We start from the raw sequence: 461373 nt of genomic DNA on the forward strand, positions 1-461373 counted from the left end.
ATATAGGGCTTGAATCGAAGCGGCGCCTACACCGGCTTCCAGCAGGGCCAAATAACTAATGATCTGTACAATCGAAGCGATTAAACCATTGGCTTCAGAGCCATAGTTGACCATAATCAGTCTGGGTATAAAAAAACCAAGGATGATCGTGATGAGCTGACTTCCGAGTCCAAAGGATAAGTTAAGAATGCTCCGCTTGGCTCTCATAACGTATCCTCCTTTCGTAAAGCGATAAAAACGTATCCAGATGTTCGAAATGCCTTTCGGCATGTTTGGCTTGCGGCGTAACATCCATGTAGTGGGTAGTCATACTATCAAAAACCTGTGCAGGCTGGAGCTGCTCCAGTGTAGTGAAATCGGTATATAACCCTTTGTACTGGGCATCTTCCATTACATTGATCATTTTTTGGCTGTAAGCCACGGGAAACACTGGTTTACCCAACACCCAGCCCAGGATCATCGCATGGAATCTTGATGCTATTATGAAGCTGGAGTTGGCTAGAACGGCCAAGACCTCTTCCATATTCGTTTTATATAAATGCACTTGGATGGCATCCTTATAGGAGGAGCCCATAAGACTCCGGATTTCCTCAATCGCTAGCTGATCGCCTTCATGTTCGCAAAATGACATAAAATGAACAGCGTAGCCTTTTTCAATGAAATAAATTGCGAGTTCTTTCATTTTTTCATAATAGAGGTTGTCAAAACCGTTCAGACCTTTAGAAGAAGGCTTAATAACGGATAAGACGATGTAATCCTCGGCCTCGGGTTCGGGTTGAAGATCTGGCGGGTTAAGCTGAAAAATAATATCTGGCGCTAAACGGACATGATCCAGATCCTCAAATAAATCATAAGAGTACTTTTCTCTAAAACAGATATCTGTATAGTCCTTAAAAATCCGCCTGTGTTCCTCATAATATTCTTTATCTGTATAAGGGCCGAAATTCGATCCTAATAAATAGTAGGGTTTATTCTTATTCCGTATGGCTTCAGCGTTCTTGAAATGCTCTTCCCAATGCTCTGCCTGCATAAAGATCGAGCCACCGATATGAACAACGCCATCGGAGCGATCGGCCATGTATTTTTGCGCCAGATTATGTATCTTTAACCTTCTGCAAATAAAGGCAACGCCTCTTAAGAAAAGGGAATCAGAAGGATACACTTTCAGATTCTTGATCTCTTTGAAACACTGCTTGTATAAGCTTGGAGCACAGATTCTGAATTGGGTATCGGGATATCGCTCACATAGCACCTTAATGAACAAATCATCGCCCAAATTAAATTCGGTATAGGCATAGATCAGCATCTTTTTCATGTTCTAGATTCCTTTCGCTTGAACCTGGATAAGCTTCTCTCCACAGAAATGAATCTGTGATATAGAAGCGGGGAGATTAAGAATGCTCGGATATAAAGGGCTAATCTTCGATCATTACCTCTATAACGTCTTATGAGTTCATACATTTCTTGATTTAGTTCAGGATAGGTATGATCAATGTCGCGAAGTAATTCCTGTATGCTTATGCCTTCTGTCCCATTAAGACAGGTTTTGAGGTTGAAAAAGTAATTCTCGATCAACTCGCGATTTCTTATATAAGGAGATATCGCATCCAGCTTCTCAAAGGGATGGGCCTCGAAATAGGCATCGACCCGTTTGAATACACCGACGACATCAAATTTTTTTACATTATAGCTATTGGAAATTGAAGTGTTTCTTTGTAAATAAAACGATAATATATCCGGTAACGTAATGACTGTAGCCGCTCTGGATAAGGCTTTATAGATAAATTCCTGATCCTCTCCATTTACACAGCGTTCTGTATATTTGAGTCCGTGAAGGAGTAATAGTTCCCGTTTATACGCAATGCTCCCTGTCCATATCCGCAAGCTTTTGTCCACAAAAATATGAGTCAGCGCTTCACTGCCTGTGATGTCACTATAATCGGAAGAGTAGCTCAAAGTAGTGACTCCATCCTCTGAAACATGGCTATATCCCCAGCAAATAATCTCGGGGGCTGATGCTTGAGTATGGGTATGAATAGTTCGTACTAAGTCTGTAGAGATATAATCATCACCATCCAGAAACAGCACATATTTCCCTGTGGCTTCTGCTAAGCCTCTATTTCTAGCCGCGCTAACCCCCTGATTTTCTGTTCGAATGACTTTGCAAGAAAAATCGGGGTAAAGGGAGAGGATATTATCTATCACGTTGTAGGTGTTATCCGTTGAACCGTCATCTATGATAATGACTTCGAAATGTTGTTCACTTTGGGTAAGGAGTGAATTAAACATAGGGGTTATATAATGCTCAATATTGTATACAGGGACCACAATGCTTAAATTCATGTGCTGGCTCCTTTCCTTAGTAGAACTGGATAAATAGCTATCTTAAGCTTACCCTCCGTATCAAAAGATTGTATATACTACTTTAGTTTACTTATTGCTACCTCTATTTCGTTGTAACATCACGTGAATAATAATTATTACAGTATGTAAAATGACAATCATATCGATTGGTATAACATATATAGAAAGCCATAAAATCATGAACGCTCGAAGCGGAGGGACCTACAATGCAGCTGCAAAAAATATTCGTAAACGGTGAGAGATTAAAGCATACGATTGAAGCATTTGCGGATTATGGGCGTACAGATAACAACGGCGTGACCCGGTTATCGCTGACTGAAGAGGATCTTAAGGTTCGGGATTATTTTCGATCCTGTTGTGAAGAATTGGGGATGTCTGTGAAGGTGGACGATATGGGCACGATGTACGCTACGCTTGCGGGTGTAGAGTCTGGGCCTCCTATTGTGATTGGTTCGCATATGGATACTGTGAAAAAAGGTGGCAGATTTGATGGCGTACTTGGGGTAATCGCTGGACTAGAGGTAGTCCGCACACTCGTGGATCATGGGATAAAACCGAAGCTACCGGTGACCATTATGAATTTCACAAACGAAGAAGGCGCTCGCTTTGAACCTTCGATGATGGCCTCTGGTGTGCTGGCCGGTAAGTTCGATAAGGTGGAAATGTTGAATAAAAAAGATCCGAAGGGTGTTACCTTTGGTGAAGCACTGGAGAAGAGCGGGTACAAGGGAGAAACGAGCAATCGTATTACCGAAGCTGCTGCTTATTTAGAGCTTCATATCGAGCAAGGTCCCGTGCTAGAACAAGAAGAACTGTCGATTGGTCTGGTGGACTGTGTAGTTGGCATGGCTTGTTACGAGATTGAAGTGACGGGTGAATCGGACCACGCGGGCACAACGCCTATGGCGATGCGCAAGGATGCCTTGTTCGCTGCCACGGATCTGATCACGGCGCTGCGAAGCAAGCTGAGTGTGCTCGACTCCGAGTTGGTGTATACCATGGGCAGAATGAACGTGCTACCTAATATTCATACCGTTATTCCTAATAAAGTGATCTTCACCATTGAGGCTAGACATAAAGAGATGGAGATTGTTCGTGAGGTGGAAGCGATTATCCATGGTTTGCCGGAGAGGCTGCTGGACTGCGAAGTGAGTAAGACCAAGCTTTGGGGCAGAGAGACCGTCTGGTTTGACCGGGGTGTATGTGATTTAGTGGAGCAAGCGACACAAGCCTTGGGTTATTCTAATCGGAAGATCGCAAGTGGCGCAGGGCATGATGCTCAGTTCGTAGCCAGCTTTCTGCCATCCGCGATGGTGTTTGTACCTAGTGTGAAGGGGAAAAGTCATTGTGAAGAGGAGTTTACCTCCTATGAAGACTGTGAAAAAGGGGTAAATGTAATCCTAGAAACGGTGTTGTTATTACTGTTAAAGTAAAACATGTTATTAAACATAACATTCCATTATGGTAGTAGTGCTTTAATTTCATACAAAATCGTCAAAAAGACACTCTAAGCAGTGTCTTTTTGTATGAGATAATGATTAGGGTTGTGTTGGGTACCAAATGAACCTGAAGTTGATGGGCGGTTTAAGACGAATCCTTTGTGTAAAAACACAATGATGATAGATAATATTTTAATTTTTTACCAAAATGGGAATACTAAACGTATGTTATCATTCTTTACATAAGGGATCTACATTAGACGGGAGAGATGAATGATGATTATCGGAGTGCCTAAAGAAATTAAAAATAATGAGAATCGTGTAGCCATAACGCCTGCGGGTGTAGTTAGCCTTATTAAAGAAGGACATCAAGTGTTAGTGGAAGCCGGGGCTGGTGTGGGAAGCGGATTTCCGAATGAAGAGTATGCTTCTGCCGGAGCAAAGTTGGTTCAGGATGCAGCTACGGTCTGGAACTCTGCCGAAATGGTGATGAAAGTCAAAGAACCGCTGGAAAGCGAGTACCCCTATTTCCGTCCAGGCCTTATCTTGTTCACGTATTTGCATCTTGCACCTGAACCTTCTCTGGCCGCTGCACTTAAGGACAATGGTGTCTTTGCTATCGGATATGAGACGGTTGTTCATGAACGTACCTTGCCGCTATTAACACCGATGAGCGAAGTAGCGGGCCGGATGTCTGTTCAGCTTGGTGCTCAGTTCTTGCAAAAAAACTATGGCGGACAAGGAATTCTTCTCTCCGGTGTTCCGGGGGTTAGTCGCGGGAAAGTTAGCATTATCGGCGGTGGCGTAGTAGGTACCAATGCTGCGAAAATGGCGATCGGATTGGGAGCTGATGTTACGATTGTTGACCTCAGTGCAGAAAGATTACGTCAATTAGATGATATTTTTGGGGCACAGATCAATACACTGATCTCGAACCCTTACAATATTGCCAAAGTAGTAGCTGAGGCAGATCTGTTGGTAGGTGCGGTGTTGATTCCGGGTGCAAAAGCGCCGAAGCTGGTTACAGAGGAAATGGTCAAGACCATGAAGCCGGGGTCAGTGATTGTTGATGTGGCCATTGACCAAGGCGGTATCGTAGAGACGATTGACAGAGTGACAACACATGATAATCCTGTATTTATCAAGCACGGCGTACTGCATTATTCTGTTGCTAATATGCCGGGTGCTGTTGCCAAAACTTCGACGATTGCTTTAACCAATGTCACCGTTCCATACGCCCTGCAAATTGCCAATAAAGGCGTGGTCAAGGCGATTCAGGAAAATGCCGGCCTAAGAAGCGGTGTAAATGTCGCTAATGGAAAAATCACCTGCCAAGCCGTAGCTGAAGCACTTGGAGAGAAACATTTTACGGTAGAACAAGCGATGGAGCAAACGTTCACGATGAGTTAAATAGATGCGTTCCAAATGAGTAATGATATTTGGAAACCGACAAACAGCAAATTCCCGCTATGGGAGTTTGCTGTTTGTCGGTTCTGGGGGAATACACCTGGCTAGCTTCTCTTTTGAAGTGAGGAGATCTGGTAGAAATCTGCTTGTGTGGATCTCGAAGGTGGAATTCTCTGCACTCTGCACTTTGCACTTGCTTAAATCGAGTAGAAGCTTGCAGGCTGGTGATAAAAGTAACTGAAATGCGTAGTGGTGTGGTTGGGTCGGGTATGTGTGATGGTATGTTATTAAAAGTAAAGTTCTATTTCGCTGTGGCTAGGTACAGTAGATGTAACTAAAGCTGTGCAAAAGGAGGGTAGAATACGTAGAAGTTGGTATTCGAGCACATCTAGCTAGTTTCAACTATGCGTAGCCTGATTAGGCCGGTTATAGCTGGATTTAGTTTCTGGTTTTTGGTTTTTGGTTTTTGGTTTTTGGTTTTTGGTTTTTTGGTTTTTTGGTTTTTTTGGTTTTTTGGTTTTTTGGTTACGATGAGAGGCTTGTTGAGATAGTTTTTGGGGAAATCCTCCCTAAAAATTACGCATAAATAGCTTAAAATGCAATAATTAGGGAATTTCTCCCTAATAATACGAAGAAAATGTCCGATTACAACCTAATCGGATAAAAATTAGGGAGTTTTTCCCTGATTAGTGGTAAAACAAGCCCAAAACACAGAATTTTAGGGAGGAATTCCCTAAAAACTCTAAAGGTGCTCTCTCAAATAGCGATTTATGTGCTGTCGAGCCACTCCGTCACCCGCACTCAACGTAACTCTCATCAACGTAGCCTGCAACTCCGTCCCATGCAAACCCGCAACCCTGTAACCAACGTAACCGTAACTCAACAACTCCGCCCACACGGGAATTTATAACCCCGTAGCTCCTTTGCCCTGCCATCTCCCGGCCCGTGACCACGCCCTCCATCCCATTATCTATAGTCAGCTGAGAGCACGCATACTATAATAAAATCACGCTAGAATGCAAGGTTCGGCTATTTTTTCGGGCAGGGGTGGGGCTAGTGACGGATAAGGATCCATTGTTTGATCGTTTCTTCGATAGTATGGAATCGTTGGCGGATGCGATTAGTGAGTCTCTTCAATCTCAAGTTACGATTGAGGATAGTAATCACCATGTGATCGGATACAGCTCCCATCAATTTGAGAGTGATTCCGCGAGAATTTCAACCATTATCGGAAAGCGCGTACCTAATGCTGTCATTATTGGGTTGCGCAAGAAGGGGATTATGCAGCAGCTTGAGAGCGCTACACGTCCGATTCGGATTCCTGCGGTCATGGAGGTAGGGCTTGGTCCCCGACTCGCTATTTGCATCAAACATCAGAAGGAAATTCTCGGATACATATGGGTAGTGGATGCAGGCAATCTAGTTGAAGGGCACGCGGAGAATATTGTAGAGAAAGCGGCGGCCATCGTTGGTCGTTATATATTGAAGCAACGGGGTTGGAAGACGAAGCAGGAGAAGACTCAGGAGGATTTTTTCTGGAAGCTGCTCACCTCCCATTATGACAATGAAGCGAATATCAAGCAGGATGCGGAAGTTTGGTCGATTCTTTTGCCGGAAAAATATTATATTAGCGTGTTTGAGAGTGACAAAATTATCAATGATCATTTCATACTTCGGTTTCGGCAAACTATGGCCTCTTATCCGGGGCTGCAATTATTGTTTCTGACGGCGGAGCACAATCGGTTGATTATATTGTTTTCATTCAGCTTTCGCATGGAAGGAACGGGTGGGCTGTTTTCGTTCATGCATAAAATTATCGAGGATATGCGTAAAAGGGAGAGCTGTATGCTAGCTGCAGGCTGTAGTCTGGATTACACCGAGTATATGTCGGCGGCTATTGCGTATTGGGAAGCGGGATCCATTCTGGAGATCAAGAAGCTGCTGCCTTTTCATGGCCGGGAGTTACTATTGTATGAGGATATTGGATTTTGGGCGTATATTCCGGCTATGCTGGAGCAAAAGCGCAGTCGAACTCGCAAAAGTCCTCTGCTCTATCCACTTAAAGAGCATGATCGCGAGCATAAAAGTGATTTTCTAAAAACGATCGCCGTTTATTTATCGCTCAATGGAAATCTGAAGGAATCGGCCGCTTTTTTACATATTCATACCAACACATTGCTGTATAGATTAAATCGTATAGCAGAGATTACAGGTAAAAGCTTGAAGGATACTGGATACCGTACTTCTATTTATTTGGATATTTTGACGGAAGAGACCAGGCAGCTCAATCAGTGGTTTATTGAGGCACGGGAATAAAATGAATTAAGCACCAACTGGGCAGTGAACACGTACAATAACCTATATTTAGAACCTATAACATTGGAGGGACTAAGCATGGTGAAGGAAGTTCGTTCACCCGATGCCCTTGACTTTGAACGGAAAATGAGAGAAAGCATCGTGGATTCGGCCGAAGGTTTAAATAATAGTGGAGCGGATTTTGCAACATTTGATGAGTCACGCGGTAATCCGCAATTTTGGACGCGTACAGATATCGGAGGACTTCAGCTGAATGCTGGCGTGGCACCTTCGGTTGGGGTTAAAGACATTTTTCGGAACGGACATTTATATGCCTTCGAATGCGCGACAGCGATGGTCATTGTTATGTACAGGGCGACAATTGAAGCTATAGGTGAAGAAGCTTTTAATAGGTATTTTAAGGATTTGTTCTTATGGGATTGGAACTACGACGAGAATCTACGCTTAGTTACGAATTATAATAAGGATCAGATGCTTCGGGGAGATGTTGTGTATTTCAGGAATCCAGATCATGCCCCTAGCAAGCCGGAATGGCAGGGTGAGAATGCTGTTAAGCTTGAAGAAGACCTGTTTTATGGCCACGGCATTGGGATAACCACTGCAGAAATTATCATAGACTCTCTTAATGAGGAAAGAGTGCCCGGAAGTAATGTTTCAGCTTTTCTTACGAATGAATCGATACATCCTGATTTTAATTATTTACAGAGATTATCTACAGATTCTGTCTTACCCATGGCGGAAAATAGAGGCTCTGAGTACACTGTATTTTCAAGGATAGGGGTTCGAAGCTACATTTATAAAATCTAGAATCTAAGAAAGCACCAAGAAAAGCAATCTTCCTGCAAAAAAATCCCGGACCTCCGATAAGGTCCGGGATTTGCTGTGTTCGATAACCTAAAGCTCTGTAAAATCGTTGCGGAATTTTTCGAAATCAGATTTTCTGCATTCCAGCGCAAGCCGTGTGCCTGTTTCTTCATAGCTTGTGGATTGAACATGGGCATGCTCGTTAAAATAAGAGACCACATTGCCGCGATCGAACGGAATCAGAATTTCACACTGAACATAATCGGTAAAAACATGGCTGCGAATCAGATCAGTAAGTTCAGCCATTCCACTATTTTGTTTTGCGGAGAGATAGACGTTGTCCCCTTCAATGTGCGGGTATGGCAAGTCTGTTAGGTCAGCCTTATTATAGGCATAGATCGTCGGAATCTGATCAGCGCCGAGTGCTTTTAATGTCTCATTCGTGACGGCCATATGCTGCTGATGCTGTGGATCGGAAATATCGACTACGTGAATCAATAAGTCAGCTTCGGTCACCTCTTCGAGCGTGGAGCGGAAGGCTTTGACTAGATGATGGGGAAGCTGGCTGACGAATCCAACGGTATCCGTTAATAAAAAGGTTTTGTGATCCGGTAGCTCAATGCTCCGAACGGATGTCTCCAGCGTAGCAAATAACATATCTTTGGCGAACACTTGCTTATTAGAGCCTGGATGGAACGTCTCCACCATCACATTCATTAAGCTGGACTTGCCGGTATTCGTGTAGCCGACGAGACAGACAACCGGAACTTCATTCTTATGCCGCTGCTTCCGCTGAATTTGGCGTCTTGCCACTTGCTGTTGAAGCTCAACTTGTAACGCTGTAATCCGTTCTTCAATTCTTCTGCGATCCAGCTCCAGCTTCGTTTCACCAGCGCCTCTGTTCTTCAGCCCAGCACCACCACCTTGTCTGCCAAGGGATTCTCTGAGTCCTGTTAATCGAGGTAACATATATTGCAGCTTGGCTACTTCTACTTGCAGCTGTGCTTCTTTGGTCTTCGCTCTTTCTGCGAAAATATTCAGAATTAGAATCGTCCGGTCAATGACCTGACGATCCAAAGAAGACTCTAAATTGCGAATCTGTGATGGGGACAGCTCATCGTTAAAAATAACAATTGGAGCATCATGCGCTTCCAGAAGCGCTGATAATTCCTGGATTTTGCCTGTGCCGATATAGTGGGAGGGGTTGATCCGGCTTGCCTTTTGACTAAGTTCTCCGACAACCTCCAGGTCACAGGCGGCAGCCAAATTGCGCAGCTCCTCCATGGAATAGGCAAAGTTTGTTTCGTTTTGAAGCTGGACACCGACTATAATAGCTTTTTCTCGTAGTTGTTCCATATATTAATCATCCTCCAGTAGTAAATAGTAAACGCAAAAAAACACAGGCCATCTGCCTGTGCTTACGGTTCGTTAGAGGACGTCAGAACAAATGTGTAAGGAGAAATCTCCATTACCACATTCGGGTCATCCATAGATATATCGAATTAAACAACGGCTGGGGCGTAGGGAAATGATAACTTAATCCCTTACGAGCAGCAGTTGGTTTATTGGCTTCTATGGAGTTAAATGGGTAGACCTATCCTGAGTCCTCTGCACATGGGCAGAGCTTTAGCGCTATTCAATTAGCCGCGCAAAGTTCTAACTCGGATAAAGTCTATCACACGTAACCCTCCGTTCATAAAAAGTTAAGTCGAGTTTACCATATCCTTTATTTGGTGGCAAATCTGTATTTTATGCTCGGTGAAGCACTTCTCTATTTTAATATCATCCAAGAATTCTAAAAAAAGATTGCATACCATATATATATAATTTGATATGAATAGGAGGTGTGAAGACATTGCCTGTCCTCTCTACAAACACCATCATTAATTTACCTGTCGACGGTACTCGTCCAATAGATCATGTTGTGATTAAAGTAGTTAACAATGGATTAGCTGGCGCGGCTTGTTATTTAACGGGTTTATCCAATAGTGCAAGTCCTCAGACAGTCTTTATTGAAGAATTATTTGAGCTGCAATATCGGGAAACGTTAAGCAGGACCTACGCTATTGTAGAGGAATTATTTCAATTTAATTTTGTATATTCACAGGAGCAAATGAAGATTCAGATTTTTCTTGTGGATGTTAACGGTGTCTGGGCGGATGTTAATCTGGAAGTGTTTCAAGTAAGCCGTATAACCTCGGAAATACGTGATAACGTATCCGTTACATCGACTGACTTTGCAGCGATCAGCTTTATGAGGAGCCCTGCCTTTACTCTTCCACAAGGTCTTGCGGCTGAAATCAGACCGGCAGCTTTAGATGTTCTGTCCAAAAGACCTGTGCGTTATATGGTCGTTGCAGGCGGGACGCTGGATGGGACATTCGAGAATTTTCCTACACCAACTACGGATATTCCTGTTACGGATACGGCACTGCTAGTGAATTACACCTGCACTTCAGTCACTGGTGGAAAGGTTATTATGCAAGGTACAGGATCAGGGATCTCTGGTGCATATGCAAATTTGGCCGTTAATTTGCTAAATGAGCGACTCTCTTACGAGCTTCAGCATGAGCCGGTGACTTTGGTAGTTAACTCACTCTCAGGTGATGATAATCTTGCAGTCACCTTTAAAATGTCTGAGCAATGGTGAGCGCTCAATAATCTACTGCTGAAAGTAAATTCGGGTGATTGAAAAAAGGAACATCCGCGTAGATGCGAATGTTCCTTTTGATAGCGTTGCAAGGGGTAGGTTTAGTCTGTTAATCCTCGCCGCAATGTAAATAGGTCTTTCAAAGCTTCAGTAGACAGCTCGGTAATCCAGCCTTCGGAGCTGGAGATGACATTATCACTTAGCTGCTGCTTACTCTCCAGCATCTCATCAATCTTTTCTTCGAGCGTCCCGAGGGCGATGAATTTATGCACCTGCACATCACGTGTCTGGCCCATCCGATAAGCACGGTCTGTCGCCTGATTCTCAACAGCTGGATTCCACCAGCGATCGAAATGGAATACGTGATTGGCTGCGGTTAAGTTCAGACCGACACCTCCAGCTTTGAGTGAAAGGATGAATACATTCGGCTGATCAGACGGTGACACCTCTGGACGTCTGGCCCTTTCGTCCGCAGAAGGGGCGGGCGTCTGAAATTGCTCAATCATTCGGTCACGCGCCTGTTTGGAGGTGCTTCCGTTTAAATAAAGGACAGGCTCTCCCAGCTCCTGCTGTAGAACAGCTTGAAGCATTTTCCCCATCCCTACATATTGCGTAAAGATGAGACAGCGCTCATCCTCTTCACGTAGCTCCTTCACCATATCCAGCAGTCTTTCGAGTTTAGAGGAACGGTTAATGAGTTGACTGGTGTCCAGTTTGTTGTCTGAATCGGTTTCAGGGAGGGCCTCCTTGGTCACGAGCATCGGGTGATCACACAGCTGTTTAAGTCCGGTTAAAGCTCCAAGGATGGCGCCTTTGCGCTCGATACCTTCCAGCTTCTGCATACGGTCGAGCAGTCCGTTTACGGTCTGATCATAGAGCGCAGCTTGTTCAGCTGTCAGATGAACATAGGTCTTCATCTCATTTTTATCGGGTAGATCGAGCTGGATATTAGGATCCTTTTTCTTGCGGCGAAGCATGAACGGCTTCACGAGATTCTGTAGGTCCGCCGTACGCTTCTCGTCACGTTCCTTCTCAATGGCATTACTGAACCGGTCGTTAAAAGCTTTGGCGGTGCCCAGATAACCTGGGGTTATAAAATCATAAATGGACCAGAGCTCGGATAATCTGTTCTCTATAGGTGTTCCTGTTAGCGCAATCCGGTGTAAAGCCGGGAAGCTGCGCACAGCTACCGACTGCTTCGTTTGAGCATTCTTGATGTTCTGTGCTTCATCGAGGCAAATCGCCGCCCAAGTGAATTCCTTCAGCAATTCCTGATCAAGGGCCGCAGTCGCATAAGAGGTAAGTACCACGTCCGCTTGCGAAGCAGCGCCATAGAAGAATCCTGCGTCCAGACGGCGACTTCCGTAGTGAAGCATCACATTCAGAGAAGGCGCGAAGCGCTGCAATTCCTTCTGCCAGTTACCAAGTACAGAGGTAGGGCAGATGATTAGAGCAGGCCAGCCAGGCGGGTCGGTCTGGCGACGAGATGAGCTAGGATCGGTATTTTCTTTGATATGAAGTAAATATGCGATGAGCTGGACAGTCTTGCCAAGCCCCATATCATCGGCTAGACAAGCCCCCAAGCCGAATTGACGCAGGAAAGTCAGCCAAGCATATCCTTCGTGTTGATAGGTGCGTAGCTCTGCCTGGAGTCCTGCGGGCACTGGAGGCTTCGGCCACTGTGAGCGCTGGCCGAGCTGACCAATGAGGCTGATCAAATGCTCGTTTAGCTCTACCTCGAGCCGCAGGCGCGCCGCATCCTCTTGAAGCTGCTCTTCCGTAGCCTCAGCCTCAGCTTCCTCGCTCGCTTGCAGCAAATGCAGCTGAAGCACATCTTGGAAAGACAAGCCTTGTGACTTATCCATTCCAGCCATGGCTCTTTGGATTTGTGCCAGCAGCGCGGGGTCGAGAGAGACCCATTTGCCTTTGAAGCGCACGAGTCGCTCACCTCTTGCGACCAGCTCGGCAAATTCAGCTTCGGTGAGGTCGACGTCGCCGATGGAGATTCGCCAATCGAAATCGATGATCGAATCGAGGCCGAAGAGCGAGTCGCCGCCGCTGCGTTTGTCCTCGCCCGAGCTGATCTTGGCGCGCAGGCGCGGTTTTTTCCGGCTGGCGGCTTCCCACCACGCCGGCAGCAGCACTTGCCAGCCTGCTTCCAGCAGCCGCTGGCTCTCGGCCGTCAAGAACCGCCAAGCGATGGCATCGCTGAGCGGTTCGGCCAGTACGTCGCCGCCCGCCGCGAAGCGCTCGGGCGGCAGACTGCCGCGGAGGCGCTCCAGCCATCCCGCGGCGCGTTCATGCACGTGGGCCGACCATGCTGTCGGCCACAAGCCGTGTGGCTCGCCGTCATCGGCGAGCCTGATGGGAACAAGCGCGGATTCATCGCGCTTGTCCTGGAGGATCAGCTGCAGCCGCCAAGGGGATTCATCCCCCTCCGGCTCCAGCAGCTGAAGTGCGGGCCGGAAAGGCGCGGTATCCGCCTTCCAGCCAATGGCGATAAGCCATGCAGCGGTATCCATGCCCGCTGCAAGGGCCCCGCTTCTATCGAATAGAAGCGGGAACTCGCTCCGGAGGTCGCCTGCCGCGGCCTCCGTGCTGTAGTACCTCTGCGATACGGCGGCGGAGAACGCCGCGCGTAGCCCGCGGCTAAATTCGCTGCCGCCATTTAGCGCCTCAAGGGCACCCTTGGCAGTGTCATTCTCCACTGCCACCTGCGCAAGAGCTCCCTCATCCCAAGTCCATTGCAATCTCCCGGTGCGATAAGCGGAGATATCGGGAATATACTGTTTGTTCTCCAAACATATAGCCAAAAGTGGTGCAAGTTCAGTCAGATGAGCCGCTTCGCCCTCCCAGTTCCATTCGATATGCGACAGCAGCTTCTGCTCTGCAAAGAAGGGGATGACCTGCTCCGCAGGAAGAATTACTAGCTCTACACCTTCACCGGCCGGTTGAACCGTTAACTCCGTACCATAAAAAGACGCCTCATGCCAGGCGAATAGCCGCTGCTTAAGCTGCAAACCGGGCACCAGATCTTCTCTTTCATTCATTCCATATAGTAAAGCGTCGCCATACTGGCTTAATGCAAGCCGGATGGTCAGCGTGCGCAAATGCATGTTCATGGTATTAGCTTTCCTTTCCGAAGCTCCTCTTGCAGCGCGCGAAGTCTGCTGTGCCTAGTGGTGAAGGCAATAAGGAACTCTTCCCACCGTTCTTCTTGTTTCATTTTTTTATACAGCTTGGATAATCGCTTCAAAAGTTTTACAGCTGCTTTGTAGCTATGTCTATTCTTATCCAGCACAAATCTTTCAGCGGCCTGATGATAGAAGGGGAGTAGAACTTCGGGTGCATTTTTCTCCATAGGCTGGAGGTCTGTAACACGAAATTCCGAAGGCTGTTTACCGATGGACAGTTGATAATCCATCCATATATGCCATTTTTCATAGGTAATTAGCTTCTCTTCGTATACTTCGCCAGAGATAGGTAGCATAGTGGCTAATGTATTCCACATCTGCGGTTCAGCTTCAGGAAGGTGGCGAACAGCCTCTTCCCAGCTATTCGAATAGTTATTCAAATTATAGAGTCTGCTGCTTAGCAGTGGACCGATCTGAACAAGCCAACTCACCAAGCGTGACCACTCACCTGCATCCAGAAGCGGGGAGGTGAAGCTCATAAGCTCATCGGGATGGAGACCCGGGCGCTCGGCAGCCTTATTCAGCAATTCCCAAGCTTGTGGGTCCTTCTTCAGATAAAAATACATGCGGCTCTGGGCCAACAGCCAGGCATGCCGTGACAGGGAAGCGCCTAATTCACCTTCTGCTTGCTGAAGCTGTTTGATTTCATCTAGGTAAAGCTTAGTTCCACCCGTATTCGGGTAGATCCAGTTTCTCCACAGCAAGTCATAGCAAAGTGAAAAAGAGGGCTGATCCCGCAAGCGATCACGCGACTCCGTCAACATCTCACGCCGTAAGTAGGCGAGCGTATCGATGATATGCGGCCATAGGTCGTATTCTTGCTCTTGCTCGGGAGACAGCGGGAGTGTGCTTTTTAACAGACGGGTGATGGCTTCCTGTAGTTCTGAGACCGCTACTTGCGTGTAATATCCGAGTGATGCAGTGAAGGCGACCTGACCCGGTAGATTGGCGGAAGGCTTAGCCAGCTTTTCTAAAAGGAAAAGATGGGCATGCAGAGTGAATAGCTTGTCCAATTCCGGAGATAACTTCGGCTTGGATTTAGTAATGGAAGATAACGCACGATCCACATATTCAGGATTCCGAGTGGTATGTGCCAGAGGGGTAATGCAGATTGCAAAATACTCTCGCCACTCCGTGAGGCCTCCCTCAGCGATCCGGCTGGCATGTTCTTTTAGCTGTTGCTGGTGCTTTCCATCTGCTCCGATAGGGGAGCTACTCGATGTTTTTGGGAGAAAGGACGCAGCCTTGGCGTTAGCTAGAACTTGTACAGATCTATTCTGTTGTTCGGCAAAACTGAGCAGTACGGCAGCCATATGCTTACAATGACCTGAAACAGGGCAGTTGCAATGACACCGAGTGAAGCTGTCCAGATCAATCGTAACGCGGTAATCCTCTCTACCTTCAACAAGTGCATTGATCTTAGATGGCTCCGTCATAGTGAACGAACGAATCCGGCTTTGCTTATAATATTGGAACCCCCGTTTGAGGGTAAGGTCATCGAAATAATAGGCGACATTCTGGATGAGCTTACTCCACTGCGTATCATCCATAGTATAGGTTGGTTGCATACAATTGGTCTCCCGTAATAAAAATGTTCGTTATTTGAATTCATTATATCATTTCTTTTTGAGTAGGATGTTTTGGCGTTGTAATGAAAGCGGAAATGCTGGCTTGTATGGAACGTGGGGCCTAAACATATACTAATCGTACTGCATTTTGAAATATAAGAACGTAAGAGTTTCAATGATTCTTATATTTTGGCAGAAACGATTATCATCTCTGAGAGGACGCCGAAGGCGGGTCTTTTTAGATAGTGGGTAATGGTTGATTTTATGTAAATCAAACAAAGGTCAAAAAAGGTCAAATCATTAAATATGTTTAAATTTGTAGCATTAAATCAGCTGATTTGACTGAATTTGACCGAAAATTGGCTTAAATCGATTTTGTTATTCCTCTGGCAGGGGACTATAATAAGGTCATAGGTCAAATAAAGTCAAAGTCAATGAGAGGAGAATGGATAATGTTTGATTTGGTTCCTTTTGGTAAACGTAGAGATGATGCTTTTGGTATGCTGGCTAAGTCTTTGAATGATGTTTTTAACGATGATTTTTTTGCACCGATCAAGAGCTCAACGATGTCCTTTAGAACGGATATTCGCGAGAGTGAGCAGGCTTACCTGATTGAAGCTGAACTTCCTGGCTTTAAAAAAGAAGAAATCGACATTGATTATGCCAGCCCTTACTTGACGATTAAAGCGGTGCGGAAGGAAGAGAATGCTGAGGAGAACAAGGATCATCAAATTGTACGCAGAGAACGTCGATATGGTGAATATGTTCGCAGATTCTATGTTCAGGACATTGCAGAAGAAGAGATCCGCGCGTCTTTGAAAGACGGATTACTGAAGCTGGAAGTTCCAAAACGGCAAAAGCCGCAAGGAAAACGCATCGAAATTCAAGACGGAGATTCTAGCGGTTCGCAGTCTGAATAAGCATAATTTAGGCGGAATTAGTTTCCGCTTAACATCTTAGAGATTGGCAGCGGGCTTTTAATATAGTGTTATGAATAAAAGGCGCATTGTAGTGGAGGATTCCGGCTATGGTGCGTCTTTTCTCGGAATGGAATGATAAGTTAGTTAAGTTACAGGTAATAAAGCAATGAAAGGAGGAATCCGAGTGGCTAACAACAACTATTATGATGCTTTGGGTGTGAGCAAAACAGCAACCAAACAGGAAATTAAAAAGGCTTATCAAAAGCTCGCCAAGAAGTGGCATCCCGATGTGAACAAAGCTCCTGAGGCAGAGGCCAAATTCAAAAAAGCGGCTGAAGCCTATGAAGTGCTTGGAAATGAGGAGAGACGAAAGCTTTACGATGAGGAGCTGCTTTATGGGGCTCAGCGTGGTAGAGCGGGTGGAGGTGCTTCGAGCGGGGCCTCTTCGTGGGGTTCAAACTTTGGTGGAAGCTGGAGCGGCGGAACTTATTCTACAGGGGGCTCTGGCATTTCGGAGGAAGATTTGTTTGGAATGTTTTTTGGGAATCGGGGCTCGGCGGATCGAGCTGGCTTTGATTTCTTTTCTAGTAGTGGTAGTGGTAGTGGCCGTTCGAGCAGTAATCCATGGGGTGAGGCGCACAGTACGACGCAGGCGCAGCTGGATATTACGTTGGAGCAGGCTTATAAAGGAGCAACTGTACGAGTACAGATTGGTGATAAAACTGTGGATGTTCTTGTTCCGCCGAGATCTAGTGAAGGTACGATTTTAAAAATCGCAGGGAACGCTCAGAGTGGCATAGCTCCGGGCGGCGATATACTGCTGGCACTTCATATTCTTCCTCATGATATTTACAAGCTTCGAAATGGCGATTTATGCGGCGTAGTTGAAGTTGCTCCTTGGCAAGCGGTATTGGGCGGAGAGGTGAAGGTTCCACTACCTGGCGGCGGTGCTGTGAAGTTGAAGATTCCTGCAGGAATTCAGAGCGGCAAAACGCTGCGCATCCCAGGCAAAGGTTTGAAGCGTGAAAATGGTACGAATGGTGATATTTTATTTGGTATTGAGATTATTATTCCTGAGACAACCAGCGAAGCGGAAAAGAACTTGTACCGTAAACTGGCTGAATCCAGCCGATTCGAGGCCAGAGCTAAACGCCAAAGCACCGGTACGCAGCGCCAAAAGTCTAAAGTGGGTAATTAATAGATAGGTAGAGTTGGTGAATATGGTGAATGGAGTGCTAGCTGTAGGATAGTAACTTAATTAGAAACTAACTATAGAAGAGACCTGTGAGGAGTGTCGGGAAAAAAGAAGGCTAAAGTTTGGTGAAGTGTGCTGAATGCGGCTCAATGAGCGAAAAGAGGTACAAAAATACCCCAGAATGGGCTGAATGCGGCTCAATGAGCGAAAAGAGGTACAAAAAAACCCCAGAATGGGCTGAATGTGGCTCAATGAGCGAAAAGAGGTACAAAAATACCCCAGAATGCGCTGAATGTGGCTCAATGAGCGAAAAGAGGTACAAAAATACCCCAGAATGCGTCGAAAGCGGCGCGCCAAATTAACTTATACCGGCCAAAACGGCCGATCCTATATATCATTCTTAAATAGAAAGGTGAGAGAGCTATGGATTTCAATAAACTTACTCAAAAGCTGCAGGAAGCAGTGGCTGCGGCGCAGTCTCTTGCTTCAGACAGCGGACATCAGGAGATCGATAATCTCCATCTATTAAAAGCATTACTCCAGCAGCAAGAAGGCTTGCTGCCAAGATTGCTGCAAAAGATGAATGTCCCCGTAGCTGAGATGCTGCGCAGCACGGATGAACTGCTTGGGCGTAAGCCGAGCATCAGCGGGTCAGGAGCAAGCACGGTGCGGCGTTATGCCTCGCAATCGCTGATCCATCTGCTGGAGCAGGCGGAGAAGGAAGCGGCGAAGATGCAGGATGAGTTTGTCTCTGTGGAGCATGCTGTGCTGGCCATGGTGTCGGATTCGAGCAGGGACAATCGTGAGCTGCGTGATCTTTTTGTCAGTCGTGGCCTAACACGCGAGAAGCTGATGTCTATACTTGCGGAGATTCGCGGGCATCAGCGTGTAACGAGTCGGGAGCCGGAGGCTACTTATGAGGTGCTGGAGAAATACGGACGTGATCTGGTAGCAGAGGTTCGTGCAGGCAAGATCGATCCAGTCATCGGACGTGACGCAGAAATACGCCGTGTGATCCGAATTCTGTCCCGTAAAACGAAGAATAACCCTGTTCTCATCGGTGAGCCAGGTGTAGGGAAAACGGCAATTGTAGAAGGCTTGGCTCACCGGATTGTACGCAAAGACGTACCGGAGGGTCTGAAGGATAAGACGATTTTCTCGCTGGATATGAGTTCCCTCGTAGCAGGCGCGAAGTTCCGTGGTGAATTCGAGGAACGCTTGCAGGCGGTGCTTAGGGAAGTTCGTGAAAGTAACGGCCGAATTATTCTTTTTATTGATGAGCTGCACACGATTGTAGGCGCAGGTAAAACTGAAGGCTCGATGGATGCTGGCAATATGCTCAAGCCGATGCTGGCTCGGGGTGAGCTGCACTGTATCGGTGCCACAACGCTCGATGAATACCGCAAGTATATTGAGAAGGACCCTGCGCTGGAGCGCCGTTTCCAACAGGTGCTGGTCAGCGAACCGGATGTAGAGGATACGATCTCCATTCTACGCGGTCTGAAGGAACGGTTCGAAGTCCATCATGGAGTCAAAATCCATGACAGCGCCCTCGTCGCTGCAGGAGTTCTGTCTAACCGCTACATTACGGATCGTTTTTTGCCGGATAAAGCGATCGACTTAGTGGATGAAGCTTGCGCCATGATCCGTACAGAGATTGACTCTATGCCGGGTGAGATGGATGAAGTGACCCGTCGTCTGATGCAGATGGAGATTGAAGAAGCGGCACTTAAAAAGGAAACCGATGACGCCAGCAAACGCCGTCTGGAAATCTTACAACGTGAACTCGCCGATCTTAAGGAGAAGCAGCTTGGGATGACGGCGCGTTGGGAGAAGGAGAAGTCAGCGATTCAAGGCATCCGCGACCTCAAAAAACGGCTGGAGCAAGTCCGGAAGGATTTGGTCGATGCGCAGGAGGAATATGATCTTAATAAATCTGCCGAACTGAGCTATGGCATTATTCCTGATCTGGAGCGGCAATTGAAAGCGGCTGAAGAAGCGGCTCAGCAGGATCAGGATACTAGATTATTGCGCGAAGCTGTAACCGAGGAGGAAATCGCAGATATTGTATCGCGCTGGACGGGCGTTCCAGTTAGCCGACTGGTTGAAGGCGAACGGGATAAGCTGCTGCGTCTGGAAGAAACGCTGCATGAACGAGTTGTGGGCCAAGATGAAGCTGTCAGCTTGGTGGCTGATGCCGTACTTCGGGCAAGAGCTGGGATCAAAGATCCAAATCGGCCGATCGGTTCCTTTCTGTTCCTCGGTCCGACTGGGGTAGGGAAGACGGAGTTGGCTAAATCACTCGCGGTCTCTCTCTTTGATCGCGAAGATGGCATGATCCGTATTGATATGTCGGAGTATATGGAGAAGCACAGTGTTTCTCGCCTGGTCGGAGCACCTCCGGGATATGTTGGATATGAGGAGGGCGGCCAACTAACAGAAGCGGTACGGCGACAGCCATATACAGTAGTGCTGCTCGATGAAGTGGAGAAGGCGCATCCTGATGTATTTAATATTCTACTGCAGCTGCTTGATGATGGGCGGCTGACCGATTCGCAGGGCCGGATGGTCGACTTTAAGAATACGATCATTATCATGACCTCAAATATCGGCTCACCACATCTGATTCAAGGCACCGATGAGAAGGGTCAGCTTACGGAGGCGGCTAAGGACAGAGTAATGAAGGAACTAAGTGGACATTTCCGTCCGGAGTTTCTGAACCGGGTAGATGACATTGTGATGTTCAAGCCTTTGACCCTGGGTGAGATCGAGCAGATCGTGGACAAACTGGTAGACGGATTGCGTTTACGCCTTGCTGAACGGGAGATTGGTCTTGAATTAACTGAACCGGCGGTACGTTTTATCGCTAAGGAAGGTTTTGATCCAGTGTATGGGGCTAGACCGCTGAAACGCTTTATCCAGCGTAGTTTGGAGACCCGTGTGGCCCGTGCGATCATTGCTGGCGAAGCCGCAGAAGGTTCAGTGATTCAAGTAGATGAATCTGGCGGCGACCTGACAGTTACCATCATGAAGCCAGAAGGTGATGAACCACAGCGTGCTGAATAAGAGATTCGTACGATGTAAAAATATAAGGCATCCACAAAGCCGTTAAGGTTTTGTGGATGCCCTTTTTTTAGTACACTCACTCCACCCAAGGTATTAAGTGGGGGTGTTCATCCAGAATGGACAGGTACTGCTCCTTCCAGCCGTATTGGCCATCGGGATCAAGGAGCATGTAACGCAGATATTTTTCTAAACGGAATTCTGCCTTCGACCAACCTAAATGCTTGAGTCGTAAGTTGCTTAGCTGGTGGGGAAGCTCGAAAATATTTTCCGGAAATCGCCCACAGTGCTGTGGGGATTCATTCCATACATAGTTGAAGTCTTCTTTATAGCGAAGCAAAAAAGGACGATAATTCAAATGAGAGCGCCAGTAAATATCTTCTCTGTAATGGGTGGCGTTCCATAAATCGTAGAGACGGAAGCAGAATAGATCGACCTCGTCAGCGTACAGTAACGTATCAATATTTGCAGCAAAACTGGGTTCAAAGATTTCGTCTGCGTCCAGACTCAGAATCCACTCAGGGTTCGTCTTCAGAACCTCTTCCCACTGCTGCTTTCGCAGCTCAATTTCATTGCTGAACTTGGATATGGTATTGTGCACGAGATGAACGGGAATGCCTTCAAGGGCTTCCAAACAGATCGCTGCTGAATTATCCGTGCTGCCATCATCAATAATGACGGCCTCATCGATGTATTTGCGATGCTCCTCCAGAACCTGTCGCAGAAAGCGTCCACTTTCATTTTTCACAACCATGGTGAGGGTTAGCTTAGGCCGCTTTTTGGCTAGAGGGATTGTTTCCTTGGAACTTTCATTGTCTGGATTGTCTGTAATGTCTGTATTGGTTAGATTGTCTGGTGTGGAGGTCGGCTCTGTCGATATAGGCACATCATCCGTAGATAAATTGCTCGCTGCATCAGTGGAGTCAGCTTTGGTCTCCGTGGTTTCTTTGATAAAATCATCAACTTTGCTCAAATCACTGTCTCTATACAAGTGTAGCGCCGGATAATGGGTGTCGACGAACAGGGGAATGCCAAGGGCTGCAGCACGGATACAGAAATGGCGGTCTTCTCCCCAGTATGAAATGTTGCGAATTTGATTGTAGCTAACCCCGGCTTTTATCGCATGCTGACTAATCAATGTACAAGCCCCGAGTCCGCCCACTTCATAAATTCCGGGATTCCGCATCTTAGCTATAAATTCATGAAATCTGCGATTGATCTCCTCTGGTTGCAGTTTTTCGCCGGGCAGTAACTCCCATTGATTGTATTCGTCGTGCATCCATACCTGCGGCTGAAACATAGTTCCTGGCTGCCACTGCGTCCAGAATACCTCTGAGATGATATCCTTGTTCGTACCTATTAGATGTCTGAGGGTATCGGGATGGAGAATGAGATCGGAGTCAATCAGAAACAAATAGTCATAATTCAGGGTCTGGGCTCGGTTGATCATGAGATTCTTAAAGTTGGCTACTTTCCAGACTAAATCGGTACTCCAGAAGTGGGTAGTATCATTGCGAATATAGGCATCATGAAAGCCGGAGCTCTGAAGATAAATATGATCACCCTTGCTTTTGAATTCCTGGAGTAGCCGGGTTGATTCCTCATCATCATTATCATCTATCAGATGAAAATGCAGCTCAATATTGGCTACATTCAGACGAAGCAAGGAATTGAGAAATTCTTTTAAAACCGTAGGCTTCTGGTGGATCGGACTGCCGATCAATACACGAATCTTGGTTTCCGTCATTGCCGCCTCCTTGAGGGATGCTCCCTCTTTCCTTGGATGTATCCGTATGTTCTCAATATATTTACAGGGGAGCGGCAATAATCCTTATTTTTCAAAGTTCTGTAAAGTAAATGAGTGTTAGATATATTAATTCGTAACAATCTGCTGTACAATAACCGAATAATTAGATACAGATGCCAACATGAACCGCAGAGGATGAGAGCAATGGGTAAATCACCGCTAAAAGTACAGGAGTTAATCAATCGAATATTAGCCATGAATCCTAGTGCGGATGTGTTCTGGTATGATGCAAATGGTGGTAGAATTATCGATTTCCTCAATATTACATTAATGAGAAATGCTATCCATTGTAATTCCTAGTATTCCGATATACAATATAAAAAACACAAGCAACGCAGAACATAGAATACGGGGGAGAAACTTATGCGTAGAGGATTATCTGGAGTTATTACTTTGATTTTGTTAACATTTTTGATTAGTGCGTGCTCCGGAGGGAACAACGCCACTTCCACAAATACAAATCAAACACCTGCTACCAATGATGGAACGACAGCAAGCACTGAGATAAAAGATGGAGGCAACTTGATTATTGGAGTTGCTGCTGATCCTGTGATTCTTAATCCGAACTATGCGGGTGACCGTGTCAGCCTTACGATTGACCAAGCGCTCTATGCGCCACTGTTTCAAGTAAATGATGGTAAGAAGACTTTCTACTTGGCAGACAGCCTAACCCTTTCAGAAGATAACCTGACTTATACGTTGAAGCTGAAAAGCGGACTGACCTGGCATGACGGAGAAAAGCTTACTGCTGACGATGTCGTGTTCACGATTGATAGCATCCTGGATGAGAAGCAAAACAGCATGTTGAGAGCGAACTTATTTATCGGTGATAAACCCGTTAAGGCCGTTAAGGTGGATGATCTGACTGTAGAGTTTAAGCTTCCGCAGGTCAGCCCAGCTTTTGAAGCTACACTAGTGCAAATATTTCCGATTCCAAAGCATATTTTTGAAAATGAAGCGGATCTAGAGAAAAGCACCAAAAATGCTGCACCGGTTGGATCGGGCCCTTTCAAATTTAAAGAATACAAGACAGGAGAATATGTTGCGCTGGAGAGATTTGATAACTACTTCGGCGGCAAGCCACATCTTGATTCCGTAACGTACCGGATCGCTAAAGATACGAATGCTGCGAATCTCGCACTTCAAAGCGGTGAGATCAACATTAAATATTTAGATCCACAGGACGTTGCGACGATTGAAGCTTCGAACAATTTCGAAATTCTTCCTTATAGTGAAGGCCGCCTATCCTACCTCTTGTTCAATGCGAACAGCGATAGAGGTGCTCTTGCTAAAAAAGAAGTTCGTCAAGCCGTGTCTCTAGCTCTAAGCCGCGATGAAATCATTCAGGCTGCCTATTCCTCTAACGAGTATGCTGACCCGGCTAAGTCATTCTTGACTCCGGATGCATTGTTCTATACTAATGATGTCCCTTCTTTCGATAATGATGTGGAAAAAGCGAAGGAGCTTCTGAAGTCGGCTGGAGTTAGCGATCTGAAATTGAGATTGATTGTATCGAGCGGAAATAAAGCTCAGGAAGCCATTTCACTGTATGTGCAGCAAAAGCTAAAAGCCATTGGCGCTGAAGTTGAACTACAAAATATGGATGCCTCGGCATATGGTCAGAAGTTCAGTGATATGAATTCAACAGATTTTGAACTTGCAATTGCAGGTTATATTATGGGCTACGATCCTGATGCTTACAGAATTTTGTATACTTCTACTGCTGATTCCAACTACTCGCATTATAAAAACACTGAGGTTGATAAGCTGTTCAATGAAGGTGCAGGAGAAGCAGATGTGACTAAACGTGGTGAGATCTACAAGAAGATCCAAGAAATCATTGCAGACGATGCACCGATTTATCCAATCGCTAATACCAAGACTATTGTAGCTGTCTCCAAGAACTACGGCGGTCTTGAAGAAGCAGTCTTGAAGCCTGTCGTTATTTTTGAAGATTTATCGAAAATCTACCTTAAATAAAAACGGGAAAAAGTAAGCTGGGGTATCCAGCTTACTTTTTTACCGATATAGAACTGGGAGAATAAACGTATGAGACAACTTATCGTCCGAAGATTGCTGCAAACCCTGCCGATGTTGTTTTTTGTTTCGGTTGTGTGCTTTGCGATGATTAAGCTGGCTCCGGGGGATCCGGTATTATCCTTCGTTACGCCGAATATGCATGCCGATGACATTGAGCGCATCCGGCATAACCTTGGGCTGGATAAGCCAGCCTACATTCAATATTTTATATGGATCAAAGAAGTGCTGCAGGGCAATTTTGGTTATTCCCTTGTGAATCATCAGCCTGTATTGGATCAAATTCTAGAACGTTTACCTGCAACAGCAGGTTTGATGGGTTCTGCAATTGGCCTTGCCGTTATACTGGCCATTCCACTCGGTCTTATTGCCGGAGCAAACCGGAACCGCTGGGTAGATAAGCTTATTAATTTCTTATCCTATGTCGGAATATCCGTGCCTTTGTTTTGGCTAGCCATCTTACTCATGTACTTATTCGCGATTAAGCTGCACCTGCTCCCTATTATGGGGATGCGAACGATTGGTGTGGAATCGGCGTTTGATGTGTTCAAGCATGGCATCCTGCCTTGCACGGTGCTTGCTTTTGGATTTCTGGCTGGTTATGTGCGATACATTCGCTCTAGTACCATTGGACAGCTAAAAGAAGAGTACGTGCAGATTCAATATGCTTTTGGATCTAAAAAGACAACGATTTTGTTCCGTCATGTAATGAAGCACGTGTTGCTTCCTGTAATTACATTGCTCGGGATGTCTATGGGGGATCTGGTAGCAGGTGCAATTGTAACAGAAACGGTATTTTCATGGCCGGGTATTGGCTCTTTGGGGATGACTGCAGTAAAAGGGATGGATTACCCCGTGATTATGGGAATTACTCTATTCTCCTCTTTAATGCTGATCATCGGCAATCTGGTCGCGGATATTCTATATAGCTTCGTGGACCCACGAATTAAATTAACGAGGTGACCTCATGAATCGCAGTAAATGGAAAAGTGTTGGAGATGAGCTATTTACGAATAAATTGGGCGCCCTTGCCCTCATTACTTTATTCATCTTCACACTAGGCTCTATATTTGCCTTTTTATCTGGACATGATCCGAATGCGATGGATGTTCTGGCACGTCTGAAATCGCCGGGAGCCGATCACTGGTTCGGGACGGATGACTATGGCCGGGATTATTTTGCCCGAGCATTATATGGCGGCCGGGTATCCCTGCTAGTTGGCTTTGCTTCAATGATCATCGCTACAGGCATAGGTGTGACGGTGGGCGTAATCAGCGGATTCTTTGGCGGATGGGTTGATAATCTTCTCATGCGGATGCTTGATGTAGTACTGTCCATTCCATCTTTCTTAGTTCTGCTGCTGCTTAGCGTATTTTTGAAGCCGAGTGTAGGGAATATCATCATTATTATTGCACTATTAATGTGGATGAATATCGCCCGTGTCATTCGGGCGGAGACGATGACGATCAAAGAACGGGAATATGTACTCTATGCAAAAGCCTCAGGTCAGAGCAACTTCGGAATTATTTGGCGTCATATTCTTCCGGGTCTAGTGCCTGTTGTCATTGTAGGTGCGACGAATAACATCGCTTCGGCCATTATGATGGAGTCGTCCCTAAGTTTCCTTGGGTTTGGGGTACAACCTCCAAATGCCACTTGGGGCAGTATGCTTAACAATGCGCAGGGATATATCGCTCAAGCGCCATATCTGGCCTTGTTCCCTGGATTACTGATACTATTAACGGTACTGAGCTTTAATGTTTTAGGCGATATTTTGCGGGTAGGCTTTGAACCGAAGCTGATCCGAAGATAGGAGTGTGAAGACATCATGACGGAACGGCTATTATCTGTTGAGGATTTGAAGGTTTCCTTCCAGACTCGAGACGGAGAGAACCAAGCAGTTCGCGGCGTTAGCTTTCATATAGATGCTGGTGAAACGGTAGGAATCGTTGGTGAATCTGGTAGTGGGAAGAGTGTGACTGCCAAGGCGATTATGTCGTTGATTACACCTCCGGGTAAAATTATCGGTGGAAATATCAATTTCCGTGGTGAGAATTTATCGAACCTTTCGGAAAAAGAGTGGAGAAATCTGCGCGGTAACCGCATAGCAATGGTGTTTCAGGATCCCATGACCTCTCTTAATCCTGTAAAAAAAATCGGCCAGCAGCTTACGGAGGTCATCCGTCGGCATCGCGGTTTAAATAAGCAAGAAGCGCTTAAAGAGGCGGCAAGCATCCTGCGTCAGGTAGGTATTAATAATCCTGAACAGCGGCTGCAGCAATATCCGCATGAGTTCAGCGGCGGGATGCGCCAGCGGGTCATGATTGCCATGGCTCTTTCCTGCCAGCCAGAGTTATTGATTGCAGATGAGCCAACCACTGCGCTCGATGTAACGATACAGGCACAAATTCTCGATCTTTTTAAAGAGTTGAAAAACAATACCAGTACCGCTGTAGCGCTCATTACCCATGACTTGGGTGTGGTAGCTCAGGTATGTACACGGGTTATCGTAATGTATGGTGGACTCGTGATGGAGGAAGGCACGGTGGAGGATATTTTTTACCGCCCGCAGCATCCTTATACGAAAGGTCTGCTTCGCTCAATTCCAAAACGTGACGGTAAGTCGCGTGAACGACTTGTTCCTATTGAAGGTACACCGCCGGATTTGCTGAATCCACCTTCTGGATGTCCTTTTATGGAACGTTGCCCTAATGCTTTTGCCCGCTGTAGTGAGCGTCCTCCGGTCATCGAATTATCGCCAGGTCATCGTTCGATGTGCTGGCTGGCAGACGGTGGGCAGGAGACTCCAGCCGTAGCTGGTGTTGAAGGGAGCGGTTCGGTTGAGTGATAATAAGATTCTAGTGGACGTAAATAATCTCAAGAAACATTTCTCTAAAGGTAAGGATATATGGGGGCGCGATACATCTGTGCTTAAGGCGGTAGATGGTGTAAGCTTTCAGATTCGTCAAGGGGAGACCTTTGGACTGGTCGGAGAGTCAGGAAGCGGTAAGTCCACGGTTGGACGCTGCTTGTTGCGATTATATGACTATACCGACGGTGAAGTGTCTTTTGACGGGCAGCCGCTGAGCAAGCTTGGAGAGAAGCAGCTAAAACCTTTTCGCAGACGCATTCAATCGATCTTTCAAGATCCCTATTCATCCCTTAATCCAAGCCTGAATGTACTTGATCTGATCAGCGAGCCTATGAAAATCCATGGGGTCCACGAAGGCGACGAACGTATAGAAGCGGTTGCGGCACTACTGGATAAGGTGGGTTTAAAAAGAGAGCATCTTTATCGCTTCCCTCATGAATTCAGCGGTGGGCAGCGTCAACGGATTTCGATCGCTCGAGCGCTATCTGTGAAACCTGAGTTTGTAGTGTGTGATGAACCGATCTCAGCGCTGGATGTATCTGTTCAGGCACAGGTAGTGAATATGCTGGAGGATTTGCAGTCCGAATTTGGGTTGACCTACCTCTTTGTTGCGCATGATCTGTCGATGGTACGTCATATTTCGGACCGGATTGGTGTGATGTATGGCGGTCGTCTAGTAGAGGTAGCCGAAAGTGATGAGCTGTACGAGAATCCTATTCATCCTTATACAAAGGCATTGCTGTCTTCCATTTTGGAGACGGACCCTAGACGGGCTAATCAAAGAATTATTTTAGACGGATATTCGGCAGAGTACGGCAGAGCTGAGACTTCTACATTGCAGGAAGTTAGTCCGGGCCATTATGTTGCCTATGATTTCACGGAATAAGTAGAATCTATATACAGGTACGGGAGGAATCAGGATGTCAGAGAATTTGAACCGAGTAAAGTTATCCCAGTGGGATGCGTTATTGGTAGAGTCACTTCGCTCTTTAGGCTGGTCCAATGAGGATATTCTTCGTAAAGTGGCAGAGGGCGATTTGCCCGTTGACGAGAGTGAATACGAATTTGATTATAAGCAGTTGACCACTTTGCAAGCGGAGCAGCCAGAACTGTTCGAGCAAGCGGTGAAGACTGGCTATCAGATTAAATACAACACGATCCGCGGCATTCGTAGCTGGATATGGGTTGCTCTTGGTAAAGAGGGAGAGCTGGAGCTTGAAGAGGGTAAAGAAGCGGTAGAAGCGGCTTTGACTGTGGCTGAGAAGGAACGTCTGGCATCTGTATTATCTTTTGGTTGGCAGATTGAAAGCGGGACGAAGTCAGCAGATGGAGACACTTCAGTCTACCGGATTTCCCCGATTGCACACTAAACTGAATAACTACAATAAAAAAACGATTGTTGCGAGGGGGGACTCCCTGTGCACAATCGTTTTTTTCTGTGAAAATTTAATATACATTTCCCACTGGATAAGCAACCTCATATTGCGCAGCATCAACCCAGGTTCCTGTTTTAAAATCTCTGCCCCGGACAAGTACTTTATCGCTATACACTTCCACATAGAAGCCTTGGCTGCCCGTCTTATGCTCATCTTCGTTTGTCCAAAGGTAGGCGACGGAAGCAGCATTAAACATCGTTGTGGACGAGCTTGGGGAAGAGAATTACTTCGCAGATAAGAGAAGGTCCTAGACTGTCTACAATTACACATAAATGTACATAATTAAATATATAGCTCTCCATTTGAAGGAGGTGTTCCTTAAGCCAGTTGAGACTTAGGGATCGCCTCCTGTTTTTATTATATGAAACAAAATAAGAAGAAAATGTAACCAAAAGTAGGTGGAACTGTCACCAAATATGTAGTTACATAGTGAATAAGATTTCTTTATTAAGGAGATTCAGAGATTGCATACGAAAAAATATATAATACTTTTAGTCATCGTTCTGCTAATAAGTCTTGTTGCTATTTTCAACAATCAACGTGAACCTTCGATATTGACCATAAATGTAAACGGTCAAATCATTAAGACAATAGCTACTTATCCGGGCTCACCTGATGAGCTAATGATTCCCAAGGCTGCTGCCGAACGGGCCCTTAACATGCATATTGACTGGCAGAAGCAGGGGCCGCTTCCGAAAGGTATCTACTATAAAGACCATGTAGCTGTGCTGATGTACCATCATCTGTCAGAGAAGCCGATGCCGCAGTTTCCTTGGATTTTATCGGCTGATCGGTTTGATGATCAAATGAACCTGCTGAAGCAGGAAGGGTTTCATGTGATTACGATGGAACAATATCGAGAATTTATGCTGAATGGCGGTACGGTTCCAGACAATGCGGTGCTGCTGACCTTTGATGATGGATATGAGAGTTTTTATGAGCTGGCCTTTCCTATTCTGAAAAAATACGGGTATACGGCAGTGAATTTCGTTATTGTCTCTACGATTGACCACCCAGATCCGAATAGTGTGCCGAAACTCAACTGGGAGCAGATGCGTGAAATGAAGCGTGACGGGATGGGGTTCTATAGTCATACGTACGATTTACACCATTATGGTATTGTGGATGCTGAAGGTGGGGGACGGCCTGCCGCTAGTGCCTTGTTATATATCGACGATGAAAATAGGAATGAAATGAATATGGAGTACTATAGCAGAGTTACTCGTGATTTGGCCAAGGCGGAGCAAAGGCTGAAGGAAGAACTGGGAAATACCGATTCAGCGATTGCCTTTCCTTACGGATCTTACAATGACCGGTTGCTATCCGCATGTGATTCACTCGGAATTTCGCTGACATTTAAAATCCAGGATGGAATAAATGCGAGAACGGACCGGAATGCCTCCCGAATCAACGGGGGAAGCCAGAATCTAACCGCAGTCCAAACCCTTGAGCAGATCAAACATATAGATTCGCCCATGGAATTAACCCTGAATAGTCAAAAAGTAGCACTGATAGGAAGTGCACCCGAAATGAGGAAAGGGACCTTAATGGTTCCGTTTATGCAATTATGCAAGGATCTAAATATTGATCTCAATTACGATCAGAAGCGTCGAACCGTTAAGTTAACGCGCACAACGGGCGGTACATAAACGAATAAGGAAATGTATGGAATGAATATCATCTTTCCCTACGATCATTAGGAGTTTACAAAAAGTGAGAAATTTCGCCAATTTGGGCGAATCACTAGTTGCTATAAGTGAATTCCTTACTGTAGACTATAAATAGAGTACTAATTGGTAGGTGAATGGAGAGAACAGATGGAAGTATTTAAGCGTTATTACGCGAATTTAACGGTCCGGCGTTTTTTTATTTTGGGGCTGGTTGCCCTGCTGCTATTCAGTATTAGAGATATGCTTAATTTAGTACTGTTAACATTTTTGATTGCTTATGTAATGAACAGCTTTCAAGTGCTGCTCACGAAGCGGATCAATAAATATGTTGCAGTCAACAGTAAAGTCATTATTATTATTTTGTATTTAGCTCTGATTGCTCTGATCGTAGTGACTTTAGTGAATTATTTACCGAAGGTCTTTACTCAGATTAAGCAATTAACCAATTTTCTGACCAGTTTAACCCCTGCAAACATTCCACAAAACGAAATTGCGCAGTATTTATTTGCCCAGCTTAAGGATTTGAACTATCAGTCTTATGTGAAAGATGGTCTTGAGTACGTCCTGAAAATAAGTAATTGGGGCACCAGCTTCGTATTATCCACCATTCTGAGCTTTGTCTTTATCCTTGAGAAGAACAGAATTGTCAGTTTCACTGCCCGTCTTAAAGAGAGCAAAATCTCCTGGTTCTATGTTGAGCTTGAGTATTTCGGCAGAAAATTCATCTCATCTTTTGGTAAAGTGATCGAAGCGCAAATTCTGATCGCGCTGTTTAATACATGCTTTACTGTGATTGGACTTTGGATCTTAGGCTTTCCGTATCTATTCGCCTTATCGATTATGATCTTCCTGCTTAGTTTGATTCCAGTTGTAGGCTTTGTGATCTCTTTAATACCGCTTTGTATTATTGGTTACAACATCGGTGGCATAGCAATGACGATATATGTATTGGTTATGATCGCCATACTACATTTTATCGAAGGTTACTTCTTAAATCCAAAACTGATGTCATCCAAAATGAATCTGCCTATGTTCTACACCTTTATCGTACTTCTCTTCTCTGAGCACTATATGGGTGTATGGGGTCTAATTCTCGGTATTCCAATTTTTGTATTCTTCCTGGATATACTGGAGATCGCTAGGGATAACAAGATAGAGACTTAGGAATTGAGTTAAATAGCATCGAAAATACAAAGAGGGTGATCCGATAGCCATTCATTGAATGGCTTCGGATCACCCTCTTTATTTTGGCGCGGAGAAATGTTGTACGGCCACTGTATGTATCTTCCTTAGCCGAAAGAAGTGAGGACACTCTCCGTAACGATGTCCCTCAGCTCCGCCTTGTGTGCTGCATACTGCTCAGCCGTAATACTTCCGGAAGCCAGCCGTGAATCTAGCTGTTCCGTTAGCTGAGCTACTTGTAGATTGATCACATCTTCAATATCCGTGTTTTGTTCTTTTGCAATATCTTGAAGTGACTTACCGTCATATAAGGCATCATACAAATCTTCATCAGTGGGCTGGTTAAGTGCTTTCAATAATAATTCGTCTTTATCCGCAGCTTTTACGGTGGACCATTGTGCAGGCGAACTTGCGTTAGCAGTAAGGCTGCTCCAAGCATTTCCAAAAGACATCACTATAACTACGGTTCCTACTATAATCACTCTTTTTATATCCATTAGAGTCCTCTTTTCTTATTTTACAAATAACATTTTATGGTTTCTGTTGAAAGTGTCTGTGATGGTTGTGGCTTAACTTGCTTCTATTATAACCCGGAAAGCTGAGCTGAAGCTTAAACAATATTTAAGATAACCTAAAGATTTAACATTGGAATAATATAGCGATAATACACCGGATGTATACTTTCCAGATGATCTCCAATGTATATTTATGCACTGGGTCACAATTAAACTTATGGGGAGTGTTCGGAGTTTTGAGAATAACAGCAAAAGCTAAACGTTTTCTATCCGGTGTAATTGCAAGCAGTCTGATGTTGGGGATAATGGTTCCAGCAGGATATGCTGAAGAGCAGCTGGATACGGAGCAGACATCTTCCGAATTAGGATTACATGTTGATGAACAGGATCAGCTACTTACACTTATGAGTCAAACAAACGTGACAACAGCTGTGTATGCGACACCTACCCATCCGGGCTCTTTACTTATTACAGAGGTGGTTCCGGATACTAAAAATGTAAAAGGCACCAATGGAACCTCTGTAGATGGTTATGAATTTGTTGAAATCTATAATAATACGGACGAGCCAGTTAACTTTAAGGATTATTATTTCTTTTATAATGACAATGATACTTGGACAACAAATGGAGATGCGGTCATACCGGCGCTTGGAAATATCGTCTTCTGGATTATGAACGGCAATAATCTGAATGTTCCAGCCGAGGATTTCATCAAAAACTTTAATCCTTCAGCAACTCTTCAGGAAGGAGTGAACCTGTTCCGTATCAACGGTGGCGGTGGTATGGCTAACACTTCTCCGCGTAACTTACAAATTAAGAGTAAAGCAGGAGATGCTTTAATTGTCTCTGCTTCTTATGGGAAAGAACAGGTGAAGGAGAATAACGGTATATTCTATCAATTCTCTCAAGCAGACAGCTCTACAATGAGTCTCATGCCAAATTCGGGAACCGTTGCGGCTACACCTGGAACTGTAGAGCCAGAACAGCCTCCTAAGCCAGTGCCTGGAGACAAACAGCCGGTGATTGAACACCACCCGCTGAGCAGTGTAGATCTAGTTGATCTTTCCATCACCGCGAAGATTACGAACTTAGAGAATGGTCCAGACGGAACGCTACCGGTAGTGAAGTTGCAATACGGCTCTCCTTCTCAGGTGAAAGATACGGTAATCACCATGACCTCAAAAGGCGAGGGGGAATATACGGCGGTAATTCCCGCGGCTGCGTTGGAAGAGCCAGAACTGCACTACAGCATCCGTGTGAACAATGTAACGGAGAACTATTCTGTTCATGTGAACCTGCCCGCGTTCGACACGAACAATGTGCCGAAGCTTCTAATTACAGAGCTGCTGCCGAATTCGACGAATGTAAAGGCAACGAGCAGTGACGCTTTTGAATTCATCGAGGTGTATAACAATACTGACGCACCGATTGATTTCAAGAACTACAAGATCTATTATCGTTATCCTGATAAAGGTAACGCTTCTGATGTGAAGTGGCCCTCGACGAAGGAAAGCTTTGTAATTCCTGCACAGCAGTCCGTGGTATTCTGGATTATTAATAGTGCTAATAGTACATACACTGCCAATGATTTCAATACAGAATTCAACACTAATCTGATTGATGGTACGAATCTCTTTCTAATCAAAAGCGATGGGATGGCCAACTCTGGCCGCCGGGCAGTCGTAATCAAGAGTAATACGGAGAAGGAAATTTCCTCTGCGTATTATGATGCCGACCTTGCCTATGATGGTGGAGCTAAAGGTGATGACACCAAAGAAAATAAAGCCCTTCTATACAAGTATCCTGTGAATGGGCAAAGCAAAATGCTCAAGATTAGCACAGGTTCAGCTGCTCCATCACCAGGGCAGGTGGATGTAGCGCTGCTTCCTAACACACCGATCCATGTGGAGCCGGATACCGAGAATCCGACGGTAAATGTTCTGACTGCTATAACGGAGATTGATCAGTCGATGAGTCTCGATTTGAAGGCTTTCGCGGATGACAATAAAGCTGTTACGTCCGTAGAAGTAAGAGTAGCTTCGGATAAGCAGCCTGATTTTGTCAGTCATAATCTATCTCAAGATTTCAATGACAGTCTGTACCATTATAAATTGTCATCTGCTGATCTGATTGGTAGGAATGAAATACAGTATTATTTCGTCGTATCTGACGGCACGAATGAGACCGAATCTCCGGTAATGAAAGTGAAAATCACAGGTGGTCCCGATCAATCAGCGCTTCGTTTGAATGTGAAGGATGGACAATTCATTAATGGCTCTATGACGGTAAAAGGAACCTCTGCCACCGCCAAGGCGGAAGAAGTGGACCTGAGCATCGACAATAAGGTGCTCGGCAATAACGAGGTATATGCCGCGCTTGAGAATGATGCTTACTTTGTATTTGATGCGAAGAATGTAGATTATTATTTCAAAAACGGTATCACCATGGGACCAGAAGAATTAGGGGATGCGAGTATTCTATACACCTTTATGGACCCGATTACTACGTATACGACCTTAACCTTTCCGATCTCCTCTGCCGCTTTACAAGTGGGCAAGGATAATGTGATCTACATTCGGGCGGGCTCTAAATCATCGCCTTTTGACCCTCGTCCCGAGGAGAATAAAGATGATTTCGAAGTGAAGAATGTGCGCCTATTACTTGCAGACGGTACTGAAGTTTGGGACCCTGCTTATGCAGAACGTGATAAAGAAATTAAGATGGGAGACAGCACTGGGAAGCACGAATCCATCGGCTTCCGGTTTGATCTGAAATCGGATTTATTCCGTTCAAAGGCGTATAACTGGAATACTAAAGAAGTAACTGACGGAGAACATAAAGTAACACTGACTGAAGGTGGATCCAAGGTATCTTCAAATGTGATTGTAGACAATACGCCGCCATCTATTAAAGCTTCGATTGAAGAAGGAAAAACTTATCGTGGTAATTTCATAATTACTGCTGAGATCAAGGATACTTACGCAGGTGTAGATAAAGTTAGCGTGAAGCTGGATGGAAATGTTATTGAACTGCCTTATGCTACTTCATCCGGAAAGCTGTCCGGTGGAGACCATGCGCTTTCTATCACCGCATTGGATAAGATAGGTAATCAGGTGGAAAAGGTAATTACATTCCATGTACCGAATGAAAATCCATTTGCACCACTCCTGATCTCACCTCAGAACTGGGAGATTGGTGTGGGTACGAATCCGACCTTGAAGGTTAAGGTTGAAGATCCTAACCAGGATAAGATGGATGTTACCTTCTATAGAGGCTTCAAGTACGATGGTAACCATCCAGAACAAGGATTTACTGGATTTAAGAACGCATCCGATACAGAACCGCCGAAGCAATCCGTTCCTGCGGGCGAAGAAGCCCTTAGCAGTGACGAATACAGCAAAATAAGTGCAGTTGACGGACAGTACCTAATTAACGATGCTGTTGAGCAATTCCCATATCAGCGCTATGAAATTAAGCTGGATGAATCGGTGAAGGCTTCAGATCGTGTGGATATTGAATGGAAGGGTAATTCACTTCCAGGTCGTAAAGTAAGTCTCTACGCGTGGAGTCCTGCCGGACAAAAATGGATACAGTTGGACCATTTAATCGCTGGTACTGAGGATTTTGAACTGAAATCTACGGTGACTGCTGGAGATTATAGAAATGGAAATAGCATTGCGGTGATGGTTCAGGATGAGATCGCGTCCGTGGCTAAGACTGCAGCTACAGTAACGCAAGACACTTATGATTTTTCCTTTGTATGGATGTCTGATACGCAATATTATTCTCAAAGCTATCCTTACATTTACCAGAAAAATGTGAAGTGGATTGCCGACAATAAGGATAATTTGAACTTGAAATATGTAATTCATACCGGAGATGTAGTGGACAAATCCTATCAGGAATATGAATGGGAAGAAGCCGATCGGGACATGAAGGTACTCGAGGATGCAGGTATTCCTTATGGTGTTCTTGCAGGGAACCATGATGTAGGTCATCAAACCGGAGATTATACGAAATTCTGGCAGTACTTTGGTGAATGGAGATTTAAGGACATGCCAACCTTTGGCGGTTCCTATGACAACAACCGGGGCCATTATGATTTGGTATCTGCGAACGGAAATGACTTCATTATCGTATATATGGGCTGGGGACTGGCTGAAGAAGAGATTGAATGGATGAATGAGATTGTCGCTCGTTATCCAGAGCGTAAAGCGATTCTTTGTCTTCATGAATACCTGCTCGTATCTAATAACCGCGCACCGATTGCCGATACGATCTTTGAAAAGGTTGTGAAACCTAACAAGAACGTAATCGCAGCTTTGTCCGGTCATTATCATGATGCAGAGCTTAAGGTAGATGAGCTGGATGATAACGGAGATGGCATTGCGGACCGCAGTGTATATCAAATGCTGGCAGACTATCAAGGCGCCGAAGAGGGCGGACTTGGTTATATTCGTCTCCTTCAGTTCGATGTAGCTAACAACAAGCTTCGTGTGAAGACTTATTCGCCTTACTTGGATGATTATAATTATTATGATGAAAATGAGTTCCCGGGCAAAGATGAGTTCGTACTAGATCTCGATCTGCAGCCTGTAACCAAACGTGTAGCTACCGATTACATTGGAGTTAAGGTTTACAGTGATCAGACAATCGCGACCAATCAGCAAGTAGAGAGCGGTACGGAGACTCAGGTCACTTGGAGTAAGCTTAATCCAGAAAGCTACTACCAGTGGTATACAAAAGTCGAGGATGATAACTCTGGTAGTGTGCTTTCAGACATTTGGGGCTTCTACACTGGGAAAGAGAATGTAACACCGACACCAGAGGTGACACCAACACCAACACCAGAGGTATCGCCATCGCCAGAAGTGACGCCGACACCAGCATCAGAGGTGACATCGGCACCTCCAGTAGTTTTACCAGTGCCAACAGTGACTCCAACGCCTACAGCCACACCTGGAGCGGAAAAAGGAAACATTGAACTGGCATTAGGAAGTAATGGAACGTATACAGCTGATCCATCAGCCTTGAAGAAGCTGATAGAAGAAGCTACGACAGGTGGGAACATCAAGATTAGCTTGGGCGGAGGAGCTTCGACTCAAGATCAGATTAAACTCGCACTTGATGCAGCGAGCATGCAACAGGCTATCGATAAGAAGCTGAATCTGAGTATTGTGTCTTCCAACGTTACATTAAGCGTACCAACAAGCTCTTTACCGGCGATTCCGGCCGGCAGTGATATGCTGCTACTGAGCGTGGATGCAAGTAATATATCTGTACAAACGAATATCGCTGGAATGAGTCCATCCAAGGCTACCGTGACGCTGAACCTCAGTACATCAGCAGGAGGCAAAGAAACGGCTATCCACCAGCTTAAAGGTGCTGTTACGATTACCTTGACGCTGACTAAGGAACAGCTTGCCAAGATCGATACGGATTTTGCAGGTGTCTATAATGTAAATGGCAGCACGTTAGAATATTTGGGTGGAGTGTTTAAGGATAATACCGTTACCTTTACAACAGATCATTTCTCTTCCTTCGTTGTACTGGAATACCATAAGCAGTTTAGTGATACCGCTGGTCACTGGGCAGAGCCGTACATTTCCAAGCTGACGGCTAAGCATGTGATTAAGGGTATCGACGATACGCACTATGGTCCACAAGCGAATGTAACCCGTGCAGATTTTGTTACACTAGCCATTCGTTCACTCGGATTGAATGAGACAAGTGAAACTACGGGGAATGGTGCTTTTGCAGATGTATCAAAAGACGCTTATTATGCATCATCGATAGACAAGGCTGTTCAGCTCGGACTCATCCAAGGCAGTGATGGCAAGTTCCGTCCTAAGGATGCGATTACACGTGAAGAAGCGGCGGTTGTCCTGCAGAAATTGATACAGTACAAAGCTGGAGCACAGTCTTCCGTTGCTGCTACTGCAAGCTTTAAGGATATGAGCAGCGTATCAGAGTGGGCGAAACAAGCGGTAAGTGAATTGAAAGCTAAGGGAATCCTTGATGGCAAGGGCGACAATAACTTCGATCCACGTGGCAAAGTAACCCGTGCTGAAATTGCAAAACTGCTGTATGGAATAATCAATTTATAAGAATAGTATGGCAAAGGCAGGCAGAGGTAACTCTGGTCTGCTTTTTGTCGTTTTATGTATTTCACCCCCGCTTTTTTTCTAGCAAAGCAGGAAATTATTACTATTCATATGATTTTTCATATATAATATTTTTGAATAAATTTTTAATAGACTTGATTTGGCAGTCATTCTCCTTGTTACGGCACTTCTTCCAATTGGCGCAGGAATGGGTATTCATCCATGGGTGCTTGAATTCCTTATTCTGTTATCTACTGACCCCTTCTTCTTGCTTATCCATCACTAACGTATCTGACCGCTTATTATAGTGCTGAAGGTAAATTCTTTACCTACAAGCATGCCCAAAAGATTGCCTTAGATTATGGACTTTTCGTTATATTACTAGCGATCCTATGTATTCTTTAATGGCGCTGGCTCAGACTCATTCCATAATACATAGATTGGAGAAACGAACCTTGAAAGTAAAGTTAGCACATATCTTGCTTCTGCTTACGGTGATTTTTGCGGTTCTTCTGTACAGAGGGAGTCTGGACTCTATTGATCATCTGTTACAAGATCGCGTGATGCAGCACGAGCGGGCTGTGGATACTACGATTGCTATTATCGGGATAGACGATCAAAGCTTGGAGGACTTTGGCAGCTGGCCGTGGAGCAGAAATGTTCATGCACAGCTGTTAGATACGCTCTCTGAGGGACATCCTGCTGTGATCGGCTTTGACCTGACGTTCCCGGTGGGCTCAGAAGATCCCGAAGCAGATACAGAATTCGCTGCGGCTGTCGCTCGGGCGGGAAATGTTGTTCTGCCCGTATATGGCACTTTTGCATCTAATACTGAACAAGGAAAAATTGAAGCGCTGGAGCTGTCCCAGCCGTTTGAAGCCTTGCGAGAGGCTGCGGCTGCAACCGCGCACATTAATACCATTCCCGATACAGACCGTGTGGTGCGTAAGGCCCTTTATTCTTTTGATTATGAAGGGGAGTCTATTCACAGCTTGTCATGGACGGTCTATCAGAAATATCGAGAGGCGATGGGAAGCACTGCTGATCCGCAGAAGCTCCCGCTGGATGACTTTGGACGCTTTTATATCCCCTATTCAGGTGGCAAAGGCGCCTTTGAAGAGATTCCTTACTCGGCCGTGCTTAGCGGAGAGGTCCCGCCCTCTTATTTTGAGAATAGAATTGTGCTTATCGGACCTTATGCTACAGGGTTTAAGGATGACTTCCTAACACCGATTAGCGGAAAAAACACGTTATACGGTGTGGAAATTCACGCCAATATTATTCAATCTCTGCTTGACGACAATTATAAACGAGTGCTGGACTGGAAGTGGAACGAAGTAGTGCTCTTGCTAGTTGCGCTCCTGGCGTACCTACTATTCCGTAAAGTGAAGATGCTGTATTCCTATGCGGCCATTGTGGTCATCATTGCGCTACTAATTTTTGCGGGTCGTTATTTCTATGATCAAGGTACGGTGGTCTCACTAGGTTATGTGATTCCCCTTCTAATCGTTAGTTGTATTATCGTGATAGCTTTTCAATATTTAGAGGAGTTGATGGAAAAACGTAGAGTTACGGATATTTTTGGTCGATATGTTGCTCCACAGGTTGTGGATCAAATTCTCAAGAACGGTCAAGAAGGTCTGAAGCTGGGAGGAAGTCGCAGAGAGCTCACCTTGTTATTCGTAGATATTCGAGGCTTCACCCCGTTGTCAGAGGCTGCTGAACCGGAGGAGATTGTAGAGATTCTGAATGAGTATCTGGATCTGACCGCGGGTTGTATTTTTGAGTTTGATGGCACGCTGGACAAGTTTATCGGGGATGCCACGATGGCGATATTTAATGCTCCATTGCTGCTAGAAGATCATCCGATGCAAGCGGTGAAGGCCGCGTGGGCGATGAAGGAGGGTTCGGCGGCGGTAGAACAAAAGCTGTTTGAACGCTTTGGCCTAGTAGTTAAATTTGGTATTGGGGTACATACTGGCCCTGCTGTATTTGGGAACATCGGCTCTAAGACACGGATGGATTATACAGCGATTGGAGACACCGTCAATACGGCAGCCCGTCTGGAAAGCAATGCGAAGCCGGGACAAATCCTCATCAGTGAGGCTACCTACGCTTTTGTAAAAGATAGAGTATCAGCCGTTTCATTAGGAGAGATCAAGGTAAAGGGCAAAGAACAGGGAATTAGTGTTTATGAATTGGAGGGGTTGAAATGAAATCATTGAAGCTTACACTGTCATTTATTCTATTGTTCAGTATTCTTTGGCCTGCGGTTGTCACACAGGCGAAGGACAGCGTCAAGGTAGGGAAAATAACCGCGGTCTCAGGCAAGTCTGAGGTGAAAAAGAGCGGGGGAACGAAGAAATTTAATGCTTTTAAAGGAATGGCGATTACGCAAGGCGATACGATTATAACAGGCACTGACGGGCAAATCAGCCTCGACCTCGATGCTAACAAAGAAGTTACAATCGGAGCAAACACTACGCTTACCATTAGCCAATTAGTCGAAAGTGCAAAAGCGCTCGGCGGAAAGACAAGTCTGAAGCTGCAAAACGGGCAAGTCCTGATCAAGGTGAAAAAGAAGCTGGATGGCGACTCCCGTTTTGAGATTGAGACCCCGACGGCGATCATGGGCGTGATGGGTACAGAGTTTTTTGTTAGCGTTAATAGCCAAGGCAATGTAGTTCTTAATGCTGGGGGAGGAATTAGCGGCGATTATCTGGGAGTTCTGGAAGGAACAGTCCACGTAATTCCGTCTAATGATCCCACACTAATTGAGCGTATGATAACAGCATCCCAACAGTTAATTATGGAGAATCAACAATGGACACAGGGGCAGCTTTCCCTGAATGCATTACCGCAATTTGCGCTAGAGCAGCATTTGAAATATCTGAACGAAGAAGAGATATTGGAATTCGAATCGGTTAAGAAAAACATCGAGCAACTACTCGAGCAAATAAAAGCCACGATGCCCGTTCACTCAAGTCCGCCTATTCCAACCATTCCACCTCAGATTAACTATGATCTATCTAGTTCGGCTCCCTTAGATATGACGAGACCAACACCGCCGACGAGACCTACACCAACGGCAACACCGACGTCAACGCCGACACCGACACCGGAGCCGACAGCAACGCCGACGCCGGAACCGACAGCGACACCGACACCAGAGCCGACAGCAACACCGACGCCGGAACCGACACCGACACCGACACCGGAGCCGACAGCAACACCGACACCGGAGCCGACAGCAACACCGATACCAGAGCCGACAGCAACACCGACGCCGGAACCGACACCGGAGCCGACAGCAACGCCGACGGAAACTCCAAATCCACTCGGTGCACCTGAGATAGACCAGCAGGAATTTAGAGAACATATCTATGACTATCTCGTCCGTGATAATGAGATTGTTTTGCCGTTTACAGTTCCGTTAGATTTTAATATCGCAGATGACTCTAATCCTAATGCCGCCAGGGATGGTGTGAGTGTTACCTTAAATCAGAGTGAGGACACGATCGATTTAGGTGAGGTATACATTCGAGAGAATAAGCTTCACATTCAGCTGCGTGAATCACTTCCTTATAAGTCATTCGTTCAAATCAAGGTTAATGGTGGTTTGTTAAAGAATGCCCTTACCGGGGGGCAGGTACAGGAAGAGGTTCAACAGATAGCAGACGGCGGGTTTTACTTTGAAGGAGAAATCACTCCGAGTTATTTTAACCATACGGGTCCTATAGGTGAAGATGAAGCGCCGGAATTTATCATCCATTCGCTAGGTTATGATGTAGGGAAGATCAGATATCATTATGAATATGATCTTGGAGATCCATTTCCGCTAGAAGATACGGATTATGTACTGGATCGGAACGATGAGAATACCTTTGTACTTAAACTTACTCCGGCATTCTTGAATAGACTAACTCCCGAACCTTATATCGTTATCATTCCACTGGTGAGGGTTGAAGATACTGAAAACGGCCCTGTAGAGGTAATAATAGACAACCTCCAGATTAGATTATCTTTGTTATTTTAAAGGCGCAATAACCTTCGAGAGGAGAAAATAACGTAATGAAAAAGGAACTTATCTCCATCGTTTGTGGATTAATGCTCGTAAGCGCAGTACCATCTAGTATCGTTACTGCAGAGGCAGTGCAGCCCACAAGCGGCAACGTTCAAGGGAGTATAGATCAGAACATCTCTTCTAACGCCGTACTCTCTCTTAAACAGCCATGGGGACTAACTGCTGTACCTGGCAGTAATGAACTCATCATCGTACAGTCCGGAAGCGGTACGATCAGCAAGTGGAGTAATGGAGCGCTACAGACAGTGGCTGGACAAGGTGCTGAAGGATATATCGATGGCAAGAGTGCAAAGGCTTTGTTTAATCATCCGACGTACACCGCTGCTGACAGTAAAGGCAATATCTATATCAGTGATACCGATAACCATGTCATCCGAAAAATTAAGGATGGAGAAGTGTATACCCTCGCAGGAACGGGAGTAGCAGGCTATAAAGATGGACCGCCTGATGTGGCGCAATTTAACGCGCCGGGTGGATTGGCAATAGACAGCAATGACAACATATATGTAGCGGATACACTGAATCATGTGATTCGCAGAGTTACACCAAAAGGTAGTGTGACTACGTTTGCGGGTCTGCAGGGCAATAACGGTGCTTATTTGGACGGAGCAGTAGCTTCAGCCAAGTTCAATGAACCACTGGGTCTTGTATTTGATGAATCTGGCAATCTCTATGTAGCTGACAGTGGGAATCAGATGATCCGCTTAATTAAAGGCGGTAAGGTGGAGACCTTTGCAGGTAAAGCAACCCTTGTTGATCCAGTGACTGGCTATATGGCTGGAGGGTTCCGGAATGGAGAGCGTCTATCGGCGTTGTTCAATCGTCCTCGTGGATTAGCCTATGCCAATGGGGTATTGCTGATTGCAGATAGTCTGAACCATCGCGTTCGGGCTATCCAAAAGGATGGGAAAGTTATAACAGTTGCAGGGCAGGGGGACTCGGGAGATCAGGTTGGAGTATTGGATAAAGTAATGTTTGATCAGCCTTCCGGTGTTGCGCTTGCCTCCGGGAAGCTGTATGTGACCGATACGCTGAATAACAAGCTAAAGGTATTGAATCTTGATCTGCAAGCCCTTAAGCCATTGCGTAGCGAGGCTGATCTGCTTGATGCAGTTCCACTGCTGCCAGCCGGTAAGAACATGCAAGTCTGGTTGGATGGAGCGCAGGTGAAGTTCAATAGTGCTATTCAACCTCTTAAAGAGTCCGGAAAAATATATTTACCAGTTAGAGCGCTATTTAGCTCATGGGGAGCGGACATTCGCTGGGATGCGGCAAGCAAAGAGACGATGATTAGCAAAGGGGATTGGATACTCACCCTAAAGCCAGACACAAGCCTTAATGTGCAAAACATAAAGGGTACTTTGTATGTGGCAGCCGATTATTTGCCGACCATTTCGTCATTTATGCAGGTATACGATGAGGGCAGTAACGCAATTGTGCTGGAAAGTGGACAATAATCATTCAGTATATCCTTTAAATAAGTTTAGGCTGTCGAGAAAAGTCTCGACAGCCTATTTTTATGACGATAATCCTTCAACGACTTTATCAATATTCCATTTAATCATCTTAATGTAGGTGTCTCCTTCTTCGCCTTTCTTAGCTAAAGAATCGGTGAAAATCTTAGAATGTATCGGTACTCCCGTTTCATTGGAGATGGTTTCCATTGTTTTTGGATTTACGCTCGTTTCCAGAAATAAAGCGGGCACTTGATTTTTATCAATAATGTTAATGATGTTTTTCATTTGTTCTGGCGTTCCTTGACTGTCGGTATTGATTTCCCAAATAAATGCGGACTCAAATCCGTAGGCTTTTGAAAAATATTTAAATGCCCCTTCGCTTGTAACCAAAATGCGTTTCTCCTGTGGGATTTTTTCTACCGCTTCTTTGGCGTATTGATCCAATTCATTAAGTTTCTTAACATATTCTGATTGGTTATGAAGATAAAACTCTTTGTTGTCCGGATCTTTTTCGATTACACGTGTAGTGATGATATCTACATATTTAATCGCATTCTGAATATCGAGCCAGGCATGAGGATCTTCTTGAGTTTCTTTTCCTTTTTCCGTTAGGTACATTGGAGTTACTTCATCCGAGACTGCAAAAGCAACGTCCTTTTTATTAGTGACATCAAGAAGGTCCTGGAACCATCCTTTCCCTGTTTCTAGGTTCATCCCATTATAAAAAACTAAATCTGCACTAGAGACTTTACTTGTATCCTTGGGTAGCGGATCGTACATATGCGGATCTGTTCCGATGGGAACCATGCTATAGACCTCAGCTTTTTCCTCTACAATATTTTCGGTCATATCCGCGATAATGGAGTAGGTTGCAACAATCTTCAGTTTGTCATTGTCTGCTTCTCCCTCACTAACGTTTGAACATGCGGTAACTAGTAAGATGAATATTGTCAAAGAGAGCATCTTTATTGTTTTTTTCATCCTTGTTTAACCCCTTTTCTTAGAAAATTATTTTTGGGCGAGATAATAAATGATATAGCAAACAAACTTACCCCTACTAGAACAATGGTGGCACTTGTAGGTAAATTGAATCTAAAGCTAATGATCACACCTATAATTCCAGATACAGCGCCGAGGGTAGAAGCCAGGATAATCATGTGGATCAGCTTATTCGTCCAAAGATAGGATGTAGCTGCTGGAATAACCAGCATTGCAATCACAAGCACTATTCCAACTTGAGATAATGAGGATACGGTAACCACGGATAGCAGCATCATCAATAGATAATGATAGAACCCCGTTTTTAAACCAAATGCCTTAGAGACGACAGGATCAAACGAACTAATTAACAGCTCTTTATACAACAATGAAATGATAGCTATAACAACAAGCATGATAATAAATGACTGCATTAACTCGGACTGCGGGACGGCTAAAATGTTACCGAATAAAATGTGAGTTAGATCAAGCCCGCTTTTGGCAAACGTGATGAGGACAATCCCCAGTGCAAAAAAAGAGCTGAGGATAATTCCGATCGAGGTATCACTTTTGATATTGCTGCGACTTGTAATGAATTGAATGAGGATGGCTGCTAAAAGTCCAAACAATGAAGCTCCCACAAGAATGTTGATCCCTAAAATATAAGATAACGCCACACCCGGTAATACAGCATGAGACAAAGCATCTCCCATTAATGACATTTTTCTGAGTACAATAAAACTTCCTAAAACCCCTGAAACAATGCCAAGAATGATAGCAGACAATCCGGCGTTAAGCGCATAGATGGGAATGTTTAATAACGATGAGAAATAATCAATCATTATCGGCGCCTCCCATCCCTTTGATTACCAGATTACCTAAGGAGGCACCATAGGCACTGAGGATATTCCCCGGAGTAAACGTGTCTTTAACGTCACCAAAAGCAATAAGCTTTTTATTGAGAATGATGACTTTGTCAAAATATTCTTCGACTTCATGTAAATCATGATGAACGATCAATATGGTTTTCCCTTCTTCGCGAAGCTGTTTAAGCAGTTTTACAATAATTTTCTCACTGACTAGATCTATGCCTACAAAAGGTTCGTCTAAAAAAAATACATCCGCTTTTTGGGCAAGCGCTCTAGCAATAAAGACTCTTTGAAGCTGCCCTCCAGACAAATTACTAATTTGTTTATTTGCAAGATCACTTATATCTACCATGGTCATACATTCCTCGACGCATTGCCGCTCTTGTTTCCCGGGGCGCTGAAAGATCTTCAGGTTTGGGTAAGTTCCAGTCAGTACTGTATCCTTCACCGTGATTGGAAAAGTAAGATCGATGTCATTTTTTTGCGGTACATATGCGATCTTACGCTTATACTCAGAAATGTCTCTTCCCTCTACCGTCACCGTTCCGCTTCTTTTCTTAATTACTTCTAACAATGACTTAATGAATGTGGATTTCCCTGCACCATTTGGCCCGATAATTCCGACCGTATATCCAAAGGGAAGATCAATATTTACATTTTCAAGCGCTGAATTACCGAAGTAATCCACGTTTAGGTTTCTAATTTCAATCATTAAAAAGCTCCTCGTCTTGAAATTTATTGATTTGTTTCCCTAGGTAAACATTTATTCTTAGGTACAATATATTTAACAATGGGCAAAATGTCAATGAAAAAGCTTAAATTTTATGCGATTTTGAGTTGGAACAAGTACTCGATTTGTGCCATTATGGATGAAATTTTTTAGTGTTTAAAATACACACTTGACAGGTAGGAATAAAGGGTTATATGATATCACCAATCCTTAAACAGTAATTAAATGAACAGTGAAATAATTCATCCGAGCTGATTGGACCACCAAAGGCTCCCGTACTTTCCCTTGTCAGGGACTTGTGCTGGGAGTCTTTTTTGTTGGCTATGGAGAGAGATGAGGTAGGCATGAGCGATACGTATTGGAGACAGCTGGAGGAGACGGATTGGGGATTTCGCAAGGTGGTTCGCAGATTCGTAAAGGAGCGGGATAAGGTCACTGTGGAAGGGATCTCCTTACCAGGCATGCTGATTCTGCATAAAATCATTCGCGAGGGTGAACAGCGGCTTGGGGATTTAGCGGATGAACTGGACTTTACGTCAGGTGCGATCACCGCTTTGAGCGATAAGCTTGAAACAGGCGGATTTACTGTACGCAGACGTAAGGAGGGAGACCGCAGGATGGTGATGCTGGACATTACAGATAAAGGCCGGGAGATGGCGGAGCTTAACAGCAATATTGGAGAACGATGTATTTCGCTTCTGTTTGAGGGGTTTACAGAAGAGGAATTGGCACAGCAAAGTCAATTCTATCAACGGATCATCAGCAATCTGGAGGGATTCTCAGAAACCTTGCTGAAGCTGGCGAAGGAGAATGCGGAGACCGAGTCTGCACCGAACCTTGAACAGAAGCCACGAGCAGTCACAAAGAAAAGTAATTATCTTAGCTATTAAAAAAATCAAATGTAGGAGAGATGAACGATGGGACATTCAACCATATATCCAACTGGGGCAACTGTATATAATCCGGGCAAAGCATGGAGCGGCTATACTGTATTTCAAGCAGGTGAAGAAGGCGTTGTACTGATAGATATGAACGGTAAAGAAGTGCATCTGTGGAAGGGACTGCTCGGGTTTCCGGCTAAAATCTTCCCTGGTGGTTATGTGCTGGGCAGCACAGGAAGAAGAGATCCCAAATTTGGCATTCAGGATAATGTAGATCTGGTGCAGGTCGATTGGGACGGTAACATCGTGTGGAGATATAACAGCTATGAGCATATAGAAGATCCGGGTTATGAACCGCTCTGGTATGCCCGCCAGCATCATGACTATCAGCGCGAAGGCAATCCAGTGGGTTATTTTGCACCAGGGCTAGAGCCAAAGGTAGACGGTGGAAACACCCTAATCCTCGCTCACAAAAATATCTACAACCATCAAATCTCCGACAAGCAGTTGCTGGATGATACGATCATCGAAGTGGACTGGGAAGGGAACATCGTTTGGGAGTGGGCTCCAAATGAACATTTTGCAGAGCTTGGCTTTGATGAAGCGGCCAAAAACGTTCTATTCCGTGATCCTAACTCACGCTCCTTCGGGAATCTGGGCGGGGGTGTAGGTGACTGGTTGCATATCAACTCAGCTTCCTATGTAGGACCTAATAAATTTTATGATGCAGGAGATGAGCGTTTCCATCCAGATAACGTGATCTGGGATGCACGGGAAGCGAATATTATCGCAATTACAGATAAGCGTACTGGAGCTATCGTTTGGAGAATCGGTCCAGATTACTCATTATCGGAATTGAAGCATATCGATTGGATCATTGGCCAGCATCATGCACACATCATTCCGAAGGGCTTACCGGGAGAAGGCAACCTACTCGTATTTGATAACGGCGGTTGGGGCGGTTATGGTCTTCCCAATCCATCTTCACCCTTTGGGCAAAAAAATGCACTCCGCGACTACTCTCGAATTCTAGAGATTAATCCAGTGACACTCGAAATTGAATGGCAGTATACCGCGGCAGAAGCAGGCTTCTCCGTTCCGACGGATTCTTACAAATTCTACAGTCCTTATATCAGCTCAGCACAGCGGCTTTCGAATGGCAACACCATAATTACAGAAGGATCTAACGGTAGACTTTTCGAGGTTACGTCAGAGCATGAACTGGTCTGGGAATATATCTCACCGTATAACGATTCCAGAAATACAAACATGGTTTACCGTTCCTATCGTGTGCCTTATGCGTGGGTACCACAGCTGGAGCAGCCGGAAGAACAAGCGATTGAGGCGATAGATGTCACGCAGTTCAGAGTGCCAGGGGCCGTGCCTAAAGGTTCGGATTCTGTAGTAAGTGTGGCGACTACCCTGCCGTTTGTTGAAGGGGCTGCTTGTGTGGCGACAACAGATGAAGGTAGCAGCCGCAAAGCCAATGAACAAATTTAAGGGGGTGTCGTTGTGAAAAATTCATGGATCAGCTCAAGCTTCCTGCTCTTATCCTTATCCGTTGTTATCCTTTTATCAGGCTGCGGCTCCAAAGGTGATGCGTCGCCGGCAAAAGATGGAGCGATTAGCGGCAAAGTAGAGACCTTGAAGATTAAAATCGCTGACATCAATACGAATCCAACTTTTCGTGTGGCATTAGATAAAGGTATCTTTGCCAAACACGGGGTAGACGCTGAACTAGTCAACTTTGGTTCCCCGGCAGAAGGTGTAAATGCACTCTTCATTAAGCAGGTGGATGTGGCTTTCGGGGCAGATTTTCCCCTGCTGAACGCAGTGTCGAAAGGAGATTACGCGATCATCGCATCAGCGGGTCTGGCGACAGATGAAGCTTCTACTGAATGGAAGCTGTTCGTACAGGATGATATCAAGACAGCTGAGGAATTGAAGGACAAGAAGCTGAGCTTTATTCGTGGAACCTTCATTCCGTACCTTTGGGATGAATATTTGAAAGAGCATCAACTTGCATTAAGTGATGTGGAGCTGATAGGACAAGGAGCATTTGATGAGTCTTATATCGCTTTGAAGCAAGGGGCTGTGGATGGGGCATGGTTCTATGGTTCCGTTCTTAATGATAAGCTGGGTGCCCTTGCAGGTGTTCATGAGCTGACGGATATGTCTAAAACAAGCGTACGATTAGGAATGGGCATTGTAGCAGGAAATGATTTTATAACAAAAAATCCTGTGGGGATTGCGAACTTTCTCGCAGCAGTGGATGAAGCTGGAGCCTATGCACAAGCTCACCCAGATGAGGTTGCTGATCTGATGTATAAGGAAGTGAAGCAACCCAAGGAATCTACAATAAAAGATCTGCCGAATAATCCGTGGGCTCTAGGATTCACTCAAGCAGCGTATGACAGTCTTGCGAATCAGAAGAAGTATATGGTCGACACAGGAATCATCGAGAAGGATTTCGATCTGGATAGCAAGCTGAATCTTGAACCTTTAACCAAAGCTTTGCCGGAAGAAGTCACGTATAAGAAATAGGAGGGTTCAAAATGTCATTGCCTGCTAAGCAGCACACCATTCATATTGAGCAGCTTCGCAAGAGCTACAGTGAGCCAACCGCCGGAGACGTTCATTATATTATTAAAGATGTGGATCTCATAATCAAAGGCGGAGAGTTCTTCGTTCTACTCGGTCCAAGTGGCTGCGGAAAATCGACGCTGCTGAATATGATCGCCGGATTTGTTTCCAAATCTGGCGGTAACCTTCGGGTGGATAACGAAGAGGTAAATAAGCCTGGCAGAGATCGGGCAGTTGTGTTTCAACAAGCGGACTCCTCTTTATTCCCTTGGCTAACAGTTCGAGAGAATGTGGAGTTCGGACTGCGAATGAAGAAAATTGCAAAGGCAGAACGGCGCACGATATCGGATAGGTTCATCGGGCTTGTAGGTCTGAACGGGCATGAGGAAAAGTTCCCGAAGGAGCTATCAGGAGGGATGAAGCAGCGTGTTCAGCTGGCACGGGTGCTCGCCAATGATCCGGCAATCCTGCTGATGGATGAGCCCTTTGGTGCGCTTGACGCGATGACTCGGAGGACAATGCAGAAGGAGCTAGTAAATATCTGGAAACAGACGCATAAGACAGTGATTTTTGTAACCCATGATATTCAGGAAGCCTTGCTGCTGGGGGAACGGATCGGCATTATGTCTGTAGGCCCTTCCTCTAATATTACGGACATTTATGACAATACGCTGCCTTATCCGCGGGACGTAGCCTCACCGGAATTTTACTCGCTATACAACCAAATTCAGAGCCATTTCGAAGAATAGGATAGGGTGGGACAGATGATGAAATGGGTGGAAAAGAAATGGGTTTCCGTTTCGATACTATGGATTACCGCACTCTGCATCTGGCAGCTTGGGGCGGTGATCTACGGTCTGATGTAATCCCCGGACCGTGGAGTACGCTTAAGGGTGGACGGGAACTGCTGGAAGACGGAACTTTGATGCAATATATCGGGATTAGCTTTTACCGGGTGCTAAATGGCTGGGTACTCGGCAGTTTAATGGCGATTCCCGTAGGCCTGATTATTGGAAAGGTGAATGTGATTCGTATCTTTGCAGAGCCTTTTCTGAACTTTATTCGTTTTATCCCGCCGATTGCATTCATTACATTGTTTCTAGTGTGGTTTGGCATTGGGGAGCAGTCGAAGATTGCGTTGATTATGTACGCTACCTTTTTTATTGTGGTGCTAAATACCTTGACCGGTGTGATGTCCGTAGAGGAGGATAAAATCCGCTCAGCCCGCAGTATGGGCGCCAGTGAGTGGCAAATTCTGATTCATGTGATCGTCCCGGCCACGATACCGTATATTTTTACAGGCATCCGGTTAGCGATGGGAACCTCGTATATGGCGATTATCGGTGCGGAAATGATTGCTTCGAACGAAGGTGTAGGTTATCTGATTTGGAATTCACGGTTATTCTTTCGTACAGATTGGATTTTTGTAGGGTTATTCTGCCTTGGCTTTATGGGCTTTTTCACGGATCGGTTATTTGGCTGGTTCGGTAAGAAAGTGCTCTATAGATACGGCGTGGTTAGTGTCGCGGCGCGTAGAAGGTAGTGTAACTTTATTTAATAAAATAATGTAAACACCAAAGCTGCCTGAGGAAATCAGGTGGTTTTTTGGTATGTCTTACTTTTTATTTGCAAATATTCCTATCCTCCTTAATGTCACGAAAATAGTACACGCCTATACTGCAATTGGGTGCCTAACAGTTGGAGCATAGAGAAGCCCGCAAATAAGAAATAGGAGTGAAGGGGAAATCATGAAAAAAGGGATCAAAAATCAATTATCGATGGGTCTAATGTTATCCTTGCTCGTCCTGTTGCTTGCTGCTTGTGGAAATTCGGCCAAGGCTGAGGAAACAACGAATGGAAATGCTGGCACCAAAGAGTTAAGTCTGACTGAGATCGAGAATAAAGCTAAAGAAGAAGGCAGTGTTATCAGTGTGGGAATGCCGGATTCCTGGGCGAATTGGAAAGATACATGGAGTGATATGAGTAGTAAGTATGGTCTTACACATTCAGATACGGATATGTCGAGCGCGGAGGAAATTGCCAAGTTTGATGCAGAAAAAGATAAGCCAACGGCTGACATTGGAGATGTAGGGATCGCTTTTGGATCGGTTGCCGTAGATAAAGGAGTAACACAGCCTTATAAAACGTCCTACTGGGATGAAATCCCTGATTGGGCTAAGGATAAAGACGGAAACTGGATTGTCGGCTATCAAGGCACAATTTCTTTTCTGACGAACACCAAGCTTGTGGCTAATCCACCGAAGAGCTGGGAAGATCTGAAGAACGGCAGCTACAAAATCATCGTTGGCGATGTAACCAAAGCTGCTCAAGCTCAGATGGCTGTATTGGCGGCAGCAATTGCCTTTGGCGGTGATGAGTCGAACATTGAGCCGGGGATCGCTTTCTTCGAGGATTTGGCTAAAAAAGGACGCCTCTCCAATGCAGAAGCTTCCCTTGCCAATATCGAAAAAGGGGAAGTAGAAGTTACCCTGCTGTGGGATTTCAACGCTTTGAACTATAGAGATCAAATCAACAAAGATGGCTTCGCGGTAGCCATTCCGAAGGAAGGCAGTGTGGTGAGCGGTTATGCAACGATCATTAACAAATATGCACCGCATCCTAATGCTGCGAAGCTGACTCGTCAGTACATCCTTAGTGATGAAGGACAGATTAATCTTGCCAAAGGGTACGCTCGTCCGATCCGTGACAGCGTAACGCTGCCGGATGATGTTGCGGCTAAGCTGCTGCCAAAAGAGGAATATGTCAATGCTAAGCCTGTTGGTGATTACAAGGTGTGGGAAGAGACAGCTAAGACCATTCCGCAATTATGGCAGGAACGTGTGCTTGTGCATTTGAACTAGAATTGTTCTTCCCTAAAAAAAGAAGCAGGGCGCCTTCGTCACGATGCCGTAAGGCGCCCTTGTTCTATTCCCGCGACAAGGAGTGAGGAAGTTGAAACAGAAAAGCCGCGGAGTGATCCTGGCACTCATTCCGTTTGCACTGATGGTGTTGGCATTTCAGCTGGTACCTGTATTGTCCATGCTGACGGGAAGTTTCCAAAAGGCAGACGGAACTGGGTTTACGCTAGGCAATTATCTGCATGCATTGCAAAGTGCCTATTACATGCAGGCGATCAAGAACAGCTTGCTAATCTCTTTAACTTCAAGTCTGATAGGGATCATTGTCGGACTTTTTTGTGCATATTGTATTACTCGGTTCACTCCAAAGGTAAGGGACAGACTCTTAACGCTGTCGAATATGACCTCTAACTTTGCGGGGGTCCCGTTAGCTTTTGCATATATTATTTTGCTTGGAAATAACGGGGTGTTTACGCTTTTATTCAAACAGTGGGGCTGGAGTGTTTTTGCCGACTTTGATTTATATAGCTGGTCTGGTCTGATTCTGGTGTATGTCTATTTTCAGGTTCCGTTAGCCTTACTGCTCTTGTATCCGTCTTTTTATGGCATTCGTGAGCAGTGGAGAGAGGCGGCGTCCTTGCTGGGGGCAGGACCGTGGCAGTTCTGGAAGACGATTGGGCTGCCGATTCTAACCCCGGCGATATTTGGCACGCTCGGGATTCTTTTTGCCAATGCAATGGGCGCTTATGCCACGGCTTACGCATTAGTTGGCGGGAATTATAATCTGCTGGCGGTACGTATCGGTTCTCTGGTTGCTGGGGATGTGGTTACTCAGCCTGAAATGGGGAGTACGCTTGCTGTTTTGCTTGGTCTGACTACGATTTTGGCAGTTTATTTGAATCATCTGATGGTTCGGCGCACGGAAAAATTTGGAGCTAAAGCGCTCAGTAAATCGAATGTAAAAGCCAAATCTTCTCGGCGCTTATGGACAGCAGCCAGTGAGGAGGCTCGGTAATGAATATACGTAAAGCGGGCTTTGCTCCGCGTACCTTCATGCTAATGCTCATGGCGTATTTATTACTTCCACTGCTGGCAACCGGTATTTATGCCTTCGCGCAGGACTGGCAGAATACCTTGTTGCCTCAAGCGTGGACATTAAATTGGTTCGGAGAAATGTTTAAGGATATTCGTTTTTTGGAGGCGCTTTGGACCTCCCTGTATTTATGTCTGATCAGTGTTGTACTGAGTCTGGCCGTGATGCTGCCAGCTGTTTTTGTCATCACCATTTATTTTCCGCGTTGGGAGAACTTTATGAAGGTGATCGTTGTTCTGCCTTATGCGGTGCCCGGTGTAGTGGCTGCGGTGGGTCTTATTCGTACCTATTCCTCTGGCCTCTTTGATATCGCTGGAACAGCTTATTTATTGGTGGGGGCGTATTTTGTGGTCATTCTTCCCTATATGTATCAGGGCATTCGCAATAGTCTGTTGACCGTTAACACCGTAGAACTGCTGCATGCCGCAGAATTGCTTGGAGCCCGCCGCAGAACGGCTTTTATGAATGTGATTTTGCCAAATATCTGGCCTGGCGTTATCGTCTCTACCTTATTATCATTCTCCGTTCTGTTCGGTGAATTTGTCCTTACAAACATGCTAGTTGGCGGGCATATTCAGACGATTCAGGTGTATCTATATCAAAGAATGGGCGAAAGCGGACATTTAGCCAGTGCAATTGCCATCTCGTATTTTCTGTTTATTCTAGTCCTTTCGATGGTACTAATGAAGCTTGGCAAAAAGATGGGAGGAGGCGTTAAGGGATGAACGATTATCTGAAGCTGCAGGGAATACGAAAAATGTTTGGTGAGACCTGTGTGCTAGACAATATAGATTTGGAGATTCGTGAAGGGGAGCTTGTGACGCTGCTAGGACCTTCCGGTTGCGGGAAAAGTACGTTACTTCGCTGCATAGCTGGCCTTTCGGAGCTGGATGGCGGCAGAATCCTTCTAGAGAATAAAGATCTGGCAAATCTGCCGCCCCGTAAACGCGAGGTGGGGATGGTGTTCCAGTCTTATGCTCTATTCCCTAATTTGACGGTGAGCCAAAATATTGAGTATGGAATGAAGATGCGTGGTTTGTCCAAAGCCGCCCGACGTAGCCGCTGCGAGGAACTGCTGGCTTTAGTCGATCTGGAGGAGAAGCGGGATGTCTATCCGCAGTCACTCTCCGGTGGACAGCAGCAGCGGGTAGCGCTGGCCCGTTCTCTAGCCGTGCAGCCCAAAGTATTACTGCTGGATGAACCCCTGAGTGCACTCGATGCCAAGATTCGCAAGAATCTACGTGCTGAAATTCGCGATATTCAGAAGCGTTTTAACATGACGACCCTATTCGTTACGCATGATCAGGAAGAGGCGCTGATTCTATCCGACCGTATCTGCATTATGAACGGTGGGCGAATTGTTCAGGATGGAACACCGGAAGGACTGTATACCGCGCCGCGGACAGAGTTCGTTGCCCGGTTCATGGGCAGTTATAACGTATTGACTCGGCCTGAAGTGATGGCGCTGTTCCATGGAATAGATAGTGGGATGGACAGCTTTGCGATTCGTCCCGAAGCCGTAACGCTGCTGCATGAGGGAGCGGGTCAACAGGAGGCTGCTGCCGGAGCGCAGCTGGTGAATGGAATGATTAAATCGGTGTCTGTGCTTGGAAATATCATTCGATGTACGGTTGATGCTGAAGGAATCCGCTTAACGGTTGATCTTTTAAATGATGGACGCTGGCTGCGGGTTGGAGAAGGGGACAAAGTCACATTGGCGCTGAACCCTTCCGAGCTTTTACATTTAGAGCGAGAAGGAGCGTGAGTAGAATGACGGAAATGAGCAATAAACTCATTGTGGTTGTCTTGGACGGACTTAGATATGATGCTGCTCGCAAATACATGGGCTATCTGGAGCATCTTGTGGAACAAGGATCCTTATCTTGTTATCGAGTACAGTCGGAGTTACCCAGTCTATCACGCCCGCTTTATGAAGTGCTCTTAACGGGTACACCCGTGTCCAAAAATGGAATTACGGCTAACCATATTGTGAGACCTAGCCATGAAGAAAGTGTATTTCATTTGGCAGTAGCCGCTAATTTGCGTACAGCTGCTGTTGCCTATCATTGGGTCAGTGAGCTTTATAATTCAGCCCCTTTTGATCCGCTGGCTGATCGTCATCAGCATAATGTGATGAAACCGATACAGCATGGGAGCTTTTATTTCGAAGATCACTATCCTGACAGCCATGTGTTTGCCGACGCTGTGTATTTACGGAGTGCTTATGATCCGCATTTTCTATACATTCACTCCATGAATATAGATGATGCCGGGCATCGTTATGGCGGGGAGAGTAAGGAATATGAGCTTTCCGTGCGTAATGCCGACGGTCTGCTGGCCACTGTTTTGCCCATTTGGATGGAGCAGGGGTATAAGATTCTGATTACGGCCGATCATGGAATGAACGCAAACGGGTACCATGGAGGGGTCACCTCTTCCGAGCGGGATGTGCCGTTATATACGTTTGGAGTAGATGTGTTGTCTTCGGAAAAAGAGGATCAAGTAATTCCCCAGTTGCGGTTAGCTCCATTAATGTGCCATTGCTTGGGGCTTGCTCCTTCGGATGCAATGAGCAAGGAAGGCTTGCCTCCTTTTGTACAGAAGCAATTACATCATGAAGGTGCTGAGCCCTTGCCACTGGGATAAAAATTATAATAGGCAAGCACAATAAAAATCATATACGAGGAATCTGGATTTTTGTATAATAAATAGTATATTTTACCTATTTGGGAGGTTGTCTATTGAGTGCTGCTAGAGGTATGAAATGGATTACAGGCTCGTTTGAAATTATTTTGGCGATTCCATTTCTGGGTGCTACCATTGTAGTGTTCAGTGGGTACTCTGTACTGGGATTTATGTTTATTCTTCATCTAATCACTTTGATTGTATCTTTAAAGAACAATGAATCTATCTATGGTTCAGTGCTCGGAATTGTAACTTCTTTATTGGCTTGGATTCCACTTGTGGGATGGGCACTGCACTTGATTACAGGGATTTTGTTGATGGTAAGCGGTGGACAGAAGACCCGTTATCCTTCGAATCATAACTATCCACAATAATTAAAATCAGCCTAATACAGCCCGATTCGGACGTTTGTCCGGTCGGGCTGTATTCATGTTATAATGAGGGCACATTTTAGCATGAAGCACTTACGAAAGGAGGCACATCCATATGGAAGTAACAGCACAAGATGTAGCGGAATGGATGGTTAAGGAAATTCGGTTTACGGGTACCTTGTATCAGACCGCGGCGATTGAATATGTAAAAGAGAATTTTGGGGAACAATTTGTATTTGTGAATGAGAATGGCAATGCCTCACTGTCCAAGGAAGTAAAGAAAGCTTTCCGAAAGCTGCACGGCGGCAAAATCGCGTGGGATCGCGATGGTTTTTTGTGGGCGTGGACTTAAGCCGAAACATGGCGTTATATATCAAAAAGCAAGTTTCCAGGGAAGAGGAAACTTGCTTTTTTTGTGTGAGAATCATACTGGAACTTCTCTCTGATCCTTTGCCATAGGCGAGCTACATAGAGGGCAGGGCTTCGAGGTTAGATGGTCCTCAGCCCCGCCAGCTTTCATGCGTGTCCAACCAGGACAGCTGCTGCCCGTGCAATTCCATACCGGAACGACATGGGTTTTTGTTGTGGTTGTTCGGCTGGTCGGCAAGGCTCTTGTCGTCACTGTTCTTGTCGTTACTGCTCTACCCACCGTAGTTGCTGCTGTGGAAGAAACAGCTGAACGAAAGGCGGATAACATGAAGCGGGAAACCTCCGCTTTTTTACCGCGATGCTGTGCAGGTGAGCTGATAAACAGCTCCTCTCGGGCTCTCGTAACGGCCACATACGCCAGTCTCCGTTCCTCCTCCAGCGCGGCTAAGCTTGAAGCTCCGCTGCTTCCGGCAGCAAGCTTGCGATCTTTTAACCGGTCACCCTCCAGTGCAGAGCTATGCGGAAGAATCCCCTCAGACGCTCCAATTAAAAACACAACAGGGAACTCTAGCCCTTTTGATTTATGAATGGTCATTAGTGCAATCCGGTTGCCTTGCTCTTTAGTACCTGGTTGGCGATTATGCTCGTTACGCTCCGTGACATTATCTATGAAATCAAGAAAGGCAGGGATGCTGTCGAAACGCGCCGCGGAAGATTCTAGCTCATCTAGCATTTCTTTTAGCGTCTCGCGATGTAAGGTTGCTTGATGCCGTTCATTCGCTTCGATGAAATAATCGTAGAATTGGGTACGAATCTGCCGAATTGCTTGTATTGGTGTCAGTTCGCGTATATTCCGGATTAGATCAAGCCGATCTCTTAGCTTAGTTCCCTTGAAGTCTTCCATGCCAGGCATAGACAATAGGTGGATTAACGGTCCTTGTTTGGGCTGTCTAGCCTCCATCTGGCGGATGTGATTCATGCCTTTTTCACGATTCATATATAGCGTCGGCAGGATGTTCTCCATTGCTGCAAAATTCCGCCGATTCACGGAGAGTCGCAAATGATCTAGCACCGGAGAGATCAGCCAGTGCTCGTACAGTAATTGCCCTTCACCATAATCAATATAGGGAATGTCGCGTAAAAGGAGCAGTTCGAGAACGGCCCGATTGCTGCTCGACGCCCGGTACAACATGGCGAAGTCGCTATATTCTCTTTTGCCGCTAGAGACCTCGTTTAAAATATGCTCGATCATCTGCTCCGCTTCTTCATCTGCAGTTTGCGGACGCATATAGCGTGGCTGACTTCCACTACCTTTTGCGGCTTGCAGGGTTTTGGAGCGCCGACGTGTATTGTGCTTGATAATGCCGTTGCCAAGTCCCACAATAGCTGGGCCTGAGCGGTAGTTGATATCGAGAGTAATAACCTTTGCTCCCGGATAGAGTTTTTCGAACTCTAAAATGAACTCACTGCGCGCTCCGTTGAAGGAATAAATCGTCTGGTCATCGTCACCAACCACCATTAGATTATGCTGTGGGTGAGCGACCATTTTGACAAGCTCGTACTGCAAGGCGTTCGTATCTTGGAACTCATCGACCATCACGTACAGATATCTCATCTGCAACTCTTGCAAAAGCACCGGACGCTCCTTCAGCATCCGATAAGCGATTAAGAGGACATCATCGAAGTCGATTTTGAAATTGTCTAGTTTCCATTGTTCGTATATTTCCAGAATGGATTTCATTTCTTTTTCGGCGGTGGTGCCTTCTGGCAGATCTTCCACGGTGCCCATGTTCATTTTGCAGGAAGAGAGCAGTGAGAGTAGGGTTTCCGGTGGATAAGCATCCTTCGGCAGTCCGAGCTCACGCATGATCTGCTTCAATAGGATGTGCTGGCGCCGTGTCTCACTGAAAATCTCCTGCTGCAATCCCTGTCTGCGCAAGAAAAACAAGAAAAAAGAATGAAACGTACGAGCCTGTAGCCGCGCGACGTCAGCTGTGCTGACTCCGGGGAGCAGGGCGATTCGTTCGCGCATTTCTGCCGCGGCTTTACTCGAGAAAGTCAGCAATAGCAGCTGACTCGGCGAGACGCCGCGCACGGACAACAAATAACCGGTTCTGCAGATCAGAACCGAGGTTTTGCCGGAGCCTGCGCCGGCCAGTGTCAGCAGCGGCCCTTTATGATGCCGCACTGCGGCAATCTGCGGGCGGTTGAGCAGGATGCCGCCTTCCTCCAGCCTACGGAAATAAGCGGAGTCCCCCTCTTCCCGCTTTACCAGCTCTTTGCTGGTCTGTGCTGAAGCTACAGCTGCCTGCGGGATGCGTTCGCCGGTAGCACCCAGCGGGATATTATGAAATAAGAGCTTATTCAATAGATTCACCTTCATATATTTCTTTATAGAGTGAGCTCAACAAAACTAGTTAGAGGATGGTTGAGTCCATCTTAAAATGTGCCGTTTAAAATATGCTATAAATTTAGCCAATCTACAATATACCATTCCAGCGTTTTTGCTGCACAGAAAAAAATGCTGGATATCGTGTGGGTGAAAGGAGGAGTTTGGCTGTGGGAGTGGGGCTCCAATGGGCAAAATGTACGGTATAAATCGTGTAGAAATGCTGGAATTGGGGGCTCTATGTGAGATATAAATCCGTAGAAAAGCTGGAATGGGCTTCATGAGCGGAAAAATGGGGGTAAATGCCCCCTTGTCCTCTCTTAAGTTTACAGTGTAGCCCATTCCCTTTCCTTATCATCCTCATATCCTAAAGCAAAATCATGATATGGAGATGACCGTACGTATGCCCTCACCCAATAAGGTCCGCATAAGACATGCCGTTACCATAGATGTGCTTATTCCGGCTATCGAGAAGGATTTGGCTACCCTCCCTTATGTTATTGACGCTGTCCGAACTCATGTTAAGCATCCGATAGGTCGAATACTGATTGTTGCGCCAAAAAAGACACGGATATTGGATTTCTGCCGAAAAAAGGGCTGTACCTTTGTCGATGAGAATACAGTCCTTCCGATTACTAAAAAAGATATCCATTACCGTTCACGGAAATGGGAAAGATCCGGTTGGTTGTTCCAGCAATTTTTGAAGCTGAATGGTGACAAGCTGTGTACGGCTGACTATTTTTTAGTCATCGATGCAGATACGGTCTTAATCGCTCCTCATCGTTTCCGTGAGAAGGGAAAGACGATTTTTTACAGCCGTAATTGGAGTCAGCCTCAGTACTTTACAACCTATAGGAAGCTAATGGGTAGGAGGGCGGCATCTTCTTCATCTTTTGTGACGCATTATATGCTGTTTGAGCGCAGCCAATTGGCTCAAATGAAAAGAGAGATTGAAGTGAAGCATCAGAAGCCTTGGTATTCGGCGATTTTACACAGTATGGACCGCACTAAGCAATTTGCCTTCTCTGAATTCGAAACCTATGCGAACTACTTGTATTCGAAGAATCGTGGGGGCATGAGGATCCAAAAAGCACGTAATAAAGGTCTCCATATGAATGCAGGCCAGCTGTCCAAACAGAAGCTGAACGAGCTGGCGGAAAAGTATAGATCGTTGTCTTTTCATAAACGAAAGGGGTATGTGAGAACAACGAGCAGTAAGTCCGGCACAGGGGGGCGATAGGCTTGCAGATCGTGCTCCTTTCAGGGGGATCGGGAAAGAGGCTGTGGCCGTTGTCGAATGAAATCAGGTCAAAGGCATTCTTAAGACTTCTTCCAACAGAAAATGGCGGTATGGAGTCGATGATTGAGCGAGTTTACAGAGGGCTGGATGAGGCAGGGTTGCTGGATTCAAGCTGTATTGTAACCCATAGCAGTCAGGTGGAGATCACGCGCAAATCTGTGGGGGATCAGGTTTCCTTATTGGCAGAGCCGCAGAAGCGGGGAACCTTTACTGCGGTTGCTCTGGCAGCGAGCTATTTGCATTCCGTGAAGAAAATAGATTTGGAAGAGATCGTAGTGGTCATTCCGGTGGATTCATATGTGGAGGCTTCATTTTTTAAACAGCTTCAGCAGTTTCCCAGTGTGCTGTCCGAATCACAAGCGGATATTGCCCTGATCGGTGTCACGCCTGAATTCCCATCCACACAGTTCGGGTATATTTTACCTGGTGAAGGTTCAAGCGATATGTCTTTTATAAATGTTAAGCAGTTTGCAGAGAAGCCAGACGAAGAGACAGCGGCAGGGTTTATTTTCCATGGAGGACTATGGAACTGCGGGGTGTTTTCCTGCTCACTAGGCTACCTGCTCTCAAGTATGATGGAACGGAGCCTCCCAGTTGATTACATGGAGCTATTGAAGCGTTATGATGAATTGCCAGAACGAAGTTTTGACTATGAGGTGCTGGAACATACACGGCGAGCGGTAGTTATCCCCTATACCGGGGTCTGGGCGGATATTGGCAGTTGGGATGCGCTTACCCCTCATTTGCAGGAAAAGGTAATTGGCAGGGGTAGCGTTTCTGAGGATTCAAAAGGAACCCATTTGGTGAACGAGCTCTCTTGTCCCGTGCATATCATCGGAGCTCCGGGATTAATCGTAGCGGCAGGTCCAGACGGCATTTTGGTTGCTGGGATCGAGCAGGCGAAACGGATTAAGCAGAAGCTGGAGGGGCATGCTGCAAAGCCGATGATTGAAGAAAAGCGGTGGGGAAGCTCTCGCATCCTGGATTTCTCACGAACAGCAGCAGGAGTTGAGGTCACGACTTCCAAAATTACCATGTTGGCAGGGAAGCACACTAGCTATCATTTTCACAGGCATACCAAAGAAATATGGTCTTTTCTTTCTGGGAATGGAGAGTACCGTATGAACGGCGTTCTTCATGGGGTTGCTGCTGGAGACACGGTCATGGTACCTGCTGGATCGAGACATGGTTTGCGGGCGCTTACCCCGCTAGAATTGATTATTATTGAACTGGTGGCATTTCCTGAAGTGGGGGATTATGTACGTGTTTGTGCTGAATGGGAGGGGGAGGACAACTCCCTTGATCATTTGGGGTGAAATAGGTGTGGAAGAGAGGTACAAACAGCACCGTGAGCATAACTGCCCACGGTGCTATTTGTGTACACGCAACGTAACAAAGGAATCACTTTTGAGATTCTCTGCTCAGATTCAAAAGATGGTCAAGTCCTACCGCCACTCCATCTTCCTCATTGCTGACGGTAACGAATTCAGCCATTTCCTTGAGTATCGGAGCTGCATTAGCCATGGCAATTCGGTAGCCAGCCACCTCGAACATCGGTTGATCATTATAGCTGTCACCCATTACGGCTACATCCTTTAGTGGGATTCCATAATGGGCGGCGAGCATAGCTACACCGGAGCCTTTGTTGGCATCTTCGTGGTTAATCTCGATATTGTTGACATGGGAGGCTGTGATAATGAGGCCAGGGATCGCGGCAAAGCGGGTGGAGGCTTCTTTGAGCAGTTCACGGTTTAGAGAAAAAGCTAACGTTTTATAAATGACGTTTTCCTCTTTGCTCCAGATCTCTTCCATACTCTCTACGTAAGTTACCGCTGCTTGTTGAAACTGCTGATCGATCATTGCTTTTAGCAGCCAGCTGACTTCCTCTGGGACTTCTTCTTCACTTAATGCAGATAATTTCTCTAATCTAACCCGTTTATTTAGTTCTACATATACGTTGTCCTCTGTGTATACTTCGTAATACAAATCCGGAATTTCATTCATCCAGCGTAACGCAGGAATAATGTCTTCCTTATTCAGCGGTGTACTTGCTGCGAGCGTGCGGTCAGACAGTGTGACTACTGCGCCATTCAGACTGACCACAGGGCATTCCAGATCCGCTAGCCGTAGCTGTCGTTCCGCATCCATAAAAGAGCGTCCTGTAGCAATAATTACGATATGACCTAAATTTTGAGCCTTTATAATCGCCTCGCGGTTCTTTGGGCTAATTTGTCCTTCTTCGTTCAGCAATGTTCCATCCATATCTAAAGCAATCAGCATAGTGTATGATCTCCTTATCCAGTCATAGTTGTCCCCTTCGCGGGCCAGTGAGAACGTCACTTGTATCTTATCATTAATATTCTGAAAACCAAAAACACCTTTTCATTCATTTATAATCGTATATTTTTAGAAAATAGTTCAGTCGTGGTACAATAGTTGTCAAACTAATCGACTAGCCGAGTCTATTGTCAGTTCATGTTCGTGGGACGTGATCCGCCGATATTTTTCCTGCGTAAGGACATCGGTAGCTGTATATGTAAGGGGGACTAATCGTGAGATCCAAAAACTTGGCCACCATGTCACTAGCTTTTATGGCATGTGGGTTTCTGATTACACTATTTCTACCTGAAAATCTCGCTGTGATTCTACTAAGAGGTGGATTTGAGGCCGGGCTGGTCGGGGGGATTGCCGACTGGTTCGCAGTAACCGCGTTATTCCGCCATCCGATGGGGTTACGTATTCCACATACCTCATTGCTGCTCAAGAATCGCGATAAGATTATCCAGTCGTTAATTACTGCTATGGAGACTGAGCTGCTGAACAAAGAGAGTATTGAGAACAAGCTGCGCAAGTTTGGCATTATGTCTATGGGTTCCAAGCTGCTGACGAAGTTCTTTAGTAAGAAGAAGGCGAGAGCCCAGATCCTAGAGCAGCTTAGCGAATTTGTGTCACGTCTTCCGGTAGAGAAAGCTGTACCTTTTCTTCAAAAGGCAGCTTCCGATTATATTCGTGAAGCGGACCTCGGGGTTGCGGCCGATAAAATTGTCACTAAATTAATGAACGATGGAAAAGATGTAGCGGCTCTGGATTATGCGCTGGAAGGGGTGTCTAACTGGAGCGGTCGTCCTGAAACGAAAGCTATGCTGGGTAAGATCGCCAGTGAGAAACTGGCTGAAGTGAAGCTTGGTGGTCTTAAGGGGATGGCTTTTCAGGCTTTCGTTGGGTTTATGGATGCGGATATGCTTGGTGAAATGCTGCAAGGCATGCTACAGTCGGGGATTCGCGATTTTCGTGAAGAGGATAGTCCTTATCGTGAAGAGATCATTCGAGAAATTCGGGTGGCGCTGTTCCAGATTGTTAATGACGAGGCTAGAATGGCTTCTGTAAAAGAATGGGCACTAAATGAGCTTGAGGGAGAAGCGGCAACCGCTTTTCTGCATACTCAATTGGAGAACGTACGTAGCAAGGCACTCTCCTTGTTGGAAGAGGACCGGGCAGCTGGTGGACGCAAGCTATTTGCACTATATGCTCTGCTTGTGCGCCGTATTAGCAAGGAACAAGAGTGGATCGGCAGCTGGGAGGAGCGGATTCGCGCTTCATTAATTGCATTTGTAGAGGCTAACCACTACCGAATCGGTCTTTTGGTGAAAGAGAATCTAGATAGCATGGACGATGCTAGTCTAGTGAATATGCTGGAGGATAAAGTAGGTAAAGATCTTCAGTGGATTCGTGTGAACGGTGCCTTATGCGGTTTTGTTGTAGGGCTTGTTCTTACAGTTGTTCAATTTATTTAACTCAAAGTAGTCCGTCTCCAGTGATTGGAGGCGGACTACTTTTTTTGAAATATAAGAAAGTATAAGTTTCGCACCATACTTTATGTCTTATATTTCCCGTTTATACTTGTAGGATTCTATTGTTGTACTAATGTATCTTTGATAAATGCGTTCCAAATCAGTTGCTGTACGGTGCCAATTGAAGACCTCAAGCGCATCTGATCTTCCTTGTTTCCCAATGGTTGCTGCTAACTCCGGATTCCGGCCTAGTCGCAGCAAATATCTAGCGAAGGGCAATGACTCGCGATATCGTTCCACCAGAAAGCCGTTATGGCCGGAATCAATAATCTCACGGATACCGCCATTGCTAGAAGCGATGACGGGCAGTCCCGAGGCCATAGCCTCTACATTAACAAGTCCAAAGGATTCATGACTCTGAGAAGGACATACAAAGCAATCGGCGGCTTGATAAAGGGTATGAATATCTTCATGAGCTACATTTCCAAGGAAAGAGACGGGTACTCCCAGCCGCCTTGCAAGCAGCTTCAGCTGACGCAAATACGAAGGGTTGCCTTTGCCTGCAATTACAAGATGAACGGGAAGATGTTTATTTAAATGGTACATAGCGCGTATCAATATGGGCACCCCTTTGCGGGGAATGACCCGACCGACGAATAAGACGGTAAAGGCCTTCGGGAGTCTGTAAAGTCTGCGAAGATGGTATTTTTCCTGTGTGCCTACAGGAGTGAATCGATCAAGATCTGCTCCTAGCAGGACAATACGGATTTCATTGTCTAATTGAGGGAATCGGTGAGTTAGTCTTCGTTGTAGAGAGTGGCTATTCGCAATAATCAGATCTGCTTTTGCCAGGGCCCTAGCAGTCTTATCTGTGTCCGGTGTGAATGTAAGAGAATGCAGAAATAGAAATACCGGAAGATGTGGGAGCCGTTTCTTTACAGCAGACATAAGATGGGGGCGATTATCAATCTGAACGATATCAAATGACTCATTCTGAATATAGTCTAATACCGAAGTACGATAATGGACGGGGGTAATTGCAGGCAACCGAATGATTCTGACCTGCTCTAATATTGAGGCATCGGGCAGTCCCGGCGCTCTTCGGCTCACAATGGTAACCTTATGTTTCTCAGCCAGCCGTCTGGCAATGGCCCAAATGCAAATTTCTACTGAACCGTCTCCCGGAACCGGGAGCCGTTCCGGCGCAATAATACAAATATGCATGGTTCATGCCTCCTCTGATCCGCTAATGGTTATCCTCTTCCCACCATATGCAGCTTTAGTATCTGGAGATACATCTGAAAGCGGAGAGGGCGTTCAACCCATGCCATTCATATTGCCGATGCATAAAATACTAAGGCTAAGCAAGGCCGTGATGATTATTTGAGTGATAGGGGAGAGGGCAATTGGGAACGAAGTCAAAGTCGGCGTTGACCAGCAAATGGATTAAAACCAAGGTGCTCATGCAAAATTCCGAGATTTCACCGCTGATTCCAGAGACTGTAAGGTTTAGTAAAGTCAACTTAAAGACGATGCTGCTAAAATATGGGATGATTTACGTTAAGCCGGAACACGGTACTTACGGTAATGGTGTGATGAAGGTTGAACAGAGTAAGGACTCTCATGGAACAGAATACAAATACCAAAGTGGAACAAAGATAAAAACGTTTGGAGTCTATGACACCTTTTATTCATCACTTAAGAAAGCGACACGCGGACGTAGTTACTTGATTCAGAGAGGAATTGTTTTGCTGAAGCATGGTAAGCATCGCTTTGATATCCGTGTGATGGTCCAGCTCAGTCCGCGTGGCAAATGGGAAACTACCGGATTGATTGGCCGAGTAGCTGAGAAAGGCAAGATTGTTACCAATTATCATAACGGTGGTACGCTAATGTCTATGGAGAAGCTGCTGTCGCCTTATTTGAACGATGCTCAGCAAGCTCAGATGCTTAAGATATTGAGAAAGCTAGGTGAGGATACCGGACGTTTCTACCATAAGAAATATCCTGGGTTTAAACAGATTGGTGTAGATGTAGGATTAGATAACCACATGACGCCTTGGATTATTGAAGTGAATACTAGTCCGGATCCGTATATTTTCAAACATCTTCCTAATAAAAGCATGTACCGCAAAGTGATGGCTTATCGCAGAGCAAATGAGAAGAAGAGGACCGTTAGCTGATTTGTTTCTTTGTATTCGCTATAACAAGGGAAACCTTTTGTTCGAGCTCTATTATTTTTTGTTTGTGAGTTGCGATCTGACGATAACCAGAGACCAGTGAAGATAGGGATTGGGTGGTTAGCGTAAGATTTTGTTTACGAATCGCTGCTTTAAAGTCCGTCCAATCTGCTGAGACACGTTTGTTTAACGAGGTGATCACGCTCTTGTTAGATTTGATCGTGATTTGAGGACTTTCAATGCCAGCTAAGGTTTTGCGAGCTTCAGCTATCTTTTGGGTACGTGTCTTTTTCGCAGCGTTTAGCTGATTCTGCTTATCGCTGATCTCTTGGCGTGCCAACTGAACCAAGATCTTCATAGCGTCACCTTGGGCACGCAGTACGGTATTCAAGGTCTTATCCTTAAGAGTCTTGGCGATACTAATTCGCTTGTTAAGCGCACTATACTGATCAAATAAGGGCTGATAGCGTTGCTTACAGCTCTTAACGGAGGCTTCCAAGCGGTTTACTACTTCAAGATCGATCTCTTTCATTTGTTGACGTACAACAACTAGCGACTGCTCATTGTTGTAGTGGAGGATTCGGATCTGCTCCTCGCGCTGATCATACTGCAGCTTTAAGGTGGATAAATCATTGTACAGAGCAGTCAACTTAACCCTAGCAGAACCCTCGGCTGTCGCGGCTGTCAGATCAAAAGCCGCTTTAATAGAGGGGGTTAATTCTGTTGTGGATGCAGCAATAGCTCCAGATGATGAGCTTAGCAGTAGTGTGATCGCCAGCAGTAATAAGGGCACCGACTTTAATGTTTTCATTTGTTCTCCTCCTATTTTCGAAACCTAATGACAACAAAAAAAGCACCCGTAGCAAAGGCAAAAGCCTTTATTACGGGTGCTTCCAGCGTAATAGGTCACGAACGATATATTTTGTTTAATAATAGTTTGCTTCAGGCCATCCAGTCAATATTTAAAATCACATGGTTCCTATTCAAAATGATACGCAGGACATTTCTATACTCCTCTTTCTTATCGTATACTGAACTAAGACGGGAATAAAGAGTGCAACGTTCGCAACAAAGGAGGTCTGGCGTAGATGGATAACGCGATAGAATATAACACGATGTTGGAACATGCATTTATGAGGTCCCCAGAGGGAATAGCCGTACTCTCTTTAAATGATGGTAATGGCAAATGGTTAAAGGTCAATCCGGCTTTTTGCAATTTTCTTGGCTTTACAGAAGCTGAGTTTCTTGCTGGGGCTATTTTTGCAGAAATGCAAGGTAGACAGTCGTCTTCGAAAGAGCTCTCCTATAGATTGGTAATGGATGAGCTTCAGAACTCTCCTGCAGGGAGCTGGAAGAAGGAGGAGTGCTTTCTTAACAAAGAAGCTCATCCGGTATGGCTTTCCCTGACGTTCTCAGGATTTGGAGCAGCAGGACAAGCCCCTTCGTATATTATTGTGTACGCCGAAGATATTACGGACCGAAAGATTGCAGATCAACAAATAGCAGATCATCGGGACCTAGAGGAACAGATTTTTCAAAGTGAACGTAATTATAGATCGATGACTGAGAACTCACTGGATTTAATCTCCCGTCATGCAGTTGAAGAGCGCAAACAGTTCGAGTTCAAGCTTCAGGAGAATGAACAGCGCTATAAATCCTTATTTGAATATAATCCCTCTGCTGTGTACTCCATGAATTTGCAAGGGGATTATTTAACAGCCAATGCGAATCTGGAGAAATTGACAGGGTATTCGCTGGAAGAACTGATCGGAATGTACTTTGGTCCCGTTGTGCATGAGAAGGACATGGAGAAGACGCTGTATCATTTTAACTTAGCCGCTAAGGGCTATCCTCAAAGCTATGATCTGACACTTATTCATAAAGAAGGCCATTTTATAGAGATTAATACCACTAATATTCCGATCATTGTAGACGATCAAGTGGTAGGCGTATACGGTATTTCCCGTGACATTACGGAACGTATAAGATATACGGAACAAATCGAAAAGCTAAGCAATGAATACACCCTTATATTAAATGCGGTTTCGGAGGGTATTTTTGGACTCGATATGGAGGAGAAGGTGACCTTCATCAACCCAGCAGGTTTGCATATGCTCGGCTATGAACATGATGAGATTATGGGTCATACCTATCTAGATCATATTCAGCAGACAGCGCTTGATGGGATCCATTACCGGCCAGAGGAGTCGCCATTAATCAAAGCCATTAGGTCAGGGGGATCTTACCAGAGCAAGGATGCAGTCTTATGGCGTAAAGATGGCACGAGCTTTCTTGCAGAGTACCAGGTAACGCCTCTTTTTGATAAAGGTGAACCTAAGGGTGTTGTAGTCGTGTTCAGGGATATTACAGATGAGAAGGAGATCATTCGTGCCAAGGAATCTGCGGAAAAAGCGGACCAGGCTAAATCAGAGTTTCTGGCCATTATGAGCCATGAAATACGCACGCCTATGAACGGCATTGTGGGGATGACTGATCTGCTTGCCGAGACAGAACTAGATGAAGAACAACGTGAGTACACAAATATTATTAAGGAGAGCAGTAGCTCTCTTCTATATATTCTGAATGAAATTCTCGATTACAGTAAAATTGAGGCCGGAAAAATGATGATCGTACATGAGCCCGTGCATCTTCGAGAGGTACTGGACAGTGTAACGGATCTATTTATGGCTAAGGCTTTGGAAAAAAATCTTGAGCTGTCTTACAGCATGGCACCAGGAGTTCCTACGTTCATTATGGGAGATGCAGGACGATTACGTCAGGTATTGGTTAATCTGGTTAGCAATGCGATTAAATTTACTGACCGAGGCAATGTCTGTATTTACGTGGAGCGGAATTTGTCCGTGGTTTCAAAGAAATCGACTTTGAAGTTTAATGTCAGAGACACGGGGATAGGTATTCCTTTAGAAAAGCAGCATCAGTTATTTCAATCATTCTACCAGCTGCACTCCTCGTTTAATCGTAAGTATGCTGGGACGGGTTTAGGGCTAGCCATTTGCAAAAAGCTCGTCGAGCTGATGGGCGGAGCCATTGCGGTGGAGAGTAGCGAAGGAGAGGGCTCTAATTTCTATTTCACGCTACAGATTAATCCTGAAAGCGGAGATGAGAGTGATGAAGAAATAGTTGCTCAGACAGAGCAGAAACCCGCTCAGGAAATGGAATCAGGATTTGATTTAGAGGTACCTATGGATGCTGGTGAAAATGTGATTCTACTCCCGGAGGGCAATGCCCTTTCAGCTTCTAAGCCGATTTCTTCAAAAGGAGAAATGTCCTGATGAAGCATAGAAACTCCAGTCTCAGCAACAAACTACCGGCGGATCCATACACACAGTGGGAGGCTGGGGTTTCATCCCCGTCTTCTGCTTGTGGACCTGCGACAATGGCAGCTTTAACCGAGTATTGGAATACCCAGCTAGGAATGGACTTTATTCGTGGCACAGGTCATTTTCACTCCAAGGCAGATCATATTAATTACATATACAGTCATCACGGAGGAACCCCTTTAGGCATGAGTACACGTCGTTTTGTAAAGGGAATCACAGCTTATATCAACGCTTCAATCTCGCCAGAGGGGGAGTATAAGCTATCTATCTCTACTTTTAACGATTTCGATGTGTATAAAGCGGAGATTGATGCAGGTCGACCAGTCGCTGTTAAATTTGATAAATGGTTTAATTTTCGGTGGAGAGGGAGCTTTGCTTACGACTACCACTGGGTATTAGGTATAGGATATGAGGTGCCTGATAACGGGGATCGTCCAATTCTCATCATTCAGGATAATGGTGTGAGGTATAAGGACGGAAGAATTGCTCTTTGTAAAGAACGGCGCATTCCATTTTATTCGAATAAAGACATCATTACGATGGTAGGTTTGAATATCTTAGAAACACCTAGTTAATCGCGATCTGCTAAGGGAATTCCTCTGGAAAAATGATCTAATTATTTCGAGTCCAAACGTTTGCACAAATGCGAGGATCATACTATAATCCAGTTAATAACTGGAAAAGGGGATAGGTGCTTTGTCCGTACAAAAGGAAATGAAGGAACCCATTTATTATGGTGATCCTGCGACTACTAGGGGTATTTCTGTTTTTGCTCAGGAGTTTGATCAGTTGTTCAGCTACGACGGCGATGATCTGGGACTGACCTATTCACCGGCCTGCTCATCATTTTGCTTGTGGGCTCCTACGGCTCAGGAGGCAGAGCTAGTAATCTATGATTCATGGCAGGGAGCGGCGGAGAGCAAATATGCTATGATTCGCGATATCCGGGGAACGTGGAGAGCTACAGTTGACGGTGATCTGGATGGCAAATTCTATACTTACCGAGTGCGTTTAGGTGAACAGTGGAATGAAGCAGCTGATCCTTATGCACGGGCTGTTGGCGTGAACGGTGACAGAGGCGCTATTCTAGATTTGCGCAAGACAGACCCTGAACGTTGGACGGAAGATAAGCCGCCGTTTGAGGATCCTGTGGACGCCATTATTTATGAACTTCATTTGCGTGACTTATCCATTCACCCGGCGAGCGGGATGACTCATAAGGGACAATATCTCGCTTTGGCGGAAGAAGGAACCCGCGGACCTGAGGGTATTCTAACCGGACTTGATCATATCGCAAATCTCGGTGTAACCCATGTGCAGCTATTGCCTATTTATGATTATTCTACAGAGAGTGTAGATGAGACGAAGCTGGATGAACCTCATTTTAACTGGGGTTATGATCCGAAGAATTATAATGCTCCTGAAGGCTCCTATGCTACGGATCCCTATATGCCCGGACTACGTATTCAAGAGCTAAAAACAATGATTCAAGCGCTTCATGATCGTGGCCTCCGTGTCATTATGGATGTTGTTTACAACCATGTGTACGATGGATATCGCGTGAATTTTACTAAACTGGTTCCAGGCTATTATTTGCGATATAAACAAGATGGAAGCTTGTCGAATGGCTCAGGCTGTGGGAATGACGTGGCTACAGAACGCTTGATGATGTCCCGCTTCATTGTGGAGTCCGTGGTCTATTGGGCTAAAGAATACCATATCGACGGCTTCCGGTTTGATTTGATGGGCTTGATGGATGTTGATACGATGCGGGAAACTCGGCGGCGTCTGGATGGAATAGATCCATCCATCATGACGATTGGTGAAGGCTGGATGATGGGAACAGAGCTGCCGATGGAACGGCTCGCTCATCAGAAGAATGCCTCCCTTATGCCGGGAATCGGACATTTTAATGATGACTTCAGGGATGCGATTAAAGGAAATATCTTTTTGTATGATCAGCCGGGCTTCATCAGTGGAATGATGGGTCTGGAGCCTGCGATCAAGGCGGGGATTGCGGGAGGAATTGACTTCAGCCCAGGAATTAAGCAATTTGCCGAAGAGCCTCAGCAGAACGTTAATTATGTAGAGTGTCATGATAATCATACCTTATGGGATAAAATCGTATTGTCCACCGAGGGTGAGACGGTCGCTCAGCGCCGATCCATGCATAGGCTGGCTTCTGCGATAGTGTTCATGAGTCAGGGGATTCCTTTTATCCATGCGGGTCAGGAATTTATGCGCACCAAGAACGGAGTGGAGAACAGCTACAAATCCTCGGTTGAGATCAATCGTATGGACTGGGAATTGTGCGCTGCGCATCAGGAAGATGTGGCGTATATGAAACAGTTAATCGAACTGCGTAAAGCTCACCCGGCCTTCCGTATGCGAACAGCAGCTGACATTCGGAACCATTTAGTTTTTGAAAAAGCACCGGCAAGTGCAGTAGCTTACACGCTACGTGGCCATGCTGGAGGAGATGCAGCGAAGCATATTTATGTTCTTTTTAATGCGAATGCTGAACAGACCACTGTGGTTCTGCCGCAGCTTGGAGCATGGAAGAGCATCTTCGGGGCTGATCTTACGCAGGAGCTGACTGGAAATAAGCTAACTGTAAATGGGATTGGGACAGTAGTACTGACAGTGAAATAGATAGTCTTTCATAAGATCAATATTGAAAAGCATGCGGAGTAACGTACTTTAATCAGGTACAGTACACTGTGTGCTTTTTTTGTTTTTCTATTTTCTTAATTTGATTGTTTCATTTTACATAAAAAGGTGACATTACTCATTTTCGATGACGATATTGGATGTTAATATGAAGGCATTTACTTTGACGCTTTAGAGTGGCATAAGCTTGACCTCAGACAAACATAGAGCGTATTTTTCTTTTTCAACGGTTTAGAAAGTATATATTGGGGTCCCTGCAAAGTATCTGTGTACGCATCGAAGAAAGCTTCACTTTGTGGGGATATTTTAGAGAGGATGACAGAGATGGGGAAAGCAACCGGATTTTTAGAATTTGAACGGCAGACGCCTGCGGAGTGTGAGGCGCTTGAGCGGATTAAGAATTGGGATGAATTCTCGATTCCTATGGAGGAAGAGAAGCTGCGTGAGCAAGGTGCGCGTTGTATGGACTGTGGCACACCGTTTTGTCATGTAGGACGTCTGTTGTCTGGTATGGCTTCCGGTTGTCCTCTGCATAACTTGATTCCGGAATGGAATGATATGGTCTATCGTGGAAACTGGGAGATTGCGCTGAAACGTCTACACAAGACCAATAACTTTCCTGAATTTACTGGACGTGTGTGTCCGGCGCCTTGTGAAGGTTCTTGTACGGTGGGGATGAATGGCAAGCCCGTTACGATTAAATCGATTGAAAAAGCGATTGTAGATAGAGGTTTTGAAGAAGGTTGGATTGTGCCAGAGCCGCCGCTTTCCCGCACAGGTAAAAAAGTAGCTGTAGTGGGTTCAGGCCCAGCAGGCCTTGCTTGTGCTGCTCAGCTTAACAAGGCAGGGCATACGGTGACTGTGTATGAACGGGCAGACCGGATTGGCGGTTTGTTGACCTATGGTATTCCGAACATGAAGCTGGATAAAAAGACGGTGCAGCGCCGGGTGGATTTGCTTACGGCCGAAGGGATTACATTCGTGACTCATACAGAGATTGGGCGGGATATCTCGGCTACACAGCTTAAGGCGGAGCATGATGCAGTAGTCTTGTGTGGCGGGTCCACGCAGGCACGTGATCTTCCGATAGAGGGTCGAGAGCTGCGCGGCATTCATCAGGCTATGGAGTTTCTAACGTTGAATACTAAGAGCTTGCTGGATTCAGAACTTGCTGATGGCGAATATCTGTCTGCGGCAGATAAGGATGTAGTTGTAATCGGTGGTGGAGATACTGGCACGGATTGTGTAGCTACGTCGATCCGCCACGGCTGTCGTAGTGTGATCCAGCTTGAGATTATGCCACAGGCCCCACTGACGCGTCAGCCTAGCAACCCGTGGCCAGAATGGCCAAAGGTTCTTAAAGTAGATTATGGACAAAAAGAAGCGGAGCAGTTGTATAAAGAAGATCCACGTCGATATCTTGTTTCGACAAAACGTTTTATCGGCGATGACGGTGGACATGTGCAGGAGCTGCATACGGTACGAATTGAGTGGACTCGTAATGAACAGGGACGGATGGTTCCGGTTGAAGTACCCGGCAGTGAGGGAGTGCTAGAGGCGCAGCTAGTACTGCTCGCTTTGGGATTCACAGGCCCCGAAGAGACTGTACTAGGCGAGCTTGGGGTAGAACGCGATGAGCGTGGAAATGCCAAGGCGGAGTTCGGTGCACAAACGACCAATGTAGAAGGTGTATTCACAGCAGGCGATATGCGCCGCGGACAAAGCCTTGTTGTCTGGGCCATTGATGAGGGTCGTCAGACGGCCCGCGAAGTGGATCGATTCTTGATGGGATCATCGAATTTACCGTAAGGGAGAAGCATATAGAGCAGGGCGTTCCTTTTAGGGGAACGTCCGCTTTTGCGTTGTGGGTATATTCAAGGTTAAAATTATGATCTGAGCACAAGATTTATTTAAGTTAAGTCGAAAAGGAGAATACATTGATGAAGCTAATGTTTATTTCCGATATTCACGGATCTTTATTCTGGTTAGAACGGGCATTGGAAAAGGTAGAGGAAGAACAGCCAGACAGTCTTGTTATCGTAGGAGACTTTTTATATCACGGTCCCAGAAATCCACTGCCGAAGGGTTATGACCCACAGGGAGTTGCTAATAAATTGAATGAATATAACCAAAAGAAACCCATAACGGCAGTACGCGGTAACTGTGATGCTGAAGTGGACCAGATGCTGTTGCAGTTCCCGATGATGGGCGATTATGTCATGCTCCTGCATGAAGGCAGACGAATCTATGTTACACATGGTCATGGCTTTAGTATTGAGAATTTACCGGCACTATCCGAGAAGGATATCTTTATTCAGGGGCATACCCATATTCCGGTTGCGGACGTAAAAGAGGGCATATTTGTGCTGAATCCCGGCTCCATTTCACTGCCTAAAGAGAATAATCCGAATTCTTATGGTGTCCTTGAGGCTGGAGAATTCATCGTTAAGGATTTTGAAGGCAATGTGGTAAAAAGAATTACCGTTTAGTTTGATATTCTGTCTAAAAGAATCTCCGGAGATCGAGAGATTGAATAAGGGCGATAACGCCGAAAGATAACATTACTAGTCCAGACAGTTTGTTGAATAAGTGCTGTTTCGAGCTTCCGAATGTCATGTTGTTCCTGAACAAGGCGGTACTCCCTGTCAAAAAAATCCACCATAAAGTGGAACCTAGAAATACACCGCCAACTAAAAACGGCATATTGGAGCTGCTATGAGACAAAAGAACACCTGAGGCACTGAAGACACCAAGGAAAAAAATAATCGTCATGGGATTGGATAACGTCAGTAGCAGCGTTACTGCGTATGATTTCACTGAGTTTGTTTTTGTATCGGATTCAATGTTTCTCTTTCTCGGAGGAACTAATAGCGAATTTATACCCAGATAACAAATAAATAGTCCGCCTAAGGCTTGTAGCACCGTTTTGTGATCAACCAGATGAGCGGTTAGGGAGGATAAGCCGAATCCAGCGATAATGCCATAAACTGCGTCAGCTGTGGCTGCTCCCAAGCCGCAGCATAGACCGGTTTTGAATCCTGAGTTTAACGTTTTCTTGATGCATAATATGCTGATAGGACCTAACGGAGCCGCAATAGAAAGCCCCAACAGAATTCCTTTGGCGATCCACTCCCATGCCATAAGGAATCACTCCTTTTATCTATTCTTCTTTTAGCGTGGACAATGTAAATACAGTATTGGATCTTACAATGTCATGATTGGCTTTGAGTGTATGCGTTATAAATTCCTCCAATTGGGATAAATCCATCAGCCCCACCTTTAAGAGATAGTCGTATTCCCCCGAGATATGATGACATTCAAGTACTAGTGGGGATTGAATAATAGTTTTGCGGAAGTGCTCTGTTTCAACCGAGCCGTGCAGCTGTACAAATATATAAACTACTAGATTTTGCCCTATTGCTTTGCGGTTCACCTTGACCGTGAATTGATCAATCACTCCGCTATTCTCCAGCTTGCGGATTCTTTCAGTGATGGAAGGCACGGACAAATGAACGATTTTACTGATTTCGGAACTAGTCATGCGTCCGTTGCTCTTCAACAGCTCCAAGATTTGCAGATCGATGTCGTCCATTACATTTCACTCCTTTAAGTTAATTATACAAAAGGCAATAAAAATGAAAATAGAATCACTATAATAAGTAAAAATATTAAATGATATTCTCTTTTGAACTAAAATAATTAAATAAAGACTTGTTGGAACGGATTAAACCTAAAAAGTTTAACTGTAAAAGGTTGTGGCGAACAAAAAAAGATTTCTTCCAACATTATTAGTGTCTCAGGGAATTGAGCGCTAGAACATATTATTGTATGATGAGGAAGGAGTTTTAAGGGTAGGGCTAGCTCCAAATATAATAGTAGAGGTAGTTAACACATGAATCCTAAAGAGTTGAACTATACAATGCCACCGGAATGGGGCAAGCATGAACGTACTTTTATCTCCTGGCCGGTGCAGGAATCCATGTGTTTCCCGGATAACCATGAGTCTGTATGTCAAGGTTATACGGAGATCATCACAGCCATTGCTGAGTTTGAACCGATCACGGTCATCGTTAACCCGGAGGACGTGGAAAGAGTAGAACGTCTGGTTAGTGGACCGAATGTAACGCTGCTGCCTATAGCGCATAGCGATGCTTGGCTGCGTGATAACGGACCTACCTTTGTTGTTAATAAAGATGGTGTTCTAGCAGGTGTGAACTGGAAGTTCAATGCCTGGGGCGGTAAATATTCACCTTGGGATCTGGATGACGAAGTGGCGCCACAGATTCTCGAACACTCACAAGTTACACGCTTTGATGCACCGCTGGTGATGGAAGGCGGCTCGATCCATACGGATGGAGAAGGCACTTTGATTACTACAGAAGAATGTCTGCTCAATACGAACCGTAACCCGGAATTGAAGCGCGAGGATATTGAAGAGTATGTGCGGAATTATACGGGTACAGATACTATTATCTGGCTTAAACGTGGTTTGAGTGGTGATGAAACCGATGGCCATGTGGATAATATCGCCTGCTTTGCTGCTCCGGGAAAAGTCATTATTCAGGTCTGTGAGGATCCGCAGGATGAGAATTTTGAGATTACACAGGAGAATCTTCGTATTCTGGAGAATGCGACAGACGCGAAAGGGCGTAAGCTGGAGATTATCAAGATTCAGCAGCCACCACGGGTGGATCATGACGGCAGCCGTCTGACGCTCAGTTATTTAAACTTCTATTTCGTAAATGGTGGAATTATATTGCCTGTGTTTGGCGGTACAGCGGTGGAGACAGATAAACTTGCTGAGGAAGTGCTGGCTGGTTTGTTCCCCAAACGTAAGATTCGTACAGTTAACGGTATGGCAGTCATCACTGAAGGCGGGAATGTTCACTGCACTACGCAGCAAATGCCTGCTCAGCAATAATTGAAGGAAACTAAACGTCCAAAGGGACATTTATATACAAGGAGGACAGATTCTTGAGAAATGTAAAAGTAGCTGCGACACAAATGAGCTGTTCCAGTAATATTGATGAGAATATCCGCAAAGCCGAAACCCTGGTTAGAGAAGCAGCGGCACAGGGAGCGCAAATTATTTTGCTGCAGGAGCTGTTTGAGACTCCATATTTCTGCCAGAAAGAGAAAGCTGATTATTATGCATATGCAACAGAGCTGGAGCATAACAAAGCGATTAATCATTTCACAGCAGTAGCCAAGGAGCTGCAAGTGGTGCTGCCGATCAGTTTTTATGAGAAAAAGAATTACGCACGTTACAACTCACTGGCTGTAATAGATGCCGATGGAACGATATTAGGTAAATACCGCAAGAGCCATATTCCAGATGGTCCAGGGTATGAAGAGAAATTCTATTTCAATCCGGGAGATACCGGCTTTAAAGTATGGAACACTCGCTATGCCAAAATTGGCGTAGGGATTTGCTGGGATCAATGGTACCCAGAAGCGGCTAGAGTAATGAGTTTGATGGGAGCAGAGATTCTGTTCTATCCAACCGCTATCGGATCGGAACCGCAGGATGGATCGATCGATTCTAAAGATCATTGGCAGACCTGTATGCTTGGGCATGCAGCAGCTAACCTTATTCCAGTCGTTGCCTCTAACCGTATCGGTGAAGAAATTGATGAAGATTCTAGCATTAATTTCTACGGCTCTTCCTTCATTGCCGGACCGCAAGGTAATAAAATTGTTGAAGCAGGCCGAGATGAGCAAACCGTGCTGGTGAGCGAATTTGATCTGGATGCTTTGGAAGTCGGACGGATCGAGTGGGGAGTTTTCCGTGATCGCCGGCCAGATCTTTACAAAATGATTGGTTCTTATGATGGGGATATCATACTTTAATAGAATTCACAGTTAAATGTGCTAAAGGCATTGCTAGAGAGGATAGAATCTCTGGCAGTGCCTTTTTTGATATTACAGAGAGAAATACGAAGGTTCTTCAAGTAGAACTGCGCATAAATGTCACAATAAAACATACTTATGTTATATAAAGTTACATTTGATAGAAAAGTTAATTGTCACCAATTCTTAATTCTGTTAAAATCTCTTTAAGTTATTTACAAAAAATAGGTTAAATGGAGATGGTGCTATGGGAAAAGGTTGGATTATGTCAGCTTTTGTTGCATTGATGATCGTGGGATTAGTGGGATGTGGGTCGAATAATGTAAATAGCAATAAAAGTGCGGGAATAGAGAAGATCAAATTTGCCAGTGATGCTAGTTATGCACCAATGGAATATATGGACACAGATACGATCAAAGGATTTGATATTGATTTCATTAAGGCAGTTATGGAAGAAGCCGGACTTAGCTATGAGGTCACCAATACAGGCTGGGACACGATGCTTACGAGTGTAAAGCAAGGGACGGAGTATCAAGCGGGACTATCTTCGGTATCCATCACGGACGAACGTAAAGAAACGTATGACTATTCCATTCCTTATTTTGAATCTACCAACATGATTATGGTCAAAGAAGGCAGTGATATCAAAAATGCCCTCAATCTTAAAGATAAAAAGGTTGCTGTGCAGGCTGCTACTACCGCCGATGAGCTAATGAGTGGAATTATGGGGATTGATAACGCAAATCTGAAGCGTTTTGACAGCAATGCGGTAGCGTTAATGGAACTGAATGGTGGTGGAGCCGACGCGGTTGTGGCGGACATTGCCATAGTGCGTGAGTACATGAAGAACAATCCGAAGCAGAATTTGGTGGGAATCATGGACACAGAGAATTTCGGAGCTGAATATTACGGCATTCTATACCCGAAGGGCAGTGATTTAAGAGCAAAACTGGATCCTGCCATCCAAAAGGTGCTGGAGAATGGAAAGTATGCGGAGATCTACAAAACATGGTTCGGCGAAGAGCCTAACTTAGATAAACTGTTGAAGGCAAAATAAGAGGAGAAGCTAATAGGCGTGCGTAATGATTGCTATTGCGCATGCTTCTTTTTTAATCATTTGTGACCTAAAGAAGAGAAAAGAAGAGAAAAGAAGAGAAGGGAAGAGTCCTATGGATTTTAGATTGGACATCATCATTCAGTATTTGCCTGTCTTATTAAAAGGGACCCTGCTGACGATCGGTATTTCTGTGGTCTCTATTTTATTTGGCTCTATTTTGGGTCTGGGGATTGGATTCGGAAAAATGGCACCAAAATGGTATTTGCGCTGGCCTTTTCATTCTTATATCAATTTCTTTCGAGGGACACCGCTGTATGTGCAGATCCTGATTGTTCACTTTGGAGTGATTCCCCCAATTTACGGTAAAACCAATGCGCTGATCACTGCGTTTGTTGCATTGTCGCTTAATTCGGCAGCTTATTCCGCTGAGATTTTTCGGGCAGGTATTCAATCTATCGACCGCGGACAGCGGGAGGCAGCTATTTCACTTGGGATGACAAATTGGCAGGCAATGCGATTTATTATTTTACCGCAGGCGATCAAACGGATGGTTCCGGCTTTTGGCAACGAATTTATTGTATTAGTAAAGGACTCTTCACTTCTTGCGCTCGTAGCCGCACCGGAAATTATGTATTGGAGCAATACAATGAAAGGGCAATATTTGCGGATCTGGGAGCCTTATTTGACGGCGGCACTTATTTATTTCATTCTCACCTATTCTCTCAGCAAGCTGCTAAACTACGTCGAACGGAGGCTGTAATATGAGTGAGCTTATGATTTCAGTGCGAAATTTACATAAATCATTCGGAACAAATGCAGTATTGACCGACATATGCATTGATATTTTCAGTCAGGAGGTTGTGGTGGTGATCGGCCCGTCTGGATCAGGTAAATCTACCTTTTTGCGATGCCTGAATTTACTGGAGCAGCCGCAGAGTGGTGAAATTGTGATCGAGGGGACCTCATTGATGGACGCGAGTACTAATATTAATGCTATCCGCACAGAGCTAGGGATGGTATTTCAGCAGTTTAATCTATTTCCACATATGAAGGTGATTGAGAACATTATGCTTGCGCCGATTCGGGTGCGGAAATGGTCTCCAGATAAAGCTCGGCAAAAAGCGTTGGAACTGCTGCAAAAGGTGGGCTTAAGTGAAAAAGCAGAGATGTATCCAGCTTCATTGTCCGGCGGTCAGGCTCAGCGGGTTGCGATTGCTAGGGCGCTGGCGATGGAGCCCAAAATAATGCTTTTTGACGAACCCACCTCTGCGCTGGATCCGGAAATGGTCGGTGAAGTGCTGGCAGTGATGAAGGATTTGGCACGTGAGGGGATGACGATGATCGTGGTAACCCATGAAATGGGCTTTGCGCGTGAGGTTGGGGATCGTGTGCTGTTCATGGAACAGGGCGAAATCGTAGAAGAAGGCAGTCCGGAGCAATTGTTCGGAAATCCTATGCAAGAACGGACACAATCTTTTCTATCAAAAGTACTGTAAAAGTTTGGGAAAGTAGAATATTGCTATTTTATCAGGTATATTAGAAGAGTAAACCGTGATTCAGAGATCTACTATGAAAATTCTGTCGGATACGTGGAGAGGAGGCTCTGGGATATCTTTTGTTATCATAATCTTGCGGTGATAGAAGGAGAATACGATGAGCACATTTAAAAGCTGGTTGAATACCACCAAAAACGGACTAACAGATCAAGTGAAGAAATTTAAAAATAAAGATTTCATGAATGCGGTAGTTGCGGGCTGCGCCTTAGTTGCTGCTGCCGACGGTAAAATAGAAGAAGCTGAAAAGAATAAAATGGCCGGCTATATGAATATGAGCAATGAGCTAAAGGTATTTGACATGAGAGACGTCATTACCCAGTTCAACTTTTATGTAAGTAACTTTGAATTTTCCCCGGAAATCGGTAAGCAGGAAGCACTCAAAGCCATCGGTAAGTTTACTGGCAAACCGGATGTGGGGCGCGTAATTGTGGGTGTATGCTCAGCTATCGGCTCTGCTGATGGTGATTTTGATGACCATGAAAAAGCGGTTGTACGGCATATCTGCGGTGTCTTGGGATTAAACCCTAGTGAATTTAGTTTATAAACGATGTAATACCATATACATGAGTTCGGATGAAACGTATTTAGTTCTTTAGCGTATCACTGATAGAACATACAAAAGCTAGACTAACAAATGGTGATTCTTTTTAGGGAATGGAGGTACGTAAAGTTGGCTGGAATTAATCTGGTAAAAGGTCAGAAGATTGACCTCACAAAAGGTAATGCAGGCTTATCTAACGTAATTGTAGGTTTGGGCTGGGATCCCGCTGAGCCGTCTCGCGGATTCTTCGGGATGAAGAAACAGGCCAACGTGGACTGTGATGCTTCAGCACTGATGCTTAATGAGAACGGTAAGCTAGTTAAGAAGGGGAACCTGATTTGCTTCCACAATAAGCAAAGCCCTTGTAACTCTGTCATTCATTCCGGAGACAATCTCACGGGTGATGGAGACGGAGACGATGAGCAAATCATGGTCAACTTGAATGCCATTCCTTCCGATGTACACAAGGTTCTTGTAGTCGTGAATATTTATGATGCTACGAACCGTAAACAGGATTTCGGACTGATCAAATCAGCTTATATCCGTGTGATAAATGCTGTAGGCAACAATGAGCTAATCCGCTTCAACCTATCTGATAATTACAATGGTTATACAGCGCTTATTTGTGGGGAGCTTTACCGGCAAGGTGGCGAATGGAAGTTCGCCGCAATTGGTGAGGGCAGTCACGCGGCGCATATTAATCAACTGGCGGAACGTTACGTATAATCCAAATAAAAGAAAAGAGGAATGTTATCATGGCAATTAATCTATCCAAGGGTCAAAAGATCGATTTAACAAAAACAAATCCAGGTCTGTCCAAAATCACAGTAGGTCTTGGTTGGGACACTAATAAATATGACGGCGGTAAAGATTTCGATTTGGACGTTTCCGTATTCTTGACTAATGCGAACAGCAAAGTTGAAAAAGAAACGAATTTTATTTACTTCAATAATAAGCAAAACGAAAACGGTTCTGTTATTCATACAGGCGACAACCGTACTGGAGACGGCGATGGCGATGATGAGCAGGTTCAAGTGGACCTTCTGAGTATCCCAGCAGATGTAGAAAAGATAGCATTCACTATTACTATTTATGAAGCTGAAGCTAGAAGCCAAAACTTCGGACAAGTTTCTCGTTCTTATGTACGTATCGTAAATGATTTGAACAATGAAGAACTTATTCGTTTCGATTTGGGCGAAGACTTCTCTATTGAAACTGGCGTTGTTGTCGGTGAGCTATACCGTCACGGTGCAGAGTGGAAGTTCAATGCAATCGGTAGCGGCTACAAAGACGGCTTGAGCGGTTTGACTCGCGATTACGGCTTGCAATAAATCTTGTAATATAAATCTTGTAGTATTGATCTTGTGGTTACACAATGAACTGAATCTACTCATGAAAGAAGGTTATGTCAGTGACGATCAGTCTTTCCAAAGGACAGCGGATTGATCTTACCAAGACTAATCCAGGTCTAACAAAGGTAGTTGTTGGATTGGGCTGGGACACTAATAAGTATAGTGGAGGTCAAGATTTTGACCTCGATGCTTCAGCGTTTCTGCTTCATGAAGACGGCAAAGCTAAAGGTACAGATGATTTTGTATTCTATAACAACCCTAATGGTGGTGCAGGGTCCGTAGTCTATACGGGGGATAACCGTACAGGTGAAGGCGATGGAGATGACGAGCAAATTATCGTTGATTTCAGCAAAGTGCCTGCCCATATTCAGCGGATTGGTATAACTGTAACGATTTATGATTACGAAGCCCGTACACAGAACTTTGGACAAGTCTCCAATGCTTTCGTACGTGTGGTGGATGCTTCGACGGATCGTGAAGTGCTCCGTTACGACCTGGGTGAGGATTTCTCAACAGAGACGGCGGTTGTATTCTGTGAATTCTACCGCAATGGTGCGGATTGGAAGTTCCAGGCAGTAGGTAGTGGTTTTGGCGGCGGCCTTAGCGCATTGTGTAAAAATTATGGGCTGGACGCGCAATAGCATCTTCCGGGCGGGGTCATCACCGATCCTGCCCTTTTTTTGAAATTTAAGAAAGTATAAGTTTCACCCTCACAAAGGACCTGAAATTAGGTTGCGGAGTATAAACTCCACTTTGTGGGGTTATTTAAAAATGTAAGAAAGTATAAGGTTCACACGATACTTTATGTCTTATATTTCTCGCTTAAACGCTAGCCCTCCTTATGAGGACGCAGAAGGCGTTTATGCTCGCTCCATTTATAAAGGTGGTGTATGAATGGGTATTACAGTTGTCAAAGGACAAAAGGTTGACCTAACGAAAGGAAATCCTGGACTTGATTCTCTTATTGTAGAGATTGGATGGCAATCGCCATCTGCTTTAGAGATCGATACTTCTGCTTTTCTGCTTGGCGCACAAGGTAAAGTAAGCAAAGATGAGGATTTGATATTTTATAATAATCCGTCTACGCCTTATATCAGATATAAGGAAATGCCTACATCCAACAGTCTCAAGCAATTTGACGTGGAACTAAATAAAGTTCCTTCTGATGTGATGAAACTCGCGTTTACACTTACCATTTATGATGGTGAGAAGCGAGGTCAAAGTTTTAGGCAGGTAAATCAGGCCTATTTTCGGATTCTGAATCAAGTAACAGGTGCGGAGCTTCTCCGATGTGATCTTGAAAATCATTTCTCCGTGGAAACGGCTGTTGTGGTAGGAGAATTATATAGATATAACGGTGAATGGAAATTCAGCGCCATTGCTGCAGGATTTGCTGGCGGTTTAAAGGAGCTGTGCCTGAACTTTGGGATAGAGGCGAACGATGAACCGACACCGACACCGACACCAGTGCCTAAGCCTGCAGCTCCGAAGCCAGAGCTTAAACGTCAATCAGCGCCGATCGCGGAGCCTAAGATTCAGATTCCGCCACCTCCTGCAGCTGCACCTTCACCTGTAGGACTTCCACCGATCAATCTCAACCTGAAGAAGATCGAACTGAAGAAAAAAGGTGATTCGATCAACCTGAAGAAATCAGCTGGTGGTTTAGGTGAATTGCTGATTAACCTCAACTGGAATCAGAAGCAGGGCGGAGGGCTTTTTAATCGTAAAAACGGTGTGGATTTAGATCTTGCTTGTCTTTATGAGCTGAAGAATGGCAGTAAGGGAGTCGTTCAAGCGCTGGGCAATGCGTTTGGTTCGTTAAATCAGCCTCCATATGTCATGCTTGACGGAGATGATCGGACAGGCTCTGTGACAACTGGTGAGAATCTACGGATTAATGGTAGCAAAATTTCCGAAATTGAACGAATTCTAATTTTTTCTTTTATTTATAAAGGTGTTACCAATTGGTCAGAAGCTGACGGTGTTGTCACGATTACCCAGAGCGGTGGACCCGATATTGTTGTCAATTTGGACGAGCACAACAACCGCAAAGGTATGTGTGCAATCGCGTTATTTCGGAATGTGAATAACGAGACATTCAGTGTTGAACGCCTGGTCCAATATTACAGTGGTCATCGGGAGATTGATGAGGCTTATGGTTGGGGACTGCGCTGGGTTGCTGGCAGTAAATAGACGATTTTTTCGGAGGCGCAAGTGTAATGGATTGGTTCGCTGATTTTTTCAGGAATATTAGTGAGAACTACGGGCATTTTTTCTCATGGAGCGATGTCGTAGGTACGCTCTCTGACCCGGTTAGCTGGGGGATTATAGGGAGCTTAGTGCTATTGGAAGGGCTGCTCTCTGCAGATAATGCGCTCGTGCTTGCTGTTATGGTGAAGCATTTACCTAAAGAACAACAGAAAAAGGCGCTCTTCTACGGAATCATAGGTGCTTATGTATTCAGATTTTTGGCTATCGGTCTCGGGACCTTTCTTATCAAATTCATGTTGGTTAAGGTTCTCGGTGCAGCCTATCTCTTTTATATCGCTTATGGCGGATTGTTTAAGGGCGGCGGCGACGAGAAGATCGAGAATAAGGGGTTCTCTTTTTGGAAGACGGTTCTCCTTGTTGAATTAATGGATATTGCTTTTAGTATTGATAGTGTCATTGCTGCATTTGGTGTTAGTAACCAGGTTTGGGTGCTCTTTATGGGCGGAATCATAGGTGTTCTGATGATGCGGGGAGTAGCGCAATTATTCTTGAAGCTTATTGATAAAATCCCGGAACTTGAGCGTGCTGCTTTTGCGCTTATTGCCATTATTGCCGGTAAAATGCTCGCGGGCGCTTTTGGATACGAAATGCCACATGTATTATTCTTTTCAATCATTATTCTTGTATTCGGTGGTACGATTCTTTACAGCGTACTGCGTAAGAAAAAAGAAGCCCATAGAAATGCTTGATTTCAAAGGTAGTTGAACACTGCTGCTTTCAGGTAATCGTATATGTTTATAGCGTAGGCCTTCACTTATATATGAGAGAACCGGATAAGGTATAGCTGGTTCTGCCACTCTCTATAGGAGAGGCCTACGCTTGTTTTGCTTGGCTTCGCAAAACTATAAGGGGGAACCATCTTGAGATACTTCGATTACCTGACGATTGAACAAGAAACAGCCTTATTTTATAATCGGCCGATTTCATTTAACCATAATACTACGAGCAAGGATTTGTTGGCATATGCTGTTGGTGCTGCTCTTTATATGCCAGCAACTCGTGCTAGTGTTCCAGAAGATATTTTGAAGCTTAAAAGTGCAGGACTTGTAACCGTTATTATTGATCTGGAGGATGCGATCGGAGATAACGAGGTTGACCATGCAGAGGAGTCTCTCATTCAGCATCTTATTTTTCTCGCCGCATATGAGGAGAATGAGCCAAGCGGGAGTGATAGTCTTCCGCTTCTTTTCATCCGAGTTCGTAATCCAGAGCAGCTGCGGCAGCTGATTTTTCGATTAGGATCTTTGGTTACGATGTTAACGGGTTTTGTTTTTCCTAAGTTTTCGGTCGACAATGGAATCCAATATTTTGAGGCGATTGCCGATTACAATAGAACGCGCAGCTATTCAGATCCAGTGCTATACGGCATGCCAATCCTGGAAAGTGCGCCTATTATTTACCGCGAGAGCCGGGTAGACAGTCTTTTATCTATTCGTAATTTGCTAGGGAACTATCGTGAGTATGTGTTGAACGTTAGAATTGGAGCAACAGATTTTTCTAGTTTATTCGGACTGCGTCGAAGTCCTGATATTAGTATCTATGATCTTACCCCTATTCGAGACTGCATATCGGATATTATTAATATCTTTGGTAGAGTGGAAGAGGGATATGTAATTTCCGGACCGGTCTGGGAGTATTTTGCGAATAAAGGACATCGGGTGCTTCGGCCACAGCTAAGACAGACTCCGTTTGAAGACACCTATGGTAAAAACGGCCGCGACATGCGAAACAGTTACATTTCTAGCAGCATGGATGGGCTTATTCGTGAAGTGATTTTAGATAAAGAAAATGGGATCTTGGGCAAGACAATTATACATCCCTCACACCTCAGACCTGTTCAGGCCATGTACACGGTAATGCACGAGGAATATGTTGATGCCTGCAGTATCGTAGAGAGTAACGATGGTAGCCTAGGAGTCTTCAAGAGTCAATATTCTAATAAGATGAACGAGATTAAGCCGCATTTGAACTGGGCAAAACGGATTTTACTACGATCACAAATATACGGGGTGTTACATGAACAACAGCATTTTGTCGGATTATTACCCGAGAACGAATTTACACACGTATAACATAGTCGAGAACCTACAGGTCACGGTTACTGAAACATCTAATCCCTTTCATTTGCCTGCGGATACTTTATTCTCCATGGCAGCCCGGATTAATAAGAAGCGCTCCTTTTTGTTCGTCAGCAAGGTGCTTGGCAAACATATCCCTGTTAATCCATACACTCCTCTACTAAGTGGTGCTGCATTAGCGCTGCTGTTATATCAGGAGATGAACGATGATTCTACAGATAAGGGTAGGATGGATGACTTATTGAATAAAGCTGTGCATGGACTGATTCACCCTGAGTCTGCCAAGGAAGCCTATCAACATTTGCTAGGAGCACGGTTAGTTCTTCCTAAGCCTGTTGTTTTTATTGGCTTTGCTGAGACTGCAACTGCACTCGGTCACAGTGTGTACAACATGTTTGCCGATGCAGCATCATATATTCATACTACGCGTGAACATATCCTCGATTTGGAGTCGATTGTTAGCTTTGAAGAGGAGCATTCACATGCGGTCGACCATTCATGTTACGCCTTGAATGCTGAACTATTATCAGGGACTGAGCCGATTATACTGGTGGATGATGAGATTACAACGGGGAATACAGCAATTAATACGATCTGTGATATTCAGTCCAAATTCCCTCGGGAGGAATACGTAGTCGTTTCTATTTTGGATTGGAGGAGCGGTAATAATCTTCACACCTATAGCGAATTAGAACAGGAACTAGGGATTCGGATTAAGTCCTTATGTTTGCTGCAAGGTAGTATTGTAGTGAAAGGCACGCCTTTGCTTCATGCTAGGAATGACAAAGATTTATGTCCGTCTTCAGAAGAAGCCGAAGTGGTGACTACTTATGTGGTGGACGGTTTAGAACGTCTGCAGGTGACATCTATAGATTCATATGGCGACACTAACGCATCTCCTTATGTGAAATACAGCGGCCGATTCGGTCTGGATTCGCTGAATAATGATGGGATGGATGAAGGCGTCACCCGGATTGCGGCACAGCTTAGAGAACTACGAGAGGTGGATTCTAGGACTCTTGTGATGGGTGTAGGGGAATTTATGTACCTTCCTATGCGGATAGCGGCTGAGATGGGGGAAGGTGTTTCCTATCAGTCTTCCACACGCAGTCCAATACATCCTGAGCATCGGGCAGATTACGGGGTACATAGTGCTTTCGCATACCCTTCAGCTGGTGATCCGGAAATTACAAACTTTATTTATAATGTAGCCCCTGGTCAGTATGATGAAATATTCGTGCTGATTGAGCGTGATGTACCGCATGAACGAATGAAACCGATGCTTGATATACTGAAGGCACTGGCCCGCCATAAAGTGCATCTTATTGTACTGACTCCTGAAGGAAGAAGTGGAGGTCCCCAGGATGAAGGGAACAAGTAAACATAAAGTCATGGATAAACAAATAGCAGAACCGGTTCCGCTAGGGAGCTATCCACCGTCAGATGTTACGTTTTTGCTCAAGGATCTTAGTGATGTATCGCTGGAGCTGGCGACGGAAGTAAGGGAGGAAGCTATTCAATCGGGTGTCCATTATTCTGAGATGCTGCCTGTTGAATATCAGCCTACCGAGCAGTATATTGACTTGTTTCATGAGACGCTGCAGCAATCGGCTAAGAGGGTAGCTTTGGCTGTTGCCATTGTCTCTGAGATGATTGTCGCAAGAAGAGGGCTAGGTTGTGTGCTGGTCTCTTTGGCTAGAGCAGGAACACCCATTGGTATATTGATTAAGCGTTATATCGCAGAGAGATACGAAGTAGATCTACCGCATTATAGTATTTCTATTATTCGGGGCAAAGGGATAGATGAGAATGCGATTCTCTATATTCTGCAGAAGCATGGACTTGATTCTGATTTGCAGTTTGTCGATGGATGGACAGGAAAAGGGGCTATCCGTGGGGTGCTGATTGATTCTTGCAACAGCCTCTATGAGAAGTATGGTATTCGCTTAAATGATGATCTTGCCGTATTGGCTGACCCTGGAAACTGCGCAGGCATGTTTGGGACTAGAGAGGACTATCTCATTCCTAGCGCCTGCTTAAACTCTACTGTTTCAGGATTGATGAGCCGAACGGTGTTACACGCTGATCTCATTGGTCCTGAGGATTTTCACGGCTCAAAGTTTTATAAGGAGTGGCTGAATGCGGACGAGTCCAATGTATTTATTGATACAATCTGTCCGTATTTCTCTTCCGTAGTAGCAGAAGCGAAGAGCGCCTGCGAACAGATGCTGGAGCATCCGCCCGAAATCACTTGGCAGGGTCTTCGTGATATTCAGAGTATTCAGGAAACTTTCGGCATAGATAACATCAATCTGATAAAGCCGGGAGTCGGAGAAACAACACGCGTATTACTGCGCAGAGTACCTTGGAAAATTCTTGTCGATACTATGGATAATCCGAATCTAAAGCATATTCTTCTCTTAGCGAAGGACCGGGGCGTTCCTGTTGAGATCTTTCCTGGAATGACGTACTCCTGTTGCGGAATAATTAAACCGCTGAAAGGGGAGACGGAATGATATATGCCAGTGATCTAGATCGTACTTTGATCTATTCTTTAGGTGCAATTGGTGTTCCTGAGAATACTCCGGGTCTAATTCCGGCGGAAATTATCGAGGGGAAGACGAGATCTTACATTTCGCAGCAAGCATTAAATCAGCTACTCGATCTTACCACACGGGTTATTTTTGTCCCGGTTACTACGCGTACGATACAACAATACAAGCGTATTAATCTGTTTCAAGAAACGGTCATACCTGACTATGCCGTTACAAGCAATGGGGGGAATATTCTAATCGGTGGAGTTGTCGATAAGGAATGGAGAGAATCAATCGGTAGGTTGGTAGCTCGTCACTCTGCTGGGGCTGAAGAGGTTAGATCATATATCAAGGCAGTTGTACGTGAGGATTGGATCATTAGTGAGAATTATTGTGATGATCTATTCTACTCCTTCATGGTTTATCGGGATCAGTTACCTTTAGATGAAATCACTAATCTATCAGATCGGCTCTATAATCTCGGCTGGAGAGTTTCTTTACAAGGCCGCAAGCTGTACGCTGTGCCGGCAGCCGTGAACAAAAGCGACGCTATACTTCATCTGCGGCGCACCGTTCGCTCTGAGCCTATGGTAGCCTCTGGAGATTCCTTGCTAGATAAGAGTCTTCTTGAGAGTGCTGACTATGCTATTGCCCCCTGCCATGGTGAAATATTTGCAGAGCAACAGAGTGGTCTTGTAAAATCAAGGTATCCGTTTACGAAAGAATCAGGTGTATTTGCTGGAGATGAGATTTTGCAGTATGTAAATATGATCTATAATAATCTAACTGCATTGGGAGTGGGGCCACTATGAAAAAGGTAAATATTTATTTCAATCGTTGGTTTTCCGTGGCTTACCATTATATGAATCTCCTTCGCAATAACGAGGACGGCATACCCGTTCAAATTTATGCAACACATCCTGATATCCGCCATATGTCGCTGCAAGGTGCTGATTTTGCTGAAACTGAGCCGGCGCTGAAGGGAATTGAATATGTCCAGTTTTGCGTTGATTTCTGTCGGCGTAATGAGATTGATGTTTTTATTCCTCGGCTGCACATGCTTGATATTGCTTTACATGCGGCAATGTTTGATGCGATTGGTACGAAGGTTCTGGTCTGCAGAGATCTTGACCTGCTGGAGTCCATTATGGACAAAGGTAAATTTTACGAGAATGTTATTGAGCAGGGCATCATGAGTATCCCGGATTATCATGTAGTTAGTACAGCGGAGCAGTTTAAAAATGCTTACGAGGACCTTATTGCCAAGGGACATCGTGTTTGTTTTAAGCCAACTGAAACAGAAGGTGGGTTAGGCTTCCGTATTATCGACAATACCCGCGATCCTCTTCAAGAGCTTTTTGGGTATGTAACTCCATTGATTACGTTTGATGATGCCTATCGTATTCTTGCAAGCAAAGAGACCTTCCCTGATCTGATGGTGATGGAATTACTGGAGGGTTACGAGTATAGTATAGATTGTCTGGCAGATGAGAACGGTAAGCTGTTAGTAGCTGTGCCACGTCGAAAAGTGGGCGGTCGTCTACGATTGATGGAGCATATTCCTGAACTGGAGGAGATTGCAGCTAGAGTTGCAGAAGTTTACAAGATCCCCTTCAATTTCAATATTCAAATGAAATACAATGGAGATACTCCAAAGCTGTTGGAAATTAACCCGCGAATGTCCGGTGGACTGCATATGTCATGTCTGTCAGGGATTAACTTTCCTTATTTAGCCGTCAAAAGTGCCCTCGGTGGCGAGGTTCAGCCTATGAATTTTGAAGGAGATGTACTGGCCAGCCATCTGGAGCAACCGATGATTATGAAAATAAACGGCCAATCCGTCATTTCGGACGCCGTGAATTGAGCGTTCATAAAGTCGCTCACAAGAGGTGAGAACAATTCAGTTTAAATCAAAAGTATTACTTTACGCCGGTATCGGCTATGTTGTCGCTGTATTAACGAGCTCTTTTCTGCCTGAGTTCATCTCTCTGCTGTTGCCTATAGCGGGTGCAGGGATAGGTGCCCTAGTCACGAGAAGTCCAAGAACTAATCTCCCGGCGGAGGTGTTGCCAGCAGGCTCCGTGACGGCACCAATTGCTCCGCCGCCCGCTGCGAGCGCTCCACAATTAAGCAACGCAGCAAATGATACTACATCAGGTATTCACGGCTATGACGGTAAAACGGAGGACGCTGTGAAGATTGGACCGGAGTTCGCTCCGGTTGTGGAGTATCTTAGCATTCTGGAAGATATGATTATCTCAGAAGGGCAGAAGGATACGCTGGACAATGAAATTGTCGAGAAATCATTGGCGCTCTTCGCGAGGCTTCAACGTGTAATTCCACTGCTGCAGGAGCTGAATAACGGCGAGATTAATCATACGGTCCGCAGATTGATTCTGAAGGATTTAAATGGTGTAATCAATCCGTTCTTACGCCTAGGCGGTGAAGCAAAGACGAAGAATCGGAGAATGCTGCTGAACGGTCTAAGAGATGTCGATTCCAAAATATCGGATATTGCGTCCACGATCGAACATAAAGACCTGATGGAACTTCAGACGAAGGCGGAACTGATTCATCAGCGGTACAGCAGTTCCGAACTATAGGAGGGAATCCCATGTCCACGCAGTTGATCCAATTAAAAAAAGAAGATGAACAAAAGGTAGTCGAGGAAGCGGCACAATTAATTGAAAAGGTATCCCAAACGGATACTGTTACACTAGATTCCTTGATGGATGATATCGGTAAGCTTGGAGTTAAGACGCAGGAAAAAGCAGGACAAACCTTGAAGCTGCTGGATCGTCCAGTGAATGACCTGATGTCAGGCAAACGTGTTGAAGTGCCTAACATGATTATGAAACTGCGGAACGAATGTGAGAATCTGCAGCAGAGTAAGAATGTGAGCTTCTTCGGCAAGATGCTGCGTAAGAGTCCGATGAAGAACTATGTGTACAAATATCAGTCGGTCCGCACGAACATTGATGCCATTGTTACAGGACTTCGCGACGGTAGAGATACCCTCGAAGAGAGCATTGTGAATATGCGTCAGCTAAAACGTACCTCTATGGAAGAAATTTATAATCTGCAGACCAAAATTGCCTTCGGCAATAAGCTGAAAGAGCTTTTCGAGGTTGAGATCGCGAAGCCAGAGAATGAGTTCCGTAAAGCGTATCTTGAGCGTGGTCTGCGTAAAGTGATGGTTCGTATTCAGTCGATGACAGAGATGATTCTGCTGTACAATCAAGCGATTGCTGCTACAGATATCATCAACGACAATAATGATAAGTTGATTGATTCTGTGAATAACGCCATTGATAAGACCTCTAATTTAATTACAGTATCGGCAATGATTGCGATGTCGTTAGCGGATCAGGAGAACGTCATCAACGCTGTTGAAGCGACGAATAAGACGATTGAAGATCAATTTAAAGAAAATGCACGTCTACTGCGTACCACTACGGAGAAAACAACCGAGTTGCTATCTAAGCCTTCTATGTCCATGGAAGCTGTGAACCAAGCGATCGGCGATTTGCTTAGCGCTTTAGATACTTCAGAACAGTCTAACCGTCGTATTATTGAAAGCTGCCAGGATTATACGTCTAAAATGACGGCAATCAATACTCAACTAGGCAATCGTTTAGGATTGAATGAGGCGGACAAGCCGCAGGCGCTGAAGCAAGGAGAGGCTGAGAGCCAACTTAGCAACTTCTTGAACTAATTGTTTCTGAAATTCGCATGAATACACAGCATAGGATGTAAAGCCTGTTGAATTTTTCAACAGGTTTTTTCTTTGTTCATTTTTCAACATTAGTTATAATATATTCCAATTTACTAAAATTTTTTCATGAGATATTATGGTAAAGATCTGATAGATTTATTGATGCTCAGGTGCACCTAAGATAAATGGATCGGCTTTATCATGCGCTGTTTCAAGAGAAACGGGCATACCTATTGGGAGGGGTAAATGGATGGGCAGAAAGTTTAGGGGAATATTAGCTGGTGCACTGGGCGTAAGTATGCTTTTTAGTTCTATAGGAGTAGTAACAGCACAAAGTAGCAAGGATTACGAAGGCCATTGGGCTCAAAAAGCTATTGAAAGCTGGTTAGACAGCGGCAAGTTGAAGGGTTTTGAGGATGGCTCTGTAAAGCCAAATCAAACCATAACAAGAGCTGAGTTTATGACATTGGTCAACCGTGCGTTTAATTATACGAAGCTAGCTAAGATTAGTTACGATGATGTGCCTTCTACTAACTGGGCATATAATGAGATAGCGAGAGCAGTTGAAGCTGGATATATCCAAGGATTTAATAACGAGATGCGTCCGAATGCTCCAATTAACCGCCAGGAAGCAGCAGTCATTATTAGCAGACTGTTGAAACTGGAAGGGGGGAGTGTTGATGAACTGAAGGTGTTTAGCGATGCTGGACAAATTGCTGCATGGAGCAAAGAAAGCGTTGCTTCAGCAGTTAAAGCCGGTGTTCTGAAAGGATACCCTAATGGGACTTTTGCGCCTGGACAGGCATTAACCCGTGCAGAGTCCTTGACACTGATTGATTCCGCTGAGGCTCTTACACATATAGTGTTGCCGACAGCTTCTCCAGTTACAACTTCTTTGCCTAGTGTTGCGCCAACGGCAACGGCAACTGCAGCATCCGCTGGAGGAGGAGGAGGAGGAGGTGGTGGTGGTGGTCAATCTGAGGCAACTTCTACTCCAACCGCTACACCGACACCCACTGCATCACCAACGCCAATCCCGGAACCAACAATGCCTATAAAAGAATTGCCAGCCTTAGATATTCATATTACCTCTACTTCAAATGAGTCCGTCACAAATTCCGTTTATCTGAAAGTTGACTTTAGTAAAGTTTTTGGCACAATAGTGAATCAAAATGATCAGATCACTTACTATATTACATCCGAGCCGATTAATGACAGGGATCTCCGCTGGGGCCTTACTAATCTTAACTCATATATAACTATGTCCGGTTATACAGCTCGACTTATGCCCGAAATCACGGTGTCTTCTAGTTATATAGATGGAGGTGGAGATGGAGAAAAGTATGTATCGGTTGTTGTTAGAAACCATAAAGAAGAAATTACAGGATACTACACCCAAAAGATGAACTTGAAGTTCTCGCAAACGGAGCAAGCCAGTGACATGGTGAAGTTGGAAAGTGGAGTAACCATTACACAAGAAAAATTTATCTATGACGGTTGGATAAATCCAGGGGAATACTATTCTGATATTATTGATGTTACAAATGCTTTTGCACAGTTAAATGGTAATGCGGTTTCTTATACGATTTATCCTAAGTATTACAAGGATTTGGATCAGAACCCTCAACTTAATGATAGTATTTCTGCCTCGCGTACTTTATACAAAAGCAATCGAATTAGAGTGGTCGAAACTACTTATTCTTCCGGCGGGGCAACATCACCAGGGTATATTCCTATTGTTTACGAATCCTATTATAACTATAAAACCTACAATGAAGCAGAATATATGATTGTGTTCTATGACACCAATTTGAAGGCTATCGCTTATTACGAAGGAAAAGTTCAATTAAGTGACGAATTGGCAGTTGAAGCCGCCGAGAAGAGGATTGATGATATTCCGATCAGTCTAGGGTTGAAGGAAGAGGATACTATAAATAGGGCCACTAGAGCCTATGAGGCACTTAATGAATCACTCCGTGGGAGGATTAGTGAACAGCGTAAAGTGAAACTTATGAATGCTCAAGAAACTCTTGAAAAACTTAAGAAATCAGGGCCGTTACAGAACCTCTCGCTTGTCTCTTCCTATATTGGTATTAGAGAATTTCACCTCAACGGTACGTTAGTTAATGCTTATACTATAGACTTCCCGGATACTTTAAGAAGAGAGATTGGAAGCTTTTCTTACTATATTACTAAAAATCCGATCACTGGGAACGATTTAGAGGCTCCTAGTATTTACGGTAAATATGCTTTTTCGGAGATTAATAAAATACTACTGCCTATTCGGGATAAGATAGGTGATTATAACGTAACGATAGTTTATTACGATAAGGCAGATAAGCCACTGCGCTATACGACAAAGCAGATGAACTTTTCAGCCCTTTCTCCAGCATGGGACAATTCTGCGGTTCAAGTGTTGGATGGAGTGACTATGGAACGTCATTATGGCAACGGCGGACGTGTAGACTTTATTGATGTCCAAAACTACGTACGCGCACACCGGGAGGCTGTATATTTCACAGTCACATCAAGATCGATGCTGGAAAAAGAACAAGCTTTTACGGTCGAAAATGTGGTGAAGAATTTGAATCAGGTCTATCAAGGAATGGCCGTTTTCAATTCTTCTGATCCGGCTTTAAATGGACAGACAGAAGAATATATCGTTATTTTTTATGATAAAGATTATAAGGCAATAAGCTATTACACAGGGGTCCTGAAAGACTAATAAGGGAACAAGAACTCACAGCAATCATAAAGCCCTATCCTCATACATAAGTTGTCACAAGATTACATGTGTAGAAAGTGGGGATAGGCATATGATCTTAGGGTGTTTGATACTCGTGCTTATCATCGTGGCCAGCAGCGAAAAAGCAGAAGCAATAGCCAAATTGAATGACGACAGTTAGCGGGAATTAACATCAATTCCTCTAAGAAATTCGGGGATTTTCAACCACAACTTGGTTCAAGTAATTTCCAGCGGGTTATTGGGTATAATAACTCAAGGCTGTACGATTAGCCCTTAACTAGCTGGAAATACCAAAATCCCTAAGGAGGTCACATGGAGAACGAGGCGCTGCTTCAGGTTGAACAATTGGCACTCAAGAAACAGAAAATCTTTCGGCAAAGTATCATGCGTTATATTGCCAGAGCCATGCTGGCCAGTATGTTTATCGGGTTTGGTGTAATTGTAGCCTTCAAGACAGGCAACTATTTCTATATGGAGCATTCCCCATTTGCGTATCCGATGGCTGCAATTACCTTTGGAGCAGCGATTATCCTTATCTCATACGGTGGGGGCGACTTATTTACCGGAGATACCTTTTATTACACGTATACAGCTTTGAGACGTAAAATGAAATGGTCCGAGGTTGTACGCATGTGGGTTATGAGTTATATCGGTAATATCCTCGGTGCTGCTGTATTTGCATTATTAATTTTTTTAACAGGACTGTTTTACAGTTCTGATGTAAATGGGTTTTTGCTATATGTGGTTGAGCATAAAATGGGGGCTCCGGCAGGTCAGCTTTTTTTCCGTGCTATCCTCTGTAACTGGCTCGTGTGTATGGCTTTTTTCATACCGATGAATATTAAAGGCGATGGGGCTAGGATGTTCGCAATGGTCTTATTCGTATTCTGTTTTTTCATCTCCGGTTATGAGCATAGTATTGCTAATATGTGTACCTTTGCGATTGCATTGGTCCTTGACCATCCCGGAACGGTTTCGTGGGGCGGTGTGGTACATAATCTTGTGCCTGTTACAATCGGCAATCTAATTGGTGGTGGAGTTCTGATGGGGGTTATGTATTATTATGTGAACAAACCTTTTCTGGACGATACAAAGCACTAAGAAGCTCGGTTAACGCGTAACTTCGCTCTCTAAAAGGGCGGAGTTTTTTTGTGCTGCAAGAAATTTATTCGCCATTGGGATATTTTGATTTTTTAGGGTTCAAAAGGATTAGAGGGAAAGAAGTAGAATACATATTAGTATTACAAAATTGAAGATTCATACAGAATGGGGTAAGGCTTTGGAAAAGACAACGGGGATACTGACGGATGAGACTATTATTAAGGCTTCCAATCAGCATTGCATTGATCAAGGAATAGACCCTGAGCAGCCTCCTATTTTTCCAAAATGTTATGCTGCAGATGAATTGGGGTCACAACTCCATGTATATAGTGAAGTGATTGAAGTTATCGATTTTTTTGTGAATAAGTTTCTTTCTTCAGTAAAAGGTAATCCGATCCTTGTTACGATATCGGATGATGCAGGTTATCTATTGGCGTTCAAAGGGGATCCGACGATTATTGATCTGGTAGGGCAGGTTGGTATCAAAGAAGGTGTGCAGCTAAACAAAGAAGTGGGTACGAATTCGATTGCTTTGTGTCTCGAATATCAGCGGCCTTTTCAGTTGAAGGGGCATGACCATTATCATCAAATTCTTCATCGTTTAGTATGCTGTACGGCTCCTTTTTATAAAGAGGATGGGCGTGAAATTTTGGGGACGATATCATTTATGGCGGATATAGATGTGGCTCATCCCCACCTATTGCCTTTGCTCTGTACTATGGCTGACTCCATTGAACGCGAAATTTTGCTGCGTAGAGGGAATGCTGAGCTTCAGCTTTTAAACCGAATCCTATTGGATACTAATTACTTGGGCGTTATTATAACGGATGAACTCGGAACGATCGTCAATGTAAATGAGAACTGCTTAACTATGCTTCATTTGGATGGTGAACATCAAGAATCTATTATCGGTGCCAGTGTTTTTGAAATTCGGAATGTGGGCTCTTATTTTCAGCATGTCATTCTTCAGCAAGAGGCATGTGCTGGGTTGGAAGTGATTCAGGAAAGTAACGGTTTGTTTGAGCATTATATGCTGGATGTGCTTCCGGTTTACGACTCGAATGCATGCTTGGCTCGTGTAATTGGGAGTCTTCGTAATATCACAGAGATGAAAAAAACGGAAGAAGTGCTGCGCAATACAGAGAAGCTAGTGGTCGCTGGACAACTGGCCATGAGTATTGCGCATGAGATTCGAAATCCGCTGACCACAGTTAAAGGAATGCTTCAACTGGCCAATAAAGATTCGCAACTACTCCATTATGATCTTATTATGTCAGAAGTGGAAAGAATGAACCTCATTGTGAGTGAGTTCCTTATACTGGGTAGACCGCAGGCTGCGCATTATAGGATAGAACAATGTAGTGCGATTCTGGAGGAAGTGCTTAGCATCTTTGCAATTCAAGTGGAGATGAATAATATATCGTTAAACACGCAATTCCATAATGATGCCACAATCGTGTGTGACCGCAATCAGATCAAGCAAATCTTCCTAAATATCCTAAGAAACTCAATGGAAGCCTTGCCTTTTGGTGGAAGCATTACAGTAGCCCTAGATGTGGAGAATGGATACCAGACGATTACCTTCACAGACAACGGAGAGGGTATGAACCAGGAAGTGTTGGATAAATTAGGTCAACCTTTCCACACGACCAGAGGGGATGGTAATGGACTTGGAATCATGATTGTTAAAAAAATAGTTTCTGCACATAGAGGCCGCGTGGTCATAGCTAGTGAAGAGGGTGTAGGTACAACTGTTACGATTTATCTGCCGATAAAATAAAGGGCTTATCTTGGCTATAACTCCGTCGTACAAGCCTTAATTCATAATAAAAGACTCTTCCAAGCAGGCTGGAAGAGTCTTTTATTATGGAGATGGACTACCACTTGGATCCGCCTGATGAATTTCGACCGGACTTTCCTCCGCCGCCACCCCAAGAAGAGCCGCCGGAGGATTTGCCACCACCGCCGCCTCCGCCCCAGGAAGAACCACCGGAGGAACGTCCTCCACCAAATCCGCCCGAGGAAGGGGGACCAGAGGACATCCGCTTGCGGGCCTGTGCACGACGTTGCTGTTCTCTCATCATAGCTAATTGGGCTAGCCGTTCTTCCTCTTCCTTCTGGCGAACGAGTCGGTTCGCTTCATTTACAAAGGAAGTGATCTGCGAATCATAAGAACGGCTTAGGGACTCCAGTTCCTCAAGATTGTAAGGCCGGGACGTCAGGCGATGCTCCAGTGCACTGAATTCTGGCAATAAGGATAGCTCGAAGCGAATTCTAGAGGATAACCCTCTGCTATGCAGCATTCGCTGGGTGGTTTCCACCCGGCTTTGCCCTTCAGAGAACAGGCGAGTGACCTTATCCAGTCTTTCATGGAGTGCATTTAGACTCTCCGAGACACCATCGAACTGTCTTGCAGCCTCATCCAGTAAGGATAGCAACTGCTCAAGCGCATTGTGGGCCTTGTCATATTCCCCGCGTTCATCGCTGGTCCAATTCTCAATCTGCGCCACTTCACTTGCACCCTCCCGAAGGCGAGTGCTCCACTCTGTTAGAATGTTCTCCACAGTTGCTACATGTTGTTCTTCAAAATATATTCGTGCTTCTGTAATCCGGCTCTGCAGTCCGTCTCGCCGCTGCTTTAATTGGCTCCATTCGGTGCGGAATGTCTCTAAATCTCTGTGGTTATTCTGCCGAAGAAGTGCTTGTTGTTCTGTCATAGCAACAGCCTCATCCAGGAGAAGATCAAGATTGGCGCCAATCCTGCGCACCTCATCCATATCTCCTGCGCGTAGCGGTGCTTCAAGAGTCAGCGACTCTACCCGGGCCTGCTCCAGACGGTCATAAGGTTTTATCTTCATGTTATGGAGTGAATTCTGTTCGATGATGCTTGTGATTTTCGCACGGGATGCAGCTAATACCGTAGGGAAATGGTTTAGCTTATCATCATAGAGATCGACATCCTTCAGGTCTTGTTCAATTTTTTCTTGGCGCTCTTGCGCATCCTCGGTAATTTCTTGTGCAGCAATAGGGTCAAAGAGCTCTAAATGATCTGCTTTTGAGGTCTCCTCGGCAAGCTCCTTAAGCTCTTCAACAATTTCTTGAAGTGCATAACCAGTTTCTTTAACCGCATCTTGCAGCTGCTCTTCAAGCTCTGGCGTATCCTCTTTAAGCTCTGTGATGCGTTGTTTAACATTGCGATCTGCTTCACTGATAACTGCAATGTTCTTCTCTTCCTCCTCAAGCGCTGTGCGGAAGGATGCCTCTGTCTGCTGCAATTGTTCCACGGCAGATTTAAGGGCATTCAGACGATAGAAGGGTGGCTGTGTACCTTGCCCATCACTTTGCAGGGAAGAGATTTCAACGAGCTTTGCAGACAGTCGTTTTGAAATGCCTTCTACCAGCACCTCGGTTTTGCCCTGAACGATCCCCTGAAATGGCTTTAATGATTCCAATGCTCGATTCGCTTGTACAAGCAAACTGGATAGCTGTTCCTGTTGCTTGCTTAGCTGTTTACGTCGACGCAGACCTGTGATCACTATAAAGAGCACAAGTAGGATTAGTACGGTTCCGATTACAATGGCAGCAATCTTGAACATGGAGCTACTGGAGCGGCTTTCGGAACTGACTGAGGTTCCTGGATTGCTGGAGGTGCCGTTCTCTAAACCGCCGTCCGTACTGCCAATTGCACTGCCACTTCCTGCGTTTCCTCCAGCATTTCCGGTGCTATCCCCGATGGAATGGACCGCTTTAATTAAGGCCTTTGTCCCTCCGGCGAAGTCTCCTTCTCTGGCATAAGGTATGAAATAAGTATCAAGTAACGCTGTAATGGCAGCATTTCCTGAGCTCCCTCCCTGATTCTGGGACCAGGCATTTAACGAGTTTTGGAAGCCTGGGTTGTTAAAATTCAGTTCAATGGACTGATCGCCAGCGGAGATTAGCAAGAGAATATCGCGTGTGGACAGTCCCCATGAGGCATAAGTTTCATCAGCATACTTATCGGCTGAAGTTCCGTTTAAGGAATCTACGGTGAGTACATGCATAGTAACGAGATCCCCAGTGGCGGCAGCAGAAATGGATTTCGCTTCTGCGGAGCTAAACATTCCAGCGCTATCAGTAACTAATCCCTGCTGAGTAGGAATTACGGCGGCGTATGCACCGGGTACCCATAACACGCTGATTAATAAGAATAAAGCTATATACTTTTTCAAGCTGACACGCTCCAATCTGAAGGACTTTGTATTCAATATATTATGCTAATAATTATACTATATCATTAACCATCAGGGACCCGGGGATCTTCCTATTCTTACATGTCCGCGAGTTATACCAGCAAAAATAGCCGCATTCCCTAAAAGGAATGCGGCGAATATTCAGAAGGGCTATCTTGTCGGCAGACAGAGGATGTATTGCAATCTGGATTTAATTTCTTTTTGCCATTTTAAATCTCCAACTTTAACGGCAAGATTGAGCAGATCCAGATAATCGTCAACCTGTAGTGTTGTTCGGGTAGAGGTAACGTTCATGGGTGATCAGTCTCCTTTTTAACTTGAATATAGTAAAGTGAAATCAATAGCTTCTTTAATAATGATAATCATTATCAACTTATTTCGTTATTGCTATTATCCACATTTTCCATCTAAAAAGCAATATAAAAATGTAGCATCCGTAATTTTATATAATTTACAAAGGGAAGGGTCATCGATAGGATTTGCGTATATTGTGTGACATGGACGTGAATAGCAGGGATATTGCCATATTTTGTCGAATATTATTTAGGTTATTACTGTAAAATCAGTAAAAAGGGGGATGAGCGATGAAGCAGGGTAAACTGTTGCTTCTGATTAGCATTCTATTTATGCTCTTACCTCCTACTGCCATTCACGCCGAAAGAAAGGAGATAGAATATCAAGTAGAGTTGGGATATCCACCTTATAAATATGAGAAAGATGGGTACATGACCGGTTTTGATATTGAATTGAGTAGTTTGATCTTTGAGAAGCAGGATTACGACGTCCACTATAGTACAGGGAAGTTGGAGAATGTGTATAGTCGGCTGGTTCAGGGAGATATCGAGACTGCGGGTCTAATGGTAATTACAGAAAAACGAAAGCAAGAGGTGCTATTTTCAGACACTGTTTTCAAAAGCTATATTTCCATCTACGCAAGGCGAGGGCTTGAGGGTGAGATTAATTTAAAAACACTAGAACGATATAAGATAGGTCTAGGAAACGGGCAGTATTCGGAGACGGTACTAAACGGGAAATTAGGGATTAATGATTACGTAGAATATGCAACGGTTCCTGAGGCTTTAAAGGCTCTTGAAAAAGGAGAGATCGACCTTCTATTTGAGAATCAAGGGGTTGTCGATTATCTGCTCGATGAACAGGGGGAGACGAAGGATATTATAAAGGAATTGAGCGATCTCTACCCCAGGGATGTAGCATTTGCAGTCAGTAAATCCACACCGGAGTTGGTTTCTTATATTAACGAGAGATTGAACGAATTGCAACATTCGGGTGCTTATGAAGAATTGTACCAGAACTATTTCTACGTTCATTCTGATTATTATAAAGGTATGATCCACAAGAGAATAGCTAACGGAATAATCGTTCTATTCTGTCTGCTTATTCTTAGTTTAATCCTGCTTAAATTGTATATAAATCGTTTACGGCGTGCTGTTTATTCGGAGCATCAATTTTTTGAGGATGTTATAGAGCATAGCGGCATGGTGGTCTGGGCGATACAGGCAGATAAAATAGTAGTCCGGTTTAACAAGTTCGCTGAGCGGATGACAGGTTTAAGAGAGAAAGAGGTACTGGGCGTAAATCTTGATGATATTGATGGTCTGAAGGGTAGTGCTGCTATTTTCCGGGAGCTGCTGGAACGGGCAATACGGCTCGAATATGTTAGCAACATAGAAATTAAACTTCCAGATCAATCACCTGAAGCGCGCTATTTCTCATTCCGGACAACTTTATTAAAAGGGCTAGATAAGCAGGCGGGCGATATCTTTGTACTTGTTGGTGTGGATATCGATGAACGTAAACAGAATGAGCTAAATCTGCAGCTGAGTTATGAGGAACTAGAAGCTACTTATGAAGAGTTGTCAGCGACAGAGGTCGATCTGCAGGAACAGTTTAATAAGCTCCAAATCAGTGAACGACGTTTCCGGCTTACCTCAGAAGGTTCTGGTGCATATATGTGGGAGTTTGATTTGGAGGCGAGACGTTTTAATTTATCAGATCGATGGTATGAATTCATTGGCTACACGAAGGATGAAATCAACTCGTTTGAAGATGGAGCGTTAAGTATTGTTCATCCCGATGACCTTGCTTCAACCCTTAAGATTAAACGAGATCACTTGAAAGGTATTACATCTATTTTCGAAACGGAATTTCGGATGCTTACCAAAGATAATCAAATTGTATGGTTTGAAGTCAGAGGCAAGGCTACCCTTAATCCAAGGGATAAAGTTCTGTTATTCATGGGCTCCTTGATTGATATCAGCGAGCGGAAGCAGGCTGAGCTTAAACTAAGCAACAGCTACCAAGAACTTGAGGCGACCTATGAGCAGCTTGCGACCACTCAACAGGAGCTTCAAGTGCAATATAATATGCTTCTAGACAATCAGAAATATATACATCGTCTGGCTTATGTGGATGAGCTTAGCAATTTGCCTAACCGTTTATGTCTTCTGGAGTCGATGGAGAAATACCTACAGCGTCCGGGCGGAAAATTTGCACTATTATTTCTAGATTCAGATAATTTTAAATACATCAACGACACATTGGGTCATAAATCCGGGGATGTACTCATTCAGAAGGCTAGTAAGAGATTGCAGTCATTGATGCAAGAAGGAGATATGCTCTCACGGCTAGGTGGTGATGAATTTGTAATTTTTATTAAGGATACAGAAGACCGTGAGGATGTATTGAACCTAGCAGAGCGTATTATGAGATCGTTCAGACAGTCCTTTGTGATAGGAGAGAGTAATCTATATGTTTCGCTAAGCGTTGGAATTTCTTTTTATCCAGAGGATGGGGAGACGGCCGAACAAATTCTGAGCAATGCAGATGTGGCGATGTATCGTGCCAAAGAGGATGGTAAGGGAACTTATGTAGTCTATGACAAATCGATGCATACAGCGTTTAATGAACGAATGAATATAGAGAAGCATTTGCGCAGTGCTATGTACAATAATGAGTTTGAAGTGTACTATCAGCCACAGCTGGATATTCAGTCCGGATTCATTTCAGGCTTTGAAGCCCTAATTCGTTGGAATAGTCCAACGCTTGGCTCTGTATCTCCGCTTTCATTTATAAAAATTGCTGAGGATTCCAGACTGATCATCGATATTGGTGAATGGGTGCTTCGAGAATCTTGCGTCTTTATGAAAGGCATTCAAGATCGTACAGGTGTTCCTTATAAAATATCGGTTAACATTTCGATTATTCAGCTATTCCAGAACGATTTTATCGAGAGGGTACAGGATAGTCTGGCTGTAAGTGGTTTAAAGCCAAGCTGTCTTGAGTTGGAAATTACGGAGTCTATTTTCATGAAATCATTTAATGAGAGTATCTTGGGTAATCTGCGGTTCCTAAAATCTAAGGGCATCAGTATCGCCTTGGATGATTTCGGAACGGGGTATTCGTCCCTTAGTTATTTGCAGCAATTGCCGATTTCAACACTCAAGATGGATAAAACCTTTATTGATTCGCTCTCAGAAGAAGAAGCTAACAGCAAGTCTTTTGTGCAGTTGATTATACAGCTGGGGCATAATATGGGACTAGAGGTTGTAGCGGAGGGGGTAGAAGAGGTTAGTCAGATGGATTTCCTCAAGTTGATAGGCTGCGACAAAGTTCAAGGCTACCTGATTAGCAGACCTGTACCAAAGCAGGCAGTAGTAGAGCTTTTGGAAACACAGAGGCACTATGGAATATAGCTGTTAGATTCACACTTATAGAGGAACACAAACAAGCCCATGAAAATATCCGTGGGCTTATTTGTTCAAATCTATATATTTCTCGCATAAACGCTTACCGTCCATTAGGGACGTCGAAGGCGTTTTTGCTTGTGTTCAGTCTTTAGCTGATTACGATTTTGTTCTTCCCTGTGTTCTTAGCCTCGTAAAGTGCATCATCTGCTTTCTGAAACGTAGAATTTTTGGAATCAGTACCTGTAAAATCATGCATACCGATACTGACGGTTACGCTTTTTCCGTCCATTTCCGCAAAAGGGGTATCAGAGATGGTTGTTAGGATATGCTTCATAATCTCATGAGAATGATCAATGGTTTTAGCAGTCAGAATGACGACAAATTCTTCTCCGCCGTAGCGGGCGGCGAAATCATCGGGACCGACATGCTCGAGGAGGATCGCGGCGACCTTTTGCAATACGATATCTCCAACGGAGTGTCCATAGGTGTCATTTACTTTTTTGAAATTATCGATATCCATAACAGCTAGCTGCATGGGAAATGGATTACTCTGCTGATGATCGATCAGCCATCCCAAGTATTCGTGAAACGTTTTATGATTATAAAGATCAGTTAGAGGATCAATCTTAGATAGTCGGTCCATGATTATATTCTGAATGCGTAAATCCTGTTCTGACTTTACCGAGTTCTCCAGGGATCGCATCAAATCACGCCCGCGACCGATGACTGCGAAGCCTGCTAGAGCAGTACCTGCAAAAATAAGTGCAATAATGATAGTTTGTGTGATCGGTATGTACCCTTGACTCAAGGTCTTGATAAATAAAACGATCGTGTACAGTAGACATATGGCAGAAGTGGCTATCATATAGCTTTTCTTCATATAGATCATGGATATATGCAGTGGCATTAGCATAATTAATGAAATCATATATAGTTCATTGCTGAGATTGATGATAATCAGAAGTGCAAATATATGGCTCGCCACTGTAATCGTTAGCTCAGACCATAGGGGTCTCCATCTATAGACACATTCAAGAATAATGATCAAAGTCACTATGATGGAGTTAGGAATCACCGACTGTATTATATAATTGCCCATGGTTAGGGTGGTGTCCGGGTGTTTGCCCCATAAGCATAGAGAAACCAAAAAATGAATACATAGATCCACAATCAGGATGATCCAGAATGCATTGAGAAGCACGCGATTCCAATGGGTCTGACGAGGAGTGTGAGATGTAGCATGCATAATATGTTCCTCTTTTCCAGTGGCAATATGCTTATATATTCGACAATAGTAACGGATTCCCTCTCGGCGAATGAATGAAGTGCTCTTGGGATAATTGTCCGAAAAGGAATACTATAGAAAGTATTTCCTTTAATTAACTCTGCTGATATAATGTTAGAATACATAACATCAATCGAGTGGAGTGGGAATAATGATGCAGATTCGTCGAAGCCAGATTTTTGTAGTCGTCCTGTTGCTCCTTGTCAGTGTTTACAGTTTGTTGATAGACATGTTCTGGATTCATAAGCTGGTAATCATTCTGCTTATGGCTTCTCTAGGCTGGGTCGTACTGAATTTGTCCCGCTATGGTTATCGTAAAGAATTGCTGCTGAAGGAATCTAAGAGTAAAGTGGAGCTCCTTGGTAATGAGATTGTAGTTACTTCGGACCGACTGCATGGTGCACTCGAAGAAATTAGCCGTCATACAGAAGAGTTGCAGCGGACAGCTGATTATTCACACGAATATGAGATGGATTTGCGGATTCGCAGTAACGAGGCTAAAGCTAATATTGAAGGCGCTTATCAGACAATGGATGGAGTAGCATCAGTTACTTCACATATCGAAGAGTTAACGGAGAGACTGGGATCAAATATGAAATACGCCCGTCAGGGCATGACAACCATGGTTGATTCCTTGAGCATTGCAGATGCTGTGATGAAGGACCTGCAGATGCAGAGCGGGGACATGTTGGCTAAGTTTACTACCTTGAGTAACCATATCGCGATGGTGGAAGAGATCAATACGCTTATTAACAGTATTGTGGATGAAACCTCTTTACTCGCGCTGAATGCTTCCATTGAAGCGGCACGCGCAGGTGAACAAGGCCGCGGATTTGCAGTGGTGGCTAGCCGGATCCGGCAGCTAGCAGATCAAAGTAAGAGCTCGGTAGACCGTTCCTCTGGCATCTTGCTCGACATTAATAACGGAGTACAGCAAGTGCTGGAATCCGTTACGAAAGAGCAAGCTTCAGTGGAGCGCGGGGTGAACGAGGTCGGCACTGTGAAGCTGCGACTCGATGATATCGCGTCGAGAGTAGATGAAGTTGGCAGCGCCGTAACGGAAACCATCGATGCTGCCGCGAAGCAGGGCAAGCTGATTGTAGAAGTGACAACGGAGCTGAGCGGGGCGGTGGCTATCGTGAATGAGACGATTGCCAATGTGGATCTTACGCTGGAACAGGTGACACGGCAGCGGAACCAGATCGGTCAGCTGAACGAAGTCAGCGCCAATCTGTTAGCGGAGTCGCAATCGTTGCAGCAATCGGTTACTGGCATAGCAGGCCGAGAAGAAATCGAGATGAGCCAATATGCAGCCCGGCTTCAGGAAATGCAGAGTCTATTGGAGAATATTTCAGTGAAGGAAGAGCTGTTCTCGCCGGATACTGAAGTTCATCAAGGTGTTTTGACCTCTTATATTAAGAAAATTCCGGATGTGCAAGCCATTTGGTCCAATCGGACGGATGGGACCTTTATCTACTCCGAGCCGGCGGCAGGCCTCCTGAATGCCAAGCGGCGGGATTGGTGGAATGGGGCCATAAATGAAGGTGAGTATGTTTCGAAGCCTTATGTATCAGCGATTACGAAGCGTTCTTGTGTTACATTATCCAGAGCGATTAAGAATCGTCAGGGAGATGTCGTTGGTGTAGTAGGTATCGATTTAGCGGTGTAATAAAACGACAAAAGCAAGCCCTCTTATACGGGGGCTTGCTTTTATTATTCTGAATAAAATGTAGACTAGCTTTTAATTAGAGCCAATATGCAGCTGATTCCAAGTTGCTTGCCAGTTCTTGTTAATAACCCGTTGTTCATAAATAGGAAGCAAGCTAGGGTTCTCTGTAAAATGCGGGGTAGGTCGTAATACTACATTAATTACGTCCGAAATTCCGTGTGGAGCGACTAGGATAACCTTACCGTTCTCATCTAAGGATAACCCGAGTGCTGTGGCAGTTTCCGGAAACTTGGAGATGGCATCTACAGCTGATATATAAGGCGGGAGTTGATTGACGGTATGCATCCTTGCTTCATTTTTAACAGACCAGGGAACAGCAGGATTCAGGCTTCGTAGTCTCGCCTCCCATTGCTTCTCCACTTCCTCTTGAAGATTGCTGTCGTCATAGTAAATAACATCAACGTCTGGCAAAGGTGTCCGTTCTTCGAAGCCATGAAGGGTGTCCCAAATTTTTGCACGTACAAAGCCAGCGCAAACCCACCAGTCAGGTAACTGCAGCGATCTAGCATTTTCTAATATATCCATCATCCAGGGATCATTTTGTACAAGCTGAATGATATCTGCCTCGTGTTCTAAGTTTTGCAACCGCCCACCTCCGTATATGTATGCTTTTATTCTGTTCATATCATACAACAAGAGTTTCAATAGAGGTATTAAAGGATAGGCTGAATGGACAGAGGCATGAACTATCTTTATAATAAGTCGACATCTAGTCCTTTGGAGGCGGAGACCGTGCAATATACGTTTACGATATTACTGCAATTATTTGAAAGAGCTGCACTACTGCTGATGTGTCTGTTCGTGCTGACTCGTCTGCCGCGGTTTAAAGAGATTTTTCAAAAAGGAACCTACGCCCCGCAGGAGCTTGCCATAGCGACGACGATCTTCAGTTTATTCGCTATCTTTGGTACCTACAGTGGGATTAATGTGGAAGGCTCGCTTGTGAATGTGCGAATTATCGCCATCGTGTCTGGTGGGATTTTGTTCGGGCCATGGGTAGGACTCATAACAGGCATCATCTCAGGGGTTCACCGTTTTCTAATTGATATCGGAGGGGTAACCTCTCTTCCTTGTCTGATTACGAGTATTACCGCAGGGATTGTGTCAGGGGTAATATACCGCCGCACTTCTGGTGAACGTCGCTGGATGGCCGGTATTTTGGCCGGGATGGCCTGTGAAGCCCTGACGATGCTGCTCATTCTAGTGATGGCCGAACCGTCGTCGCTGGGTGTGGATATCGTGTCCAAAATTGCTTTTCCGATGATTATGAGCCAGATTAGTGTCGGTCTGATTGTCATGCTAGTGCAGAGTGTGGAAGGTGAAAAGGAACGGATTGCGGCGAAGCAGTCCAAGCTGGCACTGGATATTGCCAATAAGACCTTGCCCTATTTTCGCAATATTAATCCCGAGTCGCTTCGTACCATCTGCCAAATTATCAAAGAAGATATCGGTGCAGACGCTGTAGCTATTTCGGATACAAGACTCATTCTCGCTTACGTTGGTGTTGGGGAAGAGGACTATGCTACGACCAATGAAATTATAAGTGAAGAAACTAAAGTGACGTTGTCCAGTGGTGAAATTACGATCCGTAACGACGATAGTGATTATGTGAATCCGGAGATTAAATCGCTGATTATTATTCCGTTGAAGGAAAAAGGCGAAGTGACGGGAGCGCTCAAAATCTATTACACCAGAGCCCACAAGATCACTTATTCTCTACAAGCTATGGCTGTAGGTTTGTCGCAAATGATCTCTACGCTAATGGAAGTATCGCGGGTTGAGGGCATTAAAGAAATGGCGAACAAAGCAGAGCTAAAGGCGTTGCAGACAAGCATTAACCCACACTTTCTGTTCAATGCGTTGAACGCGATTGCGTCCTCGATTCGGATTAACCCGGATAAGGCGCGTGAGCTGATCGTGAATCTCTCCGGTTATATGAGATACAATCTGGAGTTGACGGATGAATTCATTGATATCAAGCGCGAGTTGCAGCAGGTTCAGCAGTATGTGGAGATTGAAAAAGCGCGTTTCGGAAGCCGGCTTAATGTGGTGTATGATATTGATGAGGTACAAGTTCGGATTCCGAGTCTGATCATCCAACCGCTTGTAGAGAATGCGATCATACATGGCATACTGAAGGTAAGAGGAACGGGAACCGTAACGATTTCTGTGAAAGATCAAGGTGATAATGTACGAGTAGGCATTCGGGATACTGGAGCTGGCATCAGCGAAGAAACGATAGAGAAGGTTTATACCGGTGATATGCCGGAGAATAAAATAGGATTGTTTAATGTACATCAACGGGTCAAGCTAATCTATGGAACTGGACTTACAATTCAGAGGCTCGAAAAAGGGACGAACATTTATTTTGATGTCAAAAAGGAGGGCCTATGAGAGCAATCATCGTGGAGGATGAAGAGCTGGCAAGACAGGAGCTGGCTTATTTAATAGAAACTCACAGCGGGATCGATATTGCGGCACAGTTTGAAGATGGACTGGATGCATTAAAATATTTGCAGAGTGATACGGTAGATGTGATTTTTCTGGATATTAATATTCCCTCAATTGATGGGGTGCTGCTGGCTCAGAATATTAGCAGATTCTCGGTGAAACCATATATAGTGTTTATTACGGCTTATAAGGAGCATGCCGCTGAGGCCTTTGAGATTGAGGCGTTTGACTATATTCTTAAACCCTACAGTGAGGTTCGAATTAAGGCTATGCTGCACAAGCTAGAGGGAGCATTTGCTGCTCGCGGAAGACATGGGGAAGAGGAACGCAATCCTGTCAGTGATAAGGTAAATCTGTGGAAAAATGAAAAGATTATCGTAGTGAATGCCGACGATATTTATTACGCTTCCGCACAGGAGAAGAGTACGAGCGTAATGACTAAAGGTGAGGAGTATAGTATGGCGCTTAGTATCAGCGATTTCTATAATCGACTGCCCGAGGATCGGTTTTTTCGCTGCCATCGTTCCTATATCGTTAACCTGTCCAAGATCAAGGAGATCATCCCTTGGTTCAACAATACATACTTGCTGCGCCTGCATGATTTGGACTTTGAGGTGCCGGTAAGTCGTAGCAAGGTCAAAGAATTCAGGCAGATCATGCGCCTATAAATGCAGTTCATTCTTCATTTTCGTCATCTCATGCCAGATTTCTCTCAGCATCCGCTGATTTAGCTACAATAAAGAGGCAATAGAAGCTCTTGTAGCAGACAACGAGAGAGAAAGAAGGAATAGACCATGACTTCGACGATGGACAAGAAAAACGCCAAACGGTGGCTTATCGTATTAGGAACAGTAATTATGCAGATGGGTCTAGGTACCATTTATACATGGAGTTTGTTCAATGCACATCTGGTAACGAAATTCGGATGGGAGCTTAACTCTGTTTCTATTACGTTTTCGATCACGAGCTTTGCACTCGCTTTCGCGACTTTGTTCGCAGGGAAATTGCAGGATCGTTTCGGGCTTCGCCGGTTGACTGCCACCGCAGGGATTGTGCTTGGTCTAGGATTGATTCTTAGCTCTCAGGCGAATTCGCTTCTAATGTTCTATGTATTGGCTGGCGTGATCGTTGGTTTTGCGGACGGAACAGCTTATATCACTTCATTATCTAACTTAATTAAATGGTTTCCGAATAATAAAGGCTTAATTTCCGGTGTGTCCGTGGGTGCTTACGGAACGGGGAGCTTGATTTTTAAATATATTAATGGCAGCTTGATCGACTCAGTGGGTGTATCTAATACATTTATGTATTGGGGCATGATTGTTATGGTCATGATTGTAATCGGTTCCTTGCTCGTCAGAGAAGCTCCAGTACAAGCAGCATCATTGGGTGCAGCATCAACTTCGACTATCGCTAAACCAAAAGACTACACGGTAAAAGAAATGCTACGTACAAAAGAAGCTTATCTGTTGTTCATTATTTTCTTTACCGCTTGTATGTGTGGCCTGTATTTGATCGGTATTGTAAAAGACATCGGCGTGCAGCTGGCTGGACTTGATGTGCAGACGGCAGCTAATGCGGTAGCGATGATTGCAATCTTTAATACAGCAGGACGTTTGATCCTGGGTGCCTTGTCTGACAAAATGAGCCGGTTGAAGCTGGTAGGTGCTTCACTTGCTGTAACGGCAGCCGCTATGTTGACCCTTAGCTATGCAACGCTGAATTTCGGACTGTTCTTCACTTGTGTAGCAGCCATTGCGTTCTGCTTCGGTGGTAACATTACAGTATTTCCGGCGATTGTCAGTGACTTCTTTGGACTTAAGAACCACAGTAAGAACTATGGAATCGTGTATCAAGGTTTCGGTATCGGTGCCCTTTCCGGTTCGTTCATCGCCGTCTTCCTAGGCGGGTTTAAACCTACTTTCGTGATCTTTGGTCTCTTGTGTCTGCTGGCCTGCATCATCGCAATTTCACTGAAACCGCCGGTGGAGAAAGTGAAAGAGAATGAGAAGAAAGCCTTGCGCCTCAAAGCTACAGAGCGGACGGCTTAAAGGGAACAAAGACAACTAGATAATTCGAATAATGGCGTGCAACTGACAACAGTTGTACGTCATTTTTTTGTTGGCGGTTAGCGTTAGCGTTCGGCTAAGAAAATGAAAGTGTTAAACCAAAAGTACCTTTGGACGAGTTAACGGACTGCATAGCTCTTAGTAGCCCCTAAATGTGTATAATTGGACGTGAAAACTATCTATATTTCGAAAATAGGTTCTCCTCGGTCCAATACATATTCTATGTAGCGCGAACCACAGTCAAATTTTGTTCCTATTTTGATTTGCATAGGCACTTTTTGCCGCGCTCAAGTGTTATAGAAGTTATAAAGGTTAAGGAGGTGCTTCTCTCGCCACAGGATTCGCTAGACCCCAAGGAGCTGGAAGAGTTAATTGATAGTATCCAAAAAGGAAATACCGATCGGTATGCTCTTATCGTCAGAGCTTTTCAAACACCGATCTACCGCTATTGCTATCGTTTGTTAGAAAACAAGCAGGATGCGGAGGACGCGGTTCAGGATATTTTGGTAAAAGGCTATCAATCTATCCTTCAATACAAGTCGCAGATGCATTTCTCGGCATGGTTCTATCGTATCGCGTATCATCATTGCTTAAACCTGCTGCGCAGACGGCGTCTGCAAAAGCGGGTCATGAGTATCTTCAAGCCTGAATTTATGTCTGCAAGTCCTGAACAAGAGCTGGATGATCGGTTGTTTAATCCCTCATTGTCAGCCGCATTAGCGCAGTTGTCGCTGGAAGAGCGGAATATGCTTATTCTGCGAGTGTTTGAGGAAAAAACTTATGCGGAGATCAGCGAAATTCTTGGGGTCAGTCCGAATGCACTGACGAAGAGAATGAACCGGATCAAGCAGAAGGTACAGGAAGGTATGAATTTAGAGGAGGAAATCACATGGAACGAACCCCAATCAGCAATGAATACCAAGATATAATTTATGCTTCAGCTGGGAATGAACTTCTGGGTGAAATCGATGTAGAAGAGAAGGTTATGGGACATATCCGTGGCATATCAGATCGAAAGCGATCGTTCTCGCTCTCGCTGAAGACGATGAATAAAACAACGGCAATTGCAAGTATGTTAGCCCTGTTCCTGATGATCTCAGTGACAGCTTATGCTGCATCGGAATATATCCAGATTCGTAATAGTGAAGGCGTAGTAAAGGTTCAGCATGTTGCGCCGAATGATTCTGCAGGAGTAGCCTCCTATGATAAATATGCTGCGCAGATTGACACATTAGCTAAACCGGGTGAGCTGATCGCTTATTTGGTGAACAATAAGGCGGGTACAGAAGGCTTGGGACCCGATTTGCAATTTAAGTATAAAGAGCAGCGGATAGGTGCATATTCTGATTTTCTGAAGGAAATCAAACGGACAGATGCGCCGATGCTCCCTGCATTGGCATCAGGTTATGCTTTTAAATATGGGGTTATTAATCCTAATCATCCTACAACGGATGCAGATAAGAAAAGCTCCCTTTATAAAGAGACGCTACGAGATCTTACTGCTCAGGCAAGCCAAGAGAAGGGGGACAGTAATTTATTCTTGAAGGCTATACCATGGTCGGAACCAGGCTGGATCAGTGCCATTTATTCGAAGAACAATGCCTTTATAGGTATTTCTGCCACGATCATGCATGGCGGGAAAGTGTTTGTGGAGCAAGAACCCGAGAATCAAGCAGATAAGATTGTAGTGGCAGGTACAGAGGTTATCTATAACAAAGTAGTAAAGAAAGAGGTCAGCTACGATTATTTGAATTGGTACAACGAGAAGCAGGATGCTTATTATACACTCACCAGCTACGGAGATAAGATTCTGACCAAGGAGCAATTTTTACAGTTGGCTGGGGAGCTGTTGAAGTAGATCCTTATCGTTTTTGTAGTTTTGTAGTTTTGTAGTTTTGTATTTACATGCACTAAGTTAGTTGTACTATGTGCAATTAAAGTTAACTAATACCTTTAAATAAGCTCTGTAGCTGTATTTGATACAACTATTACTGGTTAGATTAGTGGGAATGAACGTTTTTACGGATTTTAGTTGTAGAGAATGCAATTAGGGAAGAGGGGATGAGCAGATCAGAAATAAATAAGTGTATAAAATACAGTTGAATCGTATGCAAATAAGGTAGCAGGTTGAGTAAGATATAAAAGAAGGTATCCCTAATGCGAAGCTCTAGGGATACCTTCTTTATATTCTTAAGTTGAAAGATCGATCAGGATCAACCTTCCAGCAGCAGCGCTTCTGGATCTTCCAGCAATTCCTTCACTTTGACGAGGAAGCTTACCGCTTCGGAGCCGTCAACGATCCGGTGATCGTAGGAGAGGGCGATATACATCATTGGACGGTTAACGGTTCTTTCTTCGTCCAGCGCGATTGGACGCAATTGAATCTTATGCATCCCAAGAATACCTACTTGAGGGGTATTCAGAATCGGAGTGGATAACAGGGAACCGAATACACCGCCGTTTGTGATGGTGAACGTTCCGCCTTGAAGCTCGGAGAGGCTTAGCGTATTCGCACGTGCCTTGGAAGCGAGTTCGCCAATCTGGCGTTCGATTTCCGGGAAGCTGAGGCGATCCGCGTCACGGACAACTGGAACCACCAGACCTTCCTTAGCTGCAACGGCAATACCGATGTCGTAGAATTTCTTAACGACCAGATCTTCACCATCGATTTCAGCATTCAGCAGTGGATACGTCTTCAGCGCACCGATCACGGCTTTGGTGAAGAAGGACATGAAGCCTAGTCCAACTTCATGCTTCTCTTTAAAAGCATCCTTGCGGCGCTTACGGATGTCGAGGATCGCGGTCATATCCACCTCGTTGAAGGTGGTCAGCATAGCTGCGGTCTGCTGCGCTTCTACCAAGCGGCTGGCAATCGTGAGCCGTCTGCGCGACATGCGCTTGCGCTCCACGTTCTTGCCATCCTCCGGCGCGGCTTTGCTCGCTGCCGGCTTCGCTGGCTCCGGCTTGCCTTGCGGCGCCGGAGCTACTGGTGCAGCGGCCAGCGGCGCTGCTGCACCATGACCCGACACATCGGCCTGACCAATCCGGCCGATCGGATCACGGGCGCTAACCTCGCCGAGGTCGATGCCGCGCTCCCGTGCCAGCTTGCGTGCGCCCGGCGATGCCAATGCAGTGTGGCTGTCGCCACCTGCAGGGGCTTCGGGCGCTGCTACAGGTGCGGCTGCTGCGCTGCCGCTTGCCGGTGCCGCTTCAGGCTCTTTGCTCTCAGCGGCCTGCGGCTTACTGCCGCTAGCGGCTCCAATGATGCCGATGGCTTCGCCAACGGCTACGTTCTCGCCCGCTTGACGCAGGATGGAGGAGATGACACCCTCCACCTCCGCACTAATTTCCAGATTGACTTTATCTGTCTCTAACTCAGCAAGCACATCGCCTTGACCTACCGTGTCGCCTTCTTTAACCAGCCATTTGTAGATGGTTCCTTCGGATATAGATTCTCCCAGATCGGGTACTAAGATTTCTGACACAGGCCGTTACCTCCCCAAACATAATGGTTTACGCTATTGTGATACCGTCCTCTTAGGAGGACGGTACAGCCGTTTGTACTTGTGAATTTGATTTTAGGGCCTCTGAAACAATTCTACGCTGTTCAAAGCTATGAACATCTGCATAACCACTGGCTGGACTGGAACGTTCAGGACGTCCGATATATCTCACGCTGGTGTTTTGCGGTGCAATGGAGCGTAACCGAGGTTCGGTGTAGCTCCAGCCACCCATATTCTTCGGCTCTTCTTGCACCCAGACAATTTCCTGAAGAGCTGGGAACGAGCTTAGGTGAGCATTCAGTTCACGTTCTGGGAACGGATAGAGTTGCTCTAGGCGAAGTACATGTAGCCAAGACCAATCTTTGTCTGAGGCAGCTTCGAGTTCTGTTTGGATGTCGATAGCTACTTTACCGCTGCAGACTACAAGACGCTTAACCTCACCTGGTTTTTTGCCTAGCAGAGGCTCTGATAACACAGGCTGGAATTGTCCTGAGGCGAGCTCAGTTCCGGCAGAAGCGCTCCGTGTATTACGAATGAGACTCTTCGGTGTCATGATGACTAACGGTCTTGCATCTTCCTGTCCGCATAACGCCGCTTGGCGCCGCAAGAGATGGAAATACTGGGAGGCGCTCGTCAAGTTGGCAACGGTCCAGTTTTCTTCTGCGGATAATTGCAGGAAGCGTTCCAATCTACCGCTGGAATGCTCAGGTCCCTGGCCTTCGTAACCATGAGGCAGCATGATGACAAGATTGCTGCGCTGCGTCCATTTGGCGCGTCCAGCGGCAATGAATTGGTCAAATATAACTTGACCTGCATTAGCGAAATCGCCATATTGTGCTTCCCAGATCACGAAGGTTTCCGGTGCGAACACGTTATAACCATACTCAAAGCCTAATACCGATGCTTCTGACAGCGGACTGTTGTATACGCCAAAGGAAGCGCGGGAATTACTCAGCTGATGAAGTGGAGAGAACAATTCCCCAGTCTTACTGTCGTGCAGCACTAGATGGCGATGAGCGAAGGTTCCGCGCTGAGCATCCTGACCGCTCAGGCGAATTGGCGTACCATCTTTTAGAATGGTAGCGAAGGCGAGAGACTCAGCAAGTGCCCAGTCGACCTTTTCACCTTCATTCAGTGCATCCTTACGGCGTTGCAGAATTCGTTCCAGCTTCGGATAGACTTGGAATCCTTCGGGCACAGTCAGCAGTTCACGATTGATCTCCTGCAGGCTGGAGATAGATAATGCTGTTGAGCCTGGCGCAGCGTGTTCCGCTTCTAAAGGAATGAAGGCTTTTGGTTCTTTTTTCTTGTGATTGCCTTCCTTCATACTATCATACGCACGTTGCAAAACGCTTTCTGCAGCAGCATTCATCTCTTTAACATCGTCAGCTGTAAGAATCTTTTCACGCTGTAGTCGTTCAGCATAAACCTTGTAGACGGTTGGATGTTTACGCACCTTACTGTAAACAATAGGCTGTGTAGTATCAGGATCATCCATTTCGTTATGACCATGACGGCGGTAGCCGATGAGATCAATCACGAAATCCTTTTTAAATTGGTGGCGATATGCGCTAGCTAAACGGACAGCTGCTACACAGGCCTCCGGATCATCGGCGTTGACATGGACAATCGGGATTTCATACCCTTTGGCGATATCACTGGCATAATGCGTAGAACGGGAGTCTTCACTTTCGGTCGTAAAGCCGATCCGGTTATTAACAATGATATGGATCGTTCCACCATTCTGATAACCTTGAAGTTTGCCGATATTAAGTGTTTCTGCAACAATCCCTTCACCTGGAAAAGCAGCATCGCCATGCATTAGCACTGCTATAGCTTTACTGGTATCAATCTTAGGCAGTCCGGCAGTGCTCCGATCCTCTTGAGCGGCACGAGTGAAACCTTCCACGACAGGATTGACGAATTCCAAGTGACTTGGATTGTTCGCTAGTGTTATTCTTGTGCGTACGGTTTCTCCTTCACGGACAGCGCGGTCTGCACCGAGATGGTATTTCACATCACCCGTCCAGCCATAGTTAATGCCTGTAGAGCCTTCGGAAGGGAAGAGCTCCTTGTTTGGAGAATGATGAAACTCTGAAAATATAATATCATAAGGTTTGCCTAAAATATGTGCGAGAACGTTGAGACGGCCGCGGTGCGCCATACCCATCAGAATATGCTCTGCACCGTCATGCGCAGCAGCGCGTACGATTTCATCGAGCATCGGCACAAGAGCGTCGTTGCCCTCCAAGCTGAAACGTTTCTGGCCCACAAAGGTCTTGTGGAGGAAGGTTTCGAATTGCTCTACTTGAATCAGGCGGTTTAGTAGTTCTTTGCGTTCTGAATTATTTAAAGGTGCTGGTGAGCTAGTGGATTCTGCCTGTCTATTCAGCCATTGCAATTCTTTTTCCTCATGCACATGCCCGAATTCATAGGCGATAGTTTTGGTATATGCCTGACGCATACGCTGAACAGCATCCCATCCGGTATGCACGTCATTCGGTGCATTCTCCCAAATGAGTGTGGCAGGTAATGCGATCAGATCCTCACGGGTCAGCCCATAGGTTTCAAGTTCGAGATATTTAGCCATGGGATTGTGGTCCCGCTCAAGCGGATCAATTTCAGCGGCCATATGGCCATATATACGAATATTAGCGATTAACTTGGAAGCTCTTACTGCTTTTCTAAGCCATTCGGTGTCTCCCGAAATGCGAGGCTGTGGAGCCGGTTCGCTATCCGGTGTTAATGGTGGGGGACCCGAATTTGTAAAAAGTTCGCGATAATTATTCTCTACGGTGGATGGGTCTTTCACAAATTGCTCGTATCTTTCTTGAATGTAGCCTAAATTGGGTCCATAATACTTACTCCAAATGGATTCGTTATAGGGCTCTTTGGCTGCCATGAATACATCCTCCTCAACGGATGAACTCCATACGTGACATTTTGTGTCAATGCTTGTAGGAGCTGTGATGATTGCGGTTTCATTCCTCATCTTATTGTGCTACTTTCCACACATGTAATCAATTCATTCTTTCGTCTAATACGTTCGCAAAATGGTATGGGTTAGCTTGTTCTACTAAATAAAGAGTTGTTCTTTTTTATTACCCATTCTAAAGGCCTACTAAAATGATTCTATTATCCTTAATTTTAACTAAATAGGGGATGGGGCATTATTATATTGGGTTATATAATTTTATGAATAAGACGAGTATCGCGATAATAGGACAGGAAATTCTATAAAAGAACTTCTATTTTTTGTTTTTTAATGGAAAAACTAATCAGAAATCGACACACTTTTTCACTTTAGTATAGTATAATGTTATTGCAGTTAGCGTTTTTCATATATTTCAAAGTAGATCCTTTCACGTAAAGGGTCCAGTAAAAGGTAAACTTGCCGAAAGGCAGGGGCACAAAGTCGCGGGTCTAAGGTAGAAATACTATGACAGCCGGATTGCCTGGGGACGTAAAATCTTAGGAGGAGATTTTTTGGACAAGTCCAACCAGGGAAGCAACAAAGAACAGCAGGTCATTGATCTAGACGTAGAGTGGGTCCATTTATTATTAGCAGCTAAGAAGGCTGGCATAAAGGCAGATGAAATTCGTCGCTTCTTAAATGAGAAGACTGTGCAAGCCGTGCAGTAATACATTCAGAGCATTACATATCAAATGAGCACAGCGATAACTCGCTGTGCTTTTTTTCTTTATATTAAGCAGCTATAAGTTTCAGATGACACACTGTCCTTATATTCTAGTAGAATATAAAACGCCTTCGCAGTCCATTTAGGAGAACGAAGGCGCTTATGCTTGATAGTATGAGTAGAAGAGGATCTTATCAGATCAGATGGAAGGATTAATCCTTCTGATCCAGGCGCCATTTCTGGTAGTCCAGAAACTCCTTGAATTCGCGTTTGCTTATGCCTGAGGCCATAGCTTCCTGCACCAATCGGAACCATTCCGAATCTAAAGGTGATTCCTCAGCATCATTAGGTTCTCCATAGAGCAAAGCGTGGATGGATACCTGAAGCGCGTCGGCGATCTTTTCGATAAATTGGATTGAAGGATTGGATTGGATGTTTCTCTCCACATTGCTAAGATACGACTTAGCAACATCCGCTCTGTCCGCAAGCTCAGATAGGGACAATCCCTTTTCTAGGCGGAGATGCTGGATACGTTGGCCCATATTTTGTGGCACTATGCTGACGCCCCTCCGTAATTTTTGTTATTAGTATAGCAAATATCAATAAATTCGACAAAGATTATTGTAAAGAAAAAAGCAGCATCTACTTATCCGCTTTCCGGAATAAGAATCTGCTGCTCTTCGAATGGAAGACTTATTAGATTATTTAGCGGATCCAGCGGTTTGCTTACCTACGAAATCCCAAGTCAGAGTTAATGAATCTTTTTGGAAGTAGTTTTGCTCTTGGCCGTTATCAACAAATTCGAATTGAACGGTGAAGCTATCATTTGTGCCAGCCTTAATTCCAGATGCTTCGCTAGTACCCCAGATTGCATCAAGTCCAGTATTTTTTACGAGATCCGGTGTCTGAGTCTTCAAATCGGCCAGGGTAGTTTCCCAAACTACTTTCTCTTCACTACCAGGTAAGATGCCGCTTTTATCTTTATTCACCAGGAATTTAACTTTGATGAATTTTGCCAAATCGTTAGCGCCGTTGTTACCACCTACATCATTAATAGAGGTAGCTGTTTTGAGGAGGATCGAACCGATATCAAGTGTACCGTCATTTTTTAGTTTGAAGTCTCTTTTGATCGTATCGCCTGGCTTCAGATCCTTCAAATCAACGATAACAGAAGGATCAGAGTTCAAATCCAGTGTACCAGCTGCGAATGTAGCGGTGCTTTGTGCAGTGTCGCTAAAGTAAGCGAAAGTTCCTCCACCAATCAATGATAAACCCAGTGCTGCAGATGCTACGCCAAGACCCAATGTTTTTTTGATACCCATAATTAAAATTCCTCCTCGGTTTTTGTGGTTTTTTTTATAAAAGTTATATATTGTAACTTCCGGTTCGTAAGCGGAAGCGGACAATCAACGAATTACTGTATTTCAGTTGGAGGTGGAGAGGTGGGCAGTATAGCCGCATTTTTCTTTTCGAGTGCAGCTACAGCCTTCCATGATGAATACAGGGCATAGAGCAGGAGCATCAAGCCTGGTACGATCATGAGCACAACACTTCCAGCTTTGGAAACTGCGAAATTCATAGCGTAACCTACATAAGGAACAGTGACCCCGGTATACTCAGCTACAACATTTGTGGAACTGGTAGGGTTCATATCAGGCGCATCATTGTTATCGCCTTTCGTGCGATACATGGCTTCACCAGTAGCGTTGTTCATTGTTGCTTCTACAACACGGTGAGTAATGAGCAGGTTTTCTTCATTTCTAAAGGTGATAACATCGCCTTTTTTGAAGCGATTCATATCTCCTCCGGGTTTTAAAGCGACAATCGATCCGGTTTGAATCCCTGGCTCCATCGAACCTGAGAGTACCGATTTGATCTGGTATCCGAAGAAGGCAGGTTCACCGCCGGAGGCCTTGGATAACACTACGGCTATCACCAGCAGAATAAAGATCACAAGCATGATGCTCGATAATGTATTGTTGATCATTTTTTTAATCCGCATATTATTCTCCACCTTTGTCTTGTTGAAGGGCCGAAGGAGCTGGTGTTGCTGCCGGTGGGGAAGAGGTTGTAGCTTCCGCCTTTGGCGTCTCCTGAGGAACCTTTTGCTGTGGTATATCTTGTGGAATCGTTGGCTCTTCACCAACTTCCGGATCGACCGGGTTAGTGGCTGGGGCTTCAGGTTGCTCTTTATTTATGTTCTCTGGAGCAGCTTCACCTGTTGGTGGAGTCGCTTCCGTTTTTGCTTTCTCTTCAGCTTCAGCTTTCGCTTTGTCCTCTGCTTCTTGCTTTTCTTTTTTCTCCAGGGCCAAACGTTCTTCTTTCTTCGCTTGTTCCAGCGCCTCTAATCGGGCTTTCTCAAGGGCTTCCAATTGTTGTTCGCGGGTTTGACTGATCAATTGGAGCTGACTCTGAAGAGTGCTGATGCCTGAAGTAGCTGATTCTTTAAGACCATTCATTTCAGTATTGAGATTTTCATAAGTGGAGGTAAGCTCGCTAGAGATATTGCCAGCCGGTTGACTAAAAGCAATCAGGTAGGGGAACGGCTGCTGAAATGCCTCATTGCGTAACTCGGGTTGTCCATATACATCACTGGTCACTACCGAAGCAAACGGAAGACCGATGTCGTGAATAGAATTTAGATATTGGATGACTCCATTCAAGGAAGCATTCAGGGATTCAGAGATTACACCACTTTGATTCAGGCTATTTTGCAGCTCACTGAAGAATTGTTCATCCTTGATTTCTAAACAGTTTGAATCTAGAGAGGTCATATATCCTCCAATCTGGAATAATACGGCTGCTGCTGCGTTCAGCTCACTATTGATTTCGTTCCAAATTTGGCTGTTGGTGGCCAGTTGCTCATTAACGCCATCAATTTGAGATTGAAGCGCGGAGATTTGCGAGGAAATCTCTTGCGCTGCGACATCAAGCTCATCCAGCGACATGCCTTCTATTCCCGAAACATCTGAGAGACTGCCTGAAGGGGCATAGCTTTGCAGCGATCCTTTTAAAGCAGTGGCTTTTTCGATATGATCTTTGAGTTCTGTTAGAAGCCCTTTGATCGAGTTTGGAAAGACTTCACAAAAGCTAATTGTGCTGGTCGCTTGCGTAGTAGCTCCAAAACCACCGTAGGTATTACCCACTTGCTGCGAGGTATACAGAAACAAGACGGAGACAGCCATCCCTGATTGCAGAACACGTAGTCCGATTTGCCTCTTTCTTTTAGGTCTTCTTTTTGCTGATCTGGGTCTCAGAGGAATACCTCCCCTCAATGTCTTGAGTTTCTTTGGTTCGTTATTGTTGTTCTCAATAAAGAACAACTTCTGTAATGAATAATACATGGAATAAATTGAAAAGAAAACTGCCAATAATCCTCGTTTGTGCTCTATAAAGAACAAAAATGTTAATTTATCTCTATTTACCTCGGTTTTTCGCTCGATATCTATTTTTATTCGCAATAAAGAACGACATGTAAAAAAGGGGGAGGCATTAAAAATAGCCTAATCATGCGAGAGGCACGATTAGGCTATTAAGAATCCTTTGGAGTTGAATTTGTGGAGTGGATTAGGGAAGACGAGTACCACGCGAACTAACGTATAAGTCATACCACTCTTTACGAGTAAGCTCCAGCTTGTCCGCATCGGCGCAGGCAGCAATGCGCTGCGGATTCACAGTCCCAATCACAGGCTGAATAGCTGCCGGATGTGTCATTAGCCAGGATAGCACTATGGATTCGGGTGTTGTTCCTTTTTCATCTGCAAGTTGTTTAACCATGGCAGCTGTCTGGACGATATTCTCTGGTTGATCCTCTAATGAACGTCCGCTAAATAAGCCTTGTGCGAGTGGACCCCAAGCTTGAAGCTGAATATTCTCCGTTCGACAATGCTCAAGGGTTCCCTCAGGAAAGGTAATATCCTTCCAAGGTTCACGGTTTACACTGATTCCAGCATCGACCCAGCTCAGCTTGGCTAGGCTCATATGTAGCTGGTTTACGATAAAGGGCTCATCGCAATAGGCTTGGAGCATTTTGATTTGCGATGCGCTCATATTGGATACACCGAAATGACGAACCTTGCCTGCTGCTTTTAATTGATGCAATGCAGAGGCTACTTCCTCCGGATCCATTAGGGGATCAGGCCGATGAAGCAGCAGAATATCTAAATATTCAGTTCCTAGTCTCTGCAATATTCCATCTACACTGCTTAGAATATGCTGGCTTGAGAAATCAAACACATTAGAGCTGTCTCCAGGCTCCATTAGCTTAATACCGCATTTCGATTGAATAATGATTTCTTCGCGGAGTCCTGGGCGTTCTTTGAAAATCTGACCGAACACCTTCTCGGCTTTACCGCGGGTATAAATATCTGCATGATCAAACATATTGATACCAATAGACAGTGCAGCGTCGACGGCTGCATGTCCTTGCTTAACATTCTCGGCGGTAATAGGTTCATGATCCCAGCCCCCACCAAATCCCATACAACCTAGAGCAATACGGCTGGCTGGTATACCGCGCTTGTTTAAAGGCAGCGTTCTCAACAATGTGATTCCTCCTAGGAAAATATGATTGCGTACACGTACATATTGTACACTTTTAGAATCCTGTATGGTATTTATTACAACTGGGCAACCAAAAAAAGAAGAGGCCTTTAGGCCTCTACTCTAGATTGTGGTGTTCCGACATCATTTAACTTACGTGCTACAACGTCATTATAGAGGCGTTTCAGCCATTTTAGCTCCGTCAGGTTATGTTCATAGGTGCCGTACATGAGATGAAGAGCGGAACGAGGAACAATGGGAATATGTTCTTCATATACCTGATAAGCCAGATTTACCTGATGTTCAGTTTCCCGAATACGTTCTTCGAGCAGCTTCTCCACTTTGCTTTGATCGACATGACGCGACATGGCTAGCGCCATATACATCGGATGATAGAAAGGCTCGTTCTTTTTAATTTGCTGCAGAATTAACTGTTCGAATAATTGTTTGCCTTGCTCAGTAATACCGTAAATGGTTTTGTCTGGGCGATCACTGCTGCTAATCACCTCTAAAGCTTCGATATAGCCATCTTGTGCAAGTTTATCGACAGCGTAATAAAGAGACCCGAGCTGCAATTTTGTAATCCGGTCCATGGAGCGTTCTTTCATAACTATTGTAATTTCATAGGGATGCATATTCCGTTCCAGCAGTAGACCGAGAATGGCCAATTTCATCGACATAATCGTTACCTTTTACCCTCGGATGCCTGAGCAGCTTTACTCGGAATGGTGAGGCGGTCTTTTGGCATAAGCAGCACAAAGACTAAACCAAGGACCGCAGGAATCAAGGCCCACATAAAGGTATGTGCGATAGAAGAGGACAGTGCGCTGGATATTTTCTCTAAAATTTCAGGTGGAATCTTGGCTCTTGCCTCAGGTGTCAGAGCCGCCCGCGGATCGCCGAAGGCTGCTGATTGCTCACTTCCGCCAAAAGCATCGCTAATGCTGCTCGTGAAGCTATTACGCTGAATAATCCCGAAGATTGTAATTCCCAACGTCATCCCAAGAGAGCGCATAAAGGTACTTGTTGAAGTTGCCGAACCGCGTTGGCGCATGTCGAAATTATGAATCGCCGCCATGCTTAGTACGGAGAAGGAGAAGCCTACGCCGAACCCGGTCAAGGCCATAAATATATTCAGCATGAGACGGGAGGTATCTGGTGACAGAGTGCTTAGACTATAGACACCTGCGACAAAGCAGACTGCGGACAAGATCATAATGTTGCGGAAGCTGGTTTTGGTTGTAAGCAGCCCTCCGGTCTGACTGCCCACGACCGTTCCGATCATCATCGGCATGAGGATCAATCCTGAGTTCGTTGCGGAGCCGCCAAATACACCCTGTACGAAGATAGGAATATAAATTGTAGCTACGATAAAGGCAGAACCATAGAACAAGGCTGTCACACTACTTGTTGCAAACAACCGTTTACTGAACATCGCGAACGAGATAACAGGTTCAGCCGCCACTCTCTCAATGAGGATGAATGCCAGCAACAGTACAGCAAAACCGGCGAACAAGCCGAGGATAACACTAGAATCCCAAGCGTATTGATTGCCTCCCAGCTCTAGTGCGAACATTAAGCAGATAATAGCGCCGACGAGAGTGAAGGCTCCGCCCCAGTCGATACGCTGCTTTGCATGAGAGATCGACTCTTTGTAAGAAGTTGCGATCAGAAACAGTGCAATAATTCCGAGCGGCAGGTTAATGTAGAATACCCACTGCCAGCCTACATAGTCGGTGATATATGCACCCAGTAACGGTCCTAGTACACTGGAGATTCCGAAGACGGCACCGAATAGGCCGGTCAGCTTTCCTCTTTTTTCAGGAGGGTATATGTCGAAGACGATGGTGAAGGCGATAGGCATTAGTGCACCGCCGCCGATCCCTTGAACAGCCCGATAAATACTGAGCTGCGTAATACTGGTTGCAGTACCACACAGTGCTGAGCCAACCAAGAATACAATCAGACCGAACATGAAGAAACGTTTACGTCCGTACATATCTGAGAGCTTGCCGAAGATAGGGGTTCCAGCCATTACCATGACCATATAGGCCGAGGTGACCCATACGATTTTATCCAGACCGCCAAGGTCAGAGACTATGGTTCCCATAGCTGAAGCTACAATGGTATTGTCCATCGCGGACATCAGAATACCGAGCAGCAGGCCGACAACTACGAGTTTTAGATTACTTTCTTTAGTATGCATGCTTCGCAGGCTCCTTTTTCTAAATAGTGTTATTCCGTTCAAATAATGTTCATACATTAGAAGCAAAACTTATTATATTCAAATTTGAATAGGGCGGCAATAGTTTTTTTCGGAAAATGGAATTGGAGTGCCAGCAATGAAGAATCCCTCTTGACATACCCTACGGGGGTATATTATATTAATGGCAAGGAGGCTGATTCTTATGTCTACTAGTAAGCAAGAACAAACTGAGAAATCCTGTGAAGCGGGCTGTCATTCTTCAGCATCTGGAGAACGAATGAGTCATCATTCAGCAGATTTCAAGAATGGTTTGAATACTCGCCTCAACCGGATTGAAGGCCAGATCCGCGGGATAAAGGGTATGATAGAGCGGGATACTTATTGTGATGATGTGCTCAATCAGCTCGCAGCGGTTCAAGCGGCACTAAACGGTGTTGGTAAGATGCTGCTGGAAGGGCATATGAAGAGTTGTATTATTGAACGAATCGAAGCCGGTGAACATGAGGTTATCGATGAGCTGCTAATTACGGTTAACAAATTAATGAAATAATAAGCTACTGCTCCTTGAGCATGGCTTCATAACATTTACTGGAGGTAATATTAATGTCGAACGCTACATTAAACGTTGAAGGAATGTCGTGTGGTCACTGTGTCAGCTCTGTAGAGAAGGCTGTAGGTAATCTTGGAGCTACTGCAAAAGTTGATCTTGCTGCTAAAAAAGTTTCCGTTGAATATGACGAGAACAAGGTAAGTCTTGGAGCTATTAAAGAAGCTATTGAAGATCAAGGGTATGATGTAGTTTAATTTGAAGCAGAGTAATAAGGCTTGGAGCTGTATGGGGATGCCATAAGCTCCAATGCCTTTTCTTTTTATAGAAATTATCATACTCTATAGGGGTATGAGGAGGCTTTGGAATCATGGATAAGTTAAAAACAACAGCTTCACCCAATGAACAGCAAGCGACCGTACAGATTACAGGTATGACCTGTTCTGCTTGTGCAGCTCGAATTGAGAAAGGTTTGTCACGGATGGAGGGTGTTTCTCGCGCAAATGTAAATTTAGCCTTGGAACAAGCCACTGTCGGATTCGATCCTTCTGTATCAGGGTTACCACAAATCGAAGATAAAATCCGCGCTCTTGGTTATGATACCGTCAAAGAGACCGCGGATTTTGATATATCAGGCATGACCTGTGCAGCATGCTCGGCGCGGATCGAAAAAGTGTTGAGCCGTACGCCGGGTATCGCAGCAGTGAACGTAAATTTAGCGCTGGAAACGGCACATGTAGAATATACTCCCGGTAATATTAGTCCAAGAGAGATCATGGAGAAGGTAAGCAATATCGGATATAAAGCTACCCTTAAAGAAGACCGCAAGGATCATGTGGATCGTCGTGTACAGGAAATTCAGCATAAGAAGTGGAAGTGGGGCATTTCTGCTATTCTTTCTTTCCCATTGTTATGGGCGATGGCAGGTCATTTCTCATTCACAAGCTGGATTCCAACACCGGAGATATTTATGAATCCTTGGTTTCAGCTTGTTCTGGCGACTCCCGTACAGTTTATCATCGGCTGGCAGTTCTACGTAGGCGCGTATAAAGCACTTCGTAACGGGAGTGCTAATATGGATGTGCTGGTCGTACTGGGAACATCCGCAGCGTATTTCTACAGTCTTTATCTGACGATTGATTCATTAAGTATGAAGGGAATGAATCATACCGTAGAAATGTATTATGAGACGAGTGCTGTACTCATCACGCTCATCCTCGTCGGTAAATGGTTCGAGGCGCTAGCGAAAGGACGTTCCTCTGACGCCATTAAGAGCTTAATGGGGCTTCAGGCCAAGACGGCTCTCGTGATCCGCGATGGCAAAGAAATGAATATCTCGACAGATGAAGTGATTCCCGGCGATATTGTATTGGTGAAGCCTGGAACAAAGGTGCCAGTGGATGGCGAGGTAGTAGAGGGCTCTTCTTCTGTGGACGAGTCTATGCTGACCGGAGAAAGTATTCCTGTAGAGAAAAAACCTGGAGATACTGTTATCGGTGCTACTTTAAATAAGAATGGGATCTTGAGAATCAAAGCAAACAAGGTAGGAAGAGACACTGCACTCGCTCAAATCATTAGAGTAGTGGAGGAGGCACAAGGCTCCAAAGCGCCAATTCAGCGGATCGCGGACGTCATCTCAGGGATCTTTGTACCGATTGTTGTAGGGATTGCGGTAATCACTTTCTTGGTCTGGTATTTCTGGGCAGCACCTGGTCAGTTCGCCGATGCTCTAGAAAAAGCCATTGCAGTGCTCGTAATCGCTTGCCCATGTGCACTAGGTCTAGCTACCCCGACCTCCATTATGGCGGGATCGGGCCGTGCTGCGGAGCTTGGCATCCTGTTCAAAGGTGGTGAGCATTTAGAAGGTGCACAAGGGATTAAGATCGTTGTTTTGGATAAGACAGGTACGGTTACAAACGGTAAACCCGTGCTGACAGATATCGTGACTACAACTGGAATTGCCGCTTATGGTAAAGAAAATGCCGAGAATCGTCTACTAGCTTTAACTGCTGCAGCTGAGAAATTATCAGAGCATCCGCTTGCGGAAGCTATCGTAGCAGGAGCTACCGAAAAAGGCTTGACCTTGCCAACTGCTGCGCAGTTTGATAATGTCCCTGGACGCGGAATTATGGCTGTGGTCTCAGACCAGAAGGTTATGGTAGGCACACGGCGGATGATGGAAGATCATCACATGGACATCACAGAGTGGGCCCCAGTCATGAAGAGACTGGAAGAGGCAGGAAAGACAGCTATGCTTGTAGCGGTGGACGATGAGATTGCCGGTATTGTCGCTGTGGCGGATACGATTAAGCCAACCTCAAAAGCAGCTGTAGCAGCGCTTCATGAGATGGGTATAGAGGTCGTAATGATTACAGGGGACAACAAAATCACAGCCGAAGCTATTGCGAAGCAAGCGGGCATTCGAAAAGTGTTAGCAGAGGTTCTACCGGAGGGTAAAGCGGAGGAAGTTCGTAAGCTGCAGCGAAATGGGACAAAGGTAGCTATGGTTGGAGATGGCATCAATGATGCTCCTGCACTGGCTACTGCAGACACGGGCATGGCGATCGGTACAGGGACGGATGTAGCTATGGAGGCAGCAGATATTACGCTGATGCGGGGAGATCTGAAGAGTATACCCGATGCTATAATGATGAGCCGTAAAACAATGAGCAATATTAAGCAGAATTTGTTCTGGGCACTCGCATACAATACAATAGGTATACCCATTGCTGCACTCGGATTTCTAGCTCCATGGCTAGCTGGAGCTGCGATGGCATTCAGTTCTGTGTCCGTCGTCTTAAATGCACTTCGTTTGCAGCGGGTAAAGCTGTAAGAGAAACTTAACTATGTAAGGAGTGGCCGCTGTGCAAGTAAACAACGAGACTATATCTCTATTAATGAACCATGCATCTGTCCGCAAGTATCAGGATAAGCCAGTAAGTGAAGAGCAGCTTGCAGCGATTATTGAAGCAGGCCAAATGGCTTCGACTTCCAGCAGTGTACAAGCCTATAGTGTTATTGCAGTGACTGACCCGGCTCTAAAAGCAGAGCTTGCGGGATTAGCGGGTAATCAGGCTTATATAGAACAGTGCCCAGTCTTCTTGGTCTGGTGTGCGGATCTATATCGGCTGCGTGAAGTGTCAAAACCTCATTTACAGGGAGAGACTTCTTATGAAGATTCTGCGGAGAATCTTATTGTAGCTACCGTAGATGTTGCACTTGCTGCTCAGAACGCTGCTGTAGCTGCGGAATCACTCGGACTTGGGATTGTTTACATCGGTGGAATTCGTAACCGGATCGCGGAGGTTTCTGAGCTGCTCGGACTGCCCGAATTGGTCTACCCGATATTTGGAATGTGTGTGGGATATCCTGATGGAGCCACAAGCCTGCGTCCGCGTCTGCCATTAGAGGCTGTTCTACATCGCAATCGCTACAATGCCGAAACGACAGTGGAGCAGGTCAAGACTTACGATCAAGTCTCTTCAGACTATATGCGTGAGCGGACCAATGGTGCCAAGGATACACCTTGGTCAGTAATTATGGCAGAACGCTTGGCACAGCCAGCACGAATGCATATGAAGGAATTCCTTATCGGAAAAGGATTCTTTAAGCGGTAATTTAGCATTTTTCCTTAAGAGGTTGCTCTATTCGTAGTTAAAACTATGGATAGGGCAGCTTTTTTTTGTGAAGGTGACAGTTGTCATCTTAAAGAAATGACAGTCCATACTAATGTCAGGTCCTCTTTTTCCATATGATTGAAATAGATCAAACGCATTCGGAATCGGAGGGGTTACGTAATGGACAGTGTTATAGAGATGAATGGCGTCAGCAAATTATATAAGGATAAAAAAGCAGTAGATCACATCAGCTTCAACATTTCCAAGGGTTCGATTACAGCTATTCTTGGACCGAACGGAGCAGGCAAAACAACGGCATTAGGAATGTTATTAGGGCTATTAGAGCCCACTGAAGGTACAGTGAAAATTTTCGGACAACATCCGAAAGATAAAGCGGTACGTGAAAAGACCGGCGCGATGCTGCAGGAGGTAAGTGTTATGGATCGGCTGAAGGTTCGGGAGATCATTGCTCTGATCCGTAGCTATTATCCACAGCCGATGGATATGGAATTTCTAATTAAAGCCACAGGGCTTGCGCCAGCGGATCTGAATAGATATGCCGAGAAGCTTTCAGGCGGTCAAAAGCGTAGTCTAGGCTTCGCGTTGGCCTTGGCGGGCGACCCGGAGCTGATCTTTTTCGATGAACCTACGGTTGGACTTGATATTACTTCCCGGCGGCGATTCTGGGATACGGTTCGCGGACTTGCGGAGCAGGGTAAGACAGTTGTGTTCACGACGCATTATTTGCAGGAAGCCGAAGATATCGCCGATCGTATTCTGTTGTTCAGCAAAGGTCATTTAGTTGCGGACGGAAGTCCAGATGAGATTAAATCGCGGATTGTGAAGCGCTCGTTGTCTTTCCTGCCAGTAGGTGATCGCTCCCAATTGCGCAGAAACTTGCTAGACCTAAGCGCTATAGAAGATTGTTATGAAAAAGAAGGTCGAATTCATGTGACGACAGACGATACGGATGAAGCACTGCGAGCGATTTTTGTGACTGGACTTCCTGTGAAGGATGTCCGAATCGATCAGGGACGTCTGGATGACGCTTTTGAACAATTGACCATGAACCAAGAGGAGGCTATCTAAAGATGAGACTAATTACTGTACAATGTAAAGCCGAGATGCTGCGGATCATCCGTAATCCCTATTATGTGTTCTGGTCTTTGCTCATGCCCATCATGTTCTACTTCATCTTCACCCGAGTGGTCAATACAGGTAACGATGACCCTACGTGGCGCGCTCACTACTTGATGTCGATGGCAACCTTTAGTGTAATGGGCTCAGCGATTATGACGCTTGGCATTCGTTTGGTGCAAGAGCGAACACAAGGCTGGACCACCTTTATTCGGATTACCCCGCTACCGGGTTCAATTTATTTCTTCGGAAAAATGTTCGGACAAACGATGATGCACCTGTTCTCGGTCATTTGTATTTTTGCCGCAGGCTATTTAATCAATGGTGTCTCCTTATCAGCGGGTCAATGGGTGCTTAGCGGGCTATGGATTCTGATTGGTTCCCTTCCGTTTTTGGCGATTGGTACGCTTGTGGGTGCTATGAAACGGGTGGATACGGCTAGTGGAGTCAGTAATGTGATTTATATGGCGCTAGCTGTAGCGGGGGGCATGTGGATGCCGATTGAGATTTTGCCACGATTAATGCAGAAGATTGGTCATTGGTTACCTTCCTACAACTATGGGAATGGGGCGTGGGAGATTGTACGTGGCTCAGCCCCGCAGTGGAGTAATGTCTTGATTTTGCTCGGATATTTGGTAGTTTTTATGTTACTATCGGTTTATGTTCGAAAAAAACAGGAAGCGGTGTGAATGAATGGCTGAGCGTGCGCAGTTTCGGTTATTTCCACAAAAACAAGGGTTTTTCCCTTATGTATGGGCTGTTTATCTGGTTTTGCCCATCCTGAATTTGCGTGGGGAGACTGGATTGAAGCTCATTCTAGGCGGGTTGATGATAGCGGTGTTCGCCATCAGCTATCGCCAGCTGTATTGGGTTCGGGGTGGAGTATTTAATGTTTGGTTAACGATTCAAATGGTGATCATCGTGGTGCTTAGTTTGTTTTATACACCCTTTAATCTGTACATGGGCTTTTTCACCGCGAATTTTATAGCTTACTATACGGAGAATAAAGGGTTCAAAATTGCATTTACTTCTTTTGTGGTCATGGTACTTTCTGTGCTGGTTTTAGTGGGTCGTGAGATGGAGTGGGGAAGCATGATATTTTTAGCTCCATTTATCATTATTATGTTGATTAGTCCGTTCGGCGTGAGATCCATGAATCGGAATCAGAAGCTGGAGAAAGAGCTGGATCAAGCCAATGAGGTGATTAAAGAGCTGGTGAAGCGTGAGGAACGGATGCGAATTGCTCGTGATTTACATGATACTCTCGGGCATACGTTGTCCTTGATTACATTAAAAAGCCAACTCGTAGAGAAGCTGGTGACCAAAAATACGGAGCGAGCCCAAGAGGAGGCGCGGGAAATTCAGCGTACTTCGCGGGCTGCGCTCCGTCAGGTGCGTGAGCTAGTGTCGGAAATGCGGGCGATCTCAGTAGCAGAAGAACTGGCAGAAGCCGGGGAAATGCTGCGCACGGCGGAGATTGCCTTAGAAGTGGAAGGGGATATCTCGTTAGAGGGAGTATCCGACCTGACGCAAAATATTCTCAGCCTCTGTATCAAAGAAGCGGTGACTAACATTGTGAAGCATAGTAGAGCGGATAAATGCTTCATCGGGGTGGCGAAGACCACCGGAGAAGTTCGAATTACCGTTAAGGACAATGGAATTGGCCTCCAGAACGGTGAGAGATGTAGTGGTGAGCTTAGCGATGGAAATGGTATGAAGGGGATGGCAGAGCGTCTATCTCTGATTGATGGCTCTCTGTCGCTAAGCTCAGGAGAAGGTCAGGGAACTACGCTGATCGTTATGATCCCTCTAATCGTTAAGGAAGCAACAGGAGGTGAGAGTGCATGATAACCATCGTTATAGCGGAGGATCAACGTCTGCTTCGGGGAGCGATGGCTTCCCTGCTGGATCTTGAGGATGATATCGAAGTCGTCGGAGAGGCTTGTGATGGAGCTGAGGCGTTAGCTTTAATCGACAGGCTTCAGCCGGATGTATGTCTCATGGACATTGAAATGCCGTTCAAGAGCGGACTGGAGGTTGCAGAAATATTGCGGGGGAAGGGTTGTCCGACTAAGATTATCATCTTGACAACCTTTGCCCGACCGGGCTATTTCGAGCGTGGAGTGAAGGCTGGGATACAAGGATATTTGTTAAAGGACGAGCCAGTAGATAAATTAGCCGAGTCAATTCGTCGTGTCATGGCTGGACATCGGGAGGTCTCTCCAGAGCTAGTCTTCGGCAGCCTGCGGGAGGAGAATCCACTTACAGCACGTGAGCGAGAGATCTTAAAGCTGGCTGGTGAAGGGCAAACGGCGGCAGAAATCGCTTTTTCGCTTCATCTTTCTTATGGCACAGTTCGCAATTATATTTCTGAAATACTCAATAAGCTGGAAGTGAAAAGTCGAATTGAGGCGGTACGACTGGCAGAGGAAAAAGGCTGGATTTGAGGGGAGCAGGGCATTATTATGCAAATATTTCTGATTCGTCATGGTGATCCGGACTATTCCATAGATGGTCTAACAGAATTCGGGCATCAGGAAGCAGCAGCACTAGGAAAACGCATGGCATCTATCGGTCTGGATGAACTATATGCTTCACCACTGGGTAGAGCACAGACAACTGCCAGTTATGTGGCCAAAGAGACAGGACTTGTCATACAGACAGAACCTTGGACTAGTGAGCTGGATTGGACAGAGATTATGTTGGATGGACAAATGGCGTCTATATGGGATAGTCCCGGAGAACATATTAGCGAATTATCTAGTGGAAAGAGAGTATGGTCTGATGAAACAGATCATTGGTTGAAGCAAGAGGAATACAGATTGCGGTTCAGCGAATTACAAGCGGCTTCAGATCAATTCTTGCTGCGACACCACTATAAAAGAGAAGATGGCCTGTATCGGATCCTTGAGCCTTCTACCAAAAAGATTGGAGTAGTGTGCCATGGTGGCTTTGGTCTCGCATGGCTAGCTCATTTATTACAGATTCCTTTATCCTTGGCTTGGTCCGTATTTTGGTTAGCACCAAGCTCAGTAACGACGATCTTGTTTGAAGAGCGCAGCGAGCACTTTGCGGTTCCTAGGTGTATTGGACTAGGAGATGTCTCACATCTTTATGCTGGCGGCATGAACTATCGCCCGAGGGGATTAATGGGCAATCATGTTTAAAGTGAATGCTTAAGAGATTGTCTATGGAGAGGAAGGCCATCCCACAGAGGATGGCCTTTTTACTAGCTCTATATGATCGGAACGAATATGCCACTCCTCAACGTGGATTTAATTTCACCTGTGACCCTTTACCACCTGTCTGGATGCCAGTGTCCTTCGTTCCAACTTCCTTTAGGTCAGTCACTAGTCGCTCCAATACGGCCTTGGAAGCGGCGGCTTCTTTGGCGCCGGATGCCTTCACGACTAATTGCACTGGCTTACCGGAGCGTAGATGCTTGTCCGCTTGACGAAGCTTCGTATCATAATCATGCTCTTCAATATGAGCAGTGAAGCGCAGCTCTTTGACCTTTTCCTTGCTGCCCCCTTTAGATGCTGCACTACCATTCGACTTGCGTGTTGCAGCGGCTTCCTTCTGCGCGGCAGCTTTTGCTTTGCCCTTTGCGGTCAGGCTGCAAGGTGGCGGGCTGCTCATCAGTGAGGTGCATACCAGATCTGCACCTGCCGATCTGGCGATGGCCAGCGCCTCTTCTCTGGAGACGATGCCCAGCTTTTCGCCTCTAAGTCCTGTAAGGACTACTTCGGATGCTCTTATTTGTTCGTTGATTAATACTGCCACTTCTATGAATCCTCCCTGAGAACAATGATATAGCTATCATATATGGAAGTTGCTTGTGGTTCAAATGTGAAGAGTAGGATTTGTGTGAATGATATTGATTTATATCCGTAACCTTTGGGAACTTCATTGGCACTTGTATATAATACGGAAGAAGGGAGCGAGGGAAGGTATGCTTCAGTATATAGAAGAAGCGAGACGAGGAGATCGTCAAGCTTTTGAACAGATTGTTAGGCATTTTACACCAATGGCGAATGCGGTTGCATATGAAAAGCTCCACGATTATCAATTAGCGGAGGATGCTGTACAAGAAGCCTTCACAGAAGCCTTCCTGAATTTGAATAAATTACGAGCAGTAGAGGCATTTCCAGGCTGGTTTAAAGCGATTGTGGCAAGGCAATGCTATCGTATCTTACGAAGAAAGCAGTATCCTACACTACCCTACGATGAAGCAGTGGAATCGAGAGAGTCTTCATTTAATGTGATAGACATTATTGAGAAAAAAGAAGCACGGCGACTGCTTCACGAGTCTATAGCTGCATTGACATCCAATATGCGGATCGCCGTTCAATTATATTATTTTCAGGGATACTCCCTTCAAGAAATTGCTGACTTTCTGGGGACTTCTGTCCCGGTATTGAAGAAACGACTCTTTGATGCTCGCCGTAAGCTTAAGGGGGCGCTACCTGTTGCGGATGTCCTCTCCGTGTTCAATCATTTGTACGAAGGAGGAAAAGGTGTGCTTCATATTGTAAACGGAGATGTAGTGGGAGATAAGCTGCGTCAGGGAATTGTGAAGGGTGATGTATTAGTTTGGAGAGAGGTCTATTCTCATGGACCGGTATTTTTAGAGCCTGCGGATCAGGATAACCGCTTCATACGGGCTGAATATTTGGAACAAACGATGGGGATTCCGCAGAAGGAATTCATACAGGGCAGTGAGAGTCAGGAAAAAATATTAGCTGATTTTCATAAATATGAGGAAGTGGTGCTATGGTTCGAGCATGATCTATTCGACCAGACGATGCTGTGCTATTTGCTCCATTGGTTCTCGAAGCAGAAGCAGGGATCCGCGAAGCTGAGCTTATTGTGCATTGGAGAGTATCCCGGCATTGAGCTGTTTCGAGGACTGGGACAACTATCTGTAGAGCAAATGGAGACTTTATCAGGAACATGGAAGTTAATTGGAGAGAAGGAGCTAGAGGTAGGCCAAGCGTTCTGGGAAGCTTTTGTATCACCGGGTCCAGAATCATTACAACAGCTACTAGCTAAAGATACGTCCGCACTGCCATTTGCGCATGACGCCTTCGTGGCGCATTTATCACGTTTCCCATCGGCCTATAATGGACTTGGGATTGTGGAACAGATGACTTTGGAGATGATTCTTGCTGGAATTAACTCCCCTTACGGGTTGTTCAAAAATGTGGGAGATCAGCTTCATATATTAGGCATGGGCGATTTGCAATATTGGCATATTCTAAGACAGATGGCACAAGACCCATACCCGTTACTGCAAATGCGTGGCTTGAAGGAATTTCCCGGTTATAACGAGTCAAGGATGCCATTTCAAAATTGTGAAGTTGTATTAACGGCGTTCGGAGAGAACGTAATGTCTGGTAAAGAGGACTGGGCCGAGAAGAAAGGGATTGATGAGTGGTACGGCGGGGTACATCTGCAAGGCGTAACTCCGCGCTGGAGATGGAATTCGTCTTCGCAAACGATTCAATAATATAGAGAATGTAAGTTAGAGAAGGGGCTGTCTCAAAAGTAGTTAATGTTGCTTAGATTCAGCTTCTTTTCTTGAGAGTAATTACGGAAAAAATCCCTAAAAAATACTGATTTTTGCTTCAAAAGAATGAAATTAGGGAATTTATCCCTAAAATCGGAGTAATATCTATACTTTTCAACAAATCGGTCGAATTTTAGGGAGGAATTCCTTAATCACTAGACAAATGAATAGAATATCAGATTTTTTAGGGAGAAATTCCCTGATTATCTATCGGAGGATCGGCTTTCCCCTTCTTCAACCCATGGCGAGGGGGCTCCACGGACGGAGTGTTGTTGCAAACTCTTTTCAAAACGTGAAACCTGCCGCAGTTTTTTACTTCAATCATTATTCATAAATGTCTTATGATAGGCGTTACGATATTGGGTTGGAGTCATGTTTTCGTATTTTCGGAAGAGGCGCATGAAATATTTATCGTCGGTGAACCCTGTCTCTGTCGCGATTTCCCTCACGCTGAGGGCGGTTCTGGTTAGCAGCTCCTTCGCTTTAGTCACACGTACTGAATGAATATACTCTAAAGGCCCCATCGAGGTATGTTGTTTAAATAGCCGAGCTAAATAATCTTTGTTGTAATTGAATTTCTCTGCAATGATTGCCACCGTAAGAGGTTCTCTTGCATGTATTCTTGTCCACTCGGCTATTTTGACAAAGGTGACATCTTGCTGCGCACGGATTAGCTTACTGGCGAACGGCTGAAGCGCATGCTCAGACAGCTCAATTAAGAGTGAGGTCAACAAATAATTAACACTAGAATAGGTCAGATACCCTGAGTTGGCCACATGGAGGATTTGATTCGCCAGGATATGAATCCGGTCTCTGTGTTCGATCTTTATGAACTGTGGTAGATATAGATCATGTACGGACCATAAGCGCTGTGTTCGCGAAAAGATTTCTTCTGCCTCCAGTTTCATTTCCGTCTCACTCAGCAATACCCCCTCGCTTTTCAGCTCGAAATGAAACCAATAAAATTTAACCCCGGGTCGTGATTCTCTATAGCCGACATGCGTGCGATTAGGCATAAGCAAAAGAGCTTCATCAGGGCCTACTTCGAAGCTTTTGGTCTCCTCACTTAAATAAACCGTTTCATTCACGCCTATGATTAGCTCATAATTGCCCATTGCACGTTCTACATGTTTCCATGGCGTTTCTGAGATGAATTCACCTGCTGCTGTAAAATGAACAGGTACATCTGCATTTATTTTCAAATAGGTCATGCGATCCTCCCAGCAATCAATAAGTCGGATTTGTCCACCATTTGTATGGCTGATCTACCGACAAATCAACGTTCCGATGTTATCTTATGGATACAAATATACACTTGTCGGAAAACGCTGACAAGATTGCGAGGGAGAGGTTTCTTTGAAGACGCAAGCTTTTGATCTGAAGGACGTACGCATAGAGTCAGGTCCACTTCTCCATGCGATGGAGTTAAATACGGATTATTTACTAAAGCTGGAGGCTGACCGGTTATTGTCACGTTTTCGCGAGTATGCTGGCTTAGCGCCCAAAGCTGCCCATTATGAGGGATGGGAAGCTCAGGGCATTAGCGGTCATACATTAGGACATTATCTATCTGGATGTGCGTTGATGTATGCTTCTACGGGGAATGAAGAGCTGCTTCAACGTGTGAATTATGTAGTAGATGAATTAGAGCAGTGTCAGAATGCACATGGCAATGGTTTTATCTCCGGTATTCCTCGCAGCAAAGAACTGTTTGAAGAAGTGAAGGCAGGTGACATTCGCTCGCAAGGCTTTGACCTCAACGGTGGCTGGGTACCGCTGTACACGATGCATAAGCTATTTGCGGGTCTCCGCGATGCTTATTGTTTGGCTGACAATCAGAAGGCACTGGTGCTTGAAACGAAGCTGGGACTGTGGCTTGAGGATATTTTTGCAGGGCTGAGTAAAGATCAGATCCAAGAGGTACTGCGCTGTGAATTCGGCGGCATGAATGAAGCACTCACGGATTTGGCAGAGGATTCCGGTGATGATCGTTTTCTTGCCTTGGCGGAAAGCTTTTACCATGGCGAAGTTCTTAATGATCTGGCCGTAGAAAAAGATACCCTAGCCGGAAGACACTCCAATACTCAGATTCCGAAGATTATTGGAGTAGCAAGACAATATGAAGTAACAGGACTGGAGCAATATGCAGGTATCTCACGCTTCTTCTGGGAGCGGGTTGTGAATCATCATTCCTATGTGATTGGCGGCAACAGCTACAATGAGCATTTCGGTGAACCGGATAAGCTAAATGATCGATTGGGCGAAGGCTCCTGTGAGACGTGCAACACTTACAACATGCTGAAGCTGACCAAGTATATGTTCCAGTGGGATGCTTATGCCGCATATGCGGATTACTACGAACGTGCAATGTATAACCATATCCTGGCTTCTCAGGAGCCGGTAGATGGACGTGTGTGTTATTTTGTATCCCTCGAAATGGGTGGACATAAGTCGTTCAACTCCCAGTTTGAGAGCTTTACATGCTGTGTAGGCTCAGGAATGGAAAGCCATTCTATGTATGGGTCGGCGATTTACTTCCATAGCGCAGATGAGCTGTATGTGAATCAGTACGTACCTTCAACAGTGACTTGGAAAGAGCAAGGCATTCGTTTGAAGCAAGAGACCAAGTTCCCTGAAGAGGGACAAGGCACCCTGCGTATTAGCACAGAGAAACCGACTAAATTCACATTGAAGCTAAGATACCCTTACTGGGCTGAGCAAGGGATGAACGTTAGGGTAAACGGGGAAGACATTCAAGTGAAGGCAGGCAAATCTAGCTACCTTATGCTGGATAGAGTATGGCAGGATGGGGACGTTGTCGAATACGATATTCCAATGTCGGTAAGAATCGAATCTATGCCGGATAATCCGAACCGAATTGCTTTCCTCTACGGACCGCTTGTGCTCGCAGGTGATTTTGGAGCTATAAATGCAGAGCTAGGCAGCGATCGCGCCCTTGCTTCCGTATTAATCGGTGATCGCGAGACGCTAACGGACAACCTCATTCAGTCTAATGTGAGTAAAAATGTGTTCCGGATGAAGGGTTTAGGATATACGGCGGATCATGAGCTTCGTCCATTCTACCCTATGCATGATCATCGTTATTCCGTGTATTGGGATTTGTTCACGCCGGAGGAATGGAAGCTGATAGAAGTTGAATATCGCGAAGCCGTGGAGAATAACTTGCTGCTTGAACAGCTAACCGTCGATTCAGTACAACCTGCTGAAATGCAACCTGAACGTGACCATAACTTCGAAGGAGAGTATGTAGGCTTAGGCAAAATCTACAACCGCAAGTATCGCGATAGCTGGATCAATGGCTGGCTCTCCTTCACGATGGAAGTCTTGCCAGAGGAGCAAGTGGATCTGGTGGTAACGTATTTGAAGTCCAATGATACTTCGGTGGCTTTCGATATTACGGCAGATGGGGAACAACTTGGGCTAGGCGTCCTTGAGTCTGAAGAGATGAACAAGCTGGAGACCATTCGTTACGAGCTTCCGCGGACGATCACGAGCAGCAAATCAGCGGTTACGATCAAGTTCGCTTCACATGAAGGACATAAGGTGGGCCAAGTGGCAGGTCTACGTATCGTTAAACGTAATTCTTGAAATATATGGATTAGAGAATTATAATAGGTACAATTCTTTTAATTGGGGTGAAATGGATGTCTTTCCGTATCGTTCGAAGTAACTAGTTATCGGGCTGGGTCAAACGCGTACCAGCTATCAAGGGGGGAGTCTATCCTTTTGATTACATTAACTAGAGCTTTGAATGGTGCCATAGGCAGCTTTTTGTATAGAGCCAGGCACTTAACTTATTTAACTTTGAGAACCGTTTATTTGTGGGTGGTTTTTAACAGTTGGAGGGTGGGGTTTGCCTGGCTTTTTTGCATTCAATTAAAAGATAGGGGATTAACGATATGTTGAAAAAGAGTCTATCTAACCTAAAGTGGTGGATATGCGGTTATATTTTATTGGGTTTTACTATTCAGCTGCTGAGTAGTTTAGGGATTGTAGTGTTTCAAAAAATATTAGACAAGGCCGCGGTGATGAGCAGCTTCAGTGAGATATCTAATTTAATCATGGTGTATGGAGTTTTACTGGCAGGCGTCGTGATCCTAAATTATGTGGACGAATATCCTAGTGTTTATTTATCGAACAGTATAACGGAGAGATTAAAGATACTTGCACTATCCAAAATATCCAAAATCGACTATCAAGCCTATCAGGATATCGGCACAGGGCAGATGATTAAAGTGATCGAGAACGGGGCAGCGGCTGGAAACAGCATGATCTATTCTTTTTTTCTTAAAACATTACATGAGTTATTGCCCACGCTTCTGTTCAGTTTAATCTTTATTAGCTTCTATGATTTAAGGATCATGTTAGTCATTGCAGCCGGCTACGTAGTCGTCTTTCTAATAACGAATCTGCTGTTGAAATTTCTGTATGCGATGAAGGCTACCATTCTCCAGGAACAAGAAAAGATGTCCAGATTCTCTATCCGTGGATTCATGGAATTGGTTGTCTTCCGAACGAATAAACGATATGAGAAAGAGATTGATAAGTTAAGCCAGACCGCACGCACTATCATTCATAAGAATGCTCAGCTACAAATGATCCACGAAGCTTTTTTTGCGATATTCGAGCTGTTTGTTACGGTAATTAAGGTCGTCGTCTTGATTTACGGTGTAAAAAGCGTTGTTGCAGGTGATACCTCACTTGGTGTTGTGGTCGCATTGTTTATGTTTATTGATAAGATTTACTCGCCGATTGCCATCTTTAATGTTCTATTTGTAGATTTCAGACTGAACAGAGTGACCTACAGAAGATTTGAGGAATTTATTGAGGCCCCAGAAGATAGAAACTTGGAGTCCGGAGAAGTCGTCACAGAGATCCACGGTAATATTGAATTTAGGGACGTATCTTTTGATTATGGGCAATTGAAAATCTTGAATAACCTAACCTTTTCGATTGAGCGAGGAATGTCTGTTGCGATTGTCGGATTAAGCGGGGGCGGGAAATCTACCCTGATAAAATTGATCGTAGGATTATTAAAAAAGGACAAAGGTGAACTCTTATTGGACGGTAAGGATATCGATGAGATCCATCTGGATAGTTACTATGATCATATCTCTTACTTATCACAGGACACACCGATTTTTGATGCCACAATCAGGGACAATATTGTATTTGATGAGCATACCTTATCCGATGAAGAACTTTATGAGATTTTGGGGAAAGTTCATCTGCAGGAAAAAATAAGCCAATTGCCGGATCGTTTAGATACTTTGGTAGGTGAAAAAGGGGTCAAATTATCAGGAGGGGAAAGACAGCGATTAGCTTTTGCCAGAATCATCGCCCAAAAAAGAAATATATTAATTCTGGATGAGCCGGTGTCGGCACTTGATAATATCACGGAGCAAAGTCTCATGGAGACGATTTTGGAGGAATTTAAGGACAAAACCATCATCATTGTTGCCCACCGATTAAATTTCATAAAAGACGTTGATAAGATACTGGTAGTGGATCAGGGTTCGGTTGTGGGTGAAGGGAATTTTGATGATTTGATAGAGCATTGTGAAGCTTTTAAAGCGTTATGGAGTAGAAAAATATCGTTTACAGATGCTGATTAAATTGTTAACATCTTCTAAAGAAGAGGTGTGATCTATGGCATGGCCAACACATATTGTAGCGGTAGGTGGATTCGCAGAAAATGAGCAAGGAGATATGCTTTTAGTAAAGACTCATGATGGTGGCTGGGTATATCCTGGTGGACAAGTAGAGGTTAGAGAGAACCTAATCGATGCATTAGTTCGAGAAATTAAAGAGGAAAGTGGAATAGATGTCACGGTTTCTCAATTGGTTGGTGTGTATTCGAATACAGGTATCCATAAATGGTATGACGGTGTGACGGATGTTCCTACTAAGGTCATGTTTGATTTTATCTGCAAGCCCGTGGGTGGGGAATTATGTACCTCGGAGGAAACCTCTGAAGTAATGTGGGTGGCAAAAGAGAAAGTACTGGATTGGATTACACAACCGGCTATTCGTGCCCGCTATCAAGCTTATTTGGATTACGATGGGAATACGAGGTATATGGATTATGTAACTGGAGACACGTTTGAAGTTAATTTAGATCGAACGGTGTAAAATAAAAGTGATAAGCCATCCTGCAAAGGATGGCTTTTTAAAATATAAGAAAGTATAAGTTTCGCCAAAGACGTTTATTCTTGTTATGCTTTGATGCCCTCAAAGGCAGAGGTGATCAAATGTTTCACAAAAGCTTCGTCTAGCTCATCCCCTGTAATCAGTAGCCGATAAAATATCGGTCCATAGAGCAGATCAATCGTGATCCCAATATCCAGATCCGCTTTTAATTGGCCTCGGGTCACCCCACGCTCCAACAACTGTCGCGCCTCTTGGCGGCGGGGAGCGAAAAACCTCGCACGATAGGCCTCAGCAAGGCCGGCATCGAATTGCCCTTCGCCGATCAACTCAGTAATGATCTTTCCGTCTCGGCTGCGAAGAAAATTAGCCAGATTTGTGGCATGCATCATAATATCGTCCATGACCGAACCGGTGTCCGGCACTGGCAATCTTGCGGATGCTGCAGAGAGGTAGCCGTCCATGACCACGGCTGCTTTGTTAGGCCACCATTTATAAATGGTCGCTTTACTTACCTTGGCCCGTTCCGCGATTTTCTCTACGGTCACCGCACCAAATCCAGTCTCCAGTAGCAGATCATACGATGCTGCCAGAATAGAAGCCTCGGCTTCGCTATTGCGCGGTCGTCCTCTTTTTTTATCCATCATAGATCCCTCCCGATTCATATATCCTTTGTCTAACTTACGATTCAAAAAAAGAAACTATACGTTCATTATACAAAAAGCTATATGAAGTAGGCAATCGCCTATTTACAAAACTGAACGTTCAGTATATATTTAAATCAATTAGTAAACGTCACGTTCAGTATTTAAAATCGAAGGGTGGAGATCTCATGAATCAAGGAAGTCAAATGAGTCGGGCAAATTCGGTAAATTCAGCGAAGGAACTTTCAGAAGGAAAGACGATCCCTGGATGGATTACATTTCTATTAGCGGCCTCCTGCGGACTAATTGTGGCCAATCTGTATTACGCTCAAACCCTGATCGGACAGATCGCCCAAGCTACGCAGCTTTCTTCTGGGGCAGCGGGTCTGATTGTAACTTTGACCCAGGTAGGATACGTTCTTGGACTTTTGTTCGTAGTACCGCTTAGCGATATTATTGAAAATCGCCGCCTGACAGTGGCGTCACTGGCTGTGGTGGTGGTGTCACTGGCAGCAGCCACACTGGCTCCGAATGCGGCGATCTTTCTGGGAGCGTCTCTGTTCATTGGCCTCGGTTCCGTAGCTGCCCAGATTCTTGTGCCGTATGCGTCTTTTCTGGCTGCTGAAGAGCAGCGCGGCCGGGTGGTCGGTAATGTAATGAGTGGGCTGCTGCTCGGTATTATGTTCGCCCGGCCACTGGCTAGCTTTGTCTCTGGATTGTGGGGCTGGCATGCGATTTATGCTATATCCGCCGTAGTGATTGCCTTATTAACACTTCTATTATCCCGTGTGCTGCCGCAGCGCCAACCTGTGCCTACAATGAATTATGGCGGATTGATCCGTTCTCTAGGTACTTTACTGAAGAGTACGCCAGTGCTACGCCGCCGGGCGATTTATCAGGCTAGCCTGTTTGGAGCTTTCAGTCTGTTCTGGACGACAGTGTCTTTGCATCTGGCCGATACGTATCATTTAAGTCAGCAAGGTATTGCCTTGTTTGCATTGGCCGGGGTGGCTGGGGCTATCGCTTCTCCCATCGCTGGGAGATTGGCTGATCGGGGCTGGACCCGGCCGTTGACCGGACTTGCGTTTGTGCTGGCAGCTGTAGCTTTTCTCCTAGCTTACTTGTTTCAGGACGATTCGAGAGTAACGCTTGGATTGCTGGTTGCAGCAGCTATCATGCTGGATATGGGGGTATCGGGTAATCTGGTGCTTGGACAAAGGGCGATTTATTCTCTTGGCAGCGAGGCGAGAGGACGTTTAAACGGATTATTTATGGCGATATTTTTTGTAGGCGGAGCCGTTGGCTCTTCACTAGGCGGCTGGGCATATGCGTACGGGGGCTGGAGTCTGACCAGCTTGATTGGTCTGGCGCTGCCGATCTTGGCTTTCCTGTACTATTTAACGGAGAAGAAGCAAGCGTAAGGCTGTATTAAAGAAACTGCTCTCCGGGCTGAAGATAGTCAGCTTAGAGAGCAGTTTTTTTAAGAAATGCTACATCGTATAAGGGTTTTGGCGAATCATGTGGATAAGGTTTGCCGCCGAGGCGGATAACGGTTCATTTTTTCGCGTACAGATCGCAATGCTATTCTTCAGATGTATGCCTTCAACATAAACTCGGCATAACTCTCCCCGTTCAACATATTCGCGAACAACGAGTGAAGAGACGAAGTTGGCGCCATACCCGGCGATAACGGCTTGAATCGCTTCATGAAGTCCGTTAAATTGCAAAGAGATCGTGGGAGCTGGCGTATTATATGTACGGCATAACGATAATAATCTCTCTCTCGTCGAACTCCCTTCCTCACGCATGACAAAAGACTCCTTCATCATTTCGGATAAAGATACTTGCTGATTGGCATAAGGGTGATGAGGCGCGACCACAAACCATAGCTCATCCTGAAATAACTCCTCAGTCTGGATCGTATCTGGATAGGCCTCAGCAATTCCCCCGTAAATCGCCATATCCACGTCTACATTTAACAGCTGCTTCAGAGCATCGCTTGAATTGGTGGTAGTAATCACCATTTCCACTTGCTCATATTGTTGTTTGAACTTTGCAATCCAGGTAGGGATAAGGAAGTGAGCGGGCAAATACGTCGCGGCTAGACGAATACTTCCATTCGTGCCGTTTACGTAATCTTGAGCAAATTGTTCGATCTGCTGTTCAACGGCGAACAGTCTTTTCGCGAGTAGGGCAAGCTCTTCACCCGCATCTGTTAAAGCAATTCCTCTGCCTTGAGGCTTAAATAGGGCGAAGGATAGTTCCTTTTCGAATTTTTTGATCTGAGCCGTAATAGCAGGCTGACTGATATTTAAAGTTTCTGAGGCGCGTGTCACACTGCCCATTGATGCGATCACATGGAATAAGCGCAAAGCGTGTAGATTCATGGTTAAGCTCCTATCTGTTATCGTTTAATTCATATATTTAATATATATTTTAGGTTTAAAGATATATTATATTTATGATTATAACTGATTTACAATACAGGTATAAAGTTGAACTTGAAGTTGAATGTGAATCATTAGTTAGGGAAAGGAGTAACGAAGAGGAGGTTTGGAACTGTAGGAGCGTAGCGTTCGCCTTTGTCTCCGGATTTCAACCACTAGTATTGGTTATATAAAGGAAATCTGGAGACAACAGCGGCCGGAAGTCCAAACACTCCTCGTAGTTACGACCGATCCCTAATTGTGGAAATGAAAATTTTATTTCAAAGGAGAAGTGATAAATATGAATCAAACGACTACATGGGATAAAGTTGATCACTACATTACAGAGCGTCTAATTCCACAGGACTCTGTGCTGGAGGAAGTATTGTTCGCCAATCAGCAGGCAGGCCTACCACCTTTTGATGTTTCACCTAGTCAGGGCAAATTCCTTAACCTATTGGTTCAAATGAAAGGTGCACGCCGGATTCTGGAGATTGGCACCTTAGGTGGGTATAGCACGATTTGGATGGCAAGAGCCCTCCCGTCTGACGGACATATCGTTACTTTGGAGCTAGATCCATCGCATGCTCAGGTTGCTGGGACCAATTTCGAGCTTGCTCAAGTAGATGAACTGATAGAACTTCGTATAGGTGATGCTTTGGGGCAATTGTCTCAGATGAAACAAGAGGGTGTGGAGCCCTTTGACTTTATATTCATTGATGCAGATAAGCCGAATAATCCTAACTATTTACAATGGGCGCTTCACTTCTCCCGCCCTGGAACGGTGATTATAGGGGATAATGTGATACGTGAAGGCGAGGTCATTAATAAGAATAGCAAAGATCCTCGTGTAGTAGGTGTACGGGAATTTTATGATCTGTTAGCAGAAGAACCTAGGATATCGGCTACTGCCATTCAGACGGTGGGAAGTAAAGGGTATGATGGATTCGTATTAGGGATTGTGAATAGCTGAGTTATGTATTGCAAAATCCAGTAATTGTAATATAATCTATTGAAAATCCAATAGTGAGAGGTACTTTCTATGCAACCTACATTTGAAACACAAAGGTTAATGCTAAGACCGTTTCAATCCACAGATGCAAGTGACGTTCAAGAGCTTGCTGGGAATATGGAAGTAGCTAGAACAACATTGTCCATTCCCCATCCATATCCAGATGGAGCGGCTGAATCTTGGATTAGTGCCTGTAGGAAGAGAGCAGACGAGGGGGATGGATTTCCTTTTGCTTTAATTGGTAAAGAGAGCAACACCCTAATAGGTTGTATGAGTCTAAATATAGACAAATCGCATAAAAGAGGTGAGCTTGCTTATTGGGTAGGAGAACCTTTTTGGGGAAATGGTTATGCGACTGAAGCAGCTAAGAAACTGATTGATTTCGGATTTGAAGACCTGCTATTAAATAAAATATGGGCAGCGGCAATGACTAGAAATCCTGCGTCCTCGAACGTTATGAAAAAATCTGGGATGAGATTTGAAGGGGAATTTAAACGGCATATTTTAAAATGGGATAAATTCGAGGATCTAGTCTTCTACGGGTTAACTAGAATGGAATATGAAGATAGGGGAGAAGAGATATGATCTTTTCTGATATTGGTTTAATTACAGAGGATGTAACCACTTTGACAACATTTTATGAAGTTATATTGCAAACCAAAGCTGAAGGTGATCACATTCATGCTACCATTGAAACGAAGGGTACTGGATTGGCAATATACTTAAAGCAAGCCGCGGAATCAGATATGAAATTTGATTTTTCTAAATATTGGGGATCTGGTAATTTCACATTAGGCTTTAATGTTGATGATGTTGATATGGAGTATGAACGACTAAAGGCACTTCATGTTGAATTTGTAACTGCACCTACTACCTATCCTTGGGGGGCAAGGTCACTACATTTTCGGGACCCGGATGGCAATATCATATGTTTTAGAAGTAAAATAAAAGGGTGCTCCTAAACCATGCTGGCTTTTGGAACACCCTCTTTGTTTTAAAGCGACTCTTTAATCACTTTTTTATAATAGAACACGGATAGCACTGCAAAAATCGAATACAAAGCGGTGTACAGCAGCATCACCAGAATCATCGGTGTCATGAGCTCTGTACCGAAGAAGAACCATCCTGATTTTACGGCGAAGTAGCTGTGAAGCAATCCAATGACTAATGGAATCCCAAAATTAAATAATTGTTTCGCCTGAATCCCTCTAAGCAGATCCCCTTGCGTGAAACCAAGCTTTCTCAGGATCGTGTAATTGGACTTTTCATTCTCACTTTCATCCATTTGTTTAAAGTAAAGTATACATCCGGAGGTAATCAGGAAGGTTAGCCCCAGAAAGGCAACGATAAACATGATAAGTCCCATATTTTGCTTTTGATTGTTTTTCGTCTCCAGTTGAGAGTCGTATTTGCTGTCTTTTTTAAATTTCATGTTCTGAAAAAGCTCATTAGCGTGTTCAACGCTTGACCGGTCCTTCATATCGATGCTGATATTAAGAGAGGACTTTTTTTGAAGGGCTGGATCTAGATCCTTCTTTAAGCGTTCAAAGGTCGTGTCGTCTACAATAGCAAGGGGTAAGCCGCCACCCGTGAAATAGAATAAAACGGGGGCTTCGATATCAATTCTTTTATAAAACTGCGGAATGACTTCATGTTGTCCCTTGAGTTCAATATCACCTTTGTCTTTCATACTAATTAGATTCTCCATTGCACTACTTGTCTTCGTAAAATAGGCCTCATCCGGGGATAGATCAATGCCCTCAAGAGAATTTTCACTAATGACAGGGAGAGTCATATTCTTCGACATCATACCGATTGCCTGGGGATTGTTACCTAGTAGTTTCTCCACATTTACATCTACCTGAATGACTTCGGTTATTTTTTCTGTAAACATCAAATTTTCAGCCGTTAATGCCTCTTTAAATTGTTCAGCCTCCTGGATATCCGTAAGAATAAAATCTGACGGAACATAGAGCTTCGCACTTTTCTCAGCAGAGTAGAACGAAATGTAGCTCAAGGATAATAAACCTAGCGCCAGCGCTGATACCGTTGTAATGACGGTCAGTAATACGGCATTTGATTTCATTCGGAACATAATGGAGGAGAGTGACAACACCTCTTTAATATTTAGATACCCGTTTTTCTTTTTGCGAATGAGATGAAAGATAAAGCTTACAGAGCCTTTATAAAAAAGATAAGTCCCAATGATAACTGAAGCCAGAATAGTGATCATGGCTATAGATAGCTCAGTCATTGATGTTAAGTCTCCGCTAAACAATCGAGATGAAATCGAATAGCCAAGCAGAATCAATCCAATCCCAGCGATCCCTATAATCATTTCAAAGATAGACAGCTTTTTCACATTGCCTTCTGTGGTTGAGGTCACCCGGAATAAGGATAAAATGCTCTGTCTTTTAATAAAGCTATAATTCATCAGCATGATTAAGAGATAGATTACAAAGAATACAATCAGCGTTTGAATCAGGGCTGGAGTAGAAAAACGAAGAGAGGCTATCGCATCGACCCCTATCGTTTTAAAAAGAATCATGAGAATTAACTTTGAAACAGAAAAGCCTACGGCGATCCCTAGAACTAAAGATCCGAAATATAGAATGAAGTTCTCTGCCGAAAGAATTCGAAATATTTTACCTTTGGTCATCCCGATTAACTGGAACAGGCCAATTTCCTTCCCCCGACGTTTGATGAAGATGGTGTTAGCATATAACAGGAAAATGGATACAATTGCGACCAGTAAGACTGAGGCAGCCTTGATTGCTGCGCCACCTTTGATCGAGCCTTCTACCGCATCCATCGAAGGATCGTACTGCAACGTAACAAAGGCGAAATATAAGGCCACGCTAAAAACGAGAGCAAATACATACAGATAGTAATTTCTGATGTTTTTTCGCAGATTTCGAAGCATCAGTACATTAATGCTCATTCTGCACACCACCCAGTACACCTTGTGTTTTTATGATGTCATTAAAGAAGACTTGTCTTGATTGTTCTCCTTTATTTAGTTGCGTATAGATCGTACCATCCTTTATAAAAATAACTCTGCTGCAATAACTCGCTGCCACCGGATCATGTGTAACCATAACGATTGTTGCTTTCCGTCTTTGATTGAGTTCACTCAGCTTGTTTAACAAATCAGAAGCAGATTTAGAATCCAAAGCTCCCGTAGGCTCGTCAGCAAAAATAATGCTTGGATCATGAATGAAGGCCCGAGCTGCAGAGGTACGTTGTTTTTGCCCCCCGGAAATTTCATTCGGGTACTTATTCTTTAACTCTAAAATCCCCAGTTCCCGCGCGACGTTTTCAAATTTCTCATTGGCGATTTTCTTGGGTGTTTTGGTAATGGATAGCGGTAAGAGGATGTTCTCCTTCACCGTCAGCGTGTCCAAGAGATTGTACTCTTGAAAAATAAAGCCTAAATGATTCTTCCGAAATTCAGCTAATTGCTTTTCTTTCATATTAGAAATTTCATTACCCTCGATGGTAATCGATCCGTTGCTGATCTGGTCAATTGACGAAAGAACGTTAAGCAGTGTGGTCTTTCCTGAACCGGAAGAGCCCATAATACCGACAAACTCGCCTTCTTCTATTGAAATATCTAACCCGCTCAGCACGGATTGTTTGTTTAATTTGTTACCGTAGCTTTTATGAATTTTAGTGGCTTCTAGAATTGCCATAATGATTCACTCCCCTTTTCTATAAGCTTTATTATAAAAGGCTTTACCTTTCTTATCCTTCGATTGCCCGAACAAAATAAAAAAGCATGTGACATTGTTGTCACACGCTCGAGAGCTTCACGAATTCATTTTTGAGCGGGAAGGTTAAAGTGAATGCCGTTCCTAATCCGAGCCTCGACTCAACGCCGATAACGATCAACAAGGATTGGGCTGCTTTTTTGGCTAAATATAATCCCATGCCTGTGGCGGCATTGTCACGATGTACTGTTGTAGAAGTAAATCCTCTATCAAATATGCGAGGCAGATCTTTGGGATCTATTCCGCGCCCACCATCCTTCACCTCAAGAATGATATGCTCGTCTTGCTGATAGCTGTTCACAGTAATATCGGATGCTTCGCTATATTTTACAGCGTTGGTTAGGAGTTGTCGGAGGATAAAAGCCAGCCATTTGGCATCACTAAGCACTTCAGCTACCTCCAAGTTCAGTTCAAAGCCAATGCCTTTCTGAATACACCAGGATTGCAGCGTCTTGATCTCCCCGAAAATAAGCGTTTCTAAATCGATATGTTCTATATATAAATCATTCTCGATAAAAGGAATTCGCCTTTGATGAAGCTGTTGGTCCAGCAGAAGGTGAATACGCAGCCATTCATAGGTCAGATTTTTCTTCATTCCTTCATCTTCCATACGCTCAATCATTAGATGCATCGCTGTCAGAGGGGTTTTCACCTCGTGAATCCAAGACAACAGTTCATCCTTTTCCTGCTCTAACGTCATCTGATTATTCGAAGCCGCTTGTTTTAAACATTTAGCTTGATTGGTGATGCTCTCTTCAATAATATGCTCAAACGGGCTTTCGGGTGTGGCGATACTTGTTACATCCAGATCATCATCTCGCTCAGCTAAGCTTTTATAGAACCTGGTTTCCCTGGGATAGCGAAGGATTAAGAACATCAGGAAAAAAAACATCGATAAAGAGATCACATAGAGAACCGAAGAGAGTGGGATGGATGGATCCATATAGGTAACAAAGAGTATAAATAGATTGGTAAAGAGAACTAGTATAATCCAGCTGATTCTTTCCAAGAGATACTTTTTAATCATAGTGCTTCCTCTTCGATGGCCATATACCCTTGTCCCACCTTCGTCTCAATGAAAACACCCAATCCAAGCTCATCCAGCTTCTTTCGAAGCCGATTTACGTTGACGGTAAGGGTGTTGTCACTAATAAAACGTTTATCATCCCACAGGCTATTGATTAATTCCTCCCGGGTGACGATTTTATTCTTTTTCTCAATCAGCAATTTTAATATAAAAATCTCATTTTTTGTAAGCTCAATCGATCCCAGGTTATGGGTCAATAGATTTCTCTCATAATCCACGGTTGCTCCACACCATGTCTTGAGTTCGATGTTATCTGTGTTGTAATTGTAGACACGCCGAAGAATCGCTTGTACCTTGGCAATGAGTACATCGAAATGGAAGGGCTTTTGTATATAGTCATCGGCTCCAAGCTGCATCGACATCACCATATCCGTAGGATGATCACGGGAAGATAAGAAGATAATCGGAAGGTTGGAGTGGGAGCGAATCATTCGGCACCAATGAAATCCATCGAATTTAGGTAATTGGATGTCGATGATAACTAAATCAGGTTTGATCTCTATAAATTCCTGCGTGACATTGCTGAAATCTTGAATGCCGTACACATCATAAGACCACTGCGTAAGTCGCTCTTTAATCTCATTAAACAGCGTCGTGTCGTCTTCAATTAATAATAGCTTGAACAAATGCTTCACCACACTTTTTGTTAGTTAGTGTTTACAGCATTTTAGATAATACATCCTGATAATGCTTAAACTCTTTGGTTTCATTTAGATTAGGGCATGTCCTTAAGGATAGCAGAGCGCTTTCGATTAAGAACTGTCTTGGTTCCTTATTGTTCATGATTTCTTCCTGGATAAAGTATAACAGCTTTAGATAATTAGTGAGTTTCGCATCACCGGGCGAAAAGGATCTCTCTATAATTTTCTTCAAGCTTATGGTCGCAAAGGATAAATCATTATTGAAAAAGTCAGTGTATTCCGAAGCGGGCAATAACTTGTCCACGTGATCCGGGGAGATGAGCTGAATGCCTCTTTGACTTACTTCTTCAACAATAGTTTGGATAAGCGTAGTGCAATAATTAATGATTTGCTCAGAAGTGATGACTTCATTCATAGCACTGTTGATTTGCAGCATATTTTGCAGAATCCCGTTAAAAATGATGGCTCCATCCAGTAAATAGGGTTTCTTATCTGCAGGGAAGATATGAAGGAAACGTTCATATACCCAGGTTAGCAGGCTGAACTTCGTTTTTTTGATAAACGTTATTAGGTCTGGATCATTGGAGACCAGAGCATCCTCAACAAGCTGTAACAACTTATTTTTTTTATTAATTTTCATGACCAACTGAATTTGCTCGGCAAATATCTTAATGTCAGAGGGATCTTGACCAATGAGCAGCGAGTTTCGCCCTTCTTCAAGCTGATCGTGAATGGACGTAAATACAGCCTTAAAGAGATCCGCTTTAGAAGGGAAATAGTTATAAAAAGATCCTTTGGAGATCCGACTATGATTCAAAATATCCTGAATGGATGTGGCGTGGTAGCCTTTTTCAATAAATAATTCATGTGCTTTATGAATCACTTGCTCTTTGCGTTTATTTATCATCTGAGTTGCCCCTTTAAGCTGGACTCTTTGTTCCAATATAGACTAGCTTATATTTCCACTTAATACAATTTCAATTTTAAATGATTTTTTTCTTGCCAAGCAGGAAATAAGAGAGTATTATATTGTACACTGGTTTGTAACTGAAGTTCAAATTTGAACCGTTAGTATGATTATAGAATGGAGGATTCCAAAATGAAAGCAAAAGAAAGTAAAGCGTCTTACGGGATATTGGTAATCCTCATGATTGGTGCTTTTGTTGCTTTACTGAGTAATACTCTACTCAATATAGCTTTACCATCGATTATGAAGGATTTTGATGTTAGTGCCTCAACGGTACAGTGGCTATCAACAGGTTATATGCTAGTGAACGGGATCATGATTCCTTCAACAGCCTTTTTGATTCAAAAGTATACTGCGAGACGGTTATTCTTAATTGCCATTGGATTATTTGCGATAGGAACCTTTATCGGAGGCTTTGCTCCAAGTTTCCCTGTGTTGTTGATCGCCAGAATGGTTCAGGCTTCAGGGGCAGCGATCATGATGCCATTATTAATGAACGTATTGTTCACAACCTTTCCTCCTGAGAAACGTGGTTCAGCTATGGGGATGTTCGGGTTGGTTATGATTTTTGCACCAGCGATCGGACCTACATTATCCGGCTGGATTATTCAGCACTATGAATGGCCTGTTCTATTCTTTATGATTGCTCCAATCGCCGTATTGGTGTTTATTCTGGCCTTCTTTAAATTGCATGATCCTAAAAAAGATGTGGCGATTAAGATCGATTTCTTATCCGTAGTTCTATCAGCGATTGGGTTCGGGGGTCTTCTATACGGCTTCAGTTCCGCTGGGAACAAAGGATGGGATGATCCAATGGTCTACTCTGCGCTTATTATCGGAGCGATTGGATTAGTGATCTTCATTATGCGCCAAATGAAGATGAAGGAGCCTATGCTTAACTTCAGAGTGTACAAATATCCGATGTTCGCTTTATCTTCAGCGATTTCGATTACACTGAATATGGCAATGTTCTCTGCGATGATGCTAATGCCGATCTACCTGCAAAATATTAGAGGAATTTCACCGCTGGATTCGGGACTTCTAATGTTGCCTGGTGCGCTAATTATGGGTGTAATGTCACCAATTACAGGTAAATTGTTCGATAAATTCGGCGGTAAGGTGTTAGCGATAATCGGCTTAGCGATTGTAGTGATCAGCACGTATTTCTTTAGTGATTTGACTGAAACGACTAAATATTCGACACTCATGATTCTGTATTCTGTGAGAATGTTCGGGATCTCTATGGTGATGATGCCAGTTATGACCAATGGTCTGAACTCGATCCCAGCCAAATACACACCCCATGGTACTGCCATGAACAGTACGATTCAGCAAGTTTCAGGGGCGATTGGCGGAGCACTGCTCGTAACCATTATGTCTAACAGTACCACTTCACATGTGAAGGATATGGTCGCTGATGCTGTAAGTAAATTAACGTCTAAACCTTCGGCAGACCAATTGCTTGGTATCCAAAATCAAGTCATTGCGAAAGCCACTATTGAAGGAATTAACGATGCATTCTTAGTATCTGTAGGTGTAGCGATTATTGCATTTATTCTAGCCTTCTTTATTAAAAGGGGCGTACAGCCAAAGGAAACGGCAGAAGAGAAAGTGACTGCAAAGAAAGTAGCTGCTAAGCAGGTTACAACACATTAGTCTATATTCAAAAAGGCGCTCACCTAATAGGTGATGCGCCTTTTTTTGCTAATGTTAATTTATGAAGATTACTTAGAACGATGTGTTAATCTCGGACCATCCTGAATGACTGTGACGGATTTGTCGTTCGCGACATATAACCTGTTCGATAGTGGATTAAGTGCAATATTAACGCCTGTTACGGAGGGGAATACCGCAATTCTTTTAAACGTACTGGCGTTATACACGGACATTCTGTTCTTATTGAAATTACTGACAAATAAATGATTTGTAATCGGATTGATGAATGTGCTGGAGGAGGAAGATAACACTCTAGTTGCGATCACCTTATTGGTATTTCCATTAAGCACAAAAAGCTTCCCTTGTTTAACCTGTTGAGCGCTGGACACGTAAACACGGTTCGTAAGCGGATTAAGGATGATCTCGCTTTGTAGCCGTCCAAGCTGTACATTCTTGAGGAGCTTGTTGGTGCGGCCATTGATCACGGAAAGAAAGCGGCTTAAGTTGTTCGCTACATAAATACGGTTTGTGACCGGATTTAGCGCTGGTGTGATCACTGGATTGTTTCCAACTTTTATAGTTGCGATCACAGTTTGTGTACAGCCGTTGATGACAGATACGGAGTTGTTGATCGTATTTGTTACATAAATGCGATTGGTACGTTTATTAATGACGATAGCGGAAGGGCGGCCGCCGATCTGGATAGTAGTCCGAATGCTGTTCGATCTGCCATCGATGACGGTTACGATGCCAGAGGCACTCGACACATAAATCAGGTTCGTTCGAACATTAACGTTAACACTATCAGGGTTGCTGCCCACTTGGAGGGTCTTAATTACACGGTTTGTCCGTCCGCTAATTACAGATATTGTCCCATCCCGGAAGTTGGTGACATACACACGGTTTGTTCTTGGGTTTATTGCTAGCTTCAGTGGAAATCTACCTACCGGGATGGTTGCAATGATCCGATTGGTTAAGGTGCTCAAAACACCGACAGTTCCGGCTGTAGTATTAGGATTTACGAAGTATACCCGATTGGTTATGGGATTTACCTCAATATCTCCGACGGGTACGGATGTGGGAACTGTGGTTATGATGGTGGGTAACGCCATGATATAACCCCCTCTTCAAATGACTAGATGCTTCATTATATTTGGGCAAGGGCAAAAGGGTACTACATATTATCGTTGCAAGATGACACTGACTATCCTTATAGAATAAGGTAAGGTATACTGGAATGAACTTTTCAGTAAGAGGTGATTAAATGGCTGGGACAGTTTCCATATTAGGCGTTCCATTTTCAAAGCTAACACTTGATGAGACAACGCTTCATCTAACAGAACATATTCAATCCGGAGAACCGAAGCTATTTCATTTGATTACAGCGAATCCGGAAATTACGATAACAAGTCAATCAGACGAGCTGCTTCGAACCATACTCCATGAGGCAGATTTGATTACTCCTGATGGGATTGGCATTGTGCTGGCATCGAGAAGAAAAGGTGACCCTATAGCTGAACGAGTTACGGGGTATGAACTACTTCTTGAGCTGCTCGCACAAGGGAATAAGCTGGGATGGAGTTTTTATTTCTTAGGCACGGATGAGCATACCAGCTGTAAAGCGGTCGAAAAGATTACAGAGCTATATCCGAATGTGAAAATTGCCGGAAGACATAATGGTTTTCTTGCTAAAGAAGAGGAACCGACCATTGTGGCAGAGATTCAGCACGCACAGCCAGATTTCCTGATCGTTGCGATGGGGGCTCCGTACTCTGACAAGTGGGTGTATAAGCACAAAGAGGCTCTTTCACAAGTTAAGGTTGTTTTTGGCGTGGGTGGAAGCTTGGATGTTATAGCGGGAAAAGTGACTCCAGCCCCTGCGATATGGAAAAAACTCAACTTAGAGTGGCTGCATCGACTGTTATTCGCCCCCGTTGCCAAAGGACAAAAGTCGCGCTGGCGCAGGCAAGCAGTTCTTCCTAAATTCGTGTATCGAGCTATGATTAGGAAATAAGGCAGAGCAGTAAATATAGTCTTTCACTATTTCTGCAATTTGTAGAAATAGTGAAAGACTTTTTTTTGTTATCGCTTTACAGGAAATATGCCCTAAGTATTTATGGGAGATTATTGGCTGGAGCAATTCCAATATATTACTGATTGCTTTTTTAAGAATGTTGTAATAAAATATTATCAAGATAATAAATTATTATCAAAATAGAAAAGACGTAAAACGAAAGGAGTGAGATGCTCACATGTTAGAAGATCGCAGCTGCCTGGAGTCCTATTTTCCAATCGCTTCTTTTATTGCTTCAATTATAGGTTCAAAATGTGAGGTTGTTATTCATGATATAAGCAACCCAGAGCGTTCAATTATATTTATTGAGAACGGATACATTAGTGGGCGTAAAGTAGGCGATAGTTCAACAGATCTCGTGCTTAAGCTGTTGAAAGATGAGTCCTACCGTGAGCAACCGTTTATTGCTAACTATAAAGCGCGTGGTTCGCAAGGTCAGGTATTTCGCTCCGCTACTTATTATATTAAAAACAGCAGCAGCGAATTGGTCGGCATGATGTGTATTAACATTGATGTCACGCATATGGAGGTTGCAGCTGAGTGGATACAAAACATTTTGCAAGGAGGATCAACACTTCCACCAGTACCGTTAATACCACAACAAGAGGTTGTAGAGAAGCAGCCGGAAGAGTATTTACAAGGCAACGTAGATGACCTGCTCCAGCACATGATTGATTCAGTGCTCGGTAAAATTAATGTCCCGGCAGAGCGATTGTCCTCGAAAGAGAAGATTGAACTTGTGAAAGTACTTAACGAGCAGGGAGTGTTTCTACTTAAAGGTGGAGTTTCTCAAGTCGCTAAGACCTTGATGATATCTGAGCCAACAGTTTATCGTTATTTGCAAAAAATTAAGTGAGAATAAACAGAACTCTCAAAAGAGGAAGTGGGCTAGATGATAATCGACTTTGATAAGGTTGTTAGCCGTTATGGGACCAATTGCGCTAAATGGGATGGTATGGCGCAAGTTTTGGGCAGAGAAATGATAGCGCTTTCCGTCGCAGATATGGATCTTCAAGCCCCTCCACAGGTGATAGATCGAGTAACGGAGATGGCGAAGCATGGCATATATGGATATACCGATCCTTTTCCACCTTATTATGATGCAGTTCAGGGATGGATTAAAAAAGCTTACGCTTGGGAGGTTCCGCAAGAATGGATCGTGTTTTGCCCTCGTATTGTGCAAGCGGTTTCTTTGATCATCCAGAATTTCACTCAACCAGGTGATCAAGTGTTAATCCATACTCCAGCCTATCAGCCGGTTGCTAAATCGGTAGAGCTAAATAACCGCGTATTAGTGGAAAGTCCACTTCGTGAAGTGAATGGGCGTTATGAGATCGATTTTGCTGATATGGAGTTACGAATGCAAGCAGGGGTTAAAATTGTACTGCTCATCTCACCGCATAATCCGGTTGGACGGGTATGGACACGAGCTGAACTGGAACGAATCGTTAGCTTGTGTACAAAGTATGATGCTTATATTGTATCGGATGATATTCATGCCGATTTTATCCATGAAGGCCATGAGCATACGATAATCGGGAAGATATCGACCGAGGCAGAGCAGCGATCATTTATCTGTACTTCCCCAGGGAAGACCTTCAATCTTGCAAGCCTTGAAATTGCTAACATCGTGATTCCAAATGATCAGCTGCGTGAGAAATTCAGACATTGCTTACAGCAGGCAGGCTGTCATAACCCCACCTTCTTTGCAGTACCTGCTTTAGAAGTGGCTTATACGGAATGCGATGAATGGCTGGAAGAATTACGAGAGTATATCACAGCCAATATTGCTTGGGTGAAAGCTTATATAGCTGAATATATGCCTGAGCTTTGCGTGATTGAGTCAGAGGGAACCTATCTGTTATGGGTGGATTGTAGAGCAATTAGTACCAACGAAGCAGAGCTAAAACAGTGGATTGAGTCAGATGCGAAGGTTAGCGTGAGCTTTGGAACAGGTTTTGGGCCATCAGGAGAAGGCTTTATCCGCTTAAATATTGCAACGCCACTGCCCATGTTGCAAGAAGCTTTTCATCGGCTGTACCGAGCCTATCCTTTAAAAAATTAAAAATAATATATGTTTTATCAATGACCTTGAAAGACCTCGTTAGTAGCTTTCTCAGATCCGTATCAAGGGGGAAAATAATCATGTCCAAATCAGAATCACCAAAAATCAAGAAACAGCCGACGATGTTCTTAGCACTATTACCGATTATTACGATGATTGTGCTACTTAGTTTAGGTTATGTGTTGTTTGAATTACCACCAGAACCACTTATTATTACCTCTGCGGTTGTTGCTGGTATTATCGCGATTATTCTTGGTTATAGCTACAACGACATACTAGAATCTATCGCTGGTAAGATCGCGAAAACGATGCCTGCCATTCTAATTCTGATCATGGTTGGTTTTATGATTGGGGCATGGATGGTTGGTGGGACGATCCCGATGATGATTTATTATGGATTGAAAATCATTAGTCCACAATTTCTGCTTATTACCGCATTTATTGCGACAGCTGCCGTTTCGCTTTGTACGGGCACATCTTGGGGGTCAGCGGGAACGATCGGGGTTGCTTTTATGGGCGTTGGCGCGGGTATGGATGCAAACTTAGCAGCAGTGGCTGGTGCTGTAGTTGCAGGTGCTTATTTTGGTGATAAATTGTCACCGCTTTCAGACACAACCAATATTGCGGCGTTAGCAACAGGTGTCAATCTATATGAGCATATTGGACATTTATTGTATACCACAATTCCTTCCTTTATTGTCGCAAGCGTTGTTTTTATTATCACAGGCCTAAACACAGATGCCGCAGGTGCTATTGTTCCGGAGAAGGTTGGAACAATCATGGGATCGTTGGATACAATTTACGACTTTAATCTGCTGCTTTTAGTACCTGTATTAATCATTTTGTATGGTTCGATTACGAAGAAACCGACAATACCGGTTATGCTGATCTCTTCCATGTTCGCTATGGCCAACGCACTTGTATTCCAGGGATTTACGTTGAATGACGTCGTATCTTCTGTTGTTAATGGATTTAATATTTCTATGGTTCAAGTTGCTGGGTTTGATTCTGCCAACGTTATTGAAGATGTACCCCGTCTTCTAAATCGTGGCGGAATGAACTCCATGATGGGTACACTTCTCATTTGCTTCTGTGCAATCACGTTCGCTGGAACCATATCTCTGACCAAGTCCTTGGAATTGATTGTTAATAAGCTTTTGAAGTTCGTCCATTCCACAGGTTCAATGATCGTAGCAACCATTGTTACAGGTCTTACGATGATCGGAGTTACAAGTAATGGTCAGGTATCCATCTTAATGCCAGGTGAAATGCTGCGTGAAGCATATATCCGTCGTGGCTTGCATCCGAAGAACTTGGGACGTACCATCGAGGATTCAGCGGCGATTACCGAGCCTATTCTGCCTTGGACAGCTGCAGGTGCTTATATGGCGGGTACGCTGGGTGTTGCAACGCTAGATTATTTACCTTGGGCTGTTCTCTGTTGGACAGGAATAATCTTTGCGACGATATGGGGCTTCACGGGATTCGGTATCGCGAAGTTAACGCCAGAGCAACAGGCAGAAATGCTAAAGGAATATGACGGTAACACTAATGAACAAGCTGGATAAAGGAGTCTTTTAAAATGACAAATATGCATAAAGAAACTGTAATAACAACGGATGCACCAAGCGCAATTGGACCTTACTCTCAAGCTGTAAAGCTTGGGAACGTCCTATATACTTCAGGACAACTCGGACTAGACCCGGTTAATGGGACTTTTCCTGCTACGGTTGAGGAGCAGACGGAACGGTCATTGCTGAATGTCAAAGCCATACTGGAAGCGGCGGGTACAAGCATGGATCAGGTAATAAAGACGACCGTTTTCCTAAAGGATATGAATGATTTTCTTAAGGTGAATGAGATTTATGGAAGGTTTTTTGCTCAGCCATACCCTGCTCGCAGCGCTGTTGAAGTAGCACGTCTGCCTAAGGATGGGCTCGTAGAAATTGAAGTTATAGCTTATATACCATAAGTGATCCAGTAGCGCTCAAATTACGGGTTACTTTAGAATTTCAGATAGTTAAGCCTGCACACCCTGTATGGAAAAAGGATTAGAAAATAAGGCAGATGGCCGCCCTGGAAAGGGTGGCTTTTTTTTGAGTAGTAAGCTGCGGAGATATTGAAAGCAAGAATTTTTATGAAAATTTAAGTGAAAATATACATGAAAATGTAACAGTAATCATAACTAATTACAGAAATACCTTCACAAAACATCGACTTTGCGTTATCATAAATGTGAAAACATTCACAAAGGGGCGTTATAAAGATGAAGAAGACAACAAGTACTGCTCTCATTCTCATTCTCTCTGTCATGCTCGTAATCGCAGGCTGCGGTAACAGTAATAGCAACAGCGCAGGTAATAGTAATGGTAACGAGAACAAAAGTAAGGTAAATGAGACGGCCAAAAATGATAAAGCTGAAGCCGTATCAGGTGCATCAGAAGCTAGTTACACACCACTGGATCAATTAAAAGATAATTATGATATCGTTATTGTTGGTGCTGGTGGTGCAGGAATGTCTGCTGCACTGGAAGCTAAGGCCAAAGGCTTGAACCCTGTTATTTTAGAAAAAATGCCGGTTGCAGGTGGGAATACAAGTAAATCCTCCTCAGGAATGAACGCTTCCCAAACGAAATTTCAAAAAGAGCAAAGCATTGAAGATAGCAATGATAAGTTTTATGAAGAGACCTTAAAGGGCGGCCATGACACGAATGATAAAGAGATGCTTCGTTTCTTCGTTGACAATTCCGCAAGTGCGATCGATTGGTTGGATTCGATCGGAATCAAGCTGAACAATATTACGATCACAGGCGGCATGAGCGAAAAACGTACCCACCGTCCAGAAGACGGCTCTGCGGTAGGCCAATACCTTGTCAAAGGGTTGGTTAGAAACGTACAAGAAAAAGAAATTCCACTGTTTGTGAACGCGGATGTTAAAGAAATTACTCAAAAAGACGGTAAGGCTAATGGCGTCAAAGTACTCTTTAACCAAGCTGATGAAAAAACCATTACAGCGAAGGCAGTTGTTGTAACAACAGGTGGTTTTGGATCCAACATGGATATGATATCAAAAGTTAGACCTGATCTGGAAGGATACGTAACGACTAACCAAATCGGCAGTACCGGCGACGGCATCAAGATGATTGAGGCACTTGGCGGAACCACCGTTGATATGGATCAAATCCAGGTTCACCCAACAGTTCAACAAGAAAAATCTTATCTGATCGGGGAAGCTGTACGCGGCGAAGGTTCTATCCTCGTGAATAGCGAAGGCACACGGTTCGTAAACGAATTGACTACACGTGATAAAGTTACCGAAGCGATCAATGCACTTCCTGAAAAAGCGACAACGCTTGTCTTTGATTCCGGCGTCAAATCACGCGTGAAAGCAATTGAACAATATGACAAAATGGGCTTCGTAATCCAAGCGGATACCATCGAAGCATTGGCGAAAGAAATCGGTGTTCCAGCCGATAAGCTAAAAGCGACACTTGATACTTGGAACAGCGCGGTAAAGAACAAGAACGATGCTGAATTCGGCAGAACAACAGGGATGGACAACGATTTGTCCGCGGGTCCTTACTACGCTATTAAGATCGCTCCAGGGATTCATTACACCATGGGCGGCGTGAAGATCAATACGAACACAGAAGTATTAAATAAAGACGGCGCTGCTATTCCTGGCCTGTATGCGGCTGGTGAAGTTACAGGTGGATTGCACGGTCAAAACCGGATCGGCGGTAACTCTGTAGCTGAGATCATTATCTTCGGCCGTCAAGCAGGGATTAAATCTGCTGAGTTCGTGCAAGCACAATAAGATTTAACTGCTATTCTGGTTAAAACAAAAGAACCGCTTGGGCTAATTGGGACTGACCCCCGTTTGTGAGACAGGGATCAAAACACCTTACAAGTTTAAGTAGCCAGTCGCCGGAAATCCATCGGTGACTGGTTATTTAGTTTCGCTTGAATTCGAAATGAGTTATAGTAAATGATGTAGTCTCGAATGGTCTCTACAACGATTGCAGTCGTTGTAGATGTGAGATCTTCGAGGTAGAACGTTTCAGACTTTAGGGTGGAATGAAACGATTCAATGGGGGCATTATCAGCGGGCGTTCCTTTACGGGACATGCTCATGGTAATGCCTTTTCCTTTTACAGCTTCCTGGTACGCAAAGGACGTATACACGCTGCCCTGGTCGCTATGCAGCAACATCTTTTCCTGCTTTGGAAGTTGATTTAACGTATCCAACACCAAAGAGGTATCTTGTTTATCTGCTATACTGTAAGCCACAATCTCACCATTGTACAAGTCTAGAATGCTGGAGAAGTACAACATCTTCCCGCCAAATGGCAAATAGGTAATGTCCGTGACGAGTTTTTGCAGAGGTGCTTCTGCATGAAACTGTCGCTTGAGCAGATTTTCAAAGGAGTGTACAGATTGCCCAGTCACCTTTCGTTTTTTCATCCTCACGCGGCACTGAAGCCCCTCACACTGCATGATCCGCTGGACTCGCTTGTGATTTATACTCTGCTCTATCCGAAGGAGCGCCGTGATTTTCCGGTACCCGTAGCGGAATTTATGACGGATGCAAAGCTCCCGGATTTTCTCCACCACTTTGTCTGTATGCTTTGTCCCCACAGCTGCTTTCCAGCGGTAGTAAGTCGTTCTTGCGATTCCGAGCCATCTACAAGCCTCAGACACCGTCACTTCGTTTCGAATGGATTCGATCCAGGCAATAACGGCCTCTGGTTCCACCTCCTCTCCAACTCCTCGTACTTTTTTAGCAGTTCTAATTGTTGTTTTAAGAATCGGTTCTCTGCCTTTACTCTTTCGAGCTCCGAAGAGTCCTCCGGACCTTTTCCATAGCTGTACTGTTTACCCACCGGCTGCTGCAAACGATGCCGTTCACCATTTCGATTCCATCTCATCCATGTCTTTAGCTGTGTCTTATTCCGTATTCCGAGCTGCTCCATAACCTCTTTCACAGGTACGCCTGCTAATCTCATTTCTATAGCTTTCATCTTTATTTCCACGGGATAACTTACTCTGGTTGCCAATGCAAAAACACCTCCAAGATGATCTCCTTATCTTACGACAAGGTTCCATTCTTTTGAAGGTGTTTTGATTTGTCTCACGTTATGGGGTCAGTCCCATTGAAGCCCGGGCGGTTCTTTGTTTGATTTCTCGTTTATAGTGAGCGGAGCGCCTCTATTCAAAAAGCTGCTTCCCGCTTTTAGCCTGTTCTTCTCGCATCCACTGTGACAGCTGGCGTTTGAGTTTAAGGAAGTCCGGGGAATCCGTAATCTCATCGCGGCGTGGCCGTGGAAATGGCACGTCAACAGTATGCAGGATGGAGCCGGGGCGACCCGAGAATACATAAATACGATTCGAGAGCAGCAACGCTTCTTCGATGTTGTGGGTGATGAATAGCACGGAGCGGCGATTCTCCTCCCACAGCTCCAGCAGCCAGCGCTGCATTTCACTGCGAGTTAGTGCATCCAGTGCGCTGAAAGGTTCATCGAGCAGCATCAACTCCTGCGGAGCCAGCAATGCTCTGAGAAAAGCAGCACGCTGCTGCATCCCACCAGACAGCATATGCGGATAAGCCTGTTCGAATCCATTCAAGCCAACCTTGGCGAGCCACTGGCGTGCTTCTTCACGAGCTCCATCCTGCAGAGCGCCTTTAATTTCCCCGGCTAGAAGTACATTATCTTCAATCGTTCGCCAAGGAAAAAGCGCAGGCTGCTGCGGCATATAACTGATTTCACCGCGTTGACCTGTAACGACCTTGCCGTTCATGCGGATCGTTCCCGCATCTGGCTTCACAAGACCGCCGATCATATGGAATAAGGTGCTTTTTCCACAGCCGGAAGGACCGACGATTGAAACGAACTCTTGCTGCTCTACCTTAAGAGAAACGTTGTTCAGCACGTTCGTCTCGCGGCGACGATGGGTGAAGGACTTGGAGATGCCGCTTACTTCAAGAGCAGGTGGTGCAGTATGAGCTTCAGGAGAGCTTATGATTTCAGTTGTTCTTTGCTCTATTTGCGTCGCTTGAGACATACAGGCATCTTCCTTTCTATGAGTTACGGCGCGGTTTCCAGCGAACTAACCATTTTTCGAGCAAGGCGATAATCGCAAAAAGTACAAGACTAAGGAGGACAATAATAACAATAGCGACAAACATCCGATCCGTACGGTAAGCCGATTTTTGCAGGAGCATATAATAGCCAATCCCTTTATCCGCGCCAATCCACTCAGCGACCACGGCTCCCATAACCGCATAGGTAGCTGATATTTTCACACCGGAAAATAGTGCCGGGATAGAAGATGGAAGCTCCAGCTTGGTGAAGATTTGCCACTTGCTTGCGCCCGCCATTTTCATATAATTCATCATGACCTGATCACTTTGAGACAAGCCTCCCATTGCAGCGACAGCTACCGGGAAGAAGCATACCAGTGTAATCAGCACGATTTTGGGCAAAAGGCCGAAGCCAAACCAGATGATAAGCAGTGGTCCGAGTGCGATAGAGGGAACATTTTGACTCAGAATAATGAGTGGATAAAAAGCCCGTCTAGCCCAAGGTAAAAGATGCAAAAGTAGCGCAACGATCAAGCCTACACCTGTACCAATAGGAAAACCGATTAATGTGAGTCGGAGCGTAGCCATCGTATGAGCCCAGAGACCTGAGGCATTACTTGTGGATTCGCGAGCAATATCAGCAGGACTCGGCAGAATCCAGGATTCGATATGGAATAGAGAAACAGATAACTGCCATACGGTTAAAAAGAAGACGACCGCCACAAGGGGCGGCCATATTAGCTTCCAGGTCGATCTCACGGCCGATATTTCTCCGTCAATTTATCCATGCTGATTCCGTTAGGGTTATGAGCGATTTTGATTTGGGAGATCACGCTTGGACTACCTGCTTCGATCAGCGCCTCCTGCATTTGACGTACAACCTCCAGGAGCTCGCTCAGTTCACCTTCCATAGTAGTTTCCAGTGGATTCACCTGATGTTTAACACCGGATTTTTGAATAACTTCAATCGCTTTATCTACGTATGGGATGGAGTCCTCATTGTTTGGAGTCTTAGGAATTACTTGAATGCTTAGCAATGTGTTAGCCACAATAATCAATCCTCTCAATTTGTATAGGTAAGTTCAAAAAGCCAACTTTGATAACGAAGTGTTTTCAGGAAGTAGATTCGGCATCGAATCTTGAACGAACTTGGGAAGTCCGGTACTCACGTAGCACATCACTACGCTCCGTTCCTCCTTCCTCAAGTAACGTTCAACCTTCTTGGTTCTGAAAGCTGACTTTTTGAACTCTCATTGAAATAGGTAAGTTCAAAAAGCCAACTTTGATAACGAAGTGTTTTCAGGAAGTAGATTCGACGTCGAATCTTGAACGAACTTGGGAAGTCCGGTACTCACGTAGCACATCACTACGCTCCGTTCCTCCTTCCTCAAGTAACGTTCAACCTTCTTGGTTCTGAAAGCTGACTTTTTGAACTCTCATTGAAATAGGTAAGTTCAAAAAGCCAACTTTGATAACGAAGTGTTTTCAGGAAGTAGATTCGACGTCGAATCTTGAACGAACTTGGGAAGTCCGATACTCACGTAGCACATCACTACGCTCCGTTCCTCCTTCCTCAAGTAACGCTCAACCTTCTTGGTTCTGAAAGCTGACTTTTTGAACTCTCATTGAAATAGGTAAGTTCAAAAAGCCAACTTTGATAACGAAGTAATTCAGGAAGCAGATTCGGCTTCGAATCTTGAACCAACTTGGGAAGTGCGGTCTACTCCGCCGGTAAAAAGTCATTGGTGAATGCACTAGCTGCATCCAGCGGTTTATCCAGCAGCTTCAGATCATACATCCAGTCGCCGTAATTCTGCCAGACCTCGGTTTTTTGCTCGCCCCAGCGGGGTGCATCGTCTTTGTATTTCGGGCTGAGCCATTTCTGGCTGGCTAGGACAAGCTCGGCATCAAGGTCAGGCACAGCCTTGGATAATGTAGCGGCAGCCTCTTCCGGATGATCAATGGCATACTGATAACCTTTGGATGTGGCTTTCAGGAAAGCCTTCACCAAATCTGGATTCTCAGAAATCTGCTTCTCACTCGTGGTCAGCACAGGGGTGTAATAATCAAGCTGAGGCGCATAATCCTTCAAGTAGAGCATATCCAGAGGCTCACCACGCAGTTCGGCTTCAATACCGGTCCAAGCGTAGAAGATCCAAGCGAAATCAATGTCACGTTTGACTGCGGTAAAATAGTCAGCTTCACCAATACTGATTAGCTTCACCTTTTTCACATCGCCACCAACAGGGTCCATGATCGCCTTCATGGCTGCTTCTTCAGCAGGAGAGCCCCAACCGCCGTAGGTTTTACCCTCAAAATCTTTTGGTGATTTGATATTGCGGTCTACTGGAGCGGCGAATCCCGAAGTATTATGCTGAATAATGGCTGCAATCGAGACAAGGGGAACGCCTTGTAGACGAGCTAGAGTCAATCCTTCCTGAGCGCTGATCCCAAAAGCGGCTTCGCCAGAGGTAACCATAGTATCAGAACCCGCTGCGCCAGGTTGAACGATTTCTACATCCAGACCTTCTTCCGCGTAATAACCAAGATCCTTGGCTACGTATAGACCGGTGTGGTTCGTATTCGGTGTCCAATCCAGTGCAACCTTAACTTTGGTAAGCTCTTTCGGAGCATTTGATCCGGTCGCTGCATTCGAATCAGCAGCATTTCCTTTGTTTCCGGCTGTATTCCCATTGTTGCTGCCGCATCCGGCAATCGCAAGAATGAGCATACAGGTGAGGCTTAGCATGAGTGCTTTCTTGACTTGCATGTCTTCTTCTCTCCTTTAAGGTTGCCAGATCCCGTCATCCAACATGAACCGTAAAGTGTAGTATGTACATTTCTTCTACATCTTTTGTGATCTACACAAAAAAAGCGTCCCGAGTGATCGGGACGCTGGCTTGGCGCAAGGTTAGTAAAGGTCACAGGGACCAAAACCAATTGGCGATTCCTACGCTGGCATTATCCAGATCAGGTATAAGGGTCAGTATCTTGTGGGATACAATCTCAGCCGGCCAATTCCAGCACCCCTGGTTCTATGAAGTTAACGGGTATTTCCACGTGAAATATAAGTAAGTATAAGCTTTCATCTATACTTTATGTCTTATATTTCTCGCATACGGTGTATTATAGACGGCTGTTCTCGGAATGTCTAGTAGCACGTTCCTAGATTTTTCAAATTTATCTGTCTGATTTCATTAATCCAGATCCTTATGTTTCTTACGATGACGCCGCTTAAGCTCAGTAACCAGAGCACCTAGCGTAAGGACAACACTGACCATGATCCCGCTCATAATCACGAAAAGAGCAAGAAACTCAAAGGGGGAATAGCTAACCATCTTACTCCATTCAATCTTTCCATCCAGATCGTCAATGACTTGATTCATGCCATAAATCCCACTTACCACCGTAAATACAGTGAGGATCATCAGCAGATTATCCCGGCGCTTCGACTGGAACTTATCTTGATACTGAAACAGGTCAGTCAAGGTTTCTTTTACTTCCTCGAACAGAGCGTCGTTCCCGTATACTTTACGCAGCTGAAGAAAAATCTCCCGTCCTTGCGACTGTGAAATTAGCTCCAAGAAATAAAACTTTGCCGAGAATTTATTAATCGAGTAGATTAAATTGTCGATCTCATCATAATCGTGGTTTATGCGTAGTCGGGAATGCATATTTGCCAGCTTGAGCAGAACAATTTTGTGGAAAATATTGAGTAGAAATCCGTAATAATATTGCCCGTACATCTGGTTGGCCAGGCTAACAGCGATCTTTGGTTCAGCTCGGGTTAGACAGCAAAAGGTCTGCTCATTCATCATATAATACGTGTCTGGGCCCCAACGATTATAGGAATGCTCATGACAATAGTTCGCAATATACGCTGGATCGCTGGCACTGGCATAGGGCTTCCCGTTCAGATCAATGCCATCAAGCTGAGAGGCGCGATAGCGTATATTTACACTAATCTCATCAGAATCTCCTTCATTCTGAAAGCCATAAAAGGCTTGCACCTGCATTCTTTCATCTACGAAAAAGGGAAGGGTCTCGAAATAAGCCCCATTGATATCCGAGTGATCCAGAAAAGGCTCCAGTCCATTCACCAGATTTCGGAAGACAAAATCCTCTACCATCTCATAGGTCTGTTCTCCACAATGGATATAGGTGTAGTCATCCTGTACGAAGGTATTCTCAAGCGTCCGGAAGCGGTCCGCGAATTCCAGTGCAATACTAATGGGAATCGAATCCCCCTCAAGCTGGACACGTATCGTCACAAATCCAAGCTGAAAAGGACATATGAATATATCCGTCGAGAGAATTTTAAAAAATATAGACTGCTGAGGAATCTCTAGAATACAGTCCAGATTATTGACTCTGGAAAAGCGGCGGAAAGAGTCTACGTCCTTCTTGCGTGGAAAAAGAATGTGTGCAGCAAACGGTAAATAAGTGCGCTCCATCCGTTCATGGGAAACACAGTGGTCTTCTCCGTAATAGGCATTTTCTAACTCTTTATTATCCAGAAAAAAACGTGTGAAGCCATCATCCTGCAGTTGTTGGATAAGCTTCTTAGAATCGCCCTTTTTTATTGAAAAGGGAAAAATAAACTGCATAAGCGCAGTATGTAATAAAGGCTCAGTTGAAAGCTTATCCATTCATCGTCCATCCTTGTGCTCAGAATATGCTTATAGATGACATTACCCTAAAAGGATTAGGTTGATACCATTTTAACATTCTAAATACTGGAACTCTTTCTTTGTACTGCTTGTCTGGATTGGAACCGCCATGCGGCAATGCTCAGCAAGAACAAGAAGGCGGCAAAACCGGCAAGTAACCCAGCAGTTTGTGCCACTTTTAGATGGTCCATAGACCAGCCCATAAATAGGGGCAGTAGAGCTCCACCGACACCTCCAGCAGCGATCATTATGCTGGGTGTTGATTCTTCGGCTCCTGGTAGCATCTTGCTGGAGAAGACTAGAGCTATGGAGAAAATACCGGACATAAATAGCCCAAGTAGCATAATTACGATGAATGCAGCTAATCGATTATCTGTGAACGGAAAAAGAGCCAGCAGTAACAAGGTCAGTAAACAGCTACTTAAAATATATACACGGTAAGAAATTTTCTCTGCAATCACTCCAGCAAACAATCTTCCCGTAGACATAGCTAGCCAAAAGAAAGTGACTGTCAGCGCCGCCGCAGATTCTGTCATCCCTAGCTTGGCGATAAAGATGGCGGGCATAAAGTTGACCAGACTCATCTCCGTACCTACATAAAGAAAGAAGAAAAGGATGAAGATGCCCAGCAGAATCCATTGTTTCCCTTTATACGGAAGCTGTGTGCTGGACTGCGAGGAATGTGCGGATGCTGAAACTTTGCGAGGTGCTCGCTCGTCCAGTATGGGCTGCAGATTCCCAAAATGGCCTCTTCCCCAGAGAATGAGGGAAAGTAATGAGAAGCCAGCGACAATTAGGAATGCCAATCTCCATGCTCCGGTAGCAATGAGCGGACTGGCGATAAGAGGCATTACAAGTGCTCCTATCCCAAATAGGACTTCAAGTCGGCTCATCGCAATCGCGGTTCCTTCTGTCACAGCTCCGATAATGATGGTGCCGATGACGGCTTCGATCATACCGAAACCAAAGCCAGCCGCAACAGCAATGACATACATCCACTCCCAAGGGGGTAGAAAAGCATACGCAATCTCAGCAGTCAGGAGAAGAGCGGTGGCGATAATGATGCCTCCTCGTTTCCCAAAACGGCGATTGAGTAGGGGAGAGACAAGCACACCAGCCAAAAAACCAGCGAATTGACTAAAGATTAATTGCCCGCCGGCACTATAATTTTGGTCATAATGCTGTAGCAGAACGGGAAGAATAGATCCCAGCACTACATGAGCAAGGCCAATGACAAAGTAGGAAAGACAGCCGATCCAGATCAGTTTTTTCACGAAGTAAGCTCCTTATATTGAAAGTAGTTTATGGAGTAAGGTCGGATTCAATGTGAACCGGAAGGGTACATTATAATAAGCACCATTGTTATGATAAATCCAAACGGTGAGCTTGGATATATAAACTTTTGTTTACATGCTTGAAGGGAGAGATTTACGTAATGGATAACAAACAACTGGAGCAACTCATTATTAGAGCATTGGATGACAACAAGTTCGGTTCCTTTGGTACGATCGAAGAAGGAAATAAGCCGAAAGTACGTTACATGGCCATTTTCCATGAGGGTTTGAAGATTTATTTAGCTACGAATCGCAAAACTCATAAGGTGGAGGAATTATCGAATAATCCAAATGCTTTTCTACTGCTTGGATATGAGTCAGGCGGAAGCAAAGACGTGCTTGAAATTGAAGCCACCGTTGCCGTTTCTAAGGACGAAGGGCTGCGCACAAAGGTGTGGAACAAAGAGCTGGAGCCATGGTTTACTGGGCCTGATGACCCTAATTATGTGATTCTTGAACTTACTCCAACGCGTATTGAGTATGTTGGCAGTAATAAAGAGCACGGCGTGTGGACTCCCTAAACCAATTTAAAATCGATTCCGAAAGCCTTCCTATCCCCCACGGGTTTAGGAGGGCTTTTTTAAAAGATAAGTCCCTGAGTGACCTGTTAAAACATGTTATAATGACTTCAACTTTTTACGTAATTTCTCAGGGGAGGACTTAAAATACATGACCGTTACTCTGTTATATATTGAAGATGATCATGAAATCGGCAGCGTCGTGTCTGCGGATTTAAGTGAGCGTGGTTATAGTGTGCGTTGGCTGCGGAGCGGGGAGGGAGCGACGGAGGAAGCGGCGCCTTGTCAATTGGCCATTCTGGATGTAATGCTTCCGGGCCTGGATGGTTTTACTGTCGGACAACGATTGAAGCGGTCGTACCCTAAGCTTCCGATCTTGATGCTCTCTGCGCGAACCTCTATTGATGATAAACTGCAGGGGCTTGAATTCGCGGATGATTATTTGACGAAGCCTTTTCATCCGGATGAATTGGCTGCCAGAATTGAAGTGCTGCTCAGGCGGAATGGGGCATCTGTTCAGGATTCGCTCACGCTTAAACACCTAGTCGTATATGAAGGGGATAACCGAGTAATAAATGCTCAGACACAGGAAGAAGTCATGCTTACGGGTAAGCAATTTCAGATTTTTTCTTATTTGCTGCGTCATCTCGGCCAGATTATGACGAAGGAGCAGATTTATGAAGCCGTCTGGGGAGAAGCCTATCTCGAAGGGGATAAAACTTTGATGGTACATATACGATATTTGCGCGAAAAGTTAGAACTTGATCCGGGCAATCCCGAAATTATAGAAACTGTCCGGGGGATAGGATATCGGGTAAGAGCATGAGGGGGTTAGGGCGCATTCGCAAGCAGCGTAACTCCTCTTTGCTATCGGGATATTTGCTTATTATTGTTTCTGCACTGCTTTTTATCCCTGTGGTCCTGCCGTTATCTTTTGTTCTCTACAATATGGTTAATGAAGTGACTAAAGGGGCTCCACCTGTAGACACCTCTCTGTATTCGAGTGTTGCAGCGCTGGAGACCATGTGGCATAAAGAGGCGCTTCAATTGGAAGATGCTTCTTCAGAAGGCATAAATGAGCGGCTATATGAACTGAGCCGGAAATACACTGAGGCTACTATGTTTTGGGTAGATGGGCAGGGAATGACCCAGTTGATTCTCACACCTGATGAAGGAAATCCGGACCATGGCAGCGGAGTTCCGGAGCAGTGGACGGCGGCTGAGGCTATTTTTTTTATGAAAGAAAGTACAAAGCGTGATCCTTTAGCCATCGTCGCCTTTATGGGAGACCGAGTGGATGCGGGTAAAGGCTTTATGGTAATGCAAATTCCAAACAAGCTGCTCAACAAAGGCGCTTATGGGGGAGTCGGGGCTTGGGCTTTGTATTACTTTGTGCTCTTTGTACTTTTTGGAGGGTTTGCACTGGTTTCTTTGCTGTTCTTTAGAAAAATACGCAAACGGCTACTACAGCTGCAAACCGCGATGACGATTACGGGACCGGATAGAATGCCTAAGTCTATTATGACGGGCAAGCTGGATGAGATTGGCAGACTGGAGGAAGCTTTTAACACGATGGTGGCGAAGCTTGACGAAAGTCGAAAGAGGGAAATCGAAGAGGAAGAGCTGCGTAAGCGTCTAGTATCCAACTTATCTCATGACTTACGTACACCGCTAACTGTTATCCGCAGCCACATTCATGTAATGACTAAGGAGAGCTTAACCCCGCAAGGACAACAGTCCTTAGAGCTAATGGATAAGCGTATAGCAGATCTTAGCGTCTTGATCGAGAATCTTTTATCCTACAATCTCCTCAACAGCGGACGGATCACTTTGAAGAAGGAGCGTAAAGATGTCTTGCGCTTGTTGCGGGAAAGTGCTGCTGCTTGGTACCCCGTATGGGAAAAAGAGAACTTCGAGATCGATATTGACCTGGAGGCTGATCCGCTGTTCTGGATGGTGGATGAGGTCTGGTTCCGCCGTATTCTTGATAATCTGTTTCAGAATATTGTACGTCATGCCAGCAGTGGTCTTTATGTAGGGATTTCTACGGAGTCCCGTAATGGGCAACGCGTTATTTTGATAACGGATCACGGCAGAGGTATCCAGAGTCCATCCGATTACAAAGGGGCAGGATTAGGGCTGTCCATCGTGGATCTGTTAATGAAGCATATGGAGTTAGAGTGGGATATGGAGAGCACTGGAGATGGCACCTCTATTGTAATCTTCAATCCACGGGATGAAATTTAAACAAAACTTAAACTTCGTGCCGCCTTGTTCTTAACCTTGGGACGTTATGCTAATTACCGAGGTGAGGAGCATGAAAGAAACAGTGATTGAAACGAAGGATTTATTAAAAAAATACCGTGGCCGGGCTGCGGTGGAAAATTTAAATTTGAACATCCGCAAGGGAGAGATTTATGGCTTTCTTGGCCCAAACGGGGCAGGGAAAACAACAACAATTCGTATGCTGCTTGGACTGATCACTCCAACATCAGGAGGGATAGAAGTATTCGGCCAGGATCTTCGCAAGCATAAACTGCAAATTTTGCGGAAGGTAGGATCGCTTGTCGAGTCTCCATCTTATTACGGGCACTTAAGCGCTGTGGATAATCTTGAAGCCATCCGGCGTATCCTTGGTGCTCCGAAGTCACGGATTGCTGAGGTGCTTGATATTGTTTCCTTAACAGGGGAAGAGAAGCGCCCTGTTAAAGGCTTCTCCCTCGGGATGAAGCAGAGACTAGGTATTGCTGCTGCCTTGCTCGGGGAACCGGAGCTGCTTATTCTGGATGAGCCGACGAACGGACTTGACCCGTCTGGGATTCAGGAAATTCGCGGACTGATTAAACGATTGCCGCAGGAGCAAGGGATTACTGTCGTAGTATCCAGTCACTTGCTTAGTGAAATTGAGCAAATGGCGGATACCGTAGGGATCATTCGTCAAGGGCAAATGGTGTACCAAGATAGTATAACGAATCTGCAGCGGCAAGCCGGGGGAGAAATGCGTTTAGCAGTCTCGGACCCGGAGGCCGCGCTTCGTCTTGCTGAAGAACGGGGGTACGCAGGGATACTTCAAGACCAAAAGCTAGTCTTCTCCCGGATGATCGATGCAAGAGTTGCCTTGCTAGTCAAAGCCTTGGTAGAGAATGGGCATGCTATTTATCGTGTAGAGGAGCGGAGACAATCACTTGAGGACTTCTTCCTGCAGGTTGTAGGAGGAGAGGAATCATGATGTGGCGTGCACTGTCGGCGGATTGGCTCAAAATCCGTGGCAAGGGACTCTGGTTTCTAGTGTTTCTTGGACCGCTTGGACTTGTAGCCATGCAAGGCTTGAACTTCGGCCTTCGTTATGATTATCTTCGCGAGCAGTATAGCGCGGATTTATGGGGTGGACTTCTGAACAATGTGGCTGCATTTGTGCCCATTGCTCTTTTTCTCGGAGGGACCTTAGTATGCTCGTTGATTGCAAATGTAGAACATCAGATGAGCTCGTGGAAGCAGCTCTTGGCGCTACCTATCTCACGTACTTCAGTATTTATGGCTAAGCTGGTGTTATGTTTGGTGCTAGTGGCGGTTTCTTGTTTGCTGCTTTCGGTGGGCACAGTTGGTTTAGGGCTTGTTTTGGGCTTCAAGGTAGAACTGATTCCTTATTTGGATGTGTTACGAATTGGTTTTATGTCCTATATCGCGGCGTTGCCGGTAATTTCCTTGCAGCTGTGGCTTTCTCTGGCTAACCGAAATCAGACATTGCCGGTCGCTCTGGGGATTACCTTATCTCTGGTATCTATCTTTTCTATGTTACTTTCAGAATGGGTTCCCTTAACATGGCCCTATATGGCTTGGGACTCTTCTCATCGTCTCTTATTTAGCGGCGCAGGGTTGCTGCTGGGGCTGCTGATTCTTTTGCCGGGTGCACTGCACTTCGCACGAAAGGATGTGGATTAACGATGAATTCATTTTGGAGAGTATTATCCTCAGAACGATTAAAAATGTCTAAATCATATGTCTGGCTTTTAGTTATAGGCAGTCCGATTTTAGCATTACTTCCCGGGGCATTGGCAGATAACGAAGGAGAGAAGATGAGTTGGGAACTGCTGTTAAATGTGATGTCCATGATGCATGCCTTGCTGTTTCTACCTGTGCTCTCGGGTATTTTTGCCGCGCTGATCTGTCGTTATGAGCATCATGACGGGGGCTGGAAGATGTTGCTGTCTCTGCCTGTGACTCGGTTATCAGTATACCTTTCAAAATATGTGATGATTATCGGATTGCTGGCTGCGGTTCAACTAACGTTCCTGGTGATGGTGCTGGGAATGGGTTTATTCCGAGATATTCCGGGCTCAATCCCTTGGTCGTTGCTACTTAGCTCGGTATTTGGCGGCTTTGTTGCCTGTCTGCCACTCGCTGCACTGCAGCTGGCTATCTCTCAAGGCTGGAGCAGTTTCGGTGCACCGCTGGCGCTTAATGTGAGTCTGACCATTCCCAATATGCTGATCGCCAATTCTTCAACTTATGGTCCTTATTATCCTTGGGTACAACCGATGTTGGCAATGATGCCGTATGGTGATGACACGTTTGGGGCTTTTAATTTACCGTTCGAAACGCTGATGATGGTAGTGGGCGGAAGCTTCATTGTCTTTTTTATGGCAGGACTGATCTCCTTTTATCGTAAAGCGGTCTGATATGCAACTCGTAGTGTATACACGCCTTCTCAATGGACATCCAGAGCTGGTTTTCATATAATTGAAGAAAACAATCAGCAAAGCTAACTGGCTGGTGGAGGAGGGCGATAGCATGGAGCCAACGGCATTAGAGGATTGCGATAATACATGCAAGGGTTCGGAGCTTGAACCGGAATCCATTGCATTGATCCTGCCTGACCGAGGAATAACGGATAAAATGGCAGAGATGTTCAAGGCGTTGGGTGATCCAACACGAGTGCGGCTCATTTACGCTTTGTCCCAGAAAGAATTATGTGTACACGATTTGTCTGTGATCCTTGATATGGGCCAATCTGCGATATCCCATCAGCTCCGTTATTTACGGAATTTACGAATTGTGAAGCGTCGTAAAGAAGGGAAGACGGTATTCTATTCGCTCAATGATGCGCATGTAGAGCAGATCTTTCTGCAGACACATGAGCATGTCCGTCACGAATAGCTAGGGAAGCAAAAAAAAAAGAGGGAATTCCAACAGCCGTTTCAGGCGCTTGGGATTCCCTTTTCTTATTATGTCACAGTTGGTTTGCGATGAATATGCTCTTCTTAAAGGAATGGCGCCGATTAACCAGCTTGATTTAGGTTCTTCGTCATGTTTGGTTTTCTAAAGGATAATACTAGCCAGACACATTGAGCAGCGAGCACCAGGAGAATGAGCAGATCGATTCCTATATATTCGCTTGTATTATCGTTACCAACAAACTGAATCAGATTATGTACAAAATGAAACAATATCAGCGGAACAATATTATTATTTTTCAGCATCAATAAAGAAAGCACAAAGCCGATCAGAAGAGCATATACGAGCTGTAGAAGGATTTGAGTGATGTCTGTACCAGATAAGGCATTAAGTAAGTGGGTAATAGAGAATAGAATACTTGAAGTAATTACTGCCGTTGTAGCACCCTTACTGAGCAAAGTCTTGAAAATCAATCCGCGGTAGATACTCTCTTCCACAAAAGCTACGAGCAGGGTGAAAAAGATAAAGAACAATACCTCAGACGTACTGATTTCACGAAAACCTTTAAAGGATATGGTGATCAGGATGACCAATAGAGGTGCATAATAGATCCAATTCCCAGAAGATATGGTGTTCAGAGGACGGAAGCCAAGATCACTCCATTTGTTCTTAACCGTGAAGTAGATGAGTAGTACAAGAGCAATTGGAATAAAGGAGATCAGTACTGGAGCGGTATACGATAGCTCTTTAAGCGTGGCGTAAGTCCCGGCGGCTGATACCGCTAAAAGTAACAACACCTCAATAATAACAACGGTCCAAACAGGGTGTTTCTGTGAAAAAGAAGACGTTTTGGCTAGCTTTAACATGGTTTACATTCATCCTTTCTGTATCTTTCAGTTGCCAATCCATCTAGAAAGTGATCATGCATAATTTTACATATTTTCGCGGAAAGGTCAATTTATTTAATTTTTATGGAAACGGAGAAAAATGGTGCATATCGCGTATTGACCTTCAAAAATAAAGGGAATATAATAGCAATAAGATAACATATGAACAAGTGCTCATATATGGTTTTTATTTGAGGAGATGTGCCGTATGGATACGATGCAAGGAAAAGTAAAACGTCAGTGGGAATTAGAAGGCTTAGATTGCGCCAATTGCGCAATGAAAATTGAAGATAAAGTGAAGAAGATTGAAGGCGTATCGTCTTGCTCCGTTAATTTTGTTACGAAGACAATGACGATGGAAACCGCCGCAGGTTATGAGGAGTCAGCGATTGTTGAAGCAAAGAAAACGGTGAAAGCACTTGAGCCCCATGTAAATGTGAAAGAGAAGGTTTCGGGTAGTCGCAAGCCGCATAATAACAGTAGTCATCAACATGATCATAAACATGGACATGACCACGATCATCAGGCTGCAGACGGTCATAAGCATGATGATGCGGATGGCCATAGCCATGGTCACAGTCACGAGCATGGGGAAGGCGATACCCGTAAGATTCTACTGCGGTTAGGTGGCGGTGGGATACTCGCTCTTGCCGGCATATTCTTACCGGTCGAGGGTGTAGTAGAACTGCTGATTTTCTTAGCAGCCTATCTCATCGTGGGTAGTGAGGTCGTCTGGCAAGCGGTGAAGAACATTATCCGGGGCCAGGTGTTCGATGAGAATTTCTTGATGGCTCTCGCAACCATCGGTGCCTTTGCGATTGGTGAGTATCCAGAGGGTGTAGCGGTTATGCTTTTTTACCAAATCGGAGAACTGTTCCAAGGTCTGGCAGTAAACCGTTCACGCCGATCTATCACGGCACTTATGGATATCCGTCCTGAATTTGCTTACCTTAAGCTTGGAAATGATCTTAAACGAGTCTCCCCTGAGGAAGTGGCGATCGGTGATTTGATTGTTGTGAAACCGGGTGAAAAGGTACCTCTGGACGGAACGATCCTTGAGGGGACCGCCATGATGGATACATCAGCACTTACCGGGGAATCTGTACCGCGTTCGGCTGGACCGGGAAGTACGGTATTAAGTGGGTTTATTAATCGGAACGGTGTTATTACGATGCAAGTCACGCAGACCTTTGGAGAATCAGCTGTATCTAAAATTCTGGAACTGGTGCAGAATGCTTCGAGCAACAAGGCGAAAACGGAGAACTTTATTACTAAATTTGCACGTGCTTACACACCTATAGTAGTGATCACAGCTGTACTGCTGGCTGTCGTTCCTCCGTTAGTGATTAGCGGGGCAACCTTTTCAGATTGGATTTACCGGGCGCTTGTATTTCTCGTAATCTCCTGTCCGTGTGCGCTTGTGGTCTCAATTCCACTCGGTTTCTTCGGAGGAATTGGTGCAGCTTCACGCAGTGGAATTCTAATCAAAGGAAGTAACTACCTTGAAGCATTAAATGATGTGAAAGTAGTTGTCTTTGATAAGACAGGAACGTTGACCAAGGGGCAGTTTAAGGTCACTGGAATTTATCCGTCGGGGGGTAACTCTAAGGATGAATTGCTGCGAATAGCCGCTTATGCGGAGAGCCATTCGAATCACCCGATTGCCGAATCAATTCGGACGGCTTATGGAGAACAGATTTCTAGGGAAGCGATCTCCAATTACAATGAAATCTCTGGTCACGGAATTGAGGTTTCGATTGAAGGTAAGACGGTCCTTGCAGGTAACGCGCGTCTGATGGAGCGAGAGGGTATAGCTTATGAGGTGCCAGAGCAGAGTGGTACAGTAGTTCACATCGCAGCGGATCATCAGTATGGAGGATACCTGGTGATTGCTGATGAAGTGAAGGAGGACTCACTGCAGGCCATTCAGACGCTCAAAAAACTTGGCATCCGCAAGACGGTGATGCTTACTGGCGATGCTTCTTCCGTAGCTGAAGCTGTTGGGAAGCAGTTAGGTGTAGATGAGGTACACGCGGAGCTTTTGCCGCAGCATAAGGTAGAGGCCATCGAGAAGCTGGATCGTGAAAAGTCACATCGTGAGAAAATTATTTTTGTCGGTGATGGAATTAATGATACCCCGGTACTGGCTAGAGCAGATGTGGGGATCGCAATGGGTGGACTGGGCTCGGATGCAGCGATTGAAGCGGCAGATATCGTTATTATGACTGATGAACCATCTAAGATTGCTGTAGCTATCGGAATTTCTAAGCGCACACGGATGATTGTATGGCAAAATATTATCTTTGCTTTAGGCCTTAAAGCTATATTTCTTGTCCTCGGTGCATTTGGGATCGCCACGATGTGGGAAGCTGTATTCTCAGACGTTGGGGTAACTGTGTTAGCTGTACTGAACAGTATTCGAGCATTAAAGGTTAAAGATCAAGGATAAAAAAATCGCTCTTTAGGGTATTGGTGTTACTTACTGATCCTAAAGAGCGATTTCTTTTGTTTAAAGGGGGTTGTCTTCCAAGTGCAGACTCTCAATACCTGCGCGTACAATGCTGCAGGAGGCGTCGAATTTCGCTGCTTCTTCAGTGTTTAGGTTAAGCTCGAGCAGTTCTTGAATGCCAGTACTGCCAATAATGGCAGGCACACCGGTACATACACCACTTTGCCCGTACTCTCCGTCCAGAATTGCAGATACGGCAATGATCTTGTGCTCATCATTCAGGATGGAGCGAGTAATATAGGCCAGTGCGCTGCCAATACCGAAATGTGTAGAGCCTTTTTTGGTGAATATCTCCCAGCCCGCGTCTTTGGTCTTGCGGGAGATATCCTCCAGATCCAGATGCTGGAACCGCTCACGATGCTGCTCCATAATTTGCAGGATTGGCTTGCCGCCAATCGTCACATGTGACCAAGCTACAAATTGGGATTCACCATGTTCTCCGAGCGCGTAGCCGTTAACGCTGCGAGGATCAATAGAGAATACATCGGATAGTAGTGTCTTTAGGCGTGAGGAGTCAATGGAGGTTCCCGTACCTATAATTCTGTGGCGGGGCAGCCCTGATATTTTCCATACCATATAAGTGACAATATCGACTGGATTAGCGGCGACTACGAATATTCCATCGAATCCCCCAGCCATGATGTTGGTGATAATTTCTCTAGTAATTACCGCAGAGGCTTCCAGAACATCCAATCTTGTCTGTCCCGCCGTTGGATTGGCGCCGGCAGTCAGGATAACTACATCCATTCCTGCACAGTCGCTATGGGTTCCGGCATACACCTTTGTGCGTGTGTTGGTGAAATCCATGCAGTGCGAGAGATCAAGTGCTTGTGCCATAGCTCGGTCATAGGTGCGGTCGATCATCATGATCTCATCACAAATCGCCTGATTGACCATGGAGTAGGCGCAGCTGGAACCAACCATCCCGGCACCGACGATGGCGACTTTTCTCGATTTACTTTTCAATTGCCTTGACCTCACTCTCTATCTTTAGATATGCATATATTTTAACGTATCCCTCCGCAAGTTACCTAACATCGGACACAGAAAAAATGATTTTTTTACTCCAAGGCGTTCAATAGTAAAAAGCCATCTCAATCATATGGATTGAAATGGCTTCTTGGAATAACAATATATACTTATGATTGTAGGGATTGTGTCTCAGAGGAAGTCATTACCTTATAACGTTTGTACATAAAGAATCTCCAGTGAACAATCATCCCGAAGGCCAAGATGAAGAACAATCCGCCGGACTGTGGGATAGAAACATAACTATTAATAAATTCATGAAGTAAGGTGCGGACTAGAAGAAGTCCGAGCAGGATGAAAGCAAAGCTCTTAGAACGCTGAGCATAGATTTGTCCATCCCGTTGTTCGAAGTTTGTACTGCGTATTAGAGGATACGCGAAGATGAACCAGCCGATCAGAAAGGCGAGCGCTGCCCACCATAAAGGAAACCTAACTTCAGGTACAACGAACATGGCAAAGCCGGTCGACATACCTAGAGGCGGAATCCATATTTTTCGAATGGTAACCGGACGTGCGCTAGCTTTAAGACGAATAAAAATAACCATTAGCGCCATGAGCAAGGTCCCTATAGTGGAGCCGATATGTAGGAGTGAGGGGTTAATGCTACCCATGATTCACGACCTCTCTATGATTTGAGTCACTTGTATCTTCATTATAACAGAAAAACGATGGCAGAACATTGAAGTGTAGCCGCTGTACGGAGGTAGTAACTCCATGAAAAGCACTGCAAACTACTTTAAGTAGAAAGGAGCAGAAAAACCAAATAGCAGGTCAAGGCTAAACCGCCTTGACCTGCTATTTTTTAGCGTAAATATTCATTTAGGGAAGTAGCCCGATAATATTAGTTCGGTCTATCTTATGAACGGCTGCGTCCGCTTGTTGAGCGAAGAATAAGGCTGACGATAAAGATCAGAACAACGGCCCCGATCAATGAAGGGAAGAAGTAGAAATCACTTACCTTAGGTCCCCAGCTTCCCAGAAGTACGCCGCCGAGCCATGAACCGATAATACCTGCGATAATGTTACCAATAACCCCGCCTGGAATATCTCTGCCCATAATCAGACCCGCTAACCAACCAATGATCCCACCAACAATTAACATCCATAAAAAACTCATGTTACTTCAACTCCTTTGTTTTGTTGTTTTCGATGTCTACTATTAACCTTACCAATCATGTTTAAACCACTTGTAAAAACTTACTTCTACCGGAATTGTTAGGAAGTGGGCTCAAAATTCAACTCGATAATGTATTACAACTATAAACATGCTATAGTGAAAAAATATTATGAAATACTGAGTAAGATGCTCTCAGTGAAGGGTAATTAAGAAGTAAATACACTTTATACAAACAAAGGAGTCGCTACTATGGAACGGCCTAATGAGGTATTGTTTTATGTTGGAACGTATAACCCTAAGGGTGAGGAAGCTATTCTATTATGCTCACTTAGTCCTTCATCAGGGGAAATGAAGATTCTTGAGGGTACAAAGGGCATTGAGAATCCATCGTTTTTAGCAGTAAACAGCACAGGAAGCGTGCTCTATGCGGTTAGTGAGAAGGATGAGGGCGAGGTCTATGCTTTTGCTATTGATCCTGTTACTAAAGCGCTGAGTCCACTTGGAAGTCGTCCTACGGAAGGCGGCGCTCCTTGTTATGTCTCCATCAGTCCTAAGCAAGATTACATATTTGTCTCTAATTATTCCGGTGGCAACGCCAACGTATTTCCTGTAAATGAGGATGGCTCGCTTCAGGTTATGTCTGACCAAGTGAAGCATGTAGGTTCAGGAATTCGTGAAGACCGTCAGGAAGCTCCGCATCCACACTCTGTCATTGCGGATGGAAGCGGAAAGCATATATTGGTTTGCGATTTGGGACTGGATCAAATCCTGATTTATCGCCTTGAAGAAGGTAAGCTGTCTAAGCATCGGGAGATTAATCTCCCACCTGGTTCAGGCCCCCGCCATCTGGCGGTACACCCTTCAGGACAATGGATTTATCTGGCGAATGAACTAAACTGTACAGTAACGGTATTTGCTAATGATGAGCGGAATGGGAACCTCAGCATTTTACAACATGTTAGCACGCTTCCAGAGCAATATATTGCGGGTAGTGATGATACAGCTTCGGATATTCATGTATCGCCATGTGGTAAATTCTTGTATGTCTCGAACCGGGGACAAGACAGTATCGCTTTGTTCCATATTGAGGATTCAACAGGTCATCTTGAAGCGGTAGATTGGCAGGTTACAGGCGGACGTACTCCGCGTAATTTCGCCATCATTGGCGGCAAGCTGCTCGCTGCGAATCAAAATAGCGACATTATTACTTCGTTCTCCATCGATAGTGACAGTGGCAGATTAATTCCTACAGGGAATGAGCTGAAGATAAAGACACCAGTCTGTATTCAAGCCTTGTAGGCTGGGAATAGGTTATTGTATGTTTCAATATTAGTGGCTATTCCCCGTAATCCATCAAAATAAAAGGCCTTCCAATCAGCTCTACATGTGCTGAGGGGAAGGCCTTATTGTTATAATGGCAAGATACCTTAAAACGTATTTCGAATTCCTAAATCGTAGAAGCCAATGTCATCTAGCATGATTCTATCTCCCTCAGCTTCAAGGTAGAAGGTGATTTCCGTCAGGTTCTCAGGCTCTAGCTCGGGTTCTTCCTCTTGAAACTGTTCGAAAGGCATCTCATAGGTTTGAAAAACAGCTTCGGATAGATCACCGTATTTCCCATCATTAATCCGTTCTTCAAGCCATGGGAATAACGTGAACTGAGTTTGCGGCAGTGGAAGAATATCCATTACCTCACTTAGCGGCAAGCGTGCTGAGGTATCATTTTTGTCGGTTAATTCCACCTCTACATTCGGAGGTAGCGGAATATTTAATTCATCCTTAATATCACCATTGAGGTTTGCTAAGGAGAACGTAAGACCGTCTGCGTCTGAAAGGGCCATTTCAGTAACAACACTGTCTTTAAGCTTAATGTTGTAATAGGCGTCCTCGTCTTTTTTGGCTGTCCGTTCAAGAACGACACCATAGGTGGCTTTGCTCTTGGATTCACGATCCTTCGCGAGCTCTTCCGACCAGGATAATCCGGAAGCTTCTGCTGTTCCGAGATCAACGGTATTCTTGTTGCGATCCTCATCAAATGTGGCTACTGGCCGATATCCGCCATCCTGGAATCGACTGTAGTAAGTAGTATCCGGTAGCCATTTCAGTCCGCTGCGGTAATCCCGGAACAAGCTTTGGTATTCGTCTTTTCCATGTAAGGTAGTCTCCAGAAAAGCTGATACATAGACTTTTGCGATTTGCCGCTGTTTATCTGCTTCCATAATTTGCGCTCGATTTAAAAAGAGTCCAGCAGGTAATGTCTGATCATAGGCACCCCAATCGCTGTTGAACTGACTGTGATTGGCGTCCGCAATATACAGCGAGCTTTTGAAAGCGGAGAACCCTTGGGAATAGGAAGTACGTATATACTGTCGATCACCATAGAAATCATGTACATCCCCATCGCGAGCCCCTTGCAGAGTCAAATAGTTAACATCCTTGAGTCGGGCTTGCTGATCGTCTATCGCTTTGTCCGTTGGGGCAAGGGCGACTACAGAGGTTATATTAAAACGATCTACTGCCTTCATAACGGGATCATTTTTGAACCAGCGATCGGCATCTGCAGCCATAGCAACAGCTTGTCCACCGCGGCTATGACCGAGCAGGGCGGTTTTTGTGAAATCTATTTTCTGATAAAAAGGATTGCCCGGTTGTTCTGAGAAATCTGCAAGCTGTTCCAGATGTTTCAGAATGATCCAGGTTCGTACTTTGAAATCATTGTCCGGAATACCAGACCAAGCCGAGTAGTTGAGGAAATTCTCATCCAGGGAAATTGCGATAAACCCTCGACTGGCCAAGAGTTCACCGAGATAAGCATACCCTCCGTCAGAGTAATCTTCCATCATGTGATTTCCGTGCACCATTAACACAACCGGATAGGGACCTTCGCCCTCAGGCATCCATACACGACCATTAAGTGGAAGTGCATTATAATCGAATCCCCAGAATAAAGTGCGCAGTTTTGACCAATTCTTAATATAAGCAGAAGCATCTACTGTAGAAGAGGTCACATTTGCATCCTTGCCGTATTCCGTTCGATGCAGATCCTTACCGCTGGCATAGGTGAAGGACTGATAAGCTTGATTGCCAGGTTGTGCCGGATCGGAGGCAGTCAGTGGAATTACATCCGAATCACTGATATCAATAGGCTCCAAAGTAGGAAGTTCCTGCACTCCGTTTGCCAGAGCCAGTTGGGAAAAAGTTACCGTAATGGTAAGCAGAAGTCCCAGTGTTACTCTTTTGCTGCGCAGCAGACCGATAGCCAAACCGCCTAACGCACCTAGTAGTGACAGAAGGACAGCAATGAGTGCCGCTGCTTCAATCTCAAAATCAGCGTAATATAAGATTAGTAGAATAGCTCCAAAATCGCTCAATACACAGCCTGCGAATAATCGTGGGATGCGAAGTCCGGTCAACGCGATCAGTACGGCTATGATATTGCTGGCAATGGCCAGCAGAATGGTGCTCGTACCTGCAGCAAGTGCAATATCTGTGGGCACCCCTAACCCAGTAGGTATACCTAATACAGCAGTCGTGAAAGCCAAAAAGCAAACGATCCAAAGACCAGCGATTGCTGTCCTCCAGACCGTTGTATCATAACGGTAAGTTCCCCTAACTCTTCGTTTAATTTCTTGAGTCATCCGCCTGTGAAGCCGTGGTCTTATCGGCGCAGGGACGTACTCTAAATCCATACCCATGATTCTCACTCCCGACATTAAGCGGTAATTTTCTCTAGACCATAAGCTGTAGCAATAATATTACTTTATAGCATCAATAACAAGTGGATCTTACAGGAACCCACACCATTGCCTGTATAGCGTGGGACTCAAAAGATTCCTTTGTCATTGGTTGGAAAAAAAGGTTTGACACAGTTAAAGGGTTTCAGTATTATATCCATATAACCAACTAAGTAGATAGGAATAATCGAAGAAAGTTCTTACCGTACAGACGGAGGAACGCTCGCATTAGGCTCGCAGACACGTGTCATAGGACCGGTTTGACCTGCCATACGTGGGCTTTCCTCCGTTCTTTTTGTTACCTGCAAGCATAAACGCCTCGGCCTCCTAATAAGGACGGTAAGCGTTTAAGCGAGAAATATAAGGAAAATGTATAACGTGAAACTTATACTTTCTTATATTTTAAGAATGAAATGATGGCAAGAAAAACATGGGGGAGTGGAAATGATGAAGAGAAAAATGAACAAAGGGCTTCTTGTAGGATTTACCTTGTTGCTGACGGCAGGACTTACTGCGGCTTGCGGCGGCAATAACAATAGCGGAAATAGTGCTAGTTCGGCAACGAACTCACCAGCATCAACCAATACAGCGGAGGCTACGAATGCTGCAGAAGCTACAATAGCGCCATCCAAAGATCCGGTAGAACTGCTCAACGTCTCCTATGATCCTACTCGTGAGCTATATGAGAACTATAATAAGGCTTTTGCAGCTTACTGGGAAAAAGAAACGGGACAGAAGGTCACAATTAAGCAATCTCACGGTGGATCAGGTAAACAAAGCCGTGCAGTGCTTGATGGTCTGGAAGCGGATGTGGTCACACTGGCCCTTGGATATGATATTGACGCATTGCAGGAAAAGGGTCTTATCAATGAAGGCTGGCAAAGTAAATTTGATCATAACAGTTCACCTTATACCTCAACAATCGTGTTCCTAGTACGCAAAGGGAATCCGAAAGGAATCAAAGATTGGCCGGATCTGCTAAAGGAAGGCGTAGAAGTGATTACACCAAATCCGAAAACATCAGGTGGTGCACGTTGGAACTACTTGGCGGCGTGGGGTTATGCGTTAGATCACAACAATAACGATGAAGCTAAGGCAGAGGAATTTGTAAAAGAACTGTTCAAACATGTTCCAGTGCTGGATACGGGTGCGCGCGGTTCGACGACCACTTTTGTAGAGCGTGGAATTGGCGATGTGCTGATTGCTTGGGAGAATGAAGCTTATCTTTCTGTAGAAGAGCTCGGTCCGGATAAATTCGATATCGTAAATCCATCTGAGAGTATTCTGGCGGAACCGCCGGTAGCAATAGTAGATAAGGTTGTGGATAAAAGAAATACGCGTGAGGTGTCCGAGGCTTACTTGAAGTATCTCTATACGGAGGAAGGACAAAAAATCGCGGCTGAGAACTACTACCGTCCAACGCTAGAAAGCGTGAAAGAACAATATAAAGATAAGTTCCCGGAAATTAAGCTATTCACACTGGCTGATAAATTTGGAACTTGGAAAGAAACGCAAGAGAAGCATTTTAACGATGGCGGGATCTTTGACAAGATCTATGTGCCGGGTGCTAAATAATTGATTAATAAAATGGGATTTCTACTTTGCTTTTAGAGATTTGTCCCTAGTAAGGGGCTGATCGGCTAACCTGCCGAAGGCGAGAAAGGATGAATAGGGGATGAATGTCACCGCAACTACTACAGCTGCACCGGCGACAACTCGGAGAAAGATACTGCCCGGTTTTGGAATAACGATGGGGTACAGCGTACTTTACCTGAGTCTTGTAGTACTCTTGCCGCTCTCAGCGCTATTGTTCAATTCTACTGGACTGAGCTGGGCGAAATTCTGGGATGTAGCTACGGATCCGCGCGTATTGGCTTCGTATCGTGTCAGCCTATCTACGGCAGCGGCTGCTGCTTTTGTCGATGCTATTCTAGGTCTTTTACTGGCATGGGTACTGGTGCGTTATGAATTTCCGGGCAAAAGAATATTTGATGCGCTGATCGATCTTCCGTTTGCTTTACCGACAGCTGTAGCTGGTGTCTCCTTGACGGCTCTTTATGCGACAAACGGCTGGATCGGAGCGTGGCTTGAGCCGCTGGGATTAAAGGTGGCATTTACTCCGCTTGGCATTACTCTTGCCTTAATGTTCATCGGGATACCGTTCGTCGTGCGAACGGTACAGCCGGTGCTGGAGGATTTGGATCGGGATATGGAGGAAGCCTCAGCAACCCTTGGTGCAGGCCGCTGGAGAACCTTTCGTTCAGTAGTATTGCCAGAGTTGTTCCCTCCGCTGTTAACAGGCTTTGCTTTGGCATTTGCCCGTGGTATCGGCGAATTTGGCTCAGTCGTGTTCATCTCCGGTAATATGCCGATGAGGACGGAGATTGCTCCGTTGCTTATTATGTCTAAACTGGAGCAGTATGATTACGCTGGTGCTACTGCCGTAGCGTTGCTTCTGCTGCTCATTTCCTTCTTAATGCTGTTAGTTATTAATACGCTCCAGCGTTGGGTGCGTAAGACTTCTCGGTAGGTTTTTAGGATCGTCCCCTATTCTCTAATGTTTTTGTATTAGAACTTGCTGAGCGATTCTTAGCGAAGCTATACCCTAACAGGTAAATGACGACTTTATTTTACGAAGCATACTTGCTTACGTAAAATGCGGAATCCTCCGTTAGATAGAGGACTCGAAGAGTCCGGGTTTTGGAGGAGCAACAGCGATCTCGAAGTTTTGAAACCAGATGGCTGGTAAGAAAGGAACGGAGAGGAGTTTGCAGTTAGAGGAGCGACAGCGATCTCGAGGTTTGAAACCAGATGGCCTGTAAATAGGAACGGAGAGGATTATTGGAACTGTAGAAGCGCTAGCGTTCGCCTTTATCCTCGGATTTCTACCGCGAGAAGCGGTTTAAATCAGGAAATCTGAGGATAACAGCGATCGGAAGTCCAATATTCCTCGGAGTGACTCAATACCAGTAATTCAGATTTCACAAATTTCGAGATAGCAGATCATCCGATAAGACCAATATTCCTTGGAAGTGACCCATTACCAATAATCTTGTTTCAATAATTTCCGAGACAGCAAACGATCGGAAAACCAAGACTTCTCTAAGATGCTTCATATCTACCGAAATTCGGCATTTTTCAAAAGCTAATCATGCTTTCGTAAAACCCTTTAAAGGAGGAATAACTTGTGGCAGGCACCGTCCCACTCCAAGCCCCCCGGCTGCAGAAGAATACGTCCTCGCCAGCGACAACGGAAACCAAGGCTGTAAAATGGGTGTTGATCGGAGCTGCTGGACTAGTCCTTTTTTGGCTGATTGCTCTGCCTTTGATTGTCGTGCTGACAGAGGCGCTGAAAAAAGGCTGGGACGTATATATAGCTGCTCTAACTGATCCAGATGCCCGTTCCGCACTGAGGCTGACGCTTCTTGTTGCAGCGATCACTGTACCATTGAACACCTTCTTTGGTGTAGCGGCTGCGTGGGCAGTAACCAAGTTTCGTTTTCGCGGCAAAGGGTTTCTCATTACCTTGATTGATCTCCCCTTTGCAGTATCGCCTGTCATCGGCGGTCTGATCTTTGTGCTCGTCTTCGGCGCCAACGGTTGGTTTGGCCCTTGGCTGAGCGCCCATGATATCAAGATCGTATTTGCGCTTCCAGGGATCGTGTTGGCCACACTGTTTGTTACATTTCCTTTTGTGGCGCGTGAGTTGATTCCACTGATGGAGGATCAAGGGACACAGGAGGAAGAGGCAGCGATTACCCTCGGAGCACATGGTTGGCAAATCTTTTTCAGAGTCACGCTTCCTAATATTAAATGGGGTTTATTATACGGCATTATTTTGTGTAATGCGCGGGCCATGGGCGAGTTCGGTGCAGTCTCTGTAGTGTCCGGGCATATACGCGGGGAGACGAATACACTGCCGCTGCACGTTGAGATTTTGTACAATGAATATCAATTTTCAGCGTCTTTTGCAGTAGCATCACTGCTCCTCTTGTTGGCTTTGGTGACGATGATTATTAAAAGCTGGTTATCACGAAAAAATGCCCATTGACAGTACTTTTGGTTCCGTGCTAAGTTAATTCATAGTATACTGGTTGGTAATAACGGAATTGTGAAAATTAGGCGGATATAATCCTTTGGATGGGGAAAGGGAGGCTAGAGAATGGCTAAACCGCTGAAAGTGGATGATTTATGGCTTACGCGGATTGCAGGGCTTCTGGATGATATGGAGTTTGGCTCCTTGCACATTGTAGTGCATGAAGGTCAGATTGTTCAGATGGAGCGTACGGAACGCAAACGTTTTGAGAATGGCAATGGCAACGCAAATGGGCGTTACATTGGTGAGGGCGGAACCCGGCGAGCTGATTCCCAATCGGCAGGACGTTGATACAATCTCGGGTAATCATACAGGTATATATTATCTTACTGGATTAAAATTATGGAGTTGCCTCAGCAGCCTTGAAAGCCTGCTGAGGCAACTCCTCTGTTTTTTGATACGAAGTACCGATCGGACTCAGAAGACCCTAAACGCAGTTTTTTGCACATTTGGCATGCTAACGGCCCCTATAGTCGCTATCGCATAAAAAACATCAAATAGGTATCTCTTTTTACCAAAAGACAGAGCAGCGATTCATCCGAACATGGAGATACGACTGCTCTGTTATCTTTTTCCCAAGCAAGCGACCGACGGACGATATCTGCCCCTTTTAATAGCGAGGGGCTTGGCGTGAGGCGGACACACCCTCCATCAGCAGTACGAGCGCAGTGACGCCGTGCATAATCCAGCCTAAGATAGGGATGAACGCTAAAATCGAGGTGATAATGCCTAGCACGTTTCCGACAATGGGTTTCTGCTCTCTTTGCAGTATAACGATGGCTACTGCGTGGAGCAAAAAAGCAATGGCCAGTGGAACCCAACCATTAGCGATGATAAAGAGTCCACCGATCAACGGCAGAGCCAGAAAGGCTTCATACAGGCACGTACCCCATTTAAACAGCTTTGCTACAGGAGACATTATGCTTCACCAACCTTTTTAGAATATTGTTATAGATACTATTCCACACAGTTAGTAATAGGATTCAAGAATTTGATCGTCCCAAGTCCTGTGAATAGCGCAGTGAATTTTGGTAATGGACGTCATTTTCATATTCATATATAGTGAGAGTTAGATATTTCCAAAAGGATGGTCAGGAGATGTAATCACCCGATGAGGATACAAACTTTCCTGATAGGTGATTTTCAATTTATAAAGGAATCACCAAGGGGAGATCAAATTGCTTAGAAAGTCTTTTTTCACAAAACTACTTATTGCCTACCTTATTATTGTATTCGCTTACACGATGATTGCGGTCTGCCTGTCTTTTTTTAAGGACAGTCAAAGAGTGCGTTCAGAACTTAGTCAGAATCAGCAGAATTTTCTGATGCAATCGCGTGACAAAATTGATACGAAGCTCGGTGTTTCTTTCAATTTAATTGCGCAGTTGAGATTAGATGAGCATGTCGTTAAATTCGCTGAAAAAGAACGCAATTACTATGAGATCACACAAACCTCATATGCACTGCAAAATCATATAGATGCATTCTCTGAATTCGGCTACAGCATCGATTTAATGAAGACTAACGACGATTTGGTCATTACGCCGCAAATCTCGTCGGATAGAAGACGTTATATGGAAGATATGGGGATGACTAATCAGGATTTGGCACAATTAGGCACAGACAGCACGAGCCCAAATATAACGCTATCGAGTAGCCGAAATACTTCGGCGGGAGATGAAAGCGCGTCCATAATAATTGTTAATCCAGAAAGGGTAGGAATAGGGAATTCATTGTTTTTCGTTGTCTCATTCTTTGAGCAATTACTGCTGCCGCCCCTATCATCTGATACGCAAGAAGCTTTTGCCATTATCGAGAATGGTCGATACGTTACGCTCAAATCAAGCTTTGACGATAAACGGGGCAAGGAATTGCTTACTTATCCACTGGCACAACTAGATGGGCAGGCAACCGCTGATTACACGAAGCTGTCCAATGAGAAATTCGATTTCCATTTGATCCGCTCGAAAACGATGCCACAATGGTCGTATATGTATGTTACACAGAATTACTCATTGGCAGACTCCTTTACACCAAACTTGAAAGGGGCTGCACTACTATTAGTTATTCTCATCATTGTTGGACTTGCATTCGCATATACAGTTTCCAGGCGCATGTACCGGCCAGTAGGTCATCTCGTCGGCTTGTTCAAAAGCTACGGTGAGCCTGCGGGTACAGACGAATTCGCTTTTCTTAATGAGACAGCGACGAGTATAAGTAAAGCTAATGAACAGATGAAGTCCGCGCTAAATGAGCACAGGCTTTCAATGAGAGACAAGTTTCTGCGGGATTTGCTGCATGGATTAATTTCCCCTGACAAGGTGGATGACCTGCTAAATACACATCAACTACAAAGTCTTTCTGCCAACTTGAGCGTTTGCGTGATTTCCTTCTCGAACAGTAAGGAATTGGAGGAGCAATATTCGAAAGAAGCGATTCTTACGATAAAATCAAAGACTTCCTTGATCATTTATGAGCAGTTGAAGGTTCATTTCCCTTGCGAGCTGCTTGATCACGATTTCACTAAATTTGTCTTCATAATCAGGGACTCCGATACGGAATCGATTCAGAAGAAGCTCATGAAAGCCATGGCTCAAGTCGAGGATGCACATGCGTATGGATTGACTGCAGCTGTCGGCCAGCCCGTAGCCTCTGCTGGTGAAATCGACCGCTCCTTTATCCAGGCGCTTGATATCCTGAAGCGGAGGTCGGCAGTGGATAAGACCTCCGTCATCACTTATAAACAACTCAGCCAAGTTCAGATGGTTAGCTATTATTATCCTATCGATACGGAACGCGAGCTGATTAGCTATGTGATTCGCGGCAAACGGGAAAATGCATTAAATACGCTAAACCGGCTTCTATCGGAAAATCTGGAGCAAAGGCAGTTAACGCGGCAGCAGCTCGACCAGTTCAGCTTGCTTGTGTTGGCTACACTGAGTCGAATTATTCAGCAGTTGAATATGTCTTTCGAAGAATTTGTTCAAGCCCACCAGGAATCTCTGGACATTGTGCAGCACGGCGAATCGAAGGAGCTGATGGTTTCGGCCATTACGACCTTATTTAGCGCTATGCTTGATACGATTGATCAGCAGAATGAAATGATGGATAACAGCACGGTAAAGCGGATGATCGAATATATTCACGACAACTACAACAGGGATTTATCACTTAGCATGATAGCGGAGGAGTTTAACTTCTCTCCCGGGTATGTCAGCATCGCATTCAAAAATCATTCCGGCGAAAATTTTAAAGATTACTTGAATTTTTATCGTGTGCAGCAAGCCAAAGAAATTATGCGTCAACAGAAAGACATTAAGATTGGTGATTTGGCGTTGATGGTCGGCTGCAACAATGCGAACACGTTTATTCGCATGTTCCGCAAGTATGAAGGATTAGCTCCTGGCCAATACGCAAAGAAACTTAACGAGAAGCAATAAGATTTCAAGGATTTATATAATGAATATTGATGATTCAACAATAGCCGCCTAGCCAAAGTGCCAGGCGGCTATTGTATGTTCGACGGACGTTTCTTTATAACGAGAAATTGTTGATACATAAAAAAATGCACATTATAGGCCATGACATAAAGAGTTGGTGGTAGATGAAATAATGGCGATAGACAGCGCTTACATTCATTCCTATAGTTTTAATTGCAACGCTGACCTTTCATATGGGAGCGCTCCTGAGGGGATCAGCTAAACATCGTTGCGAGAGGAGAAGAGGGTGCTGCTTAACTTTAAAGAAATAAAAGCCAACTTTATCAGAGACCGTTATCTTTATTTGCTCCTGATACCGTTTCTGGCTTGGTATATCATCTTTGCGTATAAGCCGATGTACGGTCTACAAATCGCCTTCAAGGATTTCAGTGTATATAAAGGAATTGAAGCTAGTCCCTGGGTTGGGTTTGAACACTTCGAAACCTTTTTTAAAAGTCCATATTTCTGGCGGCTATTAAAAAACACAGTATTGCTTAGTTTGTATCAATTGCTGTTCGCGTTTCCTGCGCCGATTATCCTCGCTTTGTTATTTAACGAATTGAAGAATGGAGTATTCAAAGCAACGGTGCAGACCTTCACGTATTTGCCCCATTTTATTTCGGTCGTTGTCGTAGCTGGGATTGTTACTAACTTTTTGGCGCCTAGCAACGGCATTGTCAATATCCTGATCGAAATGATGGGAGGAGAAAAGCAATACTTTCTGACCAATCCCGATTATTTCCGTACGATTTTTATCGGGTCCATGGATATTTGGAAGGAAGCGGGCTTCGGTACCATCATCTATATAGCGGCTTTGTCGGGCGTCAATCCGGCCTTATATGAAGCGGCGGTTATCGATGGGGCTAATAAATGGAAGCAAATGTGGCATATCACGCTTCCCGCCATCATTCCGACGATCGCAATCATGCTTGTCATGAAGGTGGGTTCCATGCTGGAAGTCGGCTATGAGGCGATTATTCTTCTGTATCAGCCAGCCACCTATGAGACGGCCGACGTTATTAACACCTACGTGTACCGGTCTGGTCTGCAGGATGCACGTTACGACCTGGCGACAGCGGTGGAACTGTTTAATGCCGTGGTTGGATTTATTCTCGTCGTATTTGCTAACAAGATGAGTAAGAAGTTAACGGAGACTGGATTATGGTAGGTGATGGAAGATGAAAAAAACCAGAGGCGAAAAGCTGTTTTATATTTTTAATTGTGTATTTCTTGGAATGATCGCTTTGCTTGCATTGTACCCGTTTGTCTATGTCTTATCCGCATCCATCAGCTCTTCCCAAGCGGTCGTTACAGGTAAGGTGATCTTGCTGCCGCGAGATATTAACTTTGACTCCTATGCAAAGGTATTATCGGAAAAGGGAATTTGGATTGCCTATTTAAATACGTTCTATTACACCATATTCGGCGTAATCGTCAATTTAATTCTCACCATTTGCGGTGCCTATGCCCTGTCAAAGAAACGGGTTATGGGACGTACGGCCATCAGCTTCTTTATTGCGCTGACGATGTGGTTTCAACCGGGCATGATTCCGATGTATCTCAATTTCCGAGATTTGAACATGCTTGACAGCAGGTTTACGATCGTTATCGGCTTTGCCATTACGACCTTCTATGTCTTCCTTATGAGAACGTTCTTCCAGAGCATTCCGGAGGAACTCGAGGAAGCGGCAAAGGTTGACGGAGCAAATGATTTAACGATCTTATGGAAGGTGTATCTGCCGCTGTCCAAAGCTTCTCTTGTGACGATAGGTTTGTTCTATGCGGTGCACCGTTGGAACGGCTACTTCTGGACGATGATTCTTCTGAGCGATGAGAGTAAGATACCGCTACAAGTTCTGTTAAAGAAGCTGATCGTGGAAATGAACGTGAGCGACGAAATGGGGAATATGGCGGTTTATTCTAAGGAAACGATCATTTATGCGACGATCATCGTCTCTATTATTCCGATTGTTGCAGCCTATCCCTTCATTCAGAAATATTTCGTTAAAGGGACCATGATCGGCTCGGTCAAAGGTTAGTGGCTGTCTCAATCTTTTTACTATGAAATCAAGAAACCAATAAATGGAGGTCGTGAATGTGGGTAACAAAACATGGATGAAATCATCGGCTGTAATCATGGTGACTGTCGGTATGCTACTGGCAGGCTGTAGTAATAATAACGTTCCACAAAATAGCGCAAGTTCAGCAAATGATTCAAAGGAGTCGGATACAAAACCGCTATCCGGGCACCTGATCGTTAAAGATCCGCTTGAACTGACGATCCACATGCATTACTCAGATAAGTTTATATTCGACGATAACTGGCCCGTCTTCAAGGAAGCGGAAGCCATGACCAATATTAAGCTGAAGGGAAGCGCATCTAAAGCCTCGACGAATAGTAAAGAACTATTCAACACAATGATGGCTTCCGGAAAAATTCCGGATCTGGTTCATCATCAAATTAAGGAGCAGTATGACAGTCTGGGGATTGAAGGGGCCTTTCTTGAGCTTGATGAATTGATCGAAAAGCATGCCCCGAACATTAAAAAGTTCTTTTCCGAACATCCAGATGCAGCCAAATATATGAAAGCCTATAACGGAAAAACGTATTTCCTTAACTTTACTCCGGATGGGCCGGCTGCTAAAGGCTGGTTTGTACGCCAGGATTGGTTGGATAAATTGGGACTTGAGCAACCGAAAACGGTAGATGAGCTGTACGCGCTATTGAAAGCATTCAAAGAAAAAGATCCGAACGGTAACGGAGTAAACGATGAAATTCCATACTTCAGCCGGACAAAGCTGGATGGGATTTATGATCTGCTGATCCAGTGGGGCGTGCGGGGCGGGGCCGATGCGGCCAAACGCGGATTTTACGCGGACAACGGTGTCGTGAAGTACGGCATGTATGAGCCAGGATATAAGACGGCCATTGAAAATATTGCGAAGTGGTATAAGGAAGGCTTAATCGATAAAGAAATCTTCACCCGCGGAGCGAAAGCGCGTGACATTTTGCTCGCAGACAATGTCGGTGGCATGACGCATGACTGGTTCGCCAGCACGGCTAATTTTAATGACATTCTTGCAGCTAAGATTCCGGGCTTCTCCTTTGTTCCGATGACGCCTCCAGCGAATACCGAGGGCAAAGTCGTCGAAGAGAGCTCCCGAAAAGAGACGCATGCGAGCGGATGGGGAATCTCAGCGGCAACCAAACATCCCGTCGAAGCGATCAAATATATGGATTTCTGGTTCTCTGAAGAGGGCCGGAGACTAATGAACTTTGGCATCGAAGGAAAGGATTACGACCTCGTGGACGGCAAGCCGAAGTTTAAAGATTCTGTATTGAAAAATAAAGAAAAGACAGTGATCCAACAACTTCAGGAAGAGGGAGCACAGATCGAGCTGGCCTTTCATCAAGACTATGCTTACGAAGAACAATGGACCAACGCGACTGCATTGAAAGGCATCAAGGAATACATTGACAATGGCTATATTATGGAGGCTTACCCGCCGATTGCGTATACGGATGAGGAACGGACTAAATTTGAGGAGTTAAATGCTGGCGTACTGACTTATGTGGAGGAAAAGCTTCAGAGATGGGTGCTTGGCGTGGAACCGATCAACGATGAGACATTCAGTAAGTATATTAAGGAATTGGAAGACTTAGGCATCAAGGATTTGCTTGCTTTAGAGCAAGGTGCATACGACCGTTACATGAAATAGCTGGAGTCGCTCCTTCCGGAGTCTTAATGATTTCGGAGGGGGCATTTCGAATTCGAAATAACATAATGGAGATGAATAAATGAATCTGCAATCATGGCTGAAAGAGCCGATGTCTACGACGGAGCTGTTAGCTAACTTGCGATCACGGCTTGAGCCGATGGACGAGAAAGCCGCCTATATCGCAGCACATATGCCTGATCATGTGCGCGAGACGATCACGAATGCCGAATTCGCCTATCAAGGAATGATCATGCTTCCCGGTACGGGGGGAGTCAGGGAATTTGTCGGGAATCCGCCCAGCTGGCTGGAACGCAGACATAATGACAATGAATATTTATGGCAGCTGAATCGCATGAATCATTGGCAGGACTTACTGGAAGCTTACTCGCTTACCAAGGACGCGAAGTATGGACTCAAGGTCATCGACGAAATGCTGGACTGGATCGAAACGGTTACTATTCCTGTGGACTTGCTCGATAAGCCGATCGGCTATTTTACGGAATGCCATCCGCTGAGGGTTTTGGAGATTGGTATCCGGGCCTATAAAATTTGGCCGCTGGTCCTGGAGCATCTAGGCCGCTCGGAGCTGTTTACGGAGGCAGTATTGGAGTGTTATTTAACAGTCATTTACAAGCAAGTAAAGGCCTTGCGAAATGTATCGCATCAGCTGTGGCCTAAAGCGGATCATAACCATTATTTAATGGAATGTTTGGGCCTTCTGACGACTGCCCTTTACTTTCCCGAGCTGAAAGAAGCTGAGGAATGGAAGACTTTTGCGATCGATGGCATCGAAAAGTGCAGCATCGCGCAATTGACAGAGGACGGCGGTCAAATCGAGGGCTGCCCATCGTATCATAATGGCTGCATGTTCTGGTTCGGGCTGGCTGTGGTTCTAGCTAACCGTTTCGAATTTCAGTTCTCTCCAGCGTACATGGAGCGGTTTAGAAAAAACCTGGATTACTCCATCTACTCACTAAGACCAACTGGTAAATGCGTACCCGTCGGCGATTCTTATGCGAACCCGCTTGCTGTAATGTCCGGTGTCTATGGATATTTTGCGTTGGATGATGTTTCTTGGCTGGGGCTTGCAACGAACTTGATCGATGTGACTGAGGTAGTACGGGAAGCAAGCAAGCATGTATGGAGGGCACTCGATGTCCGCCAATTCGTGGAAGAGCTGCATTCTCTGCAGGGCAGACAGTTTGTATTGGATAAGCCTAGGACGTTCTGGAATCGTACGTTAGATCAAGCGATTATCCGCAGCGGCTGGGATTCAAAGGCTCTTAGCTTTTTGTTTACATGTAAAAGCCCAATACAGAATGCCCACGCCCATATCGATCTGATGAGCTTTGATTTTACGGCGCTTGGAAAAGACATGATTTGTGATCCGGGATTTTTCTGTTATCGGGATGATGAAGACCGCAAGCAGTTTAAGAGCTCCAATTACCACTCTACACTGCTGATCGATGAGCGAAACCATTTTGAGTATATAAGTGCCTTTAAATTCGGTCCGCAAAAGCCTGGTGGAATCTACAATGTGGAGGATAGAGGCTTCTATCAGCTCGCCAGTGCCTGCCACACAAACTACGAGCCTCTTATCCATCACAGGCATATTTCACTAGTCGATAATGGGTGCGTGCTGATTGCGGATCGGGTAGAAGGGCTGAATGATCATAGCGTTCAGCGTTATTTCCATCTGGATTTTGTCGAGGTGAAGGAGAACCCGGGCGGCGTGATCGCGACAAGTGAAATTGCGAATCTGACGATAACGACAAGCCATACAGGGAAATTGGATCTCTTGGAGGGAAGATTGTCCGATGAGACGGATCTCTCAAGGCCTTCAATAAGGGTACGCTTTCAAGATAAGTACAGCGGTACTATTACTTTCTTAACGGTGCTAATTCCTTTCCAAGGGGCACAACAGCCTAATGTTCAGATCATTGAAACAGAGGAAGGTGTGTTTGAGTTCGAGTTTGGTGAGCGATATTTGGTTTCAATAAAAGAAAGAGATATGCATATAAGCAAACGGGTTTGAAAGGGGGAGACCCTTTGAAAGTTGAAAATAGGAGTGAACAGATTGTTGAACCTGCAGACTGACGATCAAATTTGGGTAGATAATGTCATTGCCAAACTAACGGACAAAATGGGGGTAGTGTGTGAAAGATCAAGAAACAAGATTCCATATACAACAGGAAACGGAACGCACGACAATCAGATTGAAAAGGATATCAACTGGTGGACGAATGGATTCTGGGGCGGTATGATGTGGCTCATGTACCATGAAACGGGCATTCAGAAGTACAAGGAAATCGCCAATTTCACGGAAGATGCGTTGGATGCCTGTTTCCACCAATTTTATGGTCTGCATCATGATGTCGGATTTATGTGGCTGCCTACGAGTGTGGTCAATTATAAAGTTACCGGAAATCGGGAATCCCGTAAAAGGGCAATGCATGCCGCCAACTTACTTGCCGGACGATTTAACCTAGCGGGCGATTTTATCCGCGCTTGGAACGATGATACGGCCAGCGAAGATACGAGAGGGTGGGCGATCGTGGATTGCATGATGAATCTCCCGCTTCTTTACTGGGCGAGCGAAGAGACCAAAGATCCGCGATATGCGCAAATTGCCATGAAGCATGCGGACACCGCTCTGGGTACCTTTATCAGACCGGACGGTTCCGTGAATCATATTGTGGAGTTCGATCCATTTCATGGAGGTGTGGTCCGAACTTATGGTGGCCAAGGTTACGAGGATGGTTCGTCCTGGACACGCGGGCAGACGTGGGCCTTGTACGGCTTTATGATCAGTTATATGCATACGGGGAAGCAGGAGTATTTGCAGGCAGCCAAACGGGTGGCGCATTATTTTATGGCCAATATTCCGGATAACGGCATTATTCCGATCGATTTCCGGCAACCGAAGGAGCCTGCTTACGAAGATTCCACGGCTGCTGCAATCGCAGCTTGCGGTCTGATCGAAATCGCCAAAGCTGTCGGGGAGTACGAAAAGGACGTTTATATGAACGCCGCGCTGAAGCTGCTGAGAACAGTGGATGCTTCTCGTTGCGACTGGACGACGGATTCCGATCAGCTGTTGATCAACGGCTCAGCAGCGTATCATCATCAAGATATTCATATTTCAATCATCTATGGCGATTATTATTTCATGGAAGCTGTGTTCAAGTTAAAGGGGAACGACTTGTTTTTGTGGTAGTGAAATGATATACCAGATGTGCTAATCAGATTAATGGGAGTAATTGCATAGTTTAATGAGAATCGTTGATTCCAAAAGCCGCCTTGCGTATGTGCTAGGCGGCTTTATAATTTTTGGACAGACATTCCGCTATTCCGAGAAACTGTTGTATGTTCAATATGGGAAGAGGGGTAAGCGTTACCCGAACTACGGTGAGCCTTGCCTGTGTACCATAGAGTCGTATATAGTTGGAACAGCAATGCTGAACGGTGCTAAGCTTAGTGTATGTTAAAGAGCTAGGAGGAGAACGGTATGGGGACGACAGGGAAGCTGGATATACGTCATGAATGTCCTTCAGTGGAACAGTATTTAGCGCTGAGAAAAGAAGCTGGACTAAGTGAAATGAGCGCGGAAGGGGCTGCGATAGGATTGCCTCGATCTATTTTCGCGGTTACCTTGTATGAGGAGAATACCTTGATCGGGATGGGCAGGGTGATTGGCGATGGGGGATGCTTTTTTCAGGTCACGGATATCGCGGTTAAGCCTTCACATCAAGGACGGGGTTTAGGCAAATTGATCATGGGGGAAATTAGGCAATTTCTTCATACTGTACCGGACAAGGCTTATGTAAGTCTGATTGCAGATGGGGAAGCCTCGAAATTGTATGCACAATATGGCTTTGAATCGGTCATGCCACGTTCTCAGGGAATGTTTTTGTGCCCTTAATGCGAGTACATGCTGTTCAGTAGAGAGTGCCCCTTGTGTTGGTTAAGGGGTTTTTCGTTTGGAAGTTAACTTATGGGAATCTGATTTTAAATAACCCTCATGGGATAAATAATGTTTAAAGGTTGTAAGGGAAAAGCTATTGAGACGAGTATTGAAAATACAAATAAGTAGGAAGGTCGTACGTTGACCTTATCTAAACAAAGTGAGGAAAAAACAGATGGATGTTGTAGTATTGAGTGCTTCAGGAACGATTGGAAAGGCGATTGTACAGGAGGCTTTAAAAAGAAAACATGAGGTAACCGCTGCGGTACGTAATCCAGAAACGTTCACTCTTGAACATGAACGTCTGCACATCACGACAGTAGATGTTCTAGATGCTGCTTCAGTTGCAGCTGCAGTCCGTGGACATGAAGAGGTCATTAGTGCTTACGGTCCAGCAGTCGGCCAAGAGAAGGATTTGATAACAGCAGCGAAGGCGATTGTAGGGGGAATGCAAGAAGCTGGGCTAAATCGATTGCTGGTTGTTGGTGGTGCGGGCAGTTTGAAGACAGAAACCGGAGAGCTGTTGATGGATACGGAAAAATTCCCTGCTGAGATTAGACCGTTGGCTGAGGCACATGCGGAAGCTTATGAAATCTATACAAACACAGAGCTGGACTATACGTATGCCAGTCCTGCCGCGATAGTTCAGTCAGGTCGACGTACAGGTCAATTTCGCATTGGACTCGACCGTCTCGTTTTTGATGAGAATGGCGAAAGCATGATTAGTGTGGAGGATTTTGCTGTAGCTATGGTAGACGAGCTGGAAGAGGGGAATTTTAGCCGGACGAGATTTACTGTAGCTTATTGATATCAAGCTAGTTGTGGATTGAAGTGTAGCGGAAAGGGGCCGAATCATGTATCTGGTAACTGCTGAGCAAATGCGGCAGCTGGACGGAGAAACGATCCAGCGGCTGGGGATTCCAGCGATTGCGCTGATGGAGAATGCGGGAAGAGTGATCGCAGAGGAGATTGTTGCACTGTGCCGGCGGAGAGGTGGAGCGAGCTGCAGAAATGCAGCCGATGGAGAAGACGCCGGGCGGACGGATGCCGCGCTTTTCGGCGCGGCATTTCAGGTCAGCGCAGATCATGCGCTGACCCTGGACCATGCCGCCGCCGAGCGATGGTTCATCCTCGTCGGCAAAGGCAACAACGGCGGCGATGGCCTCGCCGCCGCACGGTACCTTCGCGAGACGGGCATTGCCGTCACGCTCGTCTATGCGGTGCCGCCGGAGTCGCTCTCCGGCGAGGCCGCCCTGCAGCGCGATGCGGCTGCAGCCATGGGCCTGCCTGCCGTGGTATACGGCAGGGACCGGTTGGACCTTGCCGAGTGCAGCGGCATCTTGGATGCGCTGCTCGGCACCGGCGCCGCGGGAGCTCCGCGCGGCGCCTATGCGGAGCTGATTGCCGCAGCGAACAGCAGCGGCAAAGTGATTGTGTCCGCGGACATCCCGAGTGGTCTGAACGCGGACACGGGTGAGACGCATGAGCCTTGCATTCATGCGTCGGTGACGGTATGCCTCGCGTTTCTCAAGCGAGGCCTCCTGCAGTACCCCGGCGCAGGTGCTGCGGGGCATGTGAAGGTCCGGGCCATCGGCATTCCGACTTCTCTGGCCTCAGAAAGCGGTGTGCAGGTTCACCTGCTGACACCGGAAGTGCTGCATGCCCATCTAGGCGTAGATATAGCCCGCCGGCGTTCGCCTGAGGGCCATAAGGGCACTTATGGGCATGTCCTTCTTGCCGCCGGCACCTTAAGAATGAGCGGTGCCGGACTGCTCTCTGCCCGTGCTGCGCTCCGGGCAGGCTGTGGGTTGGTGACATGGGCGCTTCCTCAGAAGCTGATGCCTGCTATCATCGGTTCTGCCCCTGAACTCATGCTGGCCGATGTTGGAGGCAATGAAGATGGAACCTGGCAAGCAGGGAGCGTTTCAGAGCTGCTGAAGCTAAGTAAAGAGCGAGATGTTCTTGCCGTTGGTCCCGGTCTTGGTCGTTTTGAGGCCGATACAGAATGGCTTCGCAATCTCTGGGAAGGAACGGATTGTCCTCTGGTGATCGATGCCGATGCCTTGAACATATTAGCTGAAGCTGATTACAAGAGCTGGGCAAGTAGACGCCATCCCGTGATTCTGACGCCTCATCCAGGTGAGATGGCTCGCCTTGCTAGTATAACAACAGCTGAGGTGCAACGGGACCGCATCAGACTGGCTACAGGTTATGCGAAAGAGCATGGGATTACACTCGTATTAAAAGGAGCACATACGGTTATAGCAACGCCAGAAGGGCAAGCTTATGTAAACACCACAGGCCATCCCGGCATGGGCACTGGTGGAGCCGGTGATGTGCTAACGGGCATCATTTCCAGCCTGCTGGCTCAGGGACTGAATGAGACACAGGCAGCAGCTTTTGGTGTATATTTACACGGATTAGCAGGGGAGAGAGCTGCCCGTCAGCGGAATAATCCAGCGGCTATCATTGCCGGTGATATCATAGAAGCACTCTGAGTGCAGCTTATAGTAGCAGTAAGCAGAGCAGCGGTAGAAATAGTGCAAATACAGGCAGTAACAGTGGGGAACGCTCCACACCCAGTTGCGTCACCCGTAGCAGCAACAGTCCCAAAACTCCTGCAAAACCCCATAGCAGTAGCTCTGCACCTTGTTCTGCTGCTAGCCATAGACCTGCACCGAAACCTGCGGCAACGTATACAACAAGGGAAATGATGTGGGATGTGGAGCGTAGAAGGCGCAGGAGAACATCGGCTACTAGTGCTGCTGGCAGTCCATAAGCGTAAATCGCATATGGGATTGAAAGAGGCCAACCCTCAGGTACGCCGTTATGTTGTGGAAACCCAAGCATAAGTAAGGAGATAAGGACGTACGCTAGCCCTGCGCAGGCTAATTTTGTTAAGGCATACATGCCACTTGTTAAACGGACAGAAGGAATATCATAATCGGGCATCTTATTCATAGGTATACATTCCTCTCATGGTGTGTTGTGTATCAGCTTGTACCCATGTCTTCACCGTTGACATGAATACACGTCGGCGGGGATTCATCTGATTTTCTAGACCTGGCTGGCGGCTTTGGTGCTGTGTGGGGAAAATGACGGGCTGGTCCTTACATCCTGTTCGTTCCCCATAATAGGGGTAGGTGGGATTCATTTTTCTAATACACTCCTCCTTGCCTTCTATCCTCCGTATATTTCTATGCTTGCGCCCAGAAAAGCGTGCGCTGTCTTAATACATATGCGTTTATAAACCCGAGTCGGAGGAGGCGCTTGTCCATAGTGAATGATTGGCGAAAAATCGATGATTTGAATCGTGGAACCGCGGTTCAGAAAGAGGTCTATGACCTTCTTACAGAGCTGGATATTATGAATTTACTAACGGACTATAATCCCTTGCTGGTTGGGACAATACCGCTTGGAATTCAAGTGGAGGGCAGCGATTTGGACATCATTTGCGAGGTTCATGATCCTGCGAAGTTTAAGGCGCTAGTTGCTCGATATTTTGGAGCTATGGAGGGTTTTGTTAGCGAGTCGAGGGTGGTTCAAGATATCCCTCGAACGAAAATTAACTTTATGGCAAAGGGCTGGCCTATAGAACTGTTTGGACAGCCGAGGCGAACAGAGCTCCAGAATGGTTATTTGCATATGATCGTTGAAGCTGAAATTCTAGCTCAAATGGATGATGCTTTTCGCAAACAAATCATTTTTTTAAAGACAAGTGGATGGAAGACAGAGCCTGCCATTGCGAAAGCTCTGGGATTAGTGGGAGATCCTTACGAAGCGCTACTGGAGCTGGAAAAGCTTCCTCGAAGTGCTCTTCATGCTTTATGTCGTTCTGTACAAGCGAGGGGACAAGTATGATTTATAGAGAAATGGTTGCGGATGATTATGAAGCTGCTTATCAGTTGTGGGAGCATACAGAGGGGATGGGACTTAGCGAAGCGGATTCAAAGCCGGAAATTCTGCGTTATCTGGCGCATAACCGAGGCTTTAGCCAGATTTGTGAGAATGAAGATGGTCAGATGGTAGGTACGGCATTATGCGGGCATGATGGGCGAAGAGGCTACATGTATCATGTTGCCGTTCATAATGACTGCCGGGGGATGGGTGTTGGTCGTAAGCTTGTGACTCGCTGTCTTGAGAATCTCCGTACAGCCGGTATTGCCAAGTGTCACCTGATGGTTATTGGAACCAACGAACAAGGAAGAGGGTTCTGGGAAGGGATGGGCTGGCAGTATAGAAGTGGAATTATGCTGTACTCCCAGGATATCTTGTGATACTCAGGACATGAAATAGAAATACTAGCCTATGAATAAGCAATGTTAGGCATTTGTATATCACAGCAAATGTCACGGTGAACTCCGACTGCTGGTGCAGTATACTATATAGGAGTACGATAATTGCCTATTCTTGCAGGCAGGAGGTCTTTTATGCGTTTTAAGGATGTATTTTCAATTATTGGTCCGGCAATGGTCGGTCCCTCAAGCTCACATACCGCTGGAGCGGCACGGATCGGGAGGGCTGCAAGGCAGGTGTTAGGAGAAGTGCCGCGTGTAGCCGAGGTAACGTTTTTCGGTTCTTTTGCAGCAACTTATCAGGGACATGGTACAGATCGAGCGATTGTTGGAGGGTTACTTGATTTCACTACCGACGATCATCGGCTTCCAGATTCCCTAGAACTGGCGGTTGAAGCAGGGATGGAAGTTTCTTTTAAACAGGGAACAGGTCTGTTTCCACATCCCAACACAGTTAAGCTGAACCTTATCGGACAAGAAACAGGAAGCAAACTGACACTAACAGGGACATCTATTGGTGGCGGGAACATTGAGATTGTCGATATCGACGGTTTTGGGGTGAAGCTTACAGGGGTCTATCCAACGGTTCTGATTAATCATATGGATTATTTAGGTGTTCTGGCGAGTGTTACGGAAGTGATGCGTAACGGACAGTTTAATATAGGGCATATGTCTCTGGATCGAAAAAATCGCAGTGGGGCAGCCTTAACGGTCCTGGAGCTGGATGAAGCAGCTACACCGGAGCTTATTGAAGCGCTTAAAGCGCTTACTGCTGTGAAATCGGTGAAGTTGGTTAATCTAAACGAAGGTAAGCAAGAAGAGAAGGGGAAGGAAAGTTTAACATGAATTTTCAAACACTTAGTGAGCTGGCTGTATTGTGTGAGGAACGGGGTCTCACCATTGGAGCGCTAATGCTCGAAGAGCAAAGCGCGGAATCTGGACGTTCCAGTGAACATGAATTCTCCACGATGCGTGAATATTATGGCGTGATGAAAGAGGCTGTTCATCGCGGGATGCATGAAGATACAACTTCACGCAGCGGTCTTACAGGCATGGATGCCCAGCGTGTAGGCGCATATAATGCAGCTGATGAGCCGTGCCTAGGCGGACCCGCAGGTCAAGCTATGGCTTACGCGCTGGCTGTATCTGAAGTGAATGCCTCTATGGGGCGGATCATTGCAACCCCTACTGCTGGTTCATGCGGGATTATTCCGGGTGTATTTCTCAGCTGTCAGGAGCGGTTTGGCTGGGATGACGATTATATGGTATCCGGATTGTTCGCGGCCGGGGCTATCGGTTATGTCATTGCCAATAATTCGTTTGTATCGGGCGCGGAAGGTGGCTGTCAAGCTGAGGTTGGTTCTGCTATTGGGATGGCGGCAGGTGCTTTAACCGAGCTGCGCGGCGGAACGCCTGCACAAGCAGTGCATGCTGTCGGGCTAGCCCTTAAGAATACCTTAGGTCTGATTTGTGATCCGGTTGGTGGACTTGTAGAGATTCCTTGTATTGTTAGAAACGGATTCGGTGCAGTTACCGCGCTTGCCGCCGCAGATATGGCATTAGCGGGTGTTCGTAGTGTGATCCCATCTGATGAAGTCATCAAGGTCATGCTTGAGGTGGGCTCAGCAATGCCAGAGAAACATCGTGAAACTGCGGGAGGCGGTCTAGCACAGACACCTACCGGTCGTAAAATCATGCAGGATTTACGCAAAAAGAAGTAATCTATAAGCCTTGAATCACAATTCGTAGATTAGAGCATTTTGAAACGTTCCAGCTGATCCCATTGCCCTTCTTGCCGAAGGATTTCTGCCTGTCTAGGTCCAATGAGGTCAAAGTGGGGAAACGATGAACGATTATGGATATATTGGGCAGGCAATCCATTCTCCTCGCACCAATGTTTCAGTGTGGTAAGATTACTGCAGCCCACCTTGGTGACAGTAGTAATATCAGGAAAGCGCGGATCCAGCCAATAATGAGTCAAGAAGGCGATCTCTCCTGCGGAGACCGCTTTTTTCCACCGGGATAATTCTTCTCTATTGATGCCGAAGGCCATAACAGCTCCTCCTTATCTATTGTAGTTGATAACATTATAACCCATGAAAGGGGATTACATCATGAACGGACAAGTACGAGCGGACATTCGTCCGGGGCTTGAAGTGGATATTGTGCTTAAGCAGGATCAGCCTACAGGCAAGCTGACACACGGTACGGTAAAAGATATTCTCACGAACTCGCCTCGGCATCCGCATGGCATTAAGGTCAGATTAACAAACGGACAGGTAGGACGAGTTAAGAATATTACAGGGAACTAAACAACCTATACTTCTCCATATTAATAAGCGGCCCTAATCTCAAGGCATCTGTTCACGGGAACAGAACAGCCTTCAGAGATTAGGGCTTTTTGATTTAAGAGGTTATATTCGGCCCATAAAATCCTCAACAGATTTATCGGCTTTGGTCTGATTACACAACGTGCAAGCACAGACGCAATTATCTGGGGTTGTATGGCCGCCTTTAGCGCGAGGTAGTAAATGATCAATAGTATCGCCATAAGCGCCGCAGAAGTAACAGGTATAATTATCTCTAGCTAGGATATAAGCGCGAAAATCCTTATTGCTATACAACCGCCTTATGGTTCGACGATTTACAACGATAGCGGCATGTTCCCTGACTAGCGTAACCGCAAGGGCTAGATCGATTTCCTGATGCCAGCGCCGTCCCTTATCGCTATGGCCACGCATTAAGATCATCCCTTTAGCAGTGGGAATCAATTGGGTCGGATCTTCAGGATTTATCTTCGCACCTTGAGAAGGTGTATGTTTTCTTCGCTGCTCCAAACCACGTACGCGGCGGTTCGGATTGAATTGTCCTGAAGAAGCAGCGGCGGAAGATGGTTTCCCCTCTTTGGGACGTTCCAATAGAGCCTGCTGATGGGTTTGGACCATATCAGGTTTTACCAGTAAGGGGTTTGCTGTGAGCTTTATATTTAGTGCTTCCCGTTGTTTACGACATTCACGGCAGGCACCACGGCGTGACTGCCCCTTGGAACGTTTGCCTGTACGTCTGCGAAACTCAGAGAGCGGCTTTTGTTTGTGGCAATAAGCACACTGTTTGGTAGATAGAAGGTCGGTATCATTCATAGGTATGTTAGGTGCAGCGCGTGTGTACGCATGTCCTGTCTCCTTGTTTTATAAGTTTCACACCATACTTTATGTCTTGAATTTCTCGCTTAAACACTTAGCGTCCTTATAAGGACGTCGGAGGCGTTCATGCTTAGGATTCGAGGGCTTCTATTTATGAGATCGGTCAGGTGCAATATATTAGCTTCTAAACTTAGTATAACTTAAAGTGCTGTTGTTCACATCGTACGTAAAAAAATCAAAAACTCAGCGAAGTTTGTGATATGCATCTCGGTGAAATACAGGGAAAACTTGTAAAATACAAAAAGGGCAGATTCGTTTTCTAGATAGGGTTGCTCTAATTCTTATTTGGAAATGGGGAAGTGAAATGGAATTAACGAAGGGAAGGCCGGGTACAGTAACATGGCTTTATATTCTTCTTATTTTTTTGGGGGTTGGAGCGTTAGGAGGGGGCGGTGTTCTTGTAATAGATCCAAGTGGGGATCTAATGAAAATGCCGACTTCTATGCTGGAAAGATCGCCATTCTCAGATTTTTTATTCCCGGGTATTCTGCTATTTATCATATTTGGTTTACTGCCCCTCCTCGTTGTTTATGGTCTGATCAAGAGACCTCAGTGGCACTTGGTGGAATTATTAAATCCTTTTAAGAAATTATATAGCTTCTGGGCTATGTCTCTGTATATCGGGTTTGGGCAAATTATTTGGATAACGGTGCAGACGTACATGCTGAATAGTGTTGCAATTATACATTTGATCTATATGAGTCTAGGGCTGTTGATTCAGGCGGTTACACTACTCCCCTCTGTACAAAGTTACTTTTCGCTGGACGGCGGTACGGAAAGACGTTAAAATTGCAGTGAACATAAGGCATTTCATTTGTCAGGGCAAGGAGCGAGCCGATTTGACAACGATATACGATATTGCTAAAAGAACCGGTTACTCTCCAACAACGGTTTCTAAGGCGTTTAATAATTATTCCGATGTACGGGAGAAAACTCGTCAGGAAATATTCCGGGTTGCCCAAGAAATGGGATATTTGCCAAATTCACATGCCCGTACATTGACCACTAAGAAATCGTGGACCATCGGCGTGCTATTCGTAGAGAATACGGGATTTGGTATTCGCCATCCCTTTTTCAGCGCTGTGATCGAGAGTTTTAAGAAGGTTGCCGTGGAAAAGGGTTATGCCCTCATGTTTATCTCCAAAGATGTCGGCGGTAAGCAAAGTGGTTATTTAGAGAATTGCAGGATTCGTGGCGTAGACGGCGTTGTTGTCTTCTTGTCCGATTATGAGGATCCGTATTTCCGTGAACTGCTTGAGAGTGATATTCCTACGGTTATCGTCGATTTTGATACCTCTGAGACACATACGGTATGCTCAGACAATACAGTCGGGGCACAGCTGGCGGTGGAGTATCTAGCTTCATTGGGGCATCGCAAGATTGCTCATATCTCTGGAGGCATGAACACATTTCCAGGAAAAATGCGGGAGCTGGGATATATGTCCGCTATGAAGCAGCGAGGGTTTAAAGTACCCAAGACCTATGTTGTAAACGGAGCCTTTTATTCTCGAGAAAGCGGCTATAACGCGATGTTGGAGCTTCTTAAGCTTCCTGAACGTCCAACCGCGGTCTTTGCTTCAGGCGACTTATTAGCCTTAGGAGCTATTATGGCTGCTAAAGATAGTGGACTTTCCGTACCGATGGATATTTCAGTTATGGGTTATGATGACATCGATCTTGCCGAGTATGTCACTCCTGCACTGACAACGGTGCGTCAGGATACAGAACTTCTTGGGAGCCGTGCGGCTGACATTCTTTTAGCTTCAATTGAAGGCAAAGTGTTAGATAAGGAAGCAATTTTAGTTCCGGTGGAAGTGGTTGAACGGGAGTCTTGTTCACCTCCGATTAGCTGAATTTAGCTAGTATTAAAATCAGGATAAATCTTGACGAACTGAAAAGAGTCCTGCTAAAGTAAAGGACATCATAGCTTTTATTTTCCTAGTTAGTGGTATTTGATACATCTAATTTCGAGGGATGGAGCTATAATCGAATCATTGAAATAAAAATGCTCTTTCAATTGCTTTCGAAAGATCATTTTTTTTCGAAACAATCGAAACCGGTTTCGACTGTTTCGGTGGCTCATTGCTCCGAATCTATAACATCGGAAAATGATCCAGTAAAGGGCGTCGAAGACGTTTATGCTTGGTAAGAAAACAATTCAGAGGAGATGGATGAAATGGCAAAAGTTCAAACTGTGGTAACTGCAAAAGATACAGGGGAACGCTTAACTCCAAAAGATGCAATTGTTTTTAGCGCAAGAATAGGATCTGGGTCTGCCGATGTGGAGCTTAAGCCAGAGCAGGAGTTTCAAAAGATGATTGGATTTGGCGGCGCTTTCACTGAAGCTGCAGCCTATACGTTATCACGCCTGAGCCCGGAGAAACGGGCAGAGGTTATTCATCGGTACTTCCACCCTGTAGAGGGATTAGGCTATAACATGGGGCGTGTTCATATTCATAGCTGTGATTTTGCCCTCGGAAATTATACGTATGTTGCTGATCATGATACAGAGCTAGCTACTTTTGATATCTCTCATGATCATAAGTGGGTACTTCCGCTGATAAAAGACGCCATGGAAGTAAGAGGCGGCGCATTCACGATGCTGGCTTCTCCTTGGAGCCCTCCGGCATGGATGAAAACAAATGGGGAAATGAATAACGGTGGATCTTTGAAGCCGGAATACGCAGAGGTTTGGGCACGCTACTATACGAAGTTCATTGAAGCTTACGGAAAAGAGGGAGTGCCAATTTGGGCGGTTTCCGTGCAGAATGAGCCGGCTGCCGTTCAAGTCTGGGATTCATGTATTTATAGTGCGGAAGAGGAACGGGATTTTGTTAAAAATTATCTTGGACCGGTGATGCATCAGACAGGCCATTCAGATGTGAACATCGTAATTTGGGATCATAACCGCGATATTATGGTCGAACGTGCTTCGGCAGTACTATCTGATCCTGACGCAGCAAAGTATGTGTGGGGCACCGGTATTCACTGGTACGGTGGCGAGGAGTTCGACAAGGTCGAAAAGGTACATGATTTATTTCCTGACAAGCATCTGTTGTTCACAGAAGGCTGCCAAGAAGGCGGCGTTAAGCTGGGAGAATGGTTTACTGGTGAACGTTACGGCAGAAATATGATTGGAGATCTCAATGCGTGGACAGAAGGATACCTGGACTGGAACCTGGTACTGGATGAGACGGGAGGTCCCAACCATGTAGGCAATCTCTGCGATGCACCGATCATTGCAGATACGACAACAGATGAAGTGCACTATAACAGTTCTTATTATTATATTGGGCATTTCAGTAAATTCATTGCGCCAGGTGCAGTACGGATCGGATTTACGTCTGAAGCAGAAGGCATCCTAACCACAGCATTCCGTAATCCTGACGGAAGCATTGCTGTTGTACTGATGAATGAAAGTGAAGAAGTACACAATGTAACGTTAGGTCTAGGCGAAGAGATTGCGAGCTGTGAGCTAGCGCCGCATTCCATCGTAACGCATTTGATTTCATAAATAATCTACAACCTAGGAGGTCATAAGTGTGAGCAACTATTATTTCGAATCAGGTACATTTGTAATGGAGCAATTTGACGAGGGAAAGCCTTTTTCCAGTTTCCTACCGGGTCTTGCCGGACTGAAGGGGATTCCGATGTGGACTTTTTATGTGAACCGCGGTCAGGCCATTTGCAGCTTCGGGGTACGCGATAAGAACTCGCCGATCATGGAATTCTCACCCGCAAATATATCTTATAAGAACGTAGGGACGACCGGTTTCAGAACCTTTATCAAGATTAAAGGGGAGCAAGAGATTTATGAGCCGTTTCAATCGGCACGTCCAGATCCTGCAGCCAAGCGGATCATGACGATTTTGCCTAACGGGCTTAACATTGAAGAAAGCCATGCCGGGCATGGTCTGAAGACGACTGTACACTATTTCAATCTGCCGAATGACGATTATGCGGCATTGGTACGTCGGGTAGAGATTGAGAACATCGGTGGTAAAGAGATCGAGTTAGAACTGATGGATGGTCTGCCAGAAATCCTGCCTTACGGTGTAGAGAATAGTGGATACAAGGAAATAGGTAATCTGCTGCGCAGCTGGATGGATGTATACAACTTAGAGAATGGCATTCCGTTCTATAAGCTGCGTTCCAGCACTAATGATAGTGCGCAGGTTAGTGAAATCACCAATGGACATTTCTATTTGTCCTTTACGGGAGAAGGAGAAAAAGTCTCGCCAATTGTCGATTTCGAGCTAGTCTTTGGTGGCAACACCTCGCTTACGTACCCAGACCGCTTTGCGGGATTAACCCTTGCCGAACTGGGCGAGCTTCCACAATACCCGGTCAACAAGGTTCCGTGCGGTTTTAGCGGAGTGGCAAGACGTTTAGCACCAGGTAGCAATCTGATCCTGAATACACTGGTTGGACATGTAAATGACATCGACAAAATCAATAAGAAGGCAGAGCAGTTATGCCGCGATGAATATATCCTGTCTAAATCTCAAGAGGCCGCAGGTCTAACGGAAGAATTAACGGAAGACATTGCCACTCACACTTCATCGGCTGTGTTTGATGCGTATTGCCGTCAATCCTATCTCGATAACTTCCTGCGCGGAGGCTATCCTTTTGTCTTCGACAATGGTGGGGATGGCTTTGTCGTTCACTTATACTCGCGTAAGCATGGTGACTTGGAGCGTGACTACAACTTCTTCTCTCTCGCCCCAGAATATTATTCACAGGGGAACGGAAACTTCCGTGATATGAATCAGAATCGGCGGAACGATGTGTTTTTTAATCCGAAGGTGGGTAGCTTCAACATCAAAATGTTCTATAGCTTGATACAAGCGGACGGTTACAACCCGCTGAGCGTACAAGGAACAACCTTTGAAGTGAAACCGGACAGTAAGACGCAAGCTGTGAAGTGGATCGAGGAGGCTGCGGCAGATCATCAAGCTGAGCTTGTAAAGTTGTGCAGCACTCGGTTCACACCAGGTAGTTTAGTGAACTATATTGCAGATCATAACGTTACCCTGAAGGTAAGCGAACAACAATTTCTGTCGGGGCTACTAGCCTTGTCGCAACAAAACATTGAGGCTGCTTTTGGTGAAGGCTTCTGGTCGGATCACTGGACGTATAATATGGATCTGGTAGTTGGTTATTTGGATATCTTCCCTGACAAAAAGCAGGAGCTTCTGTTTGGGGATAACACCTATGCGTTCTATGACAGCCCGGCGTATGTGCTGCCACGAAGTGAGAAATATGTAATCAGTGATGGAAAGGCTCGGCAATATGGTGCACTTCTTGAGGATGAGGAGAAGCTGCACAAGCTGAAATGGAAAGCTGGAGATACCCATTGGCTGCGTACCGAAGGTGGACACGGTGCCATTTACCACACCAATCTGTTCGTGAAGATGCTGTCTCTTGCCTTGAATAAATTCGCTACACTTGACCCTTATGGTATGGGGGTAGAGATGGAAGGCAATAAGCCGGGCTGGAACGATGCTATGAATGGACTGCCGGGATTGTTCGGCTCCGGAATGAGTGAGACTTTTGAGCTGAAACGTACCGTCGTCTTTTTGCTAGAGGCTCTGAAAGGCAAAGAGAACGTCCAAGGCGCTGTAGACTTGCCAGAAGAAATTGCACAGCTGCTTGAAGAGGTACATCGTGCGGTAACGGCTGTCCTAGCAGGAGATTTGGAACAATTCAATTATTGGGACATTGTAGCTTCAGCGCGTGAGGCTTATAGAGCACGTATTCGTTTCGGTATTACTGGGGCTGAGTCTGCAGTAGCCTTAGAATACATTCGTGAAGCCCTCTCCAAATTCTTAGTTAAAATCGACGAGGGGATCAACAAGGCGGTAGAACTCGGTAACGGACTTACCCCAACCTATTTCCGCTTTGAGGCGAAGAAATTCCAGCAGGTAACAGATGCTGAAGGTCAACCGGTACTTAGCGGATACGGTCTGCCAAAAGCTGTAGTGGAGGAGTTTGAGGTATATGCTTTGCCATACTTCCTTGAGGGACCTACTCGCTGGTTGAAGACGTTGAAAGATCCGGTGCAAGCCAAAGAAATCTACAATTTGATTAAGCAAACGGAGCTGTATGATCCGACTACGTCTATGTACCAAACCTCGGTTAGCCTAGAGGGAGAGTCTCATGAGATCGGGCGAATGAGAGCCTTCACACCAGGCTGGCTAGAGCGGGAGTCTAACTTCCTGCATATGTCCTACAAGTATTTGCTTGAGCTGCTGAAGGGCGGTCTATATGAGGAATTCTACGGCGAGCTGAAGACGTCGCTGGTGCCGTTCCTTGATCCTGCGGTTTATGGACGCAGTACACTGGAGAACTCATCTTTTATCGCAACTGGAGGGAATCCTGATCCCAATAACCACGGTAGAGGGTTCGTAGCAAGACTAAGTGGATCGACCGCTGAATTCCTCAGTATGTGGAGAACGATGATGGCCGGAAGCCATATTTTCAGAGTAGAAGATGGACAGCTTACGTTATCTTTGGGTCCGGTTCTACCGGGCTGGCTATTTGATGAACAAGGCAATCTTTCTTTCACATTCCTTGGTGGTACGGAAGTAACGTATTCGAACCCGCAACGTGAGAATACGTTTGGTGAGAAGAAGGCTGTTATTCAGAGCATGACGCTCGTCTATCACGATGGTACGGTGGCTGAAATTTCTGGAGCACTCGTTCGTGGTGAAGAGGCAGAGGCTCTGCGGCGTGGTGAGATCAAGCAAATTCGAGCAATAATGGCATAGAAAATGAGGGAGGGCCTAGGCCCTCCCTCATTTTTTTCTCCAAATATAAGAAAGTCTTTGAAGGACGCCGAAGGTGTTTTAGCTTGAACCCGAAAAATGGAACCTATAACCCGAAATTCAAAGCCTTACGGAGACAGGCAAAAGCAAATACAATAAATACATAGATATTGTAAGCGCTTCAGAAAAAGAAAAAGATATGTAGCCTGGAGGTCCAAAGGATGGAGAACAAAAAAAGCGTGGAAGTAAGTCCAGCGATGAATCCGTTAATTCCTGGCAATTTCGAAACCGGTAAAGTAAATCGTAACTCGCTGTGGAGGAGATTTGTAGCCCAGCGTCATTTACAGACCATGGCCCTACTAGGCGTAGCCTGGATGATCATCTTCAACTACATTCCAATGTATGGAGTTATTATTGCCTTCAAAGAGTTCAATATCGTAAAATCAATTTCCGAAGCTCCATGGGTAGGACTAGCTCATTTCAAAGAATTCCTACAAGATGAAAGCTTGGTTGACGTTATTAGGAATACGTTAGGCATTAGCTTAATCAAGCTCTTCATCGGGTTTCCACTGCCGATTATATTCGCGCTATTCTTGAACGAGGTTCGTTCGGTGAGATTCAAAAAGTGGATTCAGACGATTTCGTATTTACCTCACTTTCTCTCATGGGTTGTACTCGGCGGTATTCTAGCGACATGGCTAGCGGATATAGGGATTATCAATAACATCTTGTTAGCGCTAAATATCATTGATCAGCCGATTACCTATTTGGCCGAACCTAGCTACTTCTGGACGATTGTTATTTCCTCTGATATCTGGAAGGAACTTGGATGGTCAGCGATTATATATCTGGCAGCAATCTCTGGTGTATCTCCTGAAATGTATGAGGCGGCTACGATTGATGGTGCTGGAAGATTCCAGAAGATGTGGTTTGTTACGCTGCCGGCGATTAAATCGACGATCAGTATTCTCTTCATTCTTGCAGTCAGTGGTGTACTAAGCTCCAACTTCGATCAGATCTTGGTGCTACGTAACTCGTTGAATGATAGTGCAAGTAATGTAATCGATTATTATGTGTACTACACAGGGATTCTCTCAGGCCGCTTCTCCTATTCGGCTGCGGTTGGACTATTAAAATCGATTATCGCTCTAATCTTGCTGCTGATAGCTAACCAAGTGTCTAAAAAAATCAACGATACATCATTGTTCTAGGATAAGGAGGACCTACACATGTTTGCTCTCAATCGCAAAACGAAGGGCGAGGCCCTATTCGATATCGTCAACAATATCATTATGCTGTGTATTTGCTTCATAACGCTTTATCCGATCTGGTACGTACTCGTCAATGCCTTTAATGAAGGCACGGACGCTATGCGAGGTGGTATATACTGGTGGCCGCGGGTGTTCAGTCTAGGAAACTTCAAGGCAGTGTTCGACAGCCCTGGCATTATGCAGGCGATGTGGATTACCGTTGCCAAAACAGTGATCGGCACAGTCCTGCATGTATTTTTCACAGCGATGGTAGCCTATGCATTTTCTCGTAAAGGCTTGATTGGCGGAAAGTTTTACATGTTAATGGGTACTGTTACGCTCTTCTTCGCGGGAGGGTTGATCCCGAGCTTCTTGCTTATCAAAGACCTTCAGTTACTAGATAATTTCTTAGTGTATATCATTCCTGCGATGTTTAGCTTCTTCGATCTTATTATCTTCATGACCTTCTTCCGAGAGATCCCTGAAGGATTGGAGGAAGCGGCCCGGATTGATGGGGCTAATGATTGGTCCATCTTCCTACGAATTGTGCTTCCAGTGTCTATGCCTGTTATTGCGACCATTGCGCTGTTCCACGGCGTGTTCCAATGGAATGATTATTTTACAGGTATGATCTATATCAATAATACAGAGTTACAGCCGATTCAGACGTATCTGTTCCGCGTTGTAGCACAATCTAGTTCGACTCAAATGATGGTTGCTGCACAAGGTAGCGGTATGACAAGAAGCGTAACGTCACAGTCTATTAAGCTGGCGACGATGGTGGTCACCACACTTCCTATCGTGTTCGTATATCCTTTCTTACAACGCTACTTTGTTAAAGGCATGATGATCGGCTCCATTAAGGGCTGATCCTTAGTAAAGGTAACTCCTCCAGCAGCTCATCTCTATGAGCTCTGGGGTTGAGCTTATAATTAACAATCATAGAAAAGGGGTAAAGAATATGGGTATGAAACGCAAACCGAGAACAGCGATGACTCTACTTCTGGCAGCGGTTATGGCCTTGTCAGCTGCAGGCTGTTCCAGTGGAAATAACGCTAAAGGAAATTCGGATGGCACTAAAGAAACGAACACGGGGGCGACGGATACACCTGCTGCTACATTGTCTGCGGATGAACCAGGTTGGAAGATTGACACTTCACCGATTACGTTTGACTGGTACCTGAACTTCTCTTGGTTCCCCAACAAATGGGGTGTGGACCCAACTTCCCAATATGTAACTAAGAAAACCGGCGTTGATATTAATTTCATCGTTCCGGCTGGTAACGAGAATGAGAAGCTGAACACACTGATTGCCTCTGGTAAATTGCCAGATTTCATTACATTGGGCTTCTATGAAGATGCGATAAAGAAAATTATCGAAGGTGATCTTGCACTACCACTGAACGAGCTTGCTGATCAATATGATCCTTATTTCTACAAAGTATCCGATAAAGATAAGCTGAATTGGTACACTCAAGAAGATGGTAATGTGTACGGCTACCCGAACTCTTCTTCCTCTCCTGCCGACTATGAGAAATATGGAGAGAACTACGTATCCAACCAAGTATTCGCGGTACGTAAGGATATGTATGAAGCGATTGGCAGTCCTGATATGCGCACACCAGAAGGATTCTTGAATGCGCTTAAGTTAGCGAAAGAGAAATTTCCTGACGTAAATGGACAACCGCTAATCCCGCTTGGTCTGCATGAGTTTGGTGTAAACGGTAATGATTCTCTGGAAGGTTATCTTCAGAACTTCCTGGCGATTCCTAGAGAAAAAGATGGTCAGGTATATGCCCGTGAGACAGATCCTGAATATATCCGCTGGATGAAGACGCTTCGTCAAGCGAATCAGGATGGACTGCTTGCTAAAGATATCTTTATCGATAAACGTCCACAAATGGAAGAGAAGATCGCTCAAGGCCGTTATTTCGCGATGCTCTATCAACGTACAGACTTTGCAGCGCAACTAGGTACGATTTACCAACAAGATCCTAGCAAAACTTATATTGCTATTGATGGTCCTTCGAATACGAACTTGGATCAACCGACCCTTGACGGACCTGCGATCGCAGGCTGGACAGTGACGCTGATCTCCAAAGATGTGAAGGATAAAGCTCGCGCTATCCGCTTCCTAAGCTACTTGAACAGTGAAGAAGGTAATAAAGACTTGTTCCTCGGTGAAAAGGGTGTCAGCTACGAAACGATTGATGGCAAAGACCAATTTAAGCCTGAAGTGTTTGATCTAATGAATAAGGATCGTTCGGCATTTGATAAGCAATACGGATCTTCGTTCACCTACTGGATGATGCAGAACACGAATATCACGGATCAATGGGCACCTAAATCAGTAGAACCTTTTAAACAATTGGAAGATTGGACGAGAGGAAAAGCGACTAGTACTTCAACATTCCAACAGATTGATCCTACAGGTAACTCCCCTGAAGGCATCATTGCTACAAAGCTGAAAGAACTGCGTGGGAAGACGATTCCTAAGCTGCTTATGGCTTCTTCAGATGCTGAGTTCGATAAAATATGGACTGAGTATTTAGCGAAACAAAAGGATATAGGTGTAGATAAATTCCAAGCCTATCAACAGAAAAAGTATGAAGAGAACAAAGTGAAGCTCGCCCAATAAAAAATAACCCAGAAGCCCGCTGATTGCGGGTTTTTGGGTTATTTTCAAACAAGAATAAGGTATAGTTGTTAAGTAAGTTAAGTATGTTAAGTATGTTAAGTATTCACGATATTAGCGAGGTGAACGTTGAAGAAGTGAAGAGGGAGAATTTGCGTGAGCGCAGCAGAGAAATATGGAATTCCTTCTTGTATTGGTGGGGGCGAAGGTCGCTGCAGAGTCGTTTGATTGCTGCCTATGTTTTTATTATTATAGGTCCGTGCTTGTTGGTGTCCGTCTATTTTTATGAGTCTATCAACAATACCTATTTCCGAGATGCTGTTGAGAAAAATGAATATTTGCTGCAAATGGAAAAATTGCATATCCACAATCAAATTGAAGCGATGGAGCGGGCAGCACAGATGGCGTATTCTGACTCGGATGTTAAAGACTTTCTTGCGAATGAGACTGAGCCGATGCTTGAAGATTTGGTTGATTTTAATACAAATGCTTATGTGAATATGACACGTATTCAATTTAATAATCCGAATATTGAGCATTTACGGCTGTATTCGAAAAGTAAAACGATGCATGAAATTTGGCCGATTTTATTTCGTGAAGAGCGAGTCTCTTCCGAGCCCTGGTACCAGAAAGCACAGCAGTTGGAGGGACAGGAGTACTGGTCTTTTCAAAGGAGTGATCCGGATCTGATGCAGAGATACTTGGGTGCACCGACTGAGAGTTTGCCGAAGGTTTCTTTACTACGTGAGATGAGTCGTCCTGCTGGCAACCATATTGGGATGGTTCAAGTAGATATGATGTTGAACCGCTTTACGCCAAAGACATATACCGATGTACGGGATAACCAGACACAAATGTTCCTTGTAGATGGTGAGCTCCAGCTATTTACTCGTCCGGATCAGTCTTTTCTTCAGGATAACGAGGAGATGGCCAGTGTTATTACTGAACGATACAAGAACTTCAGGGCTACTGGTGAATGGGATAGCAGTTATTCAGCCAACGGTAAATCTTATTTACTTATTAACACACCGCTGGAACGCATTGATGCTTATCTGTTAAATGTGGTCTCAACGGAGGGTGTTTTGAAGGATATCTCCCGTACACGCAACTTTATTATTGGGGCTAACATCGGATTTATTATTTTACTCACGTTGATCGCTTATGTGATGAATGCCTTTATTCTAAAAAATCTGCGCAGATTGACCGAAACGATGAAAAGCGTGCGCAGAGGTGAAGCCTATAGTGGAATTACGATTCGGGGTGGGGGAGAAGTCGGTGAGCTTGCCCATCATTTCTCTAAGCTAATGAATACAATTAATACGTTGGTCGCTCAGGCTGTGAGTAAGCAGGCATTGTCCAAAGAGGCTGAGCTGCGTACGCTGCATAATCAAATAGATGCACATTTTTTGTATAACACACTTGAAAATATTAAAATGCTTGCTGAAATTGAAAATCAACGAACGATATCAGACGCACTAACTTCGCTCGGTGGAATGATGCGTTATAATTTCAAATGGTCTGGGGAGTATGTGAAGCTTCGCGATGAAGTCCGCCATATTGAGAATTACATTGAAGTAATGAATATTCGTTTTGAGTACCCGGTTAAGCTTGTACTTCATATTGAACCTCGATATTTGGAGCTGGAGGTGCTGAAAATGTCACTGCAGCCTATTGTAGAGAACAGTGTTAAGCATGCTTGGAACGGTGAGAAAGAGAATTTAGAGGACCCGAACATTCATATTCATATTTCGGAAACGGAAGGTGATATTTCCATAGAGCTTCGTGATAATGGTATCGGTCTTACCCCAGAACGTCTAGTTGCTTTAAACGAGGCGATATATGCTAAGGATGAATGTTGTGACAGCTCTTGTGAACAGAAGAAGGATGTAAACCGAAGAGCAGGTGGCATAGGGCTACGGAATGTACACCAGCGTCTGCAAATCTTTTATGGCGAAGAATACGGGCTTGTAGTACAGAGCGAGGCAGGAAGTTGGACGATGGTACGTCTGACCTTGCCGAAAGTTCTTTTGACGGGAGAAAAACAACCATGAAGAAATTACTGATCGTTGATGATGAGAAAAATATCCGTGTAGGTCTGAAGATCATGATTGAAAGGGAATTTCCGTCCGCATATACGATCATAATGGCGAGCAACGGCGCAGAGGCGCTCGAGGTATTTAAGACAGACGGTGCAGATATTATTATTACGGATATTCGTATGCCGGTGATGGACGGAATTATGCTTTTGGAGCAGTTATCTGTAGAAGTTGGCGAGAAAAGACCAGCAGTGGTAATCCTAAGTGGGTATGATGATTTCGAATATGCTAAATGTGCTATACGTTATCGTGTGAAGGATTATCTACTTAAGCCGATTCGCCGAGATGAGCTGTTCGAAATCTTGAAGCATATCCATAAGGAACTGGAAGAACAGGAGTTCAGTGTCAAGAAAATAGAGCGGGAAACAGAACAGTTTCGTAAAGAGCTACGCTCCAGCCGTTTGCGGGGACTGCTGCAGCAGCAGGAGGTTCAATTGGAGTCCGAGCAGCAAGCGGAGCTAGAGGGGTTGGAGGTTCCTTTTATTGTAGGTGTGCTGAATTACTACTATAATGATGGTACACGGATGAAATCTGCAGAAGTTCAGGGGCTCATCGAACGTTTGATGGGGCCGATTGAGAAGTGTTTTTTGGAAATTATAACGGACTGGGATGGCAGATTAGTCTTGATCGGGACTAGTACTCAGAGCTTTATGGAGCTGTCCCGTCAAGCTGATGCTAGAGAAATAACCGGTTTATCAATCGGGATCAGCAGTGAGGGAAAAAGTCTCGAAGTACTTCGTTCTTGTTATAAGGAAGCGTGCCGGGCGCTGCAGTATACTTTTTTATATCCGCAAGAAAATCTTTTGGATTATGAGGATGTCAGTCAAGAACGACGTAATTTTCCTTTGCCGAAGGAGGAGCTTCGGAAGCTGCTTAATATGCTTGGAACCGAGCGTGAGAAGGAAATAAAGTACCTGCTGTCCGTTATTTTTCAGACTGAGCATTTGAAGGAACTGGACTTGTCTTATCTTGAGAACGTAGGTCAGAGCATCAATGAGCAGGTGCTGGATGAAGTATTTCGGGTATATGGCGAAGCCTCGGTGGAGGTGCTAAAGCTATATCGTACGGTTGGTAATATGTATAACTATCGTCATTTCCATGATTATTATCGTGCGCTTGAGAATTTACTCCTGAGTGTGAATGATTACATCTTAGGGGTACGGTCTGCTCATACGGAGCATGCTGATATGGAGGAAGCGCTGAATTATATTGAAACGAACTATGCTCGTCCACTAAATATGGCTATGGTTAGTAATCATGTGTCTTTGAATTATTCTTATTTTAGCGAAGCCTTCAAGGCATATACCGGTGAGAATTTTGTCATTTATTTAAAAAAGGTTCGTATCCGTCATGCAAAAGCACTGCTAGCGAAGGGGTGTAGCAAGCTTGCCGAAGTCTCGGAAAAAGTAGGCTTTGAGAACAGTAAGCAATTTGCCCGTGTATTCAAAGAGTTGGAAGGGATCTCTCCAGGGGATTATAGAGCCAAAATACTGTCTGAAGATTTGTCGTAAATGACAGGACAAGTAGCTATAGTATAAATCATTGCTGCGCTTGTAACCGTAGTGAACATTATGGGTGTCGTTAGAAGTGATCCTCCTATATAATGGCTGTGAGAAGCTTTGCTAGAATTGGCAACATGAGAGTTTGGAGGAATGAAGGGTGGAAGAAATTCAAGGAAATTTGATTACAGTTCAGACGCTGGCAGAGGATTTTCGGAGACTGGGTGTTCAGGCGGGGATGACGATTCTACTGCATTCGTCCTTCAAATCGCTAGGCCAATGGGTGGCAGGTGGGCCGGTTGCCGTTATTTTGGCGCTGGAGGAGGTTCTCGGAGAATCAGGCACACTTGTGATGCCGACTCATTCCAGCGATCTGACAGACCCTGCTGGCTGGAGTAACCCGCCGGTACCCGAGTCATGGTGGCAGACGATCCGGGAGCAGATGCCTGCTTATGATCCAGACCTGACTCCGCTGAGAGGGATGGGGATTATTCCAGACTCTTTTCGTAGACAAAAAGGGGTGAAGCGCAGCGATCATCCGATTCATTCATTTGCGGCTTGGGGCAAGCATAGAGATGAGATTGTATATGGTCACACCCTCGAATACGGTTTGGGGGAAGATTCTCCACTAGCTCGTATTTATGATCTGGGTGGAAGTGTGCTGCTGCTAGGTGTAGGAAATCTAAACAATACTTCATTACATCTTGCTGAATACCGAGCCTTGTATGAAGGAAAGAAGGAAGTCATTGGCGGGGCACCCATGATGGTGGATGGTCATAGGCAGTGGGTGGAATTCAAGGAGCTAGATTGGAACTCTGACGATTTCGTTGAACTGGCTGAGCAATTCGGACAAGAGACAGGGCTCATTACTTATGGTCATATCGCCTCAGCTACAGCTCAACTAATTCCGCAACGTGAAATCGTTGACTTTGCAGTGAACTGGATGGAGCGAAACAGGAAGTAGACTATCTCTGGATTTGGGAGTAGGAGGAGAGGCGGCGAATGAGTACTACAACGATATATTTAACGCGTCATGGGCAGACGGAATGGAATGTGCAGAATCGTATGCAAGGTCATATGGATTCTGACCTCACGACACTTGGCGTACAACAGGCGGAATGGTTGAGCCGGGGAATGCAGGCTATAAATCTGGATATCATTTATGCAAGCTCCAGCCCAAGAGCACTGCGTACAGCTGAGATTATACGTGGAGAGCGGGATGTTCCGCTGAAGATTTCCGATGGATTCAAAGAAATTGGCATGGGCGTATGGGAAGGTAGAGATTCTGCTGAACTGGCAGCTCAGTATTTGGACCAGCATCGTTATTTCTGGAAGGATCCCGACCAGTTTAAAGTGGAGGGCAGCGAGACCTTCGCAGAGGTGCAGACAAGAGCGCTAGAGAAGCTTCAGGAAATTCTCAAGGCTCATCAGGGTGAGACGATTCTTATCGTAACGCATACGGTAGTGATCAAGCTCTTGATGGCTTATTTCGAGCGCAGAGAGTTGCCTAAGCTGTGGGATCTGCCTTACATATATCCAACCTGCTTATCCAGAATTGATTTTACGGATGGCGTGGCGGAGATCCTATTGCACGGGGATACAAGTCATTACGAAGAGAATGAGACGGGGATGGAAAGTTAGGATAGATAGTTTTTTGAAAAAAAGACGATCTCTTAGTGCCTGCTGCACTTAGAAAATCGTCTTTTTGTGCTATTTATTCATCGCTTGATGTGGAAACTCTAGTTGCTCTAATCCATCCATATACTTGCGCAGCGCCTGAGGGATGTAGATAGAACCATCCTCTTGCTGGTGATTCTCCAGCAGCGGGATTAGAATTCTTGGTGTAGCCACTGCGGTGTTATTTAAGGTATGGCAGTATTGTAAGCGACCGTCCGTATCCCGATAACGGATGCCCGAACGGCGAGCTTGGAAATCGAGTAGATTAGAAGCCGAATGGGTCTCACCGTATGCGCTTCTGCTAGGCATCCATGTCTCGATGTCATATTGCTTATGTGTCTTCAGGGACATATCCCCTGTGCAGACGGCCATGACCCGATAGGGGAGCTCTAAGAGCTGGAGAATATGCTCAGCATTCGCGAGGATTTCGTGAAGCATATGGTCCGACTCACCTTCATCATTACGGCATAATACGACTTGTTCGATCTTCGAGAACTGATGAACACGGTACAGACCACGAACATCTCGCCCGGCTGATCCAACTTCACGGCGGAAGCAGGTCGACATTCCAGCAAGTCGCATGGGTGTGTCTAGTTCCACAATCTCGTCGCTGTAGAGCGAAACTAGCGACACTTCCGATGTGCCCACCAGCCAGCGGTTATCTCCGCTTAGCTCGTATGTCTGATCCATCCCTCCAGGGAAGAAACCCGTGCGTTCCAACGCTTCCGGACGGACAATCACGGGAACATCCATCACAGTAAATCCGCGTGCAGTGAGAACATCTAGAGCCAGTCTCTGTACAGCGAGATGTAGCCTTAGGCCTGCTCCTTTAAGTACATAGCTGCGAGGCCCACCGGCTTTGACGCCACGGGGGATATCAATGATATCGTGCAGCTCGCCTAGCTCCACATGATCACGAGGCGTAAAGGCGAATTCCGGCACAGCTCCATTCAGCCGCAGTTCTACGTTATCTTGATCATCGTGACCGATGGGTGTGTCCTGCGACACTGGATTCGGTGCGAGCAGCATGAGCTCTCTACAGCGGCTTTCAGCCTCGTTCAGATCTGCTTCCAGCAGGTTTAGCCGATGATTGAGTTCTCGTACCTGTGCCTTGACGATCTCTCCAGAAGGGCGGTCACCCTTACGTAGTAATTGTTCAACCTCTTTAGTTAGCCCATTACGTTCGGCTCTCATTTGTTCGGTTTCTTGGCGCAGGCCCCGGCGCTTTTCATCCCAATCCAGCAATTCATCGAGTGGGAAGTCGACTCTTTTCCAGGTGGCAGTGTTTCTTACAAGTTCTTGATTATCCTTAATCCAGTTCATTTCCAGCATATCGCTCGCTCCTTTTTGTTTAAAAGATAAGAAAGTATAAGGTTCACACTTCACTTTATCCTTCTAATTCTCGCATAAACACTTACCGTCCTTATAAGGACGCTGAAGGTGTTTAAGCTTGAAAAAACGCAAAAAACGCCCTCATCCATGGGACGAGGAGCGTCAGCTCGCGGTGCCACCCAGGTTGATCGAATCTTCTTAACAACAGAAAAGGATTCGACCCTCTTTGGTCTTCGCGGTAACGGGCGAAACCCGGTGAACTTAGGGAGTCAGTATAGGCTCCGGTCGCAGACGCCTCACGGTTGGATGCCGGTCATTGGCCTGATTTTTGGATTTAATATTGTTGCTTAGTATATCGTAAGAGTGGGATGAGCGCAAGCGTTTATAGTTTGACAATAATATCTAATCTACGATAGGATTAGTATTAATTTAAAGTATTCCTGTCGGGATAAATATTTGCAGTGTAAGCTGCTTAAATGGGATGGAAGAGGTGGAGAAGTGGCTAAAATTGTTGTGATTAACGGAACGCCTTCCCTGGTATCGCGCATAAATGCAGTTATAGAGTATGCGGAGGCAAGCTTAACCGATCAGGGCTTTGAGGTTGAGCGTATTAACGTAGCCGAGCTACCAGCGGAAGATTTGATTCATACCAAGTTTGAGAGCGATTCTATCGTCAAAGCGAATGGCCTTGTAGCCGAAGCGGACGCGGTAATCGTGGTTAGCCCGGTTTATAAAGCCTCCTATACAGGCGTGCTGAAGACCTTCTTGGATCTAGTTCCACAAAAGGGGTTGGCCGGTAAAATCGTACTCCCGCTCTTCATGGGCGGCAGTCTTGCACATCTTCTTACGATTGATTATGCGTTGAAGCCTGTGTTGTCTGTACTCGGCGCACGCTATATTCTCGGTGGTGTGTATGCTGTGGATTCTCAGGTGGTTCGTAATGATCACGGAGTGGTAGAGCTTGCTGAGGAGCTGAAGCTGCGTCTGAATGATGCGTTAGCTGAGCTGGCAGAAGAAACTACACATCGAGTAGAGCGTAAGGTATAGACTACGCAGCAGAGATTCTGCTTCGGATGGATTCATATCAAATATATTAGCGTCTCATTCATACCTGATACAAGGGGTGAAGGGACGCTTTTTGCTATAGCAAAGAGGCCATCTCACTGTGAAAGTAGAGAATGGCCTCTTTTTTTATATAGGGTTCGTTATAATCCGGTCTTACAAATCGTCGAATCCGTTATCGTCGCCAACCTTACCGTAGTTACGGGATTTAGCTTCGAAGAAGTCGGTTTTGGTGGCATTAAGCGCATCATCGGAGAAAGGCTTGATCCAAGGCATGCAGTTTACGTCAACGCCCTGGTAAGCTTTTTCCATACCCATCAAGGTTAAGCGTTTGTTCGCTGTATATTTGATGTAGTCGCTAAGCTCGTTAAGATCAATACCGCGGACATTAGTGAGGGTATAGTAAGCCCAGTTGGTTTCGAGCTCTACCGCGCGGTCGATCGTACGGTACACGTAATCCATGTTCTCCTTAGTGTTCAACTCAGGGAAATCTACAAGCAGCTGTTTAAATACTTCTGCGAAGAAGTAGCAGTGCTGATTCTCGTCACGTTGGATATAAGAGATCATTTGGCTGGTTGCCATCATCTTCTGGTCACGGGCCAGATTGTAGAAGAAGGCGAAGGTGCTGTAGAAGAAAATCCCTTCCAGGATGAGATCCGCTACCAGCGCATGGAAAAAGGTTTGTTTTGATGGATTATCACGGAACTCTTGATAAATGTCGGAGATAAACTGATTACGCTCCAGTAGAACCGGATCCTTCTTCCAATATTCAAAAATCTCTTTCTGTTCACTATCCGACACAATAGAGGATAGAACATAGGAATAGGATTGGTTATGCACTACTTCCTGTTGTCCAATAATGGCAGAGATAGCTTCCAGTGAGGAGTCGGTAAAATAACGCTTCACGTCGCCGACGAACATCGTCTGCATCGAATCTAGCACGGCGAGCAGGGAGATATTAATCTTAAATACGCGTTGCTCTTCCGCATCCAGCATTGGGAATTGTTGCGCATCTTTGGACATTGGGATTTCATCCGCGATCCAGTGATTAAGCAGCAGTACCTTGTACAGCTTGTACATATGCGGCATGCGGATATCGTTCCAGTTCAGAATGCCTGAGCATTCACCGTCGATGATGCGTGTGGATTGGTTGGGTGCTTCAGTGTTAAAAATCTTTTGTAGTTGCATTTATTTTCCCTCCATTTTTTTGCGCGGGTAATTTGCATTTTTCACTTGGAAATCTGAAGCCGGAGGCACGTAGAGAAAGTTTGGAGCTGTAGGAGCGATAGCGTTCGCCTTTATCCTCGGATTTCTACCGCGAAGACGGTATAAATCAAGAAATCTGAGGATAACAGCGACCGGAAGCCCAAACATTTCTCGTAGTGACGGTTAAGGCTTTAGGTATTCGAGTAGAATGCTCTTAGCTAGCGCAAGAATCACACTCTTCTATTGTCAAAGCACGGCTACGCACATAATAAGTTGATTTCAATCCGCCCTTCCAGGCGTTCAGATGCAGCTCAAGGAACTCGGTAGCCTTGATATCAGGACGAACATACAGGTTGAAGCTTTGACCTTGATCGACGTGACGCTGACGAGCAGAAGCCATGCGGATTGACCAGTTTTGGTCAATTGTGAAAGCTGTTTTATAGTACCAGATCGTCTTGTCGGACAGATCCGGTGCTGGGTTAGCGATCTTGTAAGTTGTTTTCTCTTCATAGGAAAGCAGTTCATACAAAGGATCAATGCTGGCTGTGGAGCCGGCAATAATCGATGTGGAGCCGTTCGGTGCAATCGCGAACATCCATGCGTTACGAACACCGTCTTTAGCCACTTCTTCTTGCAGCTCGCGCCATTGTTCAGTGGTTACATATTTACCTTCTTGTTCACCGCTAACGTAGCCGCGTGAAGTAAAGTATGCACCTGTCTCCCAATCGGAACCAGCGAACTTCGGATAACGGCCTTTTTCACGGGCAAGCTCCATGCTCGAACGTACCAACAGGTAGTTGATGTGCTCATACAAATGATTGTTATATTCTACGGCTTCATCGGATTCCCAACGAATGCCCTTAAGTGCCAATAGGTGATGCAAGCCGAATGTGCCGAGACCCACTGCGCGGTACTGGCTGTTCGTGTATTGTGCTTGCAGAACTTCAATATTATTAATGTCGATTACGTTGTCCAGCATACGTACTTGGATAGGTACAAGTCTTTCCAGCACACCAGCTGGAATCGCACGTGCCAAGTGAATCGAATTCAGGTTGCAGACTACGAAATCGCCAGGGATTTTGGAGATAACAATCCGGGTCTTGCCATCTTTGGTTACTAATTCTTCCTGTTCAATAACGGTAGCGGATTGATTCTGCATAATTTCTGTGCACAGGTTGGAAGAGAAGACCATACCTTGGTGACGGTTCGGGTTCGTCCGGTTAACCGTATCACGGTAGAACATATATGGAGTACCTGTTTCAAGCTGTGATTTCATAATCCGTTTCATGATGTCAATCGCAGGTACTGTAATACGGGACAATTCCAGATTAGCTGTTGCTTCAGCATACTTTTCACGGAAAGTGCCTTTACCAAGCTCTTCATCGTAGAAGTCTTCCAGACCAAGCGGACGACCATTCTCATCCGTCCAGCCCATAACCTTCTTCACTTCATGTGGGCAGAAGAGGTTCCAGTGGCTGCGCGATTCAACAGCTTCCATGAACAGATCCGGCAGGGTAACCCCGTGGAACACGTCATGTGCACGCATACGCTCGTCGCCGTTATTCAGCTTAAGATCGAGGAAAGCGAGAATATCTTTATGGAATACATCAAGGTAGACAGCGACAGCGCCTTTACGTGTACCAAGCTGATCTACGCTGACTGCTGTATTGTTCAATTGGCGAATCCAAGGGATTACGCCGGAGCTAGTGTTTTTGTGACCACGGATATCCGAACCACGTGCCCGTACTTTACCAAGGTAGACGCCGATGCCGCCGCCCATTTTGCTAAGACGTGCTACGTCTGTATTGGAATCAAAGATGCCCTCAAGGGAATCGTCTACTGTATCGATGAAGCAGCTGGAGAGCTGTCCAGCGACCTTTTTGCCGGCATTGGACATGGTAGGGGTAGCAGCTGTCATGTAGATGTTGCTCATGGCCCAGTAAGCTTCTTTTACAAGCTCAAGACGTTTCTCGGCTGGCTCACGGTGCATCAGGTACATAGCGATAATCATGTAACGTTCTTGCGGAAGCTCCATCACACGGCCATCAAAATCATGCGCCAAATAACGGTCGGATAGCGTAAGCAGACCAATGTAATCGAACAGAAGGTCGCGCGTATAATCGATGCATCCACCTAGCTCAACGATTTGTTCTTTAGTGTAGTGAGTTAGAAGCTCTTCACGGTAGATTCCTTTTTTTACGAGATCCGTAATTAGCGGGTACAACTCACCGTAAGGCTCTTCTGGATAAGCTTTATAGCGGCGATGAACGGCTGCTTTTTTATAAAGAGTAGTCAGAAGGGCACGGGCAGCTGCAAACTTCCAAGTAGGCTCTTCCTTTGTTACAAGCTCTAGAGCACTCATAGTGAAGGCGTTGCTGATTTCTTCTCCGCTTACGGAGTCACGGCGCAATTTGGAAATTACTCCCCGCAGCAAAGTTTCTTTATTTAGTTGATCAAGACCTTCCAAGATACGGTCGGCGTAGACGGAAAGGCGCTTCTCATCAAAAGCCAGTTGGCGATTGTCTGGTTTTACTACGAATTGTGGCATGGTTATTTCATCCCTTCTTATTTTGGGTTAATTTTGAATATCAAAAATTGATATATTATAGCGCAGTAGGCTGCCACAGAAAGACCTCCGAGCCGTTCATACTGGCCGGAATGTCGATGATGCGTTGGTTAGAGCTTCCTCGGTAAGGAAGTGTAGTATCTTTCAGTTCTTCTATAAATCGTCCATCTATTAACACCTGACACTGCGTAAGTAGATTCCACTCCGGCGAACCGGGAAGGGCGATTAGTTCCTCATACGTATAACCACTGTAAATCCAGATATTAAAGCCTGGGAGCACGGCGCGAAGCTCATGAATGAATCCCAGAACCTCCTCAGCCGAGAAAAAAGGATCACCACCGGCCAGTGTTAAACCATCAAGCAGTGGATTAGCGGCAATTTCTGCAATGATTTCGTGTTGACGTTCCAGGGTGAAGACTTCACCGTATTTAAAATTCCACGTCTCGGGATTAAAACATCCCGGGCAACGATGGCGGCAGCCGCTGAGGAAGAGGACGGCCCGCATGCCCTCTCCCTCGTTAATCGACTCCGGGTAGTAACCGCAAATATTCATAGATGCTTAACGCGGTCTCTTACTTCAGCTTGCTTGGCGGCATTAAAGCGGGTCTGGTAGTCGCCGGTTAAATAACCTGTAACTCTACGCAAACGGCGGATATGAACGTCTTTCTCATGCACGCCGCAGGAAGGACAGTTTGTCCCGATTACGCCTTCGTATCCGCAGCCGGAGCAGCGGTCAATCGGGTGGTTAATGCTGAAATAGCTGACCTGCTGTTCTAGTGCGTATTTAATGATTTTGATAAAGGCGGACGGATTACTGCGGGCATTGCCATTTAATTCGACATAAGAAATAGCCCCGGCGTTGCAGTATTCATGGAAAGGAGCTTCCAAGCTGATCTTCTGAGCAGCACCTAGATCGTAGTACACAGGGATGTGGAAAGAGTTCGTATAATACTCACGGTCAGTTACACCCGGAATAGAACCCAGTACCTTGCGATCAATCTTGGTGAATTTGCCGGACAAGCCTTCGGCTGGTGTTGCGAACAAAGTGATGTTGAGATTCAGTTCCTCACTTTTAAGGTCGCAATACTCCCGCATATGACGAACGATAGCCACAGCCTTGGCATGGACTTCCATATCCTCGCCATGGTGTTTGCCATACATGGCTTTCATGCATTCCGCCATACCGATGAAGCCAAGCGAAAGACTGCCATGCTTCAGCAGTTCGCCTACAGAGTCTTCAGGAGCGAGATTTTCGCCGCCTTCCCAGACGCCTTCTCGCATCATGAAATCGGACGCTTTAGCTTTTTGCGCGGCTTGGATGTTGAAACGATGAAGAAGTCCTTCCAGCGCAATATCCATATAATGATTTAGATCTTCATAGAAGCCAGCTTCGTCTGCGACGGTACGTCGGCCCGTTACTGTGCCGTGTGCCAGACCGAGTCGAACCAGATTCAATGTATTAAAGGAAAGGTTGCCCTTTCCGGAGCAATGATTACGCCCAAAACGGTCACCGAGCACGCGGGTGCGGCAGCCCATTGTAGCAAATTCCGTATCAGGATCACTTGGATCATAATACTGCAAGTTGAGCGGAGCGTCCAGATTAGCGAAGTTCGGATATAGTCTGCGTGCAGAACATTCCGCTGCTTTTAGGAACAATTCATAGTTCGGATCACCTTGCTGTTGATTGACGCCTTGCTTACATTTGAAGATTTGAATCGGGAACACAGGTGTCTCTCCGCTGCCAAGTCCGTTCATCGTTGCTGTTAGCAGGGAGCTGATCACAAGCTGACCTTCTGGTGAAGTACAAGTCCCGTAGTTAATGCTGGTGAACGGAATTTGCCCACCGGATCGGCTGGACATGGTATTGAGATTATGTACCATACTTTCCGCCGCTTGTAGGGTCTCAATCTCGGTCTCTTTTAGTGCAAAACGGAACGCTTTCGGATATAACTCCGCCAGATCGGTCCGGCTCATCGTAATCTCGCCCAAAGATTCATCAGCTTGTCCTTCTTCAAAATAATCCAGACCCTTGCGGAATAGCTTAGCGAAGGATTTGGTTACATAAGGGGCTAGATCATAGTCGAGCTTATTAGCGGATACACCGCCATATTGAGCATTTTGCTGGGATTGAAAAATGATTGCTACCAGTGACATAGCCGTCATTATGGAGTTTGGAGGACGAACACTGCCGTTGCCGGTGTTGAAGCCTTCGCGGAGAAGTTTATCAAACGGGATAAAAATACAGTTCGTCGTTCCGATCGCGTATTGATCCAGATCATGCACATAGACGACATTGTCATCAATGGCCTGCACTAGCTGCGGTGGCATCGTAAAGTTGCGGGCATACCATTTTGAATATTCACTGCCGAACTTGCTCATTTTACCGGAGAAACTCTCTCCGTTCAAATTGGCATTCTCGCGCAGTAAGTCCAAATCCCGACTGTCGATAATATCGCGCCCTAAATCAATGAGCTCTTCTAAAAGAACTTCTCGTGCATTTGTTGTACCGTTAAATTGTCTCTCCAACAACGTCATTGTATAGCTCTCCTCTCAGTCTATCGTCCTATCATTAAGAAGTTGGACCGCATAAGCGGCCGTATATTCATTCTGATCTCATAAAAAAAGCATCCCCTAGCGAGGATGGCAGAAAATGCCCGATGCGTTATGTAAATATCCACACGGATATTTGCGGTGGTCTCTCAGAAGATGACCGCATGCGGACACCGTTCCTGTTCCTCGCAGGCACTCATAGTTGGTGTCGTCGAAACTGGCAGGTCTCCTGGCTTCCGCAGGATCTCTCAGCGCCTTCCCAAGGGGGTTCGTAACTCTCAGTGGCTTCTGCTGGGAGATCTGTCCGCCTTAAGCTTCTAAAAGCTTGTGAAGGACATCCGGTTACAGTGGCGGGACCGCAGCGGAATCTCACCGCACTTCCCTATTAAGCTCTAATTCCAATAAAGGATCAAAGCGCCTGTCTCCACTATATTTTGTTGTGATTAGATAAAAATAACCCAAGATGTTGTGTTTGTAAACAGTTTTTTAGAAAACCCAAGCGGGGAGCGGCTTCTTTAAAAGTACTCCACAATTGATCCACAGGCTGTCCATAAGTAATCCACAATTGATCCACAGGCACATGGAAAATGATTCATAAATTGTCCGAAAAGATGCCACAAATAGTCCATAAATGTAGTGCGGACGACCCTAGAATTCATGTAAGAGAAAGTACTCGTGGCGAAGGCTGTATTTCGGAGTACTTGGCGGAAAAGAAGGGGCATAATAATGCGGCCATCATTTGTGGGAGAGCGGTGGAGTTGTTACAATAGATGGAGACATACTTTAAAATTCGAAGGAGGTATTCCCATGCCTATTGCTGAAGTAACCGTTATTCCGATTGGAACAGGCAGTACCAGCCTTAGCAGTTATGTTGCGGATATGCAGCGAGTGCTGCAGACGGTAGAAGGAATTACTTATGAACTTACATCGATGGGTACAATCATTGAAGGACCTCTCCAACGTATATTTGCAGCGGTGGAAGCATTGCATGAGTCTCCTTTTGCCGCAGGTGCAGAACGTGTCTCAACCTCGCTTAAAATAGACGACCGCCGCGATAAGCCCTCCACTAGCCGTGGAAAGCTGGAGTCTGTGGAGCGTAAGCTACAGGTGGAGTAGCAGCAGTCTAGGAGAGTAGAAAACAGGGAGAAATAGGCTTGCGTTTCTAGCTGAAAGTTGTATAATGTTTTTTGTTTGACAGAAAAATTAGCTATAAGCTGGTGTAGCTCAGGGGTAGAGCAACGCACTCGTAATGCGTAGGCCGGGGGTTCAATTCCCTTCACCAGCATCCTCAAGAATTCGACAACGGCGCGGGTTCCCGGTTATTCGGGATCGCGCTTTTTTTTATTAAAGCCCCTGGCTTCTAACAATCTTCTAACCTTTAGTCGAGTAGAGTGGGGGGCGTTTTATATTGCCCTTGGATACCCAGTGGGCGGAGCTAACGGAACAATTGGACCATACTGTTTATCTCTCTTGTTGACTAGCGAGCAGTATAGTTCAATTATAGTTGTTTTTTCTCTCCAGTCTTACAGTTTCAAAGTTAAAATGGAATTAATTTATCAATGAGTGGTATTTCCAGGATGAACAAAGTTAAAATTTTTAACACTTCCGAAGAATGCGCAGATTTAATTTACTCGGTACGGTACATTCCGCTTACCGGGGACGATAGTTAATTCACGAGGGGGGAATTGATAATTTTGCAAATCATAACTGAACGACTAATCATCACTGCTTTTAATCCAGAGAATTACAAGAAGGTATCTGAAACGTATTCTATTAGAAAGCATATCGTCAATTATTTAGATAACCTTAAGGAGGACCCGGAATTGTTGGGCTGGGGTGCGTGGTTTGTAACTTTAGCTGATAATAATCAAGTTATTGGGGACATTGGATTTAAAGGAAAACCTGATAATCAAGGAATTGTAGAAGTTGGATTTGGTATTATTCCGGAAATGCATAACAAGGGGATAGCTACAGAGTCGGTTGGAGCAATTATTGAATGGGCATTATCTTCAAGAAAAGCAAAAAAAATTGTGGCAGAGTGTCTTATAGATAACATTCCATCCATAAAAGTTCTGGAGAAATTGAAGATGACAAGAACCGGAATAGAGAATGGAATGATTAACTGGGAATTACCAAGCGATCACCATCGTTGATCTAACGGGTACGATAGTTGAATAAGGAATTACTTAAGTAGACCAACAATTAATCAATATGTAGGTCTTTTTCTGTCGCATTCGACCATACTATGCATCAAATATTATGACAACACGCTACTTATAGGCGTGTTTTTATTTTGCCCTCGGATCCCTGGGGGCTATAAACACTTGAAGCGGTACCGGCATTGGCATCGACAATCGAGGCTACACGTGACTTAGCGCGTGAAGCTATGCAATCTGCTAAATCAGCACATCGTAGGCTAGACAGGATTGAAGACGCACAACGCTGGCTTTGGAGGACTGTTGGCGGGGCAATCATTACCGTGATCGTAGGTGCCATTGTGGTGGCTATCAGAATGGGAGGAAACTAAATCGGGAACGCCGGGTTTTATGAGCATCAAACCATGCTGGGGATACATAAGCTTCAGTTAGCCTTTGAGCTACACTGGCAGGCATCTGTACAGCAATAAGCGGTACAACGGACACTGGTTGTTCCCTAATTTCTGTTACTACATCATAAAGCAGGTCTTTAGGCGTTTTACCTACAGTCACTAGTGCTTGGTCAATGTTGCGTTTACGCCCAGGATCTAGCTGCTTATGACTTGGGATCAGGTTCAACAGCGACATTTAAGCAATTGCATAAAAGTAATGCTCAAGAAACGAACATAACCCCTCGAAAAGGAGTCTAGATAATAGATCACGAATTGATAAATGTCTCACGGTGTGCCAGAGGTCGTTCTTATGCTTTACGACTCAGGAGATCATTGAGACATTTTGAATTTATATTTTGGTTATTAGTTTTAAATTCTATTTGAATGGGGGTAGAGCGCATATGTCTGAAATCTTAGTGACAGCACGTTCTTTCTTACTTACACATGCCCGTTTATTGGAACGTCGACTATTTGAAGTTCTCTTTGAAGGTGCTCATCCTACTTTGGTCGGTAATGTTGTACGTGCCTATCAAAATTCTGATGGCGGTCTCGGCCATGCTTTAGAACCTGACCTTCGTTGTCCGGAAAGCCAACCGCTTTTGACCTCTTTTGGCCTTGGAGCATTAGAAGAGGCGGAGTATCGGAACTTAGAATTTGCAACATCTGTATGTAACTATCTTTTATCCGTGTCGGACAAGAAAGGCCTAGTCCCATTTTTTCTGAAGTCAGCTAATCAGTCACCACTTGCAAGTCATTGGATGCATTCAACAATATCACCGGGTCTTAACCCTACAGCCGAGATTTGTGGTCTTCTTCATTACCAGGAAGTCGAACATGGGTGGCTTTCTTTAGCAACAGAAACTTGTTGTGAAATGTTTTTACAGGAACCTCCACTTGAAGCCCATGCTCTTTTATGCGCAGTCAGATTGGCGGAATACATACCCAACAAGGTAATGGCAGAAAATCTGCTAGATGTTATCGCAAGAGTTCTTCCGCATGCTAATTTTTTCAAACTAGATGCTTCTTCAGATGCTTACGGACTAACGCCTCTTCATTTCGCACGTACACCAGGATCAATAAGCCGACCATTGTTTACCCAAAGCCAGATTGACAATCACCTTGAAGTTCTTGCGAAACAACAAATGCCAGATGGCGGGTGGCCTATTAGCTGGGAAGCTCCTGGGCCTGCTTCAGAATTGGAATGGCGTGGTCGAGTGACTATAGAGGCCATTTGTAGGTTATCTGCATACGGCGTAATATAAGAGATTGAACAAAGGCCATCCTTTACGAAAGGTTGGCCTTAAAACCTGCTGTTAAAGACAGCACACTAAACGTATTACAACTCATTCAACTAACGGAAAACGTTAATTCAATGACAAAAAGGCAGTCTTAGACTTTATTTACTAAGTCTTGGACTGCCATTGCTTTTATATAGATCAGTCTAAAACCTGGAGAAAATATTAGATTCATTTCCCATTACTTAAATTTCCCTTATGCGGTTGTTGGTCCAAATGCTAAAATCAATTCTGGTAAAATTTGTAACGATCAGGATGGTGATTTATTAAATGAATCTATGAAATGAATTGAGTGAGACCATAAGTCCCCCAGGTGCTTACACCACAAGATTTGACATCATTTGCACAGACCTAGTGTCTGATAAGACGCACACCCTAATCGAATCGGATCATCGAGGACGCGGGCCTGGTCTTTTGATCCAGTCTGAATTTACTTTTTGATTCCGTTGTTATGCTAACGGGAAATAATAGTTTAATAAGCCGTTACTTAAGACTGAAATAATTCATTGTGACAATTATGTCATTCTGTATTGAATATCGTTATGTTAATCGATGGGTAAGTGTACGTGTCTCCCTTATACTGGAAATTAAATGATCTTATTTCCGAAAGGGGACTATCCACTGATGACTGATGTAATTAAAGCAATAATACTTGGCATAATAGAGGGCTTAACTGAATTTTTACCAGTATCATCTACTGGACATCTTATTTTAGCAGGAAATTTGCTTAGCTTTGAGGGAGACGCTGCAATAACTTTTAAAATTGTTATACAGTTGGGTGCAGTGATGGCTGTTCTAATTCTTTACTGGAAAAGGTATTTGGAGATTGGGGCTAATATGATTAGAATGGATTTTTCCAAAAGCAAAGGATTAAATGTCATTCATATGGTTTTGGCTATGTTACCAGCATTACTCTTATATCTTCTCTTCAAGGACACCATAAAAAGCCAATTATTCGGTCCAATCCCCGTCTTGATCGGGCTAGTTGTTGGTGGCGTATTGATGATCATTGCAGCGCGGAATAGGCGAACTGAAACCGCTGATACTATTGATGGTATTAATTATAAACAAGCTTTCGGAATTGGTCTGTTCCAATGCTTGGCGTTATGGCCGGGATTTTCGAGATCAGGTTCGACGATTTCAGGCGGCCTGTTGTTTGGCACTAGCCAAAAAGCCGCTGCAGATTTTACATTCCTTATTTCTGTACCTGTAATGTTTGGTGCAAGCTTGTTAGATTTGTACGATAGTCGTGATTTGCTGAGTTCTGATGATTTGCTTCTAATGTTAATTGGCTTTGCGACATCCTTTCTTGTGGCAATGATTGCAGTAGTGACGTTCATCAAACTGATTAAGCGACTTCGATTGGAATGGTTTGCTCTATACCGGTTTGTTTTAGCAGCTCTCTTCTATTTAATCGTCATACAGTAATTAGTTTTATTTGCTTGTTAAGCCCGAATAATTTACCGACAGGGGCTATTATTGCGACAGGCCAGCTCACGGGGTGTTATGAGGTTACGTCTGAGGTGGACCTAAGGGAATGGGTAGAAGGTAACGAATATGATTTCGGTGACTATCGTCTAACCTGAATGACGAATTGAAGTTTTTAATGTGATTTTCATGTGAGCATCATCTTATTTTCAGGTTAGGGGTATATATTGAAGACACCAAACACCCCCCAGTGTTTTGTGGTATAAATCTCTTAGGTCTTGCCAACTCCCATGGTAAGGCCTATTTTTTTGTTCGCTAATGGAAATGGGGGGGAGGGGCGTAACTCCTTACGCGGCTTTACTTAATCTGATACTGCCCTTCATAGCTCTTAAAAGATGAAATATCCAGCCCGAGATATCTGCGCATATGAATAGCAGCTTGTGCAGCAACGATGTCGTTTAACAGCAGCATTCGTTCATGGTATCCGCGACATATAAATTTGGCTTCTATCCCTGTGTTGAGCCTGTTCTGCTCATATACCTTGATTCCCCGTTTTCTCATTTCCGAACGAACATCTCTTAGATCTGCTGTAGCTACTGCCGCGGCGGTTCCAAGAACCTCCAGATAGGGGGCGGGCGTTCGTAAATGTGTAGATAAAATGGCGGAGTCCCGTTCGAAAGCTGATAAAATCATCGGAAGCAATAAATAAGATTTCACCAGCATGTTGTCTCTGCTTTCAGCTCTATGCATGAATCTCATCACCTCTAATGGGAACGTATATTCGTATTCTACCCCGATATCCCAAAAATAATCAATGGTATTTCTAAACAGCCAGTCCAATGTGATTAAATTCACAACGAAAATAGAAAGAATAAAATATATTAAAATTGTAATAATAAAAATTAATGGTTTAGGCTTATGAAAAGGAGAATTAGGATGAGAGAGGAAGGAAGTCTCCGCCGTGGATTGGTATTTGGTTTGATTTTTAGTATTCCATTATGGATATCGATATTAGGCTATATACAGTTACTTTAAAATTGAATAAAAACTTTTGCGTGAAGCGCCTTTAGGTGCTTTTTTTGTGCTGGTTAATCTGTATGATTATTAAAAGGAATTGATTGACATTTGTGGGGGCGGAGCGCTAAACTATTATTAGTTCGAAAGTATTAAAAGTCATAGACGATTATTTAATAGGATGCTTAAGCTGCCGGTTCTATTTTGCAAAAGCTATACATATATAATCATGATAATAGCAAACCGTCCGAAAGGGTGGGACGCAAAGTCCAGGAGTCTAAAGTGTCTTAAGGACACTATGACCGTCCGACTGCCATGAGAAGGGAATTCTACTTCTTTTTTGGCGGTCTTTTTTGTTGTTAGGTCTTTTAGAGTTTCTGGTAATTATTTTGATTAGATATAAATGATAGATTTAGGAGGTGTGCTTTTTGAAAAGAAGAATAAAACCGATACTCTCACTAGTATTAGCGGGGACTTTAATGGTAGGTAATGGGCTTTCCGGAGGGCATTTGGTAAATGCAGCAGGGGAGGTACCTCCCTATACTCCTACACCTGTGTTAGGTATTGCAGGGAATTTTAATACTTTTATTTTTGGGGATTTCAAACAATCTAATGATCAGGTTCATGGGCGCCTTGCCGCCAAAGGTAACATTACTTTGCAGAATTACGGCGTATCCAAGGATAATCCAGGTGGAGATGTCCTTATTGCTGGTAATGACATTACTTTTACTAATGGTACTATTCATGGAGCATCCGTTTATGGTGGTGTTTTTTCCAGCAACGGTGTAGATCTTAAAGAACCAGCGAGAAAAGGAACGCCTATTGATTTTGATGCTGAAGAGCAATTTCTTATCGGACGTTCTAATGAATTCTCTTCACTTGCTACAGTTGGAACTTTCAAAAAGGAATATGGGAAAATAACAATTGATGCTCCGGAATCATTTAACGTTCTTAATCTAAGTGCTGCCGATTTCGCTAATGCCAATGGCTTACAGTTTAATATTGCAAATAACGCCACAGTTATCGTTAACGTTAGCGGAAGTTCAGTTGAAATTCCAAGTTTTCAAATATGGGGAGGCAGCCTTAACAAGGTATTATTTAATTTTTATGAAGCTAGCACTGTAAACATAGGAAGTTTAACGATAGAAGGAACTATCCTAGCTCCGCATGCGAAAGTAACTTATAATTCTGGTGAACTGCATGGGACACTGATTGCAAAGGGATTTGCTGGTGGGGTACAGATGCATTGGTATCCATATGAAGGGGAGGAACCACCTCCGACACCGACGCCGACTGTGACACCAACACCGACGCCGACCGTGACGCCAACACCGACGCCGACTGTGACGCCAACACCGACGCCGACTGTGACGCCAACACCGACCGTGACGCCAACGCCGACGCCGGCTGTGACGCCAACACCGACGCCGTGCGTGACACCAACGCCGAGTGTGACGCCGACACCGACCGTGACACCAACGCCGAAGCCAACACCAACGCCGAAGCCAACACCAACGCCGAAGCCAACACCAACGCCGAAGCCAACACCAACGCCGAAGCCAACACCAACGCCGAAGCCAACACCAACGCCGAAACCAACACCAACGCCGAAACCAACGCACACACCAAAACCAACGCACACACCAAAACCAACACACACACCAACGCCGACTGTGACGCCAACACCAACACCGACTGTGACGCCAACACCAACGCCGGACGTGACGCCAACACCAACACCGACTGTGACGCCAACACCAACGCCGGACGTGACGCCAACACCAACGCCGACTGTGACGCCAACACCAACGCCGACTGTGACGCCAACACCAACGCCGGACGTGACGCCAACACCAACGCCGGACGTGACGCCAACACCAACGCCGACTGTGACGCCAACACCAACGCCGGACGTGACACCGACACCAACGCCGACTCCGTCGTCTGAAGCAACACCAACACCGACTCCGTCGTCTGAAGCGACACCAACGCCGACTCCGTCGTCTGAAGCGACACCAACGCCGACTCCGTCGTCTGAAGCAACACCAACACCGACTCCGTCGTCTGAAGCAACACCAACGCCGACTCCGTCGTCTGAAGCAACACCAACGCCGACTCCGTCGTCTGAGGTAACACCAACACCGACTCCGTCACCGGTGGCTCCGGTATTCCCAACACCAACGCCATCCTCCGTAATTGGCATTATCGTCGTTAATGATGACCCTGTGCCACTTGGACCTGTAGCTTCATCGACGCCAGTACCAGTACCAGTACCAACACCAACACCGTCGGGTAGCACAGAGGTACTTGTTGATGATGACGAGATCCCATTAGGATCAGTAACGGAGGTAACGCCAACACCGTCACCAGAGGATATCGCCGTGGTGGATGATACAATCCCGCTAGGTAATCCACCTGTGGATGAACTTCCGAAAACGGGAGAATCAAGTCCAGTCCCTTATTATGTAGCTGGTCTAGGTTTTGCACTTATTGGATTGCTAATGAGAAATAGATTCTCCAACAAGAAATAATAAATGGTAATTGTGACGAGAACACAAGGTATACCCAGAACAGAAAAGAGCCGCTTTCGGGACTTATTCCGATAGCGGCTTTATTTTGTAATGATTGTTATATTTTGGAGTAATCTAAGCAGATGCTATACTGATTTACAACGGATATGAAGAAGGGACGGGGAAGATGAATTGGTATGGTTCTTCATTAGTGCGATCATCGTCATAGGGGCTCTGATCTTTGCGGGCTTTTTCTTTTATGGAATTGCTATTAAACGAGCACCGAAGGAATTCCTGAGTAATAATCGTGATTTGAAGGTTGATCCCCCGGTTGCCGGGGCTTCTTGGGGGGAGGGGAAGGATTGGATCTCCAGTCAGAGCTTTGAGAATATGGAGATTACATCTGAGGACGGGCTACAACTAAGAGGGTACTGGCTCCTTTCAGATCGTGCTGAAGGTCGTACGGCGATTCTAGCTCACGGTTATTCTGGAAAAGGGAAGGATATGGGAGCGTACGCCAAAATCTATTACGAGCGACTGGGCTTTAATATCCTGATTCCCGATGCCAGGGGACATGGGGAAAGCGCTGGGAATTATATTGGTTTTGGATGGCATGAGCGCAAGGATTATTTGCAGTGGATTGAATATATAATAGAAAAGACTGGGCCCAGTGCTCAAGTTGTGCTTCATGGGGTCTCCATGGGTGGTGCTACCGTGCTAATGACCTCAGGTGAAAATCTCCCACCGCAGGTCAAAGCTATTGTCTCGGACTGCGCTTACAGCTCAGTTAAAGCACAATTAGCCTACCAACTACGGCGCATGTATCGCTTGCCAAGTTTCCCTTTTATTCAAAGTGCGAGTCTAATTACTCGTTTGAAAGCAGGGTATGGTTTTAGTGAAGCGTCTGCTTTGAAACAGGTGCGGAAGGCGAAGGTGCCGATTCTTTTTATTCATGGGGATGCCGATAATTTTGTACCATATAGCATGATGAATGAATTGTATGAGGCATGTCAGAGTCCTAAAGAGAAGTTCGTAGTGCCGCAAGCAGGGCATGGATTAGCATATGATATGGATAAGACGGGGTATATAAACGTAGTAACAGCTTTTGTGAATCAATATGTAAATTAGATGCCCTGAACGTAGACAGCGCCCGATATCCGCTAGGTAGCGGTTATCGGGCGCCTATATTTTTCCACACATGGCATGAGTCCTTATGTAAGGTTCGTACAGCCATGCTTTTTCGTTATATTCATCCCCCGCCGTTCGTGAGTAACGGGTGTCTTAATTCCTTGTTATTTCCAGCAGCCGTGTGGCGAGAATAATCCTTCCAATACGACAAAAGCCCTACCTCTCTTTTGCCCTTGCGGCTCCATTGACCGCGCCAGTGTGAATCGGAATGCTATATTTCGAATTTAGTCTCATAAAAAGGAAAGTTTCTGCAAGAAAACATAAAGCCTCTGTGTCCAAAATGCCGATGTGTAAAAGAGTCGGCCTGACATCTTCTTGATGGGGATATTCAATATATCGAAAAACAAATACGATATAAATATAACACAGTATTGTTTAAAAGGCAAATATAATAATCAATTCCAAGATAAGGGTAGTTTGATTTAGGAGGAGAACAAGTAGAGCAAGATAGAGCGTTTGATTCGAATATAACTTATGCCGGATTATTTGCGGATTAATTCGGAAAAGCTAGTAAGCCAGAGGGAATGGGACTACGGGGGCTATTTTGCGTGCCTATTTTGTGAACTGCTCTCTAAAACTTACATTAAACCCCAACATTGATTGAAGGATTGAGGGTAGACCGTTATAATTAATAAGTCTGGATTTTAATTAAAAAATAAGGGAGATTTTTATGAAACGCGCAGATGTGTGGTTGATTTCCATCGTGTTAATTGCTGCGCTCGCTTTTCTCGTACCGAGATGGTTTTCGGACAATGATGATAAAGGTGGGTCCGGTAAAAATCTCGTAGCCAATGTGACAGTGGACGGCGAGTTATTTAAAACGGTAAAGCTTACAAAAGAAGAACAAACCATTGAGGTCCGTACCGACCGTGGTTATAACATCTTGAAGGTGCATGATTACGGGATTGAAATGTATGATGCTGACTGCCCGGATCAAGTGTGCCTAGGTTTCGGTTTTATTACCCTGCCCAAACAGACGATTGTCTGTCTACCGCATAGAGTATTAGTGGAAATCACGAGTGCGTCGGGGGAGGATGATATAGATGCCTATGTCCAGTAGTGAATCTGCAACAGCTTTAAAAAGAACGGTAATTATTGCGATTTTCGCCGCAGTGGCGGTAGTGCTTAGTCTAATAGAGGCACAGATTCCATTGTCAGGAATGGGACTGGTACCGGGTGCTAAGCTAGGATTAGCCAACATCATGATTTTGACTTGTATTTACTTTTTACGTGGACGGGACGCATTCCTGCTTGTCATCCTTAAGACACTGCTTACCGCTTTTCTGCTAGGTACTTTTTCAAGCCTGCTGTTCAGTTTATTTGGCTCGTTGTTTAGCTTTGTTGTAATGTTCGTATTAATGCTGATTAGTGGCAAAGGTAAGAGTATAAGTTTGATCGGAATTAGTATAGCTGGTGGGATTGCACATAATATCGGTCAGCTGCTGGCAGCTTCAATGGTATTCTCATCCCTTAGTATTTTTTATTATCTTCCCATGCTGCTGATCACTGGAGTAGTAACAGGAATTGCCGTGGGCTATGCAGTCCGTTATTTGGTGGCTTCATTGTCAAAAATATCGTTGTTTGAAGAGTTTTTGGACTGATTAGTCACATCAGCGGAAGGATGACTAACATGAATGAATCATTTGCAGGTCAAGAATTAGAGGGAGAAGGACAAGCTATCATCTCTCTGGATGAGGTATCGTTTGGTTACGATCCTGAGCATCCGATTCTTCAAAATATAACGTTATCTATTTCACAGGGACAATGGGTTAGCTTGGTTGGTCCTAATGGCTGCGGGAAGTCAACGCTAGTTAAGCTACTAAATGCATTGCTGCCTAAGAGTGTTGGCGAAATTGTGGTTAGTGGTATGCAGCTGAGTGAGGAAACGATCGGCAGCATTCGGCAATGCATCGGTATGGTGTTCCAAAATCCAGATAATCAGTTTATTGGAGCCACTGTAGAGGAAGATATCTTATTCGGCCTGGAAGGGCTTTGTTTGTCGTACACAGAGATGGCTGAACGGCTGCACTCATATACGACGAGGCTGGGAATAAATCATCTGTTGTCCAAACACCCGAGTGAGCTGTCTGGAGGTCAGAAGCAGCGTGTCGCTATCGCCTCCATTCTGGCTATGGAACCAGGCATCGTCATTTTTGACGAGGCCTCTTCTATGTTGGATGAGGGTAGCAGAAATGATCTTCTTGGCATTTTGCAGGATATGAGAGCGGAAGGAAAGTATACGATCCTTATGATTACGCATGATGCAGATGAGATTCTGGCATCGGATCGGGTGCTTGCATTGCATGGAGGTGGTCTGGCTGCTGATGTTACACCGGCGGAGCTATTCCGGAACGAGGAGCTTCTGCAAAAATGCCATCTGTGCGAGCCGTACCCTTGGCGTCTTGCACGTGAGCTGCAGAATCAAGGCATTCATGTGGATGTTCCCGCCAGTGAAAAGGAGCTTATAGACACGTTATGGCCATAGAATTACAGCAAGTAAGTTACTCCTATGCTGACCGAAGCCTATGGAAGCTGACGGCGCTCCGCGACATTAACCTCAGTGTTCCACTAGGCTCTATGGTTGGTATTGCTGGGGCGACAGGCTCTGGTAAATCGACGCTGCTGCAGTTGTTTAACGGGATACTGAAACCAACGGAAGGTACGGTAAAAGTACTCGATGTAACCATTCAGGCGGGTGAAAAATCACCTAAGCTAATGCCGCTGCGCCGTAGAGTCGGTTTGGTATTTCAATTTCCAGAGCAGCAAATGTTTGAAGATACGGTCGAAAAGGACCTCATCTTCGGACCTCTTAACTTCGGCATGAGCCTCGAAGAGGCCAAGGCACGTGCAAGACAGGCCATGCTGGATATGGGTCTGGATCTGGCGCTGCTAGAGCGGAATCCTTTTAAATTGAGCGGTGGACAAATGCGTAAGGCGGCTATTGCATCCGTGCTAGCTATGGACCCAGAGGTCATCGTTTTGGATGAACCTACGGCTACGCTTGATCCCATCAGCCGTGCAGAGCTAATCCGCTTGCTGGAGAGATTATGCCGTGAGCAGGGGAGAACGATCATCGTCGTCACGCATCGGATGGATGAGTTATTGCCTTACGCGGACAACTGGCTTGTTCTTAAAGAGGGCAGCACGGCGTTTCAAGGCAGCGTAAAGGCGCTGGCAGATGACCCTTCGATTCTGGAACAGTGTGGCTTGACGGTTCCACAGTCCCTTCGTTACTGGCGTGCAGTCGCTGATCGCTTTGGTCTTACGGATGAAGCTCCTCGCTTAACGGCAGAGAGCTTAGCAGAGCTGATCGCTTCGCTGCCATCTGGATCAGGCAACTCTAGTGAGCAGCACGAAGGAAAGAGGGACGGCCATGAATGAGAAGCTAATCATAGGACGCAGTATTGAGACCGGTTCATGGGTGCACAAGCTGGATGCTCGTGCCAAAATCACCGGAATGCTATTATACGTAGCTGTTATTCTGCTCTCCCGTTCGTGGATGGCCATGGCACTGCTGGCTATTTTCTCAATAGCCGTTATGGCTTCTACTCGGATTCCGCTTAAATACTTCCTGAAAGCAGCTAAGCCTTTACGCTATTTAATGCTATTTATCTTTATCGTACAGCTGCTGTCTGTGAAGACAGGGGAAGCGGTGCTGACGCTTGGTTCGTGGTCTATCTATGAGGGAGGGCTAAGATTAGGCGCATTTTCGGTCATCCGCATGTTTTTTCTGATCACCTTCACGGCGCTACTTACATTCACCACAACGCCGGGTAAGCTGAATCAAGGACTAGAGGGGATTTTGGCTCCTTTCAAAAAGCTAGGCTTGAAGCCCGACCGTATCACGCTGATGATCAGCATTTCACTCCGGTTCATTCCTACGATTCTAGATGAGTCGCAGATTATTATGAAAGCGCAGGCCTCACGGGGTGCTGATCTGAAAGAGTTGCCTTTGAAGGAAAAGGGAAAGATGCTAGTCTCCCTGCTGGTTCCGATTATCGCCAGTGCGTTTAGGCGTGCACAGGATCTGGTGTATTCCATGGAAGCCCGTGGCTTTCGTATGGATGCTCCGCGCAGCCAGTATCACCGCCTAAGGTGGGGAATATTTGATACTATTTTTATTACTATGTTTGTTGTCATGGGGATTGTAGTAGCTTTGGTTTAAAATACAACATGTTTGAAGAGTATCAACTTGGGAGGGAACTTGAATGGCACGTTATTTTAACGGTAGAGAGATTGAATTATTAGCACCCGCAGGGACGTTTGAGATTTTCAAGGAAGTAATCCAGTCACGGTGTGATGCAGTTTATTTTGGTGGACCCGTACTGAATATGAGAATGATGCGTAAAGGATATAATCTGTCTCATGAGGAGATCGTAGAGGCACTAGATATCGCACACCGTCTAGATAAAAAAGTGTATATCACAGTGAACAACCTGTTTAGTGAAGAAGATGTGGAAGAGGCTAGAGAATATCTGCGTTTCCTTGACGGTGCCCGTCCGGATGCCTTGATTGTTCAGGATATGGCGGTGTTGGAGCTTATTCGTGAGATGGAGCTTAATCTTCCTATTCACTCTTCGGTCATGATGAATGTTCATAATCTGGAGATGATCTATGCGCTGCGTGATCTTGGGGTAAGCCGTGTGGTTACTTCGCGGGAAATGGACCTGCAAACAGCTAAGCTGCTTGGTCAGCGGAGTGGGATGGAACTGGAGTATTTTATTCACGGGGATATGTGCTCGGTTCACGGTGCGAATTGTTACTTCAGCTCCCATGTATTCGGTATGAGCAGTAACCGTGGGAAATGTATGAAACCTTGCCGCTGGGATTATCGGGTTAAAAAAGACGGGTATGTATATCCGGCTGAATACCCGCTGGCTGTAAAAGATATGTTCATGTATGAGCATCTTCCGGAATTGATTGAATCCGGTATTACCTCCTTCAAAATAGAAGGCCGTATGCGGGATAAGGAATTTATGGTGATGCTGGCGAATAGCTACGGCGAAGCCATTGACCGCTATATCGATGATCCGATAGGTTTTGATCGCACGGTCGATACGAAAGAGCTCTATAACAACCGTAAACGTGACTTTTCAACAGCTTATGCTTTTGGTAAGCCAGGATTAGCTAACATTAACCGTCGTTATGAAGGTACGGGCAAATTCTATAGCACTGGAAAAGTATTCAGTACACCAACTGCAGAGCGTGATCTGTCAGAGAAACGTGTTGAGCAGTTACGGGAGAGATTAGCTGAGGTCGAGCAGCCGCAGAAGACAAAAGCTAAGTTAGCTGTACGTGTGAATAATATGCCACAGGCACGGATGGTCTTAGAGCTTGGTGTGGATAGCCTGTACTTGCCGGGCGACGTTTTTGAACCGGACAGACCTTTTACAAAGCGCGACATCAAGGAACTAGGTGAGCTGAAGGGCGATAGCAAAATCTACTTGGGTTTGCCACGTATGATGACCGAGCTGCATTTTGACCAATATGATCAATTGCTGGGCGGAGAACGCTTGCCGATTGACGGTCTTATCGTTACAAATTTGGGAGCCATTCGTCGTTACAACTCCACAGGATATCCGCTAATTGGGGATAGTAATTTAAATGTATACAATCATCTTTCAGCGCAATTATATGCTAAATTAGGTTTGACTCAACTTTCAGTTTCACCGGAAATGACGTTAGAGCATTTTGCTACCTTTGCCTCTCGTTGTGAAACACCTTTGGAGGTTGTTGTTCATGGCACACCTGCACTAATGTATATGGAGCATGATCTTTATGAGAATACGGAGTTAATGGAGCCTGTTGCTGAAGAGGATAATCAATATGTGCACAATAATGTTTTGGTTCTAAAGACAGACAAAGGTGAGAATCCGGTATATCGTGATCAGCACGGCCGTTGCCATCTTTTATTCGCAAAAGAACTTTGTTATTTACCTTTATTGAATGAGATGAGTGGACTAGGAATATCAAGCTTCCGTATTGAAGGAGCAACCTATAGCGTCGAACAGCTACGTGAAATTATTGTTTCTTATCAACAGGCTTTGAACGGATCTGATCTGAAGGATGATATGCTGGGTGGCCTTAAGCCGGTCTATGCTGGTTATACTTTGGGCTCATTGCAGTTCAATTAAATGTATTTTTATGGGGACTAGCTATCGCCGCATGATAGGGTGGTGCACAGGACTCTATGAATAAGTTACTATTTTCACAAAAAGGAGAGAGAAGCCTTCATGGAACAACAAGACTATATCGGAAGAGAAGCGGTAGCATCCAAACGCAAGCAATATTTCTATCCTTGTACACAGCATTTTTACCGTGATGCTCCTCAGCTTGTTCGTGGTTCAATGCAGTTTGTTTATGATGAGAAGGGTAAGTCTTATACCGATTTCTTTGCGGGAGTATCCGTAGTTGCTTGTGGACACTGTAATCCTGCTATAACGGAACGTACAATTGAACAGCTGCAGCAGCTGCAGCATACGACAACGATCTATCTGACTCAACCGAGTGTAGATTTGGCAGAACGTTTGGAAGAGGTTATGCCGGGTGGGCTGCGTCGAACCTTCTTTGTTAACAGTGGCTCTGAGGCTAATGAGGGGGCTCTGCTGCTCGCTCGGATGTATACAGGACGTAAAGGGTTTATTGCGCTGGAGAGTGGCCTGCATGGCCGTACCAATCTAACTATGAGTGTGACCGGCCTGCCTATGTGGCGTACCGATAAATACTTGGATCATGACGTTGAGTTTATTCCTCGCCCTTATCATCCGGATTTATCGCTGGAGGAAGCGGCATCGTTATCCCTGGAATCACTAGAGCGGGTGCTTGAAGAGAAGGGGAATACGATTGCTGCCATGATCGTAGAGCCAATCCAAGGCAACGGCGGAATGATTATGCCAACCCGAACCTACTTCCGTGATGTAAAAGCATTGTTAGAGAGATACGGTGTACTCCTAATCGCTGATGAAATCCAAACTGGTTTTGGACGTACTGGCAAAATGTTTGCTATGGAGCATTTTGACGTTGTACCCGATATTATAAGTATGGCCAAAGCACTCGGTAACGGAATTCCAGTTGCAGCCTTCGCTACCACCGATGAGATTGCCCTTGCCTTGAACCGCCCTTCCGCTTCCACGTTTGGGGGGAATCCGGTATCTGCTGCAACAGCCTTGGCTGTGCTTGATTATATTCGAGAGGAACGGCTTCCTGAACGCTCGGTACAGCTAGGAGAACGATTGAAAGCAGGTCTGAAGGATTTGCAAGCTCGTTATCCTTCGTTGATTGTTGATGTACGGGGAACTGGCCTTATGTTGGGGGCGGAGCTAGCTGGTACAGATGCTGTAGGCGCAGCGGCGCTTACAGATCAAGTGCTGGAGGCGATGAAGGACCGAGGTTATCTAATCGGCAAAAATGGTATAGGGCGCAATGTGCTAGCCTTCCAACCACCGATGATTATTACGGAAGAGGATATTGACGGGGTGCTTAACGTCCTGAATGAAGTCCTTGCAGACCATAATGGTTAATGGACTTAAACACAGTAGTGAAGAAAGAGGAATGCACGAATGGCGATTCTAAACATATGTAAAACTGCAGGTCTAAAACTTAAAATGTTCAGCGAACTGGTAATGTTCTCTCATACGCTTTTTTCGCTACCATTTGCTATTATATCGATGGTATGGGCCGCAGGGGGCTGGCCATCAGGACATGTGATGATCTGGGGACTTATTGCATTAATAGGCGCCCGTAATGGCGCCAATGCATTCAATCGGCTTGCGGACCGTACGTTCGATGAACAGAATCCCCGTACGGCACATCGACATCTGCCTCAACGCTTACTGGCGGAAAAAGAAGTTGTTGTCTTTGTTATTGTTAACTATGCCATTTTCATTGTGGCTTCAGGCATGCTTAATTTGCTCTGCTTGATCTTATCGCCGGTGGCGATCGTATTGATATCAACCTATTCTTACACGAAGCGGTTTACCTTTCTCAGTCATTTATATTTAGGTTTTGTTATTGCTTCTGCACCGATTGGTGCATGGTTTGCTGTAACCGGAAATATCGCATTTACACCGTTTGTTATCGGAACAGTGGTTATGTTATGGATTGCCGGCTTTGATATTATTTACGGCACGCAGGATATCGAATTTGATCGGCGGCATGGGCTATGGTCGATTCCTAGCTTCTTCGGACTGGAGAATGCCCTGCGTATTGCAAAAGGTCTACATTTCATCATGATTATGCTGCTATTGTTCCTATATCTATGGCGTGATCTCGGCTGGATGTATCTGGTGGGGATTGGCATTGCGACGCTGCTGCTGATGACCGAGCATAAGATTATTAAACCATCGAATCGTAAGCTGATGAAGGTGGCTTCTTATAATCTGAATCAGGTGATCAGCATGGTGATATTGTTGTGTACGCTGATTGATTTTTTTTATGTTAGCTAGAGAAGTGGTTGGTTAGGAAGCTGGCGTTGGTGAGTCGGCTGGTTAGGAAGCTGCACTGTGTGGATTTTCGGGCGAGCGCTACGCTTCTACAGTTCCGAAATTCCACGCAGTGAAGTCCTAACCATTGGCGCATTGCCTCCAAGCTAACAACAAAAGACAAAAGCCTACCCAAAAGGGGTAGGCAAAGGGAATCGGAAAGCTGGCTTATGCTGGCTTTTCTTTTTTTTTTTTTGTTTTTGTGATCTGCGAAGGATTACTAGATCAATGCAAGGAGGTGAACTTAATCAAGGCAGAAGTTTAGGGAAAACCTCCCTAATTTTTCTCAGTTTATCGCTGTTAGGGGCATATTTAGGAAATTTCTCCCTAAAATTTAGCTAATTAGTCCATAAACCATGCTAAATTAAGTTTATTAGGGAGTAATTCCCTAATAACGAGCATTTCAAGTGATTATTAGCTAATTATAGGGAGGTTTTCCCTAATTAGTCTCGTAGACTAAGCTCCAAGAACTGCCTGAACACGCTCACGTTCCGCTACGTTCGGCTTGTTTAGTTAATATCAGAGCGACCATCCAGAGGCAAAACACACTCACGTTTTGCTATGCTCGTTCGGGCTTGTTTAGTGATACAACGTAGTGGGAATATTAGTAGTGAAAAAAGGAACAATATTATATGGATAAAAATGGGTTAATGTGAAATGATAAAGATAGTTAGGGAATGGAGGGATCTGATTGAATAATAAGGTTACTTTCTCAATTGCCGTAGGACTGTGTGTGGTTGGTTTAGGTACGAGTTTGATTTCAGGAGCTAAGCTAATAGAGCTTGTTCCGGGGTATGCTGCAGTATTTTCTTCAGTAATGCTTCTTAAGCAAAGAAATAATAGTCTGAAGTAAATATTATTACAAGAAACGCTAATTGAATCGAAAAAACGGATACCTGCCCAAGTGAAAGGGAGATATCCGTTTTGGTATCCATTTTCGATTGCTTTAATAACATCTGCTTAGCGATCGCGCCCAGCAAAATATTGCAGAAGCGTATCCAGATCGGCATGCGCCGGATAGGAGGAGAGCTGCTGAACAATAGCTGCGGCTTGATCCAGATAGCTCTGGCTAACCTTTTCAGAGCGTGATAGGGCATCGCTACTGTTAATAAGGGCGAGCACATGAGCTACCTCTGCGTCTGAAGAGTCAGGGCCGATTGCACGGATCACAGGTGATAACTCCGGGTCCCGTAATGCGAAGAGTACAGGCAAGGTTACCTGACCATGGCGAAGGTCGCTACCAGCTGGCTTACCGAGTACAGCCTCAGACTGTGTGAAATCGAGCAAGTCATCTTGGATTTGAAAAGACATCCCTAAGGCTTCTCCAAAGGTATAAAGGAGGTTGGCAACTTCCTCGGTGCTTTCAGTAGATAACGCACCAACACGTAAGCAGGTAGCCATAAGTAGGGCAGTTTTGTTTAAGGATTTCTCCAAGTACTGCTCCATGGTAATGTCATAATCAAAAGCATGTTCCATCTGCTGATATTCACCCAGACATAGCTGTGCGGTAGCTACCGAGGATAAGTCATGGACGTACTTATTTTTGTCGCCGGTATATTTACTTAGAAGTTCAATGACTCGTGCAGACATATAATTGCCGATATGAACAGCTGGCAATGTCCCCGTCTTCATATGTAAGGCGGGACCGCCCCGCCGTAACTCAGAACCGTCAATGATATCATCATGAATTAATGAGGCAACATGAATAAATTCAGCGGCAGCAGCTAATTGAAGCGCTCTACGACCTGTATCCTTTAGGCCGAATCGGCTGCCAACAATGACCATAAGAGGGCGGAGGCGTTTACCACCTGAATTTATAAGTTCAAGAACACTCTGCGCGAGCTGAGATTTCTTAGGAACATCTTTATCACGTGCTACAAGGTTTACGATTTCGCGATTGATTTCATTTATGTCTATATTTAAGGCTTCATGAAGCTTCATTTTATGAAATCCCACCTGTCAAATGGCTTTACTAGTGCGACTGCGCTGTCTGCACTCTTGAATCAAGAACTGTTCGATTCCAGCCGCCGGATCTTGTTCCGCGAAGTCTCCATTTGACCGTCTAATCTGCATTTTTTTGATCGAAGGAGCCAGGTAAGCAACTAGGTCGAGCTCACGGCATTTCACCGCAAACTGCAGATAAAAGCTATACAAATAATCTCCATCCAAAATGTTGCGGGTAAGGTCGGGATGATGTGGGATACATTCCATATGGCGCTCTGCTGCCAAAGTGAGAATAGTGTAAATACCCAGCAAATTGACTTTGCGGTTGTATTCCAGATCATGGCGTTCCAGTACCGAGAGTAGCTGTTCACATGCCGCCGGAGAGGGCTGAAGCTGGATTCCGGCAATAGGTGACATTTCAGTATGCAACAACCGGAGGGTATCTTCTATGAGTTGTTTGTTCACAAGATTCTCTCCTTCTTGTCGGTTTTGCCGGAAGAAACCATACCCCTGATCATCCCTACAAAACCATTCATTAAAAAAGAAATAAACCATTTCCTGATATTAGGAGGATTATTTCCTTCTTGTAAATAAGGAGAGTAATGTGTCCTAGGGACACATTACTCTGAAGTACATCCATATTTAACTATACTGACATGTAATCTACATATTTGTTTTAAAATAAATTACACGAATTAAGGGCATTATAATCAGTCGGTGTATAGATACCATCGTCTGACGAGCGGAACTCTCTTCCAATGTTTCTTAAGCCACGGAAGTACATAGTAATCTAGGCCAAATGTGCTGCCCGATCCGCCGATGCAGGCGATACCCGCACCAACATACCATAACATTTCTGTAGAAGCCATTTTGGTCGACCAGATCATGACGGACATGGCTATCGTCGCTATAGAAGCAATAGCTGTGAACAGACCCACGATGAGCATAATACCGAACACGATTTCTGCACATACCATACCGATTTGGAACCATTTCGCGAGGAATGTATAACTTCCGTCGTTGTTGTAGAACATCAAGTCCATGAACCAGTTCGTAATATTATATACGAATCCAGGAACTGGTAATGCTTCAACCGCTTCTTTTGCAGTGGATACTGCTGAAGCTGCAGATTGTGCGTCTACTGTTGTTTTAACTGCATCCACCGCTACGCTGGCTGCTGATGAAGCATCCGTTGCAAAAGGAGCGGCTGGAATCAGGAATATCTTGTTTGGATCTACCCAAATTTTCCGTAGCTTATCTATACCTTCATATAACCACATTCCACCAAGCAGCATGCGAAGCGGAACGAGCCAGAAGTTAGGTGAACGCTTGGAGAAGTGTCCGCCCAAGAAGCTCTTACGGTTCTCAACATGGAAGAACTCATGCATCATGTAAGTCCAAACTTTATTGAAGCCTACAACCTGAGACAGGTAGAACATATTGATAAAGTGTTTGGATAGCATTGCCATAAATCCAGTAAGCATAAAGAACTTGCCTGGCAAACCAACGTTTGCTACACCGTAGCGGCTACCGATGGATACCATGGTACCGTGGAAACCTGGTTTGTATGCTTTTTTAGCAGTGTTCTGAATGTCAGCTGCAATGTTGCCAGCAACGATCGGAGCTGCTTGTTCAGCATTCTCAACCATTTGTGGTACAGGACGAGTTTCACCTTCAGGAATGAAGAAAATGTTGTCCCCTACTACATATACGTTCTTATGATCTACACTTTCAAGGTTCTCATTCGTAACAATACGTTTGCGGCCTTGTTGTTGTACTTCAAGTCCACCTACGATTTCGGAACCTTCAACACCTGCAGTCCAAACAATAGTTTGTGAAGCAACGACGTTTTTCTCACCAAGGGCAACACTACCTTCGCCTACTTCAGTGATCTTAGCGCCTGTAACAATTTCCACGTTCAGCTTGCGTAGGTGAGCTTCGGCTTTTTGAATCAGCTTATCTGGAAGAATAGGCAGAATCTTCGGAGCCATATCAGCCACAATCAATCTTACTTCGGATGGGTCGATATAGAACTCCTTGCATAGTTCCTCGCGTTGCTCAGCCATTTCTCCAACTAGCTCGACACCAGTGAAGCCGGCACCAATGATAACAAAAGTTAGCATTGCACGGCGTACTTCTGGGTTTTTCTCCATAGCTGCTTTGGTATACATGTCGCGGATTTGACGCTTCAATGCTACCGCATCATCGTAAGACCAGAAAGAGAAGGTATTCTCTTCTGCACCTGGAATACCGAAGAAAGTTGGTTTGCTACCTGTACCGATTACAAGGTAATCGTACGCATAGGTAGTTTTGTTAGATTTGAGTTTCTTACCCTTGAAATCAATATTGCTGATTTCGTCAAGAACAACATTCACTTTAAGACCAGCAAAGATTTTCTTAAGATCGATCTTGATTGAATCCTCTGGAGCACGGTTCGCGGCAACCTCATGCAGCTCAGTCAATAGAGTGTGATATGGATTCCGGTCGATCAGAGTTATTTCAACATCTTTGTTTTTCTTAAATTTCTTTGCCAGTTTCTTAGCCGTGAGTACGCCGCCGTAGCCGCCGCCCAAAATGACTATTTTTTTCAAAAGAAATTCACCTCATTCGTCTGATTAACTGCAGAAGGTTATGCGAAATTATTTCGCGCCTTCGAGTGCTTTTTCAGCAAGTGTAAAATATTCACCAACATGAATACTCACGCCGGAAATTGCATCAGTTTTACCTTCAGCTGTAAGTTCTGGAGCAGCGCCTTTTTCAAGGAAGTATTGCTCAACTTTAGCGATCTCTTCATGCCATTCAGCGGAAGCGCCGCCAGCTTTCATACCGTATTTACCATCGATGGAGAATTGTTTCTTGTCGTCGCCAGCAGCATTTACACCACTGAATTTAACAGCAACAACGTTACCGTTAGCAACAGTCAAGTCAACAGTGGATTTCCAACCAGAGTCTTTATCCATTTCGCCTTCAGCATGGTAGCCTCCGTCTTTGTATTGACCAGGTTCAACAGGTCCAGCAGCCAAAGCAGCTTGAGCAGCCTTCACAAAGTCAGATACGTGTACAGATACGCCGGAGATAGCATCAGTTTTCCCCTCAGCGTCAAAAGTTATAGCTGCTGGATCTTGTTTTTCAATCAGGAAAGCTTCAGCTTTTGCTGCTTGCTCGTGCCATTCAGAAGAAGCACCACCAGCTTTCATGCCATATTTACCATCTTCGGAAAGTTTTTTCTTCATATCGCCAGCAGTGTTTACGTTAAATGCATCCCAATCAGCTTTAGTGATCTTTCCACCTTCTACAGTTAAGAGTGCGAAATATTGCCAGCCAGTTTTAGCATCAACATCGGCAGTAGCATAGTAAGTTCCGTCTTTGTACTTAGCTGCTTCAGTTCCTGTGTTAGTGGAATTAGTAGCTGTACTGTTTTCTGTTGGAGCATTAGTAGCTGCCGGGGTGTTGTCTGTGTTGTTTCCACAACCTGCGAGCAAACTACCTAGGATAAGGGCAGTCGACAAGATTACTGATGTTTTTTTCATTTGTTATGACCTCCAAAAATATAGTTTAAAATATATATATTAAAATGTAAAACATTTTAATAGTAATGCGAAGTGATAAAAATCACTTTATAAATGATATTTGTCACTTTAATCATGGGGTGAAGTGCCAAACTCTAACAGTGTCATGACATATATCGGCATACAATAGAAAAAAATTTAACGATGTTGTTTCAGCTCCGAGGGCATTCTAGCACATAGAGCAGATAACTCATGTGAAAAAAATCACTTAAAAAATTAAATGTTTAATTTATATCTGGATTATATCAAATTTTAAAGGATTTGAATACCTTTTTTTAAACTATTATTTGACAGGATGTGACTTATTTTAGAACGGGTCAGATTCAGGGGGAATAGGACAGGGTAATGTAACGATAACACAGTACCCTAATTAATTCAGCTAAGGAGATGAGCATATAATGGACAACAACGTGTTTAAAGGAAAATGGAAACAGCTCAAAGGCGAGGCCAAGAAGCAATGGGGCAAGCTTACTGATGACGATCTTGATGTGATTGATGGTGAGAAGGATAAATTGGTAGGGAAACTGCAAGAACGTTATGGTCATTCGAAAGATGAAGCGGAAAAAGAGTATCAAAGCTGGGGACGTTCCTATCGTGATTAAGTAAATTAGCTAAGGCTATAATACCTAAATATATAATGTTATAGGAAGAGCGCAAATCGTATACGATTTGCGCTCTTCCTATGCAACAATTAGACGAACGGTGGTTAAGCTATGGTATTATTATGAGATGAAATCTGTAATTTATCTTGTGCTACCGGGAGCAAATCTATGGGGTATCTTAAAATTTTTTTCGGGAATACCGCAATTCTTATAGCCGTGGCCTATTTGGCTAATCTGATATATAAACATACAATTTCAAATGCAACGGTAGGAATAAAGAAGGCAAGCTGGGTGATTCTGGCGATCTTTGCCGGTTGGGTCAGTACTCTTTTTGGTTATAATCTGGACGACCATGTGATCTTTGATTTGCGTTTTGTACCTTTAATTATCTCGACGCTGGCGTATCCTAGGCCTATCACTCTTGTGTTGATTGGTATAGGAACGGGACTTACAAGGTTAACCTTTGGGGTGAACGAGGCAGCGGTGGCAGGGATGATTAATTTGTTTACTTTGGGATTTATTTGCGCCGCACTTAGTTACTGGGTTAGACGTTCAAGCCTCAGTATAGTGAATCAGGGTTTGATCGTTATTCTGATCATAAATCTAATGAATGCAATAAACATTATGATATTAGGCGTTATCCCAGTGGAAGAGTACATAAAAGAGATTATGCCAATTACGTTCCCTGCGGGGTTAATTTTAAGCATTTTATTTTCATTAATTATCCGTGATTTTCAACTTGGTCTCCTAAGGAACGAGCAGATCCAGCATGCTAACGAACAGTTGTCTGCTCAGACTGAAGAATTGCATAAGAATAAGCTTGTACTTGAAGAACGTGCTAATCAGTTAATGATGGCGTCTCAATTCAAATCGGAATTTCTCGCAAACATGTCGCATGAGCTTAGAACTCCACTGAATAGCATTATAAATTTATCGCAATTAATTGAAGAAAATGATGATTCACTAACTGAAGAAGAAATAAAGGAGTATGCGGCCATTATCCATCGTTCGGGGGATGAATTGTTGATGATCATCAGCGATATTCTGGATCTGTCCAAGGTGGAGGCGGGACGACTGGATATTATAAATGAAGAATTAAATGTTAGCGAGATTCCAGAGTTGCTGGCTATGCAGTTCGCTGTGACGGCCAAGCAAAAAGGACTGGAATTTCATATCTCTATGGATGAGAATGTCCCTACAATGATTCATTCCGATCCACATCGAGTGCAGCAGATTCTGCGTAACTTGCTCTCTAATGCTATTAAATTTACAAAGACAGGTTACGTATCGCTGCAAATCCGCAAGCAGGAATGTGGAGAAGGGGATACCCTTCAGCGTTGGCTTGTATTTGATGTGGAGGATAGTGGCATAGGAATCCCGCCGGAGAAGCATGACATGATCTTTGAAGCCTTTCAACAGGCAGACAGAACTACTAACCGGAAATATGGTGGAACAGGACTAGGACTTTCTATTAGTAATGATTTGGCCAGATTGCTCGGCGGGTTCATTTCTATGGAGAGTGAGGAAGAAAAGGGAAGTACATTTTCGCTTTATTTGCCCCTTGAAACGGATAGTGAGTAAAGCTCCAATATTATTTGGTGATTTGGCGTATTGACAGTAGATTGATGCGGAGTAGAATGAAGCCAATGCCGCATCTAAGGAGTGTTACCGCCTCTATGGACAACATGGAAAATAAACATCAGGTTACGGTTTCGAAACGTACTCGTAAACCCTCAGTACATCGCAGAAATCTGCGTATAGCAACATTGGAAGGTGTGCCATCAACTATCTTTCAGGTACTGCTGCAAGGGCAGTTTCTAACAGGATTCCTTCTATATTTAGGAGCCTCCTCTAGTCAAATCGGATTTGTGCTAGCGCTTACTACATTAGTTAACGTGGCGCAGATCGGTGTAGCTTTTTTAATTCAGAAGTTGCCAAGTCGCAAATGGGCCATGGTTACTTTTATCGGTCTGCATAGGATACTTTGGGGTTCTACGGGACTGATCCCGTTTATTTTTCCTAAAGAATATTGGGTTATCGCATTTATTGCTTTATACACCACTGCTTTTATTGCCAATACCGCTGGTGGTGTGCTGTGGAGCTCAGTGATTAGCGATCTGGTTCCAGCGCGTGTACGTGGACGTTATTTTGGAATTCGCAACACGGTCCTGAATGCACTTGGAAGTTTGGTTATGTATGGCGGCGGTATTATTCTGGATCGTTATCCCGGTGGTCATGGTTTTCTGGTTCTATATATTGTTGTCTGGATCTTCTCGTTATCTAATGTCGTAGTGTTCTTTTTTTATCCGGATGTGCCTTTCGAGAAATCGGAAGAGCATAAGTTTTTGCCTATGTTTAAGAAACCGCTTAAAGATACATTATTTATGAAATCAACCTTGTTTCTGGCTGCCTGGCTGTTGTTGCAGAACCTAACGGTTCCGCTATATTCTTATGTCATGTTGCAGTTGCTTCATATTAATTATGAAACGTTGTCATTGCTTAATGTGTCCCAGACTGTGTTTATGATGGCTAGCTTCTACGTTTGGGGTAATCTAAATGCGAAATACAGCAATAAGCGACTGCTGTTTTTTACTTTGCCTATTATTGCGTTGTCTTCATTGATGTGGGGACTCTTATCGGTGATGCCGATGCTGCCGGTGTTATTTGCGGCTCATATTGTTTTTGGTGTTGGTGTAGGCGGTTTCAACCAGCTGGCCTTTAATTTTATTATTGGAGACACACCGAAAAAAGAGCGTCCGATGTATATGGCTACATATGCGGCGCTTACGGGTTTATCATCTTTTTTTGGTCCGCTTATTGGGGGGCAACTATATGAAAGAATTGCGCACTGGCCGCAATGGACTCAAGTATACGGTATGCAGCTGGTGGTAGGGACGCTGATGATTGCTCTTGCGTTTCTGCTAGGTCGTCGTATTCTAAAGGACTGAATAAGAAGTAAAGGGGGTTATTCCTTGTTAAGGATAGCAATGGTATTAGGTGCCACCGGATTGGTAGGCAAAGCGGTTACGGAGGAATTATTAAATCGCGATGGTTGGGAAGAAGTGAGGGTGCTTGTACGGACACCGTTGGCCATAGAACATCCCAAGCTTAAGCAAATCGTTGTAGATTGGGAGAACCTAAGGAACTATACAGAATCGTTCGACGGGGTACATTCCATCTTCTGTTGTTTAGGAACCACGATAAAGAAGGCGGGTTCACAAGAAAAGTTTGAACGAGTCGATTTACATTACCCGCTTGATGCTGCAGCCATAGCGAGAGAACAGGGTGTTAAACAGTTTTTGGTCGTCTCTTCGATAGGAGCAAATGCGAAATCGCGTAATTTCTACAGTCGGACTAAGGGAAGAGCGGAAGAAGGGTTAACCGCTATTGGATTTCAAGGCTTGCATATATTTCGTCCTTCCTTGTTATTGGGCCAACGTGAAGAATTCAGATTAGGAGAAAGAGTCGGAGCTGGATTGATGAAAGTGCTGGATCCCGTAATGGTGGGCAAAGCAGCTCAATATCGTGCCATACCTGGCACTACAGTAGCAAAAGCTATGGTGAACATTGCGTCTGCAGATACCCATGGATTACATATTTATATGAATGAAGTAATTCATGTGATTGGGAAACGCTAAGCTCTCAGGGGCTCTAATAAATTTGCATTAAGATGAGAACAGGACTTACAATGAACAATAAATGATCAGCGCATAATGGAAAGGGGTAGTAAAATGAGCAAAAAACAAGTAGCTACAACCAAAGCACCCGGAGCAATTGGTCCTTATAGTCAGGCCATCACCACGGGTAGCTGGGTATACACTTCTGGACAACTTGGTCTGAATCCGGAAACGGGAAATTTGGCGGAGGGCGTACAAGAACAAGCACGTCAAGCGCTTAGCAATGTTCAAGCCATTCTTGAAGAAGCTGGTGCAACGCTGGACCATGTAGTAAAGACAACTGTTTTCTTAAAGGATATGAATGATTTCGCGGCTGTTAATGAGGTGTATAGCACCTTCTTTAAAGAACCTTATCCTGCCCGCAGTGCCATTGAGGTTGCGCGTCTGCCTAAAGATGGACTTGTTGAGATTGAAGCGGTAGCTCGGAAGAAATAAGGCGTTATCTTTTTGCACTTTTATTATTTTACAAAATGGCAGGCTAAGGTGGATAACCCTAGTCTGCCATTTTTTGCATTATAATCAGTAACTTCTATATCTTCTGTACCTATTGCGGCGTGGTTTGAACAGTAACCAGATGCTGTAGATCAGCAAGAGACCTGCTGTAATCAGACCCGTTAAATAAACATTGCTGGTCTCTTTGTGTTCTAATGCAACCGCGATGAAGGCCCACACGAATACCAGCGGATATATGCTATCTCGGTAAGGGTAGCTGACGAGTATTGCAAGTAGAGTCCCCACGCAGAGCATGATAACGCCCCAAGTGCTACCGCTAAGGCCCAAACCTCCCCAATGATTTTTCTCTAGAACAACGCTGATGTTCACGATAGTAGCCACAGAGATCCAGCCAAGGTATATACTAAAGGGTAGTTTCAGCAACCATTTCTCACCTGAGGTAGGGTTTGTGATCAAGCGTGTTTTTCGATAAATGACAATCAGTGTGATTAACATGAGCACCATAGCAACCAGTGAGAGCTCAATGTATAAATATTGCCAGAGGAAGAGCCAGCTCATATTAAAAATACAGCTCAGAACAAACCAGAACTGAATCGCCCGTACAGAATCTCTAGAGGCTGTATAAGAACGAAATTGATAAATAACGAAGCCGGCTAACAATAGATAAATCAAAGACCAGATGGAAAACGCGTAACCGGCAGGAGTGATGTAGGTCTGATATTTATCAGAGATTTCTCCAGTGCTGTGCCCGCCTAAGGGTAAGGTTACCGATAGCGCATTCACAATAATCACACTTAAAAAGAACAAAAGATTCCACCATTTATAAGGATTATAACGTCTCAAAGAATTCACTCCCTAGCTTTTTTTAATAGGGTAATACCTACTTAAAATATACCCGCTTTCAGCACAATTAAGACTATAAAGAGAAAATAAATGACTTGTGAGTCACAATATTCATGGATAGCATGGTAGTGGTGCAGGGTATTTTACGATAGTGACTAGAACATTGATTGAAAATATGCTGAAATGAATCAAATTTATGGGTGTTTCTATGTACTTCAACTTTATTTGCATAAAAATCTGCAGAAAAAATGCAGAAACGTTTTTAAATCAGCGCTTTTTCGTATAAGATGAAGAGATGAAGATTCAAGAGCAGATTAGTTTTATCCCAGTTCTTTATCCTTATATTTCTTACAGGAGCGTATCTCATCTCTAAAAGGATGGAGAAACTACTTCTACTTGTATAGCTTCAAAATTTATTTCTCGCGGAAAAGGTTGCAGTTACCACCTAATGGTGGCGACTGGTTCTTTTTTTGCTTGCTTAAAAGACAGGAGATCACCGATGACAAAGCACCTTTATGCAATATGGTTGGGGGATGTGTTATTTTGCTTCTCTGGCGAAACTTCGGAGCCTAAGGTTGACGCTTGGACCCGAGTGGTGAAGCGGCTGGAGCTGCAGGGAGGAGTGCGCCCCTTTGCGAGTGCTGCTCTGCGGTTGGCAGAAGTGAAATATCCGGCTCCTCCTGTAGAGGGGAAGCCAGCACGACGTGGATTGCCCGGACGGACATTCGAAGGGCTTGCCTTAGTCCCTAGCGATGCATTTGAACTGCTTCTGGCATGGGATGAGACGTTGTGCCGAGATCAGGGAGTGGAGCCTGGCGGCGAATTGCGCTATTGGGCAGCGGCAGCCCGCTTTGCGCTGGAGCTGATGGGTACTGGGGGAGTTACGCCAGGAGCCTTGCCACCGCGTCCGGTAGGTTCGCGTCGACGTGGTGGTGAACAGGCAGCAACAGTCTGCTGGTCTCCGGCTTTTCGAAAGCAGGAGGATAAGGAGATCTTTCTGCAGCTGGCAGCATCTATGCCGGTGTTGGCTCTAGGGACGCATATCGCTGAGGCGGGGGATTTATCCTCGCGGGAAGAGGCTGGCGCCTATGTGTTGTACTCCTTTATGCAGGCAGTAATGACTGCAGAGATAAAGAGAGTGATTGCGGGCATTGAAAGTGAACTTACACCTTACAAAGCCAACTATCGCCGCGGTTATTCCCCTTTAACGGAGTTATGGTGGAATAGCCTTCTTACAGGAAGCAGGGATATACCTGTTCAGGGAACTCAAGCAGAGGTGACAGATCTTCTGGCTACCGTGAATGAGACCGCTGGAAGCGATGTTCCGCAATCTGAACCTGAAGAAGCGCGGAGCGGACAGCTGGGTCTTGGGTTACGTCTCGAGCCACCTGGAGAGAATGACGAAATCTGGCGGTTAACCTTCTGGGCAGAGAACAAGGAAGAAGGCGAATTCTGGATTCCGGCGAAATCCATCTGGAGCAGTAAGGAGCGAGAGTTTACGTTATGGGGCAAACGCTATCGCAATATACAGCAGCAGCTTCTTATAGCGCTGGGGCGAGCAGCAAGAATCTCTCCTGATATTCAGCGCGCTCTTGATAAGCCTGCACCCACGGGAGCGGATTTGGAACCAGAGCGTCTTTATTTCTTTTTGAAGGAGACGGTGCAGCAGCTGCGTGAGCGGGGAATAACCGTGCAGATGCCATCGCGCTGGAGCCGTGAGGGACGCCGCCGGATTGGCATGAAGATGAAAATGCAGCCGAATGTTAGTGGAATTGATAGTCCTGCACCTGTGGCTCTTGGGATGGAAGAGCTGATTTCATTCCGCATTGAAGCTTCGCTTGGGGAGAGTACAATCAGCGAAGAAGAATTGAACGCATTAGTGGAAGCTGGCGTACCTTTTGTACGTTTCCGCGGGGAATGGATTGAAGTAGACCCTAAAGAAATTCGCCAGGTTCTTAGATATATGAAACGCCATGAAAATGGGGAAATGACCGCAGCCGATTGGATGCGGCTAGAGGCTGAGGATGGCGATGAGCGACTCTGGAAAGGGATGTCGGTCACGGGGATGGAAACATCCGGGCTATTGTCATCGCTGATGCGGGGAGACATTTTGCGTAATCTTCCGGTCCGCCCGGTGCCTGAAGGTCTGCATGGAACGCTAAGACCTTATCAGGAGCGCGGTTATCAGTGGCTTTCAGTCCTTAGTGGTCTTGGCTTTGGAGTGTGTCTGGCTGATGACATGGGTCTCGGGAAGACGGTGCAGGTCATCACCTGCCTGCTGGATCGGGCATTAAGTGCTCCACCTGAAGAGAAGCAGGAGCCTGTACTGATTCTATGTCCAACATCACTTTTGGGGAACTGGCAACGGGAATTACAGCGCTTTGCACCTTCGCTCAAGGTTCACATTCATCATGGTGGACGCCGTGTGCGGGGGGACAGCTTTTTAGAACTGGCTGCCAGTCATGATATCGTATTAACGACCTATCACTTAGCGGGTCGTGATAGTGAGGATTTAGCGAATGTTCACTGGTCCACTGTGGTGCTGGATGAAGCTCAGTATATTAAGAATCATCGGACGAAACAGGCACAAAGTGTGATGAAGCTATCGGCGCCGCATCGCATAGCTATGACAGGGACTCCGGTAGAGAACAGACTAGGGGAATTATGGTCTATTTTTCACTTTTTAAATCCGGGCTATTTAGGGACCTACCATTCCTTCCGGCAGCGTTATGTGTCTGGTGAGGGGGGAGAACGACTGCGGGAATTGCATCGCTTGGTGTCCCCATTCTTGTTACGGCGCTTGAAGAGTGATCCGGATATTTCTAAAGATTTACCGGAGAAGCTGGAGCTGAAGTCTTATTGTCCGCTGACGGAGACACAGGCAGCCCTGTATCAAGGTGTTGTGGATGAAATGCTTGGCGTGATCGGAGAGAGCAGTGGGATGGCTCGCAGAGGGCTCGTATTGTCTTCTCTGACGAAGTTGAAGCAGATTTGCAATCATCCACAGCTCTTCCGCAAAGAAGAAGGGCGGGGTCTGCGAAATGAACATTCCGGTAAAATGGAGGTCATGTTCGAGATTCTGGACAGCATTGCGGAAGTCGGAGAATCTGCGTTGATTTTTACTCAATATGTAGCAATGGGTGAGCTCTTGGTTAGCAAATTGACTAAACGTTATGGAACAGCACCATTGTTCTTGCACGGCGGAATTCCAAAACGAGAGCGTGATGAGATGGTCCATGATTTTCAAGAGGGGAAAGGTCCATCCTTCTTCGTACTTTCGCTTAAAGCGGGTGGGGTAGGGCTGAACCTTACAAGGGCTAACCATGTAATCCATTACGACCGTTGGTGGAATCCGGCAGTTGAGAATCAGGCGACAGACCGGGCGTTCCGAATTGGTCAGGATAAAAATGTTCAAGTGCATAAGCTGATTTGCCAAGGTACGTTGGAAGAACGCATTGATGAATTGATTGAACGTAAGAAAAATCTTTCCGAGCAAGTTGTAGGCTCTGGCGAAACATGGTTGACTGAGATGTCTAATCATGAGCTGAAGGAGCTTATTGAATTGCAGGATCAGGACTGGATGTAAGACAGATATGAGTTTTACGGAGGGATCAAACAATGAGTGAACGGTTAGAGATGCGGCTGGAAGTTGTGCCTGGATTAGTGAAAGCAGCATGGACGGTGCTACCTGGGAAAGTGACGGGAGGCTCACGGTCAAAAGGTGAATCGAATACCGGCGCTCCTGCTCAGGAACAACAAGCAAATCAACCTCTCTCTCTGAAGGTTCCGGTATGGCATGCTTCCCGAAGAAAAGAAATATTGCGAAGTCTGGCACTAAGTCCAGGAGAAGTATTTGCCTTGCTGCAAGGGCGTTTGACGGGTGAGCTGGCTGAACTTGAGCTTTTGCCTACAGATAGAGAGCTGGAGCAAGCCCTTTTTGAGGGTGAGGAAGTGGAGCATAAGGCGGAGACGCTGAGGCTTATTAAAGAACGTCTTGCTGAAGAGCCGTTACTGGCGCTTTCGCTGAGAGGATTTACTAAAGGAGAGCTCTTGGACGGGATTTTTGCCCTTTGGGCTGAAGGGGATATTTCCAGCGACGAAGCTGAAACAGAGGAAGAAGAAGTCTCGGTTAGTGATCTTTCTACGGAATTGGCTCGGCTTGAACGCAAGGGTCCGGCTATTTCCTCTGGCGAATGGCTGGCAGAAGCGGCTGCTGAAGGTTCGCTACATCAGCCTGGGCCACAGTTCCATGATATTGCAGCTAGACCGTTTCCTTCGCCGGTAGTTGTAGCTGAAGTTACAGAAGACTGGGGAACGCTGCTACCGCAGACGCCTAAAGCCATTGAGGGATTGACTTTGATTATGCAGCGGGTTGCAGAAGCGTCTGCACGTCGGGCCAATAAGGGTCTGATTAAGAAGTAGCCGGACATACGAAAGCCGCATCTCTGATGAGAATGCGGCTTTTAATCATTCTAATGCTGTTCACTGGAGGGAGAATCACCCTCGGAAAGTTCTAGAATCTCACGGCGAAGACGCAGCATTTTCTGATCTAGTTCATCAGCGGCGCGCGCGGCTTCTTTTAGTTCCTCGGCAACATGGGAAGGAAGCTGTTTATCGAATTTATAATACAAAATATGCTCCATGCTTGCCCAGAAGTCCATAGCCAGGGTGCGCAGCTGTATCTCAGCCTTGACCCAGCGTGTTCCTTCCAGCAGGACGAGTGGGATTCCCACTATAAGATGAAGGCTTTGATATCCGTTTGGTTTAGGATGAGCTATATAATCTTTAATCTCAAGCACGCGGATGTCTTCGCGTGTACTAAGATGGTCTACTAAACGGTAAATATCTTTAACAAAGGCACATACAATCCGCATTCCGGCAATATCGTGAATATATTGCTCCATATTTTCCAAGCTGAAACCGTAGCCTTTGCGCTCCATCTTTTGAAGAATACTCTTGGGTTCTTTGATTCGGCATTTGACATGTTCGATGGGACTGAAGCCGTCGCGGGATTGCCATTCCGTCTTGATTACATCGATTTTATTCTGAAGATCATTTAACGCGTGACGATAAAGGGCCGGCAAAGCTTCGAACTCGTTTACCAGTTTGGCGAAATCCTCGTTGCTGTTACCTTGCCACTGTTGCAGATCCTTAACGTGTACCTGTAGCTGACTAAGCGTAAGCTGTGTGCTCTCATGTTCTTCCACTGAAACTCTCCCGATTTCGTTATTTGTGATAATTCTATTTTAACCGATGTAGAACCTCTGACGCAAAATTACATTCAAAATCAGGAAATATAACCCATAAGTGTAAGGGGGAAGTGGCTTAAATCAATTAGTCTGGATTTTATAGGAACATTCTCCTCTAAATCGCGTATTAAAGCACATTAATGAATCTACTCGATACATTTGGTATGATAGAAACACGTATCGCTGGAGAGGGAGGAACTGTAATGAGTTTTATCAAAAAAATTAAAGATAGCGCGAGCCGGGTTACCGAGAAAGCTCAAAACTCAGTAGAGATCGGCAAGCTGAACGGACTTATTTCCGATGTTGAACAAGAGATGGAAGTTGAATTTACGAAAATGGGCAAGCTTTTTTACGAAGGATATCGTTCAAAGGATATGTCGGTAGCTGAAGGTAAAATGGTAGAGCTGTCCCGTAACTGTTCCAAGCTTCAGGAAAAAATCGAGGTTCTGCGGACACGAATTGCTGAGCTGAAAAATGAGCGGCTATGTTCATGTGGTCATATTGTGGCGCTTGATGCTAACTTTTGTCCGAAATGCGGAAGTAAGCTGGAGCCGTTGTCCGCTTCAAGAAGGGTGCCTTCTACACCGGTATTTGTTCAATCTGTGAATGAAGATGATGAAGATCAATATTATGGTGCGGATGAGCTTACGGATGAAGAGAAGGAGATTGCGATGAAGCTGCACCCGCAGAGTGTGGTGTATGCTGAAGTTCAGCACCCGGATGATGAGCTGCCACTCGAAGAATATAAGGCGAGTGAACAAGATATTGAGCGGGAACGTAAACAAGCTGAGCAGCTGGAACGTGAAAGAAAAAGACAACTTGAGCTGGATCGCCGCTTTGGGGAATGGCACAAGAATGAGCATCAGGAGGAATCTGCAGTCACTGAAGATAACGGTGTGCGAGATATGATCCAGTGCCAAATCTGTCGGAATGAATTACCTAAGGGCTCCTTATGGTGTCCGAGATGTGGATCAGAGCAAATATAGTACGGATTTCAGTCAGCTTAGGGGGACAACAAGATGGAACAGCTGCTGCTGCATCTGCGCAATCTGGGCTTCACGGAGATGGAGTCCAAAATTATGGTAGAGCTTGCGACAAAAGGCCAGGCTTCTGGCTATGAGGTTGCCAAACAGCTCGGAGTTTCAAGATCGAATGTGTACGCGGCGCTACAACGCCTTACGCAGCAGGGATATGTACGATGTGGCGAAGGAGAACCTGCGCGGTACAGTGTTCTCAATCCAGAGGAGCTCGCGACCATGATCTCGGGACGGGTGCAAGCTTCACTGGCATATATGGAAAGTGAGATGCCTCGCGGTGGACCTGTTAGCCCTTCGTTTTATAATGTGGAAGGGGACCGCAATGTATTGGGCGCTCTTATTCGCCAACTTAATATGGCTGAGCAAGAGATCGTAGTGGATATGTGGCGTGAGGAAGCGTCACTTCTGCGGAGTGAACTTGAACAGGCGGAGTTGCGTGGCGTTAGACTCTTATGGGCGTTTGACGGAGGCAATGCTGCTCCGGCCTCTTATCCGGTATGGCCGCCTCTCGGAAGAGATCCGCAGCGACAGGATGGACGGAAGTTCTCATTCGTGATCGATCGGAGCTGGTGTATGCTCGGGATGCGCTATGAAGATGGATCAGCGCAAGCGGTTGTAACCGAGCACCCGGTGTTAGTGGATCTGCTATTGAATCATTTTTCGCAGGAAATGGTGTTGTTCGAGCTGGAGCAGGATATGGGCGCCGAATTAGAAGAACGTTATGGCGAACGTTACAGCAAAATTCACAGCAAATATGTTATGTATGATCCAGGCGATGATGGGGAAGAACAGGCGCAGTAGCTATTACAGGGAGGTGAAAAGCATGGAATGTATCGTACATTTTGAAGTGGTGCATGAGGATGGTCCTAAAAAATTGCGTGGACTGCTGTTTCTGGATAAAGGAGCAAGTCCCGGAGAAGCAGAGCTAGTTGAAATGTTCAAGGACATGAAATTTAACGTGAGACTGGAAGACCGCGAGAAATTGATCTTTAAGCCGGTAAATCCGGGCGATTTCGTGGAGATTCGAATTACGGGTTATGATAACGGACAAGAAAAGAGCAAAGATGATCATAATTTAAAATCTATCGCCCGAAATTTATTGCCACAAAAACCGACAGGTCTTTAAAGTGGGGAGAAAGGATTCATTGATGGGAGAAGGAGGAGCACTATGGAGCTGTTGAGACAAAAGGTGTTGAAAGAAGGTATTGTACTCGGGCAAGGCGTGCTCAAGGTAGATTCTTTTCTGAATCATCAGATGGACCCCTTTCTAATGCGTGAGGTTGGCCGTGAGTTTACCCGCCGTTTTTCCGGCGAAGAGATTACGAAGGTACTGACGATTGAATCTTCGGGGATTGCTCCGGGGATTATGACGGCATTAGAGCTGGAGGTTCCGCTGATTTTTGCCCGTAAGCAGAAATCGTTGACGCTGACAGAGGATATTTATGTAGAAAAGGTTTACTCCTTCACGAAGAAAGAAACGAATGAAATTACCGTTTCCAAGAAGTTCATTGCTCCGGGAGAGCGGGTTCTGATTGTCGATGATTTCTTGGCGAATGGCGAAGCCGCCTTCGGGCTTGCTCGTATTGTTGAGCAGGCAGGGGGAAGCGTGGTTGGGATTGGTATTGTGATCGAAAAAGCATTTCAGCCGGGGAATCGGCTTCTGCAGGAAGCTGGCTACCGGGTAGAATCGCTCGTGCGAATCGCTTCGCTGGAGGACGGAACAATTTCTTTCGTGGAAGAAGAGGAAGGGCTGCTTAGCTGAGACTCTTTAGTGTAAATTCGAAGGAAGTAAACATTAAAACAGCAAGAGACAGGTTTATAAGCCTGTCTCTTGCTGTTTTTTTGTGTTATGCAACGGGTATGGCTTACCCGTTGCCACCGCATGCCGCTGCAGGATCGGTGTGGCGCTGCGCGCTAACCGCCGCCAGCGGCGAGAGCACCCGCAGCGCCCCTGGCTCGCAGCGTGCGGCAAGTGGCCCGTTGCCGAAGCTCTCGCCATCGCCGATCGCCGGCCGGGCCTCTGCGAAGTTGACGGCTACGCTACGTCCACGCAGCATGGACACGAAGGGCAACGCTACATGCTTGCCCTTCAGTACCGTTGGGAACAGCCGCAGCAGTTGCCCGCGGCTGCACCCATGTACGACGCAGACGTCGAGCTGGCCGTCATCGGCCTTCGCCTGCGGGCAGATCAAGAGCCCGCCGCCGTAGCTGGGCAGGTTGCAGACCGAGACCAGCCATGCCTTCTCAAAGACGTGCTCCGTCCCGTCGCACGCAACACTCACCCGGCATGGCTTAAACGTCATCAGCGTATGTAATATGCCGATGATATAAGCCAGTTGGCCTGCGCCAATGGCGTTGCACAGCCGTTTGTAACGGCTGGCATTCACATTCTCGGCCACCTGTGCATCAAAGCCGTTGGCAACTGCTGTTAAAGTCAGTCCATTTGCACCTGAGATCAGATCAGCTTCGATATATCGCTCGCTAAGTGCGGCTTCCAGTGCAGCTTCAGTCGAAAGCGGAATGCCGAAGCCGCGTGCGGAGTCGTTGCCGGAGCCGGCTGGAATGATCGCCATGGGAATATCTTTGCCGCGAAGGGCACCCAAAATGCTGTGCAGCGTGCCATCGCCGCCGATTATAATCGCGGCCTTCCAGTCCTCACGGTGTTTAAGTGTATTTAGAACGAGAGCTTCTGCACCCTCTGCGCTATGCGTAAACAAGGTCATATATGGCAGCATCCGCTCTTTCATGAGCGCCTCTACAGTATGCCAGGTCCGCCCGCCTGCGCCCCCGCCGGAACGCGGGTTTATGATGAATAGATACATTTAAATTCCTCCAGCCTGTAGAATTCCGTTGATGCCCGTCTTTCCATTGTAAGGAGTGGATGGGCAAAAGGGAATACTTTTCAGCGATAAGAGGTGTTAGTTCAGTCGTACTTATAGATGTCGAATCTGACTTTCCGCGATATCCCCCACCCAAGGAAGCTTATACCATTTGCTGCTCAAAGCCTGATAGATCATAAGTAGCCATATAGCAAAGCTGCAAAGAGAAAGGATTGCACTCATCAGGGAGCCGAGGAAAGGAATAAATCCGGTTAGAACATGGAGGATCATCAGCACGCCGAACGTAAGCAGGGATTGCAAAGCGTGGAACAGCACGAAGCGGTTGCGTTTCTCCAGAGCGAGAAAGACCACACCGCCAATAAAAGGAAAAAAATAGCACAGCGCGCCTGCAATATTATCAGGCAGTCCGGTGGATGATTTGAAAGGGGACAAAGGGTTCACTCTCCTTCTACTTGGACAAGAAGGGATGGGGTTAGTTAGCCAACCCTTCTTCCTTAAAGCCTATGACTTGTCAGGAAAAAGTATGTTTAGCTCATTGAGGGTATAATATATTTTTCCACCAGTTTACGAGGGCTCTTCCAATTGTTTGTCTTGCTCTCTGCTGTAAAGACCACAACCGCATCTAACTTTGGCAGGAGAAGGATTTGCTGTCCGCCATGCCCATGCGCAAGCTTGTAGGGTTGACCGCTCATTGTACCCGTCCAGAACTGATATCCATAATCTCCAAAAGCCGGATATCCCGTAGTCTGTGCGGTTAGCGCTTCTTGCAACCAATGATTTGGAATGATCTGCTGCTCTGCATATACACCGTCATTAAGTAAACAAATTCCGAATTTAGTCATATCTCTTGAGTTTAAATACAGACCAATATGTCCCATACTGTGTCCCTCAGGACTTGGTAACCAAGCGGTGTGGGTCATTCGAAGAGGGCTAAATAAATGCTCAGCTGCATAGGTGAACGCATCGAGACCTGTACTTTCACTAAGAATCATCGAAATCAGATGGGAGTCAATACTACGGTATTGAAATTGACCGATATGTTCCGGAATTATGTTCATACTAAGGGCAAAGGAACCCCAGCGTCGACTACGATGGAGATTCCGGACGAAAGGCTCACCTAGCTTTTTGCCCGTGATCCAGCTAAATCCGGAAGTCATGGTGAGCAGATGACGGAGAGTGATTTTAGATAAATGAGGGGAGTGAAGGTATGGAACATGTTTACGTAGTACCTTGGAAACCGAAATATCGATATCGGGGATATCTCCCCGATCGATAGCAATTCCGGTAATTGCGCTGATAAAGCTTTTGGTTGCAGACCTGAGATCATTTAATGTCCCGGCATGATGGTTGCCGTAGTATCGTTCGAAGATTAGCTTACCGTGGCGGGCAATAAGCATACTATGCATCTTTGGATATTCCTTTTGAATTACACAATGAGCCTGTTCAAGACCTTCCCGACGAGTTGCAGTTTCCTCTGGTAGCGCGATGGTCATCGCGGGAACTATGTTATAAGCTGAAGTCAGTAATGGTGTAGTTTGGCCCATAGAGTTCTCCTTTTCTTGCTGTGGTAAGTAATAGGTGTGGCCAGCTATAAAGCATATTGTATTTTAACCCGACACGACGAATATGACTTACGATGATCATAATAAAAAATAAAAATTTTCCAATTAGCACATTTTACAAGGAAAGGTGGAAGTTGGACCGGAATATGATACAATATAACGATAAGGCCCGAAAGGGGTGATTCAGTAAGTGGCTCTTCGGGTAATAAAAGTGTCAAGGAGCTATCGTTCATCAGGCGTCCTTACTCTCAGCCCAAATCACGACGAACCTGCTTCACCGGCGAACCAGTATCTCAAGGCTTTGAAGCTTTGAATTTTACGTTTTGGCGGATAATGCAAGCCACGTATGTGTAATGGTTACTTCACTTGCATTCGAGGTTACGGCGTACTTTTCATCATGCATTCTCTACAACGGAGCATTCATTTTCAATGTTTTGGGAGGGAACTGATCATGGCAAGTAAAGGTCATAACGAAGTCAAGGAAAGTTTACGGGAAATGACACGCATTTTCCGGCCCAAAGATCCCAAGAAATTCGTAAAGGAGTACGTCCGAAAATATCGGATTACCGGAGGCTATGAAGAAGAACTGACCATGGTCGTGGAGCATGAGCTGGTAAAGATGAATTCATCCGTCTCCTAGCTAACAGATACGAGTGTCACTTACTTACTTTTGACATCATTTTGAGTAATAACATCCACGAGGATTCTTATAAACCGTGCCCGAGCAACGTTTGTTGCAGGAATCGGTTTTTTTTGTATGGACATTTATGAATAAGAAATATTGTCTCTCATAAAATAGTCAAATGAATTAATAGACACATTTCACAATGAATGCGCTTTTATGATCATTTTTTATTTGATTGCGTTTTCAAAAGAAACGCATAAATGCAGGCGGGACAAGGGATTATTATGTCGAAAATTACAATGTGAACTAGTTGTGAACGATTGACAAAACTTTCCCTTAAACTTATATTAATAGTGATTGTTATAATTGACAGAAAAAAACAGGAACCTACGAAATCGGGAAAAGCGGGGTAGATCAATGATGAAAACGTGGCAAGCTGTAAAGCGACTCCTTCCCATGACCGCTATGTTTGGTCTCTTTCTTGCCGGGTGCGGCCGTGAGGACTTGTCAGTGCTCAGACCACAGGGGCCTCAGGCGGAAATGTCTTATGGATTAATGGAGCTGTCGATCAGTATTATGATCGTCGTGTTGCTGATTGTCTTTACGATTGCAGCTTATGTACTGATCCGTTTCCGTCGAAAGCCGGGTCAGAATGAAATCCCTGAGCAGGTTGAGGGTAGCATCAAGCTTGAGATTCTCTGGACGGTCATTCCGCTTATCCTCGTAGTGGTACTGGCAGTTCCAACGGTGAAGGCAGTATTTGCCGCAGGAGATGATCATGCCAATGACAAGGATGCGATTAAGGTTAAAGTAACCGGCCACCAATATTGGTGGGAGTTTGAGTATACCGATTACAAGGTGACTACAGCGCAGGATCTAATTATTCCAGTAGGCAAGGACATTGCTTTTGAACTGGAAACTAAAGACGTGCTGCACTCCTTCTGGGTCCCTTCCCTTTCCGGTAAAATCGATACTAATCCAGCCGGAACGATTAACCGCTTCAGCTTCAGTGCACCTAATGAAGGCGTTTACCGCGGAAAATGTGCGGAGCTATGCGGACCGTCTCATGGATTCATGGAATTTAAGGTGAAATCGGTTAGTGAACAAGATTTTCAGAAGTGGATAGATTCCATGAAAGCACCTGTAGCTGTGCTGCCAGAGGATCCTGCTTTAGCTGAGAAATTCAAAGCAGCGTGTCTGACTTGCCATGCTGTAGGTGATCAAGGGATTAATAATGCGCCGAACTTGACCGGAATTGGTTCTCGGGAGTCGATAGCAGGGATCCTGCTCAACGATGATACGAGGGAAGATGGTGCGCCAATTGAGGAAAATCTCAAAACATGGCTGCATGATCCACAATCGGTAAAACCGGGCAATCTGATGCCTAACCCCAAAGATCTAGGCCTAAGTGATGCGGAGATTGACGGCATTGCTGAGTATCTGGCCAACTATAAGCTGGACTAATGCCTTAGCCTAAAGGCGGGCGGAACTTTCGAAAAAGGGGGTACGAACTTTGGCTCAAGCAGCACATACCTTGAATTCATCCAAGCCTCTGGGGCATGGCCACAGTGTGAAGCGCCATACAGGACTTATGGATTGGCTAACAACCGTCGATCATAAAAAAATCGCAATTTTGTACCTATGGGCCGGAGGATTATTTTTTGGTATCGGCGGGATTGAAGCACTTCTGATTCGCTGGCAACTCATCAAACCAATGAATGACTTTTTGGACGCCCAAACGTTTAATGAACTCATTACTATGCATGGTACGACGATGATCTTCCTCGGCGTCATGCCAGTCATCTTCGCCTTAATGAATGCCGTCATACCGCTACAGATTGGTGCGCGTGACGTAGCCTTTCCTTTTCTAAATGCTCTTGGCTTCTGGACCTTCCTGTTCGGCGGAATTCTACTGAATCTCAGCTGGGTAATGGGTGGCGCTCCTGATGCCGGATGGACCTCCTACACCCCACTATCTACGAGTACATACAGCACTACACATGGTGTAGACTTTTATACGATCGGTCTTCAAATTGCCGGATTAGGTACCCTTATCGGGGGGATTAACTTTCTAGCCACGATCATTACGATGCGTGCGCCGGGAATGACCTACATGCGGATGCCGATGTTTGCTTGGACTACTTTTATTACTTCCGCAATTATTTTGTTTGCATTTCCAGCAGTTACAGTAGGTTTAGTACTGCTGACATTCGATCGGATTCTTGGAGCCAATTTCTTCGAGGTTGGAGCTGGGGGTAATCCGGTGCTATGGCAACATATCTTCTGGATATTTGGTCATCCGGAAGTATATATCCTCATTCTGCCTGCCTTCGGAATTATATCGGAGGTCATCCCGACTTTTTCGCGTAAGCGACTGTTCGGGTATAGCTCGATGGTGTTCGCTACCATCCTGATTGCCTTCCTGGGCTTCATGGTTTGGGCTCACCATATGTTCACTACCGGACTTGGTCCTGTAGCCAACGCGTTGTTCTCTGTTTCGACGATGCTCATTGCAGTTCCGACCGGAATTAAGATTTTTAACTGGCTGTTCACGATGTGGGGCGGGCAAGTGCGTTTCACGACACCGAACCTGTTCGCGGCAGGATTCATTCCTACCTTTACAATGGGTGGTGTAACTGGTGTCATGCTGGCATCGGCGCCTGCTGACTTTCAGTTCCATGACACGTATTTTGTTGTAGCGCATTTCCACTATGTTATTGTCGGCGGCTTGGTGCTTGGCTTGTTTGCAGGTCTGCATTATTGGTGGCCGAAGATGTTCGGTAAGATGCTAAGTGAGAAGCTGGGCAAATGGACCTTCTGGACATTTATCATCGGATTCCATCTGACCTTCTTTGTACAGCATTTCCTTGGACTTATGGGGATGCAGCGCCGCGTATTCACTTATTTACCGAATCAGCAATTTGATTTGCTGAATTTAGTCAGTACAATCGGTGCTGGGCTGATGGGTGTCGGTACGATTATTTTCTTAGTGAATTGCTTCATAACTTCAAGAAAGCCAGCAGATGCAGCGAATGATCCGTGGGAGGATGGACGTACACTGGAATGGACGATTCCTTCGCCACCACCGGAATATAACTTCAAGCAAACGCCGCTTATCCGTGGTATTGATGCATTCTGGAAAGAAAAAATGGCAGGAAATAAAGGTATGACTCCGGCAGAACCGGTAGGCTCGATCCATATGCCGTCTGCAACCATATTGCCGTTTACTATGTCTGTTGGGATATTCATAGCTGGACTTGGCTTTATGTTTAGCCGGGATGACTTCGGTAATGCCTTTATGAGCTTTTTATTTAATAATTATATCGTTACTGCGATTGGTCTTATTATTACATTTGGATCTATGCTGATACGTTCACTGTATGATGATCACGGATGGCATATTGAACCCGAAGAGCTGGAAGGAAGTGAGCGGACATGACAACGGCACATGCAGAAGCTTCTAAGGACACCCTTCCGCACGAGCCGGAAAAAGCTACGCTCGAAGGCCGAAACAAGGTACTTGCCTTTTGGTTGTTTCTCGGCGGAGAAGCGGTGCTGTTCGGCACGTTGTTCGCTACGTTTCTTGCACTGCGCAACCAAACGAATGAGGGACCATCAGCGAATGAGCTGTTTCACCTGCCGCTTGTAGCTGCTGCAACATTCCTTCTCCTGGCAAGCAGTCTGACCAGTGTATTCGCTATCCAGGCGATGCATAGAAACCGTCCGGCAGTGCTTCGTAACTGGCTTTTGGTGACTGTAGCCTTAGGGCTAAGCTTCCTAATTCTAGAGATCTATGAGTTTACTCAATATGTAAGACACGAAGAATTCGGAATGACTACAAGTGCATTTAGTTCGGCATTCTATACACTAGTAGGCTTTCACGGTGCGCACGTAGCCTTCGGGATTGCGTGGATCTCCATCCTGATTGGGCAACTTATGCGTAAAGGATTAACCGTAGTTACTGCACCGAAGATATATGTGTCAGCTATGTACTGGCATTTTATTGATGTGGTATGGGTCTTCATCTTTACGGTTGTATACCTACTTGGAAAGGTGGGCTAGACACTATGACGACAGATCAGCATGTGCCAGAGAACGGCGGGTATAAGCATCGTCATCGGCATGAAGGACCACAGAGGCATATTGTTGTCTTTATATTGTCCATTGTCTTGACCTTAATTGCTTTCGCCGCTGTTGCGGCTGGAGGGGTGAATGCCACCTTTGCGGTTATTCTTCTACTGGTAATGGCAGTCATTCAGGTCATTGTACAAATGGGTTTCTGGATGCATCTGAAGGATAAAGGACATCTAATGCCGATTATCTTTATGCTGGGTGGTTTCTTTATCGCTGGTACCTGTATTATCATGTCGCTGTATTGGGTTTGGTGGAATTAACGGACAATAAAGAAGAGGTGGGCTGAGATGCCCCCTCTTTTTGATGTTCTAATAGATCCTGCGTTAGGGGGTTAGGGTTATGCTGGGATTACAATACTTTAGCTTTGCTGAACTATGGAGCCCGCTTTTTCTGGCGGTTATGCTGCTGCTGACGGCGGGGTATTTCGTTTGGATTGGTCCGATTGCCGGACGTTATCCCGATGCAGTTCCGGTTCCATTCTGGCGGAGAGCGCTATTTGTGTGCGGAATGCTTGCGCTTTATCTGGCACAAGGGGGCCCCGTTAGTCTATTAGGGCATATAATGTTTTCCTTCCACATGGTTAGTATGGCCTTGTCATATCTGGTGGCGGTGCCGCTGATTATGCTGGGGATTCCAGATTTTATCTGGCGGAAGATATTGAAAGTAAATCCATTTCGTAGGCTGTCTTTTTTAGCTCGACCGGTGGTAGCTGCTCTAATGTTTAATGGACTATTTTCCTTGTACCATATTCCTGTTATCCATGATTATGTGATGCTGCATTTTACCGTTCACCGGATCTACTATATTGTTTTGTTCCTAACAGCCGCCTTAATGTGGTGGACGCTGATCAATCCGCTACCGGAGCGTCGAATGGCGAGTGGATTGGGCAAGATTGGGTTTATTTTTCTAAATATGGTATTGCTGACCCCGGCATGCGGACTGATTATTTTTGCAGATCAACCGCTCTATGCCACTTACAGTGATCCGGAGACTTGGGCACTTGCCATGGGCTATTGCATATCGGGTGATCCTTCTGCCTTACTTCAGAATTTCGGAGGTCCTGCGTTCTTTGAGTTGTTGTCACCAAAGGTGGATCAGCAGGTGGGAGGCATTGCGATGAAGTTCATTCAGGAATTTATTTTTGCCTCTATGCTTGCTTATGTGTTCTATCATTGGTATAAAAAAGAGAACGGACAAGACGACGATGAATTATCGACGCCCTCCTCTACACTTGAGGAGAGTACCTTGACCCGTGCATAACTGGTAGACTGCCAAGGAGGAGAATCATGGATATTTTTACGGTGTTTCCAACTATTAGCACATCGTTCATCGTACTCAGTGCGGTGCTCGTAGCTATTGGCTGGTGGCTCATCATTAAGGGCAAACGCGAGGCGCACAAGAAGACGATGATTGCTGCCGCAATCGCCGCGCTCCTGTTTTTTATTGTTTACGTATCTAGAACGTTGTTCGTGGGAAACACCTCATGGGGCGGACCCGATGAACTGCAGACGATTTATCAAGTGTTTCTGATCTTCCATATCGTGCTGGCAACAGTAGCAGCGGTATTCGGACTTACTACGTTAACTCTTGGATTTAAGGCGAAGTACTCCAAGCACCGTAAGTGGGGCAGAGTGACATCTATTATTTGGTTCATTACTGCGATTACTGGCGTTATGGTGTATGTGCTGCTTTATGTTCTGTATCCAGGCGGACACACTAAGCCGGTGTGGGAAGTTATTTTAGGCGCGTAGGTTAGTTGCGTGAAAAGGTAAATTGGTAGTGTGATTAGAGCATGTGAATTTGCGTGTGAATATGCGTGTGAATATGTCATGCGAATTGGATCTGATTTGTGTGAATAGGAATGAATAAGCCTGTGTATCTGCATTTCCCTTAATAGGGATAGTGGATGACGGGCTTATTTTTGTTACTGGAATTGGGAGACTTCTGTCTGGTTGTAAAATTGTATTGTGAAACCACTCGTGATTGGATTAGTGCTTGGAGCGGCACAGTGGGGAGAACAGAAAACTGGAGAATGGCACCAGTTAAAAGAGTCGGTGAAGTGGAGTATGGAACTTGGTAAGAAATGCGAGCGAAATGGAGTCTGGAAGAGATGGAACTGGTAGAAAGCCGAGCAAATGGAGTCTGGAAGAGTTGAGAAGGAAAAGCGAGAAGGGAAAGCGAGAAGAAAAGTACTTAAAAGTAATCTATTTGCTTACTTTTAGGGAAAACCTCCCTGAAAAAGATGAGCTTTGCGTTCGGAAAACAATAATTAGGGAATTCCTCCCTGTTTTTTAACTATTTTAGCGCTAAAACGCAGAAATGGCTGGTTTTTAGGGAGGATTTCCCTAAAAACGTTGATTTCAGGCTAAATCAAAGAAATTTGAGGGAGGTTTTCCCTAATTGTTGATTCTACTTCATATGATCTTGCCTCAGTAGTACCCACCGAGCATTCGCTTCCATCCAGCAGTAGCACCCAATTGAGCATTCACACCCACCGAGCATCTGCATCGATCCAGCCGTAGCACCCAACTGAGCATTCACATCCCCCGAGCCTTCGCATTCCATCCAGCCTTAGCACCCACCAAGCTTTCGCAACACATTGAGCGACATACGCTCAGCCTCCCGCACCCTACACATACCGCTCATTAGCGAAGCCGCAATGAGAATCGCCATTGTCCGTATCCTTCGCTCTCATACTACCTCGGCATACACACCATTTAATCCGCTGATTAGTTATTCTCAATAATGATCAGTAACTCACAGGCAAGCGAGCTCCAAAGGTTTGGAAAATTACACCTCCTAATGCACTTGAATATTTTCCATTTACAGGATTGACAATGGTAAATTAAGGACATATACTGTGTATATAGATATATACAGTAAGCACAGGGATATGAATACCTGCTTCCGCAAGACGCTGAAGACATTGTAAAGCGAGGTTAGCATTAATGAGAACAATAAAGGATTCGTGGTTTATTGTGTGCTCTGATTTTCGAGGAGACAAATTAATAGTATTAGGAACGTTCGTAACTACAATTATTTTTATGGGTTATCTGGCAGGGATGACTAGTTTGGTAACAAATGATGTACTAGCTGATCAAGATCGGACAATGATAGCGGATTTTTTACTTCTCTCATTCATGCCGTTACTCGGAGTCACATTCTCCCGTCGTTCTATGAAATATTGGAGTGAAGACTCCTACACGAGAATGCTGGCTTACTTACGATCTTTACCCATTCCTCTGAATGTGGTATTAACTCGTAGAAAGTTTCAGGCAATAGGCTCCTTTACTGTTAATGGTGTATTGTTCTTCGGAATTGTCTATATGCTCGGTGAGAATTACCGCAAGGAGATGGCATTACCCGCGTTTATTGCTTTTGCTATAACTTGGATAGGTGTCGGACTCATTGTTTCAGGACTGTATATTTTCATTGAATATCTATTTAGCGGTAAAGCTTATCTAGGGCTAACAGTGCTAATCGTAGTGGTATCTTGGGGAATATCGTTCCTGGTTATGCTAGGGGGAGGCAACCTATTCTTGTATAGCATCTCCGTTTCCAAGGAGTGGGGGCTGCTATCTCCGATCATGTGGGGAACGCTTCTGCTAGGTACTATATCTGTGCAATTATTCTCTAAATGGACTATCCATCGACTGAAGAGTCGCGATCTCGTATGAAGAATGTGAAATGGCAAGGACGGCGCTCTAGCAAGCTAGAGTGGAAGGCGAGGTGTAAACATGTGGATACCTGTACAAATCAACGAAAATAGTGCTGAACCCCTCTACCATCAGATAGAGACTCAGCTTAGATCATTAATCATTAGTGGAGTCATTACAGAAGGAACGCTGCTTCCCTCCATTCGTGAATTCGCTGGAGATCTGAAATGTAGTGTGATTACAGTACGACGCGTGTATCAGGATCTAGAGAACGAAGGGTTGCTACGAACAAGACAAGGAACAGGTACCTTTGTATCCCATGTAGGTGCCTCTGCGATGGAGGAATATAAGCGGGAAGCGATCAGCAAAGCACTCGAGAGCGCAGTCGACATCGGCAAATCGGTACATTGCAGCAAGGAAGAGCTTGAGGAGATTTTTCAGGAAATTGTAGAACTTAAATATAGGGAACAGGAATGAAAGGCGGGCGCTAACTCACATGGTACAGATGGCGATAGAATTGCGGAATGTACGCAAACAGCGGCGTAGCAAGACAATTGGACCGCTAAACCTGAATCTGCCTCAAGGTTATATTACAGCTTTGGTAGGTCAGAATGGATCTGGCAAAAGCACGCTACTGAATCTACTGCTCCAGCTGACGAACCCAGAGGAAGGCGATATTTATTGGTTTGAAAATAAGTACGATAGCGAGCTGCCATTAGAGCTTCGACAGTCTATTGCATACGTTCCTGAGAATTCGATTTCGGAAGAAAATCACTGGAATGCGGAACAAGCGGCCCGATTTCGAAAGCATTGGTATCCGAACTGGGATGAGCCGTTTTTTCAGGAGCTGATGGATCGTTTTGAAGTCCCGTATCATATGAAACTTTCGAAGATGTCTAAGGGTGAGCGTCGAAAATTTGAAATTGCTGCAGCTCTTGCGTCACGTCCACGTCTGTTGTTACTGGATGAACCCTCTTCTGGGCTTGATCCTTTTGCCTGGAAGATTATGATGGAGACGCTTCGTAAGTATATGGAAGAGACTAATGCAACGATGATTATCTCTACACACATTGTGGAAGAGGTACGGCGGCTGGCAGATTATATCGTGCTTATGCATAGGGGTGAACTGCTGGGTATGGCCGAAAAAGACAGTCTATTCGGTGCTTGGACCGAGGTGTGGGTACATGTTGCAGATGAAGAGGAGCTTGCTGAGTTGTCAGCGGAATTACCGGGTGGCATAAACTTTACCATGGATACACCGGGTGTAGCTTCTTTTATCATAGAACAATTTTCTAAGAACGAGAAACGCATTCAGGACTTGGGCGTAAAGGTTATCAAGAGTCGCAGTTTGGAATTGGACGAAATATTAGGCTTATGGACACAGGGACACCGTCCTATCCTGATTGATCACAAGAGAGGGGACTAGAGAAATGGAAGCCTTAAAGCTGGAAAGTGTAATGAAGCAATATGGAGAAAAAACCGCTGTAAACGGAATTAACCTAACGGTAGGCAAGGGGGAAATTTACGGATTACTGGGGGCAAACGGTGCAGGGAAAACAACCACAATGCGTATGGTGCTTGGCCTAATTTACCCTGATGGCGGGAATATTTTGTATAATGGAAAGCCGTATAACAGCGAACTTCAACAAATCATGGGCTATCTACCCGAAGAAAGAGGATTATATCCAAAGGTAAAGGTAAGCGATCAAATCGTCTACTTGGCACGTCTTCGCGGGATGTCGGCTAGTGATGCGGATAAGAGCCTTCGCTACTGGCTCGATCGGTTTGAGGTTCCGGATTATTACAATAAGAAGATTGAAGAGCTCTCCAAAGGGAATCAGCAGAAAATGGGTTTTATCGCCGCAGTTGTTCATAAGCCGCAAATTCTCATCCTTGATGAAGCCTTCAGTGGTTTGGACCCTGTTAACGTGGAACTACTGAAAGATACGGTAAAAGAATTGCGAGATCAAGGAACGAGCATCTTATTCTCTACTCACCGGATGGAGCATGTTGAAGAGCTTTGCCGTAATATTACGATTTTGGATCGTTCCAATACTGTCGTACAGGGCGATATTCGTACGATTAAGAGTGGGTATCCTCGTGAACAAGTATTGTTGCGTACGGATAACGAAGTGACCGGTCTAGAATCAATTGCAGGTGTAACAGCAGTACAGCGACAGGAGCGAGGTTATCTGTTGTCAATCAGTGAGATCGGCGCAGCACAACGTATCCTACAGCAGGCGATGGCGCAGGGTGAAGTGGAGCATTTTGAAATTAAGGAACCAACGTTAAATCAAATCTTTATCAGAGCGGTGGGTGAATCTCATGAATAAGATGGGGACAATAATTGGCTTTACCTTTAAAAATAAAGTAAGAACGAAATCATTCATGATTACTACGTTAATTCTAGTGTTGCTGCTCAGTATTGGGATGAATCTTCCGTACATCATCGATCAGTTTAAGGGTGATTCTACAACAAACGCAGAGACTCAAATTGCTGTGATCGCGGAAGAAGGAAATCAGGCGGCAGAGTTGTTGAAGGCCTATACTTCACCTGAGGGAATGCCGCAGGCAAAAGTTGTGCAGTATACTTCTGCCGATGATGCGGAGCTAAAGAAAGCTTTAGATGAAGGGACTGTAGAGGGGTATGTTACTTTTGCGGAACCTACTGGCGCAGGACTTCCACCCGTTACTTATTATAGTGAAAATGGTGAATTGAAGGGCGATGTACAAATCTATCTCCAAAATGCCCTTCAGCAGGCCAACACCCAGTTCGTCGTTGGCGACAAGCTGACGCAGGAGCAGATTGCTGCTATGTCAACACCGGTACAGATAGCTACTCAGCAGCTCAACCCTGATGGGACTGCGGGAGATAAGGATGCGTCGCAGGAATCCGCTCCAGCTATTAATTACGTCATTGTATACGCCATGCTTATGCTGTTCTTCATGTCAATCATGATGACCGGTAATATGATCGCGGCTGAGATTACTTCAGAGAAGAGCTCACGGATCATGGAGATTCTGATTACAAGTGCCTCACCTTTAGCGCAAATGTTCGGTAAAGTTATCGGTGTCTTCTTAGTAGGATTATTACAGATTGGCGTCATTATCGCAGCGGTAGTTGTCAATCTTAAGCTTCCGCATAATGCAACGATTTTGAAAGATTTAGACCTGGATTTAGGCCAGCTTAATATTAACTTGTTGCTTTATGGAATTGTTCTTTATGTGCTAGGGTATTTCCTCTATGCCTTGATGTATGCAGCTGTAGGTTCGATTGTCAGCCGTACAGAGGATCTTGGCCAAGCGGTTATGCCGATTATGATGTTAGGCTTCGTAGCATTCTATGTTCCGCTGTTTAGTATCTCCAATGCGGATACTCTGCTGGTTAAGGTAGCGAGTTATGTGCCTTTCACCTCTCCATTGACCATGCTGCTCCGAATTGGTGTTGGTGAAGTAGCGATCTGGCAAGTTATTGTATCATTAGCCATCCTGCTTGTTACTACGTTCATCTTTGGGTGGTTGGCTGCCAAGATCTATCGCACAGGCGTATTGATGTACGGCAAACGTCCAAGTATTAAAGAGATCAGAAAAGCGATGAAGGCTTACAAGATCTAATTGGCTTCATATAACTTTTAAGGAGTGGTAATCATGACTAAAAGTGAACAATACAATATGATGCTTTTAATGAGTTCGGTATCTCTGGCTACGGTTAGTAGAATGCTCTCGACCAATGGGTCCGTTTTGATGGATTTCACTCAGGGTGTATTGACTGGTATTGCCATGGTGGGGATGATTGCGGGATTGTGGATGTACGGTAAGGCACGTAAGAGTAAGTCGTAATAGTAGGAAATAAGGAAGCCGCGGCAGATGCCGTGGCTTTTTTATATGCTCGAAAAGAGTAAAAAGCGAAATGATCGCGTTAGAAAAAGTCAGTTCGGTATTTGTGTAATTTTAGTGAAAAAAATGTACAAAAAAGGAATTGGTGATATAAGCTGAGATTAGTCTCTTAAAAAACTTTTTATTTAAAGGGCTATAACGCGATTATTAGAGAGAAAGCATATAGGGGAGAGGTTGAGTGAGCAGGATGAGGTATTTCACTAAGGTGGAATTCGGCAATTATAGGGCGGATAGCGGTGGTGAAAAAGCTGGTTATTATGCTTTGATCTTTTTTGTTTATAATGCCTTAATCATTTATTTATTTTGTTTATCTTTATACTCGAAATAATAATATCCTTGTCCCAATCATTAGTCATACCCTCATAGATTATATTCAATTATATATGAAGTAACTCCCACGGGAGGGTTGAAATACTGAATGTCAGCCCTCCAACTACGCTAGTTAGCTTTTCGGCCAAAGTGAGCTCCGAGGGCTAAACAACGGACAAATTACCGCTGGGCAGCAAATCCTCTTGAGCAGTCATTTGCTCCCGCACATGTCTAAGCTGATCTTTCAGTACAGGAACGCTCTTTTGCAGGATAATGCTAATTTGAGGTAAAGATAGCTTTAGGCCATACCACATCACTTTTACGAGCTGCTCCTCCCAAGGCAGTGCCTTGGCAGACAGGAGAGACCGGCGTGCGTAATAATCGGCGCATTGTCGGATACAAGAGCGGTAGGCTTCGATAGAGAATAGCTGGCTGTCGAAGCTTTTTTGAAGGAATATTTTATGAAGCTCTTTAAAAGTTCGGATAGTAACTTTCTCCGCTTCTGCTGATTGTTGTAACAACATAGAACTGAGCGCATAGATATCATTCGTATTCTTTTGAACACACTCTGCAAATATAGTTCTACGGGGCGATCCGGCAGGTAAGGGGTCAGGCATGATAAACACGATCCTTTCAGAATGGGTTATGGGATGAACCTATAATATTGAAAAGTAAGAAATGGATTTGTTGATAAGCTCGGCGGTATCAGGCTCTGGATAACTATGCTTTTGAAGCGCAATACTGGATACGGTCTTAGATGGTTTATAGTATAGCCGCCCCTCTCTGGAATCTCTTCCACCGGCGACAGCTCTGTACAGACGACCTTGCTCAATATGATCTGCCAAGAATTTCCCCTGCAGCTTGGCTTTTAAATCCTGTAAAGCATCTTGCACTAGCTCAAACTGAGTCTGATCCCACTCTGAACCATGGGTACGTACTTTATCTATCGCTTCCTCAAGCCGGCAGTGGTATATCATTCTGAGAAAAGAACTCCATTTAATAAGGTCGAAGGTTTTGGTATTGACTGAGATAAGACATGCCCCCCAGCTGCTACCCCCTTTACAGGTAAGTTTCAGGATGCCATACCGGCTGCCTGGATCAGCCTCCATACCATAGTGAATAGGCTCAGGTGAATCAAAGACGAATACTTCAATGCGAGATAGTCTTCGCTGGTCCATGACAAGTTTCTCCTTCCTAGGGTTCCAAAAACTTAAGCTCAACATGATGAGTAATGTTAGCCTTCTCTATACAGGCAAGCATTTCAGCTTCGTTCTCACAGACTGCGGCATGCTCCAGCCATAGTCGGAATTTCTGTTTACGTATAATGGATAAATGTAAGGGGAAGGTGCTGCGGGATCTCATTACGTACCAACCAATAGCAACGTCCTTCCAAGGTTTCTTAAAAGCGGCGAGCCACGGAAAACATTGATGTGCCGACCAATCCTGCAGCTGCTGCTTTTCTCTGATATTTTTATATATTTCGTATATAATTCTTCGGTCCATACAGCACTCACAAGTAGAAGGGCTGCTGAAATGGCGCAAGGATTCAATTTGGTTCTGACCAAATGCATAGCCGACAATAGTTCTGTGATGATCCTCTTCGAACCATAACGCTCCAAAGCAAACATAATTTAGACTTATCGGCTCAAGCAGCCCTTGCTGTATTCCCCAATAATAGTGTTTCATTCCTTTCACCCCGTCCAGCATGCTATTACCCGGGTAGGTTCAGGTAACGCAAAAACCGCAGCAAGAGGAGGACCTCTGCTGCGGTTTTGGAATACAGGCATACACACCTGTGCCAAAGCGTGGCGGATCAAGGGTCTCTCTCTTTACGCTTACGAGGTTAGCTGTCGGATTCGGACGGTGAGAGTCGCCCTACCTATGTGAGACTTGAACAGTCTCCTTCGGATTCACCCCAAGTAGGCCATGTGGCCCGATGGTTCCCCCGTTCCCTGCAAATACAGGAACTCAGCGTTGATTGTATTTCGTGAAATAGATTCAATCCGAATCATACTCTTTTCAAGGTGTTTCTGTAAAAGCAGAAAGTGTTCTTTTGAGCGCAATTTGAACCGTATCCTACCAACTCCGACGAAAAATCCTGCCAAATAGGTATTTATTGCGTGTTATCGAGCTTCTTTCTCGTTTAATCTCGACTTCTCGTTTCCTTTCCTATATAGGCGATTTTTGGTGATTTCTCCAGCTGTGGTGAATAAAATCACAGAGTCCGTCCGCTTTTCGCTAATTGATTCAAATTCGAGAAAACAAGAGATATAGAGAGATTGAATATCAAGTAAGCGCTATCCAATGCGAAAATAGTTTTTAATTTGCATTATTTTGGCATCAATCACGTTTTACAATACTTCCTGCATAAGGGTATGATTACTCCTGTTTCAACAACAATCGAATATTTGATCCGCTTAATTTCCGATAAGGAAAGCGGGGGAACCAACAATCGGCAGACGATGTGAGAGTCGGAAGCCGGTTATGGGGTGAATCCTGTAGAAGATATGAGTGAGCTCGCATCTATACAGGTAGGGCGACTCTCACCGCCCGAATCCGACAGCTAACCTCGTAAGCGTATGGAGAGAGGATGAGTGCAATGTGACCGCTAGCGAGCCACAGAGGAGAATCCTTTGTGGCTTTTTGCTGTGCTTTTTTAAGCAAAGCATTTATGGAAAACCTCACGAAGAGGTCGTTATATTCATCATTAGCGGTAGCTTTTCTTTCAAGACCAGGGTGATCAAGCTCTGATCTTACAAGCAAAGCATTTGAGGAGAATAAGAGATGACAGATCAGAATGAATATGTACTGGTATGTGCGCCAACGAAGGCAGGAGAACATTTTATTAAGCTTCTAAAATTTAGAGGCATTAAGATGGCGGGATTGACCAACAACTTGCCTGAGAAGTCCCTACTTGAAGAGATGGGGATTGAGAAAGTCGTTCTAGTAGATACCCGCCATCAGAATACTTGGTTTCGCCCGCCGTTCCCGGTAGGCCGGGTATATCTGTTCGAGAGCAGCTTTACGTTATGCTGCCGCTACATTCAGATGTGCCGCACCTGGACGACACAGCCGATTTTTGTGATCACAAGCTCAATAAATCCTAGATTGGTCTATAAAAGACTTGGTGCAAGTTATGTAATCTATTCCCACAGTGGTGATGCTGATTTTCTGATCGATAAATCACCTCATCAAGGATAAAAGAAGGAGTGCGGGAGATATGATGGATCTGTATATGGTGGCTTCGTTAGCTGTAATTTACGGGTTGTTTTATGGATTTATGCGCTGGTGCGCAGGTGTAGTTGAGGATACAGGGAGGGATAAGCTGTGATTCTAGTCATCGCTGTTACCCTACTGCTGTTTTTATATCTGGTTTACGCATTAATTCATCCGGAGAAATTTTAAGGAGGGGCATTCATGGGCATTTTGCAAATCGTAGCTGTAATCGTCATTCTCATCTTGCTGGTTAAGCCGATGGGCACGTATTTATATCATGTATTTTCTAATGAACCCAATCGTACGGATCGATGGTTTGGAGGCGTGGAAAAAGGGATTTATAAGCTGATCGGACTGAAAAAACGGGAAGGGATGTCCTGGAAAAAGTATGCGCTCAGCTTTGTCTTAACGAATATCGTACTGGTTACTTTCAGCTATATCTTTCTTCGATTGCAGCGGGGTTTACCGCTAAATCCGAATGGAATTGCGGATATGGAACAGACGCTTTCGTTCAATACGGTGATCAGCTTTATGACTAATACAAACCTGCAGCATTACAGCGGGGAGACGGGACTTTCGTATTTTTCACAAATGGCTGTCATCACGATGATGATGTTCACGTCTGCAGCGAGCGGATTTTCAGTTGCGGTTGCTTTTGTCAGAGGGATCACAGGACGCAAATCAGTCGGGAACTTCTTCGAGGATTTCGTCAAAGCACATATTCGTGTGTTCATTCCGCTGGCTCTGCTAGTTTCATTGGTACTGGTAGGACTACATGTGCCGCAAACCCTCAAGCCATCACTTGAAGTCACTACACTAGAGGGGCAAACGCAACAGATTGCTATCGGTCCAGTAGCTTCACTGGAATCGATCAAGCATTTGGGCACGAACGGAGGCGGCTTCTTCGGGGCCAATTCATCGCATCCTTTTGAGAATCCTAATCCACTTACGAACGTGCTGGAGATTCTTTCTATGTGGATGCTGCCAGCTTCGCTCCCTTATATGTACGGACTGTTTGCTAAGAACAAACGTCAGGGCTGGGTTATTTTTACCGCAATGATGACCTTGTTCGTGCTACTGCTGGGACTGAACTATTATGCTGAATCAAAGGGTAATCCGGCGATCAATGCACTAGGAATCGAATCTTCGCAAGGCAGCATGGAAGGTAAAGAGGTACGCTTCGGCATTCCGCAGTCTTCCTTGTTTACTTCAGTAACAACCGCAGCTACGACAGGTAGTGTTAACAATATGCATGATACGCTGACACCACTGGGAGGTATTACGCCTCTGGCACTGATGATGCTCAACAATGTCTTTGGGGGTAAAGGTGTCGGACTGATCAATATGCTGATGTATGCGATTCTGGGTGTCTTCCTGTGCGGTCTGATGGTCGGCAGGACACCGGAGTTTCTCGGACGGAAGATAGAGGCCAAGGAGATGAAGCTGATTGCCATTGCGATCCTTGTTCATCCGTTCATTATCCTAGTGCCAACCGCAGCTGCGTTCCTGACCGATTTGGGGCAAGGGGCGATTACGAATACTGGATTCCATGGGCTCAGCCAAGTGTTATATGAATATGTCTCTTCTGCCGCGAACAATGGCTCAGGATTTGAGGGGCTTGCGGACAACACAACCTTTTGGAATGTTACAACCGGGATTGTCATGCTGCTAGGCCGTTATGTCTCGATCATCGCAATGCTGGCAGTAGCAGGTTCTTTACTTCAGAAGAAGCCAGTTCCTGAGACCATTGGTACATTCCGCACAGACAATGGTCTGTTCACGGGAATTCTGATTGGTACCGTAGTGATTATCGGTGCGCTGACGTTCCTGCCGGTCATTGTACTCGGCCCCATTGCAGAATATCTAACCTTACGGTAGGAAGAGGGAGAATAAGATGAGTACTGTAAAAAGAAAAAAGCTGCTAACGGGACCCATACTCCTTAGCGCTGTAAAGGATAGTTTTATAAAGCTTAACCCAGTAACGCTAATCAAAAATCCAGTCATGTTCGTGGTAGAGGTCGGTACGATCATTGTCCTCCTCATGGTGCTGGCTCCTGGATATTTTAATGCAGAGGAATCGATAGGCTTCAATATCACAGTGTTGTTCATTCTGCTATTTACAGTGCTGTTTGCGAACTTCGCTGAAGCACTGGCGGAAGGCCGGGGTAAAGCCCAAGCCGATTCACTCAAGAAAACGAAACAAGATATCACAGCTAACAAAATCGTTGGAGGGTCGGTGAAGACAGTATCCTCCTCCGAGCTGCGTAAAGGAGATCTCGTCATCGTCAGCCAGGGAGAACTCATCCCTGGTGACGGTGAAGTGATAGAAGGGCTGGCTTCCGTAGATGAATCAGCGATTACAGGTGAATCTGCACCTGTAATCAAGGAAGCCGGTGGGGACTTTGGTTCCGTTACAGGCGGTACACGGGTCGTCAGTGATGAGATTAAAGTAAGAATTACAAGTGATCCTGGTGAGTCGTTTCTAGATCGAATGATCTCCCTTGTGGAAGGGGCGAAACGTCAGAAGACACCTAATGAAATCGCGCTAAATACACTTTTGATCAGTCTGACATTGATTTTCCTGATTGTAGTAGTGACCTTGCGGCCGATTGCAACGTATCTAGGTGTTGAACTTGATATTCCCGTCATGATCGCCTTGTTGGTCTGTCTGATCCCGACAACAATCGGGGGACTGCTCTCCGCAATCGGAATCGCGGGTATGGACCGGGTGACCCAGTTTAATGTACTCGCGATGTCGGGTAAGGCCGTTGAGGCTGCCGGCGATATTAATACGATGATCTTAGATAAGACCGGTACGATTACCTTTGGAAACCGGATGGCGAGTGAATTTGTACCTGTCGGGGATGAATCGGAAGCGGAGCTTACAGCATGGGCGGCCATTAGTTCCTTGAAGGATGAGACACCTGAAGGACGATCTGTTATTGAGCTGGCCAAGAAGCTGGAACGCAGCTATGACAGTAAGCTTGCTGAAGGTGGGGCATTCGTAGAGTTTAAGGCAGAAACACGGATGAGTGGTATTGATCTGCAAGATGGACGCTGTGTACGTAAAGGTGCGGTAGACTCCGTGAAGAAATGGGTACAGTCTAAAGGCGGAATCATTCCCGCCAACCTCGATAGTAATTCTGATGCCATCGCTCGGATGGGGGGAACTCCGTTAGCGGTTGCGGTAGATAATCGGATCTATGGACTTATTTACTTGAAGGATACGGTTAAACCGGGCATGAAAGAGCGGTTTGATGAGCTGCGGAAAATGGGGATCAAGACCATTATGTGTACGGGTGACAATCCGCTGACCGCAGCTACAATTGCTCGCGAAGCGGGTGTAGATGATTTTATCGCGGAAAGTACACCTGAGGATAAAATAGCAGTCATTCGGCGCGAACAGAACGAGGGCAAGCTGGTTGCCATGACAGGGGATGGTACAAATGATGCCCCTGCCCTTGCCCAAGCTGATGTGGGCTTAGCCATGAACAGCGGTACGACAGCCGCTAAGGAAGCGGCCAATATGGTCGACTTGGACTCCGACCCTTCGAAGATTATTGAGGTTGTTGCGATTGGTAAACAGCTGCTGATGACGCGGGGCGCATTGACAACCTTTAGTATAGCTAATGATATCGCGAAGTATTTCGCCATTATTCCGGCGATGTTCATGCTCGCCATACCGGAAATGGAAGCCCTGAATGTAATGGGACTAGGCTCGCCAAGCTCGGCTATAATATCCGCCTTGATATTTAATGCGATTATTATTCCCCTGCTCATCCCACTGGCTATGAAGGGTGTGTCGTATAAAGCTATGAGCTCTACGAAGCTGCTTAGACGCAATATATTTATCTATGGGCTAGGCGGAGTGGTTGTTCCTTTTGCGGGCATCAAGCTCATTGATATGATCGTAAGTGTATGGATTTAATGACGTGTTGACTAATCATTGAAAGGGTGAGAGCATCGTGAATAACGGAAACTCCATGGAGGACACTGATGAGCAGTTGTCATCATCGAAAAGTTCTTATTTCTTTATTATTGTACGATTAAGTCTAGTATTTATTGTTCTTTGCGGAGTGATCTATCCTCTGACGACTACAGCGCTTGCCCAGGTTCTGATGCCGTCGCAAGCGAACGGCAGCTTACTTAAGGATGATGCTGGAGTAGTGGTAGGCTCGGAACTCATCGGACAGAACTTTACGAACCCGGCTTTATTTCATGGACGTGTGTCGAGTATTGAGTATAAAGCAGAGGCTTCAGGCTCCAATAACTACGCTCCATCCAATCCGGATATGCTGCAGCGGACCAAGGATTTCATTGCGCAGTGGCAGCTCGATAACCCGGATGTGCCCGTGAATAAATTGCCAGTCGATTTGATCACCAACTCAGGTTCAGGTCTGGATCCGCATATCACACCTGGCTCGGCTATCGTGCAGATTCCTCGGATTAGCAATTTAACGGGTATTCCTGCTTCGCAGCTGGAAGAGCTAGTGAATAAGCATACTGAGGGCCGTGACTTGGGACTGTTCGGTGAAGAACGGGTTAATGTATTGAAGTTAAACATGGATCTATTGAAACTATCGAACAAATAAATATAACAAAAATCCCTGCCAGATTTCTTAGAATCGGGCAGGGATATCTTGCTTTCTAGAATATAAGAAAGTATAAGGTTCACATTATACAACATCCTTATATCTCTACGAGAAACGGCTGTCATCTTTGAAGGACGACAACGTCGTTTCTTCTTGGAACAGAAGAGTACATGCATGATCGGGGTTATTAAGGAGTGGTCTTGATGGGAACATACCGGAGGAAGACGCCGGAGGAGCTGCTGCTCTCGATCTATGAGCTGCATCGGGGACGTCTGAAAATCTATATCGGTCCGGTCAGCGGGTCGGGCAAAACGTATCAGATGCTGCGTGAGGGTCAAGCGCTTAAAGCGCAAGGAATTGATGCCGTGATCTGTGCGGTTTCGACGAACCAAAGTCCTGAAACAAGGGATCAGCTGGGCGATTTGGAACGGATACCAAGTATTCATTGGTTTCAGAAGGATATCGAAAAGAAGGATCTTGATGTAGAAGCTATTGTGGCACGTAATCCTGAAGTAGTGCTTACCGATGGCTTGGCTCACCAGAATCGCGTAGGTGCAGAGAGGTCAGGAAGGCTGGACGATATCAAATATTTATTGAGTAATGGGATCAGTGTCATCACAACTGTAAACGTATATGAACTAGAGGGGGCCGCGGATCTGGCGCGGAAATGGACCGGAATTGAGGTTGAGCATTCTCTTCCAGCTGAAGTGCTTACGCTTGCCGATGATATTGTTCTAATTGATGTGACACCGGAAAAGATACTTCAGCGCTTGTCCGACGGACATTTAGGTAAGCATCAGCAGATATCACTTTTTAACAAGGGAAATTTAAGCAAGCTGCGGGAGCTGGCACTTCGGATGGTTGCTGAGGATGTTAATGATTCGCTGGAGAAACATCGGGAAGAGCAAGGGCTGCAGGGAGCGTCAGGGATTGCCGAGAAAGTCTTAGTCTCTGCACAGTATTATTGGAACGGCTCAATCCATATCCGCCGTGGACAGCAAATCGCCAAAAGGTTAAATGGGGATCTTTCAGTTGTGTCATTTTGGAAGCAGGGTCTCACCTTTTCTAAGGAAGCAGCCACCTTTAAGCGATCTCTTTGGAAGCTGACCGAGAAGATTGATGCCTCTATGGAGGAGATCACCTATCGCTCGAAGCGGGAGATCCCTCGTCTGTTGGTAAAATACGCAACCCGGCACAATATAACCCGAATCGTTATGGGACATTCCAAGCAGACCGCTTGGCAGGAATTATGGAAGGGCTCAATTGCCAATTCGTTACTGAAGCAAATCCGAGGTGTGGATGTGTTCTTCGTGGCGGACCGTGCTGACCGTGAGGGAGAACGTGTACTTCCAACCCGGCAGAGTCGTAATGAACGGAAAGCGGATGTCTATCACAGGTTAAGCAGTCAGGAAGTACAGGATAAAATCGATGCGATTCGCGGAGGCACCTTTAAGGTATATATCGGGGCAGCGCCCGGTGTGGGCAAGACTTACAAGATGCTGCGTGAAGGGAATGATCTCTTGAAGAGAGGGATCGATGTCGTGATCGGACTTTTGGAAACACATGGCCGTAAAGAAACCCTTGAACAAATCGGCGATTTGGAGATCCTTCCGCGTCTACGTATGGAGTATCGCGGGACCGTCCTGGAGGAAATGGATACGGCAGCTATTATCAAACGTAATCCTGAAGTCGTGCTAGTGGATGAACTTGCTCATACCAATATGCCGGGCAGCAAACATAAGAAGCGGTATATGGATGTTATGGAGCTGCTGGATGCGGGAATATCTGTGATCTCTACCGTGAACGTTCAGCATTTAGAAAGTCTGAATGATGCCGTAGAGCAAATTACAGGCGTTAGAGTAAGAGAGACTTTTCCGGACAGTATTCTACAGCGGGCTAATGAGGTAGAGCTTATCGATGTATCACCCAAGATGCTTCAAGAGCGGATGAAGGACGGGAAAATCTATGCCATGGCCAAGGTGGATCAGGCGCTCGGGGCTTTTTTCAAAATCGGGAATTTGATCGCTCTTCGAGAGCTGGCACTGCGGGAAATTGCTGATGATGTGGATGAGCGGCTGGAAGCTTGGGAGCGTGTCGGTTCGCTACGGGGACCATGGCGGCGTCAGGAAGTCATTTATGTATGTATCACCTTGGGTGATCATGCGGAGCGCTTAATTCGGCGTGGTTTTCGGATTGCATATCGTCTAAAAGCCTGCTGGTATGTCACGTATGTGCAGGAAATTAAGCAGAATGGACCCATTTACGATAAACGTATAAATGATTTAAAAGAATTGACGGAACGACTGGGTGGAACGTTTAAGATGATTGAGAGCGGGCTTCCCGCACGAGTGGCGTCCTTGCTGCTAGAGAGATCTCAGGCTTTGCAGAGCACTCAGATTATTATCGGCCAGTCTCAACGCTCATGGCTGCGTAAATGGCTACGCGGGGATGTTACTAAGCAGATTCTACGTTCTGCCAGAAACGTGGATGTACTGGTTGTGGCGGATCTCATTCGTGAGGAACCATAGATGATGACGAATGAAAAAGAGAGTACCCTCAAGTCGATCGGCTGTGAGGATACTCTTTTTTTGCAGCTATGAATTACATCAGGTACTGAATAGTTTAATGGGTGAATTATTGGGCAGCTTCGATGAGTGCTTTGAGTGCAGGAAGATTAAATCCCTTGATCGCTTGATCCCCTGCTACGGTGACAGGAACGCCCATGAATCCAAGCTTCTCAACTTCCTCTTGATAGACTGTGCTGGTCATAACATCTCTTACTTCAAAAGGGACACCCTGCTCCGTAAGATAATTTTTAACCAAAGTACAGTCACTGCATCCTGCGGTTGAATAGACAATCACTGGCTCACTCATTGGTTCACAGCCTCTTTGATAGCATCTCTTGTGATCTTCCAGTGGGAAGTGTTCCAGCGAACCTCATTGTCCTCAAGCAGGAAGAGTTGTGGAGATTCATGTTTGATGCCGAAATCCTCAGCAATTTGATTGGAAACGGGACGATCCTCGATGACTAAGACCACTGCAGCGGCAGTATCCGCATCCTTCAGATAAGCCTGAAACTCTTCATTAGCTTTAGCACTAATCGGGCAGGTCGTGCTGTGTTTGAACAGCAGCTTCTTGCCAGGCTTAGCTACATATTGCTCAAGATCCTCCAGCGTATGGAGTTGTTGAATAGACATAGATATCACCCTCCTGGGATCGTTATTTTGCTAACAATTGTGTTGTTAACAACCTGTAATCATGATTGTAACATATATCAAAATTAAAACAAAAAGGATTCTGAAGGGCTTGCATAAGAGGGTGCTATACCTGAAACCAATCCCGTTGAAAAAAAGAGTACAGCATGCTAAGGTGAAAAGAAGCAACATGCCTAACTATATCGCTACGAGATAGGAGTGTTCAGAAGAATGAAGAGAGTTGCATGTGTAACTGGAGCTGATCGCGGGCTCGGACTGTCGCTTGTACGTTCGTTGCTGGCCAAACAGTTCTCAGTATTTGCAGGACAGTTTTTGAAAGAATCAGAAGATTTGAAAGCGCTTAAAGAACAATATCCTGAACAGTTAGAGCTTATCTCCCTAGATATCAGCAATAAAGACAGTGTAAAGCAGGCCGCAAGAGTAATAGCCAGTAAAACTGGGTATGTCGATATTATTATTAATAATGCAGGTATTATTCGTGGTGCTGATAATGCTACTGTGCTGGTGGAGCTGGATGATGAAGCCATGGCAGAAATATATAATGTAAATACGCTTGGCGCGTTAAGAGTCAGCAATGCACTGATGGGACTGCTGCTGCAAAGTAAGGATAAATTAATCGTCAATATTTCTTCGGAAGCGGGCAGTATTGCCCGAAATAAGCGTATCAACATGTACGGCTATTGTATGTCGAAGGCAGCACTGAATATGCAGTCCTCCTTGATGCATAATCATCTAACAACGCTTGGCGGTCAAGTGATGGTATTCCATCCTGGCTGGCTGCAGACTTATATGCATGGTAAGAAGGATGAACAAGCGCAAACGACTCCGGAAGTGTCGGCGGAACAGATTATAGCTCTTGTTCTCGATTATAAAAAATATCTGGGCGAGGAACCGGCCTATCTGGATATGGATGGCAGTGCGTGGCCTTGGTAGAAAGGGTATCTCAAAATAGGATTGGAAGAAAGGCGCTGATAATATGTCAACACTAAAGGCACTCGCACTCGGAAGCTACTCGGAGGTTAAATATCACCCCTTTGCTGGCGTGGACCGGGAGATCGAACAAATACTTGCTAATGACTTACAGGTTTTTTCCTCAGAGGATTATGCGCTGCTTCATAAAGAAACGTTGTCTGACTACAAGCTGGTAATCTCCTACACCGAATTTTCTGATGATAAAATCCCGGCGGAACAAAGCAGTGCTTTGCTGTCCTATGTGGCTGAGGGGGGCGGACTACTAGTGGTACATAACGGAATTTCCTTACAACGCAATCAGGAGTTAGGTGCTATGCTGGGCGCACACTTCACCCATCATCCAGAATACACTAAGCTACAGATGTCCATACCCGCACGGGAGCATCCCATTATGCAGGGAATTGAAGAATTTGTGATCGAGGATGAGCCGTATTATTTTGAGATGCATCCGTATTTCGAAACGACGGTGCTTGCAGAATATCCACATGAAGGAGCTATGCGACAAGCAGCTTGGTGTCACGAATTTGGTTTGGGTCGGGTGGTTTATTTAATGCCAGGGCATCATTTACCTTCATTTTCGGTAGAGCCATTCCGTGAAATGATTCGTAGAGGTGGGCTTTGGGCAGCAGGATTATTGTAGGTTATAAGTGGACAACTATATTATAGATGAAAAACGAGTCCAACTGTGGGATAACTACGGTTGGATTTTTTTGTTGACTCTTACATTGGTGTCAGGGTTTATACTGGTGTAGAACAATTCTCATGAACCCCGGGGAGAATGCTATGAAAATAGGTGAGCTTGCTAAACTGACGGGCGTAAGCGTCCGTTCACTTCGTTATTATGAGAGTCAGGGATTAATCTCTCCGATCCGTCAGGCCAACGGATATCGGGAGTACTCTTCACTCGCTGTGGAGACGGTAGAAACGATCAAATTATATTTGAACCTGGGTCTGTCAACAGAACAGATTGCAGGCTTTCTACATTGTGTCTTGATGAACAAAGAAGCTTTCTGCGCAGAAGTGATGCCACTATACCGCAGTAAGCTTGAAGATATTGAACGTCAGCTTGTAGAGCTGAATCAGATCAAGCGGAATTTGGAAGAAAGAATGGCATCTATCTTGCAAGAGCAGAACGAAAGTAGGTTAGGGGCTTGTACACTGGAGAACTTGGAGTAGGTACTGCTGGTGTTGAAAACTATGAGGAGGAATGACAAATGGCTATTACAAATGCAGATAGTGCTGATTGGGTGCGAGCAGAAATAGGCGGCGGTGGAACAGTATTGGTAGATTATGGTGCGCCATGGTGTCCTCCTTGCAAGGTGCTGCTGCCTCTTCTGGAAGATCTTCATCAGGAATATGGAGACGATGTTTCTATTGTGAAGGTGAATTGTGACGAATTGCCGGATCTGGCTGGGGAAGCCGGGGTTATGGGAATGCCTACAGTCATTGTATATAAAGATGGGCAGCCCATGGAAAAGTTGGTAGGCCTACGTCCGATAGCAGCCTACCAAGGTGTATTAAACAAGGTTATTCAAGGATAGGGAATAATTATAAAGATGATCTTAGGGAGACCCCAAATTGTGGGGTCTTCTTTGTATGCATGAATTATCCATCTTCGGTAAAAAATACGGTCACAGCTATAAAGGAGGTGTTAGGGGTGTGGAACGAGGTAATAGAATTAATTCCGAGTTGGGGTGTGATTTTCCAAGGGATTATGATTTTCTGTGTCCCTTTCTTCCTACTTCGTACAATAAGCTGGGCTAAAGCCAAAGAAGACAGAAAAACCACTAGAGCGGAAAAAGCTACTGGCAGTAAGGGTGGAGGGGTTCCTTACGGAGTAGCATCTGGAAAAACAAGCCTATTAGAACGATCCCAGGAGCAGTCTAGCTCGGATGTAGTAACTAAGGATAAGGGAAAGAGAATCACTTATAGCGGCCACTTTGAGGATGATTTGCAGAAGTTTAAAGCGATCAGTGCCGATATGCATGATGTGAATGTAAGGGAATTGCGAATCGGAAGCATAAAGACAAGGGCAGCGCTATTGTACGTAGACGGACTAACAGACAAAGACAAAATGGATCAGAATATATTGAAGCCGTTAATGAATGCGTATCAGCCATTTAAGGATATGAACTCGGTACCGGCAGCAAAGGATCTACAAGATATTCTCATCCATGAGACCCTGCTTATCTCGGAAGTGGAGCTTACGAATAATGCATACCTCTCTCTTCAGAAGGTGTTATTTGGATCTGCCGTGCTGCTTGTGGAGGGCATATCAGAGGCTTTTGTGCTCAGTAGTCCGAAGGGGGCTACAAGAGGGATAGAGGAGCCAGAATCTGAAGCAGTCCTGCGGGGCTCACGAAGTGGATTTAACGAGACCTTAAGCGACAACACGGCAATGCTGCGTAGACACGGGCAGAGTACAGAACTAGCTATGATTTCTTTTACTGTAGGAAAGAGAATGCAGAAGGAACTCATCTTAACCTATATCAAGGATATTGCGAATGATGAACTTGTAGAAGAGGTCAAACGAAGAATTGAAACGATAGACTTAGATGATATTCAAGAATCTGGTTATGTTGAGCAATTAATCGAAGATAATAGCTACAGTCCTTTCCAGCAGATTCAGAATACAGAAAGACCGGACCGTGTAATGGCAGCACTCCTGGAAGGAAGGGTAGCTATCCTACTTGACGGTACACCCTTTGCATTGATTATGCCGGTAACCTTCGGGATGTTACTGCAATCGCCAGAGGATTATAATGATCGCTGGATGGTAGGCTCGCTGCTGCGCCTTTTACGTTTTTTTGCGGCAACGATATCACTGTTTGCCCCGGCACTATATATTTCCTTCCTCTCGTTCCAGCCGGGATTGATTCCCACTAAGCTAGCCATTTCTATTATTGCCTCTCGGCAGGGCGTTCCCTTCACTGTATTAATCGAAGCCTTGATTATGGAGACCTCGATTGAAATCTTACGGGAGGCAGGACTTCGCTTGCCTAAACCTATCGGTCCGGCGATGGGGATTGTCGGCGGTTTGATCATTGGCCAAGCCGCGGTAGAAGCTGGGATCGTGAGTCCAATCCTAGTCATTGTAGTATCAATTACGGCTGTTTCTTCCTTCTCTATGCCAATGTATAGTGCGGGGATGACGCTTCGTATGCTCCGGTTTGCAGCTATGTTTTTTGCAGCAATCTTTGGATTATACGGAGTGGTACTGTTTTTTCTTTTGCTTAGTAGTCATTTAATTAAGCTGAAGAGCTTTGGTGTTCCCTATCTTGGTCTGGCGGTCCCGAATAGAACAGTCAATTGGAAAGATTTTATATTCCGTATGCCTTTGCAATTTTTAACCGGGCGGCCTACGTTGTTGAAACCAAAGGACCCTTTGCGTAAAGGGTAAAAAGTCTAGGTAAAGGAGGAAGAGAACATGAGCGCCGAGGTAAAGGACCGGATTACTGCTGTTCAAGCGACGATCATTCTAGCCAATTATACGATTGCGGCAGGGGTACTTACGCTTCCTCGGACAATTGTAGAAGCCAGTGGTGCTCCAGATGTTTGGATAGCTGTTTTTTTAGGAGGAGTGGCCTCCTTTCTGTTTGGATTGATCATCGTGAAACTTAGTCAACGGTTCCCAGGCCAAACTTTCTTTCAGTATATCGGGAAGATCATCGGCAAGCCTCTCGGAACGGTCCTCTCATTAGGAGTCATTGGATATTTTCTCAGTATCGCCGGCTTTGAGATACGTTCTGTGCAAGAAGTGACCTCTTTTTTCCTACTGGAAGGTACACCTCCTTGGGCGATAGTGGCTACTTTTATGTGGATTGCCTTCTATTTATGCAGAGGAGGCATTAATGCGATCACTAGCATGTGCAGACTTATTGTTCCGATTACCTGGACAGTGTTTTTAGGCGTTTGTCTTCTAAGTTTTGAAGTTTTCGACCTCAACAATCTGCTTCCAGTACTTGGAGATGGATTGGAACCCGTGTGGAAAGGGATTAGGCCAACCATCCTAACCTTTACAGCTGGTGAAGCGATGCTGTTTGTTGTTGCTTTTATGGACAAACCCCAAAAAGCAGTAAAGGTAATTATAGCTGGAACCTGCATATCGACGATATTTTATGTCCTGGCTGTTGTAGCGACTATAGGTGCCTTTTCTATCGATGGGGTTCTCACAAGAACCTGGCCGTTTCTCGATCTTGTTCGAAGCTTTGAAGTGAACTATCTCATCTTTGAAAGGTTTGAGTCCTTGTTGTTGGTGATCTGGATTATGCAGATCTTTTGTACTTTTTGTATTGCGATTTATACGGCGGCGTTAGGGTTGTCTCAAATCATTCATAAAAACTTTAAAAGCTGTTTGTTGGCGTTACTTCCGCTTGTTTATGTAGTTTCTAGGATTCCTCCAAATGTGAATGCTCTGTTTACATTTGGAACAGGTATTGGGGATTGTATGCTTATTCTATTTGGATTGCTTCCGTTGCCACTATTAATCATTACATACTTCCGGAGGGCTGTTTCATGAAACAATGGAGGATGTGGATCGTACTTTCTCTAGTATGTAGCCTCTTGTCCGGCTGCTGGAGCAGTTCACCTATAGAGGAATTAAACTTGGAGATTGGTGTTGCACTTGATAGTGTGGATGCGTCAGAAGATGAGGAGGCTGTTAAGTCAGGAATTGGGAATCATTCGAAACATCCAAAAATAATAAGTACCTATCAATTTACGATTCCACAAGGGTCGGGTGGAGCCGTTATGAAGTCTTCTAGCAGTTCATCCTCCTCTTTTAAGAATTACTATAATATGAGTGAAACCAGCGATTCCATCTTTGAAGCGATGCGGCAGCTTTCACTGCGTACTAGACGCACTCCGATTGGTCATCACCTTAAGGTTATTGTGATTAGTGAGGAACTGGCGCGTTCCAATAACCTTACTAAACTCATAGATTTCTTTACACGGGATAATGATATTCGTCCAAGTGTCATGTTATTTGTCAGCAATGGAAAAGCCAAAGATGTATTGGAAAATGCACTACCGGGTCAGACCCCTGCATTTGTACTAGAAGGAATCTTCAATAACAGAGACCGGAATATGGGGATATGGGAGCCGGTAACACTGGCCAAAGTAGTTGGTCCGTTACAAGGAAAGAAAAGCTTCTTAGTACAAAATGTTATCGCTATTGATCAGGAGACTAAGCTAGCAGGAGCAGGCGTATTCAAAGGGACAACGGGGAAGCTTATCGGCTTTTTGGACGAGTCGGAGCTGGAGGGGATGGCCTGGCTGACCGGAAAGGGATTAGGGGGAGTGCTTAAGACGTATGATCCGGATACCAATAATCTCATAACCTATGAAGTTAAATCCATGCATAGCAAGATCAAAGCTAATGTGAACAACGGGCAGATTTCTTTTAATGTCAAAATAAAATCTACAGGTAGATATGCCGAGGTTTTTGCCGAGAAACCGAAAAAATTACATGACGGAATTGTAAAGAAGGATAAAGCTTTGCTGCAGAAGCGTGTCCTAGAATTGGTGCAAACTACTGTAACAAAATTGCAAAAGGACCTGCATACCGAAGCTGCCGGTTTCGGCACCAGTCTGCATAATCAGCATCCGGCCGTATGGCGGAGCGTCAAGGATAACTGGGACGAAACCTTCAGCCAAATTCCGATTACCTATGAAATAAACCTGAATATTGAAGAGTACGGTGCATCAGATACAACCGCTGAATAGAGAGATTGTAAACGATTCAGAGCTACTTCGTCTGAAGTGTGACAGGCACGATATCATTTTGGTGTAACGCATCGAGTACTTCGGTTTTTAATTGTTCAGTAAAGGTATTCCATGTTTTTTTGCCGACATTCAGCTCTTCTCGCCCAATAGCATTTAGTGTCTCCAGCCAAAGGCGTTTATCGTTAATCAGCCCGAGCTGATCTTGGATCTGCTTATAGATTTCCTCATGGGCATGGAACTTCTGATTTAACGCAAAAGAGGCTGCACTAGCGGTATATCGCAATTCCTTAGCGGCCATCCTCAGCTCGTGCAATGAGTCGAAGGCTGCTTCTGATTCAGCATCTGGTCCACGAAATATAGCCTTGCAAGCTTTTTTCCTCTGCTCGTAAGCTACCTCAAGTTCGCGCATGACAACGTTGGCATCTTTTTTCGCTACCAGGGCCTCAAGCTGTTCACTTAGGAAGGCTTTCCACTTCTCATCCAGATCTTCATTGATCAGCTTAGGCAGTTCATCCGCCAGCTTTTTACGATAAGCTTTACGCTTGTCCTTTTGGTGCTCGATTACTGCCTTCAACAACTCTGTGGTCTTTGTATCGCCGTTTTCTTTAGCCTGTATGCGTTTAATTTTGAACGATTCAATGAGAACGTCTGCATCTCTGACCTTGCCTAATCTCTTTTGGGCTTTTTCAAAAAAGGGATACAGACCTAACGTATGCCCCGGATCAAGAATGGATAGCAATGTCAACAGCTTGCGGCAGTTCACTCTTGCCCGGTGAATGTCCTCGTCATCGAATTTGCTAAGTGCATCATGGCAGTAGTCCCAAAAATCAATATACAGCAGGTTAAGTGCCTGTTCCCATTGTCTTGTCTTGGTTAACTGTCGTTCCTTCATCACTTCCACTGTCATGCGGCATCACTCCTTAACGTTGTGTATAGCATGAACCTAAGGCAACCCCCTATTCGAGCCGGGGCATGTCGTATACTATAAGGATAGCGTTATCATAACCTCATTTCAATTCAGATTTCGCACTAGCGGGGCAGATCGGTTACAATATCACGGATAATACGGGAAAGAGGGGAATCGGTGGATACTCGTGAGTATGATGCAATGATCAATGGATCTATTAATAGAAGTAAGGAAGCCATCGGACTTCCTGCAGAAATGGGACTCTTCCAGCATTTGATCTTAAAGGATAATAGTAAAAAGGTAGAAGAAGCGGGGGCCGGAGAGCTGTTGATCCCGTTCGCCTTTGAAGAGACCCTTTGCAGGGATGTTGGAGCGGCTCTCGTTCCTCCTAGCCTGCACCTATGGAGCCATTCTGGAGGTGTTGCGCTTGGACTGCGGGACAGCAAGCTTCCGTACGCTGCCCAAGCGATGGCTAAGTTAGAGCAGCAAGGGATTCGTACAGCGGTAAGACATTCCGGTGGTGCTGCGGTGCCTCTGGATGATGGAATTGTTAATGTTTCGTTAGTGTTACCCAAAGGACGCGGAAAGCTGGATTTTCATGATGATTTTAGGCTTCTGGCTTCTCTGATCACTGAGGCAGTTGCTATGAGTCATCCACAGGCTGCGGCTCAAATAAAGGCTGGTGAGATTGTTGGATCTTATTGCCCGGGGGACTTCGATTTGGCGATTAATGGGCGGAAATTTTGCGGCATTGCTCAGCGCAGACAAAATAATGCATATTTCGTACATGCATTTGTAGTGGTTTCGGGTTCGGGACAGGAACGCGGTGAACTCATTCATAAATTCTATGAGCAAGCCTCTGGAGGAGACTCGGCATTATCTTATCCACGGGTTCGTCCAGAGACGATCGCTGGGCTTGGCGAACTAGGTGGACCGAATGCGACTGAAGTATTTGCCGAAGGTATTAGACAAGCATTAGCTGCCCGTGGAGTGTTGCTTAAATCCTCTGACAGGCTGCAGCAGGAGACAGGATATTTCTTGGACTATGAGGATCCGCGTGTTCTGGATGCTGCGCGAGTCCTGCGTGAACGTTATGCCCAAGGATAAATGGATATTGAGCATCGTAAAGAAGGACGTAACAGAATCTGGCGAGAGCCCGGCTTCTGTTACGTCCTTTATTCATATAAATCCGGACGTCTGTCTGCAAAAATCGGGATTTGTGATCGGATTTCACGCACCTTATGTAATGCGATATCCCCCGTTAGGATTTCTTCCCCTTCAGAAGCCTCACCTAAAATATCTCCCCAAGGATCGATTATCATAGAATGCCCAGCAAAGGTATTGTTAGGATCGCTTCCAGTACGGTTGCAGGCTACTACATAACATTGGTTCTCGATCGCTCGGCTGATCAGTAGTGCACGCCAATGTGATAGCCTGGATAATGGCCATTCTGCACTGACAAACAAGATTTCTGCGCCTTGTGCGGTATGAGCACGAACCCATTCTGGAAATCGGATATCATAACAGATTAATCCGGCACATAACGTACCCTCCAATGTGAAGAGGCCTTTGTCTTCTCCAGGCTGCAAATATAGATGTTCATCCATTAGCTGAAACAAATGTAGCTTACTGTATTCGCCAACGAGTTCCCCAGCTCGATTAAATACAAACATACGATTAGTTACACCGGAGGCGTTCTTGCTAGCGACTGAACCAGCGACGATATTGATGTTGTATTGTCTGGCTAAGCTGGAGATGAATTCCTTGGTAATTTCTCCTTCTGGATCGCCAATATCTTCTAGTCGGGTCAGATCATAGCCAGTGGTCCAAAGCTCAGGGAGAATAAGGCAGTCGGGGGCTGTTGCGGCCGCTACACTAATTTTATTTGCTACAGCAGCATAATTCATATCGGGTTTGCCAAATGCTATATCCAGCTGAATCAGGGAGATTCTCATAGGATTCCTCCTTTTTGTTCAAGACTATAGCACCATAAGGGGATAAGCAATGTTGATTTTTAAAAAATGATTTGATATATTAGTTGACGGGTCAATGATTATCGGTTAATATAATTTTATGCAAAACAATTGTATACAATTAAATTTATAAAGGAGGTATATTTTGACGGAGCACTTTCCTGAGGAAGACCGCATATTTGAACTGCTGCAGGCATTAAACAAGGGAATCTGTCCGAAATTCGAACGATGTGCTGGGATCAGTCCCACACGGCTTCGCCTCCTGCATGAACTGTTCCAGGTAGATGAAGTCAGCCAAATTACTCTGCAAAAGGGCATGGATATAGATGCGGCCGCCGTTACTCGGCACTTGAAAGGGATGGAAGAGAGCGGTACGATCACTCGCCGCAACAACCCAGCAGATAACAGGGTTACATTGGTCTCATTAACGGATCAAGGGCGGGAAAGAATGATTCAATATAGCGAAGAGAAGAGACGATTTGTCGCTACTCTGCTTACTGGATTTAACGATCAGGAGCGAACAGTGCTAATAGATATGCTTAATCGTCTGCAATCTAATATCAATTTGTTGTAACTACACCAAATACAAACTCAAAGGAGATATACACATATGAACGCTACACAAACACAAACCAATGATTTTAAAGAAATTATTACGGGTCGCCGCTCTATCCGCAAATATGATCCATCCGTTAAGATCAGCAAAGAAGAGATGACACAAATTCTTACGGAAGCAACCCTTGCACCTTCTTCAGTAAATATGCAGCCTTGGCGGTTTCTTGTCATTGAAAGTGACGAAGCTAAAGCTACTTTAGCTCCTCTTGCTCGCTTTAATGGCGTACAAGTTGAAACCTCTGCAGCTATGATTGCCATCTTCGGTGATTTGAACAATTTCGATTATGCTGAGGAGATTTATGGTACAGCTGTTGAACGTGGTCTAATGCCTGCTGAAGTAAAAGAAAACCAATTGACTAGATTGTCCGCTCACTTTGCTACCTTGCCACGTGAAGTTAACAAAGACACTGTGCTCATCGACGGTGCTCTTGTTGCGATGCAGTTGATGCTGGTTGCCCGTGCACATGGTTACGATACTAACCCAATTGGTGGTTACGAGAAAGATCAAATCGCAGAAGCGTTTGGCATGGAAAAAGATCGTTATGTTCCTGTAATGTTACTTTCCATTGGTAAGGCTGTTGATGCAGGTTATGCATCGGTCCGTTTGCCTATCGATAAGATTGCTGAGTGGAAATAATAGGGTATACCTTAGGAGGAAAATACAATGATCATTATTCATGCTGTGCTTAAAGTAAATCCGGAACGTCGCGAACAGTTCTTGGCGGAGTCCAAAACACTGCTCACTGCTACTCATGCTGAAGAGGGAAATCTCTCTTATGAACTTTATGAAAATGCGGGAGAAGCAAATTCATTTATTATGGTGGAGACATGGCGCGACGCTGAAGCCGTATCCAGCCACAATACAAGCCCACATTTTACCGCGTTCTCAGCTAAAGCAGCTGAATTCTTGGCTGCGCCGCTCGACGTTAAGGTATTTAGCGCAGAGCAAGTGAAATAAGTTATCTCGATTCTTAGTGAATCCTGGTTGATCTTAAACAGGGATGTTCCAAAGCCACATTGGCTGCGGGGCATCTCTGTTTTTTTATGTTCCCCGTTTATAAGGAGGAGTTCAAGGGTATCTATCCTTACCTTGATACATGCGCACTCACAATAAAGATAGGGGATCTTACATATGGAAATACAGAAAAATATGATCGATATGGTGAACTATTATTTATCAGGCGGTTCACTTGTTTGCATTATGGGCGAAGCAGGAGAAGAGGCGGAGCGCAGACTAATGGGGATCGATCTGGAGGCGGCTAGAGCATACCGACAGTCCATTGGCGGAGTCATTACGGAGGGTCAGCAGCTATTTCAGGTTCCTGGCTTTAGCCCAAGATTGCTGGGGCAACTTACTGAAGTATTAGGCAGATTAGATTCAGACAAGTTAAAAGCTCTGGCCCCGCAAACCACATGGAATAACCAAGTAGATCCTTACGTGAATGGACCCGAGTGCCTAGGGATGATACTAGAAGAAATAAAGAAGGCACAGCATTATATTCACCTGTCCGTGATGCTCTTCTTTAATGACCGTTCAGGCAATCTGGTTGCAGATGAATTATATCACGCCCTTAAACGGGGGGTGAAGGTACGGATCATGGTCAATTACACGCTGACAGCTTTAGGGTATGAGAATAATCTGGCGTTTGGTCAATTTTCCAAGATTTCTGAAAGGCTCGAGAATGCAGGAGCTAAGCTGCTGGATACCTTCAATTCTTATTATACAGCCGTAGAATGGCGTGTGAAGCGGAAGGCGCTGAAGCAACAAGGCGTACCGGAAAGTATCCTGTTCTTACAGGATAAAGTACAAGAGGACGTTGAAATCACTGGGCTGAATGTCATTGATCATCGGAAGTTTATGGTCATTGATGGGGTAACCTCTATTATTGGCAGCCTGAATATTGGCGATCAATACACGTACGTGACGCCTGTTCAGGCATCTTCCTCGATCAGTATAGAAGGACATCTACAGGGGATTCCTAGTAAAAAAGAGGAGTGGCATGATGGATGCTTCCGGATTTGTGGCGCGGCGGCGCAGACTCTGAATGTTATGTTTCATTCCCGTTGGCTGCTATTGGGCGGCGATCATTTTGACGTAGAGGATGCCTTCTACCATCCGGATGTGAATTATCATTTTGGAGAGGAAGAATGTACGCTGTTTGCAAGTTTTCCGGGCAACCCAGTTAACTTCATTCAGCAATATTACTTAGATTTAATTACCTATGCGACTGAGGAGACGGTAATTGTAAATCCTTATTTGATTGATCAAGAGTTTTGGGATCGGCTAGGGGAGCTGGGGCCAGACTGTTCCAGTCATCTGAGCATTTGCAATCCGCTGAAGGTTAATGATCATCCTACCAATTGTGCGGCGGTACGAGGCAATATGTATAAGCCGTTTATCAATGGGGTTTCCTTTTATGATTACAGCTTCACAGGTCGGTTTTCACATTGGAAAATAACCTATGACCATAGATCACAGGCTGTATTTCATGGCTCCTATAACATCAATGAGAGAAGCGCCTGCCATGATTTCGAGCTGGGAATGCTGGTGAAAGGAGAGGCTTTCGCAGAGCGGATAAAGTCTATGATTGATTATGATCTAGGCGTTTCACGAAAGATTACAAAGAAAAGTGAGTTCTTTAAGCATCCTTGGCTGCATCCTAGTACTTATCTGAACAAGGTTACTCAGAATTACACTTGATAATATCGGTTCGTTGTCATGTATAATGATCGTTATAAATGATCAAGGTGGAATAAAAGCTATGAAAATCAAAATTACAAAGAGTGGCTTGAAAAAGGATGAGGTATTCTTTCGCACAGAGTTTGGTGAGGGTAGGGGGATCTGGTGCGGTGCTCCTATGGGACCAGATACGGAAACGGATGTGGAATTCGAGCTTTCGGAGCTGCTCATGAGATGGGTGGATATTCTACCTGTACCTGCTACTGAATTCGACATCAGATTAGAGGGAGATAAAGTTGTTTTTACCGGTGTGCTGGAGAATATTGAAGAGGACGGAACTGGATTTTTGCGATTAGGTGAAAGTCTAGTAATGTTCGAGTGTCTCGGTGAGCCTATGGCACTTGGTGTCTTTGTAGAAGTGCAGGTCCGTGATGTGCGCATCTATCCCTTGAGTATTTGACGCTTATCAGGGACTAAGATAACATACAAAGATAACACTAGATTTAGAAGTAAGTTATGAGGAGTAGAAGTCTATGAACACCGAAATTCAGCAATTTAAGACCGAATTCTTCAAGGCGCTGGCTCATCCGATGCGTATTCGTATCCTGGAACTGCTCAGCGAAGGTGAGAAGAATGTGAATGAGCTGCAAGCGATTCTAGGATCAGAAGGCTCTGCTGTATCTCAGCAGTTAGCTGTTTTACGCGCCAAGAATGTAGTAGCCAGTGTAAAAGAAGGCACCACAGTGATCTATTCGCTACGTGATCCACTGATTAAAGATCTTCTGGTCGTAGCTAAACAAATATTTGATAACCATCTGGTGAATACCATTTCATTGCTTGAGGGTATGCGCGGAGAATAAATGAATAACATTATTTTGGCGTTGACAACAGTCGCGTCCTAGAGTAATGTTTTTCCTATATTCAAATAATCAGATATTTAAAGAAAAGAAGGTTTGATCATGACAGGGTGGGGCCGGTATAAAGGCTACAACATGAATGCTTTTCGCAAGGATTTGATTTCGGGGACAATCGTCGGTGTTATTGCCATTCCTTTGGGGATGGCATTTGCTATTGCTTCCGGTGTTAAACCGGAGTATGGCATTTACACGACGATCGTTGCCGGCATATGTATTTCATTGTTCGGAGGATCAAAATTTCAAATTGGCGGCCCGACAGGTGCTTTCATCCCTATCTTATTTGCCATTGCGATGGAGTATGGCTATGAGAACCTGCTTATCGCTGGGATGATGGCAGGGGTTATATTAGTCCTCATGGGATTATTAAAGCTGGGAGTACTGATTAAGTTTATTCCGAGGCCAGTAACGATTGGTTTCACAGCGGGAATAGCGGTCATTATCTTTACCGGACAGATTGCTAATTTCCTTGGATTAAGGGGTATAGAACGGCATGAGCGCTTTGTAGATAACATGAAAGAAATAGGGCTTCATCTATCGACGGTGAATGGGTATAGTATTCTGACCGCTGTGATTTGTCTTGCCGTGGTCATCCTAGCAATTCGATTCGCTCCGAAGGTGCCTGGATCATTGGTAGGTCTTCTGTGCGCGACTGTGATTGCTGCGTTATTCTTTAGCGGCAAAGTGACTACGATTGGCTCTGCTTACGGGGACATTCCGAATACCTTACCGAGCTTTCGATTTCCGGACATTACTTGGGAACGGATTACCCTGCTAATTCGTCCGGCATTTATCATTGCAATGTTAGGCGCTATAGAGTCATTGTTATCCGCTGTTGTAGCGGATGGAATGACAGGCAGCCGCCATAATAGCAACCGTGAGCTAATCGGTCAGGGGATCGCGAATATTGCTGCTCCATTGTTCGGAGGTATACCGGCAACAGGAGCAATTGCTAGAACAGCGACGAACATCAAGAGTGGCGCTGTTTCTCCGATCTCTGGGATCGTTCACGGTGTGGTAGTGTTTCTAATTCTCCTGTTGTTCGCACCCTATGCTTCGAGTATTCCTTTAGCTGCGATGGCGCCTATCTTAATGGTAGTAGCTTGGAATATGAGTGAGCGCAAAGAGTTCCTTCATTTGCTTAAGATCAAGACCGGCGATTCCTTGGTATTATTCATCACTTTCTTGTTAACAATATTTGCAGATTTAACGTTGGCTGTAGAGGTGGGATTAATTCTTGCAGTCATTCTGTTTGTGAAACGAATGGGAGAGGTTCATTTGGTGGCCAAAGTACTGCCTGATCCGAATTCCGTTAAGGTAGAAGCACATATGGTCACGGAGAGTCATGATTGTCCGCAAATTGGTATTTACACGGTGGAGGGTCCGCTATTTTTTGGCGCAGCCTATCGATTCGATGATACTATGCCAAGTTATGGCTCAGATCAACCCAGAATTATATTAATGCGTATGGGGAAAGTACCATTCATGGATACCACAGGAGAATCCAATTTGGCAGAACTGGTGCGGCATTTACAAGCTGTTGGAGGGAAACTAATGATCTCCGGCATACAGCCGCAGCCGCTTGAGTTGCTCAAGAGAACTGGACTGTATGACACTATAGGTGAGGCGCAGTTTCACCAGCACACTGGGGAAGCGATTAATGATGCACTTAGCAGTATCGATTACAATAAGTGTATTGGATGTAGCCATGCCGCTTTTAGGGAGTGTACAGCGTTCTCGTGTATGGAAGATGCGGGAAACCTGCGCGGTCTAAAGGGGCGTAAGAAACCTGTAATTGCAACTGAACTAAATGGTGGTCTCTGAGTTAAATAGACAAGAGCCAGCCCGGGCGTTTCTGCGTCCGGTTTTTTCTGTTCAAATATAAGAATTTAAGTTTCACATCGTATATTATCCTTATATTTCTCGCTTAAACGCTTATCGTCCAAATAAGGACGACAAAGGCGTTTATACTTAAGATTGGACTTGAGAATGCCAAATTTGTACAATTGGGTATAAGTTAAATGTAAACTATCTCGATAAGGAGAATATAAGCTCATGAAGGAATTGAATTATCCGAAGGTGTTTATGCTCTTGGCAGGTCTGTCTGTGGCGACATTGGCCGTATATCGTGTAGTGTCACTACAGACGGATTCGTTTTATGCATTTTTAATCTGGAATTTGTTCCTGGCTTGGATTCCATTCCTATTCTCTATGGCTGCTTATGAACTGGATAAAAGGAAGATAGGTGGCTTGCTGCTTATACCGCTAGGCGTCGCTTGGCTGCTGTTCTTTCCGAACGCGCCTTATCTCATGACGGATCTGGTGCATCTGACGATAAGAAAAAGCAGATATATCGTGGATGGCACCATTCAGAATCGGTATTGGTATGACTTGGTAACTCTCTTATTGTTCACTTGGAGCGGTTGGCTAACCGGGTTCTTCTCTTTATACCAGTTCCAGACGGTTGTTTATCGCAGCAGCAGCCTGCTGTTCTCTTGGATATTCGTACTCGCGGCATGTGTGCTTGGGGGATATGGAGTTCTGCTTGGCCGAGTCTACAGGCTGAATAGCTGGGACGTACTGACGGACCGGCATCAGTTGTACCAACTGGTTATGGACAGTTTGAATCGACAATCGGTATTTTTCAGCTTGTTCATTGCATTTGTATTACTGGTTATCTACGCTACGATGTACTGTTTGCTGAATGGTCTTGGAACCAGTGAAAGAGGAGGGGGCGCTAAGCGCATTCGTGGTTAATCTATAAATTCCGGATCAAATTGGTATTGTTTCAGATCTACCACTCCTTTTTCATTAAAAATAATCCCTTCCTCCTGCAAATAAAGCTTCTGGAGGGAGCTGGATTCATCTTCAGTCAAGGAGATCATTCCTTTGGCGTTGATGACCCGATGCCAGGGAAGCTTGTATTTTCTACTCATGGAATGAAGGATCCGAACGACCTGTCTCGCGCCTCTTGGGCTTCCTGCCGCACGTGCTATTCCTCCGTAAGTCATCACCTTACCTTCAGGTATGGATTGTATAATACGTATCACTTGTTCCGTAAATGGTGTCATAGGGAGCTCCTATTTCTTATTTTCATCAAATTATACCAGATGAGCACTATAATCATAAACCATCAACAATGTCGCTGCTAAAGCGGCTTTTTTTATTTTCAAAGGATGAAGTTAACTTTCCCTCGCGTAGGAGTTGATCCCTTTTCAGTATAATTTTGGCGGATAGTATTTAGTGAGACGGGGGATAATTTCTAGGAAACCTATTGTGACAGGAGTGGCTACTGTGGAGAAACAGACGACAGAGAATAACCGCAAAGATTCTCAACAAAATAAGAAGTCTGGGCAGACTCTAAGTACGTCACTGGATGAAATGATGGACCTGTTTCGGCAAATATTCAAGGACGATGGAACCCTTAGAATCAGAGTGATAAATAATGAGGGCAGTGAAGCTCTTCGCTTCGGGTTAGTTTATGTTGACGGAATGGTTGACAGGGAAATGATCCAGTACGGAGTGATTAAGCCCCTAATGAAATTTGATTTTACGGCAATGGATAGCGGGAATACAGCTGAACTGATGGAAAAAATCCGGACGATGGTTATTAACATTAGCGATGTAGTCTGCTCTACGAGTTTGGATGAGATGGTTAGCGGGGTCGTAGCTGGAAAAACACTATTTCTGATGGATGGCTTTGCGGGTGCGCTAAACATTAGTGCACAGGGGTGGGAAACGAAGGCTATCGCGGAGCCTTTGACGGAAAAAAGCGTCAAGGGTCCAAGAGAAGGTTTTACAGAGTCGCTGCTTGTAAACTTGACTCTCATTCGCCGAAGGGTGCAAAGTCCGGACTTAAAGTTGATTTATAGCCAGGTCGGGGTTCGCTCCAAAACAGAAACATGTATTTGTTATATTGAAGGTTTGGCCTCACCGGATGTTGTGAAAGAGCTGCAGAACCGAATTCAGCAGGTGGACATAGATGTTGTATTGGATACGTCTATTCTTTCGGAGCTTATTCGAGATGAACCCTTTTCACCCTTTGAAGTGACGGGAAGCACAGAACGTCCTGATTCTGTAGTAAGCAAAATGATGGAAGGTAGAGTTGCCTTATTAATGGAAGGCAGTCCTTATGCAATGACAGTACCCTATTTGTTTGTGGAGAATTTTCAGGCTAGTGCTGATTATTATATTAACTATTACTTTGGTTCGTTTAACCGAATGATAAGGGTACTTGGGGCCTTTTTGTCTATTAGTATTCCTGCTTTGTACGTAGCGTTGGTTACCTATAGTCAGGAAATGCTGCCTACTATGTTGTTGCTCAGTATTTCAACGTCGAGAGTAGCCGTTCCTTTTCCGACTGTGGTGGAGGTCTTGTTCATGCTAACGATATTTGAAATTCTGCGAGAGGCAGGAGAACGAATACCGACCTACATTGGTCAGGCGATTAGCATCGTAGGTGCGCTTGTACTGGGTCAGGCGGCTGTGGAAGCGAGAATCGTTAGCGCTCCTATGATTATTGTGGTAGGTCTAACGGGAATTATGGCTTTGCTTAACCCTAGATTGACAGGACCTCTAATCGTGGTAAGGTCACTTTTGCTGTTCGCAACCTTTTTCCTGGGATTGTACGGGTATTTTCTGGGTGTGATCGGACTAGTGATTCATTTGATGAGTTTACGTTCCTTTGGGGTCCAGTACATGCTTGGAATAGGCTCTATTCATCCGCAAGACATTAAGGATACAGCTATAAGGGCGCCGTGGTGGCATATGTATCTACGTCCGGTGATGATTGGGGCACGTAATCGAAAGAGAAAGGCGACAAATAAAGCAAGGAATCGGTCATGAGGAAAATGAAAAGAGGATTGCTAGCTTGTATATCGCTATTATTTCTGATCAGTGTCTTAGGCTGTTGGGATTACGCCGAGATTGAAGATAGGGCAGTTGTAGCAGGCATTGGTATCGATAAAGATTCAGACGGGAAGCTGTTAGCAACAGTCGAAATCGTGGATACGAAAGAGGGGATGAAATCTAGTCAAGCGGGTTATAAGATGGTTAGTCTTTCAGGTAAAACGATGTTTGATATTGTACGAAGTATGATTTCAATAACGGGAAAGAAACTATTTTGGAGCCATTCCAAGGCGATCATTCTCAGCGAGGAGGTAGCAAAGGAAGGGGCTGTAAAAGTGATAGATTGGTATAACAGAGATACAGAAACTCGGTCGGATGTTTACGTGTTTGTGTCCAAAGGGAAGACGGCTCAGGAAGTAATCAATTTAAACAGCTCAACAGAGACTATTATGTCTTATGGTCTTGCGCAGCAGATGGTGATTGAAAAAAACGTCAGTACGGCTCCGGTTGTGGAGATTTGGGACTTTATCGAAAAGCTGGAGACACCCGGGGATTGTGCTATAGCTCCTCTGGTATATATTCATGAAAAAAACGGCCAGAAGAATCCACGTGTAAGTGGAACAGCTATTTTCAAAATGGACAAAATGATTGGCAAGCTAAGCGGTGATGAGACCAAGTACATGTTGTTTGTTAAAGATGATATTAAGGGAGGGGTGTTAACCGTGAATAATGAAGAGGGAACCCCCGACTTTACACTTGAGATTTTCTCTAATGAAACAAAGATAAAGCCTGTTTGGGTCAACGGTAAGCTCCAATTACAGATTCAAACGATCACACATACCGGGCTTGACGAGGTGATGACTACTGAAGGATTTACGAGTCTAAATAGTAAGAACGTTATAGAAAAGCGTGCTGCAAAGGAATTAGAGGAGAATATGCGCTCTGTAATTAAGAGGGTACAGTCGGATTATCATACCGATATTTTTGGATTTGGGGAGAAAATCCATGAGAATATGCCTAAGACCTGGTCCGAGCTAGATAAAGATTGGGAACGGGAATTCTCTGATCTAGATGTGGTTGTAAATTCAACAATAATTATTGAGAGCAGTGCTCAAAACTCAAGATCTATCCAGATCCATCAAGAGTAGGTGATTAATTGGCTGTTATCGTTGTGATGATCTACTTTTTTGTTGTACTGTTGGACCCTTACGGATTGTTAAAGCAAGGGATGAAACGTGATTTTTATGTGTGTAGTACACTGTGTCTGTTTTCATTCTGTATTGCTTTTGCATTGGCTATGAAATGGCAGCTTCCTAGTCCTTCGCCTTTAATTGTAAGCTGGATCAGCAAGTTATTCTAGTTACAAGCCAAGAGGAGATTTAAGCATGAAAAAAGAGATCATACCCACAGGGCATTCTATAAGTATTGTTGTTCTATTTATTATTGGGACTTCACTATTCATGGGACTGCCGGGAAAATCGGGCAACAGTAGCTGGATTGCTCTGCTTTTGGCCATATCGCTAACGGTTCCTCTGCTGTTTATGTACGCCAGATTTCATGTGCTTTTTCCGGGTAAGGATCTATTTGATATATTGATCACGGTATTTGGGTCTATCTTCGGAAGAGTAGTTTCCTGTGCGTATATATGGTATGCGCTGCATATGGGGGCGCTCGTCCTAAGGAATTTTGGTGAATTTAGTAAAACAGTTGCCTTGACAGAGACGCCTATGATTGCACCCATGTTATGCATGGCACTGTTATGTATTTGGGTGGTTAAGGCAGGAATTGAGGTGATTGGGAGATGCGCTAAGCTATTTCTACTGCTTCTTTTGGCTGAGGTTTTTTTTATTGAAATCTTAGCAATCCCGAAGCTCAAGTATCACTATTTGAAGCCTTTTCTTGATACAGGATGGTCACCGGTATTTGCAGATGCATGGGGATCATTTACCTTTCCATTTGCTGAAATTGTTCTTTTTATGGGAGTATTCAGTCATTTGCCGGCAAAAGAATCAGCCAAAAAGATTCTGCTAAGCGGATTGTTGATTTCCGGTGGGGTGATTTTGCTCGTTTCTCTGCGGAATTTACTGATTCTCAATCCTGATATTGTTCAAAGCTTATACTTCCCCTCTTATGTAGCGGTTAGTCGGATTAATATAGGGGATTTTTTGACCCGAATGGAGGCATCCTCCGCACTTGGATTTGTAATCACGATCTTCATAAAAGCCAGCATATGTATATATGTGGCTAGTGTTGGAGTTGCTAAGTTGTTCAAATTGAAGAGTTACCGATCCGTTGTGCTTCAGCTGGGATTGATTGTGGTTTATTTCTCTCAATTTATCTTCAAGGATATTATGGAGATGCAACATTTTGCCTATACAATTTATCCCACATATGCACTTCCATTTCAGGTGATTATTCCACTGGTATTGTGGATTTGTGCTGAAATTATGGTTAGTAGAAATAAACATAAGCAGGTAGCTACACAGCAATAGAACTACGTTCGACCATTCCTGATCTCTTGATGAGATTAGGAATTCTTTGATTTCTAAACTGTACCTAAGTTAGCTATAATGATAGATACATAGAATGGTTGTTTTAGAAGAGAGGGAAACAGGTATGAACGTCAGCAACATCATTATGTCCTCTTATTGGGGTAGAGAGGTTAGACATAAATATATTACGCAAGGCTCAAAGACATTGGCTGTTATTTTTCCAGGTAAAAATTACTCGACTGAACGCCCTCTGCTAGATTATGCGGCCAAAGCAGCTCGGGAACATCATTGCGATGTCTTGCTGCTTGAGTATGGCTACCAGAGTGCGAGAGTAGGGTTTAAGCGCGATGAAATGATTATTCTTATTCAGGAGTGTAAGGCGGCCATTGCATCGCTTCCTGACTACAAGAACTTTCTATTTATCAGCAAAAGTGTGGGCGCGGTCATCGCAGGGAGAATTGCAGAAGAGCTGGAAATACAGAAAAAGACGTCTCATCTATTTATAACACCATTACCTGAGGCGATTCCTCTGATTCAGCAAAGTCGCGGGACTGTAATTTATGGCGGAGGCGATCCTTTATTCAGTGAGCAGCATTCTGGTGAAATTAGCAGACTTCATCATTTAAAAGTGTATAGAATCGATGATGCTAATCATAGCCTTGAGGTAGATCAGGTTAACGAGTCACTGGCCATTCTGCTTGTTATTATTAATTTTTATCATGAATTTTTCCGCGATGCATTAAATACATAAACTTGGGAGGATGCTGAACATGATTTTGGAAGCTGCGATGCTGCAAGTGAAGCCTGGTTCGACTCCTGATTTTGAAAAGAGCTTCAAGGAGGCATCAAGCTTAATTTCTTCAATAGAAGGCTACATGGGGCATGAACTGCAACAGTGCTTGGAGGATGATCATAAGTATTTGCTGCTTGTGAAGTGGAGAACGCTTGAAGATCACACCATAGGATTCAGAGAATCGAGCCAGTATCAGGAATGGAAGGCGCTTCTTCACCATTACTACGATCCATTTCCGGTAGTTGAACACTTTACCCGTATTAATCTGGACTAAATGGAGGAAGCTGTGTGAAGACGAAGCTTGTCGGGAAAGGCAGAACAGCGGAGATCTGGCAGCATGAGGATCAGTGGATTCTTAAATTGTACCTAGAGGATGTTTCAGAGCAGAATATTAGCCGAGAATATAAGATCAGCCAGTTTGTGCACTCGCAGGGCGTCCGGACACCACAGCCATTTGAACTCATTTCTGAACAATCAAGACAAGGGATTGTATTTCAACAAATTAAAGGTCCCTCTCTGCTAAAAGTGATGGGTGAGAAGCCTTGGAAAGTTAGTATGTATGCCAGAATGATGGCTAGGCTTCACTATGATTTGCATAAGCTTGAAATTACTGAGGAGATCGGACAGCAGAAGGATATGTTGAATTGGAATATCATGGGGGCTCCAATGCTTAGTGAAGATGAGAAGTCAATCATTCTGAGCTATCTGGAGAAGCTACCACAAGGAACACATTTATGCCATGGTGATTTCCATCCTGACAATGTGCTTATGGACGATCAGCTCTGGGTAATCGACTGGATGACAGGAGTGGTGGGAGAACCGGTGGCCGATGCTGCTCGATCCGTAGTGATGTTCAGTATGGGAGCTATGCCCCCTGGTGCCTCTGCCTTATCCAGAATGATGATAGGTTTTATTAGAAGGAAATTAACCAAGGGATACATTCGGGAGTATCTCCGTTTATCAGGATGCACTTATGAGGACATAGACCGCTGGATTCTGCCTATCGCTGCCGCGCGTCTGGTGGAAGGACTTCCGCCACCGGAGAAGGAGCTACTAGTAACAGAAGTTCGTAAACGTCTGCAGGCCTTAATCGAGGTCCCAAGCTGATCATGATAAGAAACGGAGTGTGCTCATGACTACCTATATTGCACTGCTGCGTGGCATTAATGTCGGCGGCAACAAAATCATTAAGATGCAGGATCTGAAGACAATGTTGCAAGCCCTTAGCTTTCACAATGTACGGACGTATATTCAGAGCGGAAATGTAATATTTGAAAGCGATGAGGAATCGGAGAGCCTCCTTAGCGGGGTCATTGAACGTCAGATTCATGAGGCGTTTGGTTTTGAAGTCTCTGTTATAATTCGTACACTGGCTGAGATGGAGAAAGTACTCGCAAACAATCCTTTTCAGCTAACCGAGCCAGAGGCGTTCAAGAAATGGTATGTCACCTTTTTACCGGCTGAGCCTTCAGCCGAGGCGCTTGATAAGCTGCGTATTTATGAGGATGGACCAGATAAAGTGCGTTTTGTCGGCAGAGAGATGTACGTGTTATATGAGGTCAGTGTGAGCCAATCGCCGCTTTTTAAGGTTCCTTTTGACAAATTATTGGGTATGACGCTTACAGCACGCAATTGGAATACGGTGAATAAGCTCATTACTATGGGCAGGATGGAATAGTCTATTTCTGATTGCGATTTGAACAGAAAGGCGCCACAGTTGTGGGGCTTTTTTTTGCGTTCCGGGAGCTTTATTTATTCAGCAAACATTCAGCGTGCACTCATTGAGAGTTAAGGTAAGGGTGAAATAATACACCTACGGAAAGATTGAGCCGGGAACACAGAACTGCCGGTATATAGATGATCAAAGGATAGGAGTGGATGGAGATGAGTGGGGTCAAAAAAATCAGTTCGGATCTTATACTGTGGCTCATTTTATTACTTGCTGCTTTTTTGTACGGTTATGGGGTTTGGAATGACCATTATGTGAATACATACTACACCACCGCGGTGGGAAGTATGCTGCAGAATTTTCATAATTTCTTCTTCGCTTCACTGGACTCTGCGGGTTCAGTAACGGTGGATAAACCACCGGTTACCTTTTGGATTCAGACACTTAGCGCACTCATTTTCGGGCTGCATGGCTGGAGTGTGATTCTGCCTCAAGCCCTTGGGGGCGTTGGTTCTGTGTTACTAGTATATCTGCTAGTAAAGCCTACCTTCGGTAGAGCGGCAGCACGTATAGCAGCATTAGTCATGGCGACTACTCCGGTAGCAGCAGCTGTCAGCCGGACAAACAATATTGATGCATTGCTAGTGTTTACACTGCTGCTCGCGGCATGGTTTCTATTCAAAGGAACGAAGAGCAACAAGATGGGCAGTCTTCTCACCGCATTTGCATTAATCGGTGTTGGGTTTAATGAGAAGATGCTGCAGGCATACATGGTTCTACCGGCTTTTTATCTCTTCTATGTCTTGGCTGCCAAAGTGAACTGGAAGAGGAAGACGGGGGTGTTGGCGGCCTCCACAGCAATATTGCTTGTAGTCTCCTTATCCTGGGCAGTGATTGTGGATTCGATTCCCGCCAGCAAACGGCCTTATATCGGCAGTAGCGGCACGAATTCAGTGTTGAATCTTGCCTTTGGTTATAATGGCGTTGCCCGATTGACGGGGGATCGCGGGACTGGTGGGGGCGGAGGTGGGATGCCTCCTATGAACGGGGGCGAGATGCCGAATATGAATGGTGAAATGCCAAACATGAATGGCGAGATGCCCGCCATGAATGGGGCAGGCGGTAGTAATGGCACGGATGGTGGACGTGGAGCATTTTCGGGTCAGCAAGGCACAAATTCGACTACGAATAGCCAGACTGGCGAGGATGATGGAGGCTCACCAGGTCAACCTCCTAGTGGATCAGACAATCTAGGTCGGCAATTCGGAGGCGACGACGGCGGCGGGCGAGGAGATCGCGGCGGCATGAGTGGCGGTGGAGGCGGGATGTTCAATACGGGTACAGCAGGCCCGCTGCGACTGTTCCAATCAGAGCTGTCAGGACAGGCTAGCTGGCTGCTACCTTTCGTATTGCTTGGTTGCATTGGATTATTTGCCAATCCGCGGAGAAGGAACATTACCCAAGCTCATAAGGAAGTGATCTTCTGGTTAGCATGGCTGGTGCCCGTTATGGGATTTTTCAGTATCGCAGGTTTCTTCCATCAATATTATCTGGTGATGATGGCTCCGCCAATTGCAGCGCTAGTTGGAGCAGGATGGTCAAAGCTGTGGACGCTATATCGCGAGCACTCTGGTTGGCTGTCTTGGCTATTGCCCGCTGCAACGCTGGTTACAGCAGGTTTCCAGTGGTACATTGTTCATCCTTATGACGATACAATCGGCAGTGGCTGGTCCATTGGTATTTTAGCTGCAGGCATAGTGGTTTCACTGGTGCTGTTAGTTCTTAAAGGCAAGAAGAAGTCCTTTATTTATGCGACAGGCATAACAGCCATATTAGTATTGTTAATTGGGCCGCTCTACTGGGCAGCTACTCCAATTACTTATGGCTTGAACAGTCAAACCCCTGAGGCAGGCCCGAGCAGTAGTGAGGGTAAAGGGGGGATGGGCGGCAACTCAAGCAATTTTGGACGTAATAGCGCCACAAGTGCGAATGAGAGTCTGTTGTCCTATTTGGAGAAAAACAATACGGGTGAACCTTATCTTTTTGCTACCTTAGATTATGGCACAGCAGCTCCGTATATCGTTGATAAGGGTGCTTCAGTCGTAATTCTGAATGGATTTTCTAACTCAGACACCGTATATACCCAAGATAGCCTAAAGGCCTTTGTAGAGAGTGGAAAGGTAAAATACTTCCTGATCAATAGCGGTGGTATGGGTGGTGGACGCGGGGGGAACTCCGAGTTGACGACTTGGATCACGGAGAATGGTACAGAAGTTCCAACAGCTGATTGGGCAGGTAACGATGCAGGAAACAGCGGGACATTATACAAAGTCACTTTAAATTAGGCGAATGTTCATAATATGAGGCGTGTTATGAGATGGATCTAGCACACTTCATTATTCAAATTTAAGGAGGAGCTGCTCATGAGTACCAACGTGCGCTATTCCATTGTTATACCGATGTTTAACGAAGAGGCGGTTATTCAGGAGACTTATCGCCGGATCAAAAAAGTAATGGGTTTGACGGGTGAAGTGTATGAGCTGATCTTTGTGAATGACGGCAGCACAGACAATTGTGCCCAGATGATTGAGGAATACAGTTACTGGGATGAAAGTGTGAAGCTGATCGATTTATCGCGTAACTTTGGGCATCAGATCGCAATTACAGCTGGAATGGATTATGCCCTAGGGGATGCAGTCGTCATTATTGATGCCGATTTGCAAGATCCGCCGGAACTGATTCTGGACATGATTGCGGAATGGAAGCAGGGTTATGAAGTTGTATATGCCAAAAGGATCAAGCGAAATGGAGAATCCTTGTTCAAAAAGTGGACGGCCAGCCTCTTTTATAGAGTGCTTCGTTATTCAACTGACATTTCTATCCCTGTGGATACGGGGGATTTTCGTCTCATAGATCGTAAAGTATGTGAAGAGCTTAAACGTCTGCCAGAGAAGAATCGATTCGTTCGCGGCCTGGTCAGCTGGGTCGGTTTTCGTCAAAAAGCTATTGAATATGAACGTGATGAACGTCTGGCTGGAGAGACTAAATATCCATTGAAGCGCATGATTAAGCTCTCTATGGATGGAATTACTTCCTTCTCTTATAAGCCGCTGAAGCTGGCAGGATATCTTGGCACATTGCTGTCGGCTTCTGGTTTTCTATACCTGATGTATGTGCTTTATCTGGTGATTTTTACGGACTCAGCCGTTAAGGGCTGGGCATCCATGATTGGGATTACACTAACCTTTAATGGGTTTGTACTCATTATGTTAGGGATTCTGGGTGAGTATGTCGGCCGGATTTATGATGAGGCCAAGGGACGTCCGCTCTATATTGTCCAAGAGTTCTATGGGGGTAAGGAGCAGCAGAGCGTTCGCGAGCAGCAAGCCATTCATCGTTAATAACTGCAAGGGAGGGATTCATCGTGAAGATTAGAAAAGCGGTTATTCCCGCCGCGGGCTTAGGCACTCGATTCTTGCCTGCAACTAAGGCTCAGCCAAAGGAAATGCTGCCCATAGTGGATAAACCGGCGATACAATATATCGTAGAAGAAGCTGTTCGATCCGGCATTGAGAGCATCATTATCGTGACGGGCCGCAACAAAAAATCGATTGAAGATCATTTCGATAAATCAGTGGAACTGGAACAGACGCTTTTGGAAAAAGGAAAAGAGGAGCTGCTTCGTGAAGTCCAAGCGATTAGTGAACTGGCCAGCATTCATTACATTCGGCAAAAAGAGCCGCTAGGACTAGGTCACGCCATCCTTTGTGCGGAACAGTTCATTGGGGATGAGCCTTTCGCTGTTCTGCTCGGTGACGATATCATGGCCTCGGAGGACCCGGCGCTACTGCAAATGATGAGACTGTATGAACAAGAGGAGAAGACCATCGTCGGTGTTCAACAGGTGCCTCGGCAGGAGGTTCATAAATACGGGATTATTTCATCTAGCGGTTCTTTACAAGGCGTTCACGAAGTAAAAGGCTTAGTAGAAAAACCCTCCCCAGAAACTGCACCTTCAGAGAATGCGATTATGGGGCGATATATTTTGGAGCCTTCGATATTTTCGGTGCTGGCTAAGCTTGAGCGTGGGGCAGGCGGCGAATATCAGCTGACAGATGCTTTGCACGAGGTATGTCGTAATGAAGGTCTGCTGGTGTTGGATTTAATCGGACAACGTTATGATATCGGCGATAAATTTGGCTATATTCAGGCTACGCTGGAGGTCGGTTTGATGCGTGAGGAGCTGCGTCCATTGCTAGTTCCGTATTTGCAGAAGCTGGCGGCTGGTCTGAGGGAAGGTGAAGAAGTGGGGGCGTTACCTTGGGGTACACGCTAGGGATTGAAGAAAACTGTTCCAAACGACCATAACATCGTTATTCGGCGGTGAGATTAGGTTGGTTTGGGGCAGTTTTTTTGCGTGTCACGTAGAGAGAGTGAGCAGATAAGTGTACTTTATACAATTAAAAAGTGTATCATTCGGCTACGTATCGAGTTAGTTGCACTTGATACACTTATTTTTTCGTAATCCAACGGAAATACACTTTTCGACTGTCTTTAGTTGCACAAACTACACTTAAAAAAGTCATAGGGGAGCTAAAGTATGAAATAGCTGCACCAAGTGCAGTTATATTTTGTTATATAAAAAATCCGGAGGACAGATTCCTAAGAATCGTCTCCGGATCTATGTTTTAAGTCATTGATTAAGCCTTTAGCACATCATGATCCACGTAACGTGCACCGTTCAGCTCACTTATCACATTGATTGCTACCTTCGCGCCATCGCCTGCTGTAATAATGGCATGTACACTTACTCCGGCAACGGTACCTGCAGCCCAAATGCCTGGGATATTTGTTTTGCCTTCTGCATCAACAGCGACTACAGTTTTGATTCTAGGCTCTGTACCATCTTTTGTCTCCACGCCAGCTTTAGCGGCTAGATCCGTAAGGGCACCTGTTGCGAGAATGACATGCTTCGCTTCATAAATGATTCCGTCTTCGGTTTCAATGACGAATCCGTTGCCGCTGGATGTGAGGTTGATAGCTTGTTCTGAAACCAGCTCAGCGCCAAATTTAACGGCTTGCTTATGTCCGGTTTCTACGAGATCAGGACCGCCTACTTCGGAAATTCCATAAAAGTTCTCGAACCATCCTCTGCGGGTCATACCCTTATCATTGTCGATCAGCAGCGTTTTTTTGCCCGCCTTGGCGGCGAACAGGGCTGCGCTTGCACCGGCGGGGCCGGCTCCAATTACGGCGATTTCGTACATTTTTTTGACCTCCCAAAAGTTTTGTGAAGCAAAACTCGCATCGTAAGCATAGGCTTAAGTTTTGCGGAGCGATGCTCCTCAGAATGGACAACATAGCAAAACTGGCATCGTAAGCATACGCTTAAGTTTTGTGGAGCGATGCTCCTTAGAATGGACAACATAGCAAAACTCGCATCGTAAGCATAGGCTTAAGTTTTGCGGAGCGATGCTCCTCAGAATGGACAACATAGCAAAACTCGCATCGTAGACATAGGCTTAAGTCTATCACCTATTATAACGGTTGTTAGTCTCACTTGGCTAATCCTTCCTCACAAGGAAGGGTCACCCTAAAGGTTGTTCCCTTACCGAGGGTGCTGCTTACACTAATCTTGCCGTGATGTGCCTCGACGATAGACTTGGTAATAGAAAGGCCGAGTCCGGATCCACCGTATTTACGTGTGCGAGAGGAATCGCTGCGGTAGAAGCGATCGAAGATATGCGGGATATGCTCCGCAGAGATCCCACAGCCGTTGTCCCGTACCGTTAGAACGGCCTCATGTTCTCTAGCATGTAAAGAGAGATGTATGGTGCCAGATTCGGCATCCGTATGCTGAACTGCATTGTGGAACAGATTCAGAATCACCTGCTTAATCTTATTGGGCTCGTATTTCCCACGGATGCCATAGGAGATATCAAAGGTAACCTTGCGCTGATCCGCCAACAAGAGCAGATGTGGCTTCATTTCGGAAATCACTTCTCCGAGGAGTAAGTCTGTCATCCGCAGTTGAGGGGCGCCATCCATTCGAGCGAGTAGAAGTAAATCCTCTACCAGCTTGTTGATTCGTTTCGATTCGCCATGCATGCTTCGCAATGAATTGTACAACTGTTCTTTATTATCCGCGGCACCACGCAGTAAGACCTCCAGAAAGCCGTGGATCGAGGTCAGCGGCGTTCTCAGCTCGTGAGAAGCATCTGCAGCGAAGCGGCGCATCTGTTCCTTGGCTTCCCGTTCATTATGAAAGGATATTTCGAGACGCTCGAGCATACCATTGAATGAAAGAGCCAGCTTGTCGATTTCGGCCTGTCCTTGATTAATTGGAAACCGAATATCCAGATTGCCGGCATCAATGATCTGGGCGGACTCTCCCATGTTTGAAAGAGGGACCAGCGTCTTTCGAAGAGCAGGCAAGTATAGGAAGAAGCCAGCCATTAAAGCAATCACTGACAAGCCTGCGTAGATCAGCAGCTGCTGCATGATCACATCCGTCAATGGCCCCGTACTCACACTCATTTGTACCAGCAGTCTAGTATTTCCTGGTCTATAGAGATTCATGAATATCGCTAGATGCTCAGTGCCGTCTTCAGCTTGGATGAGCTTATAATTTCCTGTTGCGCTATCGGTGGTGTGAGTAAACAGAGCGTCGTATTGTTCGTTTGTCAGTCTTGGTGCAGCTATATCCGAGAGGGTCATTTGCTGTAAATCCCGGAAGATACCCTCTGAGCTGTACATGGCGAGGGTCGTGTGGGCATCAAGCAGAAGCGGACGCCTATTCTCGCCAGTTCGGAGTTCGCTTGGCATTTTATTCATGCCTTCTCTTCCCAAAGGGAGATTGCTACTATGCTCGGTGTTTCCCTCATTCGGAGTTGTAATGTCCTCGTCATAGGAATTGAAAAAGTTGAAAAACATCTCACGAGGAACAGAACGTATCTGCGCTTCCATAGACTCCGCTCTATTGCTGTATATGAAATCTCTCATGAGTATATATTGTAGTACTCCGATTAGTAGCAGCAATCCTGATAGAATGAGCAGTGAAATGGCTAGCAGCTGCTTGCGCAGGGAGCGTGGTACAGGCAGCTTACGAAACCATTTAGAGATGCGCGTACTCATAGATCTACCCGGTAGCCTGCTCCCCGCAGGGTACGGATAATACGGTGCTCCTTATCCCCGAGCTTCTCGCGAAGCGAACGGATATAGACCTCAACAATATTTTCCTCACCGCCAAAATCATAGCCCCACACCTTATCAAGAATCATGGACTTACTCAGTACAAGACCGTGATTAATAACGAGATACTGCAGTAACTCGTATTCCGTGGGGGAGAGTTCAAGCACTTCTTCCTTGAAACGAATTTCTTTTCGGCGGCTGTCAATGCGGAATGGACCGCAGCGGACCTCCCCTAGCAGACCCGGAAACTGATTGCGAAGCCGCGCTTGAATTCGGGCAAGCAATTCGTCGAAGCTAAAGGGCTTGACCATATAATCGTCAGCACCAATAGTGAGTCCCTTGACCCGATCGTCCACTTCATCCTTTGCAGTCAGCATAATGACGGCAATTTCCGTCTCTTCCGAGCGAAGGTAATGACATAACTCGAATCCATCCATGCCGGGCATCATGACATCTAGGATGGCTACATGTGGCTTGAATTCAGCAGCGACAGAGATAGCTGTAATCCCATCGGGTGCGGTTCTGACTTCAAACCCTTCGTTAAGGAGACCTAGCTCCAGAAATTGTAGTATATGAGGCTCATCATCTACGAGCAGTAGTCGAACGCCTTGGGCTGCTTTCATTATAGGTACCTCCAAATCAGTGATAGATAGCTACATTATGACATATTCGGTTGAATGTTTGCTGAAGATCCGTCCCTTTGCATTACGATTAAATGAGTCGTTTTTTCTTTCGTGCTGATTCAAAGGGGTTAATTTAGTTATAAGTAATATTAATGTGTTTAATAACAAACAAGGTTAAAAAATTCGGATTTTCGAAAATGTGATAAAAGGGTTTTGACGGCGGATATAGAACACTTTACAATAAGGATAATCTCCTGATTTTGGCGTAAGATTCCCATTTTAGGTTAGATCATCCGATCGTGTTATATTTCCTTCCACGTTTTATTCAACTTTGTCCATCTTCCTATCAAGGCTCATTTCTTTCAAGTGTATTTCCTATGATTTCACTTCTTTCTGGAACTTCTGTTCATTCAACCTGTGCTTGCTGAACTTCATATCACCCATAAGTCAAGGGAGGCTTTTCCATGAAGAAAAAGGAAATGGTAGCCATGCTATTGGCTGGAGGCCAAGGCAAAAGATTGAAAGGTTTAACCAAATCGCTTGCCAAGCCCGCTGTCTATTTTGGAGGGACCTATCGGATCATCGACTTCCCTTTAAGTAACTGCTCCAATTCAGGTATTGATACAGTTGGTGTGCTGACTCAATATGAGCCGCTTATCCTGCATTCTTACATCGGAGTAGGCAGTGATTGGGATTTGAACCGTAAGAATGGTGGGGTATTCGTATTGCCACCGCATGAACGCGAGAATGGAAGCAGTTGGTATCGGGGAACAGCCGATGCGATTTATCGGAATCTTAAGTTTGTGGATCAATTCGATCCAGAGCATGTTCTTATTTTGTCCGGTGATCACATTTATAAAATGGATTATCACGCTATGCTTCAATACCACAAGGAAAGAAACGCCGATTGCACGATTTCTGTAATTGACGTTCCGCTGGAGGAAGCCAGCCGATTTGGAATTTTGAATACGGAGGACGATCTGAAGATTTACGAATTTGAGGAGAAGCCCTCTCAGCCCAAAAGCACACTAGCTTCTATGGGAGTGTATATTTTCAAATGGGAGATTCTTCGTAAGCATCTACTGGAGGATGGGGAGAATGTAGGATCATCCCATGACTTCGGCAAGGATATCATTCCTTTAATGCTGGAGGACGGAAACTCCTTATTTGCGTACCCTTTTGAAGGATATTGGAGAGATGTTGGTACAGTAACCAGCTTATGGGAAGCGAATATGGATTTACTGAGCGATACCCCGCCACTTAATCTAAACGATCCCAGCTGGCGCATTTTTACACGTAATCCGAATCAACCTGCCCAATATGTCGCCCCTGGGGCGAAAGTGTCAGGCTGCATTATTAATGAAGGCTGCATTGTGCATGGCGAAGTGAATCACTCGGTCCTTTTTTATGGGGTAGAAGTGGGTGAGGGAAGTGTAATTACGGACTCTGTGATTATGCCTAAGGTTAAGATTGGCAAGAACGTACGTATTCATAAAGCGATTATAAGTGAGAATACGGTAATCGACGATTATATGGAAATAGGCATCGAACGGGAGAATGAGAATGAAATTCTGCTGATCGACAATAAAAGCAAGAAGCGAAAATCAGTTGTAGCCAAAACCATATAATCAAGCTAAAACGCCTTCGGCGTCCTTCTAAGGACGGTAAGCGTTTATGCGAGATTTATAAGGATAAAGTATATGGTGAAACTTATACTTTCTTATAAATTATAAGAGGACGGTGGATTCCGATGAAGCAACTCATGGGTGTAATTAATCTGGATCATGAACTCGATAAACTAAATGAACTCACTTATTTCCGCTGTGGCGCAGCCGTACCTTTTGCCAGTCGTTATCGGTTGATTGATTTCGTGCTTTCTAATATGATGCGTGCAGACTTAGAGAGCGTCGGTCTGTTCGTCCGCCGTAAATACCGTTCCCTAATGGACCATCTGGGTGACGGTAAATCCTGGGATATGAACCGCAAACATGGGGGCCTGTTCATTTTGCCTCCGGACTGGAACGATCCAACGGATACTTCTCTCGGGGACTTACAGCATTATCATAACAATTTGGATCTTTTTAAACGGGGATCTGCTAAATATATCGTGTTTTCCGGCAGCCAGCATATCAATACGATCGACCTCCAAGACTTGTACAGCTACCATCTGGAGAAGGGCGCCGACGTTACAGTAGTGTATAAAAAGATTGAGGAACTGCAGCCAGAGCATGATCTATGCCAGCGTATTGAAGTAGACGAAGAAAATAAGGTAACCAATATCCATCATGAGAAGGACCATCCTAATTTATATCTGGATATCTTCATTATGGAGAAGAAGCTGTTCTTGGAGCAGGTGGAGCATTGCATTGCGCATGGAGAGAGTTATTTTTTCCGTGATGTAATTCAGAAGAACCGACACAAATTTAATATTGCCGCATACGAATATCATGGCTATCATGCCGTAATTAATTCATTGGAGAGTTATTACAAGAACAGTTTGGAACTGCTCCAGCAGGAGAATTACTTCAGTTTGTTCAAAGAAAGTCCGGTACAGACGAAGATTAAATATGAGGCTCCAACAAGGTACTTGGAGAGTGCTAATGTCAGCAATTCACTGGTGGCTAACGGCTGCATTATTGGTGGAACCGTGGAGAACAGCGTGATTTTCCGGGGGGTTCAAATACGTAAGGGCGCGAAAATCATCAACTCTGTAATTATGCAAAAGTGCGTCATTGAAGAGAATGCAGTCATTGAGAACGTGATTATGGATAAAGACGTACATTTGAGTAAGAATCGAATTCTTGTTGGAGATAGCAAACGTCCATTCGTCATCGCCAAGAGCAGCAAGATCTAACGACTGGATTAGATGAACTAAGCAGTATTAACCTATCTGATCTAATGGCACAGTCTACTGCACTTCTAAAAAAAGCATTTGTCAGGAGGACCTACTGTTGTTTAACGATAAAGAATCTTTCAAACAGGTATTCCGTGAGACCCTCATTGGTAAATTAGGTAAACCACTTGAGGAAGCCTCGAATGCCGATGTCTATAAAATACTAGGCAACATGATTCGCGAGAACGCCGGGAAAAATTGGGCAGAAACCAACCAGAAATATAAGATCGATAAAGATAAGCAGGTTTACTATTTTTCGATGGAGTTCTTGATCGGTAGGCTTCTGGGGAACAATCTGCTGAATATGGGCGTACTGGAAGTAGTACGTGAAGGTTTAGCGGACCTTGGCTTCTGTTTGCAGGATATCGAGGAGGAGGAGGCGGATGCTGGGTTAGGGAATGGAGGTCTAGGTCGTTTGGCCGCTTGTTTCCTGGATTCACTCGCCTCCCTGCAATATGCAGGACATGGCTGCGGCATACGGTATAAATATGGCCTGTTCGAGCAGAAGATCGTCGATGGGTATCAGGTGGAACTGCCTGATTACTGGCTGCAGAATGATAATGTATGGGAAGTGCGCCGCGAAGACAAGCAGGTTGAAGTTAGGTTCTGGGGGGTTATTGAGACCCGCGAAGAGAACGGGCGGCTTATCTTTGAGCATAGTCAGTATGAGGCCGTTCGTGCAGTTCCATATGATGTTCCTATCATTGGGGCAGACCGTCGGCATGTGAATACACTGCGAAACTGGAGTGCGGAATCCATTACACAGCCTTCTAGAACCTTTGGTTCCTTTGCTGGGACGGATTATCATAAGTTTCTGGAGTATAAGCGTTCTGTAGAATCCATTTCGGAGTTCCTGTATCCAGATGACTCTCAATACGAAGGCAAGCTGCTTCGCCTGAAGCAGCAGTATTTCCTCTGCAGCGCGGGGCTGCAAAGTATTTTGCGAACTTATGCCAAGCTTGGGCTCCCTATTGGATCACTGCCAGACAAGGTAGCTCTTCATATTAATGATACACATCCAACGCTGGTGATTCCTGAATTGATGAGGATTCTGATGGATGTACATGGCTTAGGATGGGATGAGGCATGGAGTATCACGACGCGTATGGTCTCTTATACCAATCACACTATTCTGAGTGAAGCGCTAGAGAAATGGCCTATTCAAATGGTTAGGGAGCTACTGCCACGTATTTTTCTAATTATTGAAGAGATCAATGCGCGTTTCTGTGGCGAGCTTATGAGTCGTTATCCGGGGGATCAGGATCGAATTGCGCAGATGGCGATTATTCATGATGATCAGGTTCGGATGGCTCATCTGGCCATTGTAGCTAGCCATAGTGTCAATGGAGTAGCGGCGCTGCATACAGAAATATTAATGAAGCGCGAAATGCAACTTTTTAATGAAATGTACCCACACCGCTTTAATAATAAGACGAACGGAATTACCCATCGGCGATGGTTACTGCATGCCAATCCGGATCTGGCTAATTTGATCAATCAATCGATAGGGACCCGTTGGGTGAGTCATCCTCAAGAAATGATTGGCTTGATTAAATATTGTGAGGATGCTTCTTTCCAGGAACAAGTAGCCAGTATTAAGCGTCAGAATAAGCTGCGTCTTGCAGAGTACATTTATAGTAAGCATTCGGTACATGTAGACCCGGATTCTATCTTTGACGTACAGGTGAAACGTCTGCATGCCTACAAACGCCAGTTGCTTAATATTTTGCATATTCTGCATTTGTATAATCAAATCAAAGATAATCCTTCGATGGATATGGTCCCGCGCACGTTTATATTCGGAGCAAAGGCAGCACCAAGCTATCATCTGGCGAAGCGGATTATCAAATTAATTAATACAGTTGCGGATGTAGTCAATAAAGATCCGGATGTTAAAGGAAAGATTCGTATCTTTTTCCTTGAAAATTATTCGGTATCACTAGCGGAAAAAATCATTCCTGCGGCGGATATCAGTGAGCAGATTTCTACCGCCAGCAAAGAAGCGTCAGGCACCGGGAATATGAAGTTTATGATGAATGGTGCATTGACGGTAGGTACGATGGATGGCGCTAATGTGGAAATGCATGAGATGGTGGGGGACAATAATATGTTCCTGTTTGGACTTCGTGCGGAGCAGGTCATGGATTACTACCAACATGGCGGTTATCATGCGCGTGACATTTACAACGGGGATAGTCGTGTGAAAGAAGTACTGGATCAGTTAATCAAACCAGGACCTATATGTTGTCATGCTACGGAGTTTGAGAGCATCTTCCATTCTCTTCTGGATAATAACGATGAATTCTTTGTGCTTAAAGATTTCGCTAGTTACGTTGAGACGCACGTTGAAATTGATCGGGCATATCGTAACCGACAGGAATGGCTAAAGAAGTCCATTATTAACATTGGTCATTCCGGTAAATTCTCCAGCGATAATACAATTAGTCGTTATGCGGCAGAGATTTGGAATATAAGCCCAGTTCGACTGTAGGTCATCGGAAAAAGGCTGTCTTATAAGTAGGTAACTCCTACAAATAAGACAGCTTTTTTTTAGAATATAAGACATAAAGTATAAGTTTCACACCATTCTTTATGTCTTATATTTCTCGCATAAACGCTTCCGTCCTTATCAGGACGACGAAGGCGTTTATGCTTGACCTATCAGAAAGTATATATTTGTGAGAGGATTTTTAGATAGCTTCCGATACTAATGCTGCGAACCGCTCCAGAAACCGGCGTTCTTCATCATCAAAGCGATCCTTGAGCGGACTATCGATATCGAGTACGCCAAGCAAGCGGTCATCCTTTATTAAAGGAACAACAATCTCGCTGTTAGAGGCTGCATCACAGGCAATATGACCTGGGAATGCATGTACATCTCCTACTACAAGCGTGCGTCGCTCTGCTGCTGCCGTTCCGCACACCCCGCGGGATAGTGGAATTCGAATGCATGCAGGGAGGCCTTGAAAGGGTCCAAGTACTAGCTCCTTACCGTCAAATAAATAAAATCCAGCCCAATTCGTATCCGGCATAGCGTGTTTAAGCAGTGCCGAAGCATTAGCTAGATTGGCTGTAGCACTTGGTTCGTCCTTCATCAATGCTTCGAGTTGGGTTAGAACGGCTTCAAACTGCTCGCTGCGCGTTCCATCATATGGCATAGCTTGAAACATGAAGCATCACCTTCCTGTACTTTAAAGTCAATATGAAACCATAACTGTAACTAACAACATAGTACAGCTATGCGGGGTACGTCAAGACACAACATTGTTTTGTAATATTTTGTAGTACGCTAGGATCTGTATAAAGTGTTGAGCCCTTACGATGATGTTTCCAATGAACTGTCATAGGGTAATGCAAGAGTAAATACCGAAGGCTTTGTAGCCAGAAGGAGTGGAATATGCGCGCCGATGTACAGAACTTGTTCATAGGAATTCACATGCTTTATTGTGCACATGATAAAGATGTGACGATCTCGGAGATGCTGCTCGGACTGGAAGACATGGGGTATCGTGTAGGAGAACGCGAAGTGAAACAGGAATTGGAAAAGCTGACGCTGGACAACTTTCTGACTGCACATAGTGAAGGGTACAGTATTACTGGCACGGGTATTGAAGAGTTCAAGGATATTCGAGCCAAACTTCAGGTGTTGTGTAGTGAAGTCGTGAATTGACGGAATGGAATCATTAATCGGCAAGGTTACTAAAAGCGTTTGGATCAAGTGGTGAGTGTGCCGCCTGATCCGGGCGCTTTTTACAATTTAAGATGTTAAAAAATTAGAACTTTTAGCTTAAGGATATGCTCTTGAATGATGTATAATTGATAAGTTGAAGGGGGAGCTGAGAATTGTATCTATGCAATGGAGTGACACCTACACTGTTTGGTAGAAGATTAAAATTATGTGCTATGACTACTGAGCATGCTTCAGCATTATTTCAGGTATGGTCTCATCCGGACGTTTCTCTCTGGCTGGGTGCACCGGCGTTATCTTCTATAGAAGAGACGAAACAGCTTATTGAACTTCTATCACAGATGGCTCAGGAAGAGGAGAGCTTACGTTGGAGTATTATTGGACCTGGGGAGGAAGTCATAGGCAGCTGTGGTTATAATCATTGGCAGCTTCAGGGAGCTTACCGTGGTGAAATAGGCTGTGATCTGTCACCTGCCTTTTGGGGGCTTGGATATATGAAAGAAGCACTTGAGCTTGTACTCGATTTTGGCTTCAATATTATGGGCTTGAATCGAATAGAAGCGCTTTGTCATCCTGATAATATCCGTGCGGAGAAGCTGGTATATGCGCTTGGATTTCAGAAGGAAGGCGTATTGCGTCAATATCGGCAGATCGATTCCGGCTTTCAGGATGTTGCTCTTCATGCTCTGCTGCGCGAGGAGTGGCGATTCACTTAATACATAAAGAGAGGGTTTGGAACATTGAAGTCAACAGGGGATTTAGAACGCAAACTAATATTAACAGGGGTACTACTGGCTACATTTCTGGCCGCTATTGAGGGGACTGTAACGGGGCCAGCGGGGCCGGCGATTGTTGGTGACTTTCAGGGAATGCAGTGGCTGAGCTGGATATTTACTTCATATTTATTGGCAATGGCTATTACAACACCTATTTTCGGCAAAATCAGTGATCTATTCGGACGCAAGCCTGTATTCATGTGGGGAGCGGCTGTTTTTTTATTAGGCTCATTATTATGCGGCATATCGCAAAGTATGGAACAGCTGATCCTGTTTCGCGCGATACAGGGGATCGGTGCGGGTGCACTTATTCCAATGACCTTTACGATCATCGGTGATATTTACAGCATTGAAGAAAGAGCAAAGACGCAAGGGTTGCTAAGCTCTGTTTGGGGGATTTCCTCTTTGGTAGGGCCGCTGCTTGGGGGCTATGTTGTCGATTACTTAAGCTGGCGCTGGGTATTTGTATTTAATCTGCCATTTGGTGTGTTGGCAATGATATTTATTGCGCGCTACCTGAAGGAAGAGAAGGTGCGTCGGAAGACACAAATCGACGTGGCAGGCGTTCTTCTTTTTGCAGCAGGGATGGGGGCTCTACTCTTTGGACTTTCTACGGGAGGGCAGAACCTGGCATGGACCTCTCCATTACTACTCGCAACACTGGGTGCAGCGGTTATCCTGCTAATCCTGTTTCTGTTTGTGGAGCGCCGTGCACCAGAGCCTATGCTTCCGCTGAATCTATTCTCAAATCGTAACATCGCGGTATCAACGGGTGCTAATCTGCTGGTAAGTACATTAATTATTGGACTTTCTACGTATATTCCCTTATGGGTGCAGGGCGTATCTGGAAAAAGCGCTGCGATCTCAGGCTTGCTGCTTGCTCCAATGTCCGTAGGTTGGATGTTTGGGTCAATCGCAGGTGGGCGGATGATTCTGCGGGCAGGTTCCCGCCGAACTGCAATGCTTGGATTGATGATGATTGCTGCCGGAGCTATTGGTCTGGTTTTCTTGACCGGAGAGTCTTCGCAGCTAATCCTCCTATGCTTGATGCTGGTCTGTGGAGTAGGGTTTGGATACTCCTCTACGGTCTTCACGATTATCGCGCAGTCCTCGGTTGCGTATGATCAACGTGGCGCGTCCACAGCGCTTAATGCATTTACAAGGTCACTGGGTCAGACCATTGGGGTGGCTATATTCGGTTCCTGGCTGAACTTGAATATTGATCAGCTGTTGCGAAAACAACCGGATTCAAACGTTACAGGTGATGACATTAATAAGTTGCTTGGCTCGCATACAGGAACTAATCTGTCTGGTGAAGTATCAAACAGTTTGCGTGGTGCACTTGAAGGGGGACTTCATTCGTTATTTATTATGATGGCAGTTTTCGCGGTGTTGTCGTTAGTAATATCTTGGGGTTTGCGCAAGGGTGTACCTTCCGTTGAGGATGCTACTTCGTCTTTGAAAAAGGCATAATTCATTCTCTAAATCACATAAAGAAGCCCGACCAGGCATTTGCCGGTCGGGCTTCTTCGTGTGATAACAGCTTGTCTAACAAATATGAAGTGAAAAGCAGCCTAGACGCTAGTTCTACTTACGGGGAAGAGGGGAAAGCTTCTCAGCTTGCAGGCCCATCTTCTTGAGCAGAGTGATCATTTGTTCCTTCTCTTCATCATTCAGTCCACTGAAAGCAAGATGAAGACGCTCTGAGTATTTCGGATACATCTCATTCATGAGACGTTCGCCTTCCGCGGTCAGTTCTGCGAAAATCACACGACGATCACTTGGACAAGGCTTGCGTTGCAAATAGCCACGTTCTTCGAGCTTGTCGATCACGTAAGTCACGTTACCGCTTTGTAGCAGCAGTTTAGCACCAATTTGTTGAATGGGCTGTGGTCCCTTATAGTACAACACTTCCATGACGGCAAAGGCAGTAGGATTAAAGCCTTCGATTTTGCTGCCGGTAACAGCATGCTCATTAATACTCTTGAATGATTTGGCAAATACCCGGTACAAATGTAGTGTTAATTGTGTATCACGTTCATAAGATTGTATCATGCTTCTCCACCCTCTATCGTTAATCATGTGAACTCGTCGCACGTCTGTAATCATATTAATTAGTGCACGGTTTACCTGTGCAACGAACTTTGAGATAACAATAGAATACGTGAAAGATTGAATGAAGAACATGTGATTTGTCACAATGAGCAACTTTTAATTATTAAAAATCAAACAATTTTTTGAAGATGTTGAAATTGAATGTTTTTTGACCTCAGTCTCTGATAGGATCTCAATTTCATCCCCCGGTTCAAGTACTATTTACGCCTCCAGACGGATGAATGATAATCTCCAATATTTTACTATTACTTCATTGAGAAATAGTAACGGGGAGTGAAGTAAAGATGGAGGAACATCGAATTCATGATTTAAAAGAAAGTAAGCTAACCGCAAATAAGCCGTTCATGCTGCTTATCGCCGCACAGCTTGTATCGAATGTAGGAGACTGGTTACATATCCTAGCGCTACTGACAATGGTAGGGTTCAAATGGAATGCTACACCGTGGGAAATTACGGCTATATCTTTATGTATGGCTGTACCTCTGTTGTTAGGAGGCCCCTTTGCTGGTTATTTAAGTGATCGTTTCAACCGAAAGGCACTAATGATTGGTTCGGATATAGCACGTTCAGCGATTGTGATTTGCTTAGTATTTGCAGGCTCGCTGTGGCAAGTCTATGTGCTGCTGCTGGCAAAGGGATGTATGGATGTGCTATTCTCTCCAGCCAAAAGCGGAAAGATTAAGGAACTTGTTCCCGCGGCCCAGATGGATAAAGCGATGGCGCTTAGTTCATCTATAGAACAGATAACCAAAATTGTGGGCCCTGCTCTCGGGGGATTGTTGGTGGCAGCCTTCGGCATAGCTGCTTGTTACATGATTGACTCTGCTACTTTCATTTTATCGGCGATCATTTTACTTGGATTACCGCGATTAGCTGCGGTGAAGAAGGAGAATGCAGAAGCAAGCACAGGGGAAACTGAGGTGCGTAAATCCTTCCGCCAAGAAATGTCCGCGGGTCTGCAGGTGATCGCAGGAATGCCTGTGGTGCTCTGTGGCATTGTTACGTTGGTACTGGTACTGTTAATGCTGCAGATCGGTGACTCTCAGATTGTAACATTATTCCGGGAAATTCCAGGTGTAAACGGTGATTTGCTGGGGTGGTGTGTAGCAGCCAGTGGCCTTGGAACCTTATTATCAGCGCTGTTTGTGAGCCGTATAGGCAGTGGCAAGCATCCGCTCATCTTTATGGGATTAGGGGCTGTAATCATGGGAGCTGTCTTCTCGAGTGCAGGGATCGTAACTGCTCACGGTCAGGCAGGAATCTGGATGAACATTGCTTTGTTTGGGTCCTTCATGTTTGCCGGTGTGGGTGCAGGACTAGCGTTTATACCCTTTAATTCGATGCTCCAGCAACGGACACCTGCAGAATACACGGGACGTGTGTTTGGGACCATAGGCAGTCTGACAAGCGCGGCCGTCATTCTAGGACCTGTAGCCGGTGGAGCTTTAGTGACAGCATCTGGCCCAGTGTCTGCCTTTATTCTATCTGGTCTGCTTACAGGCGTGCTGGGGCTGGGGTTGTTAATGCTGCGTGGCAAAATTGAGCGCAGGGATGAGGCGGCTATCAAGAAGCTGGAGGGAGCAGCAGCGACAAATAACATGGATCTTGTAGGACAGACCTCCCTTTAATGGGAGGTTTCTTTTGTTCGCTATTGAGCAGAGCTTAAGTTATTAATGTGAAAAAAGCAGCTTGATTATTTTCAGGAAAAATATATAGTACGATTAGATAAGTTTCGATTGCCTCTGTTGACCATTCGAATATCATTCATATACGTTATAGAGAATGCAATCTATAATAGTATTTATTAGAAGTATCTAGGAGATGGAGAGTATGGAAAAAGAAGAAACAATAGTGGATACCGAGAGCTATGACGACATTGTGCTCGATGTTGAGATCGATGAAGCTGGCTATGAAGCGGGAGATCCTTGCATATTCGATATTTCTTTTCAGGTGAAGCGAGGGCAGTTGCTCGGACTGATCGGACCTAATGGTGCTGGAAAGAGTACAACCATTAAGACCCTGCTCGGTTTGCTGAAGAATACCAAGGCTAAGGTGTCTTTTAGCGGCGTTAATAAATCTTACGCTTATGTACCGGAGCAGCCTGTGTTTTATGAGGATTTGACGTTGTGGGAGCATTTAGATTTAGCAGCCGCTGCTTATGGACTGAAGTATGAACAGTTCGAAGAAACTGCAGAAAGGTTGCTGAAGCAGTTTGGTATGGGCCATGTGCGCAATGATCTTCCAGCCGGATTCTCAAAGGGCATGAAACAAAAAATGATGCTAATGCTTGGCTTTTTGGTACAGCCGGATGTTTATATTGTGGACGAGCCGTTTATCGGTTTAGATCCTCGCGCCACTAAAGATTTCTTGCGACTTCTGGAAGCAGAGCGGAAGCGAGGGGCGGGTGTATTAATGTCTACGCATGTACTGGATACTGCAGAGAAGATATGCGATGATTTCGTACTGATCTCCGGGGGAAGGGTTGCCGCTTCGGGAACACTCGAAGATATACGTGATTATGCTGGACTGCCGGAGGCGTCGTTGTTTGATTGCTTCGACGAACTGACATGAGTAAGCAGGGACAGCGGACGTTTGCTTTTTCTAACGCCAAACAACTATTCAGACGGCGGCTATTCTCTCATTGGCGTGAGCAATCCGCTATTATTCGTACAGCGGCTGATTGGACCGTTCTCTTATATATTCTTATTCCCGGGGGATTGCTGGGAGGGCGTTTGTATTATGGTTTCTGGAATGAGGCGCTACCGGCTTGGAGTGTGAATCTGCCGTTTATGTTCATTCTTTCATTATTAGTGCTCCTGATCTGCAATGGGGGATTGGTGCTATTATTGCAGGAAGGGGACCTATTATTTCTTAGACAACGGCAGCGATGGGTTAATACGATCGTATTTCGCGGATTGCTCTACAGCCTGTTTGTAACCTCGCTTAAATTCTGTGTTGCTTTTGCACTGCTATTGCCCTTTCTGATTCGGGGATTTGAAATGACTTCATTTGAGGTATGGTCGCTCTTCGCTCTGACCTTGGCGTGCAGCTGGTGTGTTAAGCTACTTGGGCATCTTGTAAAAGTACAGAAGCAAGGTTGGCGGCGCTGGTTGTGGCTATTCCTGGCGATCTCCGTCCCAAACGCTATTTATTTCAGAGTAGCTAGCCTTTGGAATGATCGCCCGCTCTTCATATTGCTGAGTGCAGTTGTATTTACAGTCGTTGCGATTATCGCTTTCCGTTGGCGCTTATTGATGCGCGGGACATTTATGAACGATGTGCGAGAAGACTACAAGCAGCGGATGAAGATTGCAGCCATTCTGCTCCGCAATGTTCTGGATAAACCTCGTCCGACTCGCCATAAGCCGTGGATTTTCCGGAAGTCACAGCCTTTGCTTAAATCAAAGACTGCCGAGAGCCGTTTCTCTGCGGCAGCGATTAAGGCACTCGTACGGAATCCGGCCCATTTGAAGCTTTACTTAGCTTTTACAGCCGTGTCCGCCGTCGCGATTCTTATTATTCCATCGGGTTTCAAATGGCTGGGATTTGTAGTGTTAACATCACTCATGACTTTTTGGCTGTTCTCGTTCTGGTCGTTGTTTGTTGGTGATGATTATATTGGGATACTACCGTTTACGAAAGAACAAAAGGCTGAAGCGGGAATGCATGCGGTCCCTATTCTATTGCTTCCCTTTACAATGGTTTCCTCCGCACTAATCTGTCTCTCTTTGTATGGATGGTGGGGGATCATCCTGTTTGTTCCGGTTGGATACATGGTAGGACTCTTTATTAGCAGAATATTTGGTACGTTCCGTTTAGGGAAAGAATGATAGATAGACATAAAAACAGCGTGAATTGAGAAGCCTCTCAAATCACGCTGTTTTTAGTTGCATCGTTTTAGTTAAGTCTTAGATCTGCGGCATGTTTGCCTGCTGTATAACCGGTAGAGAAGGCGGCTGTTATATTGTAGCCACCGGTATAACCATGGATATCGAGCACCTCACCGCAGAAGAATAGCCCTTGCATAAGCTTAGATTCCATTCTTTTGGGATCGATTTCCTTCAGATTTACTCCGCCGCCCGTAACAAAGGCCTCGGACAGGGAACGGGTACCGTGAACATAGACGGGCATCCGTTTCAAGATACCTGCTAGAGCGAGCAATCCATTCTTGGATACATGATGGCCCGTTATATCTCCATCTAGGTCAGCTTTAGCTAATAAGAGAGGGATGAGACGTTCTGGCAGCAACCCCTTCAACGAATTGCGGATCGCTTTCTTCGGTTCCTGCTCCAGCTTGTCCTGCACCATAGCTTCCACTTCTTGTGCGGTCAGATCAGGGAAGAGGTCGATGGACATCTCGACAGTGTCTGTGCCGGATTTACGTTGGACTTGTCTCAGAAATTGACTGCACCGCAGAGCAATTGGTCCCGATAATCCAAAATGAGTGAAAATCATATCTCCACGATGAGAGATAACCTTCTTTCCTTTAGGATTCCAAACAGTAAGTGCCACATCGCGCAGCGACAATCCTTGCAGCTCACCGGATTTAATCCACTCTTCCCGTGAAATAATCGGTACCTCTGTCGGGAACAGCTCAGTAATGGTGTGGCCTGCGGCTTCCGCCCAAGGATATCCATCTCCAGTAGAGCCGGTCTGAGGCACAGACTTCCCGCCGGTGGCGATGATGACAGCAGCAGTGGAGATCGTTTTACCCGAGCTCAGCTGAACACCCTTAACAGTCCCCTCTGCATATATTACATGTGAGACAGGACTGTCCGTCATTATCTGCACGCCAAGACTTCGTACTTTGTTAATTAAGGCGGAGACGACACTGGAGGCCTTATCGGAAACTGGAAACATCCGTCCGTTGTCTTCTTCCTTTAATGCAATGCCTAAGTCTTCAAAAAAGGCAATGATATCTTGATTATTAAAATGGTCGAAGGCGCTATACAAGAAACGCCCGTTTCCGGGAATATGGGAGATCAACTCATCTCTCTCCTTGACGTTCGTTACATTGCAGCGTCCACCACCAGATATCCCAAGCTTTCGTCCTAGCTTAGCTCCTTTATCAATCAGGAGTACGGATGCTCCGTGTTCTGCTGCAGCCACGCTTGCCATTAATCCTGAAGGGCCGCCACCTATGACGATCACATCGTAGTTGCTCATGGAATTTTACTCCTTTACATGTTAAGACACGGGTATTGCTCCGTGTTTTCCTAACGGAATCATACCATTCTGACTCTCATGTAACCAGTCTTCTCCTTCTGCTTAGTGATTATCGTTGTCAGGAGAGTAAACCTGTGCTTTAATCTAGACATGTAGGGGAATTTGTCCATTTTGGGGTGTGATTGTAATTATTGGCGCAATCAAGGATATATTTTTGCAAATATCGGCAGCATGCTCCTTTCTTTTTCTAATTCAATGGTGGGTAGACCAAGGGCTTGTGGCTCGAAAAAAAGGTAGTATCCCGGATAATCAAAATTTTTTGGTTATGGCTTGTACATTAAGTCTTATTCTGTGTACTCTTCTTTCGACGACTTTATTCGGTATTGCTTATTTGAATTTAGGGATGATCCCTGCTTATATCGGTATTTTATATGGAACTGTACGTTCAGGTATTTTGCTGTCTATCTTTTTGCTCGTCTGTAATATATTCATTGCAGAGCCGACAGGAATAAGTAATATGATATTAAATTCAGGAATACTATTATATCCGTTGCTGTTTGGGCTAGCTAAGCCTTTTAAGAAAGGCACAGTGGTAGAGAAGATAGGGATGTTATGGATGGTTCTTTGTCCGAATATGTTATTCATTGCACTTGTACCTATTATAGGCGGTAAAAATATATATGAGTCTAATTCTGGTGAGTCACTTTTGATTACTTTGTATCTGTTTTTCACCATTGCACTTGGTGGTATTTTTGTTTATTTTGTTGAAATGGTCTGGAGTAGATGGCGGGCTAAGGTACATATGGAAACTAAAAGTGATAATTTTCAGTGGGAGTCTGAGAAGCTGCAGCAGATTACAAACGTAGTACCTCTCAGTATTATGTCCATGGAAGATAATGGAGTTGTGACTGACCTTAATGATTGTATGATGGAAATGATCCGAACTCATTATCCCAATTTGAGACGGGAAGATATTATCGGCAAGTCCGTTAGAGAATTTTTCAACGGTTCATCGGATACTGAAGCGTATATGCGTGTACGGGAGAATATTCGTCATAGACGGCGTTCACATGAACGAATGGGTTATGGATCACGGATTTATCAAATTTATTCAGCACCGCTGGTGAATAAGAACATAGAATTGTCTGGCGGGGCAGTAGTCATTGCACAGGATATTACCGATGAAGTGAAACTCCGCTCAGAGCTGGATCATGTGGAACGTTTGAGCTTGGTAGGGCAGATGGCTGCTGGAATTACCCATGAGATTCGTAATCCTATGGCGGTAGTCCGTGGATTTTTACAGCTGATGAGAGAAAAGAGCTCGGATGATTTGGATTCTTATTATCAGATCGTGTTAGAGGAGCTGGATCGGGCAAATAGCATTATTAATGATTTCTTATCGTTGGCACAGAGCCGGATATCAGATAAGGAGAAGGTGCGATTACACCGTATTATAGAAGAAGTAAGTCCTCTGCTATGGGCGGATGCTAATCTTCGTGGTCAAAGTGTTGAGCTAAAGCTGAACGCATCCATTCATGAATTGGAGTTAAACGTTCGGGAAATAAAGCAGCTTATCCTCAATCTAGGGCGCAACGGCATGGAGGCTATGGGCCCTAAGGGGATTCTGACACTGGAAACACGCAGCATACAGGATAAAGTGGAGCTGATTGTCAGGGATAGAGGGACCGGTATGTCTGAAAGTCAGCAAGAGAAGTTGTTCTCCCCCTTTTTCACAACGAAAAGGGAGGGAACGGGTCTAGGTTTATCCTTGTGTCTCAGTATTGTGGAGCGACATAACGGAAAAATAAATGTAGAGTCTGCAGAAGGAGAGGGTACAGTGTTTACCATCTCATTCCCTTTAGTAAAGGAAGAATATAGCGGAGCTACCCTTACGGATTGAATCAGGTTACTGTAGCATCTCTTGCTTTCACAGAGTATGAATGTATAATAAAGTTAGTAAGTACTGCTGTAATGTTATCTGACAAAACAGTAATTAGTGAAGGAGAGTGCAGAGAAATGTCCATGTCTTTTAATCAATATATGAGAGATTCAATTCAGCCTATGCGTGATGACCTTACAAGCATTGGGTTTCAGGAGCTTATGACTCCAGAAGAGGTGGAAGCCACTCTTCCTACTGCAAAAGGTACGGCACTTGTAGTTGTGAATTCGGTCTGTGGTTGTGCCGCTGGACAATGTCGTCCTGGTGTAGCTGAGGCACTGCAAAATGAGATTACTCCGGATCACTTGTTCACAGTGTTTGCAGGTCAAGAGAAAGAAGCCACTGCTAAAGCACGTGAATATTTTGCTCCTTATCCGCCGTCTTCCCCTTCCATCGCATTGATGAAGGATGGAGAGCTAGTTCATTTTATTGAACGTCATAGTGTTGAGAATCGTTCGGCTGCTGAAATTTCTGCTGAATTGAAAGAAGTCTTTGAACGTTTTTGCCAGTAAAAAAAGTTATTCCATACAATCTCGCATCAGTCGGTAATTCGGCTGTTGCGGGATTTTTCAAAATATAAGAGCGATAATGGGATAGAATATACTTAGAAGCATAGTGCTTCACTTGGTATGGATATTTTGATGGATATGGAACCATTTCTGATGGAACGGGGTGTGGTTTGTGAGTTTACAGGAAGAAATTATTGCTGATCTTGGCGTGAAGCCAACGATTGATGTAGAAGCAGAGGTTCGTAAACGGGTTGATTTCTTAAAGTCGTACGTGCTGAAGGCAGGTGCCAAAGGATTATTAATCGCTATTAGCGGCGGGGTGGACAGCGCAGTAGCAGCGGGTCTCTGTAAACAGGCTACGGACGAGCTGTCAGCACAGGAAGGAACAGAGTATATTACGCTTGGCGTATTCCAGCCATATGGTGTTCAAGAGGATATCCAGCACAGTTACGATGTCGCTAAAGCTTTTAATCTGACCCATACAGTGGAGACTAATATTGAGGAAGCTGTAAATGAAATTGCGCTTGAGGTTGAACATGGTCTGAAGTCCTTGGGACAACATCGCCATATGACGCATCAAGGCAAGGGTAATGTTAAAGCGAGAACACGTATGGTTATGCAATATGCGCTCTCTTTTGAGAACAATCTGATTGTAGTAGGAACGGATCATGCTTCTGAGGCTATTACGGGTTTCTACACCAAGTGGGGGGATGGGGCAGTAGATATTACACCTCTATCCACGCTTAACAAACGTCAGGTTCGTCAATTAGCTGCTCATATCGGTGTACCTGCGGATATTGTCACTAAAGCACCTACGGCAGGCTTATGGCCGGGGCAGACGGATGAAACCGAGCTGGGGATTACTTATGATGATAATAGCGATTATCTGGAAGGTAAGCAGGTTAACCCTGAGGTAGCGGAGAAACTTGAGAATTATTATCGGAGAACGGCGCATAAGCGCAATGTCATTCCTGGAATTTAAGAATAGGTTGAACTAGAAACCGCCACAGGGACTGCGTAGTTGCAGAACTCGTGGCGGTTTTTAACATATCAGAAAGAATATTTGGGCCCCCTTGGGAGATTGGTAGTCTATAAGAAGAATTAGTCGGCAAGCGCCTGAGTGATAAAACTAATGGTTGCAGCAATGGCAAGCTCCAATTGTGGAGTGGTTCCAGCAAAAGGATGCACAGTGCAGAAGGTATGATTTCCCTCAGGAATCTGCACCCAGTTAATATCCGGTCGAATTATGGTGAGTTGTTCAGACCCTTGCCGGAGGTGTGCGCCATCCTGACTGCCTTGAATTAGGACTACCGGGAAGGTCGCTGTCTTCATGCGCTTAAGGATGTTATAGCGTTCTTTATGGTTCTCCATATCTTCTAAAATAACAGCATCCAGCGGCATTTGTTGGCCGGTACGTCCATTAAGGACATGGGTACGCCCAGTTTCCTTCATCTCCTGCTTCTGTTCTTCCGTCAACAAATCGAGCTTCGTAACCCCGTTCCAGGAGATGACTCCTCTAACTTCATCGGGATGGTCAAGCGTATAGACCAGACTAATTCCACCTCCAAGACTATGCCCAAGAAGGAATAATGGCAGGCTGCCAAATTTCGGGTGCTGGCTAAGATAGGACAACAGTATTTCCATGTCCTTCAGCTCACGACGAAAAGTGTTGCGGGCGAATTTCTCGAGCTCAGTAAAATGTAGCAGATCCTCTCCTATTCCAGCATGAGAGAAATTGAAGGTGATCACTTCATGATCTTGGCTGAGAGCAGTGGCTATGTAAGGAAACATCCCCCAATCTTTGAAGCCCTTGTAACCGTGCGCAATAACGATAAGACTCTTAGGCACGCCTTGAGCAGGAAAATGCGAGCAACGGATTACAGCGTCTTCACCAGCTGGTATTTCGAAATTACGATGCTGCATAGGGTAATCCCCTCTTTCTAATATATAAATGAAGTAAATCAGTAAGTCCATCACGAAGGCGCCTGAATGGACTTCCAAAGCATTTTCTTTTAAGATAGCAGAAAGAATCTTATAGGACTATAATTTAAAATTGAAATGAATGACCTGTATAATGATCATACCATTATTGAAGTAATATAGGATACACGTCCATAAGGAGCGTGAAATTGTGATTTACGGAATCGGACATGATGTGTTAGAAATTGAACGAATCTCAGAAGTAATGCGTAGGGGACAGGGGGAAAAATTTAATCAGCGCATCCTAACGGAGCAAGAGTACCTACTTGCCGAGCAACGAGGCGGGAGGTTGGCTGAGTTCGTAGCGGGGCGCTTTGCTGCCAAGGAAGCCGTTGTGAAGGCTTTAGGCTGCGGCATCGGCAATATAGTTGGTTTTCACGATATTGAGATATTACCTGACCCCAAAGGTAAGCCAGAAGTAATCTTATCATGTGAAGCCTGGGGTAGACTGGATCTACCTGAAGGACAGAAGTATACCATTCATCTTACGATAACACATGGCCGTGATTTGGCTTCAGCTTTTGCAGTAGTAGAGGGGCTAGGTTCATATATTGAACCATGATTATGAAGGGCAAGGAGAATTACAATGAAACAACGAGAACGACAGGATTTGCAGGAACGAGAAGAAGGACAAGAATTAAAAGAGAGACAAGAAAAACAAGACCAGTGTGAACGCAAAGATCAGATGGATTTGAAGGAAGGACAAGATAAACAAGATCAGGAGCTGCGGGAGGCCAAGCAATATTTCAGTTATCATTTGCTGGAGTGGTATCAAGGGCAGAAGCGGGATTTGCCATGGCGCAGGCATCGCAATCCTTATTATATTTGGATTTCCGAGATCATGCTGCAGCAGACAAGGGTAGATACGGTGATCCCTTATTTTAATCGTTTTATTGAACGCTTTCCGACGGTGGAGTCCCTCGCTGACGCCCCTGAGGAGGATGTACTTAAGTGCTGGGAAGGCTTGGGTTATTATTCTCGAGCACGTAATATACAGCATGCAGCCAAGCAGGTAAAAGAGCTATATGGTGGGCAGGTGCCGAACGATCGCGAGGCGGTGTTCAGCTTAAAGGGAGTGGGACCTTACACTGCTGGGGCTATCCTCAGCATTGCGTTTAACAGGCCGGAGCCCGCGGTGGACGGTAATGTGATGCGGGTGCTGTCTCGATATTTCCTCATCGAGGATGATATCGCCAAGGGACCGACCCGCGTGAAAATGGAGCGCCTGGCGGCTGAGCTGATCCCGGAGGGAGAAGCTGCATCGTTTAATCAGGCGCTTATGGAGCTTGGGGCGCTCGTATGCACCCCGAAATCACCGAGCTGCTTAACCTGCCCGGTGATGGAGCATTGCGCTGCGCGCCTGGCGGGCTGCGAGACTTCGCTGCCCGTCAAGACCAAGGCTAAGCCGCCGCGCCCAGAGGAGCGGCTGGCGGCCTTAATCGAGGGCCGCGGTGCCCACGCGGGCCAAGTGCTCATCCGGCAGCGGCCACAAAGCGGGCTGTTAGCCCGCATGTGGGAGCTGCCGCATTGGCAGGCGCCGCCAGCAGAAGGCGGCGCCAAGAGCGCGCGGCTGCCGGAGGCCGCGGCGCTGGACCGGCTGCGCCGGTCACTGCGGCAGGCCGGGATCTCCGCCCGGCCTGAGGAGCACTGGATGGCTGCTGAGCATATCTTCAGCCATATTGTGTGGACCCTGCAGGTGTATCGCTGCAGGGAGGAGGACGCCCTTCCGCTGCCGATGGCGGCAGAAGGACGTGCAGTGTATAACACGGATACGGGGCTGTTCCCAGAGATGGACAGCAGCATACCCGTAGAGAGATTCGAGGACGGTAACGCTAGTCCTGAGGACGGCGGAGCTGTACGCTGGATTAGCCGTGAAGATATGGCTAATTATGCGTTCCCTAATGTCTTCTTGAAGCTGCTGAATCTTTATTTCGATGAGCAGGAAGAGCAGGCGAAGTCGGGGAAGTAGAGATTGTTTGATGTAGAAGTATGGGATGTAAGCGAAGTATGGAATGTACTATGCTTACATCTATTTGGTTCTGTTGATTTATGACTTCAAGAGTGATCAAAATTTGTTTTTAGGGAATTCTTCCCTGAAATCATGCCCTTTCCGCCTGTATTTAATCATTTTAGGGAAAACCTCCCTAAAAATTCGGTGAATATCTTATTTGTGCTCCAGAATCGCTGGTTTTTAGGGAGGTTTTCCCTTATTACTAGTGTTTATGGAGCATATCGCTGAATTTAAGGGAGTTATTCCCCAATTATAGTAAGACAAGGCTATTTGGGGACTCTGCCCAGTAGAGCAACATAAAAAAAGGTATCCCACAGCCTATTCGGCTAGGGAATACCTTTTTAATTAGGCTATTAAGCTATAAGCTCAAGCCAAATTTAATTCCTTATTTCGCGCTTTCGTAACGTTTGCCAACTTCTTCCCAGTTTACTACATTCCAGAACGCTTTGATGTAATCAGGGCGTTTGTTTTGGTAGTTCAGGTAGTAAGCGTGCTCCCATACATCAAGTCCGAGGATTGGAGTAGCGCCTTCGCTGATTGGGTTGTCTTGGTTAGGTGTGCTTGTTACTGCCAGTTTGCCATCTTTAACAACTAGCCAAGCCCAGCCGCTGCCGAAACGAGTAGTTGCTGCTGCTGCGAAATCTTCTTTGAATTTTTCAAATCCGCCCAGCTCGCTATCAATAGCTGCTGCAAGAGCGCCAGTTGGTGCGCCACCGCCGTTTGGTCCGATAACTTCCCAGAAAAGGGTGTGGTTAGCGTGTCCGCCACCATTGTTACGAACAGCAGTACGGATAGCTTCTGGTACAGCGTTCAGATCTGTAAGAAGTTCTTCGATGCTTTTGCCTTGCAATTCAGGTGCCTTTTCCAAAGCTGCGTTCAGATTAGTCACATATGTGTTATGGTGTCTGTCATGGTGAATTTCCATCGTTAGTGCGTCGATGTGTGGTTCAAGTGCGTTGTTTGCGTAAGGAAGTGCTGGTAATTGAAATGCCATGGAAAAATCCCTCCTGAGTATATTAGAATTTTGTATAGATAAAGAACTTCGGCGGTTTATCGTCAAAATTCTTTATTGTTGATATGTACTATAGGGTATCGCCCAATAGGATACTTTAATTAAACAGTATCTGGATCAATAATGCAACACTAAACAAACATAAATGTTTATAAAGTATGATTGGAATGTAAACAGAAATATCAATTGTATTTAAAATGTTAAAAGCAAGAGTCTTCACCCTATAGACATAACTCTTTAGAATTACCCTTATAATGAAACAATGAATCTGAATCAAAATGTAAACGCTTGATATTAAGCGCTTTCAAAAGAAAAGTGATGATATCGCGAGAAAAGTGTGCTTTAATAGATTTAAAAGCAGGTATTCCTCGGTATTTGATGCTTTTTTTTATTTTCTCAATGTTAAGGGAACCCCTTCTTTTTGTTAAATTCATAAGCCATAGACAAGGGAGATTTTAAAGAATGCACGTTCGTTCCTTTCAATTAAGCGACGTTAGCCCTGTGACTGATTTGCTGCAAACTGCATTATCGGAAGAATGTTTCGAGAACACTATCGAGCCTTTCTCCAGGCAGCTTTCATGGGATTCCGATCTCATTGTAGTTGCGGAAGATGAAGAAGAGATTGTTGGAGCACTGATTGGTACGATTGAGAAAAACCACGGTTGTTATTTCCGGATTGCTGTACATCCTGATTATCGCCGCAGAGGAGTCGGAAGAAGTCTGGTATCGGCTATGGAATCCAGGTTTCAAGCTCGTAAAGTTAGTGGTATCTTTGTAGCCGTCGATGAGCATAATTCTTTTGCATTGCCATTGTACGAAGCTATGGGATATAACGAGAATCAAATTTTTAAATCTGTCCGGAAGCTGAGCATTGTTGGGTAATTTTGATCATCCAGATGCGTAAGCGGAAACATTTACTAAATAAAGAACTATAGTTGATGATATAGTCTGTTTCATTCATACTCAAGCGTATTTTCCAGAAGTCCATTAGTAATGGCTGGGAGATATGCTTTTTTATTGTTATAATATCTGCAAGTATAAACATCAATAATCGAGAATAAGAGGTGACATATTGAGCCAGGAGCCCCAAGTAGAGTTCATGCGTAATCGGAAGCAAAGACATAGATCCTCCAGATCAAAAAAAGGCTTTGGAGGTCGAGTGGTAGCGGAATTGAAGGATTGGTTGCTTACAGCGGTAATTGTTTTTGCGGTGATGTCGGTTCTTAATATTTTTGTATTTAATATATCAACGGTTAAAGGTCAGTCTATGCAGCCAACGCTTTTGGAAGGTGAGAGGCTTTTTATTAATAAGCTTTCATTGATATTTGTAAACCCGAAACACGGGGATGTCGTCATTCTTCATGATCCGAGCACGGGGCCCAGTCGTAAGGACTTTTTAGTGAAGCGAGTCATCGGTATACCTGGAGATATCATAGAAGTGAAGGATCACCAGTTATATGTGAATGGAAAAATAGTGAATGAGCCGTATATAGATACCGAAATTGAAGACCCTGATTTCGCGGCGTTAACTGTGGAGAGCGGAAGCTATTTTGTCATGGGAGATAACCGGCATGCTTCAGCAAGCAAGGACAGTCGTTATTTCGGAGCTATTCCACAGGACATGATTGTAGGCAGAGCGGATTATATTTGGTGGCCGCTGTCTAAACTGAAAGGACTATAAGGAATTTATAGATTATTAGTAAAGGAGAAGGCGGAAATGAATGATACATCTCAGTCACCTTATGCTCCCCCGCCTTCCAAGTGGGCACAGCTTAAAGCGGAAATTCAGGAGGCTGCGTCATCACTCGGTATTGATGATATCGGGTTTACAACTGCGGAGCCTTTTTTATATTTAAAAAATATTCTGCAAGACCATCGTGACAAAGGTTACGAATCTGGTTTCGAGGAACCGGATTTGGATAAAAGGACGATCCCCGCACTAAGCTCTGGGGACAAGCCCTTGTCTATTATTTCGATTGCTGTGGCCTATCCCTCCAAAATGGTGGATCCTCCGAAATCTGAACCGGGTGCGCGTAGAGGCATTCTCGCCCGGGCATCATGGGGCAGGGATTATCATCATGTGCTCAGAGAGGCATTAAGTAAGCTAGAGGACTTTATTCATGAGCGTGTACCGGAAGCTGTGCTGGAAAGTATGGTGGATACCGGCGTACTGGTGGATAGAGCGGTCGCGGAAAGAGCGGGAATAGGCTTCAGCGGCAAAAACTGTTCTATCATCTCACCTAAATGGGGATCCTGGATTTATCTAGGGGAGATGGTTACGAATATTCCTTTTGCTCCGGACGAGCCTGTTGAAGAAGGCTGCGGAGATTGTACCAAGTGTATTGATGCCTGTCCGACCGGCGCGCTGGTGGGTCCGGGTCAATTAAATGCGCAGGCCTGTATTTCTTTTCTGACGCAGACTAAAGGGTTTCTGAGCGACGAATACATGACCAAGATTGGGAACCGTCTATACGGCTGTGACACCTGCCAGATTGTATGTCCTAAGAATAGGGGGAAGAACTGGAATCATCGCCCTCAGATGCAACCTGATCCTGAGATCGTGAAGCCATTGTTAATGCCGATCCTTGATCTTAGCAATCGTGAATTTAAAGAGAGATTCGGCAATAGCTCGGCTGCCTGGAGAGGCAAAAAGCCGATGCAACGAAATGCGATCATCGCCCTCGGCAATTTTAAGGAAGTGGGGGCTGTGCCAAAGCTAACAGAAATTGTTCTGAAAGAGCCGCGCCCAGAGATGCGAGGCACTGCTGCTTGGGCGCTGGGACGTATCGGTGGTGAGCAGGCTCTAGCTGCTGTTGAATCGGCTTTAGAACGCGAAGAGCATGACACGGTAAGGCAAATGCTGAGCCGGGCACAGGATGTACTCCTAACTGCGAAGCAGGCACGAGAGGAGAGTGATGTTAATGAAGGAAAAAGATCATAGACAGGATGCATATTCCCAATTGCTGTACAGTTCTCGAAATGCTATGATAGATTCGCGCGCCATTTGGCGATGTAGACAATAGAGTGTAGAGGTGGGCTTTAGATGAATATCGCATTACCTATTATTACATTGGTCGTAGGTCTCATCGGTGGTTTTTTCATCGGTGTATATTATCTGCGCAGACAAATGACAACTATGCAGAATGATCCTGAAATGCTGCAAAAGGTTGCAAAACAAATGGGTTATAACCTGAATGGGAAACAAATGCAACGTGCCCAACAGATGATGAAGAATCAGAACCAGACAGGCGCCCGCCCAGGAGCAGCTAAAGGGAATAAACGTAGAAGTAAGTAACCGGGTCCGGATAGAATTTATACGGGTGCGGAAGGGGGAGACATCATGGGGAACATCAATGAATACGTGAACGGTAAAGTATCAGAGAACCGTGAGCAAATCGAGTATCACGTTGAGAAAATATTAGAATTAATCGGTGAAGATACCGGCCGCGAGGGACTGCTTGAAACACCAGCCCGTGTTACGCGGATGTACGAGGAGATATTCGGCGGTTATTCGATAGATCCCCGCGAGGCGCTCGGTGTTACTTTTGATGAGTCTCATGAAGAGCTAGTGATCGTGAAGGATATCGTCTATTACAGCCAATGTGAGCATCACATGGCTCCTTTCTTCGGTAAAGTGCATATTGGATACATTCCGAGCGGACGTATTGCTGGACTCAGCAAACTAGCTCGCCTTGTTGAAGTAGTGAGTCGGCGTTTGCAGGTGCAAGAACGTATTACGACGCAAATTGCGGATATTATGACGGAGGTACTAAGCCCTCACGGCGTTATGGTCGTTGTGGAAGGTGAACATCTTTGTATGTGCGCACGTGGAGTGAAGAAGCCAGGAAGTAAGACGGTAACCATGTCTACTAGAGGGGTCTTCCGGGAGGATGCCGCCGCTCGTGCGGAGTTTCTGAACTTGATTAAAGAATAGTATATAGAGGTGTCTATGCCTCGAAATTAGAAGGACCCATCATTCACTTTTTGTGAACGATGGGTCCTTTTGGGTCAATATAAGCGAATAGAAGTGATGTCCTCTACGAAGTGGAAAGAGATCAGTAAGGCTTCCATGCCAGTTTACTGGCAGCGGCATAACGCTCTGACACATATGGCCAGTTGACGACCTTCCACCAATCGTTAATATAATCCGCACGATTATTCTGATGCTTCAGATAGTAGGCGTGTTCCCATACATCTAAGGCCAAGAGCGGAACAACGTCCCATTGCGATAAATTTTGATGTTTTTCCGCAGTGAGAATTTCTAGTCTATGGCTTCGTGGACTCCAGACGAGAATGGCCCATCCGCCACCTTCTACTTTATTCGCAGCTTCGGTGAACTGTTTCTTGAAGCTGTCATAGCTTCCAAAGCTTTGTTCTATAGCTTCTAGTAAAGCACCTGTTGGGCGGCCCCCGCCTTGCGGAGACATCACGTTCCAAAAGATCGTGTGAAGATAGTGGCCTGCACCATTGAAGGCTAATTCTCTCTCCCAATGTTTAACGAGATCAAAGTCACCGTTCTTACGGGAATCTGCTAATTTAACTTCAGCCTTGTTTAATCCATCTACATAACTTTGATGGTGTTTATCGTGATGAATTCTCATCGTCTTTTCGTCAATATAAGGTTCTAGTGCATTATAGGCGTAAGGCAAGGGAGGTAGCGTATGACCGCCAATGGGTACTGCGTCGTTTTTATCACGGATATCAGGAACAGTGTCAGTAAAAGTAGAGAATCCATCATTCCGCATGGTATCTTCTGTATCGATGTTTACGACATAATCCTCTGTGTAATCGCGCATGACTTGTGAAAGCTTTCCGGGCGAGCTGAGTGTCTGCAGTACGGCTAGGAAGTATTCTGATTCGCGAATAATATGCAGAATCACAGTAGTTGCAAGGGGGACAGCTTTGACCGCTGCGCTACTCTCCATGATGGCAAAGAGCTGCCGAACGAATTCTTGGGATTGATTGCAGGAGATATGTAGCAGTTTCTCAGTTTCTGCAGTGAGTTCCGCCTGTGGCGGTGGAGAAGCAGAGAGAGCGGCATTCAATAGCTGCTGTGCCGCCTGCTCAGTTGCACCGAAAACAACGGCCCATTCATCGAGGAGTTTCACATACGGCTCCTCCAATTTAGGCACGATCGCTTTGATGACTTCAGTATGCTCTTTCTCTTGTGTCTTCCAAAATACGATTTCTTCCAAAATACGTACTGGCAGCATCGGCCCGTATACATATAGCATGCCAAGAAAACCTCCCGTGATATGTCTTCATCAGTCCATTATATGAACGGTCTTGGAAGGTTATGAAGAACATAAATCTCGGGTGCTGTCGCTCCTCGGGCTTCTTCTAGTCTGGAGACGAAAACAGCCTCTTCCTTGGGGACACTTCTTTCTGTCCCTGGAAGAGGCTGTTCGATTGGTTATCATCGTTTAGTTAATTACTTGCCATCGCTGGCTGATCACCCATAGTACTTTTAGCCAGATGAACATTCCCTAAGAAAGCGGAGACCCGCCGTAAATACTCACGGGGATGCTCGCGGAACAATAGCTCGTGATGGCTACCTTCAATGATCCAAGAATCAGAGAAAGGATTGTTCTGGTTCGCTGCCAGTTCTTCGGCAATAGGATAAGGAGCTTTATCGTCTTTGGTTCCATGCATGAACAGGATAGGGAAAGGATAGTCTTTGGATTTAACCTTTGCATAAGGAATTTGATCTAATCCTGTACCGTTCAGTACCGGGAACAGCATTTCCATGATCGCCAGAGAAGGCTGGCGAGGTAGGTCGATATTCTGCTTAATATTATGATACAGCGTGTCTGGTTCTAGCAAAAAGGTACTGTCCAGAATCATCGCGTCGATATCCTCAGATACTAAACCTGCTTGCAGTGCTGTGCCAGCACCCATAGAGAAGCCCCAAACAACGAGCTCTTTTGCCCCGCGTTCCTTAGCGAAATCAATGGCGCCTAGAAGCTGCTGGGATTCTTTTTTGCCACCGGTTGCAATATCCTTGTTCCCTTGGGCAGCAAAGCCGTAATCAAACATTACGACATTGAAATTCAGACTGTGTGCATAGTGAGCGAGATCGTACATGGGTACCCAAGACTCTTCGCGGTTGGCACCATAGCCATGACTGAATATGATAGTTTTAGTGGCGTCCTTGGCTGGGATATACCAACCGCTCATCATGCGACTGCCATCCTTAGCTGGGAAGGTTACATCCTCGTAGGCGAGGCCTTTGGCCATCATAGGATTGGAGTACAGTGGCGCGACGGTTGGATTGGATAGCACCCAAGCGATGTAGCCATGAAGCGAGACAAAACAAAATGCTAAAAAGAAAAATATAGATAATAACAATGCAACGATAATATGTTTAACACGTATCATCCGCAGCGAAAGTCGTGATGAACTGCCCTGTTTAGGTAGTTTAGGACGACGGGAGACTGACGTGCCGGCTCGGCTGGTTGTCAGATCCATAAGGTCCCCTCCTAAGTATGATGTGAGTACTAGTGCCTAGGATAATTTGTCGAAAATGATACTAAAGCATTAGTATATTTAATATGTTTATCGTAAGTTGAAGCACTTACAAAGTCAATGAATTGGACCGATTTGTAATGTAACTGTAAAGTGCGGACCAGTCTTTTTCGGCTCAGTGAATATACTGGACTTTCCGTAGAGTTTTGCACTAAGATAGAGTTAATTATAATGTAACCGCGTTTCATTTGATGAAACACGAGGGGGGATTACTGTGGAGGACCGAAAGCTAACAGTACGCGCGGTAGAACGTGCGCTCGACATATTACTTTGTTTTACGCAGGATAGTGATTTAGGGTTGACGGAGATCGCATCAAAGATTGATTTACATAAGAGTACAGTCCACAGATTGCTGGCAACACTCGAGGAAAAGGGATTTCTCATTCGCAATCCGGCGACAGAAAAATATAGACTGGGTATACGAATTTGGGAGTTATCCACACATCTGCCTGCTTTTGACGAGTCGGCAGCGGTATTATTGCCATCTATGGAACGGCTGAGAGATCGACTCGGTGAGACGGTCAGTCTTTACTTACGGGATGGTATTGAACGCGTGCGTATTCAGGCGGTACAGAGCCAGCAGGCAATTCGTCGAGTCGCACAGATCGGTGCGAGGCTGCCATTATCTGTAGGAGCGTCGAGTAAAGTGCTGGCAGCGTATGCGCCACCTGAGGTGTTGAGAGAACTGCTGGAGAGCTCGGAGTGGCCGGATTACGTTGAGAAGAGCGTATACAAAGATCAGCTTAATGAGATCATCCGGCTGGGGTATGCTACGAGTTTCGAAGAACGTGAGTCTGGTGCGGCCGCTGTGGCGGTACCTGTCACAGGCCGTAGTGGAAATGTGATAGCGGCATTATCGCTGTCAGGGCCGGTCAGCCGTCTGTCTAGGGATACGTTAGTGGAGTATGCCGCCATCTTGAAGGAAGCAGCAAGTGAAATGGGTATGATGATTCCATAGCCCAACATGAGAAAAACGGCCAGTCTCCGGATGATCGGAGGCTGGCCGTTTAATATCCAAATATAATAAGACAAGGGAGTGCCTCTAGCCTTAATGGCCAGGGGCACTCCCTTGTGCGTCTTACGTTAAATCTATTCTACCGATACAGCCGAAGAATCTGTGGCATCCGCCAGCATTTGACGAAGTACAGTTTGTAGAATACCACCATTGCGATAGTAATCAATATCAACCGTGCTGTCGAGTCTTGCAGTAACAGGGAAGTCGAATTGCGTACCGTCTTCACGGGTAGCGGTAACTGTTAGATCCTGGCTTGGCGTCACCTCGTTATCGAGACCGGTAATGTTGAAGCTCTCACGTCCGGTCAGTCCCAAACTGCTCCAGCCGTGGCCTTCCTGGAATTGCAGTGGAAGCACACCCATACCAACCAGATTGCTGCGGTGAATCCGCTCAAAGCTCTCTGCGATAACAGCTTTGACACCAAGTAGAAGTGTACCTTTGGCCGCCCAGTCACGCGAGCTTCCTGTGCCGTATTCTTTACCGGCGATAACGATGAGATTCTGTCCAGCGTCCTGATACAGCATGGAAGCGTCATAGATGGACATGACTTCATCGCTTGGCAGGAAGGTTGTAACTCCGCCTTCTGTACCTGGAGCTACTGCATTACGAATCCGAATATTAGCGAATGTACCACGCATCATGACTTCATGATTTCCGCGGCGTGAGCCGTAGGAGTTGAAGTCTGCGCGTTCAACACCATGATCGCGCAAATATTCTCCGGCAGGACCAGAAGTAGAGATATTACCTGCAGGTGAGATATGGTCGGTGGTCACGGAATCAGCTAGCAGCGCTAGAACGCGTGCGTCCTTGATATCTTTGATGTCTCCCAGACCGTCTGCCAGATGCTCAAAGAATGGCGGGTTCTGAATATACGTGGAGTTGTCATCCCACTCATACAGCTCGCCTTGCGGAACAGGGATCGAATTCCAGCGTTCGTTAGCAGTGAATACATTCTCGTATTTACGGCGGAACATCTCTGGGCTAAGGGAAAGACCAATCGCTTCACGAATTTCAGCAGTCGTAGGCCAAATATCTTTCAGGAATACTGGCTCACCTTGTGGATCAAATCCGAGCGGTTCAGTCTGCAAATCGATATTTACAGTACCAGCCAGTGCATAAGCAACTACAAGCGGTGGTGAGGCCAAGTAGTTGGCTTTGACCTGAGCATGTACACGGCCTTCAAAGTTACGGTTACCGGAGATTACAGCAGCCACGGTCATATCGTTATCAGTAATGGCTTGGCTAACCTCTTCAGGCAATGGACCGGAGTTACCGATACAAGTAGCACAGCCATATCCCGCCAAGTAGAAGCCCAGTGCTTCAAGTGGCTTCAGCAGGTCTGCTTTTTCCAAATATTCAGTAACTACCAATGATCCTGGAGTCAAGCTGCTCTTAACGTATGCTGGTTTGGTCAGTCCACGTTCTACCGCTTTTTTCGCCAAAAGACCTGCTCCAAGCATAACGCTAGGGTTAGAAGTATTCGTACAGCTTGTAATAGCTGCGATTACGACTGCGCCTGTGCTGAGCTTGCTAGTGGTACCATTCTTATGCTCTATTTCTACAACTTGGGCGATTTTCTCATCGCTGAGGCCATAACCGCCTTTGTCTACAGGTGTACGGATAATACCTTCGAAATTTTCTTTCATGTGGGTAAGCTCGATCCGGTCTTGCGGACGTTTTGGTCCAGCCAAGCTTGGAACGACAGAAGCTAGGTCAAGTTCAATTACATCGCTGAACTCAGGATCTGGTGTATCCGAAGTGCGGAACATCCCTTGTGCTTTGTAATAAGATTCAACGAGCTCCACCAGATCATCCGGACGACCTGTGCTGCGCAGATAAGCAAGCGTCTCTTCATCTACAGGGAAGAAACCGATCGTTGCTCCGTATTCTGGCGCCATGTTAGCAACTGTTGCCCGGTCAGCAAGACTGATGTTAGCAAGACCAGGACCGTAGAATTCAACGAATTTGCCGACTACGCCTTTTTTACGCAACATTTCAGTCACTGTCAGTGCCAAGTCTGTTGCTGTAGCCCCTTCAATAAGGCTGCCTGTAAGCTTGAAGCCCACTACATCTGGTGTAACAAAATAGAGCGGTTGTCCGAGCATACCTGCTTCAGCTTCAATACCGCCAACACCCCAGCCTACAACACCAAGTCCGTTGATCATCGTAGTATGGGAGTCCGTTCCAACAAGGGAATCTGGATAAACGACAGTTTCACCATCGATAGTTTTAGTAGTGGCTACGGAAGCCAAATATTCCAAATTCACCTGATGCACGATACCGGTAGCCGGAGGAACTGCACGGAAGTTATTGAAAGCGGTCTGTGCCCAGCGAAGGAAACGGTAGCGTTCCTCGTTACGCTCAAACTCCACGTTCATATTGTATTCCAAAGCATCTGCTGTACCGAAAGCATCAACCATAACAGAGTGGTCAATTACAAGGTCAACGGGAACGAGCGGGTTGATCTGTTTAGGATCTCCTCCGGCTTTCTTTACGGTATCACGCATAGCTGCCAGATCTACGACTACCGGAACACCGGTAAAGTCCTGAAGTACGATACGAGCAGGGATAAACGGAATTTCTTTATTGCGGTCAATGTCACCTGACCAATCAGCCAATTGTTTCACGTGTTCTTCTGTAATTGCCCGTCCGTCAAACTGACGAACAGCTGCTTCAAGTAATACTTTGATCGAAAAAGGAAGGGAAGAGATAGAGCCCAATCCTTGTTCCTCAAGGGAGTTAAGATCATAATAGCGATAAGATTTGCCACCTGATTCTAGGGTACGGGCCAACGAGAAATGATCCTTGCTTGGCATATGTGCGCCTCCTTGTTTCATCTATTGAAACTCAATTTCACATTGCATGTTATTTAATTATAACGGTTACAAAGAGGGGAGTAAAGTTTTTTTTCCTATATATAAAGCCCTAATATCGCATCTCTAAAACCATGTAGAGTTACCCCAAAAACGAGAGCTATAAGCAAAGCGTATGCCCTGCCATGTAAATTGAAGCGATCTGTATAGCGGCCTGTTTCCTTTCATATACATAGAGCAGCAGTTAAAAGGGAATGAAGGGGTGCGAATATAATGGAGCAACAATGGAAGCAAAGTCTATATGTATATGTAGATCAAGTGAATAAGGCCAGGGTGGAACCTAAGTCCTCATCACAAACCGTTTCCGTGTCCGTTAAGGATCCACGTTTTTTGGTGGAGCAAGGGGAACGTTCACGCCGAATCGCTGAATGGTATAACGCTCGTGGGATCACTCCGCTGCGAGGGGAAACAGGTGTAAAGACTTTACGGACCGTCCGGCAGACTCCGACTGAGGTGGTTGCAGAGGTTACACTGCATAGTGCACTTTATTATGAAAAAGGAGGCGTTAACCATCGCGAGGATAGGGTTGAGCTGGAGCGGTTGACCTTTGTGCGGGACGTAGGGGGCTGGGAAATCGCTGCTATAGAACGAACTATTCCTGAAAGAAATAAGGTTCATAGAGCAGAGGTGGAGTTATCTGGCAGGTTGTCCAAGTGGGGGGAAGCGTTACCTGCTCCGTTGCCATCACAGCCTCTTCTAAACCGGAATATTCTGGGGGAGATCCCGGGCTCAAGAGAGGTTCGCTACAACCGTGATGAAGCGGTGGCTTATGCCGACCGGTGGTGGAAAGACGGTAATCCAGAGTTCGAAACATTTGAGGTGGATTGTACGAATTATGTCTCCCAATGCCTCTTTGCAGGGGGAGCACCTATCAACTATACTGGTAAAAGAGAAACGGGTTGGTGGTACAAAGGCTACCAAGGGAAACAAGAATGGTGGAGTTATAGCTGGGCTGTATCAGACAGTCTGCAGCGCTATTTGAGCGTTAGCCGGAGCAATGGCTTGCGTGCGGAAGTGATGGAGCGGCCGGAGCAATTGATGCTTGGCGATATCATTCAATATGACTGGGATGGCAACGGGCAATATCAGCACAGCACGATCGTCACAGCCTTTGATGCTGGTGGCATGCCGCTTGTGAATGCACGTACAGTTAGCAGCCGTCATCGCTTCTGGGACTATCGTGATTCCTACGCTTGGACGGATCAAACGAAATACCGTTTTTTTCATATTAACGACTATTTATAAGACAGAAAGAGGTAATAAAGGTATGGGGAATGCAAAACTAACCGTAGGGCTAGTGTACGGGGGCAAATCCGGAGAACATGAGGTATCGCTACAGACGGCTTTTGCCGTGATGAACTCATTTGATTACGATAAATATGAGATTATCCCCTTTTACATTTCAAAACAGGGCTTATGGAAAGTAGGAGAGACGTTATCGGCGCCTTACAGTGAGGTGGAGCAGCTTAAGCTTGCAGATGCAACTGAAGATATGGGCACAGCCCTGAATGTAGTGTTTAGTGGACTGTCCGGTGCTGAAAAAACGGTGGACGTCATGTTCCCGCTGCTGCATGGCACGTATGGTGAGGACGGAACGATTCAAGGGTTGTTCGAAATGGCGAATATTCCTTACATCGGGGCTGGTGTTCTTGCCTCTTCGGCAGGTATGGATAAGGTTGTCATGAAGAAGCTGTTCGCTGATGCCGGTCTGGACCAGTGTGAATATTGTTATTTTAACATCAGCGCTTGGAAAAGAAAAAGTCATGAGTTGATTGTGGGTGTAGAGGATAAACTGGGGTATCCAGTATTCGTTAAGCCTGCAAATTTGGGCTCAAGTGTAGGTATTTCTAAGGCTTCTGATAAGGAAAGTCTTGTAAAAGCTATAGATTTTGCCTTCCGTTATGACACCAAAGTCATTATTGAAGAATTCGTGGATGCTCGTGAGGTAGAGGTCGGGGTGCTCGGAAATGATGAGCCAGAGGCCTCTGTCCCGGGTGAAATCGTTTCTTCTGGAGAATATTATGACTACGCAGCTAAGTATACGGACGGCAAATCGCAAATGATGATTCCTGCGCCAGTAGATTCTGAAGTTGCCGATCGTCTGCGGGAGTCCGCGATAACCGCTTTTAGAGCCATTGAGGGTAGTGGTATTACTCGGGCGGACTTCTTCCTGCGGAGATCGGATGGTAAAATTCTAATAAACGAAGTGAACACTATGCCTGGCTTCACACCTTACAGCATGTATCCGCTATTGTGGCGTGAGACAGGTGTATCTTATAGAGCTCTGTTAGACCGTATGATTGAGTTAGCTTTAGAGCGCTATAATTTCAAACAAGGTCTTAAGTATGACAACGAGTAATTGAAGCTGCTAGCGGGTTCATCCCGACTGGAAAGGGGCGAAGAAATATGGGTTTTCAAACTGAATTCAATTCCGTCTGTAAGTTCAAGAATGAACAAGAGCTCTATGAGTTGCTGGAGTACGGTCGTACCAAAATGGTGAAGCAGGGCTTTCGCGTGTATCCGACGGGTCAGAAGGTGATTGCCTACACACCTGAGAATGTAGCTGTAGCGATTGTCAAAATCTCTGCCTCGATTGCAGAGATTAATTTTCAGGGGCATGAGGTTACAGCGGTCGAAATGGAACTCGTGCGTAAATTGAATGAAGAAGAGTCCAAAGTGCAGACTGCGCTGGCAGATGAAATGTTTTTTGGAGCGCAGGGATGATTGTCCGTTTTGGATATGTAGCGATGTCCACCGTTATCAAAGACTGCTCACCATCCAAGACTATGACGATGGCCTCCTTCAAGAAACTGGATGACCGTGAAGCGGCACTTCGGCGTTTGGAGAACCTCGCTCGGATGAATCTGCACAATACGCTGCGACTAATGAAGCATAATGTGGGTTCGGACATCTTTGTGTACCGTCTCACTTCCAAGTTAATTCCTCTGGCGACGCATCCTGATTTACAGGATTGGAATCCGTTTGCTGCGCTCGCAGAGGAATTCGCGGAAGTGGGGCAATATGTGAAAAAGCATGGGATGCGGGTGTCCTTTCATCCAGATCACTTCACAGTGCTTAGTACACCCCGTCCTGAGGTGCTTGTAAGTTCCATCCGGGATTTGCAGCACCATACGGACATGCTAAATGCCATGGGACTTCCTGCCATGGCGAAGAATAATATTCATATTGGCGGAGCCTATGGGGACAAGCCGGTGGCAGCCAAGCGGTTCGAGAAGCATTTCTGCGAGCTGCCAGCAGCGCTGCAGGAGCGTATTACGCTGGAGAATGATGATAAGACCTTCACAGCCCCGGAGACACTAGCGGTTTGTCAGAATGTAGGTCTGCCGATGGTGCTGGATATTCACCATCAATGGGTGAATAATGAAGGAGAGCTCCCTTGGGAGCTATGGCCTGACATTCAACAGACATGGCGGAGCGAGCTTTCACTGAAGGATGTTCCAGCGGGAGAGCTTTTGCCGCCTAAGATTCATGTCTCTAGTCCGCGCAGTCCGTCTGACCCACGCAGTCATGCAGACGGCGTAGAACCTGCGCCATTAGTAGCCTTTTTAAAGCGTATTGCCGCAGATACTCCTGCTGTCGATGTTATGATTGAGGCGAAACTAAAAGATGGTGCGTTATTTGGATTGATGGAAGCAATGAAGGAGCTGGCTGATGCTGGTAACGGAATTTCCGTATTAAATGGGGCAAGTGTGAATATCGAACCTTAAACAATGAAAATAAGGCGATAGGTCCCGAATACGGGTCCTATCATGACTTGATATGTAACTTGAAATAGGGTACGTTGAATGAAACTTTATTACGAATAACATTCAAGGGATCATACTACCAATTGGGTATCCCTTATGGCGGAACTTTGAGAACGTTTTGGCGTATTGCACGGTATTGTGAATAGGATTGCTTTAAATTTCATGCCAATGGCGATTATGTTCAAGGAAGCGGAGTGAAGATATGAGTCCTTTAAAACCAGAGGGTAAGAACGAACGTGAACCCTATGTAGTATCGAGCAAGGGACATACGGCGGTAGCTATTAATGCTGCTGCCAAAGCAGGAGAATGGATAAAGAGCAGACAGGGCCTGGTGAAGGAACTTAATACGAAGACATCGGCACAAGATCTGGTTACGGAAGTAGATAAAGGCGTTGAACAGATGATCCGCAGGTTGATTCTGACGCATTTTCCAGATCATGCGATCCTCGGTGAAGAAGGTGTATCCCCGGGTGCAGCAGCAGCAACCGCTGCATTGGAAGAAGCCCGTGAGCATGAATATCTGTGGATTGTAGATCCTGTAGATGGTACGACTAATTTTGTACACGGATTTCCTTTTTATTGTGTTTCTATTGCTTTGGTGATTCGTGGAGAATTGACGGTTGGTGTAATTTACGATCCGATTCGTGATGAGATGTTCGTAGCTGAAAAAGGTAAGGGAGCCTATATGCATGGTGTTCCTACGGCAGTTTCTACGGAGAACGTTTTTGGAGACAGCTTGATTGCTATGGGCTTTCCGCCGGACCGTGAATTTGCACAACCTGTGAATATGGCGGGACTGCAGAGCGTTCTTCCACAGATTCGTGGTATTCGTGCAGGAGGTTCGGCTGCTCTACATTTGGCTTATGTAGCAGCGGGTCGAGTAGATGGATACTGGGAAGTAGGCTTAAGCCCTTGGGATTGTGCTGCAGGAGTGCTGCTAGTCCTTGAATCAGGGGGCAGAATCACGGATACGCTTGGTCGTCCATACGATATTGGCACTCGTCATTTAGTAGCAAGTAATGGTCATATTCACGAATATTTGGTTTCGTCACTGAAGAATGCTGAAGCAACAGGATATAAGCTTTAGGGAGGACGATGCATCATGAGCGAGAAGGATGATCTGGAACGTAAGCTAAGTGAAATGTTGGTAGATGGTGAGATGGAACAGGGTGACCGTACTGCTAAAGAAATCCGTGAAATCTCTCCGAAGTATGAAATTCGTATCCAGACCACAATGGATCCTATTGTGGAGGAGACGCTTCGTTATCGTAAGATTGGACATGAACTGGACGATCGTTATGATAAATATTTGGAGCGCGCCGGGAAGAATTTGAATTCACAAGAGAATTCAGATAAAGAATAATACATTGGTTTCCAGTTGTGCATAGAATGGTGATTTGCAGGGCGGTTTCCCGAATATGGGAGGCCGCTCTTTTGCGTTGCTATCAGGGATGGTAGAATGAGAATTAGAACATTTTGGGAGGGATACGATGCTAAGTAAGTGGAGAAGAATTTTAGCAGCTGGCACAAGCGGTATGCTTTTGTTATCTGTGCTGATTGGTGTAGGTGCCGGATCGGCAAATGCGGCTGACACGTCTGCAACACAAAACGCAAGTCAGGATGTCTTTCGCATCGTAGCTCTTGGCGATTCGATTACTGCCGGATACGAGCCGGGAATGACGGATGTGAATACTAAGCCTTACGGCTATGCGGAGCGGCTACTGGAGCAGGGGTGGTATCATGGCAGAAGCGAGCTTACCAATTATGGTATTCTTGGACTGACCACTGCTGGACTACTTAATTACACAGGAGCCATCAAGGACGGCTCAGCGATTACCGCTGAAGGTATTCAGTCAGGTCTGCCGGATCCACGGATAGACCAGTTCGCCAAGTTAACCCCGCAGATCGCATCAGAGCTCAAGGAAGCCGATCTGATTACGATTACAATTGGGGGGAATGATGTAAGCCGTCTTTTCTTACAGGTTAAGGAACTGACAGATACAGATTTCGAATCTCAGCTGGAGCAGAAGCTAGCGGATTATAATACGAATGTGAAGGCGACTCTTGAGAATATTCGTGCGATAAATCCTCAAGCAACAATTATACTGGCTGACCAATATCAGCCTGCTCCTAAGATTGCTCTTGGTGCAATGTACACCAAATTGATGACCGCAGCAGCCCAATTTACGGATTCGGCAGATCGTGTGGCCGCAAGCGTAAATCAACCAGGAGCAAAGGTATTAGTAGCTCATGTGGCGGCAAAGTTTGCCGGCTCAGAAGGCTCACTCACACATATTATTGGGGCAGGGCAAGCGGATTTTCACCCTACGCAGCTCGGATACGAGACCATTGCAAAAGTATTTGCTGAATTACAATGGGGGGAATACCGCATTCCTACTGTAGCAGCAATGGCTACGGTTACTGTACCGATGTCGATTGTAGTAAAGGGTGTAGAGTTAAATACACCGAATAAACCTATCCTTAAGAATGGTCAGAACTTCTTGGCGCTTAAAGATATTCTGAATGCCGTAGGCGCTAACGGAAAGTGGGATAATAAGACCTCTAGCGCAACTATCGAATATGGTGGACGGACTGTCGTAATCACGATTGGCAGTAAATTCATTAAGGTGAATGGACAGAATGTAGCCATTGATACCCCTGCTTTTCTGCAAAAGGTAGGCAAAGAAGATAAAACTTATCTTCCCCTTGCCGCATTGGCGACCGGACTTGGATTCGATGTGAATTATAGTAGCAAACTGCGAACTGCTTTCATTAATCCATAAATCTGCATACTATATTATAAGTACTTAAATTAAGCCCGTAAGGCAAAGGTGGATGGAATATTGTCTAGTTCAAAATTCAGTGCTGAATATATCATCACTATGGATGATATTGTACGGGAAGGTCACCCCGTACTTCGTACCGTAGCTGGGCCAGTGGAGCTTCCTTTGCAGGAGGAGGATCGTGAGACTCTGCGGTGTATGCTTCAGTTTCTAAAGAACAGTCAGGACCCGGAAATTTCCGAAGAATACAATTTACGCTCTGGTGTAGGCCTGTCGGCGAATCAAATCGGACTTACGAAGCGTATGTTCGTGATGTATTCTACGGACGAGAGAGGAAAGATCGTAGAGCATGCTTGGGTTAACCCCAAGATCATCAGTCACTCACTAACCATGGTGTACTTACCGGAGAGTGAGGGATGTCTGTCTGTTGATCGACCAGTGCATGGATTTGTACCGAGATACGAATCTGTGAAGGTTAAGGGATATAATCTTGAGGGTAAGGAAGTGGTCCTTAAATTTAAGGGCTACCAAGCCATCATCATCCAGCATGAGATTGATCATCTCGATGGGATCATGTTCTATGATCGAATCAACAAGGAGAATCCATTCAAGCTTCCTCAGGGAGTGGAGATCCGTAACTTGTACGAGTAAGTAGGAGAATAATTTTGATTTAAAAAGTGTGCGGTCTTACGGCTTATAGCTGAGGAACGCACGCTTTTTTTGTTATCTGCAGGATTGTATGATTTCAATTATTTTACAAATTAATCCGCGGAAGGTAACATTATAGCGAATAGATAAGAATTAAATTTAAGATCAGAAGGAGGTTATTGAATGGCTTGGGGGAGAATGCCAATAAGAGGCGTGGTCAACGAATATAATGATGAGGTTAAAAAGATTGATGAGCAGATTTTGACTCTGATTCAGGAACGTAAAGCTATAACAGGCAAAAAACGGTTTTCCCCAGAGAGTGAGCTTCTTGAGGAGTGGTCAACTAGATTCGAGATGGACACTTCTCAGATTGTACAGTATATACACAGTCTGAATGAGGCTGTACCCAGACGGAAATATTGGGAAGAGCCCGGCTTGCTACTTGGTGTACTTCCAATTGTTAAGCGGATAGTCTTCGAAGATTGCGAATATACACTTACACATGCTATGCAGTATGAAACGCTTAGTATAGTTACTGTGGAGATTAAGTATTTAAAAGAAACGGTGGAGCACATTCATCTTAGAGCCGCTTTAACATTGGAGATTATAAGTGAGGCAGTCTATGAAATCCAGCCGCATGGAGGTCACGGAGGGGGCGCTCATACACAAATGCAGTTTTTGGTCTCACCGCCGCTGCCAACAGATCTGGACACGGTCCAATTTTCCTTAATACCTGGAGTTGACCGAATGTTTGGACCTGCTATGACAGAAATTATATTGGACAAGCAAGTCGATTTCGAATAGTACCTATGCAAAAAACCTACCACCAGAATTTGGTGGTAGGTTTCTGTATGTTTTGTGGCCGTAAATAACTTCTTATTTCTCAGACGCCATAGCGGCGAACGACGCTTCAGCTGCAATCAGCGTAGCATCGATATCCGCATCGGTATGTGCTGTCGTTAAGAACCAAGCTTCATATTTCGAAGGGGCAAGGTTAATCCCACGGTTCAACATGTGACGGAAGAAGCTGGCGAACAATTCGCCATCTGTATCTTGTGCCTCATCGTAATTCGTAACCGGATGCTTACAGAAATGAGTGGAGAATGAACCACGGATGCGGTTGATTGTCAGTGGAATACCATGACGGTCAGCAGATTCCTGAAGTCCATCGACAAGACGGATCGCAAGCCGCTCCATCTCATCGTATACGCCTTCTGCGCTCAGCACCTCCAGACAGGCGATCCCTGCGGAGATGGAAGCAGGATTACCCGCCATTGTTCCCGCTTGGTATGCCGGTCCTAGCGGTGCTACTTGTTCCATCACATGCTTACGACCGCCGTAAGCACCGATCGGCAGACCGCCGCCGATGATTTTGCCGAGTGCTGTCAGGTCAGGAGTAATGTCTTCATGGTTATCCAGTCCTGCATAGGTCTGAGTGGAACCATAGTGGAAACGGAAGGCAGTAATAACTTCGTCATAAATAACGAGTGAGCCGTTATCATGAGCCAGCTTGCAGAGCCCTTCGAGGAATCCAGGCTTCGGCATAACCATACCGAAATTACCGACGATCGGTTCAACCATTACAGCGGCGACATCCTCGCCCCATTTCTCCAGTGCCTCTTGCAGGCTATCCAGATCATTAAAAGGAACAGTGATTACTTCCTGTGCAATACTGCTTGGAACGCCGGCACTATCTGGAATACCAAGCGTAGAAGGCCCGGATCCTGCTGCAACAAGCACCAGATCAGAGTGGCCATGGTAACAGCCAGCGAATTTTACGATTTTGCTGCGCTTTGTATAAGCACGAGCGACACGAATGGTAGTCATAACCGCTTCTGTGCCGGAATTGACAAACCGGACTTTATCCATAGATGGAATAGCTTCTTTAAGCATTTTAGCAAGCTTAATTTCGAGCTCTGTTGGGGTTCCGTAAAGAACACCATTCTCAGCTGCAGTGGTAATTGCCTTCGTTATATGTGGGTGAGCATGGCCGGTAATGATCGGTCCATAGGCTTGAAGATAGTCGATATATTCATTGCCATCTACATCCCAGAAGTGAGATCCACTGGCACGCTTCATAAATACAGGTGCTCCGCCTCCAACAGCTTTAAAAGAGCGGGAAGGGCTATTTACACCTCCAACGATATGTTGAAGGGCTTCGTGATAAAGTTGCTCAGATGTGGAACGATTCATAATGTGATCATCCTTTCGATTGTTGGTGCTCATGGCAACGGGCGAACAACGGTGTTTCCGCTGTCCGCCCGTATTATACCATTGCCTGTAGTGTCTACTTGTGAACGTTGCTTGTCAGATCTTTATTGGGTTCCGCTAGTGTTACTACTTGAAGTAGTCCCTGGTGAAGTTGAAGGTGTAGGCGTTGGCTCAGGGCCATTTAAGGTATCCTGAACAAATTCCTTTAATTTCTTCTCACTGCGAATGCCTATAACCTGCGATCCGTCACTTGTAGTTTCCTCTTTGAGCAGATCCATTGGCGGAATTTGCTCACTACCGCCCATGGTACTATCATACCCGACGGTTGCAAGCTTCCACATATCATTTACTGTCAAATTGGTTTCGATATAAGGCGTAACTTGAGACAGGATATTCGGTAGCTTGATTATGGATGTGGTCTTGATCAGCTTGTCAGCCACAACCTTGAGAAATGCACGCTGGCGCTCGGTCCGAGTGAAGTCGGAGGTAGCGTCATGTCGGAAACGTACATATTGCAGAGCTTTATTACCGTCGAGATGCTGATATCCTTTTTTAAGATCAATGTCATACTCGGGACCATCTGCAATGGTCTTGTACACCATATCTTTCTCGACTTCATAATCTACACCACCAACGGCATCTACTAGCTTGATGAATCCTTGGAAGTCCGTGTAGACATAATATTGAATCGGGATGCCGAGCAGATCGCTTACAGTCTGCATCGCCGTGTTAGGTCCATAAATGATAGCTGAATTAATACGTTTTTCGCCGTGATCTGGAATCGGAACGTAAGTGTCTCTAAGAATTGAGAATACGCTGATTTTCTTCTTCACGGGATCAAGTGAGGCGACGAGCATTGTATCGGAACGAGGAATTTCCCCCTTCTTGACACCGCGGGCATCCACGCCCATTAGTAGTATATTAACAGGCTCTGTACCTTCCCACTTTGGAGGTTCTGGAGTGTCAACATCAACGGTTTCAGCATTCTTGAATGGTGAATTCTCGGTGTTCGACATGCTGCCAAGCTCATTGACAATGGAAGTGAAGTAATAAATGGTTCCACCGATAATAAGTAGGAGTATAATGGCCAGGGTCCAAAGCAGCGGTTTCTTTTTTGACTTATTAGTCTTTGCGTGCCTTTTCTTTCTAGGTGGCATTTCTCGTTCTTCCTTTCGCATTCACATTCTCTACATTATAATTTCTTTTGGGGATACGCGCAATTCATGCTCGATCCTCCAATATCAAGAAGGAGTGGATATAACTTGAACGTAGTAGCTATTGGACAAAAAGTACCGAATTTCACCCTTCCGTCCTCCAGTGGGCAAGAGGTTAGTTTAAATGAGTACCTGGGCCGAAAGGTCATTTTATATTTTTATCCTAAAAATATGACACCAGCCTGTACGCAGGAGGCCTGCGAATTCCGGGACGCCCATGACCAGATTACTGCGCTTGGTGCGGTTGTTCTAGGCATCAGCCCAGATCCCTTGGCCTCGCATATAAGGTTTACGGAGAAGAATAGTCTACCCTTTCCACTGTTGTCTGATGAGGATCATAAGGTCAGTGAAATGTTCGGTGTATGGCAGCTTAAGAAGCTCTATGGAAGAGAATTCATGGGCATTGTACGTTCAACTTTTTTGATTGATGAGCAGGGGATCTTAGTCGAAGAATGGCGGAAAGTACGAGTGAAAGGGCATGTAGCATCTACCATAGCAGGGATTTCCAAATCATAAAGTTTGTTAATAACTTTTTGTAAAAGTCTGTTACATTTTTAACAGCTTTCATAAGGTGTTGTCATGATATAGTTTCCTCATAATTGCTTCAAATTTGGAGCAAGACGAGGTGGTGTAGTGATAATGCTGCGTATTGGCCTTGATATCGGATCAACTACTGCTAAATTGGTTGTCATAGAACGTAATACTGTTGTTTATCAGGACTATGTTAGACATTATAGCGATATAAAAAAAGCAGCTCTCTCTCTTCTGTCTGATGTACAGATCAGATTTCCAGAGAGAGAAGCAACCCTTACTGTAAGCGGTTCCTCAGGCTTATCTTTATCCAAGCTGGGAGGGGTTCCGTTCGTTCAGGAGGTGATTGCCTGTACGAAGGCGATTGGCGAGCTAATTCCAGAATGTGATACGGCGATTGAATTGGGTGGCGAAGATGCCAAGATCATTTACCTTCGAGGTGGCATTGAGCAGCGTATGAATACGGCTTGCGCGGGTGGGACGGGAGCCTTTATCGATCAGATGGCATCGCTGCTGCAGACCGACCCGGCGGGCTTAAACGCACTGGCGGAAAAGCATGAGCGAATCTATCCCATAGCCTCACGCTGCGGGGTCTTTGCCAAAAGCGATGTACAACCGCTACTGAACGAAGGGGCTCGTCGAGAGGATGTAGCGGCCTCGATCTTACAGAGTATCGTCAATCAGACGATCAGCGGCCTCGCCTGCGGACGCCCGATTCGTGGACGGGTGGCTTTCCTTGGCGGCCCGCTAACCTTCTTGCCAGCCCTGCGTCAGCGTTTCACGGAGACCCTTGAGCTTGCGCAATCGGAGATTTTATTCCCTGACCGGTCGCAGTATTTCGTAGCAATTGGCTCTGCTCTTTCCGAAGCGAATCGGACAGCTTTGCCGCTCTCAGGTTGGCTCGCGCGAATAGCTGCCGTGGATTTTTCAGCGGACCGGGCTATGGATGCAGAATTGCCGCCACTTTTTGAGAACCCTGATGAGCTTGCTGCGTTCCGTCTACGCCACGGTAAAGCCTCTGCTGCCAGATCAGACTTGGCGGTGTATCACGGCCCTTGCTATTTGGGGATCGATGCTGGTTCAACAACAACCAAACTTGTATTGACCGGCTCCGCTGACGAAATTCTATATACCTTCTATGGAAGTAATAAAGGGAACCCCTTGTATTCTGTCAGTGAGGCACTGAAAGAAATGTATCGGGTTCTGCCTAAAGGCTGTTATATTGCAGGCTCTTATGTGACAGGTTACGGAGAGGGTTTAATCAAAGCCGCTTTATGGACGGACGGTGGTGAAGTGGAGACGGTTGCTCATTACAAGGCCGCTTCTAAGTTCATGCCGGAGGTAGACTTTATTTTGGATATCGGCGGACAGGACATGAAATGCATCAAGATCCGCGGCGGTGCGATCGACAGTCTGATGCTCAATGAAGCCTGTTCGGCAGGCTGCGGCTCTTTTCTGGAGAGCTTTGCTTCTGCGCTAGGCTTAGGCATCGAGGCGTTCGCCAAGTCAGCTCTGGAAGCGAACAAACCGGTTAATTTGGGTTCACGCTGTACAGTATTCATGAATTCTAAAGTGAAGCAGGTTCAGAAGGAAGGTGCTTCACTGGCAGATCTTTCGGCAGGTCTTGCCTATTCTGTGATTAAGAATGCATTGCAAAAAGTAATTAAAATTCGCAATCCTGAGGATCTCGGGCGAAATATCATTGTTCAGGGCGGCACCTTCTATAACGAAGCTGTATTGCGTGCTTTTGAGCGCCTAACGGGGAGAACCGTAGTTAGACCGGATATTGCTGGAGTGATGGGTGCGTACGGGTGTGCGCTGATTGCTCGTGAGCAAGCAGGGGCTGACGGAAAAAGTACGTTGCTTGGACCGGAGGAAATTGCCAACTTTAAGTACGAGGTATCTTCAGGCCGTTGTGGTCGCTGTGGGAATAACTGCGCTTTAACGATCAGTCGGTTCCCGGATAAGAGCTTCTACGTTACAGGTAATCGCTGCGAGCGTGGTGCAGGAGGCCGGAAAGAGAAGAATGTACTGCCAAATTTGATGCAATATAAGTATGAGCGCTTTTTCGACTATGAGGCATTACCGGAGGCAGACGCAGCACGGGGCACAGTCGGCATTCCACGTACGATGAATATGTTCGAGAATTACCCGTTCTGGCACACCTTTTTCACCAAACTTGGCTATCGGGTGCTTCTCTCTCCTAAATCAAGCAAGAAGCTTTACGAAAGTGGGATGGATACGATTCCTTCAGAATCGATCTGTTATCCAGCAAAGATGGCGCACGGACATGTGCAGAGCTTGATTGGTAAAAATGTAGATTTTATTTTTTATCCTGCGGTGGTGTATGAGAAGAAGGAGGATGAAGCAGCGGATAATCATTTCAATTGTCCGGTGGTCGCCTCTTATCCTGAGGTTATTCGCAACAATATGGATGGGCTTAGGGAGAAGGGAATTACGCTGGTCAGCCCGTTTCTGACCTTTGACGATAGAACTGCACTGACCAAGGGACTCGTGAAGACATTTACTGGGATTCCGAAAGAAGAGATTACGTCTGCTGTACAGGCAGGACTTGCAGAAGCTGAACGCGCTAAAAGTGATGTGCGTACCAAGGGTGAGGAGACGCTTGCGTATCTCGCCAGCACTGGGAACAAGGGAATACTTCTCTGTGGTCATCCTTATCATGCGGATCCTGAAATTAATCACGGTATAGCGGATATGATTACCGGTATGGGACTCGCCGTGCTGACAGAAGATTCCGTCTGCCATTTGGACCGAAGTGAAGGGGATGTGGCGGTTGTTAATCAGTGGACCTATCATGCCCGAATGTACCGCGCAGCCCGGCTTGCAGCAGTCCGAACCGATCTGGAGCTTGTTCAATTGACTTCCTTCGGTTGCGGGATTGATGCGATTACATGTGATGCCGTACAAGATATTATGGAAAGGCATAACAAAGTATATACGCTGATCAAAATCGATGAGATTAGCAACCTTGGCGCAGCTCGCATTCGACTACGTTCACTGCTTGCAGCGATGCGCGAGCGTGAAAAAGGCAAGGTGCTGCCACAGAAGGCACCTAAAGTACAGGCTAATGTAGCCTTTACGAAGGAAATGAAAGAAACGTATACGATCCTTGCGCCGCAAATGTCACCCATTCATTTTGAATTGTTTGAGCAGGTTTTCCGGGATGCGGGATATCGTCTCAAGATCCTTGAGACTACTGGACCTGAAGAGACAGAAGAAGGTCTAAGATACGTCAACAATGATGCATGTTATCCCGCAATCGTAACAATAGGGCAAATTCTGTCAGCATTGAAGAGCGGGGACTATGATCCAAACCGTACCGCTGTAATCATGTCACAGACGGGCGGGGGTTGCCGCGCGACGAATTATATTTCTTTGCTCCGCAAGGCTTTAAAGGATTCAGACCTTGAACAAATTCCTGTGATTTCACTCAATGCTTCTGGAATGGAGAACCAGCCGGGCTTCCGTATCAGTCTTAAGCTGGCAAATCGGTTGATAGCCGCTGCTTGCTATGGTGATCTTATGATGCGACTGCTAAATCACTTTAGACCGTATGAGGTTGTTCCAGGGAGTGCTGAACGTTTATTCCGCAAGGGGATGGAGCGCTGTAAGGTCAGCTTAGTCACCTTCTCGTTCCGAGAATACAAACGTCTGATTCGTGAAATCGTTGCAGATTTCTGTAAGCTGCCCGTTACAGGTGTTACTTAACCAAGAGTGGGTATTGTTGGTGAAATCCTGATTAAATTTCACCCGGATGCCAACAACCGCATCATTGAGATGATTGAGGCAGAGGGTGGAGAAGCGGTAATGCCGGACTTCTTAGACTTTATCTTTTACTGTGTGTACAATCCAATCTACAAAGCCGAGCAGTTCGGCAAAAGTAAACGGTTGGGATATATTAATCCGATGTTAATCTCCTATCTGGAGATTTATCGTAAGCCGATGAAGCTTGCGCTTGAGGATGCGGGACTGGCTAAAGGACGGGAGAATATTTATGGTCTTGCTGAGAAGGCCAGCCGACTGGTATCTGTAGGAAATCAGATGGGTGAGGGATGGTTCCTGACCGCGGAAATGATGGATTTGATGGATAATGGCGTGAATAATATTGCTTGTATTCAGCCGTTTGCCTGCTTGCCCAACCATATTACCGGGCGTGGGATGATTAAGGGGCTTAAGGAGTTATATCCAGGTGCAAATATCATTGCCATTGATTATGATGCTGGAGTTAGCGTGGTTAACCAAGCGAATCGGATCAAGCTGATGATGTCGATTGCCAGCAGTCAGGAGGGGCAGGCTGTATCGGATTTAGAACAATCACTTAAACCGTTGCAGCAGAACCTGCTTGAAGGTTCATACAGTTTGTCCTGAGTATAAAAAGTCAAGGATATAGACCAACCGTATATAAAAAGCGGACCAAGAATTCACTTGGTCCGCTTTTTTTGTATTGTACCAGCTTGACCTTATCTTTGCGTTCTCTCTGCAATATGGCAATGGTTTTTCAGAAAGTTACAGTAAATTGTTGACTGGAATTTAGTTAAGGCGTAAAATAGTACGCATACGAACTATTTGATACTTTAACTAATTATTTTATGGAGGTGGAGATTTGGAGGACAAGGAGCAACAATTAGATGATATATTCTCCTCTTTTCGCCGAATTAGTCATGCTTTTCAGCAGTTGCTTTGGAAAGATGCCGAAGAGCTGAATATTACGCCTACCCAGTTAATGGTTCTCCGCAAAATATCCGAACATCCTGATATTGGAATCACTGATCTTGCGGAGTTATTGCATTTAGGGAATAGTGCAGCAAGCGGAGTTGTGGACCGGATGGTGAAAGCTGAGTTGATTACAAGACATCGTTCCGAGGTGGATCGACGTATATACAAATTGGCGATTACTGAGAAAGGGAATGAGATCAGAGAAAGAAGCAAACAATCACTTAGAAAGTATTTGCTTCCACTGTCAAATGTGCCTGCTGAGGATGCAGGAGAGTTACTTAGGATTCATAACGAAATCATTCAGATATTAGAGCAAGGGAGAGACAACAAGAATTTATGAGTACTACTACTGCTAACGCTGCAGCAGCAACAAAGCATATTCGTAGAGGCCCAATCATTGCGGCGCTATTAATAGGTGCATTTGTAGCGCTGTTGAACCAAACGCTTCTTAATGTTGCGCTGCCAAGCATAATGGACGATCTAAAAATCGCCACCACTACGGCACAGTGGCTAACAACTGGATTTATGCTCGTAAACGGGGTGCTTATTCCGATCAGTGCATTTCTGGTGGAAAAGTTTACGACCCGCCAATTATTCATTACTGCGATGTCACTTTTTTCTATAGGTACACTTGTGTGCGCTATTGGAACAGGCTTTGAAATGATCATGGTCGGCAGAGTCATTCAAGCTGTTAGTGCCGGGATTTTGATGCCGCTAATGAACATTGTGTTCCTCCGGATCTTCCCAATTGAAGAACGGGGCAAAGCGATGGGCCTGATGGCAGTCGCTATGATTTTTGCACCCGCTGTGGGTCCGACCTTATCGGGCTGGGTAGTTCAGAACTATTCCTGGCGTGTGCTGTTCTTTATTATTCTTCCACTTGCTGTATTATCGACCCTGCTGGGGATGAAGACGATGCAGAACGTAGGAGAAACAACCTCACCAAAGCTGGATAAGCCGGGTGTCATACTATCTACGCTTGGTTTTGGGGGGTTGTTGTACGGCTTTAGTGATGCTGGAACCGACGGTTGGGGAAGCACGACGGTTATTGTCTGCCTCATTTTAGGTGTGGTTGCTTTGGCTTTATTCGTATGGAGAGAGCTTACTACAGATACTCCACTGCTTGAATTCCGGATTTTCAGATACAATATGTATTCACTAACCACATTAATCAATATCATTATTACAATGGCATTATACGCAGGTATGATTCTGCTGCCGATTTATTTACAGACGATCCGTGGGTTTACGCCGATGGAGTCCGGACTTATGCTGCTGCCGGGGGCTATACTAATGGGAATTATGTCTCCGATCACAGGGATTATATTTGATAAAATAGGTGCGAAATGGCTGTCTGTAATTGGTCTTCTCATCACTGTCGTTACTACTTGGGAATTTAGTAGGCTTACGGACAGTACAACGTATACCCATATGATTATTAATTACACGGTACGGATGTTAGGAATGTCGATGTTATCTATGCCAATTGTAACTGCGGGACTTAACCAGCTTCCACAGCGTTTAAGCTCACATGGTACGGCCATGTCTAATACGCTGCGGACGGTTGGGGGGGCATTAGGGATGGCGTTGTTCGTCAGTCTAATGACTAATAAGACCAAGAGCACAATTACAGATACCCTAATGAGCGGAGCTGTCTCGCAAAGTGATAAGGCTGCGATGCTTAAGCTCACCCAAGAGGCAACGATTAGCGGGGTTACACATGCCTTTGCCGTTGCTACATGGATCACTGTGATTGCTTTGGTATTAGCCTTCTTTATCAAGAAGACTTCACCTGAGCCCGACTTCCTGAAGACGGAAGAAGAGAAGATACAGCAGGTAAATCAATAAACACTGAGCCCAAAAGAAAAAGGAGTGTCCATGAACCGTAAAGGTTCTCTTGGATGCTCCTTTTTGTGCTGGTTATTAGTTCGTTGTAGGAGCGCTGGCTGCGCCTCTCCACCGTTTCAGATGAGGCAGCTGTTCGGAGAGTAATTTACGGGCAACAGCCTCGTCCATTCCTTCTTGAACCAAGTAGCCTGTACAAATATCAGACATTTCTTGCAGCGTAACGTCAGGCTGTTTGAATGCACCATCTTCGTAGCAGTAAACACAGTAATCTTCGATTTTTTGACCATCCTTGTTCGTTCCAAGTAAATCCTCCGTAGGCATAGGCATCCCACAGCTTTGACAAAATTTCGGCTCATCTTGCACTTGCCCTGCTTGCTCTTGTTCCATATACAGCACTCCTTTAAAAGTTTGCGAAGCTTATGAGCACTCGCTTTAAGTACATTATAGAACAGTGAATCTGACCACATACCGTCAGGTTTAAAGTAAGGCTGTATATTTTTTGGCAACCCCAAGAGCCAACTCTCCGAGCTTATGACGAATATGCTTCGGCTCTAATACTTCTAAAGACGTTCCGAAGCTGAGCAAGAAGGAATAGAGCCATCCGTCCTCAGGATAATGGATGGTTACGTTATATCCACCGTGTCCGTCCGGCTGAAGCTCTGTGGAGTCAAAGCGATCTTCCGCGAGATGTTTACCTTCAGCTGTAAAATGCAGAAGGATTGGCGACATTGCTGCTGCTGAAGTTACTCTCTGATAGTCAGTGCTCCAGGGTAGCTCACGCATATCCATATCTTTTCTTATGAATTCCCGATTCTCTTTAACAAGCCCCTTCATACGCAGCAGCTTAAATAATCTGAAATCCTGACGTTGCAGGCAATAACCATACAAGTACCAGGCTTGTCCTTTTAAGACTAAAGTATAAGGTTCGACAGAACGTTGGCTGGCTTGCCCTTCGGCATTCACATAATCAAAGTCTACCGTCATGTTTTCTTCCAACGCTTCTTTCAGAATCGCAATTTTTTCTTCTAGGACAGACTGAAGTCCCCAAGGAGATAAATCGATGATAAGCTGGGTCGTCTTACTTCGGAAAGCGGCGGACTGTGAGGGTGGGATTACACTACTGATCTTCTCCATGAGCAGAGTATGTTCAGTTCCGCCATAAGAGGAGACGCTTTGCAGCGCCGTGAAAATATCAGCCAGCTCGCGGTCAGTCAATACATTGCGGTCTAACCGGTAGCCTTCCATAAGACCAATGCCACCACCTGCTCCCTGATAGGTAACGATAGGGATTCCAGCTCCATTAATACTTTCAATATCACGGTAAATGGTGCGCACGGACACTTCGAACATGTCGGCGAGCTCCTTTGCCTGAATAAGACGTCGGTTCATAAGCAGAATGACGATAGAGAGCAATCGATCGATTTTCAAAAGGTAGAGCCCTCCTTTTCGGATAATTTCGTTATGTAATGATGTACTACATCTTAGCAAATCCTTGGGAATAAAGCATTGTCATAATATAATAATTCGATTATCATCTAATTAGATATTTATTTAAATAGATAAAGTGAGGTTTACAATGATGGGTAACCAATCAGCTATTGCGATTTTCAAAGGTCAGAAGGGATATTCGCGTCTATTCACAGCCGGATTAATCAATGGAATCGGTGACCGTTTTACTAGTGTTGCCGTGCTGGCGTTGGTTCTGCAGTTAACCGGATCAGGGATGGCGGTGGGGATATCGCTAGGTGTGCGGCTGCTTCCTTATTTGTTTCTGGCACCGCTTGGGGGTGTACTTGGCAGTAAATTTCCTCGTCAATACATCATGATCACTACAGACATATTAAGGGTTCCTGTTGCACTAGCTTTTTTGTGGGTGGATGGAGTGGATAAGCTATGGCTGCTATATTCGGCGAATTTTTTACTGGCGGCGGGAGAGGCGATCTACAGTCCTGTTCGTAAATCTACGATCCCTTTGATGGTGACCAAAGATTCTCTGCTGACGGTTAACGGACTGGAGCAGCTTATGAGCGGCTGTGTACTTATTTTGGGTGCATTTAGTGGGGGTGTGGTTTCGATGTGGTTCGGGCCAGAGGCAGCATTCGTGATGAATGCTTTATCTTTTCTGGTCGCAGCGATCTTAATTTACGGTATCGATTTTCCACAGAATACTAGTAGGGGAAATGATGATAAGAAAGAGCTAGATTATCCTAATGGGTTTATAGCTAAAGCGGAGCACTCGCAGAAGATAGGTCGAATGCGTGCGCTCGGGATTGTAATCGGTGGGAGTATCACGTTACAGGTTATTTTCGGGTATGAGTTGCTTGTTCCGATGCTGAATGGCCTAGATAATGTGCTGATTAGTATATATGCAGTTCAGGAATTTCAAGCCGGAGACATGGGTGTGGGGGCTTTTTATGCGGCGCTGGGTATCGGGCTAAGTCTCAGTTTTTTTGCCGGACGATATGTAAAAAGAGGGCTGCTAATTGTCGCGATTGGCGGGCTCATGATTGAAGGATTACTGCTGATGAGCATCAGTAGTAGCAATCATTTTATGATCGCGTTTATGTTATATATCCTGTTATCTTTTGCCGGAGGGACGGGGAATGCCTGCCTGGATACACTGGTTATGCGAGAAACGCCGTCCACTATGCAGCCTATAATGTTTGGACTGCTGTCAGCAGTAGGAAATACACTGATTGGATTATCTATGCTGCTCGCAGGGTGGTTATTAGAATGGGTAGAACCTCGGACGCTGGGCTTTGCTGGAGGAGCAGGGTTTTCTGGAATTGCTATATTGCTGGCAGGGTACGCATGGATACGCAGTAAAAAGAGCGGTGAATTCACCGCTCCTTGGAAGGTTTTTTAATCTGAGCTTGAATCCTAGTGGCAGCTTTGCTAGGGAAGAGGCGGGCATGAATGCTTTTACGGTAGCGATAAATAATCACAAGAGCTGCTATTATTGCACCACCAGATATAATCCAAAGCGCATAGGTCTCGAACAAATGGAAGATGCCCATCCACTGTGGACCAAACACCTTTCCGATGCTAAGGAATATCAATACCCAGAATACGGCTCCACTATAAGCGTATAGGGCGAATTTACGGAAGGGAAGCGCGATAATACCAGCAAAGTAGCCGGTAAAGTGCCGTACGCCTGGAATAAAATAACCGATAAAAATAAGAAAGCTGCCGTATCTCTCAAACCATTTCTGTGTTTTCTCTAGCTTAGTAGGGGAGAATAGAAACCATTTTCCATATCGCTGGATAAAGGGCATACCGGCTTTTAATCCGACAAAATAGGTAAGGGTCATCCCGGCAGTAGTGCCTGCAAAAGCAACGACAATTAGCGTAAAGAAATCAAGCCTTCCGGTATAGGAAAGGAAACCGGCAAACGCCATAGTGGTTTCTCCCGGAAAGGGTAAGGCAACGAATTCGAGAAGTAATCCAAAGAATAATACGCTATATCCATATTTGGTGAATAATTCTTGTATAAAGCTCAGCATTTCCATTAGATTGTCACTCTCCAAGAGGCAGTTGCCTTATTCTATTTTACAGCTTGTCTTCATACAATCTACCAAATGGCCTTTTAGCCAATAGAATGCTGGAGGTAGAGAAGATGAAAGGTAATAAAAGCACACACAGCCGCCGAAAGTTGAAAAGCGGATTGCTCGTTATGGTTGTAATATTCATCGTAATGCTTGGATGGAGCATAGGAAAAAACTTGAATTCATGGGAGCTCCGATCCTTGCAGCCCGCTAGCGCAGAGTCTGTATCTGTTAAGAATAAGCTTACCGCAGCGGCGATGCAAGAACTGCCCTCGGCAACAGAACCACTCGCTTCTGCATCTCCGAAAGTTGATTCCTCTTTAAGTGCAGCTCTTACTGTGACTCCAAGCCCGCAAGCAAGTGGGGGAGTGAAAATATCCAAAGCTTCAACAACGAATTCTGCAATGACGGCTGTGAAAAAAGCTGAAAAGATGGTCTATATTACATTTGACGACGGACCTAGCGAGAACACCTTCAATGTTCTTGAAATTTTACGACAGGAAGATGTAAAGGCAACCTTTTTCGTTCTCGGTAATCAAGCGAAAAGTCACCCAGAACTTATCGATTCCATATGGGAACAAGGTCATGCTATTGGCAATCATACCTATAATCATAATTACCATGATTTATATAGTGGATTCACTGAATTTTGGAGTCAAATTAAACAGACTGAACAAATTGTTCAGGGGATTACAGGGGTTCGTCCGCAGCTCATTCGCGCCCCAGGAGGAACCTATGATCATTTTGATCATACCTACTTCAATTTATTGAAGCAAGCAGGTTATAGGGTGATGGATTGGACGGTGGATAGCGGCGATTCTAAGCGAAAAGGTGTACCAGCCTCAGAAATTTTGAAGGAATCAACAATGGATATGAAGTCTTCGCAAGTTATTCTGCTGCTGCATGATGGGGGTGGTCACCAAGAGAGCGTTAAGGCGCTGCCTGACATTATTGCACGTTATAAAGCAGCTGGATACGGCTTTGGCCTGTTGGATGATACGGTGGAGCCCGTACAATTCAGAGTTTCCTCAAAAGCCAGTAATTTGGGGAGATCAAAGCCCTCAGAAGCTTGGATCGCATCAAACATCACGCCGAATGCAGAGCTGTTTTCACCGGGAAAGCCACTGGTTCTGGAGGTTGGAAAGCTGGAGACGAAGCTGAAACCAGGAGAATATTCCGTACGAAATGGACAGTATGAGGTTCCGCTTCGTGCTGTAATTGAGCGGCTTGGAGGAAAAGTTACCTGGGATGCGAACAGTCGAAGTGGAGAAATAGATTGGAACGGGAAAGAGATCATTGCCGATGTGGAGAACAAGCAGTTGATTCTAAACCTTCCAGATAACGTACAACAGACCATTAACGCGAGGGTGGAAATGATTGGTGGATCGATCTGGGTATCGCTACGAGACCTGCTGGAGATAGCAGGTCAACCACCGATTAATATAAGTGTGACTGAATTGGAACGCCGAGTAAAAACATTCTGAAAGAAGCGTGGAGGCTGTCTAGTAAAAAGAAAAAACCAATGTCTGGGCACCCTTTTTCATGGGAAGAATAGATAGTAATAAGTTCCTGATCTGGGAACAAGTCTATGACCAAAGGATGGGTGTTCCATTGTCCTCTTCATCATTAATTGATCAACAGAAGAAAGATGCCGGAAGTGTCAAAAGCTTCTCTTATCCCCGTAGCCGTAGTGCTTTGGTTGAATGGTTAAGGATGCTGACTGTGGCTGGAATTATAGGTGCTTTATATGCTTGGCGCGGAGGATCGTCCTTGCTGTTTCTCCTGATTGTTATTGGAGTTATTATGCTGGGTGGACTTATGCTTCAGCTCTCCGGTCCGCGGGCTATAAAGATAATTCGTACGATTGCTCCTGCAAGGCCGATGGCCGGAAATACACTTCAAGTGAAAGTGGAGCTGAGTTTTTCTTCTCGTTTGCCTCTTCCTTGGATGACTATAGCTGATTATTGGGGCGACAGCCATCATCAAAAGCTGCTATTTCCTGGATTCAAACGTTCTTTTGTATACACATACACCATTGAAAATATATCCCGCGGTAATCATCATTTGCTGGGCTGTAGAGTAACTTGGGGGGACTTCCCAGGTTGGTTCACGGGGAGATCTGAACCGGGTGGAGGACAGAGCTTTAAGGTGCTGCCAGCCCCTTTATCCTTTGGTGGAACTGTGCCGGATAGCGGTTTTATGACAGGAGATACCATGTATTCCAGACGTGGAAGAAGCATCAGTGATGAGGCTTTGGAATCAAGAGATTATGAGCCCGGAGATCCGCTTAGCCGAATTCATTGGAAGAATAGCGCACGATTGGGAGCGCTGCAGAGCAAAGTTCCGGAGCGGGAAAAGGCGAAAATGACCTGTATCGTGTTGGCCAATGATCCGCTTAGCTATGAGGTTCCTACAGAGGCTCTTAAACCCCGTGGAAGCCGAGATGAATCGCCTCCGGCATTTGAGAAAGCGGTGTCTACAGTGATGGGGCTGATGCTCTCCGCTGAGCGTTCAGGCGCTTATGTTCAGTTGTTCAGCGGCGGTTGGCCGGAAGGTATGGCTAGGCATGAGGGACTGGGTAAAATCCCAGGGAGAGTGCTGGATGTTCTGACTGAAATTACTTCAGATGGAACTAGAAACCTATCGAAGTTATTAGAGGATGCTTCCAAAGGTTGGATTCCGGGGATGAGTGTAGCCATCATTACAGGACGATTAGAAGAAGAATCGGCCAAGGTCATTGCCAAGTTCTTGATGCAGGGTGTGAAGGTTGAACTTTATTATGCCTGGGACCAGTCGGCACCGATGAATGGAGAAGCGAAAGGAGTGGAGATTAGACAGTCTGTAAGGGGGACTGTCGGGGATAGTTTGGCTCGTCTCGGAGCGCGAATGTTTTGTCTGGATGATGCTTTGCCAGCATTCAGGTTCAGGGAGGTAGAGTTCCATGAATCATCCGGAAAACCAACGCTACGGTAACGGAATGCCAGGTGATACGGAACTGTCTATAAATAGCTTTCATTTCAATGTGGGGCAAATGGAGAACAGTTATGCCGGTAAGCAGAGAAAGGTACCTCTGTACTATCGTTTGCTGTTCTCTTTGGCCATTATGGGGCTATTTATTGAATGGTTACTCCCTTTATATAGGTCTGCTTTATTAGAAGATACCTCGAAGATGCTGCAAGTTCTAATGGTATTAGCGGCAGTGCTGCTGCTATGGGGAATACTTCAGATTCCTGGGTGGCTACTGCTTAGCATCCAATTTCTTATCATTGCTTCAGCGTGGCTTTACTTATGCAGTGGAGGCGAAGGCATAGGATGGCTAGGGATTTATGCGGAAGAAATTCCGAATGATCTCATGCTGCTTCTCTCTGGACATGTCTCTCAGCTAAGTGAAATTAGCAGGCTTTTAATATTGATTGTAGGTTGGGGGCTTTTGGTATCCTCAGTACAGCAGCTTGCACTCTTCCGAGGGAGTACGGCGCTATTCACAGCGGTTACAATTATTTACTTGCTGGTCTTGGATATCGGCTTTGATGTGAATACCACGATGGATATTGTGATCTCGATGGGTCTAATTTTTTGGATGCATGCGATGAGTGGTTTGCTGCGTCTTCGAGAGCGTGAGGGGCCAACTTCATTGCCTTATGCACGTTGGGGAGCACTGACTTTGGCGGCAGCAATCCTCGTGATGACAACAGCATGGTTCGGTGGGCAATTATTGGGGGCAAGACCAACCAGCGAGCTTACGTTGCAATCTACATTTCAGAAGCTGCAGAATTGGGCTTCAGGGCATTTGCCAGAGGATAAGGCGTCTAATTCTTCAGGAACCACAGGGTATAGTACGAATGACGGTGAACTCGGGGCCCCGTTATCCCGCAGTACTGAACCTGTCTTTACGGCTATTACTAGCGAGCGTACTTACTGGAGAGGTGAAAGTATTGCTTACTATGATGGACGCCGATGGATTAGGGGAGGCGAAGAGTTTATGCCGCTTAATCTGTCCGGTATTTCAAAGAAGCATTCTTCGGAGCTAAGCATCGAAAAGAGGAAACGAACACTTCAACAGCGGATACAATTTGCCACCCCTTCTTCAGGAGGAATTCCTTTATTCAATGCGGGGATAATAACAGATGTTGAGTCGGTTGGACTCTTGGGAGGAAGTAAGCTGGGATACATTCTGTCTAATATGGACAGAGATAGTTTTCGTCTGCCTGATTCGATAGGCTCTGCACGAATCACAGAATATACAGTGGATTCCTTACTTCCTGAGAGTGATCCAGTGCTGCTTCGTAGTTTAAGCAGTGACGATCCACAGGAAATCAAGGGCAAGTATTTGCAATTGCCAGATTTGTTACCCGTACGCGTTAGAGATCTGGCGGAGAAGCTTACAGCTTCATCAGGTAACCGCTATGACTCCGTAACAGCAATTAAGGATTACTTACAACATGGCTATTCCTATACGTTGAACACAACGGTTCCACCATCCGGATCTGATTTTGTGGATCACTTTTTATTTGAGACGAAACAAGGCTACTGTGTACATTTTGCAACAACAATGACCGTTTTGCTGCGCAGTGCTGGAATTCCTGCTCGTTATGTCCAAGGCTATGGACCAGGTACCTTGCAGGACGACACCATGCCGGCGAAGTATTTGGTCACCCAGGGCGATGCCCATGCTTGGGTGGAGGTCTATTTCGCCGGCGCCGGTTGGGTCCCGTTCGACCCAACGCCTGGCCCCGCGCTTGCCGTCGGCTTCGCCGCGCCGGCGCGGCCTGCGGCAGCCGCGCTCGCGCCGCAAGCTGCGCGAAGCACGGGCCTGCCCGCCCTGCCGCTGGCGGGCGGGAACTCTCCAGCGCCGCTCGCTGCTGCGGCGCTGCTTCCCGTCGCCGCCGCTTGGCGCTGGCGGCGTAGCCTGGCTCTGCTGCTGGCCGCGCGCAGCGCCAGCAGCATGAGCCGCGAGAGGCAGATGCGTGCTGCCTCTCTAGCTTGGCACGGGCTGGCGGAGCGGTTTGGACCACCGCCGCCCGGTGTTACTGGCAGGGAGTATGTGGACTCCCTGCAGATTTACGATGCCGGACTAAGCGAAGCCGTCCGGCAGTTCGTACGCCAGTGGGAGACCCTGGCTTACGCGCCCGCGCCTTCAGCGTTCGTCGCGGCCTATCCCGCGAACGAAATCTCTACAATCTCTGCAATGTCTCCAACGCCTGCAGTCTCTGTAACTTCTGCGGCTCCAGCATCTTCCGCAGAGAACAGCAGGTGTACTACTCCTGATGCATCCGCATTTATACGCGAATGCCTGATCATCACCTTTCGGTTAACTTAATCGTTAAAAACAGTTGGCGCTGCTATACAATTCCTTCCATGGAAAGGAATGTTTTTCATGAAGTTTAGCTTGCTCCTATTATGAGAAGTGTGTTCTCCTTTCCTTGACGATGAGAATTAACCATGAGTATAATGAATCCAATAATCAAGGGAGGCTCGTAATGAATAAGCCAAATGAAATTATCGTCGTTCTCGATTTCGGGGGACAATACAACCAACTTATCGCGCGCAGAATTCGGGATCTAGGAGTATACAGCGAACTTTTGCCGTACAATACGCCAGTAGACAAGATCAAAGCACTTGAACCTAAAGGGATTGTCTTCTCTGGCGGTCCTAGCAGTGTATATGCTGAAGATGCTCCACATGTGGACCCGGCAATCTATGATTTAGGAGTACCAATTTTCGGTATTTGCTATGGTATGCAACTAATGGCTCACCAGCTTGACGGTAAAGTGGAACGCTCCGCTAAACGTGAATATGGTAAAGCTGACATTGACTTTGAAGAAGGTACTGCATTAGTGGCTGGGCTAGAGAGCCGCCAAACGGTGTGGATGAGCCATGGTGACCATGTGGTTGAACTTCCAACAGGATTCAAGCTGGATGCAGGAACTGAAAGTGCTCCAATCGCGGCAATGAGTAATGATGAACGTAAATTGTTCGCCGTTCAATTCCATCCAGAAGTTCGCCACTCAGTTCATGGTAATGAGATGATTTCGAACTTCTTGTATCAAATTTGCGGTTGCGACGGCAAATGGACAATGGAATCGTTTATTGACGAAGCCATCCAAGATATCCGTAACCAAGTTGGAGACAAGAAAGTACTCTGCGCACTTAGCGGTGGCGTAGATTCTTCCGTAGTTGCAATGCTTATTCACCGTGCTATCGGTGACCAATTGACTTGTATGTTTATTGATCACGGTCTTTTGCGTAAAGGTGAAGCCGAAAGCGTTATGGAGACCTTCGTAGGCAAATTCGATATTCATGTCGTGAAAATCGATGCACGCGAACGCTTCATGAGCAAGCTTGCAGGTGTTGAAGATCCTGAACAAAAACGTAAAATCATCGGTAATGAGTTTATCTACTGCTTCGACGAAGAGTCTGCTAAGCTCGGAGATTTCGCATTCCTTGCACAAGGTACACTGTATACAGATATCGTTGAGAGCGGAACAGCTACGGCACAAACGATTAAATCCCACCACAATGTGGGCGGTTTGCCGGAAGACATGAAATTCAGCTTGATCGAGCCACTAAATACCTTGTTTAAGGATGAGGTTCGTAAACTAGGTGAAGAACTGGGAATGCCACGTGCTATCGTTTGGCGCCAACCTTTCCCTGGTCCAGGTCTTGCAATCCGTGTCTTGGGTGAAGTAACAGAGGACAAGCTTACTATCGTTCGCGACTCTGACTACATTCTGCAAGAGGAAATTGCTAAAGCGGGATTAGACCGTGAAATTTGGCAATACTTCACTGCCCTGCCTAATATGAAGAGCGTTGGTGTTATGGGAGATGCTCGTACTTATTCCTACACAGTAGGCGTGCGTGCAGTAACTTCCATCGATGGTATGACTGCTGACTGGGCACGTATTCCTTGGGATATTCTTGAGAAAATCTCCGTACGTATCGTCAACGAAGTGGAGAACGTAAACCGCGTAGTGTATGATATTACTTCGAAACCACCTGCAACAATCGAGTGGGAATAGGACCGGTTTAACCATAGATTTCAGAAAGCTCTCTTTTATTTGCGTTATTTAGCAAATAAAGGAGAGTTTTTTTGTTTATCAAGTAAAAGTTTGTTCTGGCGGCACCATTTTTCACAAATCTGTAATGAATACGTTTTATTGAAAGGGCTTGCATCAGTCAAAAAGTTATGATAAATTGAACTTGTCTAAAAAATAGACAAGACAAAAAACGTATATTTTTCTACTAAAGGAGCAAATGATAATGATGACTACTACCAAAGAGACACCTCATATTAAACCGAACGGAGTAGAGATTGCTGAATCGATTCTGTTACCTGGAGACCCTTTAAGAGGTAAGTTTATTGCAGAAACCTTTTTAGAAGATTACCAGTGCTTTAACGAAGTAAGAGGAATGTTAGGCTATACCGGTACTTACAAAGGTAAGAAGATCTCTGTAATGGGTACGGGGATGGGTCCAGCGAGCATGGGGATTTATTCTTGGGAATTAATTAATGTATTTGGAGTTAAGAATTTAATCAGAATCGGTACCTGTGGTGCAATGCAAGAAAACATTGAGCTATACGATGTTATTTTCGGTATGGGAGCTGCAACGGACTCCAATTACGGCCATCAATTTAATTTACCTGGACAATATCCGCTAACGGCTTCTTTTGAACTTTTGGAGAAAGCTAAGAAAATTGCAGATGATAAAGGCCAAAAAGTTCATATTGGTAATATTTTATCCAGTGAAATATTTTATAATGCGGATCAGACAGCTAATAAAAAGTGGCAAGATGTAGGGATTTTGGGCGTTGAAATGGAATCTGTAGCCCTCTATTGGAACGCTATCCAAGCACGTGTAAATGCGCTATGCATTCTAACAGTGAGTGATCATCTTATTACGGGAGCAAAGACCACTCCGGAGGAACGTCAAACTGCCTTTACTAAAATGATGGAGATCGCATTAGAATTAGCGTAAATGACCTCCTTCTATGTGAAAGTGAAGGAAGCTTTCCATAGCTACGCAGATTGCAACTAATGTAAACGATATCATTCAACCTTTGTTTTTACAGCATGAGATATTGGAGGTATATTATGAATCATTCAGTGGGAAATAAACCGATCGTTAATTTAAGTAAAGTTGTTCCGGTTATATTGCTTTTAATGATTTTTTCAATTGTAATCGATAACTCTTTTAAGATCATCTCTCCAGATTTGGTAGAATATTTTGGGGTTTCAGCAAGTACGGTAAGCTGGCAAGTAACGCTAGCGGGCTTAGTAATTGGAATTGGTGCAGTTGTTTATTCATCTTTATCAGACTCAATCAGTATACGTAATCTATTAACGGTGGGTATTTTATTAATCTGTGTAGGATCTTTGCTTGGTTATATTACACATACGAATTATTGGTTAATCGTTTTTTCGAGAATTATCCAAGCTGCCGGTTTAGGGGCAACGGAAACTCTGTATTTAGTATTCATTACTAAGTATGCAACCGAAGCAGAGCAGAAAAAGTACATGGGATTTAGTACAAGTAGCTTTCAAATCGCAACAGTTATTGGAACATTGACGGGAGGGTTTGTTGCTACTTATCTAGCCTGGCAGAACTTATTTCTGATTCCTCTACTAAGTCTGTTGCTGTTACCGTTTATTCTTAAATATTTGCCCAAAGAAGAAACCAAGAAAAATAACGTAGATTTTCTAGGGCTCATCATCATCGCAGTGATAGCCACTTCAATCATGCTGTATATGTCTTCTTTCAATTGGATACTCTTTATACTCTTCGTGGTATCGGTCATTGTATTCTTACTCTACATCAGTAAAAATAAGAATGCTTTTATTACGATTGATTTCTTTAAAAACAAACAATTCCTATTTGCGTTAATGGTAGCCTTTATTCTTAACTCTCTATACGCTGCCTATGCACTGAACACATTGTCGTTCTTGTTAACCTCTGTCTATGATATCCATTTGGATACGGTTTCCTTACTGTTCATACCAGCATGTTTACTAGCGGCGTGTGTCGGGGCTTTATCAGGTAAAATAGGGAAATCGTTGAATTCTAAGCAATGTGTTTACTTAGCCATTAGTTTGATTATTGTCAGCTTACTACTAGGTGTCTTCTTTATCGAATTGTCCATTGCTGTATTTGTTGTATCTCTTATTATATTTTCTTGCAGCTTTGCACTTCTATATGCACCACTTATCGATATTAGTCTTAGAGATGTGCCCACTGAAAAGTCGGGCACTGCACTAGGGTTTTATAATCTGTGTATCAATATCGCGATGTCCGTGGGATTCACTTATTCAGCCTTATTAATCGACAAGAAGGATTTGCAATTCGGATTTTTACGTTTTGTAACAGAAGAACCAACAGCATTGAATTATAGTAGTATCGTCGTCATTCTTGCAGCCATTGCAGGAGTAGCAATCATTTTATTTGGGATTTTATTGGGTCGGAAATCAAAGGGGCATACTCAAATTACTAGATAAGGGATGAGAGTAGAATGAAGAAATTTAAACGTGTACATTTGATCGTCATGGATTCAGTAGGTATTGGAGAAGGAAAAGATGCGGATCAATTTAACGATGCTGGTTCCCATACTCTATTACACATTGCAGAACATATGAATGGATTAAATCTACCTAACCTAGCCAAATTGGGACTGTCCAATATTGAAGAAATCCTGGGTGTTCCGAAAGCAGAGAAACCACTTGCTTATTATACTAAATTACAAGAAAAGTCTGTCGGGAAAGATACAATGACAGGGCATTGGGAGATCATGGGTTTAAATATTGATCAACCCTTTAATGTGTATCCAAATGGATTCCCTGATGAACTGATTAAACAGATCGAGGACATAACTGGCCGAAAAGTAGTAGCGAATAAGCCTGCAAGTGGAACGGCTATTCTTGATGAATATGGTGAGCATCAAATGAAAACAGGGGATCTGATTGTCTATACCTCTGCTGACCCGGTTTTACAAATTGCTGCTCATGAAGAAATCATCCCATTAGAAGAGTTATATGATATCTGTGAAAAGGTTCGGGAAATCACGAAAGATCCTGCCTATTTAATTGGTCGTATTATCGCGAGACCTTATGTAGGTGAGCCTGGGAACTTTACGAGAACCTCCAATCGTCATGACTACGCCTTAAAACCATTTCAGAAAACCGTCATGAATAGCTTGCAAGACGGAGGCTATGATGTCATCGCTATTGGTAAAATCAATGATATTTTTGATGGTGAGGGAGTTACAGAATCCATTCGTACGAAAGATAATATGGATGGTATGGATAAACTGCTTGATGTCATTAAGAAAGATTTTACTGGAATGAGCTTCTTAAATTTAGTTGATTTCGATGCTTTATACGGTCATCGTCGTGACCCAGAAGGGTATGGAAGAGCATTAGAGGAATTCGATAAGCGACTAGATGAAGTACTAGATTCCATCCGTGAAGATGATTTGCTAATTATTACGGCTGATCATGGGAATGATCCAACCTTCCCTGGAACAGACCATACGCGTGAATTTATTCCTGTGCTAGTCTATTGCAAGGAGTTAAGCGACAGCGGTGCGCTGCCTGAGCATGATACATTTGCTGATATTGGTGCGACGATAGCAGATAATTTTGATGTTCATATGCCAGACCACGGTGAGTCTTTCTTGCAATTTCTTAACTAATTGATATCACAGATAAACCTCCAAGAATCTCTTTTTGGAGGTTTATACGTTGTTAATGAAGTAGAAGAGGGCATTCCTTGTCGCCTGAAAAATGATGTGTCATAATGAGGAGAAAAGGACACCTGATGAATGAATACACACAAACTAGATAAGTTGAAACGGCCGCTTTATATCAATGTATATGATGAGCTTCTTCTTCAAATTACGAAAGGAGAATACCTCGCAGGCAGCCAGCTTCCTTCAGAGCCTGATTTAGCAAGAAAACTAGGGGTTAGTCGTGCGACTTTACGACAAGCTTTAGTTCTTTTACAAGATGATGGATTAGTAAGAAATGTGCGCGGTAAGGGAAACTTTGTACTTGAATCCTCTTATAAACAAGAGGATATTCAATTAGAGAGACTAAGCAACCCTATGCATAAATGCCATATAAGTATTTTTGACCAAATCGATTTGCATTATCGGATAGACCCGCAAACGGAACATACCAAACATGTATTAAGAAGAGATTCATCTACCGTTGTAGCTTTAGAGCGTTTGTATAGAACGGAAGGCGAATTACTGGCTTATGCATTTACTTTTATACCTATGGAAACGGTAGAGAGTTTATCCTTGGATCTTGATAATAAAGAGAAAATGCTGAACTTTTTAGAGAACCAGGCCTATGTAGATGCTAACCATGGAAACATTGAAATAAAATTTACGCATACCGTTAATTTGGCGGATTCGAAGGAAAAATTAATAGGTCAGAACGAGTGCTTTTTACTACTAGAAACCCTTTACGACAAAACAGAACCAGATTATCCGTTAATGTATAATAAATTTTACATTCCGCAGCAGTTCTCGAATATTAAACTTAATATTACTAAGGGCTAATCAAGAAAAAAGTCGAAATCCTGTAGTTTAGGATTTCGACTTTTTACGTAACTAGGCCGCAAAAACCAAATATCAACGAACTAATGGTTGCGCAATTAATTCTATTTTTCATGGACTAGAAAAGGTTAGGGATTTTTAAAAGTGCTCAAAATTCAGGTTGTTGATTGTAAGACCTGAGATAATATAGATTCCATAAATTTTGCTTGATGTGGTTGGTCGAATTGATGTAGTACATCGATGGATGATTGAGCAAGTTTTGTTCCTTCTTCTTTGTCATTCCTTTTAATTTTAATTAGGCCGCTATAATACTTACATTCAATCTTAAAGAATATCGATTGATATTGACTGCTAATATTTTTTAAGTCTTCGTTTAAGATCTCTGCGTAGCTTATTTCATTATTCATTATTAATTCGCGAATCATATTTGTAAGCATTACACATATGACATCACGTCCTCGATCATAGTTCTCATATTTTTTAATTGACTTGATAAGCGTTTTAAAGAGTACATCTTTCTCATCGTATACTATGTAATCTAAAGTATTTGTGAACAATTGCATTTCTTGGAGGGTCCACGATTGGAGATTGTTGAGATATGTGGTGATCGTCTCTATATCTTCTATCAAAATAACCTTCTTCTCATACTCAAATGTTGATTGGAATTGCTTCAATAATCGTATACGGGACCTGACTTCTGCCAGATGAATTTTAGAGGACTCATCCTTTTTCTGATACAGCTCATGATATAGTTTAATTAATCCCTCAAGATCATTATTATTTCCAGCTTCGGAGTAGTTGTTGATGAATTCGTCATGCTCAGATGCTTTATAACCTCGGTAAATATAGAAAAACTCGTCAATGTCCATCATAAGTCTATCTAAAATCTGGTCTATCAATCTTAATGAGATATCGTGATTCCCTTTTTCAAATTCAATTGCATACGACTTCGAGATAATACCAGAATAAAGCTTCTTTTGACTTAATCCCTTGTTTGTCCGTATGTTTCTAATAACCTCACCGTATGTTTTCAAATCGTTCACCTACCTTTATATAAAAGACCTATTTCACCTATGTGACTATGAAAAAGCTATGATGTGAGGACTTGAAATTGTAGGTTTTCATTATAATTCAGAGAGAATCCAATTTGTTTACGAAAAAATCATAATTTATATTGGATCGCCTTTTATGATGTGAATAAATTGGTGTTTTATTGAAAAAAAGGTCCTATTTATAAGACCTTTTTCTTAATTGGGCAGAAATGAAACTATGATGTAAGTACATCAAATTAATTTTCAAAACCTGTAACAACTTAGACAGTATGATCTCCATGATGTAGAGAGCAGAGTCTATTATTGATTAGGAAGGATCTGATTTATTATGAGTAAAAGTGATTTTTTTAGATTTGAGCGTAAAAATGATGATTTCCCATTTTACAGTGAATTGCAATCTCCCAGTCTGAATTTGAAGAACAGTCTTATTTTTCTTATTGCTGTTGCGGTTGGCTTCGCTTTATTTCTTATTGGATTTGGGGGCCCTGTACAACCCTTTATGAATGTGATTTTCCCATTAGCAGCAGTTATCTTTGTTGCACGTAGTCAATGGACCTCTTTATTCAGAAAATTAGTAGCTAAAGATATTCTTTTAATTGTTGGAACGTACATTGTGAATCTTATTGTGACATTTGGTGTTGGTTTCATTATTTCTAAATTATTCGATGTAAGCGCAAATCCTGTGGGCGAAAGCTTCAATGGTAGTTTTGCGGATGCACTTCCGACGTTCTTAAAGATGGTTCCGATGCTGTTTGGTGAAGAATTAATCACCATACTTCCCTTCTTGGTTGTTCTGGCGTTTGGTGTGAAGGTCCTGAAATTGGGCAGAAAGCCTGCAATAATTTTAGCTGTGTTAGTATCGGCTGTTTTATTTGGGGCATATCATTTGCCAACGTATAATTGGAACATTGTTCAAGCTGTTATAGGTATCGGTATTGCTCGGACCGTTTTGTTATATCCGTACCTTAAGACTAAAAACATTTGGACATCGTTTATAGTGCATGTAATGAATGACTGGACACTTTTTGGTTTAGCATTTATTAGCTCAATGCATCATTAATTAGGACTAACAAAATCACTTAAGATAAACCTGATAAATCACCTGCAACTCCTTATAACATAAGGGGATGTAGGTTTTTTTATTTAAAATCATGTGATCGACACTATATAGCTGTTCTAGATGAATGTGATAAAATGGAAAAAAATATATCGTAGGGAGAAATTCGCATGGGATTCTCATTTCTCGGCACACTAATCGCATTAATCATACTTGCCCCTAGTTTTCTAATGATTAAGTTTCCGCCTGAAAATGTTCCAGCTGGTGTGCGAGATGCTGGCCCAGTCTTCACCATTTTGGAGAGAGTAGGGCAATTGGGTTGTATCAGCATTCTTGTGATCTCAAAGGATAACTTTCAACAGGTAGACTTCGGCATTATAGCAGCTTTAATTGTTATGTTGATCGCTGTTTATTATGGTCTTTGGATTCGATATCTCGTTAAGGGGCGGCAGTTCAAAATATTATGGGACCCTTTAGGATCTATTCCGATCCCGATGGCAGTTCTCCCTGTATGTGCATTTGGATTAGCAGCGATTTGGGGGAGATCCATCTGGCTGAGTGTTGCAGTCGTTTGTTTAGCGATAGGACATTTAGCTAATTCTTGGCATAGTTATAAGCATACTGAAAATCAGTAACTAGAATTATAGGTAAATATAACCATATAAAATGTGATTGGATAGTTAATAAGCTGCACAACTAGAAGGGATTTGAGACTGGATAAAACCTTGGAAATGTATGATTTACGAACAATGGAAAAAATAAAGTCGAAAATGTTCGCTTTTTATCATTGACAACTTATATGATGTCCACCTAAAATGATAGAGCACAACAACATAATTCTTTCGTATATTTCCGGGAATTGGCCTGGAAGTTTCTACGAGGTCACCGTAATGACCTGGCTACGATTAAGAAGAGCAGAGCAATCCGCATCGTCCTGAATTTAGGACTATGGTCACGGGTGCTACTCTTTTTTTCGAGCCGGTGTCTATCAGATACCGGCTTTTTGTTGCTGTCAGACACAACATACCTTAGGGGGAGAACAATTTGAATCGGTTTTTCAAGTTGAAAGAGAACGGCACCACAGTTCGTACAGAAATCATGGCGGGCTTGACCACGTTCATGGCAATGGCTTACATCTTGTCGGTTAATCCGAGTACTTTAACAGCATTTGGCCGTATTGATATGGGCTGGTACTCTGTATTTCTAGCGACGGCGCTGGCAGCAGGTATTTTCACCATCGCAATGGGCGTGTTCATAAACTTTCCAGTGGCATTGGCACCGGGTATGGGACTTAACGCATATTTTGCTTCCGTAATTTTATCATCTGCCACATCCGAGCATCCATTCACTTGGCAAATGGGTCTGACAGCCGTATTTATTTCCGGTTTGATCTTTATCTTGCTAACGGTAACTCGAGTACGGCAGATCTTACTAACAGCAATTCCTGACAGCTTGAAGCACGCAATTACAGTAGGTATCGGGATGTTCATCACGATCCTTGGTCTTAAGAACAGTGGACTGATGACGATTGGTGTTGAAGCGGGTAAAGACATTCCTGCTAACACTTTCACCGACGTTCTTTCCTTTGAAACAATCATTCATATGGGTAGCCTAGAGAATTCCAATGTCCAATTGGTCATTATCGGACTTCTTCTAATCTCCATCTTGATGGTACTGAACGTTAAAGGTGCGATATTGTTCGGTATCTTGGGGACAACTGTCGCTGGTATGCTGATGGGCGTAGTTGATTTCAGCGCATTGTCCAGTCCGGCAACACCTTGGGTTCCTGATTTCACACAATTGAACTTCTTCCAGTTTGACTGGGATGGTATCCTGCACACAGGTATCGTTTCGGCAATCGCAACTTTCACCTTTGTAGAGTTGTTTGATACATTTGGTACGCTTGTAGGTACGGCTCAACGCGCAGGCATTATGGATAACCCTGAAGAAGGTAATAGACGTGTAGGTAATGCAATGTTTGTTGATGCAGTTGCTGTAGCAGGTGGTGCCGCATTGGGTACTTCTACTACTACTGCATTTGTAGAAAGCGCAGCAGGTGTTGCTGAGGGTGGACGTACAGGTCTGACAGCCGTAACAACGGGTGTATGTTTCTTGCTTGCATTGTTCCTTGCACCAGTAGTTGCTCTTATCCCTGGATCTGCTACAGCTGCAGCACTGATCGTCGTAGGTGTGCTGATGGCACAATCCATCCGTCAAATTGATTTTCAAGATATGGTTGTTGCGATTCCAGCGTTCCTAACGCTTGTTATCATGCCATTCACTTATAATATTGCTAACGGTATTTCCTTTGGTATCGTAACTTATGTAATCCTTGCTTCTGTTGCTAACCTAGCAGGTAAGAAGAAATACGATATTCACTGGATGATGTGGGTGCTTGCGATCCTAATTATTCTCCGTTATGTATTCCTAGGTAGTGAAGGCTAACATATATATAGCATTTCTGATATTCATCTAGAGCTCCTTCATTATTGAAGGGGCTGTTTTTTTTATTCTTTATTTGTTTTTTTACGGAATAGGGTAGTCATTGTTCATGCCTTTTCATCATCTAAGATATAGATTATATTGTTGAAGAGGTGATGCATGTTGGCTAGTAGGTTAAATGGAGCATATTTATATATTAAAAAAAATCCATGGCCACTCTTGTTATTCTTATTAGGAGCGGTAATTCGTATTCTTTACATAGGTTCTATACCTCCAGGTTTAAATCAGGATGAGGCTTCAATAGGGTATGACGCTTATTCAATTCTTCATTATGGGATAGACCGGAACGGTGTTCATCTGCCGGTCCATTTGATTGCTTGGGGAAGCGGGCAAAATGCGCTCTACGCGTACTTATCCATGCCTTTTATTTGGTTGTTTGGGTTAACACCTATGTCTGTGAGGGCTGTCAGTCTAATTATGGGACTGCTTGGCATGATTGTGTTCTATCTTGTGGCTAAACAGTTATTTACTTTCAGAGCAGCAGGTAATGCAGCGATGTTCTTTATCGCGATTAATCCTTGGCATATTATGATGTCTAGATGGGCTCTAGAGTCCAATTTGTTTCCTACTCTGATCCTGTTTTCCGTTTATTTTTTATTGAAAACACTCAAAAACCCTAGATGGTCCTATGCCTATACTATTCTATTAGGGCTCTCACTTTATGCTTATGGAACGGCGTATTTTTTTGTTCCGGTGTTTGCTTTAGCCACTGCGATTCTTCTATTCTATATAAGAGCCCTGAAACTTCGGGCGATTCTATGGAACGGAATATTGTTTATAATTATAGCTCTGCCTATATTGCTATTTGTGATGATTAATCGCTTGAAGCTGCAGAGTATAGAAACTCCGTTGTTTACGATCCCTAGATTGACTACACCACGTATGGAGCAGGTATCATCCGTATTCAGCGGAGACTTATTTCATACCGCAGCAGGTCATTTTCGAGAATTTATTAAGCTTATGATTAGTGGAAATGATGGTCTGCTATGGAATTCGATCTCACCTTACGGATATGCGTATCCCATTGCGCTTCCTTTTGTCCTTATTGGTCTTGTTGTAATGCTAAAAGCACTACCCAAGCGCGAACATGAAGGACAGGGACAGGCTATCATTCTGATCTGGTTATTAGTTTCTGTGCTAATGGCTTGCGTGACGAATGTGAATATTAACCGTATTAACGTTATTTTTTACCCAATCATTTTACTGCTTGTTGCAGGATTTATGTGGGTAAGACAGAAGATTAAAGGGCTTGGGGTTGTTTCTATAGCAGGGTTCTGCTTGTGCTTTGTGTTATTTTGCAGCGTATACTTTAATGATTTTCCGGACAGAGTCGGACCTGCCTTCTATAATTCAATCGGCGAGGCCATACAGTATGCGTCGGGAGAGAATGAAGGAAAGGTTTATGTTACAGATAAGGTTAATATGCCCTATATTTATGCACTTTTTTATGAGAAAATCAATCCGAATGATTTCTTGGCAACGGTCAAGTATACTAATCCGGGAGCAGCCTTTCAGAAAGTATATACTTTTGGAAGATATGTGTTCGTGTTGGGGAGTCCGATGATAGTTCCAGGAGAAAATGCTGCTTATATTTATTGGAACGGTGATACTATTCCTGCTCTGAGTGAGAACTACAAGATTAAGAGATTTGCTAATTATACGGTAGTGATCACGGGCGGCGATTTATAGAGCAGTAAAGTCTGGACTAAGAATATAGGACGAGGTGAGGTTGGAACGATGATCAAGAGTACACGTACGGCCGCAATGACTGTATTGATGCTGTTATTGTTTTTGCTTCCTGTAACAAGCATTTATGCAAAGGGGAATCTATTGCAGAACCCTGGCTTTGAGGAGGGGGGAGAGGATGCTCCTTCTAACTGGACTAAGGATATGTGGATTTCAGGAGATAACTCCGGCATACTTTCCATCCAATCGGACGAGGTTCACTCCGGTAGTAAAGCAGCAGTCATTGAGAATATCGAACCCAATCATTTGAAATGGGTGCAGACGATTAAAGCAACACCGGATAGTTATTATAAAATCTCTGGATGGATCAAAGTAGTAAGTGCCGCAGGCGAGGGAATGGGTGCCAATATACTTGCCGTTGGAGTAGGTGGGGGTTATCCCAGCGTAACGGATACGGCAGGAGAGTGGCAGTATCTTGAATACATAGGTCAGACAGGACCTAAGCAGAAGGAATTCGGCATAGGTGCAAGTTTGGGAGGCTACTCTAGCTTAATTCAAGGTAAGGCTTATTTTGATGATTTGTCTGTAGAGAAATTAGACGCTGCTCCCGAAGGAGCCAACGTCATTTCACTAGATAGTGCAGCTGTTAGCCAGGATGCTGGTGATAAAAAAGCAGACACCCCACATAAAGTATCTCCCACTAAGATGCTGCTGATTTCAGCGCTTTTCAGTGTGTTTTTTGCAGTGCTTTATACCAAGGCATTCCGCAATGAGAAGCTTATGAAGCAACCTGAGAATGTCTATTCCAAATGGCTGAGCATTGCCATCGGGATTGCCTTTATACTAAGGATTTGGATCGGACTTACTGCTCAAGGCTACCAGAATGATATGAATACCTTTATAGCTTGGGGCCAGCGTATGGTTGATTTAGGTCCAGGTAAGTTTTATGAAGAAGGGTATTTTGCTGATTATCCACCTGGTTATTTGTACATTTTGTCCCTGCTTAGTCTTATTCGCGGTGTATTTGGCTTTGCGCATGGCTCGGGCGGAGAGAATTTGCTGTTCAAACTACCGGCGATTATTTCTGATTTGGTGCTGGGTTACTTCATATATCAAATGTCTCGCAAAAAACTTGGCACGGGGATCGCTTTTGGCTTAACGCTATTATTCCTATTTAATCCGGCGGTGCTTGTTAATTCAGCGGCGTGGGGACAAGCAGATTCGTTCTTTTTGATTTTCCTGTTGCTCAGTATTCATGGGGCTGCGAACAAAAAGTTTGTTCAATCCGCGATTATGTTTGCATTAGCAACTTTAATTAAACCACAAGCGTTAATCTTTACACCGGTATTGATGTTTGCTTTCTATCATCACCGCGCTTGGAAGCAGCTTGGATTTGGAGCTTTGTACGGATTAGGGATATTCGGATTGCTCGCGGCACCATTTTTCTGGAATAACGGTGGTTTAGTTGGCCTTATTAATCTGTATAAGAGTACTTTATCTTCCTATCCTTATTCTTCAGTGAATGCATTTAACCTATATGCACTGACTGACCCCATGTGGTCATCCCTTGACCTAACCTGGCTGGGCATCACTTACCGTGTATGGGGCTTCATATTTATTTTAGTGGCAGTGGCTGTAGCAGCGTTTTTCTCCTTTAAAAAGGATCGCTTAGATCTATCCAAATCCTATTTTATCGGTATGGCGCTCATTGTAGTGGTTTTTGTGCTTGGCACCAAAATGCATGAACGTTATATGTTCCCTGCTGTTATTCTCTGTATGTTCACTTATATAGCAAGTCGGGATCGCCGTTTTTTATCCTTATTCCTTGGATTCAGCTTAACGCAGTATATCAATGTAGCTTATACGTTGACCCATCTAAATGCAGGTGTAAACCCAGGTGCAGATGGAATCGTACTGGTCACGTCTATAGCTAACCTAACCTTACTTCTATACATGCTCTACATCGGTTACGATGTGTATGTTCGCGGGGGAGTGCAACCTCTTCCAGCACCACCAACTCTTGAAGAAAAATACGAAGAAGATCTTAAAATCGTCAAGCAAATAAAACCGCAACAGAGAGGAGGGAGATTGAACGATGAAGTTTAAGCGTATAGATTGGATATGTATACTTGCTATTACTGCCGTTTACGCGGCGATTGCTTTATACAATCTTGGATCTACTAAATCTCCGGAAACATTGTGGGAGCCGGCTGCTAGCGGTGAAAGCTTCTATGTAGATCTAGGACAGAGTAAACAATTGGAACGTGTGAATATATTCGGTGGCGTAGGTACCGGTAAGTTTAAGCTTGAATTCAGTGAAACTCCTGATGTCTGGAGCAATCCTCTAGATGTAAATGAGGACGTTGGAAATGTCTTCATCTGGAAAAGCCAACCTCTGAACGTTGCAGCAAGATACGTGAAGTTTACCGTCACCTCTCCGGGCTTCACTTTAAATGAAATGGCCTTTTATGAGCAGGGGGGAGAAAGAGTCCCTCTTCCCATTGCCGGTGTAACACCGGATGCTAATGCAGTCGCTAAAAGAGGAGAGCTTGCCAATCTTTTTGATGAGCAGTCAATCATCCCAGAATATTCCAACTTTATGAACAGCACTTATTTTGATGAGATCTACCATGCACGGACAGCTTATGAATATACACATGGGATTGTGCCTTACGAAAACACGCATCCACCACTCGGCAAACTGTTGATCGCAGTAGGGATGGAATTGTTCGGAGTCAATCCATTCGGTTGGCGTATTATTGGAACATTGTTCGGGATTGCCATGCTGCCTCTCATTTATGTGATGGCACTGCGTCTGTTTAAAAAGAGTAAATACGCAGCACTTGCGGCAGGATTGTTCGCACTGGACTTCATGCATTTTACGCAAACAAGAATCTCTACAATCGATGTATACGGAGTATTCTTCATCATGCTGATGTTTTATTTCATGCAGCGGTATTACACTATGAATTTCTTCAGGCAACCACTAAGAAAAACTTTGATTCCGTTATTCTGGTCAGGTTTATTCTTCGGAATTGGTGTGGCCTCCAAGTGGATTGTACTGTACGGAGGAGCCGGACTGGCGATTATGCTAGCTATCTCGCTTTTCGAGCGTTACAGAGAATACCAAGCTTCGGGGCGGTTGCTCGCGGAAGGGAAGATCAAAGACAAGGAACTCTTAGGTACCTGTCGTGAAGCTGTAAATTCGTTCTGGAAGAATACCATCATTACTTTAGCTAGTTGTGTTGCATTCTTCGTAATCATTCCGGTCATTATTTATAGTTTATCTTTTGTTCCGGGTTTATCTGCATCTGCAGAGGGCTTTACTATTAAAGGTTTGATTGATTCTCAAAAGAATATGTACAACTACCACAGTCAGCTTGTAGCTACACATCCTTTTGCATCCTCCTGGTGGCAATGGCCGTTTATGAAGAGACCTGTCTGGTTCTTCAGTGGCAGTGAAGGATTGCCGGAAGGTCAGGTCAGAAGTATAGTGACTATGGGGAATCCGCTTATCTGGTGGACGGGTATTTTTGCAATGCTAGCAACGCTGTGGATTACGCTGAAACGCAAAGATAAAAACCTGTATATGATCTGGATCGCCTTTTTCTCACAATATGTTCCGTGGATGCTTGTCCCGAGAGAAACCTTTATCTACCATTATTTTGCTATGGTACCTTTTATGATTCTTGGTATTGTATATATAATGAAGTTACTAGATAGTAAATTTCCTGAGGCTCGTTACGTTCGTTATGCTTATGTGGCTGTTGCGTTACTGCTCTTTGTCGCGTTCTACCCAGTCCTATCAGGGATGCAGGTTAGCGGTGATTACGTGAAGAACATGCTGCGTTGGTTCCCTTCTTGGGTTTTCTAAGCTTTAAAAAAGAATCTATAACAATAAGTTTATGCTTACAGCGTTATTAGGAAGAATAGGAAGATGTAACGCTCCATAAAGCTTGTAGGAGGAATAAAGGTGAAAGCCAGATATAGTGTAATTGTACCCATGTTCAATGAGGAGCAAGTAATTAGCGTTACTTACGAACGTTTGAAAAAAGTAATGGACGAATGCGGCGATACTTATGAGCTAGTCTTCGTTAATGACGGAAGTCGTGATCGTTCAGCCCAAATGATTCGGGAGATCAGTGATCGAGATGAATGCGTCAAGCTAATTGACTTCTCGCGTAATTTCGGACATCAGGTAGCGATTACAGCTGGCATGGACTATGCAGAAGGTCAAGCGGTCGTTGTTATTGACGCTGACCTTCAAGATCCGCCTGAGGTCATTTTGCAAATGATCGAGAAGTGGAAAGAGGGCTATGATGTTGTGTATGCGAAGCGGCTGAAGCGCCGTGGGGAGACGATGTTCAAGAAGGTAACGGCGAAGCTGTTTTACCGGCTGCTCAGCAGCATGACAAGTGTGGACATTCCTACGGATACAGGCGATTTCCGTCTTATTGATCGTAAAGTATGTGACGTCTTACGGGGGCTCAAGGAGAAAAATCGGTATGTCAGAGGTTTGGTAAGCTGGGTCGGCTTTAAGCAGACGATGGTGGAGTATGAGCGGGAAGAACGTTATGCAGGTGAAACCAAGTATCCGCTCAAGAAAATGATTCGTTTTGCGCTAGATGGTATCACTTCCTTTTCCCATAAACCACTTAAGATTGCTACGTATGTTGGATTTTTTCTATCCTTTTCTAGCTTTCTCTATTTATTCTTCGTCTTATTTCAAAGAATCTTCTTCACATCATGGACGGTTCCAGGTTGGGCTTCCATTGTAGGCGTCAATTTGCTCTTTAATGGTATCGTTCTGATGCTGTTAGGTGTAATCGGAGAGTATATTGGACGGATTTATGACGAGTCTAAGGATAGACCGCTATATATTGTAAGTGAGACTAAAGGATATCCTAACGAGGAACAAGTGGATCGACGGAAGGACTACAATAATGTCAGATAAGAACTTACGCGCTGCATTTATACAGTTTCTTAAATTTAATGCCGTAGGTTTGGTGAATACCCTAATTGATTTCGTAATCTTCACATTACTGAACTCACTTGGAATGGTATATGCGTTGGCACAGGTGATTTCTTATAGTGCAGGGACAGCGAACAGCTTTATTTTGAATAAAAAAGTTACCTTCAAGGATCACAATCGTGGCAGTAAAGAGGGCTTTGATAAGGCTCAGTTGCTGAAGTTTATCATACTGAATCTGGTAGTGCTCGGAATATCGCTGTTGCTAATGCATCTGTTGACTGACAAACTAGGCATTCAAGTGTTGATCTCTAAGGTATTAGTAACGTTTGTGACGGTGATCATTAACTTCTTCGGAAGTCGTAAATGGGTTTTCTAAAGTGCAGTAGAACCAATCCACGGAGGTGAAAATCATGCGTAAATTCTCGTATGTGCTCATACTGGCTGGGATCCTTATCATGCTTTATCCAAAAGCTAACGAATGGTATAACGACTGGCAGCAGGAGAAGCTATTAGAAACGGCTGAACTGAGCACCATCGAAAGCACTCCACCACCTGATCTGAAGAGTAGATATGCCGAGGTCACTCAGCTACTAGCAGAGGAATCCGTTCTAGATGCACAGGCACAGCCTCAAGAAACAGAAAAGCCAGAACCGGAGATTGAAGTGGGCGGCAAAGTTATCGCATTAATAGAGATTGCTAAGATTGATCTGAAGCTGCCAGTATTAGAAGGAGCAACAAAAGCAAATATGAAGCATGCTGCGGCCCATATGAAAGAAACGGCCCCGCTTGGAGAAATCGGGAACGCCGCAATAGCTGCTCATAGAGCTAGAACTACGGGCAGATTGTTTAACAGATTGAATGAAGTTGTGGTTGGGGATGTAATCACGGTAAAAACGAGCGATCAGGTATATAATTACGAGGTTTATGATATTTCTGTTGTACTTCCCAGTGATGTGTCTGTTCTTGACGGGAATAACAAGGATAAGATTCTTACTCTAATTACGTGTGACCCACTAGTAGATCCTACACATCGTTTGATTGTTCATGCTAAGCTTACCTAATAGTAGATGAGAAATGACAAGAGAACTGAAATACAGAGAGATAACTATAAAATAATAGCAAAACTAGCAATTTTGTTCTTGTTTACGAGGATAAATATGGTAGTATAAGACTATAAAAGCTAAACACGATAAACGGCAAACCTATCGAAAGGTAGGGACGCAAAGCTAAAGGGCCTTCCCGAAAGGATGGCAGCCAGTTACCGAATGAAGAGGCTTTTTTTGTTTTTATAAAATATATAAGAATCTTAGATTCATATTTCTACTTGGACTGATTCTGTTAATTTGTCTAGTGAAATTAGAACAGATAGAGCTTATACGATAACGGCAAACCTATCGAAAGGTAGGGACGCAAAGCTAAAGGGCCTTCCCGAAAGGATGGCAGCCAGCTACCGAAAGGAGTTTTATCCGTGAAAAAGGTTTATTTTATGATGGTGGCGCTGTTCGTGCTGATTACTTCGGTTCCAGTAAGCACAGCTCAAGCTGCAAGTCCAGATTCAAACTGGTTGAATACATCCAAATTAGCTCAAGGTGTAATCGGTATTAACTACGATATTCCAAAAGATAAAAGAGTTAAGCTGATGATCACAAAAGATAACAGTAGCTATACATACAATTTATATGCTTCTGGACAAGCTGAGGACTTCCCTTTGCAACAAGGGAATGGGACTTATAAAGTTTCTGTTCTTGAGAATACAACAGGTAATAAATATAAGGCTCTCTATTCTGAAGTAGTAGATTTAACTATGAACGACTCAAATTCCGTATATTTGGGCTCCGTACAGAATGTGAAATGGAGTTCTTCTGATAAAGCAATCGTTAAGGCTAAAGAGCTTACAAAAGGTAAAACAACAGATGAAGAAAAAGTTAAGGCAATTTATAACTATGTAGTTGCTAATGTACAATATGATTATTCTCTTGCTAATAACGTAACAACAGATTACATTCCGAACATTAACAACACTTTGAATACTAAAAAAGGAATCTGCTATGACTATGCTTCTCTTTTTGCCGCAATGCTGCGTAGTGTAGATGTGCCTGCTAAATTGGTGATGGGGAATACTAGCTACGTTACGCAATACCATGCATGGAATGAAGTATTGATGGATGGGAAATGGGTTACTATTGATACCACGGTAGATGCATCGGCAGCGAAGAGTAAGAAGAATACGGATTTTATTAAGGCTTCAAGTAAGTATACTGCAGCAAAATACTATTAATTTGAAACGCTAGAATCATAACTCTATTAAATAAACAACCAGCTTAATTATTAAGCTGGTTGTTTATTTTTCTATTAGGGGTTGCTTTTCTATGAGTAGATAGGTTATTATAGTTAAGCGTTGTTAGACAGCGTACAGGCAATGTTTGAGAGAGTTATATAAACGGCTTTCGAAAAAAAGCTTGCATTACTGAGAACAACATGATATATTATAAGAGTTGCTGCTGAGACATTAAACGGCGCCAACGAGAACTTGATCTTTGAAAACTGAACAACGAGTGAGTAGGAAATCACGAAAGTGAAATCCAAAACTGATGAGTTTCACAGCGTATCTTACGCTTTTGGGATTTCATCGTGAGAATTAATTTTCTCGTCAGATGTTTCAAAATGAGCATATCGCTCTTTTCAATACTAATTGGAGAGTTTGATCCTGGCTCAGGACGAACGCTGGCGGCGTGCCTAATACATGCAAGTCGAGCGGAGTTATTTTGAAAGCTTGCTTTCAAAATAACTTAGCGGCGGACGGGTGAGTAACACGTAGGCAACCTGCCCCTTAGACTGGGATAACTACCGGAAACGGTAGCTAATACCGGATAATTTCTTTTTTCTCCTGAAGGAAGAATGAAAGACGGAGCAATCTGTCACTGAGGGATGGGCCTGCGGCGCATTAGCTAGTTGGTGGGGTAACGGCCCACCAAGGCGACGATGCGTAGCCGACCTGAGAGGGTGAACGGCCACACTGGGACTGAGACACGGCCCAGACTCCTACGGGAGGCAGCAGTAGGGAATCTTCCGCAATGGACGAAAGTCTGACGGAGCAACGCCGCGTGAGTGATGAAGGTTTTCGGATCGTAAAGCTCTGTTGCCAGGGAAGAACGTCCGGTAGAGTAACTGCTACCGGAGTGACGGTACCTGAGAAGAAAGCCCCGGCTAACTACGTGCCAGCAGCCGCGGTAATACGTAGGGGGCAAGCGTTGTCCGGAATTATTGGGCGTAAAGCGCGCGCAGGCGGTCATTTAAGTCTGGTGTTTAAACCTTGGGCTCAACCTAAGGTCGCACTGGAAACTGGGTGACTTGAGTACAGAAGAGGAAAGTGGAATTCCACGTGTAGCGGTGAAATGCGTAGATATGTGGAGGAACACCAGTGGCGAAGGCGACTTTCTGGGCTGTAACTGACGCTGAGGCGCGAAAGCGTGGGGAGCAAACAGGATTAGATACCCTGGTAGTCCACGCCGTAAACGATGAGTGCTAGGTGTTAGGGGTTTCGATACCCTTGGTGCCGAAGTTAACACAGTAAGCACTCCGCCTGGGGAGTACGGTCGCAAGACTGAAACTCAAAGGAATTGACGGGGACCCGCACAAGCAGTGGAGTATGTGGTTTAATTCGAAGCAACGCGAAGAACCTTACCAGGTCTTGACATCCCTCTGAATCTGCTAGAGATAGCAGCGGCCTTCGGGACAGAGGAGACAGGTGGTGCATGGTTGTCGTCAGCTCGTGTCGTGAGATGTTGGGTTAAGTCCCGCAACGAGCGCAACCCTTAACTTTAGTTGCCAGCAAGTAATGTTGGGCACTCTAGAGTGACTGCCGGTGACAAACCGGAGGAAGGTGGGGATGACGTCAAATCATCATGCCCCTTATGACCTGGGCTACACACGTACTACAATGGCCGGTACAACGGGAAGCGAAGCCGCGAGGTGGAGCCAATCCCATCAAAGCCGGTCTCAGTTCGGATTGCAGGCTGCAACTCGCCTGCATGAAGTCGGAATTGCTAGTAATCGCGGATCAGCATGCCGCGGTGAATACGTTCCCGGGTCTTGTACACACCGCCCGTCACACCACGAGAGTTTACAACACCCGAAGTCGGTGGGGTAACCCGCAAGGGAGCCAGCCGCCGAAGGTGGGGTAGATGATTGGGGTGAAGTCGTAACAAGGTAGCCGTATCGGAAGGTGCGGCTGGATCACCTCCTTTCTATGGAGAATCGTCTTCGGAAGTGGAGACATTCAAATCGGAAGTTAAACTTCCAAATCTCAGGTTTAGGCCTGTTACTCACTCGTTGCTCAGTTTTGAGAGTTTAAGCTCTCAAGTAAGACTTGATCCTTGAAAACTGGATACCGAAACGAATTTGCGTTTTAGAACATCTTTTAGCAACTTGTGCAAACAAGTAAATGTTATTAGTGAGATGATTCCAAGAGAGATATCGTATGATATTTTCCTGCGGAAAAATCAAGGTTAAGCTAATAAGAGCACACGGAGGATGCCTAGGCGCCAGGAGCCGACGAAGGACGTGGCGAACAACGAAACTGCCTCGGGGAGCTGTAAGCAAGCTTTGATCCGGGGGTGTCCGAATGGGGAAACCCAGCTGTGGTAATTCGCAGTTACTCATACCTGAATACATAGGGTATGTAGAGGCAGACCAGGGGAACTGAAACATCTAAGTACCCTGAGGAAGAGAAAACAATAGTGATTCCGTCAGTAGCGGCGAGCGAACGCGGAACAGCCTAAACCTAAGAGCTTGCTCTTAGGGGTTGTGGGACGTCTCACATGGAGTTACAAAGGAATATGGTAGGTGAAGAGGTCTGGAAAGGCCCGCGATAGAGGTAAAAGCCCTGTAACCTAAACTGTGTTCTCTCCGAGACGGATCCCGAGTAGTGCGGGGCACGTGAAACCCCGTATGAATCCAGCAGGACCATCTGCTAAGGCTAAATACTACCTGGCGACCGATAGTGAAACAGTACCGTGAGGGAAAGGTGAAAAGCACCCCGGAAGGGGAGTGAAATAGAACCTGAAACCGTGTGCTTACAAAAAGTCAGAGCCCTATTTATGGGTGATGGCGTGCCTTTTGTAGAATGAACCGGCGAGTTACGTTTAACATGCAAGGTTAAGTCGAGAAGACGGAGCCGCAGCGAAAGCGAGTCTGAATAGGGCGAATGAGTATGTGGACGTAGACCCGAAACCGTGTGATCTACCCCTGTCCAGGGTGAAGGTGCGGTAACACGCACTGGAGGCCCGAACCCACGCACGTTGAAAAGTGCGGGGATGAGGTGGGGGTAGCGGAGAAATTCCAATCGAACTCGGAGATAGCTGGTTCTCCCCGAAATAGCTTTAGGGCTAGCCTCGGTATAAGAGTAGTGGAGGTAGAGCACTGATTGGGTGCGGGGTCCGCAAGGATTACCAAGCTCAGTCAAACTCCGAATGCCATATACTTATTGCCGGGAGTCAGACAGTGAGTGCTAAGATCCATTGTCAAAAGGGAAACAGCCCAGACCATCAGCTAAGGTCCCCAAGTGTGTGTTAAGTGGGAAAGGATGTGGAGTTGCACAGACAACCAGGATGTTGGCTTAGAAGCAGCCACCATTGAAAGAGTGCGTAATAGCTCACTGGTCGAGTGACTCTGCGCCGAAAATGTAACGGGGCTAAACACACCACCGAAGCTATGGCTAGATACGTATGTATCTGGGGTAGGGGAGCGTTGTATGTGGGTTGAAGGTGTACCGTAAGGAGCGCTGGACAGCATACAAGTGAGAATGCCGGTATGAGTAACGAAAAGATCAGTGAGAATCTGATCCGCCGAAAGCCCAAGGTTTCCTGAGGAAGGCTCGTCCGCTCAGGGTAAGTCGGGACCTAAGGCGAGGCCGAAAGGCGTAGTCGAAGGACAACAGTTTGAAATTACTGTACCACCGTAATCCGCTATGAGCGATGGGGTGACGCAGGAGGGTAGTGACGCGGACTGATGGATATGTCCGTCTAAGCAGTGAGGCTGATGTGTAGGCAAATCCGCACATCGTTAAGGCTGGGCTGTGATGGGGAGCGAAAATTGTAGTAGCGAAGGTCATGATCTCACACTGCCAAGAAAAGCCTCTAGCCAGGAGAAGGTGCCCGTACCGCAAACCGACACAGGTAGGCGAGAAGAGAATTCTAAGGCGCGCGGAAGAACTCTCGTTAAGGAACTCGGCAAAATGACCCCGTAACTTCGGGAGAAGGGGTGCCCCGGTAGTGTGAATAGCACGAGGGGGCCGCAGTGAAAAGGCCCAAGCGACTGTTTAGCAAAAACACAGGTCTGTGCGAAGCCGCAAGGCGAAGTATACGGGCTGACGCCTGCCCGGTGCTGGAAGGTTAAGGGGAGTGGTTAGGGGTAACCCGAAGCTATGAACCGAAGCCCCAGTAAACGGCGGCCGTAACTATAACGGTCCTAAGGTAGCGAAATTCCTTGTCAGGTAAATTCTGACCCGCACGAATGGCGTAACGACTTGGGCGCTGTCTCAACGAGAGATCCGGTGAAATTTTAATACCTGTGAAGATGCAGGTTACCCGCGACAAGACGGAAAGACCCCATGGAGCTTTACTGCAGCTTGATATTGAATTTGGGTACGATCTGTACAGGATAGGTGGGAGCCGTAGAAATCGGAGCGCAAGCTTCGGTGGAGGCGCCGTTGGGATACCACCCTGATCGTATCTAGGTTCTAACCTAGTGCCCTAATCGGGTACGGGGACCGTGTCAGGCGGGCAGTTTGACTGGGGCGGTCGCCTCCTAAAGAGTAACGGAGGCGTTCCAAGGTTCCCTCAGAATGGTTGGAAATCATTCGAAGAGTGCAAAGGCATAAGGGAGCTTGACTGCGAGACCTACAAGTCGAGCAGGGACGAAAGTCGGACTTAGTGATCCGGTGGTACCGCATGGAAGGGCCATCGCTCAACGGATAAAAGCTACCCTGGGGATAACAGGCTTATCTCCCCCAAGAGTCCACATCGACGGGGAGGTTTGGCACCTCGATGTCGGCTCATCGCATCCTGGGGCTGAAGTAGGTCCCAAGGGTTGGGCTGTTCGCCCATTAAAGCGGTACGCGAGCTGGGTTCAGAACGTCGTGAGACAGTTCGGTCCCTATCTGTCGTGGGCGCAGGAAATTTGAGAGGAGCTGTCCTTAGTACGAGAGGACCGGGATGGACGTACCGCTGGTGCACCAGTTGTTCCGCCAGGAGCATGGCTGGGTAGCTACGTACGGACGGGATAAGCGCTGAAAGCATCTAAGCGTGAAGCCCCCCTCAAGATGAGATTTCCCAATTAGTAAGACCCCTTGAAGACGACGAGGTAGATAGGTTGGAGGTGGAAGTGCAGTAATGCATGGAGCTGACCAATACTAATCGGTCGAGGGCTTATCCTATACTTAAAACGCAAATTCAATTCGGATTCAGTTTTCAGGCATCAAGCCTGTAACACGCTTAGAAATTTATTCTCACTTCTGGTGATGAACGAAATTTCACGCGGCAGCGTCTGTTTCACAGACGCATGTTTGGTGGCGATAGCGGAGGGGTTCCACGCGTACCCATCCCGAACACGACCGTTAAGCCCTCCAGCGCCGATGGTACTTGGACCGAAGGGTCCTGGGAGAGTAGGACGTTGCCAAGCACACGAAGCCATTGTTGATTTATCAACAATGGCTTTTTTGTTCCCTTTATCGCTTAATTTAAATAATGTGGATAAGTCATGGGTAAATAACGAAAAAATAAAAGTTACTAACATGTGGATGAAATAAAAAAATATATTCAAAATTGAAAGTAGTCCCCAATTTATGTGGATAGAGCAGTGGTATATGTGGATACTTCAAGTAAATGCAAGGATATTTTGCATGGTAGGAGGATAAACAATGGACAACAGTAGCAATCTTGTGTGGATAGAAGATTTTTCTGTACATGCGAGCGACACGGATTATCGTTCGCAGGGTAAGTTATCCTTTATTCTGGATATCATGCAATGTGCGGCAGACTTCGCGGTGGGTAATTTGGGGATAAGTGTGGAAGAAATTCTGAATGCAGGAATGGGCTGGATGATGATTACGTTAGATCTTGATTTTAAGCGTATTCCTCGCCCAAATGATGTGCTTAGCGTACATACCTGGAGTAAAGGTACTAAAGGGGCTTTATGGCAACGGGATTATCGTATTTTCGATGCAGATCATATAGAGATTGCCACAGCGCGTTCTATATGGGCTTTAGTAGATATTGAGAAGAGAAAGATACTCAGACCGAACGCTCTTCCAGTTCAGGTTAAGCACTATAATGGCGATTCAGTAGGCGATATGCCTGTTAAGGTAACGATCCCTACTGATATTACTATGGAAGAAGCTTATCGGTATCAGGTAAGATATAGTGGGCTGGATAGCAACGGACATCTGAATAATGCCCGATACGGAGATTTATGTTGTGATGCACTCAGTTTAGCGGAATGGGATAATGCAGAGTTCACACGCTTCCGGATTACTTATCTACAAGAAGCAAAGTTTGGGGATGAACTGACTATTTTACGTTCGGCAGTAACCGATGATGGTATATATGTACGTGGTCAGAATAGTGATACTATATTTTTTGAAGCTTTTTTAGATTTAAAAGATATTAAGTAAGTAAATAGTAAATCTGGAATATTATTATAAAAAAGCGATTTCTCCGAGCATCAATCGGGGCAATCGCTTTTTTATTTGTCTTTGGTTGATGCTTTTAACATATTTGGAATATTTTTTAGAGCCTGTCACAATTAAAGGGATCACATTCGTTATATAGTTGTAGTCAATAACAAGGAGGTGATTCTTTGGAACGTCGCAGCCCCGGGGTCCAAGTGAATCAAACAATAATTGAAGAGGCTATTGATCAGGTTCTTACGGGTAACCGCGAAACCTATAGAACGATTATACAAGCCTATGAAAGAAGGATTTATACTTATTGCTACTATATATTGAAGAGTCATGAAGAAGCAGAGGATGCTGTGCAAGATATATTTGTAAAAGTGTATCAGGAACTCAGACGTTATGAGAAACGAGTCTCTTTTAATGCATGGCTGTATAAAGTGGCTTATCATCATTGCTTGGATCAGGTTCGCAAACGCAAGAGATGGAACAGACTGATTAAGCTTTATACAGCACTGCAAACAAAGACTTATTATGAACTTAACGATGAATCTCCGGTAGAGCAGCTATTTAGCAATCTCTCAACAGAAGAAAGTAACATGCTAATCCTTAAATTGGTAGAGCAATATAGCTTTGAAGAAATGGGCCAGATCATGGGTTGTAGCCCGTCAATGCTGCGTAAGAGGTATGAACGGTTACGAAAGAAGCTTGTTTCAGAAAAAATCTACGAGGGAGGGATACAACTTGATGAAGTGGCAAAATCGAACTGAAGAGCAGAGGTTGCAGCAGATTGCTGAGACTGTCCGAAGTCATGAAATGCCGATAACAAGCTATAGTGAACAAATAATGAAGCGAATTGAGAAGATGGAAGTTCAGGGAAATCAACAAAAGAACACAAACGGCAAGTTGTTTAAGAAAACGTTGATTGCGGCCTGCACAGCTGCGGTAGTTGGAACGTTGATTATTGGAACTGGTTTAGTATCTCCCGCCTGGGCAGACAAGCTGAGCCAGGTTCCTATTCTAGGAAATATTTTTAGTGATTTAGATGATTCGGGACTGAAGAATGCTGTTGAAAAAGGACTTACAACTAATCCAGACGTTAGTATTACTCATGATGGAGTAACCTTGAAAATTAGTGATGTAATGTATGATGGTACACGTCTGGTTTTGGGGTTCGAAAGAGAAGGTATTCAAAATGATCTCGTAATGGCTAAGATAACGAACTTTTGGAATAATAATTTTGATCAATCTGAAAAAGGGTTGCTTGGAATGCCTGTAGTTAAACTCCCTAATGGGAAAGAAGTGATATTTGGTTCTTCAAGAACAGGTGATATCTACGGGCAATCGAACACACTATTACTAGAGCTTAATGAGGTTCAAAACACCGAGGAATTTGGGGAAGAATTTGAGGTAAGTGTAAGTGTACCTGTAGCCCAAGTCGAAGAGCCATTTGTATTTCATGTACCCGTGAAAAAAGTAACTGAGGAGGCTATAAGGCTTACCCCAGATCAAACGAAGAGCAGAGGAGCGTTTAGTTATACCGTTATGAATCTAGATATTACGCCTGCAACGACTAGAATAGTTATTAATAGTACGGGGGAAGTTCCTGTATCACCAGAACAAACAGGGGAGTATAGTCCAACGGAGGTGTTCTATCAGATCGAAGATGATCAAGGGAACATCATTGAACCGTACAATCGGGGATACAATTTATATCCGGCTATACCACTTCTTATAGTAGATAAAATATATGCTGCATTCTCAGAAACACCGAAATACGTAACCATCAAGCCGTATACCTGTACGTTTGATAAGGATTTGAACCTTTTGAAGGATGCTGATGGACAAAGAATAAAAACGTTCTATGAAGAGCTTGAGCTAACAATTCAGATTCAATAAGGACTAGTAACTGTTAATCCAATAAACTAAGCAAAGTCCGTGTCTGCCTATCAGATGCGGACTTTTTTATATAAATTCTAATGGAATGTAGATTTCGCTCACAGATTTTTCATTATCCGGGCCAATGTACCCTTCTCCATAAAATTCTAATTCAAAAGGAATGGATATTCTGTATTCTGTTTTTGGCAGCCAGATTCCGTAAATATATTTATAAGTAGAAGGGATATCACAAGAACGGCCTCTGTGGATGAATTTCAAATATCGGGCGGGTGGTAATACATGAATGGGTAGTGCCCGATTGCTGTCTGTATAAATTTCCGATTTAGATGAAGTATCCGAATGGCTTATGTGATTCTGTGCTATGGAAGGTGAAGACTTTAGCTCGCAGGCACACATAATCGAAAATCCGTTATCCTCATAATCGTTTGGCCAGAAGCCAAGCTGATAATATTTTTCGGGAAGTATGCGCTTATGTATGGTAGTTACCTTGCTAAAAAGCAGCGACCAAGTATTAGAGATGACGGAGTAATTATCGTTTATCTTTACTAACGGTCCCTGAAGAATGATTTCTCCCAAATCAACGAGTTGGGGGGAGATAATATTATCCATAGGTGCTTGATATAGATCATGTTCGTAGAGTCTAGGTAGTAAAGGGAGCTGTGATTTAGTACGCCTTTTACGGACGAGGGTAGGAGTCGTATGCAGCATTCTTTTGAAAGCGCGGGTAAAGGTCTCATAATTATTGAAGTCATAATCTAGCGAGATGTCCTGAAGAGAGCGCTCTGGCATTCTTAAAATATCCAATGCTGCCTCAGTGATTCTGCGTCTTAATATATAGTCGCCAGGTGCTATCCCAGTGACCGCTTGAAATAGACGGGTGAAATGATAAAGAGAGTAACCCATTTCTTTGGAGAGGACAGCTACAGGAAGAAGCGTTGTTAAACGATCCTCGATGAGATCTAATGCTTGGATTATTAATTGACGATTGTTCAAGAGATGTCCTCCCATAACTTTTTTATAGAGGTGGTGTTCAAAACTACCACTTCAATTATTCAGCCATCCAGTCCCCCCAATTAGCAGCCCAATCGGGAACGGTCACATCCATTACGCGATCGGCACTAGGAAAATAGGCTTTGATGTCGAGAATTGGTGTACCAGGATAGGCATCAAGCCCAGCCACCTCTACGATGCCAGAATCTTCATCGACAGACAGGATTGCTGCTACACTAAGCCCAATTGGATTAGGTCGAATAGGGGAACGGGAAGCGAATACTCCAGTTAATGTTTCGTCATAAGGTGGTTGAATCTGTGTAGTCTGGCGGAATTGATCATCTGCAAACTCGTGCAGCCACCAAAGCACTTGGCAATGACTAAATTGAGATAAACCTTTAAGCGCCGGGCTAAATTCCGGTTTGATTTCCAGTCGCAAATTACGTGGCGTACCTGTAACCCAACCTATAGGTACTATATTATAGCTTTCTTGTTCATTCATTGACTATGACTCCTTTCGGGTATCAGATATTATCTAGTGTATAACGGAGTGACCCGGTAAAGCCTGACGATATTTGCTATCATTCATTTAATGCTATAATGAAATTTGATGTGGAAAGGGGAGCATTATGAAGACATTAGTATTGGCGGAGAAGCCGTCTGTTGCACGCGAGATTGCACGAGTTATGGGATGTAATAATAAACAGAAGAGTTATATTGAAGGTCCAAAATATGTGGTTACCTGGGCACTGGGTCATTTAGTCGGCCTGGCAGAGCCTGAAGATTATAATAAAAAGTTTGCAACCTGGGCCCTGGAGGATTTACCGATTTTACCGGAGAAGACCAAGTTGAAGGTGCTTCGGGAGACGAATCAGCAATACAAGGCTGTTCAGCATCTAATGAAAAGACAGGATATTGAGGAGCTTGTGGTGGCTACAGACGCTGCCCGTGAAGGTGAGCTGCTGGCTCGCTGGATTATGACTATGGCAGGGTGGAAAAAGCCATTCCGGCGGCTATGGATATCCTCGCAGACTGATAAGGCGATTAAAGAGGGATTCGCTAAGCTCCGCCCAGGTCGGGAATTTGATCGTCTATACGAATCTGCACGTTGCCGCGCAGAGGCGGACTGGATGATTGGTCTTAATGTCACGAGAGCATTGACTTGCAAGTTCGGTTCGCCGCTCTCGGCAGGACGGGTGCAAACACCGACATTAGGGATGATTATGGATCGTGAAAAGGAAATAACGGGTTTCCGTTCCGTTGATTTTGAGACGTTAACTGCAGATTTCGGGGATTTCCAAGCAGCTTGGCGGGCTAGTAACGGAGATGGGCGGATATTCGAAAAGGATAAGACAGCAAGTCTGAAGGATAAGCTTACTGGTCGTAGCGGACGTATTATTAAGGTGCAGAAGAGTGAAAAGAGCGAGCCCCATCCTCTCGCTTATGATTTGACTGAATTGCAGCGTGATGCGAACCGGAAGTTCGGCTTCTCCGCGAAGCAGACTTCTAGTGTGCTCCAACGTTTATATGAGCAGCACAAGCTAGTCACTTACCCGCGTACGGACAGTCGTTACTTAACTTCAGATATGACGGGCACACTTAAGGAAAGACTGGACAGTGTGGCTGTCGGACCATATGCGGCGCTGGCACGTCCACTGCTGCGCAAACCGCTGCCGATTACGAAGCGTATTGTGGATGATAGTAAAGTAAGTGATCACCATGCCATTATTCCGACAGAGCAGACTGTATTATTAAATGGACTGAGTACTGAGGAACGTAAGCTGTATGATCTGATTGTGCGGCGTTTTATCAGCTTGTTCTATCCCCCAGCACGCTATGATGCGGTAGCTGTTACCGTCAATGTGGAAGGCGAGAGCTTTCATGTCAAAGGAACGACGGTAAAAGATGCCGGCTGGCGTGAAGTGTACGGTGGAGATATGAGTAATGATGATGATGAGGAATCATCGGACGAGCCAGCAGCTGGCAGTGTAAAGCTGCCTGAGCTTCGCGAAGGGGCAACTGTCACGATTAGCCGTTGTGTAGTGCGTCCTGGACGAACACAGCCACCGAAGCGTTATAATGAAGCTTCACTTTTGACGCAAATGGAGAAGCACGGACTGGGAACCCCGGCGACGCGCGCGGATATTATCGAGAAGCTGGTGAGCTCCGATACCATTGAGCGTCAGGGGAATCTCCTGCATCCGACCGGAAAAGGTAAGCAGCTTATCGAACTGGTATCCACCCAGCTACGGACTCCGGATCTAACTGCACGCTGGGAAGCTGAGCTGGAGAAAATTGCGCGTGGTCAAGGGAAACCGGAGCTCTTTTTGCAAGGTATACGCAGTATGGCACAGGAATTAGTGACTGGTGTAAAAACAAGCGGAGCAGAATATAAACCGCATAATGTCTCAAATAGTAATTGTCCGGAATGCGGTACAAGACTACTCGAGAAAAAGAGCAAACGGGGCAAGCTGCTTGTGTGTCCTGCGGATAACTGTGGTTATACCCGGGCCGGAGAGAAAAGATTATCGAATCGCCGCTGTCCGCAGTGCCATAAGAAAATGGAGCTTAAAGAGGGTAAAGCAGGTATGTTCGTTCAATGTCTGGGCTGTGGAATCACAGAAACTTTGGATAAGGACCACAAGCATGTGAATAAACGCGAACAGCAAAAGCTGGTACAGCAATACAGTAAGCAAGAAAGCATTGGCTCTAACCTTGGGGAACTGCTGAAAGCAGCGCTTGAAGGGCAAAAGAAGGATAAGTAGAGAGCTAGGTAAACCTGTTGTTGCTACTAACTTTTGTTCAGGGAAATTGGATGGTAATAATGAAGACTGCTGAGTTTGCTCAGTAGTCTTTTTTTATTCGCGTAAGTTTTTGTAGTCTACGGATAGGCTTTGAATTAGAATGTTAAGCAAATACATAGAGCAGGTGATTAGGGTGGCAGCGGAGCAGCAAGTGGATTCAGTGAAAGCGGCAGATAGCCCACAAGCTCAGGGTAACAGCAGGTTTTTCTTTCTTGTGATTGTATTTATGTTCTGGTTCTCTTCTTATATTTATGTTCCGGTGCTTTCACCGTATGTGGAGCAATTGGGAGCCTCGTATTTTATGGTGGGCATGGTGCTTGGCGTATACGGGTTAATGCAGATCCTGTTCCGACTGCCGATTGGTATCGGTTCAGATTATTTGAATCGGCGGCGGCCGTTTATCTATCTGGGATTGATTGCGAGCGGAGCCAGCTGTTTTCTTTTTATGTGGGGAGCACAGCCTGTTTGGGCATTGGCAGCACGTGCGGTATCTGGTATAGCGGCTTCGGCATGGGTCGTGTACACTGTGATGTTTGCGGGCTATTTCCCGAAAGAGGAAGCTGGAAAAGCAATGGGCATGCTGCAATTTACTACAGTTATCGCCCAATTGACCAGTATGATGATCAGTGGCTATATGGTGGAGCATTGGGGCTGGAATACCCCGTTCTTGATGGGTGGAATTGTAGCGATTGCGGCGTTGCTGCTTGCTCTGCGATTGCCTGAACAAAAACAGGAGAAACGGCAAAGTGCGATCCAGATCAAGGATTTGGCGGGTGTTATGAAGGAGCCCCTTTTGGTAAGAGTCTCACTGTTGTCTGTATTGGCACACTGTGTGCTATTCATTACGATGTTCGGATATACTCCGAACCAAGCCCTGAATATCGGAGCAAGCAAAGAAAGCTTGGGCTGGCTGACGCTTGCTTTCATGATTCCGCATGCTGTCGCGACCCTCTACGGTTCACGGACATTCGGAAGACTCCTAGGGGACAGGGGGACGCTTATCATAGGCTTCGCGGGCAGTGCATTGTTTACACTTCTTATTCCTTCTATGCCGACGTTAGCGATGCTTTGTCTGACTCAGGTAGGAAACGGATTTATGCAGGGACTTATTTTTCCATTGTTGTTAGGCAAGTCGGTGTCAGAAGTGGATCCATATAAACGCGCAACAGCTATGGGCTTCTATCAGGCTGTCTATGCGGTAGGCATGTCGGCGGGACCTTTCGTGGCAGGCTGGATGAGTGCTCACTATGGTTTGACCGGGGGGTTCTGGCTGGGTGGAATTGCGGCGGCGCTTGCTGCGGTGTTGTCATGGATATGGATGAAGGATGCGAAGCGGTGAAACTAAAGAGGCAGACAGCGAAGTTATCAGAGCGTGTAAGGATGATTGGTTTTTTGTGAAAAAGAGGAATATAATAGAGATAGATAGGTAGCAAGGAGGAGAGCCCGGGAGAATGGTCAAGGTTATAATGTTGTGGTTTGTGGTAATTAATATAATCGGATATGTAGTGATGTCCGAAGACAAGATCAAAGCCCGTAAACGGCGAGAACGTGTACCTGAGAAGACACTTTTTCTGCTGGCAGCTATGGGCGGGGCACTAGGCGTGCTGATTGCCATGTATCGTAAGCGTCACAAGACACGACATATGTCCTTTAGGATCGGAATTCCGTTGCTTCTGTTGCTGAATATCTTTTTGTACAGCTATTTTTTAAGGTGATAGTCTTTATGATTACAAACTAGAAAAAGAGGTGGCGTACATGTTATTCTCTAAAATTTTACTCGCCTATGATGGATCTAAGGCTTCTAATCAAGCATTGGAGCGCGCAATTGAACTCGCAAAAGTAACTCCGAGCTCTACGATGCATGTCGTTCACGCATTTGAATTTCCAAGATTTTTTATCGGAGAAGCTCTTGCACCATTACCGGCTTCAGTAAATAAAGAGTATTATGATTTGGCAGTGCAGACTACAGAAGAAGTGAAGGGACGTCTTGAGGCTGAAGGCTTGAATGCTGAGGTTGAGCTATTACAAGGATCTCCCGCTGAAGTGATTTTGAAATATGCGAAGGAACATGCTATAGATGTAATTGTTATCGGCAGCCGCGGACTTGGCGGAATACGTGAATTTGTTCTGGGCAGCGTAAGCCACAATGTAGTACAAAGCGCTCGTATTCCGGTGCTGGTAGTCAAATAATATAAAGTTAAAAGGGACGCTTATGGCGTTCCTTTTTTTTCGTGATCAGGAAGATAACTGACTGAATGGTTTAGCATTAAGAGTGTACGGAAAGAAGTCTTTATCATCAAAATAAGTGGCTGTTGAGAAATTAAATTCGCCTAAAAGCGAACGTTTGGTAATCCTAATTTACAAATGTTCGTGTTTGAGTTGACATCCTGTGTAGGGGATTGTTAAACTGATGTCATGAGCAACTCGTATAAAACCGGGGATATGGCCCGGAAGTTTCTACCCGGGAACCGTAAATTACCGGACTACGAGGAAATAGGATGATAGAATGCGGCAATGCGGTCCGGGTAACGGAATGATGCATTATGCCATTTTCCGCGCTTAATGCAGCCTAATGATAGGCACGCGGATTATTTTTTCCTAATTTCTTTACTAGTCCGATCCTCCCGCAGCAAAATGCGTCTGGTCATCGGGCTTTTTTTATTCGAATTTACAAGATAAAGATAATAAAGATATCCATACTAGTGACTGGAAGGTAGGTCGAATCATGTCTGTACAGGTAGCTGTTATCATGGGCAGTAAATCGGATTGGGACACGATGGAGTACGCTTGTGCGGTGCTTGAAGAGCTGGGATTATCTTATGAGAAGAAGGTAGTATCTGCGCACCGGACGCCGGACTTGATGTTCAGCTATGCGGAGGAAGCCGCGGGCCGGGGTATTCGCGTCATTATTGCAGGAGCGGGCGGTGCCGCGCATTTACCGGGTATGGTGGCAGCAAAGACGATCCTGCCTGTGATTGGAGTGCCAGTACAGTCGAAGGCGCTTAATGGGCTGGATTCGCTTCTCTCCATCGTGCAGATGCCAGGAGGCATTCCAGTGGCAACGGTAGCCATTGGTAAGGCAGGAGCCATTAATGCAGGCCTCCTGGCCGCACAGATTATCGGAGCGTTCGATCCAGAAGTGCAGCAGCGTGCGCAGCTGCGGCGGGATGCGATCACGGGCGAAGTCCTTGAAAGCAGCGACAGCTTATGAGACCGGAGGAGCTGAAGCTGCAGGAGGCTGGCGGCGCTAATTCGCCAGCTGCTACTAATGCGTCCGGTACGGACACCGTCCGGACGCTACTGCCCGGGGCGACCGTCGGCGTGCTCGGCGGCGGGCAGCTCGGGCGCATGATGGCGCTGGCTGGCAGCGCCATGGGCTACCGCTTCGTGGCGCTGGACCCTGCGCCGGATGCGCCAAGCGGTCAAGTTACGCCGCAGATTACAGCGGCGTATAACGACCGGGACGCGGCGCGGGAGCTAGCGCGCCGCTCGGACGTCATCACGTACGAGTTCGAGAACGTCGACGCGGGTGTTGCCGCGCTGCTGACGGAGGAATCGTACGTGCCGCAGGGCAGCGCGCTGCTGTATACGACACAGCATCGGCTGCGCGAAAAAGCCGCCATCGAGGCGGCAGGCGTACCCGTCGCCCCGTACCGGAAGGTGGATAGCCTTGCGGAGCTGAAAGTGGCGGCGGTTGAACTTGGACTTCCCTGTGTGCTGAAGACAGCCACAGGCGGTTATGACGGTAAGGGACAAGCCGTGATTCGGCAGGAGGAAGAGCTGGAAGAAGCCTTCCGGCAAGTAGCACCCGGAGCGGTTGTACCGGAGCTGGTGCTTGAGAAATTTGTCGCTTTTAAGTGTGAAATATCCGTCGTTGCTGCACGCAGTGCATCTGGAGAGGTTAAGAGCTTCCCACCGTCGGAGAATATTCATGTGAATAATATTTTGCATCTGTCTATTGTGCCTGCAAGAGTGTCAGAGGAGATTCAGCGGAGAGCATGCGAATTGGCAGAGACATTAATTGCTGGACTTGATGCGGTTGGGCTGTTGGCTGTAGAAATGTTCGTCACAGAGGATGGGCAATTGTTCGTCAATGAGCTGGCACCAAGGCCGCATAACTCCGGGCATTACACCATGGACGCTTGCGCGACTTCACAGTTCGAGCAGCATGTCCGGGCGATTTGTAATCTGCCGCTGGGCGATACAACGCTTTTGACACCCGTAGTTATGGTAAATGTACTAGGTCAGCATTTGGATGGCGCCATTAAAGCGACCTGTACACAGGACGAAAAAGATAATAAGCTGGGTGTTGTACCTAAGCTTCATATATATGGCAAGACTGAGAGTAAGGCCGGCCGCAAGATGGGCCATATCAATCTGCTCTGCAAGGATACCGGAGACGGCTTGTCCTGGGTGGAGCAATCTAAACTTTGGAGGAACTAAAGAATATGATCGAACGTTACAGCAGACCTGAGATGCGAGCTATTTGGACGGAGGAAAATAAATTCAAAGCGTGGCTGGAAGTTGAGATCTGCGCTTGTGAAGCATGGGCTGAGCTGGGAGTTATCCCGCACGAAGACGCAGCTAAACTGCGTAAAGACGCTAAATTCGACATCGCACGCATTGATGAAATAGAACAAGAGACACGTCATGACGTTATCGCATTTACACGTGCGGTTTCCGAAAGCCTTGGCGCAGAACGCAAATGGGTTCACTACGGTCTTACTTCTACTGACGTGGTAGATACGGCACTGGGTTACTTGCTTCGTCAAGCGAATGAGATTCTAGAGAAGGATATCATCAATTTTATTGAGATCCTTAAAGATAAGGCTATTGCCTACAAAGATACACCGATGATGGGCCGTACACATGGCGTTCATGCCGAGCCAACCACCTTCGGTCTGAAAATGGCGCTTTGGTACGAAGAAATGAAACGTAACCTGGAGCGTTTCCGCCATGCTGCGAACGGTGTGCAGTTCGGTAAAATCTCCGGTGCTGTTGGTACGTACGCGAACATCGATCCTTTCGTAGAAGAATTCGTTTGCCGCAAGCTCGGCACAAGCCCAGCTCCAATCTCTACACAAACGTTACAGCGTGACCGTCATGCTGAATACATGGCTGCACTTGCTTTGGTAGCGACATCGTTAGACAAATTCGCTACTGAAATCCGCGCCCTGCAAAAGAGTGAGATTCGTGAAGTGGAAGAAGCTTTTGCCAAAGGTCAAAAAGGTTCATCCGCTATGCCGCATAAACGTAATCCGATCGGCTGCGAGAACATTTCCGGTCTGTCCCGCGTCATTCGCGGACATATGGTTACAGCTTACGAGAACGTGCCACTCTGGCATGAACGCGATATTTCGCACTCCTCCGTGGAACGTATCATTCTTCCGGATGCGACAATGCTGCTTAACTACATGCTGAACCGTTTCGGTAACATCGTGAAGAACCTGACTGTATTCCCAGAGAACATGAAGCGTAACATGAACCGTACCTTCGGCGTTCCTTTCTCCGGTCGGATCTTGACTAAACTGATCGACAAAGGTCTTAGCCGTGAGCAAGCGTACGATACCGTTCAACCGCGTGCTATGCAAGCATGGGAAGAGCAAAAACAATTCCGCGATATCGTGGAAGCTACACCTGAAATCACTAACGTTCTTACCCCAGAAGAGATTGAAGATGCATTTAACCCTTCTTGGCACCTTAAGCATGTGGACACCATCTTCCGCAAGCTAGAGCTTATCTAAAAAAAAGATAGGTTAGTGGTGAACTAAGGAGCTTGGAATAGTACGAGCGGTTAGCGTTGTGCAGAATTGAAATACCGATGGTTAATAAGGAACGAAGAGAATTTTTGGAACTGTAGAAGCGTTAGCGTTCGCCTTTATCCTCGGATTTCTACCGCGAGAAGCGGTTCAAATCAGGAAATCTGAGGATAACAGCGATCGGAAGTCCAAATATTTCTTGTAGTGGACCGATTGACCAATAGATATTTCGACTTTGTAAGTGACGCTTTCGCTCAAGTAATAATTAATGATCATTAGTTCAAGGGAGGAAAGGTCATGACATCGTCGGCCGTATCCACAGCCGTGGAACTCATCAATGCGCCGCTGCTCTATAAAGGGAAGGTTCGTGAGCTGTACGATTTAGGGGAGAATGTACTGATCGTCGTTACAGATCGGATATCTGCATTTGACTATGTGCTGGACCCAGCGGTGCCTGAAAAGGGCAATGTACTTAACCGTCTGAGTGCGTTCTGGTTCGGAAAGACCAAAGGGCTGATGGAGAATCATGTCATTCATATCGATGTGGATCTGCTCGGAGACATCGTTAAGGACAAAGAGGCACTCAGAAACCGTGTTATGGTGGTACGCAAAGCGGAACGCATCGATATCGAATGTGTGGTGCGTGGGTGCATTACCGGTGGGGGCTGGAGACAGTATCAAGAAACAGGCAAAGTCAATGGTATTGAGCTTCCTAAAGATTTGCGCAAAAATGCGCTGCTGGCACAGCCGATTTTTACCCCTGCGGCTAAAAATGATGTAGGTCATGATGAGGATATTCCTTTTGAAAAGATGCAGGAGTTAATCGGTGCTGATCTGGCACTCGAGCTGCAGGAGAAAAGCTTGCAGTTGTTCTCTTTTGCCAGAGAGTACTGTGCTGAGCGGGGAATTATTCTTGCAGATTGCAAATTCGAATTCGGCTTGCTGGACGGCAAGGTGATTCTGATTGATGAGATTTTTACGCCGGATGCTTCACGCTTCTGGGCCAAGGACAAATATGCTCTTGATATCGAAATTGATAGTATGGATAAAGAGCCTGTTCGTACGTATCTATCTGCATCCTCCTGGGATAAAAATAGTAAACCTGATCCACTTCCACAAGAAGTAGTTGAAGAAACTACACGCCGTTATCTGGACATTTATCATCGTCTTACTGGCAAGTCTTTATAGCTCAACATAGTGTGTTTACTCATGAGAATAAATTAAGTATATGTTTTTGTTTTTGAAGCTAGAGTTACTTTTAGTAGAGTTTCAGCTTTCAGAAAGTATATACACATAAAAATTTAGGAGGAACTACAAGCATATGTTAAAAGCGACGGTATATGTCACCATCAAGAAGAGCGTTCTCGATCCACAAGGGGTAGCAGTGCAAGGAGCACTTCATTCGGTAGGTTTTCAAGAGGTTGAAAGTTTGCGTATTGGGAAATATATGGAGCTGACTTTGGACACGGACAACCGTGCTGAAGCAGAAGTGCGTCTCAAGGAAATGTGCGAAAAGCTACTTGCCAACACGGTGATCGAGGATTACCGCTACGAATTGGAGGACTAAACGACATGAAATTTGCTGTACTTGTCTTCCCAGGCTCCAACTGTGATATTGATTGCTACAAGGCGGTAGAGGACAGTCTCGGCGAACCCGTCGATTATGTGTGGCATACAGCGACAGATTTGTCGGTGTATGATTGCATTTTGGTTCCAGGCGGATTCTCATATGGTGATTACCTGCGCTGCGGCGCGATTTCAAGATTTGCTCCTGTTATGGCTGAAGTTGCTAAAGCAGCAGAGCAAGGGAAATTCGTGCTAGGCATTTGCAATGGGTTCCAAATTCTTACTGAAGCTGGTTTGTTGCCGGGCGCGCTGCGTCGTAACATGTCCATGAAGTTCCGTTGTCATGATACAGTGCTTAAGGTTGTTAATAACGAAACCCCATTTACTATTGACTATGCTAAGGATGAAGAAATCGTTATTCCAATCGCTCACGGCGAAGGGAACTACTACTGTGATGAAGAGACTTTAGCAGAGCTGAAAGCTAACAATCAGATCGTGTTCACATATAGCGATAATCCAAACGGCTCTGTAGCTGATATTGCGGGTGTTAGTAACGTACAGGGCAATGTAGTCGGCATGATGCCTCACCCTGAGCGTGCAGCTAACAGCTTGCTCGGATCCGAAGATGGCAAACGGATGTTCACATCTATACTGAAGACTTGGAGGGATCGTCATGACGCAGCAAGTATCCGTTAAGGAACCGACCGCAGAACAGATCGCGGAGCAGAAAATTTACAGCCAATTCGGTGTATCGGACAGCGAATATGAGCTCATCAAGTCTTTTATGGGACGCTTGCCGAATTATACCGAAATCGGCGTATTCAGCGTAATGTGGTCCGAACACTGTGCATACAAGAACTCTAAGCCATTGTTGAGACGTTTCCCGGTTACTGGACCACGTGTCCTGATGGGACCCGGCGAGGGCGCAGGGATTGTAGATATCGGAGACAACCAAGCGGTTGTATTCAAAATCGAAAGTCATAACCACCCTTCTGCGGTAGAACCTTTTCAAGGTGCGGCAACAGGCGTAGGTGGTATCATTCGTGATATTTTCTCCATGGGCTCAAGACCTATCGCACTGCTGAATTCCTTGCGTTTCGGCAAGCTGGAAAGCGATCGCGTGAAATATTTGTTCGAGCATGTCGTGTCTGGTATTGCTGGTTATGGTAACTGTATCGGGATTCCAACCGTGGGCGGCGAAATCATGTTCGATGATAGCTATGACGGTAACCCGCTTGTTAACGCAATGTGTGTCGGTCTGATCGATCATGATAAAATCCAACGCGGTGTCGCTAAAGGTGTAGGGAACCCAGTCTTCTACGTAGGACCTCCAACAGGACGTGATGGGATTCATGGGGCTACTTTTGCATCCGTGGAACTAAGTGAAGAGTCCGAAGCTAAACGTACAGCTGTACAAGTAGGCGATCCATTTATGGAGAAACTCGTGATGGAATCTTGCCTGGAATTGATCGACAGCGGCATCGTTATCGGGATTCAGGATATGGGTGCGGCTGGACTTACCTGCTCTAGTGCCGAGATGGCAAGTAAAGCGGGCAACGGTCTGGAGCTGTATCTGGATCAGGTGCCACAACGTGAAGACGGCATGACCCCTTATGAAATGATGCTTTCGGAATCGCAAGAACGGATGTTGTTCGTAGTAGAACCGAAGGATGAAGCTCAGGCGCAAGAGATTTTTGATCGCTGGGGTGTAATCTGCTGTAAGGTCGGTAAAGTTACGGATGACGGTCGCTTGAAATTGTATCATCACGGTGAAGTTGTTGGTGACATGCCAGTAACAGCGCTCGTGGATGAGTGCCCAGTCTATAACAAACCTTCTGAGGTACCTGCTTATTATGTGGAAAATGAATCGGTAGATACGCTTCGTTACGCAGAAGTTACAGATCTAGGCGGCGCACTTCGTACTGTTCTTGGATCGCCAACCGTAGCAAGTAAAGCATGGGTTTACAACCAATATGATTATATGGTGCGGACTAGTACGGCTGTTCGACCTGGATCTGATGCGGCTGTAGTTACCATTCATGGTACACGTAAAGGGCTAGCGATGACTACGGACTGTAACGGTCGCTACGTTTATCTTGATCCTGAAGTGGGCGGACGTATTGCAGTCAGCGAAGCGGCACGTAACATCGTTTGTTCCGGTGCTGAACCATTGGCTATTACGGATAACCTAAACTTCGGAAACCCTGAGAAACCTGATGTGTTCTGGCAAATGGAACGTGCGGTTGATGGTATGGCTGAAGCTTGTCGTGTGCTGGATACTCCGGTTATCGGTGGTAATGTCAGTCTTTATAACGAAAATACTACGGGATCCATCTATCCAACGCCGGTTGTCGGCATGGTTGGTTTAGTAGCGGATACAGATCATATTACGACTCAAGGATTCAAACAAGAAGGAGACTCTATCCTTCTGCTAGGTGTAACAAAAGCCGAGCTTGGTGGTAGTGAATTTCAATATGCCGTTCATGGTGTAACCGAAGGCCGTCCTCCAGCTTTGGATTTGGCTACTGAGAAAAAACTGCTGAGCGCAGTGCTTACCTCGATTCGCGGCGGTCTGGTACGTTCGGCACATGACTTGTCCGAAGGCGGCCTTGCTGTAGCACTTGCAGAGAGCTGTATCAGCGGTGGCATTGGTGCGAACGTTGAGCTTTCTGCTAATGGACTTAGATCCGATGTAGCATTGTTCAGTGAGAGCCAATCGCGTATCGTGCTGACAGCAGCGCCTGAACATGCAGAAGAGCTAAAAGCAGCGATTGCTGCCAGCGGCGTACCCGTGGAAATCATCGGAACTGTAGGTGGAGACAGACTGCGCGTAAATCTGGACGGTGCATCCGTATTAGATGAAGCTGTAGCAGAATTGAAATTCGTGTGGGAGGATGCTATTCCATGTCTTATGAAATAAAGACCGGGAAAGAGCAGGAGACTCCTATCCTGTGGACTGGTGACTTTTACAATGAAGGAACGGGCTCGGGAGATATTTTTGACACATTAAAAGAAGAATGCGGCGTTTTCGGGGTCTTCGGACACCCGGAAGCGGCGTCCATGTCTTATTACGGCTTGCACGCCTTACAGCACCGAGGGGAAGAAAGTGCGGGCATCTGCGTAGCAGATGGTCGTGATTTCAACTACCACCGCGGGATGGGGTTAGTAAAAGAAGTATTCGACAAGGACAAAATTGCCTCACTGGTTGGAGACATGTCTATCGGGCATGTACGTTATTCAACCAGCGGGGACAGCCGCTTAACCAATGCACAGCCGCTCGTATTCAAATATCGTGACGGTGATTTGGCGATTGCTACAAACGGTAACATTGTTAATGAACCGTTGATTCGTAAGCAGCTAGAGCAAAGCGGATCGATCTTTCAAACCACAAGTGATACCGAAGTGCTGGCGCATCTGATTGCACGTTCGCCTAAGGATTTTGTTGAAGCGGCTAAGGATGCGCTGAAACAACTGGTTGGCGGGTTCGCTTTTCTGCTCATGACGAATGACAAATTAATTGTTGCTTCGGATTCTCACGGTTTGCGTCCGCTTGTAATGGGGCGGATCGGCGATGCATATATTTTTGCTTCCGAATCTTGCGCACTAGAAGTCATCGGAGCGCAGCTGGTTCGCGATATCGAACCCGGCGAACTGCTCGTGCTCGATAAAAACGGCCTCTTAGAGGACCGTTTTACCGAGCCTAAACGTAAAGCGCTGTGCGCGATGGAGTATATTTACTTCTCTCGTCCAGACAGTGATATGAACGGCGCTAACCTGCACACCGCCCGGAAGCGGATGGGTAGCCGCATGGCATTAGAAGCTTTCGTAGATGCTGACCTCGTAACCGGTGTACCGGATTCGAGTATCTCGGCAGCGATCGGATATGCGGAGCAGACGGGCATTCCTTATGAGCTTGGGCTCATCAAGAATAAATACACAGGCCGGACCTTCATCCAGCCGAGCCAAGAACTGCGTGAGCAAGGTGTGAAAATGAAGCTAAGCGCTGTGCGCAGCGTGGTGGATGGTAAACGTGTCGTCATGATCGATGATTCCATCGTGCGTGGCACAACTTCGCGGCGGATCGTCAATCTGCTTCGTGAAGCGGGAGCTGTTGAAGTGCATGTGCGGATTACATCGCCGCCCTTCAAGAATCCTTGCTTCTATGGCATTGATACCCCAGACCGCCGCGATCTCATCGCGTCCTACAAGACCATTGCGGAAATGTGCGAAGAGATCAATGCCGATTCCTTGGCATTCCTGTCACCGGAAGGCCTAATCGCTTCCATTGGTGGTCACAACAAAGATGATTATAAAGGCGGGCTATGCCTTTCCTGCTTCGATAACGATTACCCGACGCAGGTTGATTTTGGCGGGGAAGAGAAAGATGGCTGCAGCTGCTAGTTAGGGGCCATCCCCCTAAGTTCCCCTTGCAAAGGTGTGGGTGTTCGCTTGTTTCGCTTAAGGAGGTGCATGGCGCAGCTCATGCACCGAGGTCTTGAGGTCCGTGTGCAAGGCGCGCACTGCGGCTTGCAGTAGGGGAAACCCGGTGGTTGGAGGGAGTTATGGAGAGGAAGTTTGGAACTGTAGAAGCGTTAGCGTTCGCCTTTATGTTTGGATTTCTACCGTGATGAGCGGTTTAAATCAGGAAATTCAAACATAACAGCGATCGGAAGTCCAAACATTCCTCGTAATAACTCCAATAACCACCAACTCCCCTCGATGCCCCGCAAACGCGCTCTAAACTAATTAAAAGATGAGGTGTCCCAAGTGTCGGAAGCTTATAAAAACGCCGGAGTGGATATTGCGGCTGGTAATGAAGCGGTAGAACGCATGAAGAAACACGTAAAACGTACTTACCGTCCAGAAGTAATGACGGATCTCGGTGGGTTCGGAGCGCTGTTTGGCCTCAATAAAGATAAATATGAAGAGCCAGTCCTTGTGTCTGGTACTGATGGTGTAGGCACGAAGCTCAAAATCGCGTTCGCGGCAGATCGCCATGACACGATTGGGATCGACGCTGTGGCTATGTGCGTGAACGACATTGTAGTGCAAGGCGCAGAGCCGCTCTTTTTCCTCGACTATCTGGCTTGCGACAAAGTCGTGCCGGAGAAAATCGAAGCGATCGTAGCAGGGATCGCAGAGGGCTGTCACCAAGCAGGTTGCGCATTGATTGGCGGCGAAACAGCTGAAATGCCGGGCATGTATTCAGCGGGAGAGTATGATATCGCTGGATTCACGGTTGGTGTAGCTGACAAAGCGAAGCTGGTAACAGGCGCAACCATCGCTGCTGGAGACACAGTGATCGGTCTGGCATCTAGCGGTGTGCACAGCAACGGCTTCTCGCTGGTGCGTAAGCTTTTGCTTGAGGAAGATGGCTATGGTCTGAATGATGTGCTTCCGGAGCTTGGAGCTCCGCTTGTGGATGTACTTCTTGCACCAACTAAGATCTATGTAAAGCCTTTGCTGGCACTGTTAGAGCAGCTTCCGGTAAAAGGTATGGCACATATTACGGGTGGCGGATTCATTGAGAATATCCCGCGCGTATTGCCTGACGGTGTAGATGTGGAGATTAATTACGGATCGTGGCCGATTCTGCCGATCTTCGGATTGATGCAGAACAAAGGAAACGTAAGCAACCGTGATATGTTTACTACTTTTAATATGGGAATTGGACTTGTTCTGGTAGTAAGTAGCGCTGATGGAGAACGTGCTCTTGAACTGCTAAAAGCTAGCGGGGAAGAGGCATATATCATTGGTAAAGTGACAGAAGGGGAACACAAAGTAACCTTTACTGGAGCTGAAGTGTGATGCAATGGAGTCGAATCGCTGTTTTTGCTTCTGGGCAAGGCAGTAATTTTGCAGCACTAATCGATGCACAGAGAGCGGGCTTGCTTGGTGAGGGCAATATTGAGTTGCTTGTATCCGACAAGCCAGAGGCACCTGTAGCTAAGCGTGCGGAGGATGCGGGCATTCCCGCCCTCTTGCTGCGGCCAAAAGATTTCGCCAGCCGTGAAGACTACGAAGCAGAGATCGTAGCAGAGCTTCAGCGGCGGGAAATCGGGCTGGTTGTGCTGGCAGGGTATATGCGTCTCATTACACCTGTGCTGTTAACGCCGTATGCTGGACGAATTATTAACATTCATCCATCGCTGCTGCCTGCTTTTGCGGGAAAAGATGCTATCGGACAAGCGCTGGATTATGGCGTAAAGCTGACGGGTGTTACTGTGCATTTTGTCGATGGAGGTATGGATACCGGGCCTGTTATTGCTCAGCGCAGCGTAGCCCTGCAGGATAACGACACGGCGGATTCATTGGCAGAACGTATTCATAAGGTTGAGTATGAGCTGTATCCCGAAGTGGTTGGCGCTTTTGCCAGCGGGAAAGTGGAACTGCGTGGAAGAAAGACGATTATCCGCGAAAAGTAAGCTGCACCGCAGCCATTCGAAGTTTTAGATCGACATTTGGTGACAGACCGAGATGTTTCAGGGTATTTCTCGGGAAATATTGCATAAGCGGCGTTATGTGTCGCGTTGTGGGTTTTCTTCATATTAAATCGCATGTACAACCTGAAGGAGGACTATTCAAAGTGAGTATCAAAAGAGCGCTAGTCAGCGTATCGGATAAACAAGGTATCGTGGATTTTTGCCGCGAGTTGTCTGCATTAGGCGTAGAAATTATCTCTACAGGTGGAACAAGCACGCTTTTGGCTAAAGAAGGTGTTCCAGTCATCGGGATTTCCGATGTGACAGGATTCCCGGAAATCATGGACGGACGTGTCAAAACGTTGCATCCTGCTGTACACAGCGGATTGCTTGCTGTTCGTGATAACGAGGAGCACACGCGTCAAATGAAGGAGCTTGGACTGGACTACATCGATCTGGTTGTTGTGAATCTGTATCCGTTCGCGGAAACGATCGCAAAACCTGACGTATCCTACGAGGAAGCCATCGAAAATATCGATATCGGCGGACCTACAATGCTGCGTTCTGCATCGAAGAACCATGCTTTTGTAAGTGTAGTGGTGGATGCTAATGACTACGCTACAGTACTTGAAGAGGTTCGCGCAGGTGGAGATACAACGCTAGAAACACGCAAACGTCTTGCGGCAAAAGTGTTCCGTCATACGGCGGCTTACGATGCCTTAATTTCCGATTATCTGGCTAACGTTACTGGCGAGCCTCTTCCAGAGCGCTACACCGTGACTTATGAGAAAATTCAGGATCTGCGTTATGGTGAGAACCCGCATCAAAAAGCGGCGTTCTATCGCAAGCCATTGGCGGCACTGGATACACTCACTGCGGCTGAGCAATTGCACGGCAAAGAGTTGTCTTACAATAATATCAACGATGCTAACGCAGCACTGCAAATCGTGAAGGAATTTGAAGAGCCTGCTGTCGTAGCGGTTAAACATATGAACCCTTGTGGTGTAGGTGTGGGTGAAAGTGTATACGAAGCTTATCAAAAAGCTTACAACGCCGATCCAACTTCTATCTTTGGCGGAATTGTAGCAGCGAACCGCATAATTGATGCAGACACAGCGAACCTTCTGAAAGATATTTTCCTCGAAATCGTTTTGGCACCAGGCTTTACGGAAGAAGCACTGGAAATCCTTACAAAGAAAAAGAATCTCCGTTTACTCAAAATCGGTAATCTTAGTACGGCTAGTGCGCGTAAGAGCAGCTTTGTAGTGACTTCGATCGATGGAGGAATGGTTGTACAGGAGAGCGATGTGCACTCTGTAAACCCAGATGATCTACAAGTTGTTACGGACCGTAAACCAACAGAAGAAGAATTGAAACAGCTGTTGTTCGGATGGAAAGTAGTTAAGCACGTGAAGTCTAATGCGATTGTACTCGCAGCTGATGATATGACTGTTGGCGTAGGTGCAGGACAAATGAACCGTGTGGGTGCAGCAAAAATTGCAATCGAACAAGCCGGTGAAAAATCCAAGGGAGCTGTACTTGCTTCCGACGCTTTCTTTCCAATGGGCGATACGCTTGAAATGGCAGCAAAAGCAGGTATCACTGCTGTGATACAGCCAGGCGGCTCCATTAAAGACGAAGAATCAATTAAGGTCGCTAATGAGTATGGTATTGCTATGGTCTTCACAGGCGTCCGTCACTTCAAACACTAGAGCACTGGGAGGATCATATTCGGATGGATATTTTAGTGGTTGGCGGCGGCGGCCGGGAACATGCGATGATTTGGAGTCTATCCCAAAGCCCCAAGGCAGGTAAAATCTATTGCGCACCCGGCAACGCCGGGATTGCGCAGTTAGCCGAATGTGTGCCGATCGGAGTATTCGAGTTCGATCGCCTCACGGCTTTTGCAAAAGAGAAGGAAGTAGGTCTGGTTGTAATCGGACCGGATGATCCACTAGCTGCTGGAATTGTGGATGCTTTTGAAGCACAGGATATTCCTGTGTTTGGTCCGCGTAAGAATGCGGCGGAGATCGAAGGCAGCAAAACCTTTATGAAGGATCTTCTGCATAAATATAATATTCCGACAGCAGCCTATGAGAAGTTTGACGACTATGAAGCTGCACTAACTTACTTACGGGAGCAGCCGCTGCCGATCGTCATCAAGGCAGATGGTCTGGCCGCAGGAAAAGGCGTGACGGTTGCTTATTCCCGGGAAGAAGCAGAGCAAGCGCTCGCTGATATTATGGTCACTAAGGTATTCGGTGAGGCAGGCGCACAGGTTGTTATTGAGGAGTTTCTAGCTGGACAGGAAATGTCGATTCTGGCTTTTGTCGATGGAGAGACGGTACGTCCTATGGCTGCTGCTCAGGATCATAAGCCCGTATTTGATGGGGATAAAGGTCCTAATACCGGCGGAATGGGTACCTATTCGCCTTTACCACATATTGATGAGGCTATTATCCAAGAAGCAATCGAGACCATCATTAAGCCGACAGCAAAAGCCATGGTGGATGAAGGTCGTCCCTTCAGCGGTGTACTGTTTGCGGGACTAATGATTTCTCCAGAAGGAAAACCTAAGACGATTGAGTTTAATGCTCGCTTCGGTGATCCTGAGACACAGGTCGTGTTGCCTAGACTCAAGAGCGACTTGCTAGAAATCTTTTTGGCAGTTACCGAGGGTAGACTTGCAGATATCGACATAGCATGGAGCGACGAAGCGGCTGTATGCGTAGTTCTTGCTTCAGGAGGATATCCAGGCCCTTATCCAAAGGGTGTACCGATTGAAGGCCTTGAAGACAGCCAAGGAGGGTTGATCTTCCATGCCGGTACGGCGCGTGGTGAAGACGGAAGCTGGGTAACGAATGGGGGTCGGGTACTAGGCGTGGTAGGCCTAGGTGCTACGATTGCTGAAGCTCGTGCTGCAGCTTACGCCAGGGCTGAAGGAATTACTTTTTCCGGAAAACAAAGCCGCAGCGACATCGCTATGAAAGCTTTGGTATAAGGATAAAGAACTGTATCTAGCATTTTTTGCGCTAAAAGTCCTAAAAAAGGACTGACAAGTGATAGAAGAAGTGCTATAATACTACACGTACGGGGGAAAATGTGCGGATATATACAGATAAGGGTCTTTCCGATCATGGGAAGGCCCTTTTAAATCGGAGTCCTTCAGACTTTGTGAAGTAACCTTTTAAAGGATGCCTCGTGCCTGGAAATGATGATACTTATAGTGCATACTAGCGATACGCTTATGGCGAATGGCTACTCACAGATTTAAGGGGGAATTCGTTTTGAGTAAGATTGGAAGAAATGATATGTGTCCTTGCGGAAGCGGGAAAAAATATAAGAAATGCTGCCTTGGGAAAGAACCCTCTGCAGTAGAGTCCATCATGCAACTTGTAAACAAGGAAGAAGCGGCAGCTAGCGAGATTGTGGCTGAGAAGCAGGAACCCGTAGCACAACCTGAAGTAAAAATCACTCTTGCTACGCTCAGAAAAAAAGTGTCACGTGATCTGAAATGGGAGCATCCAGCTCATGAACAATTGGCGCTGCACCTTATTGAGAGCATGAGAGAAAGCTATGATAGAGAGCTTATTTGGGAAGCTCTAGTTCTGTGGAATGGTTATTCCCGTAAGACTAAGCCTGCGGTGAAGAAAATGGGCTCTTTCTGCGCAGCAATTGAATTTATTTTGTCTGAGGAATATGGTTTCTCACTAACGCAAGCAGAGCTTGCCACTAAACATGAGGTTACTACACCTACTATTTCTAGAAAAGTTAAAGAGATGCTTAATTACATTGAGGAATATGGCATGGGTGGAGCGGAGGAAGAACTACTTCTGCTGAATGTCTCAGGCAGTCCGAAGGATCAGGAGCAGGCTCTATTACAAAAGGCTATGCAAACCAATACATCCAACCGCCGGATTCAGTTAGCTGAAGCCGCGCTAGAGGTATATCCGGACAGTCCGGATGCTTATCTCATTTTGGCTGAGGAAGCAGAGAACGAAACCGATGCCCGCGCTTTCCTGAAAGCAGGGATGGAAGCAGGTGCACGTGAGCTTGGTGAAGCCTTTTTCGCTGAGAATAAAGGGCATTTCTGGGACCTCCACGAGACGCGTCCATATATTCGAATCTGTAAAAGCTACGCTGACTCCTGCTGGTTTAGCGGAAATGCGAAAGAAGCCGCTAAGACGCTCGAACATATTTTAGCGCTTAACCCGGAAGATAACACAGGTGCACGTTACCTTCTGACTGCAGCATACCTCTACAGCAATAAGCTGTCAGAGACGGAATTAGTGCTGGAGAAATTCGGAAAAGATGCTGCAGCAACAGTAGCTTACGACCGTATGGTCTTAGAATATAAGAAGAACGGGATCACTTCCCAACTAAAAATGTTGTACCGCGTAGCGCGGAATGTGAACAAGCATGTGCCGGATTATTTATTAGGGATCAAGAGATTGCCGCATAACCTACCGGATTTTGTAGGGATGGGCGATGCAAACGAAGCGATCGAATATGTGATTGTACACTCACGCTTGTGGACAAGCCTACCTGATCTGTTGAAGTGGATGCTGAAGCAACAGGATTAGTAGTATTCGGATCTTGAACGTATATGAGCTTAAAGAGATTATGGGAGATTCCTATAGTCTCTTTTTTAATATAAAAAAGTGTAAGTTTTACTTCAATATTGTATTGCGTGCAGCGGACAATGCTTGAAAAAATGTCCTTGGGAGAGTATGTTACAAGAAGAGAATGATTAGATGATAGTGAGGCGAGAGGGTTATGAGAGAAGAGGAAGACCGAATCGTAGGAATGGAAGATATCGTACGGGCTCATCACGTACTGCGGGAGGTCATCATCCGGACTCCACTACAGCGTGACGCCGTACTATCGGCCAAGTATGATTGCGATGTATATTTGAAGCGCGAGGATTTACAGATTGTCCGTTCTTTTAAAATCCGTGGAGCTTATAATATGATTCGTAGTCTATCAGCAGAAGATAGAGCTAAAGGCATTGTCTGCGCGAGTGCAGGAAATCATGCACAAGGTGTAGCCTACTCCTGTAAGGCACTTGGAATTAAGGGCAAGGTTTATATGCCGAGCACCACACCTAACCAGAAGGTGAAGCAAGTTCGGCGGTTCGGCGGTGAGTTTGTTGAGGTCATTCTGAAGGGTGATACTTTCGATGACGCTTATGATGAAGCACTGCAAGCTTGTATAGATCATGGAATGACGTTGATCCATCCGTTTGATGAGCCGAGAATTATTGCAGGCAATGGAACAATAGCGATGGAAGTAATGGAGAATCTGGACCATCCTGCGGATTTTATGTTCGTAACGATTGGTGGGGGCGGCCTGGCAGCAGGAATAGCCACTTATGTGAAGACGGTCAGTCCATCCACTAAGTTGATTGGCGTGGAACCGCTCGGAGCCGCTTCAATGACTGAAGCGATCAAGCTTGGAGAAGTGGTAACGCTTAAAGAAATTAACAAGTTCGTGGACGGAGCGGCTGTTAAGCGCGTCGGCGGACTGACTTATGATATTTGTTCCCGGCATCTGGATGACATTGTGATGGTGCCTGAGGGTAAAGCTTGTACCACCATTCTGGAACTGTATAACGAGAATGCTATAGTGGTTGAGCCAGCGGGTTCCTTACCTATCGCAGCACTTGATCAATACCGTGATCAAATCCGCGGCAAGACGGTTGTCTGCATCATCAGCGGTGGTAACAATGATATTGACCGTATGCAGGAGATCAAAGAGCGGTCTCTGATCTACGAAGGCTTAAAGCACTACTTCATGGTGAACTTCCCACAACGGGCAGGTGCCCTGCGTGAGTTCTTGGGCGAGATCCTTGGACCTCACGATGACATTACCCGATTCGAGTATATTAAGAAGCATGATAAAGAGAACGGCCCTGCGCTTGTAGGCATTGAACTATTATCTACAGATGCCTATGAACCTCTCATCGAACGGATGCAGCAGAAGGGCGTCGATTACGTAGAAATCAATAAGGATTCTAATCTCTTTAACATCCTTATTTAATTTCCTTCATCACTTTAATCATTTCGTTAATGAACATAGAAAGGCCCGTCCCAGAATAAATTGGGGCGGGCCTTTTGTATAATGTCTTATATTTCTAGTATATCAGAGTGGCATGGTAGTCTTACGGAACTGCTCGACTTCATCGTTTAATTTAAAACTATTATCCTTCATCAATTTCATGAAGCCATCTAGTTTCTGTAGGAATGAGCTAGTATCGTTATTCTTGGTCAGAATGCTAGAGTAGGCTTTCTGTGCCTCCAAGTCCATTTCCAGATTGTCATAGTGGAAGAGGGGCGTGTTGTTCTGACCGTAGAACGTATTGTTAACGTAAATAGAGTATAAGGATTTTACAGCTGAAATTCGATTCGATTTCGGATAATTTTGAATGAATTGCTCTTGAGACAATGCACGTGCAGCTACATCGGTCCAACCAATGACCAGCCCGTTATCCTTGGAGGAAGGAAGATCAGACTCCGTGGCCATAATGGATATATAAGCACTGATATCATTAGTGACATAAAGCTTATATTTGCGGTAAGCTGCATAATCGATCACAGGGAAAAAAGTACCCTCCGCCGTCTCCAGTTTATATCCGCTTTCGTTGGCACTTTTCAGTAGAGTGCGCAGTGCGGGATCTTCTGTAGCCTCAGCAAGGGTTTTCATACTAGCGCCAGCCTTATAGATGGTGGTGAGCTTCCGCTGGACATTGCTGGTATTGAATTTGCTCTCCCACGCCGGAAGCGCCGCCTTGTGTAAATTCTCAAGCTTCAGTGTCATTATTGTGGCACGATACGAACCTACCGCATACATATTGGCGTTCAAATATTTAATAGCTTCGGGTAACTTGTTAGAGGAAGACAACAGCGGCAATGCAGCTTTATAGATAGCCTCCGCATGATCATTGTTAGTAGTCAGAGGACTTGCCTTAGCGCCTCCCACAGGAGGGCTGACAGCGCCTTCAGCTTGAATCGTTCCTATAGGTATAGCACCTAGTCCCAATGTTACTGCTAGAACAGAATAGAGAATACCTTGCTTCTTATTCATAAAAGTTCCCCCTGTCTATCGGATGGAATACGGGTGGAGCACGATTTTTACTTTTTGAAAAATATAAACTTTAGTCCAATTGCGCCAATCAGGGAAACAATTAAGCTTACCCATGGAGATAATGTAATGACCGGAAACAAACGGTCAAGGTAGAGACCAATGAATACGGCAACCACGGCGATTCCGATATAGACGCCAAGGCCCTTGATATCAAAAGGTTTGGCTGTAGGCGCATCACTCTCAGACAAGGAGGTCATCCATTTCATAATAAGCTCGATCAAGATGATGGAACCTGCACCCACAGCGAAGAGCGTGAAGAGGCTAATCTGTCCGAACATCCCGGGTGATCCATTGGTCCATTGCAGGAAGAGTCCGCCTATAGCGAAGATTCCGAACAGACAGGTTAGAGCCGCGCAGGGAATCATCGAGTAATAGTTCCATTTGCTGCGTACCGGGCGTGTGGGAATGCTGTCTATGATCTCTTTAAAATAATCATCCGGATTCTCACCAAACACCTGCTTAGCATTTTTCCCTTTCTTTTGTTCTTTCAGAAGTAGTTTTGCTGCATCCAGTAAAAGTTCTTCAGTGCGTAGAGCTTCTATCCGGCTAGCCCGCAACGTCAGGATCATATCTTCAAAATAGGATCGATTGAAAGGCGTCATCTGCTCGCGTAGGGCGTTATTTTCCTTAATCATATCTTTCACTTTCATAATTAGGATGTAAACCTCCAGTAGTGTAATCGGTATAGTCTTTAACCTAGAGTATACGTTTGCCTGACAGGTCAGCGCAAGGACAAGCATTTCTATTTTCCTATGCATAATCCTTTTATAAGAGTGAACACTGATAATGTTATTGCTTGATCAATATAGCTTTGGGAAAGGTTGGGAGCTTTATGGAACATGAGAACAAGAAGGACCAGGAAAGAGTCATGGGCAACGGTTTCGAGCCTACGCCCAATCATTCAATGGGGGATTGGGGCGGCTCTGATGGATTCAGCATGTGGAATTCCACGGAAGAACCAGCAACCGAGGGCCTGCTTAAGGATTGGGAAGGCAGTCAAGAAACCCATGAGATGTTTAACGACAGCTATGATTGATTGACGACCCTAGAAGCTCATCACGCTAAAAAACAACACAACAGCGATCCTCCGTTTACTGGAGGATCGCTGTTGTGCGTTTTTGTGAGGGGACTTGGTTCAAATCGTCGGAATGCTGGAATTACAAAAATGTGTAGCGTTGGGGCGTTGGAACACCGGAACCGGGAATGACACCAGCCGCGTACCGTCAACCCCAACCCCAACCCCAACCCCAACCCCAACCCCAACCCCAACCCCAACCCCAACCCCAACCCTCAAACCTCCATGGTGTGGCTTATCCGCATACAAGATATCTAAATCAACGAAGATTAGTGTTTAGATCAAGAGGGGAAAAACTAAGCGTGTGTCCCGGAGTCATGATCATGACTTACGGAATACTCTGTTTGTCGTGCTGACCAATGTTCAATAAACGCCTCATTTGATTAGGAATTGTCCCGTTCCTGTTGACAATATGAGCGAAATCTTTATAATAAGGATATAATTCACACTAAGTTAATCGGAATTCTAATAAATTAAAATAACTTTTAAATATAGGAGGTTACGGCAATGGAACGGAATATTGTAATTCGGCATAACGGCGAAGAATTGACAGCGAGCATCCATTATCCGAGTAAAGAGAAGGGAACTTCCACACGTTGCAAGGACAGATTACCATTAGCCGTAATTTGCCACGGATTTGTAGGTAACCGGATTGGGGTGGATCGGATCTTTGTCAAAGCGGCTCGTGAGCTGGCGCAAGACGGGTATATGGTCATTCGATTTGATTATGCGGGCTGCGGCGAGAGCAGCGGTAATTACGGCGGCGAGGATATGGAGTCGATGATCGCTCAGACAAGAGCGGTGCTCGATTACGGAATCAGCTCTGCCGATGTGGATCCACAGCGTGTGACGCTCATTGGCCACAGTCTGGGTGGGGCGGTTGCGCTTCTGACAAGTATTCGGGATCGCCGTGTGAAGAATCTCGTGCTGTGGGCCTCCGTGGGCTACCCCTTCAATGATATTGTGAAGATCGTAGGGCGGGAGGCGTATGATCGATCGGTGAAGAATGGATCTGCGGATTATGTGGGCTACTCATTCACACCGGTATATTTTAATTCTTTGGCGGCTTTTCAGCCTTTCCAAGAGGCAAGTAAATTCAGCGGTGATGTACTCGTAATCCATGGTACATCTGACGATGTCATCCCCGTGGATTATGCTTTCCTTTATCAGAAATTATTCTGGACGCGCCCTGAGGGGCGTTGCGATAAAGAGATCATTTTTCAAGGGGATCATACCTTTTCTTCCGGGCCAGCACAGCAACAACTGCTTAAGCGGACAAGAGAATGGATGAACGAGCAGGAGCACGTGCAGACAGAGTGGCAAAATTGGATGATATAGGTGATGGACTTTACTCGCAATAACTTGAAATAAGCGGTAAAATAAAGATGCACACCATATACTGGGTTATGGAGGTTGGCATCCTATGAAATTACCGTCATTTTTTATCGCGCACGGTTCTCCGCTCCTCGCACTGGAGGATAACGAGTATACCCGTTTTCTGGAGCGGCTTGGTCAAGAACTAGAAGCACCACGGGGTATAGTAGTATTCTCAGCGCACTGGGATAGCCCGGAACAGCTACTCACCATTGATGAGAAGCACGAGACTCAACATGACTTCTACGGATTCCCTGAAGAAATGTACACACTGACCTATCCAGCCCCGGGTGATCCAGCTCTGACCAAGCGGATTTCCGAGCTCTTTAAGGGTAACAATCTTTCACATCAGCCCGTTCTGGGGCGAGGACTCGATCACGGAGTCTGGGTAATACTGAAAAAAATGTTTCCGAAAGCCGATATTCCGGTAGTCGCTTTATCCGTCGATTCACTACGTTCTCCGAAGGAACAGTACAATATCGGGCGGATGTTAGCCCCTCTGCGTGACGAAGGCATACTGCTGATAGGAAGCGGTGGACTTGTTCACAATTTGCGGATGCTAAATGAAAGTGATCAGCCTGAGGAGTGGGCGCTTGAATTCGATGCGTGGATTGCCAAGGGTTTAGAATCATGGGATCTGCCTTCACTGTTTGCTTATGAGAAAAAAGCTCCACATGTTCGAGATGCGGTTCCATCTTACGGAAGAGAGCATTTTGCACCTCTCTTTTATGCGATGGGAACAGCGGATGGCAGCAGGAAGGCAGAGCGGATATTTCAAGCGTATCAATATGGGACATTAAGCCTTAATTGCTGGAAGCTAGACTAAACGGATAAGATACATGCAGGGTGCAGCCGGAAATCGGCTGTGCCCTTTTTTAATGCAAGCGGATCAAGACAAATGGGACTGGCTGTGATTAAATGGAAGAAACCAGTTAAGATACATAAAATGTTTAGGAGGAACTACAAGCTTATGAAAGTAAACTGCTCTTCTTCCCGTCTGTTATCTGCCATTGTACTGAGTACCCTATTGCTCTCCGCTTGCGGAACAGAGAGTGCAAATAATGTAATTGCCCCGACACAGCAACCTACCTCAGATCCCGCACCTATTGAAACGATCCAGCCAACACCGACTGCGGATCCCTCTGCTGAACTCATATCCGGGTTAACAGGCCTGCCGGTTTCTGAAGACAGTCTCCCACGCCCCTTGGCCGTTATGATAAATAATGCTCCAGCGGCCCGGCCGCAGTCGGGGGTGAGCGAAGCAGATATTTTATATGAGATTCTTGCTGAAGGTGGCATAACGCGGTTGATTGGTATTTTTCAAAGTCATACTGGAGTAGTGAAAATCGGGCCGATTCGCAGTATCCGTCCCTATCTGCTCGATATTGGCGAGAGCTACGGTGGTGTGACGGTGCATGCCGGAGGGAGTCCTGCGGCTTATGCCATTTTGCAAAAAGAGAAAAAAGCAGATATGGACGAAATCGGTCGTGCCGGAGCCTATTTCTGGCGGGACAAAGCACGTAAAGCCCCTCATAATCTCTACAGTAATGCAGCGAAGCTTCGGGAAGGTGCCGAGAAGCTGGGTTATGAGAAAAGTGTGAAGGTGCCAGGGTATCTTTTTAACAATCCAGATTACATACCAACAGGCGGAGAACAGGCCGCTGAGTTTAGCGTAAACTTCTTACTTAAAAGCTATAAAATTGACTATAAATACGATACTCAGCTCCAGACCTATCAGCGTTACGTGAATGGTAAACCACATTTGGATCTGAATAACAATAAGCCAGTAGAAGCTGTAAATGTGATGGTGATGGGTTCCGATCATAAAGTACTTGATGATGTTGGAAGACTTCAGGTTGACGTAGAGCTTGGTGGAGAAGCGCTGCTCTTTCAGCGGGGACAGGTCACAAAGGGCAGATGGTCGCGTGAGCCAGGTGATGTGATTCGGTTTGTGAAGGATGGTAAGGAAGAGCTAATGTATCCAGGAATCACCCATATTTTGGTCGTCCCTAATGCACCTTCATTTAGCAGTCATGTGGTATATGGCGGAGCAGATAGTGCAACCTAAGAAAGTCGGAATATCCAGTGATATACAGATTTGTGTTCGGAATTATGGGTAAGTGTTAATAGAGTGTAAAAAAGTTCATTTCTATAGCTTCTATACCTTCTACGGATATGTTAAGATAACAAGGGTTGTCATTCATTTTCATGCTTTTTACATATGGGTGACTCTGTACTCACGGTAATATTATGTAAAGGGGTTTAAAACAATGAAGTTGAGAAAAAAGGACATATTCTTTGAGACGCTGGAAAATATGGCGGATACCATTGTCCAAGCTGCAGATTATTTTGCTCAGAATATCACTGATCTCCAGAATAATGTCGATAGTTTCGCTGCAGAGATGAAGAAGTACGAATCCCAATGTGATACTTACACGCACACCGTAATTAAGGAATTGAACAAGACGTTCATTACGCCACTTGAGCGTGACGACATTATGGACTTGATTACAAGCATGGATGATGTCATTGATGGCTTGGAGGCATCTGCCTCACGTTTCTATATGTACAACCTTCTTGACCCGGATGAATACATTGTACAATTTGCCGAAATCCTTCGTCAGTGTGCTTATGAAATCCAAAAAGCGGTTCATTTGCTTTCCCAGAAGAAGCTGCTGGCCATTCGTGAATATACGATCCGTTTGAATGACCTTGAGAATCAAGGGGACGAAGTCCTTCGTATTTGTACCAAAGCTCTATTTGAAACCGTTAAGGACCCGATTGAGCTGATTAAGCGCAAGGAATTATATGAGCGACTCGAGACCACTACAGATAAATGTGAAGATGTAGCCAACATGTTGGAATCGATCATCATGCGCAACTCATAAGGGGTACTAGAATATGGAAACATCGATATGGATTCTTGGAATTGTTATATTTCTCGCGCTTGCGTTTGACTTTATTAATGGTTTCCATGATACGGCCAACGCGATTGCTACCTCTGTCTCTACACGTGCGTTAAAACCTCGAACAGCTATTATTATGGCGGCACTGATGAACTTTGTCGGAGCTTTGATGTTTACAGGTGTAGCTAAGAAAATTGGCGGAAGTATCACAGACCCCACGTTGCTGGAAAATGGTCTGGATATCATAATAGCCACGCTGATTGCTGCGATTATTTGGAATTTGATCACCTGGTGGCTCGGAATTCCGTCCTCCTCCTCTCATGCACTGATCGGCGCTTTGGCTGGTGCAGTATATGTGGGTGCAGGTTCGTCGCATATTAACTGGGGCGGATTTGTGGAAATTGTCGAGGGCTTGATCTTCTCGCCAATTATTGCATTTGTTATCGGTTATATCATCATGACAGTCCTGAAATGGATTTTTGCAAAGCGTAGTCCACATACGGTTAATAAGGGCTTCCGTTCCATGCAGGTTGTGACGGCGGCATTACAGTCGTTTACTCATGGTACGAATGATGCGCAGAAGGCGATGGGGATCATTACCTTTGCCCTCGTTACATCAGGACGCCAAGAGACTATGGATGTAATCCCTCTATGGGTTAAGGTTGCTGCGGCTACGGCTATGGCACTCGGTACCTCCATTGGTGGTTGGAAGATTATCAAGACCATGGGTACGAAGATTTTCAAAATCGAGCCGATCAACGGCTTCGCGGCTGATATTTCCGCGGCTTCCGTTATTTTCTCGGCAACACTGCTGCATTTGCCAGTCAGCTCCACACATGCTATCACTTCAGCGATCCTGGGTGTTGGCTCCGCAAAACGCTTCTCTGCCGTGAAATGGGGAGTAGCTGGACGTATTGTAGTTACCTGGTTTATTACGATTCCAATCAGTGCGGTATTAGCCGGTCTGATTTTCAAAATCATTTTTTAAATCCCTTTAATAAAAAGATGTCAGTTAGCCTTTGGCTGCGGACATCTTTTTTTGTTGTTTGGGTGGAGCGGGGCGAGAGCGGTATAAAACCCGTAAAAATGACGGAATTGGGCGATTGGAGGAGAAAGAGCGGTATAAATCCCGTAGAATTAGCTAAGTTACGTCGAAGAAGCATAAAGAGGGGCATAAATACCCCAGAATTGGTGAAATAGCGTCGTATAAGCAAAAAGAGGGGTATAAATACCCTAGAATTGGCGAAATAGCGTCGTATAAGCAAAAAGAGGGGTATAAATACCCCAGAATTAGCGAATGACGTCGAAGAAGCATAAAGAAGGGTATAAATGCCCTAAATTTGCAGAGTCTAGCTCGTACAACCGAGAGTGGTTAAAGCTTGGATAAGGTGCTTATGAGCTTATGTCTGGACGTAGCTTTTTGTGCATCGTCGAATCAAGGCGGCGGTTAGAATTTAAACTAACTAATCATTAAACAAATCACTTAATACGATTTGATTAAGTTCGGTGACAACCCAACCCAACCCAACCCAACCCAACCCTATCTACTCTATTCATTCTATCCCCACCATCTGAGGAGCATCGTTAATACACAATGAACCGAATGATCAGAGGGAGAAGAGGATGAACGAAACTTACTAAAGAGTATTCCATCCTTTCCGGAATGGGACGCTATAGAATAATGGAACCTCAGAGCTACGACTTCACGGTTGAGATTCTTTTTTGTTATTTTTGGAAGACTCCACTTCTTGCGGTACAATAGATGCGTGGAAGAAGATGAAGCGGAGGAACATTTATGATACGTACACTTGCGGTGACGCATACAGGTGAGGTGCTGACAGACATACCTTTGCAGGATATCCGGCGGGAGGATTATGCATGGATATGGGCAGACTTTGCTACACCTTCGGCAGAGGAGACGCTGCTGCTGGATCACTATTTTCATTTTCACCCTTTGGCGATTGAGGACTGTATGCATGTGCTGCAGCGGCCGAAGCTGGATCATTATGAGGAAGTACAGTTTTTTGTGTTGCATGCGCTGAATGAAGAGACGCTGGATGCTGAAGAGATTGACCTTTTTTTGAGTGCGAATTACCTCGTGTCCTATCATCATCAGGAAAAAACAGAGATGAATGAAGCTTGGGAGCAGGTGAAGCGTGAAATACATAGTCGTAAAGGCTGGTCGGGTGGTCCGATGGCGGCTGCATATACTGTAATGGACAAGCTGGTAGATAAGTATTTTCCATGCCTCTACAGTTTAGAGGATGAGCTTGCGGATCTGGAGAGCAATGGCGGCAGTGAGTCGGTGGAGGATTTGATGAGCCAAGTGTTTAATGTGCGCGGAAGGCTGCTCAAGATGCGGCGGACGATTGTGCCGATGCGCGATTTGATGTACCGGATCGTGAATTCGCAGCATGTCCAGAGCAACGGTGAGGAACGGATTTATTTTGGCGATATCTATGACCATTTGTTAAAACTGTCGGATATGATTGAGGCGGATCGAGAAATGACTGCGGATCTACGTGATAGCTACATTTCTCTTAACTCCAACCGGATGAATTCGATCATGAAAACACTAACAGTAATCACCACCGTATTCATGCCGCTGACGCTGATTGCCGGAATCTATGGAATGAACTTTGTAGTGATGCCTGAACTTGAATGGAAGTATGGGTATTTTGGCGTTCTGCTGTTTATGGTGGTGGTGGGCGTTGGTATGTTCAGATGGTTCCGGCGAAGTGGATGGTTTAAGTAAAGATAAAAGAAACGATACAGCAAGTCTCTTCCCCTGAGAAATGCTGTTTGTCAGATTATAGTACCTATCCGGTAATGGCCGTAGGCACACCAGAAAACGTCACCGCTATTTGCGGCGACGTTTTCCAGTAGAGGGAGTTGAGCGCCGGCGTGTGGTTGTGGACGATTTGCGACGTTGAGAAGTAGAGCGTCTTTTTTTGCGTCGACTCGGGCTGAACAGTGCGGCATCCTCTTCGGCTGCCAGGGCGCCTGCTGCTCCTTTTCCTTTGCCGAAGCTACCCATGAAGAGTTTAACCATTGGAGCCATCTGCTGGAAGCCGGACATCACCTTCTGTACTTTACCCATAGAGTTTACGATCCCGTCAATGCCGCCCATTCGGTCGATGATGCCTTTAATTTGGTCCATATTCCCACCAATTCCGCCACCGCCGCCTAAACCGCCTAAGCCGCTTAGTAGTCCGGCAAGTCCGCCGCTAGCTTTCGTTGTGGCTTCAGCAGCAGGAAGCGCTAGCGCCGTTTCAGCGGCAGCTTCTGCTCCTAAAGAGGGAAGGATTCCACTATCTGCTGGGAGGGATGAAGGCGCGTATGGACTGAGGCCGGGATAGGCAGAGGCATTATACGAATCGCTCAGCGAACGCTGATTCCGGCGGGAATGATTATAGTAATGATCAGGCATAATATCACATTCCTTTGTTAGTGGTTTGCTATACTGTATGTCATGGGCGAACATACGGTATAGACGAATGCCCGGTTTACCCGTGATAGGAGCGGAAAAGGGCGAATGCCTATAATCGCCCTAAAGAAGTGAAAAAAGCGTGTACATGCTTGATTTTCGGCGCTTATGTAGTACTATAGGGTAGGTGCTATTTCTTGTGTAGGAAGAAATGAAAATAGTTTAGTACATAATTAGTGTGCGCCAGGGGTGGACGTTTGTCCATCGATTTCACTCTTTACAGCGTGAAATCGTTAATGCTTGAAAAATGCGCTCCAGTGCAATATAGTAGAGCAAGAAAGACACATTAGGGGATGATAATCTTATGCAGCTGAAGAAGCTAAACGATAAAAGTATCGACCAATTATTTGAAGCTATTTTAACATTGAAAAATATGGAAGAATGTTACGTATTCTTTGATGATCTGTGCACTGTGAACGAGATTCAATCGCTGTCGCAGCGACTGGAAGTAGCGCGTATGCTCGGCAAAGGTTCGACTTACAACCAGATCGAAGCAGAGACGGGTGCAAGCACAGCTACGATTTCCCGTGTGAAACGTTGCCTGAACTACGGCAATGATGGATATAAATTAACATTGGAACGTTTGGGACGCTAATTTATGGCACCGGGCGTACTTATTATCAGTCATGGCTCTCGCGACGAGGCTTGGGTTTCGATCGTGGAGGAAGCCGTAAGTGGATTATCGCTAGGTGAAAAGATTCCTGTGGTGGTCTCTTTTTTAGAGCTGGTAGAGGGCCGTCTGATTCAAGATGGAATAAATGAGCTGGAACACGCAGGGATCACAGATATTATTGTGATCCCATTGTTCGTTTCCTCGGGAAGCACACATGTCGATGAGATAGAATATGCACTAGGCGCCAAACCTGAGCCTGAACGTGAGACGGATTTAGCGCTGTTCTCAGTGAAGGCTAGAGTTCACTATGGTTATCCTATCGACGATGACCCGGACATCGCTGTAATGATCTGGGACAAGCTACGTGTGCTGTCTACGGAACCAGCGCGTGAAACAATTCTACTCGTGGGTCATGGCAGCATCTATGATGGCTTCCGGCAACGCTGGCAGCAGGGGATATCTTCGCTGGCGGAACGTGTACGTGAGGAAAGTGGTGTAGCAGCGGCCGACTATGGTTTGCTGAGTCCGGACAGTGTACGAAGCAAAGTGGAGTATTGGCAGGAGCAGGGTCACGAGGTGCTGGTGGCGCCGCTTTTTTTGAGTGAAGGCTATTTCACTAAGCATGTGGTTCCGAATAGACTTAAAGGGTTAACCTATAAGTATTCTGGTCAAACGCTTCTTCCGCACCCTCTTCTTCCGCATTGGATTGAGAGACAGGTAGAGACACTCCTCGAACAGATTCGAAGTAAATGATAAAGCAACTACCCCTGAACACACTTAATCATGAAAAATAGTGCCCACATCCGTGGATAATACGGGATATGTTGCATATACATATAAATATATTTTTTTGTCAGATGAAGTGTCATGAATTGCTGTATAATGGAATATTTGCATGAAAGGGCCTTTAACATTGATTGTAGTGGTCCGAATTAGGTATAATCAATTAGGTTATTCTATTATAAAAACAGGTGGCGTTCCGGTAATGAAAACTGCGAGATTGATTTATAATCCCACTTCTGGACGGGAAGAGATGAAGAAGCGGCTCGCCGATATTTTGGACCGGCTGGATATGGGTGGCATTGAGGCCTCCTGCCATGCAACAACCGGAGAAGGCGATGCTATGTTAGCTGCTGCAGATGCAGTAGAACGCGGTTATGATTTGATCATAGCAGCCGGTGGCGATGGCACTTTAAATGAGGTTATTAATGGTATGGCGGAGAAGCCTAATCTTCCCCCACTCGGCGTTTTGCCGCTTGGTACTACCAATGATTTTGCACGTGCAATGGGGATCCCGAAGAACTGGGAAGATTCCTGTGATCTGATCATTCGCCAAGAGACACGTCCGATTGATATCGGTAAGGCAAATGACCGTTATTTTATTAATATAGCAGGCGGCGGTAGTCTAACCGAACTGACTTATGAAGTTCCTAGTAAGCTGAAGACCATGATAGGGCAGCTTGCGTATTATTTAAAAGGTATTGAAAAAATGGTCAGCCTTTCTCCTCAGGAACTAATCATTCGTGCTAATGGTCAAGAAGTCATTCATGATGAGTTCATGCTGTTCCTGATTGCAAATACGAATTCTGTTGGCGGCTTTGAAAAGCTTGCTCCCGGCGCTCGTATCGATGACGGTCTGTTAGATGTTATTGCGGTTAAAAAATGCAACCTAGCGGAGTTTGTCCGTTTGGTCAGATTAGCCCTTCGCGGCGAGCATTTGAACGATAAGAAGGTTATATACTTCCGTACGGATGCGATGGATGTAATCTCTCCAGGGCATGTCCAATTGAATTTGGACGGCGAGCTAGGCGGAGAACTGCCAGGGCGATTCCGGATTTTGCCACAGCATTTGCGAATTTTTGCTGAGAATAACTAAGGGTCAATGGACAGATATTGTAGGTATATATAGCGATGTTCTTTGATCGAAGACACTGTGAGATTTACAGCGATAATAATGATCGAAGACATTTAATTGGGTTTATACAGCGATGATAATGAAAGAAGTGAACAATAAATAATGAGTAAACACCGCAGTGGACGCAGCACCAGCCGCCCAGTCGGCAAGGCGCCTGTCGCCGGACTGCCTGTGAATAAAAATGATGAGGTTATGCTCGATATCATCGGCATGACCCATGAAGGTGAAGGGGTAGGCCGCGTTGAAGGCTTTACCCTTTTTGTGCAGGGAGCCCTGCCCGGGGAGAAGGTTCGGGCAAAGGTGCTCAAGACTAAGAAGCAGTATGGCTATGCCAAGCTGCTGAATTTAGTAGAGGCGAGCAGCGCCCGCATTGCGGCGCTTTGCGAGATCTATGACCAATGCGGCGGCTGCCAGCTGCAGCATATGGAATACACCGCGCAGCTGGCGTGGAAACGGCAGCTGGTGGTGGACAACCTGGAGCGGATTGGAAAGCTCCGGGTGAGTGGTGGGGCTGCTGGCGGAGACGCTGAGATGGCTCAGACAGAGGGCATTCTCGTCCGCCCAACACTGGGCATGGACGAGCCTTGGCGGTACCGCAACAAGGCTCAGGTGCCAATTGGCGTAACGGAAGGCGGACTTGTGGGCGGTTTCTACGCGCGCGGCAGTCACCGCATCATCGATATGGAAACATGCTTAATTCAGCATGAAGATAATGATGACGTTGTACGCAAGGTGAAAGATATCGGACGCAAGCTTGGCATTACTGCTTACGACGAAGAATCTGGCAAAGGCTTACTGCGGCATGTCGTAGTAAAGAAAGCCTTCCGTACTGGTGAGATGATGGTTGTCCTTGTTACTAACGGTGACCGTATTCCGAATGTTGACGAATGGATAGCAGAGATCCGCCGCGAAATCCCAGCCGTAACAAGCATCTGCCAGAACGTGAATACTAAGCAGACAAACGTAATCTTCGGAGATACAACCCGTACCCTTTGGGGGAACGATGTTATTTACGATTATATCGGCGATGTGAAATTCGCGATTTCTGCCCGTTCTTTTTATCAGGTTAACCCGGCACAAACCGAGGTCCTCTATGGTAAGACGGTGGAATATGCAGGGCTAACGGGTAACGAGACTGTTATAGATGCTTATTGTGGGATCGGTACGATTTCATTGTTCCTTGCACAGCATGCTAAGCAGGTCTACGGTGTAGAAATCGTACGCGAAGCGATTGAGGATGCACGGGCGAACGCCACTTTGAATGGTATGGATAATGTAGTGTTTGAGGTAGGTGCATCTGAGGATGTAATCCCTAACTGGAAAGAGCAGGGGATTACGGCAGATGTTATCGTGGTTGATCCTCCGCGTAAGGGCTGCGACCCACGACTTTTGGAGACGATTCTAGCGATGAAGCCGGAGCGTGTGGTGTATGTATCGTGTAATCCATCGACTCTGGCAAGAGACTTACGGGTGCTCGAGGATGGTGGATATAAGACAGTGGAGGTAACTCCGGTGGATATGTTCCCGCATACGGTACATGTGGAATGCTGTGCGTTGCTTATAAGAATATAGCTTATTGGAGCCGCATTTACCTGTTCAATCAAAGCCCAAGAGAATATATCACTAAGGCTTTGATTTTAAGAGTCAGTACATCTTAATGCAAGTTTCTATAGTTGATAATATGTTCCTCCCAAGGTAACATACAGCAAACTTGTTCCTTGGAAGGTTTTCTTATGATTTTTGTTTCCCCTAATGAATATTTTGGCGTGGTAGAGCCACTTGGTTAATTTGTGAGAGCCATGTTGTTAACGAAATAATGCCATCAAGTTAATAAGGAGAGCCATCAGAATATGAGAGCTCTCCTATTTACAGTTTTAACTATCGCATCTTTTAGCGGAACTTCATATAAGTATTAATTGGTCAATCTTAAAAGTTCTTCGCGTAGTCCGTTATAAGCATCATGCCATCCCATCTTTGCATAAAAGCGTAATCCGATCAATCCATTGTAATATTTTGCCCCAATGATTCTTTCCTTAAAATTAGGAATGGAAATGCCAACCTGTTGCTGATAACACTGGTATTCCTGGATCACATCAAGTTTCCTCAAGTGCCAGTCTAATGTTGCAAGATCGACAAGAAAATCACCATATTTACCATTAGAGTCGATAATACCGGTTATACGTTGACCATCAGATAAAATATTAAACTGATGAAAATCACCATGAATAAAATACCGATGCTGTTCATTATAGCTGGAATAGGCCAATAAACGGTTATAACATTCATCAAACACATCTTTCTCCAGACAAGAAGTTTTGAATAAGCTGTACCACCCATCCCAGAAGGTACCCACCTGATCCTCTGAATTAATAGCAATTACATGTTCCCTCCAAGAATTATATATACCATCCCCGCTCGTATTTATGAATCCATAACCGTGTGTTTTGCCTAACTCAACGTGGTTCATCCGAGTTAGAAGTTGAATGACCTCCGGAAGCAATTGGCGTTGTTGCTCAGGAGAGCAGCTTGCCAGATTGAGTCCACTGATCTTTTCTGAAATTAGATAGTTAAATGATTCAAATTTACCTAGCCCGAGACAAGAAGGAAACGGGATTCCCTGTGATGTTAAGAGGCCTGAAATAAATCTTTCAGTTTCAAAACTCCCTGCTAAGTCGCTAAATTTAATAACGTATTCCTTATCAAAAACCGAGAAGGAGAATACAGCGCTTAAATTACCCCCTTTTAATGGCGTTACCCCAATCACATTCGAACCATAATATTTACGCAGCACAACTTCCACTTCCGAAGTTTCCAATGTTGGTTTCTCGTATGCAGTCATCTATTACCATCCTCCCTTATTACAATGTACGCTGATTCTCGTCTTCATTAATTCATAGTTACAATTTACTTCTTGCGACTGGAACCCAGAGCTCATATGATGCATCCACTTGTAGTACTCGGAAAAATTGTGCATTTGCCACAAGCTCGTATCCATTTGCAGGAAACCATTCTGAAAATAAATAATACCAGGTGTTATACAATGAACGCGTTGATATTGAAGATAGTTTAAAAACTACCCACTTCTGCTTAGCTATTATCAAATCTACAAGAGAATTAGGACATTCTGCCGTTGTTTCAAACCCAATATAATAGTCAACTAGATCATCTGTATGGTCGAGTGCTATAAACAGGATTTCATCTACTTTTTCCATAGATACTTGCTCAAAATAAGTTTGCATATCTTTATATGTTGTTTGATCAATACCTGGAACAAAGACACCATTTTTATGCATTGGCGAAGTCTCTTTAATACCGACAATCTTGAAGGATTCCCTACTCACAATTCGGAAGTTCATTATTTATCAACCTTTCCATTTTTTGTGTTTAACTTTCTCGAAAACATATATGGTAGGGTGTAATCCTTTGAGACTTAACGGGAACGTATTTATTGATCGCAAATGCAATGACGCAGCAACTTGTAAAATCTCATCCCAATTTTCTGTTAGAATGACAGCTTTCCCATGGACTTTCGTCACTCGAGATATTTCCATTAATATTGCTCGATTGATTTCATTTGTTTCTCTTCCAAATGAAATTTGCCTTCCAAATGGCAGGTTTGTCACGACCTTATCAATAGAAGCATCAGCAAAAGCTAATTGACGAGCATCCCAATGTGTGACTTCTGTCAACGTATCCTTGAGATTCTCTTTCGCTACGTTGAGCGCCTGATGTTCAATATCCCCCCCCACCAATATAAGTAAATGGATAGGATAATCGTTCCCATAAAATTGTGCCCGATCCACAGCAGGGGTCAATAAAAACATCCTCTTCTACAGGAGTTGAAAGCCACACCATGGCATGTGCGACAGTTGGTAAAAGTGATGCTGCTGAAAAACATCTATCCTTTCGTCTAAATCGATAGGATGCATGAGTTAACTTAAGCGAAAAAAGTCCGCGGCTATCTTCAATATCTAGTCGAAACTCTACATCAGGCTGACGATTCATACTAATTTTTTTGTCAGGGTAACGTTTTTTTATTCCTTCCATTGCTGCATTAGCTGCTTCAAATCGGCTATAAGTATGTGATCCTTTACGGCTGGCATTCACATAATAATATGTCCCTTTATTTAGGAATGGCTTTAGATTTATACGAGAAACTTGATCACGCAATGGATGAAGATGTAACCGGTGTGACCCAACTTCTAATTCAGAAATAACTAAATATAAATTATTTGCTAGTCTTAAACGTTCTAGATGTTCAATATCTAGGGTGGTTGTAAAGAAAACCTTTCCTCGATTTTTTTGTGTAACCACTATTTCAAAGCATCTGTCTTTAATCTCCTCAATCAAAAGATCCTCTAAACCAGGTAGTATCGTAGCAAAATAGTTCATTTAAGAAGCCCCCTTCTTAAACAAACATTAGCAAGTTTGGCATCAATGTTCCCGACAAAGCCGATATTGTTTTTGTCGGATCTACAGTATTAAAATAGTTAGAACAAAGACCCGATAAAAATTAAATACTAATTGTCGGGAACACTTCTTTGATAAAAGGTATGATAATCAAGGATGGGATGTGGAAGACATGAATTTACTGAAGCATATGAACGATGCTTTAACCTATATTGAGGAGAACCTTGAAAATGATATAGATATGGCTGAAGTAGCAAAAATAGCTCGCTGTTCAGAATTTCACTTCAAAAAAATGTTTTCCTATTTAGCAGGTATTACATTACTTGAATATGTTAGAAGAAGACGGGTAACCTTGGCTGGTTTTGAATTAAAGGGTCAACCCAGGAAAGTTATCGATGTTGCCATCAAATATGGCTATCATTCACCAGATTCGTTTGCGAAAGCTTTTTATCAATTGCATGGTATTAACCCTTCCGAGGTTAATAAAACCGGGAAATCCTTGAAATCTTTTCCGCGCATGACTTTCCAATTAACCATTACAGGAGGAAGCGAATTAAATTATCGAATTGAAAATAAAGAAGCATTTACAATTGCAGGTATAAAAGAAAGAATCCCTCTCGTTTATAAAGGAGAAAATCCTGCTATAACAGAAATGTTGACGAAAATAACAGATGATGTTTACTCCAAGCTGAAATCTCTTGCAAATGTTGAACCTCTAGGAGGATATAGTGCTTCATTTAATATTAGGGAAAGAGATAATGAGGAAAAAGCTGAACTTGATCATCTGATTGGTGTAGCAACAACAAAAAAAGATTTATTAGATCTGGATTCACTTCATGTTGCAACATTTACTTGGGTAATTTTCACTGTACTTGGTAATCCTGCCGACATACAGGAAGTATGGGGACGAATTTATACTGAATGGTTTCCTTCATCTAATTATCAAGTTGTGGAAGGTCCTGAGATTCTATTTACAGATAGGGATTCTAGTAGTCCAAACTATAAAAGCGAAATTTGGATCCCTGTAGCGAAAAAGTAATCCGTTTAGCTTATAATGAGCAGCTTAGAACATATGTTGAGCATTTCGTATCCAAGCCGCAGTTTTTATCTCCATTACCTATAGCATGTAACGGATCCGCAATCCTTTTTGCACTCAGCTAATTTAAAAGATTGTAAAATCCGCGGAGTTGTCGGGCGCTTTTATTTTTTAGAAAGCATCCGACAGACAGACTCCATACACGTGGAGTCAGTGGCGTTGTTGGAGAGGGATTTAACAGTGATTCAACCCCCTTTGCTTACTTGAGTTTTCCAGAGTCTAGGAAATTTGAAGGAACGCTTGTCAAGTAGACACTAAATAATTGGGCAATTTTAATTCCACTAACGGAGAACGATAAAAAAGCAGCGAGTTAGACGAGCATAGCCCTTAGGCTCCACCATAATAAACCGCCCTGTTTGCAATGTTGCTTACAGGGCGGTTTGCTATGTCATAGAGTGCAGCTTGAAAGTTAGCAGTCAACCTGCACTCAACAAACTATCTTGCACGTTTTTAAAGCTAACTTATTAATAGAGCAGTTACACAAACATAAGATTACTCTGCTACAACTTGTTTGCCTGCAATCCGGCCGAATGTGAAGATATCAGCGATGGCATTACCGCCAAGACGGTTTGCACCATGAATGACCCCTGTTACTTCACCTGCAGCGAACAGCCCAGGGATGACTTCGCCTTGTTCATTCAATACGCGAGTCTTCTCGTCGATCACCAATCCGCCCATTGTATGGTGAACGGATGGTACAGCTTTTTCGATGTAGTAAGGGCCTTTTTCAAGAGATTTCAATCCACCGCGATGTTTAAAATCAAGGTCTTTACCTGTTTTCGCATAATCATTTACTTTATTAATTGTTTCTTTCAAATTGTTCACGTCAATTTTGAAGAAATCAGCCGCCTCTTCAATCGTATCGGCTTTAAAGAGCAAGCCTTGTTTAACGAGTTGATCGTATTCGTCTTGATGAACTTCGATCGTTTTACCGATATCCTCAATGCCTTGATTCCATAATTGATACGTATATCCACCCGTTTGGGCAAGAATTGCTTTAGAAATAACGTCACGACGTTCTAATTCCTCAACGAAGCGCTTGCCTTCTTGGTTAATCAGGATCGCACCATCGAAGCGGGAGTCTGCAACCAGGGAAATAACACCTGTCTCAGGATTACAGATTGGATACGTTTGAATATTCTCCATGTTTGTCAGCTTGGCGCCAATCGTTTCTGCCATAACGATACCGTCACCTGTAGATCCTGGTGTATCGGTAGACATATATTTTTCATCCATTTTAGGATTATATTTTTTACGCATCTCTACATTGGATCCAAAACCACCGGTAGCGATGATGACGCCTTTGTTCGCATGGAATGTGATCTTGTCGCCAGTACCCGAAGTCGCAGTTACACCGGTTACTTTGCCGCTTTCGTCCTTGAGCAAGGTTTCAGCTTTCATATTCGTTTTGATCGTGATTCGGTCAGCGTCTGTTTTGGCTTTTAACTTGGTAATTAATTCAGCACCTGTATGACCTACAGGAATCAACGCACGTTTTCTGGAATGGCCTCCAAATTGGAACAGATGATCAGGTAAGAACTCTACCTTGATATCATCGCGCAGCCATTCGGCAGATGCTAGTGCATTGTCGGCAAGAATACGAACCATCTTAGGATCCCCGAGGTTGTCTCCGCCTTTCATCGTATCATCATAGAACAAGTCAGCCGTGTCATCAGTGATGCCAAGAGCACGTTCAACCCAGTTGTCAGGCGCATTCATCTCACCACCGGAGATCAATGTGTTGCCGCCAACAGCTGGCATTTTCTCGAGCAGAACTACATTAGCTCCAGCGCTGTTCGCTTCGATAGCCGCACTAAAGCCAGCACCCCCGGCACCGATGACGACAACATCATAGGTTTGCTCGGCTTCTTCTTTATCTTTGCTTCCACTGACTGCAGCGCCAGCGACAAGAGTAAGTCCAGACTTCGTAATTGCATCTTGAATGGCTTCGAGATATCCTTTGCTTGTAGCCGTAGATCCGCTAATGGCATCAACTTTTGCGCTGTTAGTTGTCATGACATCTTGCTTGAGCTGCGTATAAACAGGCTCTGCAAGTACTTCATTTTCCTTATGCTCTGTTACTTTAATGTCAGTGATCTTGTTATCTAATAAGGAAACTTGTACTTTAATATCGCCATGTTTAC

Annotated in this window: 401 protein-coding genes, 1 tRNA gene, 3 rRNA genes, 2 pseudogenes and 10 riboswitches (2 of these 417 cut by a window edge); of the genes and pseudogenes, 299 read left to right on the forward strand and 108 right to left on the reverse strand. The window is 45.2% G+C overall.

The window, feature by feature from the left end:
- The 3 genes in view from NST74_RS01355 to NST74_RS01365 are tightly spaced (each overlapping or abutting the next) and all read right to left on the reverse strand, a layout consistent with a single transcriptional unit that may run on beyond the window.
- Positions 1-207, reverse strand: partial view of a lipopolysaccharide biosynthesis protein gene (locus NST74_RS01355; protein ID WP_341110080.1) — the 5' end (the start) only. Its footprint begins 1341 nt before the window's first position; only the first 207 of its 1548 coding nucleotides appear in the window; it begins with the start codon at positions 205-207; its stop codon lies off the left edge, out of view.
- A complete protein-coding gene (locus NST74_RS01360; RefSeq protein ID WP_341110081.1) occupies positions 182-1315 on the reverse strand; it encodes a polysaccharide pyruvyl transferase family protein in 1134 nt (377 codons plus the stop codon). Before NST74_RS01360 ends, NST74_RS01355 begins: the two co-directional genes overlap by 26 nt.
- Positions 1312-2343 carry a glycosyltransferase family 2 protein gene (locus tag NST74_RS01365; RefSeq protein ID WP_341110082.1) on the reverse strand — a complete coding sequence of 344 codons (1032 nt, stop codon included), beginning with the start codon at positions 2341-2343 and terminating at the stop codon, positions 1312-1314. Before NST74_RS01365 ends, NST74_RS01360 begins: the two co-directional genes overlap by 4 nt.
- Before the next feature lie 227 nt (positions 2344-2570).
- On the opposite strand from NST74_RS01365, the gene NST74_RS01370 reads away from it, so the two are divergent.
- The 4 genes from NST74_RS01370 (at position 2571) to NST74_RS01385 (ending at position 8333) form a co-directional block, all read left to right on the forward strand.
- A complete protein-coding gene (locus NST74_RS01370; protein WP_042123439.1) occupies positions 2571-3797 on the forward strand; it encodes a Zn-dependent hydrolase in 1227 nt (408 codons plus the stop codon).
- Positions 3798-4079: 282 nt separating this feature from the next.
- Complete coding sequence (gene ald, locus NST74_RS01375; protein ID WP_042123441.1) at positions 4080-5213, forward strand: alanine dehydrogenase; 1134 nt, start codon at positions 4080-4082, stop codon at positions 5211-5213.
- 1053 nt (positions 5214-6266) lie between these two features.
- Positions 6267-7526 carry a PucR family transcriptional regulator gene (locus tag NST74_RS01380; RefSeq protein WP_341110085.1) on the forward strand — a complete coding sequence of 420 codons (1260 nt, stop codon included), beginning with the start codon at positions 6267-6269 and terminating at the stop codon, positions 7524-7526.
- 78 nt (positions 7527-7604) lie between these two features.
- Positions 7605-8333: a protein-glutamine gamma-glutamyltransferase gene (locus NST74_RS01385; RefSeq protein WP_341110086.1), complete on the forward strand. Its 729-nt coding sequence runs from the start codon at positions 7605-7607 to the stop codon at positions 8331-8333.
- A gap of 87 nt (positions 8334-8420) precedes the next feature.
- Here the strand turns inward: NST74_RS01385 and hflX are convergent, their stop codons facing one another.
- Complete coding sequence (gene hflX, locus NST74_RS01390) at positions 8421-9686, reverse strand: GTPase HflX (RefSeq protein ID WP_341110087.1); 1266 nt, start codon at positions 9684-9686, stop codon at positions 8421-8423.
- A 490-nt stretch (positions 9687-10176) separates the two neighbouring features.
- Here hflX and NST74_RS01395 point away from each other — a divergent pair, with 490 nt between their 5' ends.
- Positions 10177-10980 carry a hypothetical protein gene (locus tag NST74_RS01395; protein WP_341110088.1) on the forward strand — a complete coding sequence of 268 codons (804 nt, stop codon included), beginning with the start codon at positions 10177-10179 and terminating at the stop codon, positions 10978-10980.
- A gap of 101 nt (positions 10981-11081) precedes the next feature.
- Here the strand turns inward: NST74_RS01395 and NST74_RS01400 are convergent, their stop codons facing one another.
- Together NST74_RS01400 and NST74_RS01405 are read right to left on the reverse strand one after the other, a co-directional pair.
- Entirely contained in the window at positions 11082-14102 is a 3021-nt protein-coding gene (locus NST74_RS01400) for a DEAD/DEAH box helicase (RefSeq protein ID WP_341110089.1), read from the reverse strand.
- A complete protein-coding gene (locus NST74_RS01405; protein ID WP_341110090.1) occupies positions 14099-15742 on the reverse strand; it encodes an SWIM zinc finger family protein in 1644 nt (547 codons plus the stop codon). Before NST74_RS01405 ends, NST74_RS01400 begins: the two co-directional genes overlap by 4 nt.
- 452 nt (positions 15743-16194) lie before the next feature.
- Between NST74_RS01405 and NST74_RS01410 the strand changes: the two genes are divergently transcribed.
- The 4 genes from NST74_RS01410 (at position 16195) to clpB (ending at position 20923) form a co-directional block, all read left to right on the forward strand.
- A complete protein-coding gene (locus NST74_RS01410) occupies positions 16195-16662 on the forward strand; it encodes an Hsp20/alpha crystallin family protein (RefSeq protein ID WP_341110092.1) in 468 nt (155 codons plus the stop codon).
- 184 nt (positions 16663-16846) lie between these two features.
- Positions 16847-17860: a DnaJ C-terminal domain-containing protein gene (locus NST74_RS01415; protein WP_341110094.1), complete on the forward strand. Its 1014-nt coding sequence runs from the start codon at positions 16847-16849 to the stop codon at positions 17858-17860.
- 146 nt (positions 17861-18006) lie between these two features.
- Positions 18007-18219, forward strand: a complete 213-nt coding sequence (locus tag NST74_RS01420) for a hypothetical protein (RefSeq protein ID WP_341110095.1) — start codon at positions 18007-18009, stop codon at positions 18217-18219.
- Positions 18220-18280: 61 nt separating this feature from the next.
- Positions 18281-20923 carry an ATP-dependent chaperone ClpB gene (clpB, locus tag NST74_RS01425; RefSeq protein ID WP_341110096.1) on the forward strand — a complete coding sequence of 881 codons (2643 nt, stop codon included), beginning with the start codon at positions 18281-18283 and terminating at the stop codon, positions 20921-20923.
- Between the two features lie 76 nt (positions 20924-20999).
- Here the strand turns inward: clpB and NST74_RS01430 are convergent, their stop codons facing one another.
- The gene (locus tag NST74_RS01430) at positions 21000-22667 is read right to left on the reverse strand and encodes a glycosyltransferase family 2 protein (RefSeq protein WP_341110097.1); all 1668 of its coding nucleotides are present in this window, start codon (positions 22665-22667) and stop codon (positions 21000-21002) included.
- A 423-nt stretch (positions 22668-23090) separates the two neighbouring features.
- Between NST74_RS01430 and NST74_RS01435 the strand changes: the two genes are divergently transcribed.
- The 6 genes from NST74_RS01435 (at position 23091) to NST74_RS01460 (ending at position 29006) form a co-directional block, all read left to right on the forward strand.
- Positions 23091-24707, forward strand: coding sequence for an ABC transporter substrate-binding protein (locus NST74_RS01435; RefSeq protein WP_341110098.1), 1617 nt, complete (start codon positions 23091-23093; stop codon positions 24705-24707).
- Positions 24708-24776: 69 nt separating this feature from the next.
- On the forward strand, positions 24777-25727 hold the full coding sequence (locus tag NST74_RS01440; RefSeq protein ID WP_341110099.1) for an ABC transporter permease: 951 nt from the start codon (positions 24777-24779) through the stop codon (positions 25725-25727).
- Positions 25728-25731: 4 nt separating this feature from the next.
- Complete coding sequence (locus tag NST74_RS01445; protein WP_341110100.1) at positions 25732-26577, forward strand: ABC transporter permease; 846 nt, start codon at positions 25732-25734, stop codon at positions 26575-26577.
- Between the two features lie 15 nt (positions 26578-26592).
- Positions 26593-27612 (forward strand): ABC transporter ATP-binding protein, encoded by a 1020-nt coding sequence (locus tag NST74_RS01450; protein WP_341110101.1) that lies wholly within the window; start codon positions 26593-26595, stop codon positions 27610-27612.
- Complete coding sequence (locus tag NST74_RS01455) at positions 27605-28522, forward strand: ABC transporter ATP-binding protein (RefSeq protein WP_231574002.1); 918 nt, start codon at positions 27605-27607, stop codon at positions 28520-28522. The genes NST74_RS01450 and NST74_RS01455 overlap by 8 nt, the downstream gene beginning before the upstream one ends.
- Before the next feature lie 34 nt (positions 28523-28556).
- Positions 28557-29006, forward strand: coding sequence for a hypothetical protein (locus NST74_RS01460; RefSeq protein ID WP_076116450.1), 450 nt, complete (start codon positions 28557-28559; stop codon positions 29004-29006).
- A gap of 76 nt (positions 29007-29082) precedes the next feature.
- On the opposite strand, the gene NST74_RS01465 is transcribed toward NST74_RS01460, so the two are convergent.
- Positions 29083-29268, reverse strand: a complete 186-nt coding sequence (locus tag NST74_RS01465; RefSeq protein WP_445668118.1) for a hypothetical protein — start codon at positions 29266-29268, stop codon at positions 29083-29085.
- Positions 29269-29536: 268 nt separating this feature from the next.
- Here NST74_RS01465 and NST74_RS01470 point away from each other — a divergent pair, with 268 nt between their 5' ends.
- Entirely contained in the window at positions 29537-30721 is a 1185-nt protein-coding gene (locus NST74_RS01470; RefSeq protein WP_341110102.1) for a polysaccharide deacetylase family protein, read from the forward strand.
- Positions 30722-30889: 168 nt separating this feature from the next.
- Positions 30890-31906 carry an AI-2E family transporter gene (locus NST74_RS01475; protein WP_341110104.1) on the forward strand — a complete coding sequence of 339 codons (1017 nt, stop codon included), beginning with the start codon at positions 30890-30892 and terminating at the stop codon, positions 31904-31906.
- A 125-nt stretch (positions 31907-32031) separates the two neighbouring features.
- Here the strand turns inward: NST74_RS01475 and NST74_RS01480 are convergent, their stop codons facing one another.
- On the reverse strand, positions 32032-32421 hold the full coding sequence (locus NST74_RS01480; protein ID WP_339288846.1) for a hypothetical protein: 390 nt from the start codon (positions 32419-32421) through the stop codon (positions 32032-32034).
- A gap of 254 nt (positions 32422-32675) precedes the next feature.
- Here NST74_RS01480 and NST74_RS01485 point away from each other — a divergent pair, with 254 nt between their 5' ends.
- From NST74_RS01485 to NST74_RS01500, 4 genes are all read left to right on the forward strand, one after another.
- The gene (locus tag NST74_RS01485; protein ID WP_341110105.1) at positions 32676-38546 is read left to right on the forward strand and encodes an S-layer homology domain-containing protein; all 5871 of its coding nucleotides are present in this window, start codon (positions 32676-32678) and stop codon (positions 38544-38546) included.
- A gap of 452 nt (positions 38547-38998) precedes the next feature.
- Positions 38999-40759: a CHASE2 domain-containing protein gene (locus NST74_RS01490; RefSeq protein ID WP_341110106.1), complete on the forward strand. Its 1761-nt coding sequence runs from the start codon at positions 38999-39001 to the stop codon at positions 40757-40759.
- Complete coding sequence (locus tag NST74_RS01495) at positions 40756-42579, forward strand: FecR family protein (protein WP_341110107.1); 1824 nt, start codon at positions 40756-40758, stop codon at positions 42577-42579. Before NST74_RS01490 ends, NST74_RS01495 begins: the two co-directional genes overlap by 4 nt.
- Positions 42580-42614: 35 nt before the next feature.
- On the forward strand, positions 42615-44084 hold the full coding sequence (locus NST74_RS01500; protein WP_341110108.1) for a stalk domain-containing protein: 1470 nt from the start codon (positions 42615-42617) through the stop codon (positions 44082-44084).
- A gap of 60 nt (positions 44085-44144) precedes the next feature.
- Here the strand turns inward: NST74_RS01500 and NST74_RS01505 are convergent, their stop codons facing one another.
- The 3 genes from NST74_RS01505 to NST74_RS01515 are packed head-to-tail and all read right to left on the reverse strand — an operon-like array spanning position 44145 to position 46640.
- Entirely contained in the window at positions 44145-45065 is a 921-nt protein-coding gene (locus NST74_RS01505; RefSeq protein ID WP_341110110.1) for a metal ABC transporter substrate-binding protein, read from the reverse strand.
- The gene (locus tag NST74_RS01510; protein WP_042123483.1) at positions 45062-45904 is read right to left on the reverse strand and encodes a metal ABC transporter permease; all 843 of its coding nucleotides are present in this window, start codon (positions 45902-45904) and stop codon (positions 45062-45064) included. Before NST74_RS01510 ends, NST74_RS01505 begins: the two co-directional genes overlap by 4 nt.
- The gene (locus NST74_RS01515; RefSeq protein WP_445668167.1) at positions 45897-46640 is read right to left on the reverse strand and encodes a metal ABC transporter ATP-binding protein; all 744 of its coding nucleotides are present in this window, start codon (positions 46638-46640) and stop codon (positions 45897-45899) included. The genes NST74_RS01510 and NST74_RS01515 overlap by 8 nt, the downstream gene beginning before the upstream one ends.
- Positions 46641-47005: 365 nt before the next feature.
- On the opposite strand from NST74_RS01515, the gene NST74_RS01520 reads away from it, so the two are divergent.
- From NST74_RS01520 to NST74_RS01575, 12 genes and pseudogenes are all read left to right on the forward strand, one after another.
- Positions 47006-47551: a MarR family winged helix-turn-helix transcriptional regulator gene (locus NST74_RS01520; RefSeq protein ID WP_445668168.1), complete on the forward strand. Its 546-nt coding sequence runs from the start codon at positions 47006-47008 to the stop codon at positions 47549-47551.
- Positions 47552-47578: 27 nt separating this feature from the next.
- Positions 47579-49042, forward strand: a complete 1464-nt coding sequence (locus NST74_RS01525) for an aryl-sulfate sulfotransferase (protein WP_341110112.1) — start codon at positions 47579-47581, stop codon at positions 49040-49042.
- A gap of 12 nt (positions 49043-49054) precedes the next feature.
- A complete protein-coding gene (locus tag NST74_RS01530; protein ID WP_341110113.1) occupies positions 49055-50086 on the forward strand; it encodes an ABC transporter substrate-binding protein in 1032 nt (343 codons plus the stop codon).
- 11 nt (positions 50087-50097) lie between these two features.
- Positions 50098-50874, forward strand: coding sequence for an ABC transporter ATP-binding protein (locus tag NST74_RS01535; protein WP_341110114.1), 777 nt, complete (start codon positions 50098-50100; stop codon positions 50872-50874).
- An 18-nt stretch (positions 50875-50892) separates the two neighbouring features.
- Positions 50893-51668 (forward strand): annotated as a pseudogene (locus NST74_RS01540) (ABC transporter permease).
- A gap of 205 nt (positions 51669-51873) precedes the next feature.
- Positions 51874-52986, forward strand: a complete 1113-nt coding sequence (locus NST74_RS01545) for an ABC transporter substrate-binding protein (protein ID WP_076116462.1) — start codon at positions 51874-51876, stop codon at positions 52984-52986.
- Positions 52987-53077: 91 nt separating this feature from the next.
- Positions 53078-53998, forward strand: a complete 921-nt coding sequence (locus tag NST74_RS01550) for an ABC transporter permease (protein ID WP_341110115.1) — start codon at positions 53078-53080, stop codon at positions 53996-53998.
- Positions 53998-54801 (forward strand): ABC transporter permease, encoded by an 804-nt coding sequence (locus NST74_RS01555; protein ID WP_341110117.1) that lies wholly within the window; start codon positions 53998-54000, stop codon positions 54799-54801. Before NST74_RS01550 ends, NST74_RS01555 begins: the two co-directional genes overlap by 1 nt.
- Entirely contained in the window at positions 54798-55841 is a 1044-nt protein-coding gene (locus NST74_RS01560) for an ABC transporter ATP-binding protein (protein WP_341110119.1), read from the forward strand. The genes NST74_RS01555 and NST74_RS01560 overlap by 4 nt, the downstream gene beginning before the upstream one ends.
- A gap of 5 nt (positions 55842-55846) precedes the next feature.
- A complete protein-coding gene (locus NST74_RS01565) occupies positions 55847-56722 on the forward strand; it encodes an alkaline phosphatase family protein (RefSeq protein WP_341110121.1) in 876 nt (291 codons plus the stop codon).
- A 95-nt stretch (positions 56723-56817) separates the two neighbouring features.
- Entirely contained in the window at positions 56818-57135 is a 318-nt protein-coding gene (locus tag NST74_RS01570; protein ID WP_341110122.1) for a hypothetical protein, read from the forward strand.
- 112 nt (positions 57136-57247) lie between these two features.
- Positions 57248-57484 (forward strand): DUF6953 family protein, encoded by a 237-nt coding sequence (locus NST74_RS01575; protein ID WP_042123499.1) that lies wholly within the window; start codon positions 57248-57250, stop codon positions 57482-57484.
- A gap of 72 nt (positions 57485-57556) precedes the next feature.
- Here the strand turns inward: NST74_RS01575 and NST74_RS01580 are convergent, their stop codons facing one another.
- Positions 57557-59869, reverse strand: coding sequence for a UvrD-helicase domain-containing protein (locus NST74_RS01580; protein ID WP_341110123.1), 2313 nt, complete (start codon positions 59867-59869; stop codon positions 57557-57559).
- Between the two features lie 412 nt (positions 59870-60281).
- Here NST74_RS01580 and NST74_RS01585 point away from each other — a divergent pair, with 412 nt between their 5' ends.
- Together NST74_RS01585 and NST74_RS01590 are read left to right on the forward strand one after the other, a co-directional pair.
- Positions 60282-61130: a DUF6492 family protein gene (locus tag NST74_RS01585; RefSeq protein ID WP_445668169.1), complete on the forward strand. Its 849-nt coding sequence runs from the start codon at positions 60282-60284 to the stop codon at positions 61128-61130.
- Between the two features lie 11 nt (positions 61131-61141).
- Positions 61142-62506, forward strand: a complete 1365-nt coding sequence (locus tag NST74_RS01590) for a sugar phosphate nucleotidyltransferase (RefSeq protein WP_341115801.1) — start codon at positions 61142-61144, stop codon at positions 62504-62506.
- A gap of 85 nt (positions 62507-62591) precedes the next feature.
- Here the strand turns inward: NST74_RS01590 and NST74_RS01595 are convergent, their stop codons facing one another.
- Entirely contained in the window at positions 62592-63470 is an 879-nt protein-coding gene (locus NST74_RS01595) for a Cof-type HAD-IIB family hydrolase (RefSeq protein WP_339288870.1), read from the reverse strand.
- A 272-nt stretch (positions 63471-63742) separates the two neighbouring features.
- Between NST74_RS01595 and NST74_RS01600 the strand changes: the two genes are divergently transcribed.
- On the forward strand, positions 63743-64984 hold the full coding sequence (locus NST74_RS01600) for a DUF445 domain-containing protein (protein WP_341110127.1): 1242 nt from the start codon (positions 63743-63745) through the stop codon (positions 64982-64984).
- Between the two features lie 87 nt (positions 64985-65071).
- Here the strand turns inward: NST74_RS01600 and NST74_RS01605 are convergent, their stop codons facing one another.
- Complete coding sequence (locus NST74_RS01605; protein WP_341110128.1) at positions 65072-66205, reverse strand: glycosyltransferase family 4 protein; 1134 nt, start codon at positions 66203-66205, stop codon at positions 65072-65074.
- A gap of 182 nt (positions 66206-66387) precedes the next feature.
- Here NST74_RS01605 and NST74_RS01610 point away from each other — a divergent pair, with 182 nt between their 5' ends.
- A complete protein-coding gene (locus NST74_RS01610; protein WP_341110130.1) occupies positions 66388-67164 on the forward strand; it encodes a YheC/YheD family protein in 777 nt (258 codons plus the stop codon).
- Here the strand turns inward: NST74_RS01610 and NST74_RS01615 are convergent.
- Positions 67157-67972, reverse strand: a complete 816-nt coding sequence (locus tag NST74_RS01615; RefSeq protein WP_341110132.1) for a hypothetical protein — start codon at positions 67970-67972, stop codon at positions 67157-67159. The genes NST74_RS01610 and NST74_RS01615 overlap by 8 nt on opposite strands.
- Before the next feature lie 277 nt (positions 67973-68249).
- On the opposite strand from NST74_RS01615, the gene NST74_RS01620 reads away from it, so the two are divergent.
- From NST74_RS01620 to yfcE, 5 genes are all read left to right on the forward strand, one after another.
- A complete protein-coding gene (locus tag NST74_RS01620; RefSeq protein WP_341110133.1) occupies positions 68250-70454 on the forward strand; it encodes a PAS domain S-box protein in 2205 nt (734 codons plus the stop codon).
- Positions 70454-71077, forward strand: a complete 624-nt coding sequence (locus tag NST74_RS01625; RefSeq protein ID WP_341110135.1) for a C39 family peptidase — start codon at positions 70454-70456, stop codon at positions 71075-71077. The genes NST74_RS01620 and NST74_RS01625 overlap by 1 nt, the downstream gene beginning before the upstream one ends.
- Before the next feature lie 121 nt (positions 71078-71198).
- Positions 71199-73154, forward strand: a complete 1956-nt coding sequence (gene pulA / locus NST74_RS01630; protein ID WP_341110137.1) for a type I pullulanase — start codon at positions 71199-71201, stop codon at positions 73152-73154.
- Between the two features lie 342 nt (positions 73155-73496).
- Positions 73497-74981 (forward strand): glutamate synthase subunit beta, encoded by a 1485-nt coding sequence (locus NST74_RS01635; RefSeq protein WP_341110139.1) that lies wholly within the window; start codon positions 73497-73499, stop codon positions 74979-74981.
- Between the two features lie 131 nt (positions 74982-75112).
- The gene (gene yfcE / locus NST74_RS01640) at positions 75113-75661 is read left to right on the forward strand and encodes a phosphodiesterase (RefSeq protein ID WP_341110142.1); all 549 of its coding nucleotides are present in this window, start codon (positions 75113-75115) and stop codon (positions 75659-75661) included.
- Positions 75662-75674: 13 nt separating this feature from the next.
- On the opposite strand, the gene NST74_RS01645 is transcribed toward yfcE, so the two are convergent.
- Together NST74_RS01645 and NST74_RS01650 are read right to left on the reverse strand one after the other, a co-directional pair.
- Positions 75675-76313 carry a LysE family translocator gene (locus NST74_RS01645; RefSeq protein ID WP_341110143.1) on the reverse strand — a complete coding sequence of 213 codons (639 nt, stop codon included), beginning with the start codon at positions 76311-76313 and terminating at the stop codon, positions 75675-75677.
- Positions 76314-76332: 19 nt separating this feature from the next.
- Complete coding sequence (locus tag NST74_RS01650; protein ID WP_076116494.1) at positions 76333-76764, reverse strand: Lrp/AsnC family transcriptional regulator; 432 nt, start codon at positions 76762-76764, stop codon at positions 76333-76335.
- Positions 76765-77064: 300 nt separating this feature from the next.
- Between NST74_RS01650 and NST74_RS01655 the strand changes: the two genes are divergently transcribed.
- From NST74_RS01655 to NST74_RS01755, 21 genes are all read left to right on the forward strand, one after another.
- Complete coding sequence (locus NST74_RS01655) at positions 77065-78093, forward strand: agmatine deiminase family protein (RefSeq protein ID WP_341110144.1); 1029 nt, start codon at positions 77065-77067, stop codon at positions 78091-78093.
- 53 nt (positions 78094-78146) lie between these two features.
- Positions 78147-79022, forward strand: coding sequence for an N-carbamoylputrescine amidase (aguB, locus tag NST74_RS01660; protein WP_076116496.1), 876 nt, complete (start codon positions 78147-78149; stop codon positions 79020-79022).
- 247 nt (positions 79023-79269) lie between these two features.
- On the forward strand, positions 79270-80079 hold the full coding sequence (locus NST74_RS01665) for a transporter substrate-binding domain-containing protein (protein WP_341110145.1): 810 nt from the start codon (positions 79270-79272) through the stop codon (positions 80077-80079).
- Between the two features lie 112 nt (positions 80080-80191).
- On the forward strand, positions 80192-80839 hold the full coding sequence (locus NST74_RS01670; RefSeq protein ID WP_341110146.1) for an amino acid ABC transporter permease: 648 nt from the start codon (positions 80192-80194) through the stop codon (positions 80837-80839).
- 13 nt (positions 80840-80852) lie between these two features.
- Entirely contained in the window at positions 80853-81575 is a 723-nt protein-coding gene (locus NST74_RS01675) for an amino acid ABC transporter ATP-binding protein (RefSeq protein WP_042131778.1), read from the forward strand.
- Between the two features lie 157 nt (positions 81576-81732).
- A complete protein-coding gene (locus NST74_RS01680; protein WP_042123532.1) occupies positions 81733-82179 on the forward strand; it encodes a tellurite resistance TerB family protein in 447 nt (148 codons plus the stop codon).
- Positions 82180-82305: 126 nt separating this feature from the next.
- Positions 82306-82902: a TerD family protein gene (locus NST74_RS01685; RefSeq protein ID WP_042123533.1), complete on the forward strand. Its 597-nt coding sequence runs from the start codon at positions 82306-82308 to the stop codon at positions 82900-82902.
- 29 nt (positions 82903-82931) lie between these two features.
- A complete protein-coding gene (locus NST74_RS01690) occupies positions 82932-83507 on the forward strand; it encodes a TerD family protein (protein ID WP_042123535.1) in 576 nt (191 codons plus the stop codon).
- Between the two features lie 80 nt (positions 83508-83587).
- A complete protein-coding gene (locus NST74_RS01695; RefSeq protein ID WP_341110149.1) occupies positions 83588-84169 on the forward strand; it encodes a TerD family protein in 582 nt (193 codons plus the stop codon).
- Positions 84170-84422: 253 nt separating this feature from the next.
- Complete coding sequence (locus tag NST74_RS01700; protein WP_341110150.1) at positions 84423-85721, forward strand: TerD family protein; 1299 nt, start codon at positions 84423-84425, stop codon at positions 85719-85721.
- 26 nt (positions 85722-85747) lie between these two features.
- Positions 85748-86488: a TerC family protein gene (locus tag NST74_RS01705; RefSeq protein ID WP_042123539.1), complete on the forward strand. Its 741-nt coding sequence runs from the start codon at positions 85748-85750 to the stop codon at positions 86486-86488.
- 171 nt (positions 86489-86659) lie between these two features.
- Positions 86660-87871 (forward strand): HpcH/HpaI aldolase/citrate lyase family protein, encoded by a 1212-nt coding sequence (locus NST74_RS01710; protein ID WP_249923444.1) that lies wholly within the window; start codon positions 86660-86662, stop codon positions 87869-87871.
- The gene (locus NST74_RS01715; RefSeq protein WP_445668119.1) at positions 87816-89258 is read left to right on the forward strand and encodes a phosphoribosyltransferase family protein; all 1443 of its coding nucleotides are present in this window, start codon (positions 87816-87818) and stop codon (positions 89256-89258) included. The genes NST74_RS01710 and NST74_RS01715 overlap by 56 nt, the downstream gene beginning before the upstream one ends.
- Complete coding sequence (locus NST74_RS01720) at positions 89242-90393, forward strand: cysteine protease StiP family protein (RefSeq protein ID WP_042123541.1); 1152 nt, start codon at positions 89242-89244, stop codon at positions 90391-90393. Before NST74_RS01715 ends, NST74_RS01720 begins: the two co-directional genes overlap by 17 nt.
- A complete protein-coding gene (locus NST74_RS01725) occupies positions 90390-91223 on the forward strand; it encodes an HAD family hydrolase (RefSeq protein WP_341110151.1) in 834 nt (277 codons plus the stop codon). Before NST74_RS01720 ends, NST74_RS01725 begins: the two co-directional genes overlap by 4 nt.
- Entirely contained in the window at positions 91220-92275 is a 1056-nt protein-coding gene (locus NST74_RS01730) for an ATP-grasp domain-containing protein (RefSeq protein WP_341110154.1), read from the forward strand. Before NST74_RS01725 ends, NST74_RS01730 begins: the two co-directional genes overlap by 4 nt.
- A 34-nt stretch (positions 92276-92309) precedes the next feature.
- Positions 92310-93014: a hypothetical protein gene (locus tag NST74_RS01735; protein WP_341115803.1), complete on the forward strand. Its 705-nt coding sequence runs from the start codon at positions 92310-92312 to the stop codon at positions 93012-93014.
- Positions 93015-93025: 11 nt separating this feature from the next.
- A complete protein-coding gene (locus tag NST74_RS01740) occupies positions 93026-94126 on the forward strand; it encodes a toxic anion resistance protein (RefSeq protein ID WP_341110155.1) in 1101 nt (366 codons plus the stop codon).
- A 250-nt stretch (positions 94127-94376) separates the two neighbouring features.
- Positions 94377-96851, forward strand: a complete 2475-nt coding sequence (locus tag NST74_RS01745; protein WP_341110157.1) for an S-layer homology domain-containing protein — start codon at positions 94377-94379, stop codon at positions 96849-96851.
- 333 nt (positions 96852-97184) lie between these two features.
- Positions 97185-97973 (forward strand): formate/nitrite transporter family protein, encoded by a 789-nt coding sequence (locus NST74_RS01750; RefSeq protein ID WP_341110158.1) that lies wholly within the window; start codon positions 97185-97187, stop codon positions 97971-97973.
- 148 nt (positions 97974-98121) lie between these two features.
- Positions 98122-99753 carry an ATP-binding protein gene (locus NST74_RS01755; RefSeq protein WP_341110159.1) on the forward strand — a complete coding sequence of 544 codons (1632 nt, stop codon included), beginning with the start codon at positions 98122-98124 and terminating at the stop codon, positions 99751-99753.
- 97 nt (positions 99754-99850) lie between these two features.
- On the opposite strand, the gene NST74_RS01760 is transcribed toward NST74_RS01755, so the two are convergent.
- Both NST74_RS01760 and NST74_RS01765 read right to left on the reverse strand, forming a co-directional pair.
- Entirely contained in the window at positions 99851-102181 is a 2331-nt protein-coding gene (locus NST74_RS01760) for a septation ring formation regulator EzrA (RefSeq protein ID WP_341110161.1), read from the reverse strand.
- Between the two features lie 171 nt (positions 102182-102352).
- Positions 102353-102496: a hypothetical protein gene (locus NST74_RS01765; RefSeq protein WP_167348483.1), complete on the reverse strand. Its 144-nt coding sequence runs from the start codon at positions 102494-102496 to the stop codon at positions 102353-102355.
- Between the two features lie 290 nt (positions 102497-102786).
- Here NST74_RS01765 and NST74_RS01770 point away from each other — a divergent pair, with 290 nt between their 5' ends.
- Entirely contained in the window at positions 102787-105915 is a 3129-nt protein-coding gene (locus tag NST74_RS01770; RefSeq protein ID WP_341110162.1) for an EAL domain-containing protein, read from the forward strand.
- Between the two features lie 142 nt (positions 105916-106057).
- On the opposite strand, the gene NST74_RS01775 is transcribed toward NST74_RS01770, so the two are convergent.
- Positions 106058-107155, reverse strand: a complete 1098-nt coding sequence (locus tag NST74_RS01775; protein WP_341110163.1) for a GGDEF domain-containing protein — start codon at positions 107153-107155, stop codon at positions 106058-106060.
- A 190-nt stretch (positions 107156-107345) separates the two neighbouring features.
- On the opposite strand from NST74_RS01775, the gene NST74_RS01780 reads away from it, so the two are divergent.
- Positions 107346-108863, forward strand: coding sequence for a methyl-accepting chemotaxis protein (locus NST74_RS01780; protein WP_341110164.1), 1518 nt, complete (start codon positions 107346-107348; stop codon positions 108861-108863).
- A 72-nt stretch (positions 108864-108935) separates the two neighbouring features.
- Here the strand turns inward: NST74_RS01780 and NST74_RS01785 are convergent, their stop codons facing one another.
- Positions 108936-109451 carry a nucleotidyltransferase family protein gene (locus NST74_RS01785; RefSeq protein ID WP_341115804.1) on the reverse strand — a complete coding sequence of 172 codons (516 nt, stop codon included), beginning with the start codon at positions 109449-109451 and terminating at the stop codon, positions 108936-108938.
- Between the two features lie 261 nt (positions 109452-109712).
- Here NST74_RS01785 and NST74_RS01790 point away from each other — a divergent pair, with 261 nt between their 5' ends.
- The 5 genes from NST74_RS01790 to NST74_RS01810 all read left to right on the forward strand — a co-directional run bounded on the left by NST74_RS01790 (position 109713) and on the right by NST74_RS01810 (position 115301).
- Positions 109713-111317: a sensor histidine kinase gene (locus tag NST74_RS01790; protein ID WP_341115805.1), complete on the forward strand. Its 1605-nt coding sequence runs from the start codon at positions 109713-109715 to the stop codon at positions 111315-111317.
- Positions 111314-112042, forward strand: a complete 729-nt coding sequence (locus tag NST74_RS01795) for a LytR/AlgR family response regulator transcription factor (RefSeq protein WP_042123554.1) — start codon at positions 111314-111316, stop codon at positions 112040-112042. Before NST74_RS01790 ends, NST74_RS01795 begins: the two co-directional genes overlap by 4 nt.
- A 126-nt stretch (positions 112043-112168) precedes the next feature.
- Positions 112169-113425: an L-lactate MFS transporter gene (locus tag NST74_RS01800; RefSeq protein ID WP_341110165.1), complete on the forward strand. Its 1257-nt coding sequence runs from the start codon at positions 112169-112171 to the stop codon at positions 113423-113425.
- A 281-nt stretch (positions 113426-113706) separates the two neighbouring features.
- Positions 113707-114372, forward strand: a complete 666-nt coding sequence (locus NST74_RS01805) for an RNA polymerase sigma factor (RefSeq protein ID WP_249923447.1) — start codon at positions 113707-113709, stop codon at positions 114370-114372.
- The gene (locus NST74_RS01810; RefSeq protein ID WP_341110169.1) at positions 114333-115301 is read left to right on the forward strand and encodes a hypothetical protein; all 969 of its coding nucleotides are present in this window, start codon (positions 114333-114335) and stop codon (positions 115299-115301) included. The genes NST74_RS01805 and NST74_RS01810 overlap by 40 nt, the downstream gene beginning before the upstream one ends.
- 355 nt (positions 115302-115656) lie before the next feature.
- Here NST74_RS01810 and odhB read toward each other — a convergent pair whose 3' ends face one another.
- Positions 115657-116928, reverse strand: a complete 1272-nt coding sequence (odhB, locus tag NST74_RS01815; protein WP_341110170.1) for a 2-oxoglutarate dehydrogenase complex dihydrolipoyllysine-residue succinyltransferase — start codon at positions 116926-116928, stop codon at positions 115657-115659.
- 52 nt (positions 116929-116980) lie between these two features.
- On the reverse strand, positions 116981-119848 hold the full coding sequence (locus tag NST74_RS01820; protein ID WP_341110171.1) for a 2-oxoglutarate dehydrogenase E1 component: 2868 nt from the start codon (positions 119846-119848) through the stop codon (positions 116981-116983).
- Positions 119849-120320: 472 nt separating this feature from the next.
- A riboswitch (cyclic di-GMP riboswitch) is annotated at positions 120321-120405 on the forward strand.
- 27 nt (positions 120406-120432) lie between these two features.
- Between NST74_RS01820 and NST74_RS01825 the strand changes: the two genes are divergently transcribed.
- Positions 120433-120588 (forward strand): anti-repressor SinI family protein, encoded by a 156-nt coding sequence (locus NST74_RS01825; RefSeq protein ID WP_341110172.1) that lies wholly within the window; start codon positions 120433-120435, stop codon positions 120586-120588.
- 208 nt (positions 120589-120796) lie between these two features.
- Here NST74_RS01825 and NST74_RS01830 read toward each other — a convergent pair whose 3' ends face one another.
- From NST74_RS01830 to NST74_RS01860, 7 genes are all read right to left on the reverse strand, one after another.
- Positions 120797-121126 (reverse strand): helix-turn-helix domain-containing protein, encoded by a 330-nt coding sequence (locus NST74_RS01830; protein WP_042131791.1) that lies wholly within the window; start codon positions 121124-121126, stop codon positions 120797-120799.
- A gap of 159 nt (positions 121127-121285) precedes the next feature.
- Positions 121286-121906: a TasA family protein gene (locus NST74_RS01835; protein ID WP_042123563.1), complete on the reverse strand. Its 621-nt coding sequence runs from the start codon at positions 121904-121906 to the stop codon at positions 121286-121288.
- 92 nt (positions 121907-121998) lie between these two features.
- Positions 121999-122586: a signal peptidase I SipW gene (sipW, locus tag NST74_RS01840; protein WP_341110173.1), complete on the reverse strand. Its 588-nt coding sequence runs from the start codon at positions 122584-122586 to the stop codon at positions 121999-122001.
- Position 122587: 1 nt separating this feature from the next.
- A complete protein-coding gene (locus NST74_RS01845) occupies positions 122588-123769 on the reverse strand; it encodes a hypothetical protein (RefSeq protein WP_341110174.1) in 1182 nt (393 codons plus the stop codon).
- 382 nt (positions 123770-124151) lie between these two features.
- On the reverse strand, positions 124152-125129 hold the full coding sequence (locus tag NST74_RS01850; protein WP_341110175.1) for an aldo/keto reductase: 978 nt from the start codon (positions 125127-125129) through the stop codon (positions 124152-124154).
- A gap of 107 nt (positions 125130-125236) precedes the next feature.
- Positions 125237-125800, reverse strand: a complete 564-nt coding sequence (locus NST74_RS01855) for a PadR family transcriptional regulator (protein ID WP_341110176.1) — start codon at positions 125798-125800, stop codon at positions 125237-125239.
- An 11-nt stretch (positions 125801-125811) separates the two neighbouring features.
- Positions 125812-127332 carry an MDR family MFS transporter gene (locus NST74_RS01860; RefSeq protein WP_341110177.1) on the reverse strand — a complete coding sequence of 507 codons (1521 nt, stop codon included), beginning with the start codon at positions 127330-127332 and terminating at the stop codon, positions 125812-125814.
- 202 nt (positions 127333-127534) lie between these two features.
- On the opposite strand from NST74_RS01860, the gene NST74_RS01865 reads away from it, so the two are divergent.
- From NST74_RS01865 to NST74_RS01905, 9 genes are all read left to right on the forward strand, one after another.
- Positions 127535-127882 carry a metal-sensitive transcriptional regulator gene (locus NST74_RS01865; RefSeq protein WP_375104569.1) on the forward strand — a complete coding sequence of 116 codons (348 nt, stop codon included), beginning with the start codon at positions 127535-127537 and terminating at the stop codon, positions 127880-127882.
- 53 nt (positions 127883-127935) lie between these two features.
- Positions 127936-128136, forward strand: a complete 201-nt coding sequence (gene copZ / locus NST74_RS01870; protein ID WP_042123576.1) for a copper chaperone CopZ — start codon at positions 127936-127938, stop codon at positions 128134-128136.
- A 113-nt stretch (positions 128137-128249) separates the two neighbouring features.
- Positions 128250-130712 (forward strand): heavy metal translocating P-type ATPase, encoded by a 2463-nt coding sequence (locus NST74_RS01875; RefSeq protein ID WP_341110178.1) that lies wholly within the window; start codon positions 128250-128252, stop codon positions 130710-130712.
- A gap of 31 nt (positions 130713-130743) precedes the next feature.
- Positions 130744-131496, forward strand: coding sequence for an oxygen-insensitive NADPH nitroreductase (gene nfsA / locus NST74_RS01880; RefSeq protein WP_341110179.1), 753 nt, complete (start codon positions 130744-130746; stop codon positions 131494-131496).
- Positions 131497-131676: 180 nt separating this feature from the next.
- Complete coding sequence (locus NST74_RS01885) at positions 131677-132585, forward strand: ABC transporter ATP-binding protein (protein WP_341110180.1); 909 nt, start codon at positions 131677-131679, stop codon at positions 132583-132585.
- A gap of 2 nt (positions 132586-132587) precedes the next feature.
- On the forward strand, positions 132588-133322 hold the full coding sequence (locus NST74_RS01890) for an ABC transporter permease (protein ID WP_341110181.1): 735 nt from the start codon (positions 132588-132590) through the stop codon (positions 133320-133322).
- A 4-nt stretch (positions 133323-133326) separates the two neighbouring features.
- On the forward strand, positions 133327-134481 hold the full coding sequence (locus NST74_RS01895; RefSeq protein WP_341110182.1) for a sensor histidine kinase: 1155 nt from the start codon (positions 133327-133329) through the stop codon (positions 134479-134481).
- Positions 134478-135080 (forward strand): response regulator transcription factor, encoded by a 603-nt coding sequence (locus NST74_RS01900; protein ID WP_042123586.1) that lies wholly within the window; start codon positions 134478-134480, stop codon positions 135078-135080. The genes NST74_RS01895 and NST74_RS01900 overlap by 4 nt, the downstream gene beginning before the upstream one ends.
- A gap of 18 nt (positions 135081-135098) precedes the next feature.
- Positions 135099-135800 (forward strand): histidine phosphatase family protein, encoded by a 702-nt coding sequence (locus NST74_RS01905; protein ID WP_341110184.1) that lies wholly within the window; start codon positions 135099-135101, stop codon positions 135798-135800.
- Positions 135801-135897: 97 nt separating this feature from the next.
- On the opposite strand, the gene infC is transcribed toward NST74_RS01905, so the two are convergent.
- Positions 135898-136416, reverse strand: coding sequence for a translation initiation factor IF-3 (gene infC / locus NST74_RS01910; RefSeq protein ID WP_341110185.1), 519 nt, complete (start codon positions 136414-136416; stop codon positions 135898-135900).
- A gap of 169 nt (positions 136417-136585) precedes the next feature.
- Between infC and NST74_RS01915 the strand changes: the two genes are divergently transcribed.
- Positions 136586-138142 (forward strand): sigma-70 family RNA polymerase sigma factor, encoded by a 1557-nt coding sequence (locus tag NST74_RS01915; RefSeq protein ID WP_341110186.1) that lies wholly within the window; start codon positions 136586-136588, stop codon positions 138140-138142.
- A 377-nt stretch (positions 138143-138519) separates the two neighbouring features.
- Here NST74_RS01915 and NST74_RS01920 read toward each other — a convergent pair whose 3' ends face one another.
- Complete coding sequence (locus tag NST74_RS01920; protein WP_341110187.1) at positions 138520-139413, reverse strand: helix-turn-helix transcriptional regulator; 894 nt, start codon at positions 139411-139413, stop codon at positions 138520-138522.
- A gap of 145 nt (positions 139414-139558) precedes the next feature.
- Here NST74_RS01920 and NST74_RS01925 point away from each other — a divergent pair, with 145 nt between their 5' ends.
- From NST74_RS01925 to NST74_RS01935, 3 genes are all read left to right on the forward strand, one after another.
- Positions 139559-141811, forward strand: coding sequence for a beta-L-arabinofuranosidase domain-containing protein (locus tag NST74_RS01925; RefSeq protein ID WP_341110188.1), 2253 nt, complete (start codon positions 139559-139561; stop codon positions 141809-141811).
- A 311-nt stretch (positions 141812-142122) separates the two neighbouring features.
- The gene (locus tag NST74_RS01930) at positions 142123-143838 is read left to right on the forward strand and encodes an ABC transporter ATP-binding protein (protein WP_341110189.1); all 1716 of its coding nucleotides are present in this window, start codon (positions 142123-142125) and stop codon (positions 143836-143838) included.
- Positions 143839-143872: 34 nt separating this feature from the next.
- Positions 143873-144355 (forward strand): NUDIX hydrolase, encoded by a 483-nt coding sequence (locus NST74_RS01935; RefSeq protein WP_341110190.1) that lies wholly within the window; start codon positions 143873-143875, stop codon positions 144353-144355.
- 83 nt (positions 144356-144438) lie between these two features.
- Here the strand turns inward: NST74_RS01935 and NST74_RS01940 are convergent, their stop codons facing one another.
- The gene (locus tag NST74_RS01940) at positions 144439-145014 is read right to left on the reverse strand and encodes a TetR/AcrR family transcriptional regulator (RefSeq protein ID WP_341115806.1); all 576 of its coding nucleotides are present in this window, start codon (positions 145012-145014) and stop codon (positions 144439-144441) included.
- 188 nt (positions 145015-145202) lie between these two features.
- Here NST74_RS01940 and NST74_RS01945 point away from each other — a divergent pair, with 188 nt between their 5' ends.
- Positions 145203-146435 carry an MFS transporter gene (locus tag NST74_RS01945; RefSeq protein WP_341110191.1) on the forward strand — a complete coding sequence of 411 codons (1233 nt, stop codon included), beginning with the start codon at positions 145203-145205 and terminating at the stop codon, positions 146433-146435.
- A gap of 69 nt (positions 146436-146504) precedes the next feature.
- On the opposite strand, the gene NST74_RS01950 is transcribed toward NST74_RS01945, so the two are convergent.
- Complete coding sequence (locus NST74_RS01950) at positions 146505-147401, reverse strand: LysR family transcriptional regulator (protein ID WP_341110192.1); 897 nt, start codon at positions 147399-147401, stop codon at positions 146505-146507.
- Between the two features lie 340 nt (positions 147402-147741).
- On the opposite strand from NST74_RS01950, the gene NST74_RS01955 reads away from it, so the two are divergent.
- From NST74_RS01955 to NST74_RS01965, 3 genes are all read left to right on the forward strand, one after another.
- Positions 147742-148413, forward strand: coding sequence for an O-methyltransferase (locus NST74_RS01955; protein ID WP_341110193.1), 672 nt, complete (start codon positions 147742-147744; stop codon positions 148411-148413).
- Positions 148414-148482: 69 nt separating this feature from the next.
- Entirely contained in the window at positions 148483-149037 is a 555-nt protein-coding gene (locus NST74_RS01960) for a GNAT family N-acetyltransferase (protein WP_341110195.1), read from the forward strand.
- Positions 149034-149414, forward strand: a complete 381-nt coding sequence (locus NST74_RS01965) for a VOC family protein (RefSeq protein ID WP_341110196.1) — start codon at positions 149034-149036, stop codon at positions 149412-149414. Before NST74_RS01960 ends, NST74_RS01965 begins: the two co-directional genes overlap by 4 nt.
- Before the next feature lie 32 nt (positions 149415-149446).
- Here the strand turns inward: NST74_RS01965 and NST74_RS01970 are convergent, their stop codons facing one another.
- The 5 genes from NST74_RS01970 to NST74_RS01990 form a co-directional block, all read right to left on the reverse strand.
- Entirely contained in the window at positions 149447-151393 is a 1947-nt protein-coding gene (locus NST74_RS01970) for an ABC transporter permease (protein WP_341110197.1), read from the reverse strand.
- Positions 151383-152144: an ABC transporter ATP-binding protein gene (locus NST74_RS01975; RefSeq protein WP_042123619.1), complete on the reverse strand. Its 762-nt coding sequence runs from the start codon at positions 152142-152144 to the stop codon at positions 151383-151385. Before NST74_RS01975 ends, NST74_RS01970 begins: the two co-directional genes overlap by 11 nt.
- 100 nt (positions 152145-152244) lie before the next feature.
- Positions 152245-153249: a sensor histidine kinase gene (locus NST74_RS01980; protein ID WP_341110199.1), complete on the reverse strand. Its 1005-nt coding sequence runs from the start codon at positions 153247-153249 to the stop codon at positions 152245-152247.
- Positions 153246-153935: a response regulator transcription factor gene (locus NST74_RS01985; protein WP_042123624.1), complete on the reverse strand. Its 690-nt coding sequence runs from the start codon at positions 153933-153935 to the stop codon at positions 153246-153248. Before NST74_RS01985 ends, NST74_RS01980 begins: the two co-directional genes overlap by 4 nt.
- Before the next feature lie 31 nt (positions 153936-153966).
- Positions 153967-154857, reverse strand: coding sequence for a TetR/AcrR family transcriptional regulator (locus tag NST74_RS01990; RefSeq protein ID WP_341110200.1), 891 nt, complete (start codon positions 154855-154857; stop codon positions 153967-153969).
- A 192-nt stretch (positions 154858-155049) separates the two neighbouring features.
- Between NST74_RS01990 and NST74_RS01995 the strand changes: the two genes are divergently transcribed.
- A complete protein-coding gene (locus NST74_RS01995) occupies positions 155050-156573 on the forward strand; it encodes a DHA2 family efflux MFS transporter permease subunit (RefSeq protein WP_341110202.1) in 1524 nt (507 codons plus the stop codon).
- A gap of 68 nt (positions 156574-156641) precedes the next feature.
- On the opposite strand, the gene NST74_RS02000 is transcribed toward NST74_RS01995, so the two are convergent.
- Positions 156642-157685 carry a YncE family protein gene (locus NST74_RS02000; protein ID WP_341110204.1) on the reverse strand — a complete coding sequence of 348 codons (1044 nt, stop codon included), beginning with the start codon at positions 157683-157685 and terminating at the stop codon, positions 156642-156644.
- 152 nt (positions 157686-157837) lie between these two features.
- On the opposite strand from NST74_RS02000, the gene NST74_RS02005 reads away from it, so the two are divergent.
- The 6 genes from NST74_RS02005 to NST74_RS02030 all read left to right on the forward strand — a co-directional run bounded on the left by NST74_RS02005 (position 157838) and on the right by NST74_RS02030 (position 164529).
- Positions 157838-158587, forward strand: a complete 750-nt coding sequence (locus NST74_RS02005) for a WecB/TagA/CpsF family glycosyltransferase (protein WP_341110205.1) — start codon at positions 157838-157840, stop codon at positions 158585-158587.
- Between the two features lie 238 nt (positions 158588-158825).
- The gene (locus NST74_RS02010) at positions 158826-159503 is read left to right on the forward strand and encodes a helix-turn-helix transcriptional regulator (RefSeq protein ID WP_341110206.1); all 678 of its coding nucleotides are present in this window, start codon (positions 158826-158828) and stop codon (positions 159501-159503) included.
- A 36-nt stretch (positions 159504-159539) separates the two neighbouring features.
- The gene (locus NST74_RS02015) at positions 159540-160712 is read left to right on the forward strand and encodes a MalY/PatB family protein (protein ID WP_341110207.1); all 1173 of its coding nucleotides are present in this window, start codon (positions 159540-159542) and stop codon (positions 160710-160712) included.
- Positions 160713-160792: 80 nt separating this feature from the next.
- Positions 160793-162280 carry a Na+/H+ antiporter NhaC gene (gene nhaC / locus NST74_RS02020; RefSeq protein WP_341110208.1) on the forward strand — a complete coding sequence of 496 codons (1488 nt, stop codon included), beginning with the start codon at positions 160793-160795 and terminating at the stop codon, positions 162278-162280.
- Between the two features lie 14 nt (positions 162281-162294).
- The gene (locus NST74_RS02025) at positions 162295-162684 is read left to right on the forward strand and encodes a RidA family protein (RefSeq protein WP_445668120.1); all 390 of its coding nucleotides are present in this window, start codon (positions 162295-162297) and stop codon (positions 162682-162684) included.
- A gap of 294 nt (positions 162685-162978) precedes the next feature.
- A complete protein-coding gene (locus NST74_RS02030; protein WP_341110209.1) occupies positions 162979-164529 on the forward strand; it encodes a flavocytochrome c in 1551 nt (516 codons plus the stop codon).
- Between the two features lie 95 nt (positions 164530-164624).
- Here the strand turns inward: NST74_RS02030 and NST74_RS02035 are convergent.
- The 7 genes from NST74_RS02035 to NST74_RS02065 form a co-directional block, all read right to left on the reverse strand.
- Positions 164625-165769 (reverse strand): IS3 family transposase gene (locus tag NST74_RS02035; RefSeq protein ID WP_339287325.1). Its coding sequence is split into 2 segments (ribosomal slippage): positions 164625-165481 and positions 165481-165769, totalling 1146 coding nucleotides; the frame shifts between segments, so codons are not numbered across the junction.
- 151 nt (positions 165770-165920) lie between these two features.
- Positions 165921-166775 (reverse strand): ABC transporter ATP-binding protein, encoded by an 855-nt coding sequence (locus NST74_RS02040; protein WP_341110210.1) that lies wholly within the window; start codon positions 166773-166775, stop codon positions 165921-165923.
- Between the two features lie 16 nt (positions 166776-166791).
- Positions 166792-167553: an ABC transporter permease gene (locus NST74_RS02045; RefSeq protein WP_076300092.1), complete on the reverse strand. Its 762-nt coding sequence runs from the start codon at positions 167551-167553 to the stop codon at positions 166792-166794.
- Positions 167550-167843, reverse strand: coding sequence for a thiamine-binding protein (locus NST74_RS02050; RefSeq protein ID WP_036682688.1), 294 nt, complete (start codon positions 167841-167843; stop codon positions 167550-167552). Before NST74_RS02050 ends, NST74_RS02045 begins: the two co-directional genes overlap by 4 nt.
- Before the next feature lie 671 nt (positions 167844-168514).
- Positions 168515-169564 (reverse strand): ABC transporter substrate-binding protein, encoded by a 1050-nt coding sequence (locus NST74_RS02055; RefSeq protein WP_341110211.1) that lies wholly within the window; start codon positions 169562-169564, stop codon positions 168515-168517.
- 160 nt (positions 169565-169724) lie between these two features.
- Positions 169725-169835, reverse strand: a riboswitch (TPP riboswitch).
- 156 nt (positions 169836-169991) lie between these two features.
- A complete protein-coding gene (locus NST74_RS02060) occupies positions 169992-171443 on the reverse strand; it encodes a hypothetical protein (RefSeq protein WP_341110212.1) in 1452 nt (483 codons plus the stop codon).
- An 80-nt stretch (positions 171444-171523) separates the two neighbouring features.
- Positions 171524-172738, reverse strand: coding sequence for an MFS transporter (locus NST74_RS02065; protein ID WP_341110213.1), 1215 nt, complete (start codon positions 172736-172738; stop codon positions 171524-171526).
- Between the two features lie 161 nt (positions 172739-172899).
- On the opposite strand from NST74_RS02065, the gene NST74_RS02070 reads away from it, so the two are divergent.
- The 7 genes from NST74_RS02070 (at position 172900) to NST74_RS02100 (ending at position 178473) form a co-directional block, all read left to right on the forward strand.
- A complete protein-coding gene (locus NST74_RS02070; RefSeq protein ID WP_042123646.1) occupies positions 172900-173319 on the forward strand; it encodes a pyridoxamine 5'-phosphate oxidase family protein in 420 nt (139 codons plus the stop codon).
- Between the two features lie 148 nt (positions 173320-173467).
- Positions 173468-174142, forward strand: a complete 675-nt coding sequence (locus tag NST74_RS02075) for a response regulator transcription factor (protein ID WP_341110214.1) — start codon at positions 173468-173470, stop codon at positions 174140-174142.
- Positions 174139-175563 (forward strand): HAMP domain-containing sensor histidine kinase, encoded by a 1425-nt coding sequence (locus NST74_RS02080; RefSeq protein WP_341110215.1) that lies wholly within the window; start codon positions 174139-174141, stop codon positions 175561-175563. Before NST74_RS02075 ends, NST74_RS02080 begins: the two co-directional genes overlap by 4 nt.
- Positions 175564-175633: 70 nt before the next feature.
- Positions 175634-176545: an ABC transporter ATP-binding protein gene (locus NST74_RS02085; protein WP_341110216.1), complete on the forward strand. Its 912-nt coding sequence runs from the start codon at positions 175634-175636 to the stop codon at positions 176543-176545.
- Positions 176542-177258, forward strand: coding sequence for an ABC transporter permease (locus NST74_RS02090; RefSeq protein ID WP_341110217.1), 717 nt, complete (start codon positions 176542-176544; stop codon positions 177256-177258). The genes NST74_RS02085 and NST74_RS02090 overlap by 4 nt, the downstream gene beginning before the upstream one ends.
- 2 nt (positions 177259-177260) lie before the next feature.
- On the forward strand, positions 177261-177995 hold the full coding sequence (locus NST74_RS02095) for an ABC transporter permease (RefSeq protein ID WP_042123656.1): 735 nt from the start codon (positions 177261-177263) through the stop codon (positions 177993-177995).
- Positions 177996-178107: 112 nt separating this feature from the next.
- On the forward strand, positions 178108-178473 hold the full coding sequence (locus NST74_RS02100; RefSeq protein WP_042123658.1) for an ArsR/SmtB family transcription factor: 366 nt from the start codon (positions 178108-178110) through the stop codon (positions 178471-178473).
- 122 nt (positions 178474-178595) lie between these two features.
- Here NST74_RS02100 and NST74_RS02105 read toward each other — a convergent pair whose 3' ends face one another.
- On the reverse strand, positions 178596-179357 hold the full coding sequence (locus tag NST74_RS02105; protein ID WP_341110218.1) for a CPBP family intramembrane glutamic endopeptidase: 762 nt from the start codon (positions 179355-179357) through the stop codon (positions 178596-178598).
- Positions 179358-179586: 229 nt separating this feature from the next.
- Between NST74_RS02105 and NST74_RS02110 the strand changes: the two genes are divergently transcribed.
- The gene (locus NST74_RS02110; protein WP_341110219.1) at positions 179587-181827 is read left to right on the forward strand and encodes a heavy metal translocating P-type ATPase; all 2241 of its coding nucleotides are present in this window, start codon (positions 179587-179589) and stop codon (positions 181825-181827) included.
- Positions 181828-181887: 60 nt separating this feature from the next.
- Here NST74_RS02110 and NST74_RS02115 read toward each other — a convergent pair whose 3' ends face one another.
- The 3 genes from NST74_RS02115 to NST74_RS02125 all read right to left on the reverse strand — a co-directional run bounded on the left by NST74_RS02115 (position 181888) and on the right by NST74_RS02125 (position 184033).
- Positions 181888-182853 carry an L-lactate dehydrogenase gene (locus tag NST74_RS02115; RefSeq protein ID WP_042123664.1) on the reverse strand — a complete coding sequence of 322 codons (966 nt, stop codon included), beginning with the start codon at positions 182851-182853 and terminating at the stop codon, positions 181888-181890.
- Between the two features lie 173 nt (positions 182854-183026).
- Positions 183027-183527, reverse strand: a complete 501-nt coding sequence (locus NST74_RS02120; RefSeq protein WP_076116602.1) for a CcdC family protein — start codon at positions 183525-183527, stop codon at positions 183027-183029.
- Positions 183528-183772: 245 nt separating this feature from the next.
- Entirely contained in the window at positions 183773-184033 is a 261-nt protein-coding gene (locus NST74_RS02125; protein ID WP_042123669.1) for a GlsB/YeaQ/YmgE family stress response membrane protein, read from the reverse strand.
- A 249-nt stretch (positions 184034-184282) separates the two neighbouring features.
- On the opposite strand from NST74_RS02125, the gene NST74_RS02130 reads away from it, so the two are divergent.
- Complete coding sequence (locus tag NST74_RS02130) at positions 184283-185332, forward strand: lactonase family protein (RefSeq protein WP_341110220.1); 1050 nt, start codon at positions 184283-184285, stop codon at positions 185330-185332.
- A 128-nt stretch (positions 185333-185460) separates the two neighbouring features.
- Here the strand turns inward: NST74_RS02130 and NST74_RS02135 are convergent, their stop codons facing one another.
- Positions 185461-187728: an alpha/beta hydrolase family protein gene (locus tag NST74_RS02135; RefSeq protein WP_341110221.1), complete on the reverse strand. Its 2268-nt coding sequence runs from the start codon at positions 187726-187728 to the stop codon at positions 185461-185463.
- Positions 187729-188214: 486 nt separating this feature from the next.
- Between NST74_RS02135 and NST74_RS02140 the strand changes: the two genes are divergently transcribed.
- The 4 genes from NST74_RS02140 (at position 188215) to NST74_RS02155 (ending at position 192154) form a co-directional block, all read left to right on the forward strand.
- The gene (locus tag NST74_RS02140; RefSeq protein WP_341115808.1) at positions 188215-189342 is read left to right on the forward strand and encodes a sulfate ABC transporter substrate-binding protein; all 1128 of its coding nucleotides are present in this window, start codon (positions 188215-188217) and stop codon (positions 189340-189342) included.
- Positions 189343-189442: 100 nt separating this feature from the next.
- Positions 189443-190297 carry a sulfate ABC transporter permease subunit CysT gene (cysT, locus tag NST74_RS02145; RefSeq protein ID WP_042123674.1) on the forward strand — a complete coding sequence of 285 codons (855 nt, stop codon included), beginning with the start codon at positions 189443-189445 and terminating at the stop codon, positions 190295-190297.
- A 657-nt stretch (positions 190298-190954) separates the two neighbouring features.
- Complete coding sequence (cysW, locus tag NST74_RS02150) at positions 190955-191818, forward strand: sulfate ABC transporter permease subunit CysW (protein ID WP_341110222.1); 864 nt, start codon at positions 190955-190957, stop codon at positions 191816-191818.
- 111 nt (positions 191819-191929) lie between these two features.
- On the forward strand, positions 191930-192154 hold the full coding sequence (locus NST74_RS02155) for a YezD family protein (RefSeq protein ID WP_042123679.1): 225 nt from the start codon (positions 191930-191932) through the stop codon (positions 192152-192154).
- Positions 192155-192473: 319 nt separating this feature from the next.
- On the opposite strand, the gene NST74_RS02160 is transcribed toward NST74_RS02155, so the two are convergent.
- Positions 192474-192782, reverse strand: a complete 309-nt coding sequence (locus NST74_RS02160) for a hypothetical protein (protein ID WP_341110224.1) — start codon at positions 192780-192782, stop codon at positions 192474-192476.
- 259 nt (positions 192783-193041) lie between these two features.
- Here NST74_RS02160 and NST74_RS02165 point away from each other — a divergent pair, with 259 nt between their 5' ends.
- The 9 genes from NST74_RS02165 (at position 193042) to NST74_RS02205 (ending at position 205524) form a co-directional block, all read left to right on the forward strand.
- Positions 193042-195303: a helix-turn-helix domain-containing protein gene (locus NST74_RS02165; RefSeq protein WP_341110225.1), complete on the forward strand. Its 2262-nt coding sequence runs from the start codon at positions 193042-193044 to the stop codon at positions 195301-195303.
- A 286-nt stretch (positions 195304-195589) separates the two neighbouring features.
- Positions 195590-196510, forward strand: coding sequence for an ABC transporter permease (locus NST74_RS02170; protein WP_341110226.1), 921 nt, complete (start codon positions 195590-195592; stop codon positions 196508-196510).
- 10 nt (positions 196511-196520) lie between these two features.
- A complete protein-coding gene (locus tag NST74_RS02175) occupies positions 196521-197381 on the forward strand; it encodes a carbohydrate ABC transporter permease (protein ID WP_341110227.1) in 861 nt (286 codons plus the stop codon).
- A gap of 58 nt (positions 197382-197439) precedes the next feature.
- The gene (locus NST74_RS02180) at positions 197440-199062 is read left to right on the forward strand and encodes an extracellular solute-binding protein (protein ID WP_341110228.1); all 1623 of its coding nucleotides are present in this window, start codon (positions 197440-197442) and stop codon (positions 199060-199062) included.
- Positions 199063-199141: 79 nt separating this feature from the next.
- Complete coding sequence (locus NST74_RS02185; RefSeq protein WP_341110229.1) at positions 199142-201097, forward strand: heparinase II/III family protein; 1956 nt, start codon at positions 199142-199144, stop codon at positions 201095-201097.
- A 108-nt stretch (positions 201098-201205) separates the two neighbouring features.
- The gene (locus NST74_RS02190) at positions 201206-202279 is read left to right on the forward strand and encodes a glycoside hydrolase family 88 protein (RefSeq protein ID WP_341115809.1); all 1074 of its coding nucleotides are present in this window, start codon (positions 201206-201208) and stop codon (positions 202277-202279) included.
- 291 nt (positions 202280-202570) lie between these two features.
- Positions 202571-202984, forward strand: a complete 414-nt coding sequence (locus tag NST74_RS02195; RefSeq protein WP_341110231.1) for a GNAT family N-acetyltransferase — start codon at positions 202571-202573, stop codon at positions 202982-202984.
- 217 nt (positions 202985-203201) lie between these two features.
- Positions 203202-203834 carry an NAD(P)-dependent oxidoreductase gene (locus NST74_RS02200; protein ID WP_341115810.1) on the forward strand — a complete coding sequence of 211 codons (633 nt, stop codon included), beginning with the start codon at positions 203202-203204 and terminating at the stop codon, positions 203832-203834.
- Positions 203835-203880: 46 nt separating this feature from the next.
- A complete protein-coding gene (locus tag NST74_RS02205; protein WP_341110232.1) occupies positions 203881-205524 on the forward strand; it encodes an NAD(P)H-hydrate dehydratase in 1644 nt (547 codons plus the stop codon).
- Positions 205525-205531: 7 nt separating this feature from the next.
- Here NST74_RS02205 and NST74_RS02210 read toward each other — a convergent pair whose 3' ends face one another.
- A complete protein-coding gene (locus NST74_RS02210; protein WP_341110233.1) occupies positions 205532-205987 on the reverse strand; it encodes a hypothetical protein in 456 nt (151 codons plus the stop codon).
- A 318-nt stretch (positions 205988-206305) separates the two neighbouring features.
- Between NST74_RS02210 and NST74_RS02215 the strand changes: the two genes are divergently transcribed.
- The 4 genes from NST74_RS02215 (at position 206306) to sdaAA (ending at position 209042) form a co-directional block, all read left to right on the forward strand.
- Entirely contained in the window at positions 206306-206887 is a 582-nt protein-coding gene (locus tag NST74_RS02215) for a DUF4269 domain-containing protein (RefSeq protein WP_341110234.1), read from the forward strand.
- A complete protein-coding gene (locus NST74_RS02220) occupies positions 206884-207303 on the forward strand; it encodes a GNAT family N-acetyltransferase (protein WP_042123703.1) in 420 nt (139 codons plus the stop codon). The genes NST74_RS02215 and NST74_RS02220 overlap by 4 nt, the downstream gene beginning before the upstream one ends.
- Before the next feature lie 153 nt (positions 207304-207456).
- Positions 207457-208167: an L-serine ammonia-lyase, iron-sulfur-dependent subunit beta gene (gene sdaAB / locus NST74_RS02225; protein ID WP_339288957.1), complete on the forward strand. Its 711-nt coding sequence runs from the start codon at positions 207457-207459 to the stop codon at positions 208165-208167.
- Positions 208164-209042, forward strand: a complete 879-nt coding sequence (gene sdaAA, locus NST74_RS02230) for an L-serine ammonia-lyase, iron-sulfur-dependent, subunit alpha (RefSeq protein ID WP_042123707.1) — start codon at positions 208164-208166, stop codon at positions 209040-209042. Before sdaAB ends, sdaAA begins: the two co-directional genes overlap by 4 nt.
- A 29-nt stretch (positions 209043-209071) precedes the next feature.
- Here the strand turns inward: sdaAA and NST74_RS02235 are convergent, their stop codons facing one another.
- Positions 209072-209374, reverse strand: coding sequence for a hypothetical protein (locus tag NST74_RS02235; protein ID WP_341110235.1), 303 nt, complete (start codon positions 209372-209374; stop codon positions 209072-209074).
- 61 nt (positions 209375-209435) lie between these two features.
- On the opposite strand from NST74_RS02235, the gene NST74_RS02240 reads away from it, so the two are divergent.
- Positions 209436-209633, forward strand: a complete 198-nt coding sequence (locus tag NST74_RS02240; RefSeq protein ID WP_341110236.1) for a YwbE family protein — start codon at positions 209436-209438, stop codon at positions 209631-209633.
- A 102-nt stretch (positions 209634-209735) separates the two neighbouring features.
- Here the strand turns inward: NST74_RS02240 and NST74_RS02245 are convergent, their stop codons facing one another.
- A complete protein-coding gene (locus NST74_RS02245; RefSeq protein ID WP_341110237.1) occupies positions 209736-210461 on the reverse strand; it encodes an HNH endonuclease in 726 nt (241 codons plus the stop codon).
- A gap of 367 nt (positions 210462-210828) precedes the next feature.
- On the opposite strand from NST74_RS02245, the gene NST74_RS02250 reads away from it, so the two are divergent.
- The 11 genes from NST74_RS02250 (at position 210829) to NST74_RS02300 (ending at position 226412) form a co-directional block, all read left to right on the forward strand.
- Complete coding sequence (locus tag NST74_RS02250) at positions 210829-211311, forward strand: hypothetical protein (RefSeq protein WP_341110238.1); 483 nt, start codon at positions 210829-210831, stop codon at positions 211309-211311.
- Between the two features lie 52 nt (positions 211312-211363).
- Complete coding sequence (locus NST74_RS02255; RefSeq protein WP_042123716.1) at positions 211364-212377, forward strand: LacI family DNA-binding transcriptional regulator; 1014 nt, start codon at positions 211364-211366, stop codon at positions 212375-212377.
- Between the two features lie 323 nt (positions 212378-212700).
- Complete coding sequence (locus tag NST74_RS02260) at positions 212701-214038, forward strand: glycoside hydrolase family 30 protein (RefSeq protein ID WP_341110239.1); 1338 nt, start codon at positions 212701-212703, stop codon at positions 214036-214038.
- A 28-nt stretch (positions 214039-214066) separates the two neighbouring features.
- Entirely contained in the window at positions 214067-217294 is a 3228-nt protein-coding gene (locus tag NST74_RS02265; RefSeq protein ID WP_341110240.1) for a cellobiose phosphorylase, read from the forward strand.
- Positions 217295-217512: 218 nt separating this feature from the next.
- The gene (locus NST74_RS02270; RefSeq protein WP_081389681.1) at positions 217513-218502 is read left to right on the forward strand and encodes an ABC transporter permease; all 990 of its coding nucleotides are present in this window, start codon (positions 217513-217515) and stop codon (positions 218500-218502) included.
- Positions 218503-218520: 18 nt separating this feature from the next.
- Positions 218521-219411 carry a carbohydrate ABC transporter permease gene (locus NST74_RS02275; RefSeq protein ID WP_042123720.1) on the forward strand — a complete coding sequence of 297 codons (891 nt, stop codon included), beginning with the start codon at positions 218521-218523 and terminating at the stop codon, positions 219409-219411.
- Positions 219412-219502: 91 nt separating this feature from the next.
- A complete protein-coding gene (locus tag NST74_RS02280; RefSeq protein WP_042123722.1) occupies positions 219503-221179 on the forward strand; it encodes an extracellular solute-binding protein in 1677 nt (558 codons plus the stop codon).
- Between the two features lie 83 nt (positions 221180-221262).
- Positions 221263-223227 carry a cache domain-containing sensor histidine kinase gene (locus NST74_RS02285; protein ID WP_341110241.1) on the forward strand — a complete coding sequence of 655 codons (1965 nt, stop codon included), beginning with the start codon at positions 221263-221265 and terminating at the stop codon, positions 223225-223227.
- Positions 223224-224783, forward strand: a complete 1560-nt coding sequence (locus NST74_RS02290) for a response regulator (protein WP_341110242.1) — start codon at positions 223224-223226, stop codon at positions 224781-224783. Before NST74_RS02285 ends, NST74_RS02290 begins: the two co-directional genes overlap by 4 nt.
- A gap of 148 nt (positions 224784-224931) precedes the next feature.
- Positions 224932-225735 carry an aminoglycoside N(3)-acetyltransferase gene (locus NST74_RS02295; RefSeq protein ID WP_341110243.1) on the forward strand — a complete coding sequence of 268 codons (804 nt, stop codon included), beginning with the start codon at positions 224932-224934 and terminating at the stop codon, positions 225733-225735.
- 38 nt (positions 225736-225773) lie between these two features.
- On the forward strand, positions 225774-226412 hold the full coding sequence (locus NST74_RS02300) for a histidine phosphatase family protein (protein ID WP_341110244.1): 639 nt from the start codon (positions 225774-225776) through the stop codon (positions 226410-226412).
- A gap of 69 nt (positions 226413-226481) precedes the next feature.
- On the opposite strand, the gene serS is transcribed toward NST74_RS02300, so the two are convergent.
- Positions 226482-227780, reverse strand: a complete 1299-nt coding sequence (serS, locus tag NST74_RS02305) for a serine--tRNA ligase (protein ID WP_341110245.1) — start codon at positions 227778-227780, stop codon at positions 226482-226484.
- A gap of 498 nt (positions 227781-228278) precedes the next feature.
- Here serS and ssuE point away from each other — a divergent pair, with 498 nt between their 5' ends.
- On the forward strand, positions 228279-228827 hold the full coding sequence (ssuE, locus tag NST74_RS02310) for an NADPH-dependent FMN reductase (RefSeq protein WP_042123733.1): 549 nt from the start codon (positions 228279-228281) through the stop codon (positions 228825-228827).
- Positions 228828-228998: 171 nt separating this feature from the next.
- Here the strand turns inward: ssuE and NST74_RS02315 are convergent, their stop codons facing one another.
- The 4 genes from NST74_RS02315 to NST74_RS02330 all read right to left on the reverse strand — a co-directional run bounded on the left by NST74_RS02315 (position 228999) and on the right by NST74_RS02330 (position 235149).
- Complete coding sequence (locus tag NST74_RS02315) at positions 228999-230030, reverse strand: ribonucleotide-diphosphate reductase subunit beta (protein ID WP_042123735.1); 1032 nt, start codon at positions 230028-230030, stop codon at positions 228999-229001.
- 232 nt (positions 230031-230262) lie between these two features.
- A complete protein-coding gene (locus NST74_RS02320; protein ID WP_042123737.1) occupies positions 230263-232596 on the reverse strand; it encodes a ribonucleoside-diphosphate reductase subunit alpha in 2334 nt (777 codons plus the stop codon).
- A 55-nt stretch (positions 232597-232651) separates the two neighbouring features.
- Entirely contained in the window at positions 232652-233167 is a 516-nt protein-coding gene (nrdG, locus tag NST74_RS02325; RefSeq protein ID WP_042123739.1) for an anaerobic ribonucleoside-triphosphate reductase activating protein, read from the reverse strand.
- A complete protein-coding gene (locus NST74_RS02330) occupies positions 233164-235149 on the reverse strand; it encodes an anaerobic ribonucleoside triphosphate reductase (RefSeq protein ID WP_341110246.1) in 1986 nt (661 codons plus the stop codon). Before NST74_RS02330 ends, nrdG begins: the two co-directional genes overlap by 4 nt.
- 217 nt (positions 235150-235366) lie before the next feature.
- Positions 235367-235601: riboswitch (cobalamin riboswitch) on the reverse strand.
- 370 nt (positions 235602-235971) lie between these two features.
- Between NST74_RS02330 and NST74_RS02335 the strand changes: the two genes are divergently transcribed.
- From NST74_RS02335 to NST74_RS02350, 4 genes are all read left to right on the forward strand, one after another.
- On the forward strand, positions 235972-236280 hold the full coding sequence (locus tag NST74_RS02335) for an MTH1187 family thiamine-binding protein (protein WP_042123742.1): 309 nt from the start codon (positions 235972-235974) through the stop codon (positions 236278-236280).
- Positions 236281-236377: 97 nt separating this feature from the next.
- Positions 236378-236449, forward strand: a tRNA-Thr gene (locus NST74_RS02340).
- A 409-nt stretch (positions 236450-236858) separates the two neighbouring features.
- Positions 236859-237317: a GNAT family N-acetyltransferase gene (locus NST74_RS02345; protein ID WP_341110247.1), complete on the forward strand. Its 459-nt coding sequence runs from the start codon at positions 236859-236861 to the stop codon at positions 237315-237317.
- A 188-nt stretch (positions 237318-237505) separates the two neighbouring features.
- Entirely contained in the window at positions 237506-237691 is a 186-nt protein-coding gene (locus tag NST74_RS02350; protein ID WP_341110248.1) for a hemolysin XhlA family protein, read from the forward strand.
- Here the strand turns inward: NST74_RS02350 and NST74_RS02355 are convergent.
- Entirely contained in the window at positions 237672-237947 is a 276-nt protein-coding gene (locus NST74_RS02355) for a hypothetical protein (RefSeq protein ID WP_341110249.1), read from the reverse strand. The two genes, NST74_RS02350 and NST74_RS02355, sit on opposite strands and share 20 nt — an antisense overlap.
- A gap of 220 nt (positions 237948-238167) precedes the next feature.
- Here NST74_RS02355 and NST74_RS02360 point away from each other — a divergent pair, with 220 nt between their 5' ends.
- Positions 238168-239013, forward strand: coding sequence for a hypothetical protein (locus tag NST74_RS02360; protein ID WP_341110251.1), 846 nt, complete (start codon positions 238168-238170; stop codon positions 239011-239013).
- Positions 239014-239670: 657 nt separating this feature from the next.
- The gene (locus NST74_RS02365) at positions 239671-240474 is read left to right on the forward strand and encodes an undecaprenyl-diphosphate phosphatase (RefSeq protein ID WP_341110252.1); all 804 of its coding nucleotides are present in this window, start codon (positions 239671-239673) and stop codon (positions 240472-240474) included.
- Between the two features lie 357 nt (positions 240475-240831).
- On the opposite strand, the gene NST74_RS02370 is transcribed toward NST74_RS02365, so the two are convergent.
- On the reverse strand, positions 240832-241224 hold the full coding sequence (locus NST74_RS02370; protein WP_042123749.1) for a hypothetical protein: 393 nt from the start codon (positions 241222-241224) through the stop codon (positions 240832-240834).
- 491 nt (positions 241225-241715) lie between these two features.
- Positions 241716-241806, forward strand: a riboswitch (cyclic di-GMP riboswitch).
- Between the two features lie 110 nt (positions 241807-241916).
- Between NST74_RS02370 and NST74_RS02375 the strand changes: the two genes are divergently transcribed.
- The 11 genes from NST74_RS02375 (at position 241917) to NST74_RS02425 (ending at position 254519) form a co-directional block, all read left to right on the forward strand.
- Positions 241917-244019 carry a choice-of-anchor A family protein gene (locus tag NST74_RS02375; protein ID WP_341110253.1) on the forward strand — a complete coding sequence of 701 codons (2103 nt, stop codon included), beginning with the start codon at positions 241917-241919 and terminating at the stop codon, positions 244017-244019.
- Positions 244020-244190: 171 nt separating this feature from the next.
- Positions 244191-245126 (forward strand): alpha/beta hydrolase, encoded by a 936-nt coding sequence (locus tag NST74_RS02380; RefSeq protein ID WP_341110254.1) that lies wholly within the window; start codon positions 244191-244193, stop codon positions 245124-245126.
- Positions 245127-245856: 730 nt separating this feature from the next.
- On the forward strand, positions 245857-246246 hold the full coding sequence (locus NST74_RS02385; protein WP_341110255.1) for a NusG domain II-containing protein: 390 nt from the start codon (positions 245857-245859) through the stop codon (positions 246244-246246).
- Positions 246230-246787: a Gx transporter family protein gene (locus NST74_RS02390; protein ID WP_042123757.1), complete on the forward strand. Its 558-nt coding sequence runs from the start codon at positions 246230-246232 to the stop codon at positions 246785-246787. Before NST74_RS02385 ends, NST74_RS02390 begins: the two co-directional genes overlap by 17 nt.
- A 29-nt stretch (positions 246788-246816) precedes the next feature.
- Complete coding sequence (locus NST74_RS02395) at positions 246817-247671, forward strand: ATP-binding cassette domain-containing protein (protein WP_341110256.1); 855 nt, start codon at positions 246817-246819, stop codon at positions 247669-247671.
- A complete protein-coding gene (locus tag NST74_RS02400) occupies positions 247662-248567 on the forward strand; it encodes an ATP-binding cassette domain-containing protein (RefSeq protein WP_341110257.1) in 906 nt (301 codons plus the stop codon). Before NST74_RS02395 ends, NST74_RS02400 begins: the two co-directional genes overlap by 10 nt.
- Positions 248560-249351: an energy-coupling factor transporter transmembrane component T family protein gene (locus NST74_RS02405; protein WP_042123761.1), complete on the forward strand. Its 792-nt coding sequence runs from the start codon at positions 248560-248562 to the stop codon at positions 249349-249351. The genes NST74_RS02400 and NST74_RS02405 overlap by 8 nt, the downstream gene beginning before the upstream one ends.
- Before the next feature lie 43 nt (positions 249352-249394).
- Positions 249395-251320, forward strand: coding sequence for a peptidase U32 family protein (locus tag NST74_RS02410; RefSeq protein ID WP_341110258.1), 1926 nt, complete (start codon positions 249395-249397; stop codon positions 251318-251320).
- A gap of 99 nt (positions 251321-251419) precedes the next feature.
- Entirely contained in the window at positions 251420-252706 is a 1287-nt protein-coding gene (locus tag NST74_RS02415) for an aspartate aminotransferase family protein (RefSeq protein WP_341110259.1), read from the forward strand.
- Positions 252707-252745: 39 nt separating this feature from the next.
- A complete protein-coding gene (locus NST74_RS02420; RefSeq protein WP_341110260.1) occupies positions 252746-253630 on the forward strand; it encodes a UbiA-like polyprenyltransferase in 885 nt (294 codons plus the stop codon).
- A gap of 727 nt (positions 253631-254357) precedes the next feature.
- Positions 254358-254519, forward strand: coding sequence for a hypothetical protein (locus tag NST74_RS02425; RefSeq protein ID WP_341110261.1), 162 nt, complete (start codon positions 254358-254360; stop codon positions 254517-254519).
- Positions 254520-254626: 107 nt separating this feature from the next.
- Here the strand turns inward: NST74_RS02425 and NST74_RS02430 are convergent, their stop codons facing one another.
- The 4 genes from NST74_RS02430 to NST74_RS02445 all read right to left on the reverse strand — a co-directional run bounded on the left by NST74_RS02430 (position 254627) and on the right by NST74_RS02445 (position 259140).
- Positions 254627-255607 carry a polyprenyl synthetase family protein gene (locus NST74_RS02430; protein WP_042123769.1) on the reverse strand — a complete coding sequence of 327 codons (981 nt, stop codon included), beginning with the start codon at positions 255605-255607 and terminating at the stop codon, positions 254627-254629.
- Positions 255608-255625: 18 nt separating this feature from the next.
- Complete coding sequence (locus tag NST74_RS02435) at positions 255626-256075, reverse strand: hypothetical protein (RefSeq protein WP_042123771.1); 450 nt, start codon at positions 256073-256075, stop codon at positions 255626-255628.
- Between the two features lie 245 nt (positions 256076-256320).
- Entirely contained in the window at positions 256321-258201 is a 1881-nt protein-coding gene (locus NST74_RS02440; RefSeq protein WP_042123773.1) for an FAD-dependent oxidoreductase, read from the reverse strand.
- 48 nt (positions 258202-258249) lie between these two features.
- A complete protein-coding gene (locus NST74_RS02445) occupies positions 258250-259140 on the reverse strand; it encodes an FMN-binding protein (RefSeq protein WP_341110263.1) in 891 nt (296 codons plus the stop codon).
- 437 nt (positions 259141-259577) lie between these two features.
- Between NST74_RS02445 and NST74_RS02450 the strand changes: the two genes are divergently transcribed.
- The 5 genes from NST74_RS02450 (at position 259578) to NST74_RS02470 (ending at position 263893) form a co-directional block, all read left to right on the forward strand.
- On the forward strand, positions 259578-259781 hold the full coding sequence (locus tag NST74_RS02450; RefSeq protein WP_042123776.1) for a CsbD family protein: 204 nt from the start codon (positions 259578-259580) through the stop codon (positions 259779-259781).
- Between the two features lie 168 nt (positions 259782-259949).
- Positions 259950-261362, forward strand: coding sequence for an ATP-binding protein (locus tag NST74_RS02455; RefSeq protein ID WP_341110264.1), 1413 nt, complete (start codon positions 259950-259952; stop codon positions 261360-261362).
- Positions 261363-261457: 95 nt separating this feature from the next.
- Complete coding sequence (locus NST74_RS02460) at positions 261458-262729, forward strand: MFS transporter (RefSeq protein WP_445668121.1); 1272 nt, start codon at positions 261458-261460, stop codon at positions 262727-262729.
- Positions 262730-262753: 24 nt separating this feature from the next.
- On the forward strand, positions 262754-263419 hold the full coding sequence (locus tag NST74_RS02465; protein ID WP_341110265.1) for an oxidoreductase: 666 nt from the start codon (positions 262754-262756) through the stop codon (positions 263417-263419).
- 93 nt (positions 263420-263512) lie between these two features.
- Positions 263513-263893: a RidA family protein gene (locus NST74_RS02470; protein WP_042123782.1), complete on the forward strand. Its 381-nt coding sequence runs from the start codon at positions 263513-263515 to the stop codon at positions 263891-263893.
- A gap of 84 nt (positions 263894-263977) precedes the next feature.
- On the opposite strand, the gene NST74_RS02475 is transcribed toward NST74_RS02470, so the two are convergent.
- Positions 263978-264754, reverse strand: coding sequence for a tryptophan-rich sensory protein (locus tag NST74_RS02475; protein WP_341110266.1), 777 nt, complete (start codon positions 264752-264754; stop codon positions 263978-263980).
- A gap of 499 nt (positions 264755-265253) precedes the next feature.
- Between NST74_RS02475 and NST74_RS02480 the strand changes: the two genes are divergently transcribed.
- Together NST74_RS02480 and NST74_RS02485 are read left to right on the forward strand one after the other, a co-directional pair.
- The gene (locus NST74_RS02480; RefSeq protein ID WP_341110267.1) at positions 265254-268340 is read left to right on the forward strand and encodes a DEAD/DEAH box helicase; all 3087 of its coding nucleotides are present in this window, start codon (positions 265254-265256) and stop codon (positions 268338-268340) included.
- 32 nt (positions 268341-268372) lie between these two features.
- Positions 268373-269176: a hypothetical protein gene (locus tag NST74_RS02485; RefSeq protein ID WP_341110268.1), complete on the forward strand. Its 804-nt coding sequence runs from the start codon at positions 268373-268375 to the stop codon at positions 269174-269176.
- A 50-nt stretch (positions 269177-269226) separates the two neighbouring features.
- Here NST74_RS02485 and NST74_RS02490 read toward each other — a convergent pair whose 3' ends face one another.
- Entirely contained in the window at positions 269227-269901 is a 675-nt protein-coding gene (locus NST74_RS02490) for a GTP pyrophosphokinase (protein WP_076116925.1), read from the reverse strand.
- A 305-nt stretch (positions 269902-270206) separates the two neighbouring features.
- On the opposite strand from NST74_RS02490, the gene NST74_RS02495 reads away from it, so the two are divergent.
- Genes NST74_RS02495 through NST74_RS02510 form a run of 4 tightly spaced genes read left to right on the forward strand, consistent with a single transcriptional unit; the run spans position 270207 to position 272802 of the window.
- Complete coding sequence (locus NST74_RS02495) at positions 270207-270989, forward strand: zinc ribbon domain-containing protein (RefSeq protein WP_341110269.1); 783 nt, start codon at positions 270207-270209, stop codon at positions 270987-270989.
- 33 nt (positions 270990-271022) lie between these two features.
- Positions 271023-271841 (forward strand): TrmB family transcriptional regulator, encoded by an 819-nt coding sequence (locus NST74_RS02500; protein ID WP_076116690.1) that lies wholly within the window; start codon positions 271023-271025, stop codon positions 271839-271841.
- 22 nt (positions 271842-271863) lie between these two features.
- A complete protein-coding gene (locus tag NST74_RS02505; protein ID WP_042123792.1) occupies positions 271864-272166 on the forward strand; it encodes a hypothetical protein in 303 nt (100 codons plus the stop codon).
- A 42-nt stretch (positions 272167-272208) separates the two neighbouring features.
- Positions 272209-272802, forward strand: coding sequence for a xanthine phosphoribosyltransferase (locus NST74_RS02510; RefSeq protein WP_341110271.1), 594 nt, complete (start codon positions 272209-272211; stop codon positions 272800-272802).
- A 103-nt stretch (positions 272803-272905) separates the two neighbouring features.
- Here NST74_RS02510 and NST74_RS02515 read toward each other — a convergent pair whose 3' ends face one another.
- The 3 genes from NST74_RS02515 to NST74_RS02525 all read right to left on the reverse strand — a co-directional run bounded on the left by NST74_RS02515 (position 272906) and on the right by NST74_RS02525 (position 275424).
- Complete coding sequence (locus NST74_RS02515; RefSeq protein WP_341110272.1) at positions 272906-273862, reverse strand: diacylglycerol/lipid kinase family protein; 957 nt, start codon at positions 273860-273862, stop codon at positions 272906-272908.
- Positions 273863-273973: 111 nt separating this feature from the next.
- Entirely contained in the window at positions 273974-274312 is a 339-nt protein-coding gene (locus NST74_RS02520; RefSeq protein WP_341110273.1) for a DUF4870 domain-containing protein, read from the reverse strand.
- A 95-nt stretch (positions 274313-274407) separates the two neighbouring features.
- Positions 274408-275424 (reverse strand): serine hydrolase domain-containing protein, encoded by a 1017-nt coding sequence (locus NST74_RS02525; protein ID WP_341110274.1) that lies wholly within the window; start codon positions 275422-275424, stop codon positions 274408-274410.
- 469 nt (positions 275425-275893) lie between these two features.
- On the opposite strand from NST74_RS02525, the gene NST74_RS02530 reads away from it, so the two are divergent.
- The 15 genes from NST74_RS02530 to NST74_RS02600 all read left to right on the forward strand — a co-directional run bounded on the left by NST74_RS02530 (position 275894) and on the right by NST74_RS02600 (position 287697).
- Positions 275894-276082, forward strand: coding sequence for a hypothetical protein (locus NST74_RS02530; RefSeq protein WP_042123803.1), 189 nt, complete (start codon positions 275894-275896; stop codon positions 276080-276082).
- A 402-nt stretch (positions 276083-276484) separates the two neighbouring features.
- Positions 276485-277531: a cytochrome c oxidase subunit II gene (coxB, locus tag NST74_RS02535; RefSeq protein WP_042123804.1), complete on the forward strand. Its 1047-nt coding sequence runs from the start codon at positions 276485-276487 to the stop codon at positions 277529-277531.
- A 127-nt stretch (positions 277532-277658) separates the two neighbouring features.
- Positions 277659-279506, forward strand: coding sequence for a cytochrome c oxidase subunit I (gene ctaD, locus NST74_RS02540; protein ID WP_341115812.1), 1848 nt, complete (start codon positions 277659-277661; stop codon positions 279504-279506).
- Positions 279503-280129 (forward strand): cytochrome (ubi)quinol oxidase subunit III, encoded by a 627-nt coding sequence (locus NST74_RS02545; protein ID WP_042123806.1) that lies wholly within the window; start codon positions 279503-279505, stop codon positions 280127-280129. The genes ctaD and NST74_RS02545 overlap by 4 nt, the downstream gene beginning before the upstream one ends.
- Positions 280130-280134: 5 nt before the next feature.
- Positions 280135-280461, forward strand: coding sequence for a cytochrome C oxidase subunit IV family protein (locus NST74_RS02550; protein ID WP_042123808.1), 327 nt, complete (start codon positions 280135-280137; stop codon positions 280459-280461).
- Between the two features lie 79 nt (positions 280462-280540).
- The gene (gene ctaG / locus NST74_RS02555) at positions 280541-281461 is read left to right on the forward strand and encodes a cytochrome c oxidase assembly factor CtaG (RefSeq protein WP_341110276.1); all 921 of its coding nucleotides are present in this window, start codon (positions 280541-280543) and stop codon (positions 281459-281461) included.
- A 26-nt stretch (positions 281462-281487) separates the two neighbouring features.
- Positions 281488-281952 (forward strand): DUF420 domain-containing protein, encoded by a 465-nt coding sequence (locus NST74_RS02560; protein WP_042123812.1) that lies wholly within the window; start codon positions 281488-281490, stop codon positions 281950-281952.
- 216 nt (positions 281953-282168) lie between these two features.
- The gene (locus tag NST74_RS02565; protein ID WP_341110277.1) at positions 282169-282324 is read left to right on the forward strand and encodes a hypothetical protein; all 156 of its coding nucleotides are present in this window, start codon (positions 282169-282171) and stop codon (positions 282322-282324) included.
- Positions 282296-282496 (forward strand): hypothetical protein, encoded by a 201-nt coding sequence (locus NST74_RS02570; protein ID WP_341110278.1) that lies wholly within the window; start codon positions 282296-282298, stop codon positions 282494-282496. The genes NST74_RS02565 and NST74_RS02570 overlap by 29 nt, the downstream gene beginning before the upstream one ends.
- Before the next feature lie 653 nt (positions 282497-283149).
- Positions 283150-283878 (forward strand): hypothetical protein, encoded by a 729-nt coding sequence (locus tag NST74_RS02575; RefSeq protein ID WP_341110279.1) that lies wholly within the window; start codon positions 283150-283152, stop codon positions 283876-283878.
- 60 nt (positions 283879-283938) lie between these two features.
- On the forward strand, positions 283939-284334 hold the full coding sequence (locus NST74_RS02580; protein ID WP_042123815.1) for a GntR family transcriptional regulator: 396 nt from the start codon (positions 283939-283941) through the stop codon (positions 284332-284334).
- 28 nt (positions 284335-284362) lie between these two features.
- A complete protein-coding gene (locus NST74_RS02585) occupies positions 284363-285283 on the forward strand; it encodes an ABC transporter ATP-binding protein (RefSeq protein WP_341110280.1) in 921 nt (306 codons plus the stop codon).
- A 4-nt stretch (positions 285284-285287) separates the two neighbouring features.
- Positions 285288-286190: an ABC transporter ATP-binding protein gene (locus NST74_RS02590; RefSeq protein ID WP_042123817.1), complete on the forward strand. Its 903-nt coding sequence runs from the start codon at positions 285288-285290 to the stop codon at positions 286188-286190.
- Positions 286183-287472: an ABC transporter permease gene (locus NST74_RS02595; protein WP_341110281.1), complete on the forward strand. Its 1290-nt coding sequence runs from the start codon at positions 286183-286185 to the stop codon at positions 287470-287472. Before NST74_RS02590 ends, NST74_RS02595 begins: the two co-directional genes overlap by 8 nt.
- 33 nt (positions 287473-287505) lie before the next feature.
- On the forward strand, positions 287506-287697 hold the full coding sequence (locus NST74_RS02600; RefSeq protein WP_341110282.1) for a hypothetical protein: 192 nt from the start codon (positions 287506-287508) through the stop codon (positions 287695-287697).
- A gap of 530 nt (positions 287698-288227) precedes the next feature.
- On the opposite strand, the gene NST74_RS02605 is transcribed toward NST74_RS02600, so the two are convergent.
- The 3 genes from NST74_RS02605 to NST74_RS02615 form a co-directional block, all read right to left on the reverse strand.
- Positions 288228-288587: a hypothetical protein gene (locus NST74_RS02605; protein WP_341110283.1), complete on the reverse strand. Its 360-nt coding sequence runs from the start codon at positions 288585-288587 to the stop codon at positions 288228-288230.
- A gap of 132 nt (positions 288588-288719) precedes the next feature.
- Positions 288720-289241 (reverse strand): hypothetical protein, encoded by a 522-nt coding sequence (locus tag NST74_RS02610; RefSeq protein WP_341110284.1) that lies wholly within the window; start codon positions 289239-289241, stop codon positions 288720-288722.
- A gap of 16 nt (positions 289242-289257) precedes the next feature.
- Positions 289258-289749 (reverse strand): hypothetical protein, encoded by a 492-nt coding sequence (locus tag NST74_RS02615; RefSeq protein WP_341110285.1) that lies wholly within the window; start codon positions 289747-289749, stop codon positions 289258-289260.
- 132 nt (positions 289750-289881) lie between these two features.
- A riboswitch (cyclic di-AMP (ydaO/yuaA leader) is annotated at positions 289882-290047 on the reverse strand.
- Positions 290048-290467: 420 nt separating this feature from the next.
- A riboswitch (cyclic di-AMP (ydaO/yuaA leader) is annotated at positions 290468-290657 on the forward strand.
- Between the two features lie 190 nt (positions 290658-290847).
- Here NST74_RS02615 and NST74_RS02620 point away from each other — a divergent pair.
- The 6 genes from NST74_RS02620 to NST74_RS02640 all read left to right on the forward strand — a co-directional run bounded on the left by NST74_RS02620 (position 290848) and on the right by NST74_RS02640 (position 298399).
- Entirely contained in the window at positions 290848-291264 is a 417-nt protein-coding gene (locus NST74_RS02620) for a hypothetical protein (protein ID WP_042123826.1), read from the forward strand.
- 126 nt (positions 291265-291390) lie between these two features.
- The gene (gene kdpF, locus NST74_RS29910; protein ID WP_076116927.1) at positions 291391-291468 is read left to right on the forward strand and encodes a K(+)-transporting ATPase subunit F; all 78 of its coding nucleotides are present in this window, start codon (positions 291391-291393) and stop codon (positions 291466-291468) included.
- Positions 291469-291480: 12 nt separating this feature from the next.
- Positions 291481-293157 carry a potassium-transporting ATPase subunit KdpA gene (gene kdpA / locus NST74_RS02625; RefSeq protein ID WP_042123828.1) on the forward strand — a complete coding sequence of 559 codons (1677 nt, stop codon included), beginning with the start codon at positions 291481-291483 and terminating at the stop codon, positions 293155-293157.
- Between the two features lie 16 nt (positions 293158-293173).
- Positions 293174-295207, forward strand: a complete 2034-nt coding sequence (gene kdpB / locus NST74_RS02630) for a potassium-transporting ATPase subunit KdpB (RefSeq protein WP_341110286.1) — start codon at positions 293174-293176, stop codon at positions 295205-295207.
- Positions 295208-295262: 55 nt separating this feature from the next.
- Positions 295263-295871, forward strand: a complete 609-nt coding sequence (gene kdpC / locus NST74_RS02635; RefSeq protein ID WP_156114902.1) for a potassium-transporting ATPase subunit KdpC — start codon at positions 295263-295265, stop codon at positions 295869-295871.
- Between the two features lie 203 nt (positions 295872-296074).
- A complete protein-coding gene (locus NST74_RS02640; protein ID WP_341110287.1) occupies positions 296075-298399 on the forward strand; it encodes a histidine kinase in 2325 nt (774 codons plus the stop codon).
- A 106-nt stretch (positions 298400-298505) separates the two neighbouring features.
- On the opposite strand, the gene NST74_RS02645 is transcribed toward NST74_RS02640, so the two are convergent.
- The gene (locus NST74_RS02645; RefSeq protein WP_042123835.1) at positions 298506-298745 is read right to left on the reverse strand and encodes a glutaredoxin family protein; all 240 of its coding nucleotides are present in this window, start codon (positions 298743-298745) and stop codon (positions 298506-298508) included.
- Positions 298742-299068, reverse strand: a complete 327-nt coding sequence (gene ytxJ, locus NST74_RS02650; protein WP_042123836.1) for a bacillithiol system redox-active protein YtxJ — start codon at positions 299066-299068, stop codon at positions 298742-298744. The genes NST74_RS02645 and ytxJ overlap by 4 nt, the downstream gene beginning before the upstream one ends.
- A 228-nt stretch (positions 299069-299296) precedes the next feature.
- On the opposite strand from ytxJ, the gene NST74_RS02655 reads away from it, so the two are divergent.
- From NST74_RS02655 to NST74_RS02685, 7 genes are all read left to right on the forward strand, one after another.
- Complete coding sequence (locus NST74_RS02655) at positions 299297-300019, forward strand: SDR family NAD(P)-dependent oxidoreductase (protein WP_042123839.1); 723 nt, start codon at positions 299297-299299, stop codon at positions 300017-300019.
- A gap of 43 nt (positions 300020-300062) precedes the next feature.
- Complete coding sequence (locus NST74_RS02660; RefSeq protein WP_042123841.1) at positions 300063-300698, forward strand: ThuA domain-containing protein; 636 nt, start codon at positions 300063-300065, stop codon at positions 300696-300698.
- Positions 300699-300841: 143 nt separating this feature from the next.
- Positions 300842-301234, forward strand: a complete 393-nt coding sequence (locus tag NST74_RS02665) for a MerR family transcriptional regulator (protein ID WP_076116730.1) — start codon at positions 300842-300844, stop codon at positions 301232-301234.
- Positions 301235-301272: 38 nt separating this feature from the next.
- The gene (locus NST74_RS02670; protein WP_341110288.1) at positions 301273-301599 is read left to right on the forward strand and encodes a thioredoxin family protein; all 327 of its coding nucleotides are present in this window, start codon (positions 301273-301275) and stop codon (positions 301597-301599) included.
- Between the two features lie 116 nt (positions 301600-301715).
- Positions 301716-303458, forward strand: coding sequence for a spore germination protein (locus NST74_RS02675; RefSeq protein WP_341110289.1), 1743 nt, complete (start codon positions 301716-301718; stop codon positions 303456-303458).
- A 27-nt stretch (positions 303459-303485) separates the two neighbouring features.
- The gene (locus NST74_RS02680; RefSeq protein ID WP_341110290.1) at positions 303486-304577 is read left to right on the forward strand and encodes a GerAB/ArcD/ProY family transporter; all 1092 of its coding nucleotides are present in this window, start codon (positions 303486-303488) and stop codon (positions 304575-304577) included.
- Positions 304574-305782, forward strand: coding sequence for a Ger(x)C family spore germination protein (locus NST74_RS02685; protein ID WP_341110291.1), 1209 nt, complete (start codon positions 304574-304576; stop codon positions 305780-305782). The genes NST74_RS02680 and NST74_RS02685 overlap by 4 nt, the downstream gene beginning before the upstream one ends.
- Before the next feature lie 22 nt (positions 305783-305804).
- Here NST74_RS02685 and NST74_RS02690 read toward each other — a convergent pair whose 3' ends face one another.
- Positions 305805-306689 carry a CHAD domain-containing protein gene (locus NST74_RS02690; RefSeq protein WP_339289021.1) on the reverse strand — a complete coding sequence of 295 codons (885 nt, stop codon included), beginning with the start codon at positions 306687-306689 and terminating at the stop codon, positions 305805-305807.
- A 177-nt stretch (positions 306690-306866) separates the two neighbouring features.
- Between NST74_RS02690 and NST74_RS02695 the strand changes: the two genes are divergently transcribed.
- Positions 306867-307796, forward strand: a complete 930-nt coding sequence (locus NST74_RS02695; protein WP_341110292.1) for a lipoate--protein ligase family protein — start codon at positions 306867-306869, stop codon at positions 307794-307796.
- A 68-nt stretch (positions 307797-307864) separates the two neighbouring features.
- Here the strand turns inward: NST74_RS02695 and NST74_RS02700 are convergent, their stop codons facing one another.
- Positions 307865-308644, reverse strand: coding sequence for a carbon-nitrogen family hydrolase (locus tag NST74_RS02700; protein WP_341110293.1), 780 nt, complete (start codon positions 308642-308644; stop codon positions 307865-307867).
- A gap of 163 nt (positions 308645-308807) precedes the next feature.
- Between NST74_RS02700 and NST74_RS02705 the strand changes: the two genes are divergently transcribed.
- The 8 genes from NST74_RS02705 (at position 308808) to NST74_RS02740 (ending at position 315628) form a co-directional block, all read left to right on the forward strand.
- A complete protein-coding gene (locus tag NST74_RS02705; RefSeq protein ID WP_042123853.1) occupies positions 308808-309236 on the forward strand; it encodes a MarR family winged helix-turn-helix transcriptional regulator in 429 nt (142 codons plus the stop codon).
- Between the two features lie 36 nt (positions 309237-309272).
- A complete protein-coding gene (locus tag NST74_RS02710) occupies positions 309273-309914 on the forward strand; it encodes a nitroreductase family protein (RefSeq protein ID WP_042123855.1) in 642 nt (213 codons plus the stop codon).
- A 27-nt stretch (positions 309915-309941) separates the two neighbouring features.
- Positions 309942-310235, forward strand: a complete 294-nt coding sequence (locus NST74_RS02715; protein WP_042123857.1) for a putative quinol monooxygenase — start codon at positions 309942-309944, stop codon at positions 310233-310235.
- Positions 310236-310409: 174 nt separating this feature from the next.
- Positions 310410-311978: a phospholipase D-like domain-containing protein gene (locus NST74_RS02720; RefSeq protein WP_341110294.1), complete on the forward strand. Its 1569-nt coding sequence runs from the start codon at positions 310410-310412 to the stop codon at positions 311976-311978.
- A 61-nt stretch (positions 311979-312039) separates the two neighbouring features.
- Positions 312040-312417 (forward strand): hypothetical protein, encoded by a 378-nt coding sequence (locus NST74_RS02725; RefSeq protein WP_042123859.1) that lies wholly within the window; start codon positions 312040-312042, stop codon positions 312415-312417.
- A 73-nt stretch (positions 312418-312490) separates the two neighbouring features.
- Positions 312491-312817, forward strand: a complete 327-nt coding sequence (locus NST74_RS02730; protein WP_042123860.1) for an ArsR/SmtB family transcription factor — start codon at positions 312491-312493, stop codon at positions 312815-312817.
- Between the two features lie 99 nt (positions 312818-312916).
- Positions 312917-314695, forward strand: a complete 1779-nt coding sequence (locus tag NST74_RS02735; protein ID WP_341110295.1) for a SulP family inorganic anion transporter — start codon at positions 312917-312919, stop codon at positions 314693-314695.
- Positions 314696-314926: 231 nt separating this feature from the next.
- Positions 314927-315628: a DUF1361 domain-containing protein gene (locus NST74_RS02740; protein WP_341110296.1), complete on the forward strand. Its 702-nt coding sequence runs from the start codon at positions 314927-314929 to the stop codon at positions 315626-315628.
- Here the strand turns inward: NST74_RS02740 and NST74_RS02745 are convergent.
- Complete coding sequence (locus NST74_RS02745; RefSeq protein WP_341110297.1) at positions 315625-315942, reverse strand: MGMT family protein; 318 nt, start codon at positions 315940-315942, stop codon at positions 315625-315627. The two genes, NST74_RS02740 and NST74_RS02745, sit on opposite strands and share 4 nt — an antisense overlap.
- Before the next feature lie 223 nt (positions 315943-316165).
- On the opposite strand from NST74_RS02745, the gene NST74_RS02750 reads away from it, so the two are divergent.
- From NST74_RS02750 to galU, 11 genes are all read left to right on the forward strand, one after another.
- Complete coding sequence (locus tag NST74_RS02750; RefSeq protein WP_341110298.1) at positions 316166-317716, forward strand: spore germination protein; 1551 nt, start codon at positions 316166-316168, stop codon at positions 317714-317716.
- The gene (locus NST74_RS02755; protein WP_341110299.1) at positions 317713-318867 is read left to right on the forward strand and encodes a Ger(x)C family spore germination protein; all 1155 of its coding nucleotides are present in this window, start codon (positions 317713-317715) and stop codon (positions 318865-318867) included. The genes NST74_RS02750 and NST74_RS02755 overlap by 4 nt, the downstream gene beginning before the upstream one ends.
- A gap of 8 nt (positions 318868-318875) precedes the next feature.
- Positions 318876-319079 (forward strand): hypothetical protein, encoded by a 204-nt coding sequence (locus tag NST74_RS02760; RefSeq protein WP_341110300.1) that lies wholly within the window; start codon positions 318876-318878, stop codon positions 319077-319079.
- 25 nt (positions 319080-319104) lie between these two features.
- Entirely contained in the window at positions 319105-320211 is a 1107-nt protein-coding gene (locus NST74_RS02765) for a GerAB/ArcD/ProY family transporter (RefSeq protein ID WP_341110301.1), read from the forward strand.
- Between the two features lie 124 nt (positions 320212-320335).
- Positions 320336-320962, forward strand: coding sequence for a hypothetical protein (locus NST74_RS02770; protein WP_341110302.1), 627 nt, complete (start codon positions 320336-320338; stop codon positions 320960-320962).
- Between the two features lie 19 nt (positions 320963-320981).
- Positions 320982-321278 carry an antibiotic biosynthesis monooxygenase family protein gene (locus NST74_RS02775; protein WP_341110303.1) on the forward strand — a complete coding sequence of 99 codons (297 nt, stop codon included), beginning with the start codon at positions 320982-320984 and terminating at the stop codon, positions 321276-321278.
- A gap of 14 nt (positions 321279-321292) precedes the next feature.
- A complete protein-coding gene (locus tag NST74_RS02780) occupies positions 321293-322111 on the forward strand; it encodes a phosphotransferase family protein (protein WP_341110304.1) in 819 nt (272 codons plus the stop codon).
- A gap of 25 nt (positions 322112-322136) precedes the next feature.
- Positions 322137-322682 carry a DUF1697 domain-containing protein gene (locus NST74_RS02785; protein WP_341110305.1) on the forward strand — a complete coding sequence of 182 codons (546 nt, stop codon included), beginning with the start codon at positions 322137-322139 and terminating at the stop codon, positions 322680-322682.
- A gap of 206 nt (positions 322683-322888) precedes the next feature.
- Positions 322889-325018 (forward strand): glycosyltransferase family 39 protein, encoded by a 2130-nt coding sequence (locus NST74_RS02790; RefSeq protein ID WP_341110306.1) that lies wholly within the window; start codon positions 322889-322891, stop codon positions 325016-325018.
- A gap of 78 nt (positions 325019-325096) precedes the next feature.
- Positions 325097-326074, forward strand: a complete 978-nt coding sequence (locus tag NST74_RS02795; RefSeq protein WP_341110307.1) for a glycosyltransferase family 2 protein — start codon at positions 325097-325099, stop codon at positions 326072-326074.
- 20 nt (positions 326075-326094) lie between these two features.
- Complete coding sequence (gene galU / locus NST74_RS02800; RefSeq protein ID WP_341115813.1) at positions 326095-327009, forward strand: UTP--glucose-1-phosphate uridylyltransferase GalU; 915 nt, start codon at positions 326095-326097, stop codon at positions 327007-327009.
- Between the two features lie 364 nt (positions 327010-327373).
- On the opposite strand, the gene NST74_RS02805 is transcribed toward galU, so the two are convergent.
- The 3 genes from NST74_RS02805 to NST74_RS02815 all read right to left on the reverse strand — a co-directional run bounded on the left by NST74_RS02805 (position 327374) and on the right by NST74_RS02815 (position 330487).
- A complete protein-coding gene (locus NST74_RS02805; RefSeq protein ID WP_042123891.1) occupies positions 327374-327940 on the reverse strand; it encodes an FAD-dependent oxidoreductase in 567 nt (188 codons plus the stop codon).
- 289 nt (positions 327941-328229) lie between these two features.
- Entirely contained in the window at positions 328230-329807 is a 1578-nt protein-coding gene (locus tag NST74_RS02810) for a sensor histidine kinase (protein ID WP_341110308.1), read from the reverse strand.
- A complete protein-coding gene (locus NST74_RS02815; RefSeq protein ID WP_341110309.1) occupies positions 329804-330487 on the reverse strand; it encodes a response regulator transcription factor in 684 nt (227 codons plus the stop codon). Before NST74_RS02815 ends, NST74_RS02810 begins: the two co-directional genes overlap by 4 nt.
- A gap of 464 nt (positions 330488-330951) precedes the next feature.
- On the opposite strand from NST74_RS02815, the gene NST74_RS02820 reads away from it, so the two are divergent.
- The 3 genes from NST74_RS02820 to NST74_RS02830 all read left to right on the forward strand — a co-directional run bounded on the left by NST74_RS02820 (position 330952) and on the right by NST74_RS02830 (position 335871).
- Positions 330952-332115 (forward strand): glucose-1-phosphate adenylyltransferase, encoded by a 1164-nt coding sequence (locus NST74_RS02820; RefSeq protein ID WP_042123898.1) that lies wholly within the window; start codon positions 330952-330954, stop codon positions 332113-332115.
- Between the two features lie 122 nt (positions 332116-332237).
- Positions 332238-333341: a glucose-1-phosphate adenylyltransferase subunit GlgD gene (gene glgD, locus NST74_RS02825; RefSeq protein ID WP_042123900.1), complete on the forward strand. Its 1104-nt coding sequence runs from the start codon at positions 332238-332240 to the stop codon at positions 333339-333341.
- Positions 333342-333438: 97 nt separating this feature from the next.
- Complete coding sequence (locus NST74_RS02830) at positions 333439-335871, forward strand: glycogen/starch/alpha-glucan phosphorylase (RefSeq protein ID WP_341110310.1); 2433 nt, start codon at positions 333439-333441, stop codon at positions 335869-335871.
- A 199-nt stretch (positions 335872-336070) separates the two neighbouring features.
- On the opposite strand, the gene NST74_RS02835 is transcribed toward NST74_RS02830, so the two are convergent.
- Positions 336071-336550, reverse strand: coding sequence for a GAF domain-containing protein (locus tag NST74_RS02835; protein ID WP_042123904.1), 480 nt, complete (start codon positions 336548-336550; stop codon positions 336071-336073).
- 227 nt (positions 336551-336777) lie between these two features.
- Here NST74_RS02835 and NST74_RS02840 point away from each other — a divergent pair, with 227 nt between their 5' ends.
- The 3 genes from NST74_RS02840 to NST74_RS02850 all read left to right on the forward strand — a co-directional run bounded on the left by NST74_RS02840 (position 336778) and on the right by NST74_RS02850 (position 339317).
- Positions 336778-337050 carry a hypothetical protein gene (locus NST74_RS02840; RefSeq protein WP_042123906.1) on the forward strand — a complete coding sequence of 91 codons (273 nt, stop codon included), beginning with the start codon at positions 336778-336780 and terminating at the stop codon, positions 337048-337050.
- A gap of 173 nt (positions 337051-337223) precedes the next feature.
- Positions 337224-337784: a GNAT family N-acetyltransferase gene (locus NST74_RS02845; RefSeq protein WP_341110311.1), complete on the forward strand. Its 561-nt coding sequence runs from the start codon at positions 337224-337226 to the stop codon at positions 337782-337784.
- A 24-nt stretch (positions 337785-337808) separates the two neighbouring features.
- A complete protein-coding gene (locus tag NST74_RS02850; protein ID WP_339289055.1) occupies positions 337809-339317 on the forward strand; it encodes an MDR family MFS transporter in 1509 nt (502 codons plus the stop codon).
- 114 nt (positions 339318-339431) lie between these two features.
- Here the strand turns inward: NST74_RS02850 and NST74_RS02855 are convergent, their stop codons facing one another.
- On the reverse strand, positions 339432-339899 hold the full coding sequence (locus tag NST74_RS02855) for a MarR family winged helix-turn-helix transcriptional regulator (protein ID WP_042123913.1): 468 nt from the start codon (positions 339897-339899) through the stop codon (positions 339432-339434).
- A gap of 344 nt (positions 339900-340243) precedes the next feature.
- Between NST74_RS02855 and NST74_RS02860 the strand changes: the two genes are divergently transcribed.
- The 3 genes from NST74_RS02860 (at position 340244) to NST74_RS02870 (ending at position 343789) form a co-directional block, all read left to right on the forward strand.
- Positions 340244-341587 carry an MFS transporter gene (locus NST74_RS02860; protein WP_341110312.1) on the forward strand — a complete coding sequence of 448 codons (1344 nt, stop codon included), beginning with the start codon at positions 340244-340246 and terminating at the stop codon, positions 341585-341587.
- 202 nt (positions 341588-341789) lie between these two features.
- On the forward strand, positions 341790-342530 hold the full coding sequence (locus NST74_RS02865; protein ID WP_341110313.1) for an ABC transporter ATP-binding protein: 741 nt from the start codon (positions 341790-341792) through the stop codon (positions 342528-342530).
- Positions 342527-343789, forward strand: coding sequence for an ABC transporter permease (locus tag NST74_RS02870; protein WP_341110314.1), 1263 nt, complete (start codon positions 342527-342529; stop codon positions 343787-343789). Before NST74_RS02865 ends, NST74_RS02870 begins: the two co-directional genes overlap by 4 nt.
- Before the next feature lie 67 nt (positions 343790-343856).
- On the opposite strand, the gene NST74_RS02875 is transcribed toward NST74_RS02870, so the two are convergent.
- Positions 343857-345125, reverse strand: coding sequence for a BaiN/RdsA family NAD(P)/FAD-dependent oxidoreductase (locus tag NST74_RS02875; protein WP_341110315.1), 1269 nt, complete (start codon positions 345123-345125; stop codon positions 343857-343859).
- Between the two features lie 178 nt (positions 345126-345303).
- Here NST74_RS02875 and NST74_RS02880 point away from each other — a divergent pair, with 178 nt between their 5' ends.
- The 3 genes from NST74_RS02880 (at position 345304) to nadE (ending at position 348555) form a co-directional block, all read left to right on the forward strand.
- Entirely contained in the window at positions 345304-347025 is a 1722-nt protein-coding gene (locus NST74_RS02880) for a two-component system sensor histidine kinase NtrB (protein ID WP_341110316.1), read from the forward strand.
- A gap of 116 nt (positions 347026-347141) precedes the next feature.
- Positions 347142-347576: a BrxA/BrxB family bacilliredoxin gene (locus NST74_RS02885; protein WP_042123923.1), complete on the forward strand. Its 435-nt coding sequence runs from the start codon at positions 347142-347144 to the stop codon at positions 347574-347576.
- A 169-nt stretch (positions 347577-347745) separates the two neighbouring features.
- On the forward strand, positions 347746-348555 hold the full coding sequence (gene nadE, locus NST74_RS02890) for an ammonia-dependent NAD(+) synthetase (RefSeq protein WP_341110317.1): 810 nt from the start codon (positions 347746-347748) through the stop codon (positions 348553-348555).
- Between the two features lie 119 nt (positions 348556-348674).
- Here the strand turns inward: nadE and NST74_RS02895 are convergent, their stop codons facing one another.
- Entirely contained in the window at positions 348675-349496 is an 822-nt protein-coding gene (locus NST74_RS02895; protein ID WP_341110318.1) for an alpha/beta hydrolase, read from the reverse strand.
- A 208-nt stretch (positions 349497-349704) separates the two neighbouring features.
- Here NST74_RS02895 and acpS point away from each other — a divergent pair, with 208 nt between their 5' ends.
- Positions 349705-350115 (forward strand): holo-ACP synthase, encoded by a 411-nt coding sequence (gene acpS, locus NST74_RS02900; RefSeq protein WP_341110319.1) that lies wholly within the window; start codon positions 349705-349707, stop codon positions 350113-350115.
- Positions 350116-350238: 123 nt separating this feature from the next.
- Complete coding sequence (gene mutY / locus NST74_RS02905) at positions 350239-351522, forward strand: A/G-specific adenine glycosylase (protein ID WP_341115814.1); 1284 nt, start codon at positions 350239-350241, stop codon at positions 351520-351522.
- A gap of 427 nt (positions 351523-351949) precedes the next feature.
- Here the strand turns inward: mutY and NST74_RS02910 are convergent, their stop codons facing one another.
- The gene (locus tag NST74_RS02910; RefSeq protein WP_042123931.1) at positions 351950-352558 is read right to left on the reverse strand and encodes a superoxide dismutase; all 609 of its coding nucleotides are present in this window, start codon (positions 352556-352558) and stop codon (positions 351950-351952) included.
- A gap of 480 nt (positions 352559-353038) precedes the next feature.
- Between NST74_RS02910 and NST74_RS02915 the strand changes: the two genes are divergently transcribed.
- From NST74_RS02915 to folE, 5 genes and pseudogenes are all read left to right on the forward strand, one after another.
- Positions 353039-353458 carry a GNAT family N-acetyltransferase gene (locus tag NST74_RS02915; protein WP_042123932.1) on the forward strand — a complete coding sequence of 140 codons (420 nt, stop codon included), beginning with the start codon at positions 353039-353041 and terminating at the stop codon, positions 353456-353458.
- A gap of 190 nt (positions 353459-353648) precedes the next feature.
- A complete protein-coding gene (gene lepB / locus NST74_RS02920) occupies positions 353649-354257 on the forward strand; it encodes a signal peptidase I (RefSeq protein WP_341110320.1) in 609 nt (202 codons plus the stop codon).
- Positions 354258-354293: 36 nt separating this feature from the next.
- A pseudogene (gene queG, locus NST74_RS02925) lies at positions 354294-355490 on the forward strand (tRNA epoxyqueuosine(34) reductase QueG); the annotation flags it as partial.
- 129 nt (positions 355491-355619) lie between these two features.
- Complete coding sequence (locus NST74_RS02930) at positions 355620-355871, forward strand: YneF family protein (protein WP_042123938.1); 252 nt, start codon at positions 355620-355622, stop codon at positions 355869-355871.
- A 45-nt stretch (positions 355872-355916) separates the two neighbouring features.
- On the forward strand, positions 355917-356510 hold the full coding sequence (gene folE / locus NST74_RS02935; RefSeq protein WP_341110321.1) for a GTP cyclohydrolase I FolE: 594 nt from the start codon (positions 355917-355919) through the stop codon (positions 356508-356510).
- Between the two features lie 121 nt (positions 356511-356631).
- Here the strand turns inward: folE and NST74_RS02940 are convergent, their stop codons facing one another.
- On the reverse strand, positions 356632-357810 hold the full coding sequence (locus NST74_RS02940) for a Fe-Mn family superoxide dismutase (protein ID WP_341110322.1): 1179 nt from the start codon (positions 357808-357810) through the stop codon (positions 356632-356634).
- A gap of 193 nt (positions 357811-358003) precedes the next feature.
- Positions 358004-359044: an alpha/beta hydrolase gene (locus tag NST74_RS02945; protein ID WP_341110323.1), complete on the reverse strand. Its 1041-nt coding sequence runs from the start codon at positions 359042-359044 to the stop codon at positions 358004-358006.
- 271 nt (positions 359045-359315) lie between these two features.
- On the opposite strand from NST74_RS02945, the gene NST74_RS02950 reads away from it, so the two are divergent.
- Positions 359316-360059 carry an IclR family transcriptional regulator gene (locus tag NST74_RS02950; protein WP_076285876.1) on the forward strand — a complete coding sequence of 248 codons (744 nt, stop codon included), beginning with the start codon at positions 359316-359318 and terminating at the stop codon, positions 360057-360059.
- 131 nt (positions 360060-360190) lie between these two features.
- Here NST74_RS02950 and acnA read toward each other — a convergent pair whose 3' ends face one another.
- Positions 360191-362932 (reverse strand): aconitate hydratase AcnA, encoded by a 2742-nt coding sequence (gene acnA, locus NST74_RS02955; protein ID WP_341110324.1) that lies wholly within the window; start codon positions 362930-362932, stop codon positions 360191-360193.
- 270 nt (positions 362933-363202) lie between these two features.
- On the opposite strand from acnA, the gene NST74_RS02960 reads away from it, so the two are divergent.
- The 9 genes from NST74_RS02960 to NST74_RS03000 all read left to right on the forward strand — a co-directional run bounded on the left by NST74_RS02960 (position 363203) and on the right by NST74_RS03000 (position 370991).
- Complete coding sequence (locus tag NST74_RS02960) at positions 363203-364234, forward strand: amidase domain-containing protein (protein WP_445668122.1); 1032 nt, start codon at positions 363203-363205, stop codon at positions 364232-364234.
- Between the two features lie 22 nt (positions 364235-364256).
- Positions 364257-365348, forward strand: a complete 1092-nt coding sequence (locus NST74_RS02965) for a D-alanine--D-alanine ligase (protein ID WP_341115816.1) — start codon at positions 364257-364259, stop codon at positions 365346-365348.
- A 47-nt stretch (positions 365349-365395) separates the two neighbouring features.
- Positions 365396-365713 (forward strand): hypothetical protein, encoded by a 318-nt coding sequence (locus tag NST74_RS02970; protein ID WP_042123954.1) that lies wholly within the window; start codon positions 365396-365398, stop codon positions 365711-365713.
- A complete protein-coding gene (uvsE, locus tag NST74_RS02975) occupies positions 365710-366717 on the forward strand; it encodes a UV DNA damage repair endonuclease UvsE (RefSeq protein ID WP_076116826.1) in 1008 nt (335 codons plus the stop codon). Before NST74_RS02970 ends, uvsE begins: the two co-directional genes overlap by 4 nt.
- Positions 366718-366958: 241 nt before the next feature.
- A complete protein-coding gene (locus NST74_RS02980) occupies positions 366959-367843 on the forward strand; it encodes an inositol monophosphatase family protein (protein WP_042123958.1) in 885 nt (294 codons plus the stop codon).
- A gap of 15 nt (positions 367844-367858) precedes the next feature.
- On the forward strand, positions 367859-368119 hold the full coding sequence (locus NST74_RS02985) for a hypothetical protein (protein WP_042123959.1): 261 nt from the start codon (positions 367859-367861) through the stop codon (positions 368117-368119).
- A 127-nt stretch (positions 368120-368246) separates the two neighbouring features.
- Positions 368247-369539, forward strand: a complete 1293-nt coding sequence (locus NST74_RS02990; RefSeq protein ID WP_341110325.1) for a stalk domain-containing protein — start codon at positions 368247-368249, stop codon at positions 369537-369539.
- Between the two features lie 99 nt (positions 369540-369638).
- Positions 369639-370190, forward strand: a complete 552-nt coding sequence (gene def, locus NST74_RS02995) for a peptide deformylase (RefSeq protein WP_341115817.1) — start codon at positions 369639-369641, stop codon at positions 370188-370190.
- A gap of 180 nt (positions 370191-370370) precedes the next feature.
- Complete coding sequence (locus NST74_RS03000) at positions 370371-370991, forward strand: hypothetical protein (protein ID WP_339289075.1); 621 nt, start codon at positions 370371-370373, stop codon at positions 370989-370991.
- A 72-nt stretch (positions 370992-371063) separates the two neighbouring features.
- Here the strand turns inward: NST74_RS03000 and NST74_RS03005 are convergent, their stop codons facing one another.
- Both NST74_RS03005 and NST74_RS03010 read right to left on the reverse strand, forming a co-directional pair.
- Entirely contained in the window at positions 371064-372380 is a 1317-nt protein-coding gene (locus NST74_RS03005) for a glutamate-1-semialdehyde 2,1-aminomutase (protein ID WP_042123965.1), read from the reverse strand.
- A gap of 122 nt (positions 372381-372502) precedes the next feature.
- Positions 372503-373555, reverse strand: coding sequence for an LCP family protein (locus NST74_RS03010; RefSeq protein ID WP_042123967.1), 1053 nt, complete (start codon positions 373553-373555; stop codon positions 372503-372505).
- A 105-nt stretch (positions 373556-373660) separates the two neighbouring features.
- Between NST74_RS03010 and bcp the strand changes: the two genes are divergently transcribed.
- The 5 genes from bcp to NST74_RS03035 all read left to right on the forward strand — a co-directional run bounded on the left by bcp (position 373661) and on the right by NST74_RS03035 (position 380731).
- Entirely contained in the window at positions 373661-374128 is a 468-nt protein-coding gene (bcp, locus tag NST74_RS03015; protein WP_042123969.1) for a thioredoxin-dependent thiol peroxidase, read from the forward strand.
- 123 nt (positions 374129-374251) lie between these two features.
- Positions 374252-377875: an acyl-CoA dehydratase activase-related protein gene (locus NST74_RS03020; RefSeq protein WP_341110326.1), complete on the forward strand. Its 3624-nt coding sequence runs from the start codon at positions 374252-374254 to the stop codon at positions 377873-377875.
- 6 nt (positions 377876-377881) lie between these two features.
- Positions 377882-378535, forward strand: a complete 654-nt coding sequence (locus NST74_RS03025) for a hypothetical protein (protein ID WP_341110327.1) — start codon at positions 377882-377884, stop codon at positions 378533-378535.
- Between the two features lie 235 nt (positions 378536-378770).
- On the forward strand, positions 378771-379223 hold the full coding sequence (locus NST74_RS03030) for a MarR family winged helix-turn-helix transcriptional regulator (protein WP_341110328.1): 453 nt from the start codon (positions 378771-378773) through the stop codon (positions 379221-379223).
- Positions 379220-380731, forward strand: coding sequence for a DHA2 family efflux MFS transporter permease subunit (locus NST74_RS03035; protein WP_341110329.1), 1512 nt, complete (start codon positions 379220-379222; stop codon positions 380729-380731). The genes NST74_RS03030 and NST74_RS03035 overlap by 4 nt, the downstream gene beginning before the upstream one ends.
- A 75-nt stretch (positions 380732-380806) precedes the next feature.
- Here the strand turns inward: NST74_RS03035 and NST74_RS03040 are convergent, their stop codons facing one another.
- Both NST74_RS03040 and NST74_RS03045 read right to left on the reverse strand, forming a co-directional pair.
- A complete protein-coding gene (locus NST74_RS03040; protein ID WP_076116843.1) occupies positions 380807-381118 on the reverse strand; it encodes a zinc ribbon domain-containing protein in 312 nt (103 codons plus the stop codon).
- A 90-nt stretch (positions 381119-381208) separates the two neighbouring features.
- Positions 381209-382159 carry a helix-turn-helix transcriptional regulator gene (locus NST74_RS03045; protein WP_076116845.1) on the reverse strand — a complete coding sequence of 317 codons (951 nt, stop codon included), beginning with the start codon at positions 382157-382159 and terminating at the stop codon, positions 381209-381211.
- 148 nt (positions 382160-382307) lie between these two features.
- Here NST74_RS03045 and NST74_RS03050 point away from each other — a divergent pair, with 148 nt between their 5' ends.
- Positions 382308-383597, forward strand: a complete 1290-nt coding sequence (locus NST74_RS03050) for an MFS transporter (RefSeq protein ID WP_341110330.1) — start codon at positions 382308-382310, stop codon at positions 383595-383597.
- Here NST74_RS03050 and NST74_RS03055 read toward each other — a convergent pair.
- Positions 383572-384240 carry a DedA family protein gene (locus NST74_RS03055; protein WP_341110331.1) on the reverse strand — a complete coding sequence of 223 codons (669 nt, stop codon included), beginning with the start codon at positions 384238-384240 and terminating at the stop codon, positions 383572-383574. The genes NST74_RS03050 and NST74_RS03055 overlap by 26 nt on opposite strands.
- A 107-nt stretch (positions 384241-384347) precedes the next feature.
- Between NST74_RS03055 and NST74_RS03060 the strand changes: the two genes are divergently transcribed.
- The 8 genes from NST74_RS03060 (at position 384348) to NST74_RS03095 (ending at position 395833) form a co-directional block, all read left to right on the forward strand.
- Positions 384348-385760 (forward strand): polysaccharide deacetylase, encoded by a 1413-nt coding sequence (locus tag NST74_RS03060; protein ID WP_341110332.1) that lies wholly within the window; start codon positions 384348-384350, stop codon positions 385758-385760.
- Between the two features lie 58 nt (positions 385761-385818).
- The gene (locus NST74_RS03065) at positions 385819-387249 is read left to right on the forward strand and encodes a DUF58 domain-containing protein (protein ID WP_341110333.1); all 1431 of its coding nucleotides are present in this window, start codon (positions 385819-385821) and stop codon (positions 387247-387249) included.
- A complete protein-coding gene (locus NST74_RS03070) occupies positions 387218-389596 on the forward strand; it encodes a transglutaminase family protein (protein WP_341110334.1) in 2379 nt (792 codons plus the stop codon). The genes NST74_RS03065 and NST74_RS03070 overlap by 32 nt, the downstream gene beginning before the upstream one ends.
- A 160-nt stretch (positions 389597-389756) precedes the next feature.
- A complete protein-coding gene (gene guaA, locus NST74_RS03075; protein WP_341110335.1) occupies positions 389757-391295 on the forward strand; it encodes a glutamine-hydrolyzing GMP synthase in 1539 nt (512 codons plus the stop codon).
- A gap of 241 nt (positions 391296-391536) precedes the next feature.
- Entirely contained in the window at positions 391537-392253 is a 717-nt protein-coding gene (gene deoD, locus NST74_RS03080) for a purine-nucleoside phosphorylase (protein ID WP_341110336.1), read from the forward strand.
- Positions 392254-392369: 116 nt separating this feature from the next.
- Entirely contained in the window at positions 392370-393767 is a 1398-nt protein-coding gene (locus NST74_RS03085) for an MFS transporter (protein ID WP_341110338.1), read from the forward strand.
- 14 nt (positions 393768-393781) lie between these two features.
- Entirely contained in the window at positions 393782-394960 is a 1179-nt protein-coding gene (gene deoB / locus NST74_RS03090; protein WP_341110340.1) for a phosphopentomutase, read from the forward strand.
- 129 nt (positions 394961-395089) lie between these two features.
- Positions 395090-395833 carry a GntR family transcriptional regulator gene (locus NST74_RS03095; protein WP_341110341.1) on the forward strand — a complete coding sequence of 248 codons (744 nt, stop codon included), beginning with the start codon at positions 395090-395092 and terminating at the stop codon, positions 395831-395833.
- Positions 395834-395985: 152 nt separating this feature from the next.
- Here NST74_RS03095 and NST74_RS03100 read toward each other — a convergent pair whose 3' ends face one another.
- Positions 395986-396873, reverse strand: coding sequence for a helix-turn-helix domain-containing protein (locus tag NST74_RS03100; protein ID WP_341110342.1), 888 nt, complete (start codon positions 396871-396873; stop codon positions 395986-395988).
- A 337-nt stretch (positions 396874-397210) separates the two neighbouring features.
- On the opposite strand from NST74_RS03100, the gene NST74_RS03105 reads away from it, so the two are divergent.
- The 16 genes from NST74_RS03105 (at position 397211) to NST74_RS03180 (ending at position 417669) form a co-directional block, all read left to right on the forward strand.
- Entirely contained in the window at positions 397211-397942 is a 732-nt protein-coding gene (locus NST74_RS03105) for a CPBP family intramembrane glutamic endopeptidase (protein ID WP_341110343.1), read from the forward strand.
- A 167-nt stretch (positions 397943-398109) separates the two neighbouring features.
- Positions 398110-398574, forward strand: a complete 465-nt coding sequence (locus NST74_RS03110) for a hypothetical protein (RefSeq protein ID WP_341110344.1) — start codon at positions 398110-398112, stop codon at positions 398572-398574.
- 187 nt (positions 398575-398761) lie between these two features.
- A riboswitch (purine riboswitch) is annotated at positions 398762-398861 on the forward strand.
- A gap of 122 nt (positions 398862-398983) precedes the next feature.
- On the forward strand, positions 398984-400384 hold the full coding sequence (locus NST74_RS03115) for an NCS2 family permease (protein WP_042123999.1): 1401 nt from the start codon (positions 398984-398986) through the stop codon (positions 400382-400384).
- A 216-nt stretch (positions 400385-400600) separates the two neighbouring features.
- Complete coding sequence (locus tag NST74_RS03120) at positions 400601-402130, forward strand: ArnT family glycosyltransferase (protein WP_341110345.1); 1530 nt, start codon at positions 400601-400603, stop codon at positions 402128-402130.
- A gap of 48 nt (positions 402131-402178) precedes the next feature.
- The gene (locus NST74_RS03125; protein WP_341110346.1) at positions 402179-404233 is read left to right on the forward strand and encodes a glycosyltransferase 87 family protein; all 2055 of its coding nucleotides are present in this window, start codon (positions 402179-402181) and stop codon (positions 404231-404233) included.
- Entirely contained in the window at positions 404223-406001 is a 1779-nt protein-coding gene (locus NST74_RS03130; RefSeq protein ID WP_341110347.1) for a phospholipid carrier-dependent glycosyltransferase, read from the forward strand. Before NST74_RS03125 ends, NST74_RS03130 begins: the two co-directional genes overlap by 11 nt.
- A 99-nt stretch (positions 406002-406100) precedes the next feature.
- Positions 406101-407081 (forward strand): glycosyltransferase family 2 protein, encoded by a 981-nt coding sequence (locus NST74_RS03135; RefSeq protein WP_076116865.1) that lies wholly within the window; start codon positions 406101-406103, stop codon positions 407079-407081.
- Positions 407071-407475 carry a GtrA family protein gene (locus NST74_RS03140; protein WP_042124006.1) on the forward strand — a complete coding sequence of 135 codons (405 nt, stop codon included), beginning with the start codon at positions 407071-407073 and terminating at the stop codon, positions 407473-407475. Before NST74_RS03135 ends, NST74_RS03140 begins: the two co-directional genes overlap by 11 nt.
- Before the next feature lie 34 nt (positions 407476-407509).
- Positions 407510-408160, forward strand: coding sequence for a class D sortase (locus tag NST74_RS03145; protein WP_042124008.1), 651 nt, complete (start codon positions 407510-407512; stop codon positions 408158-408160).
- A gap of 124 nt (positions 408161-408284) precedes the next feature.
- Positions 408285-408365, forward strand: a riboswitch (cyclic di-GMP riboswitch).
- A 108-nt stretch (positions 408366-408473) separates the two neighbouring features.
- Positions 408474-408554: riboswitch (cyclic di-GMP riboswitch) on the forward strand.
- Between the two features lie 13 nt (positions 408555-408567).
- A complete protein-coding gene (locus NST74_RS03150) occupies positions 408568-409377 on the forward strand; it encodes a transglutaminase-like domain-containing protein (RefSeq protein WP_341110348.1) in 810 nt (269 codons plus the stop codon).
- Between the two features lie 411 nt (positions 409378-409788).
- A 16S ribosomal RNA gene (locus tag NST74_RS03155) occupies positions 409789-411346 on the forward strand.
- 259 nt (positions 411347-411605) lie between these two features.
- Positions 411606-414534 (forward strand): 23S ribosomal RNA (locus NST74_RS03160).
- 128 nt (positions 414535-414662) lie between these two features.
- Positions 414663-414779 (forward strand): 5S ribosomal RNA (gene rrf / locus NST74_RS03165).
- The 16S, 23S and 5S rRNA genes sit together here, the layout of an rRNA operon.
- A 238-nt stretch (positions 414780-415017) precedes the next feature.
- Positions 415018-415770 carry an acyl-[acyl-carrier-protein] thioesterase gene (locus tag NST74_RS03170; protein WP_341110349.1) on the forward strand — a complete coding sequence of 251 codons (753 nt, stop codon included), beginning with the start codon at positions 415018-415020 and terminating at the stop codon, positions 415768-415770.
- Between the two features lie 185 nt (positions 415771-415955).
- Positions 415956-416540 (forward strand): RNA polymerase sigma factor, encoded by a 585-nt coding sequence (locus NST74_RS03175; RefSeq protein WP_341110350.1) that lies wholly within the window; start codon positions 415956-415958, stop codon positions 416538-416540.
- Positions 416518-417669: a DUF4179 domain-containing protein gene (locus NST74_RS03180; protein WP_341115818.1), complete on the forward strand. Its 1152-nt coding sequence runs from the start codon at positions 416518-416520 to the stop codon at positions 417667-417669. The genes NST74_RS03175 and NST74_RS03180 overlap by 23 nt, the downstream gene beginning before the upstream one ends.
- A 66-nt stretch (positions 417670-417735) precedes the next feature.
- Here NST74_RS03180 and NST74_RS03185 read toward each other — a convergent pair whose 3' ends face one another.
- Entirely contained in the window at positions 417736-418662 is a 927-nt protein-coding gene (locus NST74_RS03185) for an AraC family transcriptional regulator (protein WP_341110352.1), read from the reverse strand.
- Positions 418663-418717: 55 nt separating this feature from the next.
- Positions 418718-419161 carry a tRNA (N6-threonylcarbamoyladenosine(37)-N6)-methyltransferase TrmO gene (gene tsaA, locus NST74_RS03190; RefSeq protein ID WP_341110354.1) on the reverse strand — a complete coding sequence of 148 codons (444 nt, stop codon included), beginning with the start codon at positions 419159-419161 and terminating at the stop codon, positions 418718-418720.
- A 127-nt stretch (positions 419162-419288) separates the two neighbouring features.
- Here tsaA and NST74_RS03195 point away from each other — a divergent pair, with 127 nt between their 5' ends.
- The 18 genes from NST74_RS03195 (at position 419289) to ilvA (ending at position 441249) form a co-directional block, all read left to right on the forward strand.
- Positions 419289-421424 (forward strand): DNA topoisomerase III, encoded by a 2136-nt coding sequence (locus tag NST74_RS03195; RefSeq protein ID WP_341110355.1) that lies wholly within the window; start codon positions 419289-419291, stop codon positions 421422-421424.
- A 139-nt stretch (positions 421425-421563) separates the two neighbouring features.
- Positions 421564-422802 carry an MFS transporter gene (locus NST74_RS03200; RefSeq protein WP_341110356.1) on the forward strand — a complete coding sequence of 413 codons (1239 nt, stop codon included), beginning with the start codon at positions 421564-421566 and terminating at the stop codon, positions 422800-422802.
- Positions 422803-422914: 112 nt separating this feature from the next.
- The gene (locus NST74_RS03205) at positions 422915-423178 is read left to right on the forward strand and encodes a DUF1294 domain-containing protein (RefSeq protein ID WP_042124022.1); all 264 of its coding nucleotides are present in this window, start codon (positions 422915-422917) and stop codon (positions 423176-423178) included.
- 40 nt (positions 423179-423218) lie between these two features.
- Entirely contained in the window at positions 423219-423653 is a 435-nt protein-coding gene (locus tag NST74_RS03210) for a universal stress protein (RefSeq protein ID WP_341110357.1), read from the forward strand.
- Between the two features lie 214 nt (positions 423654-423867).
- Positions 423868-423969, forward strand: a riboswitch (purine riboswitch).
- A gap of 219 nt (positions 423970-424188) precedes the next feature.
- A complete protein-coding gene (purE, locus tag NST74_RS03215; RefSeq protein ID WP_341110358.1) occupies positions 424189-424674 on the forward strand; it encodes a 5-(carboxyamino)imidazole ribonucleotide mutase in 486 nt (161 codons plus the stop codon).
- Positions 424671-425906, forward strand: coding sequence for a 5-(carboxyamino)imidazole ribonucleotide synthase (purK, locus tag NST74_RS03220; protein WP_341110359.1), 1236 nt, complete (start codon positions 424671-424673; stop codon positions 425904-425906). The genes purE and purK overlap by 4 nt, the downstream gene beginning before the upstream one ends.
- Positions 425907-425911: 5 nt before the next feature.
- Positions 425912-427207, forward strand: coding sequence for an adenylosuccinate lyase (gene purB / locus NST74_RS03225; RefSeq protein ID WP_042124027.1), 1296 nt, complete (start codon positions 425912-425914; stop codon positions 427205-427207).
- A gap of 312 nt (positions 427208-427519) precedes the next feature.
- Positions 427520-428410, forward strand: a complete 891-nt coding sequence (locus NST74_RS03230; RefSeq protein WP_341110360.1) for a phosphoribosylaminoimidazolesuccinocarboxamide synthase — start codon at positions 427520-427522, stop codon at positions 428408-428410.
- Positions 428411-428543: 133 nt separating this feature from the next.
- The gene (gene purS / locus NST74_RS03235; protein ID WP_036680912.1) at positions 428544-428789 is read left to right on the forward strand and encodes a phosphoribosylformylglycinamidine synthase subunit PurS; all 246 of its coding nucleotides are present in this window, start codon (positions 428544-428546) and stop codon (positions 428787-428789) included.
- A gap of 5 nt (positions 428790-428794) precedes the next feature.
- Positions 428795-429484 carry a phosphoribosylformylglycinamidine synthase subunit PurQ gene (purQ, locus tag NST74_RS03240; protein ID WP_341110361.1) on the forward strand — a complete coding sequence of 230 codons (690 nt, stop codon included), beginning with the start codon at positions 428795-428797 and terminating at the stop codon, positions 429482-429484.
- Positions 429462-431708: a phosphoribosylformylglycinamidine synthase subunit PurL gene (gene purL, locus NST74_RS03245; protein ID WP_341110362.1), complete on the forward strand. Its 2247-nt coding sequence runs from the start codon at positions 429462-429464 to the stop codon at positions 431706-431708. Before purQ ends, purL begins: the two co-directional genes overlap by 23 nt.
- Positions 431693-433189: an amidophosphoribosyltransferase gene (gene purF / locus NST74_RS03250; RefSeq protein WP_076121671.1), complete on the forward strand. Its 1497-nt coding sequence runs from the start codon at positions 431693-431695 to the stop codon at positions 433187-433189. The genes purL and purF overlap by 16 nt, the downstream gene beginning before the upstream one ends.
- A 366-nt stretch (positions 433190-433555) precedes the next feature.
- Positions 433556-434596: a phosphoribosylformylglycinamidine cyclo-ligase gene (gene purM / locus NST74_RS03255; RefSeq protein ID WP_341110363.1), complete on the forward strand. Its 1041-nt coding sequence runs from the start codon at positions 433556-433558 to the stop codon at positions 434594-434596.
- Positions 434596-435213 carry a phosphoribosylglycinamide formyltransferase gene (gene purN, locus NST74_RS03260; RefSeq protein WP_341110364.1) on the forward strand — a complete coding sequence of 206 codons (618 nt, stop codon included), beginning with the start codon at positions 434596-434598 and terminating at the stop codon, positions 435211-435213. Before purM ends, purN begins: the two co-directional genes overlap by 1 nt.
- Before the next feature lie 161 nt (positions 435214-435374).
- Positions 435375-436922, forward strand: coding sequence for a bifunctional phosphoribosylaminoimidazolecarboxamide formyltransferase/IMP cyclohydrolase (purH, locus tag NST74_RS03265; RefSeq protein WP_341110365.1), 1548 nt, complete (start codon positions 435375-435377; stop codon positions 436920-436922).
- Positions 436923-436945: 23 nt separating this feature from the next.
- Positions 436946-438211 (forward strand): phosphoribosylamine--glycine ligase, encoded by a 1266-nt coding sequence (purD, locus tag NST74_RS03270; RefSeq protein ID WP_341110366.1) that lies wholly within the window; start codon positions 436946-436948, stop codon positions 438209-438211.
- Between the two features lie 286 nt (positions 438212-438497).
- Positions 438498-439793 (forward strand): SEC-C metal-binding domain-containing protein, encoded by a 1296-nt coding sequence (locus NST74_RS03275; protein ID WP_341110367.1) that lies wholly within the window; start codon positions 438498-438500, stop codon positions 439791-439793.
- Positions 439794-439986: 193 nt separating this feature from the next.
- Positions 439987-441249 carry a threonine ammonia-lyase IlvA gene (gene ilvA, locus NST74_RS03280; RefSeq protein WP_042124049.1) on the forward strand — a complete coding sequence of 421 codons (1263 nt, stop codon included), beginning with the start codon at positions 439987-439989 and terminating at the stop codon, positions 441247-441249.
- 102 nt (positions 441250-441351) lie between these two features.
- On the opposite strand, the gene NST74_RS03285 is transcribed toward ilvA, so the two are convergent.
- Complete coding sequence (locus NST74_RS03285; RefSeq protein WP_341110368.1) at positions 441352-442293, reverse strand: hypothetical protein; 942 nt, start codon at positions 442291-442293, stop codon at positions 441352-441354.
- A gap of 47 nt (positions 442294-442340) precedes the next feature.
- Positions 442341-443003: a DUF1129 family protein gene (locus NST74_RS03290; protein ID WP_341110369.1), complete on the reverse strand. Its 663-nt coding sequence runs from the start codon at positions 443001-443003 to the stop codon at positions 442341-442343.
- 182 nt (positions 443004-443185) lie between these two features.
- Between NST74_RS03290 and NST74_RS03295 the strand changes: the two genes are divergently transcribed.
- The 7 genes from NST74_RS03295 (at position 443186) to corA (ending at position 450463) form a co-directional block, all read left to right on the forward strand.
- Positions 443186-443389 (forward strand): hypothetical protein, encoded by a 204-nt coding sequence (locus NST74_RS03295; RefSeq protein WP_042124052.1) that lies wholly within the window; start codon positions 443186-443188, stop codon positions 443387-443389.
- A 546-nt stretch (positions 443390-443935) separates the two neighbouring features.
- Entirely contained in the window at positions 443936-444766 is an 831-nt protein-coding gene (locus NST74_RS03300) for an alpha/beta hydrolase family protein (RefSeq protein ID WP_042124053.1), read from the forward strand.
- Positions 444767-444851: 85 nt separating this feature from the next.
- The gene (locus NST74_RS03305) at positions 444852-445628 is read left to right on the forward strand and encodes a DODA-type extradiol aromatic ring-opening family dioxygenase (protein WP_042124054.1); all 777 of its coding nucleotides are present in this window, start codon (positions 444852-444854) and stop codon (positions 445626-445628) included.
- 144 nt (positions 445629-445772) lie between these two features.
- Positions 445773-446870, forward strand: coding sequence for a DUF3048 domain-containing protein (locus NST74_RS03310; protein WP_341110372.1), 1098 nt, complete (start codon positions 445773-445775; stop codon positions 446868-446870).
- 202 nt (positions 446871-447072) lie between these two features.
- Positions 447073-447690, forward strand: a complete 618-nt coding sequence (locus tag NST74_RS03315; protein ID WP_042184774.1) for a DUF47 domain-containing protein — start codon at positions 447073-447075, stop codon at positions 447688-447690.
- Positions 447691-447703: 13 nt separating this feature from the next.
- A complete protein-coding gene (locus tag NST74_RS03320) occupies positions 447704-448696 on the forward strand; it encodes an inorganic phosphate transporter (RefSeq protein ID WP_042184776.1) in 993 nt (330 codons plus the stop codon).
- An 807-nt stretch (positions 448697-449503) separates the two neighbouring features.
- On the forward strand, positions 449504-450463 hold the full coding sequence (corA, locus tag NST74_RS03325) for a magnesium/cobalt transporter CorA (protein ID WP_341110374.1): 960 nt from the start codon (positions 449504-449506) through the stop codon (positions 450461-450463).
- A gap of 105 nt (positions 450464-450568) precedes the next feature.
- On the opposite strand, the gene NST74_RS03330 is transcribed toward corA, so the two are convergent.
- Positions 450569-451138: a hypothetical protein gene (locus tag NST74_RS03330; protein ID WP_042124064.1), complete on the reverse strand. Its 570-nt coding sequence runs from the start codon at positions 451136-451138 to the stop codon at positions 450569-450571.
- A gap of 361 nt (positions 451139-451499) precedes the next feature.
- Between NST74_RS03330 and NST74_RS03335 the strand changes: the two genes are divergently transcribed.
- From NST74_RS03335 to rlmD, 4 genes are all read left to right on the forward strand, one after another.
- A complete protein-coding gene (locus NST74_RS03335; RefSeq protein ID WP_019913624.1) occupies positions 451500-451790 on the forward strand; it encodes a YerC/YecD family TrpR-related protein in 291 nt (96 codons plus the stop codon).
- A gap of 3 nt (positions 451791-451793) precedes the next feature.
- Positions 451794-452561: a sirohydrochlorin chelatase gene (locus tag NST74_RS03340; protein WP_341110376.1), complete on the forward strand. Its 768-nt coding sequence runs from the start codon at positions 451794-451796 to the stop codon at positions 452559-452561.
- A gap of 232 nt (positions 452562-452793) precedes the next feature.
- On the forward strand, positions 452794-453684 hold the full coding sequence (locus tag NST74_RS03345; RefSeq protein ID WP_042124069.1) for a diacylglycerol kinase: 891 nt from the start codon (positions 452794-452796) through the stop codon (positions 453682-453684).
- 141 nt (positions 453685-453825) lie between these two features.
- Positions 453826-455295, forward strand: a complete 1470-nt coding sequence (gene rlmD, locus NST74_RS03350) for a 23S rRNA (uracil(1939)-C(5))-methyltransferase RlmD (RefSeq protein ID WP_341110377.1) — start codon at positions 453826-453828, stop codon at positions 455293-455295.
- A 340-nt stretch (positions 455296-455635) separates the two neighbouring features.
- Here the strand turns inward: rlmD and NST74_RS03355 are convergent, their stop codons facing one another.
- From NST74_RS03355 to NST74_RS03370, 4 genes are read right to left on the reverse strand one after another with little or no spacing between them, the layout of a single operon-like run.
- A complete protein-coding gene (locus NST74_RS03355) occupies positions 455636-456562 on the reverse strand; it encodes a phosphotransferase family protein (RefSeq protein ID WP_341110378.1) in 927 nt (308 codons plus the stop codon).
- Between the two features lie 58 nt (positions 456563-456620).
- Complete coding sequence (locus NST74_RS03360; RefSeq protein ID WP_341110380.1) at positions 456621-457079, reverse strand: GyrI-like domain-containing protein; 459 nt, start codon at positions 457077-457079, stop codon at positions 456621-456623.
- Positions 457080-457085: 6 nt separating this feature from the next.
- Positions 457086-457472, reverse strand: coding sequence for a TRM11 family SAM-dependent methyltransferase (locus tag NST74_RS03365; RefSeq protein WP_341110381.1), 387 nt, complete (start codon positions 457470-457472; stop codon positions 457086-457088).
- Positions 457456-458115: a THUMP domain-containing class I SAM-dependent methyltransferase gene (locus NST74_RS03370; RefSeq protein WP_341110382.1), complete on the reverse strand. Its 660-nt coding sequence runs from the start codon at positions 458113-458115 to the stop codon at positions 457456-457458. Before NST74_RS03370 ends, NST74_RS03365 begins: the two co-directional genes overlap by 17 nt.
- A 190-nt stretch (positions 458116-458305) precedes the next feature.
- Between NST74_RS03370 and NST74_RS03375 the strand changes: the two genes are divergently transcribed.
- Positions 458306-459172: an AraC family transcriptional regulator gene (locus NST74_RS03375; RefSeq protein ID WP_341110383.1), complete on the forward strand. Its 867-nt coding sequence runs from the start codon at positions 458306-458308 to the stop codon at positions 459170-459172.
- 549 nt (positions 459173-459721) lie between these two features.
- Here the strand turns inward: NST74_RS03375 and NST74_RS03380 are convergent.
- Positions 459722-461373 carry the 3' portion of a flavocytochrome c gene (locus NST74_RS03380; RefSeq protein ID WP_341110384.1) on the reverse strand. The gene runs 139 nt beyond the window's last position, so only the last 1652 of its 1791 coding nucleotides appear in the window; its start codon lies beyond the right edge, outside the window; the stop codon is at positions 459722-459724.

Source organism: Paenibacillus sp. FSL F4-0125 (genome assembly GCF_038008565.1).
Classification (GTDB): domain Bacteria; phylum Bacillota; class Bacilli; order Paenibacillales; family Paenibacillaceae; genus Paenibacillus_AQ.

Bases quoted from the DNA above. Each gene is read 5' to 3' on its own strand.
- sdaAA (WP_042123707.1), top strand. From the start codon at position 208,164: ATGAATTTTCAAACACTTAGTGAGCTGGCTGTATTGTGTGAGGAACGG.
- NST74_RS01725 (WP_341110151.1), top strand. From the start codon at position 90,390: ATGATATATGCCAGTGATCTAGATCGTACTTTGATCTATTCTTTAGGT.
- NST74_RS02445 (WP_341110263.1), bottom strand. From the start codon at position 259,140: ATGAAAAAAACATCAGTAATCTTGTCGACTGCCCTTATCCTAGGTAGT.
- NST74_RS02040 (WP_341110210.1), bottom strand. From the start codon at position 166,775: ATGTCTCAAGCGACGCAAATAGAGCAAAGAACAACTGAAATCATAAGC.
- NST74_RS03085 (WP_341110338.1), top strand. From the start codon at position 392,370: ATGAATCATTCAGTGGGAAATAAACCGATCGTTAATTTAAGTAAAGTT.
- NST74_RS02690 (WP_339289021.1), bottom strand. From the start codon at position 306,689: ATGACAGTGGAAGTGATGAAGGAACGACAGTTAACCAAGACAAGACAA.
- NST74_RS01950 (WP_341110192.1), bottom strand. From the start codon at position 147,401: ATGAATCTACACGCTTTGCGCTTATTCCATGTGATCGCATCAATGGGC.
- NST74_RS01615 (WP_341110132.1), bottom strand. From the start codon at position 67,972: ATGAAAACATTAAAGTCGGTGCCCTTATTACTGCTGGCGATCACACTA.
- NST74_RS02370 (WP_042123749.1), bottom strand. From the start codon at position 241,224: ATGCATAGAGCTGAAAGCAGAGACAACATGCTGGTGAAATCTTATTTA.
- NST74_RS01830 (WP_042131791.1), bottom strand. From the start codon at position 121,126: ATGGGCCAACGTATCCAGCATCTCCGCCTAGAAAAGGGATTGTCCCTA.
- tsaA (WP_341110354.1), bottom strand. From the start codon at position 419,161: ATGAATGAACAAGAAAGCTATAATATAGTACCTATAGGTTGGGTTACA.
- NST74_RS01675 (WP_042131778.1), top strand. From the start codon at position 80,853: ATGATTTCAGTGCGAAATTTACATAAATCATTCGGAACAAATGCAGTA.
- purB (WP_042124027.1), top strand. From the start codon at position 425,912: ATGATCGAACGTTACAGCAGACCTGAGATGCGAGCTATTTGGACGGAG.
- NST74_RS02140 (WP_341115808.1), top strand. From the start codon at position 188,215: ATGAAGAGAAAAATGAACAAAGGGCTTCTTGTAGGATTTACCTTGTTG.
- NST74_RS02080 (WP_341110215.1), top strand. From the start codon at position 174,139: ATGAGGGGGTTAGGGCGCATTCGCAAGCAGCGTAACTCCTCTTTGCTA.
- NST74_RS01715 (WP_445668119.1), top strand. From the start codon at position 87,816: ATGAACAACAGCATTTTGTCGGATTATTACCCGAGAACGAATTTACAC.
- NST74_RS02735 (WP_341110295.1), top strand. From the start codon at position 312,917: ATGACAGGGTGGGGCCGGTATAAAGGCTACAACATGAATGCTTTTCGC.
- NST74_RS02725 (WP_042123859.1), top strand. From the start codon at position 312,040: ATGAAAATCAAAATTACAAAGAGTGGCTTGAAAAAGGATGAGGTATTC.
- NST74_RS01810 (WP_341110169.1), top strand. From the start codon at position 114,333: ATGGAACGAACCCCAATCAGCAATGAATACCAAGATATAATTTATGCT.
- NST74_RS03375 (WP_341110383.1), top strand. From the start codon at position 458,306: ATGAATTTACTGAAGCATATGAACGATGCTTTAACCTATATTGAGGAG.
- NST74_RS02930 (WP_042123938.1), top strand. From the start codon at position 355,620: ATGAATATCGCATTACCTATTATTACATTGGTCGTAGGTCTCATCGGT.
- NST74_RS02815 (WP_341110309.1), bottom strand. From the start codon at position 330,487: ATGAAAGCAGCCCAAGGCGTTCGACTACTGCTCGTAGATGATGAGCCT.
- NST74_RS03125 (WP_341110346.1), top strand. From the start codon at position 402,179: ATGATCAAGAGTACACGTACGGCCGCAATGACTGTATTGATGCTGTTA.
- NST74_RS01975 (WP_042123619.1), bottom strand. From the start codon at position 152,144: ATGGCAATTCTAGAAGCCACTAAAATTCATAAAAGCTACGGTAACAAA.
- NST74_RS02280 (WP_042123722.1), top strand. From the start codon at position 219,503: ATGGGTATGAAACGCAAACCGAGAACAGCGATGACTCTACTTCTGGCA.
- NST74_RS01500 (WP_341110108.1), top strand. From the start codon at position 42,615: ATGAAAAAGGAACTTATCTCCATCGTTTGTGGATTAATGCTCGTAAGC.
- NST74_RS02510 (WP_341110271.1), top strand. From the start codon at position 272,209: ATGGAGCTGTTGAGACAAAAGGTGTTGAAAGAAGGTATTGTACTCGGG.
- NST74_RS03145 (WP_042124008.1), top strand. From the start codon at position 407,510: ATGCGTAAATTCTCGTATGTGCTCATACTGGCTGGGATCCTTATCATG.
- NST74_RS01915 (WP_341110186.1), top strand. From the start codon at position 136,586: ATGCTTCAGTATATAGAAGAAGCGAGACGAGGAGATCGTCAAGCTTTT.
- NST74_RS03180 (WP_341115818.1), top strand. From the start codon at position 416,518: ATGAAGTGGCAAAATCGAACTGAAGAGCAGAGGTTGCAGCAGATTGCT.
- NST74_RS03295 (WP_042124052.1), top strand. From the start codon at position 443,186: ATGGAACATGAGAACAAGAAGGACCAGGAAAGAGTCATGGGCAACGGT.
- hflX (WP_341110087.1), bottom strand. From the start codon at position 9,686: ATGGAACAACTACGAGAAAAAGCTATTATAGTCGGTGTCCAGCTTCAA.
- rlmD (WP_341110377.1), top strand. From the start codon at position 453,826: ATGAGTAAACACCGCAGTGGACGCAGCACCAGCCGCCCAGTCGGCAAG.
- NST74_RS02550 (WP_042123808.1), top strand. From the start codon at position 280,135: ATGACGACAGATCAGCATGTGCCAGAGAACGGCGGGTATAAGCATCGT.
- NST74_RS01440 (WP_341110099.1), top strand. From the start codon at position 24,777: ATGAGACAACTTATCGTCCGAAGATTGCTGCAAACCCTGCCGATGTTG.
- serS (WP_341110245.1), bottom strand. From the start codon at position 227,780: ATGCTGGAAATGAACTGGATTAAGGATAATCAAGAACTTGTAAGAAAC.
- NST74_RS01435 (WP_341110098.1), top strand. From the start codon at position 23,091: ATGCGTAGAGGATTATCTGGAGTTATTACTTTGATTTTGTTAACATTT.
- NST74_RS02105 (WP_341110218.1), bottom strand. From the start codon at position 179,357: ATGTTAAAGCTAGCCAAAACGTCTTCTTTTTCACAGAAACACCCTGTT.
- NST74_RS02290 (WP_341110242.1), top strand. From the start codon at position 223,224: ATGAAGAAATTACTGATCGTTGATGATGAGAAAAATATCCGTGTAGGT.
- NST74_RS01420 (WP_341110095.1), top strand. From the start codon at position 18,007: ATGAGCGAAAAGAGGTACAAAAATACCCCAGAATGGGCTGAATGCGGC.
- NST74_RS01680 (WP_042123532.1), top strand. From the start codon at position 81,733: ATGAGCACATTTAAAAGCTGGTTGAATACCACCAAAAACGGACTAACA.
- NST74_RS02175 (WP_341110227.1), top strand. From the start codon at position 196,521: ATGAAAAAAACCAGAGGCGAAAAGCTGTTTTATATTTTTAATTGTGTA.
- NST74_RS01690 (WP_042123535.1), top strand. From the start codon at position 82,932: ATGGCAATTAATCTATCCAAGGGTCAAAAGATCGATTTAACAAAAACA.
- NST74_RS02805 (WP_042123891.1), bottom strand. From the start codon at position 327,940: ATGTACGAAATCGCCGTAATTGGAGCCGGCCCCGCCGGTGCAAGCGCA.
- NST74_RS02600 (WP_341110282.1), top strand. From the start codon at position 287,506: ATGACTAAAAGTGAACAATACAATATGATGCTTTTAATGAGTTCGGTA.
- NST74_RS02620 (WP_042123826.1), top strand. From the start codon at position 290,848: ATGACAGATCAGAATGAATATGTACTGGTATGTGCGCCAACGAAGGCA.
- NST74_RS01965 (WP_341110196.1), top strand. From the start codon at position 149,034: ATGATCTTTTCTGATATTGGTTTAATTACAGAGGATGTAACCACTTTG.
- NST74_RS02660 (WP_042123841.1), top strand. From the start codon at position 300,063: ATGTCAACACTAAAGGCACTCGCACTCGGAAGCTACTCGGAGGTTAAA.
- NST74_RS03360 (WP_341110380.1), bottom strand. From the start codon at position 457,079: ATGAACTTCCGAATTGTGAGTAGGGAATCCTTCAAGATTGTCGGTATT.
- NST74_RS03005 (WP_042123965.1), bottom strand. From the start codon at position 372,380: ATGAATCGTTCCACATCTGAGCAACTTTATCACGAAGCCCTTCAACAT.
- NST74_RS02100 (WP_042123658.1), top strand. From the start codon at position 178,108: ATGGAGCCAACGGCATTAGAGGATTGCGATAATACATGCAAGGGTTCG.
- NST74_RS01765 (WP_167348483.1), bottom strand. From the start codon at position 102,496: ATGAACGTTACCTCTACCCGAACAACACTACAGGTTGACGATTATCTG.
- NST74_RS01595 (WP_339288870.1), bottom strand. From the start codon at position 63,470: ATGCTGATTGCTTTAGATATGGATGGAACATTGCTGAACGAAGAAGGA.
- copZ (WP_042123576.1), top strand. From the start codon at position 127,936: ATGTCGAACGCTACATTAAACGTTGAAGGAATGTCGTGTGGTCACTGT.
- NST74_RS01800 (WP_341110165.1), top strand. From the start codon at position 112,169: ATGACTTCGACGATGGACAAGAAAAACGCCAAACGGTGGCTTATCGTA.
- NST74_RS02330 (WP_341110246.1), bottom strand. From the start codon at position 235,149: ATGACGTTGTTGGAGAGACAATTTAACGGTACAACAAATGCACGAGAA.
- NST74_RS02000 (WP_341110204.1), bottom strand. From the start codon at position 157,685: ATGGCGTTACCCACCATCATAACCACAGTTCCCACATCCGTACCCGTC.
- NST74_RS01905 (WP_341110184.1), top strand. From the start codon at position 135,099: ATGCAAATATTTCTGATTCGTCATGGTGATCCGGACTATTCCATAGAT.
- NST74_RS02480 (WP_341110267.1), top strand. From the start codon at position 265,254: ATGACAAAGCACCTTTATGCAATATGGTTGGGGGATGTGTTATTTTGC.
- NST74_RS02500 (WP_076116690.1), top strand. From the start codon at position 271,023: ATGGAACAGCTGCTGCTGCATCTGCGCAATCTGGGCTTCACGGAGATG.
- NST74_RS01525 (WP_341110112.1), top strand. From the start codon at position 47,579: ATGGGACATTCAACCATATATCCAACTGGGGCAACTGTATATAATCCG.
- NST74_RS02385 (WP_341110255.1), top strand. From the start codon at position 245,857: ATGAAACGCGCAGATGTGTGGTTGATTTCCATCGTGTTAATTGCTGCG.
- NST74_RS03290 (WP_341110369.1), bottom strand. From the start codon at position 443,003: ATGAAAGTGAAAGATATGATTAAGGAAAATAACGCCCTACGCGAGCAG.
- NST74_RS01720 (WP_042123541.1), top strand. From the start codon at position 89,242: ATGAAGGGAACAAGTAAACATAAAGTCATGGATAAACAAATAGCAGAA.
- NST74_RS02710 (WP_042123855.1), top strand. From the start codon at position 309,273: ATGAACGCTACACAAACACAAACCAATGATTTTAAAGAAATTATTACG.
- NST74_RS01990 (WP_341110200.1), bottom strand. From the start codon at position 154,857: ATGATAAATAAACGCAAAGAGCAAGTGATTCATAAAGCACATGAATTA.
- kdpA (WP_042123828.1), top strand. From the start codon at position 291,481: ATGGGCATTTTGCAAATCGTAGCTGTAATCGTCATTCTCATCTTGCTG.
- NST74_RS02135 (WP_341110221.1), bottom strand. From the start codon at position 187,728: ATGGGTATGGATTTAGAGTACGTCCCTGCGCCGATAAGACCACGGCTT.
- NST74_RS02605 (WP_341110283.1), bottom strand. From the start codon at position 288,587: ATGTTGTTACAACAATCAGCAGAAGCGGAGAAAGTTACTATCCGAACT.
- NST74_RS01460 (WP_076116450.1), top strand. From the start codon at position 28,557: ATGTCAGAGAATTTGAACCGAGTAAAGTTATCCCAGTGGGATGCGTTA.
- NST74_RS02980 (WP_042123958.1), top strand. From the start codon at position 366,959: ATGAGTCCTTTAAAACCAGAGGGTAAGAACGAACGTGAACCCTATGTA.
- NST74_RS02680 (WP_341110290.1), top strand. From the start codon at position 303,486: ATGAGCGCCGAGGTAAAGGACCGGATTACTGCTGTTCAAGCGACGATC.
- NST74_RS02245 (WP_341110237.1), bottom strand. From the start codon at position 210,461: ATGAATGATACCGACCTTCTATCTACCAAACAGTGTGCTTATTGCCAC.
- NST74_RS02985 (WP_042123959.1), top strand. From the start codon at position 367,859: ATGAGCGAGAAGGATGATCTGGAACGTAAGCTAAGTGAAATGTTGGTA.
- NST74_RS01400 (WP_341110089.1), bottom strand. From the start codon at position 14,102: ATGAACATGCATTTGCGCACGCTGACCATCCGGCTTGCATTAAGCCAG.
- NST74_RS02910 (WP_042123931.1), bottom strand. From the start codon at position 352,558: ATGGCATTTCAATTACCAGCACTTCCTTACGCAAACAACGCACTTGAA.
- NST74_RS02795 (WP_341110307.1), top strand. From the start codon at position 325,097: ATGAGTACCAACGTGCGCTATTCCATTGTTATACCGATGTTTAACGAA.
- NST74_RS02885 (WP_042123923.1), top strand. From the start codon at position 347,142: ATGTCCATGTCTTTTAATCAATATATGAGAGATTCAATTCAGCCTATG.
- NST74_RS02940 (WP_341110322.1), bottom strand. From the start codon at position 357,810: ATGCTATATGTATACGGGCCGATGCTGCCAGTACGTATTTTGGAAGAA.
- NST74_RS03060 (WP_341110332.1), top strand. From the start codon at position 384,348: ATGAAAGGTAATAAAAGCACACACAGCCGCCGAAAGTTGAAAAGCGGA.
- NST74_RS02685 (WP_341110291.1), top strand. From the start codon at position 304,574: ATGAAACAATGGAGGATGTGGATCGTACTTTCTCTAGTATGTAGCCTC.
- NST74_RS01430 (WP_341110097.1), bottom strand. From the start codon at position 22,667: ATGACGGAAACCAAGATTCGTGTATTGATCGGCAGTCCGATCCACCAG.
- NST74_RS01890 (WP_341110181.1), top strand. From the start codon at position 132,588: ATGAGACTAATTACTGTACAATGTAAAGCCGAGATGCTGCGGATCATC.
- ctaG (WP_341110276.1), top strand. From the start codon at position 280,541: ATGCTGGGATTACAATACTTTAGCTTTGCTGAACTATGGAGCCCGCTT.
- NST74_RS02455 (WP_341110264.1), top strand. From the start codon at position 259,950: ATGGGGTATCTTAAAATTTTTTTCGGGAATACCGCAATTCTTATAGCC.
- acnA (WP_341110324.1), bottom strand. From the start codon at position 362,932: ATGCCAAGCAAGGATCATTTCTCGTTGGCCCGTACCCTAGAATCAGGT.
- NST74_RS01450 (WP_341110101.1), top strand. From the start codon at position 26,593: ATGACGGAACGGCTATTATCTGTTGAGGATTTGAAGGTTTCCTTCCAG.
- NST74_RS01555 (WP_341110117.1), top strand. From the start codon at position 53,998: ATGAATATACGTAAAGCGGGCTTTGCTCCGCGTACCTTCATGCTAATG.
- NST74_RS02670 (WP_341110288.1), top strand. From the start codon at position 301,273: ATGGCTATTACAAATGCAGATAGTGCTGATTGGGTGCGAGCAGAAATA.
- NST74_RS01730 (WP_341110154.1), top strand. From the start codon at position 91,220: ATGAAAAAGGTAAATATTTATTTCAATCGTTGGTTTTCCGTGGCTTAC.
- NST74_RS02025 (WP_445668120.1), top strand. From the start codon at position 162,295: ATGACAAATATGCATAAAGAAACTGTAATAACAACGGATGCACCAAGC.
- NST74_RS03110 (WP_341110344.1), top strand. From the start codon at position 398,110: ATGGGATTCTCATTTCTCGGCACACTAATCGCATTAATCATACTTGCC.
- NST74_RS02855 (WP_042123913.1), bottom strand. From the start codon at position 339,899: ATGATACAATCTTATGAACGTGATACACAATTAACACTACATTTGTAC.
- NST74_RS01780 (WP_341110164.1), top strand. From the start codon at position 107,346: ATGATGCAGATTCGTCGAAGCCAGATTTTTGTAGTCGTCCTGTTGCTC.
- NST74_RS02560 (WP_042123812.1), top strand. From the start codon at position 281,488: ATGGATATTTTTACGGTGTTTCCAACTATTAGCACATCGTTCATCGTA.
- NST74_RS01935 (WP_341110190.1), top strand. From the start codon at position 143,873: ATGGCATGGCCAACACATATTGTAGCGGTAGGTGGATTCGCAGAAAAT.
- NST74_RS02240 (WP_341110236.1), top strand. From the start codon at position 209,436: ATGAACGGACAAGTACGAGCGGACATTCGTCCGGGGCTTGAAGTGGAT.
- NST74_RS01845 (WP_341110174.1), bottom strand. From the start codon at position 123,769: ATGGCTGTCTCCGTCTTGTTTCTGTATACCTCGCAGCAAGTGGGTAAT.
- NST74_RS02595 (WP_341110281.1), top strand. From the start codon at position 286,183: ATGAATAAGATGGGGACAATAATTGGCTTTACCTTTAAAAATAAAGTA.
- NST74_RS03095 (WP_341110341.1), top strand. From the start codon at position 395,090: ATGAATACACACAAACTAGATAAGTTGAAACGGCCGCTTTATATCAAT.
- NST74_RS03035 (WP_341110329.1), top strand. From the start codon at position 379,220: ATGAGTACTACTACTGCTAACGCTGCAGCAGCAACAAAGCATATTCGT.
- coxB (WP_042123804.1), top strand. From the start codon at position 276,485: ATGATGAAAACGTGGCAAGCTGTAAAGCGACTCCTTCCCATGACCGCT.
- NST74_RS01820 (WP_341110171.1), bottom strand. From the start codon at position 119,848: ATGGCAGCCAAAGAGCCCTATAACGAATCCATTTGGAGTAAGTATTAT.
- NST74_RS01900 (WP_042123586.1), top strand. From the start codon at position 134,478: ATGATAACCATCGTTATAGCGGAGGATCAACGTCTGCTTCGGGGAGCG.
- NST74_RS02260 (WP_341110239.1), top strand. From the start codon at position 212,701: ATGGCAAAAGTTCAAACTGTGGTAACTGCAAAAGATACAGGGGAACGC.
- NST74_RS02010 (WP_341110206.1), top strand. From the start codon at position 158,826: ATGTTAGAAGATCGCAGCTGCCTGGAGTCCTATTTTCCAATCGCTTCT.
- NST74_RS01410 (WP_341110092.1), top strand. From the start codon at position 16,195: ATGTTTGATTTGGTTCCTTTTGGTAAACGTAGAGATGATGCTTTTGGT.
- NST74_RS01475 (WP_341110104.1), top strand. From the start codon at position 30,890: ATGGAAGTATTTAAGCGTTATTACGCGAATTTAACGGTCCGGCGTTTT.
- NST74_RS02525 (WP_341110274.1), bottom strand. From the start codon at position 275,424: ATGGGCCAAACTACACCATTACTGACTTCAGCTTATAACATAGTTCCC.
- NST74_RS01505 (WP_341110110.1), bottom strand. From the start codon at position 45,065: ATGAAAAAAACAATAAAGATGCTCTCTTTGACAATATTCATCTTACTA.
- NST74_RS02515 (WP_341110272.1), bottom strand. From the start codon at position 273,862: ATGTATCTATTCATCATAAACCCGCGTTCCGGCGGGGGCGCAGGCGGG.
- NST74_RS02570 (WP_341110278.1), top strand. From the start codon at position 282,296: ATGGAGTCTGGAAGAGATGGAACTGGTAGAAAGCCGAGCAAATGGAGT.
- purK (WP_341110359.1), top strand. From the start codon at position 424,671: ATGAGACCGGAGGAGCTGAAGCTGCAGGAGGCTGGCGGCGCTAATTCG.
- NST74_RS02120 (WP_076116602.1), bottom strand. From the start codon at position 183,527: ATGGGTAGCATTAACCCCTCACTCCTACATATCGGCTCCACTATAGGG.
- NST74_RS01575 (WP_042123499.1), top strand. From the start codon at position 57,248: ATGGAAGTAACAGCACAAGATGTAGCGGAATGGATGGTTAAGGAAATT.
- NST74_RS02090 (WP_341110217.1), top strand. From the start codon at position 176,542: ATGATGTGGCGTGCACTGTCGGCGGATTGGCTCAAAATCCGTGGCAAG.
- NST74_RS01405 (WP_341110090.1), bottom strand. From the start codon at position 15,742: ATGCAACCAACCTATACTATGGATGATACGCAGTGGAGTAAGCTCATC.
- NST74_RS02430 (WP_042123769.1), bottom strand. From the start codon at position 255,607: ATGAAGCTTCATGAAGCCTTAAATATAGACATAAATGAAATCAATCGC.
- NST74_RS01865 (WP_375104569.1), top strand. From the start codon at position 127,535: ATGTCTACTAGTAAGCAAGAACAAACTGAGAAATCCTGTGAAGCGGGC.
- NST74_RS01705 (WP_042123539.1), top strand. From the start codon at position 85,748: ATGGATTGGTTCGCTGATTTTTTCAGGAATATTAGTGAGAACTACGGG.
- NST74_RS01995 (WP_341110202.1), top strand. From the start codon at position 155,050: ATGAAAGCAAAAGAAAGTAAAGCGTCTTACGGGATATTGGTAATCCTC.
- NST74_RS02030 (WP_341110209.1), top strand. From the start codon at position 162,979: ATGAAGAAGACAACAAGTACTGCTCTCATTCTCATTCTCTCTGTCATG.
- NST74_RS01855 (WP_341110176.1), bottom strand. From the start codon at position 125,800: ATGAAATTGGCCATTCTCGGTCTACTGCTGGAACGGAATATGCATCCC.
- NST74_RS01655 (WP_341110144.1), top strand. From the start codon at position 77,065: ATGAATCCTAAAGAGTTGAACTATACAATGCCACCGGAATGGGGCAAG.
- NST74_RS02495 (WP_341110269.1), top strand. From the start codon at position 270,207: ATGAGTTTTATCAAAAAAATTAAAGATAGCGCGAGCCGGGTTACCGAG.
- NST74_RS03050 (WP_341110330.1), top strand. From the start codon at position 382,308: ATGATGGGTAACCAATCAGCTATTGCGATTTTCAAAGGTCAGAAGGGA.
- NST74_RS02840 (WP_042123906.1), top strand. From the start codon at position 336,778: ATGCGCGCCGATGTACAGAACTTGTTCATAGGAATTCACATGCTTTAT.
- NST74_RS01585 (WP_445668169.1), top strand. From the start codon at position 60,282: ATGACCGTACGTATGCCCTCACCCAATAAGGTCCGCATAAGACATGCC.
- NST74_RS03320 (WP_042184776.1), top strand. From the start codon at position 447,704: ATGGAAACATCGATATGGATTCTTGGAATTGTTATATTTCTCGCGCTT.
- NST74_RS02285 (WP_341110241.1), top strand. From the start codon at position 221,263: ATGTTAAGTATGTTAAGTATTCACGATATTAGCGAGGTGAACGTTGAA.
- NST74_RS02185 (WP_341110229.1), top strand. From the start codon at position 199,142: ATGAATCTGCAATCATGGCTGAAAGAGCCGATGTCTACGACGGAGCTG.
- NST74_RS01860 (WP_341110177.1), bottom strand. From the start codon at position 127,332: ATGCATACTAAAGAAAGTAATCTAAAACTCGTAGTTGTCGGCCTGCTG.
- NST74_RS01955 (WP_341110193.1), top strand. From the start codon at position 147,742: ATGAATCAAACGACTACATGGGATAAAGTTGATCACTACATTACAGAG.
- NST74_RS02160 (WP_341110224.1), bottom strand. From the start codon at position 192,782: ATGTCTCCTGTAGCAAAGCTGTTTAAATGGGGTACGTGCCTGTATGAA.
- NST74_RS02615 (WP_341110285.1), bottom strand. From the start codon at position 289,749: ATGAAACACTATTATTGGGGAATACAGCAAGGGCTGCTTGAGCCGATA.
- NST74_RS01650 (WP_076116494.1), bottom strand. From the start codon at position 76,764: ATGGACGACATCGATCTGCAAATCTTGGAGCTGTTGAAGAGCAACGGA.
- deoD (WP_341110336.1), top strand. From the start codon at position 391,537: ATGATGACTACTACCAAAGAGACACCTCATATTAAACCGAACGGAGTA.
- glgD (WP_042123900.1), top strand. From the start codon at position 332,238: ATGAAGCAACTCATGGGTGTAATTAATCTGGATCATGAACTCGATAAA.
- NST74_RS01480 (WP_339288846.1), bottom strand. From the start codon at position 32,421: ATGGATATAAAAAGAGTGATTATAGTAGGAACCGTAGTTATAGTGATG.
- NST74_RS01795 (WP_042123554.1), top strand. From the start codon at position 111,314: ATGAGAGCAATCATCGTGGAGGATGAAGAGCTGGCAAGACAGGAGCTG.
- NST74_RS02365 (WP_341110252.1), top strand. From the start codon at position 239,671: ATGACTGATGTAATTAAAGCAATAATACTTGGCATAATAGAGGGCTTA.
- NST74_RS02015 (WP_341110207.1), top strand. From the start codon at position 159,540: ATGATAATCGACTTTGATAAGGTTGTTAGCCGTTATGGGACCAATTGC.
- NST74_RS03330 (WP_042124064.1), bottom strand. From the start codon at position 451,138: ATGCCTGATCATTACTATAATCATTCCCGCCGGAATCAGCGTTCGCTG.
- NST74_RS02785 (WP_341110305.1), top strand. From the start codon at position 322,137: ATGACTACCTATATTGCACTGCTGCGTGGCATTAATGTCGGCGGCAAC.
- purQ (WP_341110361.1), top strand. From the start codon at position 428,795: ATGAAATTTGCTGTACTTGTCTTCCCAGGCTCCAACTGTGATATTGAT.
- NST74_RS02335 (WP_042123742.1), top strand. From the start codon at position 235,972: ATGCCTATTGCTGAAGTAACCGTTATTCCGATTGGAACAGGCAGTACC.
- NST74_RS03230 (WP_341110360.1), top strand. From the start codon at position 427,520: ATGACATCGTCGGCCGTATCCACAGCCGTGGAACTCATCAATGCGCCG.
- NST74_RS02960 (WP_445668122.1), top strand. From the start codon at position 363,203: ATGGAGCAACAATGGAAGCAAAGTCTATATGTATATGTAGATCAAGTG.
- NST74_RS02875 (WP_341110315.1), bottom strand. From the start codon at position 345,125: ATGAGCAACTACGATGTGATCGTCATAGGTGGCGGCCCTTCAGGATTA.
- NST74_RS02300 (WP_341110244.1), top strand. From the start codon at position 225,774: ATGAGTACTACAACGATATATTTAACGCGTCATGGGCAGACGGAATGG.
- NST74_RS02450 (WP_042123776.1), top strand. From the start codon at position 259,578: ATGGACAACAACGTGTTTAAAGGAAAATGGAAACAGCTCAAAGGCGAG.
- clpB (WP_341110096.1), top strand. From the start codon at position 18,281: ATGGATTTCAATAAACTTACTCAAAAGCTGCAGGAAGCAGTGGCTGCG.
- NST74_RS03205 (WP_042124022.1), top strand. From the start codon at position 422,915: ATGGTCAAGGTTATAATGTTGTGGTTTGTGGTAATTAATATAATCGGA.
- NST74_RS02200 (WP_341115810.1), top strand. From the start codon at position 203,202: ATGGATGTTGTAGTATTGAGTGCTTCAGGAACGATTGGAAAGGCGATT.
- NST74_RS03105 (WP_341110343.1), top strand. From the start codon at position 397,211: ATGAGTAAAAGTGATTTTTTTAGATTTGAGCGTAAAAATGATGATTTC.
- NST74_RS02945 (WP_341110323.1), bottom strand. From the start codon at position 359,044: ATGGATCTGACAACCAGCCGAGCCGGCACGTCAGTCTCCCGTCGTCCT.
- NST74_RS02415 (WP_341110259.1), top strand. From the start codon at position 251,420: ATGGAACAACAAGACTATATCGGAAGAGAAGCGGTAGCATCCAAACGC.
- NST74_RS02005 (WP_341110205.1), top strand. From the start codon at position 157,838: ATGGCTGGGACAGTTTCCATATTAGGCGTTCCATTTTCAAAGCTAACA.
- NST74_RS02740 (WP_341110296.1), top strand. From the start codon at position 314,927: ATGAAGGAATTGAATTATCCGAAGGTGTTTATGCTCTTGGCAGGTCTG.
- NST74_RS01770 (WP_341110162.1), top strand. From the start codon at position 102,787: ATGAAGCAGGGTAAACTGTTGCTTCTGATTAGCATTCTATTTATGCTC.
- NST74_RS01360 (WP_341110081.1), bottom strand. From the start codon at position 1,315: ATGAAAAAGATGCTGATCTATGCCTATACCGAATTTAATTTGGGCGAT.
- NST74_RS02220 (WP_042123703.1), top strand. From the start codon at position 206,884: ATGATTTATAGAGAAATGGTTGCGGATGATTATGAAGCTGCTTATCAG.
- NST74_RS02320 (WP_042123737.1), bottom strand. From the start codon at position 232,596: ATGCCACAATTCGTAGTAAAACCAGACAATCGCCAACTGGCTTTTGAT.
- NST74_RS03355 (WP_341110378.1), bottom strand. From the start codon at position 456,562: ATGACTGCATACGAGAAACCAACATTGGAAACTTCGGAAGTGGAAGTT.
- mutY (WP_341115814.1), top strand. From the start codon at position 350,239: ATGGATTTGAAGGAAGGACAAGATAAACAAGATCAGGAGCTGCGGGAG.
- NST74_RS02485 (WP_341110268.1), top strand. From the start codon at position 268,373: ATGAGTGAACGGTTAGAGATGCGGCTGGAAGTTGTGCCTGGATTAGTG.
- NST74_RS03140 (WP_042124006.1), top strand. From the start codon at position 407,071: ATGTCAGATAAGAACTTACGCGCTGCATTTATACAGTTTCTTAAATTT.
- NST74_RS02545 (WP_042123806.1), top strand. From the start codon at position 279,503: ATGACAACGGCACATGCAGAAGCTTCTAAGGACACCCTTCCGCACGAG.
- NST74_RS02420 (WP_341110260.1), top strand. From the start codon at position 252,746: ATGGCGATTCTAAACATATGTAAAACTGCAGGTCTAAAACTTAAAATG.
- NST74_RS02315 (WP_042123735.1), bottom strand. From the start codon at position 230,030: ATGCAACTACAAAAGATTTTTAACACTGAAGCACCCAACCAATCCACA.
- NST74_RS01895 (WP_341110182.1), top strand. From the start codon at position 133,327: ATGGCTGAGCGTGCGCAGTTTCGGTTATTTCCACAAAAACAAGGGTTT.
- NST74_RS02110 (WP_341110219.1), top strand. From the start codon at position 179,587: ATGGATACGATGCAAGGAAAAGTAAAACGTCAGTGGGAATTAGAAGGC.
- NST74_RS03000 (WP_339289075.1), top strand. From the start codon at position 370,371: ATGGCTTGGGGGAGAATGCCAATAAGAGGCGTGGTCAACGAATATAAT.
- NST74_RS02400 (WP_341110257.1), top strand. From the start codon at position 247,662: ATGGCCATAGAATTACAGCAAGTAAGTTACTCCTATGCTGACCGAAGC.
- NST74_RS01565 (WP_341110121.1), top strand. From the start codon at position 55,847: ATGACGGAAATGAGCAATAAACTCATTGTGGTTGTCTTGGACGGACTT.
- NST74_RS01875 (WP_341110178.1), top strand. From the start codon at position 128,250: ATGGATAAGTTAAAAACAACAGCTTCACCCAATGAACAGCAAGCGACC.
- NST74_RS01930 (WP_341110189.1), top strand. From the start codon at position 142,123: ATGTTGAAAAAGAGTCTATCTAACCTAAAGTGGTGGATATGCGGTTAT.
- NST74_RS02405 (WP_042123761.1), top strand. From the start codon at position 248,560: ATGAATGAGAAGCTAATCATAGGACGCAGTATTGAGACCGGTTCATGG.
- NST74_RS01790 (WP_341115805.1), top strand. From the start codon at position 109,713: ATGTGTCTGTTCGTGCTGACTCGTCTGCCGCGGTTTAAAGAGATTTTT.
- NST74_RS02460 (WP_445668121.1), top strand. From the start codon at position 261,458: ATGGACAACATGGAAAATAAACATCAGGTTACGGTTTCGAAACGTACT.
- NST74_RS02355 (WP_341110249.1), bottom strand. From the start codon at position 237,947: ATGTCGCTGTTGAACCTGATCCCAAGTCATAAGCAGCTAGATCCTGGG.
- NST74_RS02820 (WP_042123898.1), top strand. From the start codon at position 330,952: ATGAAGAAAAAGGAAATGGTAGCCATGCTATTGGCTGGAGGCCAAGGC.
- purN (WP_341110364.1), top strand. From the start codon at position 434,596: ATGCAATGGAGTCGAATCGCTGTTTTTGCTTCTGGGCAAGGCAGTAAT.
- NST74_RS01835 (WP_042123563.1), bottom strand. From the start codon at position 121,906: ATGGGTATCAAAAAAACATTGGGTCTTGGCGTAGCATCTGCAGCACTG.
- cysT (WP_042123674.1), top strand. From the start codon at position 189,443: ATGAATGTCACCGCAACTACTACAGCTGCACCGGCGACAACTCGGAGA.
- NST74_RS02395 (WP_341110256.1), top strand. From the start codon at position 246,817: ATGAATGAATCATTTGCAGGTCAAGAATTAGAGGGAGAAGGACAAGCT.
- NST74_RS01495 (WP_341110107.1), top strand. From the start codon at position 40,756: ATGAAATCATTGAAGCTTACACTGTCATTTATTCTATTGTTCAGTATT.
- NST74_RS03340 (WP_341110376.1), top strand. From the start codon at position 451,794: ATGGCACCGGGCGTACTTATTATCAGTCATGGCTCTCGCGACGAGGCT.
- ilvA (WP_042124049.1), top strand. From the start codon at position 439,987: ATGAGAGAAGAGGAAGACCGAATCGTAGGAATGGAAGATATCGTACGG.
- NST74_RS01545 (WP_076116462.1), top strand. From the start codon at position 51,874: ATGAAAAAAGGGATCAAAAATCAATTATCGATGGGTCTAATGTTATCC.
- purF (WP_076121671.1), top strand. From the start codon at position 431,693: ATGTCTTATGAAATAAAGACCGGGAAAGAGCAGGAGACTCCTATCCTG.
- NST74_RS01620 (WP_341110133.1), top strand. From the start codon at position 68,250: ATGGATAACGCGATAGAATATAACACGATGTTGGAACATGCATTTATG.
- NST74_RS02250 (WP_341110238.1), top strand. From the start codon at position 210,829: ATGGAATTAACGAAGGGAAGGCCGGGTACAGTAACATGGCTTTATATT.
- NST74_RS02835 (WP_042123904.1), bottom strand. From the start codon at position 336,550: ATGTTTCAAGCTATGCCATATGATGGAACGCGCAGCGAGCAGTTTGAA.
- NST74_RS02790 (WP_341110306.1), top strand. From the start codon at position 322,889: ATGAGTGGGGTCAAAAAAATCAGTTCGGATCTTATACTGTGGCTCATT.
- NST74_RS02470 (WP_042123782.1), top strand. From the start codon at position 263,513: ATGAGCAAAAAACAAGTAGCTACAACCAAAGCACCCGGAGCAATTGGT.
- purD (WP_341110366.1), top strand. From the start codon at position 436,946: ATGGATATTTTAGTGGTTGGCGGCGGCGGCCGGGAACATGCGATGATT.
- NST74_RS03130 (WP_341110347.1), top strand. From the start codon at position 404,223: ATGAAGTTTAAGCGTATAGATTGGATATGTATACTTGCTATTACTGCC.
- NST74_RS02765 (WP_341110301.1), top strand. From the start codon at position 319,105: ATGAAAAAAGAGATCATACCCACAGGGCATTCTATAAGTATTGTTGTT.
- NST74_RS01365 (WP_341110082.1), bottom strand. From the start codon at position 2,343: ATGAATTTAAGCATTGTGGTCCCTGTATACAATATTGAGCATTATATA.
- NST74_RS01445 (WP_341110100.1), top strand. From the start codon at position 25,732: ATGAATCGCAGTAAATGGAAAAGTGTTGGAGATGAGCTATTTACGAAT.
- NST74_RS03335 (WP_019913624.1), top strand. From the start codon at position 451,500: ATGCAGCTGAAGAAGCTAAACGATAAAAGTATCGACCAATTATTTGAA.
- NST74_RS02745 (WP_341110297.1), bottom strand. From the start codon at position 315,942: ATGACACCATTTACGGAACAAGTGATACGTATTATACAATCCATACCT.
- NST74_RS02585 (WP_341110280.1), top strand. From the start codon at position 284,363: ATGGCGATAGAATTGCGGAATGTACGCAAACAGCGGCGTAGCAAGACA.
- NST74_RS03065 (WP_341110333.1), top strand. From the start codon at position 385,819: ATGGGAAGAATAGATAGTAATAAGTTCCTGATCTGGGAACAAGTCTAT.
- NST74_RS03200 (WP_341110356.1), top strand. From the start codon at position 421,564: ATGTTAAGCAAATACATAGAGCAGGTGATTAGGGTGGCAGCGGAGCAG.
- NST74_RS01465 (WP_445668118.1), bottom strand. From the start codon at position 29,268: ATGTTTAATGCTGCTTCCGTCGCCTACCTTTGGACAAACGAAGATGAG.
- NST74_RS02275 (WP_042123720.1), top strand. From the start codon at position 218,521: ATGTTTGCTCTCAATCGCAAAACGAAGGGCGAGGCCCTATTCGATATC.
- NST74_RS02720 (WP_341110294.1), top strand. From the start codon at position 310,410: ATGGAAATACAGAAAAATATGATCGATATGGTGAACTATTATTTATCA.
- deoB (WP_341110340.1), top strand. From the start codon at position 393,782: ATGAAGAAATTTAAACGTGTACATTTGATCGTCATGGATTCAGTAGGT.
- NST74_RS03315 (WP_042184774.1), top strand. From the start codon at position 447,073: ATGAAGTTGAGAAAAAAGGACATATTCTTTGAGACGCTGGAAAATATG.
- NST74_RS02390 (WP_042123757.1), top strand. From the start codon at position 246,230: ATGCCTATGTCCAGTAGTGAATCTGCAACAGCTTTAAAAAGAACGGTA.
- NST74_RS01510 (WP_042123483.1), bottom strand. From the start codon at position 45,904: ATGATTGATTATTTCTCATCGTTATTAAACATTCCCATCTATGCGCTT.
- NST74_RS02655 (WP_042123839.1), top strand. From the start codon at position 299,297: ATGAAGAGAGTTGCATGTGTAACTGGAGCTGATCGCGGGCTCGGACTG.
- NST74_RS01670 (WP_341110146.1), top strand. From the start codon at position 80,192: ATGGATTTTAGATTGGACATCATCATTCAGTATTTGCCTGTCTTATTA.
- NST74_RS01785 (WP_341115804.1), bottom strand. From the start codon at position 109,451: ATGATGGATATATTAGAAAATGCTAGATCGCTGCAGTTACCTGACTGG.
- corA (WP_341110374.1), top strand. From the start codon at position 449,504: ATGATACGTACACTTGCGGTGACGCATACAGGTGAGGTGCTGACAGAC.
- NST74_RS01700 (WP_341110150.1), top strand. From the start codon at position 84,423: ATGGGTATTACAGTTGTCAAAGGACAAAAGGTTGACCTAACGAAAGGA.
- NST74_RS02270 (WP_081389681.1), top strand. From the start codon at position 217,513: ATGGAGAACAAAAAAAGCGTGGAAGTAAGTCCAGCGATGAATCCGTTA.
- NST74_RS01385 (WP_341110086.1), top strand. From the start codon at position 7,605: ATGGTGAAGGAAGTTCGTTCACCCGATGCCCTTGACTTTGAACGGAAA.
- NST74_RS02095 (WP_042123656.1), top strand. From the start codon at position 177,261: ATGAATTCATTTTGGAGAGTATTATCCTCAGAACGATTAAAAATGTCT.
- NST74_RS02125 (WP_042123669.1), bottom strand. From the start codon at position 184,033: ATGAGTTTTTTATGGATGTTAATTGTTGGTGGGATCATTGGTTGGTTA.
- NST74_RS03345 (WP_042124069.1), top strand. From the start codon at position 452,794: ATGAAAACTGCGAGATTGATTTATAATCCCACTTCTGGACGGGAAGAG.
- NST74_RS02640 (WP_341110287.1), top strand. From the start codon at position 296,075: ATGGGAACATACCGGAGGAAGACGCCGGAGGAGCTGCTGCTCTCGATC.
- NST74_RS02770 (WP_341110302.1), top strand. From the start codon at position 320,336: ATGAACGTCAGCAACATCATTATGTCCTCTTATTGGGGTAGAGAGGTT.
- NST74_RS03010 (WP_042123967.1), bottom strand. From the start codon at position 373,555: ATGCCACCTAGAAAGAAAAGGCACGCAAAGACTAATAAGTCAAAAAAG.
- NST74_RS01885 (WP_341110180.1), top strand. From the start codon at position 131,677: ATGGACAGTGTTATAGAGATGAATGGCGTCAGCAAATTATATAAGGAT.
- sdaAB (WP_339288957.1), top strand. From the start codon at position 207,457: ATGCGTTTTAAGGATGTATTTTCAATTATTGGTCCGGCAATGGTCGGT.
- NST74_RS02580 (WP_042123815.1), top strand. From the start codon at position 283,939: ATGTGGATACCTGTACAAATCAACGAAAATAGTGCTGAACCCCTCTAC.
- NST74_RS03020 (WP_341110326.1), top strand. From the start codon at position 374,252: ATGCTGCGTATTGGCCTTGATATCGGATCAACTACTGCTAAATTGGTT.
- NST74_RS02055 (WP_341110211.1), bottom strand. From the start codon at position 169,564: ATGCAAGTCAAGAAAGCACTCATGCTAAGCCTCACCTGTATGCTCATT.
- NST74_RS03370 (WP_341110382.1), bottom strand. From the start codon at position 458,115: ATGAACTATTTTGCTACGATACTACCTGGTTTAGAGGATCTTTTGATT.
- guaA (WP_341110335.1), top strand. From the start codon at position 389,757: ATGAATAAGCCAAATGAAATTATCGTCGTTCTCGATTTCGGGGGACAA.
- NST74_RS01980 (WP_341110199.1), bottom strand. From the start codon at position 153,249: ATGATTAAAAAGTATCTCTTGGAAAGAATCAGCTGGATTATACTAGTT.
- uvsE (WP_076116826.1), top strand. From the start codon at position 365,710: ATGATTGTCCGTTTTGGATATGTAGCGATGTCCACCGTTATCAAAGAC.
- ytxJ (WP_042123836.1), bottom strand. From the start codon at position 299,068: ATGTCTATTCAACAACTCCATACGCTGGAGGATCTTGAGCAATATGTA.
- NST74_RS02190 (WP_341115809.1), top strand. From the start codon at position 201,206: ATGGGGGTAGTGTGTGAAAGATCAAGAAACAAGATTCCATATACAACA.
- NST74_RS03040 (WP_076116843.1), bottom strand. From the start codon at position 381,118: ATGGAACAAGAGCAAGCAGGGCAAGTGCAAGATGAGCCGAAATTTTGT.
- NST74_RS02530 (WP_042123803.1), top strand. From the start codon at position 275,894: ATGGCAAGTAAAGGTCATAACGAAGTCAAGGAAAGTTTACGGGAAATG.
- NST74_RS01370 (WP_042123439.1), top strand. From the start codon at position 2,571: ATGCAGCTGCAAAAAATATTCGTAAACGGTGAGAGATTAAAGCATACG.
- NST74_RS01625 (WP_341110135.1), top strand. From the start codon at position 70,454: ATGAAGCATAGAAACTCCAGTCTCAGCAACAAACTACCGGCGGATCCA.
- NST74_RS02610 (WP_341110284.1), bottom strand. From the start codon at position 289,241: ATGGACCAGCGAAGACTATCTCGCATTGAAGTATTCGTCTTTGATTCA.
- NST74_RS02865 (WP_341110313.1), top strand. From the start codon at position 341,790: ATGGAAAAAGAAGAAACAATAGTGGATACCGAGAGCTATGACGACATT.
- NST74_RS03055 (WP_341110331.1), bottom strand. From the start codon at position 384,240: ATGGAAATGCTGAGCTTTATACAAGAATTATTCACCAAATATGGATAT.
- NST74_RS02155 (WP_042123679.1), top strand. From the start codon at position 191,930: ATGGCTAAACCGCTGAAAGTGGATGATTTATGGCTTACGCGGATTGCA.
- NST74_RS02410 (WP_341110258.1), top strand. From the start codon at position 249,395: ATGGCACGTTATTTTAACGGTAGAGAGATTGAATTATTAGCACCCGCA.
- NST74_RS02130 (WP_341110220.1), top strand. From the start codon at position 184,283: ATGGAACGGCCTAATGAGGTATTGTTTTATGTTGGAACGTATAACCCT.
- NST74_RS02085 (WP_341110216.1), top strand. From the start codon at position 175,634: ATGAAAGAAACAGTGATTGAAACGAAGGATTTATTAAAAAAATACCGT.
- NST74_RS02645 (WP_042123835.1), bottom strand. From the start codon at position 298,745: ATGAGTGAGCCAGTGATTGTCTATTCAACCGCAGGATGCAGTGACTGT.
- NST74_RS03210 (WP_341110357.1), top strand. From the start codon at position 423,219: ATGTTATTCTCTAAAATTTTACTCGCCTATGATGGATCTAAGGCTTCT.
- NST74_RS02915 (WP_042123932.1), top strand. From the start codon at position 353,039: ATGCACGTTCGTTCCTTTCAATTAAGCGACGTTAGCCCTGTGACTGAT.
- purS (WP_036680912.1), top strand. From the start codon at position 428,544: ATGTTAAAAGCGACGGTATATGTCACCATCAAGAAGAGCGTTCTCGAT.
- NST74_RS02970 (WP_042123954.1), top strand. From the start codon at position 365,396: ATGGGTTTTCAAACTGAATTCAATTCCGTCTGTAAGTTCAAGAATGAA.
- NST74_RS02075 (WP_341110214.1), top strand. From the start codon at position 173,468: ATGACCGTTACTCTGTTATATATTGAAGATGATCATGAAATCGGCAGC.
- NST74_RS02700 (WP_341110293.1), bottom strand. From the start codon at position 308,644: ATGAGAATCTCCCTGATTCAGCTGGATATAGCATTTGGCAAACCCGAT.
- NST74_RS02205 (WP_341110232.1), top strand. From the start codon at position 203,881: ATGTATCTGGTAACTGCTGAGCAAATGCGGCAGCTGGACGGAGAAACG.
- NST74_RS01920 (WP_341110187.1), bottom strand. From the start codon at position 139,413: ATGACCTATTTGAAAATAAATGCAGATGTACCTGTTCATTTTACAGCA.
- NST74_RS01605 (WP_341110128.1), bottom strand. From the start codon at position 66,205: ATGCATATTTGTATTATTGCGCCGGAACGGCTCCCGGTTCCGGGAGAC.
- NST74_RS01775 (WP_341110163.1), bottom strand. From the start codon at position 107,155: ATGCATGCTACATCTCACACTCCTCGTCAGACCCATTGGAATCGCGTG.
- NST74_RS01940 (WP_341115806.1), bottom strand. From the start codon at position 145,014: ATGGATAAAAAAAGAGGACGACCGCGCAATAGCGAAGCCGAGGCTTCT.
- NST74_RS03170 (WP_341110349.1), top strand. From the start codon at position 415,018: ATGGACAACAGTAGCAATCTTGTGTGGATAGAAGATTTTTCTGTACAT.
- NST74_RS02195 (WP_341110231.1), top strand. From the start codon at position 202,571: ATGGGGACGACAGGGAAGCTGGATATACGTCATGAATGTCCTTCAGTG.
- nhaC (WP_341110208.1), top strand. From the start codon at position 160,793: ATGTCCAAATCAGAATCACCAAAAATCAAGAAACAGCCGACGATGTTC.
- purE (WP_341110358.1), top strand. From the start codon at position 424,189: ATGTCTGTACAGGTAGCTGTTATCATGGGCAGTAAATCGGATTGGGAC.
- kdpC (WP_156114902.1), top strand. From the start codon at position 295,263: ATGGAGGACACTGATGAGCAGTTGTCATCATCGAAAAGTTCTTATTTC.
- NST74_RS01740 (WP_341110155.1), top strand. From the start codon at position 93,026: ATGTCCACGCAGTTGATCCAATTAAAAAAAGAAGATGAACAAAAGGTA.
- NST74_RS02715 (WP_042123857.1), top strand. From the start codon at position 309,942: ATGATCATTATTCATGCTGTGCTTAAAGTAAATCCGGAACGTCGCGAA.
- folE (WP_341110321.1), top strand. From the start codon at position 355,917: ATGGGGAACATCAATGAATACGTGAACGGTAAAGTATCAGAGAACCGT.
- kdpB (WP_341110286.1), top strand. From the start codon at position 293,174: ATGAGTACTGTAAAAAGAAAAAAGCTGCTAACGGGACCCATACTCCTT.
- NST74_RS01750 (WP_341110158.1), top strand. From the start codon at position 97,185: ATGGAGAACGAGGCGCTGCTTCAGGTTGAACAATTGGCACTCAAGAAA.
- NST74_RS03070 (WP_341110334.1), top strand. From the start codon at position 387,218: ATGAATCATCCGGAAAACCAACGCTACGGTAACGGAATGCCAGGTGAT.
- sipW (WP_341110173.1), bottom strand. From the start codon at position 122,586: ATGCGGATTAAAAAAATGATCAACAATACATTATCGAGCATCATGCTT.
- NST74_RS02070 (WP_042123646.1), top strand. From the start codon at position 172,900: ATGGATAACAAACAACTGGAGCAACTCATTATTAGAGCATTGGATGAC.
- NST74_RS02755 (WP_341110299.1), top strand. From the start codon at position 317,713: ATGAGGAAAATGAAAAGAGGATTGCTAGCTTGTATATCGCTATTATTT.
- NST74_RS02810 (WP_341110308.1), bottom strand. From the start codon at position 329,807: ATGAGTACGCGCATCTCTAAATGGTTTCGTAAGCTGCCTGTACCACGC.
- NST74_RS02575 (WP_341110279.1), top strand. From the start codon at position 283,150: ATGAGAACAATAAAGGATTCGTGGTTTATTGTGTGCTCTGATTTTCGA.
- def (WP_341115817.1), top strand. From the start codon at position 369,639: ATGGATGATATTGTACGGGAAGGTCACCCCGTACTTCGTACCGTAGCT.
- NST74_RS02965 (WP_341115816.1), top strand. From the start codon at position 364,257: ATGGGGAATGCAAAACTAACCGTAGGGCTAGTGTACGGGGGCAAATCC.
- NST74_RS01960 (WP_341110195.1), top strand. From the start codon at position 148,483: ATGCAACCTACATTTGAAACACAAAGGTTAATGCTAAGACCGTTTCAA.
- NST74_RS02505 (WP_042123792.1), top strand. From the start codon at position 271,864: ATGGAATGTATCGTACATTTTGAAGTGGTGCATGAGGATGGTCCTAAA.
- NST74_RS02235 (WP_341110235.1), bottom strand. From the start codon at position 209,374: ATGGCCTTCGGCATCAATAGAGAAGAATTATCCCGGTGGAAAAAAGCG.
- NST74_RS01560 (WP_341110119.1), top strand. From the start codon at position 54,798: ATGAACGATTATCTGAAGCTGCAGGGAATACGAAAAATGTTTGGTGAG.
- NST74_RS01520 (WP_445668168.1), top strand. From the start codon at position 47,006: ATGAGCGATACGTATTGGAGACAGCTGGAGGAGACGGATTGGGGATTT.
- NST74_RS01665 (WP_341110145.1), top strand. From the start codon at position 79,270: ATGGGAAAAGGTTGGATTATGTCAGCTTTTGTTGCATTGATGATCGTG.
- NST74_RS02870 (WP_341110314.1), top strand. From the start codon at position 342,527: ATGAGTAAGCAGGGACAGCGGACGTTTGCTTTTTCTAACGCCAAACAA.
- NST74_RS01745 (WP_341110157.1), top strand. From the start codon at position 94,377: ATGGGCAGAAAGTTTAGGGGAATATTAGCTGGTGCACTGGGCGTAAGT.
- NST74_RS02590 (WP_042123817.1), top strand. From the start codon at position 285,288: ATGGAAGCCTTAAAGCTGGAAAGTGTAATGAAGCAATATGGAGAAAAA.
- NST74_RS02665 (WP_076116730.1), top strand. From the start codon at position 300,842: ATGAAAATAGGTGAGCTTGCTAAACTGACGGGCGTAAGCGTCCGTTCA.
- NST74_RS03300 (WP_042124053.1), top strand. From the start codon at position 443,936: ATGGAACGGAATATTGTAATTCGGCATAACGGCGAAGAATTGACAGCG.
- nrdG (WP_042123739.1), bottom strand. From the start codon at position 233,167: ATGAATATTTGCGGTTACTACCCGGAGTCGATTAACGAGGGAGAGGGC.
- NST74_RS02060 (WP_341110212.1), bottom strand. From the start codon at position 171,443: ATGGATAAGCTTTCAACTGAGCCTTTATTACATACTGCGCTTATGCAG.
- NST74_RS03285 (WP_341110368.1), bottom strand. From the start codon at position 442,293: ATGAATAAGAAGCAAGGTATTCTCTATTCTGTTCTAGCAGTAACATTG.
- yfcE (WP_341110142.1), top strand. From the start codon at position 75,113: ATGAAGCTAATGTTTATTTCCGATATTCACGGATCTTTATTCTGGTTA.
- NST74_RS01635 (WP_341110139.1), top strand. From the start codon at position 73,497: ATGGGGAAAGCAACCGGATTTTTAGAATTTGAACGGCAGACGCCTGCG.
- ctaD (WP_341115812.1), top strand. From the start codon at position 277,659: ATGGATTGGCTAACAACCGTCGATCATAAAAAAATCGCAATTTTGTAC.
- NST74_RS01970 (WP_341110197.1), bottom strand. From the start codon at position 151,393: ATGAGCATTAATGTACTGATGCTTCGAAATCTGCGAAAAAACATCAGA.
- NST74_RS03310 (WP_341110372.1), top strand. From the start codon at position 445,773: ATGAAAGTAAACTGCTCTTCTTCCCGTCTGTTATCTGCCATTGTACTG.
- ald (WP_042123441.1), top strand. From the start codon at position 4,080: ATGATTATCGGAGTGCCTAAAGAAATTAAAAATAATGAGAATCGTGTA.
- NST74_RS02895 (WP_341110318.1), bottom strand. From the start codon at position 349,496: ATGCAGCATCGTAATTTCGAAATACCAGCTGGTGAAGACGCTGTAATC.
- NST74_RS03305 (WP_042124054.1), top strand. From the start codon at position 444,852: ATGAAATTACCGTCATTTTTTATCGCGCACGGTTCTCCGCTCCTCGCA.
- NST74_RS01945 (WP_341110191.1), top strand. From the start codon at position 145,203: ATGAATCAAGGAAGTCAAATGAGTCGGGCAAATTCGGTAAATTCAGCG.
- NST74_RS02860 (WP_341110312.1), top strand. From the start codon at position 340,244: ATGGAGGAACATCGAATTCATGATTTAAAAGAAAGTAAGCTAACCGCA.
- NST74_RS02990 (WP_341110325.1), top strand. From the start codon at position 368,247: ATGCTAAGTAAGTGGAGAAGAATTTTAGCAGCTGGCACAAGCGGTATG.
- NST74_RS02730 (WP_042123860.1), top strand. From the start codon at position 312,491: ATGAACACCGAAATTCAGCAATTTAAGACCGAATTCTTCAAGGCGCTG.
- NST74_RS02210 (WP_341110233.1), bottom strand. From the start codon at position 205,987: ATGAATAAGATGCCCGATTATGATATTCCTTCTGTCCGTTTAACAAGT.
- NST74_RS03195 (WP_341110355.1), top strand. From the start codon at position 419,289: ATGAAGACATTAGTATTGGCGGAGAAGCCGTCTGTTGCACGCGAGATT.
- NST74_RS02775 (WP_341110303.1), top strand. From the start codon at position 320,982: ATGATTTTGGAAGCTGCGATGCTGCAAGTGAAGCCTGGTTCGACTCCT.
- NST74_RS01535 (WP_341110114.1), top strand. From the start codon at position 50,098: ATGTCATTGCCTGCTAAGCAGCACACCATTCATATTGAGCAGCTTCGC.
- NST74_RS01645 (WP_341110143.1), bottom strand. From the start codon at position 76,313: ATGGCATGGGAGTGGATCGCCAAAGGAATTCTGTTGGGGCTTTCTATT.
- purL (WP_341110362.1), top strand. From the start codon at position 429,462: ATGACGCAGCAAGTATCCGTTAAGGAACCGACCGCAGAACAGATCGCG.